Raw genomic sequence first — 461,373 nt, 5'->3', positions numbered from 1 at the left:
CAAAGCCCTTTCAGAAGCCGGATATACCACCCCTACGACAATTCAGCACAAGGTTTTTTCGGTAATGATGTCCGGAAAGGACGTCTGCGGCATTGCACAAACCGGTACCGGAAAAACATTCGCCTATTTGTTACCGACGCTCCGTCAGATAGAATATGCCAAAGACCGGTTGCCTCAACTGCTCATTCTCGTGCCCACGCGCGAACTGGTGGTGCAGGTAGTGGAAGAAGTGCGAAAGCTCACGGCTTACACGACACTCGAAGTGGTGGGTGTTTACGGTGGAGGGAATATCAAGGTGCAAATGGCCGAGCTGCATCAGGGTGCGGACGTCGTAGTGGCAACTCCCGGGCGAGTTTTCGACCTGGCTATGAATGGCTCGCTAAAAACCAAGTCGATCAAAAAACTGGTGATCGACGAGGTCGACGAAATGCTGAACCTCGGTTTTCGTGCGCAGTTGAAAAACATCCTGGACCTGCTGCCCCAGCGACGCCAGAACCTGCTCTTTTCGGCGACGATCACACAGGAGGTGGAGGCTCTGATGAAAACCTATTTCAACGATCCGGTCCGGATTGAAGCGGCGCCGGTGGGCACGCCGCTTGAAAATATCGAACAGCAAGCCTATTATGTCCCTAATTTCTATACGAAAGTCAACTTGCTCGACCTGCTTCTCGACCGCCACAGGGAAATGAACAAGGTCCTGATTTTTGTCGCTACCAAAAAGCTCGCCGATCAGCTATACGGGCAACTGGAACTCGGCTACCTGAACGAAATCGGCGTTATCCATTCCAATAAAGACCAGAACCACCGTTTCAATACCATCAGGCAGTTTCACGCCGGCAATTACCGCATCCTGATCGCCACGGACATCATCGCACGCGGGCTCGATGTCGCCGAAGTTTCCCATGTAATCAATTTCGATATTCCGGAAGTACCGGAGAACTATATCCACCGGATTGGCCGCACCGGCCGTGCCGATCAGAAAGGCATTGCCATTTCCTTTATCTCCGAGCGGGAAAAGCCGTTCCAGCAGCAGATTGAAGAGCTGATGGATTTTGAAATACCTATACTGCCACTGCCGGAGGACCTGAAAATATCGGAAGTGCTGACGCCGGACGAAGAGCCGAAAGTTTTCATGAAAAACATCGAGCCGAAGCGCCCGAAGCGAGAAGACATAGGCCCCGCATTTCATGAAAAGAAAGCTAAGAATCAGAAGGTTAATGTCCGCCGGGATTATGCCAAAGAGAAGATGATCAAATACGGGCGGCCGATCAAACGTTCGGGCAAAAAGAGCAAATAATTGTTAAGCACCAGATATTCAAATCATTTTACGGGATTTGTTGTTGAACCTGCATGAATATCTGGCAAATCTTCCAAAGGCTCCGGCCATTCATTAAGCCCTACCAGCGGCAAATCGCATTTGCACTATTCCTCACCCTGCTTGGTGCCGTTACGGCCCAGGTAAACCCTTGGGTGCTTCGGTACACCGTCGATACGGTGCAAACCATGCTCGATAAACACTGGAGCCTGCTGCAAGGCAGGGAATTGCTCCTGCGTATCACGGTGGTGCTTTTCGTGAAAGAGATCGTCAATTCTTTTATCGTTTTCGGGCAGCGGTATTTTGGTGAAAAAATCCGTATCAAAGTATCCAGCGACCTGTCACAGAACGCTGTCAACCGCATTCTGACCTACAACCTGGCGTTTTTCGGCGACAATGAAAATCAGAAAGGCAAGCTGCAAACCCGCATCGATCGCGGCGTGGAAAGCCTTACCAAGCTGATCCAGAACTTTTTCATCGACATTCTGCCGCTTTTTGCGAATGCCATTGTGGCGCTCGGCATTATGTTCTCGGCCAATTTTTACGTCGGCTGCATTGCCCTGGCCATTCTCCCCGTGTATTTCTGGGTGAGCTACCGGCAGGCCGGCGAACTGCAGGGTGTTCGGCGCAAGCTGAAACGGCAGCGCGAGAATAAGAGCAACGGGCTGATCAACCTCATCGAGTCGGTGATCGTAATCAAATCGTTCGTGCGTGAAAAACTGGAAGGCGAAAAGCAATATCGCCTGCAAATGGAGCTGATGGATTCACAGCTTAAAACCCGGAAGACCAACTTTGCCTACGACGGTATCAAAAGCTTTATCGAGCAGATCGGCGTCGTGCTGATCATCATTCTCACCGCCTACCTCGTGCTGGATCAGCAAATGTCCATCGGCGCGATCATGTTCCATATTCTGCTGTTCAATAACGTTTCCGCACCCATCCGCCAGCTGCACCGCATTTACGACGAGATGAACGATGCACTTACCTATTCGGAGGGCTTCTTCGATATCCTGGATGCGAACGACGCGGTCGAGAAAAGCGGACAAACAGAATCGGCACGTTTTCGGGGCAACTACGAGCTCCGGAACGTATCGTTCGAATATCCCAACGGCACCAGGGCACTTTCAGGCGTTTCTATGAATATTAAAGCCGGACAAACGACTGCATTGGTAGGACTGTCGGGGGCAGGCAAGAGCACGCTTATTAATCTGCTGGTGGGTTTCTACGCCCAGGATTCGGGGGAAATCTTGCTGGACGGAAAACCTCTGAAATCCTACGACTTGTCCTCCCTGCGCAATGCCATCGGAATGGTACTTCAAAAGAACCATATTTTCAAAGGGTCCATTTCCGAGAATATCCGCTATGGAAAGCCCGAAGCCAGCTGGGAAGAGCTCGTCGAAGCTTCCAGAAGCGCCTATTTGCACGAACAGATTATGGAGCTGCCCGCCGGCAATGATACCGATGCCCAAATGCTCTCCGGCGACCAGCAGCAACGCATCGCCATTGCGCGGCTGTTTCTCAAAAATCCGCCCATTATCTTCCTCGACGAGCCTACGGCCAGCCTCGACGCCATTGCTACCGAGCAGATCAAAAACAGCCTGGACGCGATCAAGAAAAACCGCACGGTAGTGATCATTTCGCATAGCCTCGCACAAATTCTCGACTCCGACCAGATTTACGTGATGAAGAAGGGACAGATCGTCGAATCAGGCAAACATGAGGATCTGTACGAAAAAAATGGCGTTTACCGGCAGATTTTCGACGCTTCCGCACGTAGTCTGAACTTAGGTAAGATGCTCGAAACCATGAGCCGGGAGCAGGAATAAAAGAATTTTTCGGGTCGCTGATCCAAAGTGAACCTTGCAAACGTATGTCGTTTCAGGATAGCGCCCGGCCAGCGCCAATGCCGGCCTGTGGCGTCGAAAGATAACAATTAATTATTGTGGAGGGTAAGGTAATACGTAGAGAGGGCGGCAGATGACGCTCTCTCTTTTTTTTGGCATAAAAAAACTCCCGGACAAGCGCCCGGGAGTGTGATATTGGAAGAGGTCTATGTGATATTAATGGCTTTCTTTCTCTTTTTCGAGGTTGAAAAGGTCGTTTAATACGTCGATCAGCGTTTCCGCCTCTCCTCGCTTGCACGCCGCTTTCAATTGAAGTACCGGAAGTTTCAGGATTTTCTGCATCATACTGGTGGTAATGCGTTCCACTTTTTCCAGTTCCGATTCGGTCAGGTTTTTGGTGAAACGGGTCAATTCCTCTCTGCGGATTTGTTCCAATGCACCTTTCAGTTTCTGAATGGTCGGCGAAACGATCATCTCGCGTGACCAGTCGTTGAATTCAAGCACCGCTTCGTTGATAATCTCTTCCACATGTGGAACTGAATCGAGCCGACGTTGCAATGCTTCGTCGGCCTTCGAACGTATCGAGTCGATCGTGTAAAGCATCACGCCGGGCACTTCCTCCACCTCGGGAGACACGCTCCGCGGCACCGAGAGGTCGATAAAATATTTGAACGACATGCCACGGAGGCGCACCATCATTTCTTTGGTAAAGAACGGCTCTTCACGCTGAATGGACGATACGATCACGTCCGCACGTGAAATTTCGGATTCAATGTCGGCAAAATCCGCCACGCGGAACCCAAGCTCCGTGCCCAATGCATCGGCTCTGCTACGGGTCCGGTTTACCAGCGTCACGTCCGCATTGGTGTTTTGCGAAAGGTTGCGGCAAACGTCCGTTCCGATTTCACCCAATCCCACAACGAGTATCCGGGGATTTGGCATCAGACCTTCCAGCAGTTCGACGGCCGCATAGGAAACAGAAGCCGCGCCATCACGAAAGAACGTCTCCTGAGCCACGCGTTTGTTGGCAAAAAATATCGTGTGAAGCAGACGGTGCAGAAACGGGCCTGCCATATTGAGGTCGGCAGACCATTGATACGCATGCTTGATCTGATTCGGGATTTGCATATCCCCTACTACCTGCGATTGCAGGCCGGTAGCGACCTGGAAGAGGTGCTTCACCGCTGCGTCGCCTTCAGAAAACTGCTCGAAATATGCTTTGAACGCATCTATGTCCTCAATCCCTTTTTCGATCAGTAAAAGCTTGATAATCTCTTCATTAAGGTCGTTGGCGGAGGAGTAGTATATCTCAGTCCGGTTGCAGGTAGAAACAGCAAGAACGTCGGAGATATCGAAAAAATCTTTCAGACGAAGCATCATGCTCTTTGCTTCCGCCTCATTCAATGCAAGCTGTTCCCTGATAGCAAGAGGAGCATTCCGATGTGATAAACTGACTGATTTGAACTGGTTATACATCACTTGGTCTAATTCGATTCACAAAAATACGGCACAAAAATCATAATATGAATGTGGAACTATGACCGTTCACTTATTTAGAAAGCATTTAAATAATACTGTCATAAGTCATACAAATTTCGCCTCGGGCGCACTCCCGAAACATGATTTTCGTCATATCTGCGACTGACGACGGGGGGGAACGAAAAACGGCCATGAAACCACTAAGCTTAAATTATTTACGTTATTTGTAGACTATAACACTAACATCGGGCAGAATGTGCCCGGCCCGGAATGATCAGCGAAAGCCCTAAAGAAAAACCGCGTTTCAGGCTGCATCCCGTAGCCATTCTGAACAGCCAGCGCCTGCGCCGTTCACTGATGGATACTTACGACCAGAAAAGCTTTTATAAATACGGAATCGGGGTTATCCTGCTTATTCTCAGTATCGGATCGCTTTTTTATACCGATAAGCTGGTGGAGGAACTGGAAGAAAGAGAGGAAAGGGAAGTCCAGCTGTACGCCGAAGGCTTGCGGTATGTAGTCAACAGCCCGCTGGACGAAAACTTTAACGTGATATACCAGGTCATCGAAGACGCCGTCAACTTCTATCAGATCCCGGCCATTTATGTGGATGAAAACAATATCCCGAACCCCAACAAGAACATTAAATTCCCCGACAAAATAAGTCGCCAGGAGCGTGAACGCATTATCCGGGAGCGTCTGGAAGAAATGAAACTCGAACACCCGCCGATTCCCGTGGAACTCGGGAAAGGCCGCGCGGGCAAGATCTATTATAGTAACTCTTTTCTGCTTACGCAGTTACGCTACTATCCTTTTCTGCAATTATCGGTCATGCTGCTGATCGGCTACCTCGCTTACCTCGCATTCAGTTCGGCGCGGAAAGCGGAGCAGAACCGGGTGTGGGTCGGGCTGGCGAAGGAAACGGCCCACCAGCTCGGCACGCCGTTATCGTCGCTGATGGCCTGGGTGGAGTACTTCCGCTCCGATCCGGCGATCGACCCGTCGATTGCCGAGGAAATCGAAAAGGACGTAATCCGGCTGGAAATGATCACGACGCGATTTTCCAACATAGGTTCGGTACCTACGCTGCGGCAGGAACCCATCGCGGCTATCGTAACGAATTTCGTCAACTACCTGGAAAAACGGGTTTCTTCCAAAGTCAGGTTCGAAGTGCATAACCAGCTTGCGGAAGAGCAGACTGCGTTATTGAACAAAAACCTTTTCGAATGGGTAATCGAAAACATCTGCAAGAATGCCGTGGACGCGATGAGCGGCGTGGGGGAAATTCACGTGACCTTGCAGGCGCCTCCGCGTGCGAGGGAAATATGGATCGATATCGCGGATACCGGTAAGGGAATGAACAAGGCGCAGATCAGCAAGATCTTCAATCCCGGTTTCAGCACTAAAAAACGGGGCTGGGGGCTCGGCCTGACGCTCGCGAAAAGGATAATTGAAAACTACCACTCGGGGAAGTTGTTCGTGAAAAGCTCCGAGGTCGGAAAAGGAACGACATTCAGGATTATCCTGAATGCCGATATTGTAGAAGAAGCCTAACCCATTATTGCCAGATCGGCACGCTCACCACATCCGTTTCAGGAGTCTGATTACTGATATGGAATGCGCGATCCATAATCCGGACCTTAAACTTCATTTTCGTTGGGATGGCGCTGTCGAGCCTCCGGAAACGTACGTTCAAATCGAGTTTACCCTTGATTGGACCCGGTTTCCCGTCTGTTTTAAGCAAAGGGAAAAATTTAAATTTGTCGCCGACCAGGATGGATTCCGTCCAGGTGCTGTCTTTATTCTGGGTCATTGTAACGAGCTCATAGTTCCCTTCCACTTTCCAACCCGGCACTTTCAGGTAATTTTTGGTAAAAACGAGCGTATCCTGTATCTCGGCATTGGTTGCCCCAAGGTCGCCGTCGCCGTCTTCGAAATTGATCGTTATCGTCACTACTTCGGTTTTCTGCGGCACGCCCAATACGGTGTCTGTCCTGGTTTCCTGAGAGATTCCGTTATAATAAATCACCGGCGTATCGCTAAAATCCGGAATATCGACACATCCCATGGCCGCCACCGCCAATAGTATGAACAAGGAAACTTTCAGCTTCATATGAGTTCTATTTTTAACTTTGCTTTTTAGTATCTACGAAAGTAAGAGGATTGGAACTTCAAAACAATAAAACCATTGCCGAAATACGGGCAGGGCTCAGGGAACAGATCGTGACCGTCGAACCGGCCGATTTCGAAGCGCTTGCGCTCCGGGTTTTTCGTTACCAGGCCGCGTACAACCCCGTTTACAGGGAATACATCCGGCACCTTGGTATCGATCCTTCGGGCATCACCACATTGACGGGCATTCCCTTTCTTCCAATCCAGTTTTTTAAGAATCATCGCGTCGCTACGGGGCATACTACCGACGCATCTGTTGTTTTTCAAAGCAGCGGAACGACCGGCCAGACCACCAGCAGTCACCATCTTTATGACGAACCGCTGTACAAAGCGGTTTCCTATCGCATTTTCCAGCAAAATTACGGGGACCCGAACCGCTTTCATATCCTCGCCCTGCTGCCGTCATACCTTGAACGAAACAACTCTTCACTGGTGTATATGATGCAGCATTTTATTGAGGAAAGCGGTTCCGAGTATTCGGGGTTTTACCTGAACAACGCCGGCGAAATGCTGCACCGCCTTCGGCACCTTGCCGAAAACCCCGACGGCAAAAGTATCCTGTTGCTGGGGGTTACATTCGCGCTGCTCGATCTGGCGGAAAGCAGTTTCGACCTCTCGTTTTTGAAGAATATCGGGCATTTTACCGTCATGGACACCGGCGGAATGAAGGGCCGCCGCAAGGAAATGCTCCGCGAAGAAGTGCACGACATCTTGACCGGCAGTTTCGGCGTGCCGGCCATCCACTCCGAATACGGCATGACCGAGCTCCTTTCGCAAGGTTATTCCCACGGCCACGGGCTGTTTACGCCCGGGCATTCGATGCGTATTTTCCTCCGCGACATCAACGATCCTTTCGCGGTCAGCGACCACAATCTCGGGCCGTCGAAAACCGGGGGGAATCAATGTGATCGATCTGGCTAACCTGGATACCTGCTCGTTTATCGAAACGCAGGACCTCGGCCGGTTCGGCGACAAACCCGGCACATTCTATGTCATGGGCCGTTTCGACAATTCCGATATCCGGGGTTGCAATTTAATGGTCCTGTGAACCGTTGGAATGTGCAGTCCGACATAAACGCCTGGTGACATTTTAATGCAATTTTAATAGCCCCGAGCGGCCTCTGAGATAGCATTCTAACGCATCAGGAGCTATATAGAATCATTCTAACCAACGTATGAGTCAGAATATTTCATAAATTAGCAGGTCGTTCAAAATTGCATTTATCGAATGTAGAATTACACTTTGGATTGTTAACCTATATTAAGTATATCAAATGAAAAGACGTGATGCCCTTGGTCGTGTGGCACTGTTAATGGGTGGCACACTCTCCGCACCCACCATGCTGGCTTTTTTGGAAGGCTGCAAGTCTTCTACGGAAAGTGCCTCGGCAATGACTTTCCCGTTTTCCGCCGACCGCAAGGCGCTTGTTTCGGAAGTAGCTGAAATTATCATTCCAAAAACAGATACCCCGGGGGCGAAAGACGCCAAGGTTGGTGAGTTTATCGAAATGATGCTGAAAGATTGCTATGGCGCGAAAGACCAGGAGAGCTTTAACAAAGGCCTGGCAGAACTGGAAAAGAAAGATTTCCTGAAAGCGAAACCCGAAGAGCAAACCAAGATATTAAAGGATATGGAAGCCTCCGCGAAAGAGGAAATCGCCAAAGCCGGAGAAGAGAAGAAAAAATATACCGAGGCAGGTAAGGAATACACGGATGCCGGTGTACCATTCTTCCGCCTGATGAAAGAACTCACGTTGCTGGGGTACTTCACCTCCGAGCCCGGCGCTACCCAGGCACTGGAATACGTTGCGGTTCCCGGCCGCTACGACGGCTGCATCGACCTGAAACCAGGCCAGAAAAACTGGGCAATGTAACATTAACAAGTAATCGGCCGGAAAGGCCCTATTTTAAAAATATTGAAGCATATTCATCATGAATCTGAACATAAAAGCAACAAAACAGGCCACTTATGACGCGATAGTGGTTGGTTCGGGTATAAGCGGCGGATGGGCCGCAAAAGAGCTGACGGAGAAGGGATTGAAAGTCCTGATGCTCGAAAGGGGAAGGGATATCAAGCATATCGTTGACTATAAAACGGCCACACTCGCGCCATGGGAGTTCGAACACCGCGGACGCGTTACCACTGTTGCCAAAGAAGAATACTGGGCAGGCGTACGCACGGGCTATACCGCCAACGAAGAACACCGTTACCTCTTCGAAAACGACAAAGAAAACCCTTATAAGGAAACCCGTGGGTTCGACTGGATCCGCGCCTATCACGTGGGTGGCCGCTCGCTGTTGTGGGGGCGCCAGAGCTATCGCCTGAATCCGGCGGATTTTGAAGCGAATGCGAAAGAAGGTATCGGTGTCGACTGGCCGATCCGTTACGCGGATATCGCTCCATGGTACGACTACGTAGAAAAATTCGCGGGTATCAGCGGCGCCAAAGACGGCCTCGATGTGCTGCCTGACGGCAATTACCTGCCTCCGATGCAGATGAACTGCGTGGAAAAGCATGTGAAAGGCGAGGTCGAGAAAAAATTCCCCGGCCGCCATATCATCATGGGCCGCGCGGCGCACCTCACCCAGCCGCAGGCATTCCATACCGAACTCGGCCGTGCCGCGTGCCAGTTCAGGAACATGTGTATGCGCGGCTGTCCATACGGGGGCTATTTCAGCACACAGGCCGCGACATTGCCCGCGGCGCAAAAAACCGGTAACCTGACGCTCCTGCCCGATTCGATCGTTTCGGAGGTAATTTTCGACGATAAACTGAATAAGGCGACCGGCGTGCGTGTGATCAACCAGAATACGCTTGAAACAAGAGAGTATTTTGCCAAAATCATCTTTTTAAATGCGTCGGCCATCGCCTCGACGTCCATCCTGATGAACTCCAAATCGAAACGTTTTCCGAACGGAATGGGTAACGACAGCGACCAGCTCGGGCGTAACATCATGGACCACCACCTTGCCGTGGGGGCGAGAGGCGACATGCCGGGCTTCGAAGACAAATACTACTTCGGACGCCGCGCGAACGGTATTTACATTCCGCGCTACCGTAACTGGGGTAACGACAAACGCGATTATGTACGCGGGTTCGGCTACCAGGGCGGTGCCAGCCGCGAGAGCTGGGGCCGCGGCGTGGCTACCGACGGTTTCGGGGCCGATTTCAAAAAATCGCTTTCGGAACCGGGCGGATGGACAATGAATATCGGCGGATTCGGCGAAATGATCCCCGACGAAAAAAACCGCTTCACCCTGCACCCGACCGAAAAAGACAAATGGGGCCTGCCAATCGTCGTTTTCGACGCCGCTTATGGCGAAAATGAAAAGAAAATGCGCCAGGATATGATGAACGACGCCGCGGAAATGCTTGAAGCGGCCGGTTTGAAAAACGTGACGCCGTACAACGACGAATCGAAACACCCGGGTATCGGCATCCACGAAATGGGTACCGCACGCATGGGCAACGACCCGAAAACATCCGTTTTAAACAAATACAACCAGGTTTGGGGTGCCGAGAACGTTTATGTCACCGACGGATCGTTCATGACCTCGGCTTCCTGCGTGAACCCGTCGCTGACTTACATGGCGATGACCGCGCGCGCAGCAGACCACGCAGTGAAGGAGCTGAAAAAGATGAATGTATAGCGATTCCCGATCCCGCCACGATAAAAACCTCGCAGGTAAATCCTGTGAGGTTTTTTCTTTTGACAGGTAACCTTTTCGTGCCGTTTGTCAGTATTGCTTAAAACCATTACCCTAAACCGCATTATTTTGAAAGAAACCGCTACCCTTTCGCCTCAACGTGTTTCGTCTGTCGACGCCTACCGTGGATTTGTGATGTTCCTGATGATGGCCGAAGTGCTGCGTTTCGGAAATGTGGCCGAAGCGCTTCCCGACAGTGCTTTCTGGGCATTCATGGATTTTCATCAAAGCCATGTCCCGTGGGTGGGTTGTTCGCTGCATGACCTGATCCAGCCTTCGTTTTCCTTTCTGGTAGGCGTTGCCCTGCCGTACTCGATGGCCAGCCGGGCGGGCAGGAATCAGTCGGTTTCGATGATGTGGGTGCACACTATCCGGCGTTCGCTGATACTGATATTCTTAGGCATTTTTCTCCGCTCGATGCATTCGGAGCAAACCAATTTCACATTCGAAGACACTTTGACGCAAATCGGCCTTGGTTACCCGATCCTTTTTGCACTGGGCTTTGCTTCGGAAAAAATCCAGTGGGGAGCATTGGCCGCCATTCTCGCGGGTTATGCAACCCTGTTTGCGTTGTATCCGCTCCCCGGGCCGGATTTCGACTGGTCCCAAACCGGCGTCACGGCCGACTGGGAGCATAACCTGAAAGGGTTCGCTGCACACTGGAACAAAAACACCAATGCCGCCTGGGCATTCGACCGGTGGTTTCTGAACCTCTTTCCACGAGAAAAGCCATTCCGGTACAACGGTGGCGGTTACAGCACATTAAGTTTCATTCCAACACTGGGAACTATGTTATTGGGTTTGATAGCAGGTAAATGGCTAAAATCGGCGACATCGACCGCGTGGCTGCTGAAACGATACATCGTTACCGCGGCGGCTTTACTGATCCTTTCGCTGCTTCTCCACTTCACCGGCCTTAACCCGATCGTGAAACGCATCTGGACGCCGGCCTGGACGCTATTCAGCGGCGGCTGTGCATTCCTGCTGCTTTCCGCATTCTATTTTATCGTGGATGTGAAAAACCGTAAATCCTGGTTTTACCCGTTGATCGTAATCGGCACGAATTCCATCGCCGCCTACGTGATCGCCGACGGCCTTGGCGGGTTTATCCGGGAATCGTTCAAGATCCATTTCGGGCAGCATTACGACTCGATTTTCGGCGCCAGCTATGCATCGCTCGTCAGCGGCGCATTAATTCTCCTGGTGGAATGGCTGGTCCTCCGCTGGATGTATAAAAAGAAGGTTTTTATCAAGATCTGACGATCTTTGAAAATATTTTCAAACACTTTTCAAAATGCTCGAACTTCAAGCCGTACATCATATCGCGATCATTTGCTCCGATTATGCCAGATCTAAACAGTTTTATACCGGGATTCTAGGTTTTAAGATCGAACGGGAGGTATACCGGGAAGCGCGGGATTCGTACAAGCTCGACCTATCGCTTAACGGCCAGTATATTATCGAGCTTTTTTCATTCCCATCCCCTCCCCCGCGCGTATCGCGCCCGGAAGCATGCGGGCTAAGGCACATCGCTTTCAAAGTTGCGGATATCGAAAAGGCCATCGCAGTGCTGAATACGAAAGGGGTTTTTCCGGAACCCATCCGGACGGATGAATTCACAGGCAAGAAATTCACATTTTTCGCCGATCCGGATGATCTGCCGATCGAATTATATGAGATTTGAGATTTGACGGGCTCACTAGGCCGCGGCGGTCAAGCCGAAGTTGCGGCGGTTGCCCGATTCCAGCTTGCAGAGCGATTCGTAAAACTCCGAAACCCGCAAAAGGTGTTCGTCCATCAGGCGCTGGGCTTCGGGTTCCTTTTCAAGATAACTGCGTACCGATTTATAGAGCTGTATAACAGCGGCTTCTATTTTTTTAAGGCACGAAACTACTTCTTCCTTGTCGTGCGCGTTTTCCAGCAGTTGCAGGGAAGTGCGCGAGGCGATCTGATTGTGGTCTGCCAGTTCCTTGTCGTTGAGAAAACATTTGAAATAGTCATAAACAGCACGGATCTCCTTCTGAAACAGCAAAGCGCTCAGATGTCCCTGGCTTAATATCCGCCGGAATGGCCCCATTCCGTCTCTTTTCAATGCCTCGAGATACAGAACTTCCCGCTTTTTCTGCTCATTCCATAACGCCCGGATCATCTGAATGAACTCGTTTCCTTTGCTCTCCTCCATATGCTGTAAATGTTAAAGCGATGTAGAATAAGTTCTTAAAAAACCATACCCAAATTGCCCCTAAACGCCTGTTTTGCCGTTATTTAAATACTTTATCCTCTTTAAATCACAAAAAGGAATTATTAAACTTTTTTCAAAATTCCGGACACAAAATCCGGCCCCGATCCTGGGCAAATTTTGCCATAACCGGCTGCTAAAAATGTGGAATTGTAGAAGGTACAAATCCACATAGCCGCATGCATTTTTTTGTCCTGACCAGAAAGCGGCTAACTTTGCTGGCTTTACAATAATTGAGCGCTAATGCGGTTTAAACTTAGCAAGCTGCCATAGCCTAATACAATTTTGATATGTCCAAAATCCAGTTCCATATTGGTCTCTTTACGATTTCACTTCTCAGCGCATGTAAAACTACGGCTCCGCCTCAGCAAACGGTTGCCGAAACCCAGCCGCTGCTCGAAATCGGTAACGAGCGATTTTCACTTGATGATTACCAGGATTCCTACGATAAAAACAAGTTTGCCTCCGATTCCACGAAAGCATTGACGCCCGAGGAATACCTTCCACTATATACGGACTTAAAAATCAAAGTATTACAAGCAAAATCCGAAGGAAAAGACACGACACTGGATTACCGCGAGGAAATCGCCTCTTACCGCGACCAGCTCGCCAAAAACCACCTCGTCGATAAAGAACTCGTCGAAAAGCTGGCCGACGAAGCCTATAACCGCCTGAAACAGGAAGTACGCGCGTCGCATATTCTCGTTGGTGTTTCGGAAGACGCTTCGCCGGCGGACACGCTGGAAGCCTACCGGGCGTCCATAGCGCTTCGCGGAAGGCTGGAAGAAGGCACGGATTTCGGCGACATGGCTGCGCGGTTTTCCAAAGATCCTGCCGCCAGAACGACCAGGGGCGATCTGGGTTATTTCACCGCATTTCAAACCCTGTACCCAATCGAAACGGCGGCCTACACATTACCAGTAGGGAAAATATCCCAGCCCGTCCGTACCAAAGCCGGCTACCATCTGATCAAAGTCAACGACCGCCGGCCTAATCGTGGGATGGTGCGTATCGCGCACATTATGGTGAAAGCGGATACCGCCGGGACTGCGGCCCAGAAAGAATCGGCCAAAGCGCGCATTGAAGAGGCATACGCCCAATTACAGAACGGCGCGGATTGGAATATGATCGTCGACAAATACTCCGACGACCGCGAGTCGCGGAAGAATGGCGGACTGCTGCCCATTTTCGGCACCGGGCAAATGGTGCCCGAAATCGAAGACGCCGCATTTGCATTGACACGCCCCCAATCGTACTCAAAACCCGTACTCACCATGTACGGCTGGCACATTATCCGCCTTGTCGAAAAGCGGCCTATCGAAACGTTTGCCAATATGGCCCCGTCGCTGCGCAAAAAAGTGGTAACCGATTCGCGCGGAAAAATCATCGAGCAGGCGAATGCAAGGCGCCTGCGCCAGAAATACGCGGTGCAGGAAGCCGCCGATCAATGGAAGCTGGTGGCCGCGCTGGCCGACAGCACGCTCAGGACCGGCAAATGGGATTACCAGCGGGCCGTTTCCGCCGATTGGTCGGCAGTGACACTTTTCCGCATCGGGCAGAGGCAATACGATGCATTGTCGTTCCTGACCTATGTCAAACGCAAACAGACGCCCCGCCCGAAAGATGCATCGCCGGACGTGATTTTTAAACGCTATTACAACGATTACCTCACCGAATCGCTGGTTGAATATGAGAAAGAGCACCTCGAAGAATCCAATCCCGAGTTCCGTAGCCTGATGAACGAGATTCGCGACGGCGTGCTGCTTTCGCAGATCATGGAAGAGCAGGTCTGGCAGCGCTCGCTTTCCGATTCGACCGGCCAGCGGAATTTTTACGAAAGAAATAAGGACCGCTACAACTACCCCGAACGTGCGTTCGCGACGATAGTGGCGGCGAAAGATACCCAGACGCTGAACAATGTCAGAAAAACGCTGGCCACGAGCCCGTACCGGCTGGAACGGAAGTCGAAGGAGCTCCTTTTCCCGGTCAATTCGGCGGAAATCGGCAACCAGCAACTCGACGCACTGAACGATCTTTACATTATCATGGAAAAAAATGCGGATTACGTAGTTGAGATAGCGGGGTACCGCGCCACCGACGAGCCGGAAATCATTTCTTCGACCCGCGTCCGCAATGTTGTAAAATATTTAAATGCACGAAACATCCCGATTCTGCGTATCATAGAGAAAGACTATGGTTCTTTCCGGCAATCGGCCGAGCCGGAGCGTAACCGGAGGGTCGCGTTCCAGTTTTACAGCCAATCGAAAAACGACGTGGAAAAGGTTTACAATACGGATGCGCCGGGAACAGTAACGATCCGCGAAGGTTACTTTACTAAGACAGACCCGTTGTTCAATGGTTTCAAATGGCAGACCGGCGAACAGACCGCCCATGCGAACGGTGCGTTTTTATGGGCAAATGTGACGAAAATCGATCCGCCACGTCCCAAGACGTTCCCGGAGGCGCGGGGAAGCGTGATCAACGATTACCAGAAAGAGCTCGAAAAACAATGGGTGACCCGGTTGCAGGAGAAGTTCCCGGTCAAAGTCAACGCGCAGGAATTAGAAAAAATTAAGCGTTAGCCGTATTTTAGCACTTATAAATCGAATCTGTTTCATTTTTAAGATTTTAATTGAATAAAACCCGCATTAAATCCAAATCAGCATACAAGAAAATATGAAAGTAAATAAATGGATCGGCGCTCATTTGACAGCCGTTTTCATGTTGTTGATCAGCATGATAAGCTACGGGCAAGGCCAGCAGGGAGTGAGCCTGGACAAGATTATCGCGAGGGTCGATAACCATTACATCCTGAATTCGGAACTGGAAGACATGTACAATCAGTACAAGGCCGAAGGAAGGACGGCTCCGGAAAAATGTCAGTTGCTCGAATCCCTGATCATCAACAAAATGCTCCTGGCAAAGGCCGAGATTGACTCTGTGACAGTCGATGACAAGGAGGTCGACGGCGAACTGAACGCGAAGATGAATTACATGATTCAGCGTTTCGGTTCGGAAAAGAATATCGTCGAAGCATACGGCAAAAGCATTGAAAATCTCAAAAACGAACTTCGGCAACAGGTAAAAGAGCAAAAGATCGTCGAAAAAATGCAGCGGACGATCTCCGGCAATGTGAAGATCACGCCGGCCGAGGTACGTAAGTTTTTTAATTCTATTCCAAAGGACAGCTTGCCCTACATTCCCGCCGAAGTGGAAGTGGGCCATATTGTCAAGAAAGGGACCGTCACCAGGGAGCAAAAGGAAAAGCTCCGCCAACAGTTGCAGGAATTGAAGCAGCGCGCCGAGAAAGGGGAAGACTTTGCCATGCTCGCGCAGATCTATTCCGAAGACCTTGGTTCAGCCAAAGTGGGCGGCGATCTCGGTTTCGCGAAACGCGGACAAATGGTACCGGAGTTCGAAGGGGCAGCATTGGCGCTTAAACCGGGCGAAATGTCCAATGTAATCGAATCGCAGTTCGGCTTTCACCTCATTAAACTGATTGAAACGCGGGGCGCCGAATACCACGCACGCCACATCCTGCTCCGCCCCGACTACAACAAAGGCACCGATATGACCGCCGCGACCCGTGCACTCGACAGCCTCCGCACGCTTATCAAAAGCGACTCGCTGAAATTCGCGAAAGCGGCGCTCGACAACTCCGACGACAAGGAAACAGCCGAATCGGGAGGGTTAATCCAGGACAGAAGTACCGGACTATCCAAGCTGACCCTCGATGCATCGATGGACCCCGCGTTGTACTTCGCGATCGATACCATGAAAGTGGGCGATTTGAGTATGCCCGTATCGTATCGCATGGAGGACGGCAGCAGCGCGATGCGGATACTTTGGTATAAAAGCAAGTCCGAACCGCATACGGCAAACCTGCACGACGATTATGAAAAACTGGCGCAGATCGTGCTGAGCAACAAGCGGAACAATGCGCTGGAAGAGTGGTTCAAAAAAGCGCAGGGCGATGTCTACATCAGTATCGAACCAGAGTATAAAAACTGCAAGGTGCTTGGTCTGGCCGCCAATGGGGATGATTTATAGCGGTAAAACGGCGGTAATCATTGCTTTAAACGAGTGAAAATCTAACCAAACATAACGTGAAGTATTCATCGGACGTAGAAGCTGCCGAAGCTATGAAAGTAGCTTATGATAAAATCCGGAGTGAAATCGGAAATGTGATTATCGGACAGGATGAAGTTGTTAAAAGATTGCTCACCGCTATTTTCTGCCAGGGCCATTGCTTGCTGGTAGGTGTTCCGGGGCTCGCCAAAACGCTTCTGATCCAGACCATCGCTTCCTCGCTCGATCTGAACTTTAACCGGATCCAGTTCACACCCGACCTGATGCCTTCCGACATTCTCGGTTCGGAAACACTCGACCAGAACCGTAATTTCAAATTCATCAAGGGCCCTATATTCGCCAACATCATCCTCGCGGACGAGATCAACCGGACTCCGCCCAAGACGCAGTCCGCATTGCTGGAAGCGATGCAGGAATATTCGGTCACTATCGCCGGTGCGAAACATTCGCTCGACAGGCCGTTTTTCGTGCTCGCCACCCAGAACCCGATCGAACAGGAAGGTACCTATCCCCTGCCCGAGGCCCAGCTCGACCGGTTTATGTTCATGATCCAGCTCGATTATCCTTCGTACACAGAGGAAGTAAGTATCGTCAAGAATACCACTACCGACAGCCGATATCAGGTACAGAAGGTTATCAGCGCCCAGGAAATTACCGATTTCCAGCACCTGGTCAGAAGAGTTCCGGTGACCGATCATGTGATTGAATATGCCGTAAAACTCGTGCACAAGACACGCCCGAACGGCAGCCTGGCTATCAAAGACACCAACGATTACCTCGAATGGGGTGCCGGCCCGCGCGCCTCGCAGGCACTGATCCTCGCCGCAAAATGCAATGCGCTGCTTTCGGGCAAATATTCCCCTGATATCGAGGATGTGAAAGCAGTTGCATTACCCGTATTGCGCCACCGTATTATCCGCAATTTCAAGGCGGAAGCGGAAGGCATTTCGGTAGACGACATTATCGGAAGACTGCTGTAAGACAGGGTCTCCTATCAGCCAGAATTAATCAAGAGGTTTGTGTCGTCCCCGGATGGCACAAACTTTTATTTTTTCAGACAGTCAATTATTCCAACCGCATCACCATGACCAACATTCAAGGCAGGAACTTTATCGGCTACGCACTTTCGGCAGAAGGCGGCCGCCAGTTCAAAGCGTATGTGCCCGTAACCGATACTTATCTCCCCGAAACTTTCCAATGCGCCACCGTTGAAGAGGTTAACAAAACAATGCAACTGGCGGAAAAGGCTTTTGACAGCTATTCGAGGGTCCCCGCTTACGACCGTGCGGATTTCCTGATTGCCATTACCGAGGAAATAATGGCATTGGGCGATCAACTCCTCGAACGGGCTAACCAGGAGACAGGACTTCCCATCGCCCGGTTGCAGGGAGAACGCGCCCGGACAATCAATCAGCTTACGCAGTTCGCGGAACTCCTGCGGGAGGGCTCCTGGGTAGAGGCCGCCATCGACACCGCCCAACCCGAACGACCCCCGGTTCCCAAGCCGGACATCCGTAAAATGCTCGTTCCCATTGGTCCGGTTGTCATTTTCGGTTCCAGCAATTTCCCGTTCGCCTATTCGGTGGCTGGCGTGGACTCCGGCCCCGCGTTGGCGGCCGGTAATCCGGTGGTTGTGAAAGCGCATCCGGCACACCCGGGCGTGAGCGACCTTACCGCACAAGCGATCGTGCGTGCGGCCAAGCGCACGGGCATGCCGGAGGGCACTTTCTCGATGCTTTATGACGATGGCTTTGAAGTAGGGACCGCATTGGTGAAGCATCCGGCGACAAAAGCTGTCGGCTTTACCGGCTCCTACAAAGGCGGGATGGCACTTTACAGGCTGGCCCGGGAACGCGAAGAACCTATTCCGGTTTACGCGGAAATGGGCAGCGTGAACCCGATCGTGGTTTTGCCCCGATATTTAAAAAACAATGCGGAGCAGCTCGGCAAAACACTGGCAGGCTCGGTGAGTCTGGGCGCCGGGCAGTTCTGCACGAATCCGGGTTTGGTATTTATCACGAAATCGGAGGGGCTCGAAACATTTCAGAATTCCTACAAATCGGAAATCCTGAACACGCCTGCCGCCACGATGCTGACGGCGGGTATTTGTAAAAACTACAATAAACTGCGTGCGGAGGCCCTGGAACAAACGAATGTAACTGCACTTGCCATCTCGGATATTCGTCCCGAAGGCGAAAACCAGGCCGAGGCATCCATCGCACTGGTTTCGGGGAAAGATTTTATTGAAAATCCCAAACTGCACGAGGAGGTTTTCGGTCCGTTTTCTCTGCTTGTTGTTTGCGAGGACACGGGCGAACTGTACGAGGCCATCTCGCATTTGAAAGGACAACTTACGGCCACATTGATCGCCGAAGAGGCGGAGGTGGCCGAATATCCCGAAATTGTGCGGCAACTTGCAAAAATATCCGGCCGCTTTATCATGAATGGCGTCCCGACCGGTGTGGAAGTTTGTCCTTCCATTCACCACGGCGGGCCATTCCCCGCTACTGCGGATTCGAAGTTCACATCGGTAGGGCGGCATTCCATTTTGCGTTTCGTCCGGCCGCAGTCCTACCAGAACTGGCCGGATTCACTGCTTCCCGACGAATTGAAAAACGGTAATCCGCTGAACATTTTCAGGCTGGTCGATAACGTGCTGACGAAGGGGCGCATTTAACGGAACAACGAGTCGGGATAACCGACTTCTACCAGGAACAAACCTTCTGCCGGGGCCTGCGCTCCGGCATTTTTTCTGTTGCGGGACAGGATTATCTGCTCAAAATCGCCGACGGATATTTTGTGGCGCCCCACTTCCAGCATTGTCCCTACCAATGCGCGCACCATTCCCCGCAAGAAGCGGTTCGCCTTGACATGAAACACCAGCATATCACCCGATTCGACCCAGCATGCCTCGGTAACGGTGCAACGGAAATTGTTCACGCTCGTGTGGATCTTGCTGAAACTTTCGAAATCGTTATAGACCAGCAGCAATGCGGCCGCTTCGTTCATCCGCGCCACATCCAGGTTTCGACGCATTTGCGTCGCCAGATCGGCGAGAAATGGATTTTTCCGATAGGTAATACGGTATTCATACTTCCGGTACGTAGCGGCGAACCGCGAGTGGATATCACGGGCTACCGGTATCAGCCGGTGTACGGCAATGTCACGGGGCGTGAGCGCATTGAGTTTATAAACGAGCAAATCGGGGTTTGCTGTCGCTTCGGGTAAATCAAAATGAGCGAATTGTTGTTCTGCATGAACACCCGCGTCGGTGCGGCTGCTGCCTGTCAGCTCGATGGGCAAGCGCAGGACCTTGAACAATGCTTCTTCCAGCACCTGCTGCACGCCCAATGCATTGTTTTGCTTTTGCCAGCCGTTGTAGGCGGTACCGCGGTAACTGAATTCGATAAAATAGCGCATGCCGCAAAATTAAGCCAAACGTGCGATTTAGCAGGGCCGATTGCGGAATTTGCGGGAAGAAGGTTAACTTTGAAAATTGGAAAATTTCATTTTAGTATGATTACGGAAGAGAAAAAAGAAGAGAAAAGCCTGAACTTTATCGAGGAGATTATTGACGCTGACCTGCAATCAGGAAAATATACTCAGATTATTACACGCTTTCCCCCCGAACCGAATGGCTATCTGCACATTGGGCATGCTACCAGCATTTGCTTGAATTTCGGGCTGACCAAGAAATTTCCGGGTTATACCAATCTGCGATTTGACGACACCAATCCGGTGACGGAAGACACCGAATACGTTGAAAATATAAAGAACGACATTCGCTGGCTGGGTTTCGAATGGGAGAACGAGCGCTATGCATCCGACTATTTCGACACTCTTTACGGCTACGCGATCAAGCTGATTAAGGACGGGCTTGCTTATGTGGACGACTCTACTTCCGAAGAAATAGCTGCCTTGAAAGGTACACCGACCGAACCGGGAAAAGACAGTCCCTACCGTAACCGCGGCGTAGAGGAAAATCTTGCACTTTTCGAACAAATGAAAAACGGCGCCTTCCCCGACGGCAGCCGTACTTTGCGCGCAAAAATCGACATGGCGCACATGAATATGCTCATGCGTGACCCGATCCTTTACCGGATCAAGCACGCGCATCATCACCGCACCGGAAACAAATGGTGTATTTACCCGATGTACGACTTCGCGCACGGACAAAGCGACGCCATCGAAACGGTAACACATTCGATTTGCACGCTGGAATTCGCTCCGCACCGCGAGTTGTACGACTGGCTGATCGAGAAATTGGGCATTTACCCTTCGCACCAATACGAATTTGCACGCCGTAACCTGAACTATACCGTCACGAGTAAGCGCAAACTGCTCCAACTGGTGCAGGAAGGCCACGTAAGCGGCTGGGACGATCCGCGGATGCCAACAATCAGCGGCATGCGCCGGAGAGGCTACACCGCATTCAGCATCCGCGATTTCTGCGACCGGATCGGCGTTGCCAAACGGGAGAATATGGTTGACGTCGGACTCTTGGAGTTTTGTGTCCGTGAAGACCTGAACAAAAAAGCATTGCGCCGGATGGTGGTGCTAGATCCATTGAAAGTGGTTATCACCAATTTCCCAGAAGGCGTTACCGAGATGTGTCATTCTGAAAATAACCCGGAAGATATTTCGACCGGCAACCGCGAAATCCCTTTTTCCCGTGAGATCTTTATCGAAAAGGAAGACTTCATGGAAATACCCTCGAAGAAATACTTCCGACTCGCTCCGGGCAAAATGGTCCGCTTGAAAGGTGCCTATATTATCCAATGCGATGATTTTGTGAAGGATGAAAATGGAGAAATTACAGCAGTGCGCTGTACGTACATCGAAAACAGCAAGAGCGGACAGGACACGACCGGCATTAATGTAAAAGGGACGTTACACTGGGTTTCGGCCGCCCATGCAGTCGAAATCGAGGTACGGCTGTATGACCGTTTGTTCTCGGTAGAAGACCCGTCGTCCGGGGACGGTGATTTCAAAGACTATCTTAATCCCGATTCCCTGCATATTATAACCGGTTATGCCGAGCCCGCATTGTTAGAGGCGCAGGAAGGCGAATCATTCCAGTTTCTCCGCAAAGGCTATTTCGCCAAAGACCCCGATAGTACCTCCAGAAAGCTAATTTTCAACCGAACCACGACATTGCGGGACAATTGGGCAAAAGCAGCTAATTGATCAAACTTCCTTGCCGTCGACTTAAGTCGACGGCAAGGAAGTTGCAGGGCTCTTTTGTATCTATTCTTTATTATATCATTTAATTAGATTGCTTACAAATAAACTTGCTTGGCAAAAAGTTTGAATTTATCTTTGTGCAACAATTTCCACGATTCAAATTTCTTGCTGTCAGTGAATACCCAGAATGAATTGTTCAGTACCGCGAAAGGTTATAGCGTACAGTGTGATTTAACTTCCAGAATTATTCTTCACTTTGGCGAGATCAAAGCCTCTTTCAAAATTCTGGACTTTCTGAATTTCCGCCGGTTTATCAACAGCATCGACATCCACAGCAAAATTTTCGATCTATCCGACGAATCTGACTATGAGTTTGTTGAGGTTCCCCGGCTTAATATGGAACACAAGATGACCCTCTGCGAAGTAATCCAGCTGCGCGAGCTGGTGAACGGAACGCACTTCGCGATTGAGCTCAACTCCATGCTTCACCAAGTCCTGTTTTCAGAGCAAGAATTAGTCTAAATAACTCATTCAGACTATATTAGACCGTTTCCAAATTTCTAAAACGATTTGGAAAGATGAACTTTCGCATGATATTTGCACTTGTTAAGGCACGAATAAACAAGCGATATCATGAAAGACTTACTTAGAGCACGTACTTCCCTCAAAGAGGAAATAGAGATACTTTTGAACAACCAGGTGAAGATGGAAGCAGAAGCTTCCGCGAAATACCTTGCCATGGCATCGTGGTGCGACCGCAACGGTTTCAAGCACAGCGCCAAGTATTTCCTCAAACAGTCTGACGAGGAGCGCGGCCACATGCTGAAAATCTTCAACTACCTGATGACAGTAGGAGGTACGGCGATTTCTCCCGAAATTTCCGGCGTTAAGCAGGAATATCCGACCTTCAAAAGCGTGTTTGAAACTGCGCTTCAAAGCGAAATCGCGGTGACGCAATCGATCAACCGCATCATTACGGCGGCACGCAGAGAAGAGGATTACGCGACCGAAAACTTCCTGCAATGGTTCGTGAGCGAGCAGATCGAAGAAGAAGACAACGCACGCCGCGCGATCGAACTGTTCGATGTAATCGGTGAGGAAGGAACCGGTTTATATGTGATCGACAAAGCAATCGGCAAAATCGGCGCCGACGAATAATACAAATTTCTTATCTGCCCGAATAGCTGCCCGAAAGAGCAGCTATTTTGTTTTTAAACCCTTGTAAAATAACGCCTCTCCCAGACCCTGTACCAGTTTTTGTTGGCCGGGTACCTGCGGTGAGCGGCAAAACGGTTCACCATCACAGCTACGAAAAGCAGGATCAGGACCCCGCTCAAAACGGGGCTCAGCACATACATATAACCCAGCGCTTTGATCTTCTCTGATCCAATATTTGCGATCAACGCCGTCGCGCCGCCCGGTGGATGTAACGTTTTGGTCACCTGCATCAATACGATGGAGACCGAAACAGCAAATGCGGACGACAGCCAAATCTGGTCGGGAATGATCTTATGGACCGTCACTCCCACGATTGCGCATACCACATGGCCGCCTATGAGGTTTCGCGGCTGCGCGAGCGGGCTGTTCACGATGCCGTAAATCAACACCGACGATGCGCCAAAGGAGCCGATGAGAAATAACGAATCGGAATCGGTGAATTTCTGGTCGTTGAGCAGGCCTATCAGCCCGATACCGAGAAATGATCCCAGGAAAGTCCAGAAATGGTCTTTGAAATCGATTAATGTCTCTTTGTAAACTACGTAACGGACCAATCTTGCGTTACGTTTGATCTTTTTTCTCAAAACTTGAAAACTTTTTTTGGTTGCGGCAATAGTGAAAATAGAACTATAACGGGATGCCAATGGTTCGTAAATCATTGGGACACTCCAAATTTCTCCCCCGCTCCATTTTCCTATTCCCTTCCAAATATACAAAAAACGGGTCAGGCAGCGCGACTTTGTGCCCGTTACCCGGCAGCAAAATTTGGTACGGCTTTTGTTGGGTCGCCAGATTTAAAATAGTAGTATTGCAATAGCACACCGTGATCCGATTCCATGAATTACCTCGACGAGTTTAAAAAGTTTATTTCCAGCCATTACCTGTCGACCGGTGTACGTTTAACCCTCGGGACGATTATCCCCAGCCTCATTTTTCACCACTACGGCATTCTGGGCGAGATGATCGCGTTTCCGCTCGGCACGCTGCTGATCGGCGGCATCGATAATCCCGGACCTTACCACAGACGGCGGAACGCGCTGCTGGTCGCCATTGCCACTTGCTTCGTAGTTGCCTGTATTACGGGCTATCTGCGGCATTTTCATTTCATCGTCTTTCTGGAAATCATCATATTCGGAATGTTTTTCTCGCTGGTCGGCGTATACGGCAACCGCGTGAACAGCATCGGCCTGATTTCCCTGCTCGTTTTTGTATTTAACATTGATGACCACCTCAGCGGCGATATGGTGTTGCGGACTGCCGCGATTTTTTCCGCCGGTGGTATCTGGTATTTCATATTGTTCATGGTTTTGCAGAAGCTTTTACCCTACAAGCTCATTCAGCAGCTTCTGGGGGAAAATTTTGTGGAGCTGGGCAAACTGCTTTCCATAAAGGCCGGTTATTATTTTGCCAATCCCGATTACGACGAGCTTTTCAACCGGATGGTACATCAGCAGGTCATTCTCCGCGAGAACCATGAAAACCTGCGCGAAATCCTTTTCAAAACGCGGGAAATCGTAACAGAGTCCACCACCAAGAGCCGTATATTGATGCTGATGTTCCTCGACAGCATCGATCTTTTCGAACGTATTCTCAATTCCCAGCAAAACTACGCCAACCTGCATCGTGCATTTGACCATACCAAAGTATTGAGGTTGTTCGGGACGTACATTACCTGGCTTGCCGCCGAAATCCAGCAGATCGGGTTGGCCGTACAGAGCGGTTACGCGTCGCATCCCCGCCACGACCTCGACGAGGCTTTCAACAAGTGCCAGCGCGCCTTCGAACGCATGCGCGAACACAAGATGAACCATGATAATATGGAAGATTTCATCATGCTGCGGCAAATCCTCAACAGCCTGCAAGACGTAACCGAGCGAATAAAAAAACTGCACAGGGCTACGAAATACGAAGCGGATGTTAGTAAGGATTACAAATTGACCGTGGAAGCGGAAGATTTTACCCCGAAGCAGGATTACCATCCGCGCATTTTGCTCGATAACCTCTCGCTGAAGTCGAGCCATTTCCGCCATGCCGTCCGCGTGACGTTGGGATTGCTGGCTGGTTATATCGCTTCGTTGTTCCTCGCCGTAGGGCATGGCTACTGGATCCTGCTTACCATCGCGGTGATTCTCAAACCTGCGTTCAGCATTACCAAGCAGCGGAATATCCACCGGATCGGCGGGACCATTTTGGGGGTAGTCATCGGGTTTCTCTTCCTCTATCTCATCGAGGAGAGCACGCCTTTGTTCCTACTGATGATGGTGTCCATGATCCTGGCGTACAGTTTCCTGAAAATCAATTATTTCGTTGCATCCACGAGCATTACGTTGTATGTGATCCTGTCGTTCCATTTCCTCAGCCCGCAACATGTAACGGCGGTTTTGCAGGACCGCGTCATCGATACGGTGATCGGCTCGGTGATCGCCTACATTATATCTTCCTATGTGCTGCCGGTTTGGGAGCATTCGCAGATCAAGCAATATATGAAGGATGCGCTGGACGCAAATCGTAAGTACTTTGATATCGTAGCCGCGAAATTTACCGGAAAGCCACTGGATATCAACGAACTGAAAGTCCACAGGAAGAATGCGATCATTGCCATGGCCAATCTTTCGGACAATTTCCAGAAAATGCTTTCCGAACCGAAACGTCAGCAGTTGAACATGGAAGAATACCACCAGTTCGTAGCGACGAGCCATATGCTGACTTCCTACATCGCTTCGCTCTCGACCTACGCGCAGACATTGGAATACTCGGAATTTTCGGTCGAATTCGAAATGATGACCCGGCAAATCGACCGGCAATTGCAGGCTGCTATGGACATCATCGACGGCAAGACGGGCAACAGCCTGGAAATCGTACGGGAATCGCTACCCCAGAACCAGCGGCTGGTCGAACTGCTTGCGAACCGTAAAAAGGAAATCAAGGAGCTCGGCATCGAGAAGGCCGATCAATCTCCGGTGCGCAAAATGCTGTCGGATTTGAAAACAATCAACGGGCTATTCGAGCTCATCAGCACTATTTCGATCGATGAGATCAAGATCCTTCAAAAAATAAAAACCGCGAAAGCAGCTTAGCAATGGCTTCATTATCAGGAACAGAAAGACGGAATATAAAACCCGGACTCGCCGTGTCCATTGTACTCAAAAAAGACCAGCGGACCGGCAAGCTCACGCAAGGCATTGTAAAAGACATCCTCACCAAAGCCCCGGTGCACACGCACGGCATTAAGGTCAGGCTTGAATCGGGCGATATCGGGCGCGTAAAAGTTATTGAAACCGAAGATTAGCCCTGGCTTGTTCCAATATTTCGTGAATGGTTTCGAGCGGCAGGTCTTCGGCCGGGTTAATCAGCAGGATTTTCATCCTCGAACGCTTTTCGGCGACCAGCAGCGGATGTTCCAGCAGGTAGCCATCCACAATGCCGAGGTATGGCGTGCCCGTTTTCTTTTCTTGCCATAAATAACAAAGCCGCTTCGCGCCCAGCTTGTAAAATGGCATCTTATATTGCCAATCTTCCCGTATTTGCCGATCAAAAGAAAGTACCAAATGCCTCAATGCAAGCAGGCAGCTTTTCGCCGGCTCTGGCCTCTCCATAAAATAGCGATCGATTTCTCTCAATGTCCGTCCGGTTTGGGTGATTCGTTATCTTTGCCCTCAATTTATCCGATTTATGTCAAATCCTCGCGTTAACCTGATTATCGGGATTATCAGTATCAGCATTTTTCCCGTGCTCGTGAAATGGGCGCCGGTGTCGGGCGTTACTTCCGCATTTTACCGGATGCTGTTCGGATTGCTGTTTTTACTGCCCTACCTGGTCGTTACCGGAAGGTTCACTCTGCCAAAAGGAGCGCTGTGGTTTCCGATTGTACTTTGCGGGATCATTTTCGCTACCGATATTGCGGTTTGGAACCTGTCGATACACTACTCGAACGCCACGCAGGCGACACTGCTCACCAACCTCTCGCCCGTGTGGGTAGGGGTCGGCTCGTTTCTCTTCCTGCCCGACAAACCCGGGCCGCGCTTCTGGACAGGCACGCTGGTCGCATTGATCGGAATGGTAATTTTAATTGGTGTCGAGACATTCACAGCCATGAAAATCGACCTCGGTTTTGCGTTGGCGGTGCTTTCGGGCATCCTTTACGCTTCCTACATGCTCATCAGCAAAACGGTTCTGAACAAAATCGACATTGTAAGTTTCATGACGGTCAGCATGGCCGTTTCGAGCGCTTACCTCTTCGTCGTATGCCTGGTTTTCGACCAGCCCGTGTGGTATTTCAAACCGGTAATCTGGGGCGTTTTTGTGGTACAGGGACTGATTTGTCAGCTTATCGGCTGGTTGACGATCAGCACGGCGGTAAAACAAATGGATGCCAAAAGCGTTTCGCTCAGCCTGCTGAGCCAGGCCGTTGTGACAGGACTTTTTGCGTGGTTTTTTATCGGAGAAAAAATAACCATGCAAATGATCGCCGGCGGTGCCATTATCCTTACCGGCATTGCGATTACTTACACCGGTCGCCGGAAATCCGCCGTCCGCAAGGCCTAGCTATTCCTCTACCGGCAGATAGACGATGAATGTCGAACCGATGCCGGGCTTTCCTACCGCGTCAATCAGCCCTTTGTGGTTTTCGACGATCTTCTTGCAGATCGCCAGCCCGATGCCCGTCCCTTCGTAAGTCGAACGGTTATGAAGCCTTTGAAAAACCTGAAAAATGCGGTCTTTGTATTGAGGATCGAAACCTATCCCATTGTCGGTGAATGATATGTACCGATATTGCCTTCCCGGCGTGGCCCCTGCCAGCGGGATTGCGGCGCCGTCCACCTCTCCCGTCCGGATTTCGATAACAGGAGCCCTGTCCGCGCCGACGAATTTGAGCGCATTGGCGATCAGATTCATAAACAGTTGTTCGAATTGGTACACGATAACGTCCCTGACCGGCAACACGTCGCTCGTTATAACCGCATTTTCGGCTTGAATGACGTCGCTGAGCTGTTCTTTCACATTCTGCAGAACCAGGTTGAGATCGGTACTCTCGAAATGCTTTTCGGCAACATTCGCGCGCGAAAAAGCCAGCAGGTCCACGATCAGTTGCTGCATACGCAGGGACGACGCCTGCATGCGGTTAAAGTAGTCCTTCCCTCGTTCCGAAAGTACTTCACGCTCGGTTTCGAGAATGCGCGTCGCGAAGGTCTGGATTTTTCGTAAGGGTTCCTGTAAATCGTGGCTGGCGACGTAGGCAAATTGCGCGAGCTCCATGTTCGTGCGAACGAGCTCGTTATTGGCAACCAGCAATTGCTGTGTTCTTTCCTGCACCTTCGTTTCGAGCTGATCGATGAAAAGGCGATTATCATGAATGTCCAGGCTGGTCCCCACCCACATCTCTATAGTGCCGTCGGCATTGCGTTGGGGGATCGCACGGCATTGGTACCACCGGTATTCGCCATCGGACCGTTTCAGGCGGTGTTCGAACATAAAATCGGTGCCGGCTTTTATCGAGTCGTTCCACAGTCGCAGGCTCTCCGCCCGGTCGTCGGGATGCACGAGCTGCAACCAACCTCCCCGCTCGATTTCCTCGCCGGTATGTCCCGAATAAGTGAGCATCGATCGGTTGAAATAATTGAGGTTTCCCCGCGCATCGGCCGTCCACACAAACTGCGGGAGCGAATCCGCCAGCGTACGGAATTTCCCTTCGCTCTTTTTTAACGCCAGTTCCGATTCGCGCCGGTCGGTAATGTCCATCATCGTCCCGAGCATACGCAGCGGTACATGCCCTTCGCCAAAAAGCACCTTACCCTGCGTCCTGATCCAGTGGATCGACTGGTCCTGGTGGATAATCCGTGCTTCGTAATAGTAAACACCCGTTTCGAGCGCCATCTGAAATGCCTTTTCAACGATTGCGTGCCGGTCCTCCGGATGGACCTGCGCACGCATTTGCGCGTGGCTCAACACCGTATGCTCATCATATCCGAAAATAACTGCCAACCGGCCCGAATGGATGATTTCCCGGGTCTGGATGTTAAGGTCCCAGATTGCGAGGCGTGTCCCCTCGGTCGCCAGGGAAAGGCGGTCGGCGGTTTCGGCGAACTGCTGCCGCAAGGTAACCTTGTCGGTCACGTCGTTCACGGAAACCATAATGCCGGATACGCTGCCGTCCACTTCGAAAATAGGCGCGTACTGAAAATCGAGATAATGCTTTCTCACCCCGCCGGGGCCGTCCACATAAGTGACCGCCTCGTTTTCGCGATAGATTTGGGCAGTGCGGTAAACATTGTTCAGGAGCTCGATGAATTTCTGGTCTTTCTGTTCGGGGAAAACGTCGATCAACCGCTTTCCCGCCACTTCTTCCAACTTCCTACGCCAGATACTAAGCATACTCTCATTGGCAATACTGATCACCAGCTCCGGTCCTTTGAGAATGGCCTTTGCGAACTGGGATTGCGTTACCAGATTACGGAACTGGTTTTCGCTGCGTTGCAGGCGCTGTTTGGACAAAACCTGCTGTGTAACTTCGGTAGCCACCACTATGATACCCGATGCCTTGCCGGAATCGTCGTCGAAAAGCGGCTGATAAACGAAATTGAAATAGCAAACCTCCGGCTGCCCGAAACGACGGAGTTCGACCTCGAATTCGTTTCCGTGATAGGCATTCCCCGAATGCAAAACATTGAGAAGTATCGGCTCCACATACCCGCGAACCTCGGGAAGGCCCGTAAAGAGGGATTTCCCAACCACTTCTTCTTCGGTACGGTCGATGATGCGCAGGTAGGCGTCGTTCGCCATTTCTACGATAAAATCCTCACCGCGCAGGATCGCCATTCCTACCGGGGCTTGCTTTACCGTATTTCTGAACTTGCTTTCGCTATCGGCCGTGAGGCTCGCCCATTGCGAAGGACCCGCGTTATTTTCAGACGTGTGCTGATGGAGATTTTTAGACTTGTCCACTTTTTTTCGCGAAGAAGATACTTTCAAAAATAAGCGGACAAGCCGGGAGAAGTCAATATTGATAATAAAAGTTTTCAGGAGCCGGCGTCCAGTTATGCTTCGTCCAGTCGATATCCAGCACCTGTTTGATTGCCTGTTTCAGTTTGGGAAACGATCCCGGTTTGCGGATAAAGAAGTTAGCACCTTTCTCGTGGACCTTCCTGACCATTTCCTCCTGGCCGGTGGTTGAAAAAATCACAACCGGTATGTCTTCCCAGGCTTTGGTTTTACGGATCTGGTCCAGGCATTCGAAACCGTTTTTCCGGGGCATATTCAAATCCAGAAAAATGACGTCGGGCGGAGGCGGTACGGTTTTCTCCATCAGGTCAATCAGCTCGACCCCGTCACTTGCCGTCATCAGTTCCGCGGAAGTGCTCACTTCCCTGAGCGCGTCTTCGAAGAGCAGGCAATCGTCCTCGTCGTCGTCGGCAAGGAAAATAGATTTATTTGGTTTTGTGCTCATAACCTGAAATTAAGTACTCACGAAATAACATAAACGTTGCTTAATACATTCAACCTAATCGAGGTACAGCAGCAGTCAATCCCGTTGATAAGAAGATACAAGTTAGGCAATAAAAACCGTATACTAAATTTATTCGCATTAAAATTCACCTTCCAGACTTTCTTTTGGCTTTTTCTTGGCCTGGTGCAGGCGGTAGTTCAAAGTCAGGTTAATCTGCCGCAAACGCCCCTGCGAGCTGTTGCGGGTATAGAAATTGGCCCCCTCTGTAATGGAACGGAATTTCCTGGAATTAAAAACGTCCACGACGGTGAGCGTGAGCGTTCCGTTGCCCCTGAGAATGTCCCTGGTAGCGGCCAGATCCAGCGTCGCCAGGGCCTTTCTGCGGCCTTGCGGCGTTTGCTGAGGCGCTTCGTAATTGCCTCTCAGCTGCACATCCGTGTTTTTCCAAAGCGTGAACCGCGACATGGCGCGTACGAACCAGCTGTAAGTATCGCTCTTAAAGTCTTCATTCACCCGGGTACCGTCGGTAATGGCACGAAAGAAATTGGCACTGCCGTCGAGCTTCCACCACGGATACGGGGTAAATGAGCCCGTAAATTCGGCCCCATAGGCATCTTCCGTCCCGAGGTTTTCAGGTCGCGTGTACGAGCTCCCGTCGTCCTGCACCGTGCGGATACTGATGATCTTGCCATTGGTGTGGCGGTAATAAATGGAGGAGGTCAGCGAGCCCTTGTTCATATATTTAATATGGCCCAGTTCAAAGGCATTGGTGAACTCCGGGTTCAGATCGGGATTACCGCTCCAGTAGTTGCGGTTATCGCTGTACGTGGCGAACGGGCTGAGGTCGTTATACTGCGGCCGGCGGACGCGGCGGCTGTAACTGAGCTGCAAGGCATTCTGCTTCGCAAAATCGTAAGTAATATGCATACTGGGGAACAAATTGGCATATTTCCGGGCATTCACTTCATTGGTTTGTTTCAAAGTAGTGGTCACGCCGGTCCATTCCGCCCGAACACCTCCCTGATAAGAGAATTTGCCGGTTTTGTTGCCGATCATCCCGTACAATGCATTGATATTCTCCTCATACAAAAAGTCGTTTGTAAGCCCCGGCAACGTAACCCACGCGCCGTCGCCGGTTTGCTGCGTCACGGTGTAGTCGTTGGTCATGTCCCGCGAGCTGCTTCTCCCGCCGGCTTCTATTTTACCCTCCTTTCCGAACGGGTGTACATAATCGACCTGGAACAGCAGCTGCTTTTCCGTTTCATAGTTCACGGCACGCTGTAAAAGCGGCGGGATGCCCGACGGGCTACCATCGGGTTTGTAAACGTTCTCGTGGTAATACTGGTCCGAATCCTCCCAGTTGTCGAGATAACGCACGTCCGCCGTAAACTCCCGGCCCTTGCGGTTGAACGTCTTTTTGTAAGTCAGCGCATATTCCGAATTGGGTTCCGTTTCCGTCTCGTCCTGTGTGCGGTGGGTGTAGCTGGTTATATTGCCGAGGTTCGACAGGTAGTCGCGGTAATTCAGCGTCGAAAACCGCTTACCTTTACTCGTACGCCATGTATACGCGGCTGTAAGGACATTTTTTGTATTGAAATAATAATCCAGACCGCCCCGGGCGCTATTGGCCATACCTTTCAGGTTGCTCTTCATGTCCCGCTCCATGATGAATGTGGAATCATTGCGGTAAAGCTCCTGATACACATAGTTTTTACCCGGCGTATTCCGGTACGACATAGTGTAATTGATAAAAAAATTGAGGTTTTTCTTGCGGTAATTCACATTCGCGGCCCCGCCGAAATTGGTGGGATGCCCGGTAATGATGTCGAACGAGCCATTGATGCCCTCCTTCCGCTCTTTCTTCAGAACGATGTTGATTACACCGCCCATCCCCTCGGCCTCATATCTCGCCGACGGGTTGGTGATGATTTCCACCCGCTCGATCATGCTGCCCTGCAACTGCGCCAATCCGCTGGCCCCTTTGATGCTCACCAGGCCCGACGGCTTGCCATCAATCAGAATGCGTACATTGCCGCTTCCGCGTAAACTCACATTACCTTCGACATCTACGGCCACGGAAGGCACATTGGTCAAAATATCGACCGCAGTCCCGCCCGCATTCGCGAGGTCCTTTCCGACGTTGAAAACTTTTTTGTCCAGCGATAATTCCATGGAGCTCTTCTCCGCCTGCACGGTTACCTCGTCGAGCGTTTGCGCGGAAGCGGCCACTTTAATGGAGCCCAGATCGAGCGGGGAATTGGCGGCAGTCAGTTTGATACCGGGTGTGTAATGGGGTTTATAACCAATAAATTCGGTAAGGGCATAATAAGTCCCCGCCTGGATATCGACTATAAAACCGCCCGTTTCATCGGTTATGGCGCCCGACACAAAAGAACTGTCGGCCGATTTAAAAAGCCGGATACTCGCATAGCCGAGCGGTGCGTTGCTCGCACCGTCGATAATCCGGCCCGTTATCTTAAGCTTGCCCCCGCCCTGAGCGGCGGCCGGCAATGCCGATATGCCGAAAATCAATGCAAACCACACGTATCCATGCCACTTCCCTTGTAAAAAGCCCTTCTTCAAACTGCTCCTGCTAGCCATTATTCTGTTGTAATATTTTCTCAAATGCATTAAAAGTTGCTACCCATAGAAACCCTTTTACCGTCCCGTTTTACTCTACCTTAACGATATATTAAAATGAACATTCCGACGCTCGCGAGGATTTGCGTACCTTTGCAATCTTTTTGCACATCCGCACATTGCCATGAAGAACGAAGCATCACAAACTTTAAAACTTGCGTTCCCAATTATCATCGGAGAACTGGCCCAAATGGCCCTCCACCTCATCGACAGCGCCATGGTGGGCGCTATCAGCTACAAACAGCTCGCCGCCGCGGCCCTGGTGATCAACGCCATGAACATTCCGTTCGTGATCGGTATCGGCATGACCATCTCGGTTTCCCAAATGGTATCCCTCGCCAATGGCCGCCGCGACGCGCAGCAGGTTTCGCATTACCTGTTCAATGGCTTTTGTCTTTGCACGCTTACGGCGCTGGCGATTTCCATCACATTGCTTTTTGGAAAAGATTACCTGCACAATCTCGGCCAGGACCCGGAAGTGGTGGAACTGGCCATTCCGTTTATGAGGCTGATGGGCCTTTCCATTATCCCGATGCTGCTGTTTATGACCCTGGAAGCAATTCGCCGACGGCCTGGAACACACGCGTACGGCTATGATATTCTCACTGGCGGGTATGCCGGTGAACATTCTGCTCAACTGGCTGCTCATTTACGGCAACTGGGGCTTTCCGCGCCTCGAACTCGAAGGCGCGGGCTGGGCGACGCTCATTACCCGCAGCATGATGTTCCTCGCCTTGCTGTTCGTGATTTTAAGGCACCGAACCTTTGCAAAATATATAGCCGTAAGCCGCAGCCAATGGTATTTCAAATGGCAAACCTGGCGCGAGCTGCTGCATATCGGCGTACCGAGCAGCTTGCAGATCGGCATGGAAGCGGGCGCTTTCGCGGTGTCGGGCATTATTATCGGGACTTTGGGGGCGGTGGCGCAGGCGGCCCACCAGATCGCGCTGAGCAGCGCCTCCTTCACATTTATGGTATCGATGGGCCTCGCACAGGCTGGCTCCATACGCGTGAGCAACGCGCTCGGCCGAAGCGATTGGGCGAAAATCGTTGCAATTGGCAAAAGCACGCTCGTGACCGCTCTTATCTACGGAACGTTCTGCGCGATCACATTCGGCGTGTTACGCAACCACCTGCCGATTGCATTCAACGACAATGCCGAGGTAGTCGGCTTGGCCGCATTACTCCTCCTTTTCGCCGCCGTTTTTCAGATTTCAGACAGCACGCAAGCCATCGGGGCCGGGTTGTTAAGGGGTATTAAAGACGTAAAAACACCCACGATCCTGATCGGAATTGCCTATTGGGTGATCGGTATTCCGGTTGGTTACACACTGGCGTTCCATTTCGGCATGGGCGCGTCGGGCATGTGGCTGGGGCTGATCTTGGGCCTGACGATGGCTTCGATTTTCCTGATGACACGTTTCTTCAAAATGACGAAAAGAAATCAGGTTTAGACAAAACTTCGTCAAAATCCGACTTGTTGATAAGGATATAATTGCGAAACTTCGTCATTATCCAAGTGCGCTTTTTTTAATTCAATTCTTATCCACAAAAATCTGATTCAATGGATTTCAATTCCACGTTAAGGAACATCTTTGTTGAAGAAAAAGACATTCCGGCGGAGTTCAGCCTGCCATCGCTGATCCATCAGCGCGAGTACCTCTGCAATGGCGAAATGAAGACCTGGGACGGGCCGTTCCATGAGGTGTATTCGCCTGTTTGCGTGCGGACGGCTAACGGGCTCGAACGCAAACTGATCGGCAGCTATCCCCTATGCACCGCAACCGAAGCATCGGAGGCGCTGGATGCGGCCGTAGCCGCCTATAACAGCGGCCGCGGCGAATGGCCCACCATGGGCGTCGCCGAGCGCATCCACTGCGTTGAGCAATTCACAGGCCGGATGATCGAGAAAAAGGACATTATCGTCAAGCTCATCATGTGGGAAATCGGCAAGTCGTTTGCGGACTCCGTCAAAGAATTCGACCGTACGGTTGAATATATCTATGCCACTATCGACTCGCTCAAAAACCTCGATCGCGACTCGTCGGGTTTCGAGATCGTCGACGGCATCGCCGCCCAGGTACGCCGCTCGCCGCTCGGCGTAGTGCTTTGTATGGGGCCATTTAACTATCCGCTCAACGAAACTTTCACCACCCTGATTCCCGCGCTGATCATGGGTAATACGCTGCTGTTCAAGCCTCCGAAGTTCGGTACTTTGCTGCATTATCCTTTGCAGGAAGCCTTCCGCGACTGTTTCCCGAAAGGAGTAGTAAACGTGATTTACGGTCGGGGTAACGCCATCGTTCCCGGACTAATGCAGTCGGGCAAAATCAATGTACTGACGCTCATAGGTTCCAGCAAAGTGGCCAATGAATTGAAGAAATCGCACCCGAAAGTAAACCGCTTGCGCGCGGTACTCGGCCTGGATGCGAAAAACGCGGCCATCGTTACACCTGATGCAGACCTGAACCTCGCTGTGAAAGAAATCATCACGGGATCGCTGTCGTTTAATGGTCAGCGTTGTACAGCATTGAAAATCGTATGGGTGCACCGCAGCGTGGCCGACACGTTCCTGGAAAAATTCAGCGCAGCCGTTGCCGAGCTGAAATTCGGCATGCCCTGGGAAAAAGGTGTGGCTCTTACCCCGCTGCCCGAAACCAATAAAATCGAATACCTCAACGACTGCATTGCCGACGCCGAAGCGCACGGCGCGAAAGTGGTTAACGAAAACGGAGGCAAATCGGAAGGATCGTTCTTCTACCCGGCCGTCGTTTACCCCGTTAACGAGAAAATGAAACTCTACCACGAAGAGCAGTTCGGTCCGATCGTGCCCGTGGTACCCTTCGACGACCTCGAAGAAACCATCGAATTCCTCATCGAATCGACGCACGGCCAGCAGGTAAGCATTTTCAGCAACAACGCCGATGAAGTAGCGTCACTGATAGACCCGCTGGTAAATCAGGTCAGCCGCGTGAACATCAACACCCAATGCCAGCGCGGCCCGGACGTGTTCCCCTTCACCGGCCGCAAGGACAGCGCCGAAGGTACCCTTTCCGTTCCCGACGCCATCCGCGCCTTCTCGATCCGCTCGCTGGTAGCGTTCAAAATGAACGACGCGAACAAGCAGCTCATCAACGAGATCGTCCATGGCGATACTTCCAACTTTTTGAGTACGAAGTTTATATTCTAGTTTTTGCATTGGTTTCAACGCAAGGCGCCCGTTCAGGAAACTGGACGGGCGTTTTTTGTACCGCAGGATAAGTGGTGTTATGCGGAATGAATAGGGCTTTGTAGTTGGTGGGTTTTGAATATTGATCTTTCAAGCACACTATATGAACAAGGAGATTTACGCCTACAACAAATCCGAGGCTGGCAATACGTATTCGTTTGTGAGTAAAGGCCGAAACGGCGATATCCCTAAAATCGTGTTGATCAGACGAATCCCGAATCAGATAGCCGGGATAATGCCAAAAAAAGCTTTACAATCTCGGGTTCGGAGATCTCAGAGTTCATGGAAACAAACTCGTACTGGATGATAGTATCCGAAGTAACAATGGTGACATGCCCAGGGTTATTGCGACAGTTTTCCGAATTGCAAGAGAATTTTTAACTGAAAACCCGGATGCTCTCCTGATGTTTCAGGGTTACGCAGATGGGAAGACCAATGCGGAAGGCAGGAATCAACGTAATGCTCTCTATCAAAGAGTCATTGAATCCAACTGGAGTGCGTTGGCTTCGTTTTATCAAATTCAAGGAATCAAAGAGAATCAACTGGTCGAATACTCGCACCGCGGTTGCTTCGACGCTATTTTGATCGCACCTAAATAATCAATATTTTTAATGAATATAAACAACTATGGCCGTGTCAATTGAAAAGAAAACGCAAAAGAAAGTTGGGAATGAGTCAACCACGGCTCACGGACTGGCTGATCTGATAAACGATGAAGGTTTTGTAAGAGAAATAGAAGAAAGTCCCTTCTTTCGAAACAAATATCAGCGGGCAGTAGAAATCGCAGAAAAAATAAACTGGTCGAAGGTAACATTGAAGGAGAAGCAAGAATGATAATGCGAGCCGCCTGTCGGATTTAACGCGCTTGCGGTTCGCATTACCTTACCACTAAGACTGGTTCACTCACAAATTCGCCTCTGCCAGTACCCTTTCAATCTCGCCTTTCGGCGTTACCCCGGTTTTCTTCCAAACCACCTGGCTTCCGCGGTAAAGAATCAGTGTAGGCAATGCGGTTACGCCCAGCTCTTTGGTTAGTGCCTTGTTTTCATAGGCTTCGATATTGATCACTTTCACCGAATTGGCCTGCTCGTGCTTGATCGAATCCACGATTGGGGCCAGCTTTTTGCAGGAGCCGCAATAGCGCGACCCGAAGTCAACGAGCACCAGCTTGTCCGATTTCAGGGAAGCCTGGTAGTCGGTCAGCGAGAGGCCCGGGCCGACGGTGGAAACAACGGGTTTCCCCAGCCCGATCCATTTACTCAAACCACCCGGCAATTCGGTTACGTCTTTAAAACCATTATTGCGGAGCTCGCCGGCAAGTTTGCCGCTGCGGCCGTTAGCAATGGAATAAATGAAAGTCGGCTTGCTTTTATCGAGTTTGGCAATGGCTTTGGCAAAATCCGTCTCATTGGCTACGCTGAAACTCACCGCACCCTCAAGGTGGTTTTGGGCGTATTCCTCCGGCAGACGGGCGTCGAGGATCTGCGCATTTTTGCCGGCCCTGGCCAGGCGCGCTTCAAATTCTTCGAAGGAAACAAGGTCCTGCCTGGGAGCGGTTTGGGCGAACAGGACGGTGTGAGCGGCAAGCAGCCATACCCATGCGAACAATGGTCTGAAAGTTTTCATTGAAATTAAGTTTAAAGTGATTTTTCTGCTTTCGGTGGTTGGCCTTGGCTATCGACTTTATTTTGAACTCCTGAAATTGTTCACCAGCACTTTGGCTGCGCGGATGTCGTAATCAAACATTTCCGCCTTTTGCGCCGAAATCTTTTCAGCCGCCGGAATGGCCGGTGCCGCATCTTTTCCGGTCAAATCCAGGACATTGAGCGCTTGCAAACGAACGTATGGGTTATCGCTCTTCAATGCGTCTGTCAATACCGCTATGGCTTCGGGTTTGTCGGCGCCGGTCACATACAGCGCTTCGGCTGCCGCGATGCGCACGGCCGGTTCGGGATCCTTCAATGCGTTTTGCAATGCCACTTTGCCGGAGGCCGCTTTCAAAACCGTGAGACCGGTAGCACTCCAATACCGCACCGACGGGTCCGCATCGCTCAACGCCCGGATGAGCGCCCGCGCGTTAGCCGCATTGCGCGACGAAGCAAGGTCCGCCGTGGCCGCGATCTTCTCCAGATTGTATTTGCCACTTCTTGCATAATCATATAAAGGCGTCGTTCCGGCGATTTCGTAAATGATCGCCTCTGGAATAAAACCGACATCCTTATAGCTGCCGATCCACTCCTCATTGGCTTTGCGCAATCTTTCCAGGTCCTTTTTGTATTTCGGATCGCCGGCGAGGTTGCGAATGTTATGCGGGTCTGCATCGACGTCGAAAAGCTCCTCGGCAGGTTTTTCTTCCCAGAATTTCGATTGCACCGCATTCAGCTTACCGGCCTTATAAAGGTTCTCCCACGATTTCACCGAAGGAGCGCGCCAAAGGTATTCGAGGTACTGGCCGTAGATTTTGTTGGGCAAATAATTCCGGATATAACGGAATTTCTTATCCCGCACCGACCGCGACATATCGATCCGCTCGTCCATTCTGCCCCTGAAACCGTATGCATATTGCGGCTCCGGCTTCTGCTGTTTGCCCAAAAAAGCATTTCCCTGCATGTAGTCGGGCACTTTGATATCCGCCAAACTCAAAACAGTAGGCGCGAAATCCAGGAAGGTTACCAGCCTGTCCGACACGGTACCCTGTCCCTGCTTTGCCAAATGCGCATACTTGGGCGGCAAATGGACGATGAGCGGTACATGCAGGCCGGATTCATACATAAACCGTTTGCTGCGCGCGAGCACCCCTCCGTTATCGGCATAATAGAACACGATCGTATTGTCGGCCAGGCCTTCGTCTTTCAACTCCTGCCACAGCTTTCCAAACTGCCGGTCCATTTCTTCCAGCTTATCGTAATACTGCGCCCAATCGTGTTTCAGCTCGGGTGTCACCGGATGGTAAGGCGGTAACGGCACTTTTTCAGGATCATGTTTCAATGCAGGCAGCGGCTCATGGAGCGAGCTTTCATGCGATACATTTAAGTTGAATACCGCGAAAAACGGCTGACCCGACTTGCGGTTCTTATAAGTTGCCCTGGCGCTGGATTCATCCCAGGCATCCGTCTGGTCGGTCGTGTTGTAATCCTTTTTGGCATTATTCGTTGTGTAGTAACCGGCCTCCCGCAGGTATTTCGGAAAAAACTTCACAAATGCCGGCGACGGATACTCGCTGCGCATATGTTCGGTACCGAGCGAGGGCGGATACATGCCTGTAATGAGCGTGTTACGCGAAGGCGCACACACGGGGGGCCGTCGAGAAAGCATTCTTGTAACGGATGCTCTCGCTCGCGAACCTGTCCAGGTTAGGCGTCGTCGCGAATTGATCCCCATAGCTGCCCAGCAGAATGGTATTGTCTTCGCTCACTATCCAGAGGATATTCGGGCGGTCCTGCGCCATGGCCGGGTGTAATGCGATTGCGAGTATCGCCAAAAGGATTTTGCGGGTCAGTTTATGCATTTGCATTGCATGGTTGTTACATCGCTGTGCGATTTTTTCAAAACGTGGGGTTTGGCTCTTTCCTACCAATGTTACGTCGCTACGCGACTTAGTTAAATCGAATGCCGTCAGGCAAGTAGCAACAAATCAAAACCCTTATTTCGCACCCAAAACGGCCTGCTGCGTCGGGGCCAGATCGATGGTTACCTTTTGAATTTTGCCTGTGAACGCAAAAGGCACTTTGTAAGTGTCCCCTACCGGCGTGAGGTCGTCGAAGCCTACATTTACGCCTTCATGCAAATACAATGCATCCGAAGTTTTGGCAAGCGCGCCCTCTCCTACTTTCGCATTGTTGACATACAGGCTCACCACTCCCCCGCCATTCTGATCGTATTGCACGCTGGCTTTCAGCTCTACTTTGCCTGCCGGCAATGTTGCAGCCGAAGAGCTCACCACATATTTATGACCGTCACCAACGGCATACACGAATTGCAGTTTCTGATTTTGGATAAAAAAGCTCAGCCCGCCAGCTGCACCGCCTCTCGACAGCAGCACTCCCTCTGTTTCCGCACCCGACAATACGGCATCCGCAACGATCGAGAACGAGCGTTTCAATGCGAACGGGCTGGCGATGTCGATGATCGTCGATTGGCCCGGATACAGGACTACCTTCTCTACGTCGTTGTAGGCGGTAGGCAATGTAAACGGTTCGGTGCCGTCTTTCAGCGGGTACACATTGTATTTCGAGGCCTCGCTATCGAACAATGCTTTCAGTTCTTTTAACTTCGCCGGATCGGATGCGGACAGATCGTTCGTTTCGTTGAAATCCTCATTCAGGTTATAAAGCTCCCATTTGTCTTTTTCAAAGTCCTGACCTTTCACATGCAGGGTACCGGCCTTCCAGCCGTCTTTGTAAATCGAGCGCGAACCACGGATTTCGTAGTACTGAACCGTATGGCGGCTTTTGGCACCCGCGTCGTTGAGGCTGTATGCCAGGCTCGTTCCCTCGATCGGATCCTGCTTGATGCCATTCAAAACCGCAGGGGCCTTGATGTTCAGCAGTTCCAATGTGGTAGGTAAAATGTCGGAAACATGACCGTACTGGTTCCGGACCCCGCCTTTTTCTTTGATGCCTTTGGGATAAAAAACGATGAGCGGGTTATGCGTGCCGCCTTCCGAGTTCGCATCCTGCTTCCAGTGGCGGAACGGCACATTGGTGGCCGCGGCCCAGCCGAGGGGATAATTCACTTTCGAGAACTCGGTGCCGATGAGGTCGATCTGCTCGATGTTCTTTTTCAAACGCTCCTCCTCCGAAATGCCGGTACCGAAGTTGTTTACGGTGCCTACGAACGTCCCTTCCTTACTCGCGCCATTGTCGCCCACCGACACGATTACGATCGTATTTTCCAGCTCGCCCGTTTCGCGGATATGGTTGATAATCCTTCCGATTTCATAATCGGTTTGTTCCAAAAAGCCGGCATACGTTTCCATAAACCGCGCATACAGCCGCTTCTCGTCGGCGCCCAGCGAGCTCCATTCCTTCACACCGGGGTTACGCGGCGGCAGTTTGGCATTTTTCGGCACCACACCCAGCCTGATCTGGTTCGCCAACACCTGCTCCCGGTAAGCATCCCAGCCCGCGTCGAATTTACCTTTGTATTTATCCGACCATTTTTTCGCTACCTGATGCGGCGCATGGCCCGCGCCGGTTGCGACGTACAGAAAAAAGGCTTGTCCGGATTTCCCGATTTCTGGCTTGCCAGATAGCTGATGGCCTTGTCGGCGATCAGTTCGTTGAAATGCTTGCCATCCTGCCGGTCGGGCTCGCGGTGCGTGCCTTCCCAAAGCTCGGGATGCCATTGGTCGATGCTGCCGCGCGACGGGAATCCGTAGAATTGCTCGAAACCCCGGCCCGTCGGCCAGCGGTTGAACGGGCCGGCGGGTGTCAGGTCCGCCAACGGGGTAATATGCCATTTACCCAATGCAAATGTGTTGTAACCATTGTCTTTCAGGATCTCGGCAATGGTACCTTTCTCAAAAGGAATGAGCGCGTCGTAGCCGGGTGTGCCGATGGCGGTTTCGGGAAAAAGTCCCATATGTGCCGAATGCGCATTGCGCCCCGTAAGCAGCGATGCACGTGTGGGCGCGCAAATGGCCGTCGTATGAAAATTGGTATATCGCAAGCCATTGTTCGCCAGGCTATCCAGCGTGGGGGTGTTGATCAATCCGCCGAAAGTGCTGATCGCACCATAACCGATGTCGTCCAGCAGAATCCAGACGACATTCGGAGAGCCTTTCGCCGCCTTCTTTTTCTCCGGCCACGATTGCTGCGTTTCGGCGACCGTCTTGCCGATTTTACCCTGATAGGCGGGCGCAGGCGCATATTGCGCGTTCACGCCGCTCGCGGCCAGTACGGCCAGCGCCCCAAGCGACAGTTTATTCCACGAACTACAAATCTTTCCCATAACCATCTGTTTTTGAATACATTTTAAATCAATATCAATTCCTATTTGATCGTATTCCAATCCACTACACCTACTTTCTCAGCCCACTGGAGGTATTCGCTTTCCAGTTCTTTCACCTTTTGCGGATACCGGCCGGCCAGATTGTTGGTTTCGCTACGGTCGGCTTTCAGGTCGTACAATTCCCACGGCCGATCAATCTCCGCGACGAGCTTCCAGTCGCCCTTGCGCACGGCGCGGCTGCCTTCGTGCTCCCAGAAAATGGTTCTGGGCTTCGTGGCTTGCGGATTTTGGAATAATGGGGTTAACGAGGTACCTGCCAGCGGCGTAAGCGTTTCGTTGCCGAATGTACCGGGATAATGCACGCCTGCCGTTTCGAGAATGGTCGGCATTATGTCGGTAATGTGGCTTACCTGGATACTCAGCGCATTGGCCCTGATCCTTCCCGGAAACCAGGCAATGAACGGGGAGGCGATGCCGCCTTCGTGGGTGTTCTTTTTAAAAAGTTGGAATGGCGTGTTGCTCGCATTGCCCCAGGGTGGGTCGTAGCTGTCTATGGAGTTCACCGAACCCGGTTCACCTGTTTTTGGGGTAACATAACTCCATTCGCGAACGGTATCCCCGCTGCCGCCATTGTCGGAGAGGAAAATCACGAGCGTGTTGCGGTCGCGGCCGATGGCTTTCAGTTTATCGAGCACCTGTCCGATGCATTGGTCCATCCGGTCGACCATGGCCGCATAAATGGCCATACGGGTGCCCCACCGGTCTTTTTCCGCTTCGCTCAGCGCATTCCATTCCGGCGCTTTTTCGTAGCGGGGCGAAAGTTTCCACTCCTTTCGGATAATGCCGAGTGAGATCAGTTTCCGGTAGCGGGCCTCCCGCAATGCGTCCCAACCCTGTAAATACTTCCCTTTGTAGCGGGCAATGTCTTCCGGCAAAGCCTGGATCGGCCAGTGCGGTGCATTATAGGCAAGGTACAAAAAGAAGGGATTGGACTGATCCTTAATGCGGTCGACAGACTGGATCGCGAAATCGGTAATGGCTTGTGTGAGATAGCGCGAAGTGTCGTACCGCTGAATCTGGCGGCCGTTGAGCTGGAATGTGACGGTGCGTCCGTCATTGTAAAGCGGCTCGGAGTTGAAATAGCTGGCTCCATTGTTTTGCAAAGTAAAAGACTGATCGAACCCGCGGTTCACCGCCCAGGCCGACGGTACCAGCCCGACATGCCATTTGCCCGAAACAATGGTGTTATAGCCCGCCGTTTTGAGTAATTGCACAATCGTGGCGCTGTTTTTACTCAAATAGCCCTGGTACGCAGGTGTACCCTTGTCCTGCACCATGTCGCCCACGCCCGCCTGGTGCGGGTACAGGCCCGTGAGCAAAGCCGCGCGCGAAGGGCAGCAGCGGCCGCTATTATAAAACTGGGTAATGCGCAGGCCTTCTTTCGCCAGGCGGTCGAGGTTCGGTGTGCTGATTTCCGAGCCAAAACTTCCCAGGTCCGAAAAACCCATATCGTCGGCTAATATCAGGACGATATTGGGTTTTCCGGGCGTTTGTTGTGCCGGTACGGGCACCGGCGCGGCCACCGCCAGCGCCCATATCATGCCTGTCCAAAAGGAAGTTTTTCTATTCATTCAATATTCGGTTCCAACAGATTACAAATCCGGTATTACTCCCAAAGCGGGTTTTGCTTCAACAGCGAATTGTTGTCGATCTCCGATTGCGGAATCGGGAAAAAGACGTGCTTCGGCGCCGCATTGGTTTTGCCTACTTTCTGCTGGTTGGCCACAAAGGTGCTGTTGTACGCCGCGTCGCGCTGACGGATCAGGTCGAACCAGCGCTGGTATTCGTAGGTGAGTTCCAGGCGGCGGTCGAGGTACACCGAATCGCGAAACTGGTCTTTGGTCAGGCCGGGGGTAAGGTCGGGTAAACCGGCGCGTTTGCGTACTTTGTTCAGCGATTTATAAGCCTTTTGCGTTGGCCCGTTGGCTTCGTTTTCGGCCTCGGCGTGGATCAGCAGCAGCTCAGCGTACCGGATAATGGGTACATTGGCAGCGGATTGGTTCGTAACCGCCGTCGATGCCGGGTCGGCCCATTTGTTCCAGAATGGCGTCGAATCGTTCGGCACCGCCGGGTTTGCGATCGGCAATGCATATTTGCGGCCATTCGACGGGCTGGTAAAGCTGCGCACAAACGTCACATCGCGGCGTTTATCGTCCGGTTTGTACAACTTGTAAATGCTGAAAAACTTGTCGTTGCCCTGCGTGTAATACCGCACCATATGCGCATAGTTCCCGTTCAAACCCGGCACACCCGACAGGATCGACCGGGGCCATTCGTTGTTGCCCTGCGCCAGCGAGTTGGATTTGAACTGCGCCGAGAAAATGTGCTCCTTGTTGTTTTTGAATGCAGGCAGGAAAACCTCGGCGTAGTTATTAACGAGGTCATAACCGTAGTTACCCGTGCCCCCGTCGGCGGGAGACAATGCTTCCTCCGCCTTATTCACTGCCGCCTGGTATTTAGCGCTCACTTTCAACGGCAGCGACGCCTGGGTGAGGTACACTTTCGCGAGCAACGCCTTGGCGGCGCCTGCTGTCGCACGCCCTACATTCGGCGCCGCATAACTGGCCGGAAGTACGGCTGCCGCTTCGGTAAGGTCCTTCTCTATTTGCGCATAAACGTCCGCCGATGGCGATTTTGCGATCGCATAATCCGCGGCGTTCACGAATTTCTGGTATTCGAGGATCAGCGGAACGTCGCCGTACAAACGCACGAGATTGAAATAATACAATGCACGGAGAAACTTGGTCTCGCCAAGCAGACGCGTCTTCAATGCCTCGTCGAACTGAATAGCCGGCACTTTTTCCAGTACTACATTGGCCTTTTTAATGGCCGCGTAATGCTGCTGCCAGATTTCGTAAATCCGCAGGTTGGTCGACGAATGCGCCAGTACCGACAAGGAGCGAACGTCCGGGTTGGTCGCACCGGGCCCCGGGTCCTCGTCGTCTCCGGCCATATTCATACCGGTATTGAAGAGCGTATTGTAAGGCGTCTGGATCGACGAACCGCCCGAGTTCAGGAAGAAATACACCGCATTGACGGCATTCACCGCGTCGGCCTGCGTTTTGTAATACTGGTCTTCCGACAAAAATGCCTCCGGCTCCTCTTTCAGGAATTCCTCGCACGAGAGCGACGCGAATGCCGTGAATCCCAACAGAATATATTTAAGTGCTTTCATTTCAATCGATTTTGGAATGGTGGTTATCAGAAAGTAAGGGACAGGCCCACCTGGTAGGATTTGTTGTTCGGATACACGCCCTGGTCTACGCCCTTGTTGATCAGCGACTGGCCGTTCAGGCTCACCTCGGGATCAAAACCGGTGTATTTCGTCCAGGTTTTCGGGTTTTGCGCGGATACATACACGCGCAGGTTCTCGATACGCAGTTTCGAAACGAGTTCTTTCGGAAATGTGTAGCCTAGTGAGAGGTTTTTCAGACGGTAATAGGTCGCATCTTCGATAAACCGGTCCGAAATGGTGATCGCAGGGTCCTGATAGGCCGCTTTTACGTCGGTATCGGTGTGGGTGGGCGTCCAGCGGTCGAGCACCACGGTCGAGGCATTTACGTAACCCGTTCCCAGTTCCAGGTTCGCACGGTTGGCATTATACAACTTGCCGCCGATCGAGGCCTGGAAGAAGACGGTCAGGTCAAAGCCTTTGTAATTGAAGGTGTTGGTAATCCCGCCCGTCAGCGCCGGCTGGTTTTTCACCACCACGCGGTCGCCCGCTTGCGTAATCACGCCGTCGCCGTTGATATCCTTGTATTTCTGGCCGCCCGGGTTTTTGTTCTGTTGCGGGGTCAATGGCGCGTCGCCTTCCTGGATAATCCCATCGGTTTTGTACACGATGAACGACCCCAGCGGATAGCCCACTTTCGCGATCGAAGGTGCCGATATCACCGGGATGATCTGGTCCACACCATCGCCGAGGCTCAGGATTTTGTTGGTGTTTTTGGAAACAATGAAGATCGTATTCCATTTGAAAGCACCTTCCGTATTCCTTGAATTGATATACAACTCGACACCCTGGTTGGAAACCGCACCGATGTTCTGATAAACTACGGAAGCTTGCCCATTGTAGAAATCCGACAAGCCGGAAGTGCCTGGTACCGTGCGGGTCAGGAGCAAATCGGTGGTTTTCTTGTAATAGTAATCGGCGATAATGTTAATGCGGTTTTTGAACAAACCGATATCCACACCGGCATCCACCTGAAACGTCTTCTCCCAGCCGAGGTTCGGGTTAGGCACGGTGTTCGGGGCGAAACCGGAAACGGTGGTATTCGAGAAGTTGTAGCGGAAGTAACTCAGCTGCGAAAGCGACTGGTAGGCGGGAATGTTCTGGTTACCCGTCTGTCCGGCGCTCAAACGCAGTTTCAGCAGGCTGATTTTTTTGAAACGCTGGAAAAATTTCTCTTCGTTGACATTCCAGCCGATCGCCGCCGACGGGAAATAGCCCCATTTGTTGCCGCTACCGAATTTCGAAGAACCATCCGCCCGCAGTGTGAATGTGAACAGGTAACGCTCGTCGAAGTTGTAGTTCACACGGCCCAGCCACGAAGCGAGCGCCCACTTGTTGGCCAGCGAACGGGGAGCGATATTGGTGATACCGGTGGCAAGGTTGTTGTATTCGAACGCGTCGGTCGCAAAGCCGGCCGCTTCCGCGATCGCCCCTTTGCTTTGGGATACCTGCGCCGTAAAACCGGCTACCGCATTGATTTTGTTTTTTTCATTCAACTCCTTATCGTAGCTGATCGTATTCTCGTTCAGCCAGTTGCTGGTAAAAATCGAACCCACGATAGCGTCGCCGCTCAAAGCAGCTCCTTCGGAAGTGGTGCTTGGCAAATAGCGGTTCTGCTTGTTACCCACCACGTCGGCCCCGATGAGGATTTTCGCCTTCAAACCGTCGGCAATGGTGTATTCTCCCGACACATTCCCCAGGAAACGGTTCGTGATCGTCTCGTTCAACTGGTTGTAAAGCGAGTTGATCGGGTTCTGCAATGCGGATTCGAACGGACTGTTGACCACGAAAGTCCCATTATCCTGATAAATAGGCAGCGCGGGGGGGTGTCAGCAGGAGATTACCCACAATCGCCGTCGGGGCGACGTTAGCTTTGGTATTGCTCGCATTCAGGCTGGTAAAAATGCGGAAGCGGTCGTTGTACTGGTGGTCCAGGTTAATGCGTGCCGAGAAGCGGCGGAAGTCGGTATTTTGCAGGATACCGTTCTGTTTGAAATAGTTGCCCGAAATCGCCAGTTTCGTCTTATCCGATCCGGATAGAATCGAAAGGTTATGGCTCTGGATGGAAGCGCTGCGGAATGCGGCGTCCTGCCAGTCGGTGCCCGCGCCGGTGGTGTCGAGCGAGTAACCGGCAATGGTTGGAATGGAAACGGTTTTGCCGGAGTTGGCCGCCGCGTCTTTTCGAAGTTGCCACCATTGTGCCGCATTCAGCAAGGGGATTGTGCGGAGTACTTTCTGCTGGCCGTAGTAGGCGTCGTAGTTAATGGAGGATTTGTTTTTTGAACCGCTTTTGGTGGTGATAATGACCACACCGTTCGCACCGCGCGAACCATAAATGGCTGTGGCGGAAGCGTCTTTCAACACATCGATATTCTCGATATCGGCCGTATTAATGGAAGAAAGCGGGTTAATTTTCGAACCGTCGGTCACACCGGCATCGGTAAGGCCGTAATCGTTATTGACGGGAAAACCGTCGATAACATACAAAGGATCGCTGCCCGCGGTAATAGAGTTGTTCCCGCGTATCTGCACGCTCACTCCCCCGCCCGGCTGCCCGGACGTCTGCGTTACCACCGCACCCGCGACGGAACCTTGCAAGAGGCGCTCCACCGAGGCAACCGGCTGGCTTTTGATTTCAATGGGAACCGAAGCCACAGAGCCCGTAATGTCCTTACGTTTCTGTTCACCGTAACCTACCACCACGACCTCGTCGAGCAGGTTGGCGGTTTTCAGTACCACTTCGACCGGCTCGGCAGGCTGCTCGTAAATCTCGATTTCCTGCTGCTGGAAACCGGTAATGCTGATTTGCAATGTAAATGGAAACTCCTTCGCTGGGGGGATACTGAACTTCCCGTCAATGTCCGTCAAAGCGTATTTGGCAGAGCCTTTCTCAACCACCGTAGCACCGGGCAACCCCTGCCCCGACTCGTCTTTTACCACGCCGGTAATGGCGTCCTGCGCCGATGCACGGTAAAAACCTGTGGATACCAAGCCCGTCAGCAAGAACAGGCGGATTAGATGTTTGATCATTATTTGTGGTGAATAAAATGGATACTCGAGGCATGCAAACACTAACCTACGCGCATATACGCGGCACAATCCGACGCGGGCCTGAGCGCTAAAACAATGCGAAGAAGTGCCTGATCCGCCTCATATGCCGATAAGCGGGATCTGATAAATAATTCGGGAGTTTGTCAGAAGGTCAACAACAGCAACACGCTGCGGGACGGGGACAATCGGAAACCACCATGCTTTCCAGGGCCGGCCTACCGGCGCTGAAGGACCACATAAGAAGTACATCTTTCGTTTTCATAGGTACGATAGAATTTTGGACGAATGTTCCGCCTGACTGGTGGTTAATCGGGCAGGTCATTTTTATATAGTCTATAAATATGATAGACAAAGTAAACTTATTGAAAATTAAAACGCAAGACTTTGAGAGCAGAAACTTTTAAACAGCCTTGATTTGGCGATATATTATCGGTTTATTCCAATCCTTACACCGACATATCCAAATTTACGCATTCATTATTGTGCGATACGGGTCGGGATAAAGACATGAAAGGCCGATCCCATCCCGGGTGCTCCTTCGGCGGTGATGTACCCATGATGGTTCTGCACAATTTTCTTACAGATTGCCAGCCCTATTCCGGTCCCTTCGTATTCATTCTTTCCGTGCAGCCTTTGGAAGAGGTCGAAGATACGGTTTTCGTATCGCTGATCGAAGCCGATACCGTTGTCGATCACGCTGATGCGGCAGAACGGCCCCTGCTCGTTTTCGGTAACCGTGCTGGTTATCTGCACCAGCGGCTTTCGGTCGGGGCTGCTGTATTTAATGCCGTTGCCGATCAGATTCTGCATTAACTGGTGAAACTGCACCGGTATTACCGGCAGTACCGGCAGCTTCTGCACTTCCACTACCGCCCCTTTTTCGAGGATCAGTTCTTCCAGATCGCTTTTCACCTCGTCGACGATACTGTTCAAATCGGTCTCCGCAAATTTGAAATTGACTCCGCTTGTACCCGAATAGCTCAGCAACGCTTCTATCAGCTTCTGCATGCGTGCGGACGCCGCGATAATGCGCCCAAAATAGTCCCTGGTATTTTCCGAGAAATGTTCCGATTCCTTTTCCATGATCCGGCTGCTGAACGCCCGGATCTTCCGCAGAGGTTCCTGCAAATCGTGCGAGGCCACATAACTGAACGAAGCAAGCTCTTCGTTGTTCCGGCGGAGTTCGAGATTCTTTTTATGCAGGGCGTCGCTTAGCTCGACATCCTTCGTCACGTCCTGCAAAGCACCGATCATCAGGTGGTTATCTCCTTCTTTGATAAAATTGCCGCTCAACCGGAAATGCCTGATGTCGCCATTTTTGGTAATGACCCGGTAAGTATTTTGCACGACGACCTTCGTTTCGTATGCCCTGATGCCATCCCGGATAGCCTGGTGGCGGTCGTCGGGGTGGAGAAACGAAAGAAATTGCTCGAATGAGGGCGTAAATTCCTGCGGCAGGTAACCGATCAGCCGGTAGAGGTTATCTGAACATTCCAGCTCGTTGGTTGCTACATTCCATGCGTAGCTACCAATGCTGGCATTCTCCTCGGAATGTTTGAAAATCGAGTTTTGTATTGCGAGCTGCCGGTTCAGGTCTTTGAGTCTGAGGTCGGATTTGAGTTCTTCCGAAATATTCCGGGCCGTTACCGTTACGCTATCTTCAAGTTTTTCGATCGAAGCCTCGAACCAATGCACTTCTCCGTCCTTTCTCACATCGAACTGGTAGTTATCGGGCCGTCCGGTTTCAATGCATTTCACCAGTTTTTCAAACACCCCGTTTCTAAAAATGCCGGGAAACACCTCGCGGCAGGTACGGCCGGTGATATGCGTCGTCCCGTATGTAAACGTATCCTCATTGGAATATGCAATGCGAAAGTCCATGATTTTCCCGTCGGGATTACGGATTGCCTCATACGATGCGATGCTGTTCCCGGCCGTATTCAATATCGACTGCAGAAACTGCTCCGAGCGCCTGAGTTGCTGCGTCCGCTCTTCCACCTTTTTTTCCAGTTGTTCTGAAAAAGTGATCTGGTCGTGAATATCCATGCACCCTCCCACGTAACCTGTGAACACGCCCGTGGACGTGTAACGCGGCACGCCCCTGTCGGAAATCCAGCGGTACTCGCCATCGTGCCTGCGCAGGCGATAGTCCATGCTGAACTCTTTCCGCTCCTCGAAATGGGATGTATAGATGGCCAGGCACCTTTCCAGATCGTCCGGATGCACCCCTTCCGCCCAGCCGTTGCCCATTTCCTGCTCCATGCTCCGGCCTGTAAAATCGAGCCATCCCTTGTTGAAAAAATAGCAGAGCTTATCTGGGCCGGAAAGCCAGATCATCACCGGCGCGGTATCGGCGATTGCCTGGAAACGTCCCTCCATTTCCTGTAAATCGGCGAGCGTGTCGCCAGCGCCGGTTTGCCCCAGCCGGGCCCTATCCAACGTCGCTTCCAGCAACTCAATGCGTTTACGCAACGCATCCGTTTCTAAATTCATATAGAGATTTTCGCATTTCAATCCCTACCAATTTACAGCTGTAGGGCCACAATAGCAACGCCGATTGAATTTTTCGGGGGACCAAATCCTAAGACAGAAGGTTTTGTCTTAAAATGAATTCCGGTGTACTGGCTACATCTATGCTACGCTCCTGCCCCCCTTTTGACGGAGCAATGAAATTTCATGAGCGGCATTGATAACCGTTCTGATTTGTTCCTCATCCCAGGGCTTTTCCATGCGGTAGTGAACCTGGCCCTTACTCAACGCTTCGGCAACGGCCGTAAGGTCCGTAAAACCTGTCAACAACACCCGCATAGCATTGGGGTATCTACCGAGGACCTCGATTAGTAAATCGACACCTGTCATTCCGGGCATGCGCTGATCGGTAATAACGATATGTACCGGGTTCTTTTTCATAATCTCAAGCGCCTCGATAGCGGAGCGTGCGGTGAGTACATTAAATTCTTTACGGAAAGTCGCTATGAACGAGTTCAGATTATGAATTTCATCGTCCACATAAAGCACGGTTATCGTTTTCGAAGTCGCCATCGCCAGTTTGTTGCAGAAAGATTTAGGTTTACCTTTTTATATTAAAAACCGACCTTAAAGATTACGCTTCCCAATTAATTAACCGGAAATAGCTTAGCAACGGGCTACAACAAAAAATCAAAAGGTTATTTTATTTTAAATAAAGGAATACAGATACATAAGTAACCGGCATAAACATCGGCTAAACCGCTAAAAGCTTTCGGCCAGGCATTCTGCCCCAAACAGGCAGCGTTCTTTTACAGGTGTTGAGATCGGGAAATTGTTTAATTTTATACGAATTAATTCTATACATGTCCGCTATGCAGTCCAAGTTCTCCGCCAAATCCCTCGACATGATCATCGCTGGTATTAACGCCGGACTATGGGACTGGGTTTTCGCTACGGACAAACAGGTTTGGTCCGACCGTTTTTTTGAACTCCTGGGCTACGATCCCGGCGAAATCCCGACCGGTTACGAATCGTTTACGGAAACGCTGGTCCACCCCGACGACAAGGCCATCGTAGCCGACGCGATCCGCGAGCAATTTGAAAACAATGTGCCCTATCTTGTCCATGTAAGGCTCCAAACAAAACACAATGGCTACCGCTACTTTGAATGCCGCGGAACTGTCCGGTTTGAAAACGGGAAGCCGGAACGGATGGTGGGATCGGTTTCCGATATCCACGACGATGTGATGCAGCAGGGGCAACCCGGCAAACTGGATGGTGTCTTGCAGGATCTCACTCAGCGGAAACTTGTCGAGGAAAAGCTTAGCGTGATCTTCCAGTATTCGACTGACGCGCATTTGCTCCTGGATGAAACGGGCATCATGGACTGCAACGAGGCTGCGGTGAAAATGCTGCGCTGCAAGAACAAAAGTGAATTGCTATCGATCCATCCGGCCTATTTCTCTCCCGAATTTCAGCCGGATGGCCGGCGGTCGTCCGAGAAATCGGTGGAAATGGACCGGCTCGCGTACGAAAACGGCTATAACCGTTTCGAATGGATCCACCGGAGAATGGACGGAGAGGAATTTCCCGTCGAAGTGACGCTCAATCCGGTGCTGATCAGCAACAAGAAAGTACTGCTGGTGGTCTGGCACGACATTACCCACCGGAAACGGGCCGAAGAACTCATCCGGCGAAACGAGGCTATGCTGGCCGAATCCCAGCAACTTACGCACAGCGGCAGCTGGGAGGCCGACCTTATTACCGGCCAGAATTACTGGTCCGACGAAGCGTTCCGCATATTCGGCCTCGAACCGGGCAGCACCGGGCCGGAAACGGAGCTGCTTTCGAACATGATCCATCCCGACGATCTGGCAACCTACAAATCGCACATCCGCAATGCGGTCAACGACCTGAAACCGGCCAGTTTCGACCTCCGCATCGTGTTGCCCGACGGCCGGGTAAAATTCATCCACGCGATCGGCAAGCCGTTCGTCGACAGCAACGGCAAGGTAACCAAACTTTACGGGGCTATTATGGACATCGATGAGCAAAAGAAAACCGAGCAGGAGCTTATTAAAGCCAAAGAGCAAGCGGAAATGGCCGCCGTTGCCAAATCGCAGTTCCTCTCGACGATGAGCCACGAGATACGGACACCTATGAACGCAGTGATCGGCTTTACCCATTTACTGCTGCAACAGAACCCCAAGCCGGAGCAGATGGAGTATCTCAATATCCTCAAATTCTCGGCCGAAAACTTACTGGTACTGATTAATGACATATTGGATTTCAGCAAGATAGAGGCCGGAAAAATCGAGTTCGAGGAAGTTGATTTCAATGTCCTTTCGTTACTCGAAAACATCCGATCGGGTATTTTACAAAAGGCGAATGAAAAAGGTATTTTATTGAAACTGAAAGTCGGTAACGACGTCAATATCACGGTAGTCGGCGATCCGACGCGACTGGGTCAAATCCTGACCAACCTGGTCAGCAATGCCGTTAAATTCACCGAAAACGGCAAAGTGACCGTTTCGGCCGCTGTTTCGGAACGGCAAGGCAACCACGTTACCATCGACTTCCGGGTTGAAGACACCGGCATCGGCATTCCACCCGACAAACTTGAAAACATTTTCGACAGCTTCACCCAGGCTACTTCCGACACGACGCGCAAATACGGCGGATCGGGCCTCGGCCTGACGATCACCAAAAGGCTCCTCGAACTGCAAAACAGCCGGATCCAAGTCGACAGCGAGCCGGGCCGGGGGTCGACATTCTATTTCAGTCTTTCCTTCCCGATCAGCGAAAAGCACCGGACCGAACAAGCCAATGGCATACCTGCCAATTATTTTAACCTGGAAGGAATGAGGGTGCTTATCGTAGAGGACAACAACATCAATGTCCTACTGATGAAGAACTTTATGAAGCAGTGGAACGTGCAATACGACGTCGCGGAAAACGGCCTCGTCGCCCTGGACAAAGTTCAGGCCAACGATTACGACCTGGTGCTCATGGATCTGCAAATGCCAGAAATGGACGGCTATGAAGCTACACGGCACATCCGCCGCCTGGCCGGCAACAAGTACAGGCTTCTGCCGATTATCGCACTCACCGCGTCCGCCATGATGGATATTAAGGATATCGCATTCACGGTGGGAATGAACGACTACATCAGCAAGCCTTTCAGTCCGGCCGAATTGTACGCTAAGATCGCTTCTTATCGGAAGAAATAGGGCCGGCTGGCCAATGAATCGGCGACCGGGACACGCTTCTGCACCCTTATTTCCCGTTTTTTTAAGGTTGCCCTCCTCGTACATCCGGGCGCCCAGCGCAGGCGATGCGGGAATTTTCGGGTAGAAACTGTCGGAGCAAACAGGCAGGAATCGCAAAATCTCAGAATCAGACATATTGTTAAAAGAACGACAGCCCACGAGGGGGATTTTACGCGCTTGGTCATATAGGAAGTGGGTTATACCGGGCATGCTGGATGCGTCCACCACCCAAATTTTTGCCTTCCCAACCGCCACACCCGAATCTTTTTACCAACCGGCTACGAGCGATTATCCATCGCGTTGGTCATAGACGAAGCCATACGTCCGCACGCTGATCCTCACGAGCGTCATTTTACCGAAGGCTATCTGTCCGAACGCCGGTAAATCATTGCAGTCGACATTTTATCTCAAACCAGCCGATATTCCGGCAGGAATTATCAAGTCGTACTCAAACATTTACACACATGAAAAATTTGTTGATCCTCTTCTCCCGGCAGATTTGGTCGGAAAACTTTTCGTCATTGTTCAAAAGGATAAACACTCGCGGTTCATTCGAAGCAGGGCGCATAACATTCGTTTCTATAATAATAGGCGTTTTGACTACTTTGGGGCAGGGTGCCATAGCACAGGCACCTCGGCAATTCGGTTTTCAAGGATTCGTCGGAATGAAAACAGACAACCAAGTTGGATTTTATTTGAATGGGGCCTGGCGAATGTGGGCAAATGACCAGGGGCAGGTAATTACTCCTGGCGGAGTGCTCCAAGTCTCCGACCAACGTCTGAAGAAAAATACCGTTGCCGTTACTGAAAGTATTTCTAAATTGAAGGGTTTGACTGGCTATTATTATTATTGGATTGACGCTAAGCAAGATCAAAGGAAGCAAACCGGCCTCATAGCTCAAGAAACTGAAAAATACTTTCCAGAACTGGTGGTAACAGCCAAAGACGGCTACAAAGCCGTCAACTACATCGGCCTCATCCCCCACCTGATAGAGGCCATCAAGGAACTCGACAAAAAGACCGAGGAAATCGCGGATCTGAAAAAGGAACTGGCCTCGGTTCGGGAGATGAATAAAAAACTTAGTACACTGGAAGCCAGCGTAAAAGAGTTGCTGGCGGGTCAGGAAAGATTTTCAAACCAGACAGGCAAATGAAGAAACTATCCGTTTTCATCGTTCTTACATTATGCGCATATCATACGCAGGCACAGCAAATTTCACCCGGGGCACTTTACGCCGCCAGTGGCTCGGGATCGGCCGGTGGCGTGAGCGTCAATTGGGTATTGGGCAGTCTCAACACATTTTCAGATTTATCCGTTTTGCCGGTGAAGCTTATCAGTTTCGAGGGAAAAGTGAACGCTGCAGGCTATGCCGAATTGCGCTGGAAAACGGCCGAAGAAACGAACAACGTGGGTTTCGAGGTACAGAAGTCGCTGGATGGTAAAAACTGGGAATTGCTGGGCTGGGTCGATGGGGCGGTTAATTCCAGGACGGAGAAAACCTACCAGTACGTAGACCAGGACTTTAAAACCACCAGTTACTACCGGCTAAGGCAGGTCGATGCGGACGATTCGTACACGTACAGCAGAATTGTCCGGGTTATTCCCGAAAAAGAAAGCCTCGACAGGTTCTACGTGTATCCAAATCCGTCACGGGAAAACAAGGTCCGGGTACAAATGCCGGAACGGACGAAAACGCTCCTGCTGTTCGACCAACTCGGTCGGAAGCTCGGCCAGTTTGCGGCTCCGGGAACAGATCATACCATCACATTGCCACACACCGGTTCATTCCTGCTGCAAATTGACACGCCGGTCGGCAGCAAAACGACGAAACTTATTTTTCACTGAGGGTTAACTTGGGTTTATACAGGGGCCGCTGGTTTGGCGGCCTCTGTTTTGTTTGACCTTTTAAAATGCCATCATTACCTGCCACTAAACGCTTTTGCATTAGCTCCATACGTTCGGCGATTTTCCGGACAGTTTTTACGTTAATCGCTAACCAAGTTTACCTATGAAATCAAGAATTCTCCTGCTTTTCCTCGTATGCCTGGCTTTAACCTTTCAAACAGTGCTCGCCCAGGCACCTTATAAATTCACCTTTCAAGGAGTAGCCGTCGACGATATGGCTCAGCCCGTTCAGAATGCCTCCATTACGGTCAGAATCAGTATCATAAAAAGTCAGGTACTCGGCCCTGTCGTTTTTGAAGAAACTCAATCTGCTAAAACCGATTCAAATGGGATGTTCACTATAACCGTCGGAGCCGGCGGTGGCGATCTCTCTCAAGTGGAATGGCCGTATGATATTTTCTTTCTCAAAGCAGAAATTGATAATGAAAACAACGGCAAATTCCATTTCATTGGGATGACCCAACTTCTGAGTGTTCCATATTCACTTTATGCAAATGAATCCGGTAAATTGCGGACGAACTTCCCCATCCTGCAAAAAGATGAAATGCAACAAAGCGCAGATCTTTCCACGGTTGGTAACGGTGCACGACTTATCTGGCATCCCAAAAAAGCCGCGTTTCGTGTAGGGTTAACCAATGGTGGCTGGGAGGATAAAAATATCGGATGGGCTTCAATTGCCGCTGGACTGGATGCAGAGGCGAGCGGCTATGCCTCAGTGGCTATTGGCAATGGCCCGATCGCTTCAAATCACAGCGCCGTGGCACTAGGAAATCTGTCAAGTGCAGAACAACTATATTCATTCGCCATCGGAAACACCTGCTATGCATATAATCATCATTCATTTGCCATAGGCAACTGGGCGGCCGCAATGGGTGATTATAGCACATCATTAGGCTTTCATACGATTGCCAAGGCCCCGCACAGCATGGCCGTCGGGCTCTATAACAATTCATTTGACCAACCAACCGGTAGTCCTACTGACCGACTTTTTCAAATAGGTAACGGCATCGATATTAACAACCGCAGCAACGCTATGACAGTACTCAAAAACGGGAACATTGGCATCGGCAGCAAGGTCGTGTCGCCGGAATTTATACTCGATGTTGCCTCCCGAATGAGAATAAGAAATGACGGCAGTACCGCCGGGCTCTATTTGAACAACTCGCAAAATAAACCGGAGGGCTTTATGGGAATGAAAACTGACAAGCAGGTTGGCTTTTACTTAAATGGCGCATGGAGGTTTTGGGTTGATGACACAGGAACGGCTTGGACACCTTATGGCGCGCTTCAGGCCTGGGCCTCCGACAGGCGATTAAAGCAAAACATCACTCCTCTCAAAGGCAGCCTTAGTGCCATCAGTCAAATACAGGGTTATCACTATCATTGGATTGATGCAGATAGAGGAAATGGATTACAGACAGGTGTAATAGCCCAGGAAATAGAAAAGTACTTCCCCGAACTGATTCAATCCAATGAAAAGGGCTTTAAAACTGTCAATTACATAGGCCTGATCCCCCACCTCATTGAATCTGTCAAAGAATTGAAAAATCAGACGGCAGAAATCGAAGAATTAAGGAGGGAAATAAGTGAGCTAACGATATTGTCCGGTACCCGCAAAAGCGCTGCTCCACAAAATACAACCAAAACTAAATAGGACTACATTTTTATAAGGGTTAAGGGTGGTTCAGACAGAGACCGCCGAATCGGCGGTCTCTGTTTTTTGCTTTTATAAGATATTTAACCACGTGTTTCGCAAAGCTGCTGCCGTAGCGTCCGCTTCGTTAGCGAAGTATAAGTAAGGGCCGCAGTGATGCTGATCAGCGACCACATGCCGTAGTCTTTCACCATGCCTCCCGCGTCTTTCAGCCCCGCGAAGTACGCCGCAATGCCACAAGCCGCGCCGGCTATCCCCGCCAGCAAAAAGAAAAGAATGCATTTCCAGGCCCACTGCCGGGGTTTGGGTAGCAGCTGGCCCACCAGAACCGCGTTAACTGCGCCGATGGTCGTGTACATAAAAATAATGTCGAACGGAATGTACAACGTGTAGTATCCGAGCCAGAACGCCGCTGGTACAAACAGCAGGAAGTATCCCAACCCTCTGAACGTGCCGACGGAAAAACGTGACTGGAGCGCACGGTTTTGGAGTACGACCAGCATAACGATAAAAGTCAAGACGGAGACGTTGTGCATAACCAGCTGCGGGACCGTGAGGGCTTTGTCGTGCTGACCGGTAAAGTAATGCGCCAGGAATGGGTGCAAAATGGCCAGCCCCAATACATTGGCCAAAATGTGGTTCCGGCCCCAGGTTTTCAACAGCAGCGAGGTTTCACGGTCGGAAAGCACCTGGCTCTCCAACGGAAGAGTCATTTCATTTTTCATTTGAATGGCTGAATAGTTAGTGATACGCATCGTACGAACTCCCGCACAATGGTACAAAGGTATTTCCGACACCGCCGTCAAATGCTTGACGATCGTCAAGAAAACACGGGACTCGTCAGCCGTTTTCGTATACGGCTCAGGCTTTCGGCGCTCACGCCGAGTATGCTCGCAAGGTATTTCAGCGGAACGCGCCTTGCCATATCGGGTTCATGTTCCAGCAAATGCAGGTAGCGGTCCTCCGGGCGATCCCATGAAAGCCTCGCCGCACGTTCCGCGGCCTGTTGCACGGCCCACTCACCAATCATCCGGGCAAAGCGTTCGAACGCCGGACATTCAGCCAGCAGAAGGTCGCGATCTGTTTTGGAAAGCGTAACCACGACAGAATCTTCCAGCGCCACCGAATTATTCGTCGTAGGAATACCATTGTTGAAGCTGCTGAAATCGGTGAAGAACTGGTTTTCAAGGTTGACGTTACAGGTCTTCTCGACGCCGTCGCGCCAGGTGAAATGACGGATAGCCCCTTTGCTGACAAAACCGATGAAGTTATATTGTTCGCCTTCCCGGATCAGAAATTGCTTCCGCTTCAATCTGAGCGGTTTAAGATACCGTTCAACAAGAGCCAGTTCGTCGCCTTTCATACCGGCGATTTCACGACAGAGGTTTATTAGAGGTTCGGTCATAAGTAAAAAGCGTACATAAATGCTATCGATCTATTAATCAACACCATAACTTCACACAAAAATACTTCAAAGCCGTTAAGCCTCGGTACCGCTCGCTAACCCGAGGTGATCACGAATGCAATACCTCCGGCATGTCCTTCCTGAAATCTTCTCCATAAATGCGGTTATACTCCCGGGCGAAATTTTCGAAAGTCGTTTTTGCCAGCGAATGCTTGCCCAAATGAGCGAGTGCCTTGCATTTGAGGATCATTGCTTCCTCATTGACCGGATCGAAATAGAAGACGTAATTGGCCAATTGAACGAGAAATTCCGCATCGTCCGCAATTTTGACGGATGAAGCATAACGCAGATAAGCATCGACGATCTCATTCGAGATTTCCGATTTGAAGCTGTCGAGCCATTCGTATTCTACATTCGAGAGGAAATTGCCCCGCTTCGTAATGCCGGCCAATTCGATGATACTTTGCTTGGAGAGCAGTTTCCGGTTGCCCACCAGATTGAGGTAATGCATATAATCGACCTCTATTTTACTATAATCGATCTTAATCCGCCAATAGCCCGTTTCCTTCGAAACCTGGCAGTACTTCATTTTATCGAGGATCGCTTTCAACTTGGCGATATTCACCGACCGGTTGTTCCGTGCACTCTCCGACGGCTTATCGAACCACAGGAGCTCTTTCAACTTTTCCGAGCTGATACCGTCCCAGCGGATCGAATAAAGCAATATGACCAGAAACAGCTCTTTCACCAACGGACTGAACTGCTTCGTGATCTCGTTTCCGTCCTCATCGTACAACTGCAAATTCCCGAATAAAAGAATGCAACTCTTGTACGGCACGGCCTTCTCTGCCGGGTCGTCAAACGGCTGAAACTGCGCCGTATCGCGCATTTGCGCGAGTTCTGGAACGGACCCCATTATGGGGGCCTTCGTTGCCTTCTGCCTATCCAGCTGCCCCGGCATATACCGGTACAGCCAATACACCAGCAAGGCCGCCACAAAAAGGGCACCGATCGTCCACACATTCCGTCCGGCCGAACTTTCCGACGAAGCCGTTTGGGGCGCTACGGTTTCCAATGGGGGCGCGTAGAGCGAGTAAATAGCCACCTTGGTTTGCTGATTGGCGTCGCGATACAGCGTCACGGCGACAAACCGCCCGTTTGCCTTATCGTAAAAAAGATCGGCAAATGATTCGATATCGATAAATTGGTAAGGAATTTTAGATCCCACGGGCTTGAACTCCGGCCGGTTGAGCGATCCTTTGATCAGTTGCAGCTCCGAGCTGAACTTGTGTTTCGGGAATATCAGCGCATAATAGGAACTGTCCTTTTCGTTGACAATCATGGAATTACCAAAAACAAAATCCTCTTTCGGCACTTTCAATTCATATATTTTGCTGAACCTCCGCTGGTCCCGGTCGAAATAAAGCATGTCGTACCAGTTGCGCGGGTTCAGCATTTGCTGGCCGGTAGAACTTCCGTAGCCGCCGATTACATACGCGCCCGAGTGTGTAGCGCCCAGCGCGGCCAGGTATCGCGGCGTAAACACCGAGTCCTCCGATTGGACCTGCTGCCACGTCCGCGACGGCAAATGGTAGCGCTGCACCTCTTTTTTATAAGCCAGATGCCCGTAGCCGCCTATCACATAAATAGATGAATCGGCCGGGGAGAGGAATTTGTTGGCGTGGAGGTAATAGGTTTTGGCCTGCGGCCGGATATCACTTTTATCCCAGGCACGGGTAACGGTATCGAACTCCGACACCTGTTTCTCGTTCAGAAAAATATTGTATAACCGGTTCCTTTCCGTATCAAACAACACCTGATTATCGACATAAACCGGCTGCTTGCCTGTCCGGTAGGGCATCGTCACAAGCCGGTTTCCAGCGAGGCTGAACCGCACGAGCGAGTCCTGTCCTACCGCGAAAATGTTATTGCTTTTTTCATCGAAACCCACCCTCACATAGCCTTTCAGCGTCACGGTCTGCAAAAGCTTCCATTCGTAATGCAGTTTTTTAATCCAGATAGGATTAGCAGCCAGCGCAGGTTTGCGGCGGATTTCTTCCGAGGCATTCACACCGTCGGTCTCGTTCAGCGGCCAGTTGTAGGCAATGCGGTCTTTCTCGCGCAGCATCACATGACGGATTTTCATAGGCGGTACGTCCGTCGTGCGGAACTCCTTGTATTGGTTGGCACCGAAAAGGATTTTGTAGCACCCTTCTGCCGGATATTTCATTGGCTGCGAAAAGCTGCGGTTGCCGTACACGACGGTAATCTGCTGCTGTTGTTGCCGGAAACGCAAGGTGATGCGGTTCCACTTTGCAAACAGGTCGTCGCCCTGAAAGTCGAATGCGGTTGGTGAGAATTGCTCTCCGATAATGAGTTTGAAATGGTCCTGCCCGACGGAACTGTTGTCGTAAATCAGGTCGATATTCTGGTGGTCGTCGCCAATAATGCGGACTATGTAGCCGAAATAGGTCTTTTTATTTCTCAGAAACGACAGTTCAAACGAGAGTTCAAAGTCGCCGTCGAAGCAAATGGGGCCTTCGGGGCTCAGGTCGAGGCCCGTGCGCTTGTCCTGCACCGCCTCAAAACTCTCGAAACCAAGTCCGTACGACTGGGCCCGTATTTTATTAAGGATGCCTGACAATTGAATTATACAAATAAAAAGAAAAATAGACCTGAATTTCATAAGCGTGGGATCGGAAGAAAACCCTGGAAAGTTTCTCCCGGCAATGTATTTAAGGGTTCCGTTAATCGATTGTTAAGCTTTTCTTAAGTAACGCCCGTTTATCTCGTATTCGCTTTTCCAAGCGCTATTAGGACGATATCAATTTAAAGTTAAACAATAACCAGGGTTTTTAATAGCCCGCCGAACACATCTGTATTTTTTCGGAAAATACCCGCTACAAACCATTATCTATGCTTTTAAAAACCGAACCGATAGGACGTGTGTCGCACCGGCTCGGGCAGGCGTTCGCGTTGCGTCCCGGCATGCAGCCGCAAGCGTCGCTTCCCGGAACCACCGGATGACCTACGATCACGACCTACTATTACGCCATCTATCTGATTGACGATGAAGTGAAAATAGAATTTGTACCGCACAGAAAAGCCGGCACTTACCGTTTCGAATTCCCTAAAAACGGCAACAAGAGCATTCTTTTCGACCAGTATAACAATGGTGAGGGAAATTGGAAATTCACTCATTCCTCCGATACCCCGCCGGTGTCTTCCCTGTCCACCTCTTGAATGCCCTTGTGAATGCGCTGATCTCGTTGTATCCCAGTATATAAGAAACCTCTTTGATATAATATTCCCCTGTTTCGAGGTAATGTAATGCGAGCGATTTGCGAACGTCGTCGGCGAGTTCCTGGTAACTTATGTGTTCGTCTTTCAGCCTGCGCTGGAGACTTCGGGGGCTTATATTGAAATTGGCGGCCATTTCTTCCAGGGAAACGATTCCCAGATAGGCATTTTTCATCAGATATTGCTGCACCTTTCGCTGCCAGGAATCGCCGGCCGGTTTTGAGGTATCGGCTACGACGAGGTTGCCTGTCGTGACTGTGTCGACGGCCATGGCTACTTTTTGCAGCAGGCTTTTTTGCAATGCGTAATTCGCTGTCAGGATAGGCAAGTCCCAGAAATGGTTGTCGAACGTAATGGCATAGTCGCTTTCCGAGTGGCTTGGAATGCAGCGCAATACACGTTCCAGTTCGGGCGCCATTTCCGGTGTGAAAGGCATCGCCACATGCTGCGGGCGTATGCGCGCGAGAACGAGGCCATCGAGCTCGTGAACTGCGAAAACAAGAAAGAAACAAACCATTTGCCCGAACGCAAAGGGCGAAGCGGCGCGGTGACCATCGTTGGGCAAGATCCGGAGCGTGAAAGTATGCTCGTCATGCCAGACGGTCATGCCGAACAAATCGGTAATCAGCGGAGTGAGGGCCACAGCGTGCTCCACTGCCTGGCCCACGGTTGTGCTGCTCTTAACGATCTCCCCAACCACCCCCAATGCCGCCAGTTGCAGCGATTCGCCCAGATGCAGCCCGAAAAGGGGGTCGCCGCTCAAATGGCAGGCATTCAGCCAGAGGTCGTTGAATTGTTTGGGGCTCATTTCAACAGGTGCGCCGGTCGTCAACGTTTCCAGATCAACGTCCGAAAGGCGGCAGAGTTTCGCCGGCGACAGGTCGCGCTGGGCCGCATAGGCCAGAAACGCCAGAATGAATTGCGTTTGTTGCTCGTTCATGGGGATAAATTTAAGATACCTCCCCCGACGATAAAAACCTTGTCGTATAATGACAAACGATTGTCATTGAAAAACAAATGCTTAACGGCAACGGTAAAAAAATAAAATATCCTTCCGACAAACGTTGGAAGGATATCTATGATACTCAACGTTAATTAATGCACAAATTTACTCTGTACAACATAGTGCGCTTATAGAGTTAAAACGTTGCAGGTGTAGATACATTTCTACAAACAGAACCTTCGGGAAATTTTTAGATTTGTGTGTTACGCGAATTCCATACCTCTTGACCGTTCTTTTATGAAGATATTGATCGTCGAAGATCATCCGCTCATCCGGATGGGGCTTAAACTGCTCATTTCCGAATCCGATTCAAAAGCATCTGTTACTCAATGTGATACATTTCCGGAAGGCTTGAAATTGCTCGATCAGGAAAAGTTTGACCTGCTCATTCTCGATATCGACATTCCGGGGGGGAGAGAACATCAAAATGATGAACATGATCCGCAGCAGACAACCCGATATCATCATCTTGATCCACTCGGGGTACGACGAGCAGGTGTACGCATTGCCCTACATCAAGGCGGGCGCCAACGGGTTTCTCTCGAAACAGGCATCGCACGAGGAGTTCAAGGCCGCATTAAAGGCAGTAATGAGCAAAGGTAAATATGTGAGCTACCAGGTTCAGCAAATACTCCTCAATACGATCAAGGATAATAACTTCGGCAAAGTGATGAACCCGATTACCAGCCTGTCGCCTAATGAAATGCGTGTAATGCAGTTGCTGACGGAAGGCAAATGGACCAAGGAGATTGCCGCAATCATGAACGTGAAGGAAAACACCGTCAGCACCTATAAACGCCGGATTTTCAACAAACTAGATGTGGTCGACTCCATTGAACTTTCTAAAAAAGTGTCGCTGCTCAAACAGTTTTAGGCAGGTCTGAAATGCAGCGTGAAACAAGTTTCCCCATCGACGCTGGCGACGCGTAAACCGACGTTAATCAGCACCGCCACCTCTTTCACGATCAGCAGCCCAAGGCCCGTTTTCCTGCCAAACGTCGTCACATCGTCGTTGGCCTCTTCCCGCTCGTGTGCATTGATGATCTCCATTACGTACGGCGGGATACCTGTGCCGGTATTTGAAATGCGCATGACCACGCCCGACGTAATGTCCCCTTCGGCCGACACACTGATCGTTCCTTTGTGCGTGAACTTCACTGCATTATCGATCAGGTTGTGAACCATGATCGACAGCATTTGGACATCCGATAACACCGTCAATTCGGCGGGCACCCGGTTTACAAACACATTCCCTTTTTGCCCGCTGGCGGTTTTGAAGAGTTCATATTTGTTTTCAACCAACTGACTCAGATTAACATGCTCGAACTGAATACTGTTGTCGTAAACATGTACTTTAATATAATCCAGCAACCCGCGCAGCAGGTCGCTCATCCGGCGCGACGAGTTGGAAATGACCTGCCCTATCTCCGACACAACTTCCAGCTCGCCCTTATCGATCATCGCGGGTATCGAGCCGGCGGTGAGCGTGATGTAATTAAGTGGGGACTGGATATCGTGTGTCATCGAGGCCAGTAGCCGCGATAGCATATGCAGCTGCCTGCTCATTTCATTCCTGGATGCTTCCACATCACGTAAAGCAAGGTTAAGGCTTTCCGTACGTTTCGCAACGATCTCTTCCAGCCGCGCCTTCTCCCGGGATATATTGCGTAGCCGAAAACCGTTATAAACGTAAAAACAGCCGACGACCAGGAGCACGAGCAATATTTTGGCCCACCAGGTCTGGTACCAGAGTGGCGGAACGATCACACATATCTCCTTTACCATATAGTTATCCCTGCCGAAGCCATTCAGCTTGCGTATGAAAAGTGTGTACGTACCGTGCCCGGGATTGGAAAGCGCGATGCTGAAATCGTTGCTCTGAATGGGTATCCAGTCGGAAGCCTGCACGTACACGCCGGTATTCACCAACGCGTACGAAAGGTTCAGATTATAGGCGTCGCCATAATAGGGTGTCGAAAAGAAGACCCTCGCCTGCACCGGATTCGCCGGTAAAACGAGCGTATCGCGCTTCCCCGACAGCCATTGCTTGTTCACCTGTATCCTGTCCAGCACGATTTCGGCGGCCGGCGGCTTTCTGATCACTGTGCGGGGGTGGAACCAAATCAATCCATTGAGCGAGGGCAGCACAATGGCACTGTCTTTCAGCACCGCCGCGCACGGTTGGCATCCGCCATTAAACTCGTTGGTCAGAAAACCTTCTTCCCTTGCATGATAGAGGTAAAAAATATCGAACGGGCTGCGGGCATAATCCAGAAGATCCTGAATGGCGATCTGAAAGAGCCCTTTGTCCGTCGGGACCCAGAAAAACCCGTGACCATCGTCAACCGTGCAATGCGGGCTTCCGAGGTACTTGTTCCTGTCGAGCGGGAAACGGGTCAGTTTACCATGCTCGTACATCAGCAGCCCCTCCCCATTGGCTGTCATCCAGATCCTGCCGGCATTGTCCACATGCAGGCTTTTGATGTAAATTCCTTCCGTCCCTTTCACCGGTTTCCCAATGCCGGTATGCCGGTCGAAAACGTAAAGCCCCGTCGTGGTGCCTACCAGCATATTTTCGCCGAAAGTATGCAGGTACGTTCCTTTAAGCTCCTTTTGCAGCAATTTCGGTTGTGAGCCCTTTCCGCAGGATCGAAGATATAGATTCCTTCCGTACCGGTTGCTATCCATATTTTGCCGTCCTGGTCGGGGTAAACGTGCTTGATCTCCGAATACAGGTCTACCTTACGCAGCATCCTGTCTTGTTCTACATCGATCTGGTATAAAAAATTGGCTGCCTTTGCCCATAGAAGCCCGTTTTTATCATAAAAAAGGCTCCGCTTGTCGCTGGTGTTCAATTTCTGAAGTGCAGATACTTTGCCGCGCAATACCTCCCCTGTAACCGGATCCTTACCCAGCACCGTTCCCGTGGGCGTGAGTACGCTTCTGTCGTCCCTGGGCACGATAGCGTAATAAACATTCGCTATTTCGGTTTCCGGTGTGGTCAGTGCCTCAAACGAATGCCGGGTAAGTACATACAACCCTTTCGAAAGGCTTCCCAGAAAACAGGTTCCCGTCAGCGGATCGCGATACACCGACTGGATCGCATATTCGTCGAGGTCGAAGCCGTCGATTACCAGCTCTGTTGTAAACTTTCTGTTTCGCTCTTCCCGCACCAGGTATAGTTTCTTTTGGCGGTAAAAAAAGAGCTGGTTCGATGCCATGTTCCAGAATACCTTCATATCCGGCAGAGCCGTCTTATAACCATTGTCCCTTAGAATGTCCCCATGAATATGCATCGCCTGCAGTCCTTGCGGTGTGACCGCGAGCACATGGCCATTCGCGTTCCGGTAATGAAGCCGGTTTCCCACCATAAAGAAATTCCACCATCGTAATTCACCCGGGGCAAAATCGGTGTTTGAGAGTTTCCGCTTTCCATGGTACAACTGAACCGAAACGCTATCGATCAGATAAAACTTTTCATCGCCGACAGGGATAATGTAATGCATGGGCACAACGGTTTCCTTCGGATAGCCGGGTATGCCCGCAGAAAGGAACGCCCCGGACCTGCTATTCCCGAAATGCGGCAGGGTCCTGATTTTCCGCTCAAAATAAAGCGGGTCGACGCTGGCCCTGCCATTTTCAATCTTCACGAACTGATTGAAATCGGTCACCGCATACATTTCCCCTCCGAGTCTTTGCTGTCCAGGCCGCCCTGCCCCGGTGGCGTTCATCGAGGGCAGCAGCATGGAAAAACGATTGCTCGTAGTTCCGACAACCGACTTATCGAAAATCTCGAAACGATGCCCGTCAAAACGCGCCAGGCCATTTTCCGTAGCGATCCATACAAAACCGTCGACATCTGCGGCGAGGCTTCGTACGCTGTTCTGGGGCAGTCCGTTATCGTCCGTAAAATGCATAACGGTGTAGCCTTTCTGGGAAAAGGCATTTTTCGAAAGCAAAAATGTGCAGATAAAAATCAGAACAACAACTAGCCTGTACACAAGAATCGGAATGGGGCTTTATATGAACGGCCGGGGCACGATTATCCAATTACTTTGAGAAAATCTCCAAACAAATATAGATGCCGAAATGTTGTTATCAAACCTTATCACCAAAACTACTACATAGCCATCCTTTCAAACTCAAACAATTGCCTGCGCTCTAAAAATTAGTTCTATACTTTTATATAAATAATTGATTAACAATGAGTTGTGTGTAGATTTTCTTAAACACTGATAGAAAAGATTCTATTCGCTATTTACCTTAACGCTACAAATTCGCAGCGACCAGTCACTTAAATTTGCCGGTCGGGAACGGCTGCCGTTCAAGGGAAACACATTCTGACCCGCTTTGTGAATGAAACACATTCTACTCGTTGAAGATCACGCGGTCGTGAGACTGGCAACTCTTTTCATTATACGCGATATTTTGTCGGCAGTTACCCCCTGGGAAGCCGCTAACTTCCCCGATGCGCTGCAAATTGTCTCCAGCCAGCAGCTCGACCTCGTCATCCTGGACATCGATATTCCCGAGGGGGAAGGCTTCCAGATGGTCGGGAAAATTCGGAAGTTCCAACCGCATGTACCGGTCATCATGTTCTCCGGCATGGATGAAGACGTATATGCTTTACATTATCTTAAAGCCGGGGCCAATGCCTTTGTATCCAAAAGTTCGTCTACGGAGGAAATCCGGGCCGCCATCGTTGCGGTGCTCGATAGCGGCCGGTATATGAGCGCATCGGTGCGGGAAACGCTGCTCAGAGGCCACCACGGATATGAAACCCGGCAAAATAACCCGCTCACAACACTTTCCCAGCGCGAACTTGAAGTATTGGACTTGCTGCTTCGGGGCAGATGGACCAAGGAAATCGCTACATTCCTCAACATTACCGACAGTTCGGTAAGCACGTACAAAACCCGGATTTTCGAAAAACTCGGCGTCACCACGGTTATCGAGCTTTATCAGCGTGTGACCACGCTGAGGGAAATGGATGATTAACTACGTGAAGCAGCGTTAGCCGGCTCCCATCAGTTCCTCCCGCAACCTCCGCGCCACGATCCTGTCTTCTCCCGGCTGTAACATCCAGCCCGTTACACGGATCAGGTTGGCGCCTTTCAGGGCACCTTCGGTGGCCGGGTCGACCGAATCCGAACCCGCCTGATAATAGTACAAAGGCAAGCCAGAAAACCCCGCTTCAATCGACGGGTTGCCGAATCTCAGCTTGTCACGCAACTCCCGCCCGGTTAGTTTCACGATACTATCGTCCCAGCTAATCGTTAATGTAGGTGTGATATTGCCCAGTTCCGGAACTGTTACTTTGGTGGTAATACCGGGCAAGTCCTTTACGGCAGTTTCGATACGTGCGATCCGGGCTTCCCAATCCTTCCATTCACGCTCATGATCGCCCGAAACAAACTTTTCGAGCGCCACGTACATTCCGAGAATTTCCTCTTTATTGACTTTATGTCCCCGGGCGACCGTGAACCCACGCGGGGGCGCATTCAGGCGTGCCGCAGCGACAATGTCCTTTCTTCCCATCAGGATACCCGCGCTTTGCGGACCGCGCATGGCCTTCCCGCCCGAAATGAACACCATATCAAAGCCCATATCGTTGAACTTCCAGAGATTGGAAACCGGTGGCACATCCGCGGCAATGTCGATCGATGTCGGTATCCGGTGTTTTTTACCTAATGCCACCCAATCCTCGTGTTTGATCTTCCCGGCATTGGCTGTAATATTCAGGAAATGAAGCAAAGCCGTTTTTTCATTGATCGCCTTTTCTACATCCTCGATTGTTTCGACCTCGACAATCGTGCACCCCGTATTGAGGAATGCATGGTTATAGCGTTCATTATGCGATTTCTGGCAAATCACTTCCGACTTCATTCCCGTCCCTTCGAGATGGGGCAGTTGCTCGACCTTACGTACATCCAAGCCCGTAAGCACACCCGCGAGCCCGAGCGTCATCGCTGAAAATGCGCCGCAGGTTACCATAGCAGCTTCGGAATGCACAAGTTTTGCAATCTTCTCCCCCACCTTATCCTGCACTTCATCGATAATGCAAAAATACCTCGACGTATTCTCAATCGTCTCGACGACTTCCTCGTGCATGATACATCCCGACATATAGGTAAGCGTACCCGCCGCGTTGATAAACGGCCGAATGCCGAGTTCTGCAATTACATCGCGCTTTTTTTTCGTGCGGGATGCCCGGTTCGCACACCGGTGAGCGATCCTATCAATGGTAATGTGGAGAGGCTTTGAATAACTTTTCTGCGTTTCATGGGTTCAGGATTGGTAGAACCACAAGATACGCAATCATTTATCTCCCTTTCGCACTACCCTGAAATTATCGAACGCCATGTCACAATCAAGGTCGCCGCCGCCGTGAAACAGTAATCTCGTGTAGTAGCCTTTGTTACTGACTGTCAGCTTCGAACCGGAGCTTTCGTAACTCGCGGCAATTTCTTCAAATGGTATAACCACCGTCTGCCATTGTCCTTTGGTATCGTAGGGAGGCAACCACGTGTATTGGCTATCGTTAAAACCGTCGGCCAGCCCCACTGTAATTTTCAGGACGTTATTGTTGTAAGGTTTAATCGTATTGACTTCGAATTTGAGCACATAATCTGCCGGTTTCAGAATGGCCGAATCGGGAATATTCTTGCTGATTGCGCCCATGGCGTCGGGTGGTCCGCCAGCGACCTCCGTCCATTGCCATCCCCCTATCGCCTTTTTCACCCGAATGTAGTTCCCGTTAATGGAAGGCGGATCACCCGCTCCCGGCTTGGAAACCACGAATGCGGGGTTCCACCAACCGGTGTACGGATCGCTACTGAGAAAAATCGAACGGTTATCCCGAAACCAAAGGTCCGATTTCGTTTCGCCGAATTTGGTTTTCACGGTGATGGGCCCGGGTTGCGCTCCTTCGGGTACCGTGAGTTGTATTTCCTGGTCTTTTACGGAAACCAGCGCTCCCTGTTTACCACCCGTAAAAGTGACTGAGAGCGGTTGGTAAAAAAAATCGCCACGGATTGTAGCAATGCCGCCCGCAGGCACATATTCGCACAGCATTGAGGATATCTCCGGCTCGCTGATCTGCACCTCGAAGTCGTAATCCAACGTCCTGCCACTGGCAAAAACGATCCGCATTTTGTTGCTGATTTCATTCGGGATCTGCGCCGGAACCGTTACAAGGATCGTAGTGGCCGTGATGTAGGTGGGCGTCAGGCTGGCGCGCCGGTCGTTAAACCAGATTTCCCTCGCATCCTGCAAGTTTTCACCTACAATGGCGATCAGCTTGCCTTGCCCGGCACCGGATAGCAGCGAGTCCGCTACCTCGGGGTCTGTTAACCGGATGTATTTGATAACCGGCTCCCCGCCGCTTCCCGGCTCATCCCGCTCACACGAAACGGTAACGAGGCCAGTCAGCACACACACCACAACGCATAAAGCATATTTAAGTGAACTGTTCATAAAAATACCGTTAAATGCATTACTTGGATCGATAATCGACAGCCGGTTTTTGAAGGTTCGGCGCCTGGCTCAGCTCCGCGGACGGGATCGGCAGCAAAAAATTCCCACTGTTCGCGTCGATTTTCCGCTCCGCGGTCGCCCAGGCGGTCTTTGTGAAAGTCCAGGAAGTCGGATCAGGAAACCGGTCGGGTTTCGTAAAGAAAAAACCGCGGTCCTGTGCATTCAGAATGGCATATGCCTTCGTGGGGTTATAGTAATGCAAACTCACCAGGTCATACCACGCCATTCCTTCCATCGCAAACTCGACGATGCGTTCTTTAAAGATCTGATCGAAAGTAAGTGAACCGGTAACCGGCGACAAGCCAGCACGCGTATGTACCTGGTTAAAGTATTGCAGCGCCTTAGCGTCGGCAGTAGAAGCATTGTTTCCCAAAACAGCCTCCGCGTAGACCAGGTACATCTCGGCCAGCCGCATCATGTACGTATCATGGCCGTAGTTTTGCTGGGCGGCTTGCCCGCCAACATCCACGGCCTTGCCCGTGATATATTTCTTGATGGCGATAAAATTGTTGTCCGTGCCTGTGAACGGATAAACCAGTTTCTGGCTCCCGCCCGGAATTGTCTGGGTGATTTCCGGATAACTCGCTCCCGGTAGCATGAATGTCGCTTTCAACCGCTGGTCAACCGTCCGGCCCTGCATTACGTTTTCCGATACCGTTTTGATGCCCTCATATTGCTGCATCATCCACCAGGTAGCGCCTTTGTCGCCTCCCCAGCCGTCCCCATTGGCAATATCGGGACCGTATGCGAGATATGCCGGTGTGGAATTCTGCGTCCCCCAGGCACCGGGCGAATAAACCCACTGCAAGGAGAAAAGCGACTCTGCGTTGTTGTCGTAAGGATACAGAAAGAGGTCGGCGTATTTGCCCAGAAGCGAAGCACCGCTCAATGTGATCACCCTTTCCGCGTAATATCTCGCGCTGTCCAGAAAGACCTGGTTCCGCTGCCCCGACGCCCCCGCCTCCACGCCGGCGCGGGTAAGGTAAAACCGCGCCAGCATTCCTTCCGCCGACCACTTTGTGAGCCTGCCCACACGCAATGGTTTCTCCGGTAAATCTTCCGCGATCTGCCGCATTTCGCTGGTAATGAATTTCCAGACACTCTTGGGCGTGTTACGTTGCACGGTGGTGTCGGAAAGCAATGCAAGGTTGTTCTCTATCACCGGCACCGCGCCCCAGTTCATTACCAAAAAGCGGTAAGCGAGTGCGCGCATGAACCGCGCCTCGGCAATGGCGTGTTTTTTTACCGACGACGAAACGGAGGCGCCGGCATATCTCTGAATGTTTTGAATGGCGAGATTCGACTGTCCCACCACGATAAAAAACGATCGCCACGCGGAGCCGTTTTCCGGTGTATTTCCTGTGGTGTTAAAAAGAACATTACCCCGGTCGTTCCAGGCCGAAAATGCAGTTCCCGCACGAAAATCGCCGAGGTTATACGATGCCTTGTCGTTGTAGTCGAACCATACTTTACTGTATAACAGCGCGGTACTTGCCAGCACCTGGTCGTCGGTCTGGTAAAAACCCGCGTCCACAATCGCATCTTTCGGCGGCCGTTCCAGAAACTCCTCCGAACAGGCCCCTAGCGCCACGGGGATAAGCAGTATTGCAAATCCCCGGTAAATGTTTTTCAGGTATTTCATTTTTCAGCTTGATTAAAAATCCAATCCCAAACTGACCGTATACACCGGCGTGAGCGGGTAACGGCCATAATCGAGCCCTATCGCCTGGTTACCGGCACTGGCGTCGCGCGAAACGTAAGCCCCCACTTCGGGATCAAAACCCGAATAGCGCGTGAGCGTGGCGATGTTCTGCCCGCTCACGGAGACGCGCGCGCCCCTGACCACTTTCTGGCGTGATACCAGCGAAACGGGCAGGTTGTAGGTCAATGAAATGTTCTTCAACCGTATAAAGGAACCGTCTTCCACCCATTTGTCGGTATGGCGTGCGAAATTACCGTTAGGGCCGTTCGAAATGCGGGCAACGTCTGTTCCGGGGTTTGCAAGGCCCACTGTCCCGTCCGCTCGGGTGATCGGCCGGGCGTAGTCCATGGCATGTATGAGCAGGTTTCGGCTCAGGTTGATATTGCTTGCGTTCGTATTCAGTTTCCCCAGGAAATTATAGACGTCATTTCCATAAGTACTCGTCAGCAAAACACTCAGGTCAAACCCTTTATAGGAAAAAGTATTGGTAAATCCGGCGAATGCCTTCGGCCAGGGATTACCGATCACGGCCTGGTCTTTCTCGTTGATGATTCCATCGCCGTTCACATCCCTGAATTTCACGTCGCCTACCCAGATATTGTTCTCGTTGACCGGCAGTTTCACTCCGTTGTTGTCCACCGGTAATGCGCTGCTTTCGATTTCCGCAACCGATTGGAACAGGCCTTCCTCGATATATCCCCGGAATAACCACGGCGCTTTGCCAACCTCCGAACGTTGCGTCCAGTCGGCTAGCCACCACGAAGTACGGTCCACAAACGCCGCATCGGAATAGAACGATTTGATTTTGGTTTTAAAACCTGAGACATTCAGGTTCGATTCCCATTTGAACCCGCCGCGGTTGATATTCACCGTGTTGACCGTAAGTCCCCAGCCTTTGTTCTGCAATGCGCCTATATTCACTGTCGGTGAGCCTACCGCTCCTACGCCATTGGTACCCATATACCACGGCAGCGGCTTCTCCATCAGCAGGTTATCTGTATTTTTAATATAATAGTCGAATTCAATCTGAATGCGGTTTTGTAGCATCGCGAGGTTGATTCCGAAATTGCGGGTTTTCGTTTCTTCCCATTTCAAGCCCGCGTTCGCATATTTTGTGGGTAAAAACCCGGTAGTTGTAGGAGTGGTGCCGGTACCCATAGGCGAATAAATCCCCCCGCTTCCCTGGTTCCCCGTAATACCCGTTTCAAAGCGCAGCTTCAATTCGTTGATCGCCGGAACGTGAAAGAACGGCTCCTGCGAAACGCGCCAGGCCGCCGATAACGATGGGAAGACGCCCCACTTGTTATCGGCCCCGAAATTCGCCGAACCGTCGCGGCGGACAGTCGCCATAACAATATAGCGATCCGCAAAACTGTAATTCACCCTGCCCAGATAGGATTCCATCGCCCATTCGCCCGAGCCACCGGAGTTACTGGCCGTGAGTGCGTCCCCGGCCGCCAGATCGAGAATGTCGTTTGTCAGGAAGCCTGTCCTCGATCCGCCCAGATTCTTCCACGACGATTCCTGCGACTCGTGGCTAAACATGGCGTTGATGCTATGCCTGCCTATTTGCGTGCTGTATTCCAGCAGCTGGTTCCAGTTCCAGTATGTGTTCACGCCCGATCCGTTCGTGTACGAAGCCGTCACATTCTGCGCCCAGCCGATTTTGTAAGTGGGTATATAATAGGAGGAGTTCGAAAATCCGAGGTTAGTGTTGAACGAGGTCCTGAATTGGAGGCTCTTCATCAATCTTACGCCGATAGTCAGGCCACCGAGCAGTTGCCTTCGCACCAGTTTATTGGTCGTCAGGTTCGCAATTGCGATCGGGTTTACAGGTGCGAAGATATTGGCGCCATTGCTTTCATCGCCACCGCCCCAACTGCCATCGATATTCCGCACAGGTACTTGTGGCGTTAGCTGCAAAGCGTTGGAGATAATGTTTTCCTGGCTGGTCGTCAGGTTGTCGTTGGTTTGATTGAAGCTCAGATTGGCACCTATACTTGCCCACTCCCGGGGCTTATTATCCAGATTAAGCCTGAATGCATACCGGTTAAATCCCGAACCGAGCGCGACACCATCCTGTTTCAGATATTCTCCCGAGAGATAATAGGTAGTTCTCTCGTTGCCGCCGCTCAGGCTGAGCTGATGCTTGTGCATAGGCGCGTTCTTGAACAGTTCCTTCTGCCAGTCGGTGCCTTTACCCAGTAGCGACGGATCGAGGAACTCTTCGGGGGTTTCTCCGCCTGCCAGCTGGTGGTATTCTCCCACCATCTGCGCGTACTGGCGCAAATCCATTACTTTCAAGGGCTTTGGGGGCGTCTGAATGCTAAACTGGTACCCGTAGGAAATCTTGGAATCACCCGATTTGCCTCTCTTTGTGGTGATCAGAAGTACACCATTGGTGGCTCGGGAGCCATAAATAGCCGTTGCGGAAGGGCCCTGCAACACTTCCACCGATTCGATGTCCGCCGGATTAAGGCCGGCCAGCGGGTTGGAGGAACTTTGTGCGCCGAATGCCACCGATTGCCCCTGTATTTGAACGCCGTCTACCACATAAAGCGGCTCATTACTTCCACTTACGGAGTTAATGCCACGGATATTCACCGAAATTCCTCCGCCCGGCTGTCCAGAGTTCTGCGTAATGTATACGCCCGCGGCGCGGCCCTGGATTGCCTGTTCGAGTGTTGTATTGGTAGTGCGGGCGATATCTTTTGCAGAAACGGAGGTTTGCGCGGTGGTCAGGTCGGCCCTTTTCATTTCACCATAACCAACCACTACCACTTCGTCCAGGGCCTTGGTATCGGTCTTCATGGCCACATTTACCTGGGAGCGCCCGCCAAGCGGGATTTCCTGCGAGAGATAACCAACAAATGAGAATATCAGCGTGTTGTCGCCTTCGCCCAGTTCCAGTTCATACAGCCCGGCCGAATTGGTCGTGGTACCGCGCGATGTTCCTTTTACAACCACGCTCACACCGGGAAGCGCATCGCCTTTTTCATCGGTCACCTTGCCTTTTACCGTGGCGGCTGTCGTTCGCACATGCAAGGCTTGTTCCGTCCCGACCGGTGCTTCCTCTTTCGGGAAAGAGCTACGGTCGGTCCTGAATAGCATTATCTGCTTCCCTGCCACTTCATACCGGATTGACAGCGGTTTCAACAGCCGTACCAACGCACCGGCGAGCGGCTCATTCGATGCCTGAAAAGTTACGTTCACCGACGAGCGTATTTCGGCGGGATTATAGATGAACCTGACACCCGAGCTCCGTTCGATCGTTGAAAGCGCGCTTTTTAACGGCTTGTCCTCTATTTTGACGGTAATACGCTGTTCGAGCAGGTCCTGGGCAGCTACACGGTGATGACTAAACGTTCCCTTCGTAAAGAAGACTATTATGCATAACTGCAAAAAGGACAGTTTCATGGCATGCCACACAATTGTTTTAAGACGTAGATTTCCGGCCATATTCTCAGTTTCATGCTTTTTTGAAAAAACTAAGGCAAAATCTTCCCTACCCTCCACATCTGCGGATGGCGTTCAGGTGGTTATAAAAGCAATTTTATTCAGGTCGGCAGCCTTCTCCGCTTACGACGATTTGTCCGTCCGAAACTTTATATCCGGCGTGGATAATACGGCATATCAGGTCGAGCTGCTCATACATCGATAACCCCGAAAGATTGGCCGTCAGCAGGCAGGCGGACAGCGCTTCTTCATTATATAGTATTTTGATACCATACTCATTTTCAATCGATTTGAACACTTTCCGCACCGGCGCTTCATCGAATACAAGCGCCGCAGCCGGCAAGTCGCTCACGCGTACGGGCGTTTCCACGATCACTTTCACCAGTTTCGCTTCCCGTTTATCGAATACTACCCGTTGATTCGGTTTCAGCAGCATACCCGCTTCTTTTGCCGGGCTTCCATTACCCGCCTTCGGGAACACCGACACCCGTCCGGTTTTCACAGCGACCGACGCATTAAGGTCTTTTTCAAACGACCTCACCGTAAAACTCGTCCCGAGTACCTGTGTCACAAGCTCTTTTGTTACCACGATAAACGGCCTGCGGGCGTCCCGCGTTATCCGGAAAAACGCTTCGCCCTTCAAATGCACTTCACGTTTCGCCGCGGTGAATTTTTCGGGGTATTCCAATTCGCTTTCCGGGTTAATGCTGACCATGCTACCATCTTCCAGCCTCACCGTCACTGGCTTCGCCGCCTTATTGAAATACACGACGTTGCCACCGGTTTTGTAATATTTCCCGGCTATGCCTTGCTGGCCGACCGGGCTTTTCACCACTTGCCTGTAACCCCACCAACCGCCCGCCGCTATCATACACACAGAGGCCGCAATGCCGAATATTTGGTAAAACGCACGCCTACGCCGTTTTTCAGCGGCCCCGGCTTCCTCACGCACTTGTGCAATCAGACGTTGCACCCGGCCATCCAGTTCCCCCGCTCCCATCCTTAGTTTCCGTTCTGCCAGCACGTACAAAAAAGCACGGGCTTCGTCCACTTCTTCCCGGCGGTCGGGGTGTTCTTTTAGCCAGCTTTGCCAGAAATCCATCGCATCAGGGGCGTCATCCAGCACCCAGGACCTGAAAAAGGGATCAGCGACGAAATCGTTGGCTGTATAGTCTCGGTAATTCATGGTTGGGGAACGCTTCTAACACAGAGATACCAATGCCTGCGGGCGGATACCATAACTTTTATATTTTTTTGAAATATTTTCAGGAAACCCGATTCAAAATGCTCACAATCAATAAAATAATAACAAAAGCAACGTACCGATCGCCGATGGGCTAAAACGTTTGCGGAGCTGGCCGTAGGCCATTTGAAGCAGATTGGAAACGGTTTGAGGGGCAATGTCGAGCATCGCGGAAATTTCTTCCCTGCTCAGCTCCTGATAATATTTAAGGTAAACGACCTCCCTTTGCCGTGCAGGCAGGGCGTCGAGCATGTCGGAGATCATCCGTGTTTTCCGGGCAAGCGTTTCCTGTTCGATCATCCACCATTCCGGGGAGAATTCGATGGAGAAGGTAGCCTCCTCGGGCACCAACAGCGACGGGTCGCCGAAGCGCATTGTGCGGCGGTTGCGCATGATCTTACGGCGAAGCGATACAAGCAGATAAGCTTTAATGGATCCGGGCTCGGCCACGCGTTCGCGGGTGCGCCACAAATCAATGAAGACTTCCTGAATACAGTCCTTCACAAAGGCGTCGTCCTTCACAAATTTAAACCCGTAGTTGAGCAATGCCTTGAAATGCACCTGCATAAGCTGCCCCAATGCCTGATCACAACCCCGAACCAGCTCTTTCCAGAGCCGGATATCCCTGGATTGCAGAGAGTTTTCACCGCTAGTCATGCACAGTCGAACTTTTTCTTTTGCTGGGTCCCAAAGGTATGACTATATCACTATAAACCTAAGAAATATTATTTTAAAGTGATTCCGGAAAAAGGAAAGATGTATTCGTAGAAATATGCGGGGTAAATGACTTGACAATATACTACGAAAGGCAGCTGGCATACGCGTGTAACGGAAATAGCCCCCTGCTAGTCGTCGTTGTAAAATGGGCCCGTAAAAAGCAAGGAAACGAGGACCGTCCGAGAGGTGGCAAACGGAGTGTATTTCAATAACAAAGCCACTTTTATTACCGGCAGGTCAAAGCTCTACTCGTGAATGATGTCGCCGAAAAAACCGCGCAGCCTCTCCGAACCGAGAATCCGCCGGCAGGTTTCGACCGTAAGAGGCTTCTGCTGGTAATCGATCACCTGTCCGAATGTGAATGCGCGGGCTTTTTCGCTCTCTTCTGTGGCCGAGCTCACCATGACGATCAATACTTTCGGCAGATAAGGCTTATCGTCGATAGCCCTCAGGAATTCCCAGCCATTCATGACCGGCATGTTGATATCCAGCAACACAAAGAACGTCGTCTCCATGCCCTGATTCATATCCAGATATTCCAAAGCTTCCCGGCCATTGTAGCAAAGGACGGTATCGCACAAAATACCACTTCTTTTGAGGAAGGTGTCATGCAGGAACAACATGACCTTGTCGTCGTCCACCAGAAGGATTTTAAGCCTGTGATTCGTCATCGTTCTGAACTTTATCTGCCTTGCGTACAATTTCCCGGACCACTTCATCCAGTTCCCTGGCCGACGACCTTATCAAGCCCAGAACCTCTGTGAAGGACATTCCGCCATAATTGCCGGTTTGAAGCAGATCTACGAGGCCCATCAGGCGCGTAAGCGGCGCCCGCACCATATGCGACTGCGTCCACGCGATCTCTTTCAGCCGTTGGTTCTGGCGCCGGTAGCGCTCGTTGCTCACGGTCAGGGCCCTGGCCTTTTCCACCGTATCGGTGATGTCCCTCGAATTCGCTACAATGCCTCGTACAGCCGGATCGTCGGTCATGTTGGTAGCCGCGGTCATGATCCACCGGTAATTTCCCGACCCGTCCATAAAGCGATAGGGTTCCGTTTTAATCTGCCGGTGCTCGCTGATTTTTAAAAATAATGCCAGAATGGTGTCGCGGTCGTCGGGGTGGACCCACCCGAACGCATTCTTACCGATAAAAGTTTGAGGATGAATACCCAGGATCGGATAACTGCTTTCGCTGACAAACTTGTAGTTCCCTTGCTGGTCGAGAATGGCAATGAGGTCTGCACCCTCCTGGACCAGCGCTTTAAACCGCCGCTCGCTCTCCACGAGTTCGCGTTTCTTTTCCAGCCGCTCGGTCATGTCGGTGATCACGCACATGTGCAGGCCCGGAAGAATGTTGGGTTTGGCATTGAAGCTGCCGGTCAGAAGCGAACCGTCCCTTCTCCGTATTTTCATCAAACCGTTGAGAATTTCACCATTGAGGAAGTTCTTCCATACCAGGGCAAACGGCACCTCCTCGGGTAGTTGAAGGAACCGGTCGATGCAAACGCCTTTCAGTTCGTCGCCTTCGTACCCGAGCATGCGTAGCGCCGCGTCGTTCAGGTCGGTGCAACAACCGTCATGATCGCATAGTACGATCGCGTCGGTCGTGTTGTCAAAAATCGCGCGGTACATTACCTCCGGCGCGGGCGGCTTCCCGTTATCAAATCCTTCCTGCTTCTCTGTATTCATACGGTTCTCCCGTTACCGGAACAGGTCCTTTTTTGTCTTTTAAATACATGACCACTCTCAGTGAAGTGACGAATTACCGTGCGCGGTCTAGTTCATTTTCTCAATTTGCAGAACTAATATTATAAACCGCAACGCGGGCTGGCACAATAATTATCCGCCCGTTGCCAAACAGCTGAAAGAGCCATGCGCAGATACCTGATCTATTTCCTGACAACAATCGTGCTCGCCGGCACAGGATGCGACGACGATAAGCAAACCGGCCCCGGACCGATCACCGAGATCGACAAGCAGTTTATTCTCGCGGCGGCCGATGACGCGCTTTTTCAGGTCAACGCAGGCCAGGTTGCGGCTTCGGGCACTACTGTGAAAGCCATCCGCGACTACGCCGAGGAAATGACCGACGATCACACAAAAGCCGGACAGGCTCTGCAAAAACTGGGTGCCGATAAGCAGGTTGAAATCCCTACCACGCTTTCGGACGACCGCCAGCAGCAGCTCGATAGCCTGTCGATGACCAGCGGCGCCGCTCTGGACACGCTATACCTCAGCCAGATGGTAGCAGCGCAGGAGCGGGCGGAGCATATGATGGAGATCCAGGCCACCGAAGGAAACGACATCGAACTGAAACAATGGGCTGCCGGCCGCCTGCCTGTGGTGCGGCAATTTTCGGAGCGTGCCAGGGCAATGCGGGATTCGCTAAAATGAAGGGCTGCTACCCGGAAGGCAGCAAGCCCGTGAGTGTTTTGAAGCAAAAATAAACAAGCTATAAGCCAGAGAAACCATGCAAAAGACAATTATCGGGATCTTTCAAAGCAGTACGGAAGCGCAGCAAGCCCGTGAAGCATTACTGACAGCTGGATTCGATCTCAACTGCATCGAGATCAACGACCACGTCGACACCCGCGACGACCGCCTGACCGACGGCCAGATGACCGACACCACCACAAAGTCCAACACTTTTTCGCCCTTTCCCGCCGATCCGCAAGCGGAAATAGAGCGGGAAAAATACTTTGGCAAAAACGGCGCCATCATGACCATCCAGGTAAACAATACCGACCAAACCATACGAGCCACGGAGATCATGGATGATTTTGGGGCTATGGATGTGAATGAGTTTGAATGACTGTCATTAAAACCAAAACCCAAGCTGCACCGCTATTCTCGGCTTTTCTTCATTTTTTTCTTTCGGAATAAATGCGCCGGCGGCGATAGTGAGGGCGTCGACGGGGGAAAGCCATATTCCACCACCGTAATCATAATGCCATTTGTCGGACGGCTCGTTTTTCAGCCACACACGGCCGTAGTCGAATCCGCCGAATATGCCGAATGTGAGCGGCAGTACGGGATTGTAACTACTGCCGAGGCGCAGGCGCAGATCGGTGTCGTGCCAGAACGTGCTTTGTCCATAGAAACGCTCGGTCCGGTAGCCACGTAACCCGAGCTTCCCGCCGATGTTGGGCATCTGGAAAAACTGGTAACCATTGCCGAAATTGACGCCGGTACCTATCTGCGTGGCCAAAACAAGGTTTTCTTTCTGGTCAAGCGCGGCGTAATAGGCAAATTGTGCGCGAAGCCCGGTAAAATCTTCATTACTCTTAAGATCGGTTGTCCAGTTCAACGCCGCGTTGAAACGGATTCCCGAATGTGGAGAAAAGACATTATCGACGCTACTGAAATTGAAAGTAAACCGGGCTCCGCTGTAATATTTCGTTTTAAAAATATCGTCCGGTAAACCGTTTTCGCTGCTGGTAATGTACCGGCCCGCCGTCGCCTGAATGTCATTCAGCTCAAATGTGGGTCCCAACGTCACAAACCCGTTATGCCCCGCAAACCGCTTTTTAATGGCGGGATATACATACAATGCGCTCTGCCGCACGCGGTAAAAGTTAGCGTCGTCCACAGGCCGCTCCGTTTCATTGCCCAGACCGGCGTAGTTAAAAGCGTACCTGGGACCGCGGTAATAGCTGTCAAGGTAGAAATCGAACTTTTTGAATGCATTGATAAAATCGCCCGTATAATTCACCCGGAAACCCTGTGTCCTTGTCGCAAAGCTTCCCCCGATTGTCTGTACGGACGCGTAAGGCTCTTTTTTGAAACCATATTTGGTGAGGTTCACGGCCCCACCGAGAAAGAACCCGTCGTCGGGGTTTGCGCCGAGTATCGGGAGCGGCAAGGCGATATCGTAGTTACTGTCGGCACTGCGGCGGTCGTACACATTGAAACGGTACAAGCTGGTGCGTTTGTCCCGGGTATCCGGACCGGCGTTAATAGTATTGTTTTTCAGGTCGTCATAAACGAACGTCTTTTTTCCCCCATCGCTCACGCGTGCGCTGTCCGTGAAAACATCCTTGCCCAATCCGCCGATCAATCGCAGCTTCACTCCCTTGTGCACGTCGCCTTTGACAATGAACTCATCGTCATCGCCATTTCCGTAGATATTGATAGCGTGGGTCACTGCGTTTTCAAACAGCCGCTGGTAGTTCTGATGTTTGATCCGCCCGTCCTTGCCGGTCTCGTACACGGTCACGCGCGTATGCCCGTCATCGACCCGCTCCACTACAAAGCGCTCTTCCTCTTCGGTACCGATCACATTCACTTCCTGACTTACAAATTCATAATGTGCGCGGGCAATCTCCATCAGGTTTGCGCGGCGCGCTTTCAAACCTTCTATCATGCCTGGCGAAGCCATTTCGCGCGCTTTGGCCGGCCAGTCTCTGAAAGATGCTTCTATGACGTCGTCGGTGAGGTTTTTCTGGATAAATTTCACCTGTTCCTCCCATTGTTCCCAACTCAGCTCGTTCAGGAAAGTGCGGTCGAACAGCCGAGCGCTCCATGTCGTCCATTTTTTGCTCTGGATTTCCGGACCATAGGTTTGCAACTGCCGCAGGAAAGGCAGCGTGAGGCGTGCGATATTGGTTAAAAAGCCATCATATCGCGAAAATGCCTGATCCCGGTCCCGGGGAATGGGGCGATAAAGGATAGTACCATCCTGTTGCCTGGTCGAAGCCCAGGCCCACTGGTCGTCGTGACGGTCCCAGTCGCCGATCACGAAATCGAGCAGGCGCGTACGGATCGCCCATTCTTCGTCGACTTTGTTCTTGCTGTTTTCAAGAAGTGCTTCCACCAGTTCGGGTGTGCTGACAATCTTATCCGGATTGCCGAAGAAATCCGCCTTTTTCCATTTCTTGCCGTCGGCACGCTCTTCTACCAGGCTCACAGCCCCTCCGAACAGGTTGTTATAAGTTCCCAAACCCGGCTGCGCCGGTACATAATACAGTTTGGGATTGGTATGGTACACATTAACAGCGCCCGCCAGCGCCGGCATATTCAATGGTGCGAAAGGGTTAGTCGACAGAAAATTATCCTCTACCAGAAATTTGGCGGCTACCATCTGGTTGAACGGAAACGGAAGGAACCGGCTCACATCCTTGGTTAGCCCGCGCATGGCATACTCCTTTCCTTCGCTATCGCGCAGGCGCAGGGAGTTGGTCTGATTGCCCCCGCCTTGTTTTACAGGCACTACACCACCTTTATAGGTAGCCAGATCGAGCACCGGAAACCGGTATTGTTCCAGGTATAATGGCCGGTAATGCTGACCCAGCATTGCCTTGTGAAACTTACCGATCGGCTTGACCACGCTGGTGGTTACGAACCTGGTCGACGAATCGGCATGCTGGTTGTATTCGGTGAAGGCAACGGTGGGGTCCGGTAATTCGACCTGCTGCTTGTCCTTCACCTTTCGCTGGAATACCACCCGGGCATCTTTGCCATCCGGTGTGACTTCCCAGAACTTAACCCAGGTTTCGCCGCCTGCATAGAAGCTCAATGTAGAAAACCCAAGCCGGGAAGAAGAAAACAACGAGCCTTTTCCGAGACCAACCGGACTATTCTTCGAACCGCTACCGCTCACGATAAACTCCTGGCCGTCGTTCTCGATAAATTGCAACGCATGCTCGTGACCGCTCGCAAAAATGAATTTCCCGTTCTTCTTAGCGCCAGCGAGCACGGCTGTGCGCAACTCCTTGTAATGCTTGTTGGCCACGTCCTGCCGGGAACCGATGGTAGCGCGGAACAAAGCGCTCAGGCTGCCCAGTACCGGCAGCGGGATGTACAACTTCGGGTTCAGTTCGGTGAGCGGGAATATGTGTTGCTTGATGGTAAACCTCCCCCCGTGCGGCCCGTAGGTGTAGGGAGGATGATGCATGGCGATTACCACGTTTTTGTTCCGGTATTTCCGGACCACATTCTCCCACACGAAGCGGAACTGCTCACGGTTCTTAATCTCACAGCCGTCATTGATCTTCTGGTCGCGGTCCCAATCGGTAAGCCACCACTGCGAATCGGCAACGATAACCACGACGTTGTCGTTGAGCTCCACTACTTCAGGGCCCGAGCAGCCGTTCAATGGCAGAAAATAATCCTCGTAATCGTCCTTATCCGTTTTGCCACGGCGCTCGTTGATGTATTTCTGAATGTATTTTTCCTGCCGCTTCCAGACCTTTCACACCCCAGCCGCGCCAGTCGTGGTTACCGGGCAGGAAAATGGGACGTCCCTTGAAATGCTCCAGTGTTTCGAGCTGAGAGTCGATGCGGAATTCCGCAATTTTCCGCGCAGCGGAATCCTCTGCCGGCGGCATGCCGTATTCGTAAATATTATCCCCCAGAAATAAAGCCGAACTGTTCGCCGGCTCTCCGGCGAGTTTTGTTTTGAGGTATTCCAAAACTGGCGCGCGGCTTTCCGGCGAATCGTTGCCGGCATCGCCGATCAGGTACATGGTATGTTTCAATTCCAGCGCAGGATCGGGCGAAACCGATTGCCATTGCGCCCCCTCTTTCGAAAACCGGGTTTTATAGCTGGCGCAGGAAGATACTCCTGCCACCACCATCGCCGACGTGAGTAAACGGAGTAAATGTCTATTCATAGGATGTATAAAAGCTATCGGCCTGATTTTCTGAATTTGAGCACATTCCCGCTGAACAGGTCGTCGCCCTCATTGGAAATATACAAATCGCCCGTATTGTCGAACGCAATGCCTTCGGGCTGGATAAACATATTGCTGTTCAGGTGATGGGCATCCTTGACATTCCATTGCTGGTCGGCCACAACCACCATTTTATTCACAGCCGAGATAATGTACCATTCTCTTGTAAGCAGGTTCCTCGCAATGCCCGAAGGGCGAAAGCCGCGGGCTACCTTTCCCGTTATGGCCTTGATCTGCTCTACATTTATCGCGAAGCTCCCCGATTGCGTAATTGCCCCATCGGGTCCGGCTTTAAGAATATAACCCGAGACGCTGTTCTTCGAATCGTCCTCCGCACAATTCTTGCAGATCACATACAGCTCGCCGGTGGCCTCGTCGCCGTACATCCCTTCATACTCGCCCTTCGGCAGCAGGCTTTTCACTTCCGTAACGCCATCCGGCTCGTCGTAGAACACCTCCGACATCGGAAATGTGAAAATGGTGCCGTTGCTTTTCAGAATGTAGGCGCGGTCGTGCACGATGGCCAGGTCCTCATAATCGCCCTTTTTGGCGAATTTGGTATGCAGCTGCCTGGGAATATCCCAGGCGAGCCTGAATAACTTGCCGTCTTCATCCTGAATGGCGTAGATCGTGTCGTTGTGCCCCTTGTCGAACGTAATGCCCGAAACTTCGAAAAGGCTCTCGGGAAGGTTGAATTTTTCGGGTTTGCTCAGGTCGTACCCTCTGAAATTCTCCTCTTCCTTTTGCGTGGAATTACAGCTGCTCAAAAGCAATGGTAAAGCCAGAAAAGTCGCGAGCGGCAATATCGTTTTGTATAGGTTTTTCATGAAACTGTCTTTTTCAAATTTTCGACTGTCCCTGTCAGGTAATGATAAATGGCTTCCTGGGAACGCACGCCGCCGGGGAGCGTGGTCACGGGCACGTTGCGCAATTGGTCGTCGATCCACACCGCCTGTACGCTATCCTCCCATTGCAATGCGAGAATGTCTGTCAGTTGTTTTTTCAAATCTTCGTGATAAACCGGAAAACATACCTCGATCCTCCGGTAAATATTGCGGTTCATCCAGTCGGCCGAGCCCATGAAAATTTCCGGCCGGCCATTGTTATGGAAGATGAAAACACGTCCGTGTTCGAGGTAGCGGTCCACGATCCGCTTGATGCAGATGTTGGCGCTTTGCCCCGGAACGCCCGGTACCAACCTGCAAATGCTCCGCACAATCAGATTAACGGTAACACCCGCGTTGGACGCCTCGTACAGCTTGTTGATCAGCACTTCCTCTTCCAGGTTATTGAGTTTGATGGTAATGCCCGCCGGAAGGCCGTTTTTAGCATTACTTATCTCCCTGTCGATGAGCCCGCTAAACCGGCTCTGAAGGTTAAACTGCGCTACGAGTAAATGTTCGAAATTGATTGCGTCGATTTTCTCCGGTTTTTTCTTCTTGCTCAAAAACCCAAACAGCTGTTCCGTTTCTTTCAGCATTGCCGGATGGGCGGTAAGTAAAATATGATCGGTGTAGAAACGGGCCGTGCCTTCGTTGAGGTTTCCGGTCGCCAGCAGCCCCAGGTAAGAATGCGTTTCGTGCTTCCGCTTCACCAGCGCGAGCTTGGCATGGACCTTCAATGCATTCACACTATAAATGATCTTTACGCCCGCCGACTTCATTTTCTTCGCCCACCGGATGTTGTTCGCCTCATCGAACCTCGCCTTCAGTTCCACAAGCACGGTCACTTTTTTTGCCGTTTCTGGCAGCGCTGATGAGCGCATGGGCAATCTTGGAATCATGCGCCACGCGGTACATCGTGGTGTAAATTTCCTGTACCGACCGGTCGATCGCCGCTTCGTTGAAGAACCGCAGAATGGTATCGTAGGTCTGATAAGGCGCGTGCACCATCAAATCCCGGCGCGTCAATGCCTCAAACAACGTTTCCGTCTCTTCGAAACCTTCCAGATGTTGCGCTGCCGGCCACGCCGGGTAGGAAATCGCCGGGGAGGCCACAGGCAACGACGACAAGTCTTTCAGGTTATGATACCGCCTGCCTTCCACGAGCGATGCTTTTTTCAGGTCAAAAACATTGACAATGTATTGCAAATGCCGCAACGAAAGGCCGGGTTCGTAAAGGAAGCGGGTTGCCAGGCCGAAGTCGCGCTTACTCAATTGCTTTTCCACCAGTTCGGCCATGTCTTCCCCGTCTTCGTCGAGCAGGTCCAGCTCGGCATCGCGGGTAACCTTGATATTGAATGCTTTGATTTCGAGCGCGTCAGGGAAAAGAATGCCAAGGTTGCACCGGATCAGGTCTTCGAGAAAGATAATGTATTCGCCGTCCGGCTGTTTGATTTTCACAAATCTGTCGAGCTGCGGCACGGGAATATTCACCAGTGCGATCTTCTCCCGGTCGCCAGGCAGTTCCAGCACGACTACGATGTAAATCTGGTTGTTTTCGGGAAAAAAGGAAGTTTTATCGTTCAGATAAACAGGCTGTAAAAAGCCCGCGATCTGTGTAAAGAAGTAGCGTTTTGCGAAATCGGCGATTTGGCCGGAGACTTCATCTTTATATGAAAAATGAATGCCCAGGCGCGCCAACGCGGGAATAACCGATTGCGTAAGAATGCGCCCGAATTCGTCCTGCTGGCGGTTTATCATCGCTTCCGCTTCCAGGAATGCATTATTGGCCGCATCCTGCATCGCATTTTTTTGCAGATATGGCATTCGTACCCGGTAAAATTCATCGAGATTGGACGAATAAATCGACAGAAACCTGATCCGCTCCATGAGCGGGACGGTCTCGTTTGCCGCCTCTATCAATACCCTCCCGTTGAAAGTCAGCCAGCTGATATCCCGGTTGAAATAGCGGAACGCTTCCATAAGTATGCAGGTCAGTGTTCGAAGAAAATGGAGGCTATCACAAACGCGACCACGGATATGACAATCCCGAACATGAATACGTTATAACCCACGCGCAGCAGCCGGTACTTTCTCCCCAACACGACTCCCTGGGAATAAACGTCTTTCGTAAGGCTCCCGTAAAGAAACTCCCGATCGTTCATCATGGTCCGCATGCCTCGGGAATATTCCTCGAACGACATACGGTAGAAGTTCCCGAAAAACAGAAGGTTCACACTTTTGGCATCGATATCTTCCTGTGTAAACGTTCCTTGCGGGATCGTCGGGCGGGTGGCAAGGATCGAAAACACCATCGTGATCATGCAGACCGTGAGCAGCATCATCGTCGGTAATATCAGGTAAGCATTGTCTTCCAGCTTACGCACGAGCACGCTCAGGAGCACCGAAATGATGATCGACGTGGTGGTGATCATGATATGCGCCTTATTGTCGGCCATGTCGCTGAGCCGCTGGTGATTATTGGAGCTGATCCGGAACATGGTTTCGACACCCTTGTCGGGACGGTCGTCCTTTTTCTTCTTGCCTTCGGCTATTTCGGGGATAAACGCTTTTTCTTCCTTTTGTTTTGGCACCTGAAAATCAGATGATTCCATGGCCCCCGTGGAAACGGCCCCCGTGGAAACGCCCCCCCGTGGAAAGTGTTGTTCGCCCCGCTTCCGGCAGTGCCGTATTTTCCTCCCCCGCTTCCAGGCTTTCTTCCAGCAGCTTCTGCTTTAATTTTTCGAGGTTTTTTTTCTTTTGTTTATCCAGAAGATCCCGGCAGTAGTCGGTCTGGTACCGGTGATTTTCGAGCAACTTAATGGTGCTTTTGCGCCATTCCGTTTTGTCGATTTTCCTGCCCAGGCGTTGTTCGGCCTCTTTTCTTACGAGCTTGTTCCAATCGCTGAACTCGGGAGTACCCAAATGATAGAGGTCGGCATCGCAAACCACCTGTTGCAGGAAGTTCGCCGGGTTCTGCGGCCAGACCGTCGCCAGAATACAGCCCTCGACTTCGGCGATAACATCCTCTTCCAGTCCCTCCGAACGCAGAAACCCGGCGGCCATTTCGGCACCCCGCTTTTCATGCCCGAATGCTTCGCCAGTGCTGTAACCGGTATCATGAAACCATGCGGCCGTTACGACGATAAACGTTTCCCTGTCCTCCAACCGGTAGTGGTTGGCGATTTTCACGGCATTGGCCACCACCGCCTCGGTATGAACGAGATTATGGTAACTGAGCTGCGCAAGCGCCTTCGTGCCGAAAAAATGATGGACATGATACTTAACCTTATCGAGCCGGTGGTTATAGTTCATAGGACGTTCAGTTATGATTGATGCGCTTCGTTAATTCCACTCCGAATGTAAATTGACGCCCACGCGGAGCGCTTTGAGCCCCGTAACGCCTTGCAGGTCTTCGAGGTCGAAGAATTCCAGGTCGTCCAGTAAAGTGTTTTTTTCCTGTAAATACCGTATATAACCTACATATTCTTCGGCGGATTTGCTGTTGAAATATACCAGCGCGATCTTGCCCGGCTGTGTAAGCCGCTCGCCCGTCCCTTTCACATGCACTTTATCGATTCGCTTCTTGATTACCTGATACCGGATGTTATAAGCCCCTTCCACATCGAACCGCCGCTCGTCGTCGCGGAAACTGATGTCGATGCTGCCCGAGTTGATGAAAATCAGCTGCGTGGTTTCAAGCGGTTTTTCGAGTTGCGGGATCAACGAATGCGTGATCCGGGCAATGGCGGCCATGGTCGTCAGTTGCCACAGACGAATGTTTTTGAGGTAAAGTTCGCTGAACCGCTTTTGCGGTTCAATGGACTGACCGATGTAAATGTCGTACTCGATACCGTCCGTCCTGAATTTCTCGAAATAGCAAGGGTACGATTCCTGGATTTCGTTCCTGAAAAGGTCCAGGTAAAGGTTAACCGACGAATTGATCGCCTGCATCGACGCTTCCAACTCGCGGCGGTTGGCGAATGCAGCGCCTTTTTCCTCGTCGATCATCTCGAAATACTGATCGATGCGGTTACGCAATACCAGTTCGCCCGGGTCCATCGCGCCCGAACCGTACTGCCTCAGGCTTTCTTCTTTAAAATGCAGCAAGAACGGATGTGCCTCGTTTTCGAGAAAATCCCGGATTTTCATTTCGTCGTTATCCGTGCTTTCGTCGGTTATCTCCGCGATCCATTTCCGGCATTTGAAGATCATCTCGTCGGCCAGCCCGAATCCGAGTTTTTGTTTAAGGACAGTAAAAGTTTCTATCAATACGTTGAACTGGAGGCGAAGGTCTTCCCTGAGTGCATTGTTTCTTTCGATGGTGGAATTGCGGATGTCGATCGCCCCGTAAAGCGGGTATACATTCCGGAACTGGATACTTTCAATCTCCGCTGTCTGCGGATTAAGGGCCTTGTCGCGGATGTAATGCCAGGCCGTCTCGCGGAAACGCCATTGTACGGCGGGCTGTAACGACGTAAACTTATCGCGGATCACGTTTTCGATCTGGAGATTGAATTCGTCGATGTAATTGGTCATCATCTGCGCGATCCACGGCAAGGCGATGTCCAGCTTCGCAAGCAGGCGCTCGTCTATCGACTTCTGCTCTTTGGAATACACCTCCAAAACGCCGACGACCTTGTTATCGTGGTAAACCGGCAGCAACGCATAAGCCTCCACCCCATCCTTCTGCAAAATGCGGATAAAATCCTGCTTTTCGGGATCTTCCAGGCCCAGGTTACGCAACAGCAGCGTTTTGGGCGCCTCGAAATACCGGGTCGCCATTTCCAGGTAGGTTTGCTCGGCCATGTCGTTTTCGGTCGCGGCGGACATCAGCTTGCTGAAAAGGACCGAGCTGCGGTCAAAAACGAGCTTGTTGTTGACCCGGAGAACGGCCATTAACCCAAAATCAACCCGCGGGTTTTCGACCAGCATTTTCAACGCGCCTGCTACATAATTGAAATAGGTTTTAGGATCGTAAGAAGCCCTGTCGAGAATGGTGTTCTTGATGTTTTCAACGGCGTGCTCGGCCGTAACGTCGTTCAGCGTGATCACCGAGAAGCCTTCGAAATGAAAGAGGCTGTGCGGCAAAATGCTGGAAAACACATTGATATCGAAATTCTCCTGCAAATCGGAGCGTAATGTATCGAGGTCTAGCTCGGGAAGGCTGCCTTTGGCATACACTTCGCAAAAACGGTTGTCGATATGCACCCGGTAATACTTTTGCAGGCCCGAGTCGTCGTCCTTGAGGGTAAGGATCATATCGGGGTGATGCAGCGGCGGGAAATGGTAGAGCCTTTCCAGGATAAAGGAATAAAGCATCTGCATTTTCTGCTTATAGTTGACGCCCCGGTCTTCCACCAGGTCGCATCGCATATTGCCATTCTTTTCGAACAGCAAATCATAAAAGCCCGACGTCCCGTAGAACACCACGGGGCTGACGGGAGCACTCAACGCCCAGAAAACTTCCTTTTCATTGGCGATAGGCGGCATAAGCATGCCATAGATCAAACTCAGTTCTTCCTTATAGTTGGTGACTTCCGCGAGCGGAATATCCTGGCTGAAACCCGGCCTGGCTTTCAGTTTGTCAAGAACCAGCGAGAAAAATGTCTTTTTGACCGTTTCTTCCTGATCGATTTTGCTTTCCAGAAAGCTGATAAAGCTCCGGAAAGAAATGGATGAGTCAAGTTTCTGGAGACCGTATGGTGTGTTTTGAGTTACATCAATCGTGATCGGTTCCATTATTCGGTTTTTTGCACACTGAATGAATGCGCTGATGGCTTTCGGTTACTAAAATTCAGTGTTTTTTGTCAAACTGCCAACGATAAACGTTGAAATACGGTTCCCTTAAACCGATTCGACCTTTTCCTGCGTTACCGAAGGCTTGATGATCATTCGCAGGGACTGATCTTTAGTAAAATAGGCCACCATCCAGTTGTAGAGCGTTTTAATCCGGTTGCGGTGGTTGATAAGCGATATCAGGTGGATGAAAAGCCATGCCAGCCAGGCAATCACACCGTTGAAGTGCCATTTCGGCGAGGGCAGGTCCACGACCGCTTTGGCCCGTCCGATAATGGCCATCGAGCCTTTGTCGCGGTATTTAAATGCGTGCAACGGCTGCTGTTCGGCAATCAGTTCGAAATTACGCGCGAGGTTTTTGCCTTGCTGGATCGCCACCTGTGCTACCTGCGGGTGCCCGTTCGGGAAGTTCTCGTCGGTCGTTTGCAAACAGCAGTCGCCGATCGCATAAATATTGTACGTGCTGACGACCTTGTTGTACGCGTCCACGAGCAGCCTGCGCCCGCGCCCGTAAGCTTCCGGCGGAATGCCGTCGAATACCCGGCCTGTTACACCGGCTGCCCAGATGAGCGTTTTGGCCTCGATGCTATCGCCTTCGGAGAAATAAACCTTATCGTCGACAAAGTCGGACACGTGGGTATTGAGGCGGATTTTAACACCGAGTTTTCTCAGATCGTTATAAGTATCCTGCTGCGATGCCTTGCTCATCGGCGAGAGCAACGCTTCGCTGCCGTCTACCAGGTAAATTTCACTGCCTTTACCAGCAAGTTCCGGGTATTCCTTGCGGAGGATACCATTGCGCATTTCGGCAAACATACCGGAAATCTCCACGCCCGTGGGCCCGCCGCCTGCGATCACCACCGTGAGCAGCTTTTTAATTTCCGCCGGATCGGTGCTGAGCGTGGCCTGCTCCATTTGCATCAGCAGCTTGTTCCGCATACTGATCGCGTCTTCGAGCGTTTTCATCGGCGTCGCGTTCCTGCGGACGTTCTCCATTCCGAAGAAATTGGTTTCCGCGCCGGTTGCGAACACGAGGAAGTCATAGCTCAGCTCGCCATTATGCAGGATGATCTTGTTCTCTCCCGGCACCACTTTTTGTAATTCCCCCAACCGGAAGTGAAGGTTCTGTTTTCCCGAAAAAAGCTTTCGGAACGGGTAACTGATGCTGGATGGTTCCAGAAACGCCGTGGCGACCTGGTAGATGAGCGGCGGAAAGAAGTTGTAATTGTTCTTGTCGACCAGTGTTACCTCAAATTTGCTGCTTTTGGCAAGGTCCAGCGCCAGGTTTACCCCGGCAAATCCTCCTCCTACAATGACGATATTCATGGTGCTTTTTATTAGGGGGTTATGAAATGTGTGATTTTCAAGGTCGGTTCAGGAGGGCTCGATCACTGGCATGCCAATGCCGTATTTTTCCGGTCGGTTATCCGGCCTGAGGATTCTTCAGGCCATACTGTCGGTCATTTTCCCGGACTTCTTCAAATACCGCACATAACCGTACAATGCACCCAATATCAGCACGATTACCAGAAAAACGATCATTTTATTATCGGGCTCCGGTACGATCTCCGGGTATTTGAAAATCAATATGGCCACAATGCCCGTCAGCCATACCAGCAACGTGTTGTATTCTTTCAGAATCCAGCGCTTGTAGTTGAACCGCATGCCGGCCAGGGTTTCTGAAATACCGCTGAAACTGATCAGCCATCGACTAACCCTGCTGCAATACGCATCGAACTGAACCCCGAATTTGTTCCTTAAAAAGTTCTCTTCGGCCAACACGATCGCCTGATATATGAACAAAAACAACGGCATTACGATTCCGACGTAAATGAGCGAGTTGGCCAGAATGCCCACTCCCAGCAACATCAGGATATTGCCTACATACAACGGGTTACGGCAATGGCGGAAAATCCCCTCGGTTACCAGCGTTTCGGCATACACCTTTTTATCACGTCCTCCGCGGATAATGTAAGCCAAGCCGATGGTAACGCCCCTGATGATTTCTCCCGAAAAGGTTACCAGCAAGCCGAGTATCACCGGGTACAGGTAGTAATCCGGACCGAACTGCCCGGGCGAAAAGAGCTTGGGCGACGGCACGAACAGCAGCAGGTACAGGATGATAAACAGGTTATTCCTGTACTTGAAAAAGAAGTTACCGATCGCGATCATGATTTTTTATAAGCTATCATTCCTGAAAAATTGTACCACTTGAAGAAAATTTCGCAGTCGGCGAAACCGGCCTCTTTCAGCAGAAGCATGTTTTCAGACAACTTGTAAGGGATCAGCACATTTTCGAGCGCTTCCCGTTTCTGGGAAATTTCGAGCTCGCTGTAATGGTTCCGGCGCTTATAGTTGTAATAGTATTTAATAAAATCACGATTGAAAACGCTGCTTTCCGCCAGCACTTTCTCCACCAGCAACAGCACGCCGCCGGGGTTTAATCCGTTGTAAATATTTTTCAGAAGCCGCTCGCGGTACAGTGGCCTTACAAACTGCAGGGTAAGGCATAGTATCACGACAGAGCCGTTGGTAATGGGAAGCTGCTGGTGCAAATCGCCCGCAACGAGGTCATACGGCCTTACGAAACCCGCCTCTTTCAGCTTCACATCGCACTTGTCCAGCATTTCCTGCGACTCGTCGATCCCGATAAAGCGGATGTCCGAGGGAATGAGTTGGTCCAGACCTATCAGCGTGGTGCCGGTGGAACAGCCCAGATCGTACACAAACGTTCCTTCCTTTACGTGGTCGGCAGCGATCTCGGCGAGCATCCGCTGCATTTCGTTGTAATAAGGTACCGACCTGCTGACCATGTCGTCAAAGACATTGACCACCGTTGTCCCGAACTTGAAATCCGAAACTTTTGTGATCTCGTCCTTGAAGACCTGGTCCAAATTCTCATTTCCAAGGTTCTTCATAAGTTAAAGTTACAGTTAGATTGAGTTAGATTTCTGGGGCCGTTTTTCGTTGGAATCGAAAACCCTGTCCCAAATATCTGAACTTACACCGTAACCTTTACTAGCATCCGAATAATGATGTTGCATGTGATGCCTTTTTAATTTCTTCCAGAACCCGGATTTGAAATTGGCATGGTGCAACGCATAATGGCTCATATCATAAAAAAGATATCCGGCCATAAACCCCGAATAGAAGGCCGCTACATAATATTCACTCATAAAAAGGGTGAACAGGAGATAGAAGCCCGTCGCCAGCGGAATGCTCACCGAAGGCGGCATTACCAGCCTTTTGGCGTCGTTCGGGTAGTCATGATGCACACCGTGGAAGATGAAATGGATCCGCTCCATGATCTTGCCCCGGGGTGTAAAATGAAACACAAACCGGTGCATAAAGTATTCGGTGAACGTCCAGAAGAACAGCCCTCCGAATACTACGCCTACAAAAGTGTACCAGGCCATCTCTCCCGGGCCCAGCGCTTTCCAGGAGAAATACAGAATTACCGGCACGAAAATGAAAAGGGGCACTGAGTAATGTACCTTGGAGAATGCCTCAAGAAAGTCGCTTTTAAACATCCTTGTGGATTCCGTGGAGTTGGAGACATAATTTTTAGGCATGTCAGGATGGTTTTATTCGCTGAATAATGGTTTTACCGGTAGCAATCTCGGTGCCTTTCAGCTCGATGTAGAGCACATTGGGCGACCAGAACGTTCCGCCGTCGATCCGGATGAAGACCCTGTTCAGGATGCATTCCTTCTTATCGATGCTGGTATAAACATGGTATTCGTTCCGGGTATCTCTCCGCAGGTAGAGCGGCAATTTGGAATAAGCCACCGAACGGAGTTCATAGGAGGCATTGCCGATCGCTTTGGAATTGATACCGTAGGCGAACTTACGCTGCAGATAATTGAGCTCTTTGCGTCCCCCGCCTTCCGGATAACGGATCCAGAATGTGTTTACAGGGTTCTTTTCGCTGATTTTTCCCTGTTTGTCGACGTTGAGCTGATAACAGATTGTATTCGTATTCGGATCGCGCTGAATGTAAAAAAGTAACCCGGGAACGTTGTTCGGGACCGGGAAATCGTCCGGGTCCGTAGCCGTTGTGCCGGCTTTTTTGTCTGCCAATCCTCCTGCATACGAAACAAGCGTCAGGCTGAGCGCCATCAGAATGTTGAGTACGTATTTCATGACTTTATTCAAAAACTACATTCAAAAAATAGCTTGTGCGATCACTTCACGGTCGCATTCGCCGTATTGCAACACTTCCTGCACATCTCCGGCACTACCCGAGAACGGCCCCGACGACTGGATTTTCAAAGTAGCCATCGCCGCCCCGAACTCGCCCGCCTCCTGCACGCCCGCGCCCTTCACGCGCTGGCTCAGGTAGCCGGCCATGTAGGTGTCGCCGCACCCCGTCGCATCCACGACGTCGGTCGGTTTGTAGGCTGGAATCTGATAAAAATGGTCGTCTTTGTAGATCAGAGAGCCTTTGCTGCCCAAGGTAATAATGACTTCTTTTACCCCCAGATTGGCGAGATATTTCGCACCTTCGATGACATCGTTCGTGCCCGCCACCACTTCCATTTCAAACTCGTTGGCTTTAAGCACGTGGATGTAAGGCAATGCCTCTTTTTTATCTTCCCAATCCTTGTACAGCACCTTCTGTTCCTTCACATAGCGCAGGTAACCCTGAATATCGAGGGATACCTTGCCTTTCCCGGCCAGCATTTTGATCAAGTCCACGGTAATGTCGTCCGAAAGCAATGGTCCCAAATGGAAGTACTTGGCTTCGATGGCCGGCATTTGCGCTACTGTAAATGGAGCTGCCTTATGCAGCACGTTTTGCTCGCGGTGGTCCTGGTTGGCGCTGTAAATGTTTTCGAAATAGACGGTGTAGGGACTGTTCTGGGAAAAAACTTCGATGTTCTCCTCCCGCAGGCCCGCAACGATATGGGCTTCCTTTTCGGCCAGTGCCGTTACGAGCATGTAGCGGACGTCGAACTGCCGGAGCGCCTTCGAAAAATAAAACGAAGTGCCGCCGGGCATATACTTGACAGACTGGGCAGTAACTACTTTATCCAAAGTGATGTGCCCGATGGTGCAAATGTCGTACATGATACTTTTCATTTAATTTTTAACCCGACATTCAAATGTTAGGCAAAAAGTGACAACTAACCCAGGCTCCTGATGGTGCCAGCGACCTGGGCAAAATCTGTAATTTCGGCATCGGCCACCGATACCTGCATTTCGGCCGACTCTTCGAATCCCTTCCCGTTCAGCCAGATCGCCTTCGCGCCGGTTGCCTTCGCGGGCAGAATGTCTTTGGAATAGGAATCGCCTACCGCCACGCATTCATGCGGAAGAAAGCCCTGCGCCTCCACGCCCAGCTGCCATATCGCGGGGTCGGGCTTCCGGACGCCGACCACTGCCGACTCCACGACAGCCTGGAAATAATGCGCAATGCCAAATTCCTTTAAAACACTATTGAGGTTTCCGTAAAAATTGGATACCATCACGAGAGGGTATTCCGCGGCCAGCTTTTCGAGTACCGGCGCAGCCTTTTCAACACTAGTGCGTGCGACGCGATCGCATTCGCGGGCGATGGCCTCGATGGCCTGGCTGTTCAATTCATATCCGTTTTCTTTCAGGTAGCCGAACTGCTGCTCTACTTTGAGAAACAGCACATCATAAAACACATGATGCGGCCGGATGATCGGATGGATAGCCAATGCCCTCTCGCCAAACTTGTAAGCACTCGCAAATGCGTCTTTGTCAACCTTTACATGATTATGCTGATACGCATCCCACAAAACATTGGCCCAATGCAAGCCATTCGTATCGATCGTACCGCCATAATCAAATAAAATTCCTTTAATCATTTTTTAGTTTCCAGTACCAGGGATTAAAATCCCTGGTTATTGTCAATTATTTTGATCAAAATTTCCATTGACCAGCTTCATTATAGCACTAGCTTTTTTGCTTATAATCACTGAATCAGAATCTCAAAATCAATTTGAGCTAATTGGCACTGCTTCTAATTCTGTGCTGTCCAGCTGATTGTTTTTAGTTTTTCTATTAATAAGAGCTAATCCAATAATAATCCAGACTATCTCTCTTATTCTTAAAACTACCCCTATAAAAATCCCCTGCGCTGCGGGCAATCCCACACTTCTCAATGCCAATGCGAGGCCGCCTTCTCTTGTACCGAGCTGCATCGGAAAGAAAAAGATCAGGTTCGCGAACAGCGACGAGCCCGAGCTTACGATCAGCGATTGTGCCAGGGTCATATCCATTCCAATTGCATGCGCGGTGAAGTAGATTTCCAGGCAGCCCACTACCCGTCCCGCAAATTCATAAAACAGCGAAATGTAGAATGCATTCCGGCGGTCGGAGTACAGGACGCGGATCTGCTCGTCCACTTCGTAAAGTGTTTCCGCATTTTTCAATGCGAATTCACGCGCTTTATGCTTGATTAAAGGCACCTTTTCCAGCAAGCGGAACGTGCTCACCGTGAACCCTTTTTTATAAACATTGATAAACCAATACCCCAAAACCAATCCCACCACCAGTAAAAGGCCGCAGCCGGCCAGCATGAAATCGCTCAACGGCACCACCGCGACGATCAGCACAATGGAGGCCAGCCAGAACAACACGTGCGAAAACATGTGCATCAGGCTGTACAACAGCACCGAAGAAGTCGCCTTCTGAATACCGAGCGCCGGTTTCAGCTCCATGATACGGTAAGGCTCCCCGCCCAATGCGACGAACGGCGTAATGTAGTTAATCGCATAGCCCGAGATCGTCAGCCGCAGCACCGACCAGAACGACATGTTCGTCTCCGGCAGTTGCGGCTCGCGGATGATTGCGCGGAATGCGACGGCATTCAGGATATAGATCACCAGCCAGCTGCCGATCACCGGCAGGAACCAGATGCCCGTCCTGTTGACGTTTTCCCAAATCACGAGCAGCCCGGTGCCATAAATCATATAGCCCAGCGAAAAAATGCCGATTGCCATGAAAAGGACCTTGTACGCCTTGCTACCCATTGTATTTGCCAGCGGTTATCTCCTTGTAAAAATGGTTGCTCACCTGCTCCTGCTTTACAATCATATAAATCAGGATTGGGTTCAGAATAAAAATGTCGAAAAAGAAATAGATCCACGACTGGTCGATGAACAGCCATAGGAAAAGAAATATCACCCGCGTGTTGAACTGGACGATATTGGTATATTTCATCAAAGGCTTGTTCTGCGCACGGAAATCGGTAACCAGTTTCGCGGGGAGGCCGTTCCGGTATTTCTCCTTCACCACGGCCAGCAGCTTTTGCAACTTCGGCGAGAAAAACTCCTGCTCTTTGGTATAATTCAAATACAGCCGCGCCACGATCTTCATACCGAACTGCCGTGTCCAGCTCATTTCGTCGTATTCTTTTTGCAAATCGTGGCTGTTGTCGAGCTCACTGCCGTTGGTGCCTTTGATAAAGAACAAATGCACGTTGCGGTAGTAATCCGCCATCGCCGACTGGATCATATGCGACACACCCGCTACCACGCCCGGTACCCAGATCCACGCCGTCCAGCCCTCTTCCATACTCCGTAAACAGATCGCGATGTGAATGGCGATGAACCAGAAATCACCGGCCACGCCGTCGAGAATGCGGCCGAAACGGCTCTTATCGTTCGTCATCCGCGCGAGCTGGCCGTCGGCACTGTCGAGCGAGTTCGCGAACATCAGCGACAGCATCCCGATCACATTAATCCACAATTCCTGCGGATAGAACAATATCCCTGCCGCCACGCCGAAGAAAATGCTGATGATCGTCACGGGGTTCGGGCGCAGGCCTACCTTCGCGCAAAACAATGCGATTTGGTAGCCGATAGGCCTGTAAAACCAGATATCGATCTTTTCCTCGGTATCGTTGGATTTCAACGAATTCTCGAATGCCGAGGTTTTTTCGGGTTCTTCTGCGAGTGGTCGGGGTGTAGTGGTTGTCTCCATTAAATATTGTTCAAAAAACGTTGGTAAAGCCGGCCGGCAATATGTCCGGCCGCCTGGTCGCGGCAGGGTGCGAAACTGGGCCAGTCGTTGAGGTCGATAATGCGGTAATCGCCACCTTTTCCGATAATGGCATCGCCTCCGTAAATATCGATCCCGACCACCCCGGCCGCTTCATTCGCGGTGTTCTGCAAAGCCCCGGCGCTGAACGGATAATACACCGAATTGCCGTTGATCTGCTGGTACTCGGCATATTTGTGGTGATTGTTGTCGTACGGATAGAACCAGAAGAAAAAGTCCGTGCCTCTCACCCCGTAAAACTTCACCAGATCACCTACCAAATGCTGGGAAATCACCGCGTCGGGAATTTCGCGCAACGCATATTCCCGCAAAATCTCCTTGGCTTCCTCGCGCGATGCGGCAAACGACACATCTTCCTTATGGATGGCGTGGAAATCGCCCCTTTTAATCCAGTAACCTTTTCCTTTTATTTGATCAAAAACCTCGTCCCCCTGATAGCTGGTCGGTACGATATAGCTATCCGCAACCGGGATGTTGGCGTTATTCAATGCATTGGTCAGGTTCGTCCGGAAGCAGTTTTCGATCCCGAATGCGGAGTTCAAAACCTGCGTACCGTTCCTTTCCAGTTCCTGTAACCTGGCCACGACCTGCTTTTGGCGCGCCATGGTGAAAATCTTGCTGTAATTCACTGTTTCCATCGCCAGGAACTCATCTTCGCAACAGATGGCAATGCGGCATCCCAGTTTTTCGAGCTCTTTGGCCGTTTGTGTAAAAATCGCATCGTCGTTCCCGATATGGTTGGGCGAGAACTTTTTGTTTCGGTGCACGCCCAGAATTTCTAATTCGTTCATCTATGGTGTTTGACCGGCAAAACGCCCCGGTCTGTTAAATAAATTGGTGTCAATCCCAGTGTGTGCCAATGTTTTATATTAAAAAGCCATTTCTCCGCTCAGGAACAGTTCCGCCGTTTGGATATCGCTCACATGGTCTACGTCCACGATCTTCGTAAATGGGTAGGCCTTCAAATGCAAGCCATCCGCCACGAGTTGCCGCTGGAAGTTCCGCATCCGGCTCACGCCGTTTTCTACGGCCACATTCACGGTTTCGATCGCTTTCTTCCTGAGACAATAAATCCCGCCTGAAACAAACGGGGTGTCGGTATTATTGTCGTCGGTGAATGCGATGATGCGGTCGTCGTCGTCAACTGTCACATAGAGAGGACTTTCGTCGTCGATGAATGCGGTTACCGCCATCTGGCCTTCAATCTCTTTGTTTTCCGCAAACTCACTGATAAATGCGCTGAACTCCTCCTCGCGAAAAACAGTGTCGGTAGTTGTCAGGCAAACCTCGCTCAATTCGGGGTCGCTTTGGAAGAGCTCGTACACGCTGTGCAGCGAGCTCGGCGTGGTTTTCTTTACAATGCGAACGGGCAGGTCCTCGCATTTGCCCATCAAATGCATTTCCAGCAGCGGCGATTCCTCATTGATGATCACCAGAATTTTTTCCGCATTGTTCCGCATGAAAATGCCGATCAGCCGGTCGATCAGCATCTCGCCGTGCAGGCTCACCATCGGCTTGGGAAGTGTAAAACCTTCCTTCGCCAGTCGTGACCCTTCTCCTGCTGCTATGATTGCGTAATTCATGTTAATGTCCCTTTTAAAATCAATACCTTAAAAATCAAGCCTGAACCGCGCCCGGACACCCCATTCCGACACATTCGGGTTGTCGAGATAGGTGAAACGTTTGACCAGGTCCACACGCAACAGCTTGAAAATGTTGGCAATACCTACACTACCTTCGATATACGGTTCGCGCGCCAGTGTGTAAGTAATCGGCCGTCCCTGATCGTCGGTCGCGAAGCGGTAGAGCGACGGGTGTAATGCGGGGTTGTTTTCGTCCCGCAAACCGCCTACCAGGCCTTTGAAGCTTACTACCTCGCGCAGTTTCAGCCTTTTCAGCAACGGTATCTTGTTGAACAAAAAGCCATTCAGGTAATATTGCACATCCAGGCTCGCATAATGGTCGCTCGCGAATTCCAGGAAGTTCATCAGGTTATACGAATTCAGCTGGTAAGCGTAGGTCTGGTTCGCACGGTGGATCGTCAGCAACGGAAACTGGATTTGTTTTCCAAAAATATACCCGCCCTCCGCCGTAATGTCGGCGAAACCGAATTGCGACAGATAAAACCGCTTCTGGATATTCAATGCCACGTTATGGTAATTGTTTTCTCCCTCGAATACGCCTTTCAGGCCCGCATTGTAGCGCAGTGTGAAAATCGGGTATTTGTTGATGATCGGTGTGCGGTACAGTTTACCCTGGTAATATTGCTCGTGCGGTGCGTAGCGGAGCTCGATATTCGCCTCGGTATTATTCAATTCACCCGCGCTCTCCAATTCTCCTCCCTCATTCAGGCGCTCGTAACGCAGCACGCCCGCGGGGGTTTGTTTCCATTGCGTGAAACCGATTTTGTAGGAAAAGCGGCTTTCGAACTCGCGCACGTATTCCAGTTTGTAAATATCGTTGTACAACCAGCGGTTGTTATCGCCACGTTTGAACGACAACAGGAAGTTATCCTCCTGCACAAACTGCAACTCCTGGCCCGGGATCTTGGTATCCCGCTGAAAACTCGCCCGGAGGTAATGCAGCGGGAAATGGTACACCGATTTATTATTGAATGAATAGGTACCGCTTAAAAAGTATTTCCATTTCCGGTCCTTGAAACCGTAAGCCGCATAAGTTTCGAAATACACCCGCTTGCTCATGTCGGTTGTGGTACGGCCACCGAAACGTAGACGAAAACCTTCCACCGGGTTGAAGCTGTAAAAAGTGTTCACAGGACCTACTTCCACAGCGCCGAAAGATTTGTAGCCGGAAAGAAAGAGCGTCGCGATGTCCATCGTCCGTTTGAACGACGGGATGGTTTGCAGGGTATCGATGTTCTTGTAAATATCCTGCTCGGTGCGTTCCAACGGAATGTGCCGCTTGCTGGCCCAAAACGATTCTGTCGTTTTCACTTCGGGGTCATACACGATTTCTTCTCCCGGGCCGCGGTAAATGCTGTCGGGCTGCGGCTTGTTGATGGTGTAGTCTTTGAAATTCACGGTCCGCTGACCATATAAACCGCCATTCTTTTCGCCCAATGCGAACTCCATCGCCAGCGTCGATTTCGTCATGAAATAGCGGCCGTCGTCGCCTTTCTCGAATTCCAGGCGCGCCTCGAGGTCGCGCATGAAATTGAGGTTAATATCTTTATTGACGGTCAGATAGACATTCTGCACGCCATATTTGCCATCGAGGGTGATGAAGAGTTTACCTTCGAAAAGCATATCCGTCTTGTTCCGCGGAACGAAACCGAGTTCTATCAGCCAGGGATTACTCGTTTTGACTGTGTCGCGGATGAAAAATTTATAGAATGTCGGCGCCGAGTTCGCAATCGGGCTCAGCAGCAGGTTGGTGGCGATGGAAATATCGTTGTCGTAAATGTTGATATCTTCATACAAGCGGTTGAAATAAGCGCTCAAACCGTCGTTATCCACAAACTTCGCGTCGAATTCGGCCCGGCGGTTCGCCAGCACGTATTGTTTCCTGTTGTAGGGATTTTTGCGGAAATAAACTTTCGAAAGTTTTTCCTGCATATAAGCCGGCAGCATATTCTTGCCGCCCATGGCTGTGGAATCCTGGCTTTTGAACAAAAACTGGTAATTCCTGAAAATTCGTTTCTCCTTGAACTGGTCGGAGAGGTTGCTCAATGCGAGTGAAATCTTTTCGTACTGTTCGTATTCTACAAAATTGTTGCTCGTCGGTTTGTTTTCGTCTTTATGCGCGATCACTTCGCGGATGAGCTGCACGGCCGGATTGTCCTTGTTGCGGTAGCGAGCCCTGGTCTTAACGGTCACCTCTTTGAGCATCGAGGCGTCTACCGCCATTTTCACGTCGATGACCTGGCTCACGCCCGGTTTGATCGGCTTCTCCACGGCCACATAACCTACATAGGTGAATTTAATGCTTGCATGGTCCTCACGCAGGGTCAATGCGTAACGGCCCTCTGCATCGGAAGCGGTCCCCATGGTTGTTCCCGGGATCAGGATCGACACGTAAGGCAGGGTCTCGCCTGTCCTGGCGTCGGTAACGGTACCTTTTATCGTGGTTGTATTTTGCGCTATGGCCAATCCCGCGCCGATCTGCAAAATGCTGATCACCACGAGTATATGTATCCATATCGACTTGCTGATTGCTTTCATGTTGGAACGTTCGTAACGTGTTTTGGCTGCCCTCTGCTTGTTTTTAAATCATGTACGCGCCTACCGGCAAGTTTTGCCGGGCGCAACTCATGATCAAGCGGGTACGATAGTTAGAGCCACTTGTTCTCCTTATACCAGGTCAATGTCTCTGCGAGGCCTCGGTGCAGATTGTATTGCGGTTGGTAGTGCAGGCGACTTCGGGCCGCATCTATGCTACAGATCCAGTTAGGGGCTGTGAGTTCTTTTAGTTTTTCTTGGTTTAAAACCGGTGTTGTTGATGAATTTGCATAAACAAAATCCAGGAACCTGGCGATCGCCTTCACGAGCAGCAACGGCAGGTGCGCGCGGAAAGTCGGCTTTCCGCTGATAGCCCTGAACTGGTCTGCGAGTGCGTAACGGTCATATGCCTGCCCGTCCGAGATATTGTAAACAGTCATTCCCTTGTCCGTTTCCCTCAACGCGGCCATTGTGGCCCTTACGAGGTCTGTTACATACACGAAACTCAACTTTTGCGGCCCTTTGCCGATGTAGGCATCCAGGCCTTTGCTGAGTGTTTTAAAAAGGACGAACAGGTCCTTTTCGCCGGGGCCATACACTGCTGTCGGGCGGATGATACTCAGCGGCAGGCCATTTACTCCTTTCAGGTATTGCTCAGCCAACAGCTTGCTCTTCCCGTAATCCGTCACCGGGGCAGGCAAGGTTTCTTCTGTAATGGGCTGGGCTGCATTATAAGCTGCGGGGCCTAATGCCGCGAGGCTGCTCAAAAACACAAACCGCTTTAATGGAATACCCGCTGACATGGCAGCCTGCGCCAGATTCAGCGAATATTCCGCATTGACCAGGTTATAGGCGGCAGCGTTTTTGGCTTTGGTCACTCCCGCCGCGTGGATGATGTGGGTGTACCCCCCCGTCTTCCAGCAGCTTCGTTAATTTATCTTTTGAACCGAAATCAGCATTCACATACACAAGGCCATCCGTATTCAGCGTTTTCAGCAAACTCAGGTCGCTGCTCGCTCTCACCGCCACATGAGTTTCCATGCCTGCTTCGAGCGCCGCCGCCACCAGGTGGTAGCCTATAAATCCGCTGGCCCCTGTTATGAATAGCTTTTCTTTCATATCGGTTTCTCAAACAATCTGTACCGTTTGTACAGCTTCCCGTTGATCTGCTCGATGGCGTGGTTCATCAGATAATTGTCTTCCAGCATCCACGAGCATTCCCCGCCGGTCACTTTGGTACCGTAGGTATTCTTGATAATGCGGCCGTACAAACAGGCTTCGATACCCATTTTCCGGTAGCCGTCGATCACCCCCAGTGTAAGTACCCGGATGCGCGTAATGTTTTTTTTGCCGAACAGTAACTTAAAAATCCCGGTAGGCAACAAACGTCCACGCTTGATTTTGATCAGAATCTGGTTGATATCCGGAATACCGAGTATAAATCCGACCAGTTCATCCCCTTTTTCAGCCACCAGACAAAACTTCGGATCAAGGATCATTTTCAGGTCCTTGGCCAGGTAATCAAATTCCGCCTCGGTGGTTGGCACGAAACCCAGGTTCTTGTCCCAGGCCTTGTTGTACACTTCCCGGATCTTCACGACTTCATTTTTGAAATCTTTCAGATTCACCTGCCGGATCGTGATACCGCTCCGTTTGAGCCTCTCCTCCAATGCGTCGATCATACGCACCGACTTGTCGTTGGAATCCGCCACATTGATTTCGTATGCCAGCAAATCGGTTTTCTTTTTCAAACCCGCATTTTCCAGCAATGGCAGATAATAAGGCGCATTGTAAGGCATCATCGCCATCGGTGGCCGGTCATATCCTTCGATCAGCAGACCGCAGGTATCGTTGGTCGATAAATTCACCGGCCCCACAAGCGTGTCGGCCCCCTTTTGTTTTACCCAGGCAGTGGCTTCCTTCAAAAGCGCATCGACCACCTTCTGGTCATTTACAGTATCGAAAAAACCGAAAAAACCATCCTTACGACCTGTAAATGCATTGTGATTGTTATTATAAATCGCCGCTATCCTTCCGTTCACTTTATCTCCGTCGTACGAGAGAAATAGTTTCACCTCCGAATGCTCATGAAACGGGTGCTTACCCGGGGAGAGCATGTCTTTCTGCGCAATGAACAATTCCGGTACATAATTCGGATCGTGTTGATACAGATCATGCGGAAAATCAATGAACTTGCCTAATTCCTTCGGAGAGCTTACGGGGGCTATGCGGGTCATAGTCTTTGTCTTTCGATAATGGCGTCGGGACAAACCTCACGGTAAATGCGGGACATTTTGTCGACAGCTTCCTCGATCTGGCTGAACGTATGCGTAGCCATCAGCGAGAAACGGATCAGCGACTGTTCCGGGCGTACCCCTGGCGAAACCACCGGGTTCACGAACACTCCCTCGTCCTGCAATCTGCGTGTCATGATGAAAGTCTTCTCGTTGTCGCGGATATACAGCGGCAGGATCGGGCTTTCGGTTGCGCCCAGGTCGAAACCATTCACGAGCAGCAACTCCTTCGCATATCTTGTATTGGCCCAAAGGCGCTCCATGTGGTGTGGCTCCGTTTCGATAATGTCCAAAGCGGCCAATGTACTTCCCACGGACGCGGGCGTCATGCTCGCGCTGAACATGAGCGAGCGCGCGCGGTGTTTGAGGTAATCGATCGTGGCGGCGTCGCCGGCGATGAACCCGCCCAGGGAGGCCAGCGATTTGCTGAATGTTCCCATAATGAGGTCGGTCGTTTCGGTGAGTCCGAAATAGGAAGCGGTTCCCGCCCCTTTTTCACCGATAACCCCAAGGCTGTGCGCGTCGTCGACTAGCACCGTGGCGTCGTATTCCTGCGCGATGGCATTCAGTTCAGGGAGTTTTACAATATCCCCCTCCATACTGAAAATACCGTCGGTCGCGATCAGTTTCACAGCTTCTTCGGGCAGGAGGGCGAGCTTTTTACGCAGGTCCTCCATGTCGTTATGCTTGTATTTGATCACCTTCGAGAACGACAGGCGGCTTCCGTCGATAATGGAAGCGTGGTCGCTTTCGTCGAGGATCAGGTAATCGTTACGGCCGGTGAGGCACGACAACGCCCCGAGATTGGCCTGGTAACCTGTGCTGAACAACACCGCGCCTTCCTTGCCCACATATTTGGCCAGGCGACGTTCCAGTTCTTCGTGAATATCGAGGGTTCCGTTGAGGAAGCGCGAACCGGCGCAACCTGTTCCGTACTTCTGGGCCGCTTTCTGCGAAGCCTCGATGATATACGGATGGGATGTTAAACCCAGATAGGAGTTGGACCCGAACATCAGGACCGGCTTCCCGTTGATAATAACCTCCGTGTCCTGTCCGGACTCGATCGGTCTGAAAAAAGGATATACACCTTTCGCTCTGGCAATCGCCGGGTCTTTGAATTCGGCAATGCGATTATTTAAGATTTTACCCATAGATAATTTGTGTCAGAATCAACAGCTTGTTTTAGTGGGGTGCCTACCGGCATCAGGCTGCGGCCTGATAAAGACATCAGGCAAGTCAATTGGTGTTGTAGCTTTCATTTCCCATGTTAAGTTCTATTAGATCGTGAGTCCCGAATATTGATTTTTACGCTTGTTGACCCGTCATCGATTGCCTTTCGAAACTAAATTTCCACATTCAGAAATCCTGCATTTTCCACCGGCAACATTTCGGGTTAAGTGTTAAACCCATTACCGGCCCGAGTAGTTCATTAAAACACCCATTCATTTTGTATTTTACCGGTAAAAAGAAAAAAAATGTTTTGCCCTGTTTCCCTGCCCGGACCGGTAACCGCCAAGCTCTGACCGACTTTGCGTTTGCGGAACGAATTTAAAGAAGCCGGACAAAACATTAATTTTTTCATGTCACGAGACTCCGTTTTTCTAAATCTCCTCCGCCACGACACTTTCCTGCACCCTCTCCGGCCTGACGCGCCAGCCCTTCCATTTTTCGCCAAGCCTGTCAACCAAGTAGTATACCATCGGCACGAGGTAGATGGTGAGCAGCATCGAACTGGTGAGCCCTCCGATGAGCACCCATGCCAAGGAGTTCTTCCACTCGGCCCCGGCGCCTGTCGCCGTGGCGATCGGCACCATCCCGATCACCATCGCGATGGTCGTCATCAGGATCGGCCGCAGGCGCTCTTCTCCCGCAATGAGAATGGCCTTTCTGAAAGGTACCCCCAACGCCTTCTGCTGGTTGGCGAAGTCGACGATCAGGATCGCGTTTTTCACGACCAGGCCGATCAACATCAGCATTCCGAGCATCGCGAAAATCCCGATGTTCGACGACGACAAGGCGAGCGCCAGCAGCGCACCGATCACCGCTACCGGGATCGAAAATAACACCACGAACGGATACACGAAACTATCGTAGAGCAACACCATGATAAAATACACGAGCATCAACCCCGCCAGCATCGCCAGCCCCAGCGAACCGAAGCCTTCGCTCTGGTTCTTCGCGTCGCCGCCCCAGGTAAGTATAATGTCGTCCGGGAGCGGATTTTCCTTTAAGCCGGCCTGAATATTACTCACCAAAGTTCCCGATCCAATCCCTAATGTATTGGCGGTGACTGTGACGGATGAGCGACGGTTTTTCCGCTCAACAATACTTGGGCCAGTACTCAAAGTCACATCGGCAAACTGTGCAAGCTGTACGGATTGTTTAGCAACCGGACTATAGAATGTAATCGCTTTCACGTCTTCCGGATTTTTGCGGTCGAATGCGTCGAGCATAATGCGGATATCGTAATCCTCGCCGCCCTCGCGGAATTTGGAATCGTCGTTACCGGCGAATGCATTTTGCATGGTTGCGCCCACGGTTTGAATGTCCAGCCCGAGCTTCGCCATTTTCTCACGGTCGATATCCACACGGACTTCGGGGTTACCGGCTTCCACCGACACGTTCACGTCATTCGCACCAGGCGTTTTCCGGAGGCGGTTCGCGAGGTCGTTGGCCGCGGCCAGGATTTTGTCGAGGTCGTCACCGCTCAGGAACACTTCAATAGGAGCCGTTCCCGAATTCACCATTCCGATAGCAGCCGAATTGAATTCCACCCCTGCGAATTTTTGCTCCAGTTCTTTACGGACAGCCAGCATATAATCTTCGGTAGGCTGCGCATTCCTGCGCTCTTCGACGGGGACGAGCTCCACCGTCAGCTCGGTGCGGTTGGTTTCGCCGCGGCCGGAGCTGTTCAGACCGGTACTCGCCCCGCCGACGTTCGCGAAAATCGTTTTCACTTCCGGTTTTTTCCGCAGATAGTCCTCGATGTTTCGTGCCGTCAGGTTGTTTTGTTGCAGCGAAGCGCTTTTATCGAGCTTCATGGTGAGCAGGAATTTCCCCTGATCGCCTTCGGCCACAAATTCCGAACCGATGATGCCCAGGCTCATTACCCAGCCGGTCATGGCTACAATCGCCACCAATATGCCCGAGAAGGCCAGTTTGTGTCCCAGCACCCATTCCAGGGAGCCGTGGTACCATTTCGTTAATGCCGTCAAACCTTTTTCAAACCAGATCAGGAAAGCCTGCGCCGGATTTTTTGGGTTAAGACGTTCGACCTTCGCCATTTTGGACGTCATCCAGGGAGTTAATGTAAAACTTACCAGCAAACTAACCATCGTTGCAAATGCAACCGTAAGCGAAAACTGCCTCAACAGGTCCGCAATCACGGAATTTACCATTGTAATCGGCACAAAAACGACGACAATCACCAATGTAATAGCCACCGCAGCGAAACCGATTTCCGTAACGCCGTCGATGGTCGCGCGCCAGCGGTCTTTACCCATTTCCAGATGCCGCTGGATATTTTCCAGGATCACGATAGAGTCATCCACCAGGATACCGATCACGAGCGAGAGCGCGAGGAGCGTCATCAGGTTGAGCGAATAACCCATTACGTACATGAAGAGGAAAGCGGCAATAAGCGACGCCGGCACCGAAACCATTACGATGAATGCATTCCGGAAGCTGTGCAGGAATAGGAGCATTACCACCGCCACGAGGATTACCGCGATCACCAGGTCGTGCGTTACCGCCTCCACAGATTCCAGTGTGAATATCGAACTGTCATAGGCGATCGCAAATCTGACTTTGTCTTTGGCATTGGCCTTTTCGATCGAAGCCAGCTTCTCCTGCACCGATTTACTGATCTCGACCGCATTCGCGTCAGATTGTTTTTTGATAAACAAACCGATACCATTCACGCCATTGTACCGGCTGATGCTTTCGGCGTCTGTCAGGCCATCGGTGATCTCGGCTACATCGCCTACACGGATCGGACTGCCGTTCACGGGCGAAGTGATCACGAGGTTCCGGATATCGTCCAGCGACGCGAACTTGCCCGCAAGGCGGAGGGTCATGTTCTCCGAGGTATTTTTCACCTTACCGGTCGGGAAGTCGAGGTTTGCCTGGTTAACGGCCTGTGTTACCTGCAATAGTGACAATCCGTAGAAACGTAGTTTATCATTATTTACATTAATGCGGATCTCGCGCTGGTCGCCGCCGGTCATGGTGATCTCGGCCACCCCTTCGATCTGCTGCAACATCGGCAGGTATTTGTCTTCTACCTGCTGGTAAAACACTTCGTTGGGCAAGCTCGAAGTAGCGAGCAGCTGCATAATAGGCTGGTCGCTGGGCGATATTTTGGACAATGAAGGCGTTTCCGCATCGTCGGGCAAGTCGCTCAGCATGTTGTTGACGTCGCGTTGGGCGTCTTCCAATGCCTTGTCGATATCGGTACCCGCTTTAAACTGCACGATCACCAGCGACGCGCTTTCCATCGATTTGGAAGTCACATCTTCAATATTATCCAGGCCGGACACCGCATCCTCGATCTTCTTGCTGACCTCGGCCTCTACCTCCGTGGGCGCCGCGCCTGGATATAATGTGGTGATAGTAATGGTAGGAACAGAAAATTCCGGCAACAGCACATAGCTGAGCTGGGTGTACGAAGCCAGCCCGCCGATGAACAGGATCGCGAAAAGCACGATGATCATCGAAGGGCGCTTCAATATGGTTTCAATGAATTTCATGAGTTTGTTGATGAAATGTTATTGTGCAATAACCGAAGTCCCGTTTTGCAGGTTGATCTGCCCGCTGGTCACGACGCGGTCGCCGGCTTTGAGGCCTTTGATAATTTCGTAATAATCATTCGTGGTAGCGCCAATGGACACGTCGCGCAACACGGCCCTGCCATTTTCGACTACGTACAATTGCGGCTGTTTCGCAGATCCCATAATCGCCTGCCGCGGAACCGCCAATGCTTCGCCTTTCACTTTCGAATCACTCGCAATGGAGCCGTACATGCCCGCTTTCAACGGGTTAGCGGCCGAATTTTGCACGGTGATCTCCACCGGATAATTATGTGCCTCGTCGCCCTGGGCGGCTACCATCGTCACGCGGCCATGGAAGTTCACATGGGGGTACACGTCCGTGCGCACGGGAATACTTTTGCCGGTTTTGAACTCGTTCACGGATTTTTCCGGGATATTCACCACCAGTTTGAGCGACGAAATATCGGTAATCTCGGCAATGGGCGTTCCCTGGCTTACTACCGAGCCTTTTTCCACCATTTTGGCGGTAATAATCCCCCCCGAACGGCGCTATGATGCTGGTATTCTTAATTTGCTTGTTCAGTTGTTTGATCTGCGCCTGCGTGCTGCGGATGCTCAGTTGCGTGCGCTCGACATTCACCGCCGGTACCGCATCGCCTTTTACCAAAGCCTCATAGCGCTTCAAATCGTTCTGATAACCTTCCAGGGTCACCTGCAATGCTTCCACCTGGTAATGCAACTGCTCGTCGTCGATCTTGGCAATGAGCTGCCCGGCCGACACGTGCTGTCCTACCTCAATATTCAATTTTACAATTTCTCCGCTCGCTTGCGGACGGATCTCGGCCTTCCGGTTCGGGTTAAACGAACCCAGGAACCCCGATTCCTGCGACAGGTCGCGCAGTTCCGCCACCGCCACTTTCACCCCGACCTTCGGGTCCGGATCGGGGACATACACTTTTTGCTCCGTTTTTTCCTTGTTGCTCAGCAACTTCGCCGCCGTAAGCCCCAGCACGGCAATAATGCCCAGGAAGATGAATAGACGTTTCATTTGTTAATGATTGAATGATTGAATGACTGAATGAGTGAATGAGTGAATGTGTGAATGTTCAATTTTAAATGATTGAATGACTGAACGAGCCGCCGTGGAACGGGGAAGGTTTAATTTGAATAATTGGCTTTCGTTGGAGCGATGCCTGAATGATTATTTACCCAAGATTTGAAATAACAGGGAGAGCATAACATTCACTCATTCAATCATTGGTTTTAGTTGTTGATGAATACGGCAAGATCGATGAAGTATAATGTTATTTCTGAACAAGTTGGCCGGTTGCTTTTTTCCATTCCAGTTCGGCTTTCAGGAGTTGTACCAATGAATTCAGGTAGTTGTTCTGGGCGTCGAGGAGGCTGTTTTCGGCCTGGATCACGTCGGTCAGCGACACGGTCCCTTCCTTGAATTGCAGCTGGATTTGTCTGTAAACCTTATCCGCGAGTGCCACCTGGTCCCTTTTGGCGCTGATATTCTTTTGTTCCACCCCGAACTTGTTGCGGGCGTTGTTTTCCTCCATTTGAATCGCCTCACGGACCTGCCTTAGCTGCACGTCCAGCTTCTCCCTGTCGATTTGGTTCTGGCTCCTTTTGGCCTTTCTCGCCATACCGTCGAACACATTCCAATTCAGTTGCAGGCCGGCCCAATATCCCGGCACATCCTGGAATGTCGAGTTGTCCCCTCCCTGGGCGTAGAACGACATATTTGCCGCGCCGTAAGCATTCACTATAGGGATTATCCCCGACCGTATATTCCTGTCCTGCAATTCGCTAAGGTCCTTTTGCTTTTGAAGCAAGGCCACATCCGTACGTCTGGTTTTATCCCAGTCGGTGTAAGCCGGCAAGGCAACATCCCGAACGCTGGTAATTATACGTATCGAATCGCTCTGCGGGATTCCGGCATAGTATTTCAAAAGGTTAACCAGTTGATTATAATTATCTCTCAGTGTCGCCTGCTGTGTTTCTGTGGCTGTTTTATTAATCAAAATCCTGTCTACATCCACGCGCTGGCCAAGCTTGTTCTGGTAAAGCAGCTCGGAAACTTTGTACAGCCGGTCGAGCGAAATAAGGTTGCTGTCCAGGAACGCCATTTGCTGGGATACCGTGACGAGGCTATAATAGGCGTCGGTCACGTTATAAGCCACATCTTCTTTCGTTTTGGTAGTACTCAGAGATGTCAGTTCGCGGTTCAGGTTAGCGGCTTTCAATGCATACCTGATCGACGGATTGTACAGCGCCTGAGTCACTTGTGCGGTAGTGGAAAGGTTATAGGGCAGCCCGAAAGCCAGCGTACTGAATTCTCCTTCCGGGCCGCCGAATGCGCTCGCAGGAACCACTTGTCCCGGAATTTTGAAATACCGCTTATAATCCCCGGACACATTCAGGCTGGGCAGCAATCCGGATCGCACCTCGTCGATCCTCGCGTTCGTTTTCGCCTCGTCGAGTCGCGCAGCCTGCACGCTGAAATCATTTTTCAGGGCCAGGTCCAGTAATTGGTTCAGGTCGTATTGCTGCGCCTGCGTTCGCTGAAAAAGCATAAGGCATAGCATTCCCGTGACATGGAACAGGTGTTTCATGGCTTGAATAAATGTTTATTTTAAATGTTTGTTTAATGAAGCGGCAAAAAAAAGACTACTTCAGGACAAGGTAGTTGCACACCATTGCCTTAATGTGCTCCTTTTGCTCCTCGGCGTACCGTTCGAAATCTTCGTCGGTCATCGTGAACAGTTCTTTATGGATCTCCTTTCCCATAAAAATGAACTCGACGCCGCATTTGATCAGCGGAAGGATGTTTTCGAGCTGCATTGGCCGCAACGTGCCATTTGCCGCACCTTCCTCCAATTGCTTTTTCAGATACGTCTCCCTCACCTGCCTGAATATCGACATGTCGGGAAAAAGCCGCTGAGGCGCTTTGTGGATCTCGTTCATGATGAAAATCACCAGATCAGGCTCTTTTTTCATCATTTCGAAATCATTGTCGATGATCTCCGAGATCTTGGTTTTTATATCGATGTCCTTGTTCAGGATCGTCAGCATGTTCTGAAAGTACTCTTCCAGCACATCTTTGAAGATTTCCAGAAACAATTTTTCCTTGCTTCTGAAATAATAGTTCGTCAACGCAATGTTCATATCGGCCTCCTTCGCGATGTCGCGCGATGTGGTGCCGTCAAAACCTTTTTTCAGAAAAACACGCTTCGCCGCTTCCCTTATCCTGTCTTCGCTTTTTTCTGTAACGCACTTCACTGTTTTGCGTGTTAGGTTTTGTTAATGATCGCAGCTGCTTATTGAATCAACGGTTCAAAATTGGGCAATAGAAATAACAATGTCAAATATTTTAAATGATAAATTTAAACAATCATTTAAAATATATATTTAAAAATAATATTTCCAGGTTTCGTCCTAATCCCTGCCCTTTTTCACAAAGCTGATCTGTCCGTTATTCTCCATATACGCGGCCTCCACGTCATCGAACGTTTCGACATGCATTTCCCTTCGAAGACTCGCATAAAGGTCTGATTTACTGACCAGTGCACGGCGCATATTATCTTGTTCCAGCTTACCCTCCTTAAAAAGCACGATTTTCCGGCCTTTGATCAGCCCCCCCGAAACGAAGGTTCAACGCCCCGATCCACGCGCCTAGCCTGTGTAGCACCGCAATAACAGTCGCGGAAGCGATCGTCGGCACGAATTCCGACGCGCCAACGACAGCCCGGCTAAGAATTGCCCCAAGCAGGATGACGATAATGTTATCAAACGGGGACTTCATACCGAAAGAGCGCCTTCCGGCAATACGAAGGAGGATCAGCGTGATGATAAAAACCACCACCGCCCTGAGAGACATCTGGAGGGCGGTCTGTTTTTCGCCTTCTCCGAACAGTTGGGTGAGAATTTCCATAGGGTGTCACATGTTTTTCGCATGATCTGCAAAAAACAAACCAGTCGTCCCTAGTCCAGCATATTCCATTCGGCAATGCGGTCGCCTTGCTTCTCGACGAGCCACACTTTGCTGCCTTTGAATTTCCTGAGGTATTTTTTACTCTTTTCGATACCCGCCACGCTGAACGCCGTCGCAAGGGCATCTGCCACTGTCCCGTCGGGCGAAATGACCGTCGTGCGCACATGGAAAAGTAACCCGATGCCCGTTTTTGGGTCCACGATATGCGAATAGCGGACGCCGTTGTGCTCCATGTAGCGGTAGGTAGGGCCGGACGTCGCGAGCGCGACGTTCGATAATTGCAGGGCTTTCAGCGAATCGCTGCCATTCGACACATTGATATTCCACCCACGGGCTCCCGGAGGCGGACCGGTAAGCACGATTTTACCGCCGGCATCCATCATTGCCGAGGTAATGCCCAGCTTTTTGAGCTCTTTAATGGCTTCCTCCGCCGCATAACCTTTTCCAAGGCCGCCGATATCGAGCCGCATACCTTTCTGCACCAGCATGACACTCCGCGTTTTGGCGTCCATTTTCATTTTGGCGTAACCTGTACGCCCCAATGCGTCGCGAATTTCGTCGCCGGGAGGGAATATGCCTTTACGCGTCGCACGCCGCCACATTTGCACCACCGGTCCGAGCGTCGCGTCGAAAGCCCCGCGGGTTTTGGCGCTGATGTCCTGTGAAATGGCGAGGATATCAAACAGGTCCTTACTCACCGGCACCCATTTCCCGCTGCCGGAGGTTGCTGAAAGCCGGTTGATCTCGCTTCCATCGCGGTAATCGCTCATAATTTCGTTGAGCTCCTCCACCCTTTTGAATGCGTTGTTTGCCGCCACCCGGGCAATGGAATCGCTTTGCGCGTAAAAAACCAGCTTGAACGGAGACCCCATCAGGCCTTTTTCGAAAGTGTAACGCATTCGCTGGGCGTGTAATGACAGGCCGGAGATGGTCAGGCAAATCGGCAAAAGGAGGCGGGCGGTCTTTTTGAATGAGGTCATCGGCAGTTAACGGAAATTCGGGGCGCCAAATTACAGCATTTCGCGCAATCCGGATGCAGCGCCCGCAGGATAATGTGTGATATAGCTTATAAACGACAGAAAGGGCACAGACCCCGTCCGTACCCTTTCCGCTTCCGGTAATTTATATCTAGTAATCGCTATACTCGTCTATCCAGTTGCTTTCCTCAGCGTGATGATGATGCGCGTTAATGGCATCCTTGATCATTCCTGCACCTATGAACGGCAGGGAAACGACAGTCGAAATAATCATTGCGAAAAACATAATAGTTGCAAAAAATAACTTCCCGGAATATCCAACTACGCTCGATAAGAAGTTCATGCTATTGCAATTATTTAATCCTAATTTTCATTGTTAAAGTTAAATCAAATAACCGTGCCAGTCAATTAAAATATACCTATTTTTGAGCATAATTGAATGATTTATAGAGCTTTAACTACACATTTGAAAACTGGCAGTAGCAACGATTCTACAAATGCTAGAATCAATTTCCACTAGTGTAACCTCTGGTACAATTTATTCTATACGATCACTCTCCTTCTGTTTATGAATAATTTTTTTTTCGGCTTTTTTGCGGATAGTTTTTGCCGGGATTCTCGGTATTGCCACCGTACTCACCACCATTATCATGTCGCCCTTCCTGCTCCTGATGTGGATCTGGAAAAAACTCACCGATACGCCCCCGCGACCATGAATTAGCCCCGGGAGTTTCTATATTGCGGGTGAACAGAACCTGCACATCACTCTCATGAAAAGAAGGAACTTCATCCGGATTGGCACCGCGGCCGGGTTGTTTGCTGCCATGCCGGCATTCGCCCGGGAGGCCGGTAACGCCTCAGCTCCCGGCGAGTATGCGGAGTTGACCATCGCCGAAATGCAAAAGCGTATGCAGGCAGGACGGTTAACGGCCGTAACGCTTACGCAATATTACCTCGGCCGGATCGCGAAAATCGACAAGGCGGGGCCGAAACTGGCTTCGGTCATAGAAGTGAACCCCGACGCGCTCCGCATCGCGGCGTCGCTCGACAAAGAACGGAAATCGGGTAAAGTACGTGGCCCGCTGCACGGCATTCCGGTACTCCTCAAAGACAATATCGACACCGCCGATCAAATGAAAACCACCGCCGGCTCGCTGGCGTTACTCGATAATGTGGCCCCCAGAGATGCATTTCTCGTAGCAAGACTGCGGGAAGCGGGGGCCGTGATATTAGGCAAAACCAATCTCAGCGAATGGGCCAACTTCCGGTCCACACGCTCGTCGAGCGGATGGAGCAGCCGCGGCGGACAAACCCGCAACCCCTATGTACTCGACCGCTCTCCGTGTGGATCGAGCTCCGGGTCGGCGGTTGCCGTTGCGGCCAATTTATGCGCCGTGGCGGTAGGAACGGAAACGAATGGCTCCATCGCCTGCCCGGCATCGATGAACGGGATCGTCGGCATCAAACCCACCGTCGGGCTGGTGAGCAGGAGCGGCGTTATCCCGATTTCAAAAACCCAGGACACCGCAGGCCCGTTCGGCCGGACAGTAGCCGATGCCGCAGTATTACTCGGCGCCATCGCAGGCAAGGACCCGGCCGATCCCACGCAACACAAGCCGCAAAAGCCCTTTCCCGCCGATTATACCGTTTTCCTGGATGCCGATGGGTTGAAAGGCAAGCGGATCGGTGTGGAAAAAACAATGCTGAAAATGCATGAAGCCATTGATCCGCTGCTGCAAAAGGCGCTGGAACAGCTTAAAGCGGGAGGTGCGGAGATCGTTGAAATAGAATACATGAAAATACAGAAGCTGCCCGGCGCGGAGTCGGCGGTGCTGCAATACGAGTTCAAAGACGGCATCAACCGTTACCTGGCGTCTTCGAATGCAAAAATCAAATCCCTCGAAGCGCTGATCGCCTTCAACAAGGCCAACCGGGCGAAAGTAATGCCGTATTTCGGTCAGGAGCTATTCGAATCGTCGCAGGCCAAAGGCGATCTGGGCGCAAGGGAATACAAGGAAGCCCTCGCAAAAATAAACGGCGTGGCCGACGCTATCAGCGACCTCCTGGATAAAGAAAGGCTGGACGCCCTATGCGGCCCTTCCACCGGCCCGGCCTGGTGTACCGACCCCGTGAATGGCGATTTCTGGACCGGCTACGGCTCCTATGGCCCGGCGGCACTGTCGGGGTTCCCTTCCATTACTTTACCGATGGGCACGGTAAGCGGTTTGCCTGTCGGCATTTCGTTTCTGGCTAAAGCTTATCAGGAACCGGAACTGATACGCATCGCATATGCATACGAGCAGATGTCGCGCAACCGCGTGGAGCCGGGGTTCAGGCGGAGCGTGGGCTGACCGCCCTTCTACCGGGCCAGGTACAGTTCGTAGAAAGATCCTTTTTGCCCTACGAACTGATTGGCTTCCTGTTGGGAGTAAATGGCTTTCCCTAATTGGTAGAAGTCCTCATATTGATCGTAAGGATAAGGCTTAAATTTCACCTTATCGGGAAATAGTGAATGTGTGATCACATTTTCGCTTAATGCGCGCTTGATATGCGATATCGGAACGACGAGGCCGAGGGCCAGGAAAATAACGATCGGATATGCCACCCGCATTTTATACCAGCCTGGATGTTCCCTGACCCACCCGGCGAAACGATGCAGGATAAACAGCGACAGCAAGGTGAGCACGGGTGTGCTTCCGCGCAGGAACCAGTCGTTCCATTTACCCATCCGGAAGAGCGAAATGGCGATCAGCAGGAGGAAAAGACTGTGGATGACCGTTGCATATTCGCTTTTATGCAATTTGAGAATGAGTACGATGCCGTAAAGTACGGCGAGGTCTACCACTACCCCGAAGAAATAGTGGAAGAGAATCTCGTTCAGCGGATCGAATTGCCAGATGAAGCCGGAGATCACCGAATTTTTCCCCTGCAGGAAAAAAAGAATGTGGGGATAAAAAGCAGCCCGGGAACAAACAGGTCGAGCATCGGCCTCGGTTTGAGAAAGTAAGCAGGCTCTTTATAGTAACGGAGGATAATAAGTATCCCGAAAATAATTACAAAAACAATGGACGGGAAAATACCCCATATAAAGATCGAAATGACGGCCAGAAAACTCTTTTCAGGTTTTTTGACATACACATAATCATTAAACAAGATACACGAAACGATAATGATCGGAATGAGCTGGTTGGGCGCCCATTGCGTTTGGTAAAGGACCGGCCAGATCTCCGTAAAGAAAGGCGGCACATGGTAATTAAGGCCGATCGCCCTTAGGAACAGCACTTTTGTAACATGCCCGATCCCCCCGAGCGACAGGAAAAAGACCAGTGAGAGATAACTTTTTTTGTGTAAAAATAAATATCCAGCAGGTGCCGATAAACAGCCCTACCGACGCCCAGAGGTACAACGCAATACCGGATGGCTCGCCCAGTCCCTTCGAAATCAGCGCCGGCACGAGAAAAAAGCCAAAGTAATGGCAGGCGTAGCGGCCATTCTCCTTGAACATTACCGGCCACGACTGGTTGTAAAGTGTATAATATTTCGAATTATGCGCCCAGAAGTCGAAAGCCTGAAAGCAAAAGCCCCCGACGCCCGAAAAGGCGATGATTGCCAGCGAAATGAATGCGATCTCGACCATATGGCGCGTTGGAAGATCGGTTTTCAGTGTCCGTTCACGCTGGTAGCTGATGAAGTACATAAACGCAAGTCCTGCTACCAGACACACGGAAATGGGCATCCTGAACCAGCTGATCGAGAAGATCAGGTTTGGCAGCAGCAAATATCCCAGACTCAAATTGCGAAGTACAGTTGTTTTCATTCAGGAACCGGCATTCAATTAAATCCAGATGTGTTTCTCCAAAAATCCAACAAAAATAACGGAAATATCTTGTCATCAAATAGCGACAACCTTGCGGTTGTAACCGTTGCAACCTTCATCTAATTCTAATATAAATATACCCAAAAACGGGAATCCGGCCGCGATATGGTTCGTAAGCGCAGGTCAATTTGTCGTCCGACATGATCGGCGGCTTCAAGTATTCCGCCAAGGTTTTGGTCTTTTCTCCGAAAACCACCTAGCCCGACCTTCATGGACAGAAGAGAATTTGTCAGACACAGCGCGCTGGCGCTGTGCGCATTGCCCGTAATTCCCGCTTCGGGCATCGTACCGGCCCGCATTCATGCCGAGAATATGCCCGAATGGCTGCAAACGCTCGTCGGGCAAGCCGACAAAGGCATTGAGTCGCTCAGGACTTACCAGGTGAAAGATCCGCAAAGCCCCGACCTGGGCGGCCTGCGCGATGGTTTCGACCTGCTGAACCCGCACAGCACCGCCGCATTGATCCAGTGGGGCGCGACAGGCCTGTTCTCGCCTTCTTCCAAATTTCATAAGTCGAAAGAATTGCTCGCGGACATGGATCTGGCGGCATTGTACCTGGTCAAAACGCAGCATCCGGACGGGACAATCGACTTGCTTTCGACCAACTTCCATTCCACACCCGACACGGGCTTTCTCGTCAAACGACTGGCCATGGCTTACAGCCTCATCGAACAGTCGAACACCGAAGGAGCGGGCAAAATGCTGGCGAACCTGAAAACCTTCCTCCTGCGTGCGGGCGACGCGCTGAGCGTGGGCGGTATCCACACGCCCAACCACCGTTGGGTCGTTTCGGCTGCGTTAACCAAACTGAACGAACTCTGGCCTAACCCCAAATACGTAGCCCGGGCTGAGCAATGGCTCGCCGAGCACATCGATATCGACCGCGACGGACAGTTCAACGAGAAAAGCACATTTATTTACTCCTCTCTCACCGACCGCCTGCTCATTACCATCGGCAAGGGCCTCAAAAAACCGGAATTGTTCGACGCCGTGCGCAGGAACCTGGACATGACCATGTATTATGTGCACCCCAACGGGGAAGTCGTTACCGACGCGTCGGGCCGGCAGGACAAAGCTATTGTGGGAACGCTTGAAAACTACTATTATCCTTACCGCTACTTTGCGATCAAAGACGGGAATGGCCAATATGCGGCCATGTGCAGGCTAATCGAAAAAACTGCCGGCCTCAAAACCGCCGGGTTCCTCGATTATTTCCTGACCGACCCCTCGCTTTGGGCCGAATTGCCCGCCGAGAAACCGGTACCCGTCGACTATGTCAAAACTTTCCCGAATTCGGGCCTCGTACGTATCCGCCGCGGCCGTTGGGACAGCACATTAATTGCTGACAACCCGGCCTGGTTTACTTTTATGAAAGGCAATGCGGTGTTGCAGGGTGTGCGGTTTGCTTCGTCTTTCTTTGGCAAAGGACAATTCCAATCAGAAAAAATCAACCAGAATGGAAACGAATGGGTACTGACACAAAAACTTGACGGACCGTATTTTCAGCCTTATCCCAAGGAGTCGATCGCGCCCGATGGCGACTGGGAGAAAATGCCGCGGAATTTCCGGCCGCAAAGCGAAGTACAAATCCTGGATACCAAAGTGATGATCCGCGAGATTTCCGGCGGAATGGAAATCGAAGTGGTAACCAACGGCACCGAGCGTGTCCCCGCCGCATTGGAATTGATTTTCAGGCCCGGAGGAACGCTCAAAGGGGTTTCCAAAATCGAAAACACCAAAGATTCATGGTTATTGAAGGAGGCAACCGGCTCTTACGAACTGGGCGGCGATACCATCACTTTCGGTCCGGGGCTTGCATTGCATAAGAATGTCGCGTTGCGGGGAGCCTTGCCGGCGATGGAGGCGCCTACTGTTTTTCTGACGGGTTTTACGCCTTTCAGGCATGTGATCCGCTTTTCCTAGACGACCCTTCCAACCTCAGCGGCGGCCGCTGCGCTCAGGTCCGGGGGCCGCTGTTAATGTTTGCCGATCCAGTCGAGAATGTAATCCGCATCCTCTTTCCAGGTCGGTTGACCAAGCACGAAGTGGTTGCGGCCCGGGAATTCCTTGTAATCCACTATCGAGCCATTGTTTTTGTAGGCTTTATAGTTGCGGAAGTTCAGCGAGGCGGGAATAATGTTATCGAACTCACCCGAGGTGATCAGCAATGGAGCGTGTGCTTTTTTAAAATCCACCCTTGCAGCGGAAGTGATACCGCCGCGCGCCACGGTTTTCGATTCGGGGATGACGTTTTCAGTCCAGGTTCTCTTCTGCTCTTCCAGCGTCATACCGTTGGTGAAGGCATATTGCCAGTCGGTCAGCGACATCAGGTAAGTTTTCTTCAAGGAGGTAAATAGTCCGAATACTTTGTAACCCGCTTTAAGGAAGGAGAATTCGTAGGGGATCACGCCTTGCGGCGGCACGGGGTGAATGGCGATTCCGGCCACACCCAGGTCGCGGTTAATCAATATCTGGGTGATCAGTCCGCCGAGCGAATGGCCGATGATGATCGGTTTTTCCGGTAAGGATTTCACAAAACCGGCATAATGGTCGACCAGCTCTTTGAATGTCAGGCCGGCCAGGTCCGTATCGTTGGGCTGTCTGTCCCGCAGTTCGGCGGCCGGCGCATCTTTATAAGGCCACGCGGGTGCATAAGTGGTGTACCCCTTGCTTTCGAAATAGGCTTTCCAATGGTCCCAGCCTTTATGGCTCACAAATGCACCTGTGATGAATACGACCGTTTTGGTGTTACTGGCTTTCATGATTTCTATCGGTTAAAAGTTAACTTTCCTTTCCCGTTCAATCTTTGAACACGACAAAATTCAGCAGCAAACCAAACTATTCCCTTAACCGGGGTTAAGATCGTCATTTACCCACCATTCTTTTTCGGATACGGCTCAGGGAAGGCGCCTGAATGCCCAGATAAGAGGCTATATGGTACAGCGGGACGTTGTTAAAAATGTCCGGGTGGTTCTGTATCAGTTCGACATAGCGCTGCTCGGGCGTACGGAACATGAGTTCCTCGGCACGGGTCATCGCCACGTTAAATGCCGTCTCCGCCACGAGGCGCCCGAACCGTTCCCATTGGTGCGACTTGCCGTACAGCTCCGTCAGGTGATTGATATGAATATACAGAACCGTCGATTCGGTCATCGACTCGGTGTAATAACTGCATGGCGTTTGCGTCACGAAGCTTTTGTACGCTACCACCACCTGATTTTTTGAAAAGAAAAACACATTTTTTTCATCCGCCGAGACCTCGTCGATGTAATAAGTCCTGAAAACGCCGTCGAGAATGAAACCCAGGTATTTGCACACATTTTTGTACTCGTTGTAAAATTCCCCTTTGCCGTAGGTTTTCTTCTGCCAGTAGGGAACCGACAGCTCGAAGGCCGCGGCGTCGATCCCGGCGAACTGGTTCAGCGCATAATTCAGGATTTGTGTTTCGGTCATGATCTTGAATGTGAGTAAACGTATATTCCAAAAATAAGCAGCAAACACATTATTTCCGAACGGATAGCCCGACAGGGCGAACCTCTCTTTTCGAGCTTCACAAAAACCTCATTTACAGCTATCTAAATTGATGTTTATTATTTAAATTTGATACACCTCCCCTGACGATGCAGCTTCGGACTTCAAACGTTTCCTACCATGCTAAGAAAGATTCTACCACTGGTGCTGGTTTTTCTGTCGCAAATCTGCTTCGCAAACCAGGTCCTGATCCCGATGGACAACACCCAAACCAACCATCTGAAGGCATATGGATTGGCGTACATCCTGCTGAAGGGCGATATCGAAGTGGATTGGCTGCTCAACTACCGCGGCGGCAGCTTTAAGGTCCAATACAGCAAATCTATCGAGAACGAGTGCAAACTGAGGGCAATCTCCTACGAAGTGCTCTCGGAAGCGGCGGCGGCGCAGATCGTGTCGGAAATTAGTAATCCAAATGTGAATATGGATGTGGTGAAGCTTTTCAAAGCTGCTAAAATCGCGGTGTATTCGCCTATTAAGATCAGCCCCGCCGAATTTGAGAATACCGATGCCGTGTTGCTGGTCCTGAAATATGCGGAAATCCCCTTCGAGGTAATCTACGACGAAGAAATCATGCGTGGCGACCTGCCGAAATACGACTGGCTGCACCTGCACCATGAAGATTTTACCGGACAGTTCGGCAAAAACCTGCGCCGCACGAGCGAGGCCGATATCAAAGCACAGGAAGCAATCGCCAACCGTTATGGCTTTTCTAAAAGTGCCGCAACTGAAACTGGCCGTCGCGAAGGCGATCAAGGAATTTTGTGCGGGCGGCGGCTTTTTGTTCGCAATGTGCTCCGGCGCGGAGACGTTCGACATTGCACTTGCGGCCGAAGGTGTGGATATCGTCGATAACCTCGACGGCGACGGCATCGATCCCGACGCGCAGTCCAAGCTGGATTTCGATAAGACATTCGCATTCCACAACTTCAAGTTGCAGCTGGACGAATACGAGGGTATGAACTTCTCGGACATCAATTCGGCGGCTGGCCGTTATCGCGGCTGGGGGGAAAACGACGCCTATTTCTCCCTTTTCGACTTTTCGGCCAAATGGGACGTGATCCCCGCTATGCTCGTGCAAAACCATGAACATTTGATACGGGAGTTTTTCGGCCAGACCACCGCATTTTCCAAATACACCGTCAAACCGAGCTCGCTCGTGATGGGTACCAGCAGTACCTCCGACCGCTACATTTACGGCGAGCTCGGCCGGGGCCAATGGACTTTCTACGGGGGCCACGACCCCGAAGGACGTGGCGGAGGCGGTCGCCGTATGCCCACCGATCTCAATCTCTATCCCAATTCGCCCGGCTACCGGCTGATATTGAACAACGTACTGTTTCCTTCGGCACGGAAAAAGAAACGGAAGACCTGACTAATCGGAGCTACTAGCTGCTCATTCCGCACGCTGTTACAGGCATTCTCCATTGACTTCCGGTCGGAATTTGGGTAGATTTACAAAAGTCTTTAGCCGATTTGCTAGTACGCTATGCCTGTAATCATCACCGATATCGATCAACTAGACCTTAACGGTACATACACCTACGCCGATTATTTGCTTTGGCAATTCAAGGAGCGCGTGGAACTGATTAAGGGAAAGATTTTTAAAATGTCGCCTGCCCCGGGCACAATGCATCAGAAAATCTCGGGAAAATTGCATTTGAGAATAGGTGGCTATTTCGAAAATCACTATTGCCAGGCCTTTTCCGCGCCATTCGACGTCAGGCTACCTAGAAAGAACCGAAACGTAGAAGATCAAAAAATTTATACCGTAGTTCAGCCGGATCTTTGTGTCATTTGTGACGAGTCGAAACTAGATGATCACGGTTGCCTCGGAGCGCCGGATCTGATTGTTGAAATTCTCTCGCCCGGCAACTCTAAAATAGAAATGCATAACAAGTTCGAATTGTATCAGGAATCCGGCGTCAGGGAATATTGGCTCGTTGAGCCGTCCCAAAACGCTGTGCTGGTGTACGTGCTCAACGACGAAGGCAAATATGTAGGATTGCCACCAGCAGTTGAATCAATACAATCGTCTATTTTCCCTGATCTGAAAATAGATTTGAACAGGATATTCAACTAGGTCAACGCCAACTCCATCTTAATATCCGCCCGCTTGAAGTTATGTCCCGTCAACGGCACTTCTTCAAAACCCAGTTTCTTATATAGGTTGATACCCGCAGCAGACCCCTTCCGGTTCGAATAGAGAATCATTCTGGACGCGCCTAATTCCTTCCCCTTTTCAATCACGGCGTTGCCGAGCAAATCTCCGATCTTCTTCCCCCGCATGCTTTTCGATACGGTCATTTTGCTCATTTCAACAATGTCGCCACTACGTTTCAACGCGCATGTGCCTACCGGCTCGTCACCATATAATGCGATGAGTATTGCCCCGCCGTCTTTCAGATAGTAAGTTTCGGGGTCGGAGAGCGTCTTTTCATCTTCCGGCTCCACTTCGTAGGTTTCCGAAATCCATGCGTAGTTCAGGTCGTAGAATGCCTGTGCATATTCCGGTTTGTAATCCACAATGCGGACCGCCGCATTTGTCCCCTCTTGCTCCATTCTTTTATAACGGTCGAAAAACCCTTCTTTTTTTAATTGGTACTCCGTTTCGTCCATGGCTTGTAAAAGATTATTCGCATTATCGATGATTTGTTCCGCAGTCTTTCTGATTTTTTCCCAAACCGGCTGCATCTTTATTACCAGCGCTTCGGCCTTTTCAGAAAGCCGCACCATCCGCTTTCGCTCGTCGCGCTCGTCCTTGAATGATTCCACCAATCCTTCTTTTTCCAGCTCTTTCAGCAGGTTGATCGTCGAAGGATGCGCATAACCGATCTCTTCCGAAAGCTCCATAATGCCCAATGCCTCTTTCTTGTGAAGTGCGTAAATGACCGGGAACCACTTCGGCTCGAAGCTGATCCCGTTGTGCTGATAAATGAGGACGCCGTCCTTCCGGAACTGGTCGCTCAGGCGCTGCAAACGGGTTGAAATCGCCAGTGCGCCTACTTCGTTGAAAATGTTCATTCACTTGTTTTTAATATTAGGTTCAAATTTACGTAGATACCTACATATATGTCGACTATTTTTTAACCATTTTATAGTCAACTCAAAATCAACATTTAAGAAAGATAGTGAACAATCAACGCTCCCGTCCGCTCCGAAGCCCCGGGGCCGCCCACACGTTCTGCGAGCTTCTCGTAATCGTGCATTTGTTGCAAGTTTTTGTCGCCTCCCGGAAGAATGCGTTTCAGTTCCGCCACCAGATTTTCCTCATTCAGTTCATGCTGGATCAATTCCCTCACAGCCTCTTTTTCCAAAATCAGGTTCACCAGCGAAATGAAGGGAATGCGGATCAACCGCTTAGCCAATGCGTAGGAAATCCCGCTCGTCCGGTAACAAACCACTTCCGGAACTTTCAAAAGCGCCGTTTCCAAAGTAGCTGTGCCGGAGGTAACAAGCGCCGCGTCCGCAATGAAAAGCAGGTCGTAAGTATTCTCGTAGACGATCGTGGCCTTACCGCTAGATAAATACCGGTCGTATAAGGCCGAAGGCAGATTCCTCACGCCTGCGATCACATACTGATACCCCGGAAAATGCCTTTGGGTAGAGAGCATGGTGTCGAGCATGCCGGCAATTTCCTGCTTGCGGCTACCGGGTAGCAGTGCGATAACGGGCCGGTCGTCGAGATTGTGCCTGCGGCGGAATTCAGGGTCCGGCTCGAACGCCGCAATGGCGTCCATAAGCGGGTTTCCCACGTAGTCGACCTTGTAATCGTATTTTTTGTAGAAATCAACCTCGAACGGGAAGATCACGAACATATGGTCAACATTCGCCTTGATCTTCCAGGCCCGCTTCTGGTTCCAGGCCCACACTTTCGGGGAAATGTAGTAGAAAACCTTCAACCCTCCCGACTTTGCGAACGAGGCAATGCGCAGGTTAAAACCGGGGTAATCGATCAATATCAGCGCGTCGGGACGATATCCGAGAATGTCGGCTTTGCATTTTTTGAGCAGACCGGTGATCGTCCGCAGGTTCATGACCACTTCCAGGAACCCCATAAAAGCGGTATCTCTGTAATGCGTCACGAGGTCCATTCCCTCTGCCGCCATCATATCGCCGCCCCAACCCCTGAATTCAGCCGCGGGATCGCTTGCCCTGATCCCCTTGATCAGGTTGGAACCATGAAGGTCCCCGGAACGCTCGCCGGCGATCAGATAATATTTCATAGACAATCGGCAATCGGCCGTCGGCTGTCGGCGGTTCCTTTATTCGCCATAGTATTCCACAAAATTTTTGGGAGTTTCTATCAGCTTGATATAATGCAGTTTGGCGTTCGGTGCTGCCGCGGCAATCGCCGGTGCCAGAATTTTCCAGATTTCCATCACGAATATCTCACAGGAAGCCATTTTCCCCTGCATGAAATCCACGTCGAGGTTCAGGTTTTTGTGATCCACCTTGTCCACGATCTGCTTTTTCATAATGTCGCCCAGCACTTTCAGGTCGATCACAAAGCCCGTGTCGGCGTCCGGTTTGCCTTTTACCGTAACAATCAGCTCAAAATTATGCCCGTGCCAGTTGTTATTGGCGCAAGGGCCGAATACCTCCTGGTTTTTCTCGTCACTCCACGCCGGGTTGTAAAGCCGGTGCGACGCATTGAAATGCTCTTTTCTTGTTACGTAAATCATAAAACTTCCTGCCACTTGATAATTCTGGTGCAAAATTACACCTTGTATCCGTAGTTTTGCTTCACAACAAGCGGATAACTAAAAAAAATCCTATTTCCCCCTTAAAATTTAAGAGTAGATCGGCGTGTTCCGCTACTCTTATCTGGCATTCTTTTTACAGTTAAACATATAATCTCGCATGATTATCGTAACAGGAGCAGCCGGCTTTATTGGCAGCGGGCTTATCAGCCGCCTCAATCAAGACGGCTTTAAAAACATTATTGCAGTAGATGATTTTTCTAAAATCGAGAAGGCTGAGAACCTCGAAGGAAAGATCATCAAAGAAAGAGTAGAAAGGAATGCACTTTTCGAATGGCTGGATGCCAATCATCGCGATGTCGAATTTATTTTCCACATAGGCGCGCGTACCGACACCACGGAGTTCGATAAGGAGATTTTTGATGAACTGAACGTAAATTACTCCAAGGGCATTTGGGAAAAGTGCGTGGCTTACCAGATTCCCCTCGTGTACGCATCGTCGGCCGCTACCTACGGCCTGGGCGAGCACGGGTACGACGACAACGAAGCGACCCTCGGCCTGTTGAAGCCCCTTAACCCTTACGGCGACTCCAAAAACGAGTTCGACAAATGGGCGTTGGCGCAGGAGAAAAAGCCGTTTTTCTGGGCCGGGCTTAAATTTTTCAACGTTTACGGACCGAACGAGTACCATAAAGGCCGCATGGCTTCGGTGATTTTTCACGCCTATAACCAGATCAGAGCGACCGAAAAGATGAAACTCTTCCGCTCTCATAACCCCGATTTCAAGGACGGCGAGCAGATGCGCGACTTTATTTATGTCAAGGATTTGATCGACGTCTGTATTTTCTTCATGCACCACCGCAAGAATTCGGGTATCTACAACCTGGGAAGCGGCCGCGCGCGAACATTCAAAGACCTGGTTACCAACACCTTCCTGGCAATGGGTAAAACGCCCGACATTTCATATATCGATACGCCCGCAGATATCCGCGACAAATACCAGTACTTCACCCAGGCCAATATGAGCAAGTTGCGCTCGATCGGATATACCCGTCCGTTCACGAGCCTCGAAGATGGCATCGACGATTATGTGAAGAATTATCTCGTGCCGAACGCCTATCTGTAAATGACTTATCACTGATTTTTCGGAAAGGCCCGCCACCGCGCGGGTCTTTTCCGTTTTTTGGCGGATCAAACCGATTTCCGCCGCCCACTGCCGGAATCTCCATATTTTTGCGTATTTTTGACTCTCTGATTAAACTCAATCCCACTTCTCTGTGTTAGGATATTACCAAACACAGTGTGACATTATTACGACTATGAGCAAAGAAGAAGAATTGTTGGAGGAAATCACCAGTTCGGAATACAAATATGGCTTTGTAACTGATATTGAAGCAGATGAGGCCCCGGCGGGTCTTAATGACGATATCATCAGGTTTATCTCGGCCAAAAAGAATGAACCCGAATGGATGCTGCAATGGCGCCTCAAAGCATACCATTTGTGGCTGACCATGGAGGAACCTAAGTGGCCGAATGTGCATTATCCGCCCATCGACTTCCAGGCTATCAAATATTACTCGGCACCGAAAAAGAAAAAGGCTGTCGAGAGCATCGACGACATCGATCCCGAGCTGCGCAACACCTTCGAAAGACTGGGGATTTCATTGAACGAGCAAAAAAGGATTTCCGGCATCGCGGTCGACGCGGTAATGGACTCCGAGTCGGTTTTCACGACTTTCAAGGAAACGCTGAAAGAGAAAGGCATTATTTTCTGCTCGATCAGCGAGGCCATCCGCGAGCACCCCGAATTGGTAAAAAAATACCTTGGCTCTGTCGTTCCGCCGAAGGATAACTACTATGCGGCGTTGAACTCGGCTGTTTTCTCCGACGGATCGTTTGTATACATTCCCAAAGGCGTCCGCTGCCCGATGGAGCTTTCGACCTACTTCCGTATCAACGCGGCAGGGACAGGCCAGTTCGAAAGAACGCTCATTATCGGCGACGAAGACAGTCACGTGAGCTATCTCGAAGGCTGCACGGCGCCCATGCGCGACGAAAACCAGCTGCACGCCGCGGTAGTCGAAATCTTCGCGCACGACAATGCCAACGTCAAATACTCGACCGTACAAAACTGGTACCCGGGCGATAAGGACGGAAAAGGCGGTATCTACAATTTCGTAACGAAACGCGGCCTTTGCGACGGGCCTAACTCGAAAATCTCCTGGACACAGGTTGAAACCGGCTCGGCGATTACCTGGAAATATCCATCGGTGATCCTGAAAGGCGATAACTCTATCGGTGAATTCTATTCGGTGGCGGTAACCAACAATATGCAACAGGCCGATACCGGAACTAAAATGATCCACATCGGCAAAAACACCAAAAGCCGGATCGTTTCGAAAGGTATCTCGGCCGGAAAAAGCCAGAACTCTTACCGTGGATTGGTGCAGGTATTCAAAAAGGCGGAAAAAGCGCGTAACTTCTCGCAATGCGACTCCCTGCTGCTAGGCGACAAATGTGGTGCGCATACTTTCCCCTACATCGAAGTGAGCAACCCGTCAGCGACGGTCGAGCACGAAGCGACTACCTCGAAGATCGGTGAGGACATTCTTTTCTACTGCAACCAGCGTGGAATCCCTACCGAACAAGCCGTTGCATTGATCGTGAATGGTTATGCTAAAAGAAGTATTAAACCAGCTTCCGATGGAATTTGCCGTTGAAGCGCAAAAGCTACTGGAAATCAGCCTGGAAGGAAGCGTAGGTTAAAATTTTAGATAAGATAAAACGTAGAAAGCCTTTGATTCGTCGAAGGCTTTTTGTATTTTATTGATCTTAGCAATTTTGTTCCATCAACACCCACCCTTCATGACGCACGTTCCACAACTAATCATTGACCTGTCGCTCATTCTCACAATGGCCGGTATTATTACCGTCATCTTCAAGAAATTGAAGCAGCCCATTGTGCTGGGTTACATATTGGCCGGATTGCTTGTTGGGCCTAATTTCCATTTGTTTCCCACCATTACCGACATCAAAACCATCGAGATCTGGGCAGAAATCGGTGTGATATTCCTGCTCTTCAACCTTGGTCTCGAGTTTAGTTTTAAAAAGCTGGTCAAGGTAGGCAATACGGCCGCTATCACCGGTTTGTTTGAAGTTTCGATGATGCTGGTAACCGGGTTTGTTACCGGCCAGCTGCTTGGATGGAGTAAGACCGACAGCCTTTTTCTAGGCGGTATCATCGCCATTTCATCCACCACCATCATTTTCCGGGCATTCGATGAGCTGGGCCTGAAAACGCAAAAGTTTACCCGCGTCGTAATGGGTATCCTCGTGATCGAAGACCTTACGGCGGTTTTGCTAATGGTATTGCTTTCGACATTGTCGCTGAGCCAGCAATTCGCGGGTTTTGAACTCATCCAATCGAGTTTGAAACTGTTCTTTTTCCTGACCATCTGGTTCCTCGGCGGGATATTCGTATTTCCTACCCTGCTCCGCCGCTACCGGCATTTGATGAACGACGAAAGCGTTCTGATTACCTCGGTGGCATTGTGTTTCGGAATGGTGTTCCTCGTGACAAAGGCGGGCTTTTCTGCTGCGTTAGGGGCATTTATCATGGGATCTATCCTCGCGGAAACGACGCATGCCGAAAAAATCGAGCACTTGCTCAAACCGGTCAAAGACCTTTTCGGCGCGGTATTCTTTATTTCTGTGGGAATGCTGATCAATCCCGGGTTATTGCTCGAATATGCGATTCCTACGGCCATCCTGGTGCTGGTGGTGATGCTCGGCAAAACGACCTTCGTTACGCTCGGGGCGGTGATTTCGGGACAGCCGCTGAAAAAGTCGTTGCAATCCGGTATGAGCCTGTCGCAGATCGGCGAATTTTCGTTCATCATCGCCAACCTCGGTCTTTCGCTCAAAGTAACGAGCGGGTTCCTGTATCCGATCGCGGTGGGGGTTTCGGTGATCACCACATTTGCCACACCCTACATGATGAAAGCCTCCGAGCCATTGTACGAATGGCTGGACAGGCGCCTTCCCGAGAAATGGCGGCATTACCTCAACCGATACAGTACCAGCACGGAAACCATTGCACAAACCACCCAATGGAACGAAATCCTGAAATCGTACGCGCAAACGGTTATTCTGAATTCGGTGGTTGTGGTCGGTATCATACTCGCATCGTCGCGCCAGCTGGCCGAACAGCTGCATACGCGCGTACCCGAGACATTCATTACCAATGCCGTGCTATTTGGCATTACGTTCCTGCTTATTTCGCCATTTTTATGGGCTTTGGTATTTAAAAGGGGAAATAGAAAAGCCTATTCGGCGATCTGGCTGAGCCGCAAATACAGCCGCGGCCCTTTGCTCCTGCTGGAACTTTCAAGGGTTGTGATCGCCATTCTGCTGATGGCATTCCTGCTGAATTCGTTCTTCTCGACGCAAACCGCATTTATCGTAGCGGGCGGTATTATGGTGCTTGGTTTTGCTATTTTTTACCAAAGGCTTCAACAGTTTTACCACAAAATCGAGGACCGCTTCCTGCAAAATCTAAATGCAAGGCAACTCGAAGGAAGTGGCAAGTCGAAGAAAATACTATTGCCCTGGGATGCGCACTTCGCTTTCCTGGAAGTGAGCGCCGACTCTAACCTGATCGGTAAAAGTTTGCAGGAGCTCAAAATCAGGGAGACGTTCGGCATTAATGTCGTGCTGATCGAACGCGGAAGTAAAACCATTTACCTGCCGAGACCGACCGAAGTGCTCTACCCGTGCGACCGGATCGAGGTAATCGGCACGGACGACCAACTGGAAGTTTTCAGGAGCCACATCGAGGTTAGTACCAATGGCGACGTGTACATGGCACATGAGGACAATGTGGTGCTCGAACGCGTGGAGGTGCGAACGCAACATAATATCCGGGGCAAAACGATCCGCGACAGCCAGATCAGGGAAATGACGCACGGCATGATCGTCGGCCTCGAACGAAATGGCGAACGTATTCTGAATCCCGATTCGTCGATGGTCATCGAAAATCAGGACGTTCTCTGGATCGCGGGGGACAAGGACCTGATCAGGGAATTTATTGCCAACAAACCGGCCAACAACGAGGAAGAAGTAGAGATCGCTACACCGTGATTAAACCTTGCAAGCCGCCGGTGTGCACCGCCACGATGCTGGTATTGCGCTTGAAATATCCTGTCTTGATGAGGTCGAAAAGACCGTAGAACATCTTGGCGGTGTAAACCTGTTCGAGTTGAATACCGTACTGTGTCCGGAAATCCTGCATGAAAGTAAGCAGCTCTTTGTCCCATCTGGCATAACCGCCAAAATGGTAATCTGTAAGTAATGTAAGGTTTCCGGACTGCTCCGGTAGCAGATTTTGAATATCCCCGGCAAGGAAATCACCGCCTTTTAATGCGGAAAACGCAAGTACGTTAGCTCCCGCCGCCAGGATTCCTGCCGCGGTTCCGCCCGTTCCTGCCGCCGTAGCGATAAAATCCGGCATTTTACCAAGCTGTTCCTTTACTTCACCCACCATTTCGGCCACTCCTTTTAACGCGAGCGGGGTAGTTCCGCCCTCCGGGATCAGGCAAGGACCATCGAACTGTTCTGAGATATGCCTCAAATAGGCGTCCGAATGCCTTTGCCGGTACTCTTCTCTGGTAATAAAATGCAGCTCCATGCCCTGGCTGCGGCAGAATTGCAGGGTGCTGTTTTCCCTCCCTTCCAATTCCAGCCCGCGCACGATGCCGATCGTTTTGATACCTAACGCATTCCCCGCGGCGGCCGTCGCGTATAAATGATTGGAATAGGACCCACCAAATGTCAGTATGGCCTTTGCCTGCCGGTTTTGCGCTTCGAGTAGGTTGTATTTCAGCTTCCGCCATTTGTTCCCCGAAACAGTCGGATGAATAAGGTCGTCCCGTTTGACATATAGCTGCACACCTGCGTTTTCAATATCCGCATTCCGGAGCCGTTGCAGGGGCGTCGGGATCGTCGGGGTCAGTAAATCCACTTATTTTGATAATTTTGCCAATTGTAAATCAAAAAAGAATGTCCGAAGATCCCGTTGAAATTACCTCCGAAGAGGACGATTTATTTGAACATTACCGCATTGTCGCCGACAAGGGACAAAGCCTGATGCGGCTCGATAAATACCTGAATCTTCACGTCGCGAACGCTTCCAGGACAAAAATACAAAACGGCATCGAAGCCGAGGCCGTTCGGGTAAATGGCCAGCCCACAAAGGCCAGCTACAAGGTGAAGCCGTTCGATGTAATCACGCTTTCGCTACCCCAGCCGCCGCGCGATACGGAGATTGTCCCCGAAAACATTCCGCTCAATATTATTTATGAGGACGACGTGTTACTGATCGTCAACAAACCCGCAGGAATGGTTGTCCACCCGGCGTATGGCAACTGGACAGGCACGCTTATTAACGGCCTGGTGTACCATTTCCAGCAGCTTCCTACCGGCAGAAACGGGGAAGGTCGTCCTGGACTTGTCCACCGGATCGACAAAGACACCTCAGGGCTGCTGGTGATCGCTAAAACCGAATTTGCCATGACATTCCTCGCAAGCCAGTTCGCCGACCATTCAATCGAACGTACCTATCATGCATTAATCTGGGGGGAACCCAAGGCCGAAAAAGGCACCATTACCGGCCATATCGGGCGTAGCGCGCGCGACAGGCGCGTTATGGACGTGTATACGGACGGCAGCCAGGGAAAACATGCCGTCACGCATTATGAGGTTATCAAACCGCTTCGGTATGTGTCGCTCATCAAATGCAATCTCGAAACGGGCCGTACGCATCAAATCCGCGCGCATATGAAGCATATCGGGCACCCTATTTTCAACGATCCGATGTATGGAGGCGATAAAATCGTGAGAGGTGTTTCCAGCGGAAGTTACAAGGCAATGGTGGAGAACGGTTTCAGCCTTCTCCCCGGCCAGGCGTTGCATGCGAAATCCCTCGGTTTTGTTCACCCGATTACCCGCCAATGGATCCAGTTCGACACCGATTTGCCGGAAAACTTCCAGGCGATCCTCGAAAAATGGGAAAACTATGTGAACTATCAGTAGTAAATAGTATATTCTCGATTCTTAACCTTTCTAATTAATAAACCGCTTATCATGAATATTTCGACCAGGCAGGGGACAGCAGAGGATATACCCGCAATTTTTGAATTGGTAAAAGAGCTCGCGATTTATGAAAGGGCTTTGAACCAGGTGACCAACAACGTCGACAAAATGACCCGCGACTACAACGAGAAGTTGTTCGATTTCTTCGTTGCCGAAGTGGACTCAAAAATCATCGGGCTCTGTCTTTATTATTATCGTTACTCGACCTGGAAAGGAAAGCGGCTCTACATGGAGGATATTATTGTGACCGAATCGATGCGGGGCAACGGCATCGGCAAGATCCTCTTCGACGCAACCGTCGCTTCGGCCAAGAAAACCGGCTGCACGGGAATGATGTGGCAGGTGCTCGACTGGAATACGTCGGCCGTGAACTTTTACCGTAAGTACGGCACCAACTTCGATAATGAGTGGATCAATTGCAACCTGGATTTTTAAGAGCTGCAAGAATAAAAACGGCCGGGCTGTACGGCTCCGGCCGTCCTGTTATCATTTCAGCAGGTCCGGCCTTCTCTCCTTTGTTCTTTTAAGCGACTGCTCATAACGCCACTCCTCAATTTTGGCTTCATGCCCCGACATCAGTATTTCCGGCACCTTATGTCCTTCGAAATCAGCCGGTCGGGAATACACCGGCGGCGCCAGCAAGTTGTCCTGAAATGAGTCGGTCAACGCGGACGTTTCATCATTCAAAACACCTGGGATAAGCCGGATAATAGCGTCTGAAAGCACGGCTGCCGCCAATTCTCCTCCCGACAGTACGTAATCGCCAATGCTGATTTCCTTCGTCACGAACAAATCGCGCACGCGCTGGTCCACGCCTTTGTAATGCCCGCAAAGCATCATCAGATTTTCTTTCAATGAAAGCTGATTAACCATTCGCTGCTGCATCTGCTCGCCGTCGGGAGTCAGGTATATGATCTCGTCGTACTCCCGTTCCGCTTGTAACGCACGAATACAACGCGCGATCGGCTCGATCTGTAACACCATGCCCGCTCCACCACCGAAAGCGTAGTCATCTATGGTGCGATGCTTGTTGGTGGAATAATCGCGAATGTCGTGGACCACTACTTCCACGTGGTTGGCCTGCTGCGCCCTTTTCAGGATAGAATGAGCAAAGAAGCTGTCGAGCAGACCAGGAACACACGTCAATATATCAATCCGCATCGTCGGGAACACTTTCAGATGAGTTATCCAGATAAACTTCAAGCAGGCCTTCCGGCAGATTAACCAGCAGCGATTTGGCGGCCTTATCGGCCCTGATGACAATGTCGTTTGCAGTTGGAATCAGTACTTCTGAACCCTGGTAATCCATCGCGATCAGATCCTGGCCGTTCAACGAATATACTTCCCGAACGGTACCCAGCTCTCCTTTCATTTCGTCAACTACCCTGAACCCCTTGATTTCGTGATAATAAAACTCGTCGTCGCCGAGCTCAGCCAGTTCATCCAGCGGCAGATACAACGAGTTTCCTACCAGTGTTTGGGCTTTTTCAATGGTGTCGACATCCTCGAAGGTCACGATCGCATTGCTTTGTTTCTGCAAATTGATGTCTTCGATAAAATAGGGCACCAGTTCGCCCTTCATCTCGATATAAACCGTTTCCAGATCTTCGTATTCATCCGGATAATCCACATCCAGGTAAATCACCACATTACCGGCAGTTCCGTGTGTCCGCACGATATAGCCCAATAAATAACAGTTGTCCTGTGTCATTTGCGGGGTTTAAAAGTTGGTTCTATATAAAACAATATGAGTCTGTACGGAAACCCGACAGACCCATAGCGTAATGTATGTAACATTAAATTATTCTGCTGACTCTTCTGCCGGAGCTTCTGCTGCATCAGCAGCTTCATCAGCCACATCTTCGCTAGCCGCTTCTTCCGCAGGAGGCGTGTTTTTCTTGGCGATTGCCTCGGCACGGGCTTCGTTAACTTTACGTTCAGCATCCAGTTTCGCTTTTTTCTCAGCGTCTTTTTTCTGTGCCAAAGTATCGGCTGCGGTAGCTTTACGATCCGTTTTCGAGCTTTTCCATTCTTCGAAACGTGAATCGGCAACTTCTTGTGTGATAGCACCCTTCAAAACACCTACTTGCAGGTGCTTGCGGAGCAATACACCTTCGTGCTGCAAAATGGAACGTGCCGTATCCGTTGGCTGTGCCCCTTTTAAAAGCCAGTCAACCGCTTTGTCTGATTCCAGAACGATGGAAGCAGGGTTGGTACCAGGGTTATAAAGACCCAATTTTTCGATGAAGCGACCATCACGTGGTGCTCTGGCATCTGCGACTACGATATCATAGATCGCTTTCTTTTTGCGTCCCCGACGCGCTAATCTGATTTTAACTGCCATTTGTGAATTTGTTATGGTTGGGAACTCGTCCCGTAATTAAACAGGGTGCAAAGGTAGACAAATTTTCCGGGTTTTCGATATGAGGCAAATAAAAAAAGGGAGACAATTTCTTGCCTCCCTTCCGGTGCATTTTGTTCCGGTTACTAGCGGCGGAAACCAGCCGGATAAGTAGAGCGGATTGTATTGTTTGGCAGGATCTTGATCTCAACACGACGGTTGGATTGGAGACCTTCCACAGTTGTGTTTTCTGCGATCGGGCGGTACTCGCCGTAGTACTCGGTGATGATACGGCTGGGATCTGTCAGACCGGCGCGAACCAGGAAGCGTTTAGCTGCATCCACACGGCGGCGTGACAGGGATACGTTATAGCTATCCGAAGCACGGGCATCGGTGTGACCTACGAGTACAATGCGGCAGTTGGTACGCATATTCAACAGTTCAACCACTTTGCTGAGTGTTTCTTTCGACGCATTGCGGATAATCGCCTTGTCTGTGTCGAATTCGATGTTGCTGAACAATGCTTCGCATTCGTCTTTCGGCAGGTTGTTTTTGATAGCGTCGCGGATAATCTTGTCGATATCCAACGCAACACCACCACCCGAAACGATGCTACCGGCAGGCGTATTTGCTTCTTTATCGAAGAGGTCGGCTACGCCGTCGCCGTCGGAGTCGGTATAAAGACGTGGGTCAACCGGCTTAGGCATGTTGGCTTTCGCGATTGAATCCGCGTCGTTCATAGTCGGATTGTAAGGAACCGGGATCAGCTGTTGCGGGTTAGCCCAACGCAGGTGGTAACGGCCGGCAGCGGCGTCGTATTTGCCATCTTTCGCTCTTACAGCGTTTTTACCCAGTTTATAGGTCAATGCGAGGGAAACAAATCCGTAAGCATCTTTTCTGGAATCACCCTTTGCGAAGGTCCAGATACCCTGCTGCGTAACGTAATCACTCACATCGCCTACGGTTGCATCCAGTTTCTCGGTATTTACAAAGTCGTGCGTGTAGTCGATACCCAGGTCGAACCGGGAAGAAAGTTCGTAGTGCAGTGCAAAACCTACCGGAACTACCCATTCACGTGTGTAAGTTGATCCGTTACGCTCCCATTTCCCGGCCGTTTTGGAGCTGGCGTCGGTGTTGGTTGAAAAACTACCGTCAATTCCCTTGGTTACGTTGGTATAATCGATGTCGGTGTGGTAATAAATGATACCCCCTCCCAAATGCGCATCCAGTTTCCAGCGGCGGAATTTGTTATAGCCCAGCAGCAAACGGTTCACATTCAATGTTCCATCCAACGTCAATTGAACAAACGACGGGCTATTGAAAGTGGCGCTATACGTATCACCGGTCAACGAGCTGTAATGATTATCTTTGGCACCTTGCAAACGGCCATTGACGCCGGTCAGCTGGATACCAAAAAGTGGCGTAAGCTGCTTGTTCACTGAAAGCCCCCACGCACCTGTCAATTTTTCCCGGTCTCCACGCTTGAAGCCATTGTACTGGGTCAAATCTCCGAAGAATTTTGTAATACCTCCATAACCTGTGATAGACCATGTGTTCATTTTATTAGGTCCTTCATACGTACGGTTTTGAGCGTGCGTATTGTAACTCAAGAGGGTAGAACAAAGTAAAGCAACGTAAAGATTCTTTTTCTTCATGGGAAACACGCGTTATGTGATTCAATATGCACTGTTATGTGATTCAATATGCACTGTAAATAAATTCAAAAATCAGAAAAAAAGCCAAGCCTGTAAGCCGGGTTCTGTGACTTCGATCAGAAATCTGATCTCCGCTCCTGCCATTTATCCAGGATTCCGGTCACCCGGAACCTCTAACGACCTACCCGTGCCGGCGCCCCGAAAGGACAGGGACGAGTAGCCCCGTAAACCGACACCTATTTGGTCTTTCAGCCCGTAAGGTTTACCATGCATTCCCTGTCACCAGGAAACCGGTGGGCTCTTACTCCACCTTTTCACCCTTACCCGGGCATACAAAAAATATGCCAGGGCGGTATCTTTTCTGTGGCACTTGCTGTCAACGGACCGTCGCCGGTACGTTGCCTTCCCGTTAGGAAGTACGGCACTCTATGCTGCCCGGACTTTCCTCCCCGGTTTAAAAAACCGCAGCGGCAGGACGGCTTAGACCTTTCCTCTGACCACAAAGCTAAGAAATACTTTCTTTCGATCAGCAGTCAATATACCATAAAAAGTAAAAAAAAATGGCACTTACGCTGATTATTGTACAAATTTTTGGTCAGATCCCTTTCAATCCGGCAACTTTTAAATTGACCTTTCCCGTTGCAAACACAACAGAATAAAGATGTTTCGGAGTGAGGTAAACTTTATCCGGCACAATATCGGAAAGTATTCCCTTTACAACTACACCTTCGGTGACTTTATAATTGGAAAGCGTTTTCCGGATAGTGTTTTTAGCATCGGCGATCTGATCGCCTACGGGGAATACCATCTTTCTTTCCATTATCCTGCTGAATTGCCCCTGTAACAGCCAGCCGGCTGTTCTTACGATCGTGTTCCTTGTATCTAAGTCGTAATCCAGCCCTCTCAGCGATAATTGCTGTGTTGCAGGGTCGTAATAAGGGACTCCTTTCAGATAAATATCTCCGTTAATGCTTCCTTTGAGGCCTGCCTTGATGACGAGCCGGTCGTTCTGTCCGTACATATCGATGGAAGTAACCTCCACATGGTATTTTCCCCCCCAGAAAAGAGAATTTTTCTCCCGTAAACTGTTTCGCAGCCAGCCGTGCGGCGTCTTCATAGGACACCAGGCTGATCAACCCGATCTTGAAATCGTCCCGCACTTTGTCAACGATCTGCAAGTCCGGCAGCTTCTGTAACGGAGGCACTGCGGGCTTCTCTGCTGACGTAATAGTTTGCGTATAACCTTTAATGCCGATTACCGAACGGAGAACATTGTTTTTCGCGAGCAAAGGTGTCATCTCTACGCCGGTAGGTACGATCACCAGCCAGGTATCGTACTCCTTCGAGAGCATGACCGGCTGCCGGGCAATGTTCCAGGCCAGTTCCGCATTCTTTCTGAGTTCCAGATTGGAAGCGACCTGCTCGTCGATTGCGTCGGTAATTTTCTCGAAGTTCCTGTTCAGCATGCGGCTCACCATGCCCTTGATCGGGATGTTGATACCCGCTACGCGAATGCTCGGCTCGCTGATCCAGTCATAGCTGTCGACATACGTCTCCGACCTGATCTGCCACGACGGCAAAATACCGATCCTGGAAATCAGCCTGATGCGGATCGAGAATTCGGTGTCCTTGTAACCCGACATCGTCATGCCAAGCGGACTGATCTTATACCCCGCACTCACCCAGATTTTCAACGGAACTTCAAAAAGAAAGGAAGAATCGATCGCCACTATTTTAATAGGACTGATTTTCCAGACCTTGGCTTTCAGGTTATCGTTATTTTCGTCCTCATAGCTGTTATCGTCGTAAATCAATCCGGTGATCTTGTTGTTGATCTGCGCCTCGATCTCCTCCACCGGGATTTCCACAGGCAAATTCAGCACCGACAGGTGTTTTTCGTTCTGAATCTCCTTATCCGAATATTTGTATTCTTCCATAGGGGCCTTAGGGGAGGTTTTTCGGGAACCGCAACTCCAAAAGACGAATGCTGCCAGCACGATTATACCAAAATAACCGCGCCTGCCAGATATTTTACCTGATTTTGACGAGGGTTGCACCGTATCCGAATTTCTCTTTTAACGCGTCCTTAAAAAATTGCACGTGCTGGTTCTTGCCCAGCCTGCGGTGCAGCTCGTTTTTCAATGCACCGCTACCTGCACCATGTATAAAGGTAATTTCGTCCATTCCATTGGCGATGGCCGATTCCAGGTTGCTTTCAAAAACATCCAGTTGTTTTTTCAGGATCGTGTCGCTGGACAGGCTTTTGTGATTGTCAACCAGCTTTTCGATGTGCAGATCGACCACCTGCTCCGGTTTGGAAAGGCTGTTTTGTTCAGGGGCCGATTGCCCCAGCATACTGGCCTTGATTTCGCCTGCAATATCTTCGGAAATGCCGGGCACCTCCCGTTTCAGGTTTTCCTCGTCCAGTTGATATACAAACCCGTCCTTCCCCAGCACAGGCACCTTACCTTTGTTTTTATAAAACGATTGCGCCCGACAGCGGATACGTTTGTTCAATGCGAGCGGCAACTGATGACTACCTTCACGGAAATACAGCATTTTAACATCAAATACCGGCCACGACTCGAAATCTTTCATCAGCACTTCGGCCAGTTTTTGCGAAGACCGCGGTTGCAGCACACCCGCCGCCAGTCCGGTACTCACTGATTCGGAAGTGGCTGCGGCTGTGAATGGCAAAATCCAGTCGGTGTTGTTGATCACATGGACCGTCAACGCACGGTCGTTTACAGAAATGAATGCCAGGTAAATACCTTTTTCCGCAAATGGTGCGTTGCGCGGTACAACGCCTTCCGCGCGGCCCGCTACTTTCTTCGGCTCGTCCGTTTTTACCATCCGCTGCGATTCCACAGGGGAAATGGTCACGATTTCATTTCGCAGGACCGGAATGCGAAACCCGTCCTCTATTTCGATTTCAACCACATTCCCAGGCAGAAATGCATAAATGACACCCTCTTCCCTGCCGTGCACCAATCGTACTCTATCTCCGATATTCATATAATAAATGTTGCTTTTAGTGATCCGAACCAGTTTGTTCAGACGGTTCTTAAAAATAAAACGGTTTGAAATCGACGCCTTTGCCGCTGAACTGCAATGCGGGAGCCGGGATTTTAAGCGAGTTCGCAAGGAAACCCAGCGCTTTAACAAACTTGTTCCGCGTTTTGATCTTCGTCAGATCGATATCCAGCGATAAGTAATACTGCCGGTATGGCCGGTACCCCATTTCGATGCTCTTGCCGGGCTCGGCCGAAACCATATTTTGAATACCATAGCCCACTGAAATACAAAGCCAGGCCGGCCAGGCCGATCCTTTGAAAAAGGACTTTGGGCTTGTCGACAGCCAGTAGGTCTGGCCGTTGTAGTCTTTCAGCCACCGCTCCGACCAGCTGCTTCCCAACAATTCCGGTCGCACCCGTGCAAGCGAAGTGTAATGGAACGAGAACTTGGGCTGTATACGAACTTCGTCCCACAAAGCTACCTGCCCCAGGTACAGCGCCGACCCGGTAATGTTTGCGATCATATCGCCCGGCGAAAAACCGTAATCGGGCGAGAAGCCGTCCAGTATTTCAATGGGTGTCTGGAAAATAACACCCGAAATTGCGCCGTAAACGAGCATTTGGCGCTTCGAAATACCTGTTTTGTTATACAACGCGGCAGTGTGGCGGGCAATTTGGTACGATGTGTAAAGGTGCCCCATTTTGTCCATTTGTAACCACTCGTAAGAATCGTCCTCGACGGTAAATTTCGTCAGCTTGTTCTTATACCACGATTTGCTGAGACCGTACAATGTACCCAGGTAAACAGCCGACTGCGCCGCAAAAATGCCGCGCAGCATCTTATAATTGGGCCTCTGCCCGGGCACGGAGTCGTGCGCGAGCGTATCGGCGGGCGGTACCTGCGCGTGCACGGGCAGCAGCGTCCCCGCCAGCAGGCATATCAGTAAGCAATGAAGAGTAAAACGCATTCGATCATACCGGGACCGGAGATTAATAACCGCCATGGTATTTTCTCAGTCCCCATTCCACGCCCAGCAACACCACGAGCAGGAAGAACAGCCATTTCAGATAGATCAGTTCAACCATATCTTCGGTGCTGTCGAGCCTGTCGGCCGGGCGGTCGGTTTTTAATTTTTGAATAAATTGTTGCAGCGATGCCGGTGTCATAAACGTACCGCCCGATCGCCTCGCAAGGTCCCGGAGCATTCCGAAATCCGCCGTTGTATTGCTCAGCTCGATGTCTGCATTCCGGATCACAAACTGACCCGAAACGCTCTCCTGCCTGCCTTTCAAAGTAGCCGAAGCGGCATACCGGTAAACTCCCTCATCCAGCCCGCTCACATTGAACCGCGGCGTTTCCCGTGTGTGTGTGTAGGTAAATTGCCTGCTTTTTCCTTTCTCATCGACCAGATCCAGCTTTACTTCCTGACCAAAAATCGGCTCGTAAATATCGTTATAAATCTCCGTCTGGAACGAAACCTGTTCGCCGGCGTCGAACTCGTTGCTGATCGGATAAACGCGGAACTTCCTGCGATCTTCCTTCACCGAAAGTACCTGGATCAGCTTCTGGAAAAGGTTGTCGACCACTTCCTGCTTATTGGTTTGTGCAAATTCCTCCTGCCGCCATTGCCAAATCCCCTCTCCCGCAAGCACGGCGGTTTTCTGGTCGCCATTGGTGTTCAGTACCAGCAACGGCTTGTTGGTATTCAGCGTCCCTACTTTCTGGTACAGGATCGTCTCCGTCCCCGACGAAACGTTATATTCGCCGAAAGGCACCGAAAGCGGCGGCAGGCGTTCGAGTAATTTCAGGCTCTCGGCATCCAGGTTAAGCTGGGAATAAGACGGATTGAATCGCGCCGTTACCTTGTCGGTCTGGTTATTGGCCGCGGCGTTGATGAATAACGACCGGTTCAGCGAGCTGGCCAGCGGTACAGCGGATTGGTTTCCCAGAATAAAGAAAAGCGGCGTTTTGGCATCGACGAACTTGCGGACCTGCGCATTGCCCAACCCCAGAACATTGGGAATCTGGTGTAGAATAACAAGGTCGTACGGCTTGGCAGCAGTCGGAGGGTTATTGGCAATGGATAAAATATGGATATCCAGCTCATAGTTGTCATTTGCTTCGATCAGGCTGCGAAGGCTCTTGATGTCCGGATGCGGCGCAAGGGCCATTAGCAATATCTTCTGCCGGCCGTCGATGATATCGATGTACACGTCTTTCCGGTTATTCCGGCTCGAAGTTTCACCCGAAACCACACCGAGTTCGATCGTGTAATGCTGAACGCCTTTCTGTGCGGAGGAAGTTTTGAAATCGAATGCCTTGAAATAATCCGGACGGTCGATTACGACCGGCTGGCTCTGGATTATTCGACCATTTTGCTTCAAAGTCACCGTTGTGCTTTTGCCTTGCAGGCCATTGGCGGCAATTTCCGCGCGGATCGGAAATTCATTACCCAGGTAAGCAATGCGGTTGCTCACGACATCTTTTACCCTTATATCGAGCTTAGGCACCGAATCGCCCACCGCCAGCGTGTTCACCCTGAACGGGTAACGGTTGTAGGCAGGTGAAACGCCCTGGTTCACGATCCCGTCAGAGAGCAGGATCACATCCGTCAGGTTTCTGCCTTCGAAGTTGGTCCGGACAGTTTGTAGGAGCCCCGCCAGGTTGGTTTTGTTTTGATTAAATGCGAGGGAATCCGCATCGGGTCGGGTGCCGTCCAGCGATTCTACGGTCACCTCGAATCCCGAATCATTCAACTCGCGGGCGGCCGCCTTCACCTGCGCCATCGCAGCCTGTCCATATTTCCCGACCGATTCGGAGTTATCTATCGCGAAAACGATTTTGGCTTTGTCAACGGAAGTTTGCGTACGCCGCACGAGCGGGCTCAGCAGAAGGAAGCAAATCAATGCAACCACAACTCCCCGCACAGCCGCCAGTGCATAATTCAGTTTCCTACCCCAGGCCGGTTGCGGCTGATACAGCAACCAGGCATAGGCCAGGCCCGCAAGCACACAGAAAATGATGAACCAGTAAGGGGTTTGGAATATGAGTTCTGACCGCATGTGTTGGGATTCAATAGCTGGCGACGTTCCAATATACGACGAAACCGCCAGCTATTTACTAACGAAGAAAGACTCTATGTTAACATACCGCCGTCAACCTGGATTACCTGGCCGGTGATGTAGCGCGACATGTCGGAAGCGAGGAACACGCAGGCATCCGCAACTTCCTCGGGCTGGCCGCCGCGTTTCATCGGGATCGACTGTTTCCAGTCCTCTACCGCCTTCGCATCTACGGCGTCGGTCATTTCCGTTTCGATAAACCCGGGCGCCACCGCATTCGAGCGGATATTCCTGGAACCCAGCTCCAACGCGATAGATTTGGTAAAACCGATAATACCGGCTTTGGACGCAGCGTAGTTCGACTGCCCCGCGTTGCCACGTATACCGACTACCGACGTAATATTGATGATCGACCCGCTTTTGGCACGGATCATGGATTTCGTAGCGGCTTTGGTAAGGTTAAAAACCGATTTCAGATTGATGTTGATCACCGTGTCCCATTGCTCCTCGCTCATGCGCATCAGCAGCCCGTCGCGGGTAACGCCAGCATTGTTGATGAGTACGTCCAGCTTCCCGAAGTCAGCGATTACGTCGGTGACGAGCTGGTCGGCGGCCTGAAAATCGGACGCATCCGAACGATAGCCTTTGGCTTTCACCCCGAAAGCTTCGAGCTCTCTTGCCAGGGCTTCGCCTTTTTCGACGCTGGACAGATAGGTAAATGCGACATCGGCACCTTCCTGAGCCAGGCGCAACGCGATCGAACGTCCGATACCCCGCGAGGCTCCTGTTACCAATGCAACTTTATTTGCTACTAACTTCATAAATAGGATTAGAATCTGTCAAAATATATACTGGCGGCAAAAATAGGATATTGGGCAGTAACCGGCAAATAAACAGCTTATGGTACTTTATGATAAAATGACGTAATATTCAGGCAAAAAACCTTCTCCAACCATTTAACTTACACTATCATGAGCACTACAAATACCCAGAAAACCTCGGGAGCCTTTATTGCCGCGTCCTGGATCGCGTTGGGCGTGGGCATGGCCGGCTTCATTATCGGCCTCTGGCGGTCCGAAATGCTGCTGAGCGAAAAGGGATATTATTTTACGGTATTGATGTACGGGCTTTTCGCTGCGGTATCCGTCCAGAAGAGCGTCCGCGACCGACTGGAAGGCATTCCCGTAACGGCCATTTACTACGGTATCAGCTGGTTTTCGACCATCCTCGCGATTGTACTGCTTGTTGTAGGCCTGTGGAACGCGACATTGCTGCCAAGCGAAAAAGGCTTTTACGCGTTCGCATTTCTGCTAGGCATCTTCGGCGCTATCGCAGTTCAGAAAAATACGCGCGATATGCAGATTTTCGAATCCGGCAGCTCATTTTCCAAACCTTCTGATCAATGACGCTGTTAAGCCGTTACGTGTAAATTTTTGAATTTAAAACTCAGGTAATGGCAGAAACAACTAAAACAGCCCTGATTACAGGTGGTTCCAAAGGAATTGGATACGGCATTGCCGAAGCGCTGATCCGCGACGGTATCCGCGTAGCGATTACAAGCCGCTCGCAGCAGAATGCCGACGAGGCCGCGAAAACGCTGAACAAAATCCGGGACGGCTACGCATTGCCCATCGAATCGGATGTGAGAAACCTGGCCTCGCAGGAAAAGGCCGTACAAACCGTGATCGACCAATGGGGCCGCCTCGACTATTTTATCGCCAACGCAGGCGTGGGCCATTTCGCACCCATTCAGGAGTTAAGCGCCGAACTCTGGCAGGAAACGATCGATATCAACCTGACCGGCGTGTTTTACAGTGCCAAAGCGTCGATTGCCGCTTTGACCGAGTCAAAAGGTTATTTTATCAACATTGCGAGTCTGGCCGGCACCAATTTCTTTGCAAACGGGACAGCCTATAATGCCAGCAAATTCGGTCTGGTGGGCTTTACGCAAGCCATGATGCTCGACGTCCGCAATGCAGGCGTGAAGGTAACGACCATCATGCCGGGCTCGGTCGCGACCGAGTTCAATAACCATCAGCCTTCGGAGAAAGATGCCTGGAAAATCCAGCCGGAAGACATTGGACAGATCGTCTCGGACCTGATTAAAATGCCGGCGCGGACGCTGCCGAGTAAAATCGAGGTTCGCCCTACCACACCGAAATAAGTTCCGTTTGGGGATTTATGGTCAGGTGTGGTCAAGTGTTGTCAAGTGTAGTCAGGTATGGTCAGATAGTCAGGTGTGGTCAAGTATTGTCAAGTGTAGTCAGGTGTGGTCAAGTATTGTCAAGTGTAGTCAGGTATTGTCAGAGGTGGCCTCTCTCCTCACCATACCTGACATTAATAACAACACTTGACTACACCTGACTACTAATGACCACACCTGACTATTTCTGACTACTTCTGCCCCTGGGCCGAGATGCATAAAGCGAGAACATCAACCCGCAAGCAGCAAGCAGCAGCAAAGGAACTTTGTATAAAATCAACAAGGTAAGCCCCACAAATCCGAACAAGAACACTTGCATGGCATTTTCCGGCAGTCCTGCTCTTTTATATAAATAGAGGTGGGAGACTATGAGGATCGTTAAGCCCAGCAGGTACAACTGTGCCACCTCCGCAAAGCCGAGGGCACCACTACGAAGCATCACCACCGTTTCGGGGACAATCAGCACCAAATGCGCCACAACTACCCTGCCCCAACGCTTCCAGACCGGCACAGGCAGCGACCGGGCCCAAAGCCAGATTTCAGCTTCCCATTGGTATAACTCCAGCGAAAGGCCTATGTTGAGCAAATACGCCAGCGACATGCCTATCGCAGGCATTCGAATGTCGTATTCGCCCGTACTGTAATAAAGCATTGTTCCGGCTGCTACCAGCATTGCCCCAAGTTTACCTACTAATAAGGTAATCCCACGCTCGCGCATGAGCCACTCCATCGACCAATAAAGCCACGATTTCGGACGTGGAAATGGCCACTGTAATATGCTTTTACGCTTCGCAGCCACATATAAAAGCGGCGTTCGAATGCGCCATTCCGCTGCAAGCGCGAGCATTATGATTAATACAATGTAAAAGGGAATAACCGGCCACAGCCACACCAGCAGCTTATCCTGAATGGCGATGATGAGCAGGTAAATGCCGTAGTATAGAATAGGCTGCAGAAAGCCGAGTGCCTGAATGGCAAACCGCCGCATGCGTAGCTGCGCGGGCCACATGCGAGCGTGATAAATGAAGGTATATTCCGGCAGTTTCCAGGTATTAATCAGAAATTGAGCACACAACAGGCTATAAATCAACCAAATCACAAAAAGAGCAAGCATTCCGTAAGTTCCGGTCAGGAAAAACACCGCGAATGCATGGTGCTCGTTGGCGCTCAAAAACCCGAAAAGTACGCCGAGCAACACGAGGAACATGCCGGCCCGCTGCCTGAAAAAAGCCGAAACGGTGGAAACCAGCAGCATTTTCATAGCGCATCCGTAGCCATGAGCGTTTTGTCCTTTAACCTGAAACTTTGGGAAACATGCAACCCCTCCTGCTCGAAAAGCTGGTGAGACGATAGCAGGAATGTGACGCCATTCCGATGATAGTCTTTGATGAGTTGGAAGAGAACTTCCCGAGCCTCGCGGTCGATGGTAATGAGCGGCTCGTCGAGGATGATAACCGAAGGGGTTCCCAAAAACGCGAGCAACAGCGACACCTTTTTAACCATCCCGCTGGAACAACTGCCAAATGGGTTTTGCAGATAGTTGATCCCGAACGCCTCCACAAGCATTTCGCTTTGCGCCGCGGGCGCTTTTTGCGCTTCGCCGACAAATGCGATCAGATCGGCGGGCGTCAGAAATGACGGATAGAGCGGCTCCGCCTCGCCGTGGTTCATGCGTAGCCGGTAATCGACGGGGTCCTTCTTCAGGTCATACCGGCCATCGAGCCGGACGGTGCCTTCAAAAGGCAGCATCCCCGCCAGCGTTCTGAAAAGCGTCGATTTCCCCGCACCGTTTTCTCCCTGAATCCAGTAGATTCCCCTTTCAATTCCAAACGAAGGAATCGAAAGGATTTCCCGCTCTCCATAGCGTTGCCTCAACTGATTGATTTCGAGAACCATCTGTTGACAGAATCAGGGGTGAATGCCAAATTCATCCTTCAACTGCTGCAACGCGACGGATTCTTCATAACGATACAAATCCTTGTCGAACAATGCATTATGTCCGGCGTTCTGCAAGCTGATCCAGCTATGCGTCGCATAAGGGTCATAGTCGAAATGCTTGAAGCTGTGCCCCATGTTGTTCATATCCGCAAACCACTTTACCCCCACGTCGAGCCGGTCGTAGGCACCGAAAGCAGCACCTTTGCCAACCGGCATGGTGTCCTTACGCGTTTTTTCGAGGTCGATCATCGCCACGTATTCATTCAAACGGCATTCCGGCAAAGGCCATGGCGCCGCGCGATCGACCACCCGCGCATACTCGGCCGTGCGCGCCTGCGGATGCCTGGCAGCCAGCTGCATTACCTCCTCATAACCGGGCCTGTATTCGGTATATTTTTCGGGACCGCAAAGACCGGCTTCCAGCGCCGGGCACACCCAGCATTGCCCGATCCGCCCGATACCTGAAGCGCTGCCGATGCCGTTCACATATTCTCCTACCAGATCACCTTTGAAATACACATCGTTATGGATCACCAGCAGGTACTTCCGGTCCGATTTTTCCCATGCATATTGATAGCGCACCGCATACCGGTAGCGCTTGAAATTCAGCAGGAAATCGAATTTGACATTGTTGGTCCAAAGCCAGACGTTCGGTTTGTAATAGACGATCTTGTTCCCGAAATGATCGAATATGAACTTGAAATTGGGCGGCTCCGGTTGCTTTGCTTCCTCCACGAAGTAGATTTTATTGATCCATTGGTGTGAATGCTTCATGAGCGTCAGCAGCGTCATGGCCGTCTGGTACGGCTTGCCATATGCATTGATCGCCACATCCACACAAGCCTTTGGAGAGTTCGTCATGGTGTATATTGTTCGTTTTTCTGAAACAAGTAGCCAAAGGTTGCCATTAAATCAGAAACGACCTGTTATTCGTTTGAAAAAATTAGTAAGTGTCGTAAAGCAGCATTACACGGCGCTCCGGAACCGCCCAGAGGCAAATATTTCAAAATAAGCAACTCGAACCAACATATCATGTGAAATTTCATATTTTCATTGATCTCAAATTATGGGAGATGTATATTTGAAAAAATTTTAATTATACTGCCCTTATATTTTTAAAATTTTACAAAACGCGCTTACTATTCACAAACCCGTTATTCTGATACCATGAACACGAACCGTCGATCCTTCCTACGCCTGTCAGCCCTCGCCCTGCCGTTCACCCGGGTAAATCAGCTATTTGCCAAAACGCCGACGATCGGCGGTCCGACGGTCGGCGCCCCGACGGTCATCTCCACCTGGGACAGCGGGCAGATCTCCAACGCTGCAGCCTGGCCCGTGCTGGAAAAAGGGGGCCGGGCGCTGGATGCGGTTGAACAAGCGGCCATCGCGATCGAAAACGATGTCAATTGCTGCGTGGGCCTGGGCGGGAATCCCGACCGCGACGGGCATGTGACACTTGACGCCTGTATAATGGACGAAAAGTCGAACTGCGGGGCCGTGGCATTCCTTGAAAGGATCAAACACCCGGTTTCCGTGGCCCGCAAACTGATGGAAACAACCCCGCACGTGTTCCTGGTGGGGGCCGGCGCACAACAATTCGCATTGGCGAACGGTTTCAAACTCGAATCGGGCAAGCTTTCGCCCGACGCCGCCGATGAATATAAAAAGTGGCTTAAAAAAGCCGAATACAAGCCTGTTATCAATATAGAACACAAGCAGTCCAAAGGCCATGGCCCCTTTGCCCCGCAGCGGCTCGACGACGGGTCATTTAACCACGATACCATGGGTACGCTGGCACTCGACGCACAGGGTAACCTGTCGGGTATGTGCACCACGAGCGGCATGGGCTTCAAAATGCGCGGCCGCGTAGGCGACTCCCCTATTATTGGGGCAGGGCTTTTCGTAGATAACGAGGTTGGCGCCGCTACGTCATCGGGACAAGGCGAGGAGGTGATCCGTGTAGCGGGGACCCACCTGGTTGTCGAGTTTATGCGTAATGGCTCATCACCGGAAGAGGCTTGCCAAAAAGCGGTCGAAAGGATCGTAAAACGCGATCCCGAGCGCGCCAAAACGTTTCAGGTAGGTTTCCTGGCCATCAACAAGCAGGGCGAAGTAGGCGCTTATTCCGTCCAACCCGGATTTTCGTACACCATTACCACTCGCGACGGGAAAGGCAAAATCGTAGCCTCCAAAAGCCATTTCGCCTGAGCCCCTATTCAAGTATTTACCAAACACTTAACCATAACAATGAACCTTAAATCGACAGCGGTCCTGCTTGCAGGGCTGCTATGGGCGTCCGGGGCGTATGCACAGCAGCATTCGGAGCAAAACCATTCCAGATACGTTGCTCCTACCGATCCTCTTGTGCAGCAAAAGCTTGCCAAATGGCAGGATATTAAATTCGGTCTGCTGATGCACTGGGGCACATATAGCCAATGGGGCATCGTCGAATCGTGGTCGCTGTGCCCCGAGGACGAGGGATGGTGCGAGCGCCGCGGGCCACATTCGCACGACTGGTACGAATACAAAAAGGCCTATGAAGACATCGCCAAAACGTTCAATCCCGTCAAGTTCAACCCCAAACGCTGGGCCAAGGCTGCCAAAGGTGCCGGTATGAAATATGTCGTTTTTACCACCAAGCATCACGACGGTTTTTCGATGTTCGATTCGAAATATACCGATTACAAGATTACCAACACCCCATTTAAAACCAATCCCAAAGCCAACGTGACCAAGGAAGTGCTCGCCGCGTTCCGCAACGAAGGCTTCATGACAGGCACTTATTTCTCCAAACCCGACTGGCACACCGATTCGTACTGGTGGCCCTATTTCCCGCCAAAAGACCGCAACGTTTCTTACGATCCAAAGAAGCGCCCTGAGCTTTGGAACCAGTTCAAAGACTTTACCTATAACCAGATCGAAGAGCTCATGTCGGACTACGGCTCCGTGGACATTCTCTGGCTCGACGGCGGCTGGGTACGGCCGTTCAGCAGCATCGATACGACTATCAGCTGGCAGAAAACCATTCCCTACGACCAGGACATCGATATGGCGCGGATCGCCAAAATGGCCCGCTCGCACCAACCAGGCCTGCTGGTGGTGGACCGCACGGTCACCGGCGAGTTTGAGAACTATGTGACACCCGAGCAATCGATCCCGGACCACTATATGCCTATTCCCTGGGAATCCTGCATGACCATGGGCGACTCGTGGTCTTACATTCCGAAAGAGAGCTTCAAGTCGACTCATAAACTGGTACATACCCTTGTGGATATTGTAGCCAAAGGTGGTAACCTCCTGCTCAACGTGGCCCCCGGCCCCGACGGCGAATGGCACGAAGAAGCCTACACGCGCCTGGAAGAAATCGGTAAATGGATGAATGTGAATGGCGTCGGTATTTACGAAACCAGGCCGCTCGCCCCCTACCGCGCCGGCAAATGGGCTTATACCAAAAAGGGCAATACTACTTATGCATTTTACCTCGCCGAACCAAACGAAAAGCTGCCGGCGAGCCTAAAACCGGAGGGCATGGACATTCCTGTGAAAGCGAAAATCACATTTGCAGGTAACAAGAAGGCATTGAAAGTGAAGAACGGAGCAATAGAGCTGCCTGCGAAAACCGTTGCTGAGGTAGGTGCGCAGCCGGCTTACTTATTTGTGATTAACTAGGATTTCGAAGAGAAGGATTTATAGATTTCACCCCGGCTTAATACCCGTAAAAGTGTGACGTCGGGGTGGATATATTCGATACCGATCCGCCACTCGCCAATGCGAATCCAGTAATAATGCTCATGGCTTTTCCGCCCTTCCATTTTGCGGTAATCGACGAAAGTACTACCATCCCATTTCCTTTTTCTAAATTGAAATTAAGATTTCTGTTATGCCTTTTCAAATTTTCAAACAACACCTATTAATGACCCTACGGTGAACAGAGAGGAACATGGGCGAAAAGTTTGTGAACTCTTATAAAAAAACGATCTTCACTTTCTATTTGCATCACCCCATCTGTATCATCAGAAACACCTTTTCAAAATGATCAAACAAATAACCGGTCTCCTCTGCCTGACGGCGTCGGTAGTTTTTGCCCAAACACCCCCGAAACCCTACGGCGCATTGCCGGCGCCACGCCAGATCGCGTGGCACGAAACCGAAGTTTACGGTATCATGCACTTTACGCCTACCACTTTCGAGAACAAGGAATGGGGTTATGGGGATGCCGACCCGAAAACATTCAATCCGAGCGATTTCAATGCCGACCAGATCGTACAAGCCGCCAAAGCGGGCGGATTGCGCGGGATCGTGTTGGTTGCAAAACATCACGATGGCTTCTGTCTCTGGCCTACCAAAACCACCGACTACAATATCACCAAAAGTCCGTTCCGTGACGGCAAAGGTGACCTCGTGCGCGAGGTCGCGGACGCGGCGCGCAGGCATGGCCTGAAATTCGGGGTGTATTGCTCGCCATGGGACCGTAACAATGCCAAGTACGGCACGCCGGAATACATTAAAATATACCGCGAGCAGCTTCGTGAGCTTTACACCAATTACGGCGAACTGTTCATGTCATGGCACGATGGCGCCAATGGCGGTGACGGCTATTATGGCGGCGCGCGCGAAAAGCGTTCGATCGACAATACGACCTACTATCAATGGGATTCGACCTGGACAAACCTGACCCGGAAACTACAACCCAACGCAAACATTTTCAGCGATATCGGCTGGGATGTACGTTGGGCAGGCAACGAGGACGGCAGCGTGAATCCCACGTCCTGGGCCACATTGACCCCAAAACCTTCCGAAGGAAAGAATGTGGCAGTGCCCGGACAGGCAAATGCTACTGAAAACCCCGGTGGTACCCGTGGCGGTAAATTCTGGATTCCTGCCGAATGCGACGTGCCATTGCGCAAAGGCTGGTTCTACCACGCCAACGAAAAGCCCAAAACACCGGAGAAGCTGTTTGACCTGTATCTGAAAAGTGTAGGCCGGGGTGCGGCACTCGACCTGGGCCTGGCCCCCGACACGCGCGGCCAGTTGCACGACGACGACGTGGCGGCCCTTAAGACGTTCGGTGACCGCCTCAGAAACACATTCGCGACCAATCTTATCGGCCGTGCCTCTTCAAAGGCGGTGAACGTACGCGGATACAACTCCATTTACAGTGCCAAAAACCTACTCGACGGCAAGCCTGACACCTACTGGGCCACCGATGACGACTTCAAAACCCCGGAAGTGGTGATCGAGCTGAACCAGCCGATCGTGTTTGACATCATCAGTTTGCAGGAATACATCAAACTGGGCCAGCGTATCGAAGAATTTGCCGTCGATGCCTGGATCGGGAATGAATGGAAGGAGATTTGCAAAGGCACCAGCGTAGGTGCCAAGCGTCTGGTCAAACTGGATGTGCCGGTCACATCGAATAAAGTACGCCTCCGTATTACCAAATCCCCGGTAAGCATTGCCATCAGCGAGTTTGGCGTTTACAAGGACTCGGAGTAAGAAAATATATTGGTTACAATGCGAAAGCGCCGGTTGTTGATAACTCAGCCGGCGCTTCTTTAATTGTCTGGTAATGTAATTCCGGGGCAATACGCTCGAACCCTTTCATATGGAGATAATCCCACATAGCACACAAAATAACATTATCATCATTCCTTTGCCAGCCGCTCCAATCGCGCGTACATTTCCAGCATCGCGCCCTGGTCGATCAGCGTTTTAACGGGCTTGCGGCCCAAAAGACCGCTGGCATCGCGTTCGTCCTTCCAGATCCGCTCGGCATCGGCGATAAAAATACTGAGATCCCCCGCCTGCGGATCTACCCCGTGAAGTTCCTCGAAACCTCTCAGCAGCACGACGTTGAACCAATAGTTGTCCGGCAGCTTGCTGTTTCTGTAAAAATGCCTTTTCGAGCCTTCTGCCAGTGCTTTCGCTTCATCCAGGTATTCCATTTTACCGGTAATATTATGCAGCAACACAGCCGACTGCAACATGGTGCCGGTATTATAAGTGTATTTTGCCGAGTCTATTTTCAGCGAAGGGATTTTGATCGCATCGTAGTAGGTACCGTCGGCGGCACGCAGGTTCTTCCTGGTCCAATCATAGAGGCTTATTGCGGTTTTAAGGTATTCCGGCTCTTTTTTGATCTGGTAAAGCTGCAACGCAACCAATATTCCCGGGCCATTCGAGCAGGTATTCTTCGTATTCTTTTCGTCTTCTTTCCAGTAAAGGCCGCCGCCCGCTTTTTCGTCATAGCCGGTCATCATAAACCGGTATATCTCTTCCGCTATCGAGAGGTAATCTTTCTCACCGGTACGGTTGTACGCATCCAGGCACGCGATGGCAATCCATTGGTTGTCGTCATAAAACCGTGAATCCTTTTGCTCACTCATAACATACGCCTGATAACCCGGCGCGGGAGCACTGGTGTTGTAGTATTGCCGGATCGCGCCGAGGACCGGCTTCATATATTGCTTCCCCGGGCTCACTGCCTCCGACTCCGTAGCGGCTTGCAGCAACGCACATAGCGGCCACAGGTACGAATGCGGTTTTTCGTTTTTGCCGTTGGTTTCTAAAAACAAGCCGGTGGATGATTCATAAAACACACCTTCGATGTTGTGGAGAATCTGCCCGCGCCTGGACTTGTAATCGGGGGCGGTTTGCGATACGGCATGACCGAAGCGGGCGATACCCAGCAAAATCAGCGCCGTTGTGTACATTCTTTTCATAAGTAGTTTCGATTTTTTGAATAGAAGGACGTCCCGCAACATTCTCTACTTGAAAGCCTCGCCTCAAAATTACGGGCGACGGGCGCCAGCCAACGGATTCCGTCGAAGCAACGCCATATATTTTTCGCGGAGGGAAAACCCTGCCATCCACCGGTTTTAACGCAGAAGCCATATAATGACCTAAACGTTTTTAAGCAAAATCTATAAAAGTGTCAAATTTTTAATATTATTATCCAAAAATCGATATAAATGGAACATTCCCAACAAGGAACCACTTCGCGGCGCGACTGGATCAAGACAGTGGCAATCGGCGGTGCCGCCGCTGCGACGGGGCAGATAGTCCAGGCAGGTCCGACACAGGCGACACGCAGAGTACCCATCGCCGTTTCGACTTACTCCTACTGGCATTTCCAGGAGAAAAAATACCCGATCGACAAGGTCATCGAAGACGCGGCGAGGCTGGGCTTCGATGGCGTGGAAATCCTGCACCGGCAAATGGAGAACGAGACCATCCCCTATATGAACAAGTTGAAACGGCTTGCATTCGACAACGGGTTGGCGCTTCCGTTACTTTCTATCCACCAGAGCTTTGTGCAGCCCAGGCCCGAAGATCGTAAAAAGGACATTGAACATACCTTAAAATGTATTAACCTTGCGACCCAAATGGGCATTCCGGCGATCCGGATGAACACCGGAAGCTGGCGGACGGTAAAGCGCGATGCAAACTATTACAAGGACGGCAAAGAGCCGCCGATCCAGGGCTATACCGATCAGGATGCCATCAAGTGGTGCATCGAGTCAATGCAGGAATGCCTGATAGCCGCCGAGAAAGCGGGGATTGTGCTGGCGATCGAGAACCATTGGGGGCTGTCGTCGAACATCGACTACCTGCTCGAAATTTACAAGCCGCTGGCATCGTCGCCGGCAATGGGCATGAATGTCGATACGGGTAATTTCGTAGGGGACCCTTACCCGCAATTCGAACGCCTGGCACCATACGCGACGATCGTCCAGGCCAAGACCTATTACGGCGGCGGGCATTATTACGACCTCGATCTCGACTACAAAAAGATCGCGGACATTTTGCGGAAAGCGAATTTCAAAGGCTACGTATCGTTGGAAATGGAAGGCAAGGAAAACCCGGCCACAGCCGTACCGAAAAGCCTCAAAGTATTACGTGAAGCGCTGGGTTAACGGATAAAGCCGGGCTTCGAAGATTTTCATAATTATATTCTATAGTTAATAAAGTGCAGCTTCTCTGGGGCGGCACTTTTTGTTTTTCTTGCCACGAAGAACACTAATTCACACGAAAACGCCATTCGTGTTCTTCGTGGCAAAGGCGCTAGGCACAGCGCCTCGAAGACCCTCGAACAATCAGCTCCGTGTTCAAAACCCGCTTTTCGTTTAACAAAATCTCTTCGGCATCCACCAGCTGCAAGATCCATTCGGCCGTTGTCCGTCCGATCTCCATAGTCGGCTGGCGGACGGTAGTGAGGCCCGGACCGATGTAAGCCGATTCCGCATTGTCGCTGAAACCGACCACGCCGAGCTCGTCGGGGATGGAAATGCCTTTTTCCCGGGCCATCAGCATAATTTCGATTGCCGAGGAATCGTTGACCGCGAAAATCGCATCCGGTCTGTTGGCCAGATCGAGCAGGTATTGCCCGTAAATGCGGGCCTTTTGCTGCGTAAGCATTCCCTGAATAATCATATGGTCATCAACGGATTTACCGTATTTTTCCATCGCGGCCCGGTACCCTCGCAACCGCTCCTGGCTTACCTGCAATGTAAGCGGCCCGCCGAGGTGAGCTATCCGTTCGTAACCATTCAAAATAAGATGTTCGACAGCCCGAAACGACGCTTCGAAGTCGTTTACGACTACTTTGGGCACGTCGATCTGGTCGCACACGCGGTTGAACTGGATCAGGGGAATGCCCCGCTTTGCGAAAAGGCTCAGGTGATCGAAGTTGTTGGTTTCCTGCGTGAGCGAAATCAGTAATCCATCGATCCGGTTGGCGAGCATAGCCTTTGTATTCGAGATTTCGACCTGATACGATTCGTTGCTTTGCATGATAGTGAGATTGTAACCGGCGTGGGTCAGTACCTCGTGTGCCCCGATGATCACGTTCGGAAAAAACTGATTCTGAAATTCCGGAACGATCATTCCAATTGTATTCGTCTTGCTTTTTACCAGACTGTATGCCAACTGGTTAGGCTGATAATCGAGCTGGGCAGCTTTATCGAGCACCGCCTGGCGCGTCTCCGGGCTGATGTCCGCGTGCCCGTGCAATGCCCGGGAAACGGTGGAGTTGGAAACACCCAGTGATTTGGCAATGTCGATAATGGTCGTCTGATGACGCCTGCGCTTCACGAGGGATTCCACCGAATCGTCCTTTTCCGCGTGCGTGAAATAGTAATTGCACCATTTGCAAAGGTATCGCTGCTTGCCCCTTACGTAGCCTGCCTTCATGATGCCATCTACCTGCGCGCACTTCACACATTGAATCATAATATATTGTACTTTTCAAATAAATCGATAAAAAAACAACACTCCTTCCCTTCATTTCCTGGCTGGCTACAAAAATATAAAAATCTCCTATTAATCATCAGCAAAACCATATATCGGTATCGTTTCCGCAAACGTTACCGATAGTTTTTGTTTAATTTCCGGATTTTTATGCGTTAAACCGGCATTGTTGACACCCGCCTGGCCTGCTATATTTAGGTAATAACCGCATTTAGGCACCCTGACCCGATGCGTTAGATGTTACCGGAATGCAGTTTAACGACGCCATACAGTTGCACTATTTCAATTTTACCCTTTTGATAAAACCCTAATTTTTTAACTACATGAAGAAAAAAATACGTGACTTGTTCCTGCTCGGCCTGCTTTGCCTGGGCATAACGCAATCGCTGATCGCGCAGAACGGAACAGTAAAGGGCAAGGTAACCGACGATAAGGGCGAAGCGATCCCCGGCGCCAGCGTAACCGTAAAAGGTTCGCAGCAAGGGACGCTGACGGACGTGGAAGGAGCGTACTCTATTGACGTGCCCGGCAGTGCGACGCTGGTGTTCTCATTCCTCGGCTATTTAAAAGAGGAAGTAGCGGTCGCCAACCGCTCGACGATAGATGTTTCGCTGAAAACAGATACGAAGGCGCTGGAAGAGGTGGTGGTGGTAGGCTATGGAACCCAGCGGAAGATCGAAACGACCGGCTCCATTGCCTCCGTTAAAGCCGCCGATCTGGTGCAGACGCCGGTTGCCAACGTCGCGCAGGGCCTTCAATCGCGGGTAGCGGGCGTGCAGATCAACCAAAACACAGGCTCGCCCGGCGGTAATGTGAGCGTGCGCATCCGGGGTACCAACTCCATCAACGGCTCCTCGGAACCGCTTTACGTAGTCGATGGTATCCAGATTTCCAACGGTGGCGGCATCAACGATGTGAGCCCGCTTTCGACCATTAACCCGAATGATATCGAATCCGTTGAAGTGCTGAAAGACGCCTCGGCATCAGCCATTTACGGTGCACGCGCGGCAAACGGTGTGATCCTCATCACGACCAAACGAGGTAAAAGCGGTGCTACCCGGGTGACTTACGACGGCTACTACGGCAGCCAGAAAGTGAATAAAACGCTCGATGTATTGAATGCCGCCGAGTTTGCACAATTGGAAAATGAGGTGTTTAAGGACAATTACTACGCCAATCCCGCCTCATTGGGCGAAGGTGTCGACTGGCAGAAGGTTATCTTTCGTAAGGCGCCTATCCAGAATCACCAGCTATCGATCAATGGAGGAAATGAAAAAACACAGCTTGCCCTGTCTCTCAATTATTTCGATCAGGAGGGCACATTACGAGGCTCAGCATTTACACGCTACTCCTTTCGCCTGAACCTCGATCATCAGATTAGTAAGAATATTAAAATTGGAACCAGTATTCTCGGCAGCCACTCGATTGCCGACGGCATCCAAACGGGTAGCACCGACATCGGGAATGCGGGGGTTGTGACCAATACTGTGCTTGGAGCCACCATCGGCGCCCCTCCTACGCTGCAACCTTACAGACCTGACGGCACAATTTTCCCGTTCGGGGAACAAGCGAATGGCCGATACCGGGAAGTGACGAATCCATTGAGTTTCATCGAAGTGCTTAACAAAAGAAACATCAAGCGCACACTGACGAACCTATACGGGGAAATCAAGCTGTTTAAAGGACTTACGTATCGCGCCTCGTTTAATCTTGACCAGAAAGGTGAGCTCTACGACTTCTACTCACCACGCGCTATTGTCAACAAAAGCGACCTGACAGATGCTTCCGGGTCAGCAACCAAAGCAAACATCAACAACCTGGCTATACTCCATGAAAGTATCCTGACTTACAGTACCACTTTCGCCAGAAATCACTCATTCAAAGCTACCGCTGTCTTTGGGACGCAAGGCGAGCAGTACAATGAAAACATCATGAATGCGACGGGCTTCCCCAACGACGCGACAAAGAACGAGGCCATGCACCTCGCCCTTACCCGCACTGTCAGCAGCTACCGGAGCAGTCAACGGCTTGATTCCTATATGGGGCGTATCAATTATGGGTTCAAGGACAAGTTCTTCATTGATCTCACTGCCCGGGTGGATGGGTCGAGCAAATTCGGCGCTAATCACAAATATGGCGTTTTCCCGGCCGTATCAGCAGCATACCGGCTTATCGAAGAGCCTTTCATAAAGGACGTATCCTGGCTTTCAGACCTTAAACTTCGCGGTAGCTTCGGGATTACCGGTAACGCCGGCGGCATCGATCCATATCAGTCGCTCGCAACAGTGGGTGCTAATGGGTACAACTACATGCTCAACCACCTTTACGTTACGGGAATTGACCCATCCCGGATTGCTAACAAAGATCTCCGCTGGGAACGATCCGTTCAGACGAACTTCGGTATCGATGTAGGTTTAATGAACAACAGGATCAGTGTGATCGCAGATATTTATCACAAAAAAACAGATGATCTGCTGTTTGAAAAGACGCTGCCAATGAGCTCGGGGTATAACAAGATTCTCGGCAACTTTGCGGGTCTTCAAAACAAGGGTCTCGAACTGGCCGTGAATGCGCGCATTCTCGACGGCGCGTTGAAATGGGACGTTTCCGCTAACACAACCATCAATCGCAACAAAGTGACAACATTGGACGGCGGCGTGACCAATGAGCGCTTCATAACTACTTATACTCTCCTCAAAGTGGGAGAACCATTGGGGGTGTTCAAAACTTATGTGTTTGACGGCGTTAACCAAACGGGCGAAACCATCCTTACGGGATACGACGGACGCCTCGGTGGGCAAAAGGTAAAGGATATCAATGGTGACGGGAAGATCGATGCCAACGACCAGATAATTACCGGTAATCCCAATCCTAAATTCATTTACGGTTTCTCCACCAATCTTTCTTACAAAGGATTCGATCTGGCCGCATTCATTTCCGGTTCGCAAGGGAACGACATCTATAACGCCAGCAGGCTTTCATTTGAAAACCCCCTTGGGCAACGTAATTTGCTCAAAGGCGTTGTAAACCGCTGGTCGCCTACCAATCCCAACAACCAATATGCAAGTGCGTTTCAGGCTGGCCGCCTGCCCATTTCTGACTACGTGGTAGAAGACGGCTCATACCTCCGATGCAAGAACATTACGCTGGGTTATAAGTTGCCCGCATTCAAAGGTGTGCAAGGCATCCGCGTGTATGTGAGCGCGAACAACCTGTTTACAATCACGAATTACAGCGGATTCGATCCGGAGGTTAATACCTACGCAGGCTCTAACACGGCCATTGGCATCGACAACTTGGTGTACCCGCAAGCGAAATCCTTCCTGGGTGGTATCCAGGTCACATTCTGATCAATCCTGAATCCTCTTGCCGAAATTATGAAAAAGCTATTGAAGATATCCAAATACCTGGGCATGGCCGGCACGGCGCTGATCGTAACCTCCTGCCAGCTCGATGAAAAAATCTATTCTTCGATTTATACCGAAAATTTTTATAAAACCGCCGCGGACGCAGAGAAAGCCTTGATTTCCGTGTACGGTGCATTGGGTGGCCTGGGAGGTGGTCCTGCCTTAACGCTGGTCGCCGATTTCAGCGACGACCAGACTTACCCCCGCGGGGTTGTGGGCCGCAATACGCTAACCCAATTCACGTACGATCCCAATTACACCACCCAGAAAAGCAACTCGCGGGTGAACGAATCACCGCAGCAAATATGGCAATCCTGCTATGCAGGTATCGAAAAAGCAAACTGGGTGATTGCCCGGGTACCCGAGGCCAATATGGATGAAACACGCAAGAAACAAATAATTGGGGAAGCGTATTTCCTGAGGGCATTCTTCCATTGGTTTTTGAGTAAAAACTTCGGGGATATACCTGTCAAAGTTACGCCCAGCTACTCGGAAGCCGATGCTTTGACTGCCAAAAGCCCGAAAGCGGATGTTTACAAACAAATCTACGCCGACCTCGACCAGGCACTGAACTCCGGCCTGGTATCGTATCCGAACGTAGAGAAAGGCCGTATAGCGAAGGAGGTGGTGAACGCATTGTATGCCAAAGCCGCATTGTACAACGAGGATTGGGCCAAAGCGCTGGAACAGGCTAAAATCGTGATCAATTCCGGCAAATACTCGCTTATGCCCGATGTCCGCGACGTGTATAAATATGATAAGGAAGACGCCGCACGGGTTGAAAACATGTGGGCCTACGAGGCAGACCCCGTATCGCCGGGCCTCGGCCACCAGCTTACAGGCCTCTGCGGCCCTCCGGGAAGCGCCGGCCCCGAATATGCCCGCACCTCCTATGGCTCGATGTTCGCCTATCAGGCATTCTTCGATTCTTTCGACCCGGCCGACAAGCGCCGCACATTGCTGGATACCAACTACGTCGACAAAACAGGCAAAGTGGTGCCGCAGAGAAGCATTACGCCCATCACTACCAAAGGCGTGCTGATCAAGAAATACCAGGACCCCGTTTCGACTGTCGGCCTGATCCCGAACATTCCGATCTTCCGCCTGCCGGATATGTACCTGATCGCAGCCGAAGCAGAGGCGCGCCTGAACGGCGCGACGGCGGCCGCTTATGATTTCATTAATCCGGTAAGAAAACGCGCCGGCCTGACCGACCTGAAAACCGGTTTGACCAAAGACGCGTTCATCGAAGCCGTTTTACAGGAACGCGCCTGGGAATTCTTCGCGGAGGGCGACCGATGGTACGACCTTACCCGAACCGGCAAGTTCCTGACGGTGATCCCCAAAGCGGTGAACGATGTGTATCCGACCCGGAATGTCAGCGCCAAAAACAGGTATTTCCCGATCCCGCTCGATGAGATCAACGCAAATGCGAAGCTGGAACAGAATCCGGACTGGAAATAGCGCAGGTGCACAAGGAGCCTTCTGTCCGCCCCCTCCGGCCGGGCCCGGAAGGACTTCCTGACAATGCCAAAACGATAAAACGATGATCCAACTAATGCTTTTGTTTTCACTATGCTGCACCTCCCCGAGCCGGGAAGCGCGTGTGCGTGAATTCAAGATCACCGAAAACGATACGCTCAGCTATTCCCTGAAACTCGCCCTCGACGAGAAAGGGCAGCCGCAGTATTTTTTCAGGAACATCTTTACACCGGTTTGCTATACCAATGAATGCAAACCGGTGTATATCAATTTCTATTGGGATTTGCTGGGTAACTACGAACGCTACGACCTGCCCGAAGGCAAAGTGCTCACGAAAGTCGATCATGACGAGTTCAGGGAAGAAGATTATCAGAAATTGCAGGATATCCTCGCTCAACCCAACTCCATTTTCGCCGACCTTAAAATGGAAGACCTGATTACCAAAGGCACGGATAACCTGACGGACTCGGTAGATGCGAAGGCCGGCGCAACTTTGAAAACCATTAAAAACCAGGTGATCGACGGTGCGGTTTATACCTGCTACACGCTCTGGCATATCGCTTACGGCAAAGCGGTACCCGAAATGCGGAAGATCATCGAGACCTATTCGAGCGACGCATTGCTCCACCGCTTTCTGGAAAGCAAAAATCATCACTACCAATATTGGGCAATGGCCAAAGTGATGGACGCAAGCGGCACGGTAAAAGGGCCTTTCGAAAAAGACATCGAGGCGATTATCGCGGGAAAGAATGGTTTCATTGCCAAATATGCCTTACAGCATGTTGGAAATGATTTTTTCAAAACCGAGCAAAGACAGAAATGGCTGTGGGAAACTTATCAGAAAACAGGTTATGCCATGCAAATAGCCATTCTGAAAAAGCTGACCGGCAGCACAATTCCAATTTCGAAACCCTTAGCGGCAAACCTGCAATCCAGCCTGCCCAATGCCAATGAAGAACAAACTCTACTAATCCAAAAAATCTTGCAGAAACTATGAACATCCTTCAAATCAGGAAGTTGTTGGGGATTTTTATTTTGATGTCTTTGATGTTTCCGGCCCTGGCCCAGCATCATGTTTTTGTTGAAACAGAATCATTCGAGGACAAAGGGGGCTGGGTGATCGATCAGCAATCCTTTGTGGTCATGCATTCTTCCTATATCATGGCGCACGGAATGGGACGGCCTGTGAAGGATGCTGCTACCACCGTGAAATTTCCCAAAACCGGCAAATACCATTTGTGGGTGCGCACCAAAGATTGGGCGCCATTTCCAAAAGGACCGGGCAAATTCCAGGTGCTGATCGATGGCAAGTCCACGGGCCAGACTTTTGGCGAAAGTGGCTCGGATGCCTGGAAATGGTATGACGGCGGTGTGGTCGACATTAAAAATACGGATACCCGGCTCGCATTGAAAGACCTTACCGGTTTCAATGGCCGCTGCGATGCACTGCTTTTTACCGACGATCTGAAATTCACCCCGCCCAACGAACTGGAAGCATTGACCGCTTTCCGCCGGAAACTCCTGAACCTGACCGACAAACCCCAGGACGCCGGCCGTTACGACCTCGTGGTGGTAGGCGGTGGCATTGCCGGAACTTGTGCCGCCATTTCAGCGGCGCGGATGGGCCTTACCGTAGCCCTGATCCAGGACCGGCCCGTGCTCGGCGGCAACAACAGCTCGGAAGTACGCGTGCATTTGATGGGCGATGTGGACAAAAACCATTATCCCAAACTGGGCCGCATTGTGCGTGAAATGGATAACGGCGACCCCGGCAATGGGAACCCCGACGCCAAAGAGTATGGCGATGCCCGTAAGATCTCGATCGTGAAGGCCGAAAAGAACATTTCGCTGTTCCTGAACACCCACGTTTTTAAAGTCGAGAAAGAAAATGATATCATCACGGCGGTAGTCGGCCGTGACATTGCCACCAACCAGGAGCGCCGCTTTTCAGGCTCATTCTTTTCCGATTGCACGGGCGATGGCACGGTGGGCTTCCTCGCGGGTGCGGAATTCCGGATGGGACGCGAGAGCAAGGCTGAAACCGGTGAGTCGCTGGCGGCCGAAAAGGCCGATGATTTTACATTGGGTACCTCCAACTTGTGGGCCTCGGTAGATCGTGATACGGTTTCTTCCTTCCCCGAAACACCCTGGGCGATGCAGTTCTCCGATGAGTACCACATCGACGAGCCTAAATCGGACTGGCAATGGGAAACCGGCTTCGGGAATTTCAACACCATTACCCAAGCCGAGCAAATCCGCGACCATAACCTGCGGGCCATTTACGGCAACTGGTCTTATTTAAAGAAAAACAAACCCGCTAAATACGCTAAAAAGGAGTTGGCCTGGGTGGCTTACATCGGCGGAAAACGCGAGTCGCGCAGATTGATCGGCGATTATGTTTTAAATCAAATGGATATTCAGGAAGGCAAATTTTACCCCGACGGCTCGGTAACGGCTACCTGGACCATCGACCTGCATTTCCCCGACGCCAAAAACAGCAAGTATTTCGAAGGCCAGGAGTTTTTCGCGGGTACCAAACACATTAAAGTGGCGCCCTATACGATCCCATACCGCTGCCTCTATTCGAAAAACATTCAGAACCTTTTCATGGCCGGCCGCAATATCAGTACCACGCACGTGGCGTTCGGAAGCACGCGCGTTATGCGTACATGCGGGATGATGGGCGAAGTGGTGGGATTTGCCGCCTACATCGCCACAAAACATAAGACAAGCCCGCGCGGGGTTTACACCGATCATTTGCCGGAACTGGCCGGCATCCTGAAAGGCGAAACGCTTGCGCCCCAACCCTGATTTCCCTTGACCAACATTGCGATACATATTGCCGGAGGAATGTCCACCCTGTTCTCGATGCTGCCATTGGCGACAATGGCAGCCACCGGACGGGATACTACCATGATTTCTATCGATGGCGAGGCCCAGGGCACTACGTATCATATCCGCTATTTCGACCCGCAGAACCGCAATTTCAAACATTCCATCGATTCGATACTCGGCGAATTTGATAAGTGCCTGTCGCTATACCAGCCCGATTCCGAGCTTTCTGTGTTCAATCGTACTTCGCGCCATACCTTCCGTTCGCCGTGGTTTTATGAGGTTTTAAATAAATCAAAAGAAATCTACGAAACGACCGGCGGTGCATTTGACCCTACCATTATGCCGCTTTGGGAGGCTTATGGTTTTGGAATTAAAAAGAACGTGAACCCGGAAAACGTTAACGTGGATTCACTGCTACAATTGGTTGGTTTTAAACAAATTGAATTCGATCAAAAGGAAATCAGGACGAAGCCGGGGGTAAAGCTGGATTTCAACGGCATTGCACAGGGATATTCGGTGGATATTCTGGGCGCATTCCTGAAAAGCCGGCATATTCACCGTTTTATGATCGAAATCGGCGGAGAGGTGGTTTGCTCAGGCATCAAAAATGGGGGCAAGGCATGGGTTACAGGTATCGAGAACCCGCTCAAACCTAATGCATTCGCAGCTACGGTGCAGCTTACCAACCGCGCCATGACCACCGCAGGCAACTACCACAACCACATTACGAGGAACGGTATTACTTATAACCACATCATCAACCCGCGCACCGGGGCGATGGAGCAGACTGAACTTCTCAGCGTGACGGTGTTTGCCAAAGACGCCATTACCGCCGACGGCTACGACACCGCATTCTTCGTCATGGGCCTCGAAGCAACCAAAACCTTTGTGAAAAACCGAAAAGATATCGACGTGTATATGCTTTACACCAATGAGGAAGAGCAACTCATGTCCTTCGCAAGCGACGGTATCAAAGACCTTATTCAGGAAAAATGAAACGAATAACCCTGTTACTTCCCGTTTTACTTGGCGCTTTGGCTTTCGGAAATGCCCTGGCCCAGCGAACGTCCGTAAAAGCACTGACCAACAATTCGATCCGCCTACAATGGCGTGAAACCGGCGGCGCATTAAAAATCGAAGAAGTTGCCGTAAACAAAAAAGGCCAGTGGGCCAGTGTAGCGACGCCCTCCGGGGAATATACATTGCTGTACTCCGAAGCCCGTCCGTCGACGGAAGCTGCCGAAACTTTCGAAAAGATCACCGGCGGCAAATTCCCGGAGGACGCCTACCATTACCAGCAAACTCAATGGAAGGAAAGCACCACCGGCGTAGCATTAAATACTGCCGGGGAGGCTTTCCATTTCTTCCCTCAAACGGGTGCCGCGAAGGACGATGGGCTGGAATTCAAGTCTGAAACCGATGTAGCAACCGTTACCGCGCATTGGAAGATCGATCCCCGGTTCCCGAACGATATTCAGGTAACGATGACTTTGAGCGCGAAGAAAAAGGGTTTCTTCTCCCTCGCAACCCCTACCCTCGCCGCATTGCCTGTCGAGCAGATGAGCTGGGTGTCGGTGCCGGGATATTTCCAGGGGAATTTTATACAAAAGAATTTTGCATTGGCCTATGCCTACGGCCATGGTATCCCCGACCGCCCCGTGGTGTACCGCGAGCGTTGCGCATCGACGCTGAGCCCGCTTGTGAGCAGCAAAGACGGCATTACATTATCCGTAATCCCCGAGCCGGGCGTCGCGCGCGACCCGTGGGCGAAGGACCGGATCACACAGGTCGATTGGCACCTCGGCCTTTCGCATATGAACCGTAAGGCGCAGCTTTCGCCTACATTATATTATCCGGTGCTGGGCGAAGATAAGTCGGAAATGGAGGCGGGGCAGTCGGTTTCCTGGACATTCCGTTACAGCCTCATCGCCGGCGACTGGTTCCAGGCGACGAAGCACGCAGCGATCGACATTTACAAATTCCGCGAGACATTGGCCCTTCGTCAAAGCAAGCAGGCATTGACCGACCGCATCGAAAAGATGCACCATTATCTCACCGATCCGAAGACCTCGCTCTGGAACATCGAGGAGTTCAAGGGGAAGCAGATCGGCGCGCAATCTTATCTTGGCGGCGTGGTGGGTTCGGACAAGGACGCCATGAAAAACTCGGATTACGGCGCGATGTGGATGCTCGCCAATGCAACCGATGATCCCGAACTGACGCAAAAAGTGCTGCCGCCCGCCGAAAACTTCAAACTGGTACAACAGCAAACCGAAGATGGTTTTTTCAAAGGCGCTGTCGAAGGGCAATATTATTTAGCCAAAAAGAAAAAGTTCGTAGAAGAATGGGGCGAAGTGGTGGAACCCATCGCGTTAACCTATTATGTAATGCTGGATGTGGGCAATATGCTGCTTTTCGAGCCAGATAATGCGGAATTGAAGGAACGCCTGCGGATCGGGGCCGAAAAGTTGCTGAGCTGGCAACGCGAAGATGGCAGCTGGGCCGTGGCTTATGACCGCAAAACGGAGCAGGAGATTTTCAAGGACATACAAGACCTGCGTCCAACGTTCTACGGCCTGATTGTCGCGCACCGCATTCTCAAAGACGAAAAATACCTGAAGGCCGCCGAGAAAGGGGCTGACTGGTTTCTCAAAAACGCCGTGGAAACCGGCGCCTTCCTGGGCGTATGCGGGGATGCGCGCTACGCACCCGACTTCGCTACCGGCCAGTCGGCGCAGGCATTACTGGATTTGTTTGATTTAACCCAAAACAAAAAGTACCAGGATGCAGCCGTTATCTGCGCGAAGATTTACACCTCATCCATTTACACGCATCCGATCGCCGACCATGAACTTAAAACCGTGAACGGTACAGCCCGCGAAGATTGGGAGATCAGTCAGACCGGACTGAGCTTCGAGCACGGCGGCATTTTTGGCTCGGCGACGCGGCACGGACCGATCCAGCTCGCGAGCCATGCGGGGCTGTTTATCCGCATGTACCAGCTGACAGGCGAACAGCTTTTCGCCGACATGGCACGTGCCGCCGCTATTGGCCGCGATGCGTTTGTGGACAGCAAAACCAGCGTCGCCTCCTACTACTGGAATGCCATGAACCGCGGGGCCGGCCCCTACCCACACCACGCGTGGTGGCAGATCGGCTGGATTACCGACTACCTGCTATCCGAGGCCGCATTGCGTTCGAATGGCAAGGTCACATTCCCACGCGGTTTTGTGACGCCCAAAGTGGGCCCGCACCAGACCTACGGCTTCGCACCGGGCGACGTTTTTGGTGACAAGGCGATGCTTGTCATTAAAGAAGGCTTCGTCACTGCCGACAGTCCGTCCATCGACCCTGTCGTTTCCAAGTCAACCACCAAAAACACCTATTACGTCACGCTGCTCAACAACAGCCCGCAGCCGACCGCATTCAACCTGAAAATCGACCACAGTAAGGTCTCCGAAACCAATGCCCCAACCATGAAATGGGCCGAAACAAACCAGAAAGCTGCCATCACCAACATCAAACTCCCCGCATTCGGAGCCAGGACGTTGGCTATAAGCTATAAGCAATAGGCTTTAAGCGGTAGGCTTTAAGCAATAGGCTATAAGCTTTAAGCGCAACAGGCTTTAAACAGTAGCCAAATTTTAAATATCGTTCAATAAAACAATCAAGCATACAGCTTACAGCTTATAGCTTAAAGCTTAAAGCTTAAAGCATCCAACATTTATGAACACCACCACCGACACCATCGTCATTCTCGTATTTTCCGCATTCGTGATGGGCATCGGGATGCTTTTTGCCCGGACCGGGCGTAACCTTAAATCGTTTTTTGCGGGCGGCGAGGCCGTGCCCTGGTTTATCGGCGGATTGTCGCTGTTTATGAGTTTCTTCTCGGCCGGCACATTCGTCGCCTGGGGATCGATCGCTTACAAACATGGCTGGGTGGCCGTTACCATTCAATGGACGATGTGCATCGGCGCGCTCATTACCGCCATTTACCTTGCCCCGCGCTGGAAACGCACCGGCGCACTCACCGCCGCCGAATTTATCCGTGAGCGGCTCGGGCTACCGGTACAGAAAACCTACATTTTCATTTTCACATTGGTTTCCGTATTTATCAAAGGCTCGGTGCTATACCCGGTCGCCAAGCTCGTGAGTGCTTCGCTGGACCTGCCGCTGGTGCCTTGCACCATTGGTCTGGGGCTTTTTATGATCGCCTACACGGCGGTGGGCGGTCTCTGGGCGGTGATGGTCACCGACATTCTGCAATTTGTCGTGCTGTCCGCGGCGGTGTTCATCCTGTTGCCGTTGTCATTTAATAAAGTAGGCGGCTGGGAAGGATTCGTCAGCCGCGTACCTGACGATTTCTTCAACCTGCTGAATGGGGAATACACGCTCGGCTTTGTGGCTGCATTTGTGATTTACCACATATGCTACATCGGTGGTAACTGGACCATGGTGCAGCGTTACACAAGCGTCGACAGCGAAAAATCGGCGCGGAATGTCGCATTGCTCTTTGCCGGATTATACCTGATCAGTCCGGTGATCTGGATGTTCCCGCCGATGATTTACAAGGCCATTAATCCTGCATTGACTGGCCTGGATACCGAGAATGCCTACCTGATGATCTGCAAGCTGGTGCTTCCGCCGGGGCTGCTCGGGTTAATGCTCACGGGCATGTACTTCTCCACCTCTGCCAGCGCCAACACGGCATTGAATGTGGTCTCGGCCGTTTTCACCAACGACATTTATAAAGGCATGATCAATCCCGCTGCTTCGGACCGCCAGTTGATCCGCGTGGCGCGTGGCTCTTCGTGGTTTTTCGGCCTGGGCATGATCGGCATTGCATTGCTGGTACCCGCAGCGGGCGGCATCGTGGAAGTGGTACTGAGCATTTCGGCCATTTCGGGCGGGCCACTGCTTGCGCCGCCGCTCTGGGCATTGTTTTCCAAAAGGCTCAACAGCCGGGCCACGCTTTGGATTACCGGTGTCGGATTGTGTGTCAATTTGTTTTTCAAAACCCTCGCCCCGCTCCTGCTGGATTTCAAACTCTCGCGTGGAATGGAAACGATCGTGGGGGGTCGGTTTGCCGCTGCTGCTATTGCTCGCCTACGAGTTATGGGCGCGATCAAAAAACATGATCGCGGAAGAATACACCATTTACATGCTTTCCAAAGACCAGCGGAAAGAGGAAGCGGCCATTGCCGACCCGGAAGAAGCATTGGAAATTAAAAAGCAAAACCGTTTCGGGCTGCGGGTAATCGCCGGAGCGCTGCTGTTTACCGCCGTGATGCTTTACATCCTGAGTTTTCTGACCACCGACGGAACGTGGGTGACGGCGGGTGTGGCGACGGTCGTGTTGATTTCGGCGGCGATACCATTTTCGGCGGCGCGGAAGGTGGTGCTGGTGAAAGAAGATGATGCGCAGGTGGTCGCGACGGGATTTATAGAAAAGTAAAACGAATGTCATCAAAATACAACAAACGCAAGTCCCGCTAGGGACGCAATATCGGTGGCGATACAAAATGTACGAAGATGGTAAAAATGCCGGCAGGCATGAAACCACAAAACAAACGAAACTCATCAAAAAAACCTCCAAAAACAAAACCGCAACTGAACGACATCCAGATAATGAAACGCTTAACTCATTTAACTTTTTTCATTTTACTCTCACTCACCTGCACGCGGCTGGCGGCGCAGTACCACATCCGCCAACCGAATGCGATACCGCTGCATGGGGAATGGTGGTTTTTGCTCGATCCCGCGGGAGCAGGCATCGCCGGCCAGTGGTACCGGGAAGATTTTGCGAAAGAGAGCCGCCAGGACAAGGTTACCGTCCCGCATTGCTTTTCGACAGACCCCCGCTACGAATTTTACACCGGCACTGCCTGGTACCGCAAGACTTTCGCCTGGAAAAAAACCACCGGTAAACGCGTAATCCTGCATTTTGATGCAGTTTTTTACAAAACCGATTTGTGGTTGAACGGCCAGAAAATCGGGGAACATGAGGGCGGGTACACCCCGTTCAACTTCGATGTAACCGGGCAGTTGAAGGACGGCAACAACCTGCTGGTGGTGGCCGTGAATAACGATACATGGAAAACAACTACGATTCCCGGCCTCAAAGATGGCGGCAATATCAACGACGGCTACCCTGCCTGGGTAAATTACGGCGGCATTATCCGGCCGGTTTACCTGACGGTCGAGCCGGAAGTTTATACCGAAAATATGAAGATCGAGACTGTGCCCGACCTTGCCAAAGGCACGGCGGTTGTGAAAGCGAAAATCCGGGTACGGAATGCTTCCGCGAATGCCTCGACGCCGAAAATTGAGTTTTCTGTTTGGCATGACCAGAAGCCTTTGCCATTAAAATGGAAAACCAATGCGGCGAACATTCCGGCAGGACAAACGGCGATACTCGAAGCGGAAACTGCATTGCCCGCGGCGCAAACCAGGCTCTGGGATTTGGACCAGCCTCATATGTATACATTGAAAACCGTTGTAGGTGCCGATACCGTGGCTTCCAATTTCGGGATACGGAAAATAGAGGTAAGCGGAACACAGATTCTCTTGAATGGGAAGCCCATTAAAGCAGGCGGTGGTAACCGCGTAATCGACTATCCGGGCCTGGGCTCCGTGGAGCCTGATTGGCTGATCGAAAAAGACTTCCGGCTGATGAAAGAAGCCGGTATGGAGTTCCAACGCCTTACGCATTACACTCCGTCCGAATATTTTTACGACCTGGCCGACCGCTACGGCATGCTCATCATTACCGAGGCCGGCAACTGGCAACTGACGCCGAAGCAAATGGATAACGATTCGATGCGTACCAAGTTCCGCTCGCAATTCCGAGAAATGGTCGAGCGCGACTGGAACCACCCGAGTGTGATCGCGTACAGCGTCGGTAACGAATATCTGTCGACCCAGCCCGCCGGCCAACGCTGGACCAAAGACATGATCGCCTACGCACGGGAGCTCGATCCCACGCGGCTGTACACATTTGCGAGCATGTTATTGAATTCATTGCCGGCAAAACCCGAGGACGAAGCCAGCCAGTATGTCGATTTTGTATCCACCAACACCTATGGCGGCCATGCGAAGTCGCTGGACCACATTCATAAATTGTACCCTGACAAACCGGTGTTCATCAGCGAATGGGGCACGCGCTCAGATGGTAAGGGTGGCGAAGCGGGCCAGGCGCAGCACCTGAGCGATGTAATGGCTGAAATCCGCAAACGACCGTTTGTGGTTGGGGCTTCGTGGTGGACTTTTAATGACTATCGCAGCAAGCTGTTCGGTACCAATGTGAATGGGTTCCGTCCATGGGGTATTGTGGGCCCCGACCGTTCGCCGAGGCTCGCCTACCCGGTCCATCAGAAAGAGTTTTCGCCGGTCATTGTTGAAAAAGTAAGCTTTCAAACAGGTGACCAGGGAATACATCGGCTGACCGTAAAAATTACCTCACGCGGCGATTTCCCTGCACGGCCTGTTAAGGGATACACTTTGAAGGCGGGTGACACAAGCATTGCCTTGCCCGACCTGAACCCAGGAGAGAGCAGGGAGCTGGTAATCCCTGTTCGCGGATTCGACAAACAAATCCATATCACTGTAACCAAACCGACCGGCTTCATCGCCACTCAAACGGACATAGAGCTCAAATAACATCTGCGGGCGACGACCATGCAAACCATGACATATAAAGATTTGACAAAATGATAATCGGAGAACCGACACACAAAAGAGAACCGAAAACCGTTGCGCTCGCAGCGGACCTTGTAATTACCGGGGGCGGACTGACAGGCACCTGCGGCGCCATCACCGCGGCAAGGGCCGGATTGAAAGTGATACTGGTGCAGGACCGCCCGGTATTGGGCGGTAATAGTTCGAGCGAGGTAAGGCTGTGGATACTGGGCGCTACTTCGCATATGGGCAACAACAACCGCTGGGCACGCGAAGGCGGCGTAATCGACGAAATTATGCTGGAAAACGCTTACCGCAATCCCGACGGCAATCCGCTGATTTTCGACACCGTCTTGCTCGAAAAGGTAACACAGGAAACCAATATCACATTGCTGCTCAACACGGCGGTTTATGATCTCGATAAAGCACAAAACGGCGATAAGATCGACGCATTGCACGCCTTTTGCAGCCAGAACAGTACTAAATATACCCTGACGGCGCCGCTGTTTTGCGATGCTTCCGGCGATGGGATCGTAGGGTTTCTGGCGGGAGCGGCATTCCGGATGGGCGCGGAATCGATGGAGGAATTTGGCGAAAAATTTGCGCCCGATAAGGCCTATGGCGAGCTTTTGGGGCATTCGATGTATTTCTATTCCAAAGATATAGGCCGCCCGGTGAAGTTTGTTCCGCCGGCGTTCGCCTTGCAGGACATCACCGAAATTCCGAGGTACAAGACATTCAATCCCAAAGACTTCGGCTGCCGGTTGTGGTGGCTGGAATACGGCGGGCGGCTGGATACCGTGCATGATACCGAAAAAATCAAATGGGAGCTCTGGAAAGTGGTGTACGGCGCGTGGAATTACATCAAGAACTCCGGCGAATTTCCCGAAGCGGAAAATATGACGCTGGAATGGGTCGGTACGATTCCCGGCAAGCGGGAAAGCCGGCGGTTTGAGGGGGATTATTTGCTCAAACAACAGGACATCGTCGAACAGAAGGCATTCCACGATACCGTCGCATTCGGCGGCTGGAGCCTCGATCTCCACCCGGCCGACGGCGTTTACAGCGATCAGGCCGGCTGTAACCAATGGCACAGCAAGGGCGTTTATAGCATTCCCTACCGCTGTTTTTACAGCAAGAACATCGAAAACCTGTTTATCGCGGGCCGCATTATCAGCGCTACGCACGTCGCATTCGCGTCAACGCGCGTCATGGCTACGAGTGCTACGGGCGGACAGGCGGTAGCGATTGCGGCGGCCGTAGCGAAAAAATATAACTGCTCGCCGCGGGAAGTCGGTGAAAAGCATTTGAAGGAATTGCAGCTCGAACTATGGCGCTCGGGGCAGTATCTGCCGCAAACTTCAATTTCAGACCGGGATAACCTGGTGCATAAGGCGCAGGTAACGGCCTCCTCGACATTGCAGTTGAAAGGACTCGCCGGTTCCGATCAATGGCAAACAATCGGGCATTCGGTAGCGCAGATGTTGCCGGTTAGGGGTAAAATGCCTTCGGTGACCGTTTGGGTCGAAGCATTACAGGACACCGAACTTATTGTCGAATTGCGTAAAAGCAGCAAGCCGTTTAACCATACCCCCGACATCACGCTGGAAACGCGCAGCTACCGGCTGATTCCCGGCAAACATGAACTGGTGCTGGATTGGGACAGCCGGTTCGACCAGGAATGCTATGCATTCGTATGCTTCCTGAAAAATGAAGATGTCAGAATCCAGTACAGCGAGCAGCGCGTAACCGGGCTGGTGAGCGTTTTCAATGCCACAAATCCTGCGGTTTCCAATTACGGCAAACAGGAACCTGCCGAAGACCTCGGCGTCGATACCTTCGAGTTCTGGTGCCCGCAGCGCCGCCCTGCCGGATTGAACCTTGCATTTCAACTGAGCGAGCCTATCCGGGTTTTCGGAACGGAAAACCTGCTGAACGGCTGGCACCGCCCCATCGCAGGCCCCAATGCCTGGGTGGCCGACTTCGACGACCGGAATGCCGAGCTGCAACTGGAATGGGCCGATAACCAGAGCATTACTAAAATCGATTTCGTATTCGATACCGATTTCGACCATCCGATGGAGAACGTCATTTACGTCCACCCCGAAACCGTAATGCCCTTCTGCACCCAGCAAGTTGAAGTGCTCGACAATGCAGGTAATGTCATCGGATCGATAAATGACAACCACCTGACCAAACAAACATTGACGTTCGGCAAACCAGTAACGACCCGTTCGTTGAAAATCAGGCTGCAAAACAACCATACGCATGTACCCGTATCGCTGATGGAAGTCCGTGTTTATTAACGCGGCTTCCGTTTTTATTCTTTGAAAACTAATAAATTGATCTTAAATTTGCCGTCCTGAAATAGCAAACGTTTGTTTGCTATTTTCTTGAAAGTTTACTCTATAATTATAGTATACTACATAGACTTTGAAGGAAGCGGCGGATTTCACACCCTCAACTGAAAGCAGCGAAAAGAACTGGGAATCATTACAAGTGGCTTATATCGCGAGTGGTGATCCTGAGGAAGATCGGCGTTTGGCTGCGCTTGCGCGCGGGCAGGGAAAGGTAGTTTTTCTGCGCGATTTGCCGGAAGAATCGGACGATATTTTCCGTTCGGCCCCCGCGTTGGTCGGGGAAGATGCTCCGGGCGCCCCCGTTTCCAGAAATAATACAAAAACGCGGCTTACCTGGGAGACCATCCAGCAAAAGCTTTGGGCGGCTACTGTCCGCAAAAGAAGCCGCACCGAAATAGCGGTTAACATCTTCTCCGCGATCGCATTAATGATCCTGGGGCATTTACTTTTTACCTTTTTCACGTACGACCGCCTTACGCTTCTCTGGAACGAGCTCGAAATGAGCGAAGGCTTTTTTTACTACGTTCTCGGTGGTTTTGTAGCCCAGATGATCGACGGGGCATTGGGTATGGCTTACGGCGTAACCGCTTCCACCTTCCTGCTCACCGTAGGCGTACCGCCTTCCGCCGTGAGCGCCAGCGTGCACACTTCGGAGATCTTCACCAGCGGCGTTTCGGGTTATATGCACCTGAAATTCGGGAACGTGAACAGCAAATTATTCAAGAAGATCCTTTTTCCCGGCGTACTCGGGGCCATCACGGGGGCCTATGCCCTATCGTCCCTCGAAAAATACATTTACATCATTAAACCGCTGGTGGCAATTTATACGCTGATCCTGGGAATCCTTATTATCCAGAAAGCGTTAAAGAAACGAGTTGAAAAAAGGCCGATCAAGAAAATCGGCTGGCTGGCGATCGCGGGTGGGACGCTGGATTCCATCGGTGGGGGTGGCTGGGGGCCCATTGTAACTTCTACGCTGATTGCGCGTGGAAGGCATCCCAAGTACACCATCGGGTCCGTGAACCTCGCGGAGTTTTTCGTATCGCTGGCAAGCTCGGTCACATTCATCAGCATAATCGGATTTTCGCACTGGCAAGTGGTATTGGGCCTGATCCTCGGTGGTATGGTCTCCGCACCCATCGCCGCCACACTATCCCGCCGCCTGCCGATCAAAACCATGATGATCCTGGTAGGAACCATCGTCATCATCGTAAGCGTGCGGATTATTTATATGGTTTTAAGTGGGCTGTAAGCGATAGGCTTTAAGCCTTAAGCTGTAAGCTTTAAGCCATAGGCAATAAGCTGAATTGAAATGACCCATTAATGACCCATTTTATTGATATTAATTGATTTACAATACATTACACAAAAGGCTTACAGCTTAAAGCTTACGGCCTAAAGCTTCATATGAAAAAACAAACCAAAGCGATACGCACCCAGACCAGCAAAACGAAGTATCGCGAGCATTCGACTCCCCTTTTCCTGACCAGCAGCTTTACATTCGAGAGCGCCGAACAGGGAAAGGCACTTTTTGAGGAAACCGAACAAGGAAATATTTACAGCCGGTTCTCGAACCCGAGCGTGCAGGAGTTTGTGGACAAGGTTTGCATGCTGGAAGGTCTGGAAGACGGTGTCGCGACCGCCACCGGTATGGCGGCGGTGTTCGCCAGTATGGCTGCATTGCTCAAAAGCGGCGACCACATTCTGGCTTGCCGTGCATTGTTCGGCTCCGCGCACCAGATCATTACGCAGATACTGCCAAAATGGGGCATTACCTATACGTACCTGGATGCGGACGCCAGCGAAGCAGAATGGGAAGCTGCCGTACAGCCCAATACCCGCATGATCTACCTCGAAACGCCGTCCAACCCAGGACTCGACCTCGTAGATCTCGCGATGATCGGCCGCATTTGCCAAAAACACAATATTATTTTCAACGTAGATAACTGCTTCGCCTCACCCGCATTGCAAACCCCGGCCGATTTCGGCGCCGACCTCGTGCTGCATTCCGCAACCAAGTTTATGGACGGGCAAGGCCGCGTGTTGGGCGGTGTGGTTGTAGGTAAGAAAGAATATATCAAGGAGCTACGCTTTTTCTGTCGCCAGACCGGCCCGTCTATGTCGCCGTTCAATGCCTGGGTGTTGAGCAAAAGCCTTGAAACATTGCATCTGAGAATGGAAAAACATGCTTCCAACGCATTGGCATTGGCCACGGCGCTGGACAAGCACCCCGACGTAAAATCGGTGAAATACCCGTTCCTGGAATCGCATCCGCAGTACGCCCTGGCGAAACAGCAGATGAGCGCCGGCGGGTCTATTGTCACCATCGAGCTGGAAGGCGGTTTCGAACGCGTCGCTGCATTTATGGACGCGTTGGAGATCGCATCGCTATCTTCCAACCTCGGCGACACGCGCACCATCGTTACCAACCCGAACACGACTACCCATGCCAAATTGAAGCCCGAGGAAAAAGCCGCACTGGGTATTACCGAAGGTTTGATCCGCATTTCGGTAGGTTTGGAGGACATCGACGACCTGATCGCCGATTTCACGAATGCGGTGGAGGTGTCGGTGAAAAGTGATATATTGGAGTAAAATAATATAGATATGAAAGCCTTGACCATCAACTTACCGGAGTCACTGGATTCGGAAGAATTTGAAATCAAAATGCTTCTTGCAGGCCAGCTGTATGAGCGTGGTAAGGTGAGCATTGGTCAGGCGGCCGGAATTGTCGGCATTAGTAAAAGGGCTTTCGTCGAAATTATGGGAAGATTTGGGTTTTCGCTTTTCGGTGATTCGGTGGAGGGTTTGAAAAGTGATATCGCCAATGCGTGATGCGCTCGTTATCGCAGATTCCAGCTGCCTGATTTTATTATCCAAAATTCAGGAGCTGGAAATTCTGAGAAGCATTTACAAACAAATTTTCGTCACAAAAGAAATAGCGGAAGAATTTGGCGGAGAGCTCCCCGAGTGGATTGAAATCAAAGAAGTTGAAAACAAAACCCTGCAATCGCTGTTTGAAGAAGTACTGGATCCGGGTGAAGCATCTGCACTGACCCTTGCGTTCGAAATGCGGGAATGTACGGTGATCCTCGACGATCTGAAAGCCCGTAAAACAGCGGCAAAGATGAATATAAAAGTGACCGGTACGATCGGTGTGATTGTAAAAGCCAGAACGGAAACAAGATACCATCGGCCAAAGCGGTTTTTGAAAAAATACTGGCAACTGATTTCCGGATCAGCGACCGCATATTAAATGAGGCTATCCAATTAGCCGGAGAACAACCATGAACGAAACATTAGCATCTTTAAGCGCTGCCATCGAAGGCAAAAGTGAAGCCGAATCGCTGGCGATACTAGCGGATCTGTTTCCCGGTGAAGTCGTTTTTTCTACCAGCCTGGGTTATGAAGACCAGGTGATTACCGACCTCATTTTAAAGAATAACATCAATATCAGCATCTTTACGCTCGATACAGGGAGGCTTTTCGCGGAGACTTATATGACTTTGCAAAAAACCAACAACCGCTATGACACCAAAATAAAGGTGTTTTATCCGCAAACCGAGGCGGTAGAGAACCTGGTAAGCACGAAGGGGCCATTAAGCTTCTATGAATCCATTGAAAACCGCAAGGAATGCTGCTTTATCCGCAAGGTAGAGCCGCTCAACCGCGCATTGAAAGGTGCGAAAATCTGGGTGACGGGCATCCGGGCGGAACAATCGGGGAACCGTCATGATATGCCGAGACTCGAATGGGACGAAGCCCATCAGCTTTTCAAGTTCCACCCGATCCTGGACTGGACTTTCGAACAGGTGAAACAATATGTAAAATCAAACGGCATTCCCTACAACCCGTTGCACGACAAAGGGTTCGTCAGCATCGGATGCGCGCCATGTACCCGCGCGATCCAGGAAGGAGAAGATTTCCGCGCCGGCCGCTGGTGGTGGGAAGACGAGTCGAAGAAGGAATGCGGGTTGCATGCGAGGTAGCTTTAAGCTGTAAGCTTTAGGCTTTAAGCTTAAAGAACATAATAGCTTACAGCTTATAGCCTAAAGCTTATAGCCCTTTAACATTAATCAATTAACCAAAAATATGTCAATTTCAGTGAACGAGGCCTCCGATATCCAACGGGAGATGAGTGAACGCAGCGCTCCGGATTATCTGGACCAGCTGGAAGCAGAGGCCATTTACATTATGCGCGAAGTAGCCGGCCAGTTTGAGCGCCCTGCCCTGTTGTTTTCGGGAGGCAAGGATTCGATCACATTGGTTCATTTGGCAAAAAAAGCATTCGCACCCGGCAAAATCCCATTCCCGCTGGTGCACGTCGATACCGGCCACAACTTTATCGAGGCGATCCAGTACCGCGACGAGCTGGCCGAGAAACTCAATGCGAAACTGATCGTTCGCTATGTGGAGGATACCATCAAAGCGAAAGGGTTGAAGGAGCAGACCGGCAAGAATGCGAGCCGCAACTGGTTACAGACTTTCACGTTGCTGGATACCATCGAAGAATTTGAATTTGACGCATGTATCGGCGGCGCGCGCCGCGACGAGGAAAAAGCCCGCGCAAAGGAGCGTATTTTCTCGTTCCGCGACGAGTTTGGTCAATGGGATCCGAAACGTCAGCGCCCCGAGCTTTGGAATTTGTTCAATGGCCGCATTCAGAAAGGCGAAAACGTGCGCGTGTTCCCGATCTCGAACTGGACCGAACTGGATGTTTGGGCGTATCTGAAGAGAGAGAATATCCCATTGCCTTCGATTTACTTCGCACATGAGCGCGAGTTGATCCTCCGCGACGGCAAATTGTTGAATAACACGCCCGTCATCGAGCCCGATCCGGAAGACCAGATCGTAACCCGCCAGGTACGTTTCCGTACCGTGGGCGATATGACCTGTACCGCAGCGGTGGAATCAACGGCTGTAACCCTGGACGAAGTAATCGCCGAAATTACCATTTCAAGGATCAGCGAACGCGGCGAAACCCGCATCGACGACCAGCAAACGGAGGCGGCGATGGAAGACCGTAAGAAGGGCGGATATTTTTAAGAATGGGAGAAAGGAGAATGGAGTAAAAGGGAGGAAGGGGAAACATTCACTCATTCACCCATTCACTCATTCAAAATTCGATCATTCAATCATTCAGTCATTCAAAATTAAAAAAGTGGACTTACTAAGATTTATCACGGCCGGCTCCGTCGATGACGGCAAGAGCACATTGATCGGGCGGCTGCTTTACGATACCAAAAACATCCTGGCCGATCAGATGGAAGCCATCGAGCGGGCCAGCAAGACACGTAACGCGGGCGAGATCGACCTTGCATTGCTGACGGACGGCCTTCGTTCGGAACGCGAACAGGGTATTACCATCGACGTTGCCTACAAATATTTCCAGACGCCGAAACGCAAATTCATCAGCATCGATGCGCCTGGGCACATTCAGTATACCCGCAACATGGTTACCGGTGCTTCCAATGCGGACCTGGCGATCATTCTGGTGGATGCACGCCATGGCGTAGTGGAACAAACCCGCCGCCATTCGCTGATCGCCTCCATGCTGGGTATTCCGCACGTGATCGTGGCGGTGAACAAAATGGACCTGGTCGGAAACTCGGAAGATGCGTTCCTGGAAATCGCGAAAACTTACAAGGAACTGGCGGAGAAACTCTCTATTAAGGACCTGACCATCATTCCGGTAAGCGCATTGAATGGTGACAACATCGTGGATCGGTCGGAAAACATGCCCTGGTATACCGGCGAAACCCTGCTTTCGGTGCTCGAAAATGTGAATGTGCTGAAAGACCAGAACCTGGAAGACGGCCGTTTCGCGGTACAATATGTGATCCGCCCTCAAACAGAAGAATTGCACGATTACCGTGGCTACGCAGGTCGTGTGCAAAGCGGGACATTCAAAAAGGGCGACGCGATCAAGGTTTTGCCTTCCGAAAGAGAGTCCAGAATCGCTAAAATCGAGTTCGGCGGAAACGAAATACCGCAAGCCTCTGTTCTTGAATCTGTAACGATATTGCTCGAAGACGATATCGATATCAGCCGCGGCGATACGATTGTTTCTGTCGACAATTCGCCGATCGTAAGCCAGGATATCGAAGCGCTGATTTGCTGGATGGATGACAAGAAGACGTTGAAACCAGGTAACAAATATATTTTACAGCACGGTACCGCACGTTCGCGCTGCTCGATCCGTGGCATTGAATATCAGATAGACATCAACTCTTACGAAAAACTGGATGAGGTAGAGGCCCTGAAACTGAACGACGTCGCAAGAATCGTCCTCAGGACAGCCCAGCCCATCGCATACGATCCCTATCAGAAAAACCGCGCAAACGGCGCAGCGATCCTGATCGACGAAACGTCCAATGTGACGGTGGGGGCTTGTATGATCGAGTAATGTTGGGGCATGGGCTTCGACCGCACTCAGCCTGACATGACGACTGTCATCCTGAGCGGAGTCGAAGGATTTTTGCGCCAACGTCACCGCACTATTGAATAAAAATATACTATCCCGATAGACGATTAGAATATCATCATGAGCGAATTAATCATTTCTGACAGAGTATCCGCCGTTGCGAAGCGCGATATCATTGACCTGCAACAAAAAATCGGTGCTTTCAACTCCGGTGAAACGCCGGAAGAGGCATTCCGTAAATTCCGTCTGACACGCGGTGTGTATGGTCAGCGTCAGCCCGGCGTGCAGATGATTCGTATCAAATTGCCTTACGGCCGCATTACAGCCGACCAGCTTGTCCGTATCGCAGATACTTCCGACAAATATGCAACCGGTAACCTGCACGCGACGACGCGCCAGGATATCCAGCTGCACTTTGTGAAGCTTTCGGATTCGCCGCAATTGTGGGCCGACCTGGAAGATGCGGGTATTACGCTCAAAGAAGCTTGCGGTAACACCATCCGTAACGTTACGGCGTCGTCTATCGCGGGTATCGACCCGGATGAGCCGTTCGACGTGACGCCGATCACCCATTCGATCTTCTCCTATTTCCTCCGTAACCCGATCAACCAGGATATGGGCCGGAAATTCAAAATCGCGGTTTCTTCTTCCGAAAAAGACAGCGCGATGGCATTTATCCACGACGTGGGGCTCATCGCGAAAATGGGTCAGAACGAAGCCGGTGAAACCGTTCGCGGTTTTAAAGTGCTGATCGGCGGTGGCCTTGGCGCCCAGCCGTTCTCGGCACAGACCGCATTTGAGTTCCTCGAAGAAGAAAAGGTAATTCCATTCATCGAGGCTATGCTTCGCGTGTTCGACCGCTACGGCGAGCGCGTACGCCGGCACAAGGCGCGTATGAAGTTCCTGCTCAACGACCTCGGCCTCGAAGGCATGATGGCGAAAGTGGAGGAAGAACGCAAGGCGGTCAAGCATAAGATATTCCGGATTCCGGAAGACCTGTTCGGCACCAACGAATACGAGGCGATCAACCATGCGCCACGTCCGTCATTATCGGAAGCTGAAATCCTGAAAATAGCAGCCGAAAGCATTCCCGCCGACAAGCTCGGTATTTTCACCCAATGGCTGCGTACCAATACATTTGAGCAAAAACAAAAAGGCTGGTATGCCGTGCAGCTGCGCGTATTGCTGGGGGATATGAACTCCGCTACCGCCCGCAGCCTCGCCGACGTGGTGCGCAAATACGCCGCGGACGACATCCGCGTGACCATTAACCAGGGTTACATCCTGCGTTTCGTGAAGGGTGAAGACCTCGTGGCGATCTACCACGAACTCGCCAAACTCGGATTGGCCGCGCCGGGCTTCGACAGCACCATGGACATCACAACCTGCCCCGGAACCGACACCTGTAACCTGGCGATTTCCAGCAGCTACGGTATCACCCGCGTGCTCGAAGATGTTATGCGTGAAGAATATCCGGAAATGATTTATAATCAGGATATTAAAATCAAGATCAGCGGCTGTATGAACGGTTGCGGCCAGCACAATGCTGCGAACATCGGCTTCCACGGCAGCTCGATCAAGAACGGCAAGCTGGTATTGCCCGCATTGCAGGTGCTCCTCGGTGGTGGTTTTTCCGGCGACGGCATCGGTTTGATCGGCGACAAGGTGATCAAGGTCCCTACCAAGCGCGGACCGGAAGCGCTGCGCCTCCTGCTCAACGACTACGAAACCAATGCGTTCGAAGGAGAGTATTTCAACCAGTATTACCTGCGCCAGACGAAGAATTACTTCTTCCAGCTGCTGAAACCGCTCGCAGACCTTACCACCCTGCAAGACGACGACTACCGCGACTGGGATCATGACGAATTGTTCAAAACGGAAATCGGGATCGGCGAATGTGCTTCGGTGCTGGTCGACCTGGTTGCGACGACCATTATAGAAGGCCAGGAAAAACTGGCCCTGGCTAAGGAAACATTCGACAGCGGAATTTGGGCTGACGCGATTTATCACGCGTACAACGTGTTCGTAACGGGCGCGAAAGGATTGCTGATGTCGAAAGACGTGACGACCAATACACAGTACGGCATTATCAACGACTTTGACACGCATTTCGGACAGGAATTCAAATATGACGTCCCGGCGGAATTCGCAGTCGAAAATCAAGTCGAGACGCCGTTCAAAGCGCTGGTATTCAGCATTAACAAATTCGAACCGAGCGAAGCATTTGCCCGCTATTTTATCAATACCGCCGAAAGTTTCCTGAATTTCGTCCGCGAAACCCGCGAGGCCCAATTGCTCGAAACCGGAGAGCCCGCATTGCAGGAGCTTTCTTTCGGAAAAGATAGTTAAATGGCTGTCGGCCGTCGGCTTTCGGCAATCGGCTTTTTTGAATGTCTGAAAATATCAGAAGGTAAAAAAGCCGACCGCCGATAGCCGACGGCCGAAGTCCCCTTCACCATGAAATTGACACTTATCGGTGCAGGCCCGGGCGACCCCGACCTGATCACCCTCAAAGGAATCAAGGCCCTGCAAAAAGCACGGGTTGTCTTATATGATTCCCTCGCCCATCCTTCTTTATTGGATTACTGCCCTGCGGATTGCGTCAAAATCCTTGTCGGCAAACGCTTCGGCAAAACCAGCTGCGGCCAGGGCGAAATCAATGACCTGATCGTCGAAAAAGCGCGTCAGTATGGCGAGGTAGTGCGGCTCAAAGGCGGCGACTCGTTCATTTTTGGTCGCGGGTACGAAGAAATTCTCTTTGCGGCCGAACACGGCATAGAGTCCGAAGTGATCCCAGGCATTTCGAGCAGCTACGCGGCACCGGCATTAGCGGGTATTCCCCTGACTTCCCGCGGCGTGAGCGAGAGTTTCTGGGTCATTACCGGTACTACCAGGGCGCATGAACTTTCCAAAGATGTACGACTGGCAGCGCAATCCACGGCCACGGTCGTGATTTTAATGGGCCTTCACAAATTGCAGGAAATTGTCGCCATTTACTCGGAGCTGGGCAAATTCGACGAACCCATTTCCATCATCCAAAACGGCACACTGGAAAATCAAAAGGTCGTTACGGGAGAAATCAGCAATATCGTTCCGCTCTCGCAAATCAGCGAAATGGCTTCGCCGGCGATCATCGTGATCGGGAAAGTGGCGGCATTACCGGACCTTTCTTACGGGAAAATTCGGGAAATCATGCAAAATTCGCAGTCGGTAAACAAGCTGGCCGACTAAAACGCCTGTACGGCACCGGTATATTAAAGCAAGCTTAGCAACCAGTCGAGGTTAATGCTGTTTTCGTGTCCTCTGAATTCCAGGAAATAAATCAGTCCGGCCAGAATCACATAGCTGATAAACAGCCATTTCTTCTTCACTTCATATTGGTCGCGGTGGTGGAAATAATCGTACACCATGGATGCGCTGAAACCGAAGATCATCAGTGCAAAACAGAGAACACCACAATCCTGGCGGTAGTGCTTGTACATATGCAGCGCGGGCGCACCCAGCACAAGGTACATTAACCACATCCCAAAACCTGCGCGATACAGATAAACGCTTAGTCTGCGATCATTCTTAATGTCAAATAACCCTTCCAGCATAGCTTATTTCCACGGTTTGAACCAGTGAATATAAGCAAAACGAAAGTCTGATCCTAGATTCCGGGAATACTTGTTTCTCTGCAACAATCTAATTTACAATGCGTCTAAGCACCCGGCAATCGCCGCTTGCCCGATTCTGTCAGGTAAAATGCAATCAAAGTGTTAACTTTGCAGCTTAATTACCGTTTTAGTACAAGATGTTCCTTACATGAAAGCGTTCTTCACCCGTTTGTTTTTGATCCTGCTCGATGCGGTTTCAAGGCTGTCGTGGGGAACTCTCTACAAGCTTTCTGACCTGGTACGCTTTCTGATTTTCGACATTGGCCAGTACCGCAAAAAGGTAGTGCTGGATAATCTCCGCAACAGTTTTCCGGAATTCGACGAAGCCCGGGTCCATGAAATCGCCGCCAGATTTTACCGCAATTTCACCGATATTATTTTTGAAACGATCAAACTGAAAGCCATTCAGCGCGACGATCTGTTGCAGCGGTTCGACCTGGAAACGCCCATCCTGATGCATTATTTCGAAAAGAGGCAGAATGCGGTGGTAGTAGCCGGGCATTTGGGGAACTGGGAAATGCTCAACCTGTTCGCTTCCGCCAAATTACCCCATCAGATCGTAGTCGTGTACCATGAGCTGCAAAACGATATTTTCGAAGACTGGTTCAAAAATGTACGCACGCGTTTCGGCACCGAGATGGTGACAATGAAAGAAGCCATTTCGAAAGCATTCGAGCCGCGCGACAGGCCGTTTTTATTTGTGTTGATCAACGACCAGTCGGCTGTGCCCGAAAAAGCATTCTGGACGAAATTCCTCAACCAGGACACCGGCGTGTACCGCGGGGTCGAACTTATCGCGCGCCGACTGAACGCACCTGTGCTTTATATGGGCATTCTCAAAAACGAGTTGCGCCGGGGGTTTTACAAGGCTTACTTCAAACTGATCACCGAAACACCGAAACAGGAGCCTACCAACAGCATTTTACAACGCCAGATCGGCTTTTTGGAAGAAGATATCCGTCGCCAGCCCGACAACTGGCTCTGGACGCACAAGCGATGGAAGCACCCGCGCCCGGCGCATTTGAACCCTTTACAATTATTACAGGAGATTCCAAGTGAATAAACCGGTCAAATTCCTCATCCTGCGTTTTTCTTCCATCGGCGACATCGTGCTCACGACGCCCGTGGTGCGCTGTCTGAAAAAGCAGATGCCGGAGGCCGAAATCCACTATTTTACCAAAAGCAAATTCGATTTCCTGCTACGTGACAATCCCTACGTCGATAAAATATGGCTGCTGGACAAGAATACCCATGAGATCTTGTCGCAACTCAAAAAGGAAAAGTTCGACTACATCATCGACCTGCACCGCAATATCCGCACCCTCCGCATTAAATGGGCGCTTGGAGTGCCCGCATTCAGTTTCGAGAAGCTGAATGTACAAAAGTGGCTGATGACCCGGTTTAAAGTCGATTACCTGCCGAATGTGCACATTGTAGACCGCTGCCTGGATACCCTTAAAGCATTCAACATCCGGAACGACGGCGAGGGGCTCGACTATTTTATTCCTTATAAAGATCAGATCGAACGGGAATGGCTTCCCGAAACGCACCGGAATAGCTACGTCGCCTACGCGATCGGCGGGCAGCATTTCACTAAAAAAATGCCGGTACCAAGGATGATCGAACTATGCCGGAAGATTAATCATCCGGTGATTTTGCTGGGCGGACCGGAAGATTTCGAAGCGGGCGAAGCCATCCGCAATGCATTAGGGGATCGACAAATTTTCAATGCTTGCGGTAAATACAATTTCAACCAATCGGCTTCATTAATTCAAAAGGCATTGATCGTTTTCTCGCACGACACCGGCTTAATGCACGTTGCGGCCGCCTTCCGGAAAAAAGTATATTCGATCTGGGGCAATACCATTCCTGAATTCGGCATGTACCCCTACCGGACCGCATTCGAAAAGCTCGAAGTGAAAGGCCTCGGTTGCCGGCCATGCTCCAAGATCGGTTATAGCAAATGTCCGAAAGGCCATTTCAAATGCATGAACGATATTTCGTTCGATTTCCCTCGCCCAGAACTCCCGCGGTAAAATTGGTGTTGCATTCCCGACAAACCGTTCATCCACACAAACACCCAAAATGGCAAAAAAGGTAAACATTGGTCTGGTGCAAATGAGCTGCACTTCGGACGTTGATGCTAACTTTCAGAAGGCTACCGAAAAAATCCGCGAAGCCGCGCAAAAAGGCGCGAATATCGTCTGTCTGCAAGAACTCTTCAAATCGCTCTATTTCTGCGATGTGGAAGACCACTCGAATTTTTCCCTGGCCGAAGCCATCCCCGGCCCGTCGACGGAGGCGCTGGGTGCATTGGCGAAAGAATTGGGCGTGGTGATCATCGCCTCGCTGTTCGAGAAACGGGCGCATGGACTTTACCATAACACCACCGCCGTGCTCGACGCCGACGGTGCCTACCTGGGCAAATACCGCAAAATGCACATTCCCGACGATCCGGGCTACTACGAAAAATTCTATTTTACGCCAGGCGACGCTCCCGTAACCGGGCAGGATACCGACGGCTACCGGATTTTCAATACCCAATTTGCCAAAATCGGCGTGCTCATCTGCTGGGACCAGTGGTACCCCGAAGCCGCCCGCATTACCAGCCTCATGGGCGCGGAAATCCTCTTCTATCCTACCGCCATCGGCTGGGATGTTAACGAAAAGGACCCCGTTATCAATGAAGAGCAATACGGCGCGTGGCAAACGGTGCAGCGAGGCCATGCCGTGGCGAATGGCGTGTACGTGGTGGCCGTAAACCGCGTAGGCCGCGAAGCCGATCAGCAGTTCTGGGGCGGCTCGTTCATCGCCAACCCGCAAGGAAGGCTGCTCTACCTCGCACCGCACGAAGGCGAAGTAACACACGTGGAGGAACTGGATCTCGACAAGCTGGATTTTTATCGCACCACCTGGCCATTCCTGCGCGACCGTCGCGTGGATTCCTACCATCCTATTTTAAAGCGATTTATCGACCAGCCCTGACATCGAAATATAACTATTTCAATATAAGCCAAAGAGCGTCCTTCAACCGGCGCGCTCTTTTTTTGTTGTTGCACACGTTTGCATGTTTGGATATGCTGAAATCAGTCAGGTAAACCTCATGTTCCAATTTTACAAGAACCGCATTTCGGTAAACACCTATATTTTAAGCCATTACGACTACAAATTCAAAGCATTAGTCTACAAAACCAATAGAAAGCGACGAAAATCAGTTTAGTAAAACTATTTATCAAAATTTTACAATAATAGTCTGTATTCATTTTAAATGACCAATTTTTATTGCAAAAAACTTCATTTTTTAAATTTAATCTCTTGCATTATTTGACATTGTCAGTATATTTGAAAAGTCATTAAACGAATGACAGAACTTCTAAACCGAGGATATATTCCGGCCGCACATGAATATATCCGACCGTGTTGAGAGGAACTTGCTGAAAGCCGGATGAACCGAAACACGGGCTCCGGGTAAGTTACGCTCCGATACGATATAATTTTTTTAATACAGGTTTCTTGATACCGTGGACAAACACCGCTTGTCGACGCCGGGCTTTTTCATCGCCTGCCAAAACGTTTCGACCTGTTTGTCCTCGATTAAAGAGGGTATTGCTTTCCGGAAAAGCAGTGTTGCAAGCTTATGGCTGTGTTGTTCTGTCCACGCGAAAGTGTGTGCGGCGCACGGAAGTGTGGACGCCACACAGCCATAACTTTTTTTCCCCTCCTACTACCACCGAACACCTAACAATTTAACCCTGATTCCCCATGCGTAAAGTTCTACTCTTATTTATATGGGCTTGTCTGTGTTCCCCGCTCGCTTACGCACAAGTGCGCCAGCTGACCGGAAAGGTGACGGCGGCCGAAGATGGTCTCGGACTTGCAGGCGCGTCAATCATTTATAAAGGCACCAATGTGGGTACAAATGCTGATGCTGACGGTAATTTCAGCTTTTCGGTTCCCGGTGACGGCGTACTCGTCATCTCTTATGTGGGCTTTCTGATCAAAGAAATGCCGATCGGCAACCAAACCAAATTTGACATCAAGCTGGACGCCGACACGCGACAGCTCGCCGAGGTGGTCGTGACCGCATTCGGTATAGAGCGTGAGAAAAAGGCGTTGGGATATACAGTACAGGAAGTAAAAGGAAGCGCACTCACGGAGTCACGGTCGACGAACGTGGCGAATGCGCTTTCCGGTAAAATTGCCGGTGTTCGGGTGCAGTCGAACGGCGGCCCTGGCAGCGGCTCCACGATCCAGATCCGTGGCGCATCGTCCGTTTCGGGCAATAACCAGCCGCTGATCGTCATCGACGGCGTGCCTATGGAGCAGACAACGAACAAGACCTGGGGCGGCGGTATTTCCGAGATCAACCCCGACAATATCAAGGAAATGTCGGTGCTCAAAGGCCCCAACGCGGCCGCATTGTATGGCTCGCGTGCCGCCAACGGCGTTATTTTGATTACCACCAAAAACGGCCAGGGCACGAAAGGGCTCGGTGTGGATATCAACTCCAACATCACTTTCGAGCGCCCGTGGATCAAACCGAAATTTCAGAACACTTACGGCGGGGGCAATGGCTACCGTACCTGGTATACCGACGGATGGAGCGGCAACATCACCGATCCGGCGGAAATTGCGCAATACCGCGCCGTTTATGACGCAAGATACCCCCTCGTGGGATCGGAAGGGACCGATGAAAGCTGGGGAGCTCCGATGGACGGGCGCCTGGTGAGACAGTGGTGGACGGGTGACGATGTTGCACCACTGACTCCTCAGCCTGACAACTGGGACGAGTACTGGAATACCGGCCGCACGATAACGAACAGCATCGCACTCAACGGCGGCAACGACAAAGGCTATTTCCGCCTTGGCCTGAGCCGTGTGGACCAAACGGGCATTATGTACTACAATGATTTCCACCGGAATAACTTTCGCATCAACTCGGGCTATAACCTGACGAAGAACCTGAGCGTTACGCTTTCAGGCGAGTATATCAAATCGGGTTCCGACAACAAGAGCTATGGTAGCGGACAGGAATTCATCTGGTCGCACCGGCACGTTTCATGGGCGCAACTGCGGGATTATGAGAGCTATATCGGCATGCACAATCAGCGCGGCAACGACACCGAACCGCCAAACTGGCAGCATACCTTCTTTACCAACCCGTATTTCTCGCAAAAACGCCTTCCTCAGAGCAACGAAAAGGACCGTCTGCTAGGCAACATTGCATTGAATTACAAGATATTGCCGTCGCTAAGCCTGATGATCCGGACGGGGACCGATTACTGGACCGATACGCGCATCAACGTGTCGAACTTCCTGCGCGTCCGCAATGGCGTGCGCACACCGGGCCGCTATTCGGAAGAAGTACTCCGCAGTCAGGAAACCAACTCGGATTTCATGTTGACTTACAACAAGAATATCTCGGCGGATTTCGGGTTGAATGTGCAGGCAGGCGGTATCAAACGCACGAATTATTACAAAAGAAACTATTTCTATGTAGGCGAAATGGTGGTGGACGGCTTGTATAATGCCGGCAACTCGGTGCCAAGCCAGAATACGATCGAATCGGAGATCCGCAAATCGGAAACGCAGAGCTTGTTCGGAACGGCTAACCTTTCCTGGAAGGATGCATTGTTCCTCGATTTGACAGCCCGTAACGACTGGTCGAGCACATTGCCTGCCAACGCGCGCTCTTACTTCTACCCTTCCGCTTCGCTGAGCGCGGTGTTAACGGAATTGTTCGATGTAAAAAGCAATGTGTTCACATTCGGCAAAGTACGCGCCAGCTTTGCCCAGGTGGGTAATGACGCGACACCTTACCAATTGGCACAAACCTATCTGGCCAAAGGTTCGTGGAACGGCGCGGTGCCCAAATTCTCCGAAAACATCGAGATCGCGAACAGCGGCCTGAAACCGGAGATCACCACCGGCCTCGAATTGGGTGCGGATTTGCGCTTTTTGAAAGGGAAGATCGGTCTGGATGTTACCTATTACAACCAGACCACCAAAGACCAGATCCTGGGCGTGGAAATTTCCAAAGCGAGCGGCTACAATACCCGCATCCTGAATGCAGGTAAAATAACCAACAAAGGCGTGGAAATCTCCATCAGCGGAACGCCCGTGAAGCTGCCGGGCGGTTTCAGCTGGGACGTATCATTGAACTGGGCGCGCAACCGCAACAAGGTGGTCGAACTGGCGGAAGGCCTCACCACCTACACGCTCGCAACGCAGCGCGGCATGTCATCGGAAGCACGCGTAGGCCAGCCTTATGGTACATTCTACGGCGTGGGCTTCCAGAAATACAACGGGCAGATCGTTTACGGCGCGAACGGCCTGCCACTGACAGTCGCCGGGCAAAAACTGGGCAATATTCAGCCCGACTGGATCGGCGGTATGCTGAACACGCTGAACTACAAAGGCTGGTCGCTGAGCGCGTTGGTGGACGTACGCATGGGTGGCGATATTTACGACGAAGGGACGGGAACCGCCCGCTGGACGGGCCAGTATGCCGAAACGGCACTTGGCCGGGAGGAAGGAGTGATCGGCAAGGGCGTACGTGAGGTGACGGCAGCCGATGGTTCCAAATCCTATGTTCCCAACGACATTATCGTAACTGCCAATCAGCTTTATGGCTATTCCAACCCGCGTAATTACCACGAGTCGGCGATTTTCGACGCAAGCTATGTGAAACTGCGGGAAGTGTCGCTCGGCTACGCTTTCAGTCCGTCGCTTTTGAAAAAGGTAAAAATCCAGTCGGCCAAGATCTCGCTCGTGGGACGGAACGTTTGGATGATCTTCAAAAATACCCCGCATATCGATCCGGAGATCGACGCGAAGGGTGGTAACCAGCAAGGGTTCGGGTACGGCGAACTGCCGAGTTCGCGCAGCATCGGTGCAAATCTGTCGCTGTCGTTCTGATCCAAATTATTTGAAGACCTAAAAGCATTACGAAATGAAAAGCATTTTGACCCATAAAAACATCTGGATGACTGCCCTTGCAGGCGCATTGAGCATCACCAGCTGTACCAAGGATTTCGACAGCATGAACGTGAGCCCGAACAGTCCCACGTCCATCGGCCCGCAATACTTGCTCCCTACCGGCATCGAAACATCCGTAGACCGCTACTGGGGCCACCGCGACCGCTTCGAGCGCATCAATATCGACGCCGCCGAATTGTACGTACAGCATCTGACCCGCAACATTTACAGCAACGAGGGCGACGATTACACCGTTTCACCCGCATTGCTGGCCAATAACTGGAAGGGTTTTTTCAACGATGGCCTATTGAATTTTCAGCGCATTATCAACCTGACTAACGCCCAGTCCGCTTCACCTAACGCTAATTATGAAGGGGTTGCGCTCGTTATGCGCACCTGGGTATTCTCCCTGCTTACCGACATGTATGGCTCCATTCCCTACACCGATGCCATTAAAGGCACGGCCAGCGATCCGGTTTACACGCCGAAATACGATTCGATGGAAACCATCTATGCAGGTTTGCTCAACGACCTGAAAACGGCCAACGAAAAACTGACTGTCGGTGGGCCGGCCATCGCAGGCGATATTTTGTATGAAGGGGATATTTTAAAGTGGAAAAAATTCGCGAACTCGCTCCGCCTGCGCCTCGCTAACCGTCAGGCCGCCAAAAAGCCCGCCGAGTCGAAAGCCATTTTTGCCGAAATCCTCGGCGATGCGGCCAAGTTCCCGATTTTCACCAGCAATGCCGATAATGCTTCACTGAAATGCACCGCGGTACTCCCCAGCAACAATGAATGGAACCAGATCCTGATCCAGGGCGGGCGGACCGACTGGAACATCAGCAAAACACTGGCCGACAAGATGAACGCATTGGGCGATACCCGCATTACCGTGTATGCCAATCCTAATAAAGACGGGCTGTACCAGGGCCACGCCAACGGCCTGCCCGATGCTATTGCCACCGGCTACCTCGCTACCAGCTCCACCATAGGGAAGGCATTCACCGATGCTGCGGCGCCGGAGGTGATCATGACTTATGCGGACCTGAACTTCATTCTAGCCGAAGCGGCCCTGGACGGCGACATTACGGGCGACGCCAAAAAGTATTTCGAAACGGGTATCACTGCTTCCTTCGCACAATACGGCCTCACCCCGCCTGCCGGCTACCTGACCAAGGCAGGGCCGGTCAGCAAGGAAAAAGTGCTCGAACAGAAATGGATCTCGCTCTTCGGGCAAGGCGTGGAAGCGTGGATCGAATGGCGCAGAACGGGCTTCCCGGTTTTCCCTGCCCCCGATCCCCGCGCGGTGCTGAACAACGGCGGCATTCTGCCTACCCGCTTCAATTACCCGGCATCCGAATATTCGCTGAATGCGACATCCGTAGCGGATGGTGTCAAATTCAACGGCGGCGCCGACGATATGAAGACCAAACTGTGGTGGGCCGAGAAGTAACGGTTTATTTCCAATTTCAAGACTTCGATGAATATGAAAAATATCAAATCGCTTTTCCTTTCCGCGCTGGCCGCATTGTCGCTCGGGTTTGCGTCCTGCAAAGAAGAAGATCCGTTCCTCGACCGCGACGTGGCCCCGGTATTGGTGGACATCGTCGGTGCGCCCTTTGGAGCGCCTATCGCCAGCGAACCGACCGTAACCTACTCGGCCAACGCCGAAAAGCTGACGCTCTCAGCCCGACTGCTGGAACTCGACAAAACCAACATTCTCGACCATACCAAAGGCATCGACTCGATTCCGGTACCGAACCTCAGCATTAAAATCACCCTCCGCACGGGCGCCGTGCTTGGCGAGGTTACTTCCGATGCGCAGGGTTTGGTAAAACTGGAAAAAACCTGGGCCGACCTGGGTATTACGGCACCGAAAGCGGGCAGTATCACCAAAATATCCTGGTCGGGAAGCTACAAGGGAATCGCATTTACGCGATTCTCGCAGGTACAAGCTAACTAATTGAAATACAAAGAACATATGCTTCTCTATTGGCCCGTTTCTTTGTAACTTGAAAGAAGATTTTTACTCCTTACATATGATCGTCACGTACTTAAACAATTGAACAATGAACCAAAAAATCGACCGTCGTAACCTGTTAAAATCCGGATTAATGGCATTGGGCGGCATCGCCGTGGCACCACACCTTACTGCCGGCGCATTCGAGAATACCCCATTATCCCTGGACCCCGAGAACCGCATTTACCGCAGCCCAATGGTGAGGGAGCATTTCCTGCCGGCTGATTTCAAAGCGCCCAAGATCATTGCCAAGTTAAGTGCGAACGAAAATCCTTATGGCCCGCCCATGTCGGCACAGAAAGCGGTAGCCGAATCCGTTAAAAACGGCAACCGTTATGCATGGAAAGAAATGTATGACCTGATCGATAAAATCGCCAAAAAAGAAGGCGTTCCGGCCGACCACATCATGATGGGCCCCGGCTCTTCCGACCTGCTCGAAAAAGTGGCATTGGTAACTTTCATGAAAGGCGGCAATATCGTTTCGGCCGATCCTTGCTACATGTCGCTCGTAAGCGTCGCGAAATCGGTTGGCGCTACATGGAAGGCCGTTCCCTGCACTGCGGACTGGTCGCACGACCTGAAAGCGATGGAAGCGGCGATCGATAAGGATACGAAGCTCGTTTATGTTTGTAACCCCAACAACCCGACCGGCGCCATTACCAAAGGCCAGGACCTGCTCGACTTCTGCTCGCGCGTATCCGAAAAAGTACCGGTATTCGTGGACGAAGCTTACATTGAGCTTGCTGTTGGCGCCGATACGCAAAGCATGGTTTCGCTGCTCGGACAAAAGAAGAACGTGATCATTGCCCGCACATTCTCGAAAATCATGGGTATGGCCGGGATCCGCGTAGGATATATTGCCGCGCAGCCTGAGTTCCTGGAAGGCATTAACAAAATCACCCGCGGTGGAATGGGTATTTCCTACACCTCTATTTTCGCCGCATCCGCCAGCTTGGACGATAAGGACTTCCAGGGCAATACTCGCAAGCTGAACCACGAGGCCAAGACATACCTTTACGAAAACCTCGACAAGATGGGTTACAAATACATCCCGTCATACACCAACTTCGTCCTCTTCCCGATCAGTATTCCGGGCAAGGAGCTCCTCAGCAAAATGACCGCCAAAGGCATCGCCGTCCGCTCGTTCGACGTCCAGAACAAACCCTGGTGCCGCGTCAGCATCGGTACGATGGACGAGATGAAGGCGTTTGTGGGGGCTTTGGGGGCGCTGAGCTGACGGGGCGTAATTGTTACGGTCAAATATGTGTCAGGCCTAGTCATTTGTAGTCAGGAATGGTCAAGAATGGTCATTATTGAGAGGAAAACAGCCTTTAATGACCATTCCGACCAACACTTGACCACAAATGACAGCGCATGACTAAAAATGACAACACCTGACTAAAAATGAACACCACCTGACAACACCTGACCAAGAAGTTACAGATTTTCACTCCCGTTACTTGACTACTACCTCGTTACAGCACCGTCACGAACGCAATACCCTCTTTAATCTTCGGTACACTCCCATTACCTAAATATTCCTGACCATGAGTGACGCATTACAAAAAACCATTACGCTGTTATTATTAATTGCTTTGGGGCTGTTACTCAAAGGCAAATTCAAGAATAAGGACCAAACCAACGGCATCAAGGAGATCATCCTCTCGGTGGCGTTGCCCTCGACGATATTTATCTCATTGATGAAGATCGACATCGACTCGTCGATGTTCGTAATCCCGCTCGTTACGCTGATTTTCAACTTTCTGATGTTCTTTTCCGCACCGCTCGCATTCGCATTGTTCGGTATCGAAAAGAATAGCCCCACCGGCCGCACGCTGATGATGCTCATTCCTTCCCTGGCGCCGGGCCTGTCCTGTTTTCCATTCATTGCCGAGTTTTTGGGAGAAAAAAGCCTTGCGATCGCCGCATTGGCGGATGTCGGCAACAAGTTTTTCGTACTCATTTCGCTGTACATTCTGGCGATGAATATGTTCCTTAAAAACAGCGACGACAAGGAGATGAAGATGGGTGGAAAGTTGAAAAGCCTCTTCGCCAGTATGTTCCAGGAACCTATTAACCTGCTTATTCTGATTGCGATCATCCTTTTGAGCCTCGGCATCAATTACAATTCGCTGCCGCCATTGGTAGTGGATATTTTTGACAAAACCAGCGCGATGATGACGCCGCTCGTGTTGCTTTTTATCGGCCTGGCCGTGCAACTAAAAGAGGGTAAGAAGCGTATCGTTGCAAGTATACTGTTCTTCCGGGCGGGCATTACGATGCTCATCAGCGCCGGAATGATTTACGTCCTGAACATCACCGACCAGAATATGGTATTGCTATCGATCGTGATCCCGTTGAGCGCCGCCAGCTTCTGGCCGCTCGCCCATATTTCCGCATTCAACCTGCGGGAGGACGCAAAAGGCATGGCTAAGGAAAAAAGAACATTTGATCTGGAACTTGCCGTGTTGTTACTTGCATTCTCTTTACCATTCTCAACGATATTAATTTTGGCCATTTTGTCTTCCGGTTCATTCTTTGCACATACCTCCACGCTCATTACTGCCGGCCTGATCCTGATCTGCCTCGGCGCGGTACCCAACGTGCTCAGCAAGGTATTTGTAAAAATGTCGAAGGCATCGTCATAACCTAACGTTCCATGAAGGTCCTGACCACCAGCATTTTTTCACTCCTGTCACTCACAGTATTTGCCCAAACCGAAATTACGGCCGTCAGCAGCATCCAGGCGCAGGCGACGATCCGGATGGCAAAAAACCCGAAACGGTGCAAGTATTTCCCGGCCAGCGCACCGGTAACCATGGCGGACGGCAGCGTCAAATCCATCGCGGAAGTCCGTGTGGGCGAGCATGTGAAGACGTGCAAAGACGGTAAAACGACGGTCACACAGGTGAAGCAGATCGACGTATTCAATCAGCCGACCTCGCCATTAACGGCGGTGTATTTGCGGCCGGTGGAGGAAAATGCTCCTTCCGGTTCGCCCATCGTGCCTGCATTGATGCTCGAAGCTACTCCGCACCATAAAGTGCAGACCAACCACGGCAGAAAACGCATGAAGAAGCTCGCGAAAAACGACATTCTTTATCATTACGAGCCTTCGACCGGGCTTGTATCGTCCTGGAAAGTCGGCGCGGTGCAGGCGAATGCCAGACGGGTCAGTAAGGCCTACAACCTGGAAACGGTAGACGGCACCTACCTGATCGACAACGTGATGGTTGCCAACAACTGATTTCATTATTTGCTCACCATTCCGGTAAAGCCCTGTTCGCGGGGCTTTATTTTTTTGTATTCCAATGCGTAAACTTCGTCCGCTGCTGGCCTGCTTCAAAAGGTTTTACGACCTTTGCACTTTATTTAAAGCAGAACAAATACATTGAATATACAGTGACAGCGAATATTGCTTCATCGACACCCCGCGAACTGGGTTTCACTTTCCCCGCCGAATGGGCCCCGCACCGTGCTACCTGGCTCACTTTCCCGCATAACGACGCCTCGTGGCAAGGCGACAGGCTCGCTAAAATGCGGCCGCAATACCTGGCGTTTATCAAAGCGATCAGTCAGGGCGAAAATGTGGGCATTATCGCTCACGACGAGCCGTTGAAGCAATTCATCACCGGCGAACTTGTGAAAACGGGCGTCGATCTCGCTAAAATCGAATTTATTGTAAAACCTACCAACGACGCCTGGTGCCGCGACCACGGCCCTTCATTTGTGGTCAACCCCGAAACCGGCGAAAAAATGATCGTCGACTGGGGCCATAACGCCTGGGGCGGCAAATATCCGCCTTACGACGACGACAACCGCACTCCGCGTGCCGTCGCGGAATATCTGAATCTCCCGGTCGTTAACCCGGGGATCATTATGGAAGGCGGCTCGGTGGAATTTAATGGCGCCGGCAGCCTCCTTACCAGCAAATCGTGCCTGCTGAACCCAAACCGCAACCCGCATTTGAAACAGGGGCAAATCGAGCAAATATTATGTGATTACTACGGCATCGAGCAGGTTTTGTGGGTCGAAGACGGCATTGTCGGCGACGACACCGACGGCCATATTGACGATACCACGCGTTTTGTAAACGAAGATACGATCGTAGCGTGCGTAGAAACTGATCGCTCCGACGAGAATTTCGCGGTTTTGAACACCAACCTGGAAATGCTGAAAGAAATGCGCCTGCTAAACGGAAAACAGCCAAATATCATCGAGCTTCCGATGCCGAAAGCGGTCATTATCGACGATTTCCGTACACCGGGCTCCTATGCCAACTTTTTGATCTGCAATGCAGGTGTGATTGTGCCGGTATTCAACAATCCGCACGACCAGATTGCGATCGATATTCTGGAAAAAGCATTTAACGGGAAGAAAATCATTCCGCTTTTAGCTACGGAAATCATTTGGGGGCAAGGTAGCTTCCATTGCCTGAGCCAGCAGGAACCGCTGGTTTGATATATAATGCCGGAAAGTAGTCTAAATTACTTTCCGGCATATTTAAAACTCCGGACTGGATTGCACATCCCGTCCCTCGTCATTGCTTGATAAATGGAATCGCATCACTCGCGAAGCCAGTGTCAATTTTGTAAAAATCGCTGGTTACGAAAAGCTTGCCCTGATAGAGCGTGCCTTCCACATCCACCGGGTAACTTTTATCCTTTTGCAATGAGAATTTCAGCAAATGCGTACTGACTATTTTGACATCTGACACAGAATCCTGCGAAATCAACACGGTTCCCTGGCGCCACGGCGTGTCAATGCGAGTCATACGCACTTTAACGGTATTCCCCGACTCTTTCTCTACGACCCATTCATATTTTCTTTCATCGCCTAAGTTCGTAACGTACTGCAGGCGGTAAGTTCCGACAAGGAATCGGGTCATGTCCTCAGGTACCGGTTCGGTCTTACTGCAACTCATCGCGGTAAGAAGCATTAGCAATACAGAAATTCTCTTCATAGCCGATTTACATTTATAGGTGTGAAAATATAGCTTATATTATCGCTTGTCAAAATTGAAGCCTTTTTTCGTCCCTAACCTACAGTCGGGACGAGGGTAACGATTAAATCATTAGCGATCCGCCAAATTTTCCCAATCCGTGCGTTCATGCAGGTATACATTGTAATCCACAAAACCGCGGATGCCGTCCACCCAGCCTTTTTCGCTGTGCTGCCAGAACAGCACGTGCGCGTCGGATGCGAGGTCGTTCAGGTGCGTGCGCGAGTAACCCGCGAGCCAGAGGGGATATTCGTCGAAGTTACCGGCGATGTATTTTTTGTAATAATGCTCGTTGACGTAAATAATGGGCTTTACACCGTAATGCGCCTCGATAAGGGTAAGCCAGTTCCGGACACCCTTGATAATGATGTCGTCGGGCTTGCCGCCATTTACTTCAAGGTCCAGCACCGGCGGCAGGTCGCCGGGCTCCATTCTTACCTGACCGATAAAATTATCTGCCTGGCGATCGGACATTACGCGCGGATTATAAAAGTGATAGGCCCCTCGTTTCATCCCTACCCTTTTCGCTTCCGCCCAGTTTCGCTTGAACTGTCTGTCGAGATGCGTAGCGCCCTCGGTCGCTTTGATGTACACAAAATCGATACCGACATTGCCTGAGCGGGCCTTTTTGAGTTTGTCCCAATTGATTCTCGCATTATGGTGCGAAACATCGATCCCATGGACGGCGTAGCGTAACGGCAGTTTAATCCCGAATTTGCTGATGAACTCCCACTGGTTCTCATCGGTTTTGTCACTCCACCAGATCAATCCGCCGACCACCGCTACGATGGCCGCGATAATGGCCCAGCCCTTCGCAGGGAGCGGTTTCAGATACTTCACTTTACTTCCTGACGAGCGGGTTTTCTTTTTTGCCATACGCCGCAAAATTAAGAAAGATCATTATTCCCGGCATACCGCCATTCATTTTAGATTATCGCCACTCATGTACTTTGTATTACATAGTACCTGATATAGCCCATATATTTGAATCAACCAAACGGAATTATTAGCCATCTTTAAATGAACATAGCCATGAAATCTTCAATTAAATCCATCGCAATGACAATGGTAATCGCTGCCACCGTCGCTTTCAATTCTTTCGCAGACGATAAAGAAAGTAAAAAAGCAGCCGCATTCGGAACCGGGATTTTTGCTTCCAAAACGGGTAAGATCCACGTCAACGTCGATAAATACACCAGCGACAAGGCCGTGGTGTTGATCACCAACAAGAGCGGCGAAGCGATGTACCGCGAGATCATCGACCGCAATACCGGCAAGTTCAGAAAGGCGTTCAATGTGAATGAATTGCCAGCCGGAACTTACACCATCGAAGTTTCCGCGAACGGCCAAAAAACCGAAAAACAGTTCGAGGTGGCCGAAATCCGCACCGAACGTCAGATTTCCATCAAGTAACCACCCCTATCCAGTAACAAAATGGCCAGCCCGGTTTTTTCAGGCTGGCCATTTTGCATTTATATTCAATGTATCGGTCAGATCACGACGTTCACGATCCGCTTCGGCACTACGATTACTTTCTTCGCCGGTTTTCCTTCCATCCATTTCTGGACTGTCGCATCCGCTAAAACCTCTTTCTCGATATCGGCCGGCGGCGTATCCAGAGGGAATGTCAGTGAAGCACGAACTTTCCCGTTGATCTGCACCGGATATTCGAATACCGAGTCCACGACATATTTCGCCTCGAACACCGGGAATGCCGCTTTGGAAACGCCGCCCGGCTCATTACCCAACGCAGCCCACAATTCTTCCGAAATGTGCGGTGCGTAGGGCGAAAGCAAAATCACCAGTTGTTGCAACACTTCCCTGCTCTGGCACTTCTGGCTGCCCAGCTCGTTCACGCACACCATGAATGCGCTCACGGCCGTGTTGAACGAGAAGTTCTCGATATCCTCGCCAATCTTCTTGATCGTTTTGTGCAAGATTTTCAACTCTTCGGGCTTAGCCGGGACGTCTTTCACCTGCCACTGGCCCGTCTCGCTGTAAAACAAACGCCATAACTTCCGGATGAACCGGTAGGTACCGTCGATGCCGTTGGTATTCCAGGGCTTCGCCTGGTCGAGCGGGCCAAGGAACATTTCATAAAGGCGAAGCGTGTCCGCTCCATAACGTTCCACAATATCGTCGGGGTTTACGACATTGAACTTGGATTTGGACATTTTCTCAATCTCCACACCGCAGATATACTTGCCGTCTTCGAGGATGAACTCCGCGTTTTCGCCTGCAATGTCCGGCCGCGTCGCTTTGAATTTTTCGATATCCAGCACATCGTTTTCGACAATATTCACATCCACATGCAAAGCCGACACCTCGTACTGCGACTTCAAGCCTGCACTTACGAACACCGGTTTGCTGTAATCCTCACCTTTGACCCTGTACACAAAATTGCTGCGTCCCTGGATCATCCCCTGGTTGATCAGCTTCTTGAACGGCTCCTCTTCCGGCACATAGCCGCGGTCTTTCAGGAATTTGTTCCAGAAACGGCTGTACAACAGGTGCCCGGTGGCATGCTCGGTCCCGCCGATGTACAAATCCACGTCTTTCCAGTAGCTGATCGCTTTTTTCGAGGCAAATTCGTTTTCATTTTTCGGGTCCATGTACCGGTACCAGTACCAGCTGCTACCTGCCCAGCCGGGCATGGTACTCAGCTCATAGCCATTGCCGGAGCCATGTTCCCAATCCTGCGCGCGGCCCAGGGGCGGCTCGCCGTTTTCGGTCGGCAGATATTTGTCCACCTCGGGCAGGTTCAATGGTAATTCACTCAGATCCAACAGATAAGGAATCGGTTGCCCCTCGCTGTCCTTTTTATAATAGACCGGCACCGGCTCGCCCCAGTAGCGCTGGCGGCTGAACACCGCATCGCGCAGGCGATAGTTGACTTTCCCTTTACCCAGTCCCCTCTCTTCCAGCCAGTTGATCAGTTTCTGCGTCGCTTCGTGGTAAGTCAGCCCGTTGATAATGCCTGAATTGATATATCTCCCTTCCTTGGTCGCGTCAGCTTGCGTTTCGATGTCCTTTTGCGCATCGAGGATCGGGATAATGGGCAGGTTAAAGTGCTTGGCGAAATTCCAGTCGCGCTGGTCGCCCGATGGCACGGCCATTACCGCGCCGGTTCCGTAACCCGCCAAAACGTAGTCGGCAATGTAAACGGGCACCTTCTCCCCGCTGAACGGATTGATCACGTACGCACCCGTGAATGCTCCCGAGACCGTTTTTACATCCGACATCCGGTCGCGTTCCGATTTCTTCTGCGTCATCGCAATGTAGGCGTCGATTTCAGCACGCTGCTCCGGTGTCGTGATCACGTCTACCAGCTCATGTTCCGGCGCAATCACCATAAACGTCACGCCGTAAATCGTATCCACACGGGTTGTGAACACTTCGATGAAGGAAGAAAGGGAGGAAGAGGAGGAAGAACTAGTCCCTTCTCCCTTTCCTTCATTTTCCTTTTCCTCCTTCCCTTCCCAGACTTGAAACCTTACAAGCGCTCCGACCGACCGGCCGATCCAGTTGCGCTGCTGCTCTTTCAATGATTCGGTCCAGTCAATGGTGTCCAAACCGTCGATCAAACGCTGGGCGTAGGCGGTAATGCGCATCATCCATTGGCGCATCAGTTTCTGGATAACCGGGAAACCGCCGCGCTCCGACACGCCGTCCTTCACCTCGTCATTCGATAATACCGATCCCAGGCCGGGGCACCAGTTCACGGTGGCATCGGCTACGTAAGTCAGGCGGTATTTCAATGTCATTTTGTATTGCGCCTCTTCCGACCATGCGTTCCATTCGTCGGCTGTAAACACAGGCGTATCCTCATCGCAAGGCGCATTCACCCCGGCGTTGCCTCCCTGGCTGAATTTCGCTATCAGCGTCTCGATCGGCTCGGCTTTATCGGTATCGTTATTGTACCAACTGTTGAATAATTCGCAGAAGATCCATTGCGTCCACTTGTAATAGCCTGGGTCCGACGTCCGCACTTCGCGGTTCCAGTCATAGCTCAAGCCCAGGTTTTTCAGCTGCTCGATGTAACGGGTGATATTCTGCTCCGTCGTAATGGCGGGATGCTGGCCCGTCTGGATCGCGTACTGCTCGGCTGGAAGGCCGAAGCTATCGAAGCCCATGGGATGCAGCACATTGAACCCTTTCAGTCTTTTATAGCGGGAATAGATGTCAGAAGCGATATATCCCAGCGGGTGCCCCACGTGCAACCCTGCCCCCGAGGGATAGGGGAACATATCCAACACATAATATTTCGGCAAATCCGACTCGTTCGACACACTGAAAGTGCCGTTCTTTTGCCAGAAATCCTGCCATTTCTTTTCTATTTCCCGATGACTGTACTCGCTCATATCCTGTTAGTTGTTATGCTTTTCTCCGGGCAGCCGGTGTGTATATCCCACCCAGAAACCTGATTATCAGAAGGTAAAGCTTTTGTTTCTTTTTCTGTTTTCTCAAATAATCCGCAAAAATAGCGTTTTTTGATCGGATTCGGGTTGTCCGCCATATTATTAGGAGGTGAACACATGCAGGCGTAATGTTCCTGCTTCTAGCAAATCCCCGCACCTGCAATCCATGGCTCCGGAGGAGCCTCCTGCGCCTGCGCTACACTTCACAGGCACGGGATTTGAACGGGTCGTGATCATTATCCATTCTTTTCCAATATTCAATGCTATGAAAAACGTGATGATTGCGCTGTGTGCATTACTCATCAGCTACTCCGCCTCCGCTCAGTACGACCCCGGTTTTCGCTTCGGTGTCAAGGCGGGAGCCAATTTATCGAACATCAACGGCAGCAACGACCTCACGCTGGCACCGGGCGGCGATGCATTCAACTTTAAAGACAACTCGAACCGCTCGCTGGGATTCGCCGGGGGCGTTTTCTTCCGTTTTGGAAAAACATTTTACGTACAACCTGAGTTACTATTGTCCCAGAAAGGGGGTAAATTCAACGTTTACAAGGACGGCCTGACGAACTCGCAGGGCAAAGTCGATGTACGCTTCAGCAATTTTGATGTACCGGTATTGTTCGGTTTCAGGGTTGCGAAATTCTTCCGCGTCAATGTGGGTCCGATGGCTTCTCTCAGGCTATCCGGCAATGGTAAACTCGGCGATTCGTTCGATGATTTTACCGGCGACAACGCGGATGTAACTTTCAAAAACCGGTTAGCCTACGGTTACCAGGCCGGTGTGGGTTTCGATTTCGGACGCATGAGCCTCGACGTGCGTTACGAAGGAAATTTCACCGAGATCGTGAAAGTAAATTTCGACAATGCGACCACCGCTTCGCAGTTTGGCAAGAAGGGAAACCTCTTCCAGGCGACGCTCGGTTTCGCGATTTTTTAGCAGCCGGTAAATAAAGAAAGGCAGAAAACGGAATTCGTGTAAGCGGTTCCGTTTTTTTGTTCCACATGACTGCCGAATCGGCGGCTATTTCTACTTTTGTGTTTCATTCGTTAAATTGCCTGTAAGCGAAACCGCACGGAATCAGGCCCATATAGCAGCAAAGTGGCAATCAACCAAGATAATGTAAGACTGGTTTTCGGACTCAAACTCAAACAACTCCGGCTCGACAAGGGAATGTCGCTCAGCGAACTTTCCCAGAAATCGGGGTTGTCGATTTCCTATATCAATGAAATCGAGAAAGGAAAAAAGTATCCCAAATCAGACAAGATCCTTGCATTGGCAAGTGCGATGGAGGTCGACTACGACACGCTCGTTTCATTGAAACTCAGCAAGCGGCTGGAACCCATCTCCGACCTGCTCAGCTCGAATGTGCTGACCGAGCTTCCGCTCGAACTTTTCGGCATCGATCCGGCCAACCTGCTCGAAATCCTTTCCGACGCTCCTACCAAGATCAGCGCATTCGTGGGGACGCTCATCGAGATCGCACGGAATTATAATATGTCGATCGAGAAATTTTACTTTTCGGCGTTGCGTACTTACCAGGAAATGCACGATAACTATTTCGAAGACATCGAAATGGAAGCGGAACGTTTTCTGGCGGAGCAAAATGTGGAAGCCAGCCGCCTGCTCGACGAACAATACCTCGAAAACATCCTGAAAGAGCAATACCATTACACGATCGAGCCGATTAACGAACGCAATAACCCGGAGTTTGCCACCGTGCGGTCTCTCACCATCACCAATGCGACCGGCACCCGTCTTTTAGTCAATGCACATTTATCCTCCGTACAGCGGGCGTTTATCTACGGGCGGGAAATCGGGTATTTGTACCTTAATCTGAAAAACCGGCTGCATACTACCGCCCTTGTCGAGGCGGAGTCGTTTGAACAGCTCCTGAACAATTTCAAGGCGTCCTATTTCGGCAGCGCCATCATTATCAAAAGAAATTTACTCGTTCCGGCAATCGCCGATTTTTTCGCGCAGAAAACCTGGCAACCGGAAAGGCTCATTCAGCTCATCCAAGATTTCAATACAACGCCGGAATCGTTTTGCTACCGGCTCAGTAATATCCTACCGCGGTATTTCGGCATCAACCAGATCTTCTTTTCGCGTTTCAACAACTTCGTAGGCCAGAATATCTTCCATATGACGAAGGAAATGCATATTTCGAGAAAGCATTACCCGCATACCGTCCGCGACGAGCACTATTGCCGCCGCTGGGTGGCGTTGACGATACTGAACGACCTGGGAGAGATCATCCTCGCCAAGCAACCACCACGCATTCTTTGCAAAGCACAAAAATCAACTTACATCGACACGCGGGATCAGTATCTGGTCGTAAGTTTCGCGCAGCCGATGTCGCCTACGCCCAATCTCAATGTGAGCGTGTCCATGGGCATTTACCTCGACGAGCAAACGCGCGCCAAACTGGCGTTTCTCGACGATCCTGCACTGAACGCCCGGGAAGTAAACCAGACATGCGAGCGCTGTTCGCTGTTCGATTGCCGCGAACGCATTGCCGCGCCGGTGATCCTGCAAAAAAAGGCACAAGAACGAAGAGCTAAGAAAGGCGCTCAAAAGGATGATTAATTGAATTATTTTCAACTAATTAGCAATACCTGAAAACGTAGACCCGGGGAAATTTTGAACCTTTCGATGGGGGTTTCCTTTAAATTGAATGTCAGATTAAGTGACCGCCGGATGCCATTAAAAATTTCTTAGAAATGGGAGGGTGGAAACTTACAGTTTACTTCTCAACTATCTTTGTTTACCATTTGGATAAATCTCTATGCCCGGCACTTATGATTTTGAAGATCTCATTCTAAAACTGTCGACGCCATTTTATATATGTCTGATCGCCCTTGAGATCTTTTTAACATACAAGACACCACATGAGGAACTGGCCAAACGTCCGGCCTATTCTTTGAAGGACACGTTAATGAACGCGGCGCTGATGCTGCTGAACGGCGGTATCGACCTGCTTTTCCGGGCCGCATACGTAAGCGTACTGATCTGGTTCTACAATTTTTCGCCGTTCGAACCGATCGCCGACCCTTATCTGTACTGGCTGGCATTGTTCCTGGCCGAAGACCTGGCATTTTATACGCTGCATTACGTCGACCACCACTGCCGGCTGTTCTGGGCGGTGCACGTGACGCACCATTCGTCGGAGCATTTCAACCTTACTACCGGCTTCCGGTCTTCGGTTTTCCAGCCGCTTTACCGTTTCGTATACTTCATTCCGCTGGCATTGGCCGGTTTCAATCCGGCTGATATTATCGTGATGTATTCCATTACACAGATTTACGGCATTATCGTTCACACCGAATACGTGGGCAAGCTCGGCTGGCTGGAATACATTTTCGTAACGCCGTCACACCATCGTGTACACCATGCGAGCAATGTCCGGTATCTCGACAAAAACATGGGAATGTGCCTCATTATATGGGACCGCATTTTCGGGACTTTCCAGGAAGAACTGCCCGGCGAACCGCCACGCTACGGCCTCACCAAGCCAATGGAGCAGAAAGGTATCGCCCAAACCGTTTTCCACGAGTGGATGGCCATCGGAGAGGATTTCAAGCAGCCGGTGGATTTCAAAACAAAGCTGAAATACCTCTTCAAGGCACCGGGCTGGTCGCCGGACGGGTCGCGGGAAACAAGCAGGGACCTGCAACGGAAGCTGGTAAATAGCACTTCAGCTGTCGGCTATCGGCCGTCGGACGATATAGGAGGTGAAAATTTGCGGCGAAAAGTGGGGAATGGGACTTCGCCAGTCGGCTATCAGCCTTCGGAAAGTGTGGTGGGAGAAAATATAGCAATCGAAAGCCGACAGCCGACGGCCGACAGCCAAAGCACTATTTAAACGCCTGAATCCCCGTAATTTCCGCTCCGAGGATCAGCAAATGAATATCGTGCGTTCCCTCGTAGGTGATCACCGATTCGAGGTTCATCATGTGGCGCATAACGGGGTATTCACCGGTGATGCCCATTGCGCCGAGAATCTGACGCGCTTCGCGGGCGATGTTCAGCGCCATTTCCACATTATTTCTTTTGGCCATTGAAATCTGGACCGTGGTAGCTTTACCGGCGTCCATGAGCTGGCCCAGCCGCCATGCGAGCAGTTGGGCCTTCGTAATTTCCGTCAGCATTTCGGCCAATTTCTTTTGCGTAAGCTGGAATGCCCCTATCGGCCTATCGAACTGAATGCGCTCTGCGGAATACTTGACGGCCGTTTCATAACAATCGATCGCCGCGCCGATAGCACCCCAGGCGATGCCGTAGCGGGCCTTATCGAGACATTGCAATGCCGCTTTCAGTCCTACGGCACCTGGAAGCAGATATGTTTCAGGAATAAATACCTGGTCAAAAACCAGTTCGCCCGTCGCACTCGCGCGTAGCGACCACTTATGGTGGATTTCAGGGGTTGAAAAACCTTCCATCCCACGCTCGACGATCACGCCCTGCACTCTCCCTGCTTCGTTGCGCGCCCATACCACGCCCATGTGTGCAAAAGGGGCATTCGAAATCCACATTTTGGAGCCATTAAGCACATAACCGCCCTCGGTTTTCGTCAAATGTGTTTTCATCCCGCCGGGATTGGAACCGTGGTCGGGTTCGGTAAGCCCGAAACATCCCAACCATTCACCGGTAGCGAGCTTGGGCAGGTATTTCCGTTTTTGTTCTTCCGAACCGAACGCGTAAATCGGCCACATCACCAGAGAGCTTTGCACGGAAACCGTCGACCGCATACCCGAATCGCCCCGCTCGATCTCCTGGCACATGAGCCCGTAGCTGGTGTAGTCCGATCCCCCGCCGCCATATTCGGCCGGAATCGTCGGTCCGAACACGCCCAGTTCACCGAATTTCGGAATTAAATGTTCTGGAAATTCGGCCTTCTGTGCGAATTCCTCGATAACAGGTTTGATTTCCCGATCCGAAAAATCACGAACGGTTTGCTGAATAAGGCGCTGCTCTTCGGTCAGCAGGTCGGATACGTTGAAGAAGTCTGTCGGGGTCATTGAGAATGAAGTCAGGCGTATATGAGCTAGCCTTTGGCCTCCTCGCTCGAATACATCATCAACGGGTGATTGCCCGGCATAACCAAAGGTTGTTTACAATTTCTGAATTAATCCCGGCGCATCAAAATAAATTAAACCCCAAACACCTTCTTCACATAAACCAAATCCTCCTTATGCGCCTGAACGCCGTCCATGGTCTTCGGCGAAGTTTTTTCAAGACATTGTTCCAGAACCAAATGCGGCTTCACGCCCATGCTATCCAGCATTTGCGCCAATTTTGGATAATCGATGTCTCCTTCCGTGAACGTCTCCTGCCAGATCCCGCCTTTCGATTGCCGCAAATGCAGCTCCGCGATGCGTTTGCCATACAGTTTTACAATGTCGAACAATGCCACCTCCGAATTGCCGGAGCCGCGGTAAACCCAATGCACATCCAGGCATAGCGACACATTTTTCGGATCGGTAGCGAGCAGCATGTGGTGGAACTCCCGTGCAGCGGCGCGCAACTCCACGTCGTGCGTATGGTATGCGAGGGCCATGCCACGCTTCCTCAGTTCGGCCCCGAGCTTATCGAGGTTTCCGGCTTGTTCGGTCAGTTGCCCGTCGGTTTTGTTCTTGTCGCTTCCCCATTGAATAGGGTTCGGGTTGGTGACGATGATTTTAGTATCGACAGGTTTCAGCGCTTCCGCGATCGCCAGCACGGATTCGATGGATTTAGACGCTTCCGCCGCTTCATGCAATGAAGTATTGACATAAACCGAGGGCATCGCCAACTGGTATTTTTTGAGTACCGGAAGTAGTTCTGGCACCTCGGCCGCTGTATTGAACGCAGGTTCGTAGGCTTTCAGCCCCGTCGAAGCAAACTCGGCCAGCGAGGCGTCCAAATCCTTGCCCCAGTCCTTGCCATCGCGGGCATAAAAGGTAATCCACGAATACTGGTTGCACGATAATGGGTATGGCCCCGCGTTTTGTTCGGCGCGAGCAGCTTCCGAGAGCACGGCAGCCCCGGCGGATACAGCCAGGGTATTCAGGAATTGACGGCGGCTTTGCGACATGATTTCAGGGTTTTGGATGGTGCTTTGTGGTCGTTTATGCATTAAAGTAGCGCCGGGCGGTTTGCTACCCGGGCGGAGTTGGTGTGGTATGTGGGTTGTCAAGTGTTGTCAGGGATTGTCGGGTGTTGTCAGGAGTCGTTTGGAGTGGCTGGTGAGTGTCGTTGTAGTTAGATTATGAGCGGTGGCCGGCTGGGAAAGGGAGTTCAAAGAAGTGTGTCAAGTTAAAAATATTAACTTTGCGGCATTAAAGGATAAATCCCTTTCCGCATGCAACATACGCTTCAACTTTCCCTGGCGCCGGAAATCGCGCTGGACGAGGACAATTTCCGTCGGTTTGTAATTCAAAAACTTCGCCTGCGCGAAAGCGACGCACCTTTTATCCGCAAAACGCGCCAATCGATTGATGCCCGTAGCCGGCAAGTGAAAATTAATGTGCAAGCCGAAGTTTACGTCGGGGAAACCCCTCCCCCATTGGCAGGCACGCGCATTGTGTACCCGGATGTAAGCAAGCGCCCGCAGGCGTTGATCGTCGGCTGCGGACCGGCCGGAATGTTTGCCGCATTGCGACTCATCGAGCTGGGGATCAAGCCCGTTTTGTTTGAACGGGGAAAAGATGTACGTACGAGACGGCGCGACCTCGCAGCTATTAACAAGGAACACCACGTCAACCCGGAATCCAACTACTGCTTCGGAGAAGGCGGTGCCGGCACTTACTCCGACGGCAAGCTCTATACACGCTCCAACAAACGGGGCGATATTCGCCGGGTGCTGGAAATTTTCGTCGCACACAGCGCCAGCGAACAGATCCTGATCGATACACATCCGCATATCGGTACAAACAAACTACCGGTTGTTGTCTCCGAAATGCGTGAAAGTATTTTGAATGCAGGCGGCGAAATCCATTTCGATACCAAAGTCACCGATCTCGTCATCCGTGACAACCGGATCACCGGCGTCGTGACGAACCATTACGACGAGCATACGGGCCTCGGCGTTATTTTAGCAACCGGGCATTCCGCGCGGGACATTTATGAGATGCTTCATGCAAAAAACGTCCTGATCGAAAGCAAGTCCTTCGCAATGGGCGTTCGGATCGAGCATCCTCAGAATACGATTGACAAAATACAATATCACTGTGAGGTCGATCGCGGCCCGTACCTGCCTGCCGCTTCTTACAGCCTCGTCACTCAAACCCACTACAAAGGCGCGCAACGGGGCGTTTTCTCCTTTTGTATGTGCCCGGGCGGCTTTATCGTGCCAGCCGCTACGGCTTCCGGCGAGGTGGTCGTCAACGGCATGTCACCTTCGCGCAGGGATTCGCCCTATGCCAATTCGGGGATGGTGGTGACGATCGAAGACGCCGATCTTGTCCCTTATAGAGAATTCGGCCCGATGGCCGGTCTGCAACTGCAACGCGAGCTGGAACAAGCCGCCTGCAAACTCGCGGGTGCCACACAAACAGCACCGGCTCAGCTTGCCCTGGACTTTGTGAAAGGTCGTACTTCCGCCCAGTTGCGCGATACTTCGTACCAACCCGGCCTGCAATCGGTCGATTTATACGACGTCCTGCCGGCGCACATCGCCTTCCCGTTGCGCGATGCGTTATCGGATTTCGGCCGGAAAATACGCGGTTACCTCTCCGGCGACGCCCAGCTCATCGGCGTCGAAAGCCGCACTTCCTCGCCGGTACGCATCCCCCGCGAACGCGACACATGTGAGCATCCGGAAATAAAAGGTTTGTTCCCTTGCGGCGAAGGGGCCGGGTATGCGGGAGGCATTATGTCGGCCGCCATGGATGGAGAAAGATGTGCAGAGCAACTGGCGAAGTTGTATGCGAGAGCGCTCGCTTAGGGTATTTACAATCGATTTAAGTAATTGCTATATTTGTGTATATCTATTGTAAACACTTATCACACACTAGTTATGCCTGAAATTTTCCGGATGTTCGGGATGAAGTTTTTCTTTTTACAGTCTTGAACATCTACCTATCCACATTCAAGTCAGAAATGCCGATGGCACTGCGAAGTTTGAAGTAAATCCGGTGAGGTTAGTAGAAAGTCACGGAATCAAACCGAAAGACCCGATGCCCGCCGAGGCGTTGGTTGAACAGCATTCGGAACTGATTGTAAAAAATGGCACGAATTTCATGGTGAATTTTAATATGAAAAAAGCAGAAGCTATGAAGATCCATAGAGTTTGGTTTGACGAAACCAATATATACCTGGTGCTCGACAGCGGTCACATCATCGGTAATCCGCTGGCTTGGTTCAAACGACTGGAAAACGCTACTTCAGAGCAGCTGCTTCGATTTGAACTCGGCCCCTTAGGCGACAGCATTCACTGGGAAGAATTGGACGAATATCTGAGCCTCGAAAGCTTTTTCGACTTCAAAAGAGAGCTCAACTACGCGAAGATTTAGGTTTCGTACATTAACTTAGGCGTAATCTTCCGCCACCTAACTCTTCAATAACCCAGCCGACATGGCCGCACTGGAATCATTTTCCGCATTTACCGAACAGCTAACTCAGAAATTAACATTTCCGCTACCCGGTGAGGCGGCCCACCGGACCATGCAAGCGTCTTCCCGCCTTCGTCTGACTTTCAAGCCCAACCCCAAAACGCGCAAAAGTGCAGTACTGATCCTGTTTTATCCGTATCAGGACGAAATCTATTTTCCGCTGATCCTGCGCCCGGCGTACGATGGCGTGCACAGCGGCCAGGTAGCATTCCCCGGGGGACGTTACGAATTGAGCGACGAAAACCTGATACGCACTGCATTGCGGGAGGCCCAGGAGGAAATAGGTTTGCGATTGACGGATGTCAAAATATTAGGCGCGTTGACCGAACTTTTCATTCCGGCGAGCAACTTTCACGTGTTGCCTGTGGTAGCCGCCATGCCCTACCGCCCCGACTTCTACCCCGACCCCCGCGAGGTGGAAGATATTTTTGAGATCAAATTGGAGGAAATCTCTGATATTAATATTATCGGATCGAGCGATATCCAAGTACGTGGGGAACAGGTACATGCGCCGCATTACATGGTGCAGGGTTATAAAATCTGGGGTGCTACGGCGATGATGATCAGTGAACTGCTGGCTGTGCTGAATGCGCCGGACAACTGAGTTTTATCGCTTAATTTGCTATATTAGCAGTTCATTCAACCTGATTCTTCCGGTAAACTTCACCCTGTTTCTTTCTTTTGATGGAGCCAGTCCCCCAATGAAGACCGGGAAGCGGATGGCTGATAATCTATTTCTGAATACTTAAAACCTGGTTCCTCCTGCATTTATGGACGAAAACGGAGTTGCGCCCGACGTAGAAGATAGCGGATTGCATGATAAACTGCCCATTTCGGGCTTATACGAAAACTGGTTTCTCGATTATGCCTCTTATGTAATTCTGGAACGAGCCGTTCCGGCGGTCGAAGACGGTCTGAAACCCGTTCAGCGCCGCATTATGCACGCGCTCAATGAAATGGACGACGGCCGCTTCAACAAAGTCGCCAACGTGGTCGGCTCTTCCATGCAATACCACCCGCACGGCGACGCGTCTATTTACGATGCCATCGTCAATATCGGGCAAAAGGAGTTACTTTTTGATACCCAGGGCAACTGGGGGGGATATTCGTACGGGCGACGGCGCGGCGGCCGCCCGTTACATCGAGGTCCGGTTGTCGCGCTTCGCAAAAGAGATCGTTTTCAACGACGACACCACCGAATGGCAGCTTTCCTACGACGGCCGCAAACGCGAACCGGTTACTTTGCCCGTAAAATTCCCGCTGCTGCTTTCGCTTGGCGTCGAGGGCATTGCGGTGGGTTTATCCACCAAAATCCTCCCGCATAACTTCTGCGAGCTGATCGAAGCGTCCATCAGCGTGCTGCAAGGCAAGGAGGTCGCTATTTATCCCGACTTTCTGACGGGCGGCCTGATCGATGTTTCCAACTATAACGACGGGCAACGCGGCGGCAAAGTTCGGGTACGTGCCAAAATCGAGGAAGAGGACAAAAAGATGCTCGTCATCCGGGACATTCCTTTCGGCACAACCACTACTTCCCTCATCGAATCGATCATCAAAGCCAACGACGCGGGCAAGATCAAGATCAAGAAAGTGGTCGATAATACCGCTGCTGATGTGGAAATCCAGGTGCATCTGGCGCCCGGCGTTTCGCCGGACATTACCATGGACGCCTTATACGCATTCACGGAATGCGAGGTTTCCATTTCGCCGAATGCCTGTATCATTATAGGCGACAAACCGCATTTCGTCGGCGTGACCGACATTTTGAAATACAACACCCAGCAAACCGTCCATCTTTTACAGCGCGAACTCGAAATCAAGCGGCTCGAATTGCTGGAAAAAATTCTTTACGGCTCGCTGGAAAAGATATTTATCGAAAACCGCATCTACCGCGACATCGAGGAATGCGAAACGTTCGAGGCGGTGATCCGGACGATCGACAAAGGGCTCGAACCGTACAAGGCGCAATTCTACCGCGAGATCAACGACGATGACATTGTCGCCCTGACCGAAATACGCATTAAACGGATCTCGAAATACGACGGTTTCAAAGCCGACGAACTGATGCGCAAATGGGAGCAGGACCTTGCGGAAACCGAAGATAACCTGGCGCATATTACGCGTTTCGCGATCGAGTATTTCAGGGATTTATTGAAAAAGTACGGAAAAGGCAGAGGAAGAAGGACCGAAATCCGCGCATTCAACCAGATCGCCGCAAACATCGTGGCAGCCAACAACCAGAAGCTGTACGTCAACCGGGCGGAAGGCTTTATCGGCTACGGCCTTAAAAAAGACGAATACGTAATGGATTGCTCCGATATCGACGACATCATCGTTTTCCGGGCCGACGGCCGCTGTGTGGTTACCAAAGTGCAGGAAAAGGTATTTGTGGGCAAGGATATTATCTATTGCGCTGTTTTTGTCAAAAACGATGAGCGCAAGGTGTATAATATGGTGTATGTCGATGGCAAAACCGGCGTTTCCTACGCGAAGCGCTTCCAGGTAACCGCCGTCACCCGCGACCGCGAGTACGAGCTCACGCAAGGCACGCCAAAATCGAAAATCACCTATTTCACGGCTAACGATAATGGCGAAGCGGAGATCATTACGGTTAATCTCACCGCCCAGAGCAAGGCGAAGGTGAAGCAGTTCGACTACAACTTCGCCGAGCTGCTGATCAAGAACCGGAGCGCGATGGGTAACATCCTGACCAAATACCCCGTCCGGAAAATTACCCTGAAACAGGCCGGCCGTTCGACGTTAGGGGGCGTGGATATGTGGTTCGATCCGATCATCGGCCGTTTGAACCGCGACGAACGCGGCGAATATCTTGGCAATTTCGGCCCGAGCGACAACATCGTGGTCATTTACAAGGACGGCACATACGAGCTCACCAATTTCGACCTGACAAACCACTACGAGCCGAACGAAGTGCTGCTTGTCAAGAAATTCGACTCCAAACTGCCGATCACCGCGATTTATTTCGATGGAGGCCAAAAACAGCATTTCATTAAACGGTTCAACATAGAGACTTCTTCGCTCGACAAGAAATTCCTCTTTATCAGCGACGCTAAAAACAGCAAGCTGATTATGGCGAGCACAGATATACGTCCGCGGCTGGAAATCGTTTATCCCAAAACGGCCCAGAAAGAGCAAAGCGTGGAGGAATATCTGGTGGAAGACATGGTCGATATCCGTGGCTGGCGCGCACAGGGCAACCGGATTCCGAACGACAAGTTCAAGGATATCCGCTGGCTCGAACCGTTACCAGCACCGGCGGAAGAACCTGCGGAACCGGCCGGCGACGAATTGACTGAAGACGACGATGCGGCGAATGCTTTGACGGAAAATACTGTTAACCAGGTAGGAGACGAAGACGGAAGCGATGCCGCGGCGGGACCGGAAGAAACCGACGATAGCCAGGAACACGACACTAAAAACGAGGCCAAACCAAAGAAGGAAGGCAAGAAAGGCCCGGATTCAAGGAGTCAGCTGGGGCTGTTTGAATAGCCCCTCCCGTTCCGGGCATCAGCCACAGAAGGCCGTAGCGTACACCGGATCGGAATGATTATCGGGAGGTACGCGGCCCGACGGCATACCCAGAAACTGAAATTCACAAGGCAATGCATGCACAGGTGAAAAAGTTGATTAAAATCATATTAGCCTTATTATTTGCCTGCATGGTTTTCATCCTGCTTTGTAATTTCTGGGTAGTTTACTGTACGCGCCAATATTCCTATTTCTCAATCGAAAGCCTGCCGCCCAACGACGTGGCGCTGGTGCTGGGCACGAGCAAGAAATCGGAGAAAGGCACTGAGAACCTCTTTTTCAAATACCGGATGGAAGCAACCGCCCGGCTTTTCAAAGAGGGAAAGATCAAGTATATAATCCTTAGCGGGAACAACGATTCGCAATACTATAACGAACCGCTCGATATGCAGCGCGCGTTGCTGAACCTGGGCATTCCGGAGAACGTAATGACCCTGGATTACGCTGGTTTCCGCACCTTCGACTCGATTATCCGTTGCAAGCAGGTTTTCAACCAGGATAACTTTACCATCATTTCTCAAAATTTCCACAACGCACGGGCACTGTATATTGCTCATAACGAAGGTATAAACGCCATTTCCTTCGCAGCACAGGACGTTCCCGACGGCTACTCGTTCCGCACGCTCGTGCGCGAGTATCTGGCGCGCCCGAAGGCCGTGCTGGACGTCCATATCCTGCGCCCCGCCGCCGATGTGACATCCAATATCCAGATCGGAAAAAATGAGCACGACGAATGACGCCCCGTCCGCACATAGCCGTTGTAGTGCTCCTGGTCATACTCGCCTGCGCTAAGGGCGCCGCGCAAACGGTTCACACGATCAGAGGCCGGGTTACCGACGCCACGACCGGTGATCCGATTCCTTTCGCCAATATTAGTATCCGAGGACAGCCGACAGGCACCACCACCAATTTCGACGGGAATTACCAGCTTACATTCACGCCGCCCGCCAACTCCGTCATCGCCACCTATGTCGGATATACGAGCCTCAGCAAGGCTATTTCACCGGGTATAACCACGCAGGTAATCGACATTCAGCTTTCGCCCGGCACTATGCAGCTGCGCGAAGTTAAAATTATCGCAGGCGAAAACCCGGCTTATGCCGTTCTGCGAAAAATCGTCGCACGGAAAAAAGCAAACAATGCCGGGGAGCTTTCTGCTTATGAATATGAAAGCTACAACAAGGTCCAGATCGATATAGACAACCTTTCGGACGCATTCAGAAAGCGGAAGCCAGTCAGAAAGATGGCCCGTACGCTCGAAAAGTTCGATGAAGTAAGGGGTGAAAACGGTGAAACGATCATTCCGATCTTTATTTCCGAGTCGGTTTCCGAGGTTTTCTACCGCAACAATCCACAGAAAAAGAAGGAGATCATTAAGAAAACGAAAGTTTCGGGCGTAGGATTGACGGACGGCAGCGTGGTGTCGCAACTGATCGGGTCGACCTTCCAGCAATACAATTTTTACAACAATTACCTGAATATCCTCCAAAAGGATTTTGTTTCACCGATTTCCGACAACTGGAAGCTCTATTACGAATATTACCTCGCAGACAGCGCTTTCAATGGCTCGGGCTACGATTATCACATCGATTTCGAGCCCCGCCAAAAGCAGGACCTGGCGTTCACCGGTACGATGTGGGTGGACGGGCAAACTTTTGCATTGACGCAAATAGATGTCACGGTAGACAAGCAGGCTAACCTCAATTACATCGATCGTATTAAAATCCAGCAATCCTACGAGCTGTCGGATGATGAAAAAAACTGGTTGCCACGCAAAACACGGGTGCTGATCGACGTCGACGAGCCGACTCCCCAGGCCGCGGGCATGTTGCTGAAATTTTATTCGGCCCAATCCGGGTACAAACTCAACCAACCGCACGAAATCCGCTTTTACGATACGGCCATCGAACTAAAAGAAGATTACCGCGACCATGATTCGACTTTCTGGATCAAAAGCCGGCCGGAAGGCCTCAGTGCCACGGAAAAGCTGACCTTCGAGCTCATCGATTCCCTGAAAGCATTGCCGGTCGTCAAAACCTACACCGAACTTCTGAACATTTTTGTTAATGGTTATAAAAGGATCGACAAATGGAATATCGACCTCGGCCCTTACCTTTTTTTATACGCTTATAACAAAGTGGAAGGCCACCGTTTCCGCCTTGGTTTCCGGACCGATCCGGGGTTCAGCAAAAAATGGATTTTCAGCGGTTACGGCGCTTATGGCACGCGTGACCATGAGTTCAAATACGGCGGCGGGCTCGATTACATCATCAGCCGCAAGCCGTGGACAATGGCCGGCATCGCCTATTCCAGAGACCTCGAACGACTGGGATTGACCGCCGAAACGATCGGGCCCAGCACTATTTTCGGCGCATTGTCGAGGTTCGGGGCATTTCGCAGGCCGTACTGGCAGCGGGATATTTCGGCCTATTTCAAAAGAGAAGTTGTAAACGGCCTGACCGGCAGCGTGCAATTACGCCACCGCACTTTCGATCCGCTGTTCCGGTTCAGCTACCGCACCGATCCGGCGGCGGGCGACAATTCGCCCGTCAAAAGCGCGTTCGATATTACGGAGATCAATTTTGAAGCGCGACTCGCGCGGAAAGAGACTTTTTTGCTGAACGACAACGAACGCGTCAGCATGGGAAATGGCAACTCGCCTGCATTTACGTTCCGTTACACACATGGCTTCAGGCATTTACTCGGCGGTGATTTCAATTACAATAAATTTTCTTTCAACATCCGGCAAAATTTCCGTGCGGGCGTCCTCGGGCGCACCTATTACAATGCAACTTTCGGTTATATCCCCTCCACACTGCCTTATCCGCTGCTTTACACACCGCTGGGCAACGAGTCGTTCTTTTACGTCGAAAACGCCTACAATCTCATGCGCTACTTCGAGTTCGTCAGCGACCGGTATTTCGCGCTACGCATGGAGCACAATTTCGAAGGGTTTATTTTCAACCGCATTCCGGTCATCCGGAAACTCAAACTGCGCATGCTGGCCACCGGCAGACTGTTTTACGGCAGCATCCGCAATACAAACCGGTTACTGACCACCACTACCGATGAAACGGGAAAAGAAGTACTGTCATTCAGCCAGTTGAATGCAAAACCTTACATTGAGCTGGGATATGGGATCGACAATATTTTCAGGACGGGCCGCATCGATTTTATTCATCGGCTGACCTACCTCGATAACCCCGATGTGACGCCTTTCGCCGTGAAGATTTCTTTCTGGTTCAAATTGTAATCCGGTCAAATGCTTTTGAGATCCTTGGCGGCGTAGGTCAGGTGCACCTCCTGCCCGATTTCCAGATCGGGTTTGTTCCGGTAAAAAGATAATTGTTCCTTACCTTTCAGACAGCGGATTTCCCAATGGTTTCCATGGAAACGCATGGCTTCTACCTTACCTTCCCAGCGGCTTTTCTCCGGGTTTCTCGTCGGCTTTATTTTTTCAGGACGAATATAGAATTGTTTTTTGCCGCTTTCCCCCGCGATCCAGTTGATATCCCCCGTGAGTTCGGCCACGTAGCTGTTAGCGGGATTATCGTAAACGTCCTGCGGGGTCCCTATCTGGATAATTTTGCCGTCGCGCAGTACGGCAATCCTGTCCGACCACGCCAATGCGTCGGCCGCTTCGTGCGTAACGAAAACGCAGCTCATCTTCCCGCGCTTACGCAAGCGCTCGATCGCGTCGGCCAATACCCGGCGGTTATGGTTGTCCAAATGTGCAAACGGTTCGTCGAGCAGCAACACGTCGGGACGCTCGGCAATGGCTTTGGCGATGGCTGTCCGCTGCTTCTCACCACCCGAAAGCAATTTCGCTTTGCGGTCTTTTACATTTTTCAATGCGGTCGTTTCCAGGAGTTCCGCTACCTTTTCGAGGCGGTAATCCGGCTCATAGAAACGCAGCGAGTAGGCGATATTCTCCTCCACCGTCTGGTTGGGGAACAATTCGAACTCCTGATGGATGAGCCTTATGCCCTCGTGCCCGGGCATAAGCTCGCTCGCGACCGGTTTCAGCGGTTGCCCTCTGAAAAAAACATCACCCTGCTCCGCATCCAGGAAGCGCCCCAGAATGCGCAGCAAGGTGCTTTTCCCCGATCCGCTTTCACCCAGGACCCCCAGCCACTCCCCCCGGCGCCAGATCGAGGTCAATGCCGGAAAGGACAGTGTCGGTACCAAACGTTTTAGTGAGGTGCTGCGCGCGCAGGACCGGACGGGACTGCTTCATGTTCAGGCCCAGGTGGTTTTATCTTCGATCGTGCTGTTGCGGCGCGCGGGTACATCGGGCGCATTATGATAGCCCAGGTAATACAATCCGAGGCATTTCTGGTCTTCCGGTAAATCGAGATACTCGGCCAGCTCTTTTAAGACCGCCGGACTGCTCCAATAGGAACCGATGCCGTAGGCGGTAGCCGTAAGCCACATATTCTGCACGGCGCAGGCCACTGCCGCCGTTTCTTCCCATTCGGGAACATCGTTCGGATGAAGCGCCGCATTGATGACGATCACGCAGGCCGATTTCAGGATTTTTTCGCCAGCCGCTTCATAGCGTGCCTGCGAAAACGACTCCGCCGGGGTATTGTTGCGGTAACGCTCCATGAAAAAGCCAGCCAAGTGTTTCAGCTTTTCCTCCCCCCTGAAAACAATGAACCGCCATGGTTCGGTACGCTTGTGGGTGGGCGCATAGTTGGCGTTTTCGAGGATATTTTCGAGGATTTCCTGCGGAATTTCTTTTTGGATATAACTGGGCGGGAAAATGCTCCGGCGGGTGCGGATAATATGGTTGATGACGTCTACGGTCTGTTCCATTACAATTTACTTTTTACTACTCGAATTGGTCAAAAGGCAAAACTAACGATTATACCTAAAATTTACCCCGAACTGGTGCTACTTTGCCGCTAAACCATTATTTTCAGCCTCTTCTTTGGCAAACCCGTAATTTGGCCGCGCAAAAATCAACATCAATCAAACCTGAAATCGCATGCTTGTTACTACTACCCCGAATATCGAAGGTAAAAGAATCGTGAAGTATATCGGACTGGTGAATGGTGAAGCCATCATCGGGGCGAATTTTTTGAAAGACTTCCTCGCGGGTATCCGCGACGTGGTGGGCGGGCGCTCGGGCTCCTATGAGCAGGGCTTGCGCGAGGCCAAAAGCATTGCGATCCGTGAGATGATGGAGCAGGCACAGCGCCTGGGCGCCAATGCGGTAATCGGCGTAGATATCGACCTCGAAACGATCGGCAACGGCAGCTCGATGCTCATGGTAAGCGCCAACGGTACCGCGGTGTGTTATGAATAATGTCGGGCGCGCGATGCACGGCCACGCGAATTAACCGGCAAACCGCACTTGTTAAAATACACCACGGGCGATCTGCGACACGTTGTCGGATTTGCCCATTGTGTAAAAATGCAGCACAGGCACGCCGTATGACATCAGTTCCCTGCTTTGCTGAATACCCCATTCAATGCCTACCTGCCGTACTTCCTTATCGGTAGAGCATTTTTCTACCTCCCTTACCAGGTCGAGCGGAAATTCCAGGTGAAAGATATCGGCCAGGACGGTCAGTTGCTTCTTGGTAGACAGAGGTTTCAGTCCCGGAATGATGGGCACCGTAATGCCCTCGGCACGGCATCGCTCCACAAAGCTGAAATACTTCTGATTGTCGAAGAACATCTGGGTCACGATGTAGTTGGCGCCCAGCTCGATCTTCTTTTTCAACGCTGCGTAATCGGAGTCGAACGACTCTGCATCGAAGTGCTTTTCGGGATAGCCGGCCACGCCGATGCAAAAGTTGGTCGGCGACATTTCGGTTTCCGCATTGAGCAGTATGCCTTTGTTCATATTGGCTACCTGCGTCACCAGCTCCGAGGCATAGGTGTGCCCGCCGGGCTTCGGTCGGAAAACGCCCGCCGACTTCTCAGGATCGCCGCGCAGCACGAGTACATTGTCGATACCAAGGTAATGCAGGTCGATCAGCACATCCTCCGTTTCGTCCCTAGTAAATCCGCCACAGATTACATGCGGCACCGCGTCTACCTTAAAACGCTCCATCAAACGCGCGCAGATACCGACTGTTCCCGGGCGTTTGCGGATGGGGATACGCTCGATGGTACCATCGGGCCCCACGCGGTCGATCAGCTCCTCGCGGTGATAGGTCACATCCACAAACGGCGGCTTGAATTCCATTAAAGGCTCGATGGAATCCAGCAAATCGTTGATATTCTGTCCTTTCAATGGGGGGAATAATCTCGATGGAGAACAGGGTTTTTCCTTCCGCGCGGCGGATGTACTCGGTAACTTTGGTCATTGTAATGCGGTGGTGTGTCGTAAAACATTACAAATGAACACCATTTCATTTTCCGAACCAATCGGGAAAGCACAAAAAAATGGCCTACCGCATTACAGTAGGCCATTCCACGTAAACCCTCCTCTATCAGTGTTCGTCAAAAATGTTAATTGGGTTGCTGACAGGGCGTCAGTCCCAAAGCAACAATTTGCTTGACTGAATACTAATAACTAAAATTCTGTGCCAAATTAGGAAAGAAAGAGATTACGAGCAATTTATATCAAAGTTTTTTTATCGAAATGTAGATTAATTACTACGTTTTTCTCCAAATATCCTGTTCCGGGCCTTCCTGAGTGCCTTTTCATCCCGGTTTTAGCATATATACGGTTACAGTCGGTGTTTACTATTTCAACACTTTTGGGAAACGATTCCCCAAAAAGTTACACATTTTGTAATTACCGCTGAATCGGCCTCGTCATTTCGATATGCTCGATGCCGTCTTCGAGGTAAACCTCGCCCGACTGCCTGAAGTCGAATGATTCGTAGAATTTTTTGAGATACAATTGGGCTCCTATCCGGATCGGGACTTTTCCGTACAGTTCTTCGAGCTTTTGAATCGAGACATTAAGCAACTCGATCCCATAACCTGCTCCCCTTCCATGCGAAGAAACAACGATCCGCCCGATGGCTGGGTATTCATAGGACAGCCCCGGGGGAACGATCCGCGCGAATGCGACCAACTGCCCATCGCGATAGCCCGACAGGTGATGACATTGCTGATCCTTGTTATCCATATCCAGAAAACAGCACCGCTGTTCCAGGACGAACACTTCGCTCCGTAGCCGAAGAATGCCGTAAAGTTCGGAATTGCTGAGCTCGTCGAATGTCTGCAAGCGCCAGTTTAACTGATGATCCATGAAAGTACTCCGTGAAAGAATTTATTTTTACCTGATATTGACCGTTTTTATAAATTTGCGGCACAATTGACAATACCAAGGTACCAACATTAAAATAACCAATAATACATTATAAGTATGGGAAGGGCTTTTGAATACAGAAAGGCACGGATGTTCAAACGGTGGGACAAAATGGCGAAGACCTTCACCCGAATCGGGAAAGAGATCGTCCTCGCGGTGAAGAGCGGCACAGCCGATCCTGCCACCAACTCCAAACTCCGGGTTCTCCTGCAAAACGCCAAGGCAGTGAACATGCCCAAGGAAACTATCGAACGGGCGATCAAACGCGCCACTTCCAAAGATCAGGAAGATTACAAGGAAATGGTATACGAGGGCTACGGCCCCCATGGTATCGCGATCCTCGTTGAAAGCACGACGGATAACCCTACCCGCACTGTAGCGAATGTAAGAAGCTACTTCAATAAGCTGGGCGGCAGCCTGGGTACGACCGGGATGCTGGACTTCCTTTTTGACCGCAAATGTATCTTCAAGATCAAAAATACGGGTAAAGACCTCGAAGAACTGGAATTTGAACTGATCGACGCGGGCGGCGAAGAAGTGTTCCTCGACGAAGAAACCAACCTGATCAACATTTACGGCGAATTCTCCGCTTTCGGAGCATTACAGCATTATTTTGAAGAGAATGGTTACGAGATCGTCGAGGCGGATTTCGAACGCATTCCCAACGACACCAAAACGCTGACGGAGGAACAGGCCGCGGAAGTCGAAAAGCTGATCGAGAAAATCGAGGAAGACGACGACGTACAACGCGTTTACCACAACATGGCCTAATACAGCGCCACGATACGGTGTTGTTTTTTCATGAATTCGAAATACGCGCCCGGCTCTTTGCCCAACAGCGAAGCGCCCACCGGCGAAGAAGATGAGACTGCCAAAACGGTCTCATTTTCTATCTTGACAGCGCCCAAACTTACGGCGATAAAAAACCAGCCGGCCGACGTTTCCAGAAGCGAACCCACAGCGCTCCGAGCCGGTACTTCGGTTTCACCGATCTTTTCGAGGAGCAGCCGCTCCTGCCGCGCCTGCTCGTACTGCCGGGCGTGCATATTCCTGTCGAGTTGCCCCATTGACCGGGAGGTTTCATATTTGTCGCCCATCGAGCTCTTTCCCTGGTCGTTCGCCGATTTCTGTGCCGCTTCCATCGCTTCCCAGGCGACTTGCATACGCTCGTCGAGAAGGGATTTCAAGTGGGCGATCACTGCTGTTTTATTCATTTATCAAAAGTATTGCGCCGGATGTGGCCGTGTTGCCGGAAGGTCGCAAATATAGTGAGGTGCCGCCCAATATCCGTGCTCCGGTGTAGGCGGGCGGGGCACATATCGAGGTTAGCAATTTATTTCAGGAACCGATATTGGAGGCCCGTCGCCCAGGTGCCTTTACCGGCTACGGCCCCACTGGCTTTCAAACCGCTGACGGCGGGGCCTTTACACCCGTTTTACAGCCAAATATCCCAAGACATCCCATGACAGTCCCCGAGAGCTGGCCTTTTCGCAATCACCCGAAAATCGCATTTGAATTTTCGCATTGACCGCTTCCTTGTTATCTTTGCCAAACTTTCTTGAATACAAACAATGACACAGCTTTCGGTCCGGCACTTACTTGGAATCAAAAACCTGAACGAGAACGACATTCAAACTATCCTGGATACGGCGACCCAGTTCAAAGAAGTCATTAACAGGCCCATCAAGAAAGTCCCTTCCCTCCGCGACATTACCATCGCCAATGTATTTTTCGAAAATTCCACCCGGACACGGTTGTCGTTTGAGCTGGCGGAAAAGCGGCTTTCGGCCGATGTGGTCAATTTTTCGGCTTCCGGCAGTTCGGTAAAAAAGGGAGAAACACTGCTGGATACGGTCAATAATATCCTCGCCATGAAAGTGGATATGATCGTGATGCGGCATAGCAGCCCCGGCGCGCCTCATTATTTATCCACGCGCATACCGGCCAATGTCGTAAACGCCGGCGACGGCACGCACGAGCACCCTACCCAAGCATTGCTCGACGCTTTTTCCATGCGTGAAAAACTAGGCGACCTTGCAGGAAAGAAAATCGCGATTATCGGCGACATCACGCATTCGCGTGTGGCGCTATCGAATATATTTTGCCTGCAAAAGCTTGGTGCGGAGGTCATGGTATGTGGCCCCTCCACGCTGATCCCCAAACATCTGGGCGAGCTCGGCGTTAAAATCGGGCATGACGTGCGGGAAGCGTTGCAGTGGTGCGACGTCGCCAATGTGCTGCGTATACAGCTGGAACGGCAGCAGATCAAATACTTCCCGTCTCTTCGTGAATATTCGTTGTATTATGGTATCAACAAGGCGATGCTCGACGAACTGAACAAGGAGATCGTACTCATGCACCCCGGCCCGATCAACCGCGGCGTGGAACTTTCGTCGGATGCGGCCGACTCGAACCATTCCATCATATTGAACCAGGTCGAAAACGGTGTGGCGGTGCGGATGGCGGTACTTTACCTACTCGCACAACAATAAACCTCAACACCTTACTTCCCGACGCTTTTTACCGAGAAGCCCTTTATCCCACACTTTCTGAATGTAGTCGGGCGGGTAAGGTACTTTACAATCGGTATCGCCGACGTTGACATACACTTTTCCTATCCTTTTGCCGGCTTCCATGGCCTTTTCTGCCAACGGCGCGTAATAGCAGCCAACCGCGATCACAAACCCGTTCATTACGTAGCGTACCCGGTTCGGCGCCGAATGTATTTCCTTTTCCACGCGATCGAGCAATCGGTCGATTTCGTCCCGGTCGAGGTGTTCGTCGGGGGTTAAGGCAAGAATACAGCCCCACGTTGCCCAGCCGGCGTCCGCAGTCATTTCGTCGTCCGATTCGATCCATTTCCTTGCCATTTCAAATTTATACGGACTTTCGGCGGCATTCCAGGCCACCGTGTATTCGCTGATCATATACCAGGATGCAGCTTCAACCCACTCGTCGAGCACCTCCGGTGTCATCAACGCGGGCTTCGACATCAGTCCCGCCAGATACATTGCGTCGGAATTTCCGGTTCTGTAGAGCTCCAACGCGAGCTGATGGTCGTTCCTATGCTTTTTCAGGATGGTTTTCATATCCCCCACCTTCACGCCGTAGAGGGGCTCCGCCGCACCGTGTTTCCTGAAAGTTTTAAGCGTTTGCTCATTGCCGAGCCTGGCCAGCTCGTTCATTATATCTTTCAACTGATCCATGCCGGGACGATTTGTTTTACATTCAAAATATACTGTTTTTGAAGAAAATTTTGCTTCTATCCATTCTAAAATACATTCATTATGACATACAACGAGGGAATGCTCCGCGACGGCTCGCTCGACAACAAAACCATAATCGTCACCGGTGGCGGGACTGGGCTCGGCAAGTCAATGGCGGCTTACTTCCTGAGGCTGGGCGCCAATGTGGTTATTTGCAGCAGGAAAACGGAAATCCTGGCGCAAACCGCCGACGAACTAAGCCGGGCTACGGGTGGAAAAATCATTTTCGTACCATGCGACGTGCGAAAAACCGGGGAAATCGAAAATGTGATCGCAAAGGCGGCCGACGCTTTCGGGCAAGTAGACGGGCTGGTCAATAACTCGGCCGGGAATTTCATCAGTCCTACCGAACGGCTTTCCTATAAGGCTGTCGACACGGTCGTCGACATCGTTTTGCGCGGCACCTATTATTTCACGCTGGCTTTGGGTAAATACTGGATCGAGCATAATATCAAAGGTACGGTGCTCAGCATCGCGACGACCTACGCTACTACGGGTTCCGGCTGGGTGGTTCCTTCGGCGATGGCGAAAGCCGGCGTACTTGCCATGACCAGGTCGCTCGCATTCGAATGGGCTCGGCATGGTATCCGGCTAAACGCCCTTGCTCCCGGTCCGTTTCCCACCAAAGGCGCCTGGGACCGGCTGTTTCCCGAAGAACTCGCTGAAAAGTTCTCTTTTGAAAACCGTATTCCGCTCGCACGCACGGGCGAACACCAGGAACTGGCTAATCTGGCGGCCTACCTGCTATCCGATTTTTCTGCCTATATGACCGGCGAAGTTATTACGCTCGACGGCGGCGAGGTATTGGCGGCCGGACAATTCAATTTCCTGAAAGAAGTCTCTGACGATCAATGGGATGCGATCGAGAAACAGATCAAATCCGCGACCCGTGGAAGCAAGAGCTCCGAATAAAAATTTTATTACCGTTTTATTGGGTAATTTTGCCCGTTCCTTCGTTATTTGACAAACGATGAAGACACGTACATGAGAACAAATTTTCGCTTTTGCATCTATATAATGTCTGTTTGGGTGATGGCCGGTTGCGCATCGTCGAACAAGCCCATGAAGCAGATTCCCGAGGCGCAGGTGCGATCTACGGAACAGCAGCAACAGGTGCCCGCGCCGGTCAACGAAGAACTTGCACTGGTTGCCATCCAGAGCAAGTACCTGCTGAAAGACACGACCCAGGCGCAGGTTTTCCTGTATGTGGATGCATTCAAAGGTAAAAACCCGATCAGCGTCGCGGATTTTGTCAAACTTTACAATCTCAATTACGTCATTTACTCGGACTACGGCACCCGCGAGCGCCTGGGTTACGGCAATGTGAAGCTCGATTCCACGAATGTTTCGCGTATGGGCGACAAGATCGTCATTTCGTACGACCTGAAAAGTCCAAATCGTGATTATGGAGTGCTGCTAAGCGAAATCAGTCAGACCGGCACGCTTAAAAAAGTGCTGAACGACCTGACCATCCGGTTCAAAAAACTGGCCGTAAACCAGACGTACGGTGTGTACGTCGGCAATTCAAGCCAGCCCTTGCAAAGACATTATGTAAATACGAACGAGCAGGTAACGATCAAAAAAGCGGTTGGAGGCGCCGATCAGTTGCATGTTTACTACTACAACCACGATTTTGAACCGGCCGGCTCTCCGATGAACATCGCACCTAAGAATGTGAGCAAATCGCTGGAAGTGGACAGCACATTTACCATCAACGCCAACCAGCCATTGCAATTCAGCAAAGAAGGGCTTTATAATATTTTTGCGGATACCACACAATCCGAAGGCCTGGGTATCCTCGTAGTGAATGAACGGTTTCCGAAAATCACCCGTCCGCAACTGTTGCTGGGCCCGCTGCTTTATATGAGCACCAACAACGAGATCAATGAGATAAAAAAAGCGGAGGATTACAAAAAGGCACTGGATAAATACTGGCTGACGCTCATGAACGGAAATGCGCCGCTGGCTCAGCAATCCATCCGTTCATTCTACGGCCGCGTGGAAGAAGCCAACCAGTTGTTCACCACGTATAAAGAAGGCTGGAAAACCGATAAAGGAATGATTTACATCATTTTAGGCCCGCCGGACAAAGTGCAACGCAGCAAAGACCGCGAAGTATGGACCTACGACCACAAAGGCAACGCGCAAAACGTCAATTTTACATTTAACAGAAGAAACAATCAATTCGTGGATGATCATTATGAACTGGTTCGCTATGCCGAATACCAGCCGATTTGGTATCCAGTAGTAGAAGCATGGAGAAACGGAAGTATACGGTAAGAAAACCAGCCCCCAGACCGTCCCAGGCCGACATGGTTTTTGGTACGCAGTCGGTACTCGAAACCCTTCGTTCGGGAAAAGAAATAGAACGATTATTTATCCAGCGGGAGCTCGGGCTCCCGGAAATTGAAAAGCTCGCGAAAGAGCTTGGGGTACCCTATCAACGCGTGCCGGTCGAGAAACTGAACCGCGTAACCCGTAAAAACCACCAGGGTGTTATTGCGTTTGTGTCGCCGATCCAGTACATGCCTTTGCACAATGTGCTCACGCAGGTGTATGAAGATGGTAAGACACCACTCCTGCTCCTGCTGGACCGCGTTACCGACGTTCGTAATTTCGGCGCCATTGCGCGTACAGCCGAATGCGCGGGCGTACAGGCCATTATCGTCCCTACCAAAGGCGGTGCACAGATCAATGCCGACGCGATGAAAACGTCGTCCGGGGCGTTGAATTTCCTGCCAATCTGCCGCGAGCCGAATCTCTATGAGACTCTCACCTATCTGCGGAACAGCGGGTTGCAGATCATCGCCTGTACGGAAAAGACCGACAAATCGCTCTACGACATCGATTTTACCATTCCCACCGTCATTATTATGGGTTCAGAGGAAGATGGTATTTCCAAAGAATTCATCGACCTGGCCGACAGCGGCGCCCGCATTCCACTAGCCGGGCAAGTGGAGTCGCTGAATGTTTCGGTGGCTAGCTCCGTGATTTTGTATGAGGCGGTAAGGCAGAGATTAAAAAACTGATAATAAGACTGTTTTTCAGATAAAATTGCTAAATAGGCGGTTTTCCCGCCTATTTCTGTTTCAAAATAATGGTATCCTAAAACGTGTGGTTTGGGATGCGTTTGAAATGGTGAAACCAAGATAAGTTGCAGAATCGAGCGCTTCTTCCAGCCCATTAATCAGCAGGTTGATTTTATCCAAATAAGGACTGAATGGCTGGTTGATACATTCCTTCGCGCCAACCATATTAGACCTGATCTCCGCATCGAGCTCTTTCCGGTACACCCCGATACCCTTTGCTACCAAATCCACTCTTACTCGTTCCTTCGCGAGTCGTCGGAGGGTTTTTACATCTGTAAGTTCAGTTGTTGATGAAACTTTACAGAGGAACTATTGAGTAAGATTAAAGAGGCGAAAGCTAGGCTACAACTTCGTTCAGCTATCTCTTTCCTGCCGGAAGCTCTTCATAATCCAGCCGCCGCCCACTACATCGTCGCCTTCGTAAAAAACAGCGGCCTGGCCTGGGGCGATGCCGTTCACCCCGTCGTGAAAACGGGCTACGATCTGATCGGGAGCGGTTTGTTCGATAACGGCCGATGTTCCGTCATGCTTGTAGCGTACTTTGGTTACCGTTTCGAGTGGCGTTTCAATGGACGCGTACTTTTGAAGGTTCAGTTTGCTCACGTTCATTCCGTCGCGGAAAAGATCGGGCATGTCTCCCAGAACTACCTCGTTTGTGTCTTTACGAATTTCGGTCACGAAAACAGGACGGCCCAATGCAATACCGAGCCCTTTGCGCTGCCCGACCGTGTAGAACGGGTAACCTTCATGTTTTCCGACGACGGTCCCGTCGGCGTAAATGAAGTTACCACCCGCCACTTCCGCTTCCAGGCCCGGAATGCGTCTTTTCAGGAAGCCGCGGTAGTCGTTATCGGGCACGAAGCAGATTTCATAACTCTCCGATTTGTTTACCAGATCAATAAACCCCCTTTCGCGGGCCATTTCCCGGATTTCGGTTTTATGCAGATAACCTAATGGCAACTTGGTACGGGCCAGACTCTCCTGCGACACGCCCCAAAGCACATAACTCTGGTCTTTCCAGGTATCGATGCCTTTGGAGACGTAGTGGCGGCCATTATTGAATTGCATATTGGCGTAATGACCGGTAGCAATAAACTCGCAGTCGAGCCTGTCGGCACGGCGGAGTAATGCATCCCATTTGATGTGGGTATTGCAAAGCACACACGGATTGGGCGTGCGGCCTTCGAGGTATTCACCGGTGAAGTGGTCGATCACATAATCGCCGAATTCGGCACGGATATCGAGAATATAATGTGGAAAACCGAGTTCAACCGCGATATTGCGCGCGTCGTTGATGGAATCCAGCGAACAACAGCCGGTTTCCTTTTTGGTACCGCCACTGCTGGCGTAATCCCAGGTCTTCATGGTCATACCGATGACCTCATAGCCTTGTTCATGGAGAAGGACAGCTGCGAGCGAGCTGTCGATGCCGCCGCTCATGGCGACAAGAATGCGTCCGTGTTTGCTCATTGTGATAATCCGCCGAAGGTTGAATGCCTTCCGATTTTGGTTAATACTAAAAAGAACCAACGCCGCTCACCGGCAGTCGGTTCCTCTTTTTTACAAAATTACGATTAATATTCCAGGATCAGGGCAAACGGATGATTATTTACCCTGATACCGATCCGATCTTCTGCAAATACTTTTCAATGATTTACCCAAACCTTCAATATCTCGTCCCCTATCGAAATCATGTAAAGGCCATTTTGCAGCGCCCGCGTATCGATTGGCTTGCCTGGTAAAACCGTAGATTCCTTAACCGAAAAACCCTGTAAGTTTCTGATAGAAACCGGACTGTAATCCACGGCATTCTTAATGTAGATAAAATCTCCGGCTGGATTTGGATAAGCCGTCGCCATCGACCGGTCCGCACGCACCCACACTATCTTTGAATATCGAAAACTGCCATCCCAGTCCCACTGTTTCAATCGGTAATAACTGTTGGCCAGCGGCTGCGAGTCTGTAAATGAATAGCTTTTCAATGTTTGCGTGTCCCCACTTCCCGCTTCGTAACCTATGGAGGTAAACATCCGCCCGTCCTCGCTTCTTTCGATTTCAAATCCCTTGTTATTAATCTCGGAAGCCGTTTGCCAGCTCAGCTTGTTACCCTCGGAAACCCGCTGCACCCGGAATGAAACGAATGTCACCGGAAATACAGTCATACATGCCGCCGAATTCACAATTGCTGCTTTACTCTCGCACCCGATCCCATTCCTCTCGATATTGGATACTGCCGTCGGTTTTGCCAGATAGATACACAAACTCCTCACATTGCAATCAGTCAACGAAAACGAGTCATGAATTGCAACGTTGGCGATCGAATCCACTTTCAGATCGTCCAGGCCGCTGAGACTGGTAACGCCGATGCGATTAAATCGGAAATCTCTGACGGATTCCAGCGAGGCGAGACCGCTAAAATCATCCACCGTACTGCCGACAACATCCCATCTTCCAATGGATTTGACCCCGCTCAATCCTTCAAAACTCCGATTGCCAGGCGTTACACTGAGATAGAAATGTCCCAGCCGGGTAACATTTTCCAACCCTGAAAAGCTCGGGGCGGGACCGGCTACGTAGAGCTGTCCGATCGAAGTGCAGGCATCTAATCCCTCAAAGCTGTTAATACCCCCGACCCCATTTACAACCAGTCGCCCAAATGACTGAATTTCATTGAAATCGGAAAGATCGGCCAATGCAGGATTGTCTCCCAATTCCAACAAGGTCAAAGATGTGATGCCTCTGCCTACATTTACACTTGCCAGCACTGCGTTGCGCAGTAATACGATGTAAGCCAAATCAGGAATATTGTTTGGAAAACCATCCAGACTGGTTAGCGATTTATTCTCCGTAATGTACAGAGAGGTACAATTTTCCAATACACCCAGCCCTGTCAGATCGACTATCGGCAGGCTGATCAACGTAATGCCGCCGACCTTTTTAAGGTTATTGAGACCAACGAGATTCGCCAGACCGGAATACGAAAATTGCAGGTTAACCACACTTTCAAGTGACGAAAGGCCAGCCAGAGTAGTCAGCAACGGGCACTGATTTATATAAAACATTCCCGTTTCCCGTGTTGGGGGCGCACTGGGGTCCAATTCGACGGATTTGAGCGACGACAACCCCGCCAGGCTCGTCAATGAGCCAGCCCGGAATATCCTGAAATTGCCTATAATTTTGGTAATGCCTGCGAAGCCGTTCAAGTTCGTAATGCTGGTTCCGGGAATATCCTCAATTATAATGTCACCCGTAATTACCGTGCAGCCGGGATTGTTGAGTGGAAAATTGTCGATACTTGCCTGGGTAGAGAAGGTACCGCCCGGACAAGCTTTCAGGTGCCTTGCGAAAAGCGCACAGAGCACAAAAAAGATGAGTAGTAAATGTTTCATGGGATTAGGAACGAGTTAATAGCAGTGCAAACACCACCACAATTTCACTATAAACACAAATAAATCAACGAATTACATGTTAATTAATATATAATTCCATTGAATGGTTTTGTATTCCAAGCAAAATGAGCTACGCTATCACCATACGTATCACATTCTTGATATTCAGCTCGATAATCTCCGTCATGGTCTCACATTTGAAATAATGCGGGTCCGAATAGTGTTTCGCAAGTCCCTCCCGCAACTGGCGGATATTCTCGGGAGTCGAGATTTTGTCGCTGATACAAACGTCCCGCATGTCCCGGAGGCGGTAACGTTCGGCTTTGGCCTGGTACATGATCGACGACTGCTCTTCCTGCTGGTATTGCACCACGGTCTTGTCCGTCAGATATTCCATCGCCAGCTGTACGTAAGGCAGGTTCTCCTTGAAAAACTGGGGCATATATACTTTGAGATTTCCCTCGTAAAACTGCTGGTCGAAATCGATGGCGCGAAGGCGGAACTGAAAATCGTCGAAATCGGGGGGTGATTTGCATGACGAAGTTATACGACCGCATGTCTCCCAGCAAGGTGATTTTGCATCGCTCGTTGAATTTAACGAACTCCTTGGCGATCCGGATCGGATTGTAATCGGGGTCCCGCATACGCGTACGTGCGAACTCGTCGCCCGGAATGCCCGCGATATGCTCCTCTATGAGCGTTTCCCCGTCTACGATGTAGTTTACCTGGTTGGGTGAGAATATCTCTTCCAGTTCCAGCCCGTAAATGCGGGAAGCGTCGGCCTTCTTGACGTAGAAGTAGTCATAAATGTCGTTCAGCCGGTTTACGATCTTGATGCGGAACGGATTGGAATTGCCGAACTTACAATAATCTATCCGGTCGATATATTTATGTTCCACAATGCGCAGGTTGCCGTTCGCTTTGAGCATGGCGTAGACTTTTTTCAGGCCGGTATGAAGCCGTGCCAGCTCGTTCGAGGGATATAACGGGCTTTCCCAAAGCGTGTCCCTGCCGTTTCTGTCGGTCACCGGAAACGACTCGTGAAAATTCATCAGGTCGTGATAAGCCACCGGAATCCGCGCATCCCGCTGGTAGAAGCGCAGGTATTTACGCAACTCCGGGCTGACCGGATAAATCGGTTTTTTCCTTAATATTTTAACATCGCCCATTTCCATACAAGGAAGTTACGCATATTTGACGGAGAAAAACCATCGACCTGCCACTATGAGTTTATACGGACTGGTAATCTGCGGAGGCGAAAGCACGAGAATGGGGACCGACAAGAGTCTTTTGGTATACTATCGAAAACCGCAATACGAACACGTCGCCGACCTGCTGGCGCCCCTGTGCGAGCGCGTGATCCTATGCTGCAACGGGGAACAATACAAAACGTTCCGTACCGGTTACCCGAAACTGGCCGACCTTCTCGAATTCGCCGGTGCAGGGCCGATGGGCGGGTTACTCACCGCTTTTAATACTTTTCCCGGAAACGACTTCCTGGTAGCCGGCTGCGATTATCCGTACCTGACCACCGACGAACTGGCCGATTTTCTGCATAACACCGATAAGGATTTGCCAGCCACGGCCTTTTATAACCAAAATGCATTTTATGAGCCGCTGCTCGGATGGTATTCGCGATCGGCTGGCAATGCATTATTGAAGGCTTTTAAAAACGGATCACGCTCGTTGCAGCGTTTCCTTGAAAACGAACATGCAGGAAAATACCGCCCATCGTCGGAAAAAACGATGCTGAGCGCGGACACAATAGACGATTTCCGGGCTGTGAAACAAGCGCTCGAAGCAGAAAACAACTTTCAAAATGGAGACCAGTCCGATAACCAGCCATAAAATCACCCGTATCAACGGGACAGAGGCCGAAACTCTCGACGACCAGCTGGCTGTTGAAGAGCCGCTCGAAATACAAATTGCATTTCAGTCGGCCGGGAGAAAAGAGCGCAAAAGCATTTCGGTAACGATGCGGACGCCCGGAGATGACCGTGAACTCGCCGCCGGTTTTTTGTTCACAGAAGGCATTATCCATTCCAAAAGCCAGATCGACGACATCTCGCAATCACCATTCGATGAAAACCGGGTCATAGTCACTTTCTCCGCAGGTTTCGAACCGAAACTAGGCTCGCTGGAACGTAACTTCTACACTACTTCCAGCTGCGGCGTTTGCGGCAAAGCCAGCATCGATGCGATTAAAACGAAGTCGGTTTACGCCAATGCGCAGGAAGGCTGGGTTTTGAAAAAAGACCTGTTGTACCAGCTTGGGGAGCAGATTGTCCGGCACCAGAATACATTCGAAACCACCGGCGGGCTACATGCTTCGGCGCTGTTCGACGTTTCGGGGCAGTTTTTAATGCTGCGTGAAGACGTAGGACGGCATAATGCGCTGGACAAAGTTATTGGTACCGCATTGCTGGCCGACCAACTGCCGCTTCACAAACATATTCTCCTCCTGAGCGGCCGGGCGAGTTTCGAACTCATTCAAAAAGCAACCATGGCGGGCATCGGAATGATCGCGGCAATAGGCGCGCCTTCCAGCCTCGCCGTGCAACTCGCGGAAGAAAGCGGCATTACACTGGCAGGTTTTCTCAAAAAAGATAAATTCAACATTTATACCGGTTATCACCGGATACTATAACTATGAAAATCCGCATTCACAGGAACTCGGTGCGTTTCAGGCTTTCCAAAACGGAGGTCGGCAAGCTCGAAAAGGAAGGATACCTGGAAGAAACGACCGATTTCGGCCCGGCGCAATTGGGCTATGCAGTGCAAAAATCGGATGGTACCGGGTTGCAGGCCCGCTTTGACCGGAATAAAATCATGCTGGAAATCCCGGCCACGCTGCTTGAAGGCTGGGCCGACAACGATACTGTCGGATTCGAGGAACATATGCCACTGCCCGACGGCGGTTCGTTATATCTCCTGATTGAAAAAGATTTTAAATGTCTGGATAACGTCCGCGAAGACCAGTCCGACAATTACGACAATCCCAAAACCTGCTAAACTATGTCCGAAAGCCCGCTTCCGATCCCAGGTGCCGAAAATCCGGAGAAGCTCACCGGTTTGAAAAAAGGCAATATCAAAAAAGTGGCCGCAGGCATTCCGGCGGTAGTTTCCGCGCTGGAAATGACCGTCAGCGAAGCAGGCTTCCAACGCGGCATGAAAGCGTTGTTTAACCTCAACCAGAAAGGCGGCTTCGACTGCCCCAGCTGCGCATGGCCCGATCCGGACGACGAGCGTTCGGGAATCGCCGAATATTGCGAGAACGGCGCCAGGGCCGTTGCGGAAGAAGCGACCGCCAAAAAACTGACCGCAGATTTTTTTTCGCAGCATTCGGTGCGGGAGTTGGGAAACCTCTCCGATTATGAAATCGGTGGCAAGGGACGCATTGCCCAACCTATGCATTTACCCGCGGGGGGCACGCATTACCAGCCCATTACCTGGGACGCCGCTTTCGAAATAATAGGAAAAGAACTGAATCTCCTGGATTCGCCCGACCAGGCCGTGTTTTACACCTCCGGCCGCACCAGCAACGAGGCGGCATTTCTTTACCAGCTCTTTGTGAGGGAATACGGGACCAATAACCTGCCCGATTGCAGCAATATGTGCCACGAAAGCAGCGGCACTGCACTCGGTGAATCGCTGGGAATTGGCAAAGGCTCGGTAACGCTCAACGATTTCTATCAGGCCGAGGCGATCATGATTCTCGGCCAAAACCCCGGCACTAACCACCCACGCATGCTCACCGCATTGCAAAAGGCCAGGGCGCACGGCGCAACTATTATTTCTATTAACCCGCTGCCGGAAACCGGGCTGATGGGGTTCAGCAATCCGCAGACCGTCGCCGGGGTGCTCGGCTACAAGCCCGCCCTGACCGATATTTTCCTGCAAGTGAAGATCAACGGCGATATGGCATTGCTCAAAGCCATAATGCGCATTCTGCTGGAAGAAGAGGAAAAGAACCCCGGAACCGTTTTTGACCGGCATTTTATCGAGCAGCATACAACCGGCGCTGCCGGCTACCTGCAAGATCTGAAACGCTACAACGCCCAGCAGCTTGCCGTGCAGGCGGGCGTGCCTTACGTACAGGTGCAGGAGGCCGCGCGGGTGCTCGCGGGCAAGCGCAGGATCATCGCCTGCTGGGCAATGGGGCTTACGCAGCACAAAAACGCGGTAGCGACTATCAAGGAAATCGTAAACCTGTTGCTGCTGAAAGGCAGTATCGGAAAACCGGGTGCCGGCACCTGCCCGGTACGCGGCCATAGCAACGTCCAGGGCGACCGCACCATGGGCATCTTCGAGCGCCCGACGGAAAAACTGCTCGATTCGATTGAAAGGAATTTTCGTTTCGCGCCACCGCGGAAACACGGGTATGATGTGGTAGAATGCATTAAAGCCATGCACGCCGGTAACGCGAAGGTATTCTTTGCGATGGGCGGCAATTTTCTTTCGGCCACACCCGACACCCGCTTTACCGCCGAAGCATTGCGAAAATGCCGGCTTACCGTCCATGTATCGACCAAACTCAACCGCAGCCACCTCGTGCACGGCGAAGAAGCATTGATCCTGCCCTGCCTCGGCCGGAGCGACAAAGACATGCGCAATGGCGAGAACCGGTTTGTGTCGTGCGAGAATTCAATGGGCGTGGTTCAATTATCCAGGGGAGTGCTGGAACCTGTTTCAGACCAGCTTTTGAGCGAACCGGAGATCGTTTGCAGGCTTGCGAAAACGACGCTGGGTACGCGGAGCATGGTTCATTGGGACAGGTACATCGAAGATTACGATCTGATCAGAAGCGATATTGAACGTACTATTCCCGGCTTTACCGATTATAACGAACGCGTAAGGCAGCCGGGAGGTTTCTATTTGCCCAACTGCAACCGTGCGGGGAGTTTCGACACGCCCACGGGCAAGGCACATTTCCATATCGCGGAGCCGCAGGTGCCCGATCTGAAAAACGACGAACTCATGATGATGACCATCCGCAGCCACGATCAGTTCAATACGACCATCTACGGCCTGAACGACCGGTACCGGGGTATTTACAATGAACGGCGGGTTATTTTAATGAATGCGAAGGACATGCAGCGACGCAACCTGAAAAACGGCGACCTGGTGGATTTGCATAACCGTTACGACGGCGTAGACCGTGTGGCGCGCCAGTTTGTGGTAGTCGAGTATCCGATTCCGGAGCAATGCACGGCAACCTATTTTCCAGAAACCAATGTGCTGGTACCCCTTACGAGCGTAGCGGAAAAGAGCAACACACCTACTTCCAAAATGGTGATCCTGACAGTCACACGGCATGAGGCGTCGGCATAACTTAATATTATGCTAACAGTCCACGCCCTGTCTTGCCGTAATTTCGCCGCTGTTTTGCCTCGCTGGGGTAAAACATTCCGTGAAATGTCTTTTAAAAAGAAGTTTTAATTTGGATACAATGAAAAAAGGATTTTTAATGCTTGCGATCGGGCTGATGAGCCTGGTGTCTTTGGAAGGAATGTCTCAAAAGAAAAACAAGGTGATCGCGCACCGCGGCGCGTGGAAAAACACCGGCGCGACCGAAAACTCGATCGGCGCGCTGGAACATGCGATCAAACTAGGCTGCTATGGCAGCGAATTCGACGTGCATATGTCGGCCGATTCCGTTTTATATGTCCTGCACGACCATTCTATTCAGGGAACGAATATCGAAACAACGAATTCGGCCGAGCTTTCGAAGATCAAATTGGCAAACGGCGAGCCGCTGCCTACTTTGGAAGCCTATCTCAAAGCCGGTTCGAAGCAAAAGAAGACACGTTTGATACTGGAAATCAAAACTTCCAAAATCAGTAAGGAGCGCTCGTTGGCATTGGCGACCAAATGTGTGGAACTGGTGAAGAAAATGAAGGTCGAGAAAATTACCGACTATATCGCATTCAGCTGGGATGTGTGTTTGAAGGTGAAAGAACTCGCCCCCAAAGCGCACGTGGAATATCTGAACGGCGATAAAACCCCGGACGAAATCCAGGCGGCAGGTCTGGACGGTATCGACTACCATTTCAGCGTTTTGAAGAAAAAAGAGGATTACATCCCGGCAATGCGGCAGAAAAAGCTGACCACCAATGTGTGGACAGTCAACGACGAAGCAGATTTGAAATACTTCCTCGAAAAAGACGTGGACTACATTACTACCAACGAACCCGAGCTTTTACTGAGCCTTTCGAAGTAATATTTTTGAAATACCTTAAAAAGCCAAACTCCCGACCGGTGACCGATCGGGAGTTTGGCTTTTTGAATATCAGGATATGTCACCGGATGCGCGCCATCTGTAACTGCCCGTTCGTTTCCTGCCATGCCCTGATTACCTGCGTCAGCTGTTTGTACTCGATCAGGAAGCCGTCGTGCCCGTAAAGTGAATCGATTTCCTGAAATGCGGCGTCGGGAATATGCTTTGCCAGGAACTGCTGCTCCGAAAGCGGGAAAAGCAGGTCGGATTTGATACCCAATACGAGCGTTTTTGCCTTCACCAGCCCCAGCGCGTGCACGATTCCCCCGCGGTTGCGGCCCACATTGTGCGAATCCATGATTTTGGAAAGCACCCAGTAGGAGAATGCATTGAAACGCTTCACAAACTTGTCGCCTTGGTATTGCTGGTAGGACGAGGCACGAAAATCGTCGATCTGGTCCGGATTGTCGCGCGCCTGTGTAAAATTATAAGTATCATAATTACGGTACGAAAGCAATGCAATCGACCGCGCCGCGCGCATGCCCATCGCACCCGCGTCCGGACTTTCATCGGTATAGGTAGGGTCGGCTTCGATAGCCATCCGCTGCGATTCGTTGAACGCGATACCCCAGGGCGAATGCAATGCATTGGAAGCGATCAGGATCAGCTCTTCGAACAAATCCGGTTTTTCAACCGCCCATTCCAACGCCTGCTGGCCGCCGAGGGACCCGCCAATGCAGATTTTAATCCTGTCGATCGCCAGTTCCTGCCGGAGCAAATCCAGCGTCCCTACTACGTCGCGCACGGTAATCGTCGGGAAATTACGGTAGTAGGGCCGGTTGGTACGCGGATCGACAGACAACGGTCCCGTGGAGCCGTAAGCCGAACCGAGCACATTGGCGCAGATAATAAAATGCTGCCCGGGATTGAAATATTTACCCTCTCCTACCAGCCCGTCCCACCAGTCGGCGGCGTTGGAGCTGCCCGTGAGCGCATGGCAGATCCAGACGATGTTGGTATCGCTGGCGTTTCTTTCTCCGTGTGTAGTGTATGCGAGTTCAAACCCCGGCAGCTCGCCGCCCATTTCGAGCGCGTAAGGATAGGGATATTTAAAAATCTTCTGTTCCGCTTGCATAAGTGCCACAGCAGGTGGTTAAATTCAACACATGGTAAAATAGACAGCCGAAATACAAATTTTCGGTTGTAGCTGCGAGACTAAAGCCAATCGGCTTACGGAAATTTCTAACTGTAAGAGCACACGAATTGATTTTATATCTCCTAATAACTTAGGTGGGAATTAGCACCTTTCTCCGATGTGGTAGCAGGTTGCCAGAGGTTCGTTGAGCCCATTCTCTCGCCTCTTCTTTATAAATCAACCGCCGTTCAGGGAAGCAATTGATTGATGGTGCAATATTAAGCCCGGATGCCTGAAAATACAAATAAATGGAAAAATTCTGTCGCCTTCCGAACCACCGCAGCGTATCTTTGCCCCTTAACTATTTTGAATCTAATGAGAATCCTTTTTTACAGCCTGTTGCTCGTTCTGGGCGGTTTGCAGGCATCCGGACAGTCCGTTGCACCCTCTCCGGAAATCATCCGCAAACACATTTCCTACCTCGCTTCTGATAAAATGAAAGGCCGCGGCACCGGCAGCAAGGAGAACGAAAAAGCCGCGAAATATGTGGCGAAACAATTCAAAAAGTACCATCTTTTACCCAAAGGAACCGACGGCTATTACCAGCCTTTCACGGCGAAAATCAGGCGCGTCGTAGTCCCCGACAGCGTTCGCGAGGCGCGGAATGTGATCGGTTTTCTCGACAACGGGGCGCAGTATACCATCGTCATAGGTGCTCATTTCGACCACCTTGGCCTCGGCCGCCAGGGCAGTTCCAAGGCCGACAAGCCCGAAGGCCAGATCCACAACGGTGCCGACGACAATGCGTCGGGTGTGGCCGGTTTGCTCGAACTGGCGCGGTATTTTTCAGAAAATGGCAAAAAGGAGCCTTACAATTTCCTTTTTATCGCATTCGGTGCGGAAGAACTGGGACTCGTCGGCTCGCGTTATTTTGTTAATAACCCGACATTACCGCTGTCCGGGATCAATTTCATGTCGAACATGGATATGATCGGCCGGTACGATCCGGGCCGGGGCGTGGGTATAGGCGGCTACGGTACCAGCGCCGAATGGCCGGCGATTTTCAAGGATGTGAAAAGTGAAACAAAATTTTTTACCGATAATGCGGGAAGCGGCGGCTCGGACCACGGGTCGTTTTACGCCAAACAAATCCCGGTGCTGTTTTTCCATACCGGCGGCCACGACGACTACCACAAGCCAACCGACGACGTGGAAAAAATCGATGTGAATGCCGAGGCCGGTATCCTTGGTATTCAGATAAAACTGATCGAAAATGCGATGTTATTACCCAAACTTAAATTCACAGAAGTTAAATAAATCCTTTCGGGAAACCCTTTAAAGTCAGTTTGTTTTGTACGGTTTTGTTGCTCCATCGTTTACTTACGGCCAGCCTCACATCTCCCCCCGAGGAGTTGTACGGAACGCTATTCCGTGACGTGCAGTGCAGCCACATATTTTCCGATTCGAAGACATTCGCCGACGCCATTCCACTGGAAGACCCGGTATTGATTATCGAACAATACCACCGCTTAAAGAACAATCCGGATTTCGACATAGAGGCGTTCGTGCGGCACCATTTCAGGATGCCGGTGCATATTGCTTCGGAATTTGTTTCCGACAAAAACGATCCCGTTTCGGAACATGTACGAAAGCTCTGGTCGGTACTGACGCGCCAGCCGGAAAGCCAGGAACGGGGCGGCTCGCTGATCCCGCTCCCGCACCCGTATGTGGTTCCCGGCGGACGTTTCCGCGAGATTTACTATTGGGACAGCTATTTTACGATGCTTGGCCTGAAAGAATCGGGTCGTGTTGAACTGATCGAACATATGCTCAACAACTTCGCCTATCTGGTGGATACGCTGGGCTTCATACCGACCGCCAACCGGACTTACTATCTAAGCCGCTCGCAGCCACCGTTTTTCTCGCTGATGGTGCGGTTATTCAGTGAAATAGAAGGGAAAAAGGTGTTGAAAAAATACCTGCCTCAAATGCAGAAAGAATATGACTACTGGATGGACGGCGGCTACGAACCCTCGGAGCCTTTTACAGCTTACCGGCGCGTCGTGCATCTGCCCGGCGGTGCTGTTTTGAACCGGTATTGGGACGACAAGGCTACGCCCCGCCCGGAGTCTTACAGCGAGGATACCAATCTTGCCCGGGAAGTTATGAATAAATATGGTACACCGCCTGACGAGCTTTACCGGCACATCCGCGCGGCGGCCGAGTCGGGCTGGGATTTTAGCAGCCGCTGGTTCGCGGATGAAACCGATTTTGCTTCCATACACACCACGGACATCCTCCCGATCGATTTGAATTGTCTGATGCACCATCTCGAAAAGGCATTGGCCGAGGCCTATTTGTTATGCGACAACCGGCGGCTGCATTTACTTTACGAGGAAAAAGCCAGACAACGGAACATTGCCATTCAAACTTATTTTTGGGATGAATCGAGGCATTATTATATGGATTATGACTTCAAACAACGGGATTTTACGAGGGCCGTCACCATTGCGGGGGCGTATCCGCTGTTTTTCAAACTCGCCCCGAAACCGCACTCGCATTATGTGCGTGCCTATATCCGGCTCAATTTTTTAAAGTCGGGAGGGTTACTGACGACCATGGTTCGTACCGGCCAGCAATGGGATGCGCCCAATGGCTGGGCACCGCTCCAGTGGATCGTTTACAAAGGGTTGCGGAACTACAACTTTCACCGCACGGCCAATGAACTGAGCGATGAATGGCTGGGGTTAATCGAGAAAGAATTCAGGCATTCGGGTAAGATGCTTGAAAAATACAACGTTTCCGATACCAATCTGATCGCCGGTGGCGGTGAATACGAGATCCAGGAAGGCTTCGGCTGGACAAACGGGGTGTATCTCCGCATGAAGAACCGGAAACGGTGATGGCATCAGAAACAGCCATTTTGATTTCTTATCCATTTCCAATAAATTATATTAAAAATTAGCAAAAAACCCTTCCCAAAGCCGATATTTTTAATACCTTGCCGTTATCAAGCCCATTTGACTTCATGAAACTTCCCATATACCAAATCGATGCTTTTACTGACAAGTTGTTTGGTGGAAACCCTGCCGCGGTAGTGCCGTTGGAACAATGGCTGGCCGAGGAAACTATGCTCGCCATCGCCGCCGAAAACAACCTGGCCGAAACCGCGTTCTACGTCCCGACGGAAAAAGGCTTTCATATCCGGTGGTTCACGCCTACTGTGGAAGTCGAGCTTTGCGGCCATGCCACGCTCGCTGCCGCCTATGTGATTTTCAACATCCAGAATTATGAAGGCCAGTCGATTGATTTCGAATCGAGGAGCGGTATCCTGACCGTCGAGTGCAAGGAGGATTGGCTTACTTTGAATTTTCCGGTGGACCAATATCACATTGCCGTTCCGCCTCCCGGACTGGTGGAAAGCATTAAAAATACGACGCTGATTGAAGTTTACAAAGGTAAAACCGACTACCTGGTAGTGGTGGAATCGGAGGAAGTGGTCAAAAACCTGGATTTCGACATTATTATCCTTTCCACTATTCCTGCGAGGGGCGTTATCGTGACGGCGGCGGGCGACGAGGTAGATTTCGTTTCGCGCTTTTTCGCGCCGCAATCCGGCATCGACGAAGATCCAGTAACCGGGTCAGCACACACGACACTGATCCCCTACTGGGCTTCCAGGCTAGGCAAAAACCGACTGACTGCCAGGCAACTGTCGCGCCGCGGCGGCTTCCTGAAATGCGAACTGGACGGTGGCCGTGTGTTTATCGGCGGCCAGGCAAAACTATACCTCAAAGGAGAAATCCTGGTAGATTAGGCGGTTTTCTCTCCCGTGAATTTCGTACGTTGCCCGGCATAGAGCCCGGCAACCACCAGCAGCGTACCAAAAACGGTATAAATGGTGACCGGCTCGCCCATCAGCCACCAGGCGAAGAAAAATCCGAATAGCGGGCAGAGGAAAAGCCAGAGCGAAGCTTTCACGGTATCGATGCGTAGTAAGTAAAACCAGCATATCAACCCGGCAATCGACACCGCCAGGCTCAGCCATAACACCGAGCCCCAGAAAACAGGGTCCCATTTACTGGTACTGAAATCGGCCAGCACCAATGTGGCGGGTAGGAGAAACACCCCTCCCAGGAACACCTGCCAGCCGTTGATCAACAGGTTGGGCAACTCCCATTTTACAGTTGCATAATAGACGCTCGCCCCCGAAACGGCTATCATACTGATCAATAGCAGTGTTATGCCACCGATTGTGGTGTAACTGTCGGCCAGCAGGGGATACGTTGCCACCGCCACACCGCCCATTCCCAGGAATATCCCTGCCCATTCCTCCGCTTTCGGTTTCCTGTTCAGCCACCACGACGACAGGAGCACGATAATCAAAGGGTTTGTGGAAACCGCCAGACTGCCGATTCCGGCAGCTGTATATTTCATCGCATACACATACAGGCCCAGGTATAGCGTTGTATTCAGAAAGCCGAATAGGGCCAAGTGCCGCCATTCCTTTTTTGTGGGTAGGCGATAGCTTTGATCTTTGGCAAACAGGTACGAAAATGTTAGCAGCAATATACCGGCAATAAAAAACCGGACGTTTGCCAATATCAAAGGCGCCGCCGACTGCACGCCGAACTTCGTCGCGACGGACGCCGACGACCAGAGAATGGAAAAGAGAATGCCAATACCGATGTTTTTCACGCGCAGGAATAATAACGATCCAAAATTACGAGTTGTACTTCGGCTTCCGCCCCCACTTTTTATATTTTTGGGTATGATTAACAAAAAAAATGCGCTGGGGGTGATGCTGCTCGCATGGCTTTGCGCCCCCGCGTTGCATGCCCAGAACCAGTGGACCTACGATTTTAACAACGGCCTGAACCCGATCGAAACCGGCGGACCGGCTTTGAAGCCGCTCGGCCAGCCGGGACAGATCATTAAAGAACAAATCCCCGGCTCCGATTACCTTTCGCGTTCAATTTATGTTTTCGAGAAAAACAGCGGGCTGCAATTCAATAACGCCGATACGAAAGGCTTTCTGAACAAGTCTTTCACCGTGGAGATCTATTTCAAACTCAATGAGCTCGACAGCTGGAAACGGGTGCTCGATTTCAAAAACCGTAAGAGCGACTACGGGACCTACATTTATAATGGCAAGCTCAACTTCTACGATTTTGCCGTGAGCGAGAAAGCGCCCGTACGTGCGAACCAGTACGTGCACTATGTGTACTCGCGTGACCATGAGACGAAAACCATCAAAATGTATATCAATGGCCTCTCGAAGGTAGAATTTAAAGATCCGGGCACCGAAGGCCAAGCTCGACGCCGACCAGGTACTGAACATGTTCCAGGACGACCTCATCGCCGGTAACGAATCCAGCGCGGGTACTATCGCGTTGATCCGCCTTTATGACCGTGTGATGACGCCCGTGTTTGTCCGCCGGAGCTATCAGACCATCAGCAAGAACTTCAAGGAGCCGGTAGCGAAGAAAGAAGAGCCCAGAGAGGAAGAGAAACCAGTGGAAGAAAAGCCGGAACTTGCCCGCAACAGGAACCTGGCGCTGGTTACAGGCAGAGTTTACGATGGTCGCAGCCTGAAACCCGTCAGCAACGCGGAAGTTCATGTTCGCAAATCGGCCAACGATTCGCTCGTGGCGCATACCAAAACCGTCGACGGCATGTACACAGTGGAGCTCCCGCCTCACGAAACTTACCGCATCACAGCCCAGGCCGATGGTTTTCAGCCAAGGAACGTCGTAATCCGGACCAACAGCCGCTTTGAAGAAATCAAGGCACTGATGAATATGGCCCCCGAAACGCATTCGGCGCCGCTCTCGACGCTGTATTTCAGCCAGGGAACGGAAGTCCTCGAAGACAGTGCCCTGGCCGATCTCGACTCGATCGTTTCCTATTTCCAGAAACGGCAGGACCTGAGAATCGTGCTGAAAGGCCACACCGACAATACCGGCAGCTTCGAGAAGAACCTCGAACTTTCCAATAAGCGTGTAGAAACGGTGAAATCTTACCTGATCGGGAAAGGCATTATCGCCGACCGCATTGAAGGGTCCGGCTACGGGTCGGCGCAACCCAGGTCGATGAACCAGACGGAAGCAACGAAAAGGTCGAACAGAAGAGTCGAAGTTTGGGCAGAGCCGGTAAAAAGATAAAGCCACCTCATGGAGATGGCTTTATACTGACTATTCCTAAACCCTTAACCTTTTCTTATCTTATATATCTTTTAGCTTTTTGAGCTGTATCTCTTTTTCCTTGTAAACGTATCAGCTGTCGCGATCGTTTCATTCACCTGTAAAGAAAGATTCCTATCAATAATACTTCAATTTTTCTTCTTTACAAAATTCGGAGAACTTAATCAATATAGGCTGTCAATTATTCTCCAGATGTGACGAAATCCTGACTAAATTATTCATTTTTATGTTCCGGCTTGTCTTATTTTACCGGATTATCCGCCAAAAACCTGCCGTATGGCAAAGATAGCGGGTTTTTGATCGGCGTCATGGATTTATTCAATTCTTCTTTCGCCTTATAACAATACAAATGTCTGAATTAGTTTTGAAATTACAAATTACAAAAAAAATCAGATTTCAAAATTTTATTTGGAATTTTATCCTAAAAGCCGCACTTTTAAACTTATTTTATATTAATTCTCAACGAATGACTTTTATTTAATTTTAATATTTACGACAAAAACCAAATAAATACAGTTCTTGAAATATTTATATTTTCTTAAAAAAGTACAATCATTGGTTATAATTGTTCATTGTCGACTGTATCCCCAAAGTACAAAACGATACGACCATATCACCTGCTTTGTCCAAAATAATGGGCAGCTCCGTCATTTCCTCATTGGAAAAAGGTTTTAACACATAATCTACTTGCCTGCCGCGGGGAAAATTATTTCCGATCCCGAAACGCAATCTGGGGTATTCTGTGGTGCCCAATAATTCCTCAATATTCTTTAAACCGTTATGGCCTCCATGGCTCCCCTTCGGCTTGATCCGCAACGCTCCGAACGGTAATTGCAGCTCATCCACAACGACTAACGTATTTTCGGCCTGCACTTTGAACTGATCCATATAATACCGGACCGCTTTTCCGCTCAGGTTCATATATGTAGTAGGTTTTATAAAATAAATGTGCCTGCCTTTATACTTCCATTCGGCCACGAATGCCAGTTTTTCGAAGGAGAATTTAAAGTCGTGCTGGGCGGCAAGGCGGTCGAGCACCATAAAACCTGCATTGTGTCGGGTAAAAGCATACTCCGGACCGATATTTCCCAGTCCGGCAATCAGATATTTCATCGAATAAAAGTTTTAAATTCGTCTAAGAGCACTTTAATTTAGGCTAAAATTCAGGGAAATTTCATGATACCCCAAAAACGATTAGTACTTAGCAGTCCCCTTCTGGAAATAATGATCAGCCGGCTTTGCCAGCAACTGATTGAGAATCACCAGGATTTTTCAAACTCGGTTGTCCTGGGCCTGCAACCCAGAGGAATTCACTTTGCGGAACGCATTGCAAAGGAGCTTCGTGAAAAGACCGGCCGGAACATCTTGCTGGGCCATCTGGACGCTACGTTTTATCGTGACGATTTCCGCCGCCGGGAGTCCCCCCTGGTTCCGAATAAAACCAACGTGCCTTTCCTCATCGAAGGGAAGAAAGTAATCCTGATCGACGACGTGCTGGCCAGCGGGCGTATGGTGCGTGCCGCGCTCGATGCCATGACGGCATTCGGCCGCCCGAAAGCTGTGGAGTTACTCGTCCTTATCGACCGCCGCTATAACCGCGAACTGCCTATCGACCCCAATTATGTAGGAATGGAGGTAAGCACACTGGAAACGCAGCGCGTGCAGGTGGAATGGAAGGAACAGGGCTTCGACGCCGACCATATCTGGCTCGTCGACTAGCCCTCGGGCTACGGCTGCTGGCGCGGCCGTGAGGCTTCTTCTTTTACTTCTACTTTTCCGATTTCGTCGGTCTTATAGGTAAGTTTGTTCACATAAAACACCTCCCGCCCCTGGCCGATAGCCGATGTACCTATGCGCTGCATGCCGTAAGCGAGAAAATATTGCCCATACCAGGGAGAAAGGTAACCGTCTTCGTTGTTCAACACCTTCTCTTTCTCCGATTTCGGATTAATTTTAAATTTCTCGGTCTCGACAACCACTTTGTTCCTGCTGATCACTTCGGTATGGATTTCCCCTTCCTGCGGATATGCCAGTACAAAATAGTCGTCAACCGGCGTCACTTGCACCATTTCCTGCAAGTCGAAGCTCGTCAGATCCTTGATCGTGATCGTATTGTCCCACATGAACTTCCCGCTCCGGTCGAACCCGCAAACGATAGCGTGCGTGTAACGGTAGCCTTCGAGCGCCCGTGCCACGTACGGGCGCGACATTCCACCGGAGATAATCGGGCTCGTGGAACGCTGATTCGGATAATACACCTCGGCTACAAGCACGATTTCCTTTTCGGTCTGGATCAACTGATGTACCAGTAGCCTGTATCTGAACCGGTTCTCCTTGCCAAGGCTTTTCCGTTTTCCGATCTTTTCCAGCACGCGTGCGCGCCGCTTAGGTTTCATGTAGTTGAAAAAATTCTGCAAATCCGAAAATTCGATAAACTGCGGCTCTTCGGGTGTATCGTCAGATATGTGGGTCACATAAAGGCCCTGCGAATACTGGGTACAGCCTACCGAATAATTGCCGATCAAATAAGAATCGTCGGCATTCAGCGGCACGATCTGCCCCGAAATAAAGCTGTAACGCGGATCGCTTAGCGTGGTCTTTTTGAGCAGCTTACCGTCGTAGTTATAGGTCTTTATTTCGAAAACACAATTTTTCTTTCGGTAAGCATAAGTGATCACATTAATATATCCGTCGATTTCGTTGATGTCCACATTATTCAGTTCGGTGTTTTTTTCAAAAAGACCGGGGAGCACGCGGGTAGTGTGGTCGAAAAAGGAATGCACGATCACGATCGGCCGGGAGCGGTAATAGCCCGAAACCAGTGCCTTGCTTCCTATGACCTTGAAATGCTGCACATCGACGCCCGACAGCAGGTTCCCTTTATAGGTATCGATGGAGCCGTCCTGGAAATTCAGTTGGAGGAAAAGGAATTTGTCGGTATCGGGCTCCGCAAACAGCCAGTAGCCGCTTTGCTCGGCTTTGTAGGCCATCACGGGGATGTAACGAAAATCCAGCTTGTAGGACGTCCGCCAGAGCGCTTTCAGCGTCGTATCGTATTTGACGAACTCCCATTGCTCGTTGCGATTGGAAAATTCGCTGCCCCTGATTACCGATAAAATGCCCCGCTCACCCAAACTGAAAACCTCGAATTCTTCGGAAGAAGAAGAACTCGTCGGGATTTCGAGCCGGTCGGATTGCTGCAACTGGGCAAAGGCGCCCCAGAGCGGGGCCCACACCATTAGCAGCATTATTTTCAACCCGGAATATTTTACAGAACGGTTATGCATAACTTCTTCCTGCTGGGGTGTAACTCACATCAATAATTAGCCTAATTTTGCATGTTGCAAGGCTTACATTGCTATTAATATTAGAAATAATTTCACTTAAATAAAAACTTGCGGGAATGTATCTCTAAAAGGGAGAGGCCATTTCCGGATTACCCGATTTTTCATGACAATTGAAGCGATACTCAAGGAGGATATTCAAAAAGCAATCCAGAAACATTTCCAGCTGGACAACCAGGAGATCATCCTGCAACCAACCAAGAAAGAATTTGAGGGATTTTACACATTCGTTACTTTTCCATTAACCAAGGCTGCGCGCAAAGCGCCGGCGGAGATCGGCCAGGTGATCGGCGACGAGCTGGTCGCGGCTTCTACCGTCGTCTCGGGCTTCAATGTCGTTCAGGGCTTCCTGAATATCAGCCTGAAAGACAGCACCTGGCTCGACCTTTTTGGCAAGATCGCTGCGGATGAAACATTCGGCACACTGCCGTCGAACGGCAAGTCGGTTATGGTCGAATTTTCGTCGCCTAATACCAACAAGCCGCTGCACCTCGGTCATTTGCGCAATAACTTCCTCGGCGACTCCCTTTCGAAGATCCTCAAAGCAAGCGGGTATGACGTCGTGAAAACATGCCTTGTCAACGACCGCGGTATCCATATTTGCAAATCCATGCTGGCCTACCGCGAACTTGGCAACGGCGAAACGCCCGAGTCGAGCGGGATCAAGGGCGATCACCTGGCGGGCAAGTATTACGTATTGTTTGACATTGAATACAAAAAGCAGATCAAGGCGCTGGTCGAAGAAGGCCTGAGCGAGGAAGAAGCGGCCAAAAAGGCGCCGTGGATGCTGGAAGCGCAAAAATTGCTCGTGCTTTGGGAAAACAACGACCCCGAAACAGTCGCGCTTTGGCAGAAAATGAACAACTGGGTGTACGATGGCTTCGCGGAGACCTACAAAAAGATCGGCGTGGGCTTCGACAAGACTTATTACGAATCAGACACCTACCTGCTCGGCAAGGATATTATAGAGGAAGGACTTCAAAACGGGGTATTCTTTAAAAAACAGGACAATTCGGTATGGATAGACCTCGCCGAAGACGGACTTGACGAAAAACTGGTGCTCCGTGGAGACGGCACATCCGTATACATTACCCAGGATCTCGGCACGACCGAGTTGAAAAACAGCGATTTCGGCAACGACCGTTACCTGTGGGTGGTGGGGAACGAACAGGATTATCATTTTAAAGTCCTGTTTGCGATCCTGAAACGCCTGGGACGGACCTATGCGGACGGCTGCTATCACATCAGCTATGGAATGGTGGACCTGCCGTCGGGCAAAATGAAATCCCGGGAAGGCACCGTTGTCGACGCCGACGACCTCGTGGCACAAATGGTACAAACCGCTTCCGACCGCACTCAGGAACTGGGCAAGATCGACGACTTCAACAGCGAAGAAGCCAGACAGCTTTACAACCAGCTTGCATTGGGTGCGTTGAAATACTTTCTGCTCAAAGTCGACCCGAAAAAGCGGATGCTCTTCAACCCGGAAGAATCAATTGATTTTCAGGGACATACAGGACCATTTATCCAGTACACCTACGCACGTATCCGCTCGATCATGCGTAAGGCCGAACAGGCCGGCATACCGGCACAAATTCCCGGAGACGGCTACGCCATGCACCAGGCAGAGCGCGAGCTGGTATTCGCGTTGTCGCAATATCCTTTGAAGGTTGCCGCGGCTGCCAACGAGTTCGCTCCGTCGCTTATTTCGCAATATGCATTCGACCTCGCCAAAGTTTATAACCAGTTCTACGCCGAGGTTTCGATCTTCTCCGATCCTGATCCCGAGGCTGTGAAGTTGCGGGTCGCATTATCGGGCGCCGTTGCGGAAACGATTCGCAAGGCTTTAGGGTTATTGGGCATAGATGTTCCCGAGCGAATGTAGGATTATAGTTACCAAAATCTGCTGATCGGTGCGTTTTGGATAAGGTAACGACAACTCAAATATGTGCCAACCGTTTTATTCATATATGTACTAACCATAACCAGAACTACGATGAGCTTTATCAAGACACTTTTCATTATGATTACTTCACTGATCACCGGGCTTTTCGCCGACAAATCGGAAATAGCGAGCCGTCCGGAAAATGCTCCTGCTGCGAAACAGACGCTTTACGATTTCAAGGTAAAATCATTGGTAGGCGGTAAAACTGTGGATTTGAGCCAATACAAAGGCAAGAAAGTCGTGATTCTGAATGTCGCCTCCAAATGCGGTTATACCAAACAGTACGCGGACTGGGAGAAATTTTACAAAGAGCATGGCGACAAAGTGGTGGTACTGGGCTTTCCAGCCAACAACTTCGGCGGTCAGGAGCCGGGTACCAGCGAGGAGATCGCCACGTTCTGCTCGGCGACCTACGGCGTTACTTTCCCTATGTTTGAAAAAGTCTCCGTCCTCGGCGACGACCAGGCACCAATCTACAAATGGCTTAGCACCAAAGACCTGAATGGGTGGAACGACAAAGTTCCTACCTGGAACTTCTGCAAGTACGTTGTCAACGAGAAAGGCGAACTGACCCATTTCTTTGCCTCGAAAGTATTGCCTACCGACGCCGAGTTTACCCAGGCGGTAGGAATTTAAGCTTTTACCGCCGGAGGACGCGTCCCGGGGAGGCGATCTCCGGCAATTTTATAAACACCAACTATACGCAACTATGAAAGACATTAACGAAGCCCGCCGCTATTTATCCAATGCAAAGGAAATCCTCCGTGAAAAAGCTATTAAGGAGGATAGTTTGTACAAAGACAGAAAGTATGTAAAAATAGCCGGCCATACTGCTTATTCAGGAGTACTGGTCGCATTGGATGCCGTTTTCGGTCAAAAGAAAAAGGGGAGGAAAAGTGTGGATTGGTATAAAGAAGAGTTGTCATTAATTGATAAAAAGGTGCTTTCCTTGTTCGTTGCAGCTTACGACGCACTCCATCTGGCTATGAGCTACGATGGAAACCTCGTTGCCGCTGTTTCGCGGGAAGGCCTCGAGATTGCCGAAAAAATTATTAACTGGGCCGAGCAAAAAACGGCCGCTTAGCATTCCCCGAATTAACAATACCAAAAATGAACCCCTGGATTGAAGCCGCCCGTCCCCGCACATTACCCCTTGCATTATCCTGTATTTTAATGGGCTGCTTTCTGGCGGCGGCTGCGGGGCAGTTCAGCTGGCCTGTGGCAGGTTTGAGCGTATTGACGACAATTCTTCTGCAAGTGCTTTCCAACTTCGCGAACGACTATGGCGACGCTGTAAACGGAAAAGATACAGAGCTGCGGGAAGGACCGCGCCGCGCTGTGCATTCGGGGCACATTACGGCTGCAAAAATGCTTAGGGCAATCGTTATTTTCTCGGTATTGGCGTTGATTTCAGGCATTACCCTGCTGACTGTCGCATTGAAAGATGCGCCCGCGAATACATTTTGGGTGTTTCTGGGCATCGGCATTGCCTGCATTATAGCGGCCATTACGTACACCGCCGGCAAACGCCCTTATGGCTACGTTGGCTTGGGGGATCTTTCGGTGCTGATCTTTTTCGGCTGGGTGGGCGTGCTCGGCAGTAACTTTTTGCATACGCACGTTTGGAACTGGGGCCTGCTGCTGCCGGCGACCAGTTGCGGACTGTTTGCCGTTGGCGTACTGAATATCAACAACATCCGCGACATCGAGTCCGACCGGGCGACAGGCAAGAATTCGATCCCCGTTCGCATAGGCCGCGAAAAGGCGATCGTGTATCACTGGTGTATTCTGCTAGTGGGCATGATTTGCGTAACGGTTTACACGGCGCAGCATTTTTCAAGCTACACGAGCCTTATTTTCTTTCTGAGCTTCCCGCTTTTTGTAAAAAACGGACTGGCGATCTCCCGCCTCACCAAAGCCAGCGAACTCGATCCTTACCTGAAACAAATGGCGCTTTCCACATTGCTTTTTGTGATCCTGTTCGGGATAGGAATTGTGCTTTGATGCCTATTTTACCAATGGCTTGATCGCATTACCTAACAGACTGTACCCTTTATCGTTCGGATGCAAACCATCGGAGAATAACGACTCGTCGATCTTACCGTCGGATTTCAGGAATATTTTTCCCGGATCTGCAAACATCACGTCAGCTTCTCCGGTGATTTGCAAAAGCTTTTCGTTCAGGGCAGCCACGCGCTCTTCCTGCTGACGGCGCGGGTAAATGCCCATCATGACGAGCTGCGCCTGCGGCTGCCGATATTTAATCGCGTCGATCAGCAACTTCCATCCGGCTAAGATTTCTTCGTCCGTATTCAAACCCAGGTTATTCGTACCGATATTGACAAAGATCTGTTTCGGTTTGAAACCATCCAGCTCGCCATGATAAATGCGCCAGAGCACATTTTCGATACGATCCCAACCGTAACCCATATTCACGGCGTTTTTACCAAAAGTACTACTCCACGACGACTCCCCTACTGCCCTGGGCCCTTTCGGCAAGCCGCCCCAGAAATGTGTGATCGAATTGCCGATCACTACCGTCCCGGGCGACGACTTGCGGTTCAATTCCAGCACTTCGAAATGTCGTTTCTCCCAATCATAATTGTGCAACTCGCGCATTTGAATTATCGGCCGGGTTGTTGAAAATTCGCCGGCCTGCTCATGTAGAATTCGCCTCAAATGCTTTTCGTACCCCTCGGCATATTGCAGCATGCCAAGGTCTGTCGGGTGCGTTCCATCGACGGTCGATTCGTAGGTTTGCCCGAAATCTTCTTTGGGTATTAAGTAAATACTCTGTAAGCCCTGCGATTTCAACACAGCGAAAGCATCTTTCAGCACGTCGTTAACCTCCACATAAAAGTGCTTGCTTTGCGGATTAATGGCCTCGTCGGTGTATCCGGCGTGTTCGGCCAGCACGATTGGCACATCGGGACGTTTCCGGCGCAATGCAGTTACAGTGTTCACAACGCGCCTTTTGATTTCGTCGGTCGTCAGCCCGAGTTTCGAATCGGGCCGGATCGTCAGGTTAGGGAGGCAGTCGAGGACATAAACTTTCGCATCGATTTCTCCTACCAGGTCAACGACTTCCGTTTCCAGCCTGCCATTTCCCGAAAAACCGAGATTAATGAGCGGCCGATCCATTTTCCGGCTTAATATCGACGTCCAGGCCATACCCGGACGCGATGCGCAGGCACCCTGCGCGATAGATGTGCCGTAAACGACGACCGGTTTATCGGGGCGAACAGGTAATGGCGTAAATTCCATACCTGCCGGGGTACCGATTTCCAGCCATTTTACACTGTTATAAAGAGGCAGGAATAGCCGGTACTCCCTCCCATGCTTGTGGTAGTTATCGTTCGGTGCCAGATTTCTGAAATCGTACGTAATGGTATCGCCGAAAGTATATTTGCCGGCGCACCATAGCCATTGCCCGTCGTTGCCGACTGCGTACAAATCGACACCGCTCACGCCCGTCGCGGGCATATGCGGGAGCGCGTGCTTGCCACCCACCGCGTATCGGACCTTGATTTCGGGCGAATTGACCCTGAACCTGATCATAAGCCCGGCCGACTGTGTCGCTAAATTCCAGACTACATCACGCACCTGCTTTTCCGCACGTGCCGGCAATCTGTCGTAAGGGTTTTTAAGCTCCTTTGACCAGGCCTGTCCTTCAATAACGGGAAATGCGGCGGATTGCGGGTTCCACCAAACGTACTGGCTACTTTGGGCAAACACCTGAATGCTCAGCAACAGGCATAGCCACACATTTGAGATAAATCTGGAAAGCATAAAATGAAAACAGACACCGATGTATCGCTACAAAAGTGCCCGTTTGCCCATTTCTCCCGTTTTCGAAGAGATTATTTCACGATTACACCATTGGCAATGAACGTCAGTTCGTTTTTCGGTTCGGTGATTTTGTCAATTTCCTCTTTGGTTTTGCCGGCGTCCTGCGCATAATGCTTCAAATGTTCCACCGGCACCGTTGTTTTTTTGGCCTCTCCTTCAAAAACCACTGTTTTGCCGGCAATGTCTTTCGGAACAAAAAACGCATAATCCCTGAACATCACCCGCATCGTTTCGCCGTTATCGAGGTTAACCTTCATCCAGCAGCCTTTAACCTGACAAACCGACTCGACTGTCCCGGTCACCTTGGCCAGTATTTCACTTTTATCTCCCATTTTCGCGGGAAGTTCCTTCGCTTCAATCGCCTTTGAATCATCGATTTGCTTGCCAAAATGGCTTTGGGCCCTCGCAAAGGAGACGGTGAAGATAAGCAGCAGTAAAGCCGATAGTTTTTTCATATGATTGCTCGTTTAAAAGTGTATCAAAAAGTCTTTTGAATTTAATATCGCAGTTCCTCTGTGTTAATCCTTTCTTCCTGGCATCCTTCTGAACTTCCTCAATAAGCCTAAAAAGTTTCTCACGCTCGGCTTGGCGTATGCTCTTTGTGATCTGTTTCTCCAAATCCTTTTCAGGTTTTTCACAAAACTGCGGAGGCGCATTACGCCAGGCTTTCGCGAGTTCATCATTTACTTCCAAAATGATACGTTCCATACTGCTAAGCGATAATCTATATAAATCTAACACCTCCCCCCGATGCAATCAAAGCCCGCTATTCGAGCACCTCCACCCAGCCTTTGCAGTGATTGCCCTGGGGCGTGTCCACTACGTAAAGATAGGTGCCATTGGCAATGCCCTTGCCCCAATCGTTTTTGTAGTCGGCCGATTTGAAAATGGATTTCCCCCATCGGTTGAAAATTTCCAATGTGGACGATGCCACCGGAACGATGAAGAAGTCGTTTTTACCGTCGCCGTTGGGCGTGATCACGTTGCTTAATGTAAATGCGGGTTCCGCATTGATTTTTCGGGAGGTCGTGAGTGAGCAACCGGTCGCATTGTAGGCAGTCAGCGTAACCGTGTATTCCCCGGGAACCTCGTAGATGTAGTTCTTTACTTCCGGGTCTGTTACAGGGCTCCCTGTGCCCATATTCCACTCATAGCTGTGCGCTTTGCCATTTTTACTGGTAAATGAATAGAAAAACGGCTCGTTGCAGGCCCCGCCGGACCGTACCATCTCGAAATCGGGCGCGTACGACTGATCAACCTTCACGGTGATTTCACGAATCGGCCGGCATCCGTCTTCGTACAGACCTTCAATGAGGTAAGTCGTCGTTTGCGTCGGTTTAACGGTTACCGTTTTCCCGATTGTTTCTTCGAGCCCTGTCGTTGCATGCCATTTATATTGTGGCGCATTGCCCGAAACGGTAAGCGTTACGGTAGCCCCCTGGCACACTTCCGTATCCGGCAATCCCACGAAATCCGTCTTTTTCTCGACATTTATTTTTACGCGCTCCGTTACTTTACAGCCTGCCGCGTTACTGATTTCGACCGAATACTCGACCGTTTCTTTCACCGTCGCCACCGGGCCGGGTATACCGGCATTATCAAGGCCCGCAGCCGGCGACCATTTGTATTGGGTACCGCCACTGGCGCTCAGCTTCACGGCGGTATTCTCACAAACAGTAGTATCGCCGGTGACTTTTGTCGCCAGTGTTTCCACCACTATTTTCTTTTCCGCAAAGTCCATTCGTTTACAGCTCAGCCGGTTATAGGCGGTAAGCTTCACAGTGTATTCCCCTGGTTTCGTAAATGTGTATTCCGATTGCCCCTTATCCCGCGAAATCGTCGCTCCGTTCACCTCCCAGATATAATCGACTCCCCCGTCACTGGTATTCACAAATGTCAGTTCGAGGGGCGCGCAACCTTTCAGAACATCCTTGGTTTGGCCCGCATACACGTCAAAATCTGCTTTCAGGCGATCGATATCGATCTTGAATGCGGCATTGTTGCAATTGTCGCTATTGTTGGTCTCCGACCACGCCTGCGGGGTTGTCGGGAAATGGCTGCCTCCGCAGGCGCAGGTAGCATGGTAAATCATCCCGTTTTTGTCGAACCGGCTCGTCCCTCCGTCCACATGGTCGCCTTGCAGCCGCGTGTCCCGCGACAGACTTCCGAAAAATGTCGCATACAAGAGCGATTTCGCCCCTTGTTCGAGGATGGCTATATAAAAATTGCTGCCGTTGGTGGCGGTCTGAATGGCGTCGTCGGTCACCGGAAGGCCGGTGGTAGTGCTGGCCGGATTATTGGCAGTGCCGCTGTTCACATTTCCGCCCCAACCGGCGAGGTAAATGTTACCGCATTCGCTCACCAGGAATGCTGTCGGCGAAATATCCGGCGTTCCGCGCCCGGACCCGATTACCGTCGAGAACAGGCTTTGGGTTAATGCGGCATTCAATGCATGCACGAATTGCCCGCTTTTAGCATTCTGATATACTCCCTTACTTACCGGATAGCTACCCATCGTGAGCCCATAAACGTATACCTGGCCAGCCTGGTCCAGATCCAGCAGGTAAGCCCCATCCTCCTTATCGGTTCCAAGATAAGTTAGCGCGGACAGCCTGTCATTCGCAAAACGGGCCACAAAACCGTCTTCGAGGCCTTTCAATGCTGACTGATAGGCTCCGGGTTTCACCTGCATATTACCACTCTGCGAAATTCCCGCGACGTATACCTCGCCATCGACGGCCAATTTCAATGAATAAGCCGCATCCCATTTGTCGCCGCCCAGGTAGGTTGCCCACAACAATTGGTCCAGCCCGGCGGAAAGTTTCACGACCACGCCGTCCTGCCCTCCCGCCAGCCTGGCTTGTGCAGGGTTTTTCAAAGGAAAATTGGCTGAATTAGTCGATGAAACCACATAAACCTGGTCATTCCCGTCGACGCCTATTTCTCCCCTGAAACTGTCGCCATAATTGCGGATGGTGACATTATCGGTGATGCTGACGCCGTCGTTACCATTCCCTCCGACAAACGTCGAGCCCGTGAGCTGGTTACCGGCCGCATTGAGTTTGGAAACAAAGAGATCGCCGCCGTTGGCGAGCCTGAGGCCGGAAATAGGTTCAATATTTACCCCGCCGCCGAATACCCGCTGAAACGCATTGGCCCCAACAGGAAAATCCTTCGAGGAAGTAGTCCCCAGAACGAGCAGCTCTTTCCTGTTATTGACGATCAGGCTTGCAGGTACGTCGGTTTGGTCGCCGCCGAGAAAAGTCGCGTAGAGCAGGTCGGAACCGTCGGGATTGAACTTCATTAACGAAACATCCACCAGCCCTTCAAATTTCACCTGGAAAGCACCCGTGGTCGCAGGGAAGTCCGTCCCGAAGACGGTGCCGCCGGAATAAAGGTTACCTTCATCATCGTAAGTTGCAGTATGCCCCCAGTTGTCGGCTGCCGAGCCCGAATAAGTGGAAAATACGAGTTCGGGATCGATAGTGAGCGGAAGCGACTTGTTATAGCCGCCCGGCAGCTCGAAATGGGCGGTATTATCGCCCGAAAGGCGGAATGCCGAAGGCACCTCCGTGATTCGGGCATCAGCCTGTTGCTGAAACGAATAGGGCTGTGCCTCCCTGAAATCCCCTACCGACGTTTTGACAACGATCTGTCCTGCTTCATTCAGCGCAACTTTATCCGCACCTTTGTATTGAAAACTGATCTTTGAAGCATCTGCTCCGGGCCCGACAATAAATTCGTACTTCAATTTCGCCTGGTTCAGGTAAATGCGCAGGTCGATATCCGGATAAATGTCCTCATAAACAACCTCTTCATACCCCCTGGCACCGGCTGCCCATTTGCCGGAATCGTTACCCAGAAAATAATTGAACAGCGTTTTACTTTCCTTGACCTTCCGGTAACTGACATTCACGGATACATTCAGGAACTTCACTTCCACTCCATGCGCACGTATACCAGGCGCACTCATATCCAGGCGCGTGGCAGGCAAGTGGCCATACCCCTGCGCATGCAAGGCCGAAACCTTCGCACCGTCATAGAGCACATAAAGCAGCGAATTTTCCTTCAAAAACAGAAAACCTCGGGGAATAGCCGCCCGAAAAAGAACGTCCTTGCCCCATTGGCCTTTGTTTTCGATAAAATAGGCTGGAGCAGCCCCGGAATGACCGGCCGCGCGGACGATGATCAGAAACGATATAAAGAGAAGCCGTAGAGTTTTCTGCATAGTCTACGCGGCAGGATTTTCTATTTGAACGCAGAAACCGAGATGATATTTTCACAAAACTCGTATTCCTGCCGCACATTCGAACCAAGCAAAACAAGCTGATTCTCCGTATTCGCCAGTACGTGGTCCAGGTACCATTTGATGCCTTGCACATCCAGGTTGGTTGTCGGCTCATCCAGAAAAACCACCGGCACATCCGAAAGGAATGCGAGCCCCAGTTTCACCCGCTGTTTCATGCCCGACGAAAAATGACGGATGATTTTCCCGCTCGCATGCGGAAGCTGTATAAAATCCTCGAAATCCCTGGCTGAAATGCCGTTTTTGAATGGCTTGAACTTGCTATGAAACTCGATCTGCTCGCGTAACGTAAATTCTTCGATCAGTTCGAGGTAGGGCGCTGCGATAACGATGTGCCTGTACCAATGGTCGATCTCGATTTCCCTACCGTTACGATCATTATAAGTGATTTTGCCCTCGGAAACGGGGATCATGCCCGTCAGCAATTGCAGCAATGTCGACTTGCCGCTTCCGTTCGGTCCTACGAATACGTATTTCCCGCCTGCCGCAAGCTCGAAGCTGGCATTCCTGACAATCCACTCTTTGATAAACTTCTTCCCTATTTTATCGACTGTAATCCGCACTGGTTCTCTATGATATGCTTCGTTATTTACCGCCGTAGTAATCCCAAACAACCTTCGCGATCCTGGCGATTACCAGCTCGCGGGTATCGGCGTTCGCGGATGCGTCCGAAACGAACACCGCTAATGCTATCGCCTTTCCGTTGGGTAACTTCATAATGCCCACATCGTTCGTCGCGGCCGTTACGCCTTTGTCGTTCGTTCCCGAAGTACCCGTTTTATGCGCCACTTCGGTTCCTTTGGGCAGCAGTCCTTTGATTCTTTTCAAACCTGTGGGGCCTTCTACCAATGTTTTCCAAAGAAAATCGTGGCTCGTTTTCGACAGCGTTTTGCGCTCATAGGCGATTTGCAGCAATTGCAGGTATGCCGTAGGGCGGGCATAATTGGTATATTGTACATCCCAGCTCCGGGCCATTTCCTTTTCCGTGGCCGCGATCTCAATGTCCTTCACGCCCAGCGAGTGGACATAATCGTTCACTTTTCGGGTACCACCAGCCAGCCCGAACAGAATATCGCAGGCATTATTGTCGCTTTGCGAAACGGCGTAAGCAATCAGCCCGCCAATGGTAATATCGAAATCCCTGCCTGTGTGCTTGTCGCGCATGGGACTGTGCGTGTTCTTTTCCAGCCGGGATTGCATAACGTGGACTTTCTGGTCGAGTTCGAATTTCCCCTCATCCACCAGGTCCAGCACCGCCATTGCCAGCGGGAACTTGAATGTGCTCTGCATCGGAAACTTGTGATCCTGGTTAATCAGCAGCGTTTCCTTTGTTTTCAAATCCATCACACCCACTCCCACAATGCCCTGAGCCTGCTTGCCAATGGTTTCGATTTCGGATTTAAGTTTTGCCTGCTGAGCAAACGCAAGGATTGGAAAGAATAATGTTAAAATTAAAATACGCGCGAATCTGGTCATAGGGGTAATCTTAGGCTCGGTGTTTGAGGGATTAATTGTGGCCGTTTCGTTCGGATCTTCGATCTTCAATTGTCAGCTTGACCAATTCGATCCGCGTGTCTTGTACTGAAACAACCTGGAAAGAGTACGGCGGTATTTCCACCACCTCGTTTTCATCCGGCAAATCGCCGTAGAAATGGATCAGCATACCCGCAATGGTGTCATAATCGCCTTCCGGAAGCTCCCAACCATATTTTTCATTCAGATAATCCAGCTCATGGCGCGCACTGAGCATGTAAGTGTGTTCGTCGAGCTGGCGCTCCGTCCAGTCCTCGGTCGTGTCGTATTCATCCTGGATTTCCCCGAAAATCTGCTCTACCACATCTTCCACGCTCACCAGGCCCGACGTCCCGCCGAATTCATCCACCACCAATGCAATGCTGCGGCGTTCTTCAAGGAACCGCAGCATCAGGTCGCGCGCGGGCATGGCCTCGGGCACGATCAGGATAGGTGTGATAATGCTGCTGATCTCTTTTGGCTTTTTGAATAAGGACAAAGCGTGGCAGTAGCCCAGCACCTCGTCTACTGACTCTTTATGCACGATAATTTTGGAGTGGCCGCTCGTAAGGAACGCCGTCCGCAAATCCTCGATACTCGCGTTCACATTCACCGCCGAGATTTCCGTCCGGGGAATCATACAGTCACGAATGCGCAAATCTTTGAAATCCAATGCATTGATAAACATTTTTTCTTCAATGCTATGGTCGTCGAAATCGGGATCGTCGGCGGAGATAATGTCGTCCCGTAGCGAAGGCGATAATATGTTTTCCCTGACAAACGGCTCGATCACCCAATAAAGCGGCGTCATGAGCCATTCGCCGAAGCGTACGGGGAAAGCTTTCAGGTCAAGCACCTTAGGGAAACTGCGACCGATTTTAACCCAGCCCGAATAGCAGGCCATCCACAAAACCGCCAGTACCGCGAACAATGCGATAATCAGCAGCCAGTTTTGCGTGCCGGTGTTCAGCTCAAACAACGGGAATATGGTAATTACCCCCATAAAACAGCCCAATGCGACGGCCAGCAGGCGGATCATGCGGAGAATCCGGCGCCAGTAGAGCGTTTGCTCCACCTGCTCGCTTTTCTCGTGCCTGAGCGAATACCGGTCGATCCACACATCGAGCAACACCGACCGCACGGCGCCGTAGTAGCCTGCCAGCATGAAGAATACGATCGTGGTAACCAGGAATATCAGGTTCATTTCTTCGGTTTTTTACCAGGTTTCGGTTTCTGCTCTGCCGACTTGGGTTCTCCCGCCTCTTTGGCAGCCGCTGCCGCTTTGAGACGGCTGAACTGGAACAGCAAGAAACAGATTACGCACAACAATAAAAGCCAGTAGCTTTCGAAAAGCCCGGCGCGCCGGAATTCGAGCACCCACAGCACGAGAAAACCGAATGCGAGTGCCAGGAAAACCGTCCGGATCAGTTTGGAATTCATTAATGAAGGTTCTTCTTAAAACATGCGGGACCGAGGCCCCGTATTTGTAATGATTTTCAAAGATACCACAGATTGTGCCAAAACGGTCACCGATGCATTAATCTTCGTTCCAACGCATAATAAACCATACATAACTCGGCCATTTTGCCTAAAATAGCTAACTTGCAGGGATTGCCGTACAATTCAGGGCCGACACTTGAATTGTAAAATTAATTCTTGAAAAAATATCCTTTATTACTATGAGCGAAACGACAAAACGCTTTGCACCCGGTGTTGTAACCGGCGATGGAGTCAGTGAAATTTTCCGCCACGCCAACGAAAACAACTACGCCCTTCCGGCAGTGAACGTGGTAGGAACCAATTCGGTGAATGCGGTCCTGGAAACAGCCAAAGCGGTTAACAGCCCTGTTATTGTACAGTTTTCAAATGGCGGAGCTATATTTTACGCAGGAAAAAGCCTTTCTAATGCCAACCAGCAAGCGGCGATCGCGGGCGGTATCTCGGGTGCGATGCACGTGCACCAAATGGCGGCATTATACGAAGTTCCGGTGATCCTTCATACCGACCACTGCGCGAAAAAACTCCTCCCGTGGATCGACGGCCTGCTGGAAGCCGGCGAGCGTTATTTCGACCAACACGGCAAGCCTTTGTACAGTTCGCACATGCTCGACCTTTCGGAAGAGCCTCTGCACGAAAACATCGAAATCTGCGCTAAATATTTCGAGCGCATGGCTAAAATCGGCATGACACTCGAGATCGAGCTCGGCGTAACCGGTGGCGAAGAAGATGGCGTTGATAACTCGGATGTTGACAGCTCGAAACTCTACACCCAGCCTGAGGAAGTGGCATTCGCTTACGAAGAGCTTTCGAAAATCTCCCCTAACTTCACCATTGCGGCTGCATTCGGTAATGTTCACGGTGTGTACAAGCCGGGTAATGTGAAACTTGAGCCGAAAATCCTTCGCAACTCGCAAAACTACATTAAAGAGAAATTCGGCACCGGCGACCTGCCTGTTAACTTCGTATTCCACGGAGGATCGGGCTCATCCCGCGAAGAAATCCGCGAAGCAATTGAATACGGTGCGATCAAGATGAACATCGACACCGACATGCAATGGGCTACCTGGGAAGGTGTTCTCAACTATTACAAAGCCAAAGAAGGTTACCTCCAAGCCCAGCTCGGCAACCCCGAAGGCCCGGATTCTCCGAACAAAAAATACTATGACCCGCGCGTATGGCTGCGCAAAGGCGAAGAGAGCATGATCGCTCGTCTGAAAGTGGCGTTCGAAGATTTGAACTGCATTAATCAGCTGGGATAATTTCCTGCTGGAATGATATGGAAAAGCAATCTGTGAGGGTTGCTTTTCTTTTTTTGGGTTGAAACGCTAACGGATTATTGTCAGCGAGCCCGTCAAGTCGGGGCTATTTTCAGTGAGCCGGATCTTGTACGCATACACACCAGACATTTGCAATGCGCCCCCCACCGTTCCGTCAAATGCATTTTGGTAACCCATTGAATGGAATATCACCTCACCCCATCGGTTATAAATCGTCACATGGCAATTAGGGTATGCCTCAATGCCCTTTAACTCCCACGTTTCATTAACACCATCACCGTTCGGCGTGAATGCATCCGGAATAAAAATGCTCTCGACAATTTTGATTTTAACCTCACGGCTCGTCGTGCAACCGTACGCATTCGTGGCTGTGACTGTGTAGGTAATACCGGCGGAAGGCGTCGATAGAGGGTCCGCATAAGCGTCGCTATTCAGGTACATTGGGGGCGTCCACCGGTAAGCTACATCGAGTGAATCTTTGACACCAATGTGAATGGGCTTATCCCGTGACGTATACAGAATATCTTCCAAATCAAGCTCCGGCGCCAGACTTATAAACACTTTTCTCCTGGCAACGGCAGTCGGGCAAGCTTCCGAGCCCTGTATTGCATATTGTATTTCATGCGTCCCTTCACCGGCAATTGCCGGGTCGAACATGCTGCCGGTTACGCCAGTACCCGTAAATGTCCCGCCCGGCGGCGTCGCATTTAATGCGATTGGCAGCGTAGTATCACAAATGGGCGGAATGCTATCCATTTCCGCGCTGGAAGATATGATACTTACATTGACGGTTTCTGATTCGAATGAATTGGGGCAGCCGTTTATTTTCTTTACTAAAAGCTGATATTCGCCTTCTTCCGAAATGGTAATGCTTTGTGCATTGGCTCCCCAGATGGTTTTACCGTTTTTAGTCCATTGAAATTCCGGCTGCGGGCCGGGGAAGGTTTGTTTGGAGGTTAATGTTGCTTGTGAGCCCTCGCAGATAGTTACGAGCCGGACAGATGTGGTGTCTTTATAAATTTCCTTATCCCAAACCTGCTGCTCGTTGCAATCCACGACCGTGAGTGTGTAATAAAAACTGACCGAACCGATCTTTTGACCATTTCGATATTCGTCCACGGAAATGCCGATAAAGTATTGGCCTTCCTCACTGGGCTTGACTGTGATTTCGCCGGTGTTTTCATTGATGGTAAGGGCGGGATTTCCGTGCATTTGGTGCTGGTCAGTGTAGCCCGATGCCCAAACAAAACCGGAAACATATATGCTATCAGTGAGTAAGCCAAAACGCATGTTATGAATTCCGTATGGCTTCGACAGGTTATATTTCAGATTGTCCCCATCGTGGTCGCTCGCCGGCAATGGGATTGTCACTAACTCACCTTTGCAGATGGCGAATGTATTGATATGATCGATTACCGGGCTCCAATTACGAATACTGGTACCCGCTTCTGTTATTGGAGGAATTGTCACAGTTACCCATTCATAGGCCAGTGATGAATTAACAAAATTTTTGTCTCCACCATCCCGCTGCCCAATTTGCGAACGCCAGGCAACTACAAAGCCATTGATCGAGGGAAGTTGTGCCAGTTCTGGCACTTTTATGACGCTTTCATAAATATTTAGGAAAACATCCCTCTGCCCAACACCTCTGCACGGCAATGGGGCCTGCTCAATTTTCCCAGAGGATTTTAGATTGAGGTAAAACAGGCCAAAATACTTCCAAACACCCTCCCTCTTCCAATGTTCATCATTTTGAATTAAGTACACATATTGCTTCTGCTGATCCAATTCGCCACTGGTTTCGTCGAGATAAAGCCTCAAAGTAACTTTATATTCCCCTTGTTCAATGGAAATCGCCTGCCATTCAAGGTGGCTTCCTACGATTGACTTACTGAATGCCTTAGTACAGCAACATAGCAGCGTAGCAATTAGAAACAGTTTCATCATCCTATCGACAGAGTGTTTAAATGTGAGGTCTTGATGTGAAAACCGCGGCGGTATTCACGCACATTATAACCAATCGGCCAATAGTAGTTGAAATCCGATGAGCAACGGGCGGAGTTCAATTATCAGACATGGCAGTAAACTTCCATGACCATTTCGCAGAATTAACGTTCGCTCCCATGCTGGCGTTTCGGGCAATTAATCGCTGAGTTTTACCACTTGCACATTTATAACCAGCCTGTCGATCATGCGAATTCAATAGCCCATCCGGGCGCAATTAATTTGGGCAATATGAACACCACGATCGCCCATAATCCGATTCACCGATTTTACTTTCTCGATATATTAAGAGGAGCTGCATCCTTCGCCATCCTTATCTGGCATTACCAACATTTCTTTTTCGACAACACGGAGCGCCGGCCCGACTTCGACAGAGCTGTACAACCGGGATACGTCATTCTGAAACCATTGTACGAATATGGAGAATTGGCGGTTTATCTATTTTTTATCCTGTCTGGCTTTGTTTTCTTCTTTATGTATTCGGATGATATCGCCCGTCGCTCCGTGTCGTTGAAAACGTTCGCATCAAACAGATTCTCGCGGTTGTACCCACTACATTTGCTTACGCTATTGCTTACTTGCGGGCTTCAATTCGGCCATCACCGGCTTTTTGGGTCGTTTTTTGTCTATAAGTATAACGACTTGAAGCATTTCATACTCCAATTGGGCTTCATGTCCTTCTGGGGTTTGCAGGACGGGCACTCATTTAACGGGCCTGTCTGGTCGGTATCGGTGGAAGTGCTCTTGTACGCGATCTTCTTTCTTTTTTGCCGGTTTATACCTTCGCGTCCGAAATTCTTAGTCATTATGAGCCTGCTCGGGCTCGCTATCGGCGGGATACACTTGGGCGCCGGTATTCTCTGCTTTTTCGTGGGCGGCTTATTACATTGGTTGTTTAAACATCAATGCGGGATTTCAGGAGCAGATTTTAGCAAGAACCGGCTCCCTGCTTTCGCTCTTTGCCTGGCCGGCATTGCCTTTTATCCGTCGACATTTATTCGGTCCGGCCATTTGAAAATTTTCCTGGCCTGTATCAGCATATTGCCCGCGACCGTATATTTTCTCGCGTGGCTTCAATTTCGTTTGCCTAACCGCGGAAAATCGTGGGCGATAATAGGAGATATGACGTACGCCTCCTATCTGCTTCACTTCCCTTTGCAGATAATATTTCATACCCTCTTTGTTTTATACGGATTATTTAACCCGATCAATGGCGGAACACTCGTTACATTTATCGTTTCCACCTACGGCCTGTCGTATTTAACGTATCGGGGTTTTGAATTGCCTGTCAAAAATTTCCTGCGGAGCCGACTAAGGTAAATAGGGTCTGTAAGAGGGACTATTCCACAGAACTCATCATCCGCTTCCGGTGCGCTACGCCCCAATCCCGTAACGTCTTGATCACAATTTCCAGCGAATGCCCGTATTCCGTTAACGAATACTCCACTATCACCGGAATGGAATCATAAACCGTCCGTTTCACGAGGTCGTTGCTTTCCAGCTCCCGCAGTTCCTTCGAGAGCATTTTATCGGTAATGCCGGGCACTTCTTTCGCGATTTGCGAGAAGCGCTTGTTGCCGAACATGAGGGATATGATGATGGGCAGCTTCCATTTGCCGCTGAGTACTTCCAATGCGTCGCGCACGGGCAGGATGCTTTTGGTGCATTCGCCCCAGGTGTGCGGTTGAGATTCTCTTGTTTTTTCCATAGCCTGTTTTTCACTATCCTTTTGTATACTACTTACAAATGTATAGTAAATTTATCTAAGTTTGTATACCGATTAATCAACGGCACATCAAACTTAGATAAAAATGAGCGAGTTAATAGAAAAATTGAACTGGCGTTACGCCACCAAAAGAATGAACGGCCAGGCCATTCCCCGGGAAAAGCTGGACAATATCCTCGAAGCCATCAAACTGGCGCCCTCTTCGGTGGGTTTGCAGCCCTACAATATCGTGATCGTGGAGGATAAAATATTGAAGGACAGGATCTACCAGGAAGCGGCACCCCGGCAGGCGCAGATCCCCGATGCTTCGCATTTGCTGATTTTCGCGGCGTGGGAAAAGCTGACGGCACAGCATGTGGAGGATTATCTCAAACTCGTCGCTTCTACGCGCAATGTAAGCCTCGAATCGCTGGCAGGCTTCCACAGCAGCATTAACGGCGGTATCCTTAGCCGCGGCGAAGACGTGAACTTCGATTGGTCGGTGCGGCAGGCGTACATTGCGTTGGGCCACGGACTGGTGGCGGCGGCTACCGAAGAGGTGGATGCTACGCCGATGGAAGGTTTCGATGCCGCGAAACTGGACGAAATTCTCGGCCTTCGCGAGAAAGGGCTTCGGAGCGTGGTAATCCTGGCGTTGGGCTACCGCGACGCGGAAAAAGACCCTTATGTGAATGCAAAGAAGGTGCGCCGGGCGCATGAAGAACTTTTTATTTCCATCTGAGCTTTTTAATAGCGGGAGGTTGAAAGTCGGGAGTGGTGAGGAATAGTCAAGTGTGGTCAGAGATGGTCAGGAATAGTCAAGGGTGGTCAAGTGTAGTCAGGAATGGTCAGGTGAGTTAGAAATGTGGCAACACATGAAAACCTGACAACAAAAGACTAAACCTGACAACAAATGACTACACCTGACTAAAAATGACAACACCTGACAACAAATGCCCCCCTCCCATTAATACAATTACAGACCAACGATACTATGAAAGTCGAAATATGGAGTGATGTAATGTGCCCTTTTTGCTACATCGGCAAAAGGCGCTTTGAAAGTGCGCTGGCGGAATTCCCTCAGCGCGACCGGATTCAGGTGGAATGGAAGAGCTTCCAGCTGAACCCTCAGATGAAAACCGAGCCGGGCCGCAGCATTAACGACTACCTGGCCGAAACAAAAGGCTGGACGCCGGAATATGCGCAGCAAGTCAATGACCATGTGACGAATATAGCTGCCGAAGTGGGCCTTGAATATAATATGGATAAAGCGGTGCTTGCCAATTCCTTCGACGCACACCGGTTTTTACAGTTTGCGAAAACCAAGGGGCTCGGCGACGCGGCGGAAGAGCAATTGTTTAAAGCCTATTTTACGGACGGCAAGAATACGGCCGACCATGACACCCTGGTTGAGCTGGGCGTAGCAATCGGCATTAATGCCGCTGAGTTGAGGGCAGTTCTGGAAGGAACGCGTTTCAGTGAGGAGGTGCGCCGCGATATTTACGAGGCCCAGCAGGTAGGCGCACGGGGTGTTCCCTTCTTTGTCCTTGACCGCAAATATGCGGTTTCGGGAGCACAGCACACCGAAACATTTCTGGGTGCGTTGCAGCAATCATTTTCCGAATGGGAAAAAGCCAATCCCAAACCGCTCGTGAGCCTGGCCGACGGTGCCAACTGCACGATCGACGGTGCGTGCGAATAAACAATAATCATTTATTAAAAGTGGCATTTCGGAACTCCGGCATGTCACTTTTTTTGTTTTTCGGCCCGTCGCTGGTACGGTTCTATAAGTAAAGTCAGAGGCGCGCCTCCGGAATGTCATGTATTTTGTGCTAATTGCGATAATTTGTTGCAAAATATTTTCTTCCACAACCGCCGCTGTCAGCACCTTATTCCGGCTATATGCGTTTTCTGGCTTTACTGCTGCTTTTTCTGACGGTACAGAAGCTCACCCAGGCGGGCGGGATCAGGGGACGCGTTACCACGAAAAATGGCGAGGCCCTTCCCTATGCGGGCGTCGCGGTGAAGGGCACCAGCAACGGTACGATGGCCAACGGGGAAGGCGAATACGAGTTCAGCCTGGCTCCCGGGAGCTACGAGATCATTTTCCAATACCTGGGTTTCAAAAGCATTTCCAAAAGCATCACTGTCGGTAACGACTTCATCGTGCTGAACGTGATAATGGAAGAGCAGGCGCTGAGCTTGCAAGAGGCGACCATCGGCAAGTCGAAGGAAGATCCTGCTTACAGCATTATGCGGCGGGCGATCGCCAAAGCGCGTTTTCACCAGTTGCAGGTGCGCGGCTACACGGCAAAGGTGTATTCCCGCAGCACCGGTGTAGCTACCAAAATTCCCTTTCTGCTTCAAAAACGGTTGAAAAAAGAAGGGGTGCAGCAAGGAAAAGCCATTCTCAACGAGAGCGTGGCGGAAATCAGGTACCGGCGGCCCAACAATTACAGCCAGCGCATCATATCCACCCGCAACAGCCTGGACAACAGCATCCCCTCTCCGAACGAATATGTTCTGGCCAGTTTGTACAGTCCCGAAATCGCCGGCACGATTTCACCCCTTTCGCCCAAGTCGTTTGCCTATTACAAATTCGAATACGAAGGTTATTTCGAAGAAAGAGGCGAAATCGTCAATAAAATAAAGGTAATCCCCAAAGCCTACGGCGAAGGGGTTTTCAGGGGAAGTTTGTTTATACTCGAAGATCGCTGGGCGATTCACAGCTACGACCTGCAAACCACCACCAGCGGTTTGAATATTTCCGCCAAGCAGATTTTCAGTCCCGTACAAGGCGTATGGATTCCGGTTAACCAGCAATTCAAATTGAATGGAAGTTACCTCGGGTTTGCCGGTGAATTTCGTTACCTCGTGTCACTGACCTATCAAAAACTCGATGTAGACCCCGGCTTACGGGAGGATATTATAATCGCCGATCACAAGAAAGAGGATGTACCCAAAACCAAAGACGGTAAGAATCTCGAAAACCTGATCCGGGCACAGAAGGAGTTTTCTACTAAAAATTTCAGAAAACTGACCAGACAATACGAAAAGCAGCAGAAAAAAGAGCGAGAGGAGCAACTTGGCAACGACCGGCTCGTACGCCAGGATTCCATTGTGATCGATTCGATGGCCAATAAGCGCGATACAACTTACTGGCAGGCCCTCCGGCCTATTCCACTGACCAGGTCGGAGGTTTCGAGCTACGTGTCGCAGGATAGCATTAAAGTCGTGAAGGACTCGATCCGGGTCAAGACCAAGCCGGATTCCACGCATTTCAAGCCCATTCATATCCTTACGGGCAATACCTACACATTAGGCAATCGCAACAGTTTCTATTTTAAAAGCCCGCTGCTGTCGGTCAGTTACAATTCGGTTGAGGGCAATGCCATCAACATTATCACCGAGTGGCAAAAAAAATGGGCTAAGTCGTCGTACCTGAGCGTGCGCCCGCTCGTACGCTATTCTTTCGGGCGAAAGAGGCTTTATGGTAACCTGGAAACCAATATCGGCGATAACCGGTGGAACCTGTCCCTTTCCGGTGGCGAAATGGCATCGCAAATCAACAACCACGAGCCCATTCTGCCGTTGCCCAACAGTGTGGCGGCACGTTTTTTCGACCGCAGCCTGATGAAATTATACCAGAAACAATATGGCCGCATCCAGTACACGCTCCGCAATATCGGCGACGTCCTTAGCCTGAACGCAAGCCTCGATTTCGAGCACCGCAAGGAGCTTTTCAATCAGGAAAGCGCCCGGCCGATCATTTTCTGGAGCCAGTTCGGGTTCACGCCCAACAGGCCGGTTAACCGCGAGTTGGAAAACACCGGTTTCAGGGACCACAATGCATGGATATTCGATGCCACCGCAACATTGCGCCCGTGGAGGAGATATCTCATCAGAAATGGCGAAAAGCGGTACCTCCGGAGCAAAGGGCCTTCTTTTAGCATTAATTATAAAAGCGGGCTGGGCTTTCTCGGAGATGTGGATTATTCCCTGCTGCAAGGCACGATCCGCCAGGATTTAAGCCTCGGCCCCCGCAGTAATCTGGAATACCTGGTTAATGGCGGTGGTTTTTTGAGTACCAAAAAACTGTATTTCCCCGACTACCGGCATTTTATGGGCAATGAGTTCTTTTTTCAGTACGTGTACCCGCCAGACCAGTTCCGCATGCTACCCTATTACCGTTACAGCACATCGAAATGGTTTTTCCAGACGCACCTGACCTGGACCATGCAGCATTTCCTGCTCACGCGCGTACAGGCGTTGCGGGTGACAGGTATTTCCGAAACATTACAGCTGCATTACCTGCGCGTCCCAACGATCCGGAATTATACGGAAGCGGTTTACGGGATCGATAATATCGTGCGGATCGTCCGGTTGGAGGCCGTCGCGCAATTCCATGGCTCTCATTTCAAAGGCATGGGATGGCGCATCGGGGCCTCGTTTCGGTTCGGACGGTAGTTATTTCGCTTTGCCGGCCTTGAAGCGCGGCGTGGTTTTGGAAACCGTCGGCCATACATTGTTGTCGGGATCGACGTCGGCCATGCGCTGACTCGGGTCGATTACGATCGTCTGAATGTCGGAAATGCTGTGGTCGATGGTGAAGGAATATTCCGGGTAAGTCCAGCCCCAGTCGGCCATCAGGGTGGTTTTGGGATATAGTTTCTCGTCTTTTTCACCGCGCATGATTTCGAGCGGAATGTAAAAATTCTCCTGCGAGCCGTCTTTATAGCTCACCACCACGTCCAGTGGCATCGGCATTTGACCTACCCTTTCCAGAACTACGTCCGTTTTACCCGCATTCGCGGCTACTTCACGGATACTGTAATCGATCGTTTTTGTGGTTCCCACGAAATTCTCCCAGAACCAGTCCAGCTCCAGTCCCGATTCCTTTTCCATTATGCGTTTCAAATCCGTGGGGTTCGGATGCTTGAACTTCCATTCATTGAAATACCGCTTCATTCCACGCTGAAATGTTTCCTTACCCATAATATAGTTGAGCTGGTTCAGAAAAACGGCGCCCTTATTATAGCTGGCTATGCTGTATGCTTTATTGGTATTATAGTGATCGGCATGGGTCGTAAGCGGCTCCTCCGTGCCCGACTTCACCAGACTGCGGTAGCTGGTCGTAGCATTGCGTTGCGGATCGCCTTTTGCGGGGAAGAGCTCCGCCATCACGACATTCTGCGCGTAAGTGGTAAACCCCTCGTCCATCCAGGGATATTTGGATTCATTAGTCCCCAAAATTCCCTGAAACCAGCTGTGAATCGATTCGTGGACGGTTACGCTGGTTAACGCGTGCAGGTTTAACCGGCCGGTGATGAGCGTCGCCATCGGGTATTCCATACCGCCGTCGCCGCCCTGAATGATCGAATATTGCTTATAAGGATAACGTCCGAACTGCTCGTTCATGATCTTGAACGAACGCACCGCCAGCGGCTCCATTTGTTTCCACACATTGGCCAGTGTATCAGTCTGATAGAAGAAATGCAGATCCAGGTTGTCATCCACTCTTACAATGTCGTGCTGGTAATCGCGGTCCGCCGCCCACATGAAGTCGTGTACTTCGGGCGCTATAAAATGCCAGGTAAGGCGGTCGCCGGGTTTATGGGTAATGTTTTTGGTGGAATACCCATGGCCGATTTTATCGGGATTCTGCAAATAGCCGGTTCCCGCGATGGTATAAGCGGCATCCATTGTGATTTTCACGTCGAAGTCGCCCCAAATTCCATAGAATTCCCGACCGATGTACGGATCGGCATGCCAGCCGTCGTAATCGTACTCTGCCATTTTGGGATACCACTGGGCCATCGAGTAATCGATGCCCTCGGCATTGTTACGGCCTGTACGGCGAATCTGCAGTGGCACCTGCGCTTCAAATTCCATTTCAAAGGTGTGGTTCGATTTCGGCAGGATCTTTTCGTTCAAAGTCACTTCCAGGACGGTACCCACGACTTCGTATTTGAGCGCTTTTCCGTTTTGTTTGAGAGACAGAACCTTTTCGTAACCGATTTCCGTGGGCGATAGCTTCGAAATACGGTCCTTAACGCGTGAATCGGGGTCGCTGATGGACCGCGAACGGACGTCCATCTGGCTTCCCGGCTGGAATGCATTCAGGTATAAATGGTAAAATACCTTATGAAGGGTATCGGGAGAATTGTTGGTGTAGACAAGTTTCTGGGTGCCTTTGTACTGGTGTTTGACAGCGTCAAAATCGATTTCCATCTGATACTTCGCACGCTGCTGCCAACGGTCACTTTGTGCCGAAACCGGGAGCGCAAACGCAACCAGCAACAACACGGATAAATTAAACTTCATTCGAACGATCGTAATTTGATTAAACCGCAAATTAACGGAATTGTCTGGTTTATAGGGGAAAAATTATAAATTTGAAAAAAACTCACTACTATGCAACGCTCCATCGAAATACCAAAAGCACTTATTTACGAGGAATTTGATGGGCGTCCAGTTTACCGCAAAAGGATACCGCGATTATCTCGTGGGCACCAAAACGGTAGAAGAAATAATGGGTACCAGCACACTACAATGGTTTATAATTACGGCTATTCTAAGACAAATACTCGATCTCTTCCGGCCCGACGATTACCTGGTAGGGACGAATAAGCCCGGCATTCACGTCGAGCGCGGCACAAACCTAGCCAACGATATTGCCATTTACCGAAAAGGGCAACTCAAAATAGCGTTAGACAATATTCATTATGCCAACGTTCCTCCCCAGGTAGTGATCGAAGTAGATGTGAGGGCCGATTGCTCCGATCTGTTCTCTAACGAGTTTGAATATGTTGAAACAAAAAGTCAGAGATTGCTCGACTTTTGGCGTTCAGAAAGTAATCTGGATCAGCTCCCTCACAAAGAAAATCTCCATCTTCTCATCAGACCGCCAATGGATAACAATGGACTGGGACATGCCCTTCGAAGTTCTCGACGGGAAACACATCAATGTATGGGAGGCGATGCTGCAGAATGGACTGGAAGCCTGAAATTGGGCATCATTCTCCACAAAAAACCTCATTTTAAGGAGATAGCAACGGTTTAGGGCGTTTGCAGCACATTTGCGCTTCTGGCATGGTGTTGGTAATTATTGGTTCAGAAATCAATAATCGAAAACCTAAATATTTGTCAATCATGCTTAGATGGACCGTAATATTTCTCGTCATCGCTATCATAGCCGGGATCCTCGGATTCGGCGGTATAGCAGCAGGAGCAGCCGGAATTGCTAAAATTCTTTTCTTCGTATTCCTCGTTCTTTTCGTGTTGAGCTTATTAAGCCGTGGCGTCGGGCGATCCTGACGGCTCCGGATAGTACAATAAACGAAAAAGCGGACTTGATGTCCGCTTTTTTTCGTATTCGCTATTCCCATTCGATGGTGGCAGGTGGCTTGGAAGATATGTCGTAAACGACCCTGTTCACCCCTTTTACCTTATTGATAATGTCGTTGGAAACTTCCGCGAGGAAGTCGTATGGCAAATGCGCCCAATCGGCTGTCATACCGTCGACCGATGTTACCGCTCGAAGCGCGACCACCCGCTCGTAGGTACGCTCGTCGCCCATTACACCTACGCTTTGTACGGGAAGAAGCATGGCGCCTGCCTGCCAGACGTCTTTGTAAAGATCCCATTTGCGCAGCCCTCCGATAAAGATCGCATCCACTTCCTGCAAAATCGAAACCTTTTCGGGCGTAATTTCACCGAGAATGCGGATTGCCAGGCCAGGGCCAGGGAACGGGTGACGGCCCAAGATCTTTTCGTCGATGCCAAGCGTACGTCCAACGGCCCTCACCTCGTCTTTAAACAAGGTGTTCAGCGGTTCAACCACTTTGAGTTTCATAAAATCCGGCAAACCACCTACGTTATGGTGTGATTTAATGGTTGCCGAAGGGCCTTTTATCGAGACCGATTCAATTACGTCGGGGTAAATCGTACCTTGCCCCAGCCATTTTACATCCTCGATTAAGTGCGCTTCCTGATCGAAAATATCGATAAACGACTTTCCGATCGCCTTGCGTTTCGCTTCGGGATCGCTCAGGCCCGACAACGACTGGTAAAAGTGCGATTTGGAGTCCACACCTTTGATATTCAAGCCCATGTCCTGGTAAGAATGCAGCACTTGCTCGAATTCATCTTTCCGCAACAGGCCGTTGTCTACGAAAATGCAATATAGGTTTTGTCCGATCGCGTGATGGATCAATGTTGCCGCTACCGTCGAATCCACACCACCCGACAATGCCATCACTACTTTGTCGTTCCCCAGTTTCTGGCGGAGCTGTTCGATGGTATGCTCCACAAACGATTCCGAAGTCCAGTCCTGGCGGCAACCACAGATGTTCACCACGAAATTATGCAGCAGCTTCTTGCCTTCGGCTGTATGCGTAACTTCGGGGTGGAACTGAATACCGTAGGTCAGCTCGTCCTCGATTTTGAATGCGGCTACTTTCACCGATTCCGTCGAAGCGATCACGTGGAAGTTCTGCGGTGCGCGTACGATCGTGTCCCCGTGCGACATCCACACCTGTGACGATTCCGACAAGCCCGCCAGTAACGAGGAATCGGTATCATCGATTTGCAGCCGGGCACGGCCATATTCCCGGTGCTGCGAAGGTTTCACATCACCGCCCAGTTCCTGGGCGAGTAGCTGCGCGCCGTAGCATACGCCAAGCAGGGGTATTGTTTTGCGAAACTTGTTGAGATCGATCCGGGGAGAATCTTCGTCCCTTACCGAACAGGGGCTTCCTGAGAGAATTACGCCTTTGACGTTGGGAGTGAGTTCGGGGAAGTTGTTGTATGGGTGGATTTCACAATAAACATTCAGTTCGCGGACTCTGCGTGCAATTAACTGGGTGTACTGTGAACCAAAATCTAAAATCAGAATTTGTTCAGTCATATATATGCTATCTAAAACGCAAAGGTAGGGAGATTGAAGGAAAACCAAAAAACGAAGTTGAAACTTCGCCATTTTGTCGTTCAAACAGCTATTTAACCGTTTAAACTTTTTTCGAGCCGATATGCAACTTCCTTTTATCCCTTTGTATCTATAACCCGAAAGATAGACACACACCACTTATGTAATATAAGAACCATTTATGTAATCGAAGGTTCTATGTTATACCAAGTACCTATCTTTGCAGTGTACCTGATGGAAAAATTCACCCCGGGGTACGCTGAACTTTAACTATTAGCCATGAAAATCTTGATGAACCTAACTGCAGCACTGCTGCTGGGTAGTGGATTTGTGCACGCACAAGCTCCCCAGCCACTTACCGGAAAAGCCAAAGTCACCGGCGCGGTGCTGGATGAAAAGTCGCAGCCGTTCCCATTCGTGAATATCCTGCTCCTGCAAGCCAAAGACTCGGTACTTGTAAAGGGTGTTGCCGCGGACGAAAATGGCAGATATGTATTCGATCAGGTTGCTGCCGGCAAGTACCTCGCCCTGGTGTCGATGGTAGGCTACCGGAAAGCATACAGCGAACCCTTCGATGTAAAAGACACTCCCGTAAACCTCCCTACCGTCACACTTAAAACCGACACACAGTCGCTGAACGAAGTCACTGTCGTGGCTAAAAAGCCGTTCATCGAGCAGGAAATCGACCGGACGGTGGTAAATGTGGAAAACAGCATTGTTTCGGCCGGCGCAACTGCATTGGAAGTGCTGGAACGTGCCCCCGGCGTGACCGTCGACCAGCAAAACGAGCAATTGAAATTGCGGGGCAAGGAAGGCGTAATTGTTCAAATCGACGGAAAACAGACCTTTCTGTCCCAACAGGAACTAATCACGCTTCTGCGCAATACGCCGAGCGACAACATTGAAAAAATTGAACTGATCACAAACCCGTCGGCCAAATACGACGCGGCAGGTAACTCGGGGATCATCAACATCAAAATGAAGCGCAACAAGAACTACGGCACGAATGGCAATATCAACCTCGGCGGCGCGTGGGCGAAATACGGCCGTGCCAATGCAACCGGAACACTTAACCATCGCGCGGGGAAAGTGAGTTCCTTTATCAGCGCAGGCGCTTTTTATAACAAAGGATTCAACAACAACGACATTTACCGCCGCATTCCGTACGAGGGCAAAGTGACGATCTTCGACCAGAAAACGGAGCGGATCAACCGGTCGGAATACTATAATGTGCGCGCGGGAATCGATTACTTTGCAACGGACAAAACCACGGTGGGCGTACTGGTTTCAGGGTTCTACAACGATTGGAGCAACCCTTTCGGGCAAACCAACACCCGGATCCTGAATGAGAACCTGAGCCTTCAGCGGACGTTCCGGACCAATGTTTTCAATGGCGGTAAAATGAACAACATCAGTTCCAACCTGAACCTGAAACACCAGTTCAACGACAAAGGAAAGGAGCTGACATTCGATCTCGACTATGTGCATTACGGCGGCAAGAAGAAAAGCCAGCTCGATACGCGTTACTTCAACTCGAACGGAACACCGGATGAAGCTGCGACGGAAATCGTCCGGAACGATATGCCTTCGGACATCAACATCGCGATGGCAAAGCTGGATTACACACAGCCGATCGGCAAAGGAAAGTTCGAAACCGGTTTGAAATCGAGCTACGTAACTTCGGATAATGATATGATTTTCGAAACCTTTATCGATAGCTGGCAACTCGACCCAAAACGGTCCAACCGTTTCAAATACACCGAAAACGTTAATGCGGCCTATGTGAACTATGCCGGCGCATTATCCAAAAAGATCAAGTACCAGGTAGGCCTCCGCGCAGAGCATACGCACTCGATCGGCAACTCGATCACGCTGAACCAGAAACGCGACAGAAACTACATTAACCTGTTCCCCAGTGTTTTCCTGTCGAACCAGCTGGATACCAACAACGTGATCAACCTGTCGTACAGCCGCCGGATCGACCGTCCGAATTACCAGTCGCTGAACCCCTTCGAGTTTTACCTCGACCCATACACATTCCAGCGCGGTAACCCTAATCTGAAACCGCAATACACGCATTCATTCCAGTTGGTACACGTTTACAAAAATGCATTGAATACCACGCTGGCTTACAGCCGCATTAAAGATATGATCGCCGACGAGCTGCCCCAGCAAATCGCTTCGGAAAACAAGACATTCGTAACGTCGGATAACCTCGACAACCAGGATAACATCAGCCTGACGGTCTCGTTCCCCATTCCGGTCACGAAATGGTGGCAAGTGCAGGCGAACTTTACCGGTGTGTACAACCATTACAAGTCATATTACCTCGAACAACAGCTCGAAATCAAGCAGGTTTCGTGGAATATGTACGCCAGCAACCAATTTACTTTGGGCAAGGGATGGTCCGCAGAGCTCTCGGGGTGGTATAATAGCAGACAGTTCTACGGCTTGTACCGGGCCCACCCGATGGGGATGATCAATGCGGGCCTTCAAAAGAATATCCTGAACAAAAAAGGAACGATCCGCCTGAATGTGAACGATATTTTCTGGACCAACCGCTTCAATGGCACCGCGGTGTACAAGGATATCGATTTCAAGGTGCGTTCGGAATGGCCCAGCCGGCAGTTCAGGCTGACCTTCACTTACAACTTCGGTAACCAGAACGTGAAGGGAGCACGCCAGCGCAATACCGGCTCGGATGATTTGCAGAAACGCGCAGGTGGCAATTAAAAGTGGAATTCCGGTCTGACAAGACCAGTGTTCATAAATTAGTTAGGTTTGTTATGCAGAAAATCCATCCCGTGATGTGCGGGATGGATTTCTTTTTTGATATAAAACCTAAAAAAGTGAAATGCTTATGCTTGCAGCGCGGCAACACCCGGGAGTACCTTGCCTTCCATATATTCCAGCAATGCCCCCCCGCCGGTTGAAACGTAACTCACGCGATCGCCGTAGCCTGCATTGTTGATCGCGGATGCCGAGTCACCGCCGCCGATCAATGAGAATGCGTCATTGTCTTCGGTTACCGCTACCACCGCTTCGGCGATTGCGTTGGTTCCGACCGCGAAATTCGGGAACTCGAATACGCCCATCGGGCCGTTCCAGAGCACGGTTTTTGATTTTTTAATGATATCCGAGAAAATCCCGATAGTTTTCGGACCGATATCGAGGCCCTCCCATTCGTCGGGGATATTGCCTGCGTCCACCACTTTACGCTCCGCATCGTTCGAGAATTTGTCGGCGATTACCGTGTCCACCGGCAATACCAGATTGATACCCTTCGCTTTTGCTTTTTCAATCAATTCAAGCGTCAGCTCCTGCTTGTCGGCTTCCAGCAGCGACTTACCGATCTTTCCACCCTGTGCCTTGGAAAATGTATAGGACATGCCACCTCCGATGATCAGGTTATCGACCTTATCGAGCAGGCGTTCGATGATCAGGATTTTGTCGGAGATTTTGGCACCGCCCATAATCGCCGTGAAAGGTCTTTCCGAATGTTCGAGCAGCCGCTCCGCATTATCGAGCTCCGCCTGCATCACATAACCGCAAACTTTGTCGGTAAAAAACTTACCGATTACGGCCGTGGAAGCGTGCGCGCGGTGTGCGGTACCGAATGCGTCCATCACCCATACGTCGCCGAGTTTCGACAGTTTCTCCGCGAACGCTTCGTTACCTTTTTCTTCTTCTTTATAAAAACGCAGGTTTTCGAGCAACAAAACTTCCCCCGGCTGCAATGCAGCGGCAAGCTCTTTCGCGCTTTCTCCAATGCAATCGTCGGCAAACTTCACAGTTTTGCCCAGGATGAGCGAAAGCGGGTTTACCAGGTGTTTCAGGGAATATTTTTCGACAGGACCGTCCTTGGGGCGACCCAGGTGTGACATTAAAATGACGGAACCGCCGTCATTAAGAATCTTGCTGATTGTAGGAATGGTCGCACGGATACGGGTATCGTCCGTGATCTCAAATTTTTCATTAAGCGGGACATTGAAATCCACGCGTACCAGGGCCTTTTTCCCTGAAAAATCATAAGAATCTAATGTTGTCATGGGCAGGTAAAATTGTTTTCCATAGGTAGCAAATGTAAATCAATTTCTTAATTATATACTATGCTTTTCCGAAAAGGCGGCACGCATAATAGCTATAATCCAATTTTTACCTTTCATTTTTCTATAAAATCAGGATTTAACCAAATTTTAATATAACTATCCCGCACCTGCCCGTCCCCCGCTTTTTGCGGGCCAAACTTCAACCCAAAAAAGCACCCACTCACCCATTCACGGTTCCACCGCGGCTCATTCACCGTTCCACCGCGGCCCATTCACTCATTCAATCATTCGGTTATTCCATCAGCCATTCGCTCATTTCTTTTAATTTCGGTAACTTTATTTCTTCATCAACTAAAAAGTAACCGTTTTGTCCGCCGAGTCGACCGGTCCGTTCGCCCAGGAACAGGTGTTTCCCACGGACCTCCCCCCCCAAGTATTATCTGGATTATTTCAATTACGTGCTCGCCTTCGTACGCAAGCGCTACGCGCACATCCTGCACGAGCCCGAACTCGAATTTCTGGACAACTACGAATCCCTCTCCGAAGACGCCCAATGCCTTTTCATCCGGTTCAGCAACCGGCGGAAATCGTTCTTCCGGACGAATAGTCTTTCCTATTCCGAAATCGGGGATATGCCCGCGGTACTTACCGAGCTGCTCGAACGCAACTTCATCGAAACGCTCTGCGAAGCGCATGAAAGTAGGCTCGCGGAGGTGATCGACCTTTTTACCAAACCGGAATTACTGGAAATTACGAGGCTGCTCGAACCGGAGATCATGCCCTCCAAAAGCATCAAAAAACCGGATCTGGTGCGTTGGCTGCTGTACGAATATGATTTCGCGGTGCTCTGCGGGGTGATCGGGCAAATGGAACCGGTGGTGAAAGTATCATTCGAGGCGGAGGTAATGCTGATGAAATTCCTGTTTTTCGGTAACCGCTATGCCGACATGACCGAATTCGTCGTCCGCGACCTGGGACACGTTCGGTTTCAGTCGTTCGACGAGCAATACCTCTCCATCCAGTTCGACACCCGGAAGGATGCCGACGACACGTTGATGGTTTCCCTGATGAAAGAGACTTTCGATGTGATCAAGCACGACCTGCCGCCGGAGGAGATTTACGACTGGTTTATGAACTGGCATACAGCCAGCGGCACCGGACTGAGTCACAAGGCATTGCCATCGTTCAATTCATTTATACTGAAAGTAAGTGCCTGGCTGGAACGCAAAAAAATGCTGTCACAGGCGCTGACCATTTACCAGCTCACCAACGACGCGCCCGCCCGCGAGCGGCGCGTGCGATTGCTTTATAACCTGGGCGAAATCGACGAGGCGCTGGCCTTGTGCGAGGAAATCGCCGAAAGCCCGCAAAATGCCGACGAGCGCTTTTTCAGCCTCGATTTTTATGAGAAGATCAAAAACAAAAAAGGCCCGGATCGTCAAACGGACGACCCGGGCTTTGAAAGCCGCCGAGGCCATCGAGGTGCCGATTTCCTATCGGTTCCAGGTGGAATTCGGTGCGATCGCTTACTACCAGGAGCAGGGTTATAATGCGTTTTTCAGCGAGAACGAGCCGTGGCGGGCATTGTTCGGATTGCTGTTCTGGGATATTATTTATGATACCAATGTCCAGACGATCCACAATCCGTTGCAACGCATTCCGTCGGACTTCTTCCTGCCCGATTTCTATTTCAGACGGTCGGACCAGCTAAAAGAACGACTCGCCGCCGCACATTCACGGGAAATTATCGACGAGCTTGTTACGCAGACTTTTACAGATAAATACGGCATTACCAATGTGCTCGTGCCGTGGTACGAGGGCGCATTGGAGAAGGTATTAACCCTTACTTCGCTCCTTAGCCCCGAAAAGATCCACAAAATCATGCTCGAAATGGCGTTGAACCTCCGTGAAAACACCCGCGGCTTCCCCGATCTGCTCGTTTGGAACGACGATGAGTACGCATTCATCGAAATCAAGTCCCCTACCGACCACCTTTCGTCGCGGCAGTTGCATTGGCAACATTTCTTCGCGGAGCACGGCGTGCAAAGCCGCATTGTGCGGGTCAACTGGGTCAAGGAAAATATCAGTCTAATGTAAACTCGGCAGTTACCGGCAGGTGATCGGAGGCGTATTTCTCGTCGATCACTTTCGTGTTGGCGCTTTTGAGCTGCGAGCCCTGCTTGTGCATGATGAAATCGATGGTCTTTTCAGGAACTTCTACCGGAATGGTCGGCTTGCAATCGGAGCAGGAGCGGGTGAAATATTTGTCGAAATAAGCAATCACCGGGCTATCGGGGGTCGCGTTGAAATCGCCGCCCAGGATCATGGGCAGTTCCGTGTTGCCGAAATACTTCAAAATCGTTTCAGCCTGCAACAGACGATTCGGCTCTTTCAGGCCCAAATGCGTGCTGGCAAAGATCAGTTTGCGGCTATCCGGCAATTTTACGGTTACCGCCGCGATCGTACGGTCTTCTTCCTTCAATTCGGGGCGGATCGGCAATGCGTAACGTGCCGAATCGACGATCGGGAATTTTGTAAGTACGGCCACACCGTAGTCGCCGCCCTGGTGATCGATGGCTTTGGAAAAATAGAATTTCATGCCCGTGAGCTGTGCCAGCTGCTGCGCCTGGTTCTTGCCTTTTCCCGAACGTTCGGTATTCACGTCCACTTCCTGCAAAGCCACGAAATCAGGCTTTTCGGCATTAATTACTCTCGCGATGGCTTCCACGTCGATCTTGTCGCCGGCCGACGGCGGGTTACAATGGTGGATATTGTAGGTCATTACTTTAAACCGCTGCTTTTTAACGGGCTGGTCGGGCGGCGTACCGGCTACTCCGTTGAGTGCCAGGAGCGCCAGTAAGGGAAGAAGATAGTTTTTCATCGGTGGTACGAATATTGGTTTAACAACGCGTCAAAAATAGCGTTTCGCAGGGTAACTAGTACCGCCTGGACATCCATTTAAGTTTATCATTTGATCCGTTTCGGGCAGTCGGGCATTTTCATTATCATTACACATTCATTAACAATCCCTGCTTCATGAAGCTCCGAAAAATTTTACTCGCTGCGGCCGCGTTGGCAGGCCTCGGCGATACGCATGCGCAAACCCGGCCGGAGGACGTGAAAACTTTCACGCTGGCCAACGGCATGAAATTCCTCGTTCTGGAAGACCATTCGATCCCTACCGCCAATATGTACCTCTTCTGGAAGGTCGGCTCGCGGAACGAGGTTCACGGCATTACCGGCCTGTCCCACTTCTTCGAACACATGATGTTCAACGGTTCCAAAAACTACGGCCCGAAGCAATTCGACCGCGTGATGGAAGCCAATGGGGGCTCCAACAATGCCTACACTACGGAAAATGTGACCGTCTACACCGACTGGTTCCAGAAAGATGCATTGGAAACGATCTTCAAACTCGAATCCGACCGCATCGGCCACCTCACGATCGACCCTAAAATGGTGGAAAGCGAGCGTGGCGTAGTACTTTCGGAACGCAGTACCGGGCTGGAAAACAGCAACTACCGGCTCATCGGCGAGCTGGTACAGTCCGTGGCATTCCAGGAGCATCCCTACATGTTTCCGGTAATCGGTTTCGAATCCGACATTAAAAGCTGGACGCAATCCGACCTCGAGAACTACTTTAAAACCTACTATTCGCCCAACAATGCGACCGTCGTGGTGGTGGGTGATATTAAGTTTGATGAAGTAAAAAAATTGGCCGACCAGTACATGGCGCCGCTGCCTGCACGCGGCCTGCCGCCGAAAATCCGTACCGTGGAGCCCCCGCAGAACGGCGAACGCCGCGTGACGACCTACAAAGACATCACCACGCCGAATATCATCCTCGCATACCACGTCCCCGAAACCGCCCACCCCGATTACTACGCCCTGGACCTGTTCAGCAGCCTGTTAAGCTCGGGCAATTCCTCGCGGCTGGTAAAATCGCTCGTGATGGATACCACTATTGCATCCAGCGTCTCCACGGGGCTCGACAATGGCTTCGATCCGACATTGTTCGTCGTTTTCGGCGTGGCCGGCGACAACGTTTCGGCGCAGGACCTTGAAAATGCCATTGAAAAACAAATCGATATGATCATACAAAACGGCGTGACCGACGCCGAATTACAGAAAGTGAAGAATCAGAAGCTGATGGAATTTTACCATACGCTCGAAACCATCAATGGAAAAGCCAACAGCCTCGGCACGTACGACGTGTTTTTTGGTGATTATAAAAAGATGTTCGAAGCACCGGAAAACTATAAGAAAGTAACCGTAGCCGACATTAAACGCGTTGCCGCCCAATACTTCAACGAGCGCAACCGCACCGTGGGCTTCCTGCTTCCCGAAAAATCGAAATGACAGCCATTCAAATTCAAATCGGAATGAAAAATGTTTTAATGCTGATGCTGGCCTTTTGCACATTGGCTGCCGAAGCACAGAATAACTTCAAAGTACCACCCTACGAAAAATTTAAACTCAAAAACGGGTTGACGGTGTACCTGATGGAGCAGCACGAGGTCCCGTTGGTCAACGTTTCGGCCGTATTCGATGCCGGTTCGATCAACGACGGCGAGCGTTACGGCCTTGCCAGCCTTACTGCCGATGCATTGCTTTTCGGCACGCAGAAATACACCAAAGCGCAGATCGAGGAGATGACCGATTACGTGGGTGCGGACCTTTCCACATATGCTACGAAAGATAACGCGGGCCTTGCCGCTTCGTTTGCGGCAAAAGATCAGGAAAAGCTTTTCGAACTGATCCAACAAATACTTATGTACCCGGTCTTCAACGTCACCGAATTTGACAAACATAAGCAACGCACCCTGCTCGAACTTGCCCAGGCCAGAGAAAGCCCGCGCTCGGTGATCGGCAACTACTACAATGCATTCCTGTTCGGCAGTTTCCCATACGCCACACCTACGGCGGGTACCAGGTCGACGGTCGAAAAGATCGATGCAGCGGCTGTGAAAGCATTTTACCAAAGCAACTATACTACCGGCAAAGGCGCGATCGCGGTTGTCGGTGATTTCAAAATCGCGGATATGAAAAAGAAAGTCACCGCATTGTTCAGCGACTGGAAAACCGCTCCTGCGCGCATGGTGAAGCGCGTGGCGCCCAACCTGGAATTTGACAAGGCCCGGGTGCTGCTCGTCAATAAAGACGACGCCCGGGAAACCACATTCATGATCGGAGGCAAGGGAATCGACTACAATTCACCGGATTATGTGCCTGTATTGGTCGTAAACACGATTCTCGGCGGACGGTTTACTTCCTGGCTGAATGATGCGCTGCGTGTGAACTCGGGGCTTACTTACGGCGCGGGCAGCCGTTTCACACGCTACAAATACGCCGGGACATTCGGGATCAGCACATTTACCAAAAATTCCACGACGGTTCCGGCGATCGACATGGCGCTGAGCGTGCTCGACAGCCTGCATAAGACGGGTATTAACGAAGAAATCCTCGCGTCCGCGAAGGCGTACGTGAAAGGCGATTTTCCCCCCGACTACGAATCCGCGGGCGCATTGGCACGGTTGCTTACGGATATGTTCACGTACAATTTCGACGAAAGTTTTATCGATACATTCCAGGCAAAAGTAGATGGCCTGACAGTGGCGCAGGCGAAGGATATCATCGCTGGCTATTTTCCGAAAGACAAACTGCAATTTGTGCTGATCGGCAAGGCTTCCGAAATCAGGGAGCAAGTCAAGAAATACGGAGAGCTGAGTCAAAAGGAGATCAAGGCAGACGGATTTTAGTATATTGTTCACAGCCGTTGCTTTAAAATAAGATCGGCTTACCGGGTGACCGGCACGCCAAAACGCTTTTGGCAATACCTATCTAAAACAATCAAACCCAATGACAATGAAAAAAATAATCGGTCTGAGTTGTCTGGCGACCGCATTGCTGGCGGGCGCGGGCGACCTCTTTGCGCAAGGCAAGCCGGTGTACACCGCTCCTATCGGCTTACAGGCTTATACATTCCGTGGCAGCTGGGGCAAGGGCATCGAGGCTACGCTGGACACCATCAAATCCCTTGGTGTTACCGAAATGGAAGGCGGCCCCATCGCGGGGATGACCACGGAGGAACTCCGGAAGCAGCTCGACAAGCGCGGTATCGCGATGGTTTCCATCGGCGCCGATTACAAGAAACTGAGCGAAAGCACCGCGCAGACCATCAAAGACGCGAAAATCCTTGGCGCCAAATACGTGATGGTGGCCTGGATTCCTCACGAAAAGGGCAATTTCAACCTCGAAACGGCAAAAAAGGCAGTAGCAGATTTCAACAAGGCGGGGAAAGAACTCAAAGAAGCGGGCATTTCGCTTACCTACCATAACCACGGCTACGAGTTCGTGCCTTACGAGGACGGCACGCTGTTCGATTATATTGTTAAAAACACCAACCCGGAATACGTCAACTTCGAAATGGATGTACTCTGGACCGCTTTCCCGGGACAAGATCCTGCGAAGCTCCTTTTGAAATACCCCACCCGATGGAAACTGATGCACCTCAAAGACCTGAAAAAAGGTGTGAAGGGCGATCTCTCAGGCGGCACGCCTACTACCAACGACGTAGCATTAGGAACCGGCCAGATCGACATCCCGGCGACATTGAAGGCTGCTAAAAAGGTGGGAATCAAGCATTATTTCATTGAAGACGAAAGCCCGTCGTACCTGAAACAAATCCCGCAGACGATCGCTTATATTAAAAGTATTAAGGAATAGCCAAACGACACTTGACAACAAATGACAACACCTGACTACAAATGACGACGAAGTCATTCATAGTCAGGTGTTGTCATTTGTAGCCAGGTATTGTTAGCCGTCTACGTTTACCACCCCGGATTCTGCTTCAAGGTCGGTGTGCGCTGTAACTCGTCCTGCATGATCGGGAAGAGGTAATGTCTCGGAGCTACGAACACGCGGTTCTCTACGAAATAGCGCTGCATCCGGTATTTTTTACCATCCACCACAATTTTGCCATTCGGGTCCTCTACCGGCTTCATACCATTGATCATCCGCTGTGTTTTCGGATACGGCCAGTAAGCCTGCGAACGTTGCTCGTTCGTGGAACCAGCCGATTGCCAGGCCTGCTCCCGTGCGAGCTCTTTTTGTGAACTGGCTTCGAGATACAGGCGCGATGTCCATATGCGGTTATTCTCATAAAAAAGCTCAACCCTTCTTTCGCGTTTGATATATTCATCCATCAAAGCCTTGTTAGTCTGCGCTTCAGGCGGGATCGGCGCCATGAATGAGCGTTTTCTCACATCGTTCAGCATTTGGTAAATCTCGGCGTTAGGCCCCGCCGACTCATTCACCGCCTCCGCGTAAATGTAAATGAACTCCGGCAAACGCCATACCGGCGGACCGCTGATGGCAAAACTCTTGTCGCGGTTCCACGATTCGCGCAGGATTTTACGTAGGAAATATCCGGTTGTGGATGAATTCGACGCACCGATCTTATCGGGACCGGTGGCCGTATTGATTACTTTCCCCTTGAATGTAGCTCCGTGGTACACGATGTCGCGGTAGAAACGCGGGTCCCTCTTCACACTTTCATAAGGATTCCCGTCGTCGTAGCCATCCGATTTGGCACGGGTTCCATAAACTGGATAGCCATACCCATTCGGCGCGATGTATTCATATTCGTCCACCTGCTCCTGGACCGGCATTTGGCGTGAGCTTCCACCCCAGCTTGGCGGGTAAATATCGCCCTGCCAGTTATGATCTTTGTCGCGGGTAACAAAGAAAACAGCCTCATTCTGAAACGCCTGCATGTCGTGGTAAAGATCCCAAAGCCGCGCAGGGACTTTCGAGTTATTGTTATCGACGCCGGCATCGTCGCGGAAATCGGTTGCGTCGTGGCCCTGGTACAGGCTGTAACGTTGGCGGCCGTCCACTTTGAAATCGATCACCGCTTTCGCGGCCTCTTTGGCTTTAACCCAGCGATTGACATTGTAAGTGTATTCAGAAGCGAACTGCCTGGTATCGTTCGGAAATGTGCCGCCGTTCCACATCGGCGTGGCGGCCATCCAGGCGATCATCGCTTTCAATCCGAGACAAGCACCCTTATCTACACGGCCAAAATCCGCACCGCCCCAGCTACCGGGCACCAATGCAAAAGCGGAATCGCAATCCTGGCTGATTTTCGCAGCAATGGCATGGAAAGATTCCTGCTTGAAATCCATCGGATCGGTAGGCCGGATGGTGTTGGTAACGTAAACCACCTCGCCGTACATGCGCGCGGCCAGGTAGTGGAAGTAGGCGCGCATGAAATAGGTTTCACCGAGCCGTTTGGCCAGGTCGCCGGCTTGCAGCGGATTATCGGGCGTGTTATACTTCCGTACTCCTTCCAGTATCACATTCGCTTTCCGAATGCGGGCGTACAAATCCCACCAGTATTGCCCGCGGCTACTACGATCGGGCATGGCGTTGGGATTCCAGTCGCCGGTATTGAATTTGTTAGTAAGGCTTCCCTCGGCTGTCGAACCTTCGGCCTCGTCTGTAACAGGCGCCGTCGAGAAATGTGAAAAGAAAACCAGCGGGCTGTTGGAACCCTTCGCGTTGTCATACAGGTCGGTAACGAGCTGGTTGGTTTTATTGTAACGGGTAAAGACCTGCTCGGCATCCACCTGGTCGTCGGGTTTGCGGTCGAGGAAATCCTGCTGGCAGCCCGAAAGCGTGATAAGGCCCAATGCAAGGCTTGTAAGTATTTTTCCGGTATTCATAAAAATATCAGGTTAATCAAAATGAAATATCGACGCCAAAATTCACTACTTTCTGGATCGGGTACCAGTCGCCCGAACCCTCGCGGGTCTCGGGGTCCATATCCACATCGCCCAGCCCGTCCCAGGTCAGCAGGTTCATGCCTTGCACGTAAATGCGGAAATTATCGATGCCAATTTTTTTGATAGCGGTTTTGGGAAGGTTGTAACCTATCTCGACCGTTTTCAGGCGCACGTATTTGGAATCATATAAAAACAAACTGCTGTTGCCGTTCTTGTTGTTACTATGGTCACCGAAATGCAATGCGGGATAAGTAGCGGTGGCGGCGGTTTCAGGCGTCCAGCGTTTCAGGTGCATCGGTTTTACTTTGCCGTATTTGTCCTGGCTGAACAGCGGGAAGTCATAGACAGCCGCGCCCGACAGTTGTACCGACGACCGCGCCGCGCCCTGGAACAATGCGCTGAAATCGAAGTTTTTGAAGCGCCCCCCCACCGGCAAACCGAACATCAGCTCCGGGTTGCGCGGGTTACCTACCGCCGTGCGGTCGCCCAGGTCGTCGATTCTTCCGTCGTTATTCAAATCCTTGTAAACGACATCCCCCGGCCGGAGTGTACCGAACGACTGAAACCCGCTGCCGTTGTTCATCCCGTTGAGCAGGTTTGCCTCTTCCTGGTTGGCTACGAAATGGTCGAAAATGTAATCGAAATGCTCGTCGATCCGCTTGCCTGTATTGGCCCTTCCCGGTGAGGCATAGGGAATCTCGTTCATGAAAACGATCTTGTTCCGGGCAAAAGTCATGTTCGGACGAACGAAATACGTAAAATGCTTGCCAATACTGCCCGTCCAGCCGATCTCGAAATCGAAACCCTTGTTATTGACGATACCCGAGTTCAGGAATGGCGCGTCTTTACCAACGATATCGGGGAAGCCCAGCTTGTTACCACCGCCCATGTTGGTGATAATGTCGTACCGGTGTTCTCGGAAGAGGTCCAGCGTGAATGTAAGGTGTTTCAGGAATGTCGCGTCGATACCGATGTTGGTTTTACGTGCCTTTTCCCAGGTCAGGTTAGGATTGGCCAGGTCGCCTTCCTGCAAGAAACCGCCCGCCCCCGAACCGAAATTGTCGGTCCCGAAATTGTAATCTCCGTCGCGCCGGCCGAAGTATTGCAGGTAGATAAAACGCTTGTCGTCAGGGATTTTATCGCTCCCTACCAACCCGAACGAACCGCGGATTTTCAGGTTGTTGAGCCAGTTCCGGGTATTTTCCATAAACCGTTCTTTCGTAAGCACCCAGCCGGCCGCGATCGAAGGGAAAAAGCCATAGCGTTTGCCCTTAGCGAAGTTTTCCGATCCATTGTAGGCCGCATTCACTTCCAGCAGGTAACGGTCGTCGTAGCCATAGGTTGCACGTGCTGTAATGCCTTGGTAACTGAACGGCACCTGATTGTTGATCACCCGCTTTGACCGGTTGAAAAGCACCATTCCCGTCACGTCATGCAAACCGAAATTCCGCATGTAATCGAGTTTGGCCTGCAAATAGGCGCGGCTTTCGTTGTCTTTGTTGTCATAACCGTTACCGATCGTCTGGTCGATATCGTATTTATTACCAGACTTGTACGCGCCTGTGTAATGCCCGGGCGTGCGGTACACGTCGCTTCCGGCGACAGGAACAAATGTGGCATACCCGGGATATTCGCGGTAGCCTTCGGAATAGGTGCCGACCTTGCGGTCGATCCAGCCGCCATCACTCGCGTCATAAGAGAACATCCCTTCGATCGAAAGCCCTTTTGTAATGAAATTCAGCTTATGTCCCAGCGAAAACGAACCATTGAGATAAGTATTCTTTTCATTCAAAAAACCGGTGCGGCTGAGCTCTCCAAGGATATTGAAACGGTAAATCTGATCGCCATAGAGCATTCCCAGCGGGTTATTGGCCTGGTACACCTTGTTGGCCGGGTCGTCGTTCGGCTCTACTATAATAGGCAGGTACGAAGGCTGCGTGTTGGCCAGTTCCACAATGCGCGCGGCTGTGGTACCGGGTGCATTTCTGTCGGTAATGCGGGCGCCGAGGTCCAGTTTGGCGTAAAAATTGTCCGTTATGTCGATATCGATATTCGAACGGAAATTGTACCGCTTGAAGATCGCCTGGGTGTTATTGGCCGTCAGATCCGTATGCCGGTAGTTCCCATCCTGCTGGAAATAGTTGGCCAGGACGAAATACCTGGCCCTCAACGATCCACCGCTAATAGATAAACTGTAATCGTGCTGCACACCGGGCTTGAATGCATAATCGAAATAATTCCAATTATAACCCAGCCCGTCCGAGTTATCGCCCTTTGCACGGCGGAAATCGGCGATGGCCTGGTCCGAAAAAAGGTTCAGTGTCGAGGGGTCCGCTTCCGGGTTGTCATTTCTTCTGGCCTCGTTATAAAGCATCGCATAATCCGCCGAACCGAGGTAAGTAGGGAATTTTACCGGTTTATTGATCCCCACCGAAGCTTTGAAATTCACCGTCGCCTTGTCCTGCACCTTTCCGCGCCTTGTGGTTATCAGGATAACGCCGTTTGCGCCCCGAACGCCATATGGCGCGGTGGCCGATGCATCCTTCAAAATCGTGAATGTTTCGATCTCCGAAGGCGCGAGGTAATCCATGCTCCGTTCGAGCCCGTCGATGATCACGATCGGCGCCTTGTTCCCATAGGTGGCTGTGCCCCGGATAAAAATATCGCTCCGGTCGACGCCCGGTTCGCCTCCGCTGAACTGGTTGGCGAACAGTCCCGGCAGACGACCCGCCAATGCGTTGGTGATACTGGCCGTAGGACTTTGTTTAAGGTCTTCGGTCGTTATGGTCGCTATGGAACCTGTGATGGTTGCCTTGCGCTGCGAACCGTAGCCCACGATCACGATTTCTTCCAGGCCGTTCAAATCTTCTTCCAGTTGAATATGAAGCGTTGTCTGTGCGCCAACCGTTTGTTCTTTTTTCAAATAGCCGATAAACGAGACGACCAAAATATCGCCCTGCTCGGCTTCCACCGTAAATTTTCCCGTAGCGTCGGCAGAGGTTCCTTTATCGGTCCCTTTCACGATCACCGTCGCACCGGGCAACGGATTCCCTTTCGCGTCCGTAACCGTGCCGGTGATCTCGCGGATTACAGCTTCCGGCATTACCGGCATGGCGTTGTTGTTATGAACGGGAGCGGCCCCGTCGTTTTCCTCCTTTTTATAGATCGCGATCTGCTTACCTATTACCTTATACGTCAGGTCGGTCCCTTTCAATGCGGCATCCAGAATGGCCGGCACGGTTTGGTTTTTCAGGTTCAGGTTGACATTGATCTCCTGCTTACCCGAAAAAAGGTCGTCCCTGTAAAATATACGATAACTGGTTTGTTCCTGAATCTGCCTGAACAGCGTAGCCAGATTTCCATTCCGGATTTTGACATCCATCCGGCTTTTCTGAGAATACCCCGTTGCATGCACGCTCATCATCCCGACCCATAACAGCAGAACTGTCAGTTTCATGATTCTCAGCAGTTTTGATGGGTGCAACTTTCCGAAAGGGAAATACCCTTTCCGGTCAAATTTTTTCATAAATTTGATTCGACTTTTGTTAATACAATGGTTTAAGGATCACTTGCTTGCCGGCAAGTGTGAAGGATCGGGAAACGTTGCCGCGTTTCCCGTTTTTTATGGTCTGATAGTGCTTTCCTCCAATACGTACCTCCTTTCGCTAGATTGTTGTTTGTAATTGAGCCCGGTACTCACCGAGATCGCTTCGAGTATATCGCGAATGTTTTCCTGCAAGTCCAGCGTTCCGCCAAACCGCACACCCGCGAGTTTCGGTTGTTTTAGAATAATATCAACACGGTAATACCGCGACAGTTTTTTTAAAATCTCGGTCAGCGGGGCGCTGTTCAGCACGAGGTAGCCGTCCTTCCACGACACATATTCCTGCACGTCCACCTGCCCAGTTTGCAATGTGGCCTGCTGCTGATCGTAGACTGCGCGGGTACCCGGCGTGATCTTCGTTTTTTCCGAGCCGAAAAGCGATTGACCCCGGGTGGTCAGCTCCACGCTGCCGGTTGTGAGCACGGCAGCGGTGTAATGATCGTCGGCATAGGCACTTACGTCGAATTCCGTTCCGAGCACTTTCACCTCCATGTCGCGGGTATACACGTGGAAAGGCACATCATCCGAATGTTTCACAGAGAAGAATGCCTGGCCTTCCAGGTACACTTCACGCCGGCGGGCGTCGAAATGCGACGGGTATACCAGCCGGGAGCCGGAGTTCAGCCAGATACGCGTACCGTCCGCGAGCGTAAGCACCGATCGCTTGCCGTAAGGCACGATCAACGTATTGAATTGCTGGTCCCCGGCCACCCGCTGGCCTATTGTCGATGAAGAGTCAACCTGAATGAGCGCGCCGTTCTCCTTGTATTCCACGCTCGAATTGTCTTTCCGCAAGCTTACCACGCGTTTGTCGGCCAGGATCAGCTGGGTTTCGTCCGGCCCGTTCGAGCCGCGGGCGGCGAATTCCTGCATCGTACGGGCGGTATTTTTGTAAAACACCAGATAGCCCACCCCGGCCAGCAGCAGCAATGTGACCGATGCCGCCGCGGCGATCCAGAAGGTACCGAACGATCTTTGCTTTCTCTGCGAAATGGTCTCTCCGACCTGGTTCCAGAGTTCTTCTTTTTCCGATGGGGAAAGGTTTTCATCACGGAGGGTTGTAAACAGAAGCTTCGCCCGCTCACCGGCCATTCTTTCCTCGTCGGTAAGATGGTCCGGTTCCGGCTGCTGCTTGTCTCTTTTTCTTCTCATGGTAGCACTTGTTTAATGCATAAGAGAAGAAAAGGCGGAGGATATAGACTTCTGAGACGATTTATTTTAACTAAAAACAGAAAATATTTTACTGGCAGCACATTATAAGCAGGATAGCGCCGAATTCGAGCTTTCCGCGCAGCTGTTTAAGGGCCCGGTAAATCAATGTGCGGCAGGTAGGCACGGAAATCTGCATAATGGCGGCGATTTCCTCGTAGTCGAGATCCTGGTGAAAACGCAGGTAAAGGATTTCCCGCTGGCGGTCGGGAAGCCGGTTGATCTCCGCTGCCAGGTGCCGCAGGATTTCACGCTCCTTTTCGTCCATGATCAGCTCCTGTTCGATGCTGAATGTAAATGTGTTGATCGCCAGCGAGTCTTCCGTATCCCAGCGGTCGAAATGCAACATCGATGACCTCCGGTACACTGCATGCAGTTTCCTACGGAGAGATTTGAGCAGGTAAAATCTGACATTGACATTCCTGGCCAGGTTACGCCGGTAGCCGTGTAAATCGATGAAGAGGTCGTGAATGCAGTCCTTTACGAGGTCGGCGTCGGTACTGTAACGCATTCCGAAGGCGTACAGCACGCCGGCGTACCGGTCGTACAGGTCGCTAAACGCATCGGGATCGCCGGAAATGAAGCGTAGCCAGGTGTCATGATCCGGGTCTGAATGTGTCATAGCGCAAATTTCAATGCATAATTTCCTCAAAACGGGTTTAAATGTAATGAGTATCCATTAAAGTTATCAATTATCTCCTGTTTCTTCTTCCTATTTTTATACCGGCTATTCCTGCGGTTTTGCAAACTTGCCAAGTCTCAGGATACTTTTTACTTTGCATCAAAAAAGCAATCAACATGGAACCAGCGCTATTGAATGAAGTCCCGTCGCTCGATCTGGCCGATTTTACATCGGGGGATGCCCGGCGCAAGCAGCAGTTTGTAGAGGACCTGGGTGCCGCATTCACCAATATCGGCTTTGTCGCCGTCAAAAATCACGGACTAAGCGACGACCTGCGCAATAATCTTTACGAAAGCGTGAAGGAATTTTTTTCGCAGCCGGACGAGGTCAAGAAAAAGTATGAGTTCCCGGAGCTGTTCGGCCAGCGCGGCTACATCAGCAAAGGCAAGGAAACGGCGAAGGGCTTCAAAGTAGCCGATCTGAAAGAATTTTATCACGTCGGCCAGCCGGAACCCATAGGCCGGATGCCATCCAATATCTTTCCGGAAGAATTCCCCGATTTCGAGAAATATACCCTCGAAGTTTACCGCACATTCGAGAATACCGGCAAAACGCTCTTACGCGCCATTGCGCTTTACCTCGGATTGCCGGAAGATTATTTCGAAGACAAGGTCAAAAACGGCGATAGCCTGCTCCGCGCATTGCATTATTTTCCCATTCCCGATCCCGACCTTGTACCGGAAGGCGCCGTTAGGGCAGCGGCCCATGGCGATATCAACCTGATCACGCTGTTGATGGGCGCCAGCGCCGAGGGCCTGGAAGTGCTCCGACGCGACGGGCAGTGGATCGCCATCACGGCGTTACCTGACCAGATCGTCGTCAATGTAGGCGATATGCTCGACCGGCTAACGAACCATAAGCTTAAATCGACCATTCACCGGGTCGTGAACCCGCCGCGCGAGAAAATGGGGACATCCAGGTATTCGATTCCGTTCTTCATGCACCCGCGCGCGGACATGGACCTGACCAGCCTGGAAAGCTGCATTAGCCCTGAACATCCGAAGCTGTATACCGATATGACTGCGGGGGAATTTCTCGATGAACGCTTGCGGGAACTCGGTTTGAAAAAATAAAAGTACCCTCAGCTTGTCTTACCCGCCCATCCGCCGTTTTCGTTACATCATTTATCTGATGGATGTACTCCTGCTGTCGCTCACAGCATTCGGAGGCCCGCAGGTGCACCTGATGATGATGATCGAACGGCTCGTCCATAAGCGAAGGTACGTTACAGAGGGGGAGCTGCTTGAATTACAGGCGCTTTGCTCCATTCTTCCCGGCCCCAGTTCTACACAGACGGTCACGGCCATAGGGCTGAAAATAGGCGGTCAGCCGCTTGCCTACCTGACGCTGCTGGTGTGGTCGCTGCCGGCGATGATACTGATGACGCTCGCCGCGATCGGTATCCATTACCTCGAACGGAATGCCATCTCACTGGACTTCACGCGGTTTGTGGGACCTATGGCGGTCGCATTCCTGATGTACGGCGCGTCGTCGATTGCCCGGAAAGTCATTCATAACACCCAGGGCTGGACATTCCTCGTCATCTCGACGATCCTCGCCTACCTTTATCCCTCACCCTACATGACGCCCGTGCTGATTGTATGCGGTGGCGTAGCGGCGTCGCTTAATTTCAAGAAGCACGAAAAAATGGAGAAGGGTGAAATCCGCATCAAATGGCGGCCCATTATCTTCTGGATTTCCGTGCTGATTACGGCGGCTATCATCGGTAAAATCACCAATTCGTTACCGGTGAGGCTTTTCGAGAACTTTTACAGGAACGGCAGCCTGGTTTTCGGCGGCGGCCAGGTACTTATCCCTATTTTATACAACGAATTCGTAACGTTCAAGCATTACCTGACAGAGCAGGAGTTCCTCGCGGGCATGGCGCTTACGCAAGTGGTGCCGGGACCGGTATTTTCCGTTGCGACCTTCGTTGGAAGCGTATCCCTGCAATCGCACGGCTGGTTCGGGCAGATCGTCGGGGGATTTGTGGCTACCGCGGGGATTTTCCTGCCAGGCACATTCTTTATTTTTTTTGCCTACCCGTTCTGGGACCAGCTGAAACGTTACCGGGGCATCCGCGCGTCGCTCGAAGGTATTCACGCCGCCAGTTGCGGCCTTACCATCGCCGCCGCGATCTCGCTGTTTCAGCCGATGATGACCAGCATTCAGCCCGTCGCAACGGTCATCGCTACGCTCATTGTCGTCGCATTCGGCAAAGTGCCTTCTTACCTGATTATCCTGGCAGGGTTGTTACTGGGACTCGTGTTCTAGCACCGGATTAATGGGACAACGGGAAAGGTTGTGTATATTTACCTAGACTTCATTGCAAAACTTAACACGAAGGTATATGCTTTTGGAACTCAATGATAATGTAATCAAAAGTACCGGACTCTCCGAGCACGAGTTGAGGGTCGAGCTGGCTGTGCGTCTGTATGAAGATGGTAAAATTACTATCGGCCAAGGTGGCACCATGACCGGGCTGGGTAGCATTCGCTTCCAGAAAGAACTGGGAAAGCGCAAAATTGCCTGGCATTATGATATAGAGGACTTCGAAGCAGATCTGGAAACACTAAGAAAGCTTTCAAGTGATCGTAGTAAGTGACACATCTGTTATCAGTGCACTTGTGCAATCGGGACATTTACATGTCCTTCAAAATCTTTACGGGAGGATAATAATACCGAATGGGGTATTTCTGGAATTGCAGGAGTTAAATGTTGCATTCCGACATAAACTTGCATTGGATTGGATCGAAATCCGAGAAGTTTCAAGCACTTCACTTTTGGAAGAACTAACCGAAGTTCTTGATACGGACGAGGCGGAAGCAATTGTACTCGCGACAGAAGTGCGTGCGGATTTACTTTTGATCGATGAAATAAAGGGCCGGACCGTTGCTACACAGATGGGTTTATCCGTGATCGGAACTTTGGGTGCTCTGGCGGAAGCAAAGGAAAAGAATTACATAGTTGCCGTGAAACCAGTGATTGACATATTAATAAATCAATGCGGATTTTGGATTAAGCCCTGCCTCGTTGAAAAAGTTTTGAAATCAGTAAATGAATTATAGTAGTACCAGAATTAGCATTCCCAACCCCAATGACCAGACACCACCTAGCCCTAGTAACATTCCTTTTCCTCACTGCATTTACTACAAAAGCCCAGATCAGCACCTCACCAGGCTTTTTGCAAAAGAATAATACGAACATGGCCCGGCAATGGGTCGATTCTGTTTTTGCGACGCTGACACCCGATGAACGCATTGCGCAGTTGATTATGGTTGCCGCGGTATCGGATACCAAGCGGGCATTGATTGATCCTAAAACCAGTAGCCCCACCGCCGTCGAGAAGCTGATCCGCGAAAACAAGGTAGGCGGGATCGTGTTTTTTCAGGGCGGGCCGGTACCACAGGCGCGGTTGACAAACTATTATCAGTCTATTTCGAAAGTGCCGCTGCTGGTGGCGATGGACGCGGAATTCGGGCTGGCAATGCGGATCGACAGCACGGTTCGCTACCCCTATCAAATGACTTTGGGTGCCATTCAGGGCAATAATGACCTCATTTACGAAATGGGCGCACAGGTAGCTAAACAGGCTCGCAGGCTGGGAATGCACATTAACTTCGCGCCGGTCGCGGATGTCAACAATAATCCCGACAACCCCGTAATCAGTTTCCGCTCTTTCGGGGAAAATAAATATAAAGTTGCTGAAAAGGCTGTTGCCTACATGCGGGGGATGCAGGACAATGGCCTGCTTACCAGCGCAAAACACTTCCCCGGCCACGGCGATACCGGCACCGATTCGCATTATGACCTACCCCTGATTTCGCACTCCACAGGACGCATCGATTCCCTGGAACTTTACCCGTTCCGCGCGCTGATCGACAATGGACTAAGCGGTATGATGATCGCGCATCTGAGTATTCCGGCGCTCGATAAAACGCCTAACCTTCCTTCTACACTTTCCAAACCAATTGTGAGCAACCTGCTGCGCAACCAACTCGGTTTTAAGGGGTTAATTTACTCCGACGCAATGAATATGAAAGGGGTAACCAAATACTTCCCCGACGGCAAAGCCGATGCCATGGGCCTGGAAGCGGGTATGGACCTGCTGGAATTTACCGAAGATGTAAACAAATCCATCGCAGAGATCAAAAAGAGCATCGCAGAGGGTAAAATCACACAGGCTGAAATCGATTCCCGCTGCCGGAAGGTGCTTGAAGCGAAGGCTTGGGCCGGCCTTAACCATTACAAACCGGTCGACCTCGACAATCTGTACCGGGATTTGAACCCAAAAGCTGCTGAACTCACGAACCGCCTTTTAACCGAAAATGCATTGACAGTCCTGAAAAACGAAAACAACATTCTGCCGCTTCGCGAGCTGGATACATTAAAAATCGCATCCATTTCCGTAGGCGCCGATACTGTTACCACTTTCCAGAACACACTGGGGCTTTACACGACCGTCGACCATTTCCAGATCCCGGCCAAGGCTACCGCCGCGCAAATCGAGGCGGTGCGTTCGAAACTGAATGCATACAACCTGCTGCTGGTGGGGGTTCATTTGGGCAGTATTTCACCCCGTACCAACTACGGCCTCACCGAGCCAATGAGTACGGTTTTGCAGGAACTGATCGCCACTAAAAAAGCGGTGGTTTCCGTTTTCGGCAATCCTTATGCTTTGAACAAAATGCCCGGAACCGACGGCGCCCGGGCATTGATAATGGGATACCAGCTCACACCTTACACACAGGACCTCTCGGCGCAGCTGATTTTCGGCGCTATTCCGGCGCGGGGCAAACTTCCGGTAACCGTCAATGCGCAATTCCCATACAACGCCGGCATCGAAACACCGGCAATAGGCAGATTGAAATACACCATACCGGAAGAACTTGGGCTGGATTCGGAGGTCGTTACATTTAAAATAGACTCGATCGCGAATACCGCGATAACGCAAAAAGCGACTCCCGGTTGTGTGGTGCAGCTCGCGAAAGACGGCAAAGTTTTTTTCCGGAAGGCTTACGGCAAACATACCTACGAGGGAAACCACCCGGTAAAATTGACCGATCTCTACGATCTGGCTTCGGTTACCAAAATCACCGCCTCGACCCTCGCCCTGATGAGCCTCTGGGACCAGAAAAAGTTCGATCTGGGCGCGACGATGAAGGATTACTTGCCCGATTTCAAAGGTTCCAACAAAGCTGATCTGCAGTGGCGGCGCGTTCTTACGCACAGCGCGCGCCTGAAAGCATTCATCGTCCTCTGGAAAGAAGCCCAGAAGCCCGACGGAAGCTGGAAGAAGAAAACGTTCAGTACCAAACAATCAAGGCGTTACCCTATTTCGGTAGTGGACGACAGTCTGTTTATTTTCAAAAATTATGACAAAACCATTTTCAAATCCATCCGGGATTCGCCTTTGAACGAGAAAGAAGGGTACGTGTACAGCGACCTTTCGTTCATTCTCTACCCGCAGATCGTAAAGCGGCTTAGCGGGGAGAATTTTGAGGATTACATCAAAAATCACTACTACCACAAGCTCGGCGCCAATACACTGACTTTCAATCCGAAACGATTTTACAATCTCAACGATATCGTGCCGACGGAGCGCGACACGTTTTTCCGGATGACACAACTCCATGGCCAGGTACACGACGAAGCCGCGGCAATGCTTGGAGGCCTGAGCGGCCACGCGGGGCTCTTCGGCACTTCCAACGATGTGATGAAGGTTTGGCAGATGTATTTGCAGGACGGCTATTACGGCGGCCAGCAGTTGCTGAGCAAAGACGCGCTGATCGAGTTTACGCGCTACCAGTATCCCGAAGAAGGAAGCCGCCGGGGTATCGGATTTGACAAGCCTACCTTTAAATACAGCGGCAATGCGCCGCGTCATGCAAGCCCTTCGAGCTTCGGGCACACGGGTTATACCGGCATCATGACGTGGGCCGACCCGGCGTGGGGGCTGAACTACGTCTTCCTGTCGAACCGGGTGTATCCGACGCGCGAAAACAACAAGATTTCCACGATGAACATCCGGACATCGATCATGGACGTAGTGTACGAGCAGCTGTTAAAAAAGTAACCCGGGTTACTCGCGCCAAACCATGAACTTGCTACTTTTGTAATATCCACGAACCAGTTTTTAACAATGTACTATCGATTTGACAAAGAAAAAGCATCCCGGCGGCCCGGAATCACGCCGTTGAAGGAAGCTATCGATCAAATGCTCGATAAGTACAAGCTGCGTAGCCGTTTCGACCAATCCTATGTGGTTGCGCATTGGGACAAGATCATGGGTTCGGCCATCGCTACCCGTACCCAAAAGGTGTATATCAAGGATGGCATTCTGTTCCTGCAAATCGAGTCCGCACCGCTGCGTAACGAGCTTTTCCGGGCAAAAAGCAAAATCATCGAGCTGATCAACCGCGAAATGGGCAGCGAGCTCGTGCAGGACGTGATTTTTGTCTGATGCTTTCCAACCGGAAAATTTGCAACTTCAATCCGTAATCGTCATCGAAGAACATGACTACGCTGACGATAAAGACCGAAAAAGAAGAAGTGATAGAGGCCGTGAGAGCACTTTTGCGGGGGTTTGAAGTTGCATTCGAAGAAAGAAAAGAATTACTAGTCCTATCTTTGCCGCGAAAATAGAAGCAATCAAAAGGCATTGCTTATTAATCTGAATGAATCCAATCCAATTTCCTGCATTCCTGCAACCCGGTGACCGCGTCGGGGTCGTTGCTCCCGCCAGTATTGTGAAATATGAAGACGTCGTTCCCGGCATCAGGTTGTTTACCGAACAATGGGGGCTTGAAGTGGTCGAGGGAAAAACCCTGAGAACTTCGTTTAACCAGTTTTCAGCCTCCGACGACGACCGGTTGGCGGATGTGCAGCAAATGCTGGACGATCCCTCGATTAGAGCTATAATTGCCGCCCGGGGAGGCTACGGCTGCTCGCGGATCGTGGATCGCCTCCATTTCGACAAATTCGTCAAAGTCCCCAAATGGATTATCGGTTTCAGCGACCTGACAGCCTTCCTTGCCAGGACTTTCCGGCTCGGCTACGCTAGTATTCATGCACCGATGGCCAAAACCATCACATGCGCGGGCGCGGAGCTGGCGGCGGAATCGCTCAGACAAATGCTTTTCGGCGAATTGCCAACCTACGATGTGCCTGCTCACCCTTTCAATCGGGCCGGGCATGCAACGGCGCAGGTTGTTGGAGGAAATCTTTGCCTGCTCGCACACATGATCGGATCGGAAACGGAAATCGATACGGATAGTAAAATCCTTTTTATCGAGGACATCAATGAATATTTGTATAACCTCGACCGGATGATGATCCAGCTGAAACGGTCGGGCAAACTGGACAAGCTCGCGGGGTTGATCGTGGGGCAGTTTACCGACATGAAGGATAACAACAGTCCTGTCTTCGGCAAGGATTCTTACGAAATTATCCGTGAACATGTGGCCGGCTTCGATTATCCGGTGTGCTACGATTTCCCGGTTGGCCACGTTGGCGACAATCGGGCGATAGGTGTAGGTATGACGGCCGCATTGAGCGTGTCGGAGAAAGCCGTGCAACTCCGTTTCCTCTCAAATTCCACCGTTATATAGCTCAGAAATATGACAAATTTCAAGGATAAGGTTGTCTGGATCACAGGGGCATCGTCGGGTATCGGCGAGGCATTGGCCATGGCTTTCGCCAGACAAGGCGCGAAACTCGTGCTTACTGCACGCCGTCGCGAGGAACTGGAAAGGGTAAAACACCAAACGGCATTGCCTGACGCTGATATATTGGTCCTGCCGTTGGATGTTACCCGGTTCGACCAGGCCCGGCCTGCTGCCGACCAGGTAATCGCGCATTTCGGGCGTGTCGACATTATGGTCCATAACGCGGGTGTCAGCCAGCGTTCCTACATCAACGACACGGATCTGGAAGTTTACCAGAGCCTGATGAACGTCAACTTTTTTAGTACAGTGGCACTTACAAAAGCGGTCCTGCCACATATGATCGCCCGGCAGTCGGGACATTTTATTGTCATGAGCAGTGTCGCGGGGAAGATAGGTACGATCATGCGTTCGGGCTACAATGCCGCCAAACATGCTTTGCAAGGTTTTTACGACTCCCTGCGCGCCGAGGGGTATCAGCATAATATCAAAGTCACCACCATCTGCCCGGGATACATCCGCACGAATATTTCATTGAATGCACTGAATGCTTCGGGGGACAAATTCGGCAAAATGGATAGTAACCAGGCCAGGGGCATTCCGGCCGATGTGTGTGCAGAAAAAATACTCGACGCAGTCAGGAAGGATAAAAAGGAAATCTATATTGGAGGGTTCAAAGAAGTTGCCGCCATTTACCTCAAAAGGTTCTTCCCGAGCCTGCTGTTTGATCAGGTCAGGAAGAACATTCCGGAATAGCCCCTATGGAATTGCCGCTATGGAATAGCCCCTATCGAAAGGCGCTATTTAATTTTTGATTTTTCCAGATAATCGGTCGCCAGGCGGGCGATGGAACGCACGCCGAGTACGAGGCTGCCTTCGTCGACGTAGAAATCCGGCGTATGGTGCGGGGCGGCTTCGGCAACGCTCTTACCTTTTGGCATACCCCCTAAAAAGAAGAAGAAACCGGGTACTTTCTGTTGATAATAGGAAAAATCCTCTGCCCCGGTTTTGGCCGGGATCAGATTCACGTTCTCTTTACCCGCCACGTTTTCCAGCGTTCCGATCATTTTGGCGGTCAATGCTTCGTCATTGAAAGTCACCGGGTACATGACATCGATATCCACGGACGCGGTTGCCCCTGCACTTTCTGCAATATTCGTAGAGATATCTTTCAGGCGCTCATGTACGTACGAATGCATTTTTTCGTCGAACGTACGGATCGTGCCGATCATTTTTACCGACTCCGGGATGATATTCTGCCGCACGCCGCCGTGAATAGCGCCGATTGTTACGACGGCTGGAGCATGCGTAAGGTCGAGGTTGCGGCTGACAATCGTTTGCAATGCATTGACGATTTGCGACGACGTCACGATCGGATCGACGCCAGACCACGGATATGCCCCATGTGTTTGCTTTCCTTTTACATCGATACTGAAAAAATCGACCGCTGCCATCGTTGCGCCCGGGCGGTAGGCGATCTTCCCTACTTCGATCTGCGAGTCGATATGTAAGCCAAAAATCGCGGCGACTTTCGGATTTTCGAGTACTCCTTCCCTCACCATCAGTTCCGCTCCTCCCTCCTCACCTTGCGGGGCGCCTTCTTCGGCCGGCTGGAATATGAATTTAATGGTTCCGGGAAGCTCATTCTTTACGGATGCCAAAACTTCGGCCACACCCATGAGTATCGCCACGTGCGTGTCATGCCCACATGCGTGCATGACGCCCGTATTTTGTCCGTTGTATTCGGTGGTCACCTTCGACTTAAATGGCAGATCCCCCCGCTCGGTTACCGGCAGGCCATCCATATCGGCACGCAGCGCCACTACCGGCCCCGGCTTTCCACCTTTCAGCATCCCGACGACCCCTGTATGCGCTACGCCGGTTTGCACGTCGATGCCCAGCTGTTTCAGGTGATTGGCAACTTTCTCTGCGGTCTTAAATTCCCTGTTACCCAGCTCTGGATTCTGGTGAAAATCACGCCGCCATTCGACCAGCTTCTTTTCCAGCGCCGGCGCTTTCTGATCGATCGTCCTGGCGAGCGGCGACTGGGCCAATGCAATATGGCCTGAAATACCGAGCAAGACGGTTGCCAGCGAAACATTCCATCCGAATAAGATAGATTTGGTAAAGGGAGTAGTCATGTAAGATTCTCAAAATATAACATCAGATTTTTCAAGATCGGAAACATCATCTAAGCTTCCAAAATGAATTTGCAACTTTACCACTTCAAGGCTCCTTGTTATCGCATAAAAAAGGCCTTACCCCGCAATGAGTAAGGCCTTGGTTATGCGAGACTGCGTTTATTAATGCTCGTCTTCCTGGAAGCCAGTGCGACGGTAGCCGGCATATTCATACTGTTCTCCCGGCACTTTCTTGAATTCGAATTTCACATAAATAGAATCCGTCTTGTTCCCTCCCGGAGTGGTTGCGGCGCCCTTGATAATCTTTCCTTCCAGAATCGACACCGCGCTTTCTCCTGTGTTAAGGTTTGGCAGATCGGTGGTTGGATTAAAAGTCAAGCCCCCCAAGATTCACTTTTGAAATCACCCTGAGAGGTGGATATTTATAGTCGACCAGCATACCATGATCGTCTACGATGAGATCTGTCTCGTTGTTTTCGGCAGTATTAGACGTCGTGATTAGGTGATAACCAAGATCCTGGTTTTCTCCCCCCGAATATACCTGAACCCACCATTCACCGCACATTGCCTGCAATTTCGTACCTTCTATGGCCGGCTCACTACCAAGATCGCAGGAAGCCAATGCGAACACCAATAATATCAGAGAATACTTTATATATTTCATAACGTCCATTTTATTGTTTTTCAAAAGTACGAAGCGCTGTACCGAAGCCCGGGTTAATTACTACCCAGCTATAAGACACGCCTTCCTTGATAGTAGCATCGGTACATTCGAATGCGTTGCCGGGCGTCAGCTGATAGGGAACACCAAGCTTGCCTTTATCGAAGTAATAAAAGAGAACTGCATCGCTCGGAGCGGGTACTGCAACACCGCCGACGTTGTCCGACCTGTACAGGTTCTCAGCGACTTTCGTCACCTTGGAAACCCCGAAAGCACCCGCATTACGTTTATAGGACCCCGAAATATCAACTCCCCAGGCAGCATTGGAAATAACCCCGACATACCTGTATTCGGTGGACGAATAACCATCCTTGTTCACCGCATCGTATTGGATCACATACACCCCCGGCGTCTTGGTGTCCACCGAGCCGGTAACTTTCACCTCGATGTCCTTATCACCTTCCTTGGCCGTTGCACCCGCGTCCGTGAAAGTTCCGCCTACCTTTACCACATTCCATTGATCACCCTTAAGTGTGATAATGGGATAATAGGTAATTGTAGAAATACCTTCTGTTACCTTGTCCTCGTCGCACGAAAACGCTGCGAACAAGGTCAAGGCTACCATTAGCAGTTTTATTCCTTTTTTCATAATATCTGTTATCAATGACCTGTGATTATTTCATCCACCAAACCTTCTGGGTAATCGGTACGGAGGGAGGCGTATTAACATTAACATCTCTCGACGCAGCGACGTATGGAATGCGCTTGGGCAATGCATTATTGGTTACTGCTTCTATCGACACCGTCCATTGACCGGGAACGTAGTTATTGGCTGTCGACCTTACCGGGGACTTCTCGGGATAACCAGTGCGCGCCTGATCCAGAAACGACTCGTATCCCTGCCGGAACATCGCAACCCATTTCTGGTACATAATCGCTTTCAGTTTCGCTTCAAGGCCGCCTGTCGCAGGATATTCATAAACACCGCCTTTTGCGATTTTCTTGGCATCAAATGCAATGTTAAATTTTGCGTAGGCAGCAGGAACAGCTTTTTCATAAAACTCCTTCGCTTTCGCATCGTTACCGATACGCAGGTACGCTTCTGACAACAGGAAATAAACCTCATCGATACTGAAAAAGTAGAAGGGATCGGTTGGGGACATTTTTGCTACGCTGGGAGTGCCGGGGGCAACGGATGCATTATCGTAATCACCCTGTTCAAGGCCGTATTGACCTGTCGCGCCAGGTGTAAAGTAAGCCGCGAGGCGTGCATCGTCACCGTTAGCCTGCAAGTAGGTTTGCAGCGTCCTGCTCAAACGAAGGTTGGTAGACGTGTTGAGCTGGCGTACGTTTGTTTCATATAATGGATTACTGCGGTTCGGCTCGTCGACGAACTTGGTCAGCGCTGCATCATCTTCCAGAAAGGGAGTGTTGGCATCCAGCATGGCTTTGATCGCCGCAACAGCCTGAGTCGCATTAGGGCTCGCAGTCTGGCGAAGATACATTTTCAGTTTCAGCGTGTTTACAAAACGCTTCCATTGATCGATCTGGTCGTCGGCACTCAAACCGCCGTAAATGAGGTCGGAAGACACCGCAGTGGATTTACCATTATTAAAGTCGAGCGCCAGGGCAGCGTCGAGTCTCTTCAGCAACTCGGCATATACCGCCGGGCCGTCGTCGTATTTCGGCGATTTATTCGTTTCGACCTGCAATGCCTCGGTCAAAGGAATTTTGTCGAAAAAGTCAGCCAGCAACTGGAAACCATAGGTCTGCACGGCTACCGCCTGCAACACCATATTGTTATTTCCGCTGGCGGTCGCTTTGTTCTTAATGTCCTCGAAGTCGTTTAAACCACCTGCGTACAACTCGGTCCACAGGCCATTGTAATCCGACGGATTAAGATCGTATGCATCGATATTGCGATACTGGGAGCTTGCGTTGGACTGCGTCCAGTGCTGCGACCAAATTCCGCCAATGATCGCCAGATCACCTCCAACAGCACCCACCACAGACGCTTGCGCAGCCGGCAACACGAACTCCGGTGCGACGTTGGTCGGGTTGTTCGGATCTTCGTTCACATCCAGCCAGTCGTTGCAGGAGCCCAGTGAAAGTGCCGCAAGCAGCAATACACTATTTTTTATGATACCTTTCATTTGAAGCCTAATTAGAATGATAGATTTAACTGAACACCATACGTCGCAGTCGAAGGTCCCGCCGCGAATTCGCCATAGAGGTTTTTCAGGCTGGTTCCGAACGTATTGGCTTCGGGGTCAACAAAGTGGTTGCCCTTTGGCGTCCACAGGATCAGGTTACGGCCGAAAATACCCACGGATGCACCCCTAACCGGCAGTTTTTCCAGCGATTTCTTGGGGATGGTGTAAGTAAGCGATACGTTTCTGAGCTTGAAGAAGGTCTTCGGCAGAACGTGGTTGTATTCGTTAGGCGATGTAGATCCGCCGTAGTACGTATACACATCCGCACGCGACACCGGAACGTTATTGGGCACATAGCCTTCGTCCGTTTTGATCACAGAACCCGGTACTACAAACGGCTCTCTGTCATTGTATTGCGTCATGTAAGCATTTCCGTTGAAGTAGTTCAGGCGTGCGGTGTAAGAATAGAACACACCACCGTTGCGGTAGTCGCCATTCGCACTTAGTCTGAAACCTTTGTAATCGAGGTAAGTTGAAACGCCCAGCGTATAGTTCGGGTTGATGGAACCTCTGTATGTTTCTTCTGAGCTTACCAGCGGCAGGCCGTTTGTCGGGTTCACGATGATGTTACCATTCGGATCGCGTTGCACATCGGGCGAGTAAATGGCGCCCAGCGGCTTGCCTACCACTGCGCGAAGCTTCACGTTGTAGCTGCTGTTCAGGAGAATATTTCCTGAGCCGCCTTCAAGACCCAGCGATTCTACCTCGTTCCAGATCTTGTTGTAATTCACGGTAACGCCCCATTCGAATTTCTCGGCACGTACCGGGATCAGGTTCAACGCTAACTCGACACCTTTGTTTCTCACGCTACCCAGGTTGACTGTCTGTGCGGTAGCACCCGTTGCGGGTTCGAGATTAAGGCTGATAATCTGGTTTTTGGTGAGCTTGTTATAATAGCTCACGTCCAGCCCAACTCTTCTTCCGAAGAACCCGAGTTCAAGACCGCCTTCGTATTCGGTAGAGATTTCCGGTTTCAGCGCCTGGTTCCCAGGGTTGTTGGACACCTCGTATGCATTCACACCACCGAACGGGAAGTTGATGCTACCAAAGCCACCGGCGCGGATCGAACCCGGAACATACACCGAGTAGATCTGATAGGGCTCGGCATCATTACCCGCGGAAGCCGCTGCAAAACGCACTTTTACGAAAGGAATCTCCGCAGGCAGCTTGAATACATCCGAAAGTACGGCGCTGATGCTCGCGCTTGGATAGAAGTAGGAGTTTTTGCCTTTGGGCAGCGTACTACTCCAGTCGTTCCGCGCACCGACAGTCAGGTACAACCAGTTATCGAAACCGAATGTAGCCTGACCATACACACCTACGAGCCGACGTTTGCTGCTTGTGGCGAAAGTGATCGGCGTTACGGAACTGTTCGAAAGGTTATAGAACCCGGGAAGGTCAAGATTGGTAACTTTTGCAAAATTGGTCTGCGCAGTTCTTTCATTGAGGTTATGTCCCAGGAACGCCTGCACATCGAACCGTGATCCGAAATTGTGTTTGAAATTGAAGATCAGGTCGCTGTTGAACTGGCGGTTCTGCCTGGCCAGCTGCGATACGCCACCGAAAACATTGTTGGCGGAACTGTTTGGAGTCCCCGGGGTTATTTTCCCTACGTTACCCCAATCTTTCTGAAATGCATCGGAATAGTCGCCACCGACCCTGAATTTTACATCCAGGTCTTTCAGCAGCTGATACCCGAACTCGATGTTACCGAAAATGCGGTCCTCGTCGTAATTGTTCCCCTGGTTATAAAGTGTCCAGTAAGGATTTTGTGCGTATGGCGTAAAATAATTATCCAACGTCATGAACTTGTAGTACGGGCTGTTAGGGTCCAGCAGCGCTTTTGAATCCACTATTGAGTGGTCGCGCGGGATCTGGATAATCTCCTGCCAAACGACCTTACCGCTCCCGGCGTCATCGCCCTGGCCGGTTGCAATCACTTTCTGATTCTTGTGAACGTAGTTGATGTTTGAATTCACCGAGAACTTATCCAGTTTCAAACCACCATTCAGGCTCAATGTGTTACGTTTGTAAGAGTCGGCATTGGTAGGCACAACCCCGTCTGCCGTCGCATTGGAGTACGCCACGCGGTAGTTGGCAGTTTCAGTGCCGCCCGACACCGCAATGCTGTTATTCCACTCGTATCCTTTGTCGAAAAAGTCTTTCAGATTATCTTCCTGTGCCGAGAAAGGCTTCCAGCATTTGCGAGTTATCCACGATATTTCCCCAAAGACGTGTTTTACCGTCAAGTTTCGGCCCCCATGAACCGTTCTCGATGCGGTCGAACAAACCGCTCCATCCCTGGCCGTAGGTATTTTGCAGGTGAGGAACGCGCAGAATCGTGGATTGGGCGAACGAAGACGATACGTCGACCTGTGTTTTACCCGACTTGCCTCTTTTGGTAGTGATCAGGATAGCACCATTGGCAGCGCGGCTACCGTACAATGCCGACGCCGAAATACCCTTCAGTACAGTAATGCTTTCGATCTCGTTAGGGTTGATATCGTTCATCTGGTTACCGAAGTCCATCGAACGGTTAAAGTCGTCGTTGGCGTTCTGCGCATTGGTTGACGAAGTGTTTCCCCGGTTGTTCATCGGCACGCCGTCGATAACGAAAAGCGGCTGGTTGTTACCGGTCACAGAGTTGAAACCGCGGATATTCAGGACCGTAGACGCACCCGGCGCTCCTGACGCGGTGTTCACTGACAGGCCCGGCACACGCGCATTGAGGGCGTCGAGCGGGCTGGTGTTTCTCGCTTCTGTGATGGATGTATTGGAAATGGTGGCCGTACTGTAACCTAGCGACTTGCGCTCGCGGGAAATACCCAGCGCGGTTACCACTACTTCGCCAAGTTGCTGGGCATCAGCCACCATCGTTACGTTGATCGTCGTTTTCGAACCGACCACGATGCTCTGGCTCAGATAACCCACAAATGAGAACACGAGTGTTCCTGACGAGGGGGCTGAAATCGTGTACTTTCCGTCGATATCTGTTGTGATACCTCTGGTAGTACCTTTTAGGGTGATGTTCACACCGGGGAGTACGCTTCCGTCGTCGGCGGTCACAACTCCCGATACTTGTTTATCCTGGGCAAACGCCTGCCAGCCAGGAATCAATAAGCACCCTAAGAATAGAAACAGTAGAGTCTTTCTCATACAAAGGATTTAAAGTTTGTTTAAACAGGATTTAATTGCGTCTAAGGTTACAAAACTAATCGTTGTTTCAATCAATTACAATGCCCTGCAAATCAACCGTCAGAATATAATTTGGCACAACTGTATTTTTATTAACAGATTGTTAGCCAGAACCTGGAAAAGACGTGAATAAACGTATTTGTTAGAAGTTCACAGTTTCCCCCGCAATCCTGATCAAAATTGCAACGCTGCCTTCCTTTCCTTGAATAATTTTCAAACAATTCAAATATTTACTACAAAAGGAACACATACCAAAAGCCGGTTTCAAGCTGCCTAAATGCGCCCTCCCAGCCTCCGGAAAATTTATTTTAACCTACAAACAATATTAAAAAAATCCAAATATTTATTTCAAATAGTCCGATTACCGGATAGCGACGCCCCCTGCTGGTCCGGCGGCCGTCCCAATTTAGATTCATTCTTCCGAAAAGCTGCGTATAGACACTGCGTCATCTTGTGTCCGGGTTTTGCGCCGTTTACCGGCTTTCGCTGCCGATCAATGCGAAAACGTTAAAAAAAAGGCCTCGTTATTAACAATTAATTAAAATCAAGAGACTTTTTAAAAAAATCCCATATTTGAAAAAATTGCAAAAAATCGCCACTTCTACATAGAAAATTCGCCTATTTGACGGGTCATGCCAAAGTAAATTTTGAAAATTCGCAATGAAAAGATTGTAATGGTTAAACTAATAGTTATTTTTGCAACATTATGTTTACATAACAAACCTAACTTTATTATTGATTTATGAGGAAGACTTTATGCTTCTTAACGGGGTGTTTGCTGCTGTTACTGACGCAGCTTCATGCCCAGGATCTCGCAGTGACCGGTAAGGTCACCGCCGAGGACGGCTCGATACTTCCGGGCGTTAACATTTCTTTGAAAGGTACTACTCGCGGTACAACCACCGATACAGAGGGAAAGTACTCGATCTCCACCTCGACGGGCGCCACGCTTGTTTTCAGTTTTATCGGTTTTCAAACACAGGAAGTAGTCGTGGGAAACCAGTCCGTCATCAACGTATCGCTAAAAAACGATGTCAGCCAGCTTCAGGAAGTGGTAGTTACCGCACTTGGGCAGGAACGTAAAAGAAATGAACTTGTTTACGCGGCCCAACAGATCAACAGCGAACAGATCGTTCAGGCACGTAACCCGAACGTGATGAACTCGCTGGCCGGGAAAATTGCCGGTCTGGATATCAAAACCAATAATAACCTCGGCGGCTCGACCAGTGCGGTGATCCGTGGCTATAAGTCGATTACGGGCAATAACCAGGCGCTGTGGGTAATCGACGGTGTGCCGGTAACCAACGCCAACACCAACTCGTCGGATCAGCAAACCGGCCGCGCGGGAACCGACTATGGCAATGCGGCATCCGATATCAACCCCGACAACATTGCCTCAGTGAACGTTTTGAAAGGTGCAGCGGCAACCGCGCTTTACGGCTCGCGGGCAGCCAATGGTGTAATCCTGATCACCACCAAGCAGGGGCGCAAGAACAGCTTCGACGTGACCGTCAACAGCGGCGTAACCTGGGGCAAGATCGACAAAACCACCTATGTGAAATACCAGAAGGAATATGGTGCGGGGTACGGCGGCGACGGGTCTAAAAACCAGTTCTACCGCGGCAATCTCGGCTCGGGAGAAGGGGATATCGCTATATTTGACGCCGATGCTTCTTTCGGTGCGAAATTCGACCCCAACAGAATGGTGTACCAGTGGGACGCATTGGACCCTTCATCTCCGACGTACGGCAAAATGACGCCCTGGGTAGCCGCCAAAAACGGTCCCGACGCATTTTTTGAAACAGCCGTAACCTCCAATCAGAGCGTAAACATTCTCGGCGGCGGCGAAAACACGACTTTCAAAGCCGGCTTTACGCGCAGCGACGAAAAAGGAGTTCTTCCTAACAGCAAATTGGGTAAAAACCTGTTCAATTTCTCGGCATCGTTCGACCTCACCAAGAAACTGACTATTTCGGCCAATGCAAACTATTCACAAATTAAAGGTGTGGGCCGCTACGGCACTGGTTACGATGGCAAAAACCCTAACCAGCAGTTCAGACAGTGGTTCCAGACCAACGTAGACCTGCTCGAACAGAAAGCGGCCTATTTCAGAAACAGGCAGGATGTGACCTGGAACTGGGGCAGCCCAACCAAGCCATTCGACCAAAACGGCCCGATCTACTCCGAAAACCCATACTTCTCGCGCCACGAGAACTTCTCGAACGACTCGCGTGACAACTTCTTCGGTTACGCTGCGGCGGTTTACAAAATCGCTCCGTGGGTCGACCTCACTACCCGTTTCGCGTACAACGGCACGCAGGACATGCAGGAAGAGCGCATTGCGTTCGGAAGCTCCGACCCTGCTCAATACAAACGCTATAACAGAGGTTTCAACGAGACGAACCTTGACGTGATCTTCAATTTCCGCAAGGCCATTACCAAAGACATCAACTTCTCCGGTCTGGCGGGTGGAAGCATGCGCCGCTCGACAGAAAGCTCGATCCGCGCTCAAACTAACGGCGGTATGGTGGTTCCGGGCCTGTACTCGCTTTCCAACTCGGCCAACCCGATCGAAGCGCCTGTTGAAACTTACAGAAGAATCGGTGTAGATGGTCTTTATGCACAGGCATCATTTGGTTACAAAGATCTCGTGAACCTGGACCTCACTGCTAGACAGGACAAATCGACTACATTGGTCAAAGGTCAGAACACGTACTTCTATCCCGCTATTGGTGCCAACTTCAACATTTCCAACCTCGAGGGACTGAAAAGACTCGGCTGGCTGACCATGGCGAAACTGAGCGCAAACTATGCGGAGGTAGGTAACGATGCGCCATGGGGTAGCACCATCGACGTGTACGACAAACCAACCGGCCTGGGTAGTATTCCTTATTTCACATTAAGAAATACCAAAAACAATCGCGAGCTGAAACCGGAAAGAACAAAAAGCTACGAATTTGGCCTTGAAAGTGCATTCCTGAACGACCGCGTGGGGTTAAACTTCACTTATTACCGGTCTCAGACCCTGGATCAGATCCTTCCGGTATCTATCACCGCTGCGACGGGATACGCATTCCGTTATGTTAACTCCGGCGAGGTTCAGAACAAGGGTATCGAGATCTCCGCATATGTAACACCGATTAAAATACAGGACTTCTCCTGGACCCTGAATGTCAACTTTGCAAGAAACCGTAACAAGGTGGTTAGTCTGTATGGCGAAGGTGCTACAAAAGTTACCAACGTTCAGATCGCCAGCCTTCAGGGCGGTGTCTCTATCAACGCCGCGGAAGGGCAGCCATTTGGCGTCATCCGCGGAACGAACTTCGTCTATCACGAAGGAACCGGCCAGAAAGTGGTTAAAACAAACGGTATTTATGCCGCCACAGCCAGCTCCGCCGAGATCATCGGTAATCCGAATCCGGACTGGATCGGAGGCGTAAGCAACACATTGAAATACAAAACTCTTTCGCTGAGCTTCCTGCTCGATATCCGTCATGGCGGCGATATCTGGTCGCTGGATCAATGGTATGGCGAAGGGACCGGTCTGTACCCGATCACAGCCGGCCTGAACGAACTGGGCAATCCTAAGAGAAACCCGGCCTATCTGTACGACAAGGACGGCAAGAAAATTGGCAACGCGCCGAATCAGGGCGGTGTGCTGTTCCCGGGTGTGCAGGCCGACGGGACGCCCAACACTGTCCGCGCGGAAAACGTGGACGGTAACGGCGCCACTGCTTACGGCTACCCGGGCAACCCGCCAAGAGCGATGTACATCTACGACGCCAGCTACATTAAACTGAGAGAAGTAGCCCTTACCTACGCACTTCCGCAGGCGATCGTAAGCAGACTGCGTGCATTTAAAGAGATCGATATCTCATTGATAGGCCGCAACCTTTGGATTATTCATAAAAATATGGAATTCCAGGACCCGGAAGAAGGCCTGGGTTCGGGCTTGCTGAATGGTGCAGGTGGCTACCAGAGTGGTGCTTATCCAGCAGTAAGAAACTATGGTTTCAATGTTAAATTCCGTTTCTAAAACGATATGAAAAAATTAATCATTCTTTTCCTTCCGTTCCTTATGCTGACGGCGTGCGTCGACAGCCTGGACGATTATAATGTGGATACCAAGCGCCCATCGACGGCGCCGCCTGTTACCCTGTTCTCCAATGCGTTGAAAGGCCTGGCCGATACATTGACCAGCCCGAACGTCAATGTAAACAACTACCGTTTGTATGTTCAGCACTGGACTACCACCACTTACCTGGACGAGCCTCGCTACAACGTTACCGCCCGTATCGTTCCCGAGGCCTTCTGGCGCGGATTATACAAAGGTGTGATCTCCGATTTGAACGAATCGAGAAGGCTGATTAACGCCGACCAATTCCTGTCTCAAGAAACGAAGGATGTTCAGCTGGCACAGATTGAAGTGGTGGAAGTGATGACTTGGGCTGCATTGGTCAACACGTTCGGTAACATCCCTTACTCGGAATCCATGAACCCGGAGAACCCGCTTCCTAAGTACGACGATGCGAAAACCGTGTATGACGCGATCCTGGCCCGTCTGGACGCGGCGCTTCCAAAACTCGAATCCAAGGGAACGCCATTCGAAGGCGGCGACCTGCTTTATAAAGGCAACATCTCGCAATGGGTGAAATTCGGTAATTCGCTCAAACTGAAACTGGCGATGATCATCGCCGACAGCGATCCCGCAAAAGCGAAGAAAATGGTAGCAGAAGCGGCTCCGAACGTATTCACCAGCAATGCCGACAAAGCAGCTTTCCCATATATTTCAACCCCGCCCAACAACAACGTGATCTCGCAAAACCTGAATGCGCTTTTCACAAGCCGTCAGGATTTCATTCCGGCAGCAACAATTGTAAACCCGATGAATGATCTGAACGACCCCAGGAAAGAGCAATACTTTACAACGATCGGTGGCAAATATGTAGGCGGCCAGTACGGGTTCCTCAATACCTATTCAAACTTCTCGCATGTAAGCGATATTATTATCGCTCCTGATTTCGAAGCGTTGCTGCTGGACTACTCGGAGGTAGAATTCCTTTTGGCAGAAGCAGTGGAAAGAGGTTTCATCAACGGCAATGCGGCCGAACACTATAATAAAGCAATAACCGCCTCCATCGAATACTGGACTCAGCAAGACCCTCGTTCTTCCGTTTCGGGAACCGGTGCTGCACGCGCTGCGGCTTACCTGGCCCAACCGAAAGTTGCATATGCTACCGCGGAAGGAAACTGGAAGCAAAAAATTGGTTTCCAGAAATGGCTTGCACTCTATAATAGGGGCTGGGAAGCATGGGTTGAATGGAGAAGACTGGATTATCCGAAACTTTCTCCCCCATCCGGCGGGAACGTTCCGGCCGGTCTGGCGATCCCCGTTCGGATGATTTATCCGATCGTAGAGCAAACCCTCAATGGCGCTAACCGCGCCGCAGCGGCAGACGCAATCGGCGGTGACCTGATTACAACTAAATTGTGGTGGGATAAATTCTAAAACCGGCCCACTAATTAAAAAAAGCAAGAGAGGCGATCTTCGGTCCGCCTCTCTTGCTTTTTTTACACCTAATACAATTCTTGATAATACAGTATACCGGATAAAAACCCATTTCCGCCGGTTACTGGATGTATTTCTTTAATGCCCTTCCAACCGACGTAAATTCAGAGCCATAAGGTTTTCGAAAACCCTTCACTACAAACCTGACTTCTGGATGAAATCACTACTACTCTTCTTCGGAGCCGGCATAATCCTGCTCTTATTCGGACCTGCTCACGCACAAACCCACGAAGTAACCGGGCAAGTCACGGCGGAGGACGGCTCTCCGCTCCCCGGCGTGAATATCACTTTGAAAAGCACCACAAAGGGAACCACCACAGATGATCAGGGCCGGTATACTATATCCGCAGATCCCGGCTCGCTGCTCGTTTTCAGTTTTATCGGTTTTAAAAACAAGGAGATCCCGGTTGGCAACCAGACCAAACTAAACGTAAGCCTGATAAGCGACGAAACGCAATTACAGGAAATCGTCGTCACATCGCTCGGCATCGCCCGCGAGAAGAAGGCACTTGGCTACGCTGTACAGGAAATCAAAGCCGAAAAACTCACGCTCGCACGCGACCCGAATATCGGCAATGCGCTGGCCGGCAAAATTGCCGGTGTGCAGGTCCTCGGCCAATCGGCAGCGAAATTCGGGACACCCAGCATTCGCATCAGGGGGATCAACTCGCTGGCAGGCAACGACCCGCTCTACGTCGTGGACGGCACCCCTACCGATATCAGCATGGTGAATATGGATGATGTAGAGTCCCTGACCGTTTTGAAAGGCCCTTCCGCCACCGCATTGTACGGCAACCGGGCTTCGGCAGGTGTGGTGGTGGTGACGACCAAAAGAGGAAAATCCGGCGAAACCTCCCTGACCCTCAACCAGAGTATGACCATGGATCAGGTATCGCTATTGCCCAAATACCAGAATGAGTATGGGGGAGGCTATTCGCAGGAATGGGAAACCTTCAAATTTGATCCTAAAATACATCCCGCCGCATGGGCTTCCCACGAAGGCCAGCGGATACTGGATTACTCCGCCGATGAAAGTTGGGGTCCCAAACTGGACGGCTCCATGCACCGGTCGGCATTCTCATGGCAGCCTGGTGAAGGTTTCGGAAAGGAAACGCCATCTGTAGCACATCCGAACAACGTCCGCGATTTCTTCGAAAAACCGGTGAGCTATAATTCAAACGTTGCGTTTTCGAAAGCAGGCGACAGCTATTCCTCCCGTATTTCGTACACCCATATCGTCAACAACGGTATCGTCCCGAACAGCCGGCAACTCCGCGATTACATTAGCGCAAAAACCGCCATCACTTTCGCCAAAAAACTGACAGCCGAACTGAATGTAAGCTACACCGGCACGAAAACGGATAACACACCCGCGGATCGCTACGGAAGTACGGGCGGTACGGGCCCCGGAACGGCTCTTTTTAACACCAACAATTCCACATTGAACGGCTACAATCAGACGACCGGATCGTTCAACCAGTGGTTCCAGCGCCAATTGGATATCGAGGACCTTAAAAATTACAAAAATCCCGACGGCACTTTCCGGAGCTGGAACATCGGCAGCCCTACGGATGCGCGGCCAAAATATTGGGACAGCCCTTACACGCAGGTATATGAAAACACGAACGTCAACCGGCAGCAACGCATTTTCGGCGATGCCGGGCTCACATATCACGTTGCCGACTATCTGAAAATCACGGGCAAATTTCGCCGCGATTATGGTACCTATTTTATGGACGGGCGTGTAGCCTCGGGCACCTTAAATGCCGGCGGACTGGGAGCTTACGCTTATCTGACCGGCTCGATCTTCGAAAACAACTATGAGAGCATTATCAGTTTTGACAAGGATATTCAAAAACTATCCGTACTTATAAATGCAGGCGGCAACATACGCTTTAACCGGACGGAAGGAACGCTCCAGGCTACTGCAGGCGGCCTTACTACACCCGGCTACTACAATATAGCCGCTTCCAAGGACCGTCCGGTAACAGCCAATTACCTTTTTGAAAAGAAGGTAAACAGCGTATTTGCCAATGCCAGCCTGGGATATGGCGATTTCCTTTTCATTGAAGGCTCGGTACGAAACGACTGGTCGTCGACACTTCCGGCATCAAACAATGCGTATCTGTACCCTTCCGTTTCCACAAGTCTCGTGTTCTCGGAATTTATTCCTGCCAATCGGGTGCTGACGTTCGGAAAGCTGCGGGCCGGGTATGCGCAGGTGGGAACAGACCTGGGGCCGTACCAAACTGCGCTTAGCTACAATTCCGGCGCATTCTACGGAACAAACCCCTCCATGACGCTTCCCGGCACCCTGCCCAATTCGGCCCTGAAACCGGGAATGTCGTCGTCTTATGAAGGCGGGATCGACCTGCAATTTTTTGGCAACCGCCTCGGAATGGAATTGACAGCGTACCAAAACAAGAACAGCAACCAGATCATACCGCTGGCAGTAGCATCCACGAGTGGTTATAACAATGCGGTAGTCAACGCCGGGTTGATTACTACCGCCGGGCTTGAACTCCATCTTTCGGCACAACCTGTCAAAACAGACGCTTTTGTTTGGGAGCTGGACATCAACGCCGACCGTAACCGGTCGAAGGTCGTCGAGCTTACCGAACAAAGCGACAACTATCGCCTGGACGGTCCGCAATGGCGGGCACTCACACTCAATGCGCGCAAGGGAGAAGATTGGGGAATGCTGGAAGGGGTCGGCATTAAAAAAGATGCGAAGGGCAGAAGGGTCGTCTACTCGGCCACACCCGAAAACATCAAGGCGGGTAAAGCCGGCCTGTATGTGAAAGAAAACAATGTCAATCTCGGCAATGTGCTGCCCAAGTTCAAAGGCGGGATGATCAATGCATTCGAATACAAAGGTTTCACACTGCAAGCCAGCACCGACTTTGTCGTGGGAGGGAAGTTTTTCTCCGTAACCCGCATGTTCAACGCGGGGTCGGGCCTCTCGGCGGAAACGGCGGGAAACAACGAACTCGGCAACCCGAAACGCGACGACCCGGATAAAGGAGGAGGCATATTGCTGGACGCCGTGACGGAAGACGGCCAACCCAATACCCATCGGGTCGACACCCAAAATCTGTACGAAAACTGGCTCTTCGCACTCAACGAATACTGGATTTACGACAAAACCTACGTTAAACTCCGCGAATTGTCGCTGGGTTACAAACTCCCCCGAAGAATGCTCGGCAAGCATGTCAAATCAGCCAGTATATCCCTCATCGGGCGCAACCTGCTCCTGATTTACAGTGCTATCGGAGGAGGGATCGACATTTCCGAAACCGAAACGCTCTGGTACGAGGGAGGGCAACTTCCGCCCGTACGGTCGCTCGGCGCAACATTAAGAGTAGGTTTTTAAATCCTCATCTACCTCAAATTCAATTCGATCATGAAAAAAAACTGGTCAATATCCGTCATCGCATTAACCCTGCTTGTCTTCTTGCCGGGGTGCGGCGACTTCGGAGATATAAACGTGAATCCCAATAACCCTTCTTCACCGAGCACCGCTGGCTTGCTTACAGGCGCATTGCGCAATGTAGGCACTATCAATGCGCAGGTTGGCCCGGGCGGCGCGAATGTCGTTCCCGCCTTGTATGTGCAACAATTGGGCGATGTGATCTATATCGAAGATTCCCGGTACAAAACGATCAATTTCAATTACAACGGCTGGTATGCCGGGCCATTGATCAACCTGCAACATATTATCGAACTCAATACCGATGAAAAAACGAAAATCAACGCATCAGTTTTCGGGTCGAATGTGAACCAGATCGCTATTGCCAGAATCCTGAAAGCGTATTTCTTCCAATGGATCACCGACCGCTGGGGCGACATTCCCTACTCTGGAAGCATTGAAAGGCGACGCCGATTTTACGCCGGCTTTCGATAAGCAGGAAGCGATTTATACCGATCTGTTCAAAGAATGGAAAGAAGCCGCAGCCCAGTTCGACGACGGAAAGACGGTCCAGGGCGATATTCTTTTCAATGGGAATACTGCAAAATGGAAGAAATTCGCCAATTCGCTTCGCCTGATCGCCGCGCTCAGACTATCGAAAGTAAAGCCGGAAATGGGCAAAAAGGAATTCCAGACGGCCTTGGACGACGGCGTAATCACCTCGGCAGCCGATAATGTCCAGTACAAGTTCCTGTCCGAGTCGACCAACGAAAATCCGCTTTACACCAACTATGTAGTAAGTAACAGGAAGGATTACGCACTGAGCGATGTGTTTGTCAATTACTTAAAGAAAACATCCGATCCGCGGCTTCCGTTTTTTGCAGCTAAAAATGTCTCCGGTGAATATGTGGGCGTGCCGTATGGTATCGGGGGCATGAAAGCGCAGGAGCTTTCCCTCGTTGGTCCGATCCTTTCCCAGCAAAATTCGGCCGTCAATGTGATGACATACGCACAGGTGCTGTTCGCTCAGGCGGAAGCCGCTGCGCTTGGATGGACAAACGGGAGTGCCAAAAGCCTTTATGAATCGGCTATCGAGGCGTCGTTGCAGCAATGGATGGGCGACAGTTATACAGAAAACGCTCTCAAAAATTACCTTGCGCAACCCGAAGTGGCTTATTCCGCGTCGGCGGCTATTGAAAGAATCGGTACGCAAAGATGGATCGCGCTGTTTTTCCAGGGCACCGAAGCCTGGTCGGAATGGCGCAGAACCGGCTTCCCTGCCCTGAAACCGGCCCCAAGTACCCTCAACGGCGGCACCGAAATCCCGCGCCGCCTCGCCTACCCGGTCACCGAAAACAACCTCAACAAGGCCAATTACCAGGCCGTTTTGAAAAGCCAGGGCCCGGACGACCACTATACCCGCATATGGTGGGATAAGCCTTAACAGTCATATCATTACAAGTTTCCCAATAGTGTATTTTCAGCCGCGCGACTCGTGCGGCTGAACTTGTTTTCACGAAAAAATCCAGACAAACCTTTCAAAACAATGCCCCCGTGTCAATCCGTCATTGATTTTATTTAACTTTGAGAGTTATCCAACTCTTGAATAAAATGGAATTTCTAAAAAGCGACCGCCTGAATCATCTGAAATACGAGATACGCGGGGCTACCTACCAGAAAGCGTTAGAGCTTGAAAGCCAGGGCTACAAAATCCATAATCTGAACATCGGTAACCCCGCACCGTTCGGTTTCGATTCGCCCGATGAGATCGTCCACGACATTATCATGAACATCCGCAATGCGCAAGGCTATTCGGATTCACGTGGTTTGTTCGCGGCGCGCAAGGCGATCATGCACTACACACAAACAATTGGTATTCAGGACGTTGAAATCAACGACATTTTCATCGGAAACGGTGTGAGCGAGCTGATCCTGCTGTCGATGCAGGCATTGCTCAACCCCGGCGACGAGATTCTCGTTCCCTCGCCCGACTATCCGCTCTGGACTGCGGCGATTTCGCTTAGCGGCGGCACACCGGTACATTATATATGTGATGAAGAAGCCGACTGGAACCCGGATCTGGACGATCTTGAGAAGAAAATTACATCACGCACCAAAGGGATTGTGATCATTAATCCCAACAATCCTACGGGTGCCGTTTATGATAAAGAGGTGCTTTCGCGCATCGCACGCATTGCGGAAGAACATGGATTGATCATTTTCTCGGATGAGATTTATGACAAGATCCTTTACGACGGAGCGGTACATCACCCAATGGGCTCTTTCGTAACCGACACGCTTTGCGTTTCGTACGGCGGGTTGTCGAAAAACTACCGCTCGGCCGGTTTCCGTGGCGGATGGATGATCCTCAGCGGCGCGAAACAAAAGGCTAAGTCCTACGCGGAAGGCCTGCTCCTGCTCGCAAGCATGCGCCTGTGCGCGAACGTGCCGACGCAATACGCGATCCAGACTGCATTGGGCGGTTATCAGAGCATCAAGGAACACGTGGTGCCGACGGGCCGGCTGTACAAGCAAATGAATTTGGTTTACGACAGGCTTACGGCCATTCCGGGCATCAGCTGCGTAAAACCGAAGGGTTCTTTGTACGTCTTCCCGAAAATCGATCTGAAAAAATTCGGGTTCAAATCGGATGAACAGTTTGTATACGAGCTGCTTTCAGACCAAAAGGTGCTGGTAGTGGCCGGAACCGGATTCAATTACCACCTGGAACCGCATTTCCGGATCGTTTTCCTGCCGACGATCGACGAGTTGAACCAGGCGATGGACAAGCTGGAATTTTTCCTGACCAACCGTCGCGTCGTGTCGACACGTACCATCGAAGATATCATCGCCTGACAAATTTTCAACCTATTCCTCCACTGAAAGTACTTATCGCCCGATGACCATACCCGACAGAACCATTCAGGAGGCCAAACGACAGCGGTTGTTCCTCCTCCTTTGCGGTATCTTCCTCACCAACGCGCTTATTGCGGAAATCATCGGGGGCAAAATATTTTCAGTGGAGACGCTTTTGGGCATCCCGCCCGCGCAATTGCCGATCGGCGGTCAGAAGCTGGACTTTAATATGACAGCCGGGGTAATCAGCTGGCCGGTGGTGTTCATCACTTCCGATATTATCAATGAGTATTTCGGACGGAAAGGAGTCAAAAGGATTTCTTACCTCACTTCCTGCCTGATCGCGTACACATTTCTCATCATTTTTGTAGCAACCAAGCTTCCGCCGGCGCAATTCTGGCTGGAACTCAACAATACCGACGCGCAAGGTAACAAGTTCAATATCAATGACGCTTTTTCCAAGATATTCAACCAGGGCCTGGGCATCATGATCGGCTCGATTACGGCATTCCTGCTCGGCCAGTTGCTCGACATTCTGGTGTTCTCCTGGCTTCGCAGAAAAACGGGCAGCCGCTTTATGTGGCTCCGTGCGACGGGCTCCACCATGTTTTCGCAGTTGATCGACAGCTTCGTTGTGATTGCTATCGCATTTTATGTATTCGGGAACTGGGATTTAAAACTGGTTTTCTCGGTAGGGACGATCAATTACCTCTACAAAGGCGTGGTGGCGATCCTGCTAACGCCCCTCTTGTACGTGGCCCATTACTTTATTGACAATTACCTAGGCAAGGAATATGCGGAAGAGCTTTCGCACCAGGCCGCGCACGAGTCTTAAACCGGCACTTGCCGTCTCATATTATCGAGCATTACAGCGGTAGCAATGCCGACGTTCAGGGATTCGGCCGCTCCGAACCTCGGGATCGTCACCTTATTAGTTACAAATTCCGCGACGCGGTCGCTGATGCCGTTCGATTCGTTCCCCATAACAATGATTCCGCCGTCTGCCGGGTATTTAAAATCATACAGCGGGCTTCCCCCGAGGAAAGCACCGATAACTTTTTGATTTTTATCCTTTATATTCCCGAAATACTGGTTCAAATCGGTATAATAGAGGCTGACCCGCGTAAACGACCCCTTAGCCGCGGCGATTACCTTCGGATTGTAAACATCCGTGGTGTCGCGGGAGCAAACGATCCTTGTAATGCCGTACCAATCCGCAATGCGGATGATTGTTCCCAGATTACCCGGGTCGCGCACATCGTCGAGCATCAGCATATATTCACCAGGAACAGGAGACAAAAAGGCATTTTCCTTCGTTTTAGCCACAGCCAGGCACGAGTCGTTCGTCTGGAAAGCGCCCAGTCCCTCCAACTCCTGGACGGTCACCGTTTCTACTGGCACGTTATGCCGGGTTAAAATAGTTGAGTATTTTTGCTGAAATTCCTGTGTTACCAGTACAAATTCGGTTCGGAAATCAGAATCAAGCAATTCCAGTACACTTTTCGCGCCTTCCACTATAAACGCCTCGTGAAGCTGCCGGTACTTCTTGATTTTGAGCGAATTGATATACTTGATACGATTTTTTGACAACATTGAATATTAATTGTAGGACTATATATGGCTGGTTGATTTTCCTGGTTCTGACGGGATTATTTTCCTGCGCACCCAAGCCCGCTTCTAAAAGGTTTTCTTCTCGGTAATTCTTCGATCAAAGGCAACCGCGTGGTGAGCGACTCCGAGCTGGAAGACCTGATCCCCCAACGGCCGAACCGCCGGTTACTCGGCCTCCCGATTTTCCCGTACCTCGGCCTTTACCGCTTCGGCGAGCTATTTTATAACCGCGAAGAAAAACAACGGAAGGTGATCGAGGTGACACAAAATTACCAGAAAGAATCCCAGGAATACGCAAATTCGCCCCGAAAGCTCGAAAGAATCCAGAACAGATATGCCAAAAAGCTCGAAAAAGCGCAGACCCGGGCCACGCAGGGCAACTTTTGGATGCGGGTACTGGGCGAGGCGCCGGTGTATTATATCAATGCAGAGGCAACACAGAATGCCGAAAAGATGCAGAAATACCTGTACAACAACGGCTTTTTCGATGCAAAAGTAACTTTCAAAACCGATACGCTTTTCAAACGGATCCGGGTCAGTTACCTCGTTACGGAGAACCGGCCGACGATGGTGCGAAACATTCAGTACCAGGTACCGAACAGCCTGGCCGACAGCCTGATTAAAGCCGACCTGAAAAATGCGGCATTGCAACCGAGAAAGCGGTACGATGGCGACGCCTTCGAGGAAGAGCGTATCCGGATCGAAACATTGCTCCGGAACGAGGGATACATGGGCTTTTCGCGCCAGAATGTAAGCTATATCGTCAACGACACCATTACCTACCGGCCTACCGACAGCCTTTTCAAATCCGTGGACGTGAAAGTGCGCGTGGACATGCCTGCGCAGGCGAGTAAACGGTATTTGGTCAATTCGGTCAATTTCGAGGTGCTGCCGCCTACCGGGGTACCCGATTCTATTTTTCGGAAGGATACCAGCACATTCGAAGGAATCAAATATGTGTTTTCCGACAAGAGATTTTCGCGAAAAGTGCTCGACACCAAAATACAGCTAAGGCCAAGAGCCTGGTACAGCCAAAAAAAGGAGCGCGATACCCAGCAACAGCTCTCGCTGACCGACCAATTCCGGTTTGTGAATTATAATTACACCCTTGATTCGACCGGGCAGGGCATTAACAGCTATTTCAAAGCCATACCGCTCGATAAGTACCAGATTTCCACCGATCTTGGTCTGAATGTGATCCAGCTGCAAGGAACGCCGGGGCCGTTTGCCAACCTGTCGTACAAGATCAGGAATGTGTTCAACGGGATGGAAAATTTTGAAACCAACCTGCGGGGCGGTATCGAGCTGGTACCTGGTTTTGTGGGGAACCGGCAGGTTTACCGAAGCGAAGAAATCGGCATCAATGCCTCGCTGATCTTCCCACGCCTGCTCACGCCGCAGAACCTGTTCAAGAGACAAACGGCCAACTACAATCCCAGAACGCAACTGACGCTCGGTTACAGCTACGTGAACCGGCCGGAGTATACCCGTACCAATGTCAAGGTCAATACCACGTATTCGTGGCAACCAACCCCGACTACGCTCTTCAATGTGTCGCTTGTAGACCTGAACATCCTGAACACAACATACATACGAAAGGACTTTGCCGATCTTCTCGATACGTTGAGAATGCAAGGTAATAACCTCGTTTACAGTTTCAATCGGTCATTCGTATCCGATCTCAATGCAAATTTTGTGTACAACACCAATTCCCTTATCGGCCCGCAGAAAAAGGCGCATTATTTCCGGATTGCCGTCGAATCGGGAGGCACCACGCTCAATTTTCTGCCCAGGCAGCGGGAAGTGATCAGGGAATTTTTCGGAGATAGCCTTCAATTTTACAAATACATCCGCTGGAATGCCGACTACCGGCGTTACTGGCCGGCGGGAAGAAAATCGGCGCTGGTTGCCCGGATCAACACAGGGGCGATTTACAGCTATGGCGACAATAAGGTCCCGCCCTACGAAAAATACTTCTTCGCAGGGGGGTCAAACAGCGTACGCGCCTGGCTGCCCCGGCGGCTGGGACCCGGTTCCGCGAAACCTATTACCTATAACGCCGTTTCCATTGAATCGCCGGGTGAATTCCTGCTGGAAGGCAACCTGGAATGGCGGGGATTTCTGGCGAAGTTCTTCGGGGATATCAATTACGCATTGTTTCTCGACGTGGGTAACGTGTGGAGCTTGCGGGCGACCGCTACGGAGGAACAAAAATTCAAGGCAGGCAAACTCTTGCGCGAGATGGCCGTCGGCACCGGGTTCGGGATTCGGTACGACCTTTCCTTCTTTATCCTTCGCTTCGATTTCGGTGTCAAAGTCTACGACCCGGCCCTGCAGCGCTTTGTCCTCGACGAGCTGCGGTTGAAACATCTTTTCCGACGAACGGAAGCCAACTCTCTGAATATCAACCTCGGTGTCGGATATCCGTTTTGACGCATGGCAATACATGACAGTTTGTCAGTTTTTATCTAAAATTTCCTATCTTTGCGTTTTGAGCGTTTAAGATTTCCTTCTCATGGAGCAAAGAATTGCAAATTCATTAAAAATATTGACAGAGGCGGATAAGGAAGCCTGTGAAACAGTGCGGGTTTCGGAGAACGAACCGCTTTCAGGAAAAAAAAGGCTGTTTATCGAAAGCTACGGTTGCCAGATGAACTTCTCGGATAGCGAGATCGTGGCGTCGGTTATGCGCGACGCAGGTTTTGCAACCACATCGGACGTCAACAATGCGGACCTGATCTTCCTGAATACCTGCGCCATCCGCGACAATGCGGAGCAAAAGGTGCGCAACCGGCTGAAACAGCTCAATTTCATCAAAAAGAACAAGCCCGGTATGCTCATCGGCGTGCTCGGTTGCATGGCGGAGCGTCTTAAAACCAAGTTTCTGGAAGAAGAGAAAATGGTCGACATTGTGACGGGCCCCGACGCTTACCGCGATCTGCCGAGGCTGGTGGAAGAGGCCGAAACAGGTCAGAAAGGTGTGAATGTATTCCTTTCGCGAGAAGAGACCTACGCCGATATCTCTCCTATCCGACTGAATTCCAATGGCGTAACCGCATTCATTTCCATCATGCGGGGCTGCGATAATATGTGCAGCTTCTGCGTTGTGCCATTCACCCGCGGACGCGAACGCAGCCGTGACCCCTATTCGATCGTGAAAGAGGCGGAAGATCTTTTCCGCGACGGCTACCGTGAGGTAACGTTGCTCGGCCAGAACGTCGACAGCTACAAATGGAAGCCCGAAGCGAACGGGGAAAACGAAACGGTCGTAAATTTTGCCGACCTGCTTGAAATGGTCGCCAAGGTAAGCCCCGAGCTCCGGATCCGTTTCAGTACGTCGCATCCTAAGGACATTACCGACGAGGTATTGTATACCATGAAAAAGTACGACAATATCTGCAAATACATCCACCTGCCCGCGCAAAGCGGTAATACCCGCGTGCTGGAACTGATGAACCGCACCTATACCCGGGAATGGTACATGGAGCGTATCAACGCGATCCGGCGCATTCTGGGCGAAGATTGCGGCATTTCGCACGACATGATCGCCGGTTTCTGCACGGAAACGGAAGAAGAGCACCGCGATTCCCTATCGCTGATGGAGTATTCGAACTTCGATTTCGGCTATATGTTCGCCTATTCGGAACGTCCGGGTACGTTGGCGGCAAAAAAATACAGGGATGATATTCCCGAGGATGTTAAAAAGCGCAGGCTGGCGGAAATCATCGAATTGCAGGGACGCCTCTCGCTGGAACGCAACCAGCGGCTGGTAGGTACCGTGCAAAAGGTCCTCATAGAAGGCACTTCCAAACGTTCGGAAGACGATCTTTGTGGCCGTAACGACCAGAATAAAATGGTGGTTTTCCCACGTGAAAACTTCAAAAAAGGGCAGTATGTCGACGTGATGATCACCGAATGTACTGCCGCTACCCTGCTGGGCTACGCCTTGCAGCCGGAGCCGGTCTTAAACTAGCTCCATCGAAACAGATTCGTTTGTATTAAAAGAAAAGGCCTTCCGGTAACCGGAGGCCTCAGCTATTTTATGGATTCATCGGAAATACAAGCAATAAAGAACCGCTTCGGGATCATCGGCAACTCGTCGGGCCTGAACCACGCGATCAATGTGGCCGTGCAGGTCGCAGCGACCGACCTGACGGTTTTAATCACCGGTGAAAGCGGAAGCGGCAAAGAGTCATTTTCTAAAATCATACACAGCCTCAGCGCACGCAAGCACGGGCCGTTCATTGCCATCAACTGCGGCGCGATCCCGGAAGGAACAATCGATTCGGAACTGTTCGGGCACGAAAAAGGCGCATTTACCGGCGCATTGGATGCGCGCAAAGGCTATTTCGAAACGACCAACAGCGGGACAATTTTCCTCGACGAAGTGGGTGAAATGCCGCTCGGTACCCAGGCAAGGTTGCTTCGCGTTCTGGAAAACGGCGAATATATTCGTGTCGGTTCGTCCAAAGTTTTGAAGACAAATGTCCGTGTCGTAGCGGCCACGAATGTCAACCTGCTCGACGCGGTAAACAACGGCAAATTTCGGGAAGACTTATATTACCGCCTCAATACCGTTCCTATTTACGTCCCGCCGCTACGCGATCGCGGCGAGGATATTCTCCTTCTTTTCCGGAAGTTTACAAACGATTTCTCCGAACGCTATCGCACCAAACCGGTCAGGCTCGACAACGAGGCACGGAGCCTTTTGCTCCAATATGCATTCCCGGGTAATATCCGTCAGTTGAAAAACATCGCGGAACAGATTACGATCCTCGAAACCGACAAGGATCTGCCGATCAGCGCCGAAACGCTGAACCATTATCTGAACCCCGTTCAGCCATCCAGCCGGAGGGCATTGGTTCCGCTACGTTCGGGGGATGACAGCGCCACGTCGTTTTCGGAAAGGGAGCTTTTGTATAAAGTACTTTTCGATATGCGCAGGGATATGACGGAGCTGAAAAAGCTCGTCAGGAACGTACTTGAAAATGAGAAGTATGGAGGCGAAATCCTGAAAGATCATCAGGAACTTTTCAGCTCCCTGAACAGTACCGAGCCGGTCATTACCACGCCTGCCATCGAACCGGCGCGCCTGCTGACACCTCCGCCGTCGCGGACAGTGGACCTGGACCGCTATTCCGACGAACGCGATGAAATAGAGGACGTCATGCATGTAACCGCCGAGGAGGAATCGCTTTCGCTGGAAGACAAGGAGAAGGAAATGATTATCAAGGCGCTTCGCAAAAACAACAACAAGCGAAAATATGCCGCCAATGCATTGGGCATTTCCGAGCGTACGTTATACAGGAAGATCAAACAATACGACATTGAAGAATAAAGTTAAAATATGGGCATTGGTGTTCCTGATTTGCCCGGTTTTCATGTCGGGTTGCGGGGTTTATTCATTTACAGGAACCAACCTTTCTCCCGACATCAAGACGTTCAGCGTACTCAATTTCACCATGGGTACCGCTGGTGGCCCGAGTGATCTGCCTCAGCGCCTCACTGAGGATTTAAAAGAGTATTTTCAACGAAATACCAGCCTGGTAAGCCAGCCCGGCGGTGGCGACCTCGTTCTGGAAGGCTCCATCACGGGCTACGATGTGACGCCCGCGGCCCCCACCGCGAACGACCAGGCGGGCCTGAACCGGCTGAACGTAACCGTACAGGTGCGGTATACCAACGCAAAGGACGAGACCAAGAACTTCGACCAGTCGTTCACCTATTACGCAGACTTTCCCCAGGATCAGACGCTCAACCAGAACGAAGCGCGCTTGCTCCCGACTATCCGGGAAAACCTGGTGCAGCAGATTTTCAATAAATCGGCCGCCGACTGGTAGGAACAGCCCGTCCCAGGCTTTCAATTTCAATTACTCGACTTTCTCACTAATACCCGAATATGGCGCTCATCGACAAGGAAACATTTGATCAGCTGGTGAAAAACCCCGGCCTGATTACCGCCGATGTGATCCCGCAGCTGGAAGCCACGATCAAGGCATTTCCCTATTGCCAGATCCCCTACTCGATGCTGGCCAAGGCATCGAGCCTGGCGGGCAGCGAAAAACTGGAAGAAACCCGCCCACGCGCGGCCGCTTACGCGTTAAGCCGCGTAGCATTACAGCAACTGGTAGAGAGCGACAACGAGCGTTACGACGCCACCGTGGATGTGGATGATATTCTCGAACCGCAGCCCTCCCCCGAGCCGCTCGACAGCGACGACATCCTGATCAGCACCGTCGAGCAACAAGACTCGGCCGAATTGCAGCGCACCGAGGAGCAGCGCCGGCAGCAGCAGATTATCCAGGGTTTTATGAAAAAGAACCCGCGCATCGCGCGCCAGGACAACAATCTGGAGCCGGTCAATATCGATCTGAGCGCACGGCTCGGAGGCAGCCCCGACACCAGCATCGAAACCGAAGCATTTGCCCAAATTCTGATCCGGCAGGGTAAAATAGAAAAGGCGATAGACGTCTATCAAAAATTGATTTTGAAAAAACCGGAAAAAAGGAATTACTTTGCGAAAAAATTGAGCGAACTGTACGCGAGATCGTAATGGAGTTCAGGAGTCTGAGAGTCTAAAGTTCATGGGTCAAGGAGTCAAGAGGTCATGAGGTCAGGTAGTAGTTCATTGATTGCACATTCACACACATTCAGTCATTCACTCATTCAGTCATTCAAAATTCATTAAAGCATGTATTTGGGTTTAATTATTCTGGTTGCCATTGTTGCAGTGTTGTTGATTTTGGTCGTTTTGGTCCAAAATTCAAAAGGAGGAGGGCTTTCGAGCGAGTTTAGCGGCGCAGGCACCACCCAAATGTTTGGCGTTAAAAAGACAACCGACCTGCTCGAACAAATCACATGGGGGTTGGCAAGCGCAGTGATTGTCATTTCACTGGCTTCTTACATTATGGTAGGCGGTGCCAATACTGGCGCTGGCATCAACAGTATCAACGTCGACAGAGCTCAGAACGCGGTAGTTCCGGGTGGCAAAATCAATCCGGCACCTGCGCAAAAAGAAGGTGCGGCGCCTGCTGCGGGCGAAACTGCTCCCGCCGGCACCACAACACCGGCTGCAACTCCTGCCGACACTGCGAAGAAATAAGGAAGGTATCAGCCTGAAAAGAAAATCCTGCGACGAACATCGCAGGATTTTTTACGCCCCATAATTTAAAGTCACACTTAAGCTACATTGATTTCCCGCAACATTAATCTCTCCGCAACCGGCAGCAGCGTTTCCTGCAACGGATATTCATGTTTCGATTCCACGACATAAGTCGCAGGATTCGGCATGGCCCTGTTTCGTTTTGTAAGTTCTACTTTGATCTGCGAGATCGTATTTCCGATGCCAATACGCACCGTGTCGATATAAATAGTTTTCAGGTACCGCTCCTTTAATGCATTGTAAAGCGCCAGCTGGTATTGAAAAACGCTTACCAACGGCTGGAATGTATGCAAAAACAGCAGGTAGCCCTCCTGCAAATGCAACGGTACGATGCCTACGGGCGAAACACGTACGTTCTCCTCCACTTCCGAAAACCGCTCCGACCCCTCCTCAATGGATTTCGAAAACCGCGGGATTGCGAAATCGAGAATGTAGTTCAGGTCCGACATATAGGGGTCGTCCTGGTGCGTCTCTTCATATTGCAACTGCCAGGTTTGAACATCGATCCCTGTCAGATTTTTAGGCAGGTTTTTCCTGATATTGCTCTTATTGTCGCGGATGCTGACACAAGCGTCGAGGTGCAGCTTCAATTCTGGCAGGAAAGGGTGCAACCGGTTGTGTGTGAACTGGTCCCGGACGTGCTGAAAGTAGGCCATCAGCACATATTTTTTGTATTCAAAATCAAAAATTCCTTCGGTTAGCCAGTTTCTATTGAGTTCTGACATAGGGTTTTCAATTTGGTTCCGATAAAATTTAATGAATTCCGCCGCTGAAAGCAAGATTTAGATATTCCTGACAAAAAAATGACATTATAGTACTATAACGCCACGCCTGAATACAAATTTGTCACACTGGCAGGAAAAAATGTCAGAGCGGAGTGGCTGGCACAGATTGTGCTATCGGGATGGGAGTCTAATCATTACTGACAACTAAAATAAACGTTTAATATTTATGTCAACTTTAGCAGAAATACAAGTGAATGTACAACCGCTAGCTGACCGTGTTCTCATCGAACCTGCCCCAGCCGAAGAAAAAACAGCATTTGGTATCATCATCCCTGATACTGCGAAGGAAAAACCGCAACGTGGAACCGTATTGGCGGTAGGCCCCGGTAAAAAAGACGAGCCGCTTACAGTAAAAGTTGGAGATACCGTATTGTACGGTAAGTACTCAGGCACTGAATTGGCATACGAAGGAAAAGACGTCCTGATTATGCGCGAGTCGGACATCTATGCGATCATAGGTTAATCCGAGCCCTTCAGATTCATTAGTTTCTCTTAAAGTTCTTTCAAATTATTAACAATTATGTCTAAGAAAATATTTTTTGACACAGAAGCACGCGACAAAGTAAAGCGCGGTGTGGACACCCTGGCTGACGCCGTTAAGGTTACATTGGGCCCTCGCGGCCGTAACGTGGTAATCGACAAGAAGTTCGGTTCTCCAAGCATCACGAAGGATGGTGTTACTGTTGCCAAAGAAATCGACCTGAAAGATCCCATCGAAAACATGGGTGCTCAGCTGGTGAAAGAAGTAGCTTCCAAAACTGCCGACTCGGCGGGAGATGGTACTACTACTGCTACCGTTCTGGCACAGGCGATCTACTCGATCGGTGTGAAAAACGTAGCGGCTGGCGCTAACCCTATGGATTTGAAACGTGGTATCGACAAAGCTGTCGCTACTATCGTAAAAGATCTGGAAGGCCAAAAGAAAAAACATCTCTACTTCCAAAGAAATCGCTCAGGTTGCGACTATCTCAGCGAACCACGACGAGGAGATCGGTAACATGATCGCCGAAGCGATGGAAAAAGTAGGTAAAGAAGGCGTAATCACCGTTGAAGAAGCACGCGGAACCGAAACAGAAGTTAAAACTGTGGAAGGTATGCAGTTCGACCGCGGTTACCTGTCTCCATACTTCGTAACCAACACAGAGAAAATGGAAGCCGAACTCGAGCGTCCATACATCCTGATCTCCGAGAAGAAAGTTTCTTCCATGAAAGAGCTTCTTCCTGTGTTGGAAGCAGTTGCACAAACCGGCCGTCCATTGCTTATCCTTGCAGAAGACGTTGACGGAGAAGCACTTGCTACATTGGTAGTAAACAAAATCCGCGGTGCATTGAAAGTAGCGGCTGTAAAAGCTCCTGGTTTCGGCGACCGTCGTAAAGCAATGCTGGAAGATATCGCCATCATTACCGGCGGTACGGTTATCAGCGAAGAGCGTGGTTTCAAACTGGAAAACGCTACTTTGGAATACCTCGGTACTTGCGAAAAAGCGATTATCGACAAAGACAATACTACATTGGTTAACGGAAGCGGTGCTACCGAGGACATTCAGGCACGTGTTAACCAGATCAAATCGCAGATCGAAAACACTACATCCGACTACGATCGCGAAAAACTTCAGGAGCGTCTTGCCAAATTGTCTGGCGGCGTAGCTATCCTTTACATCGGTGCCGCAACTGAGGTTGAAATGAAAGAGAAAAAAGACCGCGTTGACGACGCCCTTCACGCAACTCGCGCTGCGGTGGAAGAAGGTATCGTTGCAGGTGGTGGTGTGGCGTTCATCCGCGCAGCTGCTTCTCTCGACAACCTGAAAGGTTCAAACGAAGACGAAACAACCGGTATCAACATCATCCGCACGGCGCTCGAAGCTCCATTGAGAACAATCGTGTCCAACGCCGGTGGCGAGCCTTCGGTGGTGATTAACAAAGTGAAAGATGGTTCAGGTTCTTTCGGTTACAACGCGAAAGACAACACTTATCAGGATCTTCTGGAAGCTGGTATCATCGATCCTAAGAAAGTATCCCGCCTGGCGCTTGAAAACGCGGCGTCTATCGCTGGTCTGTTGCTGACAACAGAGTGCGTGATCGCCGACGAACCGGAAGAAGCTCCTGCGGCAGGTGGCCACAGCCACGGCGGCGGAATGGGCGGCATGATGTAATCAGCCTCCGTTTCTTCGGAACATATAAAAACCGGCTGTCAGATACCTGGCAGCCGGTTTTTTGTTTGGCATTAAAAATTTTAGACGGAATGCTGGACCATCAATCCGTCCTGCATCACCAATCTCCTATCCGCCATTTCGGCCAATTCCTCGTTATGCGTCACAATAATGAATGTCTGGCCGGTTTCATCCCGCAGCTTGAAAAACAACTGATGCAAATCCAATGCATTATGCGAATCGAGGTTACCACTGGGTTCATCGGCTAACACAATGGCGGGCCGGTTCAGCAATGCCCTGGCAACTGCTACGCGCTGCTGTTCGCCACCGGAAAGTTGAGACGGCAAATGATCCATTCTGCCACCAAGACCGAGTAGTTCGAGCAGTTCTTTGGCACGTGCCTGAATGTCCTTTTCGCTGACATTACCGTTGATGTACCCCGGCATACAGACGTTCTCCAATGCCGTAAACTCCGCCAGCAAATTGTGGAACTGGAAAATGAAGCCGATCTTCTCGTTACGGAAGCGTGCGAGGTCTTTGTCCTTCTGGGTAAACACATTAATGCCCTCGATGAAGACCTCGCCTTGCTCCGGCCGGTCGAGCGTTCCGAGGATATGCAGGAAGGTGCTTTTCCCGGCACCCGACGGTCCTACGATGGCCACTACTTCCCCCTTTTTTACTTCCAAATCAATGCCTTTTAAAACCTGCAAAGAACCGTAAGTACGCCTGATCCCGCTCGCCCGAAGTAGCTCCATGATGAAAAGATAATTATGCTAAAAACGCGCCCGTTTTGATTAATTCCTTAATTTGCCGTGAAAATACCAATTTACTTTTATACTCATGAATATTCACGAATATCAAGGCAAAAGCGTTCTTAAAAAATACGGTGTGCGTATTCAGGAAGGCCTCGTAGCCGACACTCCGGATAAGGCGGTAGAAGTTGCACGTGAGCTCAGCCAGCAGACAGGCACCAAGTGGTATGTTGTAAAATCCCAGATCCACGCAGGTGGCCGCGGCAAGGGCCGTATCGTCGGCAGTGAGCAACGCGGTGTGGCGTTGGCTAAGTCGGTTGAAGATGTCAGGACCATCTCCAACAACATTCTGGGCAAAGTATTGGTAACGCACCAGACCGGTGCAGAAGGCAAGCAAGTCAATAAAGTCCTGATCGCAGAAGACGTATACTATCCAGGCCCCAGCGAGCCGAAAGAATATTACCTGTCGATCCTGTTGGATCGCGCCAAAAACTGCAACGTGATCATGGCCAGCACTGAAGGCGGTATGGACATCGAAGAAGTTGCGGAGCATACACCTGAAAAAATCATCAAGGAATGGATCGATCCTGCTGTGGGATTGCAGCCGTTCCAGGCGCGTAAAGTGGCATTTGCACTGGGCCTCGAAGGCGACGCATTCAAGGAAATGGTGAAATTTATCACTGCGCTTTACAAAGCCTACGTGGAAAGCGACTCGTCGATGTTCGAAATCAACCCGGTTTTAAAAACGTCCGATAATAAAATCCTCGCCGTTGATGCGAAAGTAAACCTGGACGACAACGCATTGTACCGTCATCCGGAACTGGCAGAAATGCGCGACACCAACGAAGAAGACCCATTGGAAGTAGAAGCAGGCGCCAACAACCTGAACTACGTAAAACTGGACGGAAACGTAGGTTGTATGGTGAACGGAGCCGGTTTGGCAATGGCTACCATGGACCTGATCAAGCTTTCAGGCGGTGAGCCTGCCAACTTCCTCGACGTAGGCGGTGGCGCGAACGCTCGCACCGTGGAAGCAGGTTTCCGCATCATTCTGAAAGACCCGAACGTAAAAGCGATCCTGATCAACATCTTCGGCGGTATAGTGCGTTGTGACCGTGTTGCTGCCGGTGTAGTGGAAGCCTACAAAGCGATCGGCGAAATTCCGGTGCCTATCATCGTTCGTCTGCAGGGAACCAATGCCGAGGAAGGCGCGCGCATCATTAACGAATCCGGCCTGAAAGTTTACTCCGCAATCGAATTCAAAGAAGCTGCAACCAAAGTATCAGAGGTTCTCGCTGAGCTGGGTGTTTAAAAAAAGGCTTTCCGGCTGACGTAATGTTAAAACATTAATGTCACCCTGAGCGCAATCGCAGGATATTTGCGTCATGCATTACCTCCGATTTCACTCAGGGTGACATTGTTTTATATTGCGGGTAATGTAGGGATATGCTTTCAATTCCTACAAATCTTTCGGTGCGCTGCACCTTTTCATTCAGCCATGCGGCAATCAGTCCTACAAGTATTACGGCGCTCTGCGCCTTGTCTAATCGAACCGGTGCAGCACAAAGGTTTTGCAGAATGAGCGGAGCCGCTAATCAACCAACACAAGGTGCGGAGCACCGCAAGAAAACACCCCCCCGACCCGAAGCACGCCCTAACCCTTCTATCCAAGAAGCAAATATAAAACCATCGTCGCCGCGAAACTTACAACGCCCTGCAAGCCTGTCAGAACGGTGTGCGTGCGATAGGTGTCCTTCGCTGAAATGCCGGTAAATTGCGATACGACCCAGAACCAGGCGTCGTTGGTATGCGAAACGATCATCGCGCCGCTGCCTACTGCCATTACGACCAATGTTATCTGAACGGACGTTACAAAACCGAGCGATGCAAGCAGTGGCGCCAGGATGCTCGTGGTGAGCACCATGGCCGAGGTTGTGGAACCTTGTGCCGTTTTGAAAAATACGGCAATCAGAAACGCGATCACCAACAAATAGCCACCGGACATTTCGTTATGCAGCAGCCATTCACTCACCATTTCCTTCAAGGAGGTTTCTTTTAAAATAGCCCCGAAAGCGCCTCCCGCGCCTACTAGCACGAGGGTAGTGCCGCAGTGCTCTATGCCACTTTTAAAACAGGCCATCATGCGTTGCGAAGCATTTTCAGGGAATAGGGAATAGCTGAAAAATATCGCCAGCAGAAACGACACCAGCGGGCTGCCGAGAAAGTTCAGCCAGCGCGTGAGTTCTCCGGGGAATTGCAGAATTTTGGCAAAAGAGGCAAGGGTAATAAGCAGAATAGGCAGTACAATGGGCATAAACGCTTTCCAGGCGGGAGGTAACAATTGCTCCTCTATAATTTGGGGCTCGTCAATGGCCGCGTCGTCCATCAGTTTTACATTTTTAGCATATTTCCCGGCAAACCAGGTCGACAGGAAAAGGCTGGGAATAGAAACAATAAGGCCGATGAGAATGACCAGCCCAATGGAATCCGGAATACCCAGGTTACCGGCTGCGGACAGCGGGCCGGGCGTGGGGGGTACAAGGGTGTGGGTGGCGAACAAACCGCCGGACAGCGATAATGCAATGGTAGCCAGCGGCTTGCCAGTCCGCTTGGCAACAATCTGGTTGAGTTTGTGTAAAATAATGAAACCGGAGTCGCAAAAAACAGGAATGCCTACAATGCCGCCAATCACCGACATGGCAAATGCTGGCCGCTTATCCCGGAATACCTTTAAAATCACATCCGCAACTTTAATGGCCGCGCCGGATTTATCCAGGATTGCGCCTATTACGCAGCCAAGGATCACCATCAGCCCGATCTTCGACATCAACTCTCCGAAACCTTTACCAATCGTTTCAGCGAGCTTATCGATCGGCAAGCCAGCGAACACGCCTACTCCAAGCGCGGCAAGCAACAGCCCGACAAGCGGGTGCATCTTCAAAATGATGGAACTAAGGACAATAAACGCGATGGCGGCCAGTACGATAGCAAAGATCATAATTGCGGCTATAAAAGTTTAAGCACCGCTTCGTCACCCATGACCGCGTTCGCCGGCCGTGGATGAACGGCATCAAAAACGGCCAGATCCTTTTGTTCCAATACTTTGGCAGGCTCTTCGTCGATTTGTCCGTTCTTGTCCGTTACCGCTTTCAGGTCGAGTTTGAGGTGTTCAGCCATGAAAGCATACATCGCCTTCCGCTTCGACGGGCCGTAATCGTGTTTTTCGTTAGCCAGATGCACGGTTTCGAGGTTATCTTTCTTGTCATAAAGCGAATAAATCTTCTGCATGAACGGATATTCCACTTCCGGCGTGTTCCTGGTCCAGTCGCCCCCGTCGGAGATCATGATCATCGGTCGCGGGGCGGTTAATGCAGCAATTTCTACATTATTGGTCTGGTACCCACCGTTTTTATGAATTGGCAGGCCGCTCTCGCAAACGCATCCTCCGAAGAAATAGGCCGATATCATTACTACCGGCGCCGATACTTTCACGCGGTTATCCAACGCAGCCAGCAGGAACGTCTGCGTTCCCCCACCCGATTCGCCGGTACAGGCAATACGGTTGGGATCGACCCCGGGAATGGACAGCAGGAAATCCAGCGAACGGATGCTATTGATCGTTTGCAATTTCAGCGCTTTCGGCATTTTATGTTCGCATTGCCTGGCATCGCCCTGCCCTACCATGTCCCACACGAACACGATCGCGCCCATGCGTGCGAGCGTCGCGCAGCGCTTCTGCGTCTGCTCGCGGAAGCGCCCGTGCGGATTCTCACCATGGCCGTGCGGCGCGAGGATACCTGCGTACGACTTTTGTTGTTTCAATGGCCGGTACAAATTTCCCGTCACATAAATACCCGGCATGCTCTCGAAAGCGACATTTTCGATCGAGTAGCCGTCCATTATTTTTTTAGAATGGATAATCGGTTGCGACGTGGGTTTCTCGGGTAATGTTTGCAAATCCATTCCGTTACGGATCTGCTGCCGGATTTGCGCGGCGCGGGCTTCCCATTCTACGCGGGAAGCTGGGACGTGTTTTTCGAGGAATGCCTTGCCTTGTTCTTCGGTAAAATAAGCACCCTGGCAGAGTTCGGCCTGCTGGGCTTGCATGGCCGATGCGAAACCAAGAATCCCGAAAAGGATGGTATATGCGATTTTCATGGAGATTGCAGTTTGGTCAAAAAAGCAAGTTAGTGAGACAGAATACTGTTGCAATACCCGCATAATTGGCGCGGAGGGCTATCCTGTTTGCAGCAAAATATGCAGTTCCGGACGTTCACACCCCGGCGGTGTGTCCTGTATTGTTCCCGTAGGAGGCTCCTCCGGAGCCAAAATGTGGTTGAGATGACCGTCATTGCCATAAACAGGAAGCCCTTCGGGGGCAGCGCTTTCGCCCTTATGCGTTGACTTCCCGGAGCCCTTTTGGAATGGCAACCCTTACATACTCCGGCAATATCACCGCTTCCAGTTCCTTTACCAGCCCCTTGTATTCCCCGTCGATCTGAAAATGCGCTGCTTTTTGGACGCATTCGATCTTCGCTTTTTCTACGGAAATCACTTTCATAATCTCGGGATTGAAGTCCGTGCTGCCGGCGAGGATTTTAGCGGTTTCGATAAAATCCAGCTTCTTGGCGATCACCAACTCGAAAAAGCCGTCGCACATATCACCTATCGGATTGATACTCACCCCGGTACCGTATTTTTTAGCATTGGCGATGATTACGATCAATGCTTCGGTTTCAAGTACCTCGTCGCCGGTAGTGATTCTTACCTCGAAATTTTCATGTTCGCTCAGCGTCCGCAACATTTCCCGCGCATAACCCAGCTTGCCGCGTGTGTCGCTGTCCTCGTAGTTTTTGACCAGCAATGCATTTAAACCGATATCAGCCAGATGCAGACTGATTTCGCCATTAATCGAAACCGCGTCGATGGCCGAAACAGCGCCTTCGAACGCTACTTCCAATGCCTGGTCGATGGAGCCGGACAGCCCGAAATCAACGGAAAGACCATTGGCTGAACCGGCGGGAATGATGCAAAGAACGGCGTCGGTGCCATGCAATGCCTGCGCTACCATGGAAATAGTGCCGTCGCCGCCGGCTACAAGCACGCGCTCGGGCCTGATATTTTCAACCATTTCACGGACGGTCTGCCCATCGTCGCTGCCGGTGGTGTTGTAAATACGCAGGTCACAGCCCTCGGCTTCCGACTTTTCGATAACCCTTTCAAAAATAATATCCTTGTTCACATCCCCGGAAATGGGATTTACTACCAGCAAAACTTTCGGTTGTGAAGACATATTCGATAAATTAGGGACCTGATGTCGCAGAGGATAAAGATAGTTATGAAACGTTGTGACTTAAAACTGTACCGTGGCTACGCCAATAAAAAGGAACTCGTTGTGTTTGGCCACGTGGTTAAAAAATACCCCTCCGGCGACCGGAAGTATACCAGACGCGGCTTTCGCTATGCCAAAACCATCATCGAGCTCTTTTCCATCAAAACCATTCCCTTTTTAAAAATCACCCTGCACCTGGGCGACAAGACATTCGAAACCACTGCCGAAGCGGATGGCTATTTCCGGTTCCAGGTGCCCCTCGCCGACGAAATGCCAGGCGGATGGCACAGCTACCGCGTCACGTTAGACGACGAAATCAACGGAAAGAAATACCGAGCCGAAAGCTCCGGGGAGTTTTTCGTACCTTACAAAAGCTCGTACGGCCTTATTTCCGACATCGACGACACCTTTCTGATTTCGCATAGTCGCCGTTCTTTCAGGAAGTTATTTGTTTTACTCTCCAAAAACGTACAGGCGCGAAAGCCATTCGACGATGTGGTGAAACATTACCAGCTGCTTTCTTTTGCCAGCCGTACACATCCCCACAAGGATAGCAACATCTTCTTTTACGTTTCTAGCAGCGAATGGAACCTGTACGATATGATTGTCCGCTTCGCCGAACTCAACGGTTTGCCGAAAGCCGTTCTGAAACTCAAAAAAATCAAGTCCGGCCTCGACGATTTTGTGACGACAGGCGGTGGTTCGCATGAACATAAGTTGCGGAAAATCCACAATATCATCAATTTTTACCCCGAATTGCAGTTTATTTTACTAGGCGACGATTCACAGAAAGACCCTGAAATTTACGAGGAGATCTGCCGGACATTCCCCCAAAGCATCCGCGCGGTGTACATACGCCAGACGCGCAGGCGCACAAAGCCGCATACCACCGCATTGCTCAAAAATATCCAGGACCTGGGCATCGATACCTGCTATTTCGCGCACAGTAACAAGGCCATTATCCATTCGCTCGACCACGGCATCGTTTTCCAGACGCCTGCGGAACCCGAAGTAGGTCAAATCGTATCCAAAGCCATTTCCTGAATTATCTTGCGCCGTCGTAGACCAACCACCCGAACGCCCGCTGCATACGGATTATCTGTCGGCCGGTTTTGGCATATATCCACACTTTTGTAACTTGATCCGGTCCTTTTTAGCATACATATGAAAAAAATCCTGATCGTCGAGGACGACCGCCGCATTGCCCAGAACATCTTTCGCGGGTTGGCCGCCGAGAATTTCGAGGCGGAGATCGCCTACGACGGCATTACGGGCAAGCAAATGGCTTTGGAAAAAAAATTCGACCTCGTGTTGCTGGACGTCAACCTGCCGGGTATGAAAGGTTACGACGTTTGCCAGCAGATCAGGATCTACAAGCCATCGCTGCCGATCATTATGCTTACGGCATTCGGTGAAATCGAAGACAAAGTGGAAGGGTTGAACAGCGGGGCCGACGACTATATCGTCAAACCATTCGATTTCAGAGAGTTATTAGCTCGAATTAATGCCGCGTTACGGGTTTCGGAGCTGCTGAATCCCGAGACTTCGGACAAAATCCTGCGTATCGCCGACCTTGAAATGAACCTCGGCACGAAACAGGTTAAACGGGCGGGGAACGTGATCGATCTGACGGCCAAGGAATTTGCATTGCTGGAATACTTCATGCTGCATCGCGGGCGGGTTGTTTCCAAAATGGATCTGGCCGAGCACGTATGGCACCTCAATTTCGACCCCGGGACCAATGTAGTAGAGGTGTATATCAATTACTTACGAAAAAAAGTTGATAAAGACTTTCCTACCAAGCTCATCCACACCCGGCCGGGCATGGGTTATATCATGAAAGAGGAATAGGCGTTCTATGAAAATCAAGGACCGTATCGCCCTTCAGTTCACGCTCCTGGTAGCGGGGGTGCTGCTGGTATTTTCCATCGCCATTTACAGCGTGTCCGAGCATTACCGGCAAGAGGAATTTTACGACCGGCTGCGCGGCCGTGCCCGCACAACCTGCCGCCTGCTCGTGAAGGTCAAAGGGATCGACAAGGATTTGCTCAAAGCCATCGACCAGAATACGCTTTCCGAAATGCTCGATGAAAAGGTGCTCATTTTCGATTCGCGGAACGAGCTGATCTATTCCAGCGTGGACGACAAGCTGCTTACCTACCACACGTCGCTGCTCAACGAGGTGCGCGAGAAGGAATATATGGAGTTCCACCAGGGCGAAAACGAGGTGATCGGGCTGCTTTATCAGGAAGGTGACGACCCGCTGGTAGTACTGGCCTCGGCGTACGACACCTTCGGGCACAGCAAGCTGCAAAATTTGAAGAGTACGCTCGGCTGGGGGTTGCTGGCCGGAATCGCCGTGACCGTCGGGCTGGGGATTTACTTTGCGGGTAATGCATTGAAGCCGATCAGCCGCATCAATGCACAGGTATCCCTTATTACGGCCCAAAATTTGTCTCAAAAACTCGATGAAGGCAACCGGAAGGACGAAATAGCACAGCTCGCGATCAATTTCAACACCGTACTTTACCGGCTTAACAAAGCATTTGAACAACAGAAAAGTTTTGTCTCCCACGCTTCGCACGAACTGCGAACACCATTGGCCGCATTAAAATCGGAAATCCAGCTCGGGCAGCGCTTCAATAAGGATAACCCGGAAATAGAAGAGGTTTTTGCCAATCTGTTTTCGGACACCGAACGGCTGATCAGCATTACCAATAACCTGCTTTTTCTGGCACGCTCGTACGAAAATATGGGCAACATGAAAATGTCGCAGATCCACATCGAAGACCTCGTGTTCCTCGCCAAGGAAGAGCTGCTGTCCTCGCACCCGGAATACAATGTGACGATCGACTATGAGACCATCCCCGAAAATGAGAACGAGACCGTGATCCAGGGCAATGAAGAGCTCTTGAAAAGAGTTTTCACCAACCTCCTCGACAACGCCTGCAAATATTCGCCCGACCACAGCGCGCAGATACTCATTACTTCCGAAGACAAATTCTGCATCGTCAAGGTCCGCGACAAGGGGATCGGGATCAGCGACGAGGACCTGCCGCATATTTTCAACCCGTTTTTCAGGTCGTCCAACGCCACGGAACTTCCCGGCTTCGGCATAGGGCTTTCCATTTGCCAGCGGATTGTCGAATTGCATCAGGGTACCATTTCGGTAACCAGCGAAATCGGCAAGGGGAGCGAATTTCAGGTGCATTTGGGCCGCGCCTGACCCCGCCCCGGCTTTCTAATTTTTTTCTAAGCTTTTTTTAAGCCTGGTGTAATGCCGGTGTCGGAATATCGCATCATTCTAACACGGATATTATGCGAACCTACCTCACCGGGCTTTTTATACTACTGGCTACGGCCTTACACGCACAGGACACGCTCCGGCTCTCGATCCGCCAGGCCGACAGCCTGTTTTTACAACACAATCTCCAGATACTGGCCGAAAAGTACCAGATCGACATTGCGAAGTCGATCGAAATCCAGGACAAGCTTTGGAATAACCCCACATTCGGTGTCGAAATCAGCGCCTATAACCCTTCTCGCGGTGTGCTGGACGTGGGGAAGAACGGCCAAAAAGCATTTACTATCCAGCAACTCATCACGCGGGCGGGCAAGCGCAACAAGCAGGTGGCGCTTGACATGGAATCGACGCGCAAGACTGAGTACCAGTTCTACGACCTGATCCGTACATTGAAATTCGAGTTGCGCCAGATCTTCTTCGAATCTTACTACCTCGAACAAACCATCGCATTGTACGACAACCAGATCGCGACGCTGACGACGACTGTCAATGCATTCGACAAGGAATACAATCGCAAGAACATTTCACTGAAAGAAGTCGTGCGGTTGAAAGCCCTTCTCTTCGAACTGACGAACGAGCGCGCCAACATTCTATTCGAATTACAGGAAAACCAGCGCGACCTCCGCACATTGTTGAGCACCGGACAACCGGTCAAATCCATTGTCGACAGCACCGAGATCCAGCGTTACCGCCTCGACCGTTACAACATTGCCGCGTTGAAAGAAAAGGCATTGCAAAGCCGCGCGGATTTGAAAGTTGCGCAATCGGAGACGAAACAGGCCGAGCTCAATTATACGTTGCAAAAAGCACTCGCAAAACCCGACCTTCAGATAGGAGCCGTGTACGACCAGGCCAGTAACTATGTGAACAACTACTTTGGCGTGAACGCGTCCATCGCGCTGCCTTTCTTCAACCGCAACCAGGGTAATATCCGGGCGGCAAAAAGCAGTATCAGCTATTTCAAAACGGCCGAAAATGCGAAACAGAACGCAGTAAGCAACGAGGTCGACGCGGCCGTACAGAAAGTGGGCATCGCCGACAGGGCCTTTCAAAGCGTCGAAAACCAGTTCTCCGACCAATTCGAGCTCCTGAGCAAAGGGATTTACGACAATTTCCAGAAACAGAACATCAGCCTTCTCGAGTTCATCGATTTCATCGAGACCTACAACGAGAGTATCAAGGAATATAACCGCCTGCAAGCCGACCGCATCAAGGTATACGAGGAGCTGAATTACGTAGTCGGCGAGGAGCTATTCAATTAACCATATAACTGAACACAACTTATTCACGGCATTGCCATTAATGCGTTTCCCAATGAAAAATACACTGTATGTTGTCGTACTGGCCACCGTGGGTGTGTGGCTGACCTCCTGCGAGAAAAGGAAGGTCGAAAACGACGAGTCGAAGGCATTTATGCTTTCGGATACGATGATGAGCCGTATCAAGCTCGACACCGTCCGGACGGAACCTGTTCGTAACGAGCTTACACTGGTAGGCAAGGTCGTTCCGGACGAGAACCAGGTAATCAAGGTTTACCCGCTGGTGGGCGGTAATGTCGAGGAGGTGGATGTTGAACTTGGTGACAATGTCCGTAAAGGTCAGAAACTGGCCACGATCCGCTCCGGCGAAGTAGCCGATTTCGAACGGCAGATGATCCAGGCGCAGTCCGATTTACTCATTGCGCAAAAAAACCTCTCTTCGACCGAAGACCTGTTCGAGAGCAAGCTCGTCCCCGAACGCGACGTGATTTCCGCGCGGCAGATCGTCGACAAGGCACAAGCCGAGGTGAACCGGATCAGGGAAGTCTTTTCGATTTATGGTTTAGGAAAATCCACCAATTACACCGTGAAATCGCCTATTAACGGCTTCATTATCGACAAGAATGTCAATCGCGGCATGCAGCTGCGGTCGGACAACTCCGAAAGTCTTTTCACTGTCGGTCAGATCGCCGATGTATGGGTGATGGCGAATGTGAATGAAAGCGACATTCCGCGTGTGAAGCTGGGCATGCCCGCCGATGTGCGTACGATCAGCTTTTCCAACGAGGTTTTCAAAGGGAAGGTCGATAAAATCTACAACGTGCTCGACCCCGAGACGAAGGCGATGAAAATCCGCATCCAGTTGCAGAATGTCGGTTTCAAACTCAAACCCGAGATGCACGCCACCGTCACCCTCAACTTCGAAGAAGGCGAACAAATGCAAGCCATCCCGTCGCAGGCCGTCATTTTCGACCGGAGCAAGAACTGGGTGATGGTATACCACAGCCGCACCAAGATCGAAACACGCCCCGTGGAAGTTTACCGCTCCCTGGCGAACACCACATATGTGCGCGAAGGACTGAAACCCGGCGAGACGATCATTTCCAAAAACCAATTGCTAGTTTATGATGCGTTGAATGATTGAATTTTGAATGATTGAATGACTGAATGATTGAATAGGGCAAATTACTCACCTGCCGACGTCTTTCATTCCGTGTTGTTCAAGCATTATTTCCGCGCTCGCTATTCATTCTATCATTCCCACATTCAGTCATTCAATCATTCAGTCATTCAATCATTGACCCATGAACAAATTCATCCGAGGCATCGTGGGCTTTTCGCTCAAGAACCGGTTCTTTATATTCTTCATGACAGGCCTGCTGATCGTGTCGGGGATTGTCAGCTATCAGAACACACCGCTGGAAGCATTTCCGGACGTGACCAACACACAGATCATCATCGTGACGCAATGGAACGGGCGCAGCGCGGAGGAAATCGAACGCTTTGTGACGGTGCCTATTGAAGTGGCGATGAACTCCGTCCAGCAGAAAACCAATGTACGGAGCACGACTATGTTCGGTTTGAGCATTGTCAAAATCATATTCGACGACGGCGTGGAGGACTTCTTCGCCCGGCAACAGGTAAACAACCAGCTACGCACGGTTTCACTGCCCGATGGCGTCGAGCCCGACGTGCAGCCGCCATACGGCCCTACCGGCGAGATTTTCCGTTTCACGCTACAAAGCAAGGACCGCGATAGCCGCGAATTGCTCACACTGCACAAATGGGTGATCGACCGCCAGTTGCGCAGCGTTCCGGGCGTCACCGACGTGGTTGCGTTCGGCGGCCGCGACAAGATCTACGAAGTACAGGTCAATCCGACCAAACTTGTGAAATACAATATCACACCGCTGGAAGTATACCAGGCCGTTAGCAAAAGTAATATCAACGTCGGCGGGGATGTGATCGAGAAAAACGGACAGGCCTATGTGGTGCGCGGGATCGGGCTTTTGAATTCTATCCCCGATATTCAAAATATCATAGTTGAATACGTGAAGGACTATCCTGTGCTGGTCAGGGATGTTGCCGATGTGCGGGAGTCGGATATGCCGCGTGTGGGACAGGTGGGACTGGATGGTAACGACGACGTCGTGGAAGGGATCGTCGTACAGCGCAAGGGCGAGAACCCGAGCGAAGTGTTGGCGCGCGTGAAAGACAAGATCGAGGAGCTAAACACGAAAATTCTCCCGCCAGACGTCAAAATGGTCACATTTTACGACCGCGACAACCTGATCGATTTCTGTGCGCACACTGTGAAACATAACCTCGTGGAAGGTATCGTTCTGGTGACCGTGATCGTATTCATTTTCATGGCCGACTGGCGTACGACCGTTATCGTTTCCATTATCATACCCCTTGCGTTGCTGTTCGCGTTTATGTGTTTGCGACTGAAAGGCATGAGCGCCAACCTTCTGTCCATGGGGGCCATCGACTTCGGGATCATTATCGACGGCGCGGTAGTGATGGTAGAGGGAATATTCGTAGCGCTCGACCACCTCGCGCACCGCAACGGCATGGATCGATTCAACAAACTATCAAAACTCGGGCTTATCAAACGAACGGGTGGTGAACTGGGCAAAGCTATTTTTTTCTCGAAACTCATCATTATCACCGCATTGATCCCTATTTTCAGTTTTCAGAAGGTGGAAGGCAAAATGTTCACACCACTGGCCTACACCCTGGGCTTCGCATTGCTGGGGGCGCTGCTCTACACGCTCACGTTGGTACCGGTGCTATGCTCTATTTTGCTGAGGAAAAACGTACGGGAAAAGAGCAACCCGATCGTCCGTTTCTTTGATAATATTGTTACCAAAGGCTTCGAATGGTGCTACGCCCGCAAAAAACTGAGCGTCGTGTTCGCGACGGCGTTTTTGGGTGCCAGTCTTTTCTCCGCGAAGTTTCTCGGCACGGAGTTCCTGCCGACGCTCAATGAAGGCGCATTGTGGGTGGAAGCCAAAATGCCGATGAGCAGCTCTCTTGCTGAAACCGTTAAAATGGTGACCACGCTCCGCGCCAAGCTCAACGAGTTCCCGGAGGTGAATGGCGTACTTTCCCAAACCGGCCGTTCCAATGACGGTACCGACCCCTCGGGCTTTTATTATGTACAAATGCAGGTTAACCTGAAACCGAAGGAGGAATGGAAACGTAAAATCAGCCAGGACGACCTGATCGAGGAAATGGATAAAAAACTGAAACAGTTTCAGGGCATCAACTACAACTACTCGCAGCCCATCATCGACAACGTGGCCGAAGCCGTGGCGGGGATGAATGCCAGCAATGCAGTGAAAATTTTCGGCGACGATCTGGAAACACTTAATAACAAAGCCAACGAAGTACTCGAAGCGATCAAGAATGTGCCGGGTATCAAAGATGTGGGAATCCTGCGGAATATCGGACAGCCGGAGATCAGCGTGATCCTGCACGACCACAAAATGGCGCAGTACGGCGTCAGTATCGCCGATGCCCAGGCGGTGATCGAAATGGCGATCGGCGGCAAGACGGCGTCTATTCTTTACGAAGGCGAACGTAAATTCGATATTCGCCTGCGCTACGAAGAACAATACCGCCGCACAGTGGACGACATTCAGCAGCTGATGGTACCGACGCTCACTGGCGGTAAAATTCCCTTGAAGGAAATTTCGACTATTCGCACGGTGACGGGGCCCGCATTCGTGTACCGCGATAACAACAAGCGCTTTATCGGCGTCAAGTTCTCCGTCCGCGAGCGCGACCTGGGCAGCACAATCGCCGAAGCGCAGTCGAAGGTGAAGCCGTTGCTTTCTTCGCTGCCCAAAGGTTATTCGGTAAGCTGGTCGGGAGAGTTCGAGAACCAGGTCCGGGCGACGGCGCGGCTGGGGCAGGTGGTGCCAATCAGCCTGATCGGGATATTCATTTTGCTGTTCATCATGTTCAGCAATGCGAAAGATGCGGGTTTGGTGCTCATCAACGTCCCGTTCGCGCTCATCGGCGGTATCCTCGCGCTGCACGTTACGCATATGAACTTCGGTATTTCGGCAGGCGTAGGGTTTATAGCCCTCTTCGGTCTCTGCGTTCAGAACGGGGTGATATTGATTTCAGTATTTAACAAAAACCTGGCAGCGAGAATGACGCTCGATGAGGCGATCCGGGAAGGTGTCAAATCGCGCATACGGCCGGTAATCATGACGGCGTTGATGGCGGCGATCGGTTTGCTACCCGCAGCTGTGTCGACCGGCATCGGTTCGGAAACCCAGAAACCGCTGGCGATTGTGGTGATCGGCGGGCTGATAACCGCAACCGTTCTCACGCTGCTGATATTCCCCATCATTTACGGCTTCTTTAACCGGAAAATTAAAGTTTCGAAGTACGCCTGATGAAGTGGACCGTCAGTTGAGCGGCGGCCCCGTCCGCTCATCTGACAGTTCACTTCATATTTTACCGCTACTGCGGTGCAGATCGGAAAAATCATAACCAATATGGAACACATATCGCAGCGAAACGCCGAAGGTCCAGCCGGAGCCGTCGCCTTCGATCCTCGCCCGTTCGGTTTCCACGCCATTCACCTTGTATATCAAATTGGTAGTAAGTGAATGACCCATACCCCATTGTTTCCGGGCATAAAGCGACATATCGATCGATTTCGCGACTTTAATCACATACTCGGCGGAAGCCTCCACAAGCCGTGTCATAGACCGGGCAATGCGTGTATCGCTCGACATAAACAGGGTATCCACACCCTGCCTTCTGCCCCTTTCGCGATAACCGGAAAATTCCATATAATCCCTGGCCCGTCCAGAGTTGGGAACGATTCCCGCGCCCGCACCGATCCAGAATGCCGACTTCCGGACATACGGTTTTCCAAAGAGCAAACGCATCTTACCGCGCATGATCAGGCTGTTCTTGTCGTTCTCCATCTGGTATCTCAGCGGATTATCGCCATAGATCACCAGTACATTATGAATTGCCGAGCGGTCATATTCGAGCTCGACATTCCAATGTTCCCTTAAAACCCACCCTGCCGTAACACCCCAGGCAGAAACCGTGGGGGACTCGGTTCCGATCAGTTGGTCAAAATCATTGTCGATGGTGTTCCGGTCATTTCTCACAAAACCGTTCACTCCCACGTACCACCGGTTGCGGACCCTGACTTCGCCGAACTTTTTCAGCAGCGATTCGGTGTTATACGGTTTTTCACCGATGGGCTTCGTGTAAATCTTCCGGTAGTAATCGGCATCCTGCGCCCTGGTGGAAAGGAATAGGAAGAGGAAGATTATAGTAAAAATAAGTCTCATGGAATGCACCGATTTTTTCTCTCCTTACGCGTGCCATGACGCGATCGTTGCATTAAAAAATCGTGAAACCGGCCGCCCAGCCTATTGTTTGGCCGTATGGAAGCTGATCGTAAAGGTAGTCCCGACGCCCAGTTGCGATTGTACCTCGATCCGTCCGTGATGTGCGTGGATAATGCTCATGGTGGTCGACAACCCGATACCCATTCCGTTGTTTTTCCCAGTAAAATATGGTTCGAATATCTTGTCCATGTGCTCCTCGCTGATCCCCGATCCGTTATCCGTAAACAAAACCTGGATCTGATCGCCCACGCTGCGGGTGGTTATCCGTAATACTCCCTTATCCTCTTCCATTGCCTCGATCGCATTGGTGATCAGGTTCAGGAAAGCCATTTGCAATGACACGCGGTCGAGCGGTAAAGCGAGCTCTTCATCGGCGAACTCATTCACTATCTGGATTCTTTTGAGCTGCACTCGGTCGAGCGCCGCGCTGATGGCCTGGGTAAGCACAGAGTGCACCGAACTTTCCACCAGTTCGATGTCTTCCGAACTCGATGGCTGCAACAACTGGGTAATGAGGTCGTTGATGCGCGTACAATTGCGCTTGATGATCTGCGTGTAAAATTTCTGGTCCTCGTCGGTCAGCTCCATTTCCAGCTGTTCGGCCGAAAGGTTCACGTTGGTGAGCGGGTTGCGCACCTCATGCGCGAGCATGCGTACGAGACGCCCGGTAACCGCCATTTTTTCGGAAAACAACCGTTCCTTTTCCGACTGCTTTCGTGCCGTCATGTCGTGCAATCGCCCCTGGATATACGGATGCTCGTCGTCCACTTCGACCGTGGCCGAAAACAGGCAGTACTTTTTATCGCCGTCCTTTGTGAGCAGGCGTACTTCGTGATCGTGAATCGGCTGATCGGCAATGTCCTTCCAGAGCGTCGCGAACAGAGGCGCTTCTACCAGTTGGGTCAGGTTCTTATCTTTCAACTCCTCGCCGGAATAACCGGTCAGGACAGTGGCTGCGTCGTTGAAGTCGATGATATTTCCTTCGGGATCACTAATGAACAGGAAATCGTTGGACTCCTCGAAAATCCGGCGGTACCTCCTTTCGCTATGGCGCAACGCTTTCAAAACGGAGGTGCGTTCCAATGCGTAGCGGATGCTTCTTTCGAGTTTTTCCGCGTCGAGCTCGCTTTTGATGAGGTAATCCGCTGCGCCCAGGCGCAATGCCTCCACGGCGATCTTGGTATCGCCCTTGCCAGTGAGCAGGATGATCGGCTCTTCGCATTCAAAACTGCACGCAAGCTCGATCAAATCGATACCCGTGCTTTCGCCGAGCAGGTAGTCGAACAGATAGAGATCGTATTTGTGGTTTCTGATCTGCGTTTCAGCGTCTTTGAAAGTCGCGCACCAGGTGATATCGAATTTCCAGTTGACGAGGTCCTGAAAATACTCACGGGTCAGGAAATAATCGTCCTCGTCGTCGTCCACCAACAAAACCCGGATCAGTTTGTTATTCATTCCGCGTTAGCCTTTCGATATCAGATATCGAATTGTTTCATTTTATTGTAAAGCGTCTTGCGGTCGATGTTGAGCAAACGGGCGGCCTTGCTTTTATTGAAATTCACATCCCGCAGCACCTGCATGATCATGTCGTATTCGGCTTCGTTGGCCACGGTTTTCAGGCTGGGTTTTGTTTCTTCCCCATCGGCGTTCTCCGACAGCAGCGAAGCCACCGGGCTCGCCGCCGGTACAGGCTCATCATCCAGGTCTTTCAGGCGCCTGTAATTGACGATCTCGAACGGCAACGCCTTTTCCTCGATCAGATCGCCGTCCGACAGAAGCGTAGCCCTTTTGATCACATTTTTCAGCTCGCGAAGGTTACCCGGCCACGAGTAGTTCAGAAAGTCGTTTTTGACTTCTTCCGAAAACCCTTTTACATTTTTGCCGAGCTCTGCATTGGTAGTTTCCAGGAAGGCGCTGGCGAAGAGCATGAGATCGTCCTTACGGTTCCGCAATGCCGGTACTTCGATGGTAAATTCATTGAAGCGGTAGTAGAGATCTTCTCTGAATTTGCCGTTCTTCGCCGAATCGAGCAGCCGTTCGTTGCTCGCTACGATGATCCGCACATCCAGATCGATTTCCTTCGAGCCGCCGATCCGGCGCATTTTACGTTCCTGTACTACGCGAAGCAATGCAACCTGTATCTCGTAGGAAAGGTTGGAAACCTCGTCGAGAAACAGCGTACCGCCATTCGCCAGTTCGAAATGGCCTATCTTGGTTTGTAATGCACCTGTAAACGAGCCTTTTTCGTGTCCGAAAAGCTCGCTGCCCGCGAGTTCCTTTGAAATAGCACCGCAGTCCATTGCCACGAAAGGCATATCTCTCCGTTTCGAGCGGTTATGGATTTCCTGTGCGATAGCCTCCTTTCCCGAGCCGCTTTCGCCGTATATGATCACGCTGAAATTGGTGGGGGCCACGAGGTCTACCTGCCGGAAAAGGTTATCCGAAACCTCGCTGTTGCCCATAATGTACCCCGCTTTCGTGCGCGACTGGTTCTTGCGCGCGGGTTTCACCGCTTCCGAAACGCCATCGGACATGGCCGGCGCCACGTACTGCTGCTCTTCGTTCTGGGCAGCTTCCGCATCGGCGATGGCTTTCTTTACCGTCACAAGAATTTCGTCCGGGAAAAGCGGTTTGGTAATGTAATCGTAAGCGCCCAGCTTCATCACATTTACTGCCACCTTGATGTCCGAATAACCGGTTATGATCAGTACGGGAACGTTCGGTCTTTTGGATTTAATGGCCATGAGGAGCTCCGTTCCGGTGATGTCCCCCAGCCTGAAATCGGTCATAACGAGGTCCGGCGAGATGGATTCTATCAGTGCGAGGCCGTCCTTACCATTCTGGGCTGTTTCTACTATAAAATCGTTCTTTGATAAAAAACGCTTCAAAAGGAAGCAAATATCCGCTTCATCATCAACAACAACTATTTTTTTCATGCCGGGTGTAAGGGCTTAACTTGGTTTTTTAAATAGTAACTCTCAACCTCGCGGTAGGTATATTCAATTGTTCGCGGTACTTGGCTACCGTGCGTCTCGCAACGGAATAGCCTTTTTCGGCGAGCATATCTGTAATCTGCTGGTCGTTATACGGATGGCGCTTATCCTCTTCGCTTACGATTTCACGGATCGCCTCCTGTATTTCACGGTTTGAAACTTCGGTTCCGTCCTCGTTCGTGACACCTTCCGTAAAGAGGTCTTTCAATAGTACGATGCCGAAGGGCGTCTGCACGTATTTGTTCGTGGTAACCCTCGATACCGTGGAAATATCCATGTCGATGATTTCGGCCACGTCTTTCAGGATCATCGGACGGAGCTTTTTGATGTCGCCGGTCTGGAAATAGTCGTATTGCAGCTTCACGATCGCCTTCAAGGTATTCAGCATCGTATTTTCACGCTGCTTAATGGCGTCGATAAACCACTTGGCCGAGTTCATTTTGTTTTTCAGGAACTGGTTCGTGGCCTTGTCGTTTTTCTGCTCGGCCATCTGGGTAAACACCTTGTTCAGTTTCAGGGCCGGACTGTTCCCCCAGGTGAGCTGCACTTCTATTTCGCCATCCTCGGTGTACCAGAGCATGAAATCGGGTTTGATGCTTTCGTTGATCACCGTGTCATTCCGCAAACCGGAAGCCGGCTTCGGATTCAGTGTGGTAATGAGCTGGATGGCCTTCTTAAGCGACTCTTCGTCCAGGCCGGTGATCCGCATGATCTTGTCATAATTGCGTGACCCGAGCTCGTCGAAAGCGTCGGAAACAATCTTGTAAGCCCATTTCCAGGTGTCGTTCTGGTTCTCCATGCGATTGAGCTGAATAAGCAGGCACTCCCTCAAATCGCTGGCCGCAATACCCGGCGGATCGAGCTGTTGAATGATTTTCAGCATTGTGTTCACTTCGTCGGTATCGATAAACATGCTGTTCGCAAATGATATATCGTCCGCAATCACATCGCTTTCCCGGCGCAGGAACCCGTCCTCGTCGAGCGAGTCAAGGATAAAGTCGGCGATCAGTTGCTGACGTTCATCCAGTTGCAGAAAGTGTACCTGCTGTTTCAGATCATCCCTGAACGAGATGGCTTCCACCATCGGCCGGGTGTATAATTCATTGTCCGCCGACTGGTTGTTTGCATAAGTTTTATAGTCCGGAATATCGTCGTCCCGGAACTCGTCCCAGTCGTAATAATCCTGTACGGTGTTATCGTCGCTGCCCGACGGCAAGTCGGCATCATCAAACTCTTCGGGCGCTTCTTCCGACGTACTCTCCTCTTTCCCTTCTTCCAGTATGGGGTTTTCTTCCAGTTCTTCCTTAATCCTTTGTTCAAGCTCCATTGTAGTCAGGTGCAGTAAATTCAGCATCTGAATTTGCAAGGGAGAGTATTTTAAAGTCTGTCTCTGCGTCTGCGTCTGTCTTTGCATATAGCAACTAAGGGTAAAATTTAAATTCTCTTGGTGCTTTAAATTTACGACTCTTTATCCAATCTTGACTTAACCAGGAGGGCTGTTACGGAAGATTGCGTAGTTATTTCCACATACTGAGTATTATAATTCAGAATGTAGAGCGAATCCCCATATCAAAATGCCCCGCCGCCCGGCGGTTCGGCTTTTATAACATTGGCCCGTCCCGCGCTTTCCAGGTCGGGATAAGCAGGCCGCCTCCGGCATTTGTCGTCGCCTCGCCGGCCACATCTGATTGAAAATCAAAAGATGTCGTTATTTCCAGTGGGTTTGGCGCTGGTGTTTTCACCCTTAGCAATACAACCATAAAGCACGCGCCGAAGTATCAGGGTTATCGAAAACATACTATACGAAATGCAAAAGCCTTGCCTACCCGTAAACGGCAAAACCCTCCGCTCGGGAGGGTTTCAATGCGGGCATATGCCGAGATCAGGCAGGTCGCAGGGGCTTGTCTTCGGTCGCGTTCCTGACCCAGTACAAACCTTTCAACAGCAACTCGCGGCCTTCTTCGACCCCGTGCTTCATAATAACTTTCTCAATCAGCAGCGGGGCCAGTAAGTTAAACGGTGCGGGGAGTCGCCTGAGCGCCGTCCTGCCCAGCAATGCGCCGAGCCCGATCTCCATGCCGCGGCCCGCGGCACCTTCCGGCCCGGCAGCCATCAGGTCTTTGAAATAACCAACCGTTCCGGAAACGGTATCCTTTATTTTCTGCGACTTCGATTGATCGACTGTTGGTCCCATAACGCTATATGTCAAAGGTTTCCTACCTGTTCACGGGCGGAGTCGACATAAGTCTCGGCTTTATCCGCTACGTCGCTGGCGTATGCTTTACCCTCCGCTTTCAATTCGCCGGCCGCATCCGCCGCTTTCGCTTTGCTTTTTTCCAATGCGGTTATCAGGTCGTTCGCGAGGCTGTTCGTTTTCTTTTTTAGTTTTCTGATAGTCTTCTTGCTGTCTTCCGGCGCAACGATCAGTCCGATTACTACTCCCGCCACCGCTGCGGTCACTATTCCCAAGATGATTTTGTTCGCAGACATAGCTTACTGGTTTTAAATGGATATTTGGTTTTCATCCAAAACTCCGAAAATCCTGTACCACCGCACGTCCCGCAATATACTTCAAAACATATTGCATTGATAAACAACATATTACTGTCAAAAAATTATCAAACCAAATACCAGACTCCGTGTTCCGCTGTAAAATTTACACCCAAAACGGTGTAAAAAAGTTACAATAAACGCCTATCCGGCCGTCCTGTTGAAAGCCGCCCGGGGATACTTCAATGCCATTTTATGGCAGGATTATTGCCTTGCAGGATGGTAAGGTTAGTTTATGATCCAAACGCTGTTTTAACGGCGCCGGACAACACCTCCACTACTGATGGCTGAAATTACTACTCACACAGCGCTATGAAAATTGTTATTATTGAAGATGAAAGAGATTTGGGAGTGTTGATGCGCAATTTTCTGATAAGGCAACTAAATATTAAAACACCCGATGGATCGATCCGGGTGGTAGCTTCACTGACGGAGGGATTGGATTGTGTAAGAGATATGCGTCCCGATTGGATATTCATAGACAATAACTTACCTGACGGAAAGGGTGTGCAGGCAATTCGTCAGCTACGCGAAGCACACCCGGACAAACGTGCCAAAGTGGTGATGATGAGCGCCATGACGAACCTGAAAGAAGAAGCATTCCGAAACGGTGCAGATTATTTCCTCGACAAGCCGATCAGCTTCGTGGAAGTCAAGAATATCTTCACAAAACCCGCAAGTGACGTCTGAGCAGCCGTTTCGCGCATTGCTTCGAAATAGTGGAAAAACTTACATCAATTGGGGATAACACCTGATCGATCGTAGAAAATTTTGCTCAAAGCGAGCCATTCCGTGAGTTTAACGACGGTTAACTTCTAGAAGAGCACCGGACATTTCGTTCCCGACCGTCCCCTTCTGCCGGGCATCTTTACTTTTTGACTACGGTACCTCACACGCTTTTTCTTTTTGCCCTCCACCTTTTTTTCTCGTATGGCATCAGTTTGAAATCGTATTCGGGAATAAAGTAGTCTTCTTTGTATTCCGTAACCGGCAGCGGCATATAATGACGGCCCGGGAAAGTCAGGACGTCGTACTCGTAATCGTAAAGATAGATCGTCACGAAACCGTCGCGGCTGTACTTGATGCCGATATCGGAAAACGGGCTGTTTTCGTCGGCAGAGGCTACGAGGCGCATCATTTCCTTCTGTTTGCCTTTCATCAGCACAGCCATGTTGTATTGAAATACCCGGTGCAGGGAATCGATCTGAATCGCAATGCCGAGGTAGTATTTCGCATCCTTGAAACGCTCCTGGCCTGCATACATGACGGCGGTATTGTTCAGCGCGCTCTTGTCCTGATAGCTCTGGTAGCTCAGCTTCGCGTCGTCATAGCGCTCCATGTACCGGTACACATTGCCCTGGTTTACATTATAGAACTTCCGGCCAGGCGCAGCTGCCATAGCAAGTTTAAAATCCTCGTAAGCGCCATCATACCGTGCATTCGCCTCGTTTACCTGGTGCTTCTGGTCATGCCGGTTGCCGATGTAAGCCTGTACGATCCCGTGGTTATTATGCAGGAATGGCAGCTCGGGTTTTTCACGTACGAGGCTGTCAAAAAGCGCCATCGACTTGTCGAGCTGATCGTTTTCAAGCAGCGCAATCCCCCAGCCATTCTGCGCATTCACATTCGAGGGGTTCAATGAAACTGCCTTTTTGAATACCTGATAGCCTTTTTTGTACATATCGAAATGCAACAGCAGGTTTCCATAGTTGCTCCACATGAGGTCGTAGCCCTGCTCATATTGCAGCGCTTTCGCCAGGTATTGCCCCGCTTCCGAATACCGCTTCTGATCGATCATAATGCTGCTCAAACCAGCCAGGGCTTCGTAACGGGCCGGATCGAGCCGGATGGCCTTCTGGAAATCTTCCTGTGCCTGTGCGGTCTGTTTCAGGTAGTATTCCGAAAACGCTTTGGTTACGAACAGATCGGCGAAGAACTTGTTATCCTCATTCAATGCCTTCTCGCCTTTCTTGAAATCCTGCAGCGCCAGATCGTATTTCTTTTGACCGTAGTAGGCCACCGCACGTCCCAGATAGGCCGGCAAATAGGTCGAATCCTTCCTGATAACCCGGTCGAACAGCGTAAATGCCGTCTGATATTCGTGTTTTGAGAGATGGGTATTCGCAATACCCGATTGCAGTCCGGGTGTCTCGCGCTTCAAAGTGGAAGCCAGCTTGTAGTAGCGCTGCGCTTCGCTGATTTGTTGCAGGCCGTAACACGAATGCGCCATGCCCAGGTAAGCGTCCCCCCGGAAAGTACGGTCGTCGGTTTCGAGGTATTTTTCAAAAACTGCTTTCGCCATTCCGAACTGGTTCAGGGAAAGCAGCGCGTTCGCATAGCGTATCTGCGCCTTCGGATGCGTGCGTGCGACTTTCTCAAAATCCTTCACGGCCCGTTTTTCATTGCCGGTGCGCATGAGGATGTCGCCCCTTTGCAAGCGGTAGGCCATTTCGTCGCGCTGGCGGATCGCACTCGTAATCGCGTCGACAGCGTCTTCCATTCGCCCGCTGTATTTGTGTACCATTCCCACATTGAAACTCCACTTTCCGCCGGTATTTTTAGCCGTGTTGTCGTTCGCGAAGCTGGCCGCCTCCTGGTATTTCTTCTGTTTTCCGAGCACTACCAGCGTATTCAGCGTTGCTTCCGCGTGCCCCGGCGACCGGGCGAAATCGTTCCGCGCCGCATCCAATTTACCCGACAACATAGCAAACAGGCCCCGGTTATAGAGCAATTGCTGATCCGATTCCCCGAGGTCCAGCTCTTCCATGATGTGCAATGCTTTCTGGTAGTTGCCCGTTAGCGCCAGGATCACCGCTTCGTTGTTCATTCGCCGGGCGGAATCGGAGGGCTGGAATGCTTCCTTGTGGTACGCGGCATAAGCCGCCTGCAGGTTCCTTACCCCGCGCTGGTATTCTTCGCCGCGAAGTAATGCAGGATTATTTTCCTCAAATGATCTGTTGAAAATAGGTAGAAGTTCTTTTACAAATCGCTGGCACTCACTAAAATCCTGAGCTGAGACCTGCCGCGGCGCTAACACCGTCAACATCAGCAACATACCTGTCATCACAAGTAAGCAGATTTTCTGTACCATGGGGTGCGTAATGGCTCAAAAGCTGCTAACCTACAAGGAATCAGGGAAAATTACAATTATTGCTAAGACCGTTTGCTAAATTTCTGGTAGAATATAATTTTTTAAATAAATAACATCATTCCAAGTAACCCTCGGTAATTAAAGTTGTACGGAAGACAGTGCGTCCACATACACTTTCTGGTCGTTAACAAAAACAGTCAGAGCGGTTTCCGTGCTGTTTTCAATGGAAATAGCTTGCCTCGACACACTTACTTTTAACAGGGCGCCACGGAACCCGATCCGGAACGAATATCCTTCCCACTGATCGGGGATGTAAGGCTTGAAGTACAGCGAACCGTCCTTTACACGCTGGCCTGCAAAGCCCTTCACGATACTCATCCAGGTACCGGCCATAGAGGTAATGTGCAAGCCATCCTCGGTATCGTTGTTGTAATCGTCGAGGTCCAGGCGGGCCGTGCGCAAATACATTTCATATGCCTTTTCGCGCATCCCCAACCCGGCCGCCAGGATGGAATGGACGCAGGGCGAAAGCGACGATTCATGTACGGTCATCGGTTCATAAAACTCGAAATTCCGGCGGATCGTCGCCGCGTCGAATTCGTGCTCAAAGAAATAAAGGCCTTGCAATACGTCGGCCTGTTTGATAAAACATGACCTCAATATCCTGTCCCACGACCACCGCTGGTTGATCGGCCGCTGATCGGCAATATCCGCGACGGTCTGCAGATGCTTGTCGAGGAAACCCTGCTGCTGCAAAAATACCTGCCGGCTTTCGTCGTAAGGATAATGCATGTTGTCGACAATATGCTTCCAGTCGGCGAGCTCGGTATTCAGCCGGAGGTTGGTTTTAAAAATCACTTCGTTCAGTTTGCGCGAATCTTCCTTCCACAGCTTGTCGATCACTTCCAGCGTATAACGAAGGGTCCAGCAGGCAATGTAGTTGGTATACCAGTTGTTGTTTACGTTGTTCTCGTATTCGTTGGGCCCGGTTACGCCGAGCATTACATATTGGCCTTTCGCTTCCGACCAGTTGACCCGCTGTTTCCAGAAACGTGAAATGCCGATCAGCACTTCGAGCCCCTCCCCGGTCACGTAGCTTTCGTCGCCCGTGTAGCGGGTGTAATCGTAAATGGCGTAGGCGATCGCACCGTTCCGGTGTATCTCTTCAAAGGTGATTTCCCATTCGTTGTGGCATTCCTCTCCGTTCATGGTCACCATCGGATAAAGCGCTGCCCCGTCGCTAAAACCGAGCCTGGCCGCATTTTCAATGGCTTTTTGCAGATGTTTGTAACGATAAACGAGCAAGTTCCGCGCAACCTTCTCGTCGGCTGTCGACAGGTAAAAGGGAATGCAGTATGCCTCCGTATCCCAATAGGTGCTACCGCCGTATTTTTCGCCCGTAAAACCTTTCGGTCCGATATTCAGGCGTTCGTCCTCCCCGGTGTAGGTTTGTCCGAGATGGAATATATTGAAGCGGATGCCCTGCTGCGCGGCTATGTCGCCCGCGATGGTAATGTCGTTTTTCTCCCATTTTTCCGCCCAGGCCTGTACCTGCTCCGCGTACATGCGGTCGAAGCCTTTTTCGGCGATGCGCGCGATGTACGCTTTGGCGCGGGGCAGCAAGTCGTCGTGCGTGTAGTTCGCCGACGACAGGTTAACCGCATATTTAAAAATGCTGACCTGCCGCCCCTCCCGTACTTCGAGCTGAACCGTACCGTCTACGTACTTGTCCCGGGAACTATGATTTACCGTAGTCGAAACCGGCATTCCATCCAGCTTGATTTCGAACTTCATCCCCGTTGCGACGCGGAATTGCTCCACGTTAAACGGATTGCTTTTGGTTTCCAGCACCAGATACCCCTCCTGCCCGGAAACCTCGTGCGCAATGCCATTCCAAAACGACTCGTCATAATTCGAATCGCGGTTCCGGATATTGCCGTCGAGAAATGGGGTAATGGTGAAATGATCGGTGAAATTGAGCGGCACCATACTGTAACTGATCGCCCCGGCCTCGTCGTCGGCCATACTGCAAAAGCGTTTGGAGTGGATGCGCAACTTCCGTCCGCCCGACAGCGTGACAGTCGTGGTACGTTCGAGCACGCCCTCTTTCATATTCAGTACGCGACGGAACTCGTCGATTTTACAGGTATTGAGGTCCAGCACTTCCGTGCCTACGCGAATCCCGATACCGGTCCAGTTACAGGCGTTCAGGACCTTGGCAAAGTAATTGGGATAACCGTTTTTCCACCAGCCTACCCGCGTTTTATCGGGAAAATAAACGCCCGCCACATAGTTTCCCGGCAGCGTTTTGCCCGAATATCCTTCTTCAAAATTCCCCCGCTGGCCCATACGGCCGTTTCCGAGGCTCATCAAACTTTCGGTGATTTCGTTATATCCGGGGTGAAAACCATCTTCTACTATGCACCATTCGTCGTGTGTAATGTAATTTTTCATGCGTTTTCCGATTGTGCTAAATCAAAACCCTCAAAACCCGGAATGACAATGTCGGCTTCCGCAAGAACGGACGCCTCGCCTACCCCTACGGCCAGCATTCCCGCTGCTTTGGCCGACTGGATACCGGCCACGGCGTCTTCAAACACGGCGCAATGCTGCGGCGCCACCTGTAAATCGGACGCGCCCATCAGGAACACCTGGGGGTCTGGCTTGCCTTTTGTAATGCGGTTGCCGTCGACGATCGTATCGAAGTAATGCAGCATGTTGATCCTTTCCAGGATGACCCGGGCATTTTTACTTGCCGAGCCCAGGCCGCTGCGGATACCTTGTTGTTTCAGCTCGTCGAGGAATGGGCGGACACCGGGCAGCGCGTCATCGGGCGTCATTTGCATGCACAGTTCAAGGTAGCGGGCATTCTTTGCGGCCGCCCTACGGATCTTTTCTTCTTCCGGCAATTGCACCCCGCCGATCGACAGCACGATTTCAAGCGATTCCATCCGGCTGATCCCTTTAAGGCGTTCATTTTCTTCCTGTGTGAGATCGAAACCCAGGTCCCGGGCCATTTCGCGCCAGGCAATGTAGTGAAAACGGGCGGTGTCGACGATTACGCCGTCGAGATCAAAAAGGCAGGCTTGTATTGAGGGCATACTTATCAAATTTAATATCTTGCAAAATAGTAAAAAATAGCAATTTGCCGCGCCAGGGCCGAAATACGGCTCTTTTGGCACCATCGGACCGCCGGAAAAGCGTTCCGGGAACAACTCAAAACTCCGACAAAATGTCCGCCGTCAACCACGATAAATTCATTATATACCAGATATTTACCCGTCTTTTCGGCAACCGGAAAACAGCCAACAAAGTCTACGGAACAATCGAGGAAAACGGTTGCGGGAAGTTTAACGACATCGACGACACCGCGCTCGCCGCGCTGAAAGATTTTGGCGTAACGCACCTGTGGTACACCGGTGTGCTTGAACATGCTACCCTGACCGACTACTCGAAGTTCGGCATCAAGCCCGACCATCCGCTGATCGTGAAAGGCATTGCAGGATCGCCCTATGCCGTAAAGGATTACTACGACGTAGATCCCGATCTGGCCGTCGACGTTCCGAACCGGATGCAGGAGTTCGAAAATCTCGTAACGCGCACACACGTACACGGCCTGAAGGTGATCATCGATTTCGTCCCCAACCACGTAGCGCGGCAATACCATTCAGATATGCGGCCGGAGGGGGTCAGAGATTTCGGCGAAGACGATGACAATACCGTCAGTTTCAGTCCGGGCAACAACTTTTATTATATTCCCGAACACGATTTCGTGGTGCCGGAGGGTCTTACGCCGCCATTGCCGGTAACGACGCCATATCATGAACGCCCCGCGAAGGCGACGGGAAACGACGTTTTCCAGGCGCAACCCAGCCAGTACGATTGGTATGAAACTGTAAAACTAAACTACGGCATCGATTATCTGGACGGCCGGGCACGCCATTTCGACCCCATTCCGTCCACCTGGCTTAAAATGCGCGATATCCTCATCTACTGGACACGAAAAGGCGTGGACGGCTTCCGATGCGACATGGCCGAAATGGTGCCTGTGGAATTCTGGGGTTGGGTGATCTCCGAGGTCAGGAGGGAGAATCCCGCGATCCTGTTCATAGCGGAAATTTATAATCTGTTCGAATACCGCAACTATATCGACAAGGGCGGGTTCGATTATCTCTATGACAAAGTAGGGCTGTACAATTCTTTGCGGCGGATCATCGGAGGGTATGGGACGACGGAAGACATCACACGGATCTGGCAGTACGAATCGGGGGATTTCAGCGAACATATGCTCCGGTTTCTTGAAAATCACGACGAACAGCGCATTGCCTCGCGGTATTTCGCCGGTAATCCGTGGACAGCCTTGCCGGCAATGGTCCTAAGCGCGACGTTGCATACCGGCCCGTTCATGCTCTACTTCGGGCAGGAGCTGGGTGTGGACGCCACACAGCAGGAAGGCTTTCAGGGTGACGATGGCCGTACGACGATTTTCGACTACTGGGGCATTCCCGAGTTCCAGCAATGGGTGAACGGGGGTAAATTCAACGACGAGCTCCTTACCATGGAGCAAAAGACGCTGCGTGAATTTTACCGGAACCTGAACGCCTTTGTCCTGAAAAACGAGGCTGTCTATGCCGGCGGATTTTACGATTTGCAATACGTAAATGCCGACGGGCAGTCGATCAACTACGATAAAACAATTATTTACAGCTACTTACGACACACCGATAATCAAAAATTACTGTTTGTATACAATTTTCACGAGTCACGAACCGTAGAAACGACGATTAAGGTGCCCCAGGACGCCTGGACGGACGTGCTCAAACTGGGCAATACGGGCTTGTACAAGCTGAAACCGGTGTTTCCCCTGGAGGTGCCGCAAGTCCAGCTGCGCACTGCGGAAATCACATCTACCGGTGTGCACGTGGAGCTTCCGCCTATTTCGGCATTCGCTTTCGAGATCGTTCCGAAGTAACGGGCCCGGGTCGCCCTGAAATTGCAAAAGGGGCTTTTGATCATTAATTTTACATCATCCGCCTGCCGGTGACTTTACAATGCCGGCAAGTTGGGTTGTTAACGTACCCTGGTTTTAAAGAAATTCAAGTATGATCAGATTTGTAGTGCTTTCCATTTTGTTGCTGACTTCCGCTGCCTGTTTCGGGCAGGCCAGCCTGCAAAAGACCTTTATGCAGAAAATGGAACTGCCTGCCAGCCGGGACATCGGTACGCAGGTCCTGCGGATCAGCGAATCATTCCTCGGCACACCTTACGTGGCCGGCACGCTGGAAGGAAACCCCACCGAGCGGCTTGTGTGCAAGTTCGACGGACTGGATTGCACTACCCTCGTGGAGAGCGTGATCGCCCTGGCTGTTGCCAAGATGGAGAATGCCACATTTGAGGAATATAAAAATGAACTCACCAAACTGCGTTACCGCGACGGCATTATCGACGGTTACCCATCGCGCCTGCATTATATCCTCGACTGGGTGTACGAAAACCAGAAACGCGGGCGGCTGGAAGACATTACCGCGAAAGTAGGTGGCGTACCTTTCGTCAAGGAGATCAACTTCATGACCACACATGCCAACCTGTACCCTTCGCTGGCCCCGAGCGACGTTTACGAGAAGGTAAAGGAGCAGGAAGCGGTTATCAATTCGCGGGAACACAGCTACATTCCGAAAAGCGACATCCAGAAGGCCGAGCCTATGCTGCACGACGGCGATATCGTGGCCTTCACGTCGTCGGTCGAAGGGCTGGATGTCAACCATATGGGCATTATTTCAAAAGTGGGCAGCAGGGCTTATCTGATTCACGCCTCGCTGACGGGCAAGAAGGTGATCATGACGAATGTTCCGCTGGCCGAGTACGTGGCCTCCGTCCCCAAGCACACGGGCATGATCGTCGCCCGGCTCAACGATATCTGAACTGTGAATGGATTTTAACGACCTGATCAATTACCGCAATTCACCCTGGCTGTTGCTGCTGCTGAGCGGCGGCGTCGGATTGGTTATCAGCATTATTTTCATCAGCCTGATCAGGGTAGCGGCATCGCGGAAAGAGTGGCGGGCATTGCGCGCAATCAGCGAGAACCTTACAAACGTGCTGCATTTCTTCATGCCGATCGTGCTGATTACCGGGGCCTCGAAAACCTACTCGTACGCCAATCCGCAATACGACTGGGTTTTCGGGCTAAGCAAAACCGCGTTAATCGGCATTACTACCTGGCTCATGGCCCGGATCGTGATTATCGTCGAAAAGATACTGATCGACAAGCTGGACTTCAACTCGCCGGACAACAACCAGGCCCGGCGCCTTTTTACCAAAATCAAATTCATCAAACGCATTGTGGTGATCATGGTCGTCACCATCGGCGTTTCCATATTGCTGCTCAGTTTCGACAGCGTGCGGCAGTATGGCGTGGGAATCCTGACTTCCGCGGGCATAGCCTCCGTAATCATCGGTTTCGCGGCGCAAAAATCGCTGGCAAATCTCATGGCCGGTATTCAGATCGCCTTTACCCAACCCATCAAAATCGATGATGTGGTTATCGTGGAGGGAGAATGGGGGCGTATCGAAGAGATCAACCTGACGTATGTCGTGGTCAACATCTGGGACTTGCGGCGCATTGTTTTACCCATTACCTATTTCATCGAAACGCCGTTTCAGAACTGGACAAGGAACGAAAGCGCGCTTACCGGCGCCGCTTTCTTTTACCTGAATTACCACACGCCGGTTGACAAGCTCCGGGCAAAATTGAAAGAAATACTCGACAGCACGCCGCTGTGGGACGGTCGTGCCTGGGCGTTGCAGGTAACGGACACGCAAGGCCAACTGATGGTCGTGCGGGCCTTGATGTCGGCGCGGAATTCCAGCGAAACTTTCGATCTCCGCTGCCTTGTACGGGAAAAGCTGATCGAGTTCATCGCGAAGGAGCACCCCGAGGCCCTGCCCGCAACACGTGTGGAGGAGAGCCAGCCGGTAAAATTCAGGCTTCCCGATCAGGGCATATAAAAAATTGGCCTCCGGAAGATCCGAAGGCCAGTTTTTTCTTACTACTCACCTAACTCAATTTAACTCAATACATTTTTTCTTAAATATTTTAACCTTCATTCCTGCATCGTTCGCGGCAAGTTCAATTCGACAAACGGCCTAAAAAAAACGGTGGAAATGAACGGGTGAAAGCTGCTGAAATGCCTGCTGGTTATAGACCTGCCCGGACGTGCGATTTACATTACAAAGGAGCTTTTTCGTTGTTAAAGAGGCATTAACGCTGAATTAAAAAGGAATTAAAAAGGGGGGAACTTAAGAATGAAGGTCGTGCCGGAACCCAGCGACGACTCCACTTCGATGCTCGCACCCTGCATGTTGATAATACGCTTCGTGAGGGCGAGCCCGATGCCATACCCCGCTTTGCTGATGGTGGACTGGCTGCGGTAGAACGTATCGAAAATATAGGGTAATTCCTCCCGCGCGATACCAATGCCCATATCACGAAAATAGATAATGATGAGCCTGTTCTTGATTTCGAGGAAAACGTTGCAGGTTTTGTCGGGCGAGTATTTGCAGGCGTTGTCCATCAGGTTCAGGAACGCAGTCCTGAGCAGGCTTTCATCGCCGAAGCGTTTCAATTGCTCCTCGTCTTCCGGAATTTTGTCGTAATGGATATGCACCTCATAGCCTGGATTCTTTTGCTGTACCGAGGTTTTGGCTTGCCATAAGACCTCATCGATCCGGATCTTCGAGAAAGTTACCCTGAATGCATTTTCCTCAGTCCGCGCCAGTTCGAGCAGGCGGCTTACGAGCTCGTTCATTTCCTTTGCCTCTGCCCAAATGCCCTTCAACGCATCCTGGTAATCGGCGGGCGAACGTTCTTTCATCAGGCTCAGCTCGGCCTCGCTCATGATAAGCGCCAGCGGCGTGCGCAGCTCATGCGACGCGTGCGAAACGAAGTTTTTCTGCGCCACAAATGCGATTTCGAGCCGTGTCAGCATCTGGTTGAAGGTCTCAGCAAGCAACGCAAGTTCGTCCTTTTCGCGGCCTACCCGTACTTTTTCATGCAAATTACCCGCCGAGATATTGTTTACCTGATCGATGATATCCGAAACCGGCTTGATCGCGTCGTTCGAAAATTGCCAGCCGGCTACGCCCACGAGGATCATCGACAACAGCCAGCCTATCAGCAGGATTTCCCGAAGGCGGTTGAGCTGGTTCATTCCCAGGTAATCGTTCGCGATCACGGCCACTACCCACGGCTTGCGGTGGTCCTGCAAGATGTGGCGAATGATGATCACCTCTTTCTTTTGATGTTTGGTATGGATCTCTTTCCCCGCCCTCGCCTCGGTGAGCATGTTTCTGGAAAGATTGAAGCTCTCTTTCCCGCTCACGAAAATAATGGAATCCGAGCCGTCGAAAATCGTTATTTCCTCGTCGAGCAGGATGGTCTTGTTTTCCTTTTCGATCTTTTCGATATCGGCCTTGCTGATTCCGTGGCTGGCTTCCACGAGCTGGGCGATCGTCTGGCCGCGCTCGTTGAGAAAGGAATAGAATTGCTTTTCGCGGTACTGGTCGTAAAAAAAGTAGATAGCAACGCAAAACAACGCCATAATGGAGCCCACCAGCATGGTAAACAACAACGTCAGGCGCGTTTTGATATTCATTCTTCCTTGAAAATATAACCCATGCCCACCACGGTGTGGATCAGCTTGGTAGGATAGTCTTTATCGACCTTTTTACGGAGAAAATTGATGTAAACGTCGATCACATTGGTGCCGGTATCGAACCGGATATCCCATACCTGCTCGGCGATGTCCACGCGCGACACGACGCGCCCGCGGTTGCGCATGAGGTATTCAAGCAAAGCGAACTCCTTGGCAGTGAGGTCGATGCGATTGCCGCCCCTTCTGGCTACCTTCTCGTCGAGATTCAGTTCGAGGTCGGCGATGGTGAGCACCTGGCTGGATTGTTCGCGGGCGCTGTTGCGTTGCGAGAGTACCTTAATGCGGGCGATCAACTCACGGAATTCGAAGGGTTTTACCAGATAATCGTCGCCCCCGGCTTCGAAACCATCGAGCTTGTCGTCGATCGTGCCCAATGCGGTCAGGAACAGGATCGGCGTCGTCAGCCCGTCGGCACGGAGCTGTTTGGCAAGATCGTAGCCGTTGAGGAGCGGAAGGTTCACATCCAGGATGATTACGTCAAACCGGTAGTTGGAAGCCATTTTCTTTCCGACCTGCCCGTCGTAAGCCAGTTCCACTTCCCACGATTGTTCTTCGAGGCCGCGTTTCAGAAAGCCCGCCAGTTTCGGTTCGTCTTCAACGATTAGTATTTTCATAGGATGAGCAAGCGTTTAAAGTGCCAAATGTTGCACAGATTTTTTGCTTAAAAAAAGGCTGCCCGAAATATCGGACAGCCTTTTTGTCTATATCCACACCATTGGAACGTTGGCATTTCTCAATATCCCGCGCTCCATTATAATGCAAAATATAAAATTTATATTATAAACAATAGGTAATCGACTATTTTTGCAAAATTTCATGCAAGTATCAATAGTAGTCTGCGGAATTGTCGTAATCCGAACGGTCGCCGTATGTGCCGTAATCGTCGTCTTCTTCCAGGCGCTTGGTCTTCGCTGCTTTTTTAATGAGTCCGATTTGCCCTGCATGGTAAACGTCGTGCTGGATCACTCCGTGGATCAATGTATAATAGGAGTAATCGCGGCCCGGCACAAATTCTTCCAGGAAACTGTCGTCTTCGATCTTTTCCAGTTCCGAGATCAGCTCTTCCTGTGAAAGGCTCAGTTCCATCTGGATTGCCTCCCATTCGAACTCGTCGACCACCGGGAACTTCTTCCAGTCCTTATCCTGCGTTTTGATATCGAATTCGGCATCGCCCTGCAACTTCCGCACGGCAAATATGCGCCAGGTGGTCATGTGGTACACGATTTCAGCAATCGAATGTGTGTTGCTGCTCAGGCGCGTCTCCGCTATTTTCGGGGTGACATCGCGCAGCGCTTCCACTACCGACGGACCGTACCATGCTTCCTCGCTTTCGTAGGTGTCGTTGAGTACATCTATGATTCTTAAAATCTCTTCTTTGGATTCCATATGATTAGATTAAACAGCTGCAAATTTACGGGGATTCGGACGAAGATTCCCTAAATGTGCTTTCAATATTAAAGAGACATTTTGCCGGATTCCATACTCTCCTGATCGTCTGCCGGTAAAGTGTAACGTTCCAACCAATCGCAGCGCGATACCGTCAGGGTTTATGAGTTCGGGAGTTGAGAGTTTATGAGTGTGACCTCGTCAACTTTAAACTCATGAACTCACAGCCCCGTAAACTTTAAACATTTCAATTTTCGTTTATTTAACAAATTTCAAAAAGTCATACTCAAATGTTCAAGAAAGCCTCTTTTCTGTTACTGATAATCGGCCTTGGTTTGATGTCGTGCTCCAAGGACCCGATCAGCGACCTTTCCAACGAGGAGTCGTTGGTATACATTACCAATCACGACAAATCCGCCAATTTCAGTCAGTACAAGACATTCAGCATCGTGGATTCGGTGCTGATCGTCAAGAACGACCGCGCAGGCACGTCGCTCGATGACATCGACAAGGCGATGCTGAACCGCATTATCACCAATATGAAGGCATTGGGGTACACGTATGTGAGCCGAAAGGATAATCCGGACGTCGGTATCAACGTGTCGTGGATCACGAACACGTATCTTAATGTGTATCAACCCCTTTCTTCCTATTATGGCGGTTACTGGGGCGGCTTCGGCTACGGCTACCCGAGCTATTACAGCTATTATGAAACCAGTGAGAGCTCATGGATGATTTCCATGCTCGACTTCAAACATCCACAAACGACACCTTCCGGTAAAACTTTCAATGTCATCTGGGACGCGCAGATCCGCGGCTCGGCCATCGGCGACCAAAACCTCATCGACAAAATGGCGGATTCCATTTTCGGGCAATCCGAGTACCTCAAAATCAAATAAAAAAATGAAAAGAATCATCATCACTGCCCTTTTCCTTGGAAGTGTTCTGCCCGCGCTGGCTCAGGAAAAACCCAAATTATATACCATTGCCTCGCCATTCGAACGCTACACCCATTACCTTGCAACGGCCCGCTATATGGGCGCCGTACCAATGGGTTCTTTCAAAGACAATTACATCGACAAATCTTCGTTCCGGAACTTCTCGCTCTCTATCGAATGGATATTGAGAAACTCGCCGATATCGGTGGGGGGCGAAATCGGTTCTACTTACTTCGAAAAACGCCTGCCGCGGGCTGTGTATCAAGGTGAGGACGGCACCATTTCGGCGGTGCAGACGCGCACAATATCCCAATATCCGATCGAACTGTTCGCAAACTACCGCTTCCTGCCCAGTAACGCCATGGTGCAGCCGTATGTACAAATCAGCGGCGGGGCGAGCATTCTCGATTACACGGTTTATTACGGCTCGCTGGCGTCGCAGGATCAGAAAGTACGCTTCAAATATGGCGTCGGGGCCGGTTCCAGGTTTTTATTTAAGAGAGACGGGACGTTTGGCCTGGATGTGCGTGTCAAATACGATGGAACGGCTTACAAATATGACTACATCGATAAAGGCATATCATCCGTAAACGGCTCGATCGGCCTATTCTATCGTTGGTGGTAAACAACGCATCGTGACACATAAAAAGAAGGTTTTGACCAAAACATCGCTTCTCTGGCTTGGCGGCATTTTCGCATTCCTGATCGGTTCCGGGCTTTGGGCCTGGAACCGTTTTGGTCCGAGCGGCCACAAAACTTACGTACAGGTTACCGAAGGCTTTCCTCTGGCCCGGACGCTCGACTCGGCCTCCCATGCATGCGATCTCGTCATTCGACGATACAGGCAAGTCGGCCGCGAAATGCAGTTCGAACTCGCGGCCAATGCGGGCGGACTCTCCCCATACGACGTCAGTATAACCCAGAACGGCAAAACCCAGACTTTCCGGGCCATACCACATCGTTACGGCACATGGCTCACGGTTCCAGATGTGGATATCGCTGGCGGCGAGGCACAGATCAGTGTTTCGAGCCTCGGCCAGCAAGGCTGCCGAACTACCGCCGCATTCAATTTCGAAGCTTCGCTGGCCAACGAGGTAGTCGATCCCCGTGAGTGGATCCGGCAGGGAAGCAAGGATAACTGGCTCGATGTACGGCCCGTGCGAAAGGACGGCAAACTTTACCTTCGCGACTTCGCCAATTACAACGACAACCGCACGAAGGTCGTCATGATCGACGGCATTGCGGTACAGGGGCTTGAGAACGGCATTGAAATAAAACCCGGCTACTTATATTCCGTCACTGCCCGCTGGATCGATGCTCCCTACAACGACTGGTGGAATGCTGCGAAAAACCGTACCGTCCGCCAGCAGAACATCTGGATCGCCGGCAAACCGGAGCAGTCGGGAGCGAATGCGCTCACCCGCATTCCGATACCCGACTGGTTTTCACCCTCACGCGGCATCAACGTCGATTTTGACACCAAGTTTCCCGAATTCGAACCCATTAAGGACAAACTGGTAATGCAATACCGGCTGAACAACTATGTACCCTCCGAGAATTACTACAAGCGGGGAATAAGGTATTTGTCCAATACGGAAAAGGAATTTCCGCCGGAAAAACTGCATTACACGGCCACTCCGAATTACTTTGGCGACAAGGACGAAAAATGGTTCGCTGGTCTATCGCAAGAGCAGGTGGAAGCGCTTGCGGGCATACCGGGATTTGGAGTGTACGCCTATGATTTCGAATTCTGGAGCCAGCATTACCCAAAAGAAGTAATCCAGCGACTGATCTGGTTTTCGAGGGTAATCAAAAAGAACCATCCGCATATGTATCTGATGGATTACTGGGGTGGCGGCGCATACACGAATCCGCATATCAATACTGTCGGCGGGGCTAACCCGAAGGATTTTATCAAGGACTACTCCGAGCCCAAATCCAACAACCCGAACTTCGATCCCCTGCCCAACGGCGACAGCTTCCGGGATATTTTCAACACCGTTCCGATTGATGTGTACCCGAAACCGATGTTTGCGGTAGATAATGCAGGTAATTCGCCGAACAACTTTGTGCTGCTCTCGGCAATCCATTCGCTGCGCATCAACAGGTTGCTGCCTTATCAGAAAAACAATAAATTCATCTTCTACGGTTGGAACCGGTACATGCCTTTGTACAAAGACCCGATCGTGCCCTGGAACTACCAGCTTACGGATCCGAAAGGCGAACTCATCATGAACCAGCTCGAAATGATGCCTGCCAGCCAAGCTTTGAGCTTTTCATTATTCTCATTGATCCTTTTCGATGGCTATTACCTATGGCATGACGGCGGACCGAGCGCACAGAACCCTAATGCCTACAAACTTTCGAAAGATATGTGGGGCTGGGGCTACGAATGGTACCCGGCCGACGGCAAAACGCCTGAAACCGAAGTTGGCCGTAACACGAGCGGAGGCACTGCCGCTCCCTACTGGGACTTCCCGACCGAATATTACGTGCTTGGCAACTGGATGGCAAAACAAGTAGAAGACGTGCTGACCGGCGGTACCAACCAGGACCTGGCTTTCCAGCTCGACGGGCAATGGATACAGCCCAAAAAAGAGCAGGCACTGCTGGCGATCGACGGAAAACAGCCATTTGTTACTTCTATCGTAAAAGGCAATCTCATCGTCGTACTGGCGGTGGACTCGTTCCAGCAGCCCTCGGCCCTGCGGAAAATGAAAATAAGGCTGCCCGACGGCGTCGAAACTGAAATTGAATTATATGGCAACTGGCCGTCGCTTTACCGAGGCACATTGAAGAAATAGCCTTAAAATGCATTATATAAACGAAAAGCTCGCGGGTAATGCGAGCTTTTCGTTTTATGCGACTCTTACGTAGCTTCCGAGCCATTTCAGGTGCGTCCCGTACTTTTGCATGATCTCCTGCACCTGCGGATCGTCCATGTGCCCGAGGAATTCCACCAGGAACCACGCGCGGAACGACGCTTCGCCGCGTAACGGCCGGCTCTCGATCTTGGTGAGGTTGATACCCCGGTCGTTAAAATCTTTCAGAAATTCATACAGCACGCCCGGCCGGTTGGTATTGGGCAGGTTCGCGATGATCGTCGTTTTGTCGTCGCTGCTTTTCACATTGGTGAAATCTTTCGCCAGGATCAGGAAGCGCGTCTGATTCTGGTCGCTGTCCTCGATATTGTCGAAAAGAACGGGAACCCCGAACAATCGTGCAGAAATGGATGAGCAAATGGCGGCCGAATCCGGTTCTTCCGAGGCCAGTTTGGCCGCTTTGGAAGTAGAATCCACTGCGATGAGCTCGATTCCCATGCCTTCCAGGTATTCGCTGATAAACTTTCCGCACTGGCGGAATGCGATGTCTTTAGAATAAATCCTCTTAATCGATTTCAGGCTATCGGACTGGGATGCGAAGGTAAAATGCACCTTCAAAAGCATTTCAGCCACAATCGAAAGGTTTTTCTCCCGCAGGAAATCCACCGTTTCCACAACAATTCCCTCCTGGTTGTTTTCGATAGGCACCACGCCGAATTTGGCACGGCCTGTTTCCACGCTTTCGAACACCGAATGGATCGTGGGCAGTACGAGGTATTCGCTCATCGCCCCAAAACGGCTTTCGGCGGCCTGGTGCGTAAAACTCCCTTCCGGACCGAGATAGGAAATCCGTTCGGGCAGTTCCAGGTTTCGGGAAACGGCAAAAATTTCAAAGAAAATGGCGTCGATCGCCTGACGGGTCAGCAGCCCGTTGTTATGCCTGGCGAGCCTGTCGAGGATTTGCTTCTCCCGCTCGGGGCGATAAATAATCGATTGGGAGGACCGTTTCAATTCCCCCACCTTTTTCACGAGCTCCATCCGCTCGTTCAAGATGCTCAGTAACTGGTCGTCCAGTCCGTCGATCCTGTTTCTTAATTCCTGTAATTCCACAAAGACACTTTAAATATGATGATCAAAACCGGAAGGTGCGTCTGCATTATCATAAAGAACTCCCTGGTCCGCTATTACTCGACCTCCCAAAGATAATGCTCAACAGGCCTATCCTGCGAGAGCGAGTTCTTCCACATTCTTCTCAATTTTGAGATTATCAATAATAAAACGCTGTCTTTCAGGGGTATTTTTACCCATAAAATAACTCAGCAATTTCTGAATGGACGTTTCCTTTTGCAGGATTACCGGCTCCACCCGCATATCCTCGCCGATGAACTTTCCGAATTCTTCCGGCGAAATCTCTCCCAGTCCTTTGAAGCGGGTAATTTCCGGCTTGTTACCCAGCTTGTCGATAGCCGCCTGCTTCTCCTCTTCGCTGTAACAGTAAATGGTTTCTTTCTTGTTACGGACGCGGAACAGCGGCGTTTCGAGCACAAACAAATGCCCGTTGCGCACCAGATCGGGGAAGAATTGCAGGAAAAAAGTCATCAGCAACAGCCGGATATGCATTCCGTCCACATCGGCGTCGGTAGCGATGATAATGCGGTTGAACCGGAGGTTTTCCACGCCATTCTCCACATCCAATGCATGCTGGAGCAGATTGAACTCTTCGTTTTCGTAAACAATCTTTTTGGTAAGCCCGAACGAATTCAGCGGCTTGCCGCGCAAGCTAAACACGGCCTGCGTCTGAATGTCGCGCGATTTGGTAATGGAACCGCTCGCGGAATCCCCTTCAGTGATAAACAATGTCGTTTCGTACCGCTGGTCGCTCTTGAGGTCGGTGAGGTGAATGCGGCAGTCGCGGAGCTTTTTATTGTGCAGGTTGGCCTTTTTGGCACGGTCGTTGGCAAGTTTCTTAATTCCCGCCAGCTCTTTCCGTTCCCGTTCCGACTGCTCGATCCGCTTCTTCAATGCATCGCGCGATTCGGGGTTCATGTGCAGGAAGTTGTCCAGCCTTTCTTTTACGAAATCATTAACGAATGTCCTGACCGTCGTGCTGTTCGGATCGGGCGTAATGGTGTTCGAACCCAGCTTGGTTTTGGTTTGCGACTCGAAAACGGGCTCCTGGACGCGGATAGCGATCGCACCGATAATGGAAGAACGGATATCCTCCGGCGCATAATCTTTACCGAAATGCTCGCGCACCGCCTTCACGACCGCCTCCCTGAATGCAGCGAGATGGGTACCTCCCTGTGTCGTATATTGACCGTTCACAAACGAATAGTATTCCTCACCATATTGGTTACCATGAGTCATCGCCAGTTCAATATCGTCGCCTTTCAAATGAATGATCGGGTAACGCAGCGATTCGGGGTCGGATTTGCTTTTCAGGAGATCGAGCAGGCCGTTTTGCGAAAAGTATTTCTGCCCATTGAAATTGATCGTCAACCCTGCGTTCAGATAGCAGTAGTTCCAGATCATATTGTCGAGGTATTGCGGAATATACCTGAAGTTCTTGAAAATAGTGCTATCCGGTTCAAACGCCACATAGGTCCCGTTGCGCTGGCTTGTTTGAAGCTCCTCCGATTCGTGCAGCAGCGTCCCCTGCTGGAATTCCGCAATCTTTGTCTTGCCATCGCGGTACGATTGCACTTTAAAGTGATTGGAAAGCGCATTCACCGCTTTTGTACCGACACCGTTCAGGCCCACCGACTTCTGGAACGCCCCGGAATCGTATTTACCGCCGGTGTTGATCTTCGAAACGCAGTCAACAACCTTGCCCAGCGGAATGCCGCGGCCGTAGTCGCGCACTTCCACGCGGTGTTCGGAAATCTTAATCTCGATTGTTTTGCCGTTGCCCATCATGTGCTCGTCGATCGAATTGTCGACTACTTCCTTCACGAGCACGTAAATCCCATCGTCCACCGACGAGCCGTCGCCGAGCTTGCCGATATACATCCCGGGCCTCAGGCGGATATGTTCCTTCCAGTCCAGTGACCGGATACTGCTCTCGTCGTATTGAACATTTGTACTTTCCATATTTATAACTATTCTTTTAGGAGTATTATGGCTTTTGGAACCGGTATTTTAATAAATTGAATCTTTTGTCGTTACCCTGTTATAACTTTGCGGGGCTTTATAAGATGCGGCCCCGATTAATAGAAATTCTTTAAAAATAGGAAAAATCTAATTTACTTTGCCATGATATACACTACCAGAATATTGCGTGTACTCGAATCCCAAATTCAAAAATACTAGTCTTATACATAGTTTTAATGAATTTTCAGACTTTCAATAGTACAATAATTCTTCTTATGAACAGATCCAGGTTGGCTAAAAGTTATAAATCTGTACTTCCCTATTTCCTGAGTTTACTCATTTCATTGCCCGCTTTTTCACAGGTTATTGCACCAACGGCCCCTTCCGGAACTGCTACCCCGTCGTCGACCGGAACACAAGGCTCTCCCCAATCAGGCCCGAGAAGCGGCAACACGGGTACAACCGGCACGGGGAATACGCAATCCGGCCCAGGTGGCCAGCAGGGATCTACCCAGCAGGGGGCAAATCAGCCGGGCGGGAACCAGCAGCAGGGCACCCAGCAACAGGGGAACGATGGCCAGGGGGGGCGATAAAGGCAAGGGCGCAAATCAGAACAGCCAGAATAGCGAAGGTGGCGAGCAAAGCAAGATCAATACCAGTACCAGCACCACCCTGACGCCCGAAGAACAGGCCAAGGAAGCGCTCCGCCAGAAGATCTACGGCTATTCGATTTTTGCCGATAAAAATCTCGCACCAATCCCTGATTTACAAATTGTTACGCCAACAAATTACGTGGTTGGCCCCGGCGACGAACTGAAAATTTACCTCTACAACTACGCCGAAAGCACCTACGAGGTGATCGTCAACAAGGACGGTTTCATCAGCATTCCCCGCGTCGGCAATGTCATGGTAGCCGGTCGTACGATCGAAGAAATCAAGAAAATCCTCATCGACAAGTTTGCCAAATTTGTTCCGGGCATGATCGGCACGGGGGGCGAAACTGCCCGCACCAAACTGATGGTTACACTGGGCGAAGTGCGTTCGGTGAAGGTCTTCGTAACCGGAGAAGTGATCAATCCGGGCACTTACACGGTATCGTCCCTTTCCTCGGCATTCAATGCGCTGTACCAGGCGGGGGGGCCTAACGAAATTGGATCTTTCCGCGAAGTGCGCGTGGTCCGCCAGGGCAAGGTCGTCTCGAGAATGGATATTTACGACTACCTGGTAAACGGAAAAATCGATGGCGATATCCGCGTTCAGGAGAACGATAACATCGTGGTTGGATATTACCTGAAACGTGCCGAAATCGCAGGGATGGTGAAACGTCCGGGCATCTACGAACTGAAACCGGAAGAAAAACTGGGCGATGTGCTTCGTTATGCGGGCGGGTTCAACGACAAGGCTTACCGGGCACGCCTGAAAATCCAGCGTATCACTTCCAAGGAACGGAAAATCCTCGATGTGGCGGAAAGCGAATATGATACATTCGAAATGGCGACCGGTGACTCTATCAATGTGGAAACCGTACTCGACCGTTACGAGAATATCGTTACCGTTGAAGGCGCCGTAATGCGGCCGGGAGAATATTCGCTCGACAACAGCCCGACCCTCAAAGCGCTGATCGATAATGCGCAGGGCATGCGCGAGGACGCTTTCGTAGGCCGCGTGAACGTACTGCGCACCCGCGAGGACCTCACGATCCAGACCATTCCCATCAATTATACCGACGTGCTCAACGGCGTTACGCCCGACCTCGTACTGACCCGCCTCGACCAGGTGGTTGTTCCGTCGAGGTTTGAAATGGCTGAAACAGCCTATGTAAGCGTGGAAGGCGAAGTGAACAACACCAAGATCGGCCAGAATGAAGGGAAATTTCCGTACACGACCGATATGACGCTCGAAGACGTACTAGTACAAGCAGGTGGTCTGAAAGAATCCGCTTACACATCGGAAATCGAGGTGGTAAGACGGAAAAGAAATTCGGTTGCAGGTGCTGCAAATGCGCAGATCTCGGAGGTTTACAAATTCAATGTGAACCGCGACCTGTCGCTGAATGCCAAGGCGACCAACTTCGTGTTGTTCCCGTTCGACCAGGTAATCGTCCGCAAGTCGCCCAACTATGTTGAACAGCAGACCGTATTCGTAGAAGGCGAAGTGCTGGTAACGGGTCCCTACACGATTATCAATAAAAACGACAAGATCAGCGACATTATCAAAAGGGCCGGCGGACTGACGGAGCTTGCTTATCCCGAAGGCGCCACACTTTTGCGCCGCACGGTTGTAAAGAACCTCGACGAACCGGTAGATTACGAACAGGTGCAGCAAACCGAAAAACGCATCAAACAGGGAACGCTGACCGGCGACCTGCCGAACGTGAAGGAAGAAAAAATCGGTATCGTGCTGAAAAACATCCTGAAAAACCCGGGTTCGTTCGAAGACCTGGTAGTGCAGGAAGGAGATATTATCCGCATTCCGAAACGTCTGGAAACCGTTCAGGTTACCGGGGCGGTGCTATACCCGACGACTGTGAAATATGGCAAGGGAATGTCGTTTTCGGATTATATTTCACAATCGGGAGGTTTTACGGTACAATCGCTCAGAAAGAGCTCTTACATCAAATATCCGAACGGAAATATCGACCGCACACGCAGGTTCCTCTTCTTCAATGTGTATCCGAAAGTGCAGCCGGGATCAGAAATTTACGTTCCTTTGAGAGCGGCTCCCGCGCTTAATACACAGCAAAGCATCCAGACAGCTACAACCCTGTTGAGCTCGATCATGGGATTAATCGTAACAGTATTGGCATTCCGCACAATCAGATAATTATGGCGACAGCGACCACACATCAAATCCCGGAAGACGAACTATCTCCAAAGGAAGTCGTCGAGAAAATACTGGTAGTAAAAAATGCATTGATCCGTAACTGGAAAATGCTTTTGCTCTTGCCTGCCGTTGGTTTCGGTATCGGCTATGCCATGGACACTTACCATAAAAAGCCGCCTACCTACGAAGCTACCGTGGTCTTTAACCTTGGCGCGGCCGGGCAGAGTTCCGGGTTCGGCGATGTGGCAGGTTTGCTGGGCCTGGGTGCACAGCCGGATGCCAATATTTTTACCGGAGAAAACTTCTTCTATTTCGTGAAGTCGCGCCCGGTACTGGAAAGAAATCTCATGAAGGAAGTAGAAGTGAACGGCCAAAAACAACTGCTGGCCAACTTCTATATTGATTCCAGCGGAATCAAGACTTCCGACTGGGAGGACCGTCCGGACCTGCAGAAATTCCATTTCACGACGAACGATGTGAAAAAGATGGATCTCAACTCGCGCATGATCCTGAACTCGATCGTGAAGCGTGCGGCCGAGGCAACCGAGATCGCAGCCCTGGACCGGAAATCATCTTTCACTTCGCTCTCTACTAAGATGGAGAACGAGCACCTCGCCGGATTGTGGGTAACCACGCTCCTGGAAACCGTGGAAGAAATGTACACCGAAAACCAGACGCAAAAAACACGTAAGACACTCCGCCTGCTGCAACATCGTGCCGACTCCCTGGCGACAGTGCTGGGTATTGCGGAGCATAAACTCGCAAGACAGCTCGATTACAGCGCGCAGATCATGATGCCAGAGGCCAAAGTATCGGCTAACAGCATGGAGAGGAAATCGTCGTTCCTGCAACAATTGTATTATGAAGCGATGGCCAATGCCGAAAAAATGCGGATTTCGCTCGTAAAAGAAGCGCCTCTCTTTACCGAAATCGAGGGAATCAAGGTGCCTCTGGACGTAATACATGAAAACAAGACGAATTCCAAAATCGGGGCACTGGCAGGTTTGATGATCGCACTGATCCTGACTTATTTCAGAACGGTGTTTTCTTCATCCTCAACCACCACCACTACCGTGCGCAAGGAAGTAGTAACGGCATAATCATGGCAACTCAACACTCTATTACGATCAAGGCCGGCGGGTCTGAAAAGGATTATTGGAAAGATCTCTGGCTGAACAGGCAACTGCTGTGGATCCTGTCCAAAAGGGATATTTCCGTTCGTTACAAACAAACGCTCCTGGGAGTGGCGTGGAGCGTATTACGCCCGCTCATGACGATGACCGTCATGGTGTTTGTTTACAGTTACGTAGCCAAGTTAAAGGCAGACCCCGGCGTTCCGTATCCATTGATGGTCCTTGTCGGGCTGACGATCTGGACGTTTTTCGCCAACACATTTACGCAAATCAGCAACAGTATCCTGATCAACCATAACCTGGTTTCGAAGGTATATTTCCCGCGGCTGCTTATGCCACTGAGCTCGATCGCCGTTGGTTTTGTGGATTTCCTCATCACTTTTGGAATTTATTTGCTTGTAACGGCATTCTTCCAATACCCTATCAGCTGGCAGATCATCTTTCTTCCTTGCTTCGTTTTGCTTACATTTATTACATCGATGGGCTTCGGCCTGTTTTTTGCTGTGTTGAATGTACGCTTCCGGGACATCGGCCAGTTGATCCCCTTTATGGTACAGGTGGGTATGTACGTATGTCCGGTAGCTTATTCCAGCAGCCTTGTCAAAGGAACCTGGTTTGAAAAATACTATAACCTGAACCCGCTTGTAGGGATTATCGATGGTTTTCGCTGGTGCCTACTGGGAAGCAAATCGTATTTCAACCCGCAGAGTTTGTATTCAACGGTTATTATATCAACGATCATTTTGGTTATTTCGCTGATCTATTTCCGTAAAAAAGAGAATACTTTCGTTGACCATATCTGAAATAACCACACTTGGGCATGTCTGTAATTGTAGCTGAAAACATCAGCAAAAAATATATCATCGACCATCAGCGTAAAAACGGTTCGTCCGGCCTGCGTGACATTGTTTCCGATACGATTGACAAACTATTCCGCAAGCAGGACAAGAACGGTTTCGCTGAAAAGGAAGAGTTCTGGGCGTTGCAAGATGTAAGTTTCAGCATCGACAAGGGCGATCGCATCGGTATCGTTGGCCACAATGGCGCAGGGAAGTCCACGCTGCTGAAAATCATGAGCCGGATTACCGAGCCCACCACCGGCCAGATCAGGATCGACGGCCGCATAGCCAGCCTCCTGGAAGTAGGTACGGGCTTTCACCCGGAACTGACCGGCCGGGAAAATATTTTTCTCAACGGAGCTATTCTGGGAATGTCGAAAGCGGAGATCCGGGAGTCGTTCGACGCGATCGTCGATTTTGCCGGTGTCGAGAAATTTCTCGATACGCCCGTTAAAAGATATTCCTCGGGTATGTACGTCCGGCTCGGTTTCGCGATCGCGGCGCACCTCAATCCCGAAATCCTGATTGTGGACGAAGTACTCGCCGTAGGCGATACCGAATTCCAGAAAAAATGCCTCGGCAAAATGCGGGACGTTTCCGAAAGCGGCCGCACGCTGCTTTTTGTAAGCCATAACCTCACCGCCATTCAGGCGCTTTGCAATAAGTCCTTCTATTTCGAAAAAGGCCGGCTGATCGATCAGGGGGACACGACCCACATCGTTACCAATTACCTGAGTAAAGTTTCGCACAAATCCCTCGAAAAGCACTGGGATAACATCGATACCGCCCCGGGCAACGACCAGGTCAGAGTGAAAAGCTTCAAACTTTTCCCCGAGTATCAGGACGACCTGACGCACATCGATGTCCGCACGCCGATCAACTTTCAGTTCGAATTCTGGAACCTGGTGGAAGGCGCTTCGTTAAACCTGAGCATGCACCTTTACACGTTCACGGGCGAATGCATTTTCAATGTCGGTACGCAGGCGGAAGCTTTTTCAAAAGGCCTTGTAAGCGCCACTTGCGAGATTCCCGGCAACTTCCTGAACGACGGCTCATACGTGGTTTCGATGATGATCGTGAAAGATACGAGCACCGTGCTCTACAACATGGAGGAAGCCCTTGTTTTCGATATCGAGGATTACCGCGAAAATGTAACCTGGTATGGCAAATGGCCCGGATATATCCGCCCTCAACTCAATTTTTCCATTCGCCAATCTGAACACGTAGTGAATGATTAACGTCACTAAAACCTTTCTACCTGATCAGGAAGAATATCTGCAATATGTCCGTGGAATCTGGGAACGTGGTTACCTGACCAACAACGGACCGCTTCTACAACAGCTCGAAAAGCAGCTTAAAGAATATCTGGGCGTCGATCACCTCTACTTCTGCGGTAATGGAACGATCGTTCTGCAAATCGCCATCAAGGCGCTGGAATTGAAAGGCGAGATCATTACCACACCTTTCTCCTACTGCGCCACTTCCAATGCGATCCTGTGGGAAAACTGTACGCCGGTTTTCGTGGACATCGATCCTTCGACATTCAATATCGATCCCGCGCTGATCGAGGCATCGATTACACCCGCAACGTCGGCGATCCTCGCAACGCATGTATATGGCAACCCATGCGACGTGGAGGCGATCCAAGCGATTGCCAAAAAACATAACCTGAAAGTCATTTACGACGCCGCACACGCATTCGGTGTGACGTACAAAGGGAAATCATTGCTTTCGTACGGCGACCTGAGCACTTGCAGCTTCCACGCGACAAAGGTTTTCCATACCATCGAGGGCGGTGCATTGATATCGAATCATCCCGAACTGGACCGCAAGCTGCATTTGTTGCGCGCATTCGGCCATCAGGGCGACGAACATTACGAATTCGCGGGGATCAACGGTAAGAACTCAGAATTTCACGCTGCGATGGGTTTGGTAAATCTCCCGCACGTACCCGCGATCATTCAGGCACGCAAGGACGTTTTTGCCGCTTACGACAGCCTTCTCAATTGGGATATTTTGTTTAAACCAACATTGAGCCCCGATATCGAATATAACTACGCGTATTATCCGGTAGTGTTTCCTTCCGAAGCGGTGATGTTTAAAGTCATGGAAGCATTAAAAGTAGAAGAAATCGTTCCAAGAAGATATTTCTACCCATCGCTGAACACCCTTTCATTCATGCCGAGGCAAATTGCGTGTCCGGTTTCCGAGGATATCGCGGTAAGAGTGTTAAGTTTGCCATTATATGTAGGACTACCTTACGAAGATATCGAAAGGATTTCCCGCATTATCAACGGTCACCTATCACCCTAATCATGGTCATTTTTTATTGGCTAACCTTTTTCCTGTTTTTATACGGCGTCAGCTTTGTTGCAAAAAAGATTGCCCAACCGTCTCTCACGGAGCTGATCATTACATTCTTCATTCTTTTCGTCGGCAGTATTATCCCTACCGGCTTTATATTGTCGGCTGTGGACCTGACGGCCAGCGTACCGGCCTGGATTGTTGGTAACTATATCGTCCTGGGGCTACATTATCTGCTCTGGACCAGGCTTGTTCCGGTGAATGCGCCTTATACCATTCGCGGGCTCATCGCCAACCGGTCGGCCACTCTTCGGCTCTGGGCCCGGGAGTTGTCGCCGTACCTGAAAGTCATTTTTGGCGCAATGTTCGCCACCTTCGCGATTATCGCGGTTACAAACCTGATCCTGGTCTTGTTTACTGCGCCCAACGAATGGGACAGCATGACAGGCCATCTCAACCGTGCCATTCGCTACATTCAGCGAGGCACGATGGAGCATTTCGGTGGAGCGAACTGGAACATGGATACCTATCCGAAAAGCCTCACGACGATCCATATTTATTCCTACCTGATCAGCGGGGACATTGAAAATGCATTCAAAATCATCCACCAGCTATCGTATTATGTAACCCTGGTGTCGGTTTTCGGCATTGCGCAGCGGATCGGACGAAATTTGTCGGCTAGCTTTTTCTGCGCGCTGGCATACAGCATGCTCCTCGATTTCCTGATGCAGGCCGTTACTACGGAAACAGACATTGTATTGACAGCCTACCTCAGCTGCCTGCTTTATTTCCTTTTCACATATTATACCAACCGCGACAACCGCTATCTGTACCTCTCGGGAATCACGTTCGCGATCGTCACCGGCCACAAGGCTACGTTCGCATTGCTCATGCCGTCAGTGTTCGTGATCATGGTCTATACCGTTTTCCTTGCGCCGGATTTTAAAGTGTTTTTCCAAAGGACACTGAGGCTCGGTCTTGCCATCGTCTTTTTTGCATTGATTTACACCCTGCCGACCGGCTATATCCGCAACATCCAGGTTTTCGGGCATCCAATTGGCCCCCCTACCGCTCGGTACCATCAATCGTATGAGCGTGCGGGTGGCGCGGCCAACCTTTTTGAACAGGGCAGCCGTAATGTGGTCCGGTACATCTACGATTTTTGCAACCTCGACGGCATCCGGAATGCGCAATGGGGTTACGATTTGAACACTGCCATCAGGAAGCCGCTGGCATGGCTGGAAGAGAGGCTTCGGATGCGTCTGGACGAGGAAACGGACTTCACCATTGTCCCGTTCTCCATGCAACGGGGATTTTATTATTACAATGCCAATCCTTACTGGGGCGTGTTCGGTTTCGCTTTGATACTGCCGATCATGTTCCTCGTACTGATACGGGTTTTCAGATCGCGCGTCCATTTCTTTCTGGTGATCGCATTCTGTCTCAACCTCGCTACGATCTCCTATTCGGCGGCTTATGATCCTTTCAAAGGCCGGTATTTTATGGAAGCCGGCCTGTTCGGCGTGCTCTTCCTGCTCCTGCTTTTCTCGCATCACCGGTTGTCGATTATCAAGCCGCGCAGGAATGTATGGAAAGGCTATATAATGGTAATTGTGGGGCTGGCGTGCGTTTCAGCAATCATGGCTGTTTACCTTAATATCCGTTGCCTGCCGTTCCCGTCGTACGGCATGGAGTCGGCGTTGACGATGGACCGGATCCCCTACCAGACCTTCGCGAGGCCCGATATTACAAAAGCTTATGTCCGTTTCGATTCCATAGTCCCGGAGAATGCGACCGTCGCGCTGGCAACCGTGAACAGCGATTTCGAATATCCCCTTTACGGCAAGAATCTGACCCGTAAACTTATTTCAATTAACCCCTTCGAAGAAGGCCTGCGCCCGATCCCGAAGGAAGCCGATTACCTTTTCTACGCCCGCAAGGTCATCAACGACACGAGCAAGATCCGTGCATTGCCTACCGACATCCGGCTCGGATCGGATACCACGATGACCGGACTGATCGAAAAAGGGGAAGATTATTACCTGAGAAAACTCAAATAGCCAAGCCATGACGATCGCCATCATGCAGCCGTATATTTTTCCATATATCGGCTATTTCCAGCTGATCAATGCCGTGGACAAGTTCATTATTTACGACGATGTGAACTTCATCAACAAGGGATGGATCAACCGGAATAACATACTCGTGGGTGGAAAAGCACATATGTTCACGATCCCGCTGAAAGACGCCAGCCAGAATAAACTGATTCTGGAAGTGGAGCTCGCCAAGCATGAGCAGTGGCAGAAAAAATTATCCAGGACCATTCAGCAATCATATCAGAAAGCTCCCTGTTATCAAAAGGTTTTTGAACTCTTGGAAGAAATCGTAAATTTAGAAGTTGAATCGATCAACGAACTGGCTGTATACGCATTGAAAAAAACCTGCACATACATGGGCATAGGCACGGAGATTGTTCCCTCTTCAACGATATATAACAATAAACACCTGAAAGGACAGGACCGTATTCTGGATATCTGTAAACAGGAACAGGCAAACCACTACATCAATCCGATTGGCGGAGTGGAATTATACGACAAAGGGAAATTTGAAAAAGAGGGAATCAGACTGGACTTCATAAAAAGTATATCGAGCCCGTACCCCCCAATTTAAAAATGCTTTCGTACCTTGGTTGTCTGTTATAGACGTTCTGATGTTCAACGGCCCGGACGATATCAGGAAGCAATTAGAGGCATACGAACTAATTTAGTAATGGCGAAAATTATCGTTTTTGGAGTACTCGACACAGCAGAACTAGCGCACTATTACCTGACCCATGATTCTGAACATGAGGTTGTTGCATTCACCGTCAATCGCCAATACATCGAACAGGACAATTTCCGCGGCTTGCCCGTAGTAGCATTCGAGGATGTGGAAACCATTTTCCCGCCTTCGGAATACCACTTTTTTGCCCCCATGACAGGCCGCAATATGAACCGTAACCGCGAGGCGATTTATAACCACGCGAAATCCAAAGGCTACCGGTTTATTTCCTATATCAGTTCCCGTGCGACAGTTTTCGACAAAAGTGTAATCGGCGAAAACTGTTTTATTTTGGAAGACAATACCATCCAGCCTTTCACAACCGTCGGTAACAACGTGGTAATGTGGAGCGGTAACCATATCGGCCATCACGGCCAGATCAAAGACCATGTTTTCTTTACGTCGCATGTGGTGCTTTCGGGGCATTGTGTGGTGGAATCGTACGCTTTTTTTGGTGTAAACAGCACTATCCGCGATTACACTACCATTGCACAGGGTACATTGGCGGGCATGGCCTCGGCAATCATGAAAGACACCGAAGAATGGGGCGTGTACGTCGGAAACCCCGCCAAGAAAGTTCCGGGAAAGATGAGTTACGAAGCCTACTAAGGCCAACCCGAAGTCTGAGCTAGCTAATATCGGTAATGGAGCAGAAGAAAATACTTTTTGTGAGTCACGACGCTAACAGGGCAGGAAGCCAGTTGCTGCTGCTGCAGTTATTGAGGCTATTGAAAGAACGCGGCGTACCGATGCACCTGCTGCTCTGTAACGGAGGCGAACTGGAAGCGGAATTCGAGGAAGTTGTGGGCATCACGCGGCTTTATCAAAACAAAAAGATCACCACGCCGCCGCTCACCGGCAAAATCCTGCGTAAAACCAACCTGCTGAAAATTTACGAGGAACGTTCGCTGCAAAAGGGCAACGAAAGGGTGCTCGCCGAGTTGGAACAACAGAATGTAGGCCTCATCTTCATCAACTCCATTGCCAATGCCGAAGTTTACTACGATTTCCTGAAATCCTTCCACAATTTGCCACTGGTGCTTTTTGTACACGAGCTGGCGATGTCAGTGAAGATTTATACCCAGGAACAACAACTCGCGTTCCTGCTGAAAAAGACCGACCACCTGATTGCCGTTTCCAACGCGGTGGCCGATTACTATATCCGGAAATACAATTTCCCGGCGGCGCACGTCAGCACATTTACCCTCATCGATCACGAGCATATCGACCAGAAACTGGCCGCTGTACAACCCGACATTCTTGAAAAAACCTATAAAGTACCGGAAGACGCCATCGTGATCGGGGGGCTGTGGGAATGCAGAATGGCGCAAAGGCAACGACATTTTCAACTGGATAGCCAGCCGTGTGATCCGCAAAACACAGCCGCTGCCGGTTTACTTCGTGTGGGTGGGCGCCGGCCCGCAACATGAAATTTACGAGCTTATCGAAAGCGACATCCGCCTGATGGGCCTGAGCGACAGGATCATTCTCATTCCGCCGACGCCCCGCGCACTGGATTATATCAACCGCTTCGACGTGTTGTTGCTGAGCTCCCGCGAAGACCCCTACCCGCTTGTGGTAATGGAAGCCGCATTGCAGGAAATACCGGTCGTTTGCTTCGAAGATGCGGGCGGCGCACCGGAACTGATCGAAGCCGATGCCGGCTTCGTGGTTCCTTACATGGATATTTCGGCGGCGTCGGATGTGATCATCCAGCTGATCCTCGACCCGTCGTTGCGCAATACAATGGGCCGGAATGCCCGCAAAAAGGTTTTGGAAAGGCACAATACCGACAAAAGCGTCGCCAGGGTCGAAGCCATTATTCAAAAGTATTTACCTTTGCAGGTTTCGGAACAGCACAATCAATGACCATTGCCTTTACCATTTGCTCCATCAATTACCTCGCGCAAGCCCGGACATTAGGAGATTCGCTCAAAGCGACCAACCCGGATGTCCGTTTTTTCATAGGGTTGGTGGACATCCTTCACGGAGTTGCTTTTGAAGACGCCTATGCACCCGCCTACCCCATGATCGAGATCGACAAGATCGAAATCCGCGATTTTGAGGAAATGTGCGCGCGCTACAATATCACCGAGCTCAATACCGCGGTAAAGCCATTTTATTTCACCTATTTTTTCAAACACTATCCCGAGGCGAAAAACGTCATCTATTTCGATCCCGATATCATCGTTTTTCAACCTCTGACGGCCCTTCTGAACTCGCTCGCCAGGAACAATGCCGTGCTGACGCCGCATATCAATACGCCTATCGACGACCGCCTGACGCCCAACGAGCTGCACCACCTGAATACCGGCGTTTACAACCTGGGTTTTGTGGCGTTCAGCCGCTCGGCTGAAAACGACCGGTTTATTGCATGGTGGGAAGAAAAACTACGCTATGAATGCCTGATCGACCTCTGTAACGGGCTTTTTGTAGACCAGAACTGGATGAATTTCCTGCCGGTTTTTGTGCCCGATACCCACATCGAAAGAAATCCCGGCTACAATGCGGCGTATTGGAACCTGCACGAACGAACCTTCTCGTCGCGCAACGGCCACTGGTACGTCAATGGAGATAACCCGCTGATTTTCTTTCATTACAGCGGCTACGACCCCGCGAAACCCGACGTGCTTTCAAAATACCAGGACCGTTTCCAGCTAGACCAGCGCACCGACCTGACAGACCTTTTTGCTTTGTATAAAAACTGCCTGATCGAAAACGGGAACGCCTATTACCGACAATTTCCGTGCGCCTACATCAGGCCCGTGCCCGTGCGCAGGTACCAGCGTGTGAGAAAATATCTGAAAATGCCGGTTAACTATCTGATCGGCAAGCTGCAAACGATCTGATGAAAGAGCTGGTATCCGTTATTATCCCCATTCTCGAACCTCAGATCAACCCGACGGAGGAAAAATTGCTGCACCACGCGCTGCAAACGCTGTCGGACTACACCATTATTTTCATCGCCGGCGAAGGGGCCGACCTCTCGGTTGTGCGCGAGCATGCGGAAGATATCGACGTCGTCAATTTCCCCAAACGCTTTTTCGATTCGCGGCAGCATTTGGGCCAGCTTTTTCTGATGTCCGATTTTTACGACCGGTTCAACTGGTGCGATTTCCTGCTGATCCACGAGCTCAACAGCTGGGTAATTAAAGACGAGCTGCACTACTGGTGCAAGCAGGGCTATGATTATTTCAAAGCAGGCCCGCTCTTGCCCGGTCCGGCCGCTGCGCCCGGAATGTGGAAACGCGTCGCAGGGCTTTCGGAAGAGGAGAAACGATTGTACGGGTCGGGTTATACGGGCAACGGGCTTTACCTTTGCCGGATCGAACGGATGACAGCCACGCTGAAAAGCAAGAAAAGCCTTGCGCACCGGTACCGCCACAATGCGAACCTGCCTAACGCGGACGCGGTGTTCTGGGAGCTGGAACCGAACCGCTACTGGCCGCATTTAAGAAAACCGACCGACATTGTGCGCAGCCATTTCGTGCAATACGGTGTCCAATATCAAAGTGGCACAACGTTACCATTTGCTTTGACGGGCATTTCGCGGGACAATATCCACGAAATACCCTTCTTTAAAACTTTGCCTGAAACGGAATAGTCGTTCATGAATATTATATACACAGTTTGTAACCGAACCAACCTGGCGCACGCATTGGCTCTGGCGGATTCTGTGTTACAGCACCAGCCTGGCCATGTTTTTTACCTCGGGCTGGTTGATTCCCCCGGCATCGACAATCTCGCCGAACACATTAAGCTGATTCCGGTGACTGCATTTGAAATTCCGGGCTGGGATAAAATGGCTGCGGATTATTATGATTTCGAATTAGTCCCCGCTTGCCGCCCCTGGTTCGCGCTGGAAATTTTAAAAAAACACCCGGAATGCAGACAACTGACATTTCTGGCACCGACCGTTCAGCTGAAAAAGTCATTTGACAGCCTGCTAGATGCAGGTTCGGAGCTATTTTTGACTCCCAATATTTCAAGTCCGTTAAAAAAATCGCCGGTCCTGGACGACAAGCGTATCCTGAACGCAGGGATGTACCATTCGGGAAGCTGGACATTGCGGCCGTCGGATAAAACAATGGCCGCCCTGCAATGGTGGGCGCAGCGATCGGTCGACCGGGCGTATTTCGACCTTTGCAACGGTATGAATACCGACCAGCTCTGGCTCAATTACATGCCGGTGTGGATACCTGCGACCGCGACACTGCATTATCCGGGCTGGCATTATGGTTTGAATGCGGTTTTGAATAAAAATCTGGTAGCGAACGGCAATGCTTACGAGGCCGATGGGCAGCCGCTGGTCTCGCTCGACTTCGCCGGCCTCGGGCATTTTGACCCTGTCTGGTCGGACCACGCGGCACTGGTTACCGCAAATAAGGCTTTTCAAGCCCTATTTATGGAATACCAGCGAATTGTCATGCGAAAGAAAAGCGAGCTGGAAATCAGCGGCCAGCCGGCATTCGGAAAATATGCCAACATAGCCCCGAACCGGTTGACGCGAAAAGGCATTGCTGCGAAATTGAAGGAATTAGCCACATACATCGATCAGTTTTAAACCAGCGAAACAGGACTCCATGCATTTTCTAGAACAAACCACACAGGACCTGCGAAACTTCGTATCGGCATTGAAACCGGCCACCGCGCCTTCGGGCAATGCCCACCGGTACCCGAAACTGACGATCGTTACGCCTTCCTATAATCAGGCGGCATTTCTGGAACGGACCATTTTGAGCGTTCTTAACCAGAATTACCCTAATCTCGAATACATTATCGTCGACGGCGGTTCGAACGACGGCAGTGTGGAGATTATCAAAAAATATGAAAAATACCTCTCGTGGTGGGTTTCCGAGAAAGACCGCGGGCAAGTCCACGCCATTAACAAAGCCCTCGAACGGGCTACGGGCGATTACATCAGCTTCCAAAATTCGGACGATGTGTATTTCCCGGGCACTTTCGCTCGTTTTGGAGAAGCAGCTTTGAAATATCCGGTCGATATCCTGTATGGCGACCTGTACATGATCACCACCGACGACGAAGTGACCGAAATACTCAAAACAACATCCTACGATTTCGATTGCCAGGTCCTGGAAGGCATGCAGATCCACAATCAGTCGCTGTTTTTCAAGCGCTCGCTAGTGGAAAAATACGGCATGTTCGACGAATCGTTCCGTTTTGCATTCGATTACGACTTTATCACCCGGTACACTTCTCACAAAACAACGACCACCAAAAAGATCGACGGGCTCGGGGGCGCATTGCGCGTACATGCGGACGCGAAATCGTCGACCATCGCTACGACCATCGGCCGGGAAGAACATGCAAGGGTACAAAAATTGTACATTTCGACGAACACTTCCCCGGTAGTCAACAAAATCAAGTATCTTTGGTGCCGTGTTCGTAAAATCGCCTATTTCATTCTGCGATTGGATATTCAATACATCAGATTCAGGCTTTCCAGATGAATTGGAGCTTATTTAATGTAGCCAATAATTTCACTTATCTCCGGTATTCGATGGGCATCGCGATGATGTTCAACGGGTTTCCGCTGATATTTTTTATACGCGACACGCTCGGCATAGGACCTGCAAGCAGTGTTTTCACGGCGATATTCTTCTCGCTGGCGCTGTTGCTGATGGTCCCCGCTACGCTTTTCAAACGCCTTTACAAGCCCAATATCATCCTTATCAACCTCGGAGTGGGCTTTCTGTTGCTGACGCTCTATTACTTCATGTTCATGAATCACCAGGGGAAAGCGGTGGCCGATATGGGGAACTTCGTGTTTACCTTCGGTTTCCTGATCCTGCTTCTTCACGTACCCAACGACGTGAAAGACACGCTGATACAAGTGCTGTTCCTCTTCTCGTTTTTTACGAATATCACCCTGGTTTACTCCATCATCACCGACCCGAACTGGACACCCGGAATGCGGGCGGCCGTGAACTTCGCAAACGAAGGCGCGCAGCCCGGCGGTAATCCGCACATTACCGCACGCAACGGCGTGATTACGATGCTTTCGGCAATGGTAATGCTCGGCAATACCAAAAATCTGCTTACCCGCCTCTTCCTGTTCTTTTCCGTGCTGTTCGGAATGGGCGTTGTAGTGTTGTCTCTGGCGAAGTCCAGCTACCTGGGTGTAGGCATCGCATTCGGGGCTTATTTCCTTTTCCATTTCAAACCTTCGGACATTACGAAGGTCATTGGCAATGCTTTCAAATTCAGGAATGCGGTGTTCATTATCCTGATCCTCGTAGCCATTAATGCCTTTCTCGCGAGGTATGGCGATATTCTGAACCTGCTTTTGGGTTACTGGGATATTTTCGAAGACCGCATCATGAACGTGATCTTTACCTCCACCGGGGTAAGGCTTTCGGAAGAGGCCGACGTCGATTACTCGGCAATGGGACGCGTGAGCGGTTTCGGGGAATTTATGGAAACACTTTTCTCCTGGGACGTTTTTCTGGGCAGAGGTTACAAAAGCGATTATCTCGACGTGCCACTGCTGGAATCCTGGGTGAACCATGGGATTTTCGGGTTCGTATTCTTTGCAAGTTTCAACTTCTTTCTTTTCCTGTACGTTATCCGCGAGGTGCGCCGGCACACCAATCCGCTGACGACCTTCCTGGCGTATTTCTTCCTGTCGATGATGGTGCTGCTTTTCACCGGAGGGCGGCCTTACGACATCGCATTCTGGTTTCCGTACTCGGTGATGATCCGTTTCCTCGGCATCAAATACCTCGATGCGTTCCCCAGGAAGCCGATTGTGAAGCCTGAGCCGCAACCTTTAAGTACCGTAACCACCTGATACGCTCCCCGAGCCGTGGGACCTTCGTGCAAGGCTCCCGTTATTCCGCGCATGAAGAACAGAGTTGAACAACTGGATGGGTTAAGGGGCATTTTTGCCGTCATGGTTATTGCCCACCACCACAACGCATTCAAGGAATCGATCCTTTACAACAACTTTTTCGTCATCAATGCGAGCCTGTTCGTAGATTTCTTTTTTGTACTCAGCGGCTTCGTAATCGCATTCAATTACGTGGACCGCATTCACAGCACAGGCGATTTTCTGACATTCCTGAAAAAGCGGTTTATCAGGCTTTACCCGCTGCTCTTTTATACGGAAGTCGTTTTTGTGATAGCCAACCTTCTGGGCGAGCACAGTCCGATGAAAAATGTCGGCGGGCTCGGATTGAGCTATTATCTGTTCACTTCCCTCGATACCCTCACGTTCATGGGTTCCAGCACGGTATTCGGGGCGTGGATCAGCAATAACTATCCTTCCTGGTCGATTTCCGCCGAGATGATCTCCTACGTTGTCTTCGGGCTGGTGGTTTTGGTGCTGCCCCGCTTCAAATATGCGGCATTTGCGGTCATCGGGCTATTGTCGGGCATCTTCATCTACTCGCGCGGCGAATACCTGCTCGCCTACGACTACGGTTATGTACGCGGCCTCCTGTGTTTTTCGCTCGGTATTTTCACGCACAGGTTATTAAGCCGGAAAACTTACCGGCTATCCGCATTCGAAATCCCGTTCCTTCTCGTCATGGTGGGGGCGATGTATTTGGTTCACCATTGGCAGCTTAACCTCTGGAAGCTTGTTTTTCCATTTATTTTCTCGGTCGGCATCGTCATTTTTACAAGTTCGAGCGGCTTTGTAACACAAATGCTGAACAGCAGGCCGTTTCAGTATCTGGGAAAAATCTCCTATTCCATTTACCTGAACCACGCCATAGTGCTCATATTCGTCAATATCGTGTTGTTCCGGCTGCTCAAATTGCCGGAGAACGAGGCGATGTTCGCCGTTTCCCTGGCCAGTTCGATCGGCCTGACGATCCTCTACTCGCAGTTTACCTACGAATTCGTGGAAAAACGCGTCGGTAAATTCCTGAGGGATAACTGGGGTTAATGGCATGATCTTTACCGTTTCGCGGTAATCGGGTCCAGATTAAACCTTTCTGTGCCCGGATGGGTTTTCATTTCAGACAAAACATTGCAACCATGGCAACATTCTCAGAATTGATCAATAGCGACAAACCGGTTTTGGTGGATTTTTCGGCCGAATGGTGCGGCCCTTGTAAAATGATGAAACCGATCCTGGAAAAAGTAAAGGCCGATCTGGGCGATTCGGCAACGATTATCAAGGTCGATGTGGATAAAAACCAGTCGGCTGCACAGGCCTACCGCATTCAGGGCGTGCCGACGCTGATCGTATTCAAAAACGGCAAGCCGCTCTGGCGCCAGTCGGGCGTGGTGCAGGCCGACCAGCTGAAATCGGTTATCAAACAATATATTTAATATCCCTTAAATATCCCTGGGCTCGATGCGCAACTCCCGGAATTTCGACCTCATTGAAAATAAAGATTTTAGCATTGAACCATTGCGGAAGACCAGTTGTGAACAGGTCCGCTTCGTACAATGCAACATCCCGGACCTGGCTGACATCGATTTCATCGACTGCGTTTTTCAGGATTGCAACCTCAGCAATGCGTCGGTGAAAAACTGTAAGATTTCCGATATCGAATTCATCGGTTGCAAACTCACGGGCGTCAATTTTTCCGAGAGTAAGGACTTTGCATTTGCGGCGGTTTTCGAAAACTGTATTCTCGATTATGCCATTTTCGAAAGGAAAAAATTGAACAAAACCATTTTCTCCAACTGCAAGATCCATAACGCCGATTTCACCCAAACCGACTTCTCGAAATGCAAATTGCATAACTGCGACTTCTGGGATTCGGTTTTCGATGGTACTAACCTCAGCGGCGTCGATTTTTCGACCAGCAAAAACTTCACGATCGACCCTACGGCCAACAATATCCGTAAGGCAAAATTCCTCTCTTCCGACCTGGCTGGGCTGCTCACCAGATTTGACATAATTATCAAATAGTGCTTTGAACGGCTCCGCGTTTTTCGTTTCTTGGGCGAGTCTAAACCTAGCCTTTCATTATGTCCGCCCAGTTTTTTGCAGAGAAAGTTTTTACGGGAAAAGAAGTACTGTTTAACCAGATCATCGTCGTCGAGAACGGCCGCATCAGCGGCGTCCAGAGCGGCACACCCAAGACCGGCATGCCACAGGTGACCAACCTCGCGCCCGGCTTTTTCGACAGCCACATCAACGGCGGAGAGCAGTTCTACTTCACCGAACGCGCCGACGAGGAAACAATCGACGACATCTACCAGGCCAGCGTACGGACCGGCACTGCCTACGTGCTGCCTACCCTCATTACTTCCCCGCACGACAACATCCTGAAAGGGATCGAAGCCACCCGCAGCTACATGTCCAAAAATCCGGAATCGGGCATACTGGGAATGCATTTGGAAGGCCCATTCCTCAACCCGGTCAAGCGCGGGGCACATTTGGCATCATTTGTCCGGAAACCGACGGATACCGAACTCGAAGAAATTATTCGATACGGTAAGGATGTAATCCGACTGATTACCATCGCGCCGGAAATGTTCACCGAAGACCAACTCCAAATGTTACTCGAATCGGGCATTACCGTGTCGGCGGGGCATTCCAATGCTAATTACGCCGAAGCTATGGCTGCATTTGACCAGGGCATTCAGCTCGTAACGCATTTGTATAATGCCATGTCGGCGTTCGGCCACCGTGCGCCGGGGCTGGTAGGGGCGACTTTCGACACCGAATCCGTATATGCTCCCATCATCATCGACGGCGTACATTGCGATTTCGGCGCGGCCAGCGTGGCTTATAAAATCAAGAGAGACAAGTTGTTCCTCATTTCCGATGCGCTGTTCCTCGGCCAGAAAGTTACCGGGTTCAAATGGGGCGAGTTCGACGCTCACCTGAAAGACGGTAAATATATCAATTCGGATGGTAACCTCGCAGGAGCGACTATTTCGCTTGGCGATGCGGTACGCAATGCCGTTGAAATCATTGGAATACCCGTTCAGGAAGCGATTGAAATGGCTACGGTCCGGCCGGCAACCGCATTGGGCCTGCAAGACCGGATCGGCAGCATTGCTCCCGGGTATCCGGCCGTTTTCACGACATTCGATGACAACCTCGACAAGTTCGAAGTACTTCGATACTAACCCTTACAGCACCAGCACTCCACCGTTCCTCAGCTCCCTCCACGTGCGGGAGTTGAGGAATGTTTCGAATTGCCCTAAACCGGCGGTTTCAAAGTCATTTTTGAACTGTTCGAGCGCATAGGGCTCCGGATTCGCGATCAGTAGCTTCGGAAGCATTTCGGTAAGCCATTCGCCTGTTGCTACATCCGTTTCGATAGCCCATTCTTTCTTCTTGTTGTAAAAAACAAGCTCGGCTACCTCCCTTGCCCTCCCGCCTTTCCTCTCTTCGAAGACGGCCATTTCCGGTAAGCTGCCCGTCCACACGATGACGGCATTGGGCCGGGCGGCCAGTTCGACGGGTTCATGAATGCTTTTTTCAATATAGTTTGGAGGAATTGAAGTCGGCGGCGTTCGGAAATCGAACCATTTGGATAATGGAAAATCCAAGCAAACGCCATGCATGTAGTTAAACAACGACTTCCGCAGACCATCGGCAAACTTGTCGTGGTCGGCGCCGAGCGGGTCGCTATGTTCCAGATCGTTATTGGCAAACCTGCCCGTATCGGGTCCCAGCCGCGTTACGTCGAATTCCTCGGGGTATAACCCTACCGGGCTATGCGCCGTCATCGCGAACCGGTGCCAGAAACCCGACTGCACAATGCCCAGTTGGAACATTTGCCGCACCATTTCCAGCGAGTCGATGGTTTCCTGGACCGTTTGTGTAGGGAAGCCGTACATCAGGTACGCGTGTACCATGATACCCGCCTGCGTGAAGGCGTCCGCTACCCGTGCTACCTGTGCGACGGTCACCCCCTTTTTCATACGATCGAGCAGGCGGTCCGAAGCTACTTCTAACCCGCCGGAAATGGCGATGCACCCCGAGGCTTTCAGCAGCAGGCAGAGATCGTGGGTAAAGTTCTTTTCGAAACGGATATTGGTCCACCATACAACTGTAATCCTGCGACGAATAATTTCCAACGCCAGGTCCCGCAGCAACGCAGGTGGTGCGGCCTCGTCGACGAAGTGAAAGCCGTTCTGCCGGGTTTGAGCGATGATTTCCTCGATACGGTCGCAGAGCAACGAGGCGGTCATAGGCTCATAGCGCCTGATGTAATCGAGTGAAATATCGCAAAAAGAGCACTTTCCCCAGTAACAGCCGTGCGCCAACGTCAGTTTGTTCCAGCGACCGTCGCTCCAAAGGCGGTGCATCGGGTTTACAATCTCGATTACCGAAAGATAATCGTGCAGCGGCAGGTCGCTGTAATCCGGCGTGCCTGTTTCGCGCTGTGGGACGTCTTTTTCCTTCGCCCCGTTATGGTACACCACTTTTCCGTCGACCCTCGAATAGACCCTTTTCAAATCGGTCAGATCGCGTTCGCCATCCAGGTATTCCAGCAACGACCGCAACGGAGCCTCGCCGTCGTCGAGACACACAAAATCGATATAATTGAAAACCCGGGGTTCGCCCAGCGAGCGTAATTCCGTGTTGGCATAACCTCCACCCATCACGATTTTAATATGCGGATAATGTGCTTTCAGATATTGCCCGCATTTAAAACCGCCATACAGGTTGCCTGGAAACGGCACAGAGATGCAGACGACATCGGGCTGATATTGCTTCACCCTTCGTTCCAGCACATCTTTTAATGTCTGCGAAAGCAGTGTATCGGGCGATTCCAGCGCAGCTTCCATTTCATCGAAACCCGTGGCCGATCGCCCCAGCCGTTCGGCATACCGGCTGAAACCGAAATGCGGATCGACAGCCTCCTGAATCAGATCGCCGAGATCTTCCAGGTATAACGTCGCCAGATGGCGGGCTTTGTCGTGGATCCCCATCGTTCCGAACGCCCAATCCAGGTCTTCGAGTTGCGAAAAGCGGCTGGCTTCGGGCAAATAGGTGCGGTCGCAAATACTATGGGCCAGCGTCGGATTGCTGTTTTTGAGAAAACGGATCACCGGATCGATGGTCGAAATGTACTCGTCCCGAAGCGCGTAAATGCGGAAACTATTGTCCGTCAACTCGATATCCGACGCCTCCAACATCGCGAACAATTTTTTCAGCCCTTTGGAAGAAAACAGTTCCAGGATTACATCGATACCCAGGTCGGCCTGATACGACTCACGCCCCAAAGTATTCAAAAACCCTTTGAGGTAAGCGGTAGCGGGATAAGGCGTGTTAAGCTGGGTAAATGGCGGGGTAACCAGGAGTGTCTTCTTTTTCACGGATGCACGTTTTCTAGGATGCAAAGGTAGGGGTTTTGGATTTGAAAGAATACTGGTAACTTGGTTGGTTAGCATTTCGTGTACCGACTTGCGTAAAACATGTAAGCTGCCTGCCATGAAAAAGATCGTCCCGGACGTCTTACTGGAAAAATACAAAAGCGGACTCGGCTTCAATCTCGCCGAAGCACTGGACCGGCTGAACGAAACGTTCGTTCGGGCTGACTCCTTTAACTTTTATACCTCCGTTGCCGTCATTAGCTCCTCTAAAATCGAAGGTGAGTCAATGGACGTCGACAGTTATATCAAACATAAAATCCAGCACATCGAATATCTCCCGGAGCTTACCGAAAAGCCTAACGACCTATTCCGTGCCTACGTTTATGCAAAGGAAAACAGACTGACCGGGGACCATTTTTCCGAGGCGCACCGGATTCTCTCCGAGCACTTGTTACCCGTGGGCGGGCGCGGCATTTACCGCCAAAATGAAATGGTGGTGATGGAGCACAAAACCGGTCGAATACAGTTCGAAGCAGCACCTTCGCATTTATTAGAAACTGAAATGGGCAAGCTTTGGGACGATACAGATCAGCTACTTCATGCCGACCTATCGCTCGAAGAAATTTTCTATTATGCCGCTTTCATGCATTTGTTGTTTGTATGTATCCATCCATTCAACGACGGAAACGGGCGTGCAGGAAGATTGCTCGAAAAGTGGTTTCTTTCGGACAAATTGGGACCAGTTGCATGGTATATCCAGTCGGAGCAATATTATTACCGGCATGTCGACGAGTATTACCGGAACCTGAACCGGCTCGGTGTGTTCTATGAAGAGTTGGATTATACCGCGGCTGATCGTTTTTTGATGATGCTGCCAAAGGCGCTGGATAATTGATATGCCCAATCCGCAATTGATTTGAAAGAATACTGGTAGCTTGGGGTACTCATTACTTCGAACACACTATATCTTAAACAATATGCCCTCTTACAAAATAGGTGTCGTAATCGATAAGCTAACCCGTTCGGTTGAACATGCTCTTACAGGAGAGCGGTTTGCTACCGAAGTTATTTCCGCCAACGTGCAGGAAATTCGTCGACTCAACAAATCAGAATGGCTCTTTGACTGGGTGAAAGAAGTTTCAAGTAAAGAGAAACAAGTTTATAAACTTGTCCTTTCCGAAAACACCGATGTAATTCAAGGGCTTATTTGTCTTCAAGACAAAGGAGATCATATTTACATGCATTTGATAGAAAACAGTAAAGCAAACAAGGGAGCCGGGAAAAAATTTTTAGGTGTCGCCGGCAACCTGATCGCCTTCGCATGCAAACTTTCTTTCGATAAAGGCTACGAAGGGTATATTTCCTTTGAAAAGTAAGACCAAGCTTATATCGCATTATCGAACTCAGCTTGGAGCTAAGCTTCTGTTCGGCAACGTAATGGTAATTACCCGAGAAGCCGCGCAGAGACTGGTTAATCGATATTTCCGTTAAATTTTGTATATTTATGTATGCGAAACGAACAAAAGCACATAGACTTTTCGACTACCGGCGAACATCCGTCGAATGAAGATTCCAAACGGATTAGCGAGTGGATCCGGCATGAAAAGAAAATTTTATCGGACAAAAAACGATCCTTAGCCGTTAGGAAGCCCGCGGTAAGCAACCGCTAATCAATGCGGTTCAGGATGTTCCAGATATTCATGAAAATTGACTTGCCGCATACGCTTGCCCCTGCCGGGGTCCTTGTACTTCGAAAATGCCCAGAGCACATACGAGGTAATGTCCTCGTAAAAGCCGGACCGCAACGGAAAAAGGCCGTCGCCGTTGCGCAACGCATTCGTAAAGAGAACGACGGTAATGTCCTCCGGGCAGTGCATCCATATGCTCCTGAAACCCTTCGGATTGGGGATACCAATGGACGAATACCACCAGCCATCATGGTAGCTGAATTTTCCTTCCGGCATGACGGCGCTGTAACTGCCCAGCCCATGGGTCACAATCTGATCGCGAATGTCTTGTGTAATAACCGAGTTGTTATCCGGTGAAAAAAGTGCCGCGTACAGCTTTACGCCCTGGTTTGCCGAAAGGTAAATGCCATAACCGCCGACAGTCGAGCTGAAATCGCCCGGGTCGAAACCATACTCGCCCGAGTAAGGGAAGTCATAACCGAAAGTCGGCAAGGGCAGGCCGTTGGACACGAATCCGTCGGTTATGATACCGGCCTTTTCGAATATATTTTTCCGGACGTATTCCTCATATCCATCGAATGCCAGCAGTGCGTCGTTGTCGTCGTTACCAGTATATTTCACGCCGTTGATGGCCGGTATCAACACCCTGAAAAGTCCGAAATTGGCGTTTTGATAACAGCTTGTACCGTAGTTCTCCGTTTTGATTCCCTTTTCGACCAGCATCTTTAAACCCGGCCAGAAATTTTCAGTAAACGCCCCGTTGCGGCAGTTCTCTCCCATGCCCACTATCCCGCTCGTATGCGTGAGCAGGTCCTTGAAGGTAATAAGCCCGATGTTTGGGCCTTTGACCCAGGTCCCGGGCAGGTAATCGATAATCTTATCGCTGACTTTAATGCCCTTCTCGCCGGCCAGTTTCAGAAATGCCGCTGCGGTAATGGTTTTGGTCATGCTAGCGATCTGCATTTTGGTGTCGGGCGTGACGGGCTTATCCTCCTGAATTTCGATGCTCCTAGCCTGGTATCCTCCCACGCCCGAGCCTATCATCCGATCTTTTTGATAAACCGCAAAACTGTACCCAAAGCCTTTGTCTTTCAGCGAATCGTCGAGTATCCGTACAAATTTCAACACGGGATCTTCCGGAACGGGCTCAGGCTCCTTGTCCTTTTTACACCCGACAAGGCCGGACAAACATAAAAACAGCGTCAGACAGAGGGAAAAATAGTGCTTCATGGCTTCCAATATTATCAAAATGTAAAATGAATATAGCAACTAGTCCGATTGCTTTCCAAACGGGTATTATTGTGACCACGATTTGCCCAAGGTTCTTATGCAGTATCCCAACCAATTATATCCCAAGTTCCTTTTGGCCGGAACCCTTCTGGCCGCCGTTACTCTCCCGGTACACGCGCAACAAAATAAAAGCTATCCCCCGTCGACTTTTCCCGACCGGATCGTGCTGGGTTACAAGGGAAGCCCGGCGAATTCACAGGCAGTAAACTGGCGTACCGACTCGACAGTGACAACCGCCGTCGCCGCAATTCACGAAGCAGACCCTTCGCCGGACTTCCCTGCCAAAGCCCGTACTGTGCAGGCGGCGACGCACAAAGTTGTCCTGGATGGCAAAACGGTACATTACCACGAAGCGAATTTCGGCGATTTGAAACCAGCGACGCAGTACGTTTACAGGGTCGGTGACGGGAAATCGTGGAGTGAATGGTTTCATTTCAAAACGGCCTCGGATAAGCCTGAACCCGTTTCATTTCTCTATTTCGGCGATGCGCAGAACGACATCCGTTCGCTGTGGTCGAGGGCGGTGCGCGGGGCATTTACTACTTTGCCCAAAGCCCGTCTGATGATCCACGCGGGCGATCTGATCAACAATTCCAATGCAGATTACCAATGGGGCGAGTGGTTCGAAGCCGGCGGATGGATCAACGGTATGGTGCCCAATCTGGCAACGCCCGGCAATCATGAGTATTTCCGCGATGAAAAAAGGAACCTGTTTGTCTCGAAACATTGGAAACCGCAGTTCGCATTGCCTGAGAACGGGCCCGAAGGTCTTTCCGAAACGGCTTATTATATCGATTATCAGGGTATACGGTTCATTTCCCTCGATTCCCAGGCGGCAATCCTCGATTCGACGACATTGAAAAAGCAAGCCGCATGGTTCGAACAAATCGCAACCAACAACCCGAACCGCTGGACTGTCGTATTCCATCACCACCCGATTTATTCCACCAAAAACGGCCGCGATAACGACGAATGGCGCGAGAAAATGGAGCCTTTGTACAAGAAACACAAAGTCGACATCGTATTGCAGGGCCACGACCACACCTACGGCCGGGGTCTCAATATTCCGGTTGGACAAAGCAGAAAGAAACCCAACGGGCCGATTTACGTAGTGTCGGTAAGCGGACCCAAAATGTATGATATCGGGCTACAAAACTGGATGGACCGCGCCGCATCGAACACGCAATTATACCAGGTAATCACGGTCGACCAAAACAGACTTTCGTTCAAGGCATTTACGGTTAACGGCGATCTGTACGATGCTTTCGATCTGAATAAGGATAAAAACGGCGTCAATACCCTCGTCGAGCTTTCAAATACCCTGAAAATGCGGGAGCGGCTCGATCTTCCGGAACACTATCTGAAAACATTCAAGGAGGAGGATCTGAAAGAATATAACCAGCGGTATCAGGATTACAAGAAACGCAAAGGCGTTAAATAGGTGTCAAAAAATGCCGGCATTTAATCGAAATGCCGGCATTTTTGTCATTTTACTTTCGTCGCATACAAGCCATTCCTGCCGGTTATAAAAAGCGTATTCCCGACGACGCTTATCGTAGATGGTCTTTCCGGCGTCTCGATCATACCTGTTTCCCTTCCGGACGGGTCGAACACATAAATCTGCCCATCGGCAATATACACATTACCCCCGCTGTCTACCGCCGAGCTCGAACTCCCCTTTTTCCGCGAACAGCCGCGGTTCCGACAAATGGCCTTCTGCTCCCACCGTGAAACGGAATGTCCTTTTCAGATACTCGTCCACGCCGTAAAGCGGTTTCCCCGGATAGCCTTCCACCAGCACATTGGAACGTGCCAGGTCGTAAACTACCGGTACAATCGTGACGCCATCCGGCCCCAGCCAGCATTCTTTAAACGGATTGGTGCTCACTTTCAGGAAGTCCCCCGAATCGCGGCGGCGATTCGACGGATTCAAGGTTTTTGCGATTTCCGGCACCTTTTCCAAAGGGACTTTCGGAAGCAGGTGCATCGTTTCCTCCGGCTTATCGGGATTCATCGCATACACCAGCGTGCCAAAACCACTGTTTCCCCAGCCGCTGAACGAAGTACCGGCCGCGTCGGGCGGATTAGGGAACGTCTCGGGTTGGCCGTCGATCAAATACCCTGGTTTGGTGACATATTTGAATACGACCAGCAAGTTATCCCGCGTGTCGGTACCCAGCGAGAGCGGTTCCCAGGGGAAATCGGCGACAAGACTTAATGTGTTTGTCCGGCTTGCCCATTTATAAATCCGTCTTGCCCGCGATTCGCTGAAATACACGTTACCCTTGCTATCGTGGCAGACGCCGTCGGCGAACTCGAAACCTGCGGCCAGTTGCTCCACTTTGCCGGGTTGAAGGCTGACCGGCCTGGGTCCAGGATTATCGATCACCAGCCTGTTGAACTCCCACGGCCGCACTTCAATGCCTGAATTCACATCGTAAAGTGGTACGGTCGACGAATATTTGGTCTGACTGTAATTGTGAACGTTCAGGAATTCCAGCTTGCTGTTGTTCCATGAACGCACCGCATGCGGATAGGGCGTGCTCACGCGGATTACGCGAAACATATACAGGTTCGCAAATACCATATTATTGCACGATTCGATTTCCAGCGGCTGGCAATTCGCACTCTCTTTGCTCTCCTCTTCCAGCTGTAATGCGTAAACCTTCCAGTTCGAGACATTTTTAAACCGCACCTCATTGCGGACATGATGCTCAACCGACATCGCATATATACGCCCGGGCGTGGATGTATTCGACACATATGCCCCAGCAGAAGCGAATGTATTCGCTGTCCAAATGTTCTTAAATGTGCCACCGCCGTCATTGGTTATCCAAAGGCTCCAATATTGCGTGTCCCAATGCTGTTCGTTACCCACATGCGACGAGTTACTCAAAACTCCCTGCCCGGGTCGTTTGCGGGCAATATTACCATGCCCTCCGAGAAACTTTACATCGTTCAAGTAAGAACCTGCACCCGCCGTCCATTTCAAACCGACGGCCCGCGGGTTACTCGCGGCCGTTGAAATGCCAATGCCGGTCAGGATATTGTTCCCGCCTTGCGAAGATTCCACCATTGGCTCAGGCGGTCCGAAGCTTCCGAATCCTTCGGTATTATCGTGCAAAATAAGTTGCGTCGAAACCGGGTTGAGACCTACCAGAACCGTTCTTTCTTTCATTTTCAGCGTTTCGGTAATGCGATACCAGCCTTGCGGAACGTAAATTGCATCGTACCGGTCAATGGCCGCCTGGATCGCTTTAGTGTCGTCTGTAACGCCGTCCCCTTTTGCACCCAGGGTTTTCAGATTTACCCATGTGGTCATGTCCGGAAATGCAGGAATGTCTTTAATTGCCGGTACCGGTTCCGATTTCAGGGATTCTATCTCTTGTACCGTGGTATGCACCGGCTTTGCGGCGATGGAGGCCATTTGCAGGCCGTGATTCAGGCTTTTTACCCTGTATAGCGCGCCCTGGCCGACGATTTGTTTTCCGCTGGTCCCGAAACGGGCCAGTACGGGTACTTTTTTTGCAGGCGACGTTCCGCAAACTGATTTGCGTATACGCATTGTTTTCATTACTGATCACCAATGCCGGTCCGCTCACATTTTCGAAACGGCTGTCCTCCATAAACAGTTTTTCGTAAAAACCGGGGTTGATTTCCAAAACCGCCGGTACGTCCCGGACAGTCATCCGCACGATCGTCAGGCCCGATTCCTGCGAGCGGATCGCCGCTTTTCTTTGCCCTTCAAAATACGTATCCACCATCATGAACTGCCAGCCAGGCGAAGGTTTGAATGTATAAATGCCGTATTCCCCGCCGAAAAAACGAACGTCCTCCATTTCGTTACCCACGTCGAACACCCCTGCTTTGCCGGTCCCGATGTGGATGTCGACATGAGAGATAAAACTATGCTGCGCAAAATGCGTCCGCAATGCAACCGCCGAGGGATTCCCCTCCCCGATGCGCAGGTCAACGTTCGACATTGCGCTGTAAAACGTGCTTGCGCCCGCGTCGGGAATCGGCTGCCCCTCCTTGGGAATGGAGGACGTGAACCAGAACATATATTTTGCATTACCCTTATCCTGCGGGTATTCCTGCTGAAAACCAGGGGAGTTGTCGGCCAGGACAATCAACGGCCGCTTTTTTCCATAACCGATCACGCGCACGGCCGTCGGGATATAAATCGTTTTGCTGATCTTGTACGTGCCCTCGGGGATGAAGACGATTCCGAAGTTGTAATTCGTTTTGATCTCATTTATAGCCCGTTGCAGCTCGTCGGAAACATCCGTTTTGCCATCATTGGTAATCCTGAAATTTTCAGGCGTGAAATAAGTCGCGTCCTCATCGGCTAGCCGCATTGGGTAGAACGACCTGCTTACAGGCATCGGCTCCGCATTCGCACTTTTTGTTTGCGCAAAGCAAACATGTTGCACTGAGACGATCAGTGCCAACAGTAAAAATCTTGTGAACATACTGCGTTATTTTTGAGCCGCCCAGAGAATGGCGTTTTTAAAAATCGTTTTGTAAACGTCGCTTTCGAAAAGCACCGGCGAATGTCCCATGAAAATGTACACATTCTTCGCCTTCTTCTTCGGATTCGACCAGATGACCGGGTGATCGCCCATTTTTACCTTTGAATCGGGCTGGTAGGTCGATTCGTCGACGCTCGCGATCACCTCCACATTCGGCCGGGGGCTTTTGTCGTAGATGTACCATTCTTCTTTCCGGACCGGGAACGACGCCGGCACGCCTTTCATGACCGGGTGCTTGCTGTTTTCAACATTCACCGTGGCAGCCGCGAAATCGGCGATATAGTTTTTATAGCGGATACCACCCATAAAATCCGAGAACCAGGGCCAAATTTTGTTTCCGTCGAACTCTCCCAGTAATGTCGCATGGTGAAAACCGATCCAGCCGCCTTTTCCTTCGTCAATGTATTTCTCAAATGCCGCTATTGCCTCCTGCTTCCAGGCGTAAAGCACATAGTCCAGCTGTATAATAAGCTGATAATTACCCAAATATTCCTCATTAATTGCGTCTGTTTTATCAATGTAATCAATGCTGAAATGCTCTTTCGCGGCCAGTGAGTCGAGCCACGGGCGGGCAGCTTTGGAATAGGCGATGTGATGGCCGCCGGGCTCGGCCATAGCCAGCACTCGGAATTGTGCGAAAGCACCGGTGGGGCAGCCAGCGAGCCAAAGCACCACCAACCCTACCGGGATTTTCCGGAATACGTTTTTCATTGAATTTGGGATTAAGGAATTTAGGATTGAAAGGAGTACTATTTAAGAATCAGTGCATTACCGGCAAAGTAATCCTGCTGGGGTGCTTCGCATTATGATGGATCGTAATTTTCGATTTTTGAAAATCCGACTCCCCGGCTTCAAAAATATTTATGAACTTCTGCGGATTGCGGTCCACCAGCGGGAACCAGCTGCTCTGCACCTGCACCATGATGCGGTGGCCTTTTTTGAAAGTGTGCGCCACTTCGTTCAGCTTTACGGTCACTTTCTCGATTTTATCCTTTCCAAATGGCTCCGGTTCGGAGAAGCTGTTCCGGAACTTGCCGCGCAACACCTCCGCACGCACCATTTGCTGGTAGCCGCTCATATCAACCGGCTTTTCGCCTTCTCTAACGGCAGGCATTGTTGACCCTACAGGCCACACGTCGATCACTTTCACGATGAAATCCGCATCGGAGCCGGTCATAGATACCATCAAGCTCTGCCACGATTTCGCCGGTTAAGGTCAGATCTTCGGTCAATGAATCCGTTTGAAAACTCAGCACATCCGGTCGTTTCGAAGCGAAACGCTGGTCTTCGGCCATGTATTCGTTATTGCGATGACCACTTGTAGTGCTTGTATAAGGCACCGGATTGGCAGGATCGCTTTCATAGCTGGTCGAGCCGACGTCGGATGTAAGCCTTGCAACGGTGATTTTACCATTTGGTCCCAAATAGTAAGTTTCAGGTCGGCTATTTACCGGCGGCCAGACGTCATAATGCTTCCACTGGTTTGACCCGGTCTCAAAAACCGTCACTTCCGGCTGGTCAAATGTGCCCTTACCTTTTAAATAATAATTAAAGAACTTCGTTTCGATCTCCTCCTGGTAGTATTTATTCACATCCTCACCAAACTGGTATTGCGCAAAGCCCTTCCATGCGGGCGCAGCCCATCCCCCGTGCGTCCACGGCCCCATTACCAGCCGGTTGTTGTTGCCCGGAGTCTGCTTTTCGATTGCCGCATAGGTTTTCAGTGCTCCGTACAAATCCTCGGCATCGAACCAGCCACCTACCACGAGCACTGCCGGTTTGATATTTTTCAAATGCTTTTTAATGTTCCGCGATTGCCAGAACTCGTCATACACCGGATGCGCCGTCGTTTGCCGCCAAATGCAGTTCGGATCGGCGAAATACGGGGCCGCATTGGTCTTCTTCAACGGGCCCAATTCGAGGAAATATTTGTAGGCGTCGTCGTATTCCGCATTGAAATGGCCCTGATAACTAGTACCATCTTGGCTTTTAGGCCCATCGAAACCACTGTAAAAACCAAAATTATCCATTAAGAAGAACGCGCCGTTATGATAGCAGTCGTCTCCGATAAATTCGTCCGACATGGGCGCCTGCGGCGAAACGGCCGCCATCGCGGGGTGTGCGTCCGGCAAGCCGGCCGATGAATAATATCCGGGAAACGAAATGCCCCACTGCCCTACCTTGCCGTTATTTCTTGTGTTCTTCAAAAGCCATTCGACCGTGTCGTAAGTATCGCTCGATTCGTCTACGTCCTTATTGCTCTTCTTGTTTGCGATCGCCGGTGTCATTTCGCGGAAATTCCCTTCGCTTTTGTAGCGGCCACGAGCGTCCTGATACACAAAAATGTACTTCTCCCGCATCAGCAGTACATTAGGCCCGAGCGTACGACGGTAATTTTCTTCGCCATAGGGCCGCACCGAGTAGGGCGTGCGCTGCATGATGATCGGGTAGGTCTGCGAATCGTCTTTGGGCGTGTAAATAGCCGTAAAAAGCTTCACGCCGTCGCGCATGGTAATGTATTGCTCTGTTTTGGTGTAGTTGGCTTTGATCCAACTTGTGTCAGGAATCGCATTTTGGGCGACGGCAATCCACGATAGAAGACACAGGAAACACAGCAATACATTTCTTTTCATGATGACCAGGTTTTTGTTTGTATAAGTAAATTCAAAAATACGTAAGAAACCGTACATTCGTCCACTACAAACTTTAACACCTCCTCCACATACTATGGCTAAACGGATCATTAAATTTTCCTTCATGATATTCTTCATCTTCCTGGCACTCATCGTCATTGGTGCGGTGATATTTATGCAACAACCGCTATTCGGGAAACACCCCTCGGGTGCACGGCTCGAAAGGATCAGAAAATCGCCGCATTACCGGGACGGAAAGTTCCAGAACGAGAGTTTCACACCCGACCTCGCCGAGGGCAACAGTTATCTGAAGGTGTTTACCAAATTTTTCTTCGGTAAAAGCAAGTACAATATCCCCGGCGCGCTGATCCCTTCGCAAAAAACAGATCTACTGCATCTGAAACCGGAAGAAGATGTGCTGGTATGGTTCGGGCATTCGTCGTATTTCATGCAAATAGATGGCAAAACGGTCCTTGTCGACCCTGTTTTCAGCGGCAGTGCCTCGCCCCTCAAATTCACTACTCCGAGTTTCAGGGGCAGCGATGTATACCGGGTCGAAGACTTACCCGATATCGATTACCTTTTCATCTCTCACGACCACTGGGACCACCTCGATTACGAAACCATTCTGAAACTCAAACCCAAGGTCAAAAAGGTCATAACCGGCCTCGGCACTGCCGAACACCTCGAATATTGGGGCTACGACGCGGCCGACATCATCGAAAAAGACTGGAACGAAGGCGCCGACCTGGGCGACGGTTTCAAAGTAAACATTACGCCTGGCAGGCATTTCTCCGGCCGGGGTTTCAGCCGGAACCGCGCATTGTGGGTCTCGTTTGTATTCCAAACGCCAACCATGAAAATCTTTATCGGCGGCGACTCGGGCTATGACAACCATTTCAAAAGAATCGGCGCCCGGTTCGGTCCATTCGACCTTGCATTGCTCGAATGCGGCCAGTATAACGAGGCGTGGAAATACATTCACATGATGCCGGAAGAGACCGTTACGGCTGCCCGCGAGCTTGGCGCCAAAAAGCTGATGCCCGTCCATTGGGCCAAATTCGCCCTCTCCATCCACGACTGGAACGAGCCCATCCTTCGCGCAAGCGCCGAAGCAGAAAGGCTACATATGCCGCTTGTAACACCGCTGATCGGCCAGAAGGTAGAGTTGAAAGGCGACCAGGTGTTTACGCAATGGTGGAGGGAGGCACGGTTGCAGCCGGAGGGGTAGGAAAAGGCGCAATTTTTTTGAACTTTGATTATCCTATAACCGGGAAATTCTCCCATAACACACTACAAAAATGACACAAGAACTGGTTGACAAAGCACGGGCTTATGTAGCAGCGTGCAAACGAGAGTTGGAAACTGCGCCTAATGCCGAAGAGCTGTCCCGGAAGCGGCTTCTGGAATTAGGCTATCTGGACGAAAGTGCGAGATAGCGGAACTTACCGGGCAAGGAATCACTAAAAGCAGGAAGCCGGTAAGTTCCCGGTAGTTGATTCGCAATCCACACACTATCATTTCATGCATCCGTTCTCTTACTGTGACATCACCGTCTACGGCTTTCATGGCTGTAATCAAAATATTAAACGCCAACTTATTAGTCAAGAAAAATGCTTTGACCTCTCCAACTCATTTGCAAAAGAGCTCCTTATACTCGCTTACGACGATTTGTGTATTGAATGGGAAAAAGCAAATACAATTCCAATTGAAAATGCCCCACACCCGCGGGATCGGGAATCCTTCTGACATGGCTCTCCGGTACTTGGATAAGGTCGTAATCGAAAATGCTCTTTTGCTCGCTGGTTTGCAACAGCCTGACATTATTTATGACACCGTTCGTGCGCCATTTCAGGAAGGTTTCCCCGTCTACCCGGACAGCGTGTTCCGGGAGCACGACCATATTCACCTCTGTGTAAGAAATCCGGATTTCGTTATAGAAACCGGCGAGTCGTCGCCCTGGGGCCGCGTCCAATATGATGATAATCTCATTAAAGGCGAAGCCCCGGCAGTCGATGAATTGCAGTCAAAGATGAGAAAGCTTCTCCTGGACTTTTCATGACTTGCCTCCCGATTCCTACGATTTTCCTATTGAATACGATCTCACCACGTTCTTTGAGAAATTTAATTTTCTGAAAATAACTAAAGTCGTTGAGCTTTCCGGCATAAATGGTAGTTTGCTCCGGCAACATGCAACCGGGAAAAAGCATCCGTCGGCCAGGCAAGCTGCCAAAATCGAAAGTGCAATTAAGGAACTGACCAGTAGCAAAACAGCCGGGCCTCGACGACCCGGCTGTTTTGCTTTCCGGTAACAAAAGCGGACTGATGTTAGTCGGCCTTGATGAAACGTAACTTTGTCGCTTCGCTTCCGTTGTTAATTCTGATGAAGTAATGCCCGCCACCCAGTTTCTTTACATTAATGCGGTGGTCGTTCTTCCCTTCCGAAATGCGGATCGTCGACTTGCTCACCGGCTGGCCGGCCAGATTGTAGATCGTCACATCGGAAGTGCTGGCTTTGCGCGATGAGAACCGGACATTCACGTAATCCTGCGCGGGGTTAGGCGCAACAAGGGAGCCAACGAGTACGTCCGCATTCACCGCAACGATTTTGCTCTTGGTGTAAGTACCGTCGATATCGATCTGCTTCAACTGGTAATAGTTCGTTCCGGACAGCGGATTTTCATCCAGGAAGCTGTATTTACCCGTACGCTGATCGGTAAGCCCAACCTTGCCCAGGATTTCTTCATTCTGCATGCGTTCGTCGTAGCGCAGGATTTCAAATTCCTTTCCATCCTGCTCGGCCACTACATTCCAGGTCAGCTCCACGCCTTTTTCAACAGCCTTTCCATCGAAATCGGATATGTAGATAGGCAAAGGAATGTTGACTCCGAACAATGCAGTCGATGGAGCCGATTTACAGCTACCTCCCTGAATTTCGAGGGTATATCTTCCGGTTGCCAACGTGTTGTAGTTGATGGAAGGCGTGTTGCTCGTTGGCGAAACACGATTCTGGCGGATTGTAACACCGTCCTGTTTGATCTTCCAGTCGATCGCGAACACATTCTCCCCGTCGAACAGGAACGAGAGCCCCGTTTCGTTGGATGTTGTGACCGACTGCAGGTTGGGGCCGCGCGTACATGCCGTGCGTGTATCGGTGGCCGAAACGGTAAAGGTTCTCGTCGCTACCGACGCCGCCTTACAGTCTTCCGCTTTCAATTCGAAGGTATAAGTATTGTTTTGCAGGAAATTGAACGTCAGGTTAGTCGAGTTGGTTGTGAGCGTTCCGGTTTTACCACTTGCTACCGCATAAGTTCCCTGCAGGATTCTCCAGGAGAATACATGCAGGTTGGTGCCGCCGAAAGTAACTGTAGCGCTGCTTGGCGTAATATTGCTGATACCGGTTACCGAAGGCCCGTTCTGGCAATCGGGCACCCCTACAACCGGTTCGTTGATCCTGAACGAGCGGCTGTTTACCGCCGAGCTGCAGTTATTTCCTTCAATTTCCAAAGTATAATCGCCCGGACTGAGTGAACTGTACGAAAGGTTTACCGATGTAGCAGAACCTAAATCGTTCGTCGTTCCTGATCTGACCGCCGTTCCACCGGATTTGATGCGCCATTTCAGGCTGGTCACTCCCGATCCGCTGAATGTAAGCGTAAGTGCTGTTTGCGTAATATTGCTTATGTTACCGATGGTCGGGCCGGAGGCGCAATTATTGTCCGGCAGCGGAGTGGCCGTTTTGGGGGCGGTTGGCCAGAAGCAGCCGGTTACCATGTCGGTAGTCAACACACCTCTCCATTGCTGGTCGAGATAGCTTCCATCTTTCCCCTGGATTGTCTCCGCGAGTAGCCCCATATAGTAGTTGTCCGTACGGGTATCGTTCTCACCTTGCTTGATCATAACGCGCAGGAGGCCGTCCACATACTTGATAAACTGGTATGTATTCCCCGTACTGCCCACAAATACACCCAAACGGTCGCCATTCGGCATCGCAACGCCTTTGCAGGTAATCTGCCCGTTTCCGTTGGTACCCAGCAAATTAACCGGTGCAGTGCTCGGATCCACAGGATTCACGCATCCATTGATCAGCGCATCATTTTCAGGGCTGATCGGAAAAGTATTTTCCTTCAGGTGATAGAGTATCCAGATATTGTCAGGCACAACGCCATTCCAGTTCAGATAAACCCGGTTGTCCTGAATGCGTGTATAAACCGGTTGATCATCCCCTGTTCTTCCCAGATATTCCCCGTGCGTCCAGACGCGGCCTCCGCAGGAAACGCGAGTAGCCAGTGGTGCAGCTGCTCTGGTTGCAATGGTAAAGGGTTTTTCAACCTCAACATAAGGGTTGGTGATTTCGTAAGAGCCGCTGAGGCCGCTTTCAATGCCACTTTCTACATTTACGCTATCAGCACGCATATGCATACTTCCAGCGTCGTTGTTAGGAGCTGCTGCCACTGAGCTTATCACTCCTCCCGCAAAAACAAGTTTCAGTAAAAATTTCATAGAGCGTAAAAAATAAGTGGGCGATGCGAACGACGCGGCTATCCGTAAACTGTTTAGGATCAGCTCAACCGTCCGTTTCAAATATACTACAAAGCCTTAGAAAAATTTTTATACTTGTAGAATAATACTGCACCGAAAAATCGCTAATGCACCTTAAGTCTACAAAAAAACTTTATAACGCAATCCAGAGGGCCTTTTTTTTGACACAAAATTTGTGACAAGAATGTAGAAAATTTCGGAGGAGGCATAAAAAAACCGCTCATCTCTGAGCGGTTTTTGCAATGATTGAAAGTGCTTGCTTCGCACGGTTTTGTGACCCATAGGGGAATCGAACCCCTGTTTCAACCGTGAAAGGGTCGTGTCCTAACCGCTAGACGAATGGGCCGACTGGTCTCCTACTTCGCGCGTTTTTTTTGCACTTTCCTTCACTTTTCGTTTCCCTGTTCCGAAAACGTGGTGCAAAGATGCAGGGTTGAAATTGAAAATGCAAGCAGCCACAACAAATAAAAATCAATTAATTTTTAGTTAACTCATTTTCAGAAACTTCAAATTCAAAGTTTTTTTATCCCTTTGCCCGTATCCGTAAGTTCGGGTAACTTTTTAAATTTGGGTTTACCGACTTACACCGTCTCGCTTCCCATGACCAAACTAATCCGCTGCGTCCTCATTCTGCTCTCCATTCAATCCGTATTTGCACAAACCCCGGCCCCTGACCAGTTCCTGGGCTATCCGCTTGGGTCGAGGTTCGCCTTTCACCATCTGATCGTCGATTATTTCAAATCGGTGCAAGCGCAGAACTCCGACCGGATGAAACTCGTGCAGTATGGCACCACCCACGAAGGACGACCGCTAATGCTGGCGTTCGTTTCTTCTCCTGAAAACATGTCGAAACTGGAAAGTATCAGGACCAACCACTTGAAAAGCATCGGGCTGCTGCCGGGCAGGGCTGATGCAAGCGTGCCGCCGATCGTGTGGCTGAGCTATAATGTGCATGGAAACGAGCCGGTTTCGGCCAATACCAGTATGAAAGTGATCTACGAACTGCTCAATAAAGAGAATGCCCTGGCTCATGAATTCCTCAAAAACATGGTCATTCTGATCGATCCATGCGTTAACCCCGACGGTTATGAGCGCTACACCCAATGGTACAACCGGGTGCAGAACGCGACGCCCGATGTAACACCATTCGGTCTCGAGCACGACGAGCCGTGGCCCGGTGGGCGGTTCAACCATTACCTTTTTGACCTCAACCGTGACTGGGCCTGGCAAACGCAAAAAGAGACGCAGGAGCGCATCGCGTTGTACAACCGGTGGATGCCGCATTTCCATGCCGACTTCCATGAAATGGGGCCATCCCGAAGCTACTATTTCCCTCCGGCAGCTAAGCCTTATAATAAGGACGTCACAGCGTGGCAAAGGCAGTTCAATGAGCTCATAGGAGATTATTGCCGTAAATATTTTGATGAAAACAAATGGGCCTACTTCACGCGCAACGACTACGACCTCTTTTATCCCAGCTACGGCGATACCTGGCCTACCGCCAACGGCGCCATCGGGGTTACATACGAGCAAGGCGGGGGCGGACGGGCAGGCCTGGCACTCGAACGTGAGACCGAACACGATACGCTTACGCTTGGCAGCCGCATCGCGCACCACTACGCAACGACGCTCGCTACGCTCGAAGCAGTGATGTCGCAAAAAGATAAGGTGGTGGATGAGTTTATCAAGTTCCATCAGGATGCTGCCAATGCGCCCGCCGGTAATTTCAAAACCTATCTCGTGAAAGCCGGAAGCAATATCAGGGCATTCAGCAACTGGCTCGACCGGCAGGGATTTATGTACGGCCTGGCAGGCAAGTCGTTATTGGCGAAAGGCACCGAGCTCACATCGGCTACGGAGCAAACATGCAAAATTGAGCAGAACGACCTGCTGATCAGCGCTTACCAGCCGAAATCCAACCTGCTCCGTATTCTTTTCGACCCGAAGCCGGCTCTGGAAGATTCGGTCACTTACGATGTTACGAGTTGGGGGCTTGCGTATATTTTCGGGTTGAAAGCCTATGGTTTAAAAGAGAAAATCGCTCCCACCGCATTGCAGGCTCCGGCGGTTGACAATAAAATACCGGCAGCGTCCCCGTACGCTTACCTGGCCGACTGGTCCGACGCCGAAGATGTGATGTTCCTGGCAGAGTTGCTGCGGAACGGCGTGCTCGTCAAGACTACCAATATGCCATTCGAAATGGATAAAACCATTTATCCGGCTGGGACTTTGATCGTCACGCACAAAGGCAATGAAGGCATTGCTTTCGATAAGCTGGTGACAACGATCGCCAATAAGCATTTTGTGAGGCTTACACCTGTAAAAACCGGCTTTGTAAGCACAGGTTCCGATTTCGGTAACGACAACGTGGTTGCACTCAAAGCGCCGAAAGTAGTGGCGGTTGCAGGCGACGGCGTTTCGCCTACGGCATTTGGTGCTGTCTGGCATTATTTCGAACAACAAATCAAATACCCGGTAACGATCGTCAACGCGTCGAAGCTGCTAAGCCTTCCCTGGAACGAAGTCGATGTACTGATCCTTCCTGACGGCCGTTACAGCGACATTATCTCCGAAAAGCTGCTGGAAACGATTCAAAGCTGGGTCAGAAACGGCGGCAAGCTCATCGCAATGGAACACGCGACCGACGCATTCGTGAATAAACCGGGTTTCGGATTGACTAAAAAAGTTTTCCGAGAAAAAAAGGGACGAAGACGTATTTAAAAAGTACGGCGAACAACAACGCGAGGATGCCAGCGACTCATCGCCCGGCAGCATGTTCCAGCTCTCGACGGATACTACCCATCCCCTGGCATTCGGATGCGGCGAAGAATATTTCACCATCGTACGCGACGCCTACGAACGCGACTATCTCAAAGACGGATGGAACGTGGGCTATTTGAAAGAAGACAACTACCGGGCCGGCTTTGTGGGCAAGAAAATGACCGGCAAACTCAAAAACACCCTCATCCTTGGCGCGCAGCCAATAGGACGCGGCCAGGTAATTTACCTCATGGACGACCCCATATTCCGCGCCATGCTGCAAAAAGGCAAATTGCTATTCGGAAATGCGGTGTTTAGGGGGGGAATGAGTGAATTTTGAGTGAGTGAATGAGTGAATGGTCAAGTGTAGTCACTATTGTCAGGTGTGGTCAGAAATTGTCAGGTATTATTAAAATTAATTGAAAAGCAAATAATAATAAATAGTATAAACAACGCATGACTATTCTTGACTACACTTGACTTTTCATCACTCATTCACTCATTCAGGTACCGTACCGCCAGCTCGTAACCTTTCAGTCCCAGCCCGCAGATCATTCCCTTGCAGCGTGATGTGAGGTAGCTGTGGTGGCGGAATGGCTCCCGTGCGTGGATATTCGAAATGTGTACTTCCACCGCCGGTGTCGTTACCGACGACAGGGCATCGGCCAGGGCGACGGAAGTGTGGGTGTAGCCACCCGCATTGATGATGATCCCGTCAAATGAGAAACCGACTTCGTGGATTTTATCGATCATCGCACCCTCGTGGTTCGATTGATAATAATGCAGCTCCACATCAGGGAAAATTCCCTTTAATGTTTCGAAATAGTCTTCGAACGACTGATTTCCGTACACGCCGGGCTCTCTTTTGCCCAAAAGATTCAGGTTTGGGCCATTCAGGATCAGTATCTTTTTCATTTGCTTTGTAGCATTAATCAATTCTTCCTTAGAATATGTGGCAAAGCTACATCAAACATTTCAAAAATTATCTCCGCCTCGAACGCTCGCTTTCCGGCAATTCGGTAGAAGCGTATGTGCAGGATGTTGAAAAGCTGGAAGAATTTTTTGAGTTAAGCAAAATGGAAGTCTCGCCGGCAAATGTCCGCGAGGATCAACTTTCGGCGTTTTTGAAATACATTGCCGAGCTGGGCCTGGCGGCGCATTCGCAGGCACGGATGCTATCGGGTATCAAGGCTTTTTTCAGATACCTTTTACTCGAAAACGTAATTACCGAAGACCCGACGGAACTGCTGGAATCCCCCCGGCTGCCTCGCAAGCTGCCCGACGTGCTGTCTTACGAAGAAATCGAAACAATGCTCGGCGCCATCGACCATTCTACCCCCGAAGGCACACGGAACAGGGCTATTATGGAGGTCCTGTACAGTTCCGGCTTACGTGTGTCGGAACTGACCGATTTACAGCTCACCAACTGTCATTTTGATATCGGCTTTTTGCGGGTTATCGGGAAAGGCGATAAAATGCGGCTCGTACCGATCGGGAAAGAGGCGATAAAATATACCCAAATCTATCTCGACCACGTCCGTAGCGAAATCACCCCGCAAAAAGGAAGCGAAGACATCGTGTTTCTCAACCGCCGTGGCGGGCAACTGTCGCGCGTCATGATTTTCCTGATGATTAAAGACACGGCCGAAAAGGCAGGCATTCAGAAAAACGTCAGCCCGCATACGTTCCGGCATTCGTTTGCAACGCATTTGATCGAAGGCGGCGCCAGCCTGCGCGCTGTTCAGGAAATGCTCGGGCATGAATCGATCACCACCACGGAGATTTATACCCACCTCGACAGAGACTACCTCCGGCAGGTCATTACCGAATTCCACCCCAGGAGCTAGGCGGCTATTTCTCCACTTCTTTCAGCAACGAATCCAGTTTTAGCGAATCGGCATCCGGCGTTGCCCCCGGCAATGCGCGTTTTAATTGCTTCGGCTTGTTCCACGGGGCCGTAGTGCGGCTCGACATGTCGTAAGAGATGTACGCAAAAAGCGCCACAAATGCTATAAAAACAACGATAAATACCTTCCGGTTACGGTTTGGCTGCTCCATTTCACTCTTCTTCTCTCACCTGCTTAGGCGTCTTGTACAGTATCAGATCACCGGCTTTTGCTGATATTTCTTCCCATTTCCGATTTTTAAACCCGATAAACGCCGCGCTTCCCTTTTTCATCGACCCAATGCTGGCTCCCGAAAGATATTCGGCAAAATAAGTGATATCGGGATTATGACCGAAAAGAATTACCGTCGAATATTCCTCCGGGACTGTCGTAACGGCCTGCAAATATGCCTTCGGGCCTCCGTCATAAAGGTCCGCCCGCGTCCGGATCGCGTCTACGGACAGTTTATATTGCTCTGCAATGATTTCCGCCGTTTTGAACGCCCGCGATGCGGGGCTCGATACGAATAGATCCGGCTTTATCTGCTCCTGAACCAGCCATTTGCCCATCGCCAGCGCTTCCGACAAACCTTTGCTATTGAGATTTCTCTCGAAATCCTTGATCCTGAAACTCTGGTCTTCGGCAGTCGCATGCCGGACTAAAATGAGGGTCTTTTTCATCTGCTGATTTTTTCTCCAAAAGTAAATAATCTGCTTTTCTAAAACTGCTCGTCCGGACCGAAAAATTGGAACGGCTATTCAACCACTTATTAGGCACAAACGACCTTTTGACACTATTTCATCCTGCAACCGCGACAATTAATACGTAATTTTGTTCCCTGGTTACCTTATAGTGATTAAATCCGTTAGCAATAGATTATGTTACAGTTCCTCAAATATGTCCTGGCGACGTTCGTAGGCCTCATTCTCTTCGTGTTCCTGTCCCTCTTCCTGTTCACAGCGATCGGCTCCCTTATCTCTTCGGACGAAAAGGTGACGCTGGATGCCAAATCGGTGCTCCGGCTCGATCTCAACCAGCCGATCCGGGAAGTAGGTGTAGACAATCCCTTGTCGGAATTCGGAATACCGTTCAGCGGAGAAGAAAGTGTGGTTGGCTTGAAAGATATCCTCGACGCATTGAAAAGTGCCCAGCAAGACGATAATATAAAGGGTATTTACCTAAAAACAGAAGGTCCCGAGGCGGGCTGGGCCACTCTGGAAGAAATCAGGAACCAATTGCTGGAATTTAAAAAATCCCGAAAATTCATTGTTACCTATGGTGAAAGCTATTCCGAAAAAGGCTATTACATTGCTTCCGTTGCAGATAAAATTTACCTCAATCCTGCGGGAAGCATTGAATGGAACGGGCTTTCGGCCGAATACAGTTTCTTCAAAGGCACGTTCGACAAACTGGAAATAAAGCCGCTGGTGTTCCGGGTCGGCGAGTTTAAAAGTGCAATCGAAATGTTTTCCCGCCAGGATATGAGCGAGGCCAGCAAAAAACAATCCATCGAACTGATCAGCGCCATCAATAACAACTTCCTGAAAAACATTTCGGTATCCCGCAATATTCCTGTCGGCGAGCTGAAAAACCTGGCCGATTCCCTGGCTGTCGAAAATCCGAAATCCGCTTTGAAATACAAGTTTGTGACCAATCTCGGCTACCAGGATGAACTCGAAACGGCATTGAAAAAAGAACTGAAAGTCGACGAACAAAATACCATCTCCTACGTGGGCGTGAACAGGTACCTGCAAAGCGCGGGCCCTGTCGAAAAAGGCGATTTCAACAAACGAGTAGGTGTGCTGGTAGCAGAGGGTGAGATTACCGGCGGCGATGGGGGCGACGAGAACATCGGTTCCGACAAGTTTGTGAGGGAACTGAAAGAAATCCGTGAAAACGACAAGGTCAAGGCGGTCGTGATCCGCATCAATTCTCCCGGCGGAAGCGCGCTGGCGTCCGACGTGATGTGGCGCGAAATCCAACTAACTGCCAAAAAGAAACCGGTGATCGCATCGATGTCCGACGTGGCAGCCTCCGGCGGTTACTATATGGCAATGGGCTGCGATACGATAGTAGCTCAACCCAACACCATTACAGGTTCCATTGGTATTTTCGGGCTGATTTTCAATGTGACCGATTTCATGAACAACAAACTGGGTATCACTTTCGACGGTGTTGGTACCAGTCCGCATGCCGACTGGCCCACGGCAACCCGCGAAATGACCGATTTCGAAAAGGCGATGATCCAGAAAAGTGTAAACGAAGGATACGAAACATTTACCCGCAAAGCGGCCGAAGGTCGTAAGATGCCGGTGGAAAAGTTGAAAACTCTCGCGCAGGGGCGCGTATGGTCGGGGGTGGAAGCCAAGCAAAATGGGCTCGTGGATGTTCTCGGCGGCGTAGACGATGCAATCAGGATTGCCGCCAAAGCCGCAAAGCTGAAAGATGGCGAATATCGTGTGCGGTACTATCCCGAAAAGAAGCGGCCACTTGACGAAATGATCGACAAGTTCCTGGGCGATAATGAAGAAAAAGCCACCAACAAAGCCCTCGGCGAGCTCGCTCCGTACGTGAAAATGTATAAGAAACTAATGAATATGGGGGGGAATGCAAACAAGGATGCCGTTCGAACTCGTGATCCGTTAGCCTCCTGCCCAATGACGCTATTGAAGGCCTGTATTGTGTATGCGGGCCTTTTTTATTCCGCTACCTGCGCGCCGGTTTTCCGGTCCAGTTCCTGCCGCACGATAAGCACCGCATGTTTATTCGGAGCGATAGCGACGCCATCGAGCCGCGCATAAACCTTGGTAAATTCCGCCCCGAAATAGAGTATGATAGACGAATAGTAAATCCAGGTAAGCAGGATCACAATTGAAGCCGAGGTGCCATAAGCTGCCCCGAGATCCGACTGCCCGAGGTAAAAACTGATGATAAATTTCCCGATCAGGAACAAAACAGCCGTAAATCCTGCGCCCACAAGGCATTCTTTCCAGCGTAAATCGCCATCCGGCAGCACTTTGAATATCACCGTAAACAATGCCGTGATGATCGACAGCACCAATGCGAGGTTCACGACATAAAACACCACTACCGATGCTTCCGAAAACAGGGCCTCCAATCGGGAACTCAGCAGATCCACCAATGCGCTTGCACCCAGCGAAACCACCAGCAGAAAACCCAGGGTAAGGATTAGCGAGAAAGAAATCAGCCGGTTTTTCAGGTATTGCAACCAGCCTTTTTTGGGTTTCGATTTGATGGACCAGATAAAATTGATCGAGTCCTGCATTTCCGCAAAAACCCCGGTAGCACCAATCAGCAAGGTGCCGATACCAATAGCAGCCGCCATCCCCGACTTATTGGAAAGCTCCGCATTTTTAAGGATTTCCTGTAATTGCGAGGCCGCGGAAGCGCCAACGAGTCCGCTGATCTGCCCGAACAATTCACCCTGTATCGCATCTCTGCCGAAAAAGATACTGAAAACCGAAATGATCACAAGCAGCATCGGCGCCAGCGAAAATATGGTGTAATACGAGAGTGCGGCGCTCAGTTTCATGCCGTTATCGTTCAGGAATTCGTCGAAACTGTCTTTGAGCAAAGACCAGAAGAGTTTAATACCTTTCATAGCATAATGTGTTGATTTCGGTTTTCGGGATATTGACAGAGCAAAAACTTCTATGCCAAATGAACAGGCACATTTTCAAAAGGAAACCTTCAAAAACACAAAAAGAGCAACCGACGCGCCCTTTTCATGTTGCTTGGATGTTTTTTGTTCCTGATTTATAAGAGTAATCCGGCAAGCGTCGCCGACATGTAAGAAGCCAGTGTACCGGAAATCAATGCTTTGAAACCAAGCCGTGCCAGATCCGCCCGGCGCGAAGGAGCGAGTTCCCCGATACCACCCACCTGGATGGCGATAGAACTAAAATTGGCGAAACCGCACAATGCGAAACTCGTGATAACGATCGTCTTGTGATCTAGCGTGTCTTTCAGCTTCACCATGTCGAGATACGCTACAAATTCGTTGATGACCATTTTGGTACCCATCAGCGAGCCTGCCGCTTCGATATCCTTGCCGGGCACCCCCATGGCCCACGCAAAAACGGAGAATATCTTGCCCAGAATAAAGTTGAAGCTCAGTTGCGGAAACGCAAAAATACCGCCGATATAACCCAGCAGGTAATCCAGCAAAGCTACCAGGGCAATAAAGCCGATCAGCATTGCGATCACATTGAATCCGACTTTCAATCCTTCACCCGCGCCTGCGGCAATAGCGTCCAGCAGATTGGCATGGGTCTTCTGAATTTCAAGTTTCACCATTCCCTTGGTGTCGGATTTATCGGTTTCGGGAAATACGATTTTGGAAATTACCAATGCGCCGGGCGCAGCCATCAGGCTCGCGGCAATCAGGTAAGGAGCCGGTACGCCCAGCGAAATATAAACCGCCATAACCCCGCCCGCGATACATGCAAAGCTGCCGGTCATGGATGCCATCAGCTCCGAATTCGTCATATTTTTGAGATAGGGCTTGATCATGATCTGCGCCTCAACCTGCCCCACGAACGTGCTCGCCACATTGGACAGCGCTTCCGCACCGCTTACGCCCATAAGCCAGTACACGCCGCGCGCGATGATCGACACCACGCGTTGCATAATGCCCAGGTGATAGAGCATATTAACCAGTACCGCCACGAAAATGATCGTCGGTATTACTTTGAAGAAGAAGACAAAATCATTGCCCGGCCCGAACGCCCGCTGCATGAGGTCGGGCCTTACCAATGTGCCGAAAACGAAATCGGCACCTTTGTCGGAGAATGAAAGCAGTTTCTGGACCTTTTCGCCAAGCCATTGAAAGATCCGCTGGCCAATGTCCGTTCGGAGGATAAACACTGCGAGTCCGAATTGAAGCCCCAGACCCACGGCCACGGTACGGTAGTTGATAGCCTTTCTGTTGTTCGACATCGCGAATGCAATGCCCAGGATCAATACGATACCTAGCAACCCTGTAAATCTCTCCATGCGTAGTTTGTCGTCACTTTTTAACCAAAGGTGCAAAATAACAACAAATTAGTCGCATGGTGGCAACTAACTCGAAATATCAGGAAGAGAGGCAATTATTTAACAGTTTTGTCTGATTTGACAACTGTCGTGATTGGGTCGGCATGGCGGTGGATAATTTTCCAGACATTGTTTTCTTTCCGGAACAGGACGGTAACATGCAGGTCCGCATTCCGGCCATCGGCGAACCGGTAATGTTCTTTCTGGATCAGGTAACCCTGCGCCACTCCTTCCTGGCTGGCGATTTTTTCGTAAGTGTAAACTACATCCTGAGCAGGAACTTTACTCACATTGTTGAGGCTGGCCTCGACAGCTTTCCATCCCTTCGAGTCCGTATTTTCAGCACCGCCAAAGATCGTCACATCATCCTGCCGCGACCATAATGTTTTGAAAAATTCGGGGTTCCCCTTTGCCATTTCCAGGTTTGCCTTTTGAAGATCGGCAACAGCCGCGTCCAGGGAGGATTTTACGGCACCTTTACGGTGCGCCGGGCTATCGTAACCGGCGGTAATGACTGGCTGGGTTGTCTCTCTGGTTTTTGTCCTGTATTTAAAGGACGAAGCCAGCAAGATGAGAAGGATAAAAACAGAGATATTTCTTTTCATGGCTAATAAACTATTAAGTTCTCACTTAAGTGTTGCAAATATCCGCTGCTGCAAGTTCAAAAAATAGCGTATAAATACCTGATTAAGATGCGGCATACCACCTAATTACGCCTTTTTGTTAAAAAAAGTATGTTTCAGGCACAAAAAAAGAGAATAGAAACCATCTATCCTCTTTTTGCATTTTTTAAATAAGTCGATCTCAATATCCGAGCACGGGCGAAAGCCATTTCTCGATTTCTTCCACCGACATGTTTTTACGCCGTGCATAATCCTCGACCTGATCTTTATAGATCTTCCCAACCGGGAAGTAGCGGCTTTCGGGATGCGAGAAATACCAGCCGGAAACGCTGCTTGCCGGATACATCGCAAAGCTTTCCGTCAATGTAATGCCAAGTTCTTCGGCATGGAGTAAGTCGAACAAATGGCGTTTCTCGGTGTGGTCCGGACAGGCCGGATACCCGGGTGCCGGGCGGATGCCCGTGTATTCTTCCTTAATCAGCTCTTCGTTTGTAAAGTTTTCGGCCTTTGCATACCCCCACAGCTCCTTGCGTACTTTTTCGTGCATCAATTCCGCCAATGCTTCCACCAGGCGGTCGGCGAGGGCTTTAATCATGATGCTGTTATAATCGTCGTGGTCCTTTTCGTACTTTTCAAGCAATGCTTCGATACCCACACCCGCGGTTACGGCGAAACCGCCGATATAGTCCGTATGGCCGGATTCCAGCGGCGCAACGAAGTCCGACAGGCAATAGTTCGGCAGATTGGCCGCTTTCTGGGTTTGCTGGCGCAAATGGTGCAATACCGCTGCGGTGTCGGCTGCCAGCTCTCCTGCATTCAGGTTTTCGACACCCTGCCGGCTGATTTTGTACTCGATGTGCTGATGCGAGCCATGACGTTCGCATGGCACCTCACGGGTTTCCTCCTCAAAATGATGCAGTATAATGTCGTCACCGATTGAGTTAGCCGGCCAGAAACCTACCACGGCGCGTGCTTTCAGGGATTTGTCACGAATGATTTCACCCAAAAGGACAGCCGCGTCCTCGTACAGCTTCATCGCCTCCTTCCCAACGACGGCATCTTCAAAAATCTTGGGATACTTACCGTGCAACTGCCAGGTCTGGAAGAACGGCGTCCAGTCGATATATTTCGAGATTTCGGCCAGATCGTAATCATCGTACACCCGCGTGCCCAGGAATTGGGGTTTCACTGCCTGGAAACCGGCCCAATCGATTTTGGCTCTGTTAACCCTCGCATTTTCGATGGAAATGTGCGCCTTTTCGCCGCCACGTTTTGAGTGATCGTCCCGTAGCTTCGCATATTCCGCCTTGATATCCGCCAACACCTCGGCCTGGCTCTGCTCGCTTTGGATCAGCTTCCCGGCTACCGGCACCGACCTCGACGCGTCGAGCACGTGGATCACCGGCCCGGAATAATTCGGGTCGATCTTTACGGCCGTATGAATACGCGAGGTGGTCGCTCCGCCGATGAGCAACGGCATTTTCAGCTTGCGGCGTTCCATTTCCTTGGCTACCCCCACCATCTCGTCGAGCGACGGCGTAATAAGCCCTGAAAGACCGATAATATCTACATTATGTTCCTCCGCGGCCGCCAGTATCTTATCCGTAGGCACCATTACACCGAGGTCGATGATTTCATAGTTGTTACACCCGAGTACCACGCCTACGATGTTCTTCCCGATATCATGGACATCGCCTTTCACGGTTGCTAGCAGAATTTTGCCGGCAGAAGCTCCTCCCTCCTGTTTCTCGGCTTCGATAAACGGCTGCAAGTATGCCACCGCCTTCTTCATCACGCGGGCCGATTTCACCACCTGCGGAAGGAACATTTTACCTTCGCCAAACAGGTCTCCGACGATGCTCATGCCGTCCATCAATGGCCCTTCGATCACTTCCAGCGGGCGGCTGTACAAGTGGCGGCATTCTTCGATGTCTTCATCCACATAATCGGCAATACCTTTTACCAATGCATGCGAAATGCGCTCTTTCACGGGAAGCTGCCTCCACGAAAGGTCGGGCCCGCTTTGCGTTTTACCTTTATCTTTTACAGTTTCCGCATAGCTGACCAAACGCTCGGTTGCGTCCGGACGGCGGTTCAGCAATACATCCTCGACGAGTTCCAGCACATCTTTCGGAATTTCATCGTAAATACCGATCTGACCGGCATTCACGATCCCCATATCCATCCCTGCCTTGATCGCATGGTAAAGGAATGCCGTGTGGATCGCCTCGCGCACCGGCTCATTGCCGCGGAAACTGAACGAGACGTTGGAAACACCGCCGGAAACTTTTGCATGCGGCAGGTTTTCCTTGATCCATTTCACACTATTGATAAAGTCGACGGCATAGTTGTTATGCTCCTCCATGCCTGTCGCGACGGTCAGGATGTTAGGGTCAAAAATGATGTCTTCGGCCGGAAAGCCTACTTCGTCGACCAGAATGCGGTACGCTCGCTCGCAAATCTCGATCCGGCGCTCGTAATTATCCGCCTGGCCTTTTTCGTCGAAAGCCATTACCACCGTAGCCGCGCCGTAGCGCAGGATCGTCCTGGCCGATTCCTTGAATTTCTCTTCACCCTCTTTGAGAGAAATCGAGTTCACGATGGATTTTCCCTGCACACATTTCAAACCCGATTCGATCACTTCCCATTTGGAGGAATCGATCATCAGGGGCACTTTGGAAATGTCCGGCTCGGATGCGATCAGGTTCACGAATGTCTTCATCGCTTCCACACCGTCGATCATGCCCTCGTCGAGGTTGATATCCAGCACTTGCGCGCCGCTTTCCACCTGCTCGCGGGCGATGGTCAGCGCTTCGTCGTATTTGCCTTCGCGGATCAGGCGGGCGAATTTCTTCGAGCCCGTTACGTTACAACGCTCGCCGATGTTCACGAAATTGGTCAGCGCATTGATTTTCACCGGTTCCAGGCCCGAAAGTTTCATCACCGTTTCGGACGGCGGCAATGGCCGCGGGCTATGCTTGCCGGCTATCTCAGCGATCACACGAATGTGGTCGGGCGTGGTTCCGCAGCAACCTCCGATGATATTGACCAGGTTATCCCTCAAAAACCCGTCAATGATCTCGCCCATTTGCTCCGGCGTCTGATCATACTCGCCCATTTCGTTCGGCAAACCCGCATTGGGGTGGGCCGAGGTATAAAACGGCGATTCTTTGGCCATGATTTGCACGTAGGGGCGCATCAAATCCGCTCCTAATGCACAATTCAAACCAACAGAAAGTAATGGTAAATGTGATACGGAAGTCAGGAATGCCTCGGTTGTTTGCCCTGAAAGCGTACGTCCCGAAGCATCGGTAATCGTTCCCGAAATCATGATCGGCAGCGCCTGGCCCGGTTCTATCCGCCAGGAGTCCAGATGCCCGACTTTTCCGTCCTTCGCATCGGCGAAAAATTTATCGATGGCAAAAAGCGCCGCTTTGGCATTCAGGGTATCAAAAATCGTTTCTACGAGCAGGACGTCGCAACCGCCGTCGGTAAGCCCTTTCACCTGCTCGTAATAGGCTTCCACGAGCTGATCGAAACTGATCGCACGAAAGCCCGGGTTGTTCACATCAGGCGAAAGCGATGCGGTACGGTTGGTTGGGCCGATGGAACCGGCCACAAAACGCGGCTTGTTCGGCTCTCGCTCCGTAAACTCATCGGCCACCTGGCGTGCAAGCCGCGCCGATTCGTAGTTGAGCTCGTACACGATCTCCTCCATGCCATAGTCTGCCATGGCGATGGTCGTGCCTGAAAATGTATTGGTTTCGGCAATATCCGCCCCTGCCGCGAAGTAGGCGGCGTGAATTTCCTTGATAATGTCCGGACGGGTCAGGGAAAGCAGGTCGTTGTTTCCCTTCACGTCGTGCGGCCAGTCTGCGAACCGTTCTCCCCGGTAGTCGTGATCCTGCAATTTATACCGCTGAATCATCGTACCCATAGCGCCATCCAGTACCAGAATACGGTGTTTGAGAATTTCGCGGATATCTGCTTTTTGAGTTGCTACCATAAGTGTTTTAAATGTCTGATTGTCATTTCCCCGGAAAAGCACATAGCTTTTGAATCGACAAATTTAAGCTGATAGATGTTTTATTCAATTAAATCAAAAAATTCAGATTAAAAATCTGAGAGCCGAACTTTTGCCAAATTATTTATCTATCTTCGAAGGTCTCACAGAGTGAATAAAGATATTCTATCTATGCATAATCTGGACGATATCGATGCCAAAATCCTGCATTTGCTGCAACAGGACGCCACTTTGAAAACACGCGAGTTGTCGGAAAAGTTGAACCTCTCCTACACGCCGGTGTACGAACGTGTGCGCAGGCTGGAAAAGGAAGGGATTATTAAGAAATATGTTGCACTGGTTGATCGCGAGAAGGTCGGCAAGAAGCTGATGGCGTTCTGCAACATTGCCCTCAAGGAGCATTCGAAGGTAATGGGCGAAAAATTTGTGAAAGCGGTTTCGGCTATGCCGGAGGTGATGGAATGCTTCAATATCTCGGGGGATTACGACTTTTTACTGAAAGTGGTGGTCGACGATATGTCGCAATACCAGCAGTTTTTAATGCAAAAGCTGGGCTCTTTGGAAAACATCGGCAGTACGCACAGCCTGTTTGTCATGGGTGAAATCAAAAATTCATCGGCCCTGGAAATGCTTCCCTCCAAAAAATAAATACGGCCCCGGAAGTTCCAGAACCGTATTCCAACTCACCCCTAACAAAATATCTTTTACGATCGGGTATGATCTGGTAATGTCTTTTTATAGCGGGCATCGAGCCGTTTTCTGCCTTTACGCCCCCTCCAAGGCCCATGTTGCATGCCGGATGCATTTTTTCACGATTTTTTTCGCGGCAAACCATATTTCCAACCTTCAAAAGTTTTCGTAATTTTTTGCAACAGATGGAAGGGCAGGGACGTATTCGAATGTGAGAAATTCTATCCCTGACAATTTGATACCCTGACTTTGCTTTTTAGAAGAAAAATATCTTTTAACGAACACGACTTTGAGTCGGTGGTAGCGGCATGTATTGCCGGGGATAACCAGGCTCAGAGGCATTTGTATAAACAGTTTTTCGGCTATTCAAAAAGCATTTGCCTGCGGTACACATCGTCGACGGAAGAAGCGGAGGAGGTTTTAAATGAAGGATTTTTAAAAGTATTTAACAATCTGGGAAAGTACGACCCCAGCCATCCCTTCAAGGCATGGTTGCGGACGATCATGGTGAATACGGCGATCAGCTATTACCGTAAACATAGGAAGCACAGCGAAGATGTGATCGCGCTCGAAGACGCCCCTTATCCCAAATTCGATGAAGATGTAATAGGTCAGATCACTGCTGAGGAAATACTGGAACTGATCCAACAGATCAAACCGGTTTATAAGAATGTATTTTTGTTATACGTGGTGGATGGCTACAATCATCGTGAGATAGCAGACCTGCTGCAAATCAACGAGGCGACGGTAAGATCGCATTATGTGCGCGCCCGGGCTCGTTTGCAGCATTTGATCAAACAATATTACCCACATCTCTTCCCAAGTGATTGGGCTGTCAAGTCATTCAGAGGCAATGAAAACTAGTAAATTTGAGAATACTATACGCCGAAAATTAGAGAGTATTGAACCGGACTTTCAAGAACAGGACTGGGCCCGTATGCAAAAATATATGCAGGCCCACACACCCCCGTCGTTCCTGCAACAGTACGGTTCGTGGATCGGGTACGCCGCCGCTGCGTCGGTGACGTCGGTGATGGCCTATATGTACATCAACCAGCTCTCGCAGAACAACCATCTGGTGCAGGACGTGAAAAATCTGCAGAGCCAGATCGAGCTGATCCGGAACCAGCCGGCGCAAGTCGCCAAAACCGACACCGTTTACCTGCTGCAAACGGCACCGGACGGCCAGAGCCTGCAAGCCTCGCTGCGGCCGCACGATTATCGCCGGACTACGCCAGCATCAACTGCGCAACAGGATTCGGGACAAGAAAGGCTCCCGGGTACGGAACCTGCCCGGGAAACGGCTTTTCGGGCAACTGAAAACAGCAACGAGGCAACGCATTCTGCCCATGAAAAAGCTTCGCAACACCCTCTTGAAGAGCCTCGTGAAACATTGGCCGCTGCGCAGGCTTCCCACGAGGCGCCTGCCTCGCAACCGGCGGAGAATGGGGAGGTAGTAAACTCGGAAACTAACCCGTTGCCGAGGTCGCCATACAATGGCGCGGGCAACAGGACATTCGGTAACGAATTCCGCGTCGCGGCTATTGATAACCTGCTGGAAATGCATACCGGCATTTCGCTGCAACGGAAAATGCATTACGAGCTGGCAGGCAAACTTTCGGCACGACAGGTACAAAAGGCATTAACAGCCAACCATATGCGTCCGACCAAAGCGCCGGTATCCGGCAAAAAGGCCGAGCAGCTTGCCCAGGCGGAAAGCGTAATCCCGAAATTACCGTTGAAAACGCCTTACCGCTTCGGTGCGGGTTATCAGATCGAAGGCAATGGCCAGGCGAAAACAGTCTTGGGGGAAGTAATTATTAAAAAGAAATTCTCGATCGCGGCCGGCATTACCTGGTTGAAAGTGAAACCGGCGGAATTTTTTACGGAGACGATTTTCAGGGAGAAAGCCCGCAAGGATTTCAAAGAGACACATCCGGGCCAGGTACCGCTCATATTCCAGCTGTATAACATCAAGATCGATCAGCGTGTGGTGCAAATGCCGCTTACCTTGGCATTCCGGAATACCGTGAAAGACGATTGGGCTTACTATGCAAGCATGGGAACGAATATCAGGCTGTCTTCCAAAGAAACCGTTTCGTACGATTGCCGCGGACCGAAGAACGAGTTCTTTAACCAGACATTCTCGAAGAAGAGCGACATTTCGCCGATTACGTCGATGAATTTCGCAGTAGGAATCGAGAAATCATGGCACCCGATCGTAGTACAGGCAGAAGGTTACTGGGTCAACTATTTCAAACCCGTTACGCCACTCAGGAACAGCGCGGGACCGGGACTGAAAGTGAAGCTACTGTATCAGATAGGCCGTCAAATGTAGCTTTTACACATGAAGTTTCGCGGGCAGGATATTGAAACTTGTCCGCGAAATTCTATTTTTGGCCTTTATTAACTCCCCCATTTGACGAGCTTTTGAAATTCGCAGCCATAGATATCGGTTCCAATGGTGCCCGTATGCAAATCTCTTCCGTTTTGCATGACGACGGCATTTCACGCTTCAAGAAGGTCGAATACGTCCGGTTTCCGCTCCGGCTCGGACATGATGTTTTTACGCAGGGGCGTATTACCCCGCAAAGCGAGGACCGCATGATGAAACTCATGCTGGCTTACCAGTTACTGATGGAACTGCATGAGGTCGACGACTTTATGGCCTGTTCCACCTCCGCCATGCGCGAGGCCGCCAACGGCCAGGAAGTCCGTGACCATATCGAACAACGCACGGGTATTCATATCCAGATCATCGACGGACAGAAAGAGGCCGAACTGGTCAATAACGTGGTGGTGCAATCACTGGGCGACGGACAGTACATCCACATCGACGTCGGCGGGGGCAGTACCGAACTGAACTTGTACCAGGACAGACAGAAAATCAAGGCCAAATCATTCAAATTGGGCTCTGTGCGGCTTTTGGAAGGGAAAGAATCTAAAAACGCCTGGTTGAAGATCAAAGAATGGATCAACCAGAATGTGGATTACAGCCGCCCGATCCAGGCTGTCGGGACGGGTGGGAACATCAATAAGCTGTTCGATCTGTCTTCCAAACTAACGGAAAGTTCGACCAGCCTGGAAGAAATCCAGCGAATGCGGGACTATATCGACCAATTTTCCCTGACCGACAGGATCAATAAACTACAACTCAACCCCGACCGCGCCGATGTGATTGTACCGGCCGGCGACATTTATATCTCGGCTATGCGCTGGGCGGGCGCAAACGTTATCCACGTACCCGATCTCGGCCTGAAAGACGGTATGCTGCAACTGCTCTACGAACGTGCATGCCGCAAAAAAAGGCCTGAAACCCAGGCCTTGTATTTGGTGAAATTCACACATCCGGCAACTACCAGACCTGTTCGAGGTCCTTCGCCGAGTATTTGTGGTTACGTTCCGTAAACACTGTGTCCGAATCCTCCTTTTTCAGGTGCAGCGGGTTTTTCTTGGTGAGCTTCGCGATTAATGCAACCGGAAAAAGAACGATAAAGAAAACCAACGAAAGAAGGATCTTTCCGTTTATCGCACCCAAAACTTCCGCGATCTTGTACCATAATTTCACGATCAGATCGCCGAAAACCGGAATCGCCAGACTGAGAACTCCGATTACCGCGGCGGCGATCAGGAAATAGGGATATTGGGATTTGAAAATAAAGTATAGAACAACAAGCCCGGTCACGATCACGAGCTGCGCTTTGACTTTTTCGGATTCACTCATTTTGGTAAAATAATATTGTTATCGGCAGCACTGCGGGTTTGCAATGCTACCGAATGAAGGTTTCAGATATGAATTGGATTGATCCGCGTCGAACCGAAAGAATCAGAACAAAGTGTAGATAAAAGGCGCGACAGCCGAGCCACCACCGATCACGATCAATACCCCGATCAGGAGCAATACAATGATTACAGGAGCAAGCCACCATTTCTTACGCTCCTTCATGAATGCAAATAAATCTGTCAAAAAATCCATTTTGATATAGTGTTTAAAAAATCAAATGTAAGACTTAATTACCTTTAATGCACAACCTGTACATTAATAATGAGTTACCGCTTCCCTATTGCCTCGTAGAGCCTGTCAGCTATCAGCTGGTTCAGCGCCGCACTCCCATGACCGTCGTTCTTTCCTACAACGCGCTCCTTTTCGGGAATCCTTTTTACACCGTCGTTGATGCCTACCACGGTCACATTATTCGACTTCAGATATTCCTCAACAGGCCTCGTATAGCCCGCACTTTTATCGATCTGAAACAGGAACGGGATAAACACCGCATACATTTGCGCTTTGGTGCTATCGCGGTAAGCAAGCATTCCCGAAAGGTCCCGCAAATGCGCATTGAGCACTGTCGTATCGGTATAGGCGGTCTGCACAAATTTTTCAAATGTGCTGAATCCCGTATGAGGCAACTGCCAGTAAATGAAATTGGGAAGGTAAAAGCGCTTCACGACGGTCGCCATCGGGCCGGTAAGGTCGGCGTAAGGTTCGGCACCGGAAAGTGTCAGCCCTTTTTCCCGCCCAACTTTCTCTATATCGTTGGGGAAATATTCCAGGATAATCATGTCCGGCTTAACGGGGAAATCCTGCAAGCGCTTTACCTCGTCGCGGGTGTCAGCGCCCGACATTCCGAGGTTATAGACGGTGTATTTGTCGGCGCCCAGTTTAGCTTCCAGCATGTTCGAGAAGCGCTCGTTCACGTCCTTCAACCCATGCCCTGCCGCGAACGAATCGCCGATTACCAGAACCTTCTTTTTCCCCGGCTCATTTTCAATCTCTTTGTCGTGATAGCCCAGCGAGTTTACCGGATGCCAATATTTCTCCCACCAGATCTGCGACGCTTTGGAAAGCACGCCTTCATGGCTTTGCGGCACGTACATGAATATGATTTCCAGGAGAATCAGCACGACAATCAGCGGTGTCACAATCGTCACGATGTTCGCAAGAAGCCCCTTTGCCTTGCTTTTGACCACGCCGTAATAAAAAATGCGGAGTATCTCGATGATCAGCAAAAACCAGAAGGCGAATTTAGCCAGGCGGACGTGCCAGCTGTCGCTTTGAGGGTATCCCGGGTAATCGAACTTGATATGAAATTTGTCCGGATAAAACAGGAAAACAAACAGCAATCCCAGAAACAGAATGCGGACAATACTGGTAACGATTTTAGATGCCATTGCTTCGAGCGCTCAATAAAAGAGGATTAGTCAAGAACGAATTCTTCCTTCCAGTTATCTTTTTCCAGCCATTCGGGCTGCTGTTTTTTATCAAAAATGTAGTTACCAACCACCAGGTAATCCATTTCGGTCCGCATAAAGCACCGATATGCGTCGTTGGGCGTACAAACGATAGGTTCCCCGCGGACGTTGAAACTGGTATTCACGATCACCGCGTAGCCTGTCAACGACTTGAAGGTGTCGATCAATTCGTAGTAGCGCGGGTTGGTATCCCTATGCACCGTCTGGATGCGTGCCGAATAATCGATGTGGGTGATGGAAGGCAGATCGGAACGCTCGAAATAGAGCTTTTCACGTAAGTCCAGAGAGCCGTAGTTCGCCGGCACCGGCTTGCGGCGGCTTTCGGCTACCGGATGGACCAGAAGCATGTAAGGCGAAATCCCATCGTAATCAAAATATTCGGAACAATCTTCCGCCAGCACCGACGGCGCAAATGGCCTGAACGATTCGCGGTACTTGATTTTGAGGTTCAGTTTTTTCTGCATTTCGGCATTGCGCGGATCGCCCAGAATGCTGCGGCCTCCCAATGCGCGCGGCCCGAATTCCATTCGGCCCTGCACCCAGCCCACCACATTGCCTTCCGACAGCACCCGGGCAGTCTCCCGGGCCAGGTCCTTGAAATTTTCGTAGTAGGTATAAACGGCTTTGTACTTCTTGGCTGTCAGCGCTACGTCGAGATCGGAGAACGTCGGGCCGAGGTATGACCCGCGCATGGCGTCGGCCTTCCAGGTAACCTTTCTTTCCTGCCCGAAATAAATATGATAAGCGGCCTGGGCGGCACCCAATGCGCCGCCCGCGTCGCCGGCAGCCGGCTGAATGAAGATGTCTTTGAAAATATTGGCCTTTTGCAGCTTACCGTTTGATACGCAGTTCAATGCGACACCACCCGCCATACAAAGGTAATCCGCGCCGGTAAGACGTTTCGCTTCTTTGGCCATCCTCACCACCGCCTCCTCGGTAATATTCTGAATGGCGAGGCCGAGATTACAATGCACCGCTTCGAGCGCATCTTCCGGCCGGCGGGTTTTGAAACCGAACAGCGCCTCCCATTTGTGCTCGTTGACCATTTTCAGGCCGGTAGCATAGTCGAAATACTCCTGGTTGAGCCACACCGACCCGTCCTCTTTCAGATCGATGAGTTCTTTCAAAATAATATCCTCATAACGTTTGATATCCGGCGAAGATGGATTACCGTACGGCGCAAGGCCCATCAGCTTGTATTCCCCGGAGTTCACCCGGAAACCCAGGAAGTAGGTGAATGCCGAATACAGCAACCCGAGCGAATGCGGAAAGCGAAGTTCTTTGAGGATACTGATATCCTTTCCTTCACCCAGACAGATCGACGCCGTAGCCCATTCCCCCACGCCATCGATGGTCAGAATAGCCGATTTTTCAAATGGGGAAGGGTAGTATGCGCTGGCGGCATGCGAGAGGTGGTGCTCAGGAAAGAGCATTTTCACCTTTTTCTTCTTCTTATCGTAGCCCAGTTTTTCAAGCTCCTCGTTGATGAGCCTTTTCAGGAACATCTTTTCTTTGATCCACACGGGCATCGCCGTCAAAAACGAGCGTACGCCTTTGGGGGCAAATGCATAATAAGTCTCGAGCAATCTTTCAAATTTCAGAAGCGGCTTGTCGTAAAAAACGATTGCATCGAGCTCGTTGATGGACAATCCGCCGTATTCGAGGCAAAAGGCAACCGCGTTGGAGGGAAAACCGGGGTCATGCTTTTTACGAGTGAAACGTTCTTCCTGTGCTGCGGCGACAATTTCGCCATTATCTATAAGAGCCGCGGCCGAATCATGATAGAAAGCCGAGATACCTAAAATTTTCATTAAAGCGTGATTAGAATAATGTGTACAGTTTTGTCCTACACCGTCCAAAAGGCGTGCAAGATAAGCATTTTGAACAAGGCTGCAACCCGCCGCAGGACGTTGATTGCCTTCATAATGTTATTAAGCGGTTCGGAATCAACCAAATAAAGAGCGACGGTAACGAAATGTTAATAGTTTCAATGATGCCTTTAATTCTAATTCGCTAATTCTGAACCACTTCGAATGTGCCCCTAATTTACTACAACAAGTGGTGCCGTATGATAAATTATGCAATCTCATGAGCATAGCGTCGGGCTCCCCGTTCGCCGACGTGGCAGCCAAATGACAACGCTACAAAATTCTGGTAGGCTTATGATGCTCATCGAGCGCCACAAATGTAAAAATTCCGGTCACCGCTTTTTCACGGCTCTCTTCATACATTTTCTCGACAAAAATGTCGACCCGGACTTTCATGCTGGTATTCCCAACCGTTTCAACCCGGCCAACAAGCTCGATAATGGTCCCCGCAGGAATGGGATGTGTGAAATCGATACGGTCGGAAGAAACCGTTACGCACCGCAATCTTGAAAACCGCGTGGCGGCAATGAAAGCGACCTCGTCCATCATCGACAGGGCGGTACCACCGAATAAAGTATCGTAATGGTTGGTGTTATTAGGGAAAACAGTTTTAAAAACGCGTGTTTCCGAGGCGGTGATTTTTTCTTCGAGTGTCAAAATAAATGCTTTAATGTATTGATAACAGGAGTGCGGTTCGATGTGGTCAGGGGTGTCAAGGATAGTCGGGAGTGGTCAGGGGTAGTCATTTATTGTCAGGTATGGTCAGATAATAGTCAGGTATTTTCACCTCTGACGACACTTGACAACACCTGACAATAAATGACCACACCAGCCCACAAACGACCGTCGCTATCCCGCGACTTCGACCGATTCGCGCAGCAAGTTAGCCGCGGAAATCATGTTACGCAAAGCCGCTTCGGTTTCCGGCCATTTGCGGGTCTTCAGACCACAATCCGGATTCACCCACAAATTGCGGGCAGGGATTACCTTCAACGCTTTTTCCAGCAGGAAAACCATCTCGTCGACTGTCGGCACGCGGGGCGAATGAATGTCGTACACACCCGGCCCGATTTCGTTCGGATAATTGAATTGCGCAAAAGCGTCGAGCAGTTCCATTTGCGAACGCGACGTTTCGATGGTAATTACGTCGGCGTCCATGGCCGCGATGGAGTCGATAATGTCGTTGAATTCGGAATAGCACATGTGCGTGTGGATCTGCGTCTGGTCGGCCACGCCCGCGGCGCTCAGGCGGAACGCGTCCACCGCCCATTTCAGGTAGCTCTTCCATGCATGTTTCCGCAATGGTAACCCTTCGCGAATGGCCGGCTCATCGATCTGGATCACTTTGATTCCCGCCTTTTCGAGATCCACCACCTCGTCGCGGATCGCGAGCGCGATCTGAAATGTGGTGTCTTTTCTCGGCTGGTCATCCCGCACAAACGACCATTGCAGGATCGTTACCGGGCCCGTAAGCATGCCTTTCACCAATTTCGTGGAGTTGGCCTGCGCGAACGACGACCATTTCACCGTCATAGGCTCCACGCGCTCGACGTCGCCGTAAATGATCGGCGGCTTCACGCACCGGCTACCGTAGCTCTGCACCCAGCCGTTTTGGGTAAAAACAAAACCCGAGAGCTGCTCGCCGAAATATTCCACCATATCATTCCGCTCGAACTCGCCATGTACGAGCACGTCGATGCCCAACTCTTCCTGCCAGCGCAGCGAATCCACGATTTCCGCCCGAATGCGGGCCTCGTACTCATCCAAAGTCAATGCTCCTTTCTTGAACTGCGCACGGAGCTGCCTCACCTCGTCGGTTTGGGGGAATGAGCCGATCGTCGTGGAAGGGAACAAGGGCAGTTTGAGTTTTTCCAATTGAATGGCCTGCCGGAAGGCGAATGTATTCTGTCGGTTAAAATCCGATTCACGCACTTCGCTAACCCGTGCTTTTACAGCTGGCTTGTGGATCAACGCTGATGTTCTACGGCTTTCGATGGCTTTTTGGTTATCCAGAAATGCGCTGTCATTCGAATAATCGGTCCCGGCGAGCCTCGCCAATGTCGTTACCTCTGCCAGTTTCTGTTTGGCAAACGCCATCCAGTTTTTGATTTCGGGCGTGAGCACCGCTTCGTTCCTTTCCAGGTCCAGGTCATAAGGGCTATGGAGCAGCGACGAGGAAGGTGCGACCCAGATCCGATCCTCTCCCAGTACATTCGCTGCCGTTTGAATCCATTCCAGCGACTTTCGGTAGTCGTTTTTCCAGATATTCCGGCCGTCGACCACCCCTAATGAAAGTTTTTGGGTTGATGCCGTGAATACTTCATCCACCAGGATTTGCGACAAGGTCTCCGCACCGCGCGTAAGGTCGATATGCAATGCGTCCACCGGCAATACGGTAGCGATGCTCAGGTTATCTTCCAGCGGCCCGAAATAGGTTGTTACCAGAATGCGCAGCTTCGGAAGCGTCTCCCGGATCTGGTTATAAGCGCTCAGGAATGCGAGTTTTTCCTTTTCATTCAAATCCAGCACGAGCCCTGGCTCGTCGAGCTGCACCCATTCGGCACCTCTCGCTGCGAGTTCTTTTAATATGGATATATAAACAGGTAGAAGACTGTCCAGCAAGTCGATCCGCTCAAAACCGCCCTCCTTTTCTTTGCCTAAAAGCAAATAGGTAACTGGCCCAAGCAGCACCGGTTTGGTGAGAATGCCTTTTTGCAATGCATCCTCGAATTCCAGCAGCACCTTTTCGGAGTACCGCTTGAACTTCTGGTCTTTCACAAACTCGGGAACAAGGTAATGGTAGTTGGTGTCGAACCATTTCGTCATTTCCATCGCGTTGATATCCAGCCCGTTTTTCTGGTAACCACGGGCCATGGCGAAATAAAGGTCTAGCTCCTTATTGGATTTCCCGTCGAGCAGCTGGTGGTACCGCCCGGGAATCGCGCCTACCATCAGCGACGTATCGAGGACGTGGTCGTACAGCGAAAAATCGTTGGAAGGAATAAGGCCAATGCCCGCATGCTGCTGCGTTTCCCAATTCTGATGGCGGATTTTGCGCGCGACTTTCTGCAATGCATCGCGGTCGATCGCGCCGGCCCAGTACTGTTCGTTGGCCTTTTTGAGTTCGCGAAGGCTTCCCACGCGCGGGTAGCCCAGGTTGTGTGACAACATAACTTTTTGTGTTTAAAGAGTTAATAAAAACCCTGTGAAAACACCCTCCCATCCCGGCAAACGCCTGTTGCGAACGCTGACCGGTACTTCATTCCATGGCGGTAACACACGGCTACCCTGCGAAACGAACAGATACAGTTCCCCCGAACCGGCCGGGAGCCTGTGGTACGCTATAAAATGTGGTAAATCAATGCTTGACTACACTCCACCCGTGAGAGGGAAGCCATTGAGGGTGATGGCAAGTCTCCTGGCTCGTATCATTTCTACCGCCCTTCTCGAAGCGCCGGGACGCTGCAATGGGACGCGAGGGTAAAAACGGGTCCTGAAAACATCAGGACGGATACTTACAGTAGCACGACTGCCCGTGAATTGCACACGGTTCCTTTTTGTTTTGCTTGATTTTGGCTGAGGGATCCAAAAGCAAAAACCACCACCCCGATTGACGGGCGTTCACAAAGAACTGCGTCAAATTTAGGCGGAATGCATATTGCGCAGGAAAGCGCACCTTGATTTAAGTGAAGTGGAGAAAAATTACTGGTTGCGTTAGGATAAAATATCTAAATCAGGCTTGAAATGCTGGCCGGAAAAGTGATTTCGCAAACCCGGATTTAGGGAAATATGTTACGAAATCAACTCCGCAGCATCCGCATCCAAAATAAACTCCGCGTTCAAATGATTCTGCAAAACCGTTGCTGGAAAATCTTTGGAAACGGGGAATGCCAATGCCCGCTGGATAACCGGTGCCTTTGCAGCGCCGGAAGCCAACAGAATGGCCGAACGCGCTTCCAGAATGTGGCGGATACCGACGGTAATGCCGCGTGTGAGGCTGGTCGGCTGTTTGAAATACTTCTGCCCTACCTCGACGGTCACCGGATCGAGCTCCGAAATGTGGGCGTAAGTATCCCAGGGTGTGCCGGGCTCGTTGAGGGCGAGGTGGCCGTTCATGCCTACGCCTAATATAATAAGGTCGAGGCCTCCGAGGCTCTCGACGATTTTATTGATACGGTCGCATTCGGCTTGCGGATCGAAGGCTTTGCCGTCGAAGAAGACGATCTGGTCCGGGCGCAGACCGACAGGTTTCAGGAAATCGCGGTCGAGGAGGTCGCGGCAACTGCCATCGTTGCCGGCGCCGAGGCCAATCCATTCGTCGAGGCCGACGAAAATGCATTTCGAAAAGTCGACACGCCCCTTCTGATTCGCGGCTACCAATGCATCGAACATACCTTTCGGACTACTACCCGACGGGAAGCAAATAACCGATTCGGGCTTGTGGTTCATCAGATCGATTACTCGCTCGGCAGCGGCGGAGCTCATCAGTGCGTAATCGGGGTAAATGCTGATTTTAGGTATCATGAAAAGCGGAGTTTAGGATCTCGGTGCGTCAATCTAAACATTCTTTTTTTCAGACATGAACATTTATCCATAAAAAACTCCAGAAACTGCAAACCCGATCCTAACTTTACCGCGCATTGTTCATTTTACATTATCATTCTACGTCAAATAATGGAATACCGTATAGAAAAAGACACGATGGGCGAAGTGCAGGTCCCTGCCCATGTATACTGGGGCGCCCAGACACAACGCTCGATCCAGAACTTTCCTATCGCACAGGATATCAATAAAATGCCGAAGGAGATCATCAAGGCCTTCGCATACCTGAAAAAAGCCGCCGCTATTACCAACTTTGAAGCGGGTGTCCTTCCCAAAGAAAAAAGCGATCTGATCGGACAGGTCTGCGATGAGGTCCTTGCCGGCCAGCTCGATGACCAGTTCCCGTTGGTAGTATGGCAAACCGGCTCGGGAACGCAATCGAATATGAACTGCAACGAGGTAATTGCCTATCGCGGGCACGTGCTGCAAGGCGGTCAGCTTACCGACAAAACCAAGTTTTTGCACCCGAACGACGACGTGAACAAGTCGCAGTCGTCGAACGACACCTATCCAACGGCCATGCACATTGCGGCTTACAAAATCCTGGTGGACGTGACCATTCCGGGTATTACGAAGTTGCGCGATACTTTGAAAGCGAAAGCCGAAGCCTTTAAAAATGTCGTTAAAATCGGGCGTACGCACTTTATGGACGCTACGCCGCTCACTTTGGGACAAGAGTTTTCCGGCTACGTATCCCAGCTCGATCACGGCCTGAGGGCGATCAACAACTCGCTGGCGCACCTTTCGGAGCTGGCACTGGGCGGTACCGCGGTCGGAACGGGCATTAACACCCCTCCGGGATATTCCGAAAACGTCGCGCGCCACATTGCCGCGCTTACCGGCCTGCCATTCATCACCGCCGAAAACAAATTCGAAGCGCTCGCGGCGCACGACGCGATCGTGGAGGCGCATGGTGCATTGAAAACCGTGGCGGTGAGCCTGATGAAGATCGGTAACGACATCCGTATGCTGTCGTCGGGCCCGCGCTCGGGCATTGGCGAAATCCATATCCCTGATAATGAGCCGGGTAGTTCCATCATGCCGGGTAAAGTGAACCCTACCCAATGCGAAGCCATGACCATGGTAGCGGCACAGGTAATGGGTAACGACGTCGCGATCAGCATCGGCGGCTCCAATGGCCATTTCGAGCTGAACGTATTCAAACCGCTGATGGCTTACAACTTCCTGCATTCGGCCCGTCTGATCGGCGATGTGTGCGTGTCGTTCAACGACAATTGCGCGGTAGGTATCGAGCCATTGCACGAGAATATCAAAAAGCACGTGAACAACTCATTGATGCTCGTCACTGCCCTGAACACGAAAATCGGTTACTATAAAGCCGCCGAAATCGCGCAGACCGCTCACAAGAACGGCTCAACGCTCAAAGAAACGGCTGTGGCGCTGGGTTACCTCACGCCGGAGGAGTTCGATGCGTGGGTAAAACCGGAGGATATGGTGGGTGAAATCAAATAATTGATACGCTGAACATACTCGCAAATGCCCCGCCAAAGCGTGGGGCATTTGCTTTTAGCCTTAAAGAAGATGGATATCCGTCATGAACTGCTGGCCGATCCTCACCAGTCAAAGTGGAAGGCCACGAAAGTCGCCGAATACGCCTGCACTTCCCCCGAAGCATTCAGGGAACTGATGCATTGCTTCGAGTCGGACGAGTACCGTCTGGCGCAAAGGGCGGCTTACAGCGTGAGTATCGCCACCGATTTGCAGCCCGGGCTGATCGGGCCCTACATCGGTGTGCTGATCGGCCAGTTGAAGCGGACCGACGTGCACGATGCCATTATCCGCAACAGCGCCCGCATTTTGCAGGACGTCGCCATTCCAGACGAATTTCATGGTGAACTGATGGACGCCACGTTTGGAATCATCGGTAACCGCCAGGTAGCGGTGGCGATACGGGCGTTTTGCCTGACCATTCTCTTCAATCTTTCCAAAATCTATCCCGAAATCCGCAAAGAGCTTCGGGCGCAGATCGAGGATTCGATTGCGTTTGAACAACCGGCATTTGCGTCGCGCGCCGCGAAAATCCTGAAAAGCATTTGAAAGGTGGTAATTGTGGAGGATAGATGGCCATTTCGCCGTCTGATTAGCAGATATTACAGGTAAATCATTTTACCTTGCTTCTTTAAACAAAAACAATAGATGATCATATACTGCCACGCCTTACTCGACGGCTCGCTCAACGCCAAACTCAGCGAAGCGCTTACCCCGCAGCATCAGATCCATTTCCGTACCGAATCGGCGGGCACCGACGAACTTAAAGCCTGGTTCGCCACGGCCGACTATATCCTGGGCAATCCGCCCGTAGCCTGGTTCGAAAACATTCCCGCCAATCTGAAATTCTGGCAACTCGATTCGGCCGGGTTCGATCAATACTCGTCCGTCGCTATTCCCGACCACGTCAAAACGGCCAATATGGGCGACTGGTTTGCGCGGCCGTGCGCCGAGTCGATCGTGGGTGGCGTGCTGGCGCTATACCGCGGTATCGACAGGCTGACGCTCTTGAAACAAAAAACACAATGGATCGGAACGCCGCTCCGGGCCGAGTTGAAAATTTTGCACAAACAGAATGTGATCGTGCTGGGAGCCGGAACGATAGGCCAGTCGGTGAATGCGATTTTGAAAGGACTGGGCTGCACCACGCATTTGATGGCACGTACATCGCAGGAGGCCGATCTCCGCAGCAAGGAAGATCTTTTCGATGAATTGCCGCATGCCGACCTGGTGATCAACACTTTACCGGGAACTGCGCATCATTTCGTGAATGCGGAGTTTATCGCGGTCATGAAGGACCAAAGCGTTTATGCGAGCGTAGGCCGCGGTAGTACAACCGATGAAAATGCTTTGATCGAAGCGTTGAAATCGGGTAAGCTCGACGGCGCCGTGCTCGACGTAACGGAAATTGAACCGCTGCCCGCCGACAGCCCGCTTTGGCAAATGGACAATGTGGTCCTGACGCAGCATACCGGTGGCGGTCACAAAAATGAGCACATGGGTAAAGTAGATTTATTTCTGAACAATATTTTGGCCATAGAGAACGGCGCGGCCATCGCCAATGAAGTGAACCTTGTAAAAGGGTATTAAACCGACCGAAACTGAAATGTTACTAACAGAAACCGATATCGCAGAAGGTATCCAGGACAAATATTTTTTAAAATTTGGCACCGCCACACGCGAAACCGCGAGGGTATTCCGCTCGCCGGGCCGCATTAACCTCATAGGCGAGCATACCGACTACAACAATGGCTTCGTACTGCCGGCGAGCGTCGATAAGGCCGTGTATTTCGTCGTCGCCCCGCGCGAAGACGACCAGGTGATCCTCTACGCCGCCGACCTCGATCAGACGTATTCGTTCTCACTCGACGACCTTTCCAAACCGGAAAAGTCCTGGCCGCATTACCAGATCGGGATTGTGGAGCAAATCCAGAAGCGGGGTTTGAAGATCGGCGGTTTTCAGGCGGCATTCGGCGGCAATGTGCCGGTAGGTGCCGGACTCTCCTCGTCGGCGGCGTTGGAATGCTGCCTGCTGTTTGCATTGAATGAGATCTACGGGCTGAACCTCGACCGTTTCAGCATTGTGAAAATGTCCCAAAAAGCTGAGAACGAATATGTGGGCGTGCAATGCGGCATTATGGACCAGTTTGCTTCTGCATTCGGAAAGGAGGAATCGGTAATCCGTCTCGACTGCCGTTCACTGGAATATGAATACTTTCCTTTCCCGATGGACGATTACCTGATCGTACTTTGCGACACGATGGTGAAGCATTCCCTGGCGAGTTCGGAATACAATACCCGCCGGCAGGAATGCGAGCGGGGAACGGCTATTTTGCAACAATATGATTCCAAAATACTGAGCCTCCGCGATGCCACGCCGGCATTGGTAGAATCTCATAAGGATGAAATGGGCGATGTGGTGTACCGCCGCTGCAAGTTCATCACCGAGGAAATCCAGCGTGTACAGGACGCCTGCGACCTGCTCGTACAAGGTAATCTCCCCGATTTTGGCAAAAAAATGTACGCAACCCACTTCGGGCTGCAAAATGAATATGAGGTAAGCTGTCCCGAACTGGACTTCCTCGTTGCCCAGACATTGGACGACGATTCCGTGCTAGGTGCGCGGATGATGGGCGGCGGTTTCGGCGGCTGCACGATCAACCTGGTGAAAAAAGATGCCGTGGATGCTTTTGAAGCCAAAATGAAGCAAGCCTATCTGGAAAAATACAAAATCGATCTGCCTTGCTACCGAGTGAAAATCACCGATGGCACCGAGGAAATCGCCCTCGCATAACCTGACCATTTACACAAACTCTTAACCTTTGACTATGAGAAGAATCCCTTTTTTTACTCACTGCGCTGATCGGCCTGGCCATTTTCAGCTGCTCAAAAACCAAGAATGAAGAAAAAATGATCAGTACTATCTCCAAAGAGGCTTTCGGCCAGCTTCCCGACGGCCAGCAGGCTGACCTTTACACACTGACCAACGCCAACGGCATGACCGTCAACATTACCAACTACGGCGGGATTATTACCAAGCTCACCGCACCGGACAAAAACGGCCAGTGGGCGGACGTGGTGCTTGGTTTCGACTCATTGCCACCTTATCTGAGCGGCCACCCGTTCTTCGGTGCATTGGTGGGACGCTACGGTAACCGCATTGCTAAAAGGGAAGTTTAAACTGAATGGCCAGGAATATACGCTGGCGATCAATAACGGTCCCAATGCATTGCATGGTGGTAAAAAGGGCTTCGACAAGGTGCTCTGGAAAGCGACTGAAATCAACCGGGATTCGGTGGTAGGGCTGCAACTGGAATACACCAGCAAGGATATGGAAGAAGGTTACCCGGGGAACCTGACCGTAAAAGTCGTTTACACGCTCGACAATGACAATGCACTGACGATCGATTACACGGCAACGACCGACAAACCGACCGTCGTGAACCTGACCAACCACTCGTATTTCAACCTCACCGGCCTGAAACGCGACATTCTCGATCATGAGGTAACCATCGCTTCGGATAGCATTGTGCCGGTAGACACGACGCTCATCCCGACCGGTAAACTTCGCGCAGTAGAAGGAACACCCTTTGATTTCCGCAAACCTACCAAAGTAGGCACCGGCATAGATAAGGTGGAAGACGAGCAAATCAAAGCGGGCGGCGGTTACGACCATTGCTGGGTGCTGAAACGCAGCGGCGACGGCCTGGAAAAATTTGCCACCGTGAAAGACCCCGAAAGCGGCCGTGTCATGGAAGTATTCACCACCGAGCCGGGCGTTCAGTTCTATACCGGCAACTTCCTCGACGGCACTTTGAAAGGAAAGGGAGCCACATTCACCAAACGCTTCGGTCTCTGCCTCGAAACCGAGCATTACCCCGATTCCCCGAACCAACCTCAGTTCCCGACCACGACGCTGAATCCGGGCGAGACTTACCATACGACTACGAAGTATAAGTTTTCGGCGCAGTAAATAGCAGACTCAACATTCCTCATTACAACCTTGGCGAAGAACCGGCCGCACCAGCGACCAGTCTTCGCCTTTGTTCTTTCTGCTACTTTTTAGCTAATTTTGATATGCCAACTGTATTATACATTAACGGCTTTCGGTTCTTTTTCTGGATGAATGAGCGCGAACCGATTCGCATTCATGTTGAAAAAGGCAAACGTAATGCGAGAGTTGTTTTGGTTCCGGAAATAGTGGTTTCCTACAACCATGGTTTTAAGAAAAATGAAATGAGAGTCATTTTAGATATAATCGTCTGCAACTATGAAAAAATCATTCAAAACTGGCACGACGCCTTTAATAAGTAAACAGCTTCAAACTCTTCTTAGTGAGGCTGGCGAAGATGATGTAATCGACATTGCGGATGATCTGGATCGTATGATACTTGATAATGGGCTGCAAATCCACCATTTTGGTTTCGCGAGGGACCTTGATTTGGCACTTTTTATTCTAAATAATAAAAAAGTGATTACCAAACCTTTATCATCTTTCCCATTTTTAGAAAAGGCTGAGGACTGGGATCTGGACCAATATACAGTATCTGAATCAGGCATTCATTGGACCATTCTTGACGCAGACATAAGTCTTCGGGGTTTGCTGCAAGAAGACGAAGTTTTAACCAAATAATCAATATACATAGTATTATTTCAATGCTTACCAAAACCGTAAAAATCAGCAATGTTACCAACCTCTCCGATGCGCGCTATTGTGCGGGGATGGGTGTTGAAATGCTCGGTTTTTCTATTGACGAAGATTCCCCCAATTATATTTCTCCTAAAAAATTCGAAGATATCTGTTCCTGGCTGGCCGGCGTAACGCTCGTGGCGGAGACGGGTAAGACCGACCCGGAAGCCATCCTGACCGCATTGGCGGAATATCCCGTGCATGCGGTGCAAGTGAATGACCCAGGCTTGCTGAACTACCTCCGGGCCGAGGTCGGTCTGCCGCTTCTGCTGCGTATCAGCGTCGATATCTACGAGGCCGATGAAATTGCCCCGATTTTGAGCCGCTATGAAAGCGAAGTGACGCATTTCCTGCTCGAAAGCGATAAAGAAGCGGAAATATCGGAAGCCTGGATGCAGACACTAACTGCCGTCGAGGCCGACTACCCGGTACTCGTAGGCTTCGGGCTCGATAATGAATTCACAGTCAGCGCACTCACGGAGCTCCTTCCGAACATCGGTATTGCATTGCGCGGAAGTGAGGAAATCCGCCCCGGATACAAGGATTTTGGCGCTATGATGGACATCCTCGAAGCGCTCGAAGAGCAATAAGACCGTTTTTCACCATTTAAAACACATTCTCACTGAAAATATCCGCTTAACACGCCCTCCCGCCGATAATAATTTTCCGGTTTACAGTATCTTGCATTACATACTACCTTTGATTACAAATAAATACTAAACTAATCATGGAAAAGAAATTGCATCGCATACCAGACCAGGCAGTTTTCGGAGGAGTTTGTGCGGGAATCGCTCAGTATCTGCAAATTGACGTGGTGATCGTCCGGGTTCTCTTTGTAGTAATGGCGCTGCCGATATTACCTCCCGGCTTTGGAATGACCGGGTTGCTTTACATTATCCTGTGGGCTGTGCTGCCAACCGGGCCAGGGGGCGAGGTGTACACCACCCACACGGCTTTCGGTGCCGAACCTTCCAAACCGTCGGACCCGCTGTTCGATAAAAAGCGGTCAGACCAGACCATGATGATACTTGGGGGTGTGCTGATTTTCTTTGGTGCCCTGATGCTCTTAGACGACCTGCCGGTTTGGTACCAGTTTAAAAAATACTTCTGGCCGATCGTCCTGATTGCCGTGGGTGCTTTCCTGATCCTCCGCCAGCGCGACAAGGAGCACGAAAACAGATCGACGGTGTATCCTACGACACCTCCTCCGGCCGACCCGATCAATCCGGGTCCCGACCCGCAGCCATACACGCCGTTTTCGCCCGGTTCTTCGGCAGAACCGCGTTTTCCCGAAGATCCTGAGCTAAAAAAACCTGACAGCGGCGACGACGACGTCATCAAAGTCAACTAACCTCCCTGCATTTACTATAAACCAAATAGCCATGAATTTCAAAAACATCTTCTGGGGAGTTATCCTCATTGTCACCGGGTCGCTGTTCCTGGTGGAAGAACTGACCGATTTCGATTTCGGACGCTTCTTCTGGCCTATTATACTCATCGTAACCGGCGGATTGCTGTTGTTACGCAACTTTCTGAATTCCGACAGTACTAACCGATCAAATATTTAAGATCATGAAAAACTCAAGTGGCATCGTTTGGGGTGGTTTGCTGATCATTCTCGGTTTATTCTGGCTGCTCCGGAGTATGAACCTGCTGAATATCGATTGGGACATGATCCTGCCCTACTGGTCGGTCCTGCTCATCCTTGCCGGGGTAATCCTGGTGGCTGCGGGCCGTGAGCGCGGCTCCGGTAGCATCGTTGCGCTGCTCATTACATTCGCCTTTTTAGGCGGTGTGGTCAACAAAACACACCAGGCCATCGACGATCATGGTGATAACTGGCATTTCGGCTGGGACGACGATGATAACGACCACGAATATGGTTACAATCACGATGAAGGTGATGACGACCGGGACAGCGACTATCAAAGGGAGCGCGGAAAAGAGAGAAACCGTCCCATCAACGGCTCTTACAAGTACGAAATGGAGGATTTTATCCAGAAGGCCCACTTCAACCTGGAAGGCGGCGCCGGTACATTCTCACTGAATGGAAATACCCCGAAGCTTTTTGAGGCCGATACCAAAAGTACGCTCGTCGGCTTTCTATCCAATACTTCGGTAAATAAGCTGGACAATTCTGCGACAGTCACATTAAAAATGGAAGAAGGGGATGTCAAGATCAAAAACGGGGAAATTTCGAATCAGGCGAAAATCCTCCTAAACGAAAAGCCGGTCTGGAATATCGATCTTGGGATCGGTGCCGGAAAAGGGGATTTTGATTTCAGCAACTATAAGGTGGAAAAGCTGAAAGTAAGTACCGGGGTGGCAGACATGGATATCCGCCTGGGCGACAAAATGCCTACGGCCAATGTGGACATAGAAGCCGGAGTTGCCTCGGTAACACTCGAAATCCCCGAATCGGTCGGCTGTGAAATGCGCATGGACGGCGCGCTGAATGCAAAAAACATGGATGGTTTGCATAAAGTCGGCAACGGATTCTATCGTTCTTCGAATTTCGACAGCGCATCCAAAAAGGTGATTGTGCATTATGAAGGCGGACTCACCAGCATCAATATCAAACGGTATTAACCCTATTCTTTGCGATCCGGCAAAAAGAATATCTTTGCAGCCTTTGCAAGGATATTTTTTTATGCTAAAAATTGCCTTTTATCTGCTGCTGACGAGCCTCGTCACATCTGAAATGGCCGCCCAATCTTCAAGGCCGCTCCCGCTTATCGAACAAAAAATGATCGACAGGGGCCTTGTAGATATTCAAAAAATCGATCCGGACATTCAGGTCGAATTGAGATACTCCACTACCGACAATTTCATAGGCCGCGACGTGTATGGCGAACTCGCGCGCGCGTACCTGCAACCGGAGATGGCCAAAAGACTAGCCAAAGCCAATGCATTGCTGAAAAAAGAGAAACCCGGATACAGATTGCTCGTATACGATGCCGCCCGTCCCAATTCCGCTCAGTACGACCTTTGGAACGCCTTGGATCATTTGAAAATCCCGGCGCGCAGCAAAACACAATATGTAGCCGATCCGAAAATCGGTTCAAACCATAATTTCGGGTGCGCTGTCGATCTCACTGTGGTTGATGAAAAAGGGGTGCCGCTCGATATGGGAACTAAATTCGACTATTTCGGTCCTTTGGCTTATCCCCGCTCCGAACAGGAAATGCTGAAAAAGGGCAAGCTGACGGTCCAACAAATCGGGAATCGCCAGCTTTTAAGAAAAGTGATGACCCAGGTGGGATTCAAGGTCAATACCACGGAATGGTGGCATTTCGACGGCATGTCGAAAGCGAAGGCCCGGGCTAAATACGGAATGATCCCCTGAAAAACCTATTCGGCACGAACACTACTCCCACCAGTGACTTCCTTTTCGACTTTGGGATTGCCCCTGTAACGAACATTGCTTGCACCGCTGGCTTTCACGTCGAGCTGACGTGTCACCCAAACTTTGGCATTACTCGCGCCGGAAACATCCAGATCCGATTCTTCCGTTTGCAGCTCGAACGCGTTCAGCCGGGACGCCCCGGAAGCTTCGCCATCGAGAAACTTCATTTTTCCAAACGCATTCAGCTGGGAAGCTCCATTAATGTCGAATTTCAATGTAGTTCCGGTTCCTTCAAAATCACATTGGGACGCCCCCGAGAGCTCAATTTCAATGCTTGGCAGATTTTCGAAATCGTCGATCGTTGCATTTACCGCGCCCGAAAAATCCACGCCGGCCAGATCAGGCATTGTGATGTCGATGTCCATTCGTTGCCGCTTTCTCCACGAATTATTGTAACGGGCCGTCAGCTTGCCGTCCTGCACGAAAATATTGAGATCGTCCAGATCATTGCGCTCGCCGGTAGCCTCGACATGAAATGACGAGCCGGCAACCACATGGACGCGGATTGCGTCGCTTACTTCCAACTCATCGAAATTGCGGAAATCATAAGTGCGTGTTGTTTCGCCTCGCGGTGGAATGTCTTCATCCTTATTAATGTAAACACAAGACTGGAAAGCAAAGACGATACCAAGGGCGATCGAAAGTTTAAGGAATGTTTGTTTCATAGCTAAAAGACGTTTTTGGCTAGGACAACTGCCCGTTGAAATTCCCCTATTCAAAAAAATAAAATTTCTCGTAGGGGGAAACAGGGAACAAGTTGTCTCATTCCAAAGGACATTCCAAATGACCGCTCTTCTATATCAAGAACCGCTAATCGAAAGAGATTATCTATTTTTGACCGAAAATCAAAAACAGATAACGGTGTACTCTTCCGACCCAGAAATAGTCAGCGCGATACGGCGGGGCGATGAACAGGCCTTTGAGCAAACCTTCCGTACGTATTATCCCCGGTTGTGCAGCTACGCGTGCACCATGCTCAAAGACGAAGAAGAATCCGAAGAAGTCGTGCAAACGGTTTTTCTGACGATCTGGGAAAAGCGGGAAGAGCTCGAAATCACACTTTCACTGAAATCGTATCTGTACCGGGCCGTGCATAACCACTGTCTCAACCGGTTCAAACACGCGACTGTCCGTGAGGCACATAAGGATTACACGATGTACTTTTCGAGCCAGTCGTACGAATCGGTGACAGAAGTAATCCACGCAGGCGAACTGGAAGAGCGCATCGAGAAGGCGGTGAGCGCCCTGCCGGAACAATGCCAGAAGGCATTCAGGCTTAGCCGTTTTGAGGAATTGAAATATCAGGAAATCGCAGATCAGTTGGGAATATCCATTAAAACGGTGGAAAATCAGATAGGGAAAGCTTTGAAAATCCTGCGTGCGGAACTGGCGGATTACCTGCCGGTGACGCTTTGGTTGTGTTGCAGCATTGTTGAACAGTTAATCAGATCGTAACCATGAACTCATCTCATGCAAACATATCGGAGGAACTGTTAGCACGTTACCTGGCCGACACCGCCTCGGAATCCGAAAGAAAAGAAGTAGAAGCCTGGCTCGCCGAATCGGAAGCCAATGCGCGGGAACTTGCGACCTACCGGCTGATATGGGACCACACGGCCGCTATGAAAAAAGGCGGCATAAAGGTCGATACGGACGCTGCCTGGAATAAAATGAAGGGAAAAATGGCTGCAGGGAAGGCCAATGACCCGACATCCGAAGTGCCCGCCGGGAAGTCGTCAAATGGGGAAGTATCGGCCAGGGAAGCCAAGACGATCGAATTCAGGCCCGAAGTACGGAAACGCCGCTTGCCAGTGACTGTTTGGGCAGCGGCGATGATCGCCATATTAGTGATGGCTTTCGGATGGTTCTTCCTGATTGCCGATAAAACGCCTCAGTCGGTAAATGTGGCTACCGCCAATAATACAACCGAACAGACTCTTCCCGACGGCACCAAAGTGTTTCTGAATTACAATTCCAGACTTACCTACCCCGAAAACTTCGAAGGCGATCTGCGGACGGTCTCATTGCAGGGAGAAGCGTTTTTTGACGTAAAACCTGACGCCGCACACCCGTTTGTGATTCAGGCCAATGGCACCGAAATCCGGGTATTGGGTACGTCTTTCAATGTAAAAGCTTATAAGGAGGCTCCTGTGCGGGTGGACGTCGCGACCGGGAAAGTACGGGTAACCAAAAACGCACACCAGGTAGAACTCGTGAAAGGGCAAGGCGCGGAAGTCCTGAGAGACTCCATTCGCAGCCTGCAAGCCAACATGAACCTGATGGGCTACCGCACGCAGGTTTACGAATTCAATGCGGCCGACCTGCAAGACGTCGTCAGCTCTATCCGCGACGGCTACCACGTCGATGTGAGGCTGTCGAACGACAAAATTGCGCAATGCAGGCTCACGATCCGCTTCGAAAAAGAGCCGGTGGACGCAACATTGTCGGTTATCGCCGAAACCCTCGACCTCGATCTTCGGAAAGAAGGAAAAGTGTACTGGCTCGACGGAAACGGCTGCCAATAAAATCCAAGTTATCTGCTTTGAAACTACTTTACAGAATTGCTTTCTGGTGTACCTGCATTTTTCTGCTCCCGAGCCATCTGCTGGCGCAGGAGTTACTGGAAAAGCGCATTGTATTGAAAGTGACAAACCTGCCGCTCGACGAGACGTTGCAGAAAATCGGCGATCTCGGTGGTTTCAGCTTTTCGTACAGCCCCGATATGATCGACATCAAAAGCCGCGTAACGATCCAGGCCGTCAATCAGAGCGTCAGGGAGATTTTAAATGCTATTTTTAAAGACAAGGTTACATTCAAGGAGCGGCGACGCTATATTATCCTCCAAAAAAACACCCGGACCGACAAGCCGCAGGAGCCGCAGGACTTCGACCTGGACGGCTACATTATCGATAACAAAACCGGTAAAAAGCTGGCCAATGCGAGTATTTATGAGTCGGTGACGCTGGCTTCGGCGGTCAGTAACCAATATGGGTACTATAAAATCCGGCTTCCGGCATCGCGGCCTTCGCTCCGGCTGGAAGTGAGAAAAGAAGATTACATCGGCAAATCCATTCCCATCCCGACCCGCAAGGACACTTACTTACAAATTTCGCTCAATCCCGATACGCTGAGGCCAATCTCGGGTAGAGTCGTCACGCACACGCCCGTGCAGGTGGATTCGCTGCATCACAAGGTGGCAGTTCCCCAATTCGAAGTCGTAAAAACAGATTTGCCCCGCGACACCCTGTTTGCGGACAGTTCGGCAAACGGAAATGCAATCACATGGGCCGACTATGAAACCCTCCGGAAACGGTACCGCAACGTCCAGAATAAATTCGTCAGCGCATTTGCATCGGCCAAACAGGCCATTCACACCCGCAACATCGAAGACACGCTATACACCTCCTTTCAGGCATCCATATTGCCATTTCTGGGAACCAACCATGGATTGAGCGGTAATATCGTAAACGAATATTCGGTTAACCTCATCGCCGGTTATTCGCTGGGCGTGTCGAAACTCGAAATCGGCAGTTTGCTTAATGTCGTGCGGGGCAATGTTACCGGTTTCCAGTTTGCCGGTGTCGGCAATGTGGTAGGGAACGATGTGACGGGCTTCCAATATGCCCACGTTGTGAATATGACGTTGGGCAATTTCAGGGGGTTCCAGGGTACGCACCTGCTTAACTACACAGGCCGGAACTTTACCGGTTTTCAAGTCGCCGGTGTAGGCAATGTAGTCGTAGGCGAGTTGCACGGCTATCAGTTCTCGGCCGGTTACAACTATGCCCATACGGTGAGGAAGGGCCACCAGATCGGGGCAGTCAACTACGCCGACTCTACGGCCACCGTTCCGTTCGGGCTGTTCAGCTGGGTGCATAGTAATGGGTATCGTCGCTACGAATTCTCCACCGACGAGTTCAACTACTTCAATACCGCATTCAAAACCGGTGTCAGTCGGTTTTATAATATTTTCAATCTCGGTTTCAGCGGCCTGGCAAAAGACAAACCGCTGTTCACGATCGGGTACGGTTTCGGGACTGCTCAAAAACTCGGCAAAGGTTGGAGCGCCAATGCCGATTTCACCGGTAGCCTGGTGTTACTGGAGCACAATGCCGCCGATGACATCAGCCAGGGACTTGTCAGGTTTGCGCTGGGAATGGAAAAGAAATTCGGTTCGCGGTTTGCCCTCTTTGCAGGCCCGTCGCTGAATACCTTTTTCAGCAAACACTCAGGCTTGATTAACCCGGAAGGGAAAAAAGGGCTTTCACCTGTTTGGATAGGGCAAAAGCCCGACGGTTCCAATAAAGTTTACGGATGGGTCGGCTTTCAGGCAGGAATCCGGTTTTTGAATAAGATCTGAGATCACGATTTATCAGGAATCTCCGTGAGTAGCCGGTTCGCGCCGAACGGGTTTTTAACTTCCCGCTTCGACCAAAGACAGTTTGCGGACTCCTTCCCTTACGTTGGCACGGATAGGCTTCGTCGGAATCTCCCGCATCTATTCATTGATTTTCACGAACGGAAATTTCGCCGGAAGCTCCTGTAAAAAGTTGAGTCCTTATCTTCGACTTCGACGCTTAATGTAGCGATGGCCGGCAAAATTATTATTTCAATAAATGTAACGAAATATGTTTGCTATTACTAAAACCCGATCCGCTTCCTCCCGTTCTGCACGCCGGCGCCGTTCACGTAAGTTCTCAACTCGGCGAGCTCCTTTTCAAATCCGCCCGACAATATCGGGAAGCGGCACCAGGAGCGCGGGTCGAGATTTCGGTCGTCGAGGTGGAAGGATGGCGCGTAACGCTCCCGCTTCCATTGGTTCCGGCTCCATAACTTGAAGAAACGTTCCGTCCAGCCGAGCAGTTGTTCAGCGCTGTAAACAGCCTTATAGCGTACGTAAAGGTTTCTATACGATTCGAGAGGCGACTTTTTGTCCCTGATCGCCAGTCCTTCCAGGTCATTCAAAAATTCATAAGGCATCAAATCGGCCTCATCCGTCTGCGTTTGCGCGAGAGGCCGCAGCTCGGCGGTGGGTTGCAGGCTGTTTACTTTTTTCAAACCTTCAATGCGGATGTGCTTGCCTTTTACTTCACACCCTACTGTCTCGAGCCAGCGGAGCCATTGCCGCAAATAATGCTTGTCGATGCCAGCCAACGGACTGATGCTACCGGAAGTATCGCCATCCATTGTCGCATACCCGACGGCAGCTTCCGAACGGTTGGAAGTAGCGAGCAGCAGGTGATTCGACAGGTTCGTGAGCAACCAAACCCCCGGCGCACGCACCCTCGCCTGGATGTTCTGCAAGGCGATGTCGTCCTGTTCCCAGGTCAGTTTCCGGCCAATCTGGTCTTCGATCAGCCCCTTGTAGGTTTCTACAAGCCCATTGATATTGACGTTATAAAAAGTGGAACCAATCGATTCCGCCAGTGACTGCGCAGATTCGAGCGTGTCGACAGAGCTGTTTTCTGTCCCCTGATAAATGTTATGGATCAAAACTTTGGCAAGATCTTCCTCCGTTTTGGCAGATTGAACATCCTTAATGTAAGACAACTTCTGCTTGAACCGGTCCATACCGATACTTTCATCCGCCAACCGGATCATCAACCCGCACAGTGCGGTACAAGCACAGGAATCGGCCCCTCCGGAAAGCGATATCGTAAAGCCATTCGAGCGGCTTTTCCTCAGGTAATCGAACAACGCCAGACATTCGGCTCTTGCAAACTCTTCCTCCTTCAATGCCCCGCCCTTTTCAAACGGTTCAATTTCGGGAATTTGCGGTAATACAGGCTCTATCTCCGGGAAATCGAACCGCGCCGGGATGCGCCATGTCCGCTCCTTCGGCGGGATCGCAATCTTGCTCTGCACCTGGCTCAGCCGGGTATATTCGGTATCGATAACCGCTGTCGTAATCACATAGTCCTCATAGCTGAACCGCGGGCTCGATGCAAGCAGGTCGCCATTTGAAGCAATCATCGCGTCGCCATCGTAGATAGCCCTTCCCGCTTCATTGCCCAGGAGATTTGTATAAATATAACTACATGAAAATGACCTGGAAGCATCCACTACCAGCTTCTCGCGCACCATAAATTTGTTGAATGCGAAATGGCTGGCGCTTGGGTTCAGGATAATGTCTACCCCGCGCTCGTAATGCCTGCGCGCGGGACGATTGGCTACCCATCCATCCTCACAAATCTCAAACGCGATCTTTACCCCATGCGCCCCCCCCCAATACCGGCCCCGGGGCGATGTCAAAAATCACGTCGCCGATCGGATAAAACATCTGGTTCACCTCGATACTTTCCACTACGCCCGGCTGCCATGGCCTGAACCACCGTGCTTCGTAATGAATACCGTTATTTGCCAGATTTTGCTTGCAATAAAAGCCTGCGATTTGTTTGTTGACAATCAGGCAGGCGGTGTTGTACAAACTTCCGTTATGCCGTAAAGGCAAGCCCACGGCAACAATCATTCCGGCCGTTTCCTCCGCTATTTCGAGCAGGCAGCGTTGGGCCTGTTCTACCATGTCGGGCGCGAAAAAATAGTCGTCGCAACCATAGCCCGAAATACACAGCTCGGGTAGGCATAGCAGGCTCACATCTTGCTTTCTGGCTTCTCTGATCGCGTTGATAATATTGCCGGTATTGGCCTCCCAGGCCATGGGTGTCTGGTTAACAACTCCGGAAGCTACTTTGATCAATGGCATGGATCGTGGTATGTTTTTCTGATTCGGTATGTCTTTGGGGGTAAATCAAGGCAGGCAACTTAATAAAAAAATGCCTTTTTCGAACCGCTAAGGTTTTTTCCTATTTTTGTCAACAACTAATTTAAAGAACAGATTCCTCTTGCGGTTTCCCCTATTCATTGCCAAACGGATACGCCATAACGAGGCAGGATCGTTTTCTGCCACGGTTTCAAGGATCGGCGTGGCCAGTATCGCGATCGGCATCGCCGTAGGGATCATCGCATTTGCCGTGCTGCTGGGGTTCAAACAAACCATCCAGCAAAAAATATTCCTCTTCGGCGCGCATATCAACGTAAATGCATTCGCCCAGGGTAACACCTACGAGGAAGGCCCCCTGCCCGTTAAAAACCCGGTATCCGAAATATTGCCGAGCGTTCCCGAAGTGGCACGCTGGCAGGCGGTGGCCCATAAATCGGGAATCCTCAAAACGCCCGACGAAATCAAAGGCGTGATCCTGAAAGGTGTCGGGAAGGATTATGATTGGGTTACTTTCAAAAAAAGCCTGGTGGAGGGCAAATTGATCGGGCGAAAGGATTCCTCCTCGATCAGGTACGGTTATTCTTCGCAGATCCTGATCAGTCGGAAAATCGCGACCCAAATGCGCTTGAAAACGGGCGACGATGTGATCATGTATTCGCTCCAGAACCCGCCGAGGCCCCGGAAACTCATAGTGGCCGGTATCTATGAAACCGAAATGGAGGAGTTTGACAATAACCTCATCATCGGGGACATCGGACTGGTCCAGAGATTGAATGGCTGGGGGCCGGATTCGGTCGGCACGTACGAAATCTATCTCAAAGACTTCCATGACCTCGACCTCGTCACGCAGAAGCTTCGCCGTGAGCTTCCGCCAGGCCTGTATCTGCAAAAAGTGACCAGCATTTTTCCCCAGATATTCGACTGGCTTATCCTACTCGACCGCAACACCGCCGTCTTCCTGACGCTGATCCTGTTTGTGGCTTGCTTCAATATGATCTCTATCCTGCTGGTGATGATCATGGAGCGGACACCGCTGATTGGCTTGCTGAAAACGCTCGGCAGCTCGAACCGGCAAATCAGGATGATCTTTTTCCAGGTCGGGCTGGATATGGTCCGTCGTGGCCTGATCATCGGCAATGTGGCGGGATTGCTCCTTTGCTGGCTGCAATTCCGGTTCAAGCTTATCCCGCTAGACCCCGTCAATTACTACATGGATACCGTCCCCATTGTATTCGATTGGGGTATCTTCGCGATGGTAAACGTGGTAACGGTCATTATCACCGCATTGATCCTGCTCATTCCGACGCTGATTATCACGCGGATTCAACCGATTAAGGCATTGCTTTTCAAGAAGTAATATGTTTTGCTAAAAGTTTACGCAGCAACCGCAAGTCGGTTGAAAAATCAACGGGCGGCCAAAACCGGATATCCCCGAATTTTTTGGCGATAGGATTCAATATCACGTTCCTTTCGGTCGGCACAATCGCCGATGGCGCAGTGAAGGCGATGATTTCAGGATCGCTCAAAATTTGTTCGCCTATCCATTGTGAATAGGAAACGTCGTTCATCCAGGTCTTTTTTAACTGCTGATCGTCTACATGAAAAACCAGGTTATCGTCGTCGGGAATGCTGATGCGGAGCAATGCAAGGCGTTCCATGCATTCCCGGAATTCGGCATGAACATACTTTTCCAATAATGCGAGCGAAAGGTTTTGGCTGGCGTAAATGCATGGACAACCGATCGGGTTCCAGCGTCCGCCAAACAGCTTCGCCCCGGAGCCGGACAAATCGTTGATATACGCCCGTGCTGCAAGGCGGTACGCAATCATATGTACACGCCGTGCTCCATACGCCCCAACTCATTGCAGATTAGCTTCACGCCCCAGAAAGAGCGTAGCGTCGAAAAGTCCTGTGTTTCTCCCAGGACCTCCCGAGGCGTGCGAAGCCACTTTTCAAACGCCTTTGCATCTCCGAATACTTCAAGGCCCAGATCGGCCATATTTTCAAGCTGGTACAAATGCTCCGCGTACAGCCCCTCAAAGGGTCTTTCCTCTTTCAAATAGCGTTGTAAAGTTCTGTCGCTGATGTGCAATATATCCGCCCATTCCTGTTGTGTAAAAAGCAACCTGGCGGAAAGCGTTTGAAAACGCTCCGCAGGAAACAGGTCGATCGTCTTACGGGCGACGTACAAAACTTCGGGCTCTTCCGCTATCCTCAGCGGAGTAGTTTCCTCATACTTCTGATAATGTATTGTTTTCATAGCGTCCGAAATTTGTCATATTAAGTTACGACTTTTTCCGAAGTTATGTACAATCTACTTACCCCTTTCATTTTTTTACCAACATACCTTCTTCAATAATCCTGCGGCTTTCAATAAGGTATCATCATGTTTGGCGAAGCAAAATCTGAGCGTTTTAAAGTCGGTTTCTCTTCCATAAAATGCCGACAGGGGTATCGAAGCAACGCCTGCTTCCCTCGTAAGCCGCTCGGCCAACGCGAGGTCATTTTCATCGGAAAGGTTGGCATATGATACATTCTGGAAAAAACTGCCTTCCGATGGTTTCAATATAAAACCAATATCGCCGATGGCTTCGTTGAACAGGTCGCGCTTGCGTTGGTAAAAGGCCGAAAGTGTAAGGTAATGCTCCGGCTCGCTCAGATATTCGGCTACGGCAAATTGAAAAGGCGTTACGACGCTGAACACCAGGAACTGATGGATTTTACGGAACTCGGTCGTCAGGTAAGCAGGCGCCAGGCAAAAACCGAGCTTCCAGCCGGTGGTATGGAATGTTTTGCCGAACGAGCCGCAAACAAAACTACGTTCGGCCAGCGACGGAACAGAAGCTACCGAAACGTGCTCCCGCCCGTCAAAGACAATGTACTCGTACACCTCATCGCTGACCACGGTCAGATCGTGCGCTTCCGCGAGCGCGGCGAGCGCCTGCAGGTCGGAAGCGGACCACACTTTTCCGGTGGGGTTATGCGGAGTATTGATAACGATGGCCCGTGTTTTCCCGGTAATGCGCGTCCTTACCGCTTCCCAATCGATGGAATCGTATTGCGGATCGAGCGTTACGAACACCGGAATACCGCCGCTGAGCTCGATGGCTGGCACATAACTGTCGTAAGCAGGCTCGAAAACAATCACTTCGTCACCCGGATGCACCACAGTGCTGATTGCCACAAACAATGCCTCGGTAGCGCCGCTGGTGATGGTAATTTCTCTGACCGGGTGATATTCCGTGCCGGAGGCTTCGAAAGTCTTTTTCGCAATCGCTTCGCGCAACCGCAATGCACCGGGCATGGGTGCATACTGGTTTTTCCCCGACCGCACATATTTATCCACCAGCCGTTGCAAATCGGGTGAACAATCGAACTCGGGGAAGCCCTGCGCCAGGTTCAGCGCCTCATGCTCTTCGGCCAGCGCCGACATTTTCGTAAAAATGGTGGTCCCGACATCAGGGAGTTTCGATCGCAACCTTTTTTCCAATAACATATTTCAGAATAGTATGAAACAAATACCGTGTCAGCGGCGAAACCAAATATAATGCATGGTTGTCAACCTGGCACGGTATGAATGCAGAAGTATGTGATTTCCCTCACCGGCCGTTGTAAACAGCTCTCAAAACCGTCCTGACGTCGGGGGTATTATCGAAATTTTCGTCGACGAATGCATAACCTACCCGGCGATCGCGGCCGAGAACGAACAGCGACGGTGTGAAAACCTCCTCCGAAATACCGGCAATGCGGTCCCATATCGGCGAGGTCTCCGAAAATACGCCGTACGAGCGTGCGACATTGTAGTTTTTATCATGGTAAATCGGCACCTCGGCATCCAGTTTTCTGGCAATACGCCCGATTTCTTT

General features: G+C 50.8%; 379 protein-coding genes, 1 tRNA gene, 1 other RNA gene, 15 pseudogenes and 2 riboswitches (2 of these 398 running past the window's edge). Of the genes and pseudogenes, 210 read left to right on the top strand and 186 right to left on the bottom strand.

Annotation, left to right across the window (positions count from 1 at the left end; all coding sequences use genetic code 11):
• Nucleotides 1-1,297, top strand: the 3' portion of a protein-coding gene (locus ABV298_RS21200; protein ID WP_353718163.1) for a DEAD/DEAH box helicase. The gene continues 38 nt to the left of window position 1, outside the view; the window shows 1,297 of its 1,335 coding nt (coding positions 39-1,335); its start codon lies off the left edge, out of view; the stop codon is at nucleotides 1,295-1,297.
• Between the two features lie 53 nt (nucleotides 1,298-1,350).
• Entirely contained in the window at nucleotides 1,351-3,141 is a 1,791-nt protein-coding gene (locus ABV298_RS21195) for an ABC transporter ATP-binding protein (RefSeq protein ID WP_353718162.1), read from the top strand.
• Nucleotides 3,142-3,375: 234 nt separating this feature from the next.
• On the opposite strand, the gene hemA is transcribed toward ABV298_RS21195, so the two are convergent.
• Complete coding sequence (hemA, locus tag ABV298_RS21190; RefSeq protein WP_353718161.1) at nucleotides 3,376-4,635, bottom strand: glutamyl-tRNA reductase; 1,260 nt, start codon at nucleotides 4,633-4,635, stop codon at nucleotides 3,376-3,378.
• A gap of 273 nt (nucleotides 4,636-4,908) precedes the next feature.
• On the opposite strand from hemA, the gene ABV298_RS21185 reads away from it, so the two are divergent.
• The gene (locus ABV298_RS21185) at nucleotides 4,909-6,192 is read left to right on the top strand and encodes a HAMP domain-containing sensor histidine kinase (RefSeq protein ID WP_353718160.1); all 1,284 of its coding nucleotides are present in this window, start codon (nucleotides 4,909-4,911) and stop codon (nucleotides 6,190-6,192) included.
• Nucleotides 6,193-6,196: 4 nt separating this feature from the next.
• Here the strand turns inward: ABV298_RS21185 and ABV298_RS21180 are convergent, their stop codons facing one another.
• Nucleotides 6,197-6,751 carry a hypothetical protein gene (locus ABV298_RS21180; RefSeq protein WP_353718159.1) on the bottom strand — a complete coding sequence of 185 codons (555 nt, stop codon included), beginning with the start codon at nucleotides 6,749-6,751 and terminating at the stop codon, nucleotides 6,197-6,199.
• A gap of 50 nt (nucleotides 6,752-6,801) precedes the next feature.
• Here ABV298_RS21180 and ABV298_RS21175 point away from each other — a divergent pair, with 50 nt between their 5' ends.
• From ABV298_RS21175 to ABV298_RS21150, 6 genes are all read left to right on the top strand, one after another.
• Entirely contained in the window at nucleotides 6,802-7,731 is a 930-nt protein-coding gene (locus tag ABV298_RS21175) for an acyl transferase (RefSeq protein WP_353718158.1), read from the top strand.
• Nucleotides 7,715-7,858, top strand: a complete 144-nt coding sequence (locus ABV298_RS21170) for a hypothetical protein (protein WP_353718157.1) — start codon at nucleotides 7,715-7,717, stop codon at nucleotides 7,856-7,858. Before ABV298_RS21175 ends, ABV298_RS21170 begins: the two co-directional genes overlap by 17 nt.
• A 226-nt stretch (nucleotides 7,859-8,084) precedes the next feature.
• Nucleotides 8,085-8,684, top strand: coding sequence for a gluconate 2-dehydrogenase subunit 3 family protein (locus ABV298_RS21165; protein ID WP_353718156.1), 600 nt, complete (start codon nucleotides 8,085-8,087; stop codon nucleotides 8,682-8,684).
• Between the two features lie 58 nt (nucleotides 8,685-8,742).
• Nucleotides 8,743-10,461, top strand: a complete 1,719-nt coding sequence (locus ABV298_RS21160; RefSeq protein WP_353718155.1) for a GMC family oxidoreductase — start codon at nucleotides 8,743-8,745, stop codon at nucleotides 10,459-10,461.
• Nucleotides 10,462-10,587: 126 nt separating this feature from the next.
• Nucleotides 10,588-11,778, top strand: a complete 1,191-nt coding sequence (locus tag ABV298_RS21155) for a DUF5009 domain-containing protein (protein WP_353718154.1) — start codon at nucleotides 10,588-10,590, stop codon at nucleotides 11,776-11,778.
• 34 nt (nucleotides 11,779-11,812) lie between these two features.
• Nucleotides 11,813-12,202 (top strand): VOC family protein, encoded by a 390-nt coding sequence (locus ABV298_RS21150; protein ID WP_353718153.1) that lies wholly within the window; start codon nucleotides 11,813-11,815, stop codon nucleotides 12,200-12,202.
• Between the two features lie 15 nt (nucleotides 12,203-12,217).
• Here the strand turns inward: ABV298_RS21150 and ABV298_RS21145 are convergent, their stop codons facing one another.
• Nucleotides 12,218-12,700, bottom strand: a complete 483-nt coding sequence (locus tag ABV298_RS21145) for a hypothetical protein (RefSeq protein ID WP_353718152.1) — start codon at nucleotides 12,698-12,700, stop codon at nucleotides 12,218-12,220.
• A 347-nt stretch (nucleotides 12,701-13,047) separates the two neighbouring features.
• On the opposite strand from ABV298_RS21145, the gene ABV298_RS21140 reads away from it, so the two are divergent.
• The 4 genes from ABV298_RS21140 to ABV298_RS21125 all read left to right on the top strand — a co-directional run bounded on the left by ABV298_RS21140 (nucleotide 13,048) and on the right by ABV298_RS21125 (nucleotide 19,523).
• Nucleotides 13,048-15,339 (top strand): peptidylprolyl isomerase, encoded by a 2,292-nt coding sequence (locus ABV298_RS21140; RefSeq protein ID WP_353718151.1) that lies wholly within the window; start codon nucleotides 13,048-13,050, stop codon nucleotides 15,337-15,339.
• 94 nt (nucleotides 15,340-15,433) lie between these two features.
• A complete protein-coding gene (locus tag ABV298_RS21135) occupies nucleotides 15,434-16,807 on the top strand; it encodes a peptidylprolyl isomerase (RefSeq protein ID WP_353718150.1) in 1,374 nt (457 codons plus the stop codon).
• A 56-nt stretch (nucleotides 16,808-16,863) separates the two neighbouring features.
• A complete protein-coding gene (locus tag ABV298_RS21130; protein WP_353718149.1) occupies nucleotides 16,864-17,826 on the top strand; it encodes a MoxR family ATPase in 963 nt (320 codons plus the stop codon).
• 104 nt (nucleotides 17,827-17,930) lie between these two features.
• Nucleotides 17,931-19,523: an aldehyde dehydrogenase (NADP(+)) gene (locus ABV298_RS21125; protein WP_353718148.1), complete on the top strand. Its 1,593-nt coding sequence runs from the start codon at nucleotides 17,931-17,933 to the stop codon at nucleotides 19,521-19,523.
• Here the strand turns inward: ABV298_RS21125 and truA are convergent.
• Complete coding sequence (truA, locus tag ABV298_RS21120) at nucleotides 19,520-20,266, bottom strand: tRNA pseudouridine(38-40) synthase TruA (protein ID WP_353718147.1); 747 nt, start codon at nucleotides 20,264-20,266, stop codon at nucleotides 19,520-19,522. The genes ABV298_RS21125 and truA overlap by 4 nt on opposite strands.
• Before the next feature lie 96 nt (nucleotides 20,267-20,362).
• On the opposite strand from truA, the gene ABV298_RS21115 reads away from it, so the two are divergent.
• The 3 genes from ABV298_RS21115 (at nucleotide 20,363) to ABV298_RS21105 (ending at nucleotide 23,188) form a co-directional block, all read left to right on the top strand.
• On the top strand, nucleotides 20,363-22,033 hold the full coding sequence (locus ABV298_RS21115) for a glutamine--tRNA ligase/YqeY domain fusion protein (protein WP_353718146.1): 1,671 nt from the start codon (nucleotides 20,363-20,365) through the stop codon (nucleotides 22,031-22,033).
• 171 nt (nucleotides 22,034-22,204) lie between these two features.
• A complete protein-coding gene (locus tag ABV298_RS21110; RefSeq protein ID WP_353718145.1) occupies nucleotides 22,205-22,552 on the top strand; it encodes a hypothetical protein in 348 nt (115 codons plus the stop codon).
• Nucleotides 22,553-22,663: 111 nt separating this feature from the next.
• On the top strand, nucleotides 22,664-23,188 hold the full coding sequence (locus tag ABV298_RS21105) for a ferritin (RefSeq protein WP_353718144.1): 525 nt from the start codon (nucleotides 22,664-22,666) through the stop codon (nucleotides 23,186-23,188).
• A 53-nt stretch (nucleotides 23,189-23,241) separates the two neighbouring features.
• On the opposite strand, the gene ABV298_RS21100 is transcribed toward ABV298_RS21105, so the two are convergent.
• Nucleotides 23,242-23,832: an HPP family protein gene (locus tag ABV298_RS21100; RefSeq protein ID WP_353718143.1), complete on the bottom strand. Its 591-nt coding sequence runs from the start codon at nucleotides 23,830-23,832 to the stop codon at nucleotides 23,242-23,244.
• A 252-nt stretch (nucleotides 23,833-24,084) separates the two neighbouring features.
• On the opposite strand from ABV298_RS21100, the gene ABV298_RS21095 reads away from it, so the two are divergent.
• Together ABV298_RS21095 and ABV298_RS21090 are read left to right on the top strand one after the other, a co-directional pair.
• Entirely contained in the window at nucleotides 24,085-26,325 is a 2,241-nt protein-coding gene (locus tag ABV298_RS21095; RefSeq protein ID WP_353718142.1) for an FUSC family membrane protein, read from the top strand.
• A 2-nt stretch (nucleotides 26,326-26,327) separates the two neighbouring features.
• Nucleotides 26,328-26,537 (top strand): YwbE family protein, encoded by a 210-nt coding sequence (locus ABV298_RS21090; protein ID WP_353718141.1) that lies wholly within the window; start codon nucleotides 26,328-26,330, stop codon nucleotides 26,535-26,537.
• Here the strand turns inward: ABV298_RS21090 and ABV298_RS21085 are convergent.
• Nucleotides 26,518-26,868, bottom strand: a complete 351-nt coding sequence (locus ABV298_RS21085; RefSeq protein ID WP_353718140.1) for a DUF1801 domain-containing protein — start codon at nucleotides 26,866-26,868, stop codon at nucleotides 26,518-26,520. The two genes, ABV298_RS21090 and ABV298_RS21085, sit on opposite strands and share 20 nt — an antisense overlap.
• Before the next feature lie 52 nt (nucleotides 26,869-26,920).
• Between ABV298_RS21085 and ABV298_RS21080 the strand changes: the two genes are divergently transcribed.
• Complete coding sequence (locus ABV298_RS21080) at nucleotides 26,921-27,793, top strand: DMT family transporter (protein ID WP_353718139.1); 873 nt, start codon at nucleotides 26,921-26,923, stop codon at nucleotides 27,791-27,793.
• Here ABV298_RS21080 and ABV298_RS21075 read toward each other — a convergent pair whose 3' ends face one another.
• The 3 genes from ABV298_RS21075 to ABV298_RS21065 form a co-directional block, all read right to left on the bottom strand.
• On the bottom strand, nucleotides 27,794-30,190 hold the full coding sequence (locus ABV298_RS21075) for a PAS domain S-box protein (RefSeq protein WP_353718138.1): 2,397 nt from the start codon (nucleotides 30,188-30,190) through the stop codon (nucleotides 27,794-27,796).
• 52 nt (nucleotides 30,191-30,242) lie between these two features.
• Entirely contained in the window at nucleotides 30,243-30,692 is a 450-nt protein-coding gene (locus ABV298_RS21070; protein WP_353718137.1) for a response regulator, read from the bottom strand.
• Between the two features lie 138 nt (nucleotides 30,693-30,830).
• Complete coding sequence (locus ABV298_RS21065; RefSeq protein WP_353718136.1) at nucleotides 30,831-33,293, bottom strand: TonB-dependent receptor; 2,463 nt, start codon at nucleotides 33,291-33,293, stop codon at nucleotides 30,831-30,833.
• Nucleotides 33,294-33,456: 163 nt separating this feature from the next.
• On the opposite strand from ABV298_RS21065, the pseudogene ABV298_RS21060 reads away from it, so the two are divergent.
• The 5 genes and pseudogenes from ABV298_RS21060 to ABV298_RS21040 form a co-directional block, all read left to right on the top strand.
• Nucleotides 33,457-33,840, top strand: a pseudogene (locus ABV298_RS21060) (MATE family efflux transporter); the annotation flags it as partial.
• Nucleotides 33,841-33,925: 85 nt separating this feature from the next.
• Complete coding sequence (locus tag ABV298_RS21055) at nucleotides 33,926-34,786, top strand: MATE family efflux transporter (RefSeq protein WP_353718135.1); 861 nt, start codon at nucleotides 33,926-33,928, stop codon at nucleotides 34,784-34,786.
• A 110-nt stretch (nucleotides 34,787-34,896) separates the two neighbouring features.
• Complete coding sequence (locus ABV298_RS21050) at nucleotides 34,897-36,522, top strand: NADP-dependent glyceraldehyde-3-phosphate dehydrogenase (protein WP_353718134.1); 1,626 nt, start codon at nucleotides 34,897-34,899, stop codon at nucleotides 36,520-36,522.
• Between the two features lie 371 nt (nucleotides 36,523-36,893).
• On the top strand, nucleotides 36,894-37,160 hold the full coding sequence (locus ABV298_RS21045) for a hypothetical protein (RefSeq protein WP_353718133.1): 267 nt from the start codon (nucleotides 36,894-36,896) through the stop codon (nucleotides 37,158-37,160).
• 34 nt (nucleotides 37,161-37,194) lie between these two features.
• A complete protein-coding gene (locus tag ABV298_RS21040; RefSeq protein ID WP_353718132.1) occupies nucleotides 37,195-37,395 on the top strand; it encodes a hypothetical protein in 201 nt (66 codons plus the stop codon).
• A gap of 69 nt (nucleotides 37,396-37,464) precedes the next feature.
• Here ABV298_RS21040 and ABV298_RS21035 read toward each other — a convergent pair whose 3' ends face one another.
• The 10 genes and pseudogenes from ABV298_RS21035 to ABV298_RS20990 all read right to left on the bottom strand — a co-directional run bounded on the left by ABV298_RS21035 (nucleotide 37,465) and on the right by ABV298_RS20990 (nucleotide 51,898).
• A complete protein-coding gene (locus ABV298_RS21035) occupies nucleotides 37,465-38,187 on the bottom strand; it encodes a thioredoxin domain-containing protein (RefSeq protein WP_353718131.1) in 723 nt (240 codons plus the stop codon).
• A gap of 57 nt (nucleotides 38,188-38,244) precedes the next feature.
• Nucleotides 38,245-39,876 carry a sulfatase-like hydrolase/transferase gene (locus tag ABV298_RS21030; protein ID WP_353718130.1) on the bottom strand — a complete coding sequence of 544 codons (1,632 nt, stop codon included), beginning with the start codon at nucleotides 39,874-39,876 and terminating at the stop codon, nucleotides 38,245-38,247.
• A complete protein-coding gene (locus ABV298_RS21025) occupies nucleotides 39,836-40,069 on the bottom strand; it encodes a hypothetical protein (RefSeq protein WP_353718129.1) in 234 nt (77 codons plus the stop codon). The genes ABV298_RS21030 and ABV298_RS21025 overlap by 41 nt, the downstream gene beginning before the upstream one ends.
• Nucleotides 40,070-40,204: 135 nt before the next feature.
• Nucleotides 40,205-42,513 (bottom strand): annotated as a pseudogene (locus ABV298_RS21020) (arylsulfatase).
• Nucleotides 42,514-42,554: 41 nt separating this feature from the next.
• Nucleotides 42,555-44,144, bottom strand: a complete 1,590-nt coding sequence (locus ABV298_RS21015; RefSeq protein ID WP_353718128.1) for an arylsulfatase — start codon at nucleotides 44,142-44,144, stop codon at nucleotides 42,555-42,557.
• A 35-nt stretch (nucleotides 44,145-44,179) separates the two neighbouring features.
• Nucleotides 44,180-45,748, bottom strand: a complete 1,569-nt coding sequence (locus ABV298_RS21010) for a RagB/SusD family nutrient uptake outer membrane protein (protein WP_353718127.1) — start codon at nucleotides 45,746-45,748, stop codon at nucleotides 44,180-44,182.
• A gap of 26 nt (nucleotides 45,749-45,774) precedes the next feature.
• The gene (locus ABV298_RS21005; RefSeq protein WP_353718126.1) at nucleotides 45,775-47,592 is read right to left on the bottom strand and encodes a SusC/RagA family TonB-linked outer membrane protein; all 1,818 of its coding nucleotides are present in this window, start codon (nucleotides 47,590-47,592) and stop codon (nucleotides 45,775-45,777) included.
• A gap of 10 nt (nucleotides 47,593-47,602) precedes the next feature.
• The gene (locus ABV298_RS21000; RefSeq protein WP_353718125.1) at nucleotides 47,603-48,835 is read right to left on the bottom strand and encodes a SusC/RagA family TonB-linked outer membrane protein; all 1,233 of its coding nucleotides are present in this window, start codon (nucleotides 48,833-48,835) and stop codon (nucleotides 47,603-47,605) included.
• 498 nt (nucleotides 48,836-49,333) lie between these two features.
• Nucleotides 49,334-51,349: a PAS domain-containing protein gene (locus ABV298_RS20995; protein ID WP_353718124.1), complete on the bottom strand. Its 2,016-nt coding sequence runs from the start codon at nucleotides 51,347-51,349 to the stop codon at nucleotides 49,334-49,336.
• A gap of 138 nt (nucleotides 51,350-51,487) precedes the next feature.
• The gene (locus ABV298_RS20990; RefSeq protein ID WP_353718123.1) at nucleotides 51,488-51,898 is read right to left on the bottom strand and encodes a response regulator; all 411 of its coding nucleotides are present in this window, start codon (nucleotides 51,896-51,898) and stop codon (nucleotides 51,488-51,490) included.
• A 299-nt stretch (nucleotides 51,899-52,197) separates the two neighbouring features.
• Here ABV298_RS20990 and ABV298_RS20985 point away from each other — a divergent pair, with 299 nt between their 5' ends.
• From ABV298_RS20985 to ABV298_RS20970, 4 genes are all read left to right on the top strand, one after another.
• Nucleotides 52,198-54,555, top strand: a complete 2,358-nt coding sequence (locus tag ABV298_RS20985; RefSeq protein WP_353718122.1) for a PAS domain-containing protein — start codon at nucleotides 52,198-52,200, stop codon at nucleotides 54,553-54,555.
• 503 nt (nucleotides 54,556-55,058) lie between these two features.
• Complete coding sequence (locus ABV298_RS20980; RefSeq protein ID WP_353718121.1) at nucleotides 55,059-55,748, top strand: tail fiber domain-containing protein; 690 nt, start codon at nucleotides 55,059-55,061, stop codon at nucleotides 55,746-55,748.
• Entirely contained in the window at nucleotides 55,745-56,440 is a 696-nt protein-coding gene (locus ABV298_RS20975; RefSeq protein ID WP_353718120.1) for a T9SS type A sorting domain-containing protein, read from the top strand. Before ABV298_RS20980 ends, ABV298_RS20975 begins: the two co-directional genes overlap by 4 nt.
• A 163-nt stretch (nucleotides 56,441-56,603) precedes the next feature.
• The gene (locus ABV298_RS20970) at nucleotides 56,604-58,154 is read left to right on the top strand and encodes a tail fiber domain-containing protein (protein ID WP_353718119.1); all 1,551 of its coding nucleotides are present in this window, start codon (nucleotides 56,604-56,606) and stop codon (nucleotides 58,152-58,154) included.
• Between the two features lie 83 nt (nucleotides 58,155-58,237).
• On the opposite strand, the gene ABV298_RS20965 is transcribed toward ABV298_RS20970, so the two are convergent.
• From ABV298_RS20965 to ABV298_RS20955, 3 genes are all read right to left on the bottom strand, one after another.
• Nucleotides 58,238-58,879, bottom strand: a complete 642-nt coding sequence (locus ABV298_RS20965) for a hypothetical protein (RefSeq protein ID WP_353718118.1) — start codon at nucleotides 58,877-58,879, stop codon at nucleotides 58,238-58,240.
• 95 nt (nucleotides 58,880-58,974) lie between these two features.
• Entirely contained in the window at nucleotides 58,975-59,559 is a 585-nt protein-coding gene (locus ABV298_RS20960) for a Crp/Fnr family transcriptional regulator (RefSeq protein ID WP_353718117.1), read from the bottom strand.
• Between the two features lie 109 nt (nucleotides 59,560-59,668).
• On the bottom strand, nucleotides 59,669-62,203 hold the full coding sequence (locus tag ABV298_RS20955) for a galactose oxidase (RefSeq protein ID WP_353718116.1): 2,535 nt from the start codon (nucleotides 62,201-62,203) through the stop codon (nucleotides 59,669-59,671).
• 389 nt (nucleotides 62,204-62,592) lie between these two features.
• On the opposite strand from ABV298_RS20955, the gene ABV298_RS20950 reads away from it, so the two are divergent.
• Nucleotides 62,593-62,802: a hypothetical protein gene (locus tag ABV298_RS20950; RefSeq protein WP_353723223.1), complete on the top strand. Its 210-nt coding sequence runs from the start codon at nucleotides 62,593-62,595 to the stop codon at nucleotides 62,800-62,802.
• Here ABV298_RS20950 and ABV298_RS20945 read toward each other — a convergent pair.
• Nucleotides 62,753-63,799: an AraC family transcriptional regulator ligand-binding domain-containing protein gene (locus tag ABV298_RS20945; protein ID WP_353718115.1), complete on the bottom strand. Its 1,047-nt coding sequence runs from the start codon at nucleotides 63,797-63,799 to the stop codon at nucleotides 62,753-62,755. The two genes, ABV298_RS20950 and ABV298_RS20945, sit on opposite strands and share 50 nt — an antisense overlap.
• A 300-nt stretch (nucleotides 63,800-64,099) precedes the next feature.
• On the opposite strand from ABV298_RS20945, the pseudogene ABV298_RS20940 reads away from it, so the two are divergent.
• A pseudogene (locus tag ABV298_RS20940) lies at nucleotides 64,100-64,213 on the top strand (DNA-binding response regulator); the annotation flags it as partial.
• Nucleotides 64,214-64,298: 85 nt separating this feature from the next.
• The gene (locus ABV298_RS20935) at nucleotides 64,299-64,736 is read left to right on the top strand and encodes a response regulator transcription factor (RefSeq protein WP_353718114.1); all 438 of its coding nucleotides are present in this window, start codon (nucleotides 64,299-64,301) and stop codon (nucleotides 64,734-64,736) included.
• Here ABV298_RS20935 and ABV298_RS20930 read toward each other — a convergent pair.
• Nucleotides 64,733-66,484: a HAMP domain-containing sensor histidine kinase gene (locus ABV298_RS20930; RefSeq protein ID WP_353718113.1), complete on the bottom strand. Its 1,752-nt coding sequence runs from the start codon at nucleotides 66,482-66,484 to the stop codon at nucleotides 64,733-64,735. The two genes, ABV298_RS20935 and ABV298_RS20930, sit on opposite strands and share 4 nt — an antisense overlap.
• The gene (locus ABV298_RS20925; RefSeq protein ID WP_353718112.1) at nucleotides 66,424-67,821 is read right to left on the bottom strand and encodes a two-component regulator propeller domain-containing protein; all 1,398 of its coding nucleotides are present in this window, start codon (nucleotides 67,819-67,821) and stop codon (nucleotides 66,424-66,426) included. Before ABV298_RS20925 ends, ABV298_RS20930 begins: the two co-directional genes overlap by 61 nt.
• Nucleotides 67,822-68,218: 397 nt before the next feature.
• Here ABV298_RS20925 and ABV298_RS20920 point away from each other — a divergent pair, with 397 nt between their 5' ends.
• Nucleotides 68,219-68,860: a response regulator transcription factor gene (locus ABV298_RS20920; protein ID WP_353718111.1), complete on the top strand. Its 642-nt coding sequence runs from the start codon at nucleotides 68,219-68,221 to the stop codon at nucleotides 68,858-68,860.
• A 15-nt stretch (nucleotides 68,861-68,875) separates the two neighbouring features.
• Here ABV298_RS20920 and ABV298_RS20915 read toward each other — a convergent pair whose 3' ends face one another.
• The 8 genes from ABV298_RS20915 to ABV298_RS20880 form a co-directional block, all read right to left on the bottom strand.
• Entirely contained in the window at nucleotides 68,876-69,988 is a 1,113-nt protein-coding gene (locus ABV298_RS20915; protein WP_353718110.1) for an aminotransferase class V-fold PLP-dependent enzyme, read from the bottom strand.
• A gap of 192 nt (nucleotides 69,989-70,180) precedes the next feature.
• Nucleotides 70,181-71,338, bottom strand: a complete 1,158-nt coding sequence (locus ABV298_RS20910; protein ID WP_353718109.1) for a glycan-binding surface protein — start codon at nucleotides 71,336-71,338, stop codon at nucleotides 70,181-70,183.
• Nucleotides 71,339-71,357: 19 nt separating this feature from the next.
• Nucleotides 71,358-73,040, bottom strand: coding sequence for a RagB/SusD family nutrient uptake outer membrane protein (locus ABV298_RS20905; RefSeq protein ID WP_353718108.1), 1,683 nt, complete (start codon nucleotides 73,038-73,040; stop codon nucleotides 71,358-71,360).
• A gap of 12 nt (nucleotides 73,041-73,052) precedes the next feature.
• Entirely contained in the window at nucleotides 73,053-76,517 is a 3,465-nt protein-coding gene (locus tag ABV298_RS20900; protein WP_353718107.1) for a TonB-dependent receptor, read from the bottom strand.
• Between the two features lie 136 nt (nucleotides 76,518-76,653).
• Nucleotides 76,654-77,742: a FecR domain-containing protein gene (locus ABV298_RS20895; protein ID WP_353718106.1), complete on the bottom strand. Its 1,089-nt coding sequence runs from the start codon at nucleotides 77,740-77,742 to the stop codon at nucleotides 76,654-76,656.
• Nucleotides 77,743-77,850: 108 nt separating this feature from the next.
• On the bottom strand, nucleotides 77,851-78,456 hold the full coding sequence (locus tag ABV298_RS20890) for a sigma-70 family RNA polymerase sigma factor (RefSeq protein ID WP_353718105.1): 606 nt from the start codon (nucleotides 78,454-78,456) through the stop codon (nucleotides 77,851-77,853).
• A gap of 305 nt (nucleotides 78,457-78,761) precedes the next feature.
• Nucleotides 78,762-79,187: a response regulator gene (locus ABV298_RS20885; RefSeq protein WP_353718104.1), complete on the bottom strand. Its 426-nt coding sequence runs from the start codon at nucleotides 79,185-79,187 to the stop codon at nucleotides 78,762-78,764.
• Nucleotides 79,168-80,205: a PAS domain-containing protein gene (locus tag ABV298_RS20880; protein WP_353718103.1), complete on the bottom strand. Its 1,038-nt coding sequence runs from the start codon at nucleotides 80,203-80,205 to the stop codon at nucleotides 79,168-79,170. Before ABV298_RS20880 ends, ABV298_RS20885 begins: the two co-directional genes overlap by 20 nt.
• A 183-nt stretch (nucleotides 80,206-80,388) precedes the next feature.
• Between ABV298_RS20880 and ABV298_RS20875 the strand changes: the two genes are divergently transcribed.
• Both ABV298_RS20875 and ABV298_RS20870 read left to right on the top strand, forming a co-directional pair.
• Nucleotides 80,389-80,910, top strand: a complete 522-nt coding sequence (locus ABV298_RS20875) for a DUF4142 domain-containing protein (protein WP_353718102.1) — start codon at nucleotides 80,389-80,391, stop codon at nucleotides 80,908-80,910.
• Nucleotides 80,911-80,986: 76 nt separating this feature from the next.
• Entirely contained in the window at nucleotides 80,987-81,328 is a 342-nt protein-coding gene (locus tag ABV298_RS20870) for a hypothetical protein (protein WP_353718101.1), read from the top strand.
• Nucleotides 81,329-81,334: 6 nt separating this feature from the next.
• Here the strand turns inward: ABV298_RS20870 and ABV298_RS20865 are convergent, their stop codons facing one another.
• The 33 genes and pseudogenes from ABV298_RS20865 to ABV298_RS20705 form a co-directional block, all read right to left on the bottom strand.
• On the bottom strand, nucleotides 81,335-84,610 hold the full coding sequence (locus ABV298_RS20865) for a metallophosphoesterase (protein WP_353718100.1): 3,276 nt from the start codon (nucleotides 84,608-84,610) through the stop codon (nucleotides 81,335-81,337).
• Between the two features lie 28 nt (nucleotides 84,611-84,638).
• A complete protein-coding gene (locus ABV298_RS20860; protein WP_353718099.1) occupies nucleotides 84,639-85,127 on the bottom strand; it encodes a hypothetical protein in 489 nt (162 codons plus the stop codon).
• 14 nt (nucleotides 85,128-85,141) lie between these two features.
• Nucleotides 85,142-86,014, bottom strand: a complete 873-nt coding sequence (locus ABV298_RS20855; RefSeq protein WP_353718098.1) for an SdiA-regulated domain-containing protein — start codon at nucleotides 86,012-86,014, stop codon at nucleotides 85,142-85,144.
• On the bottom strand, nucleotides 86,011-86,910 hold the full coding sequence (locus tag ABV298_RS20850) for a hypothetical protein (RefSeq protein WP_353718097.1): 900 nt from the start codon (nucleotides 86,908-86,910) through the stop codon (nucleotides 86,011-86,013). The genes ABV298_RS20855 and ABV298_RS20850 overlap by 4 nt, the downstream gene beginning before the upstream one ends.
• Nucleotides 86,879-88,051, bottom strand: a complete 1,173-nt coding sequence (locus ABV298_RS20845) for a hypothetical protein (protein ID WP_353718096.1) — start codon at nucleotides 88,049-88,051, stop codon at nucleotides 86,879-86,881. Before ABV298_RS20845 ends, ABV298_RS20850 begins: the two co-directional genes overlap by 32 nt.
• An 11-nt stretch (nucleotides 88,052-88,062) precedes the next feature.
• Nucleotides 88,063-88,683 (bottom strand): Pycsar system effector family protein, encoded by a 621-nt coding sequence (locus tag ABV298_RS20840; protein WP_353718095.1) that lies wholly within the window; start codon nucleotides 88,681-88,683, stop codon nucleotides 88,063-88,065.
• Nucleotides 88,670-89,383, bottom strand: a complete 714-nt coding sequence (locus tag ABV298_RS20835; protein WP_353718094.1) for an HD domain-containing protein — start codon at nucleotides 89,381-89,383, stop codon at nucleotides 88,670-88,672. The genes ABV298_RS20840 and ABV298_RS20835 overlap by 14 nt, the downstream gene beginning before the upstream one ends.
• A 30-nt stretch (nucleotides 89,384-89,413) precedes the next feature.
• Entirely contained in the window at nucleotides 89,414-91,810 is a 2,397-nt protein-coding gene (locus ABV298_RS20830) for a GAF domain-containing protein (protein ID WP_353718093.1), read from the bottom strand.
• Nucleotides 91,811-91,915: 105 nt separating this feature from the next.
• On the bottom strand, nucleotides 91,916-93,193 hold the full coding sequence (locus ABV298_RS20825) for an NAD(P)/FAD-dependent oxidoreductase (protein WP_353718092.1): 1,278 nt from the start codon (nucleotides 93,191-93,193) through the stop codon (nucleotides 91,916-91,918).
• 117 nt (nucleotides 93,194-93,310) lie between these two features.
• Nucleotides 93,311-94,039, bottom strand: coding sequence for an isoprenylcysteine carboxylmethyltransferase family protein (locus ABV298_RS20820; protein WP_353718091.1), 729 nt, complete (start codon nucleotides 94,037-94,039; stop codon nucleotides 93,311-93,313).
• A complete protein-coding gene (cmoA, locus tag ABV298_RS20815; RefSeq protein ID WP_353718090.1) occupies nucleotides 94,036-94,785 on the bottom strand; it encodes a carboxy-S-adenosyl-L-methionine synthase CmoA in 750 nt (249 codons plus the stop codon). Before cmoA ends, ABV298_RS20820 begins: the two co-directional genes overlap by 4 nt.
• Before the next feature lie 15 nt (nucleotides 94,786-94,800).
• Nucleotides 94,801-95,439, bottom strand: coding sequence for a sterol desaturase family protein (locus tag ABV298_RS20810; RefSeq protein WP_353718089.1), 639 nt, complete (start codon nucleotides 95,437-95,439; stop codon nucleotides 94,801-94,803).
• Nucleotide 95,440: 1 nt separating this feature from the next.
• A complete protein-coding gene (locus tag ABV298_RS20805; RefSeq protein WP_353718088.1) occupies nucleotides 95,441-96,010 on the bottom strand; it encodes a DUF4833 domain-containing protein in 570 nt (189 codons plus the stop codon).
• Nucleotides 96,011-96,031: 21 nt separating this feature from the next.
• A complete protein-coding gene (locus ABV298_RS20800; protein WP_353718087.1) occupies nucleotides 96,032-96,949 on the bottom strand; it encodes a PfkB family carbohydrate kinase in 918 nt (305 codons plus the stop codon).
• A 44-nt stretch (nucleotides 96,950-96,993) separates the two neighbouring features.
• Nucleotides 96,994-97,701, bottom strand: coding sequence for an HAD family hydrolase (locus ABV298_RS20795; RefSeq protein ID WP_353718086.1), 708 nt, complete (start codon nucleotides 97,699-97,701; stop codon nucleotides 96,994-96,996).
• Between the two features lie 129 nt (nucleotides 97,702-97,830).
• Entirely contained in the window at nucleotides 97,831-98,868 is a 1,038-nt protein-coding gene (locus ABV298_RS20790; RefSeq protein ID WP_353718085.1) for a lysylphosphatidylglycerol synthase transmembrane domain-containing protein, read from the bottom strand.
• Nucleotides 98,861-99,820, bottom strand: coding sequence for a CDP-alcohol phosphatidyltransferase family protein (locus ABV298_RS20785; RefSeq protein WP_353718084.1), 960 nt, complete (start codon nucleotides 99,818-99,820; stop codon nucleotides 98,861-98,863). Before ABV298_RS20785 ends, ABV298_RS20790 begins: the two co-directional genes overlap by 8 nt.
• Nucleotides 99,820-100,689, bottom strand: coding sequence for a hypothetical protein (locus tag ABV298_RS20780; RefSeq protein ID WP_353718083.1), 870 nt, complete (start codon nucleotides 100,687-100,689; stop codon nucleotides 99,820-99,822). The genes ABV298_RS20785 and ABV298_RS20780 overlap by 1 nt, the downstream gene beginning before the upstream one ends.
• Nucleotides 100,690-100,767: 78 nt before the next feature.
• Nucleotides 100,768-101,481: an NTP transferase domain-containing protein gene (locus tag ABV298_RS20775; RefSeq protein ID WP_353718082.1), complete on the bottom strand. Its 714-nt coding sequence runs from the start codon at nucleotides 101,479-101,481 to the stop codon at nucleotides 100,768-100,770.
• A 27-nt stretch (nucleotides 101,482-101,508) separates the two neighbouring features.
• Nucleotides 101,509-104,079 carry a DUF5686 family protein gene (locus tag ABV298_RS20770; RefSeq protein ID WP_353718081.1) on the bottom strand — a complete coding sequence of 857 codons (2,571 nt, stop codon included), beginning with the start codon at nucleotides 104,077-104,079 and terminating at the stop codon, nucleotides 101,509-101,511.
• A 110-nt stretch (nucleotides 104,080-104,189) separates the two neighbouring features.
• Nucleotides 104,190-104,954: an NAD-dependent epimerase/dehydratase family protein gene (locus ABV298_RS20765; RefSeq protein WP_353718080.1), complete on the bottom strand. Its 765-nt coding sequence runs from the start codon at nucleotides 104,952-104,954 to the stop codon at nucleotides 104,190-104,192.
• Entirely contained in the window at nucleotides 104,923-105,195 is a 273-nt protein-coding gene (locus ABV298_RS20760; protein WP_353718079.1) for an NAD-dependent epimerase/dehydratase family protein, read from the bottom strand. The genes ABV298_RS20765 and ABV298_RS20760 overlap by 32 nt, the downstream gene beginning before the upstream one ends.
• Nucleotides 105,192-106,313 (bottom strand): hypothetical protein, encoded by a 1,122-nt coding sequence (locus ABV298_RS20755; protein ID WP_353718078.1) that lies wholly within the window; start codon nucleotides 106,311-106,313, stop codon nucleotides 105,192-105,194. The genes ABV298_RS20760 and ABV298_RS20755 overlap by 4 nt, the downstream gene beginning before the upstream one ends.
• Nucleotides 106,310-107,521, bottom strand: coding sequence for a pyridoxal phosphate-dependent aminotransferase family protein (locus tag ABV298_RS20750; protein WP_353718077.1), 1,212 nt, complete (start codon nucleotides 107,519-107,521; stop codon nucleotides 106,310-106,312). The genes ABV298_RS20755 and ABV298_RS20750 overlap by 4 nt, the downstream gene beginning before the upstream one ends.
• A 450-nt stretch (nucleotides 107,522-107,971) precedes the next feature.
• Entirely contained in the window at nucleotides 107,972-111,118 is a 3,147-nt protein-coding gene (locus tag ABV298_RS20745; protein ID WP_353718076.1) for an efflux RND transporter permease subunit, read from the bottom strand.
• Nucleotides 111,119-111,136: 18 nt separating this feature from the next.
• Complete coding sequence (locus ABV298_RS20740; protein WP_353718075.1) at nucleotides 111,137-111,658, bottom strand: efflux RND transporter periplasmic adaptor subunit; 522 nt, start codon at nucleotides 111,656-111,658, stop codon at nucleotides 111,137-111,139.
• Nucleotides 111,659-111,911: 253 nt separating this feature from the next.
• A pseudogene (locus ABV298_RS20735) lies at nucleotides 111,912-112,187 on the bottom strand (efflux transporter periplasmic adaptor subunit); the annotation flags it as partial.
• Between the two features lie 256 nt (nucleotides 112,188-112,443).
• Nucleotides 112,444-113,760: a TolC family protein gene (locus ABV298_RS20730; protein WP_353718074.1), complete on the bottom strand. Its 1,317-nt coding sequence runs from the start codon at nucleotides 113,758-113,760 to the stop codon at nucleotides 112,444-112,446.
• Nucleotides 113,761-113,815: 55 nt separating this feature from the next.
• Nucleotides 113,816-114,427, bottom strand: coding sequence for a TetR/AcrR family transcriptional regulator (locus tag ABV298_RS20725; RefSeq protein ID WP_353718073.1), 612 nt, complete (start codon nucleotides 114,425-114,427; stop codon nucleotides 113,816-113,818).
• A gap of 156 nt (nucleotides 114,428-114,583) precedes the next feature.
• Nucleotides 114,584-114,760 carry a YetF domain-containing protein gene (locus tag ABV298_RS20720; protein WP_353718072.1) on the bottom strand — a complete coding sequence of 59 codons (177 nt, stop codon included), beginning with the start codon at nucleotides 114,758-114,760 and terminating at the stop codon, nucleotides 114,584-114,586.
• Nucleotides 114,750-115,079 (bottom strand): hypothetical protein, encoded by a 330-nt coding sequence (locus ABV298_RS20715; protein WP_353718071.1) that lies wholly within the window; start codon nucleotides 115,077-115,079, stop codon nucleotides 114,750-114,752. Before ABV298_RS20715 ends, ABV298_RS20720 begins: the two co-directional genes overlap by 11 nt.
• A gap of 50 nt (nucleotides 115,080-115,129) precedes the next feature.
• Nucleotides 115,130-116,119, bottom strand: a complete 990-nt coding sequence (locus tag ABV298_RS20710) for an FAD:protein FMN transferase (RefSeq protein WP_353718070.1) — start codon at nucleotides 116,117-116,119, stop codon at nucleotides 115,130-115,132.
• Between the two features lie 148 nt (nucleotides 116,120-116,267).
• Nucleotides 116,268-116,390 (bottom strand): hypothetical protein, encoded by a 123-nt coding sequence (locus tag ABV298_RS20705; protein WP_353718069.1) that lies wholly within the window; start codon nucleotides 116,388-116,390, stop codon nucleotides 116,268-116,270.
• A gap of 319 nt (nucleotides 116,391-116,709) precedes the next feature.
• Between ABV298_RS20705 and ABV298_RS20700 the strand changes: the two genes are divergently transcribed.
• Both ABV298_RS20700 and ABV298_RS20695 read left to right on the top strand, forming a co-directional pair.
• Entirely contained in the window at nucleotides 116,710-116,832 is a 123-nt protein-coding gene (locus ABV298_RS20700; RefSeq protein WP_353718068.1) for a hypothetical protein, read from the top strand.
• Nucleotides 116,833-116,886: 54 nt separating this feature from the next.
• Nucleotides 116,887-118,467: an amidase gene (locus ABV298_RS20695; RefSeq protein ID WP_353718067.1), complete on the top strand. Its 1,581-nt coding sequence runs from the start codon at nucleotides 116,887-116,889 to the stop codon at nucleotides 118,465-118,467.
• A gap of 8 nt (nucleotides 118,468-118,475) precedes the next feature.
• On the opposite strand, the gene ABV298_RS20690 is transcribed toward ABV298_RS20695, so the two are convergent.
• The 3 genes from ABV298_RS20690 to ABV298_RS20680 are packed head-to-tail and all read right to left on the bottom strand — an operon-like array spanning nucleotide 118,476 to nucleotide 119,933.
• Complete coding sequence (locus tag ABV298_RS20690) at nucleotides 118,476-119,030, bottom strand: hypothetical protein (protein WP_353718066.1); 555 nt, start codon at nucleotides 119,028-119,030, stop codon at nucleotides 118,476-118,478.
• Nucleotides 119,027-119,398 (bottom strand): hypothetical protein, encoded by a 372-nt coding sequence (locus ABV298_RS20685; RefSeq protein WP_353718065.1) that lies wholly within the window; start codon nucleotides 119,396-119,398, stop codon nucleotides 119,027-119,029. The genes ABV298_RS20690 and ABV298_RS20685 overlap by 4 nt, the downstream gene beginning before the upstream one ends.
• Nucleotides 119,370-119,933 (bottom strand): hypothetical protein, encoded by a 564-nt coding sequence (locus ABV298_RS20680; RefSeq protein WP_353718064.1) that lies wholly within the window; start codon nucleotides 119,931-119,933, stop codon nucleotides 119,370-119,372. The genes ABV298_RS20685 and ABV298_RS20680 overlap by 29 nt, the downstream gene beginning before the upstream one ends.
• A 270-nt stretch (nucleotides 119,934-120,203) precedes the next feature.
• Here ABV298_RS20680 and ABV298_RS20675 point away from each other — a divergent pair, with 270 nt between their 5' ends.
• Complete coding sequence (locus ABV298_RS20675; protein WP_353718063.1) at nucleotides 120,204-121,916, top strand: hypothetical protein; 1,713 nt, start codon at nucleotides 120,204-120,206, stop codon at nucleotides 121,914-121,916.
• A 53-nt stretch (nucleotides 121,917-121,969) separates the two neighbouring features.
• Here ABV298_RS20675 and ABV298_RS20670 read toward each other — a convergent pair whose 3' ends face one another.
• Both ABV298_RS20670 and ABV298_RS20665 read right to left on the bottom strand, forming a co-directional pair.
• Nucleotides 121,970-122,755 carry an alpha/beta hydrolase gene (locus tag ABV298_RS20670; protein ID WP_353718062.1) on the bottom strand — a complete coding sequence of 262 codons (786 nt, stop codon included), beginning with the start codon at nucleotides 122,753-122,755 and terminating at the stop codon, nucleotides 121,970-121,972.
• A 103-nt stretch (nucleotides 122,756-122,858) separates the two neighbouring features.
• Entirely contained in the window at nucleotides 122,859-123,446 is a 588-nt protein-coding gene (locus tag ABV298_RS20665) for a Crp/Fnr family transcriptional regulator (RefSeq protein ID WP_353718061.1), read from the bottom strand.
• A 198-nt stretch (nucleotides 123,447-123,644) separates the two neighbouring features.
• On the opposite strand from ABV298_RS20665, the pseudogene ABV298_RS20660 reads away from it, so the two are divergent.
• A pseudogene (locus tag ABV298_RS20660) lies at nucleotides 123,645-124,899 on the top strand (asparagine synthetase B).
• A 114-nt stretch (nucleotides 124,900-125,013) separates the two neighbouring features.
• Complete coding sequence (locus tag ABV298_RS20655; RefSeq protein WP_353718060.1) at nucleotides 125,014-125,607, top strand: Uma2 family endonuclease; 594 nt, start codon at nucleotides 125,014-125,016, stop codon at nucleotides 125,605-125,607.
• On the opposite strand, the gene ABV298_RS20650 is transcribed toward ABV298_RS20655, so the two are convergent.
• From ABV298_RS20650 to ABV298_RS20640, 3 genes are all read right to left on the bottom strand, one after another.
• Nucleotides 125,604-126,548 carry a helix-turn-helix domain-containing GNAT family N-acetyltransferase gene (locus tag ABV298_RS20650; protein ID WP_353718059.1) on the bottom strand — a complete coding sequence of 315 codons (945 nt, stop codon included), beginning with the start codon at nucleotides 126,546-126,548 and terminating at the stop codon, nucleotides 125,604-125,606. The two genes, ABV298_RS20655 and ABV298_RS20650, sit on opposite strands and share 4 nt — an antisense overlap.
• Nucleotides 126,549-126,643: 95 nt before the next feature.
• Entirely contained in the window at nucleotides 126,644-127,750 is a 1,107-nt protein-coding gene (lpxB, locus tag ABV298_RS20645) for a lipid-A-disaccharide synthase (RefSeq protein ID WP_353718058.1), read from the bottom strand.
• Between the two features lie 39 nt (nucleotides 127,751-127,789).
• The gene (locus ABV298_RS20640; protein WP_353718057.1) at nucleotides 127,790-128,209 is read right to left on the bottom strand and encodes a 6-carboxytetrahydropterin synthase; all 420 of its coding nucleotides are present in this window, start codon (nucleotides 128,207-128,209) and stop codon (nucleotides 127,790-127,792) included.
• Between the two features lie 178 nt (nucleotides 128,210-128,387).
• Between ABV298_RS20640 and rfaD the strand changes: the two genes are divergently transcribed.
• The 3 genes and pseudogenes from rfaD to ABV298_RS20625 all read left to right on the top strand — a co-directional run bounded on the left by rfaD (nucleotide 128,388) and on the right by ABV298_RS20625 (nucleotide 133,366).
• Complete coding sequence (gene rfaD / locus ABV298_RS20635) at nucleotides 128,388-129,353, top strand: ADP-glyceromanno-heptose 6-epimerase (protein ID WP_353718056.1); 966 nt, start codon at nucleotides 128,388-128,390, stop codon at nucleotides 129,351-129,353.
• A 193-nt stretch (nucleotides 129,354-129,546) separates the two neighbouring features.
• A pseudogene (gene sufB, locus ABV298_RS20630) lies at nucleotides 129,547-130,993 on the top strand (Fe-S cluster assembly protein SufB).
• A gap of 99 nt (nucleotides 130,994-131,092) precedes the next feature.
• On the top strand, nucleotides 131,093-133,366 hold the full coding sequence (locus tag ABV298_RS20625; RefSeq protein ID WP_353718055.1) for a cation:proton antiporter: 2,274 nt from the start codon (nucleotides 131,093-131,095) through the stop codon (nucleotides 133,364-133,366).
• Here ABV298_RS20625 and ABV298_RS20620 read toward each other — a convergent pair.
• Entirely contained in the window at nucleotides 133,356-134,246 is an 891-nt protein-coding gene (locus ABV298_RS20620) for a pyridoxal-phosphate dependent enzyme (protein WP_353718054.1), read from the bottom strand. The genes ABV298_RS20625 and ABV298_RS20620 overlap by 11 nt on opposite strands.
• 38 nt (nucleotides 134,247-134,284) lie before the next feature.
• Here ABV298_RS20620 and ABV298_RS20615 point away from each other — a divergent pair, with 38 nt between their 5' ends.
• Together ABV298_RS20615 and ABV298_RS20610 are read left to right on the top strand one after the other, a co-directional pair.
• A complete protein-coding gene (locus ABV298_RS20615; RefSeq protein WP_353718053.1) occupies nucleotides 134,285-135,316 on the top strand; it encodes an RluA family pseudouridine synthase in 1,032 nt (343 codons plus the stop codon).
• Between the two features lie 51 nt (nucleotides 135,317-135,367).
• Entirely contained in the window at nucleotides 135,368-135,811 is a 444-nt protein-coding gene (locus tag ABV298_RS20610; RefSeq protein ID WP_353718052.1) for a GNAT family N-acetyltransferase, read from the top strand.
• 51 nt (nucleotides 135,812-135,862) lie between these two features.
• Here ABV298_RS20610 and trmD read toward each other — a convergent pair whose 3' ends face one another.
• From trmD to fabG, 11 genes are all read right to left on the bottom strand, one after another.
• Nucleotides 135,863-136,537 carry a tRNA (guanosine(37)-N1)-methyltransferase TrmD gene (gene trmD, locus ABV298_RS20605; RefSeq protein WP_353718051.1) on the bottom strand — a complete coding sequence of 225 codons (675 nt, stop codon included), beginning with the start codon at nucleotides 136,535-136,537 and terminating at the stop codon, nucleotides 135,863-135,865.
• Complete coding sequence (gene rimM / locus ABV298_RS20600) at nucleotides 136,527-137,087, bottom strand: ribosome maturation factor RimM (RefSeq protein ID WP_353718050.1); 561 nt, start codon at nucleotides 137,085-137,087, stop codon at nucleotides 136,527-136,529. The genes trmD and rimM overlap by 11 nt, the downstream gene beginning before the upstream one ends.
• 90 nt (nucleotides 137,088-137,177) lie before the next feature.
• Complete coding sequence (locus ABV298_RS20595) at nucleotides 137,178-137,720, bottom strand: 30S ribosomal protein S16 (RefSeq protein WP_353718049.1); 543 nt, start codon at nucleotides 137,718-137,720, stop codon at nucleotides 137,178-137,180.
• Between the two features lie 143 nt (nucleotides 137,721-137,863).
• Complete coding sequence (locus ABV298_RS20590) at nucleotides 137,864-139,276, bottom strand: OmpA family protein (RefSeq protein WP_353718048.1); 1,413 nt, start codon at nucleotides 139,274-139,276, stop codon at nucleotides 137,864-137,866.
• Between the two features lie 173 nt (nucleotides 139,277-139,449).
• An RNA gene (gene rnpB, locus ABV298_RS20585) (RNase P RNA component class A) lies at nucleotides 139,450-139,859 on the bottom strand.
• Nucleotides 139,860-139,967: 108 nt separating this feature from the next.
• On the bottom strand, nucleotides 139,968-140,414 hold the full coding sequence (locus ABV298_RS20580) for a DUF4403 family protein (RefSeq protein ID WP_353718047.1): 447 nt from the start codon (nucleotides 140,412-140,414) through the stop codon (nucleotides 139,968-139,970).
• Nucleotides 140,338-141,309 (bottom strand): DUF4403 family protein, encoded by a 972-nt coding sequence (locus ABV298_RS20575; RefSeq protein ID WP_353718046.1) that lies wholly within the window; start codon nucleotides 141,307-141,309, stop codon nucleotides 140,338-140,340. Before ABV298_RS20575 ends, ABV298_RS20580 begins: the two co-directional genes overlap by 77 nt.
• A gap of 94 nt (nucleotides 141,310-141,403) precedes the next feature.
• Nucleotides 141,404-142,387, bottom strand: coding sequence for a DUF2027 domain-containing protein (locus tag ABV298_RS20570; RefSeq protein ID WP_353718045.1), 984 nt, complete (start codon nucleotides 142,385-142,387; stop codon nucleotides 141,404-141,406).
• Nucleotides 142,388-142,436: 49 nt separating this feature from the next.
• Nucleotides 142,437-143,354 carry a DUF2279 domain-containing protein gene (locus ABV298_RS20565; protein WP_353718044.1) on the bottom strand — a complete coding sequence of 306 codons (918 nt, stop codon included), beginning with the start codon at nucleotides 143,352-143,354 and terminating at the stop codon, nucleotides 142,437-142,439.
• A 22-nt stretch (nucleotides 143,355-143,376) separates the two neighbouring features.
• A complete protein-coding gene (locus tag ABV298_RS20560) occupies nucleotides 143,377-145,449 on the bottom strand; it encodes a VWA domain-containing protein (RefSeq protein WP_353718043.1) in 2,073 nt (690 codons plus the stop codon).
• Between the two features lie 74 nt (nucleotides 145,450-145,523).
• Entirely contained in the window at nucleotides 145,524-146,270 is a 747-nt protein-coding gene (gene fabG / locus ABV298_RS20555; protein ID WP_353718042.1) for a 3-oxoacyl-[acyl-carrier-protein] reductase, read from the bottom strand.
• 150 nt (nucleotides 146,271-146,420) lie between these two features.
• Between fabG and yiaA the strand changes: the two genes are divergently transcribed.
• Both yiaA and ABV298_RS20545 read left to right on the top strand, forming a co-directional pair.
• A complete protein-coding gene (yiaA, locus tag ABV298_RS20550; RefSeq protein WP_353718041.1) occupies nucleotides 146,421-146,855 on the top strand; it encodes an inner membrane protein YiaA in 435 nt (144 codons plus the stop codon).
• A 47-nt stretch (nucleotides 146,856-146,902) separates the two neighbouring features.
• On the top strand, nucleotides 146,903-147,613 hold the full coding sequence (locus ABV298_RS20545; RefSeq protein ID WP_353718040.1) for an SDR family oxidoreductase: 711 nt from the start codon (nucleotides 146,903-146,905) through the stop codon (nucleotides 147,611-147,613).
• Between the two features lie 220 nt (nucleotides 147,614-147,833).
• Here the strand turns inward: ABV298_RS20545 and ABV298_RS20540 are convergent, their stop codons facing one another.
• Genes ABV298_RS20540 through ABV298_RS20530 form a run of 3 tightly spaced genes read right to left on the bottom strand, consistent with a single transcriptional unit; the run spans nucleotide 147,834 to nucleotide 150,451 of the window.
• The gene (locus ABV298_RS20540) at nucleotides 147,834-148,913 is read right to left on the bottom strand and encodes a hypothetical protein (RefSeq protein WP_353718039.1); all 1,080 of its coding nucleotides are present in this window, start codon (nucleotides 148,911-148,913) and stop codon (nucleotides 147,834-147,836) included.
• Entirely contained in the window at nucleotides 148,910-149,548 is a 639-nt protein-coding gene (locus ABV298_RS20535; RefSeq protein WP_353718038.1) for an ATP-binding cassette domain-containing protein, read from the bottom strand. Before ABV298_RS20535 ends, ABV298_RS20540 begins: the two co-directional genes overlap by 4 nt.
• A 12-nt stretch (nucleotides 149,549-149,560) precedes the next feature.
• Nucleotides 149,561-150,451 carry a hypothetical protein gene (locus ABV298_RS20530; protein ID WP_353718037.1) on the bottom strand — a complete coding sequence of 297 codons (891 nt, stop codon included), beginning with the start codon at nucleotides 150,449-150,451 and terminating at the stop codon, nucleotides 149,561-149,563.
• Between the two features lie 306 nt (nucleotides 150,452-150,757).
• Here ABV298_RS20530 and ABV298_RS20525 point away from each other — a divergent pair, with 306 nt between their 5' ends.
• The 3 genes from ABV298_RS20525 (at nucleotide 150,758) to ABV298_RS20515 (ending at nucleotide 155,089) form a co-directional block, all read left to right on the top strand.
• A complete protein-coding gene (locus tag ABV298_RS20525; RefSeq protein ID WP_353718036.1) occupies nucleotides 150,758-151,801 on the top strand; it encodes a N(4)-(beta-N-acetylglucosaminyl)-L-asparaginase in 1,044 nt (347 codons plus the stop codon).
• Between the two features lie 39 nt (nucleotides 151,802-151,840).
• Nucleotides 151,841-153,262, top strand: a complete 1,422-nt coding sequence (locus ABV298_RS20520; protein ID WP_353718035.1) for an alpha-L-fucosidase — start codon at nucleotides 151,841-151,843, stop codon at nucleotides 153,260-153,262.
• 363 nt (nucleotides 153,263-153,625) lie between these two features.
• On the top strand, nucleotides 153,626-155,089 hold the full coding sequence (locus ABV298_RS20515) for an alpha-L-fucosidase (protein WP_353718034.1): 1,464 nt from the start codon (nucleotides 153,626-153,628) through the stop codon (nucleotides 155,087-155,089).
• 149 nt (nucleotides 155,090-155,238) lie between these two features.
• Here the strand turns inward: ABV298_RS20515 and ABV298_RS20510 are convergent, their stop codons facing one another.
• The gene (locus tag ABV298_RS20510; RefSeq protein ID WP_353718033.1) at nucleotides 155,239-156,315 is read right to left on the bottom strand and encodes a glycoside hydrolase family 76 protein; all 1,077 of its coding nucleotides are present in this window, start codon (nucleotides 156,313-156,315) and stop codon (nucleotides 155,239-155,241) included.
• Between the two features lie 249 nt (nucleotides 156,316-156,564).
• Between ABV298_RS20510 and ABV298_RS20505 the strand changes: the two genes are divergently transcribed.
• Nucleotides 156,565-157,509, top strand: coding sequence for a sugar phosphate isomerase/epimerase (locus ABV298_RS20505; RefSeq protein ID WP_353718032.1), 945 nt, complete (start codon nucleotides 156,565-156,567; stop codon nucleotides 157,507-157,509).
• 148 nt (nucleotides 157,510-157,657) lie between these two features.
• On the opposite strand, the gene ABV298_RS20500 is transcribed toward ABV298_RS20505, so the two are convergent.
• Nucleotides 157,658-158,824: a substrate-binding domain-containing protein gene (locus tag ABV298_RS20500; protein WP_353718031.1), complete on the bottom strand. Its 1,167-nt coding sequence runs from the start codon at nucleotides 158,822-158,824 to the stop codon at nucleotides 157,658-157,660.
• Nucleotides 158,825-159,165: 341 nt separating this feature from the next.
• Between ABV298_RS20500 and ABV298_RS20495 the strand changes: the two genes are divergently transcribed.
• The 18 genes and pseudogenes from ABV298_RS20495 to cobA all read left to right on the top strand — a co-directional run bounded on the left by ABV298_RS20495 (nucleotide 159,166) and on the right by cobA (nucleotide 186,261).
• Nucleotides 159,166-162,192 (top strand): TonB-dependent receptor, encoded by a 3,027-nt coding sequence (locus tag ABV298_RS20495; RefSeq protein ID WP_353718030.1) that lies wholly within the window; start codon nucleotides 159,166-159,168, stop codon nucleotides 162,190-162,192.
• Between the two features lie 27 nt (nucleotides 162,193-162,219).
• Nucleotides 162,220-163,713, top strand: a complete 1,494-nt coding sequence (locus ABV298_RS20490) for a RagB/SusD family nutrient uptake outer membrane protein (protein ID WP_353718029.1) — start codon at nucleotides 162,220-162,222, stop codon at nucleotides 163,711-163,713.
• 82 nt (nucleotides 163,714-163,795) lie between these two features.
• Nucleotides 163,796-164,728 (top strand): hypothetical protein, encoded by a 933-nt coding sequence (locus ABV298_RS20485; protein WP_353718028.1) that lies wholly within the window; start codon nucleotides 163,796-163,798, stop codon nucleotides 164,726-164,728.
• Between the two features lie 41 nt (nucleotides 164,729-164,769).
• Nucleotides 164,770-166,542: an FAD-dependent oxidoreductase gene (locus ABV298_RS20480; protein WP_353723222.1), complete on the top strand. Its 1,773-nt coding sequence runs from the start codon at nucleotides 164,770-164,772 to the stop codon at nucleotides 166,540-166,542.
• Between the two features lie 6 nt (nucleotides 166,543-166,548).
• Nucleotides 166,549-167,562: an FAD:protein FMN transferase gene (locus tag ABV298_RS20475; protein ID WP_353718027.1), complete on the top strand. Its 1,014-nt coding sequence runs from the start codon at nucleotides 166,549-166,551 to the stop codon at nucleotides 167,560-167,562.
• Nucleotides 167,559-170,138 (top strand): glycerophosphoryl diester phosphodiesterase, encoded by a 2,580-nt coding sequence (locus ABV298_RS20470; RefSeq protein ID WP_353718026.1) that lies wholly within the window; start codon nucleotides 167,559-167,561, stop codon nucleotides 170,136-170,138. The genes ABV298_RS20475 and ABV298_RS20470 overlap by 4 nt, the downstream gene beginning before the upstream one ends.
• A 154-nt stretch (nucleotides 170,139-170,292) precedes the next feature.
• Nucleotides 170,293-172,024, top strand: a pseudogene (locus tag ABV298_RS20465) (sodium:solute symporter family protein).
• A gap of 173 nt (nucleotides 172,025-172,197) precedes the next feature.
• A complete protein-coding gene (locus ABV298_RS20460; RefSeq protein WP_353718025.1) occupies nucleotides 172,198-174,228 on the top strand; it encodes a glycoside hydrolase family 2 TIM barrel-domain containing protein in 2,031 nt (676 codons plus the stop codon).
• A gap of 50 nt (nucleotides 174,229-174,278) precedes the next feature.
• Entirely contained in the window at nucleotides 174,279-176,552 is a 2,274-nt protein-coding gene (locus tag ABV298_RS20455) for an FAD-dependent oxidoreductase (protein WP_353718024.1), read from the top strand.
• 127 nt (nucleotides 176,553-176,679) lie between these two features.
• Nucleotides 176,680-177,858, top strand: a complete 1,179-nt coding sequence (locus ABV298_RS20450) for a sulfite exporter TauE/SafE family protein (protein ID WP_353718023.1) — start codon at nucleotides 176,680-176,682, stop codon at nucleotides 177,856-177,858.
• A gap of 155 nt (nucleotides 177,859-178,013) precedes the next feature.
• Nucleotides 178,014-179,201, top strand: coding sequence for an aminotransferase class I/II-fold pyridoxal phosphate-dependent enzyme (locus ABV298_RS20445; RefSeq protein WP_353718022.1), 1,188 nt, complete (start codon nucleotides 178,014-178,016; stop codon nucleotides 179,199-179,201).
• A gap of 12 nt (nucleotides 179,202-179,213) precedes the next feature.
• On the top strand, nucleotides 179,214-179,441 hold the full coding sequence (locus ABV298_RS20440) for a UPF0175 family protein (RefSeq protein ID WP_353718021.1): 228 nt from the start codon (nucleotides 179,214-179,216) through the stop codon (nucleotides 179,439-179,441).
• A gap of 351 nt (nucleotides 179,442-179,792) precedes the next feature.
• Nucleotides 179,793-179,897, top strand: coding sequence for a DUF3368 domain-containing protein (locus tag ABV298_RS20435; RefSeq protein WP_353723221.1), 105 nt, complete (start codon nucleotides 179,793-179,795; stop codon nucleotides 179,895-179,897).
• Nucleotides 179,894-180,595 carry a phosphoadenylyl-sulfate reductase gene (locus ABV298_RS20430; protein ID WP_353718020.1) on the top strand — a complete coding sequence of 234 codons (702 nt, stop codon included), beginning with the start codon at nucleotides 179,894-179,896 and terminating at the stop codon, nucleotides 180,593-180,595. The genes ABV298_RS20435 and ABV298_RS20430 overlap by 4 nt, the downstream gene beginning before the upstream one ends.
• Nucleotides 180,596-180,698: 103 nt before the next feature.
• The gene (gene cysD, locus ABV298_RS20425; protein ID WP_353718019.1) at nucleotides 180,699-181,652 is read left to right on the top strand and encodes a sulfate adenylyltransferase subunit CysD; all 954 of its coding nucleotides are present in this window, start codon (nucleotides 180,699-180,701) and stop codon (nucleotides 181,650-181,652) included.
• A gap of 115 nt (nucleotides 181,653-181,767) precedes the next feature.
• Nucleotides 181,768-183,012: a GTP-binding protein gene (locus ABV298_RS20420; protein ID WP_353718018.1), complete on the top strand. Its 1,245-nt coding sequence runs from the start codon at nucleotides 181,768-181,770 to the stop codon at nucleotides 183,010-183,012.
• Nucleotides 183,013-183,150: 138 nt separating this feature from the next.
• On the top strand, nucleotides 183,151-185,379 hold the full coding sequence (locus tag ABV298_RS20415; RefSeq protein WP_353718017.1) for a nitrite reductase: 2,229 nt from the start codon (nucleotides 183,151-183,153) through the stop codon (nucleotides 185,377-185,379).
• Between the two features lie 108 nt (nucleotides 185,380-185,487).
• Nucleotides 185,488-186,261 carry a uroporphyrinogen-III C-methyltransferase gene (cobA, locus tag ABV298_RS20410; protein WP_353718016.1) on the top strand — a complete coding sequence of 258 codons (774 nt, stop codon included), beginning with the start codon at nucleotides 185,488-185,490 and terminating at the stop codon, nucleotides 186,259-186,261.
• 23 nt (nucleotides 186,262-186,284) lie between these two features.
• Here the strand turns inward: cobA and ABV298_RS20405 are convergent, their stop codons facing one another.
• A complete protein-coding gene (locus ABV298_RS20405; protein ID WP_353718015.1) occupies nucleotides 186,285-186,626 on the bottom strand; it encodes a hypothetical protein in 342 nt (113 codons plus the stop codon).
• A 208-nt stretch (nucleotides 186,627-186,834) separates the two neighbouring features.
• Here ABV298_RS20405 and ABV298_RS20400 point away from each other — a divergent pair, with 208 nt between their 5' ends.
• The 10 genes from ABV298_RS20400 to ABV298_RS20355 all read left to right on the top strand — a co-directional run bounded on the left by ABV298_RS20400 (nucleotide 186,835) and on the right by ABV298_RS20355 (nucleotide 200,145).
• Nucleotides 186,835-187,749, top strand: coding sequence for a lysophospholipid acyltransferase family protein (locus ABV298_RS20400; RefSeq protein ID WP_353718014.1), 915 nt, complete (start codon nucleotides 186,835-186,837; stop codon nucleotides 187,747-187,749).
• Complete coding sequence (locus ABV298_RS20395) at nucleotides 187,742-188,722, top strand: glycosyltransferase family 9 protein (RefSeq protein ID WP_353718013.1); 981 nt, start codon at nucleotides 187,742-187,744, stop codon at nucleotides 188,720-188,722. The genes ABV298_RS20400 and ABV298_RS20395 overlap by 8 nt, the downstream gene beginning before the upstream one ends.
• Nucleotides 188,723-188,771: 49 nt before the next feature.
• Nucleotides 188,772-189,671, top strand: a complete 900-nt coding sequence (locus ABV298_RS20390; protein WP_353718012.1) for a carbon-nitrogen hydrolase — start codon at nucleotides 188,772-188,774, stop codon at nucleotides 189,669-189,671.
• A gap of 777 nt (nucleotides 189,672-190,448) precedes the next feature.
• Nucleotides 190,449-193,604: a SusC/RagA family TonB-linked outer membrane protein gene (locus tag ABV298_RS20385; RefSeq protein ID WP_353718011.1), complete on the top strand. Its 3,156-nt coding sequence runs from the start codon at nucleotides 190,449-190,451 to the stop codon at nucleotides 193,602-193,604.
• A 34-nt stretch (nucleotides 193,605-193,638) separates the two neighbouring features.
• Nucleotides 193,639-195,117 (top strand): SusD/RagB family nutrient-binding outer membrane lipoprotein, encoded by a 1,479-nt coding sequence (locus ABV298_RS20380; protein WP_353718010.1) that lies wholly within the window; start codon nucleotides 193,639-193,641, stop codon nucleotides 195,115-195,117.
• Nucleotides 195,118-195,150: 33 nt separating this feature from the next.
• The gene (locus ABV298_RS20375) at nucleotides 195,151-195,627 is read left to right on the top strand and encodes a hypothetical protein (protein ID WP_353718009.1); all 477 of its coding nucleotides are present in this window, start codon (nucleotides 195,151-195,153) and stop codon (nucleotides 195,625-195,627) included.
• Between the two features lie 106 nt (nucleotides 195,628-195,733).
• Nucleotides 195,734-196,921, top strand: coding sequence for a histidinol-phosphate transaminase (locus tag ABV298_RS20370; protein ID WP_353718008.1), 1,188 nt, complete (start codon nucleotides 195,734-195,736; stop codon nucleotides 196,919-196,921).
• A gap of 310 nt (nucleotides 196,922-197,231) precedes the next feature.
• Nucleotides 197,232-198,332, top strand: coding sequence for a hypothetical protein (locus ABV298_RS20365; protein WP_353718007.1), 1,101 nt, complete (start codon nucleotides 197,232-197,234; stop codon nucleotides 198,330-198,332).
• A gap of 11 nt (nucleotides 198,333-198,343) precedes the next feature.
• Complete coding sequence (locus ABV298_RS20360) at nucleotides 198,344-198,931, top strand: hypothetical protein (RefSeq protein ID WP_353718006.1); 588 nt, start codon at nucleotides 198,344-198,346, stop codon at nucleotides 198,929-198,931.
• 155 nt (nucleotides 198,932-199,086) lie between these two features.
• Nucleotides 199,087-200,145 carry an agmatine deiminase family protein gene (locus tag ABV298_RS20355; RefSeq protein ID WP_353718005.1) on the top strand — a complete coding sequence of 353 codons (1,059 nt, stop codon included), beginning with the start codon at nucleotides 199,087-199,089 and terminating at the stop codon, nucleotides 200,143-200,145.
• 79 nt (nucleotides 200,146-200,224) lie between these two features.
• Here the strand turns inward: ABV298_RS20355 and ABV298_RS20350 are convergent, their stop codons facing one another.
• Complete coding sequence (locus tag ABV298_RS20350) at nucleotides 200,225-200,572, bottom strand: hypothetical protein (protein ID WP_353718004.1); 348 nt, start codon at nucleotides 200,570-200,572, stop codon at nucleotides 200,225-200,227.
• Between the two features lie 186 nt (nucleotides 200,573-200,758).
• Entirely contained in the window at nucleotides 200,759-201,562 is an 804-nt protein-coding gene (locus ABV298_RS20345) for a GH25 family lysozyme (protein ID WP_353718003.1), read from the bottom strand.
• Between the two features lie 156 nt (nucleotides 201,563-201,718).
• Here ABV298_RS20345 and ABV298_RS20340 point away from each other — a divergent pair, with 156 nt between their 5' ends.
• On the top strand, nucleotides 201,719-202,099 hold the full coding sequence (locus ABV298_RS20340) for a carboxypeptidase-like regulatory domain-containing protein (RefSeq protein ID WP_353718002.1): 381 nt from the start codon (nucleotides 201,719-201,721) through the stop codon (nucleotides 202,097-202,099).
• A gap of 77 nt (nucleotides 202,100-202,176) precedes the next feature.
• Here the strand turns inward: ABV298_RS20340 and leuS are convergent, their stop codons facing one another.
• Nucleotides 202,177-205,047, bottom strand: coding sequence for a leucine--tRNA ligase (gene leuS, locus ABV298_RS20335; RefSeq protein ID WP_353718001.1), 2,871 nt, complete (start codon nucleotides 205,045-205,047; stop codon nucleotides 202,177-202,179).
• Nucleotides 205,048-205,369: 322 nt separating this feature from the next.
• Between leuS and ABV298_RS20330 the strand changes: the two genes are divergently transcribed.
• From ABV298_RS20330 to ABV298_RS20320, 3 genes are all read left to right on the top strand, one after another.
• Entirely contained in the window at nucleotides 205,370-206,041 is a 672-nt protein-coding gene (locus ABV298_RS20330; protein ID WP_353718000.1) for a porin family protein, read from the top strand.
• Between the two features lie 162 nt (nucleotides 206,042-206,203).
• Complete coding sequence (locus ABV298_RS20325) at nucleotides 206,204-207,691, top strand: helix-turn-helix domain-containing protein (RefSeq protein ID WP_353717999.1); 1,488 nt, start codon at nucleotides 206,204-206,206, stop codon at nucleotides 207,689-207,691.
• A gap of 199 nt (nucleotides 207,692-207,890) precedes the next feature.
• Nucleotides 207,891-208,967 (top strand): sterol desaturase family protein, encoded by a 1,077-nt coding sequence (locus ABV298_RS20320; RefSeq protein ID WP_353717998.1) that lies wholly within the window; start codon nucleotides 207,891-207,893, stop codon nucleotides 208,965-208,967.
• Here the strand turns inward: ABV298_RS20320 and ABV298_RS20315 are convergent.
• Together ABV298_RS20315 and ABV298_RS20310 are read right to left on the bottom strand one after the other, a co-directional pair.
• Nucleotides 208,960-210,123 carry an acyl-CoA dehydrogenase family protein gene (locus ABV298_RS20315; protein WP_353717997.1) on the bottom strand — a complete coding sequence of 388 codons (1,164 nt, stop codon included), beginning with the start codon at nucleotides 210,121-210,123 and terminating at the stop codon, nucleotides 208,960-208,962. The genes ABV298_RS20320 and ABV298_RS20315 overlap by 8 nt on opposite strands.
• 131 nt (nucleotides 210,124-210,254) lie before the next feature.
• A complete protein-coding gene (locus ABV298_RS20310) occupies nucleotides 210,255-211,178 on the bottom strand; it encodes a sugar phosphate isomerase/epimerase (RefSeq protein WP_353717996.1) in 924 nt (307 codons plus the stop codon).
• Between the two features lie 267 nt (nucleotides 211,179-211,445).
• Between ABV298_RS20310 and ABV298_RS20305 the strand changes: the two genes are divergently transcribed.
• From ABV298_RS20305 to ABV298_RS20275, 7 genes and pseudogenes are all read left to right on the top strand, one after another.
• Nucleotides 211,446-213,029, top strand: coding sequence for an FAD-dependent protein (locus ABV298_RS20305; protein ID WP_353717995.1), 1,584 nt, complete (start codon nucleotides 211,446-211,448; stop codon nucleotides 213,027-213,029).
• A gap of 136 nt (nucleotides 213,030-213,165) precedes the next feature.
• Nucleotides 213,166-213,252 (top strand): annotated as a pseudogene (locus ABV298_RS20300) (DUF4160 domain-containing protein); the annotation flags it as partial.
• Nucleotides 213,253-213,261: 9 nt separating this feature from the next.
• Complete coding sequence (locus tag ABV298_RS20295; RefSeq protein ID WP_353717994.1) at nucleotides 213,262-213,597, top strand: DUF2442 domain-containing protein; 336 nt, start codon at nucleotides 213,262-213,264, stop codon at nucleotides 213,595-213,597.
• A 61-nt stretch (nucleotides 213,598-213,658) separates the two neighbouring features.
• Nucleotides 213,659-214,300: a CoA pyrophosphatase gene (locus tag ABV298_RS20290; protein ID WP_353717993.1), complete on the top strand. Its 642-nt coding sequence runs from the start codon at nucleotides 213,659-213,661 to the stop codon at nucleotides 214,298-214,300.
• A 166-nt stretch (nucleotides 214,301-214,466) separates the two neighbouring features.
• Nucleotides 214,467-217,206 (top strand): annotated as a pseudogene (locus ABV298_RS20285) (DNA gyrase/topoisomerase IV subunit A).
• Nucleotides 217,207-217,376: 170 nt separating this feature from the next.
• Entirely contained in the window at nucleotides 217,377-217,982 is a 606-nt protein-coding gene (locus tag ABV298_RS20280; protein WP_353717992.1) for an ElyC/SanA/YdcF family protein, read from the top strand.
• Nucleotides 217,979-220,498, top strand: coding sequence for a DUF5686 family protein (locus ABV298_RS20275; RefSeq protein ID WP_353717991.1), 2,520 nt, complete (start codon nucleotides 217,979-217,981; stop codon nucleotides 220,496-220,498). The genes ABV298_RS20280 and ABV298_RS20275 overlap by 4 nt, the downstream gene beginning before the upstream one ends.
• A 5-nt stretch (nucleotides 220,499-220,503) precedes the next feature.
• On the opposite strand, the gene ABV298_RS20270 is transcribed toward ABV298_RS20275, so the two are convergent.
• Nucleotides 220,504-221,433: an ABC transporter ATP-binding protein gene (locus ABV298_RS20270; RefSeq protein ID WP_353717990.1), complete on the bottom strand. Its 930-nt coding sequence runs from the start codon at nucleotides 221,431-221,433 to the stop codon at nucleotides 220,504-220,506.
• A 51-nt stretch (nucleotides 221,434-221,484) separates the two neighbouring features.
• Nucleotides 221,485-222,063 (bottom strand): nitroreductase, encoded by a 579-nt coding sequence (locus tag ABV298_RS20265; RefSeq protein ID WP_353717989.1) that lies wholly within the window; start codon nucleotides 222,061-222,063, stop codon nucleotides 221,485-221,487.
• A 172-nt stretch (nucleotides 222,064-222,235) separates the two neighbouring features.
• On the opposite strand from ABV298_RS20265, the gene ABV298_RS20260 reads away from it, so the two are divergent.
• Nucleotides 222,236-222,556 carry a heavy metal-binding domain-containing protein gene (locus tag ABV298_RS20260; RefSeq protein ID WP_353717988.1) on the top strand — a complete coding sequence of 107 codons (321 nt, stop codon included), beginning with the start codon at nucleotides 222,236-222,238 and terminating at the stop codon, nucleotides 222,554-222,556.
• Nucleotides 222,557-222,607: 51 nt separating this feature from the next.
• Here ABV298_RS20260 and ABV298_RS20255 read toward each other — a convergent pair.
• Nucleotides 222,608-223,565: pseudogene (locus ABV298_RS20255) on the bottom strand (methylenetetrahydrofolate reductase).
• A gap of 434 nt (nucleotides 223,566-223,999) precedes the next feature.
• A complete protein-coding gene (locus ABV298_RS20250; RefSeq protein WP_353717987.1) occupies nucleotides 224,000-224,461 on the bottom strand; it encodes a GNAT family N-acetyltransferase in 462 nt (153 codons plus the stop codon).
• Between the two features lie 117 nt (nucleotides 224,462-224,578).
• Here ABV298_RS20250 and ABV298_RS20245 point away from each other — a divergent pair, with 117 nt between their 5' ends.
• Nucleotides 224,579-225,292, top strand: a complete 714-nt coding sequence (locus ABV298_RS20245) for a YebC/PmpR family DNA-binding transcriptional regulator (RefSeq protein ID WP_353717986.1) — start codon at nucleotides 224,579-224,581, stop codon at nucleotides 225,290-225,292.
• Here the strand turns inward: ABV298_RS20245 and ABV298_RS20240 are convergent.
• Nucleotides 225,289-225,735 (bottom strand): transcription elongation factor, encoded by a 447-nt coding sequence (locus tag ABV298_RS20240; protein WP_353717985.1) that lies wholly within the window; start codon nucleotides 225,733-225,735, stop codon nucleotides 225,289-225,291. The two genes, ABV298_RS20245 and ABV298_RS20240, sit on opposite strands and share 4 nt — an antisense overlap.
• A 357-nt stretch (nucleotides 225,736-226,092) precedes the next feature.
• Here ABV298_RS20240 and ABV298_RS20235 point away from each other — a divergent pair, with 357 nt between their 5' ends.
• Nucleotides 226,093-227,013, top strand: a complete 921-nt coding sequence (locus ABV298_RS20235; protein WP_353717984.1) for an aspartate carbamoyltransferase catalytic subunit — start codon at nucleotides 226,093-226,095, stop codon at nucleotides 227,011-227,013.
• Nucleotides 227,014-227,016: 3 nt separating this feature from the next.
• On the opposite strand, the gene ABV298_RS20230 is transcribed toward ABV298_RS20235, so the two are convergent.
• On the bottom strand, nucleotides 227,017-227,727 hold the full coding sequence (locus tag ABV298_RS20230) for a DNA alkylation repair protein (protein WP_353717983.1): 711 nt from the start codon (nucleotides 227,725-227,727) through the stop codon (nucleotides 227,017-227,019).
• 81 nt (nucleotides 227,728-227,808) lie between these two features.
• On the opposite strand from ABV298_RS20230, the gene ABV298_RS20225 reads away from it, so the two are divergent.
• The 3 genes from ABV298_RS20225 to rlmB all read left to right on the top strand — a co-directional run bounded on the left by ABV298_RS20225 (nucleotide 227,809) and on the right by rlmB (nucleotide 230,816).
• On the top strand, nucleotides 227,809-228,699 hold the full coding sequence (locus tag ABV298_RS20225; RefSeq protein WP_353717982.1) for an SDR family oxidoreductase: 891 nt from the start codon (nucleotides 227,809-227,811) through the stop codon (nucleotides 228,697-228,699).
• 150 nt (nucleotides 228,700-228,849) lie between these two features.
• The gene (locus ABV298_RS20220; protein WP_353723220.1) at nucleotides 228,850-230,067 is read left to right on the top strand and encodes a GWxTD domain-containing protein; all 1,218 of its coding nucleotides are present in this window, start codon (nucleotides 228,850-228,852) and stop codon (nucleotides 230,065-230,067) included.
• Complete coding sequence (rlmB, locus tag ABV298_RS20215; protein ID WP_353717981.1) at nucleotides 230,043-230,816, top strand: 23S rRNA (guanosine(2251)-2'-O)-methyltransferase RlmB; 774 nt, start codon at nucleotides 230,043-230,045, stop codon at nucleotides 230,814-230,816. The genes ABV298_RS20220 and rlmB overlap by 25 nt, the downstream gene beginning before the upstream one ends.
• A 60-nt stretch (nucleotides 230,817-230,876) precedes the next feature.
• Here rlmB and ABV298_RS20210 read toward each other — a convergent pair whose 3' ends face one another.
• From ABV298_RS20210 to ABV298_RS20195, 4 genes are all read right to left on the bottom strand, one after another.
• Nucleotides 230,877-231,107: a hypothetical protein gene (locus ABV298_RS20210; RefSeq protein WP_353717980.1), complete on the bottom strand. Its 231-nt coding sequence runs from the start codon at nucleotides 231,105-231,107 to the stop codon at nucleotides 230,877-230,879.
• A gap of 123 nt (nucleotides 231,108-231,230) precedes the next feature.
• The gene (gene mnmA / locus ABV298_RS20205) at nucleotides 231,231-232,346 is read right to left on the bottom strand and encodes a tRNA 2-thiouridine(34) synthase MnmA (protein WP_353717979.1); all 1,116 of its coding nucleotides are present in this window, start codon (nucleotides 232,344-232,346) and stop codon (nucleotides 231,231-231,233) included.
• Between the two features lie 176 nt (nucleotides 232,347-232,522).
• Nucleotides 232,523-234,265, bottom strand: a complete 1,743-nt coding sequence (locus ABV298_RS20200) for a T9SS type A sorting domain-containing protein (RefSeq protein WP_353717978.1) — start codon at nucleotides 234,263-234,265, stop codon at nucleotides 232,523-232,525.
• Nucleotides 234,266-234,456: 191 nt separating this feature from the next.
• Nucleotides 234,457-235,434: a hypothetical protein gene (locus ABV298_RS20195; protein WP_353717977.1), complete on the bottom strand. Its 978-nt coding sequence runs from the start codon at nucleotides 235,432-235,434 to the stop codon at nucleotides 234,457-234,459.
• A 55-nt stretch (nucleotides 235,435-235,489) separates the two neighbouring features.
• Between ABV298_RS20195 and ABV298_RS20190 the strand changes: the two genes are divergently transcribed.
• From ABV298_RS20190 to ABV298_RS20170, 5 genes are all read left to right on the top strand, one after another.
• Nucleotides 235,490-236,113 carry a molybdenum cofactor guanylyltransferase gene (locus ABV298_RS20190; protein ID WP_353717976.1) on the top strand — a complete coding sequence of 208 codons (624 nt, stop codon included), beginning with the start codon at nucleotides 235,490-235,492 and terminating at the stop codon, nucleotides 236,111-236,113.
• Nucleotides 236,085-236,912 (top strand): formate dehydrogenase accessory sulfurtransferase FdhD, encoded by an 828-nt coding sequence (fdhD, locus tag ABV298_RS20185; RefSeq protein ID WP_353717975.1) that lies wholly within the window; start codon nucleotides 236,085-236,087, stop codon nucleotides 236,910-236,912. The genes ABV298_RS20190 and fdhD overlap by 29 nt, the downstream gene beginning before the upstream one ends.
• Nucleotides 236,913-236,914: 2 nt before the next feature.
• A complete protein-coding gene (locus ABV298_RS20180; protein WP_353717974.1) occupies nucleotides 236,915-237,277 on the top strand; it encodes a hypothetical protein in 363 nt (120 codons plus the stop codon).
• A 3-nt stretch (nucleotides 237,278-237,280) separates the two neighbouring features.
• Nucleotides 237,281-239,596 carry an FdhF/YdeP family oxidoreductase gene (locus tag ABV298_RS20175; protein WP_353717973.1) on the top strand — a complete coding sequence of 772 codons (2,316 nt, stop codon included), beginning with the start codon at nucleotides 237,281-237,283 and terminating at the stop codon, nucleotides 239,594-239,596.
• A 118-nt stretch (nucleotides 239,597-239,714) separates the two neighbouring features.
• The gene (locus tag ABV298_RS20170) at nucleotides 239,715-240,485 is read left to right on the top strand and encodes a glycerophosphodiester phosphodiesterase family protein (RefSeq protein ID WP_353717972.1); all 771 of its coding nucleotides are present in this window, start codon (nucleotides 239,715-239,717) and stop codon (nucleotides 240,483-240,485) included.
• Nucleotides 240,486-240,564: 79 nt separating this feature from the next.
• Here ABV298_RS20170 and metX read toward each other — a convergent pair whose 3' ends face one another.
• Nucleotides 240,565-241,617 carry a homoserine O-acetyltransferase gene (gene metX, locus ABV298_RS20165; RefSeq protein ID WP_353723219.1) on the bottom strand — a complete coding sequence of 351 codons (1,053 nt, stop codon included), beginning with the start codon at nucleotides 241,615-241,617 and terminating at the stop codon, nucleotides 240,565-240,567.
• A gap of 131 nt (nucleotides 241,618-241,748) precedes the next feature.
• Nucleotides 241,749-241,856: riboswitch (SAM riboswitch) on the bottom strand.
• A 136-nt stretch (nucleotides 241,857-241,992) separates the two neighbouring features.
• Here metX and ABV298_RS20160 point away from each other — a divergent pair.
• The 3 genes from ABV298_RS20160 to ABV298_RS20150 all read left to right on the top strand — a co-directional run bounded on the left by ABV298_RS20160 (nucleotide 241,993) and on the right by ABV298_RS20150 (nucleotide 245,434).
• Nucleotides 241,993-242,934, top strand: a complete 942-nt coding sequence (locus tag ABV298_RS20160; RefSeq protein ID WP_353717971.1) for a M20/M25/M40 family metallo-hydrolase — start codon at nucleotides 241,993-241,995, stop codon at nucleotides 242,932-242,934.
• A 47-nt stretch (nucleotides 242,935-242,981) separates the two neighbouring features.
• Nucleotides 242,982-244,520, top strand: a complete 1,539-nt coding sequence (gene treA / locus ABV298_RS20155; RefSeq protein WP_353717970.1) for an alpha,alpha-trehalase TreA — start codon at nucleotides 242,982-242,984, stop codon at nucleotides 244,518-244,520.
• 125 nt (nucleotides 244,521-244,645) lie between these two features.
• Nucleotides 244,646-245,434, top strand: coding sequence for a PhzF family phenazine biosynthesis protein (locus tag ABV298_RS20150; protein WP_353717969.1), 789 nt, complete (start codon nucleotides 244,646-244,648; stop codon nucleotides 245,432-245,434).
• Here the strand turns inward: ABV298_RS20150 and ABV298_RS20145 are convergent.
• Entirely contained in the window at nucleotides 245,431-246,315 is an 885-nt protein-coding gene (locus tag ABV298_RS20145; RefSeq protein WP_353717968.1) for an EamA family transporter, read from the bottom strand. The genes ABV298_RS20150 and ABV298_RS20145 overlap by 4 nt on opposite strands.
• Nucleotides 246,316-246,388: 73 nt before the next feature.
• Between ABV298_RS20145 and ABV298_RS20140 the strand changes: the two genes are divergently transcribed.
• Together ABV298_RS20140 and ABV298_RS20135 are read left to right on the top strand one after the other, a co-directional pair.
• Nucleotides 246,389-246,985 (top strand): LamG-like jellyroll fold domain-containing protein, encoded by a 597-nt coding sequence (locus tag ABV298_RS20140; RefSeq protein ID WP_353717967.1) that lies wholly within the window; start codon nucleotides 246,389-246,391, stop codon nucleotides 246,983-246,985.
• Entirely contained in the window at nucleotides 246,957-247,781 is an 825-nt protein-coding gene (locus ABV298_RS20135) for an OmpA family protein (protein ID WP_353717966.1), read from the top strand. Before ABV298_RS20140 ends, ABV298_RS20135 begins: the two co-directional genes overlap by 29 nt.
• Before the next feature lie 591 nt (nucleotides 247,782-248,372).
• On the opposite strand, the gene pth is transcribed toward ABV298_RS20135, so the two are convergent.
• Nucleotides 248,373-248,933: an aminoacyl-tRNA hydrolase gene (gene pth, locus ABV298_RS20130; protein WP_353717965.1), complete on the bottom strand. Its 561-nt coding sequence runs from the start codon at nucleotides 248,931-248,933 to the stop codon at nucleotides 248,373-248,375.
• 63 nt (nucleotides 248,934-248,996) lie between these two features.
• Here pth and pyrR point away from each other — a divergent pair, with 63 nt between their 5' ends.
• Nucleotides 248,997-249,539, top strand: coding sequence for a bifunctional pyr operon transcriptional regulator/uracil phosphoribosyltransferase PyrR (pyrR, locus tag ABV298_RS20125; RefSeq protein ID WP_353717964.1), 543 nt, complete (start codon nucleotides 248,997-248,999; stop codon nucleotides 249,537-249,539).
• Nucleotides 249,540-249,547: 8 nt separating this feature from the next.
• Here the strand turns inward: pyrR and ABV298_RS20120 are convergent, their stop codons facing one another.
• Nucleotides 249,548-251,068, bottom strand: a complete 1,521-nt coding sequence (locus tag ABV298_RS20120) for a hypothetical protein (RefSeq protein ID WP_353723218.1) — start codon at nucleotides 251,066-251,068, stop codon at nucleotides 249,548-249,550.
• A 202-nt stretch (nucleotides 251,069-251,270) separates the two neighbouring features.
• On the opposite strand from ABV298_RS20120, the gene argS reads away from it, so the two are divergent.
• The 4 genes from argS to ABV298_RS20100 all read left to right on the top strand — a co-directional run bounded on the left by argS (nucleotide 251,271) and on the right by ABV298_RS20100 (nucleotide 255,113).
• The gene (argS, locus tag ABV298_RS20115; RefSeq protein WP_353717963.1) at nucleotides 251,271-253,049 is read left to right on the top strand and encodes an arginine--tRNA ligase; all 1,779 of its coding nucleotides are present in this window, start codon (nucleotides 251,271-251,273) and stop codon (nucleotides 253,047-253,049) included.
• A 111-nt stretch (nucleotides 253,050-253,160) separates the two neighbouring features.
• Entirely contained in the window at nucleotides 253,161-253,745 is a 585-nt protein-coding gene (locus tag ABV298_RS20110; protein WP_353717962.1) for a glutathione peroxidase, read from the top strand.
• A 73-nt stretch (nucleotides 253,746-253,818) separates the two neighbouring features.
• Nucleotides 253,819-254,193, top strand: coding sequence for a DUF5618 family protein (locus ABV298_RS20105; RefSeq protein WP_353717961.1), 375 nt, complete (start codon nucleotides 253,819-253,821; stop codon nucleotides 254,191-254,193).
• 26 nt (nucleotides 254,194-254,219) lie between these two features.
• The gene (locus ABV298_RS20100) at nucleotides 254,220-255,113 is read left to right on the top strand and encodes a 1,4-dihydroxy-2-naphthoate polyprenyltransferase (RefSeq protein ID WP_353717960.1); all 894 of its coding nucleotides are present in this window, start codon (nucleotides 254,220-254,222) and stop codon (nucleotides 255,111-255,113) included.
• Between the two features lie 3 nt (nucleotides 255,114-255,116).
• Here ABV298_RS20100 and ABV298_RS20095 read toward each other — a convergent pair whose 3' ends face one another.
• The 8 genes from ABV298_RS20095 to ABV298_RS20060 form a co-directional block, all read right to left on the bottom strand.
• Nucleotides 255,117-256,898, bottom strand: coding sequence for an SGNH/GDSL hydrolase family protein (locus tag ABV298_RS20095; RefSeq protein ID WP_353717959.1), 1,782 nt, complete (start codon nucleotides 256,896-256,898; stop codon nucleotides 255,117-255,119).
• Between the two features lie 71 nt (nucleotides 256,899-256,969).
• Nucleotides 256,970-257,413 carry a DUF4920 domain-containing protein gene (locus ABV298_RS20090; RefSeq protein WP_353717958.1) on the bottom strand — a complete coding sequence of 148 codons (444 nt, stop codon included), beginning with the start codon at nucleotides 257,411-257,413 and terminating at the stop codon, nucleotides 256,970-256,972.
• Nucleotides 257,328-257,666 (bottom strand): hypothetical protein, encoded by a 339-nt coding sequence (locus ABV298_RS20085; protein ID WP_353717957.1) that lies wholly within the window; start codon nucleotides 257,664-257,666, stop codon nucleotides 257,328-257,330. Before ABV298_RS20085 ends, ABV298_RS20090 begins: the two co-directional genes overlap by 86 nt.
• Nucleotides 257,667-257,724: 58 nt before the next feature.
• Nucleotides 257,725-261,186, bottom strand: coding sequence for a gliding motility-associated C-terminal domain-containing protein (locus ABV298_RS20080; RefSeq protein WP_353717956.1), 3,462 nt, complete (start codon nucleotides 261,184-261,186; stop codon nucleotides 257,725-257,727).
• Between the two features lie 20 nt (nucleotides 261,187-261,206).
• Nucleotides 261,207-261,827 carry an ABC transporter ATP-binding protein gene (locus ABV298_RS20075; protein WP_353717955.1) on the bottom strand — a complete coding sequence of 207 codons (621 nt, stop codon included), beginning with the start codon at nucleotides 261,825-261,827 and terminating at the stop codon, nucleotides 261,207-261,209.
• Between the two features lie 22 nt (nucleotides 261,828-261,849).
• Nucleotides 261,850-262,740 carry a class A beta-lactamase, subclass A2 gene (gene bla, locus ABV298_RS20070; protein ID WP_353717954.1) on the bottom strand — a complete coding sequence of 297 codons (891 nt, stop codon included), beginning with the start codon at nucleotides 262,738-262,740 and terminating at the stop codon, nucleotides 261,850-261,852.
• Nucleotides 262,741-262,771: 31 nt separating this feature from the next.
• Complete coding sequence (locus tag ABV298_RS20065; protein WP_353717953.1) at nucleotides 262,772-263,980, bottom strand: hemolysin family protein; 1,209 nt, start codon at nucleotides 263,978-263,980, stop codon at nucleotides 262,772-262,774.
• On the bottom strand, nucleotides 263,977-264,216 hold the full coding sequence (locus ABV298_RS20060) for a hypothetical protein (RefSeq protein WP_353717952.1): 240 nt from the start codon (nucleotides 264,214-264,216) through the stop codon (nucleotides 263,977-263,979). The genes ABV298_RS20065 and ABV298_RS20060 overlap by 4 nt, the downstream gene beginning before the upstream one ends.
• A gap of 239 nt (nucleotides 264,217-264,455) precedes the next feature.
• Here ABV298_RS20060 and fbaA point away from each other — a divergent pair, with 239 nt between their 5' ends.
• The gene (fbaA, locus tag ABV298_RS20055; RefSeq protein WP_353717951.1) at nucleotides 264,456-265,535 is read left to right on the top strand and encodes a class II fructose-bisphosphate aldolase; all 1,080 of its coding nucleotides are present in this window, start codon (nucleotides 264,456-264,458) and stop codon (nucleotides 265,533-265,535) included.
• A 66-nt stretch (nucleotides 265,536-265,601) separates the two neighbouring features.
• Here fbaA and ABV298_RS20050 read toward each other — a convergent pair whose 3' ends face one another.
• Nucleotides 265,602-267,500, bottom strand: a complete 1,899-nt coding sequence (locus ABV298_RS20050) for a gliding motility-associated C-terminal domain-containing protein (RefSeq protein ID WP_353717950.1) — start codon at nucleotides 267,498-267,500, stop codon at nucleotides 265,602-265,604.
• 288 nt (nucleotides 267,501-267,788) lie between these two features.
• Between ABV298_RS20050 and ABV298_RS20045 the strand changes: the two genes are divergently transcribed.
• Nucleotides 267,789-268,877 carry an acyltransferase gene (locus ABV298_RS20045; RefSeq protein ID WP_353717949.1) on the top strand — a complete coding sequence of 363 codons (1,089 nt, stop codon included), beginning with the start codon at nucleotides 267,789-267,791 and terminating at the stop codon, nucleotides 268,875-268,877.
• 19 nt (nucleotides 268,878-268,896) lie between these two features.
• Here ABV298_RS20045 and ABV298_RS20040 read toward each other — a convergent pair whose 3' ends face one another.
• A complete protein-coding gene (locus tag ABV298_RS20040; RefSeq protein WP_353717948.1) occupies nucleotides 268,897-269,265 on the bottom strand; it encodes a helix-turn-helix domain-containing protein in 369 nt (122 codons plus the stop codon).
• A gap of 103 nt (nucleotides 269,266-269,368) precedes the next feature.
• Between ABV298_RS20040 and ABV298_RS20035 the strand changes: the two genes are divergently transcribed.
• The 3 genes from ABV298_RS20035 (at nucleotide 269,369) to ABV298_RS20025 (ending at nucleotide 273,729) form a co-directional block, all read left to right on the top strand.
• The gene (locus tag ABV298_RS20035) at nucleotides 269,369-270,004 is read left to right on the top strand and encodes an NAD(P)H-dependent oxidoreductase (protein ID WP_353717947.1); all 636 of its coding nucleotides are present in this window, start codon (nucleotides 269,369-269,371) and stop codon (nucleotides 270,002-270,004) included.
• Between the two features lie 252 nt (nucleotides 270,005-270,256).
• Nucleotides 270,257-270,964: a DsbA family oxidoreductase gene (locus tag ABV298_RS20030; protein WP_353717946.1), complete on the top strand. Its 708-nt coding sequence runs from the start codon at nucleotides 270,257-270,259 to the stop codon at nucleotides 270,962-270,964.
• Nucleotides 270,965-271,164: 200 nt separating this feature from the next.
• On the top strand, nucleotides 271,165-273,729 hold the full coding sequence (locus tag ABV298_RS20025; protein ID WP_353717945.1) for a DUF5686 and carboxypeptidase regulatory-like domain-containing protein: 2,565 nt from the start codon (nucleotides 271,165-271,167) through the stop codon (nucleotides 273,727-273,729).
• Here the strand turns inward: ABV298_RS20025 and ABV298_RS20020 are convergent, their stop codons facing one another.
• Complete coding sequence (locus tag ABV298_RS20020; RefSeq protein WP_353717944.1) at nucleotides 273,730-275,586, bottom strand: M1 family metallopeptidase; 1,857 nt, start codon at nucleotides 275,584-275,586, stop codon at nucleotides 273,730-273,732.
• A 139-nt stretch (nucleotides 275,587-275,725) separates the two neighbouring features.
• Here ABV298_RS20020 and ABV298_RS20015 point away from each other — a divergent pair, with 139 nt between their 5' ends.
• Nucleotides 275,726-276,325 (top strand): hypothetical protein, encoded by a 600-nt coding sequence (locus tag ABV298_RS20015; protein ID WP_353717943.1) that lies wholly within the window; start codon nucleotides 275,726-275,728, stop codon nucleotides 276,323-276,325.
• 89 nt (nucleotides 276,326-276,414) lie between these two features.
• Nucleotides 276,415-276,579: a DUF1328 family protein gene (locus tag ABV298_RS20010; protein ID WP_083769210.1), complete on the top strand. Its 165-nt coding sequence runs from the start codon at nucleotides 276,415-276,417 to the stop codon at nucleotides 276,577-276,579.
• Nucleotides 276,580-276,640: 61 nt separating this feature from the next.
• Here the strand turns inward: ABV298_RS20010 and guaA are convergent, their stop codons facing one another.
• Complete coding sequence (gene guaA, locus ABV298_RS20005) at nucleotides 276,641-278,170, bottom strand: glutamine-hydrolyzing GMP synthase (protein WP_353717942.1); 1,530 nt, start codon at nucleotides 278,168-278,170, stop codon at nucleotides 276,641-276,643.
• A gap of 309 nt (nucleotides 278,171-278,479) precedes the next feature.
• Here guaA and ABV298_RS20000 point away from each other — a divergent pair, with 309 nt between their 5' ends.
• Nucleotides 278,480-280,921, top strand: coding sequence for an outer membrane beta-barrel protein (locus ABV298_RS20000; protein WP_353717941.1), 2,442 nt, complete (start codon nucleotides 278,480-278,482; stop codon nucleotides 280,919-280,921).
• A 125-nt stretch (nucleotides 280,922-281,046) separates the two neighbouring features.
• Here the strand turns inward: ABV298_RS20000 and ABV298_RS19995 are convergent, their stop codons facing one another.
• Nucleotides 281,047-282,237 carry a phosphoglycerate kinase gene (locus ABV298_RS19995; RefSeq protein WP_353717940.1) on the bottom strand — a complete coding sequence of 397 codons (1,191 nt, stop codon included), beginning with the start codon at nucleotides 282,235-282,237 and terminating at the stop codon, nucleotides 281,047-281,049.
• A 458-nt stretch (nucleotides 282,238-282,695) separates the two neighbouring features.
• On the opposite strand from ABV298_RS19995, the gene ABV298_RS19990 reads away from it, so the two are divergent.
• Nucleotides 282,696-283,787 carry a hypothetical protein gene (locus ABV298_RS19990; RefSeq protein ID WP_353717939.1) on the top strand — a complete coding sequence of 364 codons (1,092 nt, stop codon included), beginning with the start codon at nucleotides 282,696-282,698 and terminating at the stop codon, nucleotides 283,785-283,787.
• Nucleotides 283,696-284,334 (top strand): VRR-NUC domain-containing protein, encoded by a 639-nt coding sequence (locus ABV298_RS19985; RefSeq protein WP_353717938.1) that lies wholly within the window; start codon nucleotides 283,696-283,698, stop codon nucleotides 284,332-284,334. Before ABV298_RS19990 ends, ABV298_RS19985 begins: the two co-directional genes overlap by 92 nt.
• Here the strand turns inward: ABV298_RS19985 and ABV298_RS19980 are convergent.
• Nucleotides 284,321-285,118 (bottom strand): endonuclease/exonuclease/phosphatase family protein, encoded by a 798-nt coding sequence (locus ABV298_RS19980; protein ID WP_353717937.1) that lies wholly within the window; start codon nucleotides 285,116-285,118, stop codon nucleotides 284,321-284,323. The genes ABV298_RS19985 and ABV298_RS19980 overlap by 14 nt on opposite strands.
• Before the next feature lie 155 nt (nucleotides 285,119-285,273).
• On the opposite strand from ABV298_RS19980, the gene ABV298_RS19975 reads away from it, so the two are divergent.
• The 3 genes from ABV298_RS19975 to ABV298_RS19965 all read left to right on the top strand — a co-directional run bounded on the left by ABV298_RS19975 (nucleotide 285,274) and on the right by ABV298_RS19965 (nucleotide 288,963).
• Nucleotides 285,274-286,596, top strand: a complete 1,323-nt coding sequence (locus ABV298_RS19975) for a pitrilysin family protein (RefSeq protein WP_353717936.1) — start codon at nucleotides 285,274-285,276, stop codon at nucleotides 286,594-286,596.
• Nucleotides 286,597-286,619: 23 nt separating this feature from the next.
• A complete protein-coding gene (locus ABV298_RS19970) occupies nucleotides 286,620-287,996 on the top strand; it encodes a pitrilysin family protein (protein ID WP_353717935.1) in 1,377 nt (458 codons plus the stop codon).
• Between the two features lie 106 nt (nucleotides 287,997-288,102).
• Nucleotides 288,103-288,963, top strand: a complete 861-nt coding sequence (locus ABV298_RS19965) for a sugar phosphate isomerase/epimerase (protein ID WP_353717934.1) — start codon at nucleotides 288,103-288,105, stop codon at nucleotides 288,961-288,963.
• 107 nt (nucleotides 288,964-289,070) lie between these two features.
• Here the strand turns inward: ABV298_RS19965 and ABV298_RS19960 are convergent, their stop codons facing one another.
• The 4 genes from ABV298_RS19960 to ABV298_RS19945 all read right to left on the bottom strand — a co-directional run bounded on the left by ABV298_RS19960 (nucleotide 289,071) and on the right by ABV298_RS19945 (nucleotide 296,461).
• On the bottom strand, nucleotides 289,071-290,966 hold the full coding sequence (locus ABV298_RS19960; protein ID WP_353717933.1) for a RagB/SusD family nutrient uptake outer membrane protein: 1,896 nt from the start codon (nucleotides 290,964-290,966) through the stop codon (nucleotides 289,071-289,073).
• 16 nt (nucleotides 290,967-290,982) lie between these two features.
• Complete coding sequence (locus ABV298_RS19955; protein WP_353717932.1) at nucleotides 290,983-294,483, bottom strand: TonB-dependent receptor; 3,501 nt, start codon at nucleotides 294,481-294,483, stop codon at nucleotides 290,983-290,985.
• Nucleotides 294,484-294,648: 165 nt separating this feature from the next.
• Nucleotides 294,649-295,782: a FecR domain-containing protein gene (locus ABV298_RS19950; RefSeq protein WP_353717931.1), complete on the bottom strand. Its 1,134-nt coding sequence runs from the start codon at nucleotides 295,780-295,782 to the stop codon at nucleotides 294,649-294,651.
• 88 nt (nucleotides 295,783-295,870) lie between these two features.
• Nucleotides 295,871-296,461, bottom strand: a complete 591-nt coding sequence (locus tag ABV298_RS19945) for a sigma-70 family RNA polymerase sigma factor (RefSeq protein ID WP_353717930.1) — start codon at nucleotides 296,459-296,461, stop codon at nucleotides 295,871-295,873.
• 176 nt (nucleotides 296,462-296,637) lie between these two features.
• Here ABV298_RS19945 and ABV298_RS19940 point away from each other — a divergent pair, with 176 nt between their 5' ends.
• The 8 genes from ABV298_RS19940 (at nucleotide 296,638) to ABV298_RS19905 (ending at nucleotide 304,941) form a co-directional block, all read left to right on the top strand.
• Entirely contained in the window at nucleotides 296,638-297,594 is a 957-nt protein-coding gene (locus tag ABV298_RS19940) for a 2-oxoglutarate and iron-dependent oxygenase domain-containing protein (RefSeq protein ID WP_353717929.1), read from the top strand.
• A 58-nt stretch (nucleotides 297,595-297,652) separates the two neighbouring features.
• Nucleotides 297,653-298,795: a chromate efflux transporter gene (chrA, locus tag ABV298_RS19935; RefSeq protein WP_353723217.1), complete on the top strand. Its 1,143-nt coding sequence runs from the start codon at nucleotides 297,653-297,655 to the stop codon at nucleotides 298,793-298,795.
• 76 nt (nucleotides 298,796-298,871) lie between these two features.
• Nucleotides 298,872-299,126, top strand: coding sequence for a UPF0175 family protein (locus tag ABV298_RS19930; protein WP_353717928.1), 255 nt, complete (start codon nucleotides 298,872-298,874; stop codon nucleotides 299,124-299,126).
• A 178-nt stretch (nucleotides 299,127-299,304) separates the two neighbouring features.
• Nucleotides 299,305-299,589, top strand: coding sequence for a DUF3368 domain-containing protein (locus ABV298_RS19925; RefSeq protein ID WP_353717927.1), 285 nt, complete (start codon nucleotides 299,305-299,307; stop codon nucleotides 299,587-299,589).
• Nucleotides 299,590-299,618: 29 nt separating this feature from the next.
• On the top strand, nucleotides 299,619-302,597 hold the full coding sequence (locus tag ABV298_RS19920) for a glycoside hydrolase family 3 N-terminal domain-containing protein (protein ID WP_353717926.1): 2,979 nt from the start codon (nucleotides 299,619-299,621) through the stop codon (nucleotides 302,595-302,597).
• A 66-nt stretch (nucleotides 302,598-302,663) separates the two neighbouring features.
• A complete protein-coding gene (locus ABV298_RS19915; protein ID WP_353717925.1) occupies nucleotides 302,664-302,984 on the top strand; it encodes a DUF721 domain-containing protein in 321 nt (106 codons plus the stop codon).
• Between the two features lie 214 nt (nucleotides 302,985-303,198).
• Entirely contained in the window at nucleotides 303,199-304,131 is a 933-nt protein-coding gene (locus ABV298_RS19910) for an LD-carboxypeptidase (RefSeq protein ID WP_353717924.1), read from the top strand.
• A 9-nt stretch (nucleotides 304,132-304,140) separates the two neighbouring features.
• On the top strand, nucleotides 304,141-304,941 hold the full coding sequence (locus ABV298_RS19905) for an SDR family oxidoreductase (RefSeq protein ID WP_353717923.1): 801 nt from the start codon (nucleotides 304,141-304,143) through the stop codon (nucleotides 304,939-304,941).
• 44 nt (nucleotides 304,942-304,985) lie between these two features.
• Here ABV298_RS19905 and ABV298_RS19900 read toward each other — a convergent pair whose 3' ends face one another.
• The 7 genes from ABV298_RS19900 to ABV298_RS19870 all read right to left on the bottom strand — a co-directional run bounded on the left by ABV298_RS19900 (nucleotide 304,986) and on the right by ABV298_RS19870 (nucleotide 312,356).
• Nucleotides 304,986-306,326, bottom strand: coding sequence for an amidohydrolase (locus tag ABV298_RS19900; RefSeq protein WP_353717922.1), 1,341 nt, complete (start codon nucleotides 306,324-306,326; stop codon nucleotides 304,986-304,988).
• Between the two features lie 162 nt (nucleotides 306,327-306,488).
• Nucleotides 306,489-306,704, bottom strand: a complete 216-nt coding sequence (locus ABV298_RS19895) for a lipid-binding protein (protein ID WP_353717921.1) — start codon at nucleotides 306,702-306,704, stop codon at nucleotides 306,489-306,491.
• Entirely contained in the window at nucleotides 306,694-306,990 is a 297-nt protein-coding gene (locus ABV298_RS19890; protein ID WP_353717920.1) for a lipid-binding protein, read from the bottom strand. The genes ABV298_RS19895 and ABV298_RS19890 overlap by 11 nt, the downstream gene beginning before the upstream one ends.
• A gap of 10 nt (nucleotides 306,991-307,000) precedes the next feature.
• Nucleotides 307,001-307,636 (bottom strand): DUF5011 domain-containing protein, encoded by a 636-nt coding sequence (locus tag ABV298_RS19885; RefSeq protein WP_353717919.1) that lies wholly within the window; start codon nucleotides 307,634-307,636, stop codon nucleotides 307,001-307,003.
• 25 nt (nucleotides 307,637-307,661) lie between these two features.
• Entirely contained in the window at nucleotides 307,662-309,140 is a 1,479-nt protein-coding gene (locus ABV298_RS19880; protein ID WP_353717918.1) for a SusD/RagB family nutrient-binding outer membrane lipoprotein, read from the bottom strand.
• 11 nt (nucleotides 309,141-309,151) lie between these two features.
• Entirely contained in the window at nucleotides 309,152-311,449 is a 2,298-nt protein-coding gene (locus ABV298_RS19875) for a TonB-dependent receptor (RefSeq protein ID WP_353717917.1), read from the bottom strand.
• Nucleotides 311,370-312,356 carry a TonB-dependent receptor plug domain-containing protein gene (locus tag ABV298_RS19870; RefSeq protein ID WP_353717916.1) on the bottom strand — a complete coding sequence of 329 codons (987 nt, stop codon included), beginning with the start codon at nucleotides 312,354-312,356 and terminating at the stop codon, nucleotides 311,370-311,372. Before ABV298_RS19870 ends, ABV298_RS19875 begins: the two co-directional genes overlap by 80 nt.
• A 781-nt stretch (nucleotides 312,357-313,137) precedes the next feature.
• On the opposite strand from ABV298_RS19870, the gene ABV298_RS19865 reads away from it, so the two are divergent.
• The 6 genes and pseudogenes from ABV298_RS19865 to ABV298_RS19840 all read left to right on the top strand — a co-directional run bounded on the left by ABV298_RS19865 (nucleotide 313,138) and on the right by ABV298_RS19840 (nucleotide 325,064).
• The gene (locus tag ABV298_RS19865) at nucleotides 313,138-316,431 is read left to right on the top strand and encodes a SusC/RagA family TonB-linked outer membrane protein (protein WP_353717915.1); all 3,294 of its coding nucleotides are present in this window, start codon (nucleotides 313,138-313,140) and stop codon (nucleotides 316,429-316,431) included.
• A gap of 6 nt (nucleotides 316,432-316,437) precedes the next feature.
• Nucleotides 316,438-317,904, top strand: coding sequence for a SusD/RagB family nutrient-binding outer membrane lipoprotein (locus ABV298_RS19860; RefSeq protein WP_353717914.1), 1,467 nt, complete (start codon nucleotides 316,438-316,440; stop codon nucleotides 317,902-317,904).
• 214 nt (nucleotides 317,905-318,118) lie between these two features.
• The gene (locus tag ABV298_RS19855; RefSeq protein WP_353717913.1) at nucleotides 318,119-321,337 is read left to right on the top strand and encodes a SusC/RagA family TonB-linked outer membrane protein; all 3,219 of its coding nucleotides are present in this window, start codon (nucleotides 318,119-318,121) and stop codon (nucleotides 321,335-321,337) included.
• Between the two features lie 30 nt (nucleotides 321,338-321,367).
• A pseudogene (locus ABV298_RS19850) lies at nucleotides 321,368-322,817 on the top strand (SusD/RagB family nutrient-binding outer membrane lipoprotein).
• A gap of 167 nt (nucleotides 322,818-322,984) precedes the next feature.
• On the top strand, nucleotides 322,985-324,229 hold the full coding sequence (locus tag ABV298_RS19845; protein ID WP_353717912.1) for a pyridoxal phosphate-dependent aminotransferase: 1,245 nt from the start codon (nucleotides 322,985-322,987) through the stop codon (nucleotides 324,227-324,229).
• Nucleotides 324,230-324,272: 43 nt separating this feature from the next.
• Entirely contained in the window at nucleotides 324,273-325,064 is a 792-nt protein-coding gene (locus ABV298_RS19840; protein WP_353717911.1) for a queuosine precursor transporter, read from the top strand.
• Here the strand turns inward: ABV298_RS19840 and ABV298_RS19835 are convergent.
• Nucleotides 325,061-325,822: an RNA methyltransferase gene (locus tag ABV298_RS19835; RefSeq protein WP_353717910.1), complete on the bottom strand. Its 762-nt coding sequence runs from the start codon at nucleotides 325,820-325,822 to the stop codon at nucleotides 325,061-325,063. The genes ABV298_RS19840 and ABV298_RS19835 overlap by 4 nt on opposite strands.
• Before the next feature lie 129 nt (nucleotides 325,823-325,951).
• Between ABV298_RS19835 and ABV298_RS19830 the strand changes: the two genes are divergently transcribed.
• From ABV298_RS19830 to secG, 6 genes are all read left to right on the top strand, one after another.
• Entirely contained in the window at nucleotides 325,952-328,273 is a 2,322-nt protein-coding gene (locus tag ABV298_RS19830) for a BamA/TamA family outer membrane protein (protein WP_353717909.1), read from the top strand.
• Nucleotides 328,274-328,355: 82 nt separating this feature from the next.
• A complete protein-coding gene (gene miaB / locus ABV298_RS19825; RefSeq protein WP_353717908.1) occupies nucleotides 328,356-329,813 on the top strand; it encodes a tRNA (N6-isopentenyl adenosine(37)-C2)-methylthiotransferase MiaB in 1,458 nt (485 codons plus the stop codon).
• A 69-nt stretch (nucleotides 329,814-329,882) separates the two neighbouring features.
• Nucleotides 329,883-331,178 (top strand): sigma-54 dependent transcriptional regulator, encoded by a 1,296-nt coding sequence (locus tag ABV298_RS19820; RefSeq protein WP_353717907.1) that lies wholly within the window; start codon nucleotides 329,883-329,885, stop codon nucleotides 331,176-331,178.
• Nucleotides 331,168-331,680, top strand: a complete 513-nt coding sequence (locus ABV298_RS19815; protein ID WP_353717906.1) for an LptE family protein — start codon at nucleotides 331,168-331,170, stop codon at nucleotides 331,678-331,680. The genes ABV298_RS19820 and ABV298_RS19815 overlap by 11 nt, the downstream gene beginning before the upstream one ends.
• A gap of 59 nt (nucleotides 331,681-331,739) precedes the next feature.
• Nucleotides 331,740-332,393, top strand: coding sequence for a hypothetical protein (locus ABV298_RS19810; protein ID WP_353717905.1), 654 nt, complete (start codon nucleotides 331,740-331,742; stop codon nucleotides 332,391-332,393).
• Between the two features lie 138 nt (nucleotides 332,394-332,531).
• Nucleotides 332,532-332,942: a preprotein translocase subunit SecG gene (secG, locus tag ABV298_RS19805; RefSeq protein ID WP_353717904.1), complete on the top strand. Its 411-nt coding sequence runs from the start codon at nucleotides 332,532-332,534 to the stop codon at nucleotides 332,940-332,942.
• A 77-nt stretch (nucleotides 332,943-333,019) separates the two neighbouring features.
• On the opposite strand, the gene ABV298_RS19800 is transcribed toward secG, so the two are convergent.
• Entirely contained in the window at nucleotides 333,020-333,727 is a 708-nt protein-coding gene (locus ABV298_RS19800; protein ID WP_353717903.1) for a hypothetical protein, read from the bottom strand.
• Nucleotides 333,728-333,953: 226 nt separating this feature from the next.
• Here ABV298_RS19800 and ABV298_RS19795 point away from each other — a divergent pair, with 226 nt between their 5' ends.
• Nucleotides 333,954-334,250, top strand: coding sequence for a co-chaperone GroES (locus tag ABV298_RS19795; RefSeq protein ID WP_019940524.1), 297 nt, complete (start codon nucleotides 333,954-333,956; stop codon nucleotides 334,248-334,250).
• Nucleotides 334,251-334,307: 57 nt separating this feature from the next.
• Nucleotides 334,308-335,940: pseudogene (gene groL / locus ABV298_RS19790) on the top strand (chaperonin GroEL).
• Nucleotides 335,941-336,020: 80 nt separating this feature from the next.
• Here groL and ABV298_RS19785 read toward each other — a convergent pair.
• The gene (locus tag ABV298_RS19785) at nucleotides 336,021-336,692 is read right to left on the bottom strand and encodes an ABC transporter ATP-binding protein (RefSeq protein WP_353717902.1); all 672 of its coding nucleotides are present in this window, start codon (nucleotides 336,690-336,692) and stop codon (nucleotides 336,021-336,023) included.
• A gap of 85 nt (nucleotides 336,693-336,777) precedes the next feature.
• On the opposite strand from ABV298_RS19785, the gene sucC reads away from it, so the two are divergent.
• Nucleotides 336,778-338,001, top strand: coding sequence for an ADP-forming succinate--CoA ligase subunit beta (gene sucC, locus ABV298_RS19780; protein ID WP_353717901.1), 1,224 nt, complete (start codon nucleotides 336,778-336,780; stop codon nucleotides 337,999-338,001).
• Nucleotides 338,002-338,352: 351 nt separating this feature from the next.
• Here sucC and ABV298_RS19775 read toward each other — a convergent pair whose 3' ends face one another.
• From ABV298_RS19775 to ABV298_RS19765, 3 genes are all read right to left on the bottom strand, one after another.
• Entirely contained in the window at nucleotides 338,353-339,687 is a 1,335-nt protein-coding gene (locus tag ABV298_RS19775; protein WP_353717900.1) for a GntP family permease, read from the bottom strand.
• 8 nt (nucleotides 339,688-339,695) lie between these two features.
• Nucleotides 339,696-340,847, bottom strand: coding sequence for an acetylxylan esterase (locus tag ABV298_RS19770; protein ID WP_353717899.1), 1,152 nt, complete (start codon nucleotides 340,845-340,847; stop codon nucleotides 339,696-339,698).
• A 235-nt stretch (nucleotides 340,848-341,082) separates the two neighbouring features.
• Complete coding sequence (locus tag ABV298_RS19765; RefSeq protein ID WP_353717898.1) at nucleotides 341,083-341,982, bottom strand: YegS/Rv2252/BmrU family lipid kinase; 900 nt, start codon at nucleotides 341,980-341,982, stop codon at nucleotides 341,083-341,085.
• A 45-nt stretch (nucleotides 341,983-342,027) separates the two neighbouring features.
• On the opposite strand from ABV298_RS19765, the gene ABV298_RS19760 reads away from it, so the two are divergent.
• The 6 genes from ABV298_RS19760 (at nucleotide 342,028) to ABV298_RS19735 (ending at nucleotide 350,996) form a co-directional block, all read left to right on the top strand.
• Nucleotides 342,028-343,065, top strand: coding sequence for an App1 family protein (locus tag ABV298_RS19760; protein WP_353717897.1), 1,038 nt, complete (start codon nucleotides 342,028-342,030; stop codon nucleotides 343,063-343,065).
• Between the two features lie 120 nt (nucleotides 343,066-343,185).
• Nucleotides 343,186-343,872 (top strand): response regulator transcription factor, encoded by a 687-nt coding sequence (locus ABV298_RS19755; RefSeq protein ID WP_353717896.1) that lies wholly within the window; start codon nucleotides 343,186-343,188, stop codon nucleotides 343,870-343,872.
• Nucleotides 343,873-343,879: 7 nt separating this feature from the next.
• Nucleotides 343,880-345,247 (top strand): HAMP domain-containing sensor histidine kinase, encoded by a 1,368-nt coding sequence (locus tag ABV298_RS19750; protein WP_353717895.1) that lies wholly within the window; start codon nucleotides 343,880-343,882, stop codon nucleotides 345,245-345,247.
• A gap of 92 nt (nucleotides 345,248-345,339) precedes the next feature.
• Nucleotides 345,340-346,587: a TolC family protein gene (locus ABV298_RS19745; RefSeq protein WP_353717894.1), complete on the top strand. Its 1,248-nt coding sequence runs from the start codon at nucleotides 345,340-345,342 to the stop codon at nucleotides 346,585-346,587.
• Nucleotides 346,588-346,639: 52 nt separating this feature from the next.
• Nucleotides 346,640-347,728, top strand: coding sequence for an efflux RND transporter periplasmic adaptor subunit (locus ABV298_RS19740; protein WP_353717893.1), 1,089 nt, complete (start codon nucleotides 346,640-346,642; stop codon nucleotides 347,726-347,728).
• 160 nt (nucleotides 347,729-347,888) lie between these two features.
• Entirely contained in the window at nucleotides 347,889-350,996 is a 3,108-nt protein-coding gene (locus ABV298_RS19735) for a CusA/CzcA family heavy metal efflux RND transporter (protein WP_353717892.1), read from the top strand.
• Between the two features lie 54 nt (nucleotides 350,997-351,050).
• Here the strand turns inward: ABV298_RS19735 and ABV298_RS19730 are convergent, their stop codons facing one another.
• The 6 genes from ABV298_RS19730 to ABV298_RS19705 form a co-directional block, all read right to left on the bottom strand.
• Nucleotides 351,051-351,914 carry a hypothetical protein gene (locus tag ABV298_RS19730; protein WP_353717891.1) on the bottom strand — a complete coding sequence of 288 codons (864 nt, stop codon included), beginning with the start codon at nucleotides 351,912-351,914 and terminating at the stop codon, nucleotides 351,051-351,053.
• A gap of 81 nt (nucleotides 351,915-351,995) precedes the next feature.
• Nucleotides 351,996-353,429, bottom strand: coding sequence for an ATP-binding protein (locus ABV298_RS19725; protein ID WP_353717890.1), 1,434 nt, complete (start codon nucleotides 353,427-353,429; stop codon nucleotides 351,996-351,998).
• 20 nt (nucleotides 353,430-353,449) lie between these two features.
• Nucleotides 353,450-354,910, bottom strand: a complete 1,461-nt coding sequence (locus ABV298_RS19720) for a sigma-54 dependent transcriptional regulator (RefSeq protein ID WP_353717889.1) — start codon at nucleotides 354,908-354,910, stop codon at nucleotides 353,450-353,452.
• A gap of 28 nt (nucleotides 354,911-354,938) precedes the next feature.
• Entirely contained in the window at nucleotides 354,939-356,381 is a 1,443-nt protein-coding gene (gene rpoN, locus ABV298_RS19715; protein ID WP_353717888.1) for an RNA polymerase factor sigma-54, read from the bottom strand.
• A gap of 468 nt (nucleotides 356,382-356,849) precedes the next feature.
• Nucleotides 356,850-357,161, bottom strand: coding sequence for a hypothetical protein (locus ABV298_RS19710; protein WP_353717887.1), 312 nt, complete (start codon nucleotides 357,159-357,161; stop codon nucleotides 356,850-356,852).
• 11 nt (nucleotides 357,162-357,172) lie between these two features.
• Nucleotides 357,173-357,457: a YtxH domain-containing protein gene (locus tag ABV298_RS19705; RefSeq protein WP_353717886.1), complete on the bottom strand. Its 285-nt coding sequence runs from the start codon at nucleotides 357,455-357,457 to the stop codon at nucleotides 357,173-357,175.
• Nucleotides 357,458-357,829: 372 nt separating this feature from the next.
• Here ABV298_RS19705 and ABV298_RS19700 point away from each other — a divergent pair, with 372 nt between their 5' ends.
• The gene (locus ABV298_RS19700; RefSeq protein ID WP_353717885.1) at nucleotides 357,830-358,207 is read left to right on the top strand and encodes a response regulator; all 378 of its coding nucleotides are present in this window, start codon (nucleotides 357,830-357,832) and stop codon (nucleotides 358,205-358,207) included.
• 199 nt (nucleotides 358,208-358,406) lie between these two features.
• Here the strand turns inward: ABV298_RS19700 and ABV298_RS19695 are convergent, their stop codons facing one another.
• From ABV298_RS19695 to pgmB, 3 genes are all read right to left on the bottom strand, one after another.
• Nucleotides 358,407-360,581, bottom strand: coding sequence for a tetratricopeptide repeat protein (locus ABV298_RS19695; protein WP_353723216.1), 2,175 nt, complete (start codon nucleotides 360,579-360,581; stop codon nucleotides 358,407-358,409).
• A 165-nt stretch (nucleotides 360,582-360,746) separates the two neighbouring features.
• Complete coding sequence (locus tag ABV298_RS19690; RefSeq protein ID WP_353717884.1) at nucleotides 360,747-363,062, bottom strand: glycoside hydrolase family 65 protein; 2,316 nt, start codon at nucleotides 363,060-363,062, stop codon at nucleotides 360,747-360,749.
• Nucleotides 363,059-363,709: a beta-phosphoglucomutase gene (gene pgmB / locus ABV298_RS19685; RefSeq protein ID WP_353717883.1), complete on the bottom strand. Its 651-nt coding sequence runs from the start codon at nucleotides 363,707-363,709 to the stop codon at nucleotides 363,059-363,061. Before pgmB ends, ABV298_RS19690 begins: the two co-directional genes overlap by 4 nt.
• A 131-nt stretch (nucleotides 363,710-363,840) precedes the next feature.
• Here pgmB and ABV298_RS19680 point away from each other — a divergent pair, with 131 nt between their 5' ends.
• The 3 genes from ABV298_RS19680 (at nucleotide 363,841) to ABV298_RS19670 (ending at nucleotide 367,616) form a co-directional block, all read left to right on the top strand.
• A complete protein-coding gene (locus ABV298_RS19680) occupies nucleotides 363,841-365,580 on the top strand; it encodes an alpha-amylase family protein (RefSeq protein ID WP_353717882.1) in 1,740 nt (579 codons plus the stop codon).
• Nucleotides 365,581-365,710: 130 nt separating this feature from the next.
• Complete coding sequence (locus ABV298_RS19675; RefSeq protein ID WP_353717881.1) at nucleotides 365,711-366,529, top strand: N-acetylmuramoyl-L-alanine amidase-like domain-containing protein; 819 nt, start codon at nucleotides 365,711-365,713, stop codon at nucleotides 366,527-366,529.
• 7 nt (nucleotides 366,530-366,536) lie between these two features.
• Nucleotides 366,537-367,616: a mechanosensitive ion channel domain-containing protein gene (locus ABV298_RS19670; protein WP_353717880.1), complete on the top strand. Its 1,080-nt coding sequence runs from the start codon at nucleotides 366,537-366,539 to the stop codon at nucleotides 367,614-367,616.
• Nucleotides 367,617-367,891: 275 nt separating this feature from the next.
• On the opposite strand, the gene ABV298_RS19665 is transcribed toward ABV298_RS19670, so the two are convergent.
• From ABV298_RS19665 to ABV298_RS19655, 3 genes are all read right to left on the bottom strand, one after another.
• Nucleotides 367,892-369,262 (bottom strand): HAMP domain-containing sensor histidine kinase, encoded by a 1,371-nt coding sequence (locus tag ABV298_RS19665; RefSeq protein WP_353717879.1) that lies wholly within the window; start codon nucleotides 369,260-369,262, stop codon nucleotides 367,892-367,894.
• The gene (locus ABV298_RS19660; RefSeq protein WP_353717878.1) at nucleotides 369,259-369,936 is read right to left on the bottom strand and encodes a response regulator transcription factor; all 678 of its coding nucleotides are present in this window, start codon (nucleotides 369,934-369,936) and stop codon (nucleotides 369,259-369,261) included. The genes ABV298_RS19665 and ABV298_RS19660 overlap by 4 nt, the downstream gene beginning before the upstream one ends.
• A gap of 211 nt (nucleotides 369,937-370,147) precedes the next feature.
• Nucleotides 370,148-370,708: a DinB family protein gene (locus ABV298_RS19655; RefSeq protein ID WP_353717877.1), complete on the bottom strand. Its 561-nt coding sequence runs from the start codon at nucleotides 370,706-370,708 to the stop codon at nucleotides 370,148-370,150.
• Nucleotides 370,709-370,998: 290 nt separating this feature from the next.
• Between ABV298_RS19655 and ABV298_RS19650 the strand changes: the two genes are divergently transcribed.
• From ABV298_RS19650 to ABV298_RS19640, 3 genes are read left to right on the top strand one after another with little or no spacing between them, the layout of a single operon-like run.
• On the top strand, nucleotides 370,999-371,607 hold the full coding sequence (locus ABV298_RS19650; protein ID WP_353717876.1) for a DUF4136 domain-containing protein: 609 nt from the start codon (nucleotides 370,999-371,001) through the stop codon (nucleotides 371,605-371,607).
• Nucleotides 371,608-371,611: 4 nt separating this feature from the next.
• On the top strand, nucleotides 371,612-372,271 hold the full coding sequence (locus tag ABV298_RS19645; RefSeq protein ID WP_353717875.1) for a hypothetical protein: 660 nt from the start codon (nucleotides 371,612-371,614) through the stop codon (nucleotides 372,269-372,271).
• A 10-nt stretch (nucleotides 372,272-372,281) separates the two neighbouring features.
• A complete protein-coding gene (locus tag ABV298_RS19640) occupies nucleotides 372,282-374,450 on the top strand; it encodes a hypothetical protein (RefSeq protein WP_353717874.1) in 2,169 nt (722 codons plus the stop codon).
• A 54-nt stretch (nucleotides 374,451-374,504) separates the two neighbouring features.
• Here the strand turns inward: ABV298_RS19640 and pheA are convergent, their stop codons facing one another.
• Nucleotides 374,505-375,578, bottom strand: a complete 1,074-nt coding sequence (gene pheA, locus ABV298_RS19635; protein ID WP_353717873.1) for a prephenate dehydratase — start codon at nucleotides 375,576-375,578, stop codon at nucleotides 374,505-374,507.
• Nucleotides 375,579-375,686: 108 nt separating this feature from the next.
• Complete coding sequence (locus tag ABV298_RS19630) at nucleotides 375,687-377,558, bottom strand: DNA topoisomerase IV subunit B (RefSeq protein ID WP_353717872.1); 1,872 nt, start codon at nucleotides 377,556-377,558, stop codon at nucleotides 375,687-375,689.
• A 275-nt stretch (nucleotides 377,559-377,833) separates the two neighbouring features.
• Here ABV298_RS19630 and ABV298_RS19625 point away from each other — a divergent pair, with 275 nt between their 5' ends.
• From ABV298_RS19625 to nagA, 21 genes are all read left to right on the top strand, one after another.
• Nucleotides 377,834-378,151, top strand: coding sequence for a hypothetical protein (locus ABV298_RS19625; protein ID WP_353717871.1), 318 nt, complete (start codon nucleotides 377,834-377,836; stop codon nucleotides 378,149-378,151).
• On the top strand, nucleotides 378,132-380,381 hold the full coding sequence (locus tag ABV298_RS19620; protein ID WP_353717870.1) for an SLBB domain-containing protein: 2,250 nt from the start codon (nucleotides 378,132-378,134) through the stop codon (nucleotides 380,379-380,381). Before ABV298_RS19625 ends, ABV298_RS19620 begins: the two co-directional genes overlap by 20 nt.
• A gap of 2 nt (nucleotides 380,382-380,383) precedes the next feature.
• On the top strand, nucleotides 380,384-381,481 hold the full coding sequence (locus ABV298_RS19615; protein ID WP_353717869.1) for a hypothetical protein: 1,098 nt from the start codon (nucleotides 380,384-380,386) through the stop codon (nucleotides 381,479-381,481).
• Between the two features lie 2 nt (nucleotides 381,482-381,483).
• Entirely contained in the window at nucleotides 381,484-382,317 is an 834-nt protein-coding gene (locus tag ABV298_RS19610) for an ABC transporter permease (RefSeq protein WP_353717868.1), read from the top strand.
• 17 nt (nucleotides 382,318-382,334) lie between these two features.
• Nucleotides 382,335-383,591 carry an ABC transporter ATP-binding protein gene (locus tag ABV298_RS19605; RefSeq protein ID WP_353717867.1) on the top strand — a complete coding sequence of 419 codons (1,257 nt, stop codon included), beginning with the start codon at nucleotides 382,335-382,337 and terminating at the stop codon, nucleotides 383,589-383,591.
• A complete protein-coding gene (locus ABV298_RS19600) occupies nucleotides 383,584-384,666 on the top strand; it encodes a DegT/DnrJ/EryC1/StrS family aminotransferase (protein WP_353717866.1) in 1,083 nt (360 codons plus the stop codon). The genes ABV298_RS19605 and ABV298_RS19600 overlap by 8 nt, the downstream gene beginning before the upstream one ends.
• A 2-nt stretch (nucleotides 384,667-384,668) precedes the next feature.
• Complete coding sequence (locus ABV298_RS19595; protein WP_353717865.1) at nucleotides 384,669-386,717, top strand: glycosyltransferase family 39 protein; 2,049 nt, start codon at nucleotides 384,669-384,671, stop codon at nucleotides 386,715-386,717.
• Nucleotides 386,718-386,724: 7 nt separating this feature from the next.
• A complete protein-coding gene (locus ABV298_RS19590) occupies nucleotides 386,725-387,327 on the top strand; it encodes a WbqC family protein (RefSeq protein ID WP_353717864.1) in 603 nt (200 codons plus the stop codon).
• Nucleotides 387,328-387,346: 19 nt separating this feature from the next.
• On the top strand, nucleotides 387,347-387,424 hold the full coding sequence (locus tag ABV298_RS19585; protein WP_353723215.1) for a hypothetical protein: 78 nt from the start codon (nucleotides 387,347-387,349) through the stop codon (nucleotides 387,422-387,424).
• A 2-nt stretch (nucleotides 387,425-387,426) separates the two neighbouring features.
• Nucleotides 387,427-388,086 (top strand): acetyltransferase, encoded by a 660-nt coding sequence (locus ABV298_RS19580; protein ID WP_353717863.1) that lies wholly within the window; start codon nucleotides 387,427-387,429, stop codon nucleotides 388,084-388,086.
• A 35-nt stretch (nucleotides 388,087-388,121) separates the two neighbouring features.
• Nucleotides 388,122-388,907 (top strand): glycosyltransferase family 4 protein, encoded by a 786-nt coding sequence (locus ABV298_RS19575; protein WP_353717862.1) that lies wholly within the window; start codon nucleotides 388,122-388,124, stop codon nucleotides 388,905-388,907.
• On the top strand, nucleotides 388,843-389,346 hold the full coding sequence (locus ABV298_RS19570) for a glycosyltransferase family 4 protein (RefSeq protein WP_353717861.1): 504 nt from the start codon (nucleotides 388,843-388,845) through the stop codon (nucleotides 389,344-389,346). The genes ABV298_RS19575 and ABV298_RS19570 overlap by 65 nt, the downstream gene beginning before the upstream one ends.
• Nucleotides 389,343-390,326: a glycosyl transferase gene (locus ABV298_RS19565; protein ID WP_353717860.1), complete on the top strand. Its 984-nt coding sequence runs from the start codon at nucleotides 389,343-389,345 to the stop codon at nucleotides 390,324-390,326. The genes ABV298_RS19570 and ABV298_RS19565 overlap by 4 nt, the downstream gene beginning before the upstream one ends.
• Complete coding sequence (locus tag ABV298_RS19560) at nucleotides 390,326-391,081, top strand: DUF5672 family protein (protein ID WP_353717859.1); 756 nt, start codon at nucleotides 390,326-390,328, stop codon at nucleotides 391,079-391,081. Before ABV298_RS19565 ends, ABV298_RS19560 begins: the two co-directional genes overlap by 1 nt.
• A gap of 6 nt (nucleotides 391,082-391,087) precedes the next feature.
• The gene (locus tag ABV298_RS19555) at nucleotides 391,088-392,041 is read left to right on the top strand and encodes a hypothetical protein (protein WP_353717858.1); all 954 of its coding nucleotides are present in this window, start codon (nucleotides 391,088-391,090) and stop codon (nucleotides 392,039-392,041) included.
• Between the two features lie 19 nt (nucleotides 392,042-392,060).
• A complete protein-coding gene (locus ABV298_RS19550; RefSeq protein WP_353717857.1) occupies nucleotides 392,061-392,948 on the top strand; it encodes a glycosyltransferase family 2 protein in 888 nt (295 codons plus the stop codon).
• Nucleotides 392,945-394,288, top strand: a complete 1,344-nt coding sequence (locus tag ABV298_RS19545; RefSeq protein ID WP_353717856.1) for a hypothetical protein — start codon at nucleotides 392,945-392,947, stop codon at nucleotides 394,286-394,288. Before ABV298_RS19550 ends, ABV298_RS19545 begins: the two co-directional genes overlap by 4 nt.
• 51 nt (nucleotides 394,289-394,339) lie before the next feature.
• A complete protein-coding gene (locus ABV298_RS19540) occupies nucleotides 394,340-395,389 on the top strand; it encodes an acyltransferase (RefSeq protein ID WP_353717855.1) in 1,050 nt (349 codons plus the stop codon).
• Between the two features lie 92 nt (nucleotides 395,390-395,481).
• Nucleotides 395,482-395,778, top strand: a complete 297-nt coding sequence (gene trxA / locus ABV298_RS19535; RefSeq protein ID WP_090375102.1) for a thioredoxin — start codon at nucleotides 395,482-395,484, stop codon at nucleotides 395,776-395,778.
• Between the two features lie 25 nt (nucleotides 395,779-395,803).
• Nucleotides 395,804-396,367 (top strand): pentapeptide repeat-containing protein, encoded by a 564-nt coding sequence (locus ABV298_RS19530; RefSeq protein ID WP_353717854.1) that lies wholly within the window; start codon nucleotides 395,804-395,806, stop codon nucleotides 396,365-396,367.
• A gap of 59 nt (nucleotides 396,368-396,426) precedes the next feature.
• Complete coding sequence (gene nagA / locus ABV298_RS19525; protein WP_353717853.1) at nucleotides 396,427-397,536, top strand: N-acetylglucosamine-6-phosphate deacetylase; 1,110 nt, start codon at nucleotides 396,427-396,429, stop codon at nucleotides 397,534-397,536.
• A gap of 3 nt (nucleotides 397,537-397,539) precedes the next feature.
• On the opposite strand, the gene ABV298_RS19520 is transcribed toward nagA, so the two are convergent.
• On the bottom strand, nucleotides 397,540-399,738 hold the full coding sequence (locus tag ABV298_RS19520) for a radical SAM protein (protein ID WP_353717852.1): 2,199 nt from the start codon (nucleotides 399,736-399,738) through the stop codon (nucleotides 397,540-397,542).
• Nucleotides 399,739-399,853: 115 nt separating this feature from the next.
• On the opposite strand from ABV298_RS19520, the gene ABV298_RS19515 reads away from it, so the two are divergent.
• Nucleotides 399,854-400,630: a Fic family protein gene (locus tag ABV298_RS19515; protein WP_353717851.1), complete on the top strand. Its 777-nt coding sequence runs from the start codon at nucleotides 399,854-399,856 to the stop codon at nucleotides 400,628-400,630.
• 82 nt (nucleotides 400,631-400,712) lie between these two features.
• Complete coding sequence (locus tag ABV298_RS19510) at nucleotides 400,713-401,111, top strand: hypothetical protein (RefSeq protein WP_353717850.1); 399 nt, start codon at nucleotides 400,713-400,715, stop codon at nucleotides 401,109-401,111.
• A 294-nt stretch (nucleotides 401,112-401,405) separates the two neighbouring features.
• Here ABV298_RS19510 and ABV298_RS19505 read toward each other — a convergent pair whose 3' ends face one another.
• Nucleotides 401,406-402,653 carry a serine hydrolase domain-containing protein gene (locus tag ABV298_RS19505; protein WP_353717849.1) on the bottom strand — a complete coding sequence of 416 codons (1,248 nt, stop codon included), beginning with the start codon at nucleotides 402,651-402,653 and terminating at the stop codon, nucleotides 401,406-401,408.
• A gap of 97 nt (nucleotides 402,654-402,750) precedes the next feature.
• Here ABV298_RS19505 and ABV298_RS19500 point away from each other — a divergent pair, with 97 nt between their 5' ends.
• Complete coding sequence (locus ABV298_RS19500) at nucleotides 402,751-404,154, top strand: metallophosphoesterase family protein (protein WP_353717848.1); 1,404 nt, start codon at nucleotides 402,751-402,753, stop codon at nucleotides 404,152-404,154.
• 44 nt (nucleotides 404,155-404,198) lie between these two features.
• Here the strand turns inward: ABV298_RS19500 and ABV298_RS19495 are convergent, their stop codons facing one another.
• Genes ABV298_RS19495 through ABV298_RS19470 form a run of 6 tightly spaced genes read right to left on the bottom strand, consistent with a single transcriptional unit; the run spans nucleotide 404,199 to nucleotide 409,878 of the window.
• Nucleotides 404,199-404,354: a hypothetical protein gene (locus ABV298_RS19495; RefSeq protein ID WP_353717847.1), complete on the bottom strand. Its 156-nt coding sequence runs from the start codon at nucleotides 404,352-404,354 to the stop codon at nucleotides 404,199-404,201.
• A gap of 1 nt (nucleotide 404,355) precedes the next feature.
• Nucleotides 404,356-406,140, bottom strand: coding sequence for a glycosyl hydrolase family 28-related protein (locus ABV298_RS19490; RefSeq protein WP_353717846.1), 1,785 nt, complete (start codon nucleotides 406,138-406,140; stop codon nucleotides 404,356-404,358).
• Nucleotides 406,058-407,185, bottom strand: coding sequence for a glycosyl hydrolase family 28-related protein (locus tag ABV298_RS19485; protein WP_353717845.1), 1,128 nt, complete (start codon nucleotides 407,183-407,185; stop codon nucleotides 406,058-406,060). The genes ABV298_RS19490 and ABV298_RS19485 overlap by 83 nt, the downstream gene beginning before the upstream one ends.
• Nucleotides 407,186-407,191: 6 nt before the next feature.
• Nucleotides 407,192-407,956, bottom strand: a complete 765-nt coding sequence (locus ABV298_RS19480; protein WP_353717844.1) for a ThuA domain-containing protein — start codon at nucleotides 407,954-407,956, stop codon at nucleotides 407,192-407,194.
• 49 nt (nucleotides 407,957-408,005) lie between these two features.
• Nucleotides 408,006-408,422 carry a CocE/NonD family hydrolase C-terminal non-catalytic domain-containing protein gene (locus ABV298_RS19475; protein ID WP_353723214.1) on the bottom strand — a complete coding sequence of 139 codons (417 nt, stop codon included), beginning with the start codon at nucleotides 408,420-408,422 and terminating at the stop codon, nucleotides 408,006-408,008.
• On the bottom strand, nucleotides 408,346-409,878 hold the full coding sequence (locus ABV298_RS19470; RefSeq protein ID WP_353717843.1) for a CocE/NonD family hydrolase: 1,533 nt from the start codon (nucleotides 409,876-409,878) through the stop codon (nucleotides 408,346-408,348). The genes ABV298_RS19475 and ABV298_RS19470 overlap by 77 nt, the downstream gene beginning before the upstream one ends.
• 124 nt (nucleotides 409,879-410,002) lie before the next feature.
• On the opposite strand from ABV298_RS19470, the gene ABV298_RS19465 reads away from it, so the two are divergent.
• The 3 genes from ABV298_RS19465 (at nucleotide 410,003) to ABV298_RS19455 (ending at nucleotide 411,940) form a co-directional block, all read left to right on the top strand.
• Nucleotides 410,003-411,109, top strand: coding sequence for an MBL fold metallo-hydrolase (locus ABV298_RS19465; protein ID WP_353717842.1), 1,107 nt, complete (start codon nucleotides 410,003-410,005; stop codon nucleotides 411,107-411,109).
• Nucleotides 411,110-411,179: 70 nt separating this feature from the next.
• A complete protein-coding gene (locus tag ABV298_RS19460; RefSeq protein ID WP_353717841.1) occupies nucleotides 411,180-411,317 on the top strand; it encodes a hypothetical protein in 138 nt (45 codons plus the stop codon).
• Nucleotides 411,318-411,445: 128 nt separating this feature from the next.
• On the top strand, nucleotides 411,446-411,940 hold the full coding sequence (locus ABV298_RS19455) for a hypothetical protein (protein WP_353717840.1): 495 nt from the start codon (nucleotides 411,446-411,448) through the stop codon (nucleotides 411,938-411,940).
• 266 nt (nucleotides 411,941-412,206) lie between these two features.
• Here the strand turns inward: ABV298_RS19455 and ABV298_RS19450 are convergent, their stop codons facing one another.
• Nucleotides 412,207-414,381 carry a T9SS type A sorting domain-containing protein gene (locus ABV298_RS19450; RefSeq protein ID WP_353717839.1) on the bottom strand — a complete coding sequence of 725 codons (2,175 nt, stop codon included), beginning with the start codon at nucleotides 414,379-414,381 and terminating at the stop codon, nucleotides 412,207-412,209.
• Nucleotides 414,382-414,694: 313 nt separating this feature from the next.
• A tRNA-Glu gene (locus tag ABV298_RS19445) sits at nucleotides 414,695-414,766 on the bottom strand.
• Between the two features lie 254 nt (nucleotides 414,767-415,020).
• Here ABV298_RS19445 and ABV298_RS19440 point away from each other — a divergent pair.
• Nucleotides 415,021-417,141 (top strand): M14 family metallopeptidase, encoded by a 2,121-nt coding sequence (locus ABV298_RS19440; RefSeq protein ID WP_353717838.1) that lies wholly within the window; start codon nucleotides 415,021-415,023, stop codon nucleotides 417,139-417,141.
• Nucleotides 417,142-417,193: 52 nt separating this feature from the next.
• On the top strand, nucleotides 417,194-417,520 hold the full coding sequence (locus ABV298_RS19435) for a hypothetical protein (RefSeq protein ID WP_353717837.1): 327 nt from the start codon (nucleotides 417,194-417,196) through the stop codon (nucleotides 417,518-417,520).
• A gap of 155 nt (nucleotides 417,521-417,675) precedes the next feature.
• On the opposite strand, the gene aroQ is transcribed toward ABV298_RS19435, so the two are convergent.
• On the bottom strand, nucleotides 417,676-418,095 hold the full coding sequence (gene aroQ, locus ABV298_RS19430; RefSeq protein WP_353717836.1) for a type II 3-dehydroquinate dehydratase: 420 nt from the start codon (nucleotides 418,093-418,095) through the stop codon (nucleotides 417,676-417,678).
• Between the two features lie 35 nt (nucleotides 418,096-418,130).
• On the opposite strand from aroQ, the gene xerD reads away from it, so the two are divergent.
• On the top strand, nucleotides 418,131-419,027 hold the full coding sequence (xerD, locus tag ABV298_RS19425) for a site-specific tyrosine recombinase XerD (RefSeq protein ID WP_353717835.1): 897 nt from the start codon (nucleotides 418,131-418,133) through the stop codon (nucleotides 419,025-419,027).
• 4 nt (nucleotides 419,028-419,031) lie between these two features.
• Here xerD and ABV298_RS19420 read toward each other — a convergent pair whose 3' ends face one another.
• Both ABV298_RS19420 and ABV298_RS19415 read right to left on the bottom strand, forming a co-directional pair.
• Nucleotides 419,032-419,238, bottom strand: coding sequence for a hypothetical protein (locus tag ABV298_RS19420; RefSeq protein ID WP_353717834.1), 207 nt, complete (start codon nucleotides 419,236-419,238; stop codon nucleotides 419,032-419,034).
• A gap of 1 nt (nucleotide 419,239) precedes the next feature.
• The gene (locus tag ABV298_RS19415) at nucleotides 419,240-419,746 is read right to left on the bottom strand and encodes a histidine phosphatase family protein (protein WP_353717833.1); all 507 of its coding nucleotides are present in this window, start codon (nucleotides 419,744-419,746) and stop codon (nucleotides 419,240-419,242) included.
• Nucleotides 419,747-419,944: 198 nt separating this feature from the next.
• Between ABV298_RS19415 and sppA the strand changes: the two are divergent.
• Nucleotides 419,945-421,712 (top strand): annotated as a pseudogene (gene sppA, locus ABV298_RS19410) (signal peptide peptidase SppA).
• Nucleotides 421,713-421,764: 52 nt separating this feature from the next.
• Here the strand turns inward: sppA and ABV298_RS19405 are convergent.
• From ABV298_RS19405 to metH, 4 genes are all read right to left on the bottom strand, one after another.
• Nucleotides 421,765-422,688: a YihY/virulence factor BrkB family protein gene (locus tag ABV298_RS19405; protein WP_353717832.1), complete on the bottom strand. Its 924-nt coding sequence runs from the start codon at nucleotides 422,686-422,688 to the stop codon at nucleotides 421,765-421,767.
• Between the two features lie 155 nt (nucleotides 422,689-422,843).
• Nucleotides 422,844-424,082 carry a NupC/NupG family nucleoside CNT transporter gene (locus ABV298_RS19400; RefSeq protein ID WP_353717831.1) on the bottom strand — a complete coding sequence of 413 codons (1,239 nt, stop codon included), beginning with the start codon at nucleotides 424,080-424,082 and terminating at the stop codon, nucleotides 422,844-422,846.
• A 95-nt stretch (nucleotides 424,083-424,177) separates the two neighbouring features.
• The gene (locus tag ABV298_RS19395; RefSeq protein WP_353717830.1) at nucleotides 424,178-424,726 is read right to left on the bottom strand and encodes a nuclear transport factor 2 family protein; all 549 of its coding nucleotides are present in this window, start codon (nucleotides 424,724-424,726) and stop codon (nucleotides 424,178-424,180) included.
• A gap of 199 nt (nucleotides 424,727-424,925) precedes the next feature.
• Complete coding sequence (gene metH, locus ABV298_RS19390) at nucleotides 424,926-428,750, bottom strand: methionine synthase (RefSeq protein ID WP_353717829.1); 3,825 nt, start codon at nucleotides 428,748-428,750, stop codon at nucleotides 424,926-424,928.
• Nucleotides 428,751-428,939: 189 nt separating this feature from the next.
• Between metH and ABV298_RS19385 the strand changes: the two genes are divergently transcribed.
• The 4 genes from ABV298_RS19385 (at nucleotide 428,940) to ABV298_RS19370 (ending at nucleotide 432,866) form a co-directional block, all read left to right on the top strand.
• Complete coding sequence (locus tag ABV298_RS19385) at nucleotides 428,940-429,416, top strand: Lrp/AsnC family transcriptional regulator (protein ID WP_291034644.1); 477 nt, start codon at nucleotides 428,940-428,942, stop codon at nucleotides 429,414-429,416.
• A 291-nt stretch (nucleotides 429,417-429,707) separates the two neighbouring features.
• Nucleotides 429,708-430,322 (top strand): RNA polymerase sigma factor, encoded by a 615-nt coding sequence (locus ABV298_RS19380; protein ID WP_353717828.1) that lies wholly within the window; start codon nucleotides 429,708-429,710, stop codon nucleotides 430,320-430,322.
• Nucleotides 430,323-430,395: 73 nt separating this feature from the next.
• Nucleotides 430,396-431,796: a hypothetical protein gene (locus ABV298_RS19375; RefSeq protein WP_353717827.1), complete on the top strand. Its 1,401-nt coding sequence runs from the start codon at nucleotides 430,396-430,398 to the stop codon at nucleotides 431,794-431,796.
• Nucleotides 431,797-431,888: 92 nt separating this feature from the next.
• Nucleotides 431,889-432,866 carry a phosphatase gene (locus ABV298_RS19370; RefSeq protein ID WP_353717826.1) on the top strand — a complete coding sequence of 326 codons (978 nt, stop codon included), beginning with the start codon at nucleotides 431,889-431,891 and terminating at the stop codon, nucleotides 432,864-432,866.
• On the opposite strand, the gene ABV298_RS19365 is transcribed toward ABV298_RS19370, so the two are convergent.
• The 7 genes from ABV298_RS19365 to ABV298_RS19335 form a co-directional block, all read right to left on the bottom strand.
• The gene (locus ABV298_RS19365) at nucleotides 432,814-433,182 is read right to left on the bottom strand and encodes an SxtJ family membrane protein (protein WP_353717825.1); all 369 of its coding nucleotides are present in this window, start codon (nucleotides 433,180-433,182) and stop codon (nucleotides 432,814-432,816) included. The two genes, ABV298_RS19370 and ABV298_RS19365, sit on opposite strands and share 53 nt — an antisense overlap.
• A gap of 102 nt (nucleotides 433,183-433,284) precedes the next feature.
• Nucleotides 433,285-433,434, bottom strand: a complete 150-nt coding sequence (locus ABV298_RS19360) for a DUF5989 family protein (RefSeq protein ID WP_015812275.1) — start codon at nucleotides 433,432-433,434, stop codon at nucleotides 433,285-433,287.
• 74 nt (nucleotides 433,435-433,508) lie between these two features.
• Nucleotides 433,509-434,630, bottom strand: a complete 1,122-nt coding sequence (locus ABV298_RS19355) for an SGNH/GDSL hydrolase family protein (protein ID WP_353717824.1) — start codon at nucleotides 434,628-434,630, stop codon at nucleotides 433,509-433,511.
• A 26-nt stretch (nucleotides 434,631-434,656) separates the two neighbouring features.
• The gene (locus tag ABV298_RS19350; RefSeq protein ID WP_353717823.1) at nucleotides 434,657-436,522 is read right to left on the bottom strand and encodes a carbamoyltransferase; all 1,866 of its coding nucleotides are present in this window, start codon (nucleotides 436,520-436,522) and stop codon (nucleotides 434,657-434,659) included.
• Nucleotides 436,523-436,852: 330 nt separating this feature from the next.
• Nucleotides 436,853-437,236, bottom strand: coding sequence for an acyl-CoA thioesterase (locus ABV298_RS19345; RefSeq protein ID WP_353717822.1), 384 nt, complete (start codon nucleotides 437,234-437,236; stop codon nucleotides 436,853-436,855).
• A 192-nt stretch (nucleotides 437,237-437,428) separates the two neighbouring features.
• Nucleotides 437,429-439,750 (bottom strand): 5-methyltetrahydropteroyltriglutamate--homocysteine S-methyltransferase, encoded by a 2,322-nt coding sequence (metE, locus tag ABV298_RS19340; RefSeq protein WP_353717821.1) that lies wholly within the window; start codon nucleotides 439,748-439,750, stop codon nucleotides 437,429-437,431.
• 219 nt (nucleotides 439,751-439,969) lie between these two features.
• Nucleotides 439,970-440,197, bottom strand: a riboswitch (cobalamin riboswitch).
• Between the two features lie 174 nt (nucleotides 440,198-440,371).
• The gene (locus tag ABV298_RS19335; protein ID WP_353717820.1) at nucleotides 440,372-441,103 is read right to left on the bottom strand and encodes a glucosamine-6-phosphate deaminase; all 732 of its coding nucleotides are present in this window, start codon (nucleotides 441,101-441,103) and stop codon (nucleotides 440,372-440,374) included.
• 150 nt (nucleotides 441,104-441,253) lie between these two features.
• On the opposite strand from ABV298_RS19335, the gene fumC reads away from it, so the two are divergent.
• The 12 genes and pseudogenes from fumC (at nucleotide 441,254) to ABV298_RS19275 (ending at nucleotide 450,726) form a co-directional block, all read left to right on the top strand.
• A complete protein-coding gene (gene fumC / locus ABV298_RS19330) occupies nucleotides 441,254-442,654 on the top strand; it encodes a class II fumarate hydratase (RefSeq protein ID WP_353717819.1) in 1,401 nt (466 codons plus the stop codon).
• A 24-nt stretch (nucleotides 442,655-442,678) separates the two neighbouring features.
• Nucleotides 442,679-443,239: a hypothetical protein gene (locus ABV298_RS19325; RefSeq protein ID WP_353717818.1), complete on the top strand. Its 561-nt coding sequence runs from the start codon at nucleotides 442,679-442,681 to the stop codon at nucleotides 443,237-443,239.
• A 99-nt stretch (nucleotides 443,240-443,338) separates the two neighbouring features.
• Complete coding sequence (locus tag ABV298_RS19320; protein ID WP_353717817.1) at nucleotides 443,339-444,280, top strand: D-2-hydroxyacid dehydrogenase; 942 nt, start codon at nucleotides 443,339-443,341, stop codon at nucleotides 444,278-444,280.
• Between the two features lie 16 nt (nucleotides 444,281-444,296).
• A complete protein-coding gene (locus ABV298_RS19315; protein ID WP_353717816.1) occupies nucleotides 444,297-445,484 on the top strand; it encodes a galactokinase in 1,188 nt (395 codons plus the stop codon).
• Nucleotides 445,485-445,518: 34 nt separating this feature from the next.
• Nucleotides 445,519-446,663 (top strand): annotated as a pseudogene (locus tag ABV298_RS19310) (aldose epimerase family protein).
• A gap of 104 nt (nucleotides 446,664-446,767) precedes the next feature.
• Entirely contained in the window at nucleotides 446,768-447,004 is a 237-nt protein-coding gene (locus ABV298_RS19305) for a DUF4160 domain-containing protein (protein WP_353717815.1), read from the top strand.
• Complete coding sequence (locus ABV298_RS19300) at nucleotides 446,961-447,323, top strand: DUF2442 domain-containing protein (protein WP_353717814.1); 363 nt, start codon at nucleotides 446,961-446,963, stop codon at nucleotides 447,321-447,323. The genes ABV298_RS19305 and ABV298_RS19300 overlap by 44 nt, the downstream gene beginning before the upstream one ends.
• 23 nt (nucleotides 447,324-447,346) lie before the next feature.
• Complete coding sequence (locus ABV298_RS19295; RefSeq protein ID WP_353717813.1) at nucleotides 447,347-447,970, top strand: hypothetical protein; 624 nt, start codon at nucleotides 447,347-447,349, stop codon at nucleotides 447,968-447,970.
• Between the two features lie 137 nt (nucleotides 447,971-448,107).
• Nucleotides 448,108-448,731, top strand: a complete 624-nt coding sequence (locus ABV298_RS19290) for a PspC domain-containing protein (protein WP_353717812.1) — start codon at nucleotides 448,108-448,110, stop codon at nucleotides 448,729-448,731.
• A 31-nt stretch (nucleotides 448,732-448,762) separates the two neighbouring features.
• Nucleotides 448,763-448,948, top strand: coding sequence for a DUF5668 domain-containing protein (locus ABV298_RS19285; RefSeq protein ID WP_353717811.1), 186 nt, complete (start codon nucleotides 448,763-448,765; stop codon nucleotides 448,946-448,948).
• Between the two features lie 4 nt (nucleotides 448,949-448,952).
• Nucleotides 448,953-449,969, top strand: a complete 1,017-nt coding sequence (locus ABV298_RS19280; protein ID WP_353717810.1) for a hypothetical protein — start codon at nucleotides 448,953-448,955, stop codon at nucleotides 449,967-449,969.
• A gap of 61 nt (nucleotides 449,970-450,030) precedes the next feature.
• Entirely contained in the window at nucleotides 450,031-450,726 is a 696-nt protein-coding gene (locus ABV298_RS19275) for a M15 family metallopeptidase (RefSeq protein WP_353717809.1), read from the top strand.
• Between the two features lie 5 nt (nucleotides 450,727-450,731).
• Here the strand turns inward: ABV298_RS19275 and ABV298_RS19270 are convergent, their stop codons facing one another.
• Nucleotides 450,732-451,451: a head GIN domain-containing protein gene (locus ABV298_RS19270; RefSeq protein WP_353717808.1), complete on the bottom strand. Its 720-nt coding sequence runs from the start codon at nucleotides 451,449-451,451 to the stop codon at nucleotides 450,732-450,734.
• A gap of 169 nt (nucleotides 451,452-451,620) precedes the next feature.
• On the opposite strand from ABV298_RS19270, the gene ABV298_RS19265 reads away from it, so the two are divergent.
• From ABV298_RS19265 to ABV298_RS19255, 3 genes are read left to right on the top strand one after another with little or no spacing between them, the layout of a single operon-like run.
• Nucleotides 451,621-452,241 carry an RNA polymerase sigma-70 factor gene (locus tag ABV298_RS19265; RefSeq protein ID WP_353717807.1) on the top strand — a complete coding sequence of 207 codons (621 nt, stop codon included), beginning with the start codon at nucleotides 451,621-451,623 and terminating at the stop codon, nucleotides 452,239-452,241.
• 2 nt (nucleotides 452,242-452,243) lie between these two features.
• Nucleotides 452,244-453,311 carry a FecR domain-containing protein gene (locus ABV298_RS19260; RefSeq protein WP_353717806.1) on the top strand — a complete coding sequence of 356 codons (1,068 nt, stop codon included), beginning with the start codon at nucleotides 452,244-452,246 and terminating at the stop codon, nucleotides 453,309-453,311.
• 17 nt (nucleotides 453,312-453,328) lie between these two features.
• Entirely contained in the window at nucleotides 453,329-455,146 is a 1,818-nt protein-coding gene (locus ABV298_RS19255; protein WP_353717805.1) for an STN and carboxypeptidase regulatory-like domain-containing protein, read from the top strand.
• Nucleotides 455,147-455,427: 281 nt separating this feature from the next.
• Here the strand turns inward: ABV298_RS19255 and nadE are convergent.
• Nucleotides 455,428-457,489: pseudogene (gene nadE, locus ABV298_RS19250) on the bottom strand (NAD(+) synthase).
• Nucleotides 457,490-457,628: 139 nt separating this feature from the next.
• Here nadE and ABV298_RS19245 point away from each other — a divergent pair.
• Nucleotides 457,629-458,864: an FtsX-like permease family protein gene (locus ABV298_RS19245; protein ID WP_353717804.1), complete on the top strand. Its 1,236-nt coding sequence runs from the start codon at nucleotides 457,629-457,631 to the stop codon at nucleotides 458,862-458,864.
• On the opposite strand, the gene ABV298_RS19240 is transcribed toward ABV298_RS19245, so the two are convergent.
• The 4 genes from ABV298_RS19240 to ABV298_RS19225 all read right to left on the bottom strand — a co-directional run.
• A complete protein-coding gene (locus ABV298_RS19240; RefSeq protein WP_353717803.1) occupies nucleotides 458,854-459,336 on the bottom strand; it encodes an RES family NAD+ phosphorylase in 483 nt (160 codons plus the stop codon). The genes ABV298_RS19245 and ABV298_RS19240 overlap by 11 nt on opposite strands.
• The gene (locus ABV298_RS19235; protein ID WP_353717802.1) at nucleotides 459,333-459,767 is read right to left on the bottom strand and encodes an antitoxin Xre-like helix-turn-helix domain-containing protein; all 435 of its coding nucleotides are present in this window, start codon (nucleotides 459,765-459,767) and stop codon (nucleotides 459,333-459,335) included. Before ABV298_RS19235 ends, ABV298_RS19240 begins: the two co-directional genes overlap by 4 nt.
• A gap of 75 nt (nucleotides 459,768-459,842) precedes the next feature.
• Complete coding sequence (locus ABV298_RS19230) at nucleotides 459,843-461,003, bottom strand: methionine aminotransferase (RefSeq protein WP_353717801.1); 1,161 nt, start codon at nucleotides 461,001-461,003, stop codon at nucleotides 459,843-459,845.
• Between the two features lie 103 nt (nucleotides 461,004-461,106).
• Nucleotides 461,107-461,373, bottom strand: partial view of a redoxin domain-containing protein gene (locus tag ABV298_RS19225; RefSeq protein ID WP_353717800.1) — the 3' portion only. It continues 342 nt past the right edge of the window; only the last 267 of its 609 coding nucleotides appear in the window; its start codon lies off the right edge, out of view; the stop codon is at nucleotides 461,107-461,109.

This window comes from Dyadobacter sp. 676, assembly GCF_040448675.1.
GTDB lineage: Bacteria > Bacteroidota > Bacteroidia > Cytophagales > Spirosomataceae > Dyadobacter.
This window is presented reverse-complemented; position numbering and strand designations above follow the sequence as displayed.

Excerpts from the sequence above, each read along its gene's own strand:
- ABV298_RS21195 (WP_353718162.1), top strand. The coding sequence starts at position 1,351 with ATGAATATCTGGCAAATCTTCCAAAGGCTCCGGCCATTCATTAAGCCC.
- hemA (WP_353718161.1), bottom strand. The coding sequence starts at position 4,635 with ATGTATAACCAGTTCAAATCAGTCAGTTTATCACATCGGAATGCTCCT.
- ABV298_RS21185 (WP_353718160.1), top strand. The coding sequence starts at position 4,909 with ATGATCAGCGAAAGCCCTAAAGAAAAACCGCGTTTCAGGCTGCATCCC.
- ABV298_RS21180 (WP_353718159.1), bottom strand. The coding sequence starts at position 6,751 with ATGAAGCTGAAAGTTTCCTTGTTCATACTATTGGCGGTGGCGGCCATG.
- ABV298_RS21165 (WP_353718156.1), top strand. The coding sequence starts at position 8,085 with ATGAAAAGACGTGATGCCCTTGGTCGTGTGGCACTGTTAATGGGTGGC.
- ABV298_RS21160 (WP_353718155.1), top strand. The coding sequence starts at position 8,743 with ATGAATCTGAACATAAAAGCAACAAAACAGGCCACTTATGACGCGATA.
- ABV298_RS21150 (WP_353718153.1), top strand. The coding sequence starts at position 11,813 with ATGCTCGAACTTCAAGCCGTACATCATATCGCGATCATTTGCTCCGAT.
- ABV298_RS21145 (WP_353718152.1), bottom strand. The coding sequence starts at position 12,700 with ATGGAGGAGAGCAAAGGAAACGAGTTCATTCAGATGATCCGGGCGTTA.
- ABV298_RS21140 (WP_353718151.1), top strand. The coding sequence starts at position 13,048 with ATGTCCAAAATCCAGTTCCATATTGGTCTCTTTACGATTTCACTTCTC.
- ABV298_RS21135 (WP_353718150.1), top strand. The coding sequence starts at position 15,434 with ATGAAAGTAAATAAATGGATCGGCGCTCATTTGACAGCCGTTTTCATG.
- ABV298_RS21125 (WP_353718148.1), top strand. The coding sequence starts at position 17,931 with ATGACCAACATTCAAGGCAGGAACTTTATCGGCTACGCACTTTCGGCA.
- truA (WP_353718147.1), bottom strand. The coding sequence starts at position 20,266 with ATGCGCTATTTTATCGAATTCAGTTACCGCGGTACCGCCTACAACGGC.
- ABV298_RS21115 (WP_353718146.1), top strand. The coding sequence starts at position 20,363 with ATGATTACGGAAGAGAAAAAAGAAGAGAAAAGCCTGAACTTTATCGAG.
- ABV298_RS21105 (WP_353718144.1), top strand. The coding sequence starts at position 22,664 with ATGAAAGACTTACTTAGAGCACGTACTTCCCTCAAAGAGGAAATAGAG.
- ABV298_RS21095 (WP_353718142.1), top strand. The coding sequence starts at position 24,085 with ATGAATTACCTCGACGAGTTTAAAAAGTTTATTTCCAGCCATTACCTG.
- ABV298_RS21090 (WP_353718141.1), top strand. The coding sequence starts at position 26,328 with ATGGCTTCATTATCAGGAACAGAAAGACGGAATATAAAACCCGGACTC.
- ABV298_RS21080 (WP_353718139.1), top strand. The coding sequence starts at position 26,921 with ATGTCAAATCCTCGCGTTAACCTGATTATCGGGATTATCAGTATCAGC.
- ABV298_RS21070 (WP_353718137.1), bottom strand. The coding sequence starts at position 30,692 with ATGAGCACAAAACCAAATAAATCTATTTTCCTTGCCGACGACGACGAG.
- ABV298_RS21065 (WP_353718136.1), bottom strand. The coding sequence starts at position 33,293 with ATGGCTAGCAGGAGCAGTTTGAAGAAGGGCTTTTTACAAGGGAAGTGG.
- ABV298_RS21055 (WP_353718135.1), top strand. The coding sequence starts at position 33,926 with ATGATATTCTCACTGGCGGGTATGCCGGTGAACATTCTGCTCAACTGG.
- ABV298_RS21050 (WP_353718134.1), top strand. The coding sequence starts at position 34,897 with ATGGATTTCAATTCCACGTTAAGGAACATCTTTGTTGAAGAAAAAGAC.
- ABV298_RS21045 (WP_353718133.1), top strand. The coding sequence starts at position 36,894 with ATGCCCAGGGTTATTGCGACAGTTTTCCGAATTGCAAGAGAATTTTTA.
- ABV298_RS21035 (WP_353718131.1), bottom strand. The coding sequence starts at position 38,187 with ATGAAAACTTTCAGACCATTGTTCGCATGGGTATGGCTGCTTGCCGCT.
- ABV298_RS21030 (WP_353718130.1), bottom strand. The coding sequence starts at position 39,876 with ATGCTTTCTCGACGGCCCCCCGTGTGTGCGCCTTCGCGTAACACGCTC.
- ABV298_RS21025 (WP_353718129.1), bottom strand. The coding sequence starts at position 40,069 with ATGCATAAACTGACCCGCAAAATCCTTTTGGCGATACTCGCAATCGCA.
- ABV298_RS21015 (WP_353718128.1), bottom strand. The coding sequence starts at position 44,144 with ATGAATAGAAAAACTTCCTTTTGGACAGGCATGATATGGGCGCTGGCG.
- ABV298_RS21010 (WP_353718127.1), bottom strand. The coding sequence starts at position 45,748 with ATGAAAGCACTTAAATATATTCTGTTGGGATTCACGGCATTCGCGTCG.
- ABV298_RS21000 (WP_353718125.1), bottom strand. The coding sequence starts at position 48,835 with ATGATCAAACATCTAATCCGCCTGTTCTTGCTGACGGGCTTGGTATCC.
- ABV298_RS20995 (WP_353718124.1), bottom strand. The coding sequence starts at position 51,349 with ATGAATTTAGAAACGGATGCGTTGCGTAAACGCATTGAGTTGCTGGAA.
- ABV298_RS20990 (WP_353718123.1), bottom strand. The coding sequence starts at position 51,898 with ATGGCGACTTCGAAAACGATAACCGTGCTTTATGTGGACGATGAAATT.
- ABV298_RS20985 (WP_353718122.1), top strand. The coding sequence starts at position 52,198 with ATGCAGTCCAAGTTCTCCGCCAAATCCCTCGACATGATCATCGCTGGT.
- ABV298_RS20980 (WP_353718121.1), top strand. The coding sequence starts at position 55,059 with ATGAAAAATTTGTTGATCCTCTTCTCCCGGCAGATTTGGTCGGAAAAC.
- ABV298_RS20975 (WP_353718120.1), top strand. The coding sequence starts at position 55,745 with ATGAAGAAACTATCCGTTTTCATCGTTCTTACATTATGCGCATATCAT.
- ABV298_RS20970 (WP_353718119.1), top strand. The coding sequence starts at position 56,604 with ATGAAATCAAGAATTCTCCTGCTTTTCCTCGTATGCCTGGCTTTAACC.
- ABV298_RS20965 (WP_353718118.1), bottom strand. The coding sequence starts at position 58,879 with ATGAAAAATGAAATGACTCTTCCGTTGGAGAGCCAGGTGCTTTCCGAC.
- ABV298_RS20960 (WP_353718117.1), bottom strand. The coding sequence starts at position 59,559 with ATGACCGAACCTCTAATAAACCTCTGTCGTGAAATCGCCGGTATGAAA.
- ABV298_RS20945 (WP_353718115.1), bottom strand. The coding sequence starts at position 63,799 with ATGAACGAGCAACAAACGCAATTCATTCTGGCGTTTCTGGCCTATGCG.
- ABV298_RS20935 (WP_353718114.1), top strand. The coding sequence starts at position 64,299 with ATGATCCGCAGCAGACAACCCGATATCATCATCTTGATCCACTCGGGG.
- ABV298_RS20920 (WP_353718111.1), top strand. The coding sequence starts at position 68,219 with ATGAAACACATTCTACTCGTTGAAGATCACGCGGTCGTGAGACTGGCA.
- ABV298_RS20915 (WP_353718110.1), bottom strand. The coding sequence starts at position 69,988 with ATGTCGGGATGTATCATGCACGAGGAAGTCGTCGAGACGATTGAGAAT.
- ABV298_RS20910 (WP_353718109.1), bottom strand. The coding sequence starts at position 71,338 with ATGAACAGTTCACTTAAATATGCTTTATGCGTTGTGGTGTGTGTGCTG.
- ABV298_RS20905 (WP_353718108.1), bottom strand. The coding sequence starts at position 73,040 with ATGAAATACCTGAAAAACATTTACCGGGGATTTGCAATACTGCTTATC.
- ABV298_RS20900 (WP_353718107.1), bottom strand. The coding sequence starts at position 76,517 with ATGAAACTGTCCTTTTTGCAGTTATGCATAATAGTCTTCTTTACGAAG.
- ABV298_RS20895 (WP_353718106.1), bottom strand. The coding sequence starts at position 77,742 with ATGAATTACCGAGACTATACAGCCAACGATTTCGTCGCTGATCCCTTT.
- ABV298_RS20890 (WP_353718105.1), bottom strand. The coding sequence starts at position 78,456 with ATGACTAGCGGTGAAAACTCTCTGCAATCCAGGGATATCCGGCTCTGG.
- ABV298_RS20885 (WP_353718104.1), bottom strand. The coding sequence starts at position 79,187 with ATGACGAATCACAGGCTTAAAATCCTTCTGGTGGACGACGACAAGGTC.
- ABV298_RS20880 (WP_353718103.1), bottom strand. The coding sequence starts at position 80,205 with ATGAATACAGAGAAGCAGGAAGGATTTGATAACGGGAAGCCGCCCGCG.
- ABV298_RS20875 (WP_353718102.1), top strand. The coding sequence starts at position 80,389 with ATGCGCAGATACCTGATCTATTTCCTGACAACAATCGTGCTCGCCGGC.
- ABV298_RS20870 (WP_353718101.1), top strand. The coding sequence starts at position 80,987 with ATGCAAAAGACAATTATCGGGATCTTTCAAAGCAGTACGGAAGCGCAG.
- ABV298_RS20860 (WP_353718099.1), bottom strand. The coding sequence starts at position 85,127 with ATGAATAGACATTTACTCCGTTTACTCACGTCGGCGATGGTGGTGGCA.
- ABV298_RS20855 (WP_353718098.1), bottom strand. The coding sequence starts at position 86,014 with ATGAAAAACCTATACAAAACGATATTGCCGCTCGCGACTTTTCTGGCT.
- ABV298_RS20845 (WP_353718096.1), bottom strand. The coding sequence starts at position 88,051 with ATGGAAGCGTTCCGCTATTTCAACCGGGATATCAGCTGGCTGACTTTC.
- ABV298_RS20840 (WP_353718095.1), bottom strand. The coding sequence starts at position 88,683 with ATGGAATCATCTGATTTTCAGGTGCCAAAACAAAAGGAAGAAAAAGCG.
- ABV298_RS20835 (WP_353718094.1), bottom strand. The coding sequence starts at position 89,383 with ATGAACTATAACCACCGGCTCGATAAGGTTAAGTATCATGTCCATCAT.
- ABV298_RS20830 (WP_353718093.1), bottom strand. The coding sequence starts at position 91,810 with ATGGAACCGATCACGATTGATGTAACTCAAAACACACCATACGGTCTC.
- ABV298_RS20825 (WP_353718092.1), bottom strand. The coding sequence starts at position 93,193 with ATGAATATCGTCATTGTAGGAGGAGGATTTGCCGGGGTAAACCTGGCG.
- ABV298_RS20820 (WP_353718091.1), bottom strand. The coding sequence starts at position 94,039 with ATGATCGCGATCGGTAACTTCTTTTTCAAGTACAGGAATAACCTGTTT.
- cmoA (WP_353718090.1), bottom strand. The coding sequence starts at position 94,785 with ATGAAGAACCTTGGAAATGAGAATTTGGACCAGGTCTTCAAGGACGAG.
- ABV298_RS20810 (WP_353718089.1), bottom strand. The coding sequence starts at position 95,439 with ATGCCTAAAAATTATGTCTCCAACTCCACGGAATCCACAAGGATGTTT.
- ABV298_RS20805 (WP_353718088.1), bottom strand. The coding sequence starts at position 96,010 with ATGAAATACGTACTCAACATTCTGATGGCGCTCAGCCTGACGCTTGTT.
- ABV298_RS20800 (WP_353718087.1), bottom strand. The coding sequence starts at position 96,949 with ATGAAAAGTATCATGTACGACATTTGCACCATCGGGCACATCACTTTG.
- ABV298_RS20795 (WP_353718086.1), bottom strand. The coding sequence starts at position 97,701 with ATGATTAAAGGAATTTTATTTGATTATGGCGGTACGATCGATACGAAT.
- ABV298_RS20790 (WP_353718085.1), bottom strand. The coding sequence starts at position 98,868 with ATGGGTAGCAAGGCGTACAAGGTCCTTTTCATGGCAATCGGCATTTTT.
- ABV298_RS20785 (WP_353718084.1), bottom strand. The coding sequence starts at position 99,820 with ATGGAGACAACCACTACACCCCGACCACTCGCAGAAGAACCCGAAAAA.
- ABV298_RS20780 (WP_353718083.1), bottom strand. The coding sequence starts at position 100,689 with ATGAACGAATTAGAAATTCTGGGCGTGCACCGAAACAAAAAGTTCTCG.
- ABV298_RS20775 (WP_353718082.1), bottom strand. The coding sequence starts at position 101,481 with ATGAATTACGCAATCATAGCAGCAGGAGAAGGGTCACGACTGGCGAAG.
- ABV298_RS20770 (WP_353718081.1), bottom strand. The coding sequence starts at position 104,079 with ATGAAAGCAATCAGCAAGTCGATATGGATACATATACTCGTGGTGATC.
- ABV298_RS20760 (WP_353718079.1), bottom strand. The coding sequence starts at position 105,195 with ATGAAAGAAAAGCTATTCATAACAGGGGCCAGCGGATTTATAGGCTAC.
- ABV298_RS20755 (WP_353718078.1), bottom strand. The coding sequence starts at position 106,313 with ATGACCCGCATAGCCCCCGTAAGCTCTCCGAAGGAATTAGGCAAGTTC.
- ABV298_RS20750 (WP_353718077.1), bottom strand. The coding sequence starts at position 107,521 with ATGGGTAAAATCTTAAATAATCGCATTGCCGAATTCAAAGACCCGGCG.
- ABV298_RS20745 (WP_353718076.1), bottom strand. The coding sequence starts at position 111,118 with ATGAAATTCATTGAAACCATATTGAAGCGCCCTTCGATGATCATCGTG.
- ABV298_RS20740 (WP_353718075.1), bottom strand. The coding sequence starts at position 111,658 with ATGGTGGAAAAAGGCTCGGTAGTAAGCCAGGGAACGCCCATTGCCGAG.
- ABV298_RS20730 (WP_353718074.1), bottom strand. The coding sequence starts at position 113,760 with ATGAAACACCTGTTCCATGTCACGGGAATGCTATGCCTTATGCTTTTT.
- ABV298_RS20715 (WP_353718071.1), bottom strand. The coding sequence starts at position 115,079 with ATGGAAATTCTCACCCAACTGTTCGGAGAAGGCGAAAAACAGACCGCC.
- ABV298_RS20710 (WP_353718070.1), bottom strand. The coding sequence starts at position 116,119 with ATGACCTCATTCAAAAAGACCGCCCGCCTCCTTTTGCCGATTTGCCTG.
- ABV298_RS20705 (WP_353718069.1), bottom strand. The coding sequence starts at position 116,390 with ATGATTATTTCGACTGTCGTTTCCCTGCCGTTCATAGGTGCAGGAATG.
- ABV298_RS20695 (WP_353718067.1), top strand. The coding sequence starts at position 116,887 with ATGAAAAGAAGGAACTTCATCCGGATTGGCACCGCGGCCGGGTTGTTT.
- ABV298_RS20680 (WP_353718064.1), bottom strand. The coding sequence starts at position 119,933 with ATGAAAACAACTGTACTTCGCAATTTGAGTCTGGGATATTTGCTGCTG.
- ABV298_RS20675 (WP_353718063.1), top strand. The coding sequence starts at position 120,204 with ATGGACAGAAGAGAATTTGTCAGACACAGCGCGCTGGCGCTGTGCGCA.
- ABV298_RS20670 (WP_353718062.1), bottom strand. The coding sequence starts at position 122,755 with ATGAAAGCCAGTAACACCAAAACGGTCGTATTCATCACAGGTGCATTT.
- ABV298_RS20665 (WP_353718061.1), bottom strand. The coding sequence starts at position 123,446 with ATGACCGAAACACAAATCCTGAATTATGCGCTGAACCAGTTCGCCGGG.
- ABV298_RS20655 (WP_353718060.1), top strand. The coding sequence starts at position 125,014 with ATGCCTGTAATCATCACCGATATCGATCAACTAGACCTTAACGGTACA.
- ABV298_RS20650 (WP_353718059.1), bottom strand. The coding sequence starts at position 126,548 with ATGAACATTTTCAACGAAGTAGGCGCACTGGCGATTTCAACCCGTTTG.
- lpxB (WP_353718058.1), bottom strand. The coding sequence starts at position 127,750 with ATGAAATATTATCTGATCGCCGGCGAGCGTTCCGGGGACCTTCATGGT.
- ABV298_RS20640 (WP_353718057.1), bottom strand. The coding sequence starts at position 128,209 with ATGATTTACGTAACAAGAAAAGAGCATTTCAATGCGTCGCACCGGCTT.
- rfaD (WP_353718056.1), top strand. The coding sequence starts at position 128,388 with ATGATTATCGTAACAGGAGCAGCCGGCTTTATTGGCAGCGGGCTTATC.
- ABV298_RS20625 (WP_353718055.1), top strand. The coding sequence starts at position 131,093 with ATGACGCACGTTCCACAACTAATCATTGACCTGTCGCTCATTCTCACA.
- ABV298_RS20615 (WP_353718053.1), top strand. The coding sequence starts at position 134,285 with ATGTCCGAAGATCCCGTTGAAATTACCTCCGAAGAGGACGATTTATTT.
- ABV298_RS20610 (WP_353718052.1), top strand. The coding sequence starts at position 135,368 with ATGAATATTTCGACCAGGCAGGGGACAGCAGAGGATATACCCGCAATT.
- trmD (WP_353718051.1), bottom strand. The coding sequence starts at position 136,537 with ATGCGGATTGATATATTGACGTGTGTTCCTGGTCTGCTCGACAGCTTC.
- rimM (WP_353718050.1), bottom strand. The coding sequence starts at position 137,087 with ATGACACAGGACAACTGTTATTTATTGGGCTATATCGTGCGGACACAC.
- ABV298_RS20595 (WP_353718049.1), bottom strand. The coding sequence starts at position 137,720 with ATGGCAGTTAAAATCAGATTAGCGCGTCGGGGACGCAAAAAGAAAGCG.
- ABV298_RS20590 (WP_353718048.1), bottom strand. The coding sequence starts at position 139,276 with ATGAACACATGGTCTATCACAGGTTATGGAGGTATTACAAAATTCTTC.
- ABV298_RS20575 (WP_353718046.1), bottom strand. The coding sequence starts at position 141,309 with ATGGAAGAATACAAATATTCGGATAAGGAGATTCAGAACGAAAAACAC.
- ABV298_RS20570 (WP_353718045.1), bottom strand. The coding sequence starts at position 142,387 with ATGAATATCGGAGATAGAGTACGATTGGTGCACGGCAGGGAAGAGGGT.
- ABV298_RS20565 (WP_353718044.1), bottom strand. The coding sequence starts at position 143,354 with ATGCGTTTTACTCTTCATTGCTTACTGATATGCCTGCTGGCGGGGACG.
- ABV298_RS20560 (WP_353718043.1), bottom strand. The coding sequence starts at position 145,449 with ATGCGGTCAGAACTCATATTCCAAACCCCTTACTGGTTCATCATTTTC.
- fabG (WP_353718042.1), bottom strand. The coding sequence starts at position 146,270 with ATGAAGTTAGTAGCAAATAAAGTTGCATTGGTAACAGGAGCCTCGCGG.
- yiaA (WP_353718041.1), top strand. The coding sequence starts at position 146,421 with ATGAGCACTACAAATACCCAGAAAACCTCGGGAGCCTTTATTGCCGCG.
- ABV298_RS20545 (WP_353718040.1), top strand. The coding sequence starts at position 146,903 with ATGGCAGAAACAACTAAAACAGCCCTGATTACAGGTGGTTCCAAAGGA.
- ABV298_RS20540 (WP_353718039.1), bottom strand. The coding sequence starts at position 148,913 with ATGAAAATGCTGCTGGTTTCCACCGTTTCGGCTTTTTTCAGGCAGCGG.
- ABV298_RS20535 (WP_353718038.1), bottom strand. The coding sequence starts at position 149,548 with ATGGTTCTCGAAATCAATCAGTTGAGGCAACGCTATGGAGAGCGGGAA.
- ABV298_RS20530 (WP_353718037.1), bottom strand. The coding sequence starts at position 150,451 with ATGACGAACTCTCCAAAGGCTTGTGTGGATGTGGCGATCAATGCATAT.
- ABV298_RS20525 (WP_353718036.1), top strand. The coding sequence starts at position 150,758 with ATGAACACGAACCGTCGATCCTTCCTACGCCTGTCAGCCCTCGCCCTG.
- ABV298_RS20520 (WP_353718035.1), top strand. The coding sequence starts at position 151,841 with ATGAACCTTAAATCGACAGCGGTCCTGCTTGCAGGGCTGCTATGGGCG.
- ABV298_RS20515 (WP_353718034.1), top strand. The coding sequence starts at position 153,626 with ATGATCAAACAAATAACCGGTCTCCTCTGCCTGACGGCGTCGGTAGTT.
- ABV298_RS20510 (WP_353718033.1), bottom strand. The coding sequence starts at position 156,315 with ATGAAAAGAATGTACACAACGGCGCTGATTTTGCTGGGTATCGCCCGC.
- ABV298_RS20505 (WP_353718032.1), top strand. The coding sequence starts at position 156,565 with ATGGAACATTCCCAACAAGGAACCACTTCGCGGCGCGACTGGATCAAG.
- ABV298_RS20500 (WP_353718031.1), bottom strand. The coding sequence starts at position 158,824 with ATGATTCAATGTGTGAAGTGCGCGCAGGTAGATGGCATCATGAAGGCA.
- ABV298_RS20495 (WP_353718030.1), top strand. The coding sequence starts at position 159,166 with ATGAAGAAAAAAATACGTGACTTGTTCCTGCTCGGCCTGCTTTGCCTG.
- ABV298_RS20490 (WP_353718029.1), top strand. The coding sequence starts at position 162,220 with ATGAAAAAGCTATTGAAGATATCCAAATACCTGGGCATGGCCGGCACG.
- ABV298_RS20485 (WP_353718028.1), top strand. The coding sequence starts at position 163,796 with ATGATCCAACTAATGCTTTTGTTTTCACTATGCTGCACCTCCCCGAGC.
- ABV298_RS20480 (WP_353723222.1), top strand. The coding sequence starts at position 164,770 with ATGTCTTTGATGTTTCCGGCCCTGGCCCAGCATCATGTTTTTGTTGAA.
- ABV298_RS20470 (WP_353718026.1), top strand. The coding sequence starts at position 167,559 with ATGAAACGAATAACCCTGTTACTTCCCGTTTTACTTGGCGCTTTGGCT.
- ABV298_RS20460 (WP_353718025.1), top strand. The coding sequence starts at position 172,198 with ATGAAACGCTTAACTCATTTAACTTTTTTCATTTTACTCTCACTCACC.
- ABV298_RS20455 (WP_353718024.1), top strand. The coding sequence starts at position 174,279 with ATGATAATCGGAGAACCGACACACAAAAGAGAACCGAAAACCGTTGCG.
- ABV298_RS20445 (WP_353718022.1), top strand. The coding sequence starts at position 178,014 with ATGAAAAAACAAACCAAAGCGATACGCACCCAGACCAGCAAAACGAAG.
- ABV298_RS20440 (WP_353718021.1), top strand. The coding sequence starts at position 179,214 with ATGAAAGCCTTGACCATCAACTTACCGGAGTCACTGGATTCGGAAGAA.
- ABV298_RS20430 (WP_353718020.1), top strand. The coding sequence starts at position 179,894 with ATGAACGAAACATTAGCATCTTTAAGCGCTGCCATCGAAGGCAAAAGT.
- cysD (WP_353718019.1), top strand. The coding sequence starts at position 180,699 with ATGTCAATTTCAGTGAACGAGGCCTCCGATATCCAACGGGAGATGAGT.
- ABV298_RS20415 (WP_353718017.1), top strand. The coding sequence starts at position 183,151 with ATGAGCGAATTAATCATTTCTGACAGAGTATCCGCCGTTGCGAAGCGC.
- cobA (WP_353718016.1), top strand. The coding sequence starts at position 185,488 with ATGAAATTGACACTTATCGGTGCAGGCCCGGGCGACCCCGACCTGATC.
- ABV298_RS20405 (WP_353718015.1), bottom strand. The coding sequence starts at position 186,626 with ATGCTGGAAGGGTTATTTGACATTAAGAATGATCGCAGACTAAGCGTT.
- ABV298_RS20400 (WP_353718014.1), top strand. The coding sequence starts at position 186,835 with ATGAAAGCGTTCTTCACCCGTTTGTTTTTGATCCTGCTCGATGCGGTT.
- ABV298_RS20390 (WP_353718012.1), top strand. The coding sequence starts at position 188,772 with ATGGCAAAAAAGGTAAACATTGGTCTGGTGCAAATGAGCTGCACTTCG.
- ABV298_RS20385 (WP_353718011.1), top strand. The coding sequence starts at position 190,449 with ATGCGTAAAGTTCTACTCTTATTTATATGGGCTTGTCTGTGTTCCCCG.
- ABV298_RS20380 (WP_353718010.1), top strand. The coding sequence starts at position 193,639 with ATGAAAAGCATTTTGACCCATAAAAACATCTGGATGACTGCCCTTGCA.
- ABV298_RS20375 (WP_353718009.1), top strand. The coding sequence starts at position 195,151 with ATGAAAAATATCAAATCGCTTTTCCTTTCCGCGCTGGCCGCATTGTCG.
- ABV298_RS20370 (WP_353718008.1), top strand. The coding sequence starts at position 195,734 with ATGAACCAAAAAATCGACCGTCGTAACCTGTTAAAATCCGGATTAATG.
- ABV298_RS20365 (WP_353718007.1), top strand. The coding sequence starts at position 197,232 with ATGAGTGACGCATTACAAAAAACCATTACGCTGTTATTATTAATTGCT.
- ABV298_RS20360 (WP_353718006.1), top strand. The coding sequence starts at position 198,344 with ATGAAGGTCCTGACCACCAGCATTTTTTCACTCCTGTCACTCACAGTA.
- ABV298_RS20350 (WP_353718004.1), bottom strand. The coding sequence starts at position 200,572 with ATGACCCGATTCCTTGTCGGAACTTACCGCCTGCAGTACGTTACGAAC.
- ABV298_RS20345 (WP_353718003.1), bottom strand. The coding sequence starts at position 201,562 with ATGGCAAAAAAGAAAACCCGCTCGTCAGGAAGTAAAGTGAAGTATCTG.
- ABV298_RS20340 (WP_353718002.1), top strand. The coding sequence starts at position 201,719 with ATGAAATCTTCAATTAAATCCATCGCAATGACAATGGTAATCGCTGCC.
- leuS (WP_353718001.1), bottom strand. The coding sequence starts at position 205,047 with ATGAGCGAGTACAGTCATCGGGAAATAGAAAAGAAATGGCAGGATTTC.
- ABV298_RS20330 (WP_353718000.1), top strand. The coding sequence starts at position 205,370 with ATGAAAAACGTGATGATTGCGCTGTGTGCATTACTCATCAGCTACTCC.
- ABV298_RS20320 (WP_353717998.1), top strand. The coding sequence starts at position 207,891 with ATGCCCGGCACTTATGATTTTGAAGATCTCATTCTAAAACTGTCGACG.
- ABV298_RS20315 (WP_353717997.1), bottom strand. The coding sequence starts at position 210,123 with ATGACCCCGACAGACTTCTTCAACGTATCCGACCTGCTGACCGAAGAG.
- ABV298_RS20310 (WP_353717996.1), bottom strand. The coding sequence starts at position 211,178 with ATGTCGCAAAGCCGCCGTCAATTCCTGAATACCCTGGCTGTATCCGCC.
- ABV298_RS20305 (WP_353717995.1), top strand. The coding sequence starts at position 211,446 with ATGCAACATACGCTTCAACTTTCCCTGGCGCCGGAAATCGCGCTGGAC.
- ABV298_RS20295 (WP_353717994.1), top strand. The coding sequence starts at position 213,262 with ATGCCCGCCGAGGCGTTGGTTGAACAGCATTCGGAACTGATTGTAAAA.
- ABV298_RS20290 (WP_353717993.1), top strand. The coding sequence starts at position 213,659 with ATGGCCGCACTGGAATCATTTTCCGCATTTACCGAACAGCTAACTCAG.
- ABV298_RS20280 (WP_353717992.1), top strand. The coding sequence starts at position 217,377 with ATGGTTTTCATCCTGCTTTGTAATTTCTGGGTAGTTTACTGTACGCGC.
- ABV298_RS20275 (WP_353717991.1), top strand. The coding sequence starts at position 217,979 with ATGACGCCCCGTCCGCACATAGCCGTTGTAGTGCTCCTGGTCATACTC.
- ABV298_RS20265 (WP_353717989.1), bottom strand. The coding sequence starts at position 222,063 with ATGGAACAGACCGTAGACGTCATCAACCATATTATCCGCACCCGCCGG.
- ABV298_RS20260 (WP_353717988.1), top strand. The coding sequence starts at position 222,236 with ATGCTTGTTACTACTACCCCGAATATCGAAGGTAAAAGAATCGTGAAG.
- ABV298_RS20250 (WP_353717987.1), bottom strand. The coding sequence starts at position 224,461 with ATGGATCATCAGTTAAACTGGCGCTTGCAGACATTCGACGAGCTCAGC.
- ABV298_RS20245 (WP_353717986.1), top strand. The coding sequence starts at position 224,579 with ATGGGAAGGGCTTTTGAATACAGAAAGGCACGGATGTTCAAACGGTGG.
- ABV298_RS20240 (WP_353717985.1), bottom strand. The coding sequence starts at position 225,735 with ATGAATAAAACAGCAGTGATCGCCCACTTGAAATCCCTTCTCGACGAG.
- ABV298_RS20235 (WP_353717984.1), top strand. The coding sequence starts at position 226,093 with ATGACACAGCTTTCGGTCCGGCACTTACTTGGAATCAAAAACCTGAAC.
- ABV298_RS20230 (WP_353717983.1), bottom strand. The coding sequence starts at position 227,727 with ATGGATCAGTTGAAAGATATAATGAACGAGCTGGCCAGGCTCGGCAAT.
- ABV298_RS20225 (WP_353717982.1), top strand. The coding sequence starts at position 227,809 with ATGACATACAACGAGGGAATGCTCCGCGACGGCTCGCTCGACAACAAA.
- ABV298_RS20220 (WP_353723220.1), top strand. The coding sequence starts at position 228,850 with ATGAAGCAGATTCCCGAGGCGCAGGTGCGATCTACGGAACAGCAGCAA.
- rlmB (WP_353717981.1), top strand. The coding sequence starts at position 230,043 with ATGGAGAAACGGAAGTATACGGTAAGAAAACCAGCCCCCAGACCGTCC.
- mnmA (WP_353717979.1), bottom strand. The coding sequence starts at position 232,346 with ATGAGCAAACACGGACGCATTCTTGTCGCCATGAGCGGCGGCATCGAC.
- ABV298_RS20200 (WP_353717978.1), bottom strand. The coding sequence starts at position 234,265 with ATGAAACATTTACTACTCATCTTTTTTGTGCTCTGTGCGCTTTTCGCA.
- ABV298_RS20195 (WP_353717977.1), bottom strand. The coding sequence starts at position 235,434 with ATGGGCGATGTTAAAATATTAAGGAAAAAACCGATTTATCCGGTCAGC.
- ABV298_RS20190 (WP_353717976.1), top strand. The coding sequence starts at position 235,490 with ATGAGTTTATACGGACTGGTAATCTGCGGAGGCGAAAGCACGAGAATG.
- fdhD (WP_353717975.1), top strand. The coding sequence starts at position 236,085 with ATGGAGACCAGTCCGATAACCAGCCATAAAATCACCCGTATCAACGGG.
- ABV298_RS20180 (WP_353717974.1), top strand. The coding sequence starts at position 236,915 with ATGAAAATCCGCATTCACAGGAACTCGGTGCGTTTCAGGCTTTCCAAA.
- ABV298_RS20175 (WP_353717973.1), top strand. The coding sequence starts at position 237,281 with ATGTCCGAAAGCCCGCTTCCGATCCCAGGTGCCGAAAATCCGGAGAAG.
- ABV298_RS20170 (WP_353717972.1), top strand. The coding sequence starts at position 239,715 with ATGAAAAAAGGATTTTTAATGCTTGCGATCGGGCTGATGAGCCTGGTG.
- metX (WP_353723219.1), bottom strand. The coding sequence starts at position 241,617 with ATGCAAGCGGAACAGAAGATTTTTAAATATCCCTATCCTTACGCGCTC.
- ABV298_RS20160 (WP_353717971.1), top strand. The coding sequence starts at position 241,993 with ATGAGAATCCTTTTTTACAGCCTGTTGCTCGTTCTGGGCGGTTTGCAG.
- ABV298_RS20150 (WP_353717969.1), top strand. The coding sequence starts at position 244,646 with ATGAAACTTCCCATATACCAAATCGATGCTTTTACTGACAAGTTGTTT.
- ABV298_RS20140 (WP_353717967.1), top strand. The coding sequence starts at position 246,389 with ATGATTAACAAAAAAAATGCGCTGGGGGTGATGCTGCTCGCATGGCTT.
- ABV298_RS20135 (WP_353717966.1), top strand. The coding sequence starts at position 246,957 with ATGTTCCAGGACGACCTCATCGCCGGTAACGAATCCAGCGCGGGTACT.
- pth (WP_353717965.1), bottom strand. The coding sequence starts at position 248,933 with ATGAAATATCTGATTGCCGGACTGGGAAATATCGGTCCGGAGTATGCT.
- pyrR (WP_353717964.1), top strand. The coding sequence starts at position 248,997 with ATGATACCCCAAAAACGATTAGTACTTAGCAGTCCCCTTCTGGAAATA.
- ABV298_RS20120 (WP_353723218.1), bottom strand. The coding sequence starts at position 251,068 with ATGCTGCTAATGGTGTGGGCCCCGCTCTGGGGCGCCTTTGCCCAGTTG.
- argS (WP_353717963.1), top strand. The coding sequence starts at position 251,271 with ATGACAATTGAAGCGATACTCAAGGAGGATATTCAAAAAGCAATCCAG.
- ABV298_RS20110 (WP_353717962.1), top strand. The coding sequence starts at position 253,161 with ATGAGCTTTATCAAGACACTTTTCATTATGATTACTTCACTGATCACC.
- ABV298_RS20105 (WP_353717961.1), top strand. The coding sequence starts at position 253,819 with ATGAAAGACATTAACGAAGCCCGCCGCTATTTATCCAATGCAAAGGAA.
- ABV298_RS20100 (WP_353717960.1), top strand. The coding sequence starts at position 254,220 with ATGAACCCCTGGATTGAAGCCGCCCGTCCCCGCACATTACCCCTTGCA.
- ABV298_RS20095 (WP_353717959.1), bottom strand. The coding sequence starts at position 256,898 with ATGCTTTCCAGATTTATCTCAAATGTGTGGCTATGCCTGTTGCTGAGC.
- ABV298_RS20090 (WP_353717958.1), bottom strand. The coding sequence starts at position 257,413 with ATGAAAAAACTATCGGCTTTACTGCTGCTTATCTTCACCGTCTCCTTT.
- ABV298_RS20085 (WP_353717957.1), bottom strand. The coding sequence starts at position 257,666 with ATGGAACGTATCATTTTGGAAGTAAATGATGAACTCGCGAAAGCCTGG.
- ABV298_RS20080 (WP_353717956.1), bottom strand. The coding sequence starts at position 261,186 with ATGCAGAAAACTCTACGGCTTCTCTTTATATCGTTTCTGATCATCGTC.
- bla (WP_353717954.1), bottom strand. The coding sequence starts at position 262,740 with ATGACCAGATTCGCGCGTATTTTAATTTTAACATTATTCTTTCCAATC.
- ABV298_RS20065 (WP_353717953.1), bottom strand. The coding sequence starts at position 263,980 with ATGAACCTGATATTCCTGGTTACCACGATCGTATTCTTCATGCTGGCA.
- ABV298_RS20060 (WP_353717952.1), bottom strand. The coding sequence starts at position 264,216 with ATGAATTCCAAACTGATCCGGACGGTTTTCCTGGCACTCGCATTCGGT.
- fbaA (WP_353717951.1), top strand. The coding sequence starts at position 264,456 with ATGAGCGAAACGACAAAACGCTTTGCACCCGGTGTTGTAACCGGCGAT.
- ABV298_RS20050 (WP_353717950.1), bottom strand. The coding sequence starts at position 267,500 with ATGATGAAACTGTTTCTAATTGCTACGCTGCTATGTTGCTGTACTAAG.
- ABV298_RS20045 (WP_353717949.1), top strand. The coding sequence starts at position 267,789 with ATGAACACCACGATCGCCCATAATCCGATTCACCGATTTTACTTTCTC.
- ABV298_RS20040 (WP_353717948.1), bottom strand. The coding sequence starts at position 269,265 with ATGGAAAAAACAAGAGAATCTCAACCGCACACCTGGGGCGAATGCACC.
- ABV298_RS20035 (WP_353717947.1), top strand. The coding sequence starts at position 269,369 with ATGAGCGAGTTAATAGAAAAATTGAACTGGCGTTACGCCACCAAAAGA.
- ABV298_RS20030 (WP_353717946.1), top strand. The coding sequence starts at position 270,257 with ATGAAAGTCGAAATATGGAGTGATGTAATGTGCCCTTTTTGCTACATC.
- ABV298_RS20025 (WP_353717945.1), top strand. The coding sequence starts at position 271,165 with ATGCGTTTTCTGGCTTTACTGCTGCTTTTTCTGACGGTACAGAAGCTC.
- ABV298_RS20020 (WP_353717944.1), bottom strand. The coding sequence starts at position 275,586 with ATGAAGTTTAATTTATCCGTGTTGTTGCTGGTTGCGTTTGCGCTCCCG.
- ABV298_RS20015 (WP_353717943.1), top strand. The coding sequence starts at position 275,726 with ATGGGCGTCCAGTTTACCGCAAAAGGATACCGCGATTATCTCGTGGGC.
- ABV298_RS20010 (WP_083769210.1), top strand. The coding sequence starts at position 276,415 with ATGCTTAGATGGACCGTAATATTTCTCGTCATCGCTATCATAGCCGGG.
- guaA (WP_353717942.1), bottom strand. The coding sequence starts at position 278,170 with ATGACTGAACAAATTCTGATTTTAGATTTTGGTTCACAGTACACCCAG.
- ABV298_RS20000 (WP_353717941.1), top strand. The coding sequence starts at position 278,480 with ATGAACCTAACTGCAGCACTGCTGCTGGGTAGTGGATTTGTGCACGCA.
- ABV298_RS19995 (WP_353717940.1), bottom strand. The coding sequence starts at position 282,237 with ATGACAACATTAGATTCTTATGATTTTTCAGGGAAAAAGGCCCTGGTA.
- ABV298_RS19980 (WP_353717937.1), bottom strand. The coding sequence starts at position 285,118 with ATGAAAAACTATCTTCTTCCCTTACTGGCGCTCCTGGCACTCAACGGA.
- ABV298_RS19975 (WP_353717936.1), top strand. The coding sequence starts at position 285,274 with ATGAAGCTCCGAAAAATTTTACTCGCTGCGGCCGCGTTGGCAGGCCTC.
- ABV298_RS19970 (WP_353717935.1), top strand. The coding sequence starts at position 286,620 with ATGAAAAATGTTTTAATGCTGATGCTGGCCTTTTGCACATTGGCTGCC.
- ABV298_RS19965 (WP_353717934.1), top strand. The coding sequence starts at position 288,103 with ATGAAAAAAATAATCGGTCTGAGTTGTCTGGCGACCGCATTGCTGGCG.
- ABV298_RS19960 (WP_353717933.1), bottom strand. The coding sequence starts at position 290,966 with ATGAATACCGGAAAAATACTTACAAGCCTTGCATTGGGCCTTATCACG.
- ABV298_RS19955 (WP_353717932.1), bottom strand. The coding sequence starts at position 294,483 with ATGAAACTGACAGTTCTGCTGTTATGGGTCGGGATGATGAGCGTGCAT.
- ABV298_RS19950 (WP_353717931.1), bottom strand. The coding sequence starts at position 295,782 with ATGAGAAGAAAAAGAGACAAGCAGCAGCCGGAACCGGACCATCTTACC.
- ABV298_RS19945 (WP_353717930.1), bottom strand. The coding sequence starts at position 296,461 with ATGACACATTCAGACCCGGATCATGACACCTGGCTACGCTTCATTTCC.
- ABV298_RS19940 (WP_353717929.1), top strand. The coding sequence starts at position 296,638 with ATGGAACCAGCGCTATTGAATGAAGTCCCGTCGCTCGATCTGGCCGAT.
- chrA (WP_353723217.1), top strand. The coding sequence starts at position 297,653 with ATGGATGTACTCCTGCTGTCGCTCACAGCATTCGGAGGCCCGCAGGTG.
- ABV298_RS19930 (WP_353717928.1), top strand. The coding sequence starts at position 298,872 with ATGCTTTTGGAACTCAATGATAATGTAATCAAAAGTACCGGACTCTCC.
- ABV298_RS19920 (WP_353717926.1), top strand. The coding sequence starts at position 299,619 with ATGACCAGACACCACCTAGCCCTAGTAACATTCCTTTTCCTCACTGCA.
- ABV298_RS19915 (WP_353717925.1), top strand. The coding sequence starts at position 302,664 with ATGTACTATCGATTTGACAAAGAAAAAGCATCCCGGCGGCCCGGAATC.
- ABV298_RS19910 (WP_353717924.1), top strand. The coding sequence starts at position 303,199 with ATGAATCCAATCCAATTTCCTGCATTCCTGCAACCCGGTGACCGCGTC.
- ABV298_RS19905 (WP_353717923.1), top strand. The coding sequence starts at position 304,141 with ATGACAAATTTCAAGGATAAGGTTGTCTGGATCACAGGGGCATCGTCG.
- ABV298_RS19900 (WP_353717922.1), bottom strand. The coding sequence starts at position 306,326 with ATGACTACTCCCTTTACCAAATCTATCTTATTCGGATGGAATGTTTCG.
- ABV298_RS19890 (WP_353717920.1), bottom strand. The coding sequence starts at position 306,990 with ATGAAATATATAAAGTATTCTCTGATATTATTGGTGTTCGCATTGGCT.
- ABV298_RS19885 (WP_353717919.1), bottom strand. The coding sequence starts at position 307,636 with ATGAAAAAAGGAATAAAACTGCTAATGGTAGCCTTGACCTTGTTCGCA.
- ABV298_RS19880 (WP_353717918.1), bottom strand. The coding sequence starts at position 309,140 with ATGAAAGGTATCATAAAAAATAGTGTATTGCTGCTTGCGGCACTTTCA.
- ABV298_RS19870 (WP_353717916.1), bottom strand. The coding sequence starts at position 312,356 with ATGAGAAAGACTCTACTGTTTCTATTCTTAGGGTGCTTATTGATTCCT.
- ABV298_RS19865 (WP_353717915.1), top strand. The coding sequence starts at position 313,138 with ATGAGGAAGACTTTATGCTTCTTAACGGGGTGTTTGCTGCTGTTACTG.
- ABV298_RS19860 (WP_353717914.1), top strand. The coding sequence starts at position 316,438 with ATGAAAAAATTAATCATTCTTTTCCTTCCGTTCCTTATGCTGACGGCG.
- ABV298_RS19855 (WP_353717913.1), top strand. The coding sequence starts at position 318,119 with ATGAAATCACTACTACTCTTCTTCGGAGCCGGCATAATCCTGCTCTTA.
- ABV298_RS19845 (WP_353717912.1), top strand. The coding sequence starts at position 322,985 with ATGGAATTTCTAAAAAGCGACCGCCTGAATCATCTGAAATACGAGATA.
- ABV298_RS19840 (WP_353717911.1), top strand. The coding sequence starts at position 324,273 with ATGACCATACCCGACAGAACCATTCAGGAGGCCAAACGACAGCGGTTG.
- ABV298_RS19835 (WP_353717910.1), bottom strand. The coding sequence starts at position 325,822 with ATGTTGTCAAAAAATCGTATCAAGTATATCAATTCGCTCAAAATCAAG.
- miaB (WP_353717908.1), top strand. The coding sequence starts at position 328,356 with ATGGAGCAAAGAATTGCAAATTCATTAAAAATATTGACAGAGGCGGAT.
- ABV298_RS19820 (WP_353717907.1), top strand. The coding sequence starts at position 329,883 with ATGGATTCATCGGAAATACAAGCAATAAAGAACCGCTTCGGGATCATC.
- ABV298_RS19810 (WP_353717905.1), top strand. The coding sequence starts at position 331,740 with ATGGCGCTCATCGACAAGGAAACATTTGATCAGCTGGTGAAAAACCCC.
- secG (WP_353717904.1), top strand. The coding sequence starts at position 332,532 with ATGTATTTGGGTTTAATTATTCTGGTTGCCATTGTTGCAGTGTTGTTG.
- ABV298_RS19800 (WP_353717903.1), bottom strand. The coding sequence starts at position 333,727 with ATGTCAGAACTCAATAGAAACTGGCTAACCGAAGGAATTTTTGATTTT.
- ABV298_RS19795 (WP_019940524.1), top strand. The coding sequence starts at position 333,954 with ATGTCAACTTTAGCAGAAATACAAGTGAATGTACAACCGCTAGCTGAC.
- ABV298_RS19785 (WP_353717902.1), bottom strand. The coding sequence starts at position 336,692 with ATGGAGCTACTTCGGGCGAGCGGGATCAGGCGTACTTACGGTTCTTTG.
- sucC (WP_353717901.1), top strand. The coding sequence starts at position 336,778 with ATGAATATTCACGAATATCAAGGCAAAAGCGTTCTTAAAAAATACGGT.
- ABV298_RS19775 (WP_353717900.1), bottom strand. The coding sequence starts at position 339,687 with ATGATCTTTGCTATCGTACTGGCCGCCATCGCGTTTATTGTCCTTAGT.
- ABV298_RS19770 (WP_353717899.1), bottom strand. The coding sequence starts at position 340,847 with ATGAAAATCGCATATACCATCCTTTTCGGGATTCTTGGTTTCGCATCG.
- ABV298_RS19765 (WP_353717898.1), bottom strand. The coding sequence starts at position 341,982 with ATGTCTTCACAACCGAAAGTTTTGCTGGTAGTAAATCCCATTTCCGGG.
- ABV298_RS19760 (WP_353717897.1), top strand. The coding sequence starts at position 342,028 with ATGAAACGTTGTGACTTAAAACTGTACCGTGGCTACGCCAATAAAAAG.
- ABV298_RS19755 (WP_353717896.1), top strand. The coding sequence starts at position 343,186 with ATGAAAAAAATCCTGATCGTCGAGGACGACCGCCGCATTGCCCAGAAC.
- ABV298_RS19750 (WP_353717895.1), top strand. The coding sequence starts at position 343,880 with ATGAAAATCAAGGACCGTATCGCCCTTCAGTTCACGCTCCTGGTAGCG.
- ABV298_RS19745 (WP_353717894.1), top strand. The coding sequence starts at position 345,340 with ATGCGAACCTACCTCACCGGGCTTTTTATACTACTGGCTACGGCCTTA.
- ABV298_RS19740 (WP_353717893.1), top strand. The coding sequence starts at position 346,640 with ATGAAAAATACACTGTATGTTGTCGTACTGGCCACCGTGGGTGTGTGG.
- ABV298_RS19735 (WP_353717892.1), top strand. The coding sequence starts at position 347,889 with ATGAACAAATTCATCCGAGGCATCGTGGGCTTTTCGCTCAAGAACCGG.
- ABV298_RS19730 (WP_353717891.1), bottom strand. The coding sequence starts at position 351,914 with ATGAGACTTATTTTTACTATAATCTTCCTCTTCCTATTCCTTTCCACC.
- ABV298_RS19725 (WP_353717890.1), bottom strand. The coding sequence starts at position 353,429 with ATGAATAACAAACTGATCCGGGTTTTGTTGGTGGACGACGACGAGGAC.
- ABV298_RS19720 (WP_353717889.1), bottom strand. The coding sequence starts at position 354,910 with ATGAAAAAAATAGTTGTTGTTGATGATGAAGCGGATATTTGCTTCCTT.
- rpoN (WP_353717888.1), bottom strand. The coding sequence starts at position 356,381 with ATGCAAAGACAGACGCAGACGCAGAGACAGACTTTAAAATACTCTCCC.
- ABV298_RS19710 (WP_353717887.1), bottom strand. The coding sequence starts at position 357,161 with ATGGGACCAACAGTCGATCAATCGAAGTCGCAGAAAATAAAGGATACC.
- ABV298_RS19705 (WP_353717886.1), bottom strand. The coding sequence starts at position 357,457 with ATGTCTGCGAACAAAATCATCTTGGGAATAGTGACCGCAGCGGTGGCG.
- ABV298_RS19700 (WP_353717885.1), top strand. The coding sequence starts at position 357,830 with ATGAAAATTGTTATTATTGAAGATGAAAGAGATTTGGGAGTGTTGATG.
- ABV298_RS19695 (WP_353723216.1), bottom strand. The coding sequence starts at position 360,581 with ATGACAGGTATGTTGCTGATGTTGACGGTGTTAGCGCCGCGGCAGGTC.
- ABV298_RS19690 (WP_353717884.1), bottom strand. The coding sequence starts at position 363,062 with ATGAAAAATTACATTACACACGACGAATGGTGCATAGTAGAAGATGGT.
- pgmB (WP_353717883.1), bottom strand. The coding sequence starts at position 363,709 with ATGCCCTCAATACAAGCCTGCCTTTTTGATCTCGACGGCGTAATCGTC.
- ABV298_RS19680 (WP_353717882.1), top strand. The coding sequence starts at position 363,841 with ATGTCCGCCGTCAACCACGATAAATTCATTATATACCAGATATTTACC.
- ABV298_RS19675 (WP_353717881.1), top strand. The coding sequence starts at position 365,711 with ATGATCAGATTTGTAGTGCTTTCCATTTTGTTGCTGACTTCCGCTGCC.
- ABV298_RS19670 (WP_353717880.1), top strand. The coding sequence starts at position 366,537 with ATGGATTTTAACGACCTGATCAATTACCGCAATTCACCCTGGCTGTTG.
- ABV298_RS19665 (WP_353717879.1), bottom strand. The coding sequence starts at position 369,262 with ATGAATATCAAAACGCGCCTGACGTTGTTGTTTACCATGCTGGTGGGC.
- ABV298_RS19660 (WP_353717878.1), bottom strand. The coding sequence starts at position 369,936 with ATGAAAATACTAATCGTTGAAGACGAACCGAAACTGGCGGGCTTTCTG.
- ABV298_RS19655 (WP_353717877.1), bottom strand. The coding sequence starts at position 370,708 with ATGGAATCCAAAGAAGAGATTTTAAGAATCATAGATGTACTCAACGAC.
- ABV298_RS19650 (WP_353717876.1), top strand. The coding sequence starts at position 370,999 with ATGTTCAAGAAAGCCTCTTTTCTGTTACTGATAATCGGCCTTGGTTTG.
- ABV298_RS19645 (WP_353717875.1), top strand. The coding sequence starts at position 371,612 with ATGAAAAGAATCATCATCACTGCCCTTTTCCTTGGAAGTGTTCTGCCC.
- ABV298_RS19630 (WP_353717872.1), bottom strand. The coding sequence starts at position 377,558 with ATGGAAAGTACAAATGTTCAATACGACGAGAGCAGTATCCGGTCACTG.
- ABV298_RS19625 (WP_353717871.1), top strand. The coding sequence starts at position 377,834 with ATGAACAGATCCAGGTTGGCTAAAAGTTATAAATCTGTACTTCCCTAT.
- ABV298_RS19620 (WP_353717870.1), top strand. The coding sequence starts at position 378,132 with ATGGCCAGGGGGGGCGATAAAGGCAAGGGCGCAAATCAGAACAGCCAG.
- ABV298_RS19615 (WP_353717869.1), top strand. The coding sequence starts at position 380,384 with ATGGCGACAGCGACCACACATCAAATCCCGGAAGACGAACTATCTCCA.
- ABV298_RS19610 (WP_353717868.1), top strand. The coding sequence starts at position 381,484 with ATGGCAACTCAACACTCTATTACGATCAAGGCCGGCGGGTCTGAAAAG.
- ABV298_RS19605 (WP_353717867.1), top strand. The coding sequence starts at position 382,335 with ATGTCTGTAATTGTAGCTGAAAACATCAGCAAAAAATATATCATCGAC.
- ABV298_RS19600 (WP_353717866.1), top strand. The coding sequence starts at position 383,584 with ATGATTAACGTCACTAAAACCTTTCTACCTGATCAGGAAGAATATCTG.
- ABV298_RS19595 (WP_353717865.1), top strand. The coding sequence starts at position 384,669 with ATGGTCATTTTTTATTGGCTAACCTTTTTCCTGTTTTTATACGGCGTC.
- ABV298_RS19590 (WP_353717864.1), top strand. The coding sequence starts at position 386,725 with ATGACGATCGCCATCATGCAGCCGTATATTTTTCCATATATCGGCTAT.
- ABV298_RS19580 (WP_353717863.1), top strand. The coding sequence starts at position 387,427 with ATGGCGAAAATTATCGTTTTTGGAGTACTCGACACAGCAGAACTAGCG.
- ABV298_RS19575 (WP_353717862.1), top strand. The coding sequence starts at position 388,122 with ATGGAGCAGAAGAAAATACTTTTTGTGAGTCACGACGCTAACAGGGCA.
- ABV298_RS19565 (WP_353717860.1), top strand. The coding sequence starts at position 389,343 with ATGACCATTGCCTTTACCATTTGCTCCATCAATTACCTCGCGCAAGCC.
- ABV298_RS19560 (WP_353717859.1), top strand. The coding sequence starts at position 390,326 with ATGAAAGAGCTGGTATCCGTTATTATCCCCATTCTCGAACCTCAGATC.
- ABV298_RS19555 (WP_353717858.1), top strand. The coding sequence starts at position 391,088 with ATGAATATTATATACACAGTTTGTAACCGAACCAACCTGGCGCACGCA.
- ABV298_RS19550 (WP_353717857.1), top strand. The coding sequence starts at position 392,061 with ATGCATTTTCTAGAACAAACCACACAGGACCTGCGAAACTTCGTATCG.
- ABV298_RS19545 (WP_353717856.1), top strand. The coding sequence starts at position 392,945 with ATGAATTGGAGCTTATTTAATGTAGCCAATAATTTCACTTATCTCCGG.
- ABV298_RS19540 (WP_353717855.1), top strand. The coding sequence starts at position 394,340 with ATGAAGAACAGAGTTGAACAACTGGATGGGTTAAGGGGCATTTTTGCC.
- trxA (WP_090375102.1), top strand. The coding sequence starts at position 395,482 with ATGGCAACATTCTCAGAATTGATCAATAGCGACAAACCGGTTTTGGTG.
- ABV298_RS19530 (WP_353717854.1), top strand. The coding sequence starts at position 395,804 with ATGCGCAACTCCCGGAATTTCGACCTCATTGAAAATAAAGATTTTAGC.
- nagA (WP_353717853.1), top strand. The coding sequence starts at position 396,427 with ATGTCCGCCCAGTTTTTTGCAGAGAAAGTTTTTACGGGAAAAGAAGTA.
- ABV298_RS19515 (WP_353717851.1), top strand. The coding sequence starts at position 399,854 with ATGAAAAAGATCGTCCCGGACGTCTTACTGGAAAAATACAAAAGCGGA.
- ABV298_RS19510 (WP_353717850.1), top strand. The coding sequence starts at position 400,713 with ATGCCCTCTTACAAAATAGGTGTCGTAATCGATAAGCTAACCCGTTCG.
- ABV298_RS19505 (WP_353717849.1), bottom strand. The coding sequence starts at position 402,653 with ATGAAGCACTATTTTTCCCTCTGTCTGACGCTGTTTTTATGTTTGTCC.
- ABV298_RS19500 (WP_353717848.1), top strand. The coding sequence starts at position 402,751 with ATGCAGTATCCCAACCAATTATATCCCAAGTTCCTTTTGGCCGGAACC.
- ABV298_RS19490 (WP_353717846.1), bottom strand. The coding sequence starts at position 406,140 with ATGGCCTCCATCGCCGCAAAGCCGGTGCATACCACGGTACAAGAGATA.
- ABV298_RS19485 (WP_353717845.1), bottom strand. The coding sequence starts at position 407,185 with ATGTTCACAAGATTTTTACTGTTGGCACTGATCGTCTCAGTGCAACAT.
- ABV298_RS19480 (WP_353717844.1), bottom strand. The coding sequence starts at position 407,956 with ATGAAAAACGTATTCCGGAAAATCCCGGTAGGGTTGGTGGTGCTTTGG.
- ABV298_RS19475 (WP_353723214.1), bottom strand. The coding sequence starts at position 408,422 with ATGACCGGCTCCGATGCGGATTTCATCGTGAAAGTGATCGACGTGTGG.
- ABV298_RS19470 (WP_353717843.1), bottom strand. The coding sequence starts at position 409,878 with ATGAAAAGAAATGTATTGCTGTGTTTCCTGTGTCTTCTATCGTGGATT.
- ABV298_RS19465 (WP_353717842.1), top strand. The coding sequence starts at position 410,003 with ATGATATTCTTCATCTTCCTGGCACTCATCGTCATTGGTGCGGTGATA.
- ABV298_RS19460 (WP_353717841.1), top strand. The coding sequence starts at position 411,180 with ATGACACAAGAACTGGTTGACAAAGCACGGGCTTATGTAGCAGCGTGC.
- ABV298_RS19455 (WP_353717840.1), top strand. The coding sequence starts at position 411,446 with ATGGCTGTAATCAAAATATTAAACGCCAACTTATTAGTCAAGAAAAAT.
- ABV298_RS19450 (WP_353717839.1), bottom strand. The coding sequence starts at position 414,381 with ATGAAATTTTTACTGAAACTTGTTTTTGCGGGAGGAGTGATAAGCTCA.
- ABV298_RS19440 (WP_353717838.1), top strand. The coding sequence starts at position 415,021 with ATGACCAAACTAATCCGCTGCGTCCTCATTCTGCTCTCCATTCAATCC.
- ABV298_RS19435 (WP_353717837.1), top strand. The coding sequence starts at position 417,194 with ATGTTCCAGCTCTCGACGGATACTACCCATCCCCTGGCATTCGGATGC.
- aroQ (WP_353717836.1), bottom strand. The coding sequence starts at position 418,095 with ATGAAAAAGATACTGATCCTGAATGGCCCAAACCTGAATCTTTTGGGC.
- xerD (WP_353717835.1), top strand. The coding sequence starts at position 418,131 with ATGTGGCAAAGCTACATCAAACATTTCAAAAATTATCTCCGCCTCGAA.
- ABV298_RS19420 (WP_353717834.1), bottom strand. The coding sequence starts at position 419,238 with ATGGAGCAGCCAAACCGTAACCGGAAGGTATTTATCGTTGTTTTTATA.
- ABV298_RS19415 (WP_353717833.1), bottom strand. The coding sequence starts at position 419,746 with ATGAAAAAGACCCTCATTTTAGTCCGGCATGCGACTGCCGAAGACCAG.
- ABV298_RS19405 (WP_353717832.1), bottom strand. The coding sequence starts at position 422,688 with ATGAAAGGTATTAAACTCTTCTGGTCTTTGCTCAAAGACAGTTTCGAC.
- ABV298_RS19400 (WP_353717831.1), bottom strand. The coding sequence starts at position 424,082 with ATGGAGAGATTTACAGGGTTGCTAGGTATCGTATTGATCCTGGGCATT.
- ABV298_RS19395 (WP_353717830.1), bottom strand. The coding sequence starts at position 424,726 with ATGAAAAGAAATATCTCTGTTTTTATCCTTCTCATCTTGCTGGCTTCG.
- metH (WP_353717829.1), bottom strand. The coding sequence starts at position 428,750 with ATGGTAGCAACTCAAAAAGCAGATATCCGCGAAATTCTCAAACACCGT.
- ABV298_RS19385 (WP_291034644.1), top strand. The coding sequence starts at position 428,940 with ATGCATAATCTGGACGATATCGATGCCAAAATCCTGCATTTGCTGCAA.
- ABV298_RS19375 (WP_353717827.1), top strand. The coding sequence starts at position 430,396 with ATGCAAAAATATATGCAGGCCCACACACCCCCGTCGTTCCTGCAACAG.
- ABV298_RS19365 (WP_353717825.1), bottom strand. The coding sequence starts at position 433,182 with ATGAGTGAATCCGAAAAAGTCAAAGCGCAGCTCGTGATCGTGACCGGG.
- ABV298_RS19360 (WP_015812275.1), bottom strand. The coding sequence starts at position 433,434 with ATGGATTTTTTGACAGATTTATTTGCATTCATGAAGGAGCGTAAGAAA.
- ABV298_RS19355 (WP_353717824.1), bottom strand. The coding sequence starts at position 434,630 with ATGGCATCTAAAATCGTTACCAGTATTGTCCGCATTCTGTTTCTGGGA.
- ABV298_RS19350 (WP_353717823.1), bottom strand. The coding sequence starts at position 436,522 with ATGAAAATTTTAGGTATCTCGGCTTTCTATCATGATTCGGCCGCGGCT.
- metE (WP_353717821.1), bottom strand. The coding sequence starts at position 439,750 with ATGTTGTCACACAACCTGGGCTACCCGCGCGTGGGAAGCCTTCGCGAA.
- ABV298_RS19335 (WP_353717820.1), bottom strand. The coding sequence starts at position 441,103 with ATGATACCTAAAATCAGCATTTACCCCGATTACGCACTGATGAGCTCC.
- fumC (WP_353717819.1), top strand. The coding sequence starts at position 441,254 with ATGGAATACCGTATAGAAAAAGACACGATGGGCGAAGTGCAGGTCCCT.
- ABV298_RS19325 (WP_353717818.1), top strand. The coding sequence starts at position 442,679 with ATGCCCCGCCAAAGCGTGGGGCATTTGCTTTTAGCCTTAAAGAAGATG.
- ABV298_RS19320 (WP_353717817.1), top strand. The coding sequence starts at position 443,339 with ATGATCATATACTGCCACGCCTTACTCGACGGCTCGCTCAACGCCAAA.
- ABV298_RS19315 (WP_353717816.1), top strand. The coding sequence starts at position 444,297 with ATGTTACTAACAGAAACCGATATCGCAGAAGGTATCCAGGACAAATAT.
- ABV298_RS19305 (WP_353717815.1), top strand. The coding sequence starts at position 446,768 with ATGCCAACTGTATTATACATTAACGGCTTTCGGTTCTTTTTCTGGATG.
- ABV298_RS19300 (WP_353717814.1), top strand. The coding sequence starts at position 446,961 with ATGAAAAAATCATTCAAAACTGGCACGACGCCTTTAATAAGTAAACAG.
- ABV298_RS19295 (WP_353717813.1), top strand. The coding sequence starts at position 447,347 with ATGCTTACCAAAACCGTAAAAATCAGCAATGTTACCAACCTCTCCGAT.
- ABV298_RS19290 (WP_353717812.1), top strand. The coding sequence starts at position 448,108 with ATGGAAAAGAAATTGCATCGCATACCAGACCAGGCAGTTTTCGGAGGA.
- ABV298_RS19285 (WP_353717811.1), top strand. The coding sequence starts at position 448,763 with ATGAATTTCAAAAACATCTTCTGGGGAGTTATCCTCATTGTCACCGGG.
- ABV298_RS19280 (WP_353717810.1), top strand. The coding sequence starts at position 448,953 with ATGAAAAACTCAAGTGGCATCGTTTGGGGTGGTTTGCTGATCATTCTC.
- ABV298_RS19275 (WP_353717809.1), top strand. The coding sequence starts at position 450,031 with ATGCTAAAAATTGCCTTTTATCTGCTGCTGACGAGCCTCGTCACATCT.
- ABV298_RS19270 (WP_353717808.1), bottom strand. The coding sequence starts at position 451,451 with ATGAAACAAACATTCCTTAAACTTTCGATCGCCCTTGGTATCGTCTTT.
- ABV298_RS19260 (WP_353717806.1), top strand. The coding sequence starts at position 452,244 with ATGAACTCATCTCATGCAAACATATCGGAGGAACTGTTAGCACGTTAC.
- ABV298_RS19240 (WP_353717803.1), bottom strand. The coding sequence starts at position 459,336 with ATGATTGCGTACCGCCTTGCAGCACGGGCGTATATCAACGATTTGTCC.
- ABV298_RS19235 (WP_353717802.1), bottom strand. The coding sequence starts at position 459,767 with ATGAAAACAATACATTATCAGAAGTATGAGGAAACTACTCCGCTGAGG.
- ABV298_RS19230 (WP_353717801.1), bottom strand. The coding sequence starts at position 461,003 with ATGTTATTGGAAAAAAGGTTGCGATCGAAACTCCCTGATGTCGGGACC.